Origin of the sequence: Exiguobacterium sp. KKBO11 (assembly GCF_001644945.1) — a bacterium.
Lineage (GTDB): Bacteria > Bacillota > Bacilli > Exiguobacteriales > Exiguobacteriaceae > Exiguobacterium_A > Exiguobacterium_A abrahamii.
This window is the reverse complement of the sequence record NZ_LUCU01000011.1, coordinates 1-461,373: the sequence shown is the minus strand read 5'-3', so window position 1 is coordinate 461,373 and position 461,373 is coordinate 1. Positions and strand designations below refer to the sequence as shown.

Annotated in this window: 452 protein-coding genes, 4 tRNA genes, 2 rRNA genes, 1 other RNA gene, 2 pseudogenes, 6 riboswitches and 1 other annotated feature (1 of these 468 only partly in view); of the genes and pseudogenes, 119 read left to right on the top strand and 342 right to left on the bottom strand. The window is 48.0% G+C overall.

Translation table 11 applies throughout. The features are described from left to right. The 17 genes from sufD to AYO36_RS02460 all read right to left on the bottom strand — a co-directional run. Positions 1–388, bottom strand: the 5' end (the start) of a protein-coding gene (gene sufD / locus AYO36_RS02540) for a Fe-S cluster assembly protein SufD (RefSeq protein WP_064299454.1). It extends 890 nt beyond the left edge of the window; the window shows 388 of its 1,278 coding nt (coding positions 1–388); it begins with the start codon at positions 386–388; its stop codon lies off the left edge, out of view. Positions 389–406: 18 nt separating this feature from the next. Beyond that, entirely contained in the window at positions 407–1,192 is a 786-nt protein-coding gene (sufC, locus tag AYO36_RS02535; protein ID WP_023469158.1) for a Fe-S cluster assembly ATPase SufC, read from the bottom strand. Between the two features lie 133 nt (positions 1,193–1,325). Then, entirely contained in the window at positions 1,326–2,576 is a 1,251-nt protein-coding gene (locus tag AYO36_RS02530) for an MDR family MFS transporter (RefSeq protein WP_064299453.1), read from the bottom strand. A gap of 79 nt (positions 2,577–2,655) precedes the next feature. Further along, complete coding sequence (locus AYO36_RS02525) at positions 2,656–3,489, bottom strand: MetQ/NlpA family ABC transporter substrate-binding protein (RefSeq protein WP_050678660.1); 834 nt, start codon at positions 3,487–3,489, stop codon at positions 2,656–2,658. A 32-nt stretch (positions 3,490–3,521) separates the two neighbouring features. Next, positions 3,522–4,187, bottom strand: a complete 666-nt coding sequence (locus AYO36_RS02520) for a methionine ABC transporter permease (protein ID WP_064299452.1) — start codon at positions 4,185–4,187, stop codon at positions 3,522–3,524. After that, positions 4,184–5,206: a methionine ABC transporter ATP-binding protein gene (locus AYO36_RS02515; protein WP_023469162.1), complete on the bottom strand. Its 1,023-nt coding sequence runs from the start codon at positions 5,204–5,206 to the stop codon at positions 4,184–4,186. Before AYO36_RS02515 ends, AYO36_RS02520 begins: the two co-directional genes overlap by 4 nt. A 78-nt stretch (positions 5,207–5,284) precedes the next feature. Then, positions 5,285–5,389, bottom strand: a riboswitch (SAM riboswitch). A gap of 57 nt (positions 5,390–5,446) precedes the next feature. Continuing rightward, entirely contained in the window at positions 5,447–6,613 is a 1,167-nt protein-coding gene (locus AYO36_RS02510) for a bifunctional cystathionine gamma-lyase/homocysteine desulfhydrase (RefSeq protein WP_023469163.1), read from the bottom strand. Then, positions 6,606–7,529: a PLP-dependent cysteine synthase family protein gene (locus AYO36_RS02505; protein WP_064299451.1), complete on the bottom strand. Its 924-nt coding sequence runs from the start codon at positions 7,527–7,529 to the stop codon at positions 6,606–6,608. The genes AYO36_RS02510 and AYO36_RS02505 overlap by 8 nt, the downstream gene beginning before the upstream one ends. Then, the gene (locus tag AYO36_RS02500) at positions 7,526–7,990 is read right to left on the bottom strand and encodes an S-ribosylhomocysteine lyase (protein ID WP_023469165.1); all 465 of its coding nucleotides are present in this window, start codon (positions 7,988–7,990) and stop codon (positions 7,526–7,528) included. Before AYO36_RS02500 ends, AYO36_RS02505 begins: the two co-directional genes overlap by 4 nt. A 3-nt stretch (positions 7,991–7,993) precedes the next feature. Further along, entirely contained in the window at positions 7,994–8,632 is a 639-nt protein-coding gene (locus tag AYO36_RS02495; protein ID WP_064299450.1) for a class I SAM-dependent methyltransferase, read from the bottom strand. A gap of 539 nt (positions 8,633–9,171) precedes the next feature. Next, on the bottom strand, positions 9,172–9,453 hold the full coding sequence (locus AYO36_RS02490) for a thioredoxin family protein (protein ID WP_023469167.1): 282 nt from the start codon (positions 9,451–9,453) through the stop codon (positions 9,172–9,174). Between the two features lie 98 nt (positions 9,454–9,551). Then, positions 9,552–9,935 (bottom strand): glycine cleavage system protein GcvH, encoded by a 384-nt coding sequence (gcvH, locus tag AYO36_RS02485; RefSeq protein WP_029342437.1) that lies wholly within the window; start codon positions 9,933–9,935, stop codon positions 9,552–9,554. Positions 9,936–9,999: 64 nt separating this feature from the next. Then, the gene (locus AYO36_RS02480) at positions 10,000–10,362 is read right to left on the bottom strand and encodes an arsenate reductase family protein (RefSeq protein ID WP_023469169.1); all 363 of its coding nucleotides are present in this window, start codon (positions 10,360–10,362) and stop codon (positions 10,000–10,002) included. Between the two features lie 34 nt (positions 10,363–10,396). Continuing rightward, a complete protein-coding gene (locus tag AYO36_RS02475) occupies positions 10,397–10,849 on the bottom strand; it encodes a DinB family protein (protein WP_064299449.1) in 453 nt (150 codons plus the stop codon). A 75-nt stretch (positions 10,850–10,924) separates the two neighbouring features. Next, positions 10,925–12,709 carry an acyl-CoA dehydrogenase family protein gene (locus tag AYO36_RS02470; RefSeq protein ID WP_023469171.1) on the bottom strand — a complete coding sequence of 595 codons (1,785 nt, stop codon included), beginning with the start codon at positions 12,707–12,709 and terminating at the stop codon, positions 10,925–10,927. Then, on the bottom strand, positions 12,706–13,896 hold the full coding sequence (locus AYO36_RS02465; protein ID WP_064299448.1) for an acetyl-CoA C-acetyltransferase: 1,191 nt from the start codon (positions 13,894–13,896) through the stop codon (positions 12,706–12,708). The genes AYO36_RS02470 and AYO36_RS02465 overlap by 4 nt, the downstream gene beginning before the upstream one ends. Before the next feature lie 17 nt (positions 13,897–13,913). Next, on the bottom strand, positions 13,914–16,331 hold the full coding sequence (locus tag AYO36_RS02460) for a 3-hydroxyacyl-CoA dehydrogenase/enoyl-CoA hydratase family protein (protein WP_064299447.1): 2,418 nt from the start codon (positions 16,329–16,331) through the stop codon (positions 13,914–13,916). A 183-nt stretch (positions 16,332–16,514) separates the two neighbouring features. Between AYO36_RS02460 and AYO36_RS02455 the strand changes: the two genes are divergently transcribed. Beyond that, positions 16,515–17,162, top strand: a complete 648-nt coding sequence (locus tag AYO36_RS02455; RefSeq protein WP_064299446.1) for a class I SAM-dependent methyltransferase — start codon at positions 16,515–16,517, stop codon at positions 17,160–17,162. A 287-nt stretch (positions 17,163–17,449) separates the two neighbouring features. On the opposite strand, the gene AYO36_RS02445 is transcribed toward AYO36_RS02455, so the two are convergent. From AYO36_RS02445 to AYO36_RS02375, 14 genes and pseudogenes are all read right to left on the bottom strand, one after another. Further along, complete coding sequence (locus AYO36_RS02445; protein ID WP_064299444.1) at positions 17,450–17,722, bottom strand: hypothetical protein; 273 nt, start codon at positions 17,720–17,722, stop codon at positions 17,450–17,452. Positions 17,723–17,841: 119 nt separating this feature from the next. After that, positions 17,842–18,660: a DUF2785 domain-containing protein gene (locus tag AYO36_RS02440; RefSeq protein ID WP_064299443.1), complete on the bottom strand. Its 819-nt coding sequence runs from the start codon at positions 18,658–18,660 to the stop codon at positions 17,842–17,844. 59 nt (positions 18,661–18,719) lie between these two features. Continuing rightward, on the bottom strand, positions 18,720–19,637 hold the full coding sequence (locus tag AYO36_RS02435; protein WP_064299442.1) for a proline dehydrogenase family protein: 918 nt from the start codon (positions 19,635–19,637) through the stop codon (positions 18,720–18,722). Positions 19,638–19,721: 84 nt separating this feature from the next. Continuing rightward, the gene (locus tag AYO36_RS02430) at positions 19,722–20,396 is read right to left on the bottom strand and encodes a TVP38/TMEM64 family protein (protein WP_064299441.1); all 675 of its coding nucleotides are present in this window, start codon (positions 20,394–20,396) and stop codon (positions 19,722–19,724) included. Next, entirely contained in the window at positions 20,393–21,052 is a 660-nt protein-coding gene (trhA, locus tag AYO36_RS02425; RefSeq protein WP_035396436.1) for a PAQR family membrane homeostasis protein TrhA, read from the bottom strand. The genes AYO36_RS02430 and trhA overlap by 4 nt, the downstream gene beginning before the upstream one ends. A 218-nt stretch (positions 21,053–21,270) precedes the next feature. Continuing rightward, a pseudogene (gene hisIE / locus AYO36_RS16985) lies at positions 21,271–21,886 on the bottom strand (bifunctional phosphoribosyl-AMP cyclohydrolase/phosphoribosyl-ATP diphosphatase HisIE). After that, complete coding sequence (gene hisF, locus AYO36_RS02410; RefSeq protein WP_053454147.1) at positions 21,883–22,632, bottom strand: imidazole glycerol phosphate synthase subunit HisF; 750 nt, start codon at positions 22,630–22,632, stop codon at positions 21,883–21,885. Before hisF ends, hisIE begins: the two are co-directional and overlap by 4 nt. Continuing rightward, complete coding sequence (gene hisA, locus AYO36_RS02405) at positions 22,626–23,330, bottom strand: 1-(5-phosphoribosyl)-5-[(5-phosphoribosylamino)methylideneamino]imidazole-4-carboxamide isomerase (protein WP_035396350.1); 705 nt, start codon at positions 23,328–23,330, stop codon at positions 22,626–22,628. The genes hisF and hisA overlap by 7 nt, the downstream gene beginning before the upstream one ends. Continuing rightward, positions 23,303–23,890: an imidazole glycerol phosphate synthase subunit HisH gene (gene hisH / locus AYO36_RS02400; RefSeq protein WP_023469185.1), complete on the bottom strand. Its 588-nt coding sequence runs from the start codon at positions 23,888–23,890 to the stop codon at positions 23,303–23,305. The genes hisA and hisH overlap by 28 nt, the downstream gene beginning before the upstream one ends. Beyond that, on the bottom strand, positions 23,887–24,468 hold the full coding sequence (gene hisB / locus AYO36_RS02395) for an imidazoleglycerol-phosphate dehydratase HisB (RefSeq protein ID WP_035396348.1): 582 nt from the start codon (positions 24,466–24,468) through the stop codon (positions 23,887–23,889). The genes hisH and hisB overlap by 4 nt, the downstream gene beginning before the upstream one ends. Further along, complete coding sequence (locus AYO36_RS02390; RefSeq protein WP_064299440.1) at positions 24,441–25,412, bottom strand: pyridoxal phosphate-dependent aminotransferase; 972 nt, start codon at positions 25,410–25,412, stop codon at positions 24,441–24,443. Before AYO36_RS02390 ends, hisB begins: the two co-directional genes overlap by 28 nt. Beyond that, complete coding sequence (gene hisD, locus AYO36_RS02385) at positions 25,412–26,629, bottom strand: histidinol dehydrogenase (protein WP_064299439.1); 1,218 nt, start codon at positions 26,627–26,629, stop codon at positions 25,412–25,414. Before hisD ends, AYO36_RS02390 begins: the two co-directional genes overlap by 1 nt. Next, on the bottom strand, positions 26,626–27,237 hold the full coding sequence (gene hisG, locus AYO36_RS02380; protein WP_023469189.1) for an ATP phosphoribosyltransferase: 612 nt from the start codon (positions 27,235–27,237) through the stop codon (positions 26,626–26,628). The genes hisD and hisG overlap by 4 nt, the downstream gene beginning before the upstream one ends. Further along, positions 27,238–28,059: an ATP phosphoribosyltransferase regulatory subunit gene (locus AYO36_RS02375; RefSeq protein ID WP_035396343.1), complete on the bottom strand. Its 822-nt coding sequence runs from the start codon at positions 28,057–28,059 to the stop codon at positions 27,238–27,240. 122 nt (positions 28,060–28,181) lie between these two features. Here AYO36_RS02375 and hisJ point away from each other — a divergent pair, with 122 nt between their 5' ends. After that, the gene (gene hisJ / locus AYO36_RS02370; RefSeq protein ID WP_064299438.1) at positions 28,182–28,976 is read left to right on the top strand and encodes a histidinol-phosphatase HisJ; all 795 of its coding nucleotides are present in this window, start codon (positions 28,182–28,184) and stop codon (positions 28,974–28,976) included. 38 nt (positions 28,977–29,014) lie between these two features. Here the strand turns inward: hisJ and AYO36_RS02365 are convergent, their stop codons facing one another. The 3 genes from AYO36_RS02365 to hxlA form a co-directional block, all read right to left on the bottom strand. After that, on the bottom strand, positions 29,015–29,788 hold the full coding sequence (locus tag AYO36_RS02365) for a hypothetical protein (protein ID WP_064299437.1): 774 nt from the start codon (positions 29,786–29,788) through the stop codon (positions 29,015–29,017). 172 nt (positions 29,789–29,960) lie between these two features. Beyond that, positions 29,961–30,509, bottom strand: a complete 549-nt coding sequence (gene hxlB / locus AYO36_RS02360) for a 6-phospho-3-hexuloisomerase (RefSeq protein ID WP_064299436.1) — start codon at positions 30,507–30,509, stop codon at positions 29,961–29,963. Continuing rightward, positions 30,510–31,145, bottom strand: a complete 636-nt coding sequence (gene hxlA / locus AYO36_RS02355; protein WP_023469194.1) for a 3-hexulose-6-phosphate synthase — start codon at positions 31,143–31,145, stop codon at positions 30,510–30,512. A gap of 203 nt (positions 31,146–31,348) precedes the next feature. On the opposite strand from hxlA, the gene hxlR reads away from it, so the two are divergent. Then, entirely contained in the window at positions 31,349–31,714 is a 366-nt protein-coding gene (gene hxlR / locus AYO36_RS02350) for a transcriptional activator HxlR (RefSeq protein WP_029342458.1), read from the top strand. 56 nt (positions 31,715–31,770) lie between these two features. Here hxlR and AYO36_RS02345 read toward each other — a convergent pair whose 3' ends face one another. The 15 genes from AYO36_RS02345 to AYO36_RS02275 all read right to left on the bottom strand — a co-directional run bounded on the left by AYO36_RS02345 (position 31,771) and on the right by AYO36_RS02275 (position 45,620). Continuing rightward, on the bottom strand, positions 31,771–32,280 hold the full coding sequence (locus AYO36_RS02345) for a GNAT family N-acetyltransferase (protein WP_023469196.1): 510 nt from the start codon (positions 32,278–32,280) through the stop codon (positions 31,771–31,773). Between the two features lie 64 nt (positions 32,281–32,344). Then, on the bottom strand, positions 32,345–33,805 hold the full coding sequence (locus AYO36_RS02340) for an RNA-dependent RNA polymerase family protein (RefSeq protein ID WP_231884637.1): 1,461 nt from the start codon (positions 33,803–33,805) through the stop codon (positions 32,345–32,347). A gap of 517 nt (positions 33,806–34,322) precedes the next feature. Then, positions 34,323–34,681: a transfer-messenger RNA gene (gene ssrA / locus AYO36_RS02335) on the bottom strand. A 58-nt stretch (positions 34,682–34,739) separates the two neighbouring features. Then, on the bottom strand, positions 34,740–35,210 hold the full coding sequence (smpB, locus tag AYO36_RS02330) for an SsrA-binding protein SmpB (RefSeq protein ID WP_023469198.1): 471 nt from the start codon (positions 35,208–35,210) through the stop codon (positions 34,740–34,742). Between the two features lie 32 nt (positions 35,211–35,242). Beyond that, positions 35,243–37,597, bottom strand: a complete 2,355-nt coding sequence (gene rnr, locus AYO36_RS02325) for a ribonuclease R (protein WP_064299435.1) — start codon at positions 37,595–37,597, stop codon at positions 35,243–35,245. Positions 37,598–37,611: 14 nt separating this feature from the next. Beyond that, positions 37,612–38,352: an alpha/beta hydrolase gene (locus AYO36_RS02320; protein ID WP_023469200.1), complete on the bottom strand. Its 741-nt coding sequence runs from the start codon at positions 38,350–38,352 to the stop codon at positions 37,612–37,614. 101 nt (positions 38,353–38,453) lie between these two features. Continuing rightward, on the bottom strand, positions 38,454–38,687 hold the full coding sequence (secG, locus tag AYO36_RS02315) for a preprotein translocase subunit SecG (RefSeq protein WP_023469201.1): 234 nt from the start codon (positions 38,685–38,687) through the stop codon (positions 38,454–38,456). Positions 38,688–38,833: 146 nt separating this feature from the next. Continuing rightward, on the bottom strand, positions 38,834–39,751 hold the full coding sequence (rbsB, locus tag AYO36_RS02310) for a ribose ABC transporter substrate-binding protein RbsB (RefSeq protein WP_035396322.1): 918 nt from the start codon (positions 39,749–39,751) through the stop codon (positions 38,834–38,836). Positions 39,752–39,778: 27 nt separating this feature from the next. Beyond that, positions 39,779–40,747, bottom strand: a complete 969-nt coding sequence (rbsC, locus tag AYO36_RS02305) for a ribose ABC transporter permease (protein WP_064299434.1) — start codon at positions 40,745–40,747, stop codon at positions 39,779–39,781. Position 40,748: 1 nt separating this feature from the next. Further along, positions 40,749–42,227 carry a sugar ABC transporter ATP-binding protein gene (locus AYO36_RS02300; protein WP_064299433.1) on the bottom strand — a complete coding sequence of 493 codons (1,479 nt, stop codon included), beginning with the start codon at positions 42,225–42,227 and terminating at the stop codon, positions 40,749–40,751. 12 nt (positions 42,228–42,239) lie between these two features. After that, positions 42,240–42,629, bottom strand: coding sequence for a D-ribose pyranase (gene rbsD / locus AYO36_RS02295; RefSeq protein ID WP_064299432.1), 390 nt, complete (start codon positions 42,627–42,629; stop codon positions 42,240–42,242). After that, positions 42,626–43,504, bottom strand: a complete 879-nt coding sequence (gene rbsK, locus AYO36_RS02290; RefSeq protein WP_064299431.1) for a ribokinase — start codon at positions 43,502–43,504, stop codon at positions 42,626–42,628. The genes rbsD and rbsK overlap by 4 nt, the downstream gene beginning before the upstream one ends. Beyond that, a complete protein-coding gene (locus AYO36_RS02285; protein WP_064299430.1) occupies positions 43,501–44,481 on the bottom strand; it encodes a LacI family DNA-binding transcriptional regulator in 981 nt (326 codons plus the stop codon). The genes rbsK and AYO36_RS02285 overlap by 4 nt, the downstream gene beginning before the upstream one ends. A 197-nt stretch (positions 44,482–44,678) precedes the next feature. Further along, entirely contained in the window at positions 44,679–44,918 is a 240-nt protein-coding gene (locus tag AYO36_RS02280) for a hypothetical protein (protein ID WP_064299429.1), read from the bottom strand. Between the two features lie 357 nt (positions 44,919–45,275). Then, entirely contained in the window at positions 45,276–45,620 is a 345-nt protein-coding gene (locus tag AYO36_RS02275; RefSeq protein ID WP_064299428.1) for a hypothetical protein, read from the bottom strand. Positions 45,621–45,755: 135 nt separating this feature from the next. On the opposite strand from AYO36_RS02275, the gene AYO36_RS02270 reads away from it, so the two are divergent. Then, positions 45,756–46,076, top strand: a complete 321-nt coding sequence (locus AYO36_RS02270; protein ID WP_023469210.1) for a hypothetical protein — start codon at positions 45,756–45,758, stop codon at positions 46,074–46,076. A gap of 138 nt (positions 46,077–46,214) precedes the next feature. Here AYO36_RS02270 and AYO36_RS02265 read toward each other — a convergent pair whose 3' ends face one another. From AYO36_RS02265 to AYO36_RS02220, 10 genes are all read right to left on the bottom strand, one after another. Further along, positions 46,215–46,463 carry a hypothetical protein gene (locus AYO36_RS02265; RefSeq protein ID WP_230088506.1) on the bottom strand — a complete coding sequence of 83 codons (249 nt, stop codon included), beginning with the start codon at positions 46,461–46,463 and terminating at the stop codon, positions 46,215–46,217. A gap of 13 nt (positions 46,464–46,476) precedes the next feature. Continuing rightward, positions 46,477–47,388, bottom strand: a complete 912-nt coding sequence (locus tag AYO36_RS02260; RefSeq protein WP_064299426.1) for an acyl-ACP desaturase — start codon at positions 47,386–47,388, stop codon at positions 46,477–46,479. A 269-nt stretch (positions 47,389–47,657) separates the two neighbouring features. Continuing rightward, positions 47,658–48,950 (bottom strand): phosphopyruvate hydratase, encoded by a 1,293-nt coding sequence (gene eno, locus AYO36_RS02255; protein WP_023469213.1) that lies wholly within the window; start codon positions 48,948–48,950, stop codon positions 47,658–47,660. Between the two features lie 59 nt (positions 48,951–49,009). Beyond that, positions 49,010–50,557 (bottom strand): 2,3-bisphosphoglycerate-independent phosphoglycerate mutase, encoded by a 1,548-nt coding sequence (gpmI, locus tag AYO36_RS02250; protein ID WP_064299425.1) that lies wholly within the window; start codon positions 50,555–50,557, stop codon positions 49,010–49,012. Next, the gene (tpiA, locus tag AYO36_RS02245) at positions 50,558–51,310 is read right to left on the bottom strand and encodes a triose-phosphate isomerase (protein WP_064299424.1); all 753 of its coding nucleotides are present in this window, start codon (positions 51,308–51,310) and stop codon (positions 50,558–50,560) included. Positions 51,311–51,337: 27 nt separating this feature from the next. Further along, positions 51,338–52,522 carry a phosphoglycerate kinase gene (locus AYO36_RS02240; RefSeq protein ID WP_050678694.1) on the bottom strand — a complete coding sequence of 395 codons (1,185 nt, stop codon included), beginning with the start codon at positions 52,520–52,522 and terminating at the stop codon, positions 51,338–51,340. A 121-nt stretch (positions 52,523–52,643) separates the two neighbouring features. Beyond that, positions 52,644–53,651 carry a type I glyceraldehyde-3-phosphate dehydrogenase gene (gap, locus tag AYO36_RS02235; protein ID WP_023469217.1) on the bottom strand — a complete coding sequence of 336 codons (1,008 nt, stop codon included), beginning with the start codon at positions 53,649–53,651 and terminating at the stop codon, positions 52,644–52,646. 53 nt (positions 53,652–53,704) lie between these two features. Further along, positions 53,705–54,733: a sugar-binding transcriptional regulator gene (locus AYO36_RS02230; RefSeq protein WP_082874150.1), complete on the bottom strand. Its 1,029-nt coding sequence runs from the start codon at positions 54,731–54,733 to the stop codon at positions 53,705–53,707. Between the two features lie 115 nt (positions 54,734–54,848). Beyond that, on the bottom strand, positions 54,849–55,109 hold the full coding sequence (locus AYO36_RS02225) for a glutaredoxin family protein (RefSeq protein WP_064299423.1): 261 nt from the start codon (positions 55,107–55,109) through the stop codon (positions 54,849–54,851). Further along, entirely contained in the window at positions 55,100–56,242 is a 1,143-nt protein-coding gene (locus AYO36_RS02220) for an RNA polymerase factor sigma-54 (RefSeq protein ID WP_064299422.1), read from the bottom strand. The genes AYO36_RS02225 and AYO36_RS02220 overlap by 10 nt, the downstream gene beginning before the upstream one ends. Positions 56,243–56,396: 154 nt before the next feature. On the opposite strand from AYO36_RS02220, the gene AYO36_RS02215 reads away from it, so the two are divergent. After that, a tRNA-Arg gene (locus tag AYO36_RS02215) sits at positions 56,397–56,472 on the top strand. Between the two features lie 182 nt (positions 56,473–56,654). Beyond that, positions 56,655–57,239, top strand: a pseudogene (gene clpP, locus AYO36_RS02210) (ATP-dependent Clp endopeptidase proteolytic subunit ClpP); the annotation flags it as partial. 112 nt (positions 57,240–57,351) lie between these two features. On the opposite strand, the gene AYO36_RS02205 reads toward clpP, so the two are convergent. From AYO36_RS02205 to hprK, 11 genes are all read right to left on the bottom strand, one after another. Beyond that, positions 57,352–57,588 carry a hypothetical protein gene (locus AYO36_RS02205; RefSeq protein ID WP_023469221.1) on the bottom strand — a complete coding sequence of 79 codons (237 nt, stop codon included), beginning with the start codon at positions 57,586–57,588 and terminating at the stop codon, positions 57,352–57,354. An 82-nt stretch (positions 57,589–57,670) separates the two neighbouring features. After that, positions 57,671–58,627: a DNA-binding protein WhiA gene (gene whiA / locus AYO36_RS02200; protein WP_023469222.1), complete on the bottom strand. Its 957-nt coding sequence runs from the start codon at positions 58,625–58,627 to the stop codon at positions 57,671–57,673. Beyond that, positions 58,624–59,622 (bottom strand): gluconeogenesis factor YvcK family protein, encoded by a 999-nt coding sequence (locus AYO36_RS02195; RefSeq protein WP_035409984.1) that lies wholly within the window; start codon positions 59,620–59,622, stop codon positions 58,624–58,626. Before AYO36_RS02195 ends, whiA begins: the two co-directional genes overlap by 4 nt. After that, positions 59,622–60,491: an RNase adapter RapZ gene (gene rapZ / locus AYO36_RS02190; protein ID WP_050678698.1), complete on the bottom strand. Its 870-nt coding sequence runs from the start codon at positions 60,489–60,491 to the stop codon at positions 59,622–59,624. Before rapZ ends, AYO36_RS02195 begins: the two co-directional genes overlap by 1 nt. A gap of 111 nt (positions 60,492–60,602) precedes the next feature. Then, on the bottom strand, positions 60,603–61,565 hold the full coding sequence (gene trxB, locus AYO36_RS02185) for a thioredoxin-disulfide reductase (protein WP_023469225.1): 963 nt from the start codon (positions 61,563–61,565) through the stop codon (positions 60,603–60,605). A gap of 61 nt (positions 61,566–61,626) precedes the next feature. Then, entirely contained in the window at positions 61,627–63,111 is a 1,485-nt protein-coding gene (locus AYO36_RS02180) for a tetratricopeptide repeat protein (RefSeq protein ID WP_035396300.1), read from the bottom strand. A 96-nt stretch (positions 63,112–63,207) separates the two neighbouring features. Beyond that, positions 63,208–63,588 carry a sporulation phosphorelay system protein KapB gene (gene kapB, locus AYO36_RS02175; RefSeq protein ID WP_023469227.1) on the bottom strand — a complete coding sequence of 127 codons (381 nt, stop codon included), beginning with the start codon at positions 63,586–63,588 and terminating at the stop codon, positions 63,208–63,210. Positions 63,589–63,618: 30 nt separating this feature from the next. Further along, positions 63,619–64,101: an acyltransferase gene (locus AYO36_RS02170; RefSeq protein WP_064299421.1), complete on the bottom strand. Its 483-nt coding sequence runs from the start codon at positions 64,099–64,101 to the stop codon at positions 63,619–63,621. Continuing rightward, positions 64,085–64,741 (bottom strand): pyrophosphatase PpaX, encoded by a 657-nt coding sequence (gene ppaX, locus AYO36_RS02165; RefSeq protein ID WP_064299420.1) that lies wholly within the window; start codon positions 64,739–64,741, stop codon positions 64,085–64,087. Before ppaX ends, AYO36_RS02170 begins: the two co-directional genes overlap by 17 nt. 3 nt (positions 64,742–64,744) lie before the next feature. Beyond that, complete coding sequence (gene lgt / locus AYO36_RS02160; protein WP_064299419.1) at positions 64,745–65,578, bottom strand: prolipoprotein diacylglyceryl transferase; 834 nt, start codon at positions 65,576–65,578, stop codon at positions 64,745–64,747. Continuing rightward, positions 65,578–66,513 carry an HPr(Ser) kinase/phosphatase gene (gene hprK, locus AYO36_RS02155; RefSeq protein ID WP_035396292.1) on the bottom strand — a complete coding sequence of 312 codons (936 nt, stop codon included), beginning with the start codon at positions 66,511–66,513 and terminating at the stop codon, positions 65,578–65,580. Before hprK ends, lgt begins: the two co-directional genes overlap by 1 nt. 126 nt (positions 66,514–66,639) lie before the next feature. Between hprK and AYO36_RS02150 the strand changes: the two genes are divergently transcribed. Further along, positions 66,640–67,023, top strand: a complete 384-nt coding sequence (locus AYO36_RS02150; RefSeq protein WP_064299418.1) for a hypothetical protein — start codon at positions 66,640–66,642, stop codon at positions 67,021–67,023. Positions 67,024–67,270: 247 nt separating this feature from the next. Here the strand turns inward: AYO36_RS02150 and AYO36_RS02145 are convergent, their stop codons facing one another. The 16 genes from AYO36_RS02145 to AYO36_RS02070 all read right to left on the bottom strand — a co-directional run bounded on the left by AYO36_RS02145 (position 67,271) and on the right by AYO36_RS02070 (position 87,168). After that, positions 67,271–68,380, bottom strand: a complete 1,110-nt coding sequence (locus AYO36_RS02145; RefSeq protein WP_064299417.1) for a DUF4097 family beta strand repeat-containing protein — start codon at positions 68,378–68,380, stop codon at positions 67,271–67,273. A 100-nt stretch (positions 68,381–68,480) separates the two neighbouring features. Next, entirely contained in the window at positions 68,481–71,336 is a 2,856-nt protein-coding gene (uvrA, locus tag AYO36_RS02140; protein ID WP_064299416.1) for an excinuclease ABC subunit UvrA, read from the bottom strand. A gap of 1 nt (position 71,337) precedes the next feature. Next, a complete protein-coding gene (uvrB, locus tag AYO36_RS02135; protein WP_023469235.1) occupies positions 71,338–73,305 on the bottom strand; it encodes an excinuclease ABC subunit UvrB in 1,968 nt (655 codons plus the stop codon). 205 nt (positions 73,306–73,510) lie between these two features. Continuing rightward, complete coding sequence (locus AYO36_RS02130; RefSeq protein WP_064299415.1) at positions 73,511–74,674, bottom strand: PDZ domain-containing protein; 1,164 nt, start codon at positions 74,672–74,674, stop codon at positions 73,511–73,513. 22 nt (positions 74,675–74,696) lie between these two features. Further along, a complete protein-coding gene (locus AYO36_RS02125; RefSeq protein ID WP_064299414.1) occupies positions 74,697–76,121 on the bottom strand; it encodes a S41 family peptidase in 1,425 nt (474 codons plus the stop codon). 94 nt (positions 76,122–76,215) lie between these two features. Next, complete coding sequence (locus AYO36_RS02120; RefSeq protein ID WP_064299413.1) at positions 76,216–77,625, bottom strand: M23 family metallopeptidase; 1,410 nt, start codon at positions 77,623–77,625, stop codon at positions 76,216–76,218. Positions 77,626–77,665: 40 nt separating this feature from the next. Then, positions 77,666–78,565, bottom strand: a complete 900-nt coding sequence (ftsX, locus tag AYO36_RS02115; RefSeq protein ID WP_064299412.1) for a permease-like cell division protein FtsX — start codon at positions 78,563–78,565, stop codon at positions 77,666–77,668. Further along, positions 78,555–79,241 carry a cell division ATP-binding protein FtsE gene (ftsE, locus tag AYO36_RS02110; RefSeq protein WP_029342495.1) on the bottom strand — a complete coding sequence of 229 codons (687 nt, stop codon included), beginning with the start codon at positions 79,239–79,241 and terminating at the stop codon, positions 78,555–78,557. Before ftsE ends, ftsX begins: the two co-directional genes overlap by 11 nt. Before the next feature lie 194 nt (positions 79,242–79,435). Continuing rightward, a complete protein-coding gene (cccB, locus tag AYO36_RS02105) occupies positions 79,436–79,807 on the bottom strand; it encodes a cytochrome c551 (protein WP_023469241.1) in 372 nt (123 codons plus the stop codon). Between the two features lie 114 nt (positions 79,808–79,921). After that, positions 79,922–80,791 (bottom strand): YitT family protein, encoded by an 870-nt coding sequence (locus AYO36_RS02100; RefSeq protein WP_023469242.1) that lies wholly within the window; start codon positions 80,789–80,791, stop codon positions 79,922–79,924. 97 nt (positions 80,792–80,888) lie between these two features. Next, on the bottom strand, positions 80,889–81,392 hold the full coding sequence (locus AYO36_RS02095; RefSeq protein WP_064299411.1) for a GNAT family N-acetyltransferase: 504 nt from the start codon (positions 81,390–81,392) through the stop codon (positions 80,889–80,891). Beyond that, positions 81,392–82,159 carry a class I SAM-dependent methyltransferase gene (locus tag AYO36_RS02090; protein ID WP_064299410.1) on the bottom strand — a complete coding sequence of 256 codons (768 nt, stop codon included), beginning with the start codon at positions 82,157–82,159 and terminating at the stop codon, positions 81,392–81,394. Before AYO36_RS02090 ends, AYO36_RS02095 begins: the two co-directional genes overlap by 1 nt. Positions 82,160–82,219: 60 nt before the next feature. Further along, entirely contained in the window at positions 82,220–83,320 is a 1,101-nt protein-coding gene (gene prfB / locus AYO36_RS02085) for a peptide chain release factor 2 (protein ID WP_023469245.1), read from the bottom strand. Positions 83,321–83,388: 68 nt separating this feature from the next. Continuing rightward, complete coding sequence (gene secA / locus AYO36_RS02080; RefSeq protein ID WP_064299409.1) at positions 83,389–85,908, bottom strand: preprotein translocase subunit SecA; 2,520 nt, start codon at positions 85,906–85,908, stop codon at positions 83,389–83,391. Positions 85,909–86,124: 216 nt separating this feature from the next. Then, positions 86,125–86,688: a ribosome hibernation-promoting factor, HPF/YfiA family gene (gene hpf, locus AYO36_RS02075; protein WP_023469247.1), complete on the bottom strand. Its 564-nt coding sequence runs from the start codon at positions 86,686–86,688 to the stop codon at positions 86,125–86,127. Positions 86,689–86,967: 279 nt separating this feature from the next. Then, on the bottom strand, positions 86,968–87,168 hold the full coding sequence (locus tag AYO36_RS02070) for a cold shock domain-containing protein (protein ID WP_023469248.1): 201 nt from the start codon (positions 87,166–87,168) through the stop codon (positions 86,968–86,970). A gap of 251 nt (positions 87,169–87,419) precedes the next feature. On the opposite strand from AYO36_RS02070, the gene AYO36_RS02065 reads away from it, so the two are divergent. From AYO36_RS02065 to AYO36_RS02030, 8 genes are all read left to right on the top strand, one after another. Continuing rightward, positions 87,420–87,926: a competence protein ComK gene (locus tag AYO36_RS02065; RefSeq protein ID WP_029342501.1), complete on the top strand. Its 507-nt coding sequence runs from the start codon at positions 87,420–87,422 to the stop codon at positions 87,924–87,926. A gap of 108 nt (positions 87,927–88,034) precedes the next feature. Then, positions 88,035–89,888: a hypothetical protein gene (locus tag AYO36_RS02060; protein WP_064299408.1), complete on the top strand. Its 1,854-nt coding sequence runs from the start codon at positions 88,035–88,037 to the stop codon at positions 89,886–89,888. 15 nt (positions 89,889–89,903) lie between these two features. Beyond that, positions 89,904–90,194: an EscU/YscU/HrcU family type III secretion system export apparatus switch protein gene (locus AYO36_RS02055; protein WP_029342503.1), complete on the top strand. Its 291-nt coding sequence runs from the start codon at positions 89,904–89,906 to the stop codon at positions 90,192–90,194. After that, a complete protein-coding gene (locus AYO36_RS02050; RefSeq protein WP_064299407.1) occupies positions 90,191–90,583 on the top strand; it encodes a flagellar export chaperone FliS in 393 nt (130 codons plus the stop codon). The genes AYO36_RS02055 and AYO36_RS02050 overlap by 4 nt, the downstream gene beginning before the upstream one ends. Next, positions 90,580–91,470 (top strand): flagellin N-terminal helical domain-containing protein, encoded by an 891-nt coding sequence (locus AYO36_RS02045; protein ID WP_064299406.1) that lies wholly within the window; start codon positions 90,580–90,582, stop codon positions 91,468–91,470. The genes AYO36_RS02050 and AYO36_RS02045 overlap by 4 nt, the downstream gene beginning before the upstream one ends. 13 nt (positions 91,471–91,483) lie before the next feature. After that, positions 91,484–91,924, top strand: coding sequence for a YaaR family protein (locus AYO36_RS02040; protein WP_029342506.1), 441 nt, complete (start codon positions 91,484–91,486; stop codon positions 91,922–91,924). Between the two features lie 24 nt (positions 91,925–91,948). Next, entirely contained in the window at positions 91,949–92,611 is a 663-nt protein-coding gene (locus AYO36_RS02035; RefSeq protein ID WP_064299405.1) for a DUF2225 domain-containing protein, read from the top strand. Between the two features lie 87 nt (positions 92,612–92,698). Next, a complete protein-coding gene (locus tag AYO36_RS02030) occupies positions 92,699–94,438 on the top strand; it encodes a sensor domain-containing diguanylate cyclase (RefSeq protein ID WP_064299404.1) in 1,740 nt (579 codons plus the stop codon). 50 nt (positions 94,439–94,488) lie between these two features. Here AYO36_RS02030 and AYO36_RS16875 read toward each other — a convergent pair whose 3' ends face one another. From AYO36_RS16875 to AYO36_RS01980, 11 genes are all read right to left on the bottom strand, one after another. Continuing rightward, positions 94,489–94,665, bottom strand: coding sequence for a hypothetical protein (locus AYO36_RS16875; protein WP_169738097.1), 177 nt, complete (start codon positions 94,663–94,665; stop codon positions 94,489–94,491). A 27-nt stretch (positions 94,666–94,692) separates the two neighbouring features. Further along, positions 94,693–95,079: a hypothetical protein gene (locus AYO36_RS02025; protein WP_231884636.1), complete on the bottom strand. Its 387-nt coding sequence runs from the start codon at positions 95,077–95,079 to the stop codon at positions 94,693–94,695. Further along, positions 95,043–95,411: a flagellar export chaperone FliS gene (gene fliS / locus AYO36_RS02020; RefSeq protein WP_050678720.1), complete on the bottom strand. Its 369-nt coding sequence runs from the start codon at positions 95,409–95,411 to the stop codon at positions 95,043–95,045. Before fliS ends, AYO36_RS02025 begins: the two co-directional genes overlap by 37 nt. 15 nt (positions 95,412–95,426) lie before the next feature. After that, entirely contained in the window at positions 95,427–96,998 is a 1,572-nt protein-coding gene (gene fliD, locus AYO36_RS02015) for a flagellar filament capping protein FliD (protein ID WP_064299402.1), read from the bottom strand. 17 nt (positions 96,999–97,015) lie between these two features. Continuing rightward, a complete protein-coding gene (locus tag AYO36_RS02010) occupies positions 97,016–97,372 on the bottom strand; it encodes a flagellar protein FlaG (protein WP_029342512.1) in 357 nt (118 codons plus the stop codon). Between the two features lie 135 nt (positions 97,373–97,507). After that, entirely contained in the window at positions 97,508–98,602 is a 1,095-nt protein-coding gene (locus tag AYO36_RS02005; protein WP_050678722.1) for a flagellin N-terminal helical domain-containing protein, read from the bottom strand. A gap of 214 nt (positions 98,603–98,816) precedes the next feature. After that, entirely contained in the window at positions 98,817–100,100 is a 1,284-nt protein-coding gene (locus tag AYO36_RS02000) for a methyl-accepting chemotaxis protein (RefSeq protein ID WP_064299401.1), read from the bottom strand. Between the two features lie 165 nt (positions 100,101–100,265). Next, positions 100,266–101,774: a peptide ABC transporter substrate-binding protein gene (locus tag AYO36_RS01995; RefSeq protein WP_064299400.1), complete on the bottom strand. Its 1,509-nt coding sequence runs from the start codon at positions 101,772–101,774 to the stop codon at positions 100,266–100,268. 98 nt (positions 101,775–101,872) lie between these two features. Beyond that, positions 101,873–102,110, bottom strand: a binding site (T-box leader). Between the two features lie 61 nt (positions 102,111–102,171). Further along, positions 102,172–102,564: a hypothetical protein gene (locus AYO36_RS01990; RefSeq protein ID WP_064299399.1), complete on the bottom strand. Its 393-nt coding sequence runs from the start codon at positions 102,562–102,564 to the stop codon at positions 102,172–102,174. Positions 102,565–102,852: 288 nt separating this feature from the next. Beyond that, a complete protein-coding gene (locus AYO36_RS01985) occupies positions 102,853–103,683 on the bottom strand; it encodes a GNAT family N-acetyltransferase (protein WP_064299398.1) in 831 nt (276 codons plus the stop codon). Between the two features lie 63 nt (positions 103,684–103,746). Next, positions 103,747–104,229 carry a hypothetical protein gene (locus tag AYO36_RS01980; protein ID WP_064299397.1) on the bottom strand — a complete coding sequence of 161 codons (483 nt, stop codon included), beginning with the start codon at positions 104,227–104,229 and terminating at the stop codon, positions 103,747–103,749. A 137-nt stretch (positions 104,230–104,366) separates the two neighbouring features. Here AYO36_RS01980 and AYO36_RS01975 point away from each other — a divergent pair, with 137 nt between their 5' ends. Beyond that, positions 104,367–104,870 carry a hypothetical protein gene (locus AYO36_RS01975; protein ID WP_050678728.1) on the top strand — a complete coding sequence of 168 codons (504 nt, stop codon included), beginning with the start codon at positions 104,367–104,369 and terminating at the stop codon, positions 104,868–104,870. A gap of 80 nt (positions 104,871–104,950) precedes the next feature. Here AYO36_RS01975 and AYO36_RS01970 read toward each other — a convergent pair whose 3' ends face one another. Further along, positions 104,951–106,216 carry a HAMP domain-containing sensor histidine kinase gene (locus AYO36_RS01970; protein ID WP_064299396.1) on the bottom strand — a complete coding sequence of 422 codons (1,266 nt, stop codon included), beginning with the start codon at positions 106,214–106,216 and terminating at the stop codon, positions 104,951–104,953. Further along, complete coding sequence (locus AYO36_RS01965; protein WP_064299395.1) at positions 106,213–106,869, bottom strand: response regulator transcription factor; 657 nt, start codon at positions 106,867–106,869, stop codon at positions 106,213–106,215. Before AYO36_RS01965 ends, AYO36_RS01970 begins: the two co-directional genes overlap by 4 nt. Before the next feature lie 130 nt (positions 106,870–106,999). Here AYO36_RS01965 and AYO36_RS01960 point away from each other — a divergent pair, with 130 nt between their 5' ends. The 5 genes from AYO36_RS01960 (at position 107,000) to AYO36_RS16720 (ending at position 113,249) form a co-directional block, all read left to right on the top strand. Next, a complete protein-coding gene (locus AYO36_RS01960) occupies positions 107,000–108,154 on the top strand; it encodes a hypothetical protein (RefSeq protein WP_064299394.1) in 1,155 nt (384 codons plus the stop codon). A 198-nt stretch (positions 108,155–108,352) separates the two neighbouring features. Beyond that, positions 108,353–111,178 (top strand): sensor domain-containing protein, encoded by a 2,826-nt coding sequence (locus AYO36_RS01955; protein WP_064299393.1) that lies wholly within the window; start codon positions 108,353–108,355, stop codon positions 111,176–111,178. Positions 111,179–111,264: 86 nt separating this feature from the next. Further along, positions 111,265–112,146: a YitT family protein gene (locus AYO36_RS01950; RefSeq protein ID WP_035410093.1), complete on the top strand. Its 882-nt coding sequence runs from the start codon at positions 111,265–111,267 to the stop codon at positions 112,144–112,146. 23 nt (positions 112,147–112,169) lie between these two features. Then, positions 112,170–113,066: an alpha/beta hydrolase gene (locus AYO36_RS01945; protein ID WP_064299392.1), complete on the top strand. Its 897-nt coding sequence runs from the start codon at positions 112,170–112,172 to the stop codon at positions 113,064–113,066. A 15-nt stretch (positions 113,067–113,081) separates the two neighbouring features. Next, entirely contained in the window at positions 113,082–113,249 is a 168-nt protein-coding gene (locus tag AYO36_RS16720) for a hypothetical protein (RefSeq protein ID WP_156501817.1), read from the top strand. 51 nt (positions 113,250–113,300) lie between these two features. On the opposite strand, the gene AYO36_RS01940 is transcribed toward AYO36_RS16720, so the two are convergent. The 13 genes from AYO36_RS01940 to AYO36_RS01880 all read right to left on the bottom strand — a co-directional run bounded on the left by AYO36_RS01940 (position 113,301) and on the right by AYO36_RS01880 (position 124,199). Continuing rightward, entirely contained in the window at positions 113,301–114,125 is an 825-nt protein-coding gene (locus AYO36_RS01940) for a squalene/phytoene synthase family protein (RefSeq protein WP_064299391.1), read from the bottom strand. Between the two features lie 194 nt (positions 114,126–114,319). Next, the gene (csrA, locus tag AYO36_RS01935; RefSeq protein WP_029342527.1) at positions 114,320–114,544 is read right to left on the bottom strand and encodes a carbon storage regulator CsrA; all 225 of its coding nucleotides are present in this window, start codon (positions 114,542–114,544) and stop codon (positions 114,320–114,322) included. Next, a complete protein-coding gene (gene fliW / locus AYO36_RS01930; RefSeq protein WP_029342528.1) occupies positions 114,544–114,984 on the bottom strand; it encodes a flagellar assembly protein FliW in 441 nt (146 codons plus the stop codon). Before fliW ends, csrA begins: the two co-directional genes overlap by 1 nt. Positions 114,985–114,988: 4 nt before the next feature. Next, entirely contained in the window at positions 114,989–115,567 is a 579-nt protein-coding gene (locus AYO36_RS01925; RefSeq protein WP_064299390.1) for a DUF6470 family protein, read from the bottom strand. Between the two features lie 13 nt (positions 115,568–115,580). After that, positions 115,581–116,519: a flagellar hook-associated protein FlgL gene (gene flgL, locus AYO36_RS01920; protein ID WP_064299389.1), complete on the bottom strand. Its 939-nt coding sequence runs from the start codon at positions 116,517–116,519 to the stop codon at positions 115,581–115,583. Positions 116,520–116,526: 7 nt separating this feature from the next. Further along, positions 116,527–118,053: a flagellar hook-associated protein FlgK gene (flgK, locus tag AYO36_RS01915; protein WP_029342531.1), complete on the bottom strand. Its 1,527-nt coding sequence runs from the start codon at positions 118,051–118,053 to the stop codon at positions 116,527–116,529. Between the two features lie 12 nt (positions 118,054–118,065). Then, the gene (locus tag AYO36_RS01910; RefSeq protein ID WP_064299388.1) at positions 118,066–118,473 is read right to left on the bottom strand and encodes a flagellar protein FlgN; all 408 of its coding nucleotides are present in this window, start codon (positions 118,471–118,473) and stop codon (positions 118,066–118,068) included. 97 nt (positions 118,474–118,570) lie between these two features. After that, a complete protein-coding gene (gene flgM / locus AYO36_RS01905) occupies positions 118,571–118,819 on the bottom strand; it encodes a flagellar biosynthesis anti-sigma factor FlgM (protein ID WP_047393186.1) in 249 nt (82 codons plus the stop codon). A gap of 459 nt (positions 118,820–119,278) precedes the next feature. After that, complete coding sequence (locus tag AYO36_RS16975) at positions 119,279–119,683, bottom strand: ComF family protein (RefSeq protein ID WP_231884635.1); 405 nt, start codon at positions 119,681–119,683, stop codon at positions 119,279–119,281. 233 nt (positions 119,684–119,916) lie between these two features. Further along, positions 119,917–121,125, bottom strand: coding sequence for a helicase-related protein (locus tag AYO36_RS01895; protein ID WP_064299386.1), 1,209 nt, complete (start codon positions 121,123–121,125; stop codon positions 119,917–119,919). Between the two features lie 229 nt (positions 121,126–121,354). Then, positions 121,355–122,203, bottom strand: coding sequence for a DegV family protein (locus tag AYO36_RS01890; protein ID WP_047393177.1), 849 nt, complete (start codon positions 122,201–122,203; stop codon positions 121,355–121,357). A gap of 134 nt (positions 122,204–122,337) precedes the next feature. After that, positions 122,338–123,030 carry a response regulator gene (locus AYO36_RS01885; RefSeq protein WP_029342537.1) on the bottom strand — a complete coding sequence of 231 codons (693 nt, stop codon included), beginning with the start codon at positions 123,028–123,030 and terminating at the stop codon, positions 122,338–122,340. Beyond that, a complete protein-coding gene (locus AYO36_RS01880; protein WP_029342538.1) occupies positions 123,027–124,199 on the bottom strand; it encodes a sensor histidine kinase in 1,173 nt (390 codons plus the stop codon). The genes AYO36_RS01885 and AYO36_RS01880 overlap by 4 nt, the downstream gene beginning before the upstream one ends. Positions 124,200–124,298: 99 nt before the next feature. Between AYO36_RS01880 and AYO36_RS01875 the strand changes: the two genes are divergently transcribed. The 3 genes from AYO36_RS01875 (at position 124,299) to AYO36_RS01865 (ending at position 126,432) form a co-directional block, all read left to right on the top strand. Then, the gene (locus AYO36_RS01875) at positions 124,299–124,940 is read left to right on the top strand and encodes a YigZ family protein (protein WP_064299385.1); all 642 of its coding nucleotides are present in this window, start codon (positions 124,299–124,301) and stop codon (positions 124,938–124,940) included. 69 nt (positions 124,941–125,009) lie between these two features. Then, positions 125,010–126,041, top strand: coding sequence for an LCP family protein (locus tag AYO36_RS01870; RefSeq protein ID WP_064299384.1), 1,032 nt, complete (start codon positions 125,010–125,012; stop codon positions 126,039–126,041). Then, positions 126,016–126,432 (top strand): GNAT family N-acetyltransferase, encoded by a 417-nt coding sequence (locus AYO36_RS01865; RefSeq protein ID WP_064299383.1) that lies wholly within the window; start codon positions 126,016–126,018, stop codon positions 126,430–126,432. The genes AYO36_RS01870 and AYO36_RS01865 overlap by 26 nt, the downstream gene beginning before the upstream one ends. Before the next feature lie 54 nt (positions 126,433–126,486). On the opposite strand, the gene chrA is transcribed toward AYO36_RS01865, so the two are convergent. From chrA to AYO36_RS01845, 4 genes are all read right to left on the bottom strand, one after another. Then, a complete protein-coding gene (gene chrA / locus AYO36_RS01860; protein WP_064299382.1) occupies positions 126,487–127,638 on the bottom strand; it encodes a chromate efflux transporter in 1,152 nt (383 codons plus the stop codon). A gap of 52 nt (positions 127,639–127,690) precedes the next feature. Next, positions 127,691–128,794, bottom strand: coding sequence for a DUF418 domain-containing protein (locus AYO36_RS01855; protein ID WP_064299381.1), 1,104 nt, complete (start codon positions 128,792–128,794; stop codon positions 127,691–127,693). Positions 128,795–128,856: 62 nt separating this feature from the next. Beyond that, complete coding sequence (locus AYO36_RS01850; protein ID WP_029342543.1) at positions 128,857–129,900, bottom strand: glycosyltransferase family 4 protein; 1,044 nt, start codon at positions 129,898–129,900, stop codon at positions 128,857–128,859. A gap of 59 nt (positions 129,901–129,959) precedes the next feature. Beyond that, the gene (locus AYO36_RS01845; protein WP_029342544.1) at positions 129,960–130,361 is read right to left on the bottom strand and encodes a Rok-like winged helix domain-containing protein; all 402 of its coding nucleotides are present in this window, start codon (positions 130,359–130,361) and stop codon (positions 129,960–129,962) included. Positions 130,362–130,654: 293 nt separating this feature from the next. On the opposite strand from AYO36_RS01845, the gene AYO36_RS01840 reads away from it, so the two are divergent. Then, positions 130,655–132,139, top strand: a complete 1,485-nt coding sequence (locus AYO36_RS01840; RefSeq protein ID WP_064299380.1) for an N-acetylmuramoyl-L-alanine amidase family protein — start codon at positions 130,655–130,657, stop codon at positions 132,137–132,139. 93 nt (positions 132,140–132,232) lie between these two features. Here the strand turns inward: AYO36_RS01840 and pgmB are convergent, their stop codons facing one another. After that, entirely contained in the window at positions 132,233–132,904 is a 672-nt protein-coding gene (gene pgmB, locus AYO36_RS01835; RefSeq protein ID WP_029342546.1) for a beta-phosphoglucomutase, read from the bottom strand. Positions 132,905–133,183: 279 nt separating this feature from the next. Between pgmB and secA2 the strand changes: the two genes are divergently transcribed. Beyond that, positions 133,184–135,547, top strand: a complete 2,364-nt coding sequence (gene secA2, locus AYO36_RS01830; RefSeq protein ID WP_064299379.1) for an accessory Sec system translocase SecA2 — start codon at positions 133,184–133,186, stop codon at positions 135,545–135,547. Continuing rightward, positions 135,531–136,292 (top strand): SLAP domain-containing protein, encoded by a 762-nt coding sequence (locus AYO36_RS01825; protein WP_064299378.1) that lies wholly within the window; start codon positions 135,531–135,533, stop codon positions 136,290–136,292. Before secA2 ends, AYO36_RS01825 begins: the two co-directional genes overlap by 17 nt. Positions 136,293–136,330: 38 nt before the next feature. Here AYO36_RS01825 and AYO36_RS01820 read toward each other — a convergent pair whose 3' ends face one another. Continuing rightward, positions 136,331–136,663 carry an Asp23/Gls24 family envelope stress response protein gene (locus AYO36_RS01820; RefSeq protein ID WP_029342549.1) on the bottom strand — a complete coding sequence of 111 codons (333 nt, stop codon included), beginning with the start codon at positions 136,661–136,663 and terminating at the stop codon, positions 136,331–136,333. 57 nt (positions 136,664–136,720) lie between these two features. Then, the gene (locus tag AYO36_RS01815) at positions 136,721–137,782 is read right to left on the bottom strand and encodes an acyltransferase family protein (RefSeq protein ID WP_064299377.1); all 1,062 of its coding nucleotides are present in this window, start codon (positions 137,780–137,782) and stop codon (positions 136,721–136,723) included. A gap of 42 nt (positions 137,783–137,824) precedes the next feature. On the opposite strand from AYO36_RS01815, the gene AYO36_RS01810 reads away from it, so the two are divergent. After that, a complete protein-coding gene (locus tag AYO36_RS01810) occupies positions 137,825–138,565 on the top strand; it encodes an SGNH/GDSL hydrolase family protein (RefSeq protein ID WP_050678748.1) in 741 nt (246 codons plus the stop codon). 332 nt (positions 138,566–138,897) lie between these two features. Beyond that, entirely contained in the window at positions 138,898–139,365 is a 468-nt protein-coding gene (locus AYO36_RS01805) for a hypothetical protein (RefSeq protein ID WP_023469313.1), read from the top strand. Between the two features lie 60 nt (positions 139,366–139,425). Here AYO36_RS01805 and AYO36_RS01800 read toward each other — a convergent pair whose 3' ends face one another. Both AYO36_RS01800 and AYO36_RS01795 read right to left on the bottom strand, forming a co-directional pair. Next, the gene (locus AYO36_RS01800; RefSeq protein ID WP_064299376.1) at positions 139,426–140,022 is read right to left on the bottom strand and encodes an alpha/beta hydrolase; all 597 of its coding nucleotides are present in this window, start codon (positions 140,020–140,022) and stop codon (positions 139,426–139,428) included. After that, the gene (locus tag AYO36_RS01795) at positions 140,019–140,957 is read right to left on the bottom strand and encodes a VOC family protein (protein ID WP_064299375.1); all 939 of its coding nucleotides are present in this window, start codon (positions 140,955–140,957) and stop codon (positions 140,019–140,021) included. Before AYO36_RS01795 ends, AYO36_RS01800 begins: the two co-directional genes overlap by 4 nt. A gap of 177 nt (positions 140,958–141,134) precedes the next feature. On the opposite strand from AYO36_RS01795, the gene AYO36_RS01790 reads away from it, so the two are divergent. The 3 genes from AYO36_RS01790 to AYO36_RS01780 all read left to right on the top strand — a co-directional run bounded on the left by AYO36_RS01790 (position 141,135) and on the right by AYO36_RS01780 (position 143,712). After that, positions 141,135–142,028, top strand: coding sequence for an ABC transporter ATP-binding protein (locus AYO36_RS01790; RefSeq protein ID WP_064299374.1), 894 nt, complete (start codon positions 141,135–141,137; stop codon positions 142,026–142,028). Further along, a complete protein-coding gene (locus AYO36_RS01785) occupies positions 142,018–143,217 on the top strand; it encodes an ABC transporter permease (protein ID WP_023469317.1) in 1,200 nt (399 codons plus the stop codon). Before AYO36_RS01790 ends, AYO36_RS01785 begins: the two co-directional genes overlap by 11 nt. Before the next feature lie 66 nt (positions 143,218–143,283). After that, on the top strand, positions 143,284–143,712 hold the full coding sequence (locus AYO36_RS01780) for a hypothetical protein (RefSeq protein WP_029342557.1): 429 nt from the start codon (positions 143,284–143,286) through the stop codon (positions 143,710–143,712). Positions 143,713–143,760: 48 nt separating this feature from the next. Here the strand turns inward: AYO36_RS01780 and AYO36_RS01775 are convergent, their stop codons facing one another. From AYO36_RS01775 to AYO36_RS01740, 8 genes are all read right to left on the bottom strand, one after another. After that, a complete protein-coding gene (locus AYO36_RS01775; protein ID WP_035410187.1) occupies positions 143,761–144,390 on the bottom strand; it encodes a helix-turn-helix domain-containing protein in 630 nt (209 codons plus the stop codon). 30 nt (positions 144,391–144,420) lie between these two features. After that, a complete protein-coding gene (locus AYO36_RS01770; RefSeq protein WP_082874147.1) occupies positions 144,421–146,352 on the bottom strand; it encodes an ABC transporter permease in 1,932 nt (643 codons plus the stop codon). Then, entirely contained in the window at positions 146,318–147,082 is a 765-nt protein-coding gene (locus AYO36_RS01765; protein ID WP_064299373.1) for an ABC transporter ATP-binding protein, read from the bottom strand. The genes AYO36_RS01770 and AYO36_RS01765 overlap by 35 nt, the downstream gene beginning before the upstream one ends. Further along, positions 147,075–148,067: a sensor histidine kinase gene (locus AYO36_RS01760; RefSeq protein WP_064299372.1), complete on the bottom strand. Its 993-nt coding sequence runs from the start codon at positions 148,065–148,067 to the stop codon at positions 147,075–147,077. Before AYO36_RS01760 ends, AYO36_RS01765 begins: the two co-directional genes overlap by 8 nt. Then, positions 148,064–148,750 carry a response regulator transcription factor gene (locus AYO36_RS01755; RefSeq protein ID WP_047393119.1) on the bottom strand — a complete coding sequence of 229 codons (687 nt, stop codon included), beginning with the start codon at positions 148,748–148,750 and terminating at the stop codon, positions 148,064–148,066. The genes AYO36_RS01760 and AYO36_RS01755 overlap by 4 nt, the downstream gene beginning before the upstream one ends. A 97-nt stretch (positions 148,751–148,847) precedes the next feature. Further along, positions 148,848–150,764, bottom strand: coding sequence for an ABC transporter permease (locus AYO36_RS01750; protein ID WP_064299371.1), 1,917 nt, complete (start codon positions 150,762–150,764; stop codon positions 148,848–148,850). After that, the gene (locus AYO36_RS01745) at positions 150,751–151,512 is read right to left on the bottom strand and encodes an ABC transporter ATP-binding protein (protein WP_058703784.1); all 762 of its coding nucleotides are present in this window, start codon (positions 151,510–151,512) and stop codon (positions 150,751–150,753) included. The genes AYO36_RS01750 and AYO36_RS01745 overlap by 14 nt, the downstream gene beginning before the upstream one ends. A gap of 157 nt (positions 151,513–151,669) precedes the next feature. Then, positions 151,670–152,173: a PTS sugar transporter subunit IIA gene (locus AYO36_RS01740; RefSeq protein WP_035396161.1), complete on the bottom strand. Its 504-nt coding sequence runs from the start codon at positions 152,171–152,173 to the stop codon at positions 151,670–151,672. Between the two features lie 175 nt (positions 152,174–152,348). Between AYO36_RS01740 and AYO36_RS01735 the strand changes: the two genes are divergently transcribed. Then, positions 152,349–154,055, top strand: coding sequence for a M3 family oligoendopeptidase (locus AYO36_RS01735; RefSeq protein WP_064299370.1), 1,707 nt, complete (start codon positions 152,349–152,351; stop codon positions 154,053–154,055). Between the two features lie 302 nt (positions 154,056–154,357). Here the strand turns inward: AYO36_RS01735 and AYO36_RS01730 are convergent, their stop codons facing one another. Together AYO36_RS01730 and AYO36_RS01725 are read right to left on the bottom strand one after the other, a co-directional pair. Further along, on the bottom strand, positions 154,358–157,144 hold the full coding sequence (locus tag AYO36_RS01730) for a putative bifunctional diguanylate cyclase/phosphodiesterase (protein ID WP_064299369.1): 2,787 nt from the start codon (positions 157,142–157,144) through the stop codon (positions 154,358–154,360). A 138-nt stretch (positions 157,145–157,282) separates the two neighbouring features. Next, positions 157,283–157,705, bottom strand: coding sequence for a CBS domain-containing protein (locus AYO36_RS01725; protein ID WP_064299368.1), 423 nt, complete (start codon positions 157,703–157,705; stop codon positions 157,283–157,285). Between the two features lie 465 nt (positions 157,706–158,170). Here AYO36_RS01725 and AYO36_RS01720 point away from each other — a divergent pair, with 465 nt between their 5' ends. Together AYO36_RS01720 and AYO36_RS16615 are read left to right on the top strand one after the other, a co-directional pair. Further along, positions 158,171–159,328, top strand: a complete 1,158-nt coding sequence (locus AYO36_RS01720; RefSeq protein ID WP_064299367.1) for a helix-turn-helix domain-containing protein — start codon at positions 158,171–158,173, stop codon at positions 159,326–159,328. A gap of 101 nt (positions 159,329–159,429) precedes the next feature. Continuing rightward, on the top strand, positions 159,430–161,559 hold the full coding sequence (locus AYO36_RS16615) for a bifunctional glycosyltransferase/CDP-glycerol:glycerophosphate glycerophosphotransferase (RefSeq protein ID WP_082874146.1): 2,130 nt from the start codon (positions 159,430–159,432) through the stop codon (positions 161,557–161,559). Positions 161,560–161,616: 57 nt separating this feature from the next. Here the strand turns inward: AYO36_RS16615 and AYO36_RS01710 are convergent, their stop codons facing one another. From AYO36_RS01710 to AYO36_RS01665, 10 genes are all read right to left on the bottom strand, one after another. Beyond that, a complete protein-coding gene (locus AYO36_RS01710) occupies positions 161,617–162,540 on the bottom strand; it encodes a hypothetical protein (protein ID WP_064299366.1) in 924 nt (307 codons plus the stop codon). 132 nt (positions 162,541–162,672) lie between these two features. After that, on the bottom strand, positions 162,673–164,031 hold the full coding sequence (gene rlmD, locus AYO36_RS01705) for a 23S rRNA (uracil(1939)-C(5))-methyltransferase RlmD (RefSeq protein WP_035396153.1): 1,359 nt from the start codon (positions 164,029–164,031) through the stop codon (positions 162,673–162,675). A 25-nt stretch (positions 164,032–164,056) separates the two neighbouring features. Beyond that, positions 164,057–165,019, bottom strand: a complete 963-nt coding sequence (locus AYO36_RS01700) for a diacylglycerol kinase (protein ID WP_029342573.1) — start codon at positions 165,017–165,019, stop codon at positions 164,057–164,059. A 147-nt stretch (positions 165,020–165,166) separates the two neighbouring features. After that, entirely contained in the window at positions 165,167–166,600 is a 1,434-nt protein-coding gene (gene gatB / locus AYO36_RS01695) for an Asp-tRNA(Asn)/Glu-tRNA(Gln) amidotransferase subunit GatB (protein ID WP_035396151.1), read from the bottom strand. Positions 166,601–166,614: 14 nt separating this feature from the next. Next, positions 166,615–168,057 (bottom strand): Asp-tRNA(Asn)/Glu-tRNA(Gln) amidotransferase subunit GatA, encoded by a 1,443-nt coding sequence (gatA, locus tag AYO36_RS01690; protein WP_058264632.1) that lies wholly within the window; start codon positions 168,055–168,057, stop codon positions 166,615–166,617. A 15-nt stretch (positions 168,058–168,072) separates the two neighbouring features. After that, entirely contained in the window at positions 168,073–168,363 is a 291-nt protein-coding gene (gene gatC, locus AYO36_RS01685) for an Asp-tRNA(Asn)/Glu-tRNA(Gln) amidotransferase subunit GatC (protein WP_023469336.1), read from the bottom strand. Between the two features lie 199 nt (positions 168,364–168,562). Then, a complete protein-coding gene (locus tag AYO36_RS01680; protein WP_082874145.1) occupies positions 168,563–169,807 on the bottom strand; it encodes an Nramp family divalent metal transporter in 1,245 nt (414 codons plus the stop codon). A gap of 111 nt (positions 169,808–169,918) precedes the next feature. Continuing rightward, positions 169,919–171,430, bottom strand: a complete 1,512-nt coding sequence (gene putP, locus AYO36_RS01675) for a sodium/proline symporter PutP (protein WP_064299364.1) — start codon at positions 171,428–171,430, stop codon at positions 169,919–169,921. Between the two features lie 79 nt (positions 171,431–171,509). Continuing rightward, the gene (gene pruA / locus AYO36_RS01670; RefSeq protein ID WP_029342578.1) at positions 171,510–173,054 is read right to left on the bottom strand and encodes an L-glutamate gamma-semialdehyde dehydrogenase; all 1,545 of its coding nucleotides are present in this window, start codon (positions 173,052–173,054) and stop codon (positions 171,510–171,512) included. Between the two features lie 130 nt (positions 173,055–173,184). Next, positions 173,185–173,472 carry a HesB/YadR/YfhF family protein gene (locus AYO36_RS01665; RefSeq protein WP_023469340.1) on the bottom strand — a complete coding sequence of 96 codons (288 nt, stop codon included), beginning with the start codon at positions 173,470–173,472 and terminating at the stop codon, positions 173,185–173,187. A 122-nt stretch (positions 173,473–173,594) separates the two neighbouring features. Between AYO36_RS01665 and AYO36_RS01660 the strand changes: the two genes are divergently transcribed. The 4 genes from AYO36_RS01660 (at position 173,595) to AYO36_RS01645 (ending at position 177,797) form a co-directional block, all read left to right on the top strand. Then, positions 173,595–174,434, top strand: a complete 840-nt coding sequence (locus AYO36_RS01660; RefSeq protein WP_064299363.1) for a hypothetical protein — start codon at positions 173,595–173,597, stop codon at positions 174,432–174,434. Between the two features lie 13 nt (positions 174,435–174,447). Then, complete coding sequence (bcp, locus tag AYO36_RS01655) at positions 174,448–174,897, top strand: thioredoxin-dependent thiol peroxidase (protein ID WP_064299362.1); 450 nt, start codon at positions 174,448–174,450, stop codon at positions 174,895–174,897. A 330-nt stretch (positions 174,898–175,227) separates the two neighbouring features. After that, a complete protein-coding gene (locus tag AYO36_RS01650) occupies positions 175,228–176,877 on the top strand; it encodes a peptide ABC transporter substrate-binding protein (protein WP_064299361.1) in 1,650 nt (549 codons plus the stop codon). A 269-nt stretch (positions 176,878–177,146) separates the two neighbouring features. After that, positions 177,147–177,797, top strand: a complete 651-nt coding sequence (locus tag AYO36_RS01645) for a homing endonuclease associated repeat-containing protein (RefSeq protein WP_047393045.1) — start codon at positions 177,147–177,149, stop codon at positions 177,795–177,797. A 96-nt stretch (positions 177,798–177,893) separates the two neighbouring features. Here AYO36_RS01645 and AYO36_RS01640 read toward each other — a convergent pair whose 3' ends face one another. Beyond that, complete coding sequence (locus AYO36_RS01640) at positions 177,894–179,591, bottom strand: GGDEF domain-containing protein (RefSeq protein ID WP_064299360.1); 1,698 nt, start codon at positions 179,589–179,591, stop codon at positions 177,894–177,896. Positions 179,592–179,724: 133 nt separating this feature from the next. Between AYO36_RS01640 and AYO36_RS01635 the strand changes: the two genes are divergently transcribed. After that, complete coding sequence (locus AYO36_RS01635) at positions 179,725–180,333, top strand: YktB family protein (protein ID WP_064299359.1); 609 nt, start codon at positions 179,725–179,727, stop codon at positions 180,331–180,333. A 31-nt stretch (positions 180,334–180,364) separates the two neighbouring features. On the opposite strand, the gene AYO36_RS01630 is transcribed toward AYO36_RS01635, so the two are convergent. The 6 genes from AYO36_RS01630 to AYO36_RS01605 form a co-directional block, all read right to left on the bottom strand. Further along, complete coding sequence (locus tag AYO36_RS01630) at positions 180,365–180,874, bottom strand: hypothetical protein (RefSeq protein ID WP_064299358.1); 510 nt, start codon at positions 180,872–180,874, stop codon at positions 180,365–180,367. A gap of 162 nt (positions 180,875–181,036) precedes the next feature. Then, complete coding sequence (locus tag AYO36_RS01625) at positions 181,037–182,110, bottom strand: ABC transporter substrate-binding protein (RefSeq protein WP_064299357.1); 1,074 nt, start codon at positions 182,108–182,110, stop codon at positions 181,037–181,039. Between the two features lie 3 nt (positions 182,111–182,113). Continuing rightward, positions 182,114–182,914 carry an ABC transporter permease gene (locus AYO36_RS01620; protein WP_029342587.1) on the bottom strand — a complete coding sequence of 267 codons (801 nt, stop codon included), beginning with the start codon at positions 182,912–182,914 and terminating at the stop codon, positions 182,114–182,116. After that, a complete protein-coding gene (locus tag AYO36_RS01615; RefSeq protein WP_029342588.1) occupies positions 182,914–183,723 on the bottom strand; it encodes an ABC transporter permease in 810 nt (269 codons plus the stop codon). The genes AYO36_RS01620 and AYO36_RS01615 overlap by 1 nt, the downstream gene beginning before the upstream one ends. Beyond that, a complete protein-coding gene (locus tag AYO36_RS01610; protein WP_023469351.1) occupies positions 183,720–184,814 on the bottom strand; it encodes an ABC transporter ATP-binding protein in 1,095 nt (364 codons plus the stop codon). Before AYO36_RS01610 ends, AYO36_RS01615 begins: the two co-directional genes overlap by 4 nt. A gap of 13 nt (positions 184,815–184,827) precedes the next feature. Further along, entirely contained in the window at positions 184,828–185,373 is a 546-nt protein-coding gene (locus tag AYO36_RS01605; RefSeq protein ID WP_064299356.1) for a helix-turn-helix domain-containing protein, read from the bottom strand. 187 nt (positions 185,374–185,560) lie between these two features. Between AYO36_RS01605 and AYO36_RS01600 the strand changes: the two genes are divergently transcribed. From AYO36_RS01600 to AYO36_RS01590, 3 genes are read left to right on the top strand one after another with little or no spacing between them, the layout of a single operon-like run. Next, positions 185,561–186,406 (top strand): DegV family protein, encoded by an 846-nt coding sequence (locus AYO36_RS01600; RefSeq protein WP_064299355.1) that lies wholly within the window; start codon positions 185,561–185,563, stop codon positions 186,404–186,406. Between the two features lie 59 nt (positions 186,407–186,465). Next, positions 186,466–187,197: a hypothetical protein gene (locus AYO36_RS01595; RefSeq protein ID WP_050678116.1), complete on the top strand. Its 732-nt coding sequence runs from the start codon at positions 186,466–186,468 to the stop codon at positions 187,195–187,197. A gap of 51 nt (positions 187,198–187,248) precedes the next feature. After that, positions 187,249–187,596 (top strand): iron-sulfur cluster biosynthesis family protein, encoded by a 348-nt coding sequence (locus tag AYO36_RS01590; protein WP_050678117.1) that lies wholly within the window; start codon positions 187,249–187,251, stop codon positions 187,594–187,596. Positions 187,597–187,828: 232 nt separating this feature from the next. Here AYO36_RS01590 and AYO36_RS01585 read toward each other — a convergent pair whose 3' ends face one another. The 3 genes from AYO36_RS01585 to AYO36_RS01575 form a co-directional block, all read right to left on the bottom strand. Next, positions 187,829–189,871 (bottom strand): bifunctional diguanylate cyclase/phosphodiesterase, encoded by a 2,043-nt coding sequence (locus AYO36_RS01585; RefSeq protein WP_064299354.1) that lies wholly within the window; start codon positions 189,869–189,871, stop codon positions 187,829–187,831. 184 nt (positions 189,872–190,055) lie between these two features. Next, complete coding sequence (locus AYO36_RS01580) at positions 190,056–190,793, bottom strand: anti-sigma factor (protein WP_064299353.1); 738 nt, start codon at positions 190,791–190,793, stop codon at positions 190,056–190,058. Next, positions 190,774–191,337: an RNA polymerase sigma factor gene (locus tag AYO36_RS01575; protein WP_058703803.1), complete on the bottom strand. Its 564-nt coding sequence runs from the start codon at positions 191,335–191,337 to the stop codon at positions 190,774–190,776. The genes AYO36_RS01580 and AYO36_RS01575 overlap by 20 nt, the downstream gene beginning before the upstream one ends. A gap of 226 nt (positions 191,338–191,563) precedes the next feature. On the opposite strand from AYO36_RS01575, the gene AYO36_RS01570 reads away from it, so the two are divergent. From AYO36_RS01570 to AYO36_RS01560, 3 genes are all read left to right on the top strand, one after another. After that, positions 191,564–191,827, top strand: a complete 264-nt coding sequence (locus AYO36_RS01570; RefSeq protein WP_023469359.1) for a metal-sensitive transcriptional regulator — start codon at positions 191,564–191,566, stop codon at positions 191,825–191,827. Between the two features lie 169 nt (positions 191,828–191,996). After that, positions 191,997–192,803 carry an SMP-30/gluconolactonase/LRE family protein gene (locus AYO36_RS01565; RefSeq protein WP_064299352.1) on the top strand — a complete coding sequence of 269 codons (807 nt, stop codon included), beginning with the start codon at positions 191,997–191,999 and terminating at the stop codon, positions 192,801–192,803. A gap of 127 nt (positions 192,804–192,930) precedes the next feature. Continuing rightward, positions 192,931–193,668 (top strand): MBL fold metallo-hydrolase, encoded by a 738-nt coding sequence (locus AYO36_RS01560; RefSeq protein ID WP_064299351.1) that lies wholly within the window; start codon positions 192,931–192,933, stop codon positions 193,666–193,668. Between the two features lie 263 nt (positions 193,669–193,931). Here the strand turns inward: AYO36_RS01560 and AYO36_RS01555 are convergent, their stop codons facing one another. Continuing rightward, the gene (locus tag AYO36_RS01555) at positions 193,932–195,542 is read right to left on the bottom strand and encodes a glycoside hydrolase family 13 protein (RefSeq protein WP_064299350.1); all 1,611 of its coding nucleotides are present in this window, start codon (positions 195,540–195,542) and stop codon (positions 193,932–193,934) included. A 148-nt stretch (positions 195,543–195,690) separates the two neighbouring features. Here AYO36_RS01555 and AYO36_RS01550 point away from each other — a divergent pair, with 148 nt between their 5' ends. From AYO36_RS01550 to AYO36_RS01535, 4 genes are all read left to right on the top strand, one after another. Further along, positions 195,691–196,878 (top strand): aminotransferase class I/II-fold pyridoxal phosphate-dependent enzyme, encoded by a 1,188-nt coding sequence (locus AYO36_RS01550; protein WP_064299349.1) that lies wholly within the window; start codon positions 195,691–195,693, stop codon positions 196,876–196,878. A 62-nt stretch (positions 196,879–196,940) separates the two neighbouring features. After that, positions 196,941–197,046, top strand: a riboswitch (SAM riboswitch). Between the two features lie 84 nt (positions 197,047–197,130). Then, the gene (locus AYO36_RS01545; RefSeq protein ID WP_064299348.1) at positions 197,131–198,144 is read left to right on the top strand and encodes a methionine ABC transporter ATP-binding protein; all 1,014 of its coding nucleotides are present in this window, start codon (positions 197,131–197,133) and stop codon (positions 198,142–198,144) included. Further along, a complete protein-coding gene (locus AYO36_RS01540) occupies positions 198,134–198,799 on the top strand; it encodes a methionine ABC transporter permease (RefSeq protein WP_023469366.1) in 666 nt (221 codons plus the stop codon). The genes AYO36_RS01545 and AYO36_RS01540 overlap by 11 nt, the downstream gene beginning before the upstream one ends. Before the next feature lie 27 nt (positions 198,800–198,826). Continuing rightward, positions 198,827–199,642 carry a MetQ/NlpA family ABC transporter substrate-binding protein gene (locus AYO36_RS01535; RefSeq protein ID WP_064299347.1) on the top strand — a complete coding sequence of 272 codons (816 nt, stop codon included), beginning with the start codon at positions 198,827–198,829 and terminating at the stop codon, positions 199,640–199,642. Positions 199,643–199,701: 59 nt separating this feature from the next. On the opposite strand, the gene AYO36_RS01530 is transcribed toward AYO36_RS01535, so the two are convergent. Together AYO36_RS01530 and AYO36_RS01525 are read right to left on the bottom strand one after the other, a co-directional pair. Beyond that, entirely contained in the window at positions 199,702–200,199 is a 498-nt protein-coding gene (locus tag AYO36_RS01530) for a GNAT family N-acetyltransferase (protein ID WP_064299346.1), read from the bottom strand. A gap of 87 nt (positions 200,200–200,286) precedes the next feature. Beyond that, positions 200,287–201,165, bottom strand: coding sequence for a CAP domain-containing protein (locus AYO36_RS01525; protein WP_064299345.1), 879 nt, complete (start codon positions 201,163–201,165; stop codon positions 200,287–200,289). A gap of 348 nt (positions 201,166–201,513) precedes the next feature. Between AYO36_RS01525 and AYO36_RS01520 the strand changes: the two genes are divergently transcribed. Beyond that, complete coding sequence (locus AYO36_RS01520; RefSeq protein WP_064299344.1) at positions 201,514–201,870, top strand: hypothetical protein; 357 nt, start codon at positions 201,514–201,516, stop codon at positions 201,868–201,870. A 14-nt stretch (positions 201,871–201,884) separates the two neighbouring features. Here the strand turns inward: AYO36_RS01520 and AYO36_RS01515 are convergent, their stop codons facing one another. Both AYO36_RS01515 and AYO36_RS01510 read right to left on the bottom strand, forming a co-directional pair. Further along, positions 201,885–204,632 carry a chitobiase/beta-hexosaminidase C-terminal domain-containing protein gene (locus AYO36_RS01515; protein WP_064299343.1) on the bottom strand — a complete coding sequence of 916 codons (2,748 nt, stop codon included), beginning with the start codon at positions 204,630–204,632 and terminating at the stop codon, positions 201,885–201,887. Positions 204,633–204,761: 129 nt separating this feature from the next. After that, on the bottom strand, positions 204,762–204,941 hold the full coding sequence (locus AYO36_RS01510) for a DUF2188 domain-containing protein (protein ID WP_035396111.1): 180 nt from the start codon (positions 204,939–204,941) through the stop codon (positions 204,762–204,764). Positions 204,942–205,540: 599 nt separating this feature from the next. Here AYO36_RS01510 and AYO36_RS01505 point away from each other — a divergent pair. Further along, positions 205,541–207,571: a thioredoxin domain-containing protein gene (locus AYO36_RS01505; protein WP_064299342.1), complete on the top strand. Its 2,031-nt coding sequence runs from the start codon at positions 205,541–205,543 to the stop codon at positions 207,569–207,571. A gap of 201 nt (positions 207,572–207,772) precedes the next feature. Then, complete coding sequence (locus tag AYO36_RS01500; RefSeq protein ID WP_064299341.1) at positions 207,773–211,357, top strand: SH3 domain-containing protein; 3,585 nt, start codon at positions 207,773–207,775, stop codon at positions 211,355–211,357. Positions 211,358–212,004: 647 nt separating this feature from the next. Here AYO36_RS01500 and AYO36_RS01490 read toward each other — a convergent pair. The 6 genes from AYO36_RS01490 to AYO36_RS01470 form a co-directional block, all read right to left on the bottom strand. Beyond that, the gene (locus AYO36_RS01490) at positions 212,005–213,093 is read right to left on the bottom strand and encodes a universal stress protein (RefSeq protein ID WP_064299339.1); all 1,089 of its coding nucleotides are present in this window, start codon (positions 213,091–213,093) and stop codon (positions 212,005–212,007) included. Then, a complete protein-coding gene (kdpC, locus tag AYO36_RS01485; RefSeq protein ID WP_064299338.1) occupies positions 213,090–213,611 on the bottom strand; it encodes a K(+)-transporting ATPase subunit C in 522 nt (173 codons plus the stop codon). Before kdpC ends, AYO36_RS01490 begins: the two co-directional genes overlap by 4 nt. A gap of 14 nt (positions 213,612–213,625) precedes the next feature. Then, complete coding sequence (kdpB, locus tag AYO36_RS01480; RefSeq protein WP_369815316.1) at positions 213,626–215,692, bottom strand: potassium-transporting ATPase subunit KdpB; 2,067 nt, start codon at positions 215,690–215,692, stop codon at positions 213,626–213,628. A gap of 20 nt (positions 215,693–215,712) precedes the next feature. Then, entirely contained in the window at positions 215,713–217,353 is a 1,641-nt protein-coding gene (gene kdpA / locus AYO36_RS01475) for a potassium-transporting ATPase subunit KdpA (protein ID WP_064299336.1), read from the bottom strand. Between the two features lie 23 nt (positions 217,354–217,376). Beyond that, positions 217,377–217,457 (bottom strand): potassium-transporting ATPase subunit F, encoded by an 81-nt coding sequence (locus AYO36_RS17165; protein ID WP_071908832.1) that lies wholly within the window; start codon positions 217,455–217,457, stop codon positions 217,377–217,379. Positions 217,458–217,678: 221 nt separating this feature from the next. After that, positions 217,679–217,832: riboswitch (cyclic di-AMP (ydaO/yuaA leader) on the bottom strand. 241 nt (positions 217,833–218,073) lie between these two features. After that, positions 218,074–218,268, bottom strand: coding sequence for a hypothetical protein (locus tag AYO36_RS01470; protein ID WP_029342614.1), 195 nt, complete (start codon positions 218,266–218,268; stop codon positions 218,074–218,076). 170 nt (positions 218,269–218,438) lie between these two features. Between AYO36_RS01470 and AYO36_RS01465 the strand changes: the two genes are divergently transcribed. Beyond that, positions 218,439–218,918 (top strand): glutathione peroxidase, encoded by a 480-nt coding sequence (locus AYO36_RS01465; RefSeq protein ID WP_058704508.1) that lies wholly within the window; start codon positions 218,439–218,441, stop codon positions 218,916–218,918. Between the two features lie 47 nt (positions 218,919–218,965). Here the strand turns inward: AYO36_RS01465 and AYO36_RS01460 are convergent, their stop codons facing one another. Next, entirely contained in the window at positions 218,966–219,535 is a 570-nt protein-coding gene (locus AYO36_RS01460) for a hypothetical protein (protein WP_047392959.1), read from the bottom strand. 63 nt (positions 219,536–219,598) lie between these two features. After that, complete coding sequence (locus tag AYO36_RS01455) at positions 219,599–220,672, bottom strand: glycerate kinase (protein WP_064299335.1); 1,074 nt, start codon at positions 220,670–220,672, stop codon at positions 219,599–219,601. A gap of 131 nt (positions 220,673–220,803) precedes the next feature. Here AYO36_RS01455 and AYO36_RS01450 point away from each other — a divergent pair, with 131 nt between their 5' ends. Together AYO36_RS01450 and AYO36_RS01445 are read left to right on the top strand one after the other, a co-directional pair. Next, entirely contained in the window at positions 220,804–221,493 is a 690-nt protein-coding gene (locus AYO36_RS01450) for a hypothetical protein (protein WP_064299334.1), read from the top strand. Beyond that, a complete protein-coding gene (locus AYO36_RS01445) occupies positions 221,490–222,110 on the top strand; it encodes a hypothetical protein (RefSeq protein WP_064299333.1) in 621 nt (206 codons plus the stop codon). Before AYO36_RS01450 ends, AYO36_RS01445 begins: the two co-directional genes overlap by 4 nt. A 66-nt stretch (positions 222,111–222,176) precedes the next feature. Here the strand turns inward: AYO36_RS01445 and AYO36_RS01440 are convergent, their stop codons facing one another. After that, complete coding sequence (locus AYO36_RS01440) at positions 222,177–223,088, bottom strand: Gfo/Idh/MocA family protein (protein WP_064299332.1); 912 nt, start codon at positions 223,086–223,088, stop codon at positions 222,177–222,179. Positions 223,089–223,260: 172 nt separating this feature from the next. Here AYO36_RS01440 and AYO36_RS01435 point away from each other — a divergent pair, with 172 nt between their 5' ends. Together AYO36_RS01435 and AYO36_RS01430 are read left to right on the top strand one after the other, a co-directional pair. Beyond that, positions 223,261–224,514 carry an SH3 domain-containing protein gene (locus AYO36_RS01435; RefSeq protein WP_064299331.1) on the top strand — a complete coding sequence of 418 codons (1,254 nt, stop codon included), beginning with the start codon at positions 223,261–223,263 and terminating at the stop codon, positions 224,512–224,514. Between the two features lie 146 nt (positions 224,515–224,660). Beyond that, complete coding sequence (locus AYO36_RS01430) at positions 224,661–225,266, top strand: AmiS/UreI family transporter (RefSeq protein ID WP_050678141.1); 606 nt, start codon at positions 224,661–224,663, stop codon at positions 225,264–225,266. Between the two features lie 286 nt (positions 225,267–225,552). Here the strand turns inward: AYO36_RS01430 and AYO36_RS01425 are convergent, their stop codons facing one another. From AYO36_RS01425 to AYO36_RS01365, 13 genes are read right to left on the bottom strand one after another with little or no spacing between them, the layout of a single operon-like run. Beyond that, positions 225,553–226,449 (bottom strand): LCP family glycopolymer transferase, encoded by an 897-nt coding sequence (locus tag AYO36_RS01425; protein ID WP_064299330.1) that lies wholly within the window; start codon positions 226,447–226,449, stop codon positions 225,553–225,555. A gap of 29 nt (positions 226,450–226,478) precedes the next feature. Beyond that, a complete protein-coding gene (locus AYO36_RS01420; protein WP_064299329.1) occupies positions 226,479–227,222 on the bottom strand; it encodes a hypothetical protein in 744 nt (247 codons plus the stop codon). Between the two features lie 23 nt (positions 227,223–227,245). Beyond that, complete coding sequence (locus AYO36_RS01415) at positions 227,246–228,397, bottom strand: aminotransferase class I/II-fold pyridoxal phosphate-dependent enzyme (RefSeq protein WP_064299328.1); 1,152 nt, start codon at positions 228,395–228,397, stop codon at positions 227,246–227,248. Further along, positions 228,394–229,467 (bottom strand): lipid II:glycine glycyltransferase FemX, encoded by a 1,074-nt coding sequence (locus AYO36_RS01410; RefSeq protein ID WP_064299327.1) that lies wholly within the window; start codon positions 229,465–229,467, stop codon positions 228,394–228,396. The genes AYO36_RS01415 and AYO36_RS01410 overlap by 4 nt, the downstream gene beginning before the upstream one ends. Next, on the bottom strand, positions 229,448–230,068 hold the full coding sequence (locus AYO36_RS01405; protein ID WP_064299326.1) for a sugar transferase: 621 nt from the start codon (positions 230,066–230,068) through the stop codon (positions 229,448–229,450). The genes AYO36_RS01410 and AYO36_RS01405 overlap by 20 nt, the downstream gene beginning before the upstream one ends. 15 nt (positions 230,069–230,083) lie before the next feature. Beyond that, on the bottom strand, positions 230,084–231,193 hold the full coding sequence (locus AYO36_RS01400) for a glycosyltransferase family 4 protein (protein ID WP_064299325.1): 1,110 nt from the start codon (positions 231,191–231,193) through the stop codon (positions 230,084–230,086). Beyond that, entirely contained in the window at positions 231,181–232,524 is a 1,344-nt protein-coding gene (locus AYO36_RS01395) for a nucleotide sugar dehydrogenase (protein ID WP_064299324.1), read from the bottom strand. Before AYO36_RS01395 ends, AYO36_RS01400 begins: the two co-directional genes overlap by 13 nt. Before the next feature lie 12 nt (positions 232,525–232,536). Further along, entirely contained in the window at positions 232,537–233,886 is a 1,350-nt protein-coding gene (locus AYO36_RS01390) for a phenylacetate--CoA ligase family protein (RefSeq protein WP_064299323.1), read from the bottom strand. Beyond that, positions 233,876–234,910, bottom strand: coding sequence for an NAD-dependent epimerase (locus AYO36_RS01385; protein WP_064299322.1), 1,035 nt, complete (start codon positions 234,908–234,910; stop codon positions 233,876–233,878). Before AYO36_RS01385 ends, AYO36_RS01390 begins: the two co-directional genes overlap by 11 nt. Then, on the bottom strand, positions 234,900–236,186 hold the full coding sequence (locus tag AYO36_RS01380) for a glycosyltransferase family 39 protein (RefSeq protein WP_064299321.1): 1,287 nt from the start codon (positions 236,184–236,186) through the stop codon (positions 234,900–234,902). The genes AYO36_RS01385 and AYO36_RS01380 overlap by 11 nt, the downstream gene beginning before the upstream one ends. A 12-nt stretch (positions 236,187–236,198) precedes the next feature. Then, positions 236,199–237,458 carry an oligosaccharide flippase family protein gene (locus AYO36_RS01375; RefSeq protein ID WP_023469399.1) on the bottom strand — a complete coding sequence of 420 codons (1,260 nt, stop codon included), beginning with the start codon at positions 237,456–237,458 and terminating at the stop codon, positions 236,199–236,201. Between the two features lie 15 nt (positions 237,459–237,473). After that, complete coding sequence (locus AYO36_RS01370) at positions 237,474–239,339, bottom strand: polysaccharide biosynthesis protein (RefSeq protein ID WP_023469400.1); 1,866 nt, start codon at positions 239,337–239,339, stop codon at positions 237,474–237,476. Positions 239,340–239,360: 21 nt separating this feature from the next. Then, positions 239,361–239,996 (bottom strand): YveK family protein, encoded by a 636-nt coding sequence (locus tag AYO36_RS01365; protein ID WP_231884634.1) that lies wholly within the window; start codon positions 239,994–239,996, stop codon positions 239,361–239,363. Between the two features lie 338 nt (positions 239,997–240,334). Here AYO36_RS01365 and AYO36_RS01360 point away from each other — a divergent pair, with 338 nt between their 5' ends. Beyond that, positions 240,335–241,603, top strand: coding sequence for an O-antigen ligase family protein (locus AYO36_RS01360; RefSeq protein WP_064299319.1), 1,269 nt, complete (start codon positions 240,335–240,337; stop codon positions 241,601–241,603). A gap of 28 nt (positions 241,604–241,631) precedes the next feature. Then, positions 241,632–242,390, top strand: coding sequence for a homing endonuclease associated repeat-containing protein (locus AYO36_RS01355; RefSeq protein WP_029342637.1), 759 nt, complete (start codon positions 241,632–241,634; stop codon positions 242,388–242,390). A 64-nt stretch (positions 242,391–242,454) separates the two neighbouring features. On the opposite strand, the gene AYO36_RS01350 is transcribed toward AYO36_RS01355, so the two are convergent. Further along, positions 242,455–243,450: an ATP-grasp domain-containing protein gene (locus tag AYO36_RS01350; protein WP_064299318.1), complete on the bottom strand. Its 996-nt coding sequence runs from the start codon at positions 243,448–243,450 to the stop codon at positions 242,455–242,457. A 16-nt stretch (positions 243,451–243,466) separates the two neighbouring features. Further along, a complete protein-coding gene (locus tag AYO36_RS01345; protein WP_050678156.1) occupies positions 243,467–243,991 on the bottom strand; it encodes a VanZ family protein in 525 nt (174 codons plus the stop codon). 208 nt (positions 243,992–244,199) lie between these two features. Between AYO36_RS01345 and AYO36_RS01340 the strand changes: the two genes are divergently transcribed. Further along, positions 244,200–244,619: a helix-turn-helix domain-containing protein gene (locus AYO36_RS01340; protein WP_064299317.1), complete on the top strand. Its 420-nt coding sequence runs from the start codon at positions 244,200–244,202 to the stop codon at positions 244,617–244,619. Between the two features lie 39 nt (positions 244,620–244,658). Here AYO36_RS01340 and AYO36_RS01335 read toward each other — a convergent pair whose 3' ends face one another. The 4 genes from AYO36_RS01335 to AYO36_RS16715 all read right to left on the bottom strand — a co-directional run bounded on the left by AYO36_RS01335 (position 244,659) and on the right by AYO36_RS16715 (position 247,270). After that, positions 244,659–244,970 carry a hypothetical protein gene (locus AYO36_RS01335; RefSeq protein WP_064299316.1) on the bottom strand — a complete coding sequence of 104 codons (312 nt, stop codon included), beginning with the start codon at positions 244,968–244,970 and terminating at the stop codon, positions 244,659–244,661. A gap of 141 nt (positions 244,971–245,111) precedes the next feature. Further along, on the bottom strand, positions 245,112–245,849 hold the full coding sequence (locus AYO36_RS01330) for a class I SAM-dependent methyltransferase (RefSeq protein WP_064299315.1): 738 nt from the start codon (positions 245,847–245,849) through the stop codon (positions 245,112–245,114). After that, positions 245,842–247,047, bottom strand: a complete 1,206-nt coding sequence (locus AYO36_RS01325; protein ID WP_064299314.1) for a hypothetical protein — start codon at positions 247,045–247,047, stop codon at positions 245,842–245,844. Before AYO36_RS01325 ends, AYO36_RS01330 begins: the two co-directional genes overlap by 8 nt. Positions 247,048–247,123: 76 nt before the next feature. Further along, complete coding sequence (locus tag AYO36_RS16715; RefSeq protein ID WP_156323178.1) at positions 247,124–247,270, bottom strand: hypothetical protein; 147 nt, start codon at positions 247,268–247,270, stop codon at positions 247,124–247,126. Positions 247,271–247,417: 147 nt separating this feature from the next. Between AYO36_RS16715 and AYO36_RS01320 the strand changes: the two genes are divergently transcribed. Continuing rightward, positions 247,418–248,296, top strand: coding sequence for a helix-turn-helix domain-containing protein (locus AYO36_RS01320; RefSeq protein ID WP_064299313.1), 879 nt, complete (start codon positions 247,418–247,420; stop codon positions 248,294–248,296). Positions 248,297–248,300: 4 nt separating this feature from the next. Here AYO36_RS01320 and AYO36_RS01315 read toward each other — a convergent pair whose 3' ends face one another. Together AYO36_RS01315 and AYO36_RS16870 are read right to left on the bottom strand one after the other, a co-directional pair. Beyond that, positions 248,301–248,651 (bottom strand): hypothetical protein, encoded by a 351-nt coding sequence (locus AYO36_RS01315; RefSeq protein ID WP_064299312.1) that lies wholly within the window; start codon positions 248,649–248,651, stop codon positions 248,301–248,303. Between the two features lie 292 nt (positions 248,652–248,943). Continuing rightward, positions 248,944–249,117 carry a hypothetical protein gene (locus AYO36_RS16870; RefSeq protein WP_023469413.1) on the bottom strand — a complete coding sequence of 58 codons (174 nt, stop codon included), beginning with the start codon at positions 249,115–249,117 and terminating at the stop codon, positions 248,944–248,946. 79 nt (positions 249,118–249,196) lie between these two features. On the opposite strand from AYO36_RS16870, the gene AYO36_RS01310 reads away from it, so the two are divergent. Further along, the gene (locus AYO36_RS01310) at positions 249,197–249,778 is read left to right on the top strand and encodes an LOG family protein (protein ID WP_064299311.1); all 582 of its coding nucleotides are present in this window, start codon (positions 249,197–249,199) and stop codon (positions 249,776–249,778) included. Between the two features lie 149 nt (positions 249,779–249,927). On the opposite strand, the gene AYO36_RS01305 is transcribed toward AYO36_RS01310, so the two are convergent. From AYO36_RS01305 to AYO36_RS17105, 3 genes are all read right to left on the bottom strand, one after another. Next, a complete protein-coding gene (locus AYO36_RS01305) occupies positions 249,928–250,881 on the bottom strand; it encodes an ABC transporter ATP-binding protein (RefSeq protein WP_058705433.1) in 954 nt (317 codons plus the stop codon). A 15-nt stretch (positions 250,882–250,896) separates the two neighbouring features. Further along, positions 250,897–251,706, bottom strand: a complete 810-nt coding sequence (locus AYO36_RS01300) for an ABC transporter permease (RefSeq protein ID WP_050678164.1) — start codon at positions 251,704–251,706, stop codon at positions 250,897–250,899. A gap of 324 nt (positions 251,707–252,030) precedes the next feature. Continuing rightward, on the bottom strand, positions 252,031–252,153 hold the full coding sequence (locus tag AYO36_RS17105; protein ID WP_255359374.1) for a hypothetical protein: 123 nt from the start codon (positions 252,151–252,153) through the stop codon (positions 252,031–252,033). A gap of 371 nt (positions 252,154–252,524) precedes the next feature. Here AYO36_RS17105 and AYO36_RS01295 point away from each other — a divergent pair, with 371 nt between their 5' ends. Continuing rightward, positions 252,525–254,621: a 5'-nucleotidase C-terminal domain-containing protein gene (locus AYO36_RS01295; protein WP_064299310.1), complete on the top strand. Its 2,097-nt coding sequence runs from the start codon at positions 252,525–252,527 to the stop codon at positions 254,619–254,621. 62 nt (positions 254,622–254,683) lie between these two features. Here AYO36_RS01295 and AYO36_RS01290 read toward each other — a convergent pair whose 3' ends face one another. Then, the gene (locus tag AYO36_RS01290; RefSeq protein ID WP_064299309.1) at positions 254,684–256,123 is read right to left on the bottom strand and encodes an ankyrin repeat domain-containing protein; all 1,440 of its coding nucleotides are present in this window, start codon (positions 256,121–256,123) and stop codon (positions 254,684–254,686) included. A gap of 384 nt (positions 256,124–256,507) precedes the next feature. Here AYO36_RS01290 and AYO36_RS01285 point away from each other — a divergent pair, with 384 nt between their 5' ends. After that, positions 256,508–256,702: a hypothetical protein gene (locus AYO36_RS01285; RefSeq protein WP_133207773.1), complete on the top strand. Its 195-nt coding sequence runs from the start codon at positions 256,508–256,510 to the stop codon at positions 256,700–256,702. 53 nt (positions 256,703–256,755) lie between these two features. On the opposite strand, the gene AYO36_RS01280 is transcribed toward AYO36_RS01285, so the two are convergent. The 3 genes from AYO36_RS01280 to AYO36_RS01270 all read right to left on the bottom strand — a co-directional run bounded on the left by AYO36_RS01280 (position 256,756) and on the right by AYO36_RS01270 (position 260,205). After that, a complete protein-coding gene (locus AYO36_RS01280) occupies positions 256,756–257,268 on the bottom strand; it encodes a VanZ family protein (RefSeq protein ID WP_064299308.1) in 513 nt (170 codons plus the stop codon). Positions 257,269–257,425: 157 nt separating this feature from the next. Continuing rightward, on the bottom strand, positions 257,426–258,445 hold the full coding sequence (gene desA / locus AYO36_RS01275) for a Delta(5) desaturase DesA (protein WP_064299307.1): 1,020 nt from the start codon (positions 258,443–258,445) through the stop codon (positions 257,426–257,428). A 233-nt stretch (positions 258,446–258,678) separates the two neighbouring features. Beyond that, positions 258,679–260,205 (bottom strand): FAD-dependent oxidoreductase, encoded by a 1,527-nt coding sequence (locus AYO36_RS01270; protein ID WP_064299306.1) that lies wholly within the window; start codon positions 260,203–260,205, stop codon positions 258,679–258,681. Between the two features lie 204 nt (positions 260,206–260,409). Between AYO36_RS01270 and AYO36_RS01265 the strand changes: the two genes are divergently transcribed. Then, the gene (locus AYO36_RS01265; protein WP_064299305.1) at positions 260,410–260,856 is read left to right on the top strand and encodes a hypothetical protein; all 447 of its coding nucleotides are present in this window, start codon (positions 260,410–260,412) and stop codon (positions 260,854–260,856) included. Positions 260,857–260,900: 44 nt separating this feature from the next. Here the strand turns inward: AYO36_RS01265 and AYO36_RS01260 are convergent, their stop codons facing one another. The 12 genes from AYO36_RS01260 to AYO36_RS01205 all read right to left on the bottom strand — a co-directional run bounded on the left by AYO36_RS01260 (position 260,901) and on the right by AYO36_RS01205 (position 274,206). Further along, the gene (locus tag AYO36_RS01260) at positions 260,901–261,800 is read right to left on the bottom strand and encodes a hypothetical protein (RefSeq protein WP_064299304.1); all 900 of its coding nucleotides are present in this window, start codon (positions 261,798–261,800) and stop codon (positions 260,901–260,903) included. A 62-nt stretch (positions 261,801–261,862) separates the two neighbouring features. After that, positions 261,863–263,683, bottom strand: a complete 1,821-nt coding sequence (locus AYO36_RS01255; RefSeq protein ID WP_064299303.1) for an immunoglobulin-like domain-containing protein — start codon at positions 263,681–263,683, stop codon at positions 261,863–261,865. A gap of 267 nt (positions 263,684–263,950) precedes the next feature. Beyond that, the gene (uhpT, locus tag AYO36_RS01250) at positions 263,951–265,360 is read right to left on the bottom strand and encodes a hexose-6-phosphate:phosphate antiporter (protein ID WP_023469436.1); all 1,410 of its coding nucleotides are present in this window, start codon (positions 265,358–265,360) and stop codon (positions 263,951–263,953) included. A 35-nt stretch (positions 265,361–265,395) separates the two neighbouring features. Next, the gene (locus tag AYO36_RS01245) at positions 265,396–266,385 is read right to left on the bottom strand and encodes an ABC transporter substrate-binding protein (RefSeq protein WP_064299302.1); all 990 of its coding nucleotides are present in this window, start codon (positions 266,383–266,385) and stop codon (positions 265,396–265,398) included. Next, complete coding sequence (locus tag AYO36_RS01240; RefSeq protein ID WP_064299301.1) at positions 266,382–267,158, bottom strand: DUF3919 family protein; 777 nt, start codon at positions 267,156–267,158, stop codon at positions 266,382–266,384. Before AYO36_RS01240 ends, AYO36_RS01245 begins: the two co-directional genes overlap by 4 nt. A gap of 95 nt (positions 267,159–267,253) precedes the next feature. Continuing rightward, a complete protein-coding gene (locus AYO36_RS01235; protein ID WP_064299300.1) occupies positions 267,254–268,639 on the bottom strand; it encodes a sensor histidine kinase in 1,386 nt (461 codons plus the stop codon). Continuing rightward, positions 268,636–269,307 (bottom strand): response regulator transcription factor, encoded by a 672-nt coding sequence (locus AYO36_RS01230; RefSeq protein ID WP_064299299.1) that lies wholly within the window; start codon positions 269,305–269,307, stop codon positions 268,636–268,638. Before AYO36_RS01230 ends, AYO36_RS01235 begins: the two co-directional genes overlap by 4 nt. 333 nt (positions 269,308–269,640) lie before the next feature. Continuing rightward, on the bottom strand, positions 269,641–270,756 hold the full coding sequence (locus tag AYO36_RS01225) for a hypothetical protein (protein WP_064299298.1): 1,116 nt from the start codon (positions 270,754–270,756) through the stop codon (positions 269,641–269,643). Beyond that, entirely contained in the window at positions 270,753–271,403 is a 651-nt protein-coding gene (locus AYO36_RS01220; RefSeq protein WP_064299297.1) for an ATP-binding cassette domain-containing protein, read from the bottom strand. The genes AYO36_RS01225 and AYO36_RS01220 overlap by 4 nt, the downstream gene beginning before the upstream one ends. A 4-nt stretch (positions 271,404–271,407) precedes the next feature. Then, the gene (locus tag AYO36_RS01215; protein ID WP_064299296.1) at positions 271,408–272,862 is read right to left on the bottom strand and encodes a hypothetical protein; all 1,455 of its coding nucleotides are present in this window, start codon (positions 272,860–272,862) and stop codon (positions 271,408–271,410) included. 70 nt (positions 272,863–272,932) lie between these two features. After that, positions 272,933–273,358, bottom strand: a complete 426-nt coding sequence (locus AYO36_RS01210; RefSeq protein ID WP_064299295.1) for a hypothetical protein — start codon at positions 273,356–273,358, stop codon at positions 272,933–272,935. A 287-nt stretch (positions 273,359–273,645) separates the two neighbouring features. Next, entirely contained in the window at positions 273,646–274,206 is a 561-nt protein-coding gene (locus AYO36_RS01205; protein WP_064299294.1) for a hypothetical protein, read from the bottom strand. Between the two features lie 366 nt (positions 274,207–274,572). Here AYO36_RS01205 and AYO36_RS01200 point away from each other — a divergent pair, with 366 nt between their 5' ends. Beyond that, positions 274,573–275,007 (top strand): sigma factor, encoded by a 435-nt coding sequence (locus AYO36_RS01200; RefSeq protein ID WP_064299293.1) that lies wholly within the window; start codon positions 274,573–274,575, stop codon positions 275,005–275,007. Next, positions 275,007–275,837 carry a tyrosine-type recombinase/integrase gene (locus AYO36_RS01195; RefSeq protein WP_231884632.1) on the top strand — a complete coding sequence of 277 codons (831 nt, stop codon included), beginning with the start codon at positions 275,007–275,009 and terminating at the stop codon, positions 275,835–275,837. The genes AYO36_RS01200 and AYO36_RS01195 overlap by 1 nt, the downstream gene beginning before the upstream one ends. On the opposite strand, the gene AYO36_RS01190 is transcribed toward AYO36_RS01195, so the two are convergent. Continuing rightward, complete coding sequence (locus AYO36_RS01190) at positions 275,818–276,636, bottom strand: tyrosine-type recombinase/integrase (RefSeq protein ID WP_064299291.1); 819 nt, start codon at positions 276,634–276,636, stop codon at positions 275,818–275,820. The genes AYO36_RS01195 and AYO36_RS01190 overlap by 20 nt on opposite strands. 239 nt (positions 276,637–276,875) lie before the next feature. Here AYO36_RS01190 and AYO36_RS01185 point away from each other — a divergent pair, with 239 nt between their 5' ends. Both AYO36_RS01185 and AYO36_RS01180 read left to right on the top strand, forming a co-directional pair. After that, positions 276,876–277,319 carry a hypothetical protein gene (locus tag AYO36_RS01185; protein WP_064299290.1) on the top strand — a complete coding sequence of 148 codons (444 nt, stop codon included), beginning with the start codon at positions 276,876–276,878 and terminating at the stop codon, positions 277,317–277,319. Between the two features lie 136 nt (positions 277,320–277,455). Then, positions 277,456–279,786: a bifunctional diguanylate cyclase/phosphodiesterase gene (locus tag AYO36_RS01180; protein WP_064299289.1), complete on the top strand. Its 2,331-nt coding sequence runs from the start codon at positions 277,456–277,458 to the stop codon at positions 279,784–279,786. 112 nt (positions 279,787–279,898) lie between these two features. On the opposite strand, the gene AYO36_RS01175 is transcribed toward AYO36_RS01180, so the two are convergent. From AYO36_RS01175 to AYO36_RS01075, 21 genes are all read right to left on the bottom strand, one after another. Then, a complete protein-coding gene (locus AYO36_RS01175) occupies positions 279,899–280,438 on the bottom strand; it encodes a hypothetical protein (protein WP_156501816.1) in 540 nt (179 codons plus the stop codon). Between the two features lie 556 nt (positions 280,439–280,994). Further along, entirely contained in the window at positions 280,995–282,032 is a 1,038-nt protein-coding gene (locus tag AYO36_RS01170) for an acyltransferase family protein (RefSeq protein ID WP_064299287.1), read from the bottom strand. Between the two features lie 3 nt (positions 282,033–282,035). Continuing rightward, complete coding sequence (locus AYO36_RS01165) at positions 282,036–283,202, bottom strand: nucleotide sugar dehydrogenase (protein ID WP_064299286.1); 1,167 nt, start codon at positions 283,200–283,202, stop codon at positions 282,036–282,038. Between the two features lie 14 nt (positions 283,203–283,216). Further along, a complete protein-coding gene (locus AYO36_RS01160; RefSeq protein ID WP_064299285.1) occupies positions 283,217–284,239 on the bottom strand; it encodes an NAD-dependent epimerase in 1,023 nt (340 codons plus the stop codon). A 6-nt stretch (positions 284,240–284,245) separates the two neighbouring features. Beyond that, positions 284,246–285,094 carry a dTDP-4-dehydrorhamnose reductase gene (gene rfbD / locus AYO36_RS01155; protein ID WP_064299284.1) on the bottom strand — a complete coding sequence of 283 codons (849 nt, stop codon included), beginning with the start codon at positions 285,092–285,094 and terminating at the stop codon, positions 284,246–284,248. Further along, the gene (gene rfbB / locus AYO36_RS01150) at positions 285,091–286,077 is read right to left on the bottom strand and encodes a dTDP-glucose 4,6-dehydratase (protein WP_064299283.1); all 987 of its coding nucleotides are present in this window, start codon (positions 286,075–286,077) and stop codon (positions 285,091–285,093) included. Before rfbB ends, rfbD begins: the two co-directional genes overlap by 4 nt. 4 nt (positions 286,078–286,081) lie before the next feature. Beyond that, on the bottom strand, positions 286,082–286,642 hold the full coding sequence (rfbC, locus tag AYO36_RS01145) for a dTDP-4-dehydrorhamnose 3,5-epimerase (RefSeq protein WP_064299282.1): 561 nt from the start codon (positions 286,640–286,642) through the stop codon (positions 286,082–286,084). Further along, a complete protein-coding gene (gene rfbA / locus AYO36_RS01140) occupies positions 286,639–287,544 on the bottom strand; it encodes a glucose-1-phosphate thymidylyltransferase RfbA (RefSeq protein ID WP_064299281.1) in 906 nt (301 codons plus the stop codon). The genes rfbC and rfbA overlap by 4 nt, the downstream gene beginning before the upstream one ends. A gap of 15 nt (positions 287,545–287,559) precedes the next feature. Next, positions 287,560–287,982 carry a serine O-acetyltransferase gene (locus AYO36_RS01135; RefSeq protein ID WP_064299280.1) on the bottom strand — a complete coding sequence of 141 codons (423 nt, stop codon included), beginning with the start codon at positions 287,980–287,982 and terminating at the stop codon, positions 287,560–287,562. A 9-nt stretch (positions 287,983–287,991) separates the two neighbouring features. Beyond that, the gene (wzx, locus tag AYO36_RS01130; protein ID WP_064299279.1) at positions 287,992–289,389 is read right to left on the bottom strand and encodes an O-unit flippase-like protein; all 1,398 of its coding nucleotides are present in this window, start codon (positions 289,387–289,389) and stop codon (positions 287,992–287,994) included. Between the two features lie 11 nt (positions 289,390–289,400). Then, positions 289,401–290,876 carry an O-antigen polymerase gene (locus AYO36_RS01125; protein ID WP_064299278.1) on the bottom strand — a complete coding sequence of 492 codons (1,476 nt, stop codon included), beginning with the start codon at positions 290,874–290,876 and terminating at the stop codon, positions 289,401–289,403. 9 nt (positions 290,877–290,885) lie between these two features. Beyond that, on the bottom strand, positions 290,886–291,992 hold the full coding sequence (locus tag AYO36_RS01120; RefSeq protein WP_064299277.1) for a glycosyltransferase: 1,107 nt from the start codon (positions 291,990–291,992) through the stop codon (positions 290,886–290,888). After that, positions 291,982–292,875, bottom strand: coding sequence for a glycosyltransferase family 2 protein (locus AYO36_RS01115; RefSeq protein WP_064299276.1), 894 nt, complete (start codon positions 292,873–292,875; stop codon positions 291,982–291,984). Before AYO36_RS01115 ends, AYO36_RS01120 begins: the two co-directional genes overlap by 11 nt. Before the next feature lies 1 nt (position 292,876). After that, positions 292,877–294,040, bottom strand: coding sequence for a glycosyltransferase family protein (locus AYO36_RS01110; protein ID WP_064299275.1), 1,164 nt, complete (start codon positions 294,038–294,040; stop codon positions 292,877–292,879). Continuing rightward, positions 294,037–294,951 (bottom strand): NAD-dependent epimerase/dehydratase family protein, encoded by a 915-nt coding sequence (locus AYO36_RS01105; protein WP_156501815.1) that lies wholly within the window; start codon positions 294,949–294,951, stop codon positions 294,037–294,039. Before AYO36_RS01105 ends, AYO36_RS01110 begins: the two co-directional genes overlap by 4 nt. Beyond that, a complete protein-coding gene (locus tag AYO36_RS01100; protein ID WP_064299273.1) occupies positions 294,902–295,528 on the bottom strand; it encodes a sugar transferase in 627 nt (208 codons plus the stop codon). Before AYO36_RS01100 ends, AYO36_RS01105 begins: the two co-directional genes overlap by 50 nt. 19 nt (positions 295,529–295,547) lie before the next feature. Then, complete coding sequence (locus AYO36_RS01095) at positions 295,548–297,404, bottom strand: polysaccharide biosynthesis protein (protein ID WP_064299272.1); 1,857 nt, start codon at positions 297,402–297,404, stop codon at positions 295,548–295,550. A gap of 35 nt (positions 297,405–297,439) precedes the next feature. Then, positions 297,440–298,327 carry a UTP--glucose-1-phosphate uridylyltransferase GalU gene (galU, locus tag AYO36_RS01090; protein WP_064299902.1) on the bottom strand — a complete coding sequence of 296 codons (888 nt, stop codon included), beginning with the start codon at positions 298,325–298,327 and terminating at the stop codon, positions 297,440–297,442. A 191-nt stretch (positions 298,328–298,518) separates the two neighbouring features. After that, positions 298,519–299,283 (bottom strand): tyrosine-protein phosphatase, encoded by a 765-nt coding sequence (locus AYO36_RS01085; protein WP_064299271.1) that lies wholly within the window; start codon positions 299,281–299,283, stop codon positions 298,519–298,521. Between the two features lie 11 nt (positions 299,284–299,294). Then, a complete protein-coding gene (locus AYO36_RS01080) occupies positions 299,295–299,990 on the bottom strand; it encodes a CpsD/CapB family tyrosine-protein kinase (protein WP_064299270.1) in 696 nt (231 codons plus the stop codon). After that, a complete protein-coding gene (locus AYO36_RS01075; protein WP_050678205.1) occupies positions 299,983–300,714 on the bottom strand; it encodes a YveK family protein in 732 nt (243 codons plus the stop codon). Before AYO36_RS01075 ends, AYO36_RS01080 begins: the two co-directional genes overlap by 8 nt. 199 nt (positions 300,715–300,913) lie before the next feature. On the opposite strand from AYO36_RS01075, the gene AYO36_RS01070 reads away from it, so the two are divergent. Beyond that, positions 300,914–302,065 (top strand): hypothetical protein, encoded by a 1,152-nt coding sequence (locus AYO36_RS01070; RefSeq protein WP_064299269.1) that lies wholly within the window; start codon positions 300,914–300,916, stop codon positions 302,063–302,065. Positions 302,066–302,103: 38 nt separating this feature from the next. Here the strand turns inward: AYO36_RS01070 and AYO36_RS01065 are convergent, their stop codons facing one another. The 12 genes from AYO36_RS01065 to AYO36_RS01010 form a co-directional block, all read right to left on the bottom strand. After that, positions 302,104–303,030, bottom strand: a complete 927-nt coding sequence (locus AYO36_RS01065) for an LCP family glycopolymer transferase (protein WP_029342698.1) — start codon at positions 303,028–303,030, stop codon at positions 302,104–302,106. 154 nt (positions 303,031–303,184) lie between these two features. Beyond that, a complete protein-coding gene (locus AYO36_RS01060) occupies positions 303,185–303,871 on the bottom strand; it encodes a hypothetical protein (RefSeq protein WP_058704102.1) in 687 nt (228 codons plus the stop codon). A gap of 15 nt (positions 303,872–303,886) precedes the next feature. Continuing rightward, a complete protein-coding gene (locus tag AYO36_RS01055) occupies positions 303,887–304,576 on the bottom strand; it encodes a hypothetical protein (protein WP_064299268.1) in 690 nt (229 codons plus the stop codon). A 15-nt stretch (positions 304,577–304,591) separates the two neighbouring features. Then, positions 304,592–305,284, bottom strand: coding sequence for a hypothetical protein (locus AYO36_RS01050; protein ID WP_082874142.1), 693 nt, complete (start codon positions 305,282–305,284; stop codon positions 304,592–304,594). After that, positions 305,284–305,994: a hypothetical protein gene (locus AYO36_RS01045; protein ID WP_064299267.1), complete on the bottom strand. Its 711-nt coding sequence runs from the start codon at positions 305,992–305,994 to the stop codon at positions 305,284–305,286. Before AYO36_RS01045 ends, AYO36_RS01050 begins: the two co-directional genes overlap by 1 nt. Positions 305,995–306,024: 30 nt before the next feature. Continuing rightward, on the bottom strand, positions 306,025–306,723 hold the full coding sequence (locus tag AYO36_RS01040) for a hypothetical protein (protein ID WP_082874141.1): 699 nt from the start codon (positions 306,721–306,723) through the stop codon (positions 306,025–306,027). Between the two features lie 44 nt (positions 306,724–306,767). Then, positions 306,768–307,406, bottom strand: coding sequence for a hypothetical protein (locus tag AYO36_RS01035; protein ID WP_064299266.1), 639 nt, complete (start codon positions 307,404–307,406; stop codon positions 306,768–306,770). A 63-nt stretch (positions 307,407–307,469) separates the two neighbouring features. Beyond that, complete coding sequence (locus tag AYO36_RS01030) at positions 307,470–309,029, bottom strand: S8 family peptidase (protein ID WP_064299265.1); 1,560 nt, start codon at positions 309,027–309,029, stop codon at positions 307,470–307,472. Positions 309,030–309,166: 137 nt separating this feature from the next. Further along, entirely contained in the window at positions 309,167–310,741 is a 1,575-nt protein-coding gene (locus tag AYO36_RS01025) for a S8 family peptidase (RefSeq protein ID WP_064299264.1), read from the bottom strand. Between the two features lie 123 nt (positions 310,742–310,864). Then, positions 310,865–313,543 (bottom strand): glycoside hydrolase family 70 protein, encoded by a 2,679-nt coding sequence (locus tag AYO36_RS01020; protein ID WP_064299263.1) that lies wholly within the window; start codon positions 313,541–313,543, stop codon positions 310,865–310,867. 206 nt (positions 313,544–313,749) lie between these two features. Then, a complete protein-coding gene (locus AYO36_RS01015; RefSeq protein WP_064299262.1) occupies positions 313,750–317,088 on the bottom strand; it encodes a hypothetical protein in 3,339 nt (1,112 codons plus the stop codon). 500 nt (positions 317,089–317,588) lie between these two features. Then, positions 317,589–317,999 (bottom strand): hypothetical protein, encoded by a 411-nt coding sequence (locus AYO36_RS01010; RefSeq protein WP_064299261.1) that lies wholly within the window; start codon positions 317,997–317,999, stop codon positions 317,589–317,591. Positions 318,000–318,162: 163 nt separating this feature from the next. Between AYO36_RS01010 and AYO36_RS01005 the strand changes: the two genes are divergently transcribed. After that, a complete protein-coding gene (locus AYO36_RS01005; protein WP_230088487.1) occupies positions 318,163–318,414 on the top strand; it encodes a hypothetical protein in 252 nt (83 codons plus the stop codon). A 69-nt stretch (positions 318,415–318,483) separates the two neighbouring features. Here AYO36_RS01005 and AYO36_RS01000 read toward each other — a convergent pair whose 3' ends face one another. From AYO36_RS01000 to AYO36_RS00975, 6 genes are all read right to left on the bottom strand, one after another. Next, the gene (locus AYO36_RS01000; protein WP_029342712.1) at positions 318,484–318,909 is read right to left on the bottom strand and encodes a helix-turn-helix domain-containing protein; all 426 of its coding nucleotides are present in this window, start codon (positions 318,907–318,909) and stop codon (positions 318,484–318,486) included. A gap of 111 nt (positions 318,910–319,020) precedes the next feature. Continuing rightward, a complete protein-coding gene (locus AYO36_RS00995; RefSeq protein ID WP_064299260.1) occupies positions 319,021–320,589 on the bottom strand; it encodes an SdrD B-like domain-containing protein in 1,569 nt (522 codons plus the stop codon). A 135-nt stretch (positions 320,590–320,724) separates the two neighbouring features. Beyond that, positions 320,725–321,039, bottom strand: a complete 315-nt coding sequence (locus tag AYO36_RS00990) for a four-helix bundle copper-binding protein (protein ID WP_064299259.1) — start codon at positions 321,037–321,039, stop codon at positions 320,725–320,727. 97 nt (positions 321,040–321,136) lie between these two features. Beyond that, a complete protein-coding gene (locus tag AYO36_RS00985) occupies positions 321,137–321,559 on the bottom strand; it encodes a hypothetical protein (protein WP_029342715.1) in 423 nt (140 codons plus the stop codon). A gap of 7 nt (positions 321,560–321,566) precedes the next feature. Further along, positions 321,567–321,989 carry a 3-hydroxyacyl-ACP dehydratase FabZ gene (fabZ, locus tag AYO36_RS00980; protein ID WP_029342716.1) on the bottom strand — a complete coding sequence of 141 codons (423 nt, stop codon included), beginning with the start codon at positions 321,987–321,989 and terminating at the stop codon, positions 321,567–321,569. Between the two features lie 27 nt (positions 321,990–322,016). Then, positions 322,017–322,313, bottom strand: coding sequence for a DNA-directed RNA polymerase subunit beta (locus AYO36_RS00975; RefSeq protein WP_029342717.1), 297 nt, complete (start codon positions 322,311–322,313; stop codon positions 322,017–322,019). Between the two features lie 404 nt (positions 322,314–322,717). On the opposite strand from AYO36_RS00975, the gene AYO36_RS00970 reads away from it, so the two are divergent. Together AYO36_RS00970 and AYO36_RS00965 are read left to right on the top strand one after the other, a co-directional pair. Continuing rightward, on the top strand, positions 322,718–324,085 hold the full coding sequence (locus tag AYO36_RS00970; protein WP_064299258.1) for a hypothetical protein: 1,368 nt from the start codon (positions 322,718–322,720) through the stop codon (positions 324,083–324,085). 96 nt (positions 324,086–324,181) lie between these two features. Further along, positions 324,182–325,117: a class F sortase gene (locus AYO36_RS00965; protein ID WP_064299257.1), complete on the top strand. Its 936-nt coding sequence runs from the start codon at positions 324,182–324,184 to the stop codon at positions 325,115–325,117. A 38-nt stretch (positions 325,118–325,155) separates the two neighbouring features. Here AYO36_RS00965 and AYO36_RS00960 read toward each other — a convergent pair whose 3' ends face one another. The 7 genes from AYO36_RS00960 to AYO36_RS00930 form a co-directional block, all read right to left on the bottom strand. Then, positions 325,156–325,746 carry a hypothetical protein gene (locus AYO36_RS00960; protein ID WP_064299256.1) on the bottom strand — a complete coding sequence of 197 codons (591 nt, stop codon included), beginning with the start codon at positions 325,744–325,746 and terminating at the stop codon, positions 325,156–325,158. A gap of 14 nt (positions 325,747–325,760) precedes the next feature. After that, complete coding sequence (locus AYO36_RS00955) at positions 325,761–326,822, bottom strand: YheC/YheD family protein (RefSeq protein WP_064299255.1); 1,062 nt, start codon at positions 326,820–326,822, stop codon at positions 325,761–325,763. After that, positions 326,819–327,436: a class D sortase gene (locus tag AYO36_RS00950; protein WP_064299254.1), complete on the bottom strand. Its 618-nt coding sequence runs from the start codon at positions 327,434–327,436 to the stop codon at positions 326,819–326,821. Before AYO36_RS00950 ends, AYO36_RS00955 begins: the two co-directional genes overlap by 4 nt. Next, positions 327,433–329,061 (bottom strand): hypothetical protein, encoded by a 1,629-nt coding sequence (locus tag AYO36_RS00945; RefSeq protein ID WP_064299253.1) that lies wholly within the window; start codon positions 329,059–329,061, stop codon positions 327,433–327,435. The genes AYO36_RS00950 and AYO36_RS00945 overlap by 4 nt, the downstream gene beginning before the upstream one ends. A 79-nt stretch (positions 329,062–329,140) precedes the next feature. Next, positions 329,141–332,059 (bottom strand): adhesive domain-containing protein, encoded by a 2,919-nt coding sequence (locus tag AYO36_RS16605; protein WP_197484502.1) that lies wholly within the window; start codon positions 332,057–332,059, stop codon positions 329,141–329,143. Positions 332,060–332,376: 317 nt separating this feature from the next. Continuing rightward, positions 332,377–332,700 (bottom strand): winged helix-turn-helix transcriptional regulator, encoded by a 324-nt coding sequence (locus tag AYO36_RS00935; protein ID WP_023469481.1) that lies wholly within the window; start codon positions 332,698–332,700, stop codon positions 332,377–332,379. A 67-nt stretch (positions 332,701–332,767) separates the two neighbouring features. Continuing rightward, positions 332,768–333,925: an AI-2E family transporter gene (locus tag AYO36_RS00930; protein ID WP_064299252.1), complete on the bottom strand. Its 1,158-nt coding sequence runs from the start codon at positions 333,923–333,925 to the stop codon at positions 332,768–332,770. Between the two features lie 240 nt (positions 333,926–334,165). Between AYO36_RS00930 and AYO36_RS00925 the strand changes: the two genes are divergently transcribed. Together AYO36_RS00925 and AYO36_RS00920 are read left to right on the top strand one after the other, a co-directional pair. Beyond that, on the top strand, positions 334,166–336,706 hold the full coding sequence (locus tag AYO36_RS00925) for an ATP-binding protein (RefSeq protein ID WP_064299251.1): 2,541 nt from the start codon (positions 334,166–334,168) through the stop codon (positions 336,704–336,706). A 100-nt stretch (positions 336,707–336,806) separates the two neighbouring features. Next, positions 336,807–337,655 carry an NAD(P)-dependent oxidoreductase gene (locus AYO36_RS00920; RefSeq protein ID WP_064299250.1) on the top strand — a complete coding sequence of 283 codons (849 nt, stop codon included), beginning with the start codon at positions 336,807–336,809 and terminating at the stop codon, positions 337,653–337,655. A gap of 52 nt (positions 337,656–337,707) precedes the next feature. On the opposite strand, the gene AYO36_RS00915 is transcribed toward AYO36_RS00920, so the two are convergent. Together AYO36_RS00915 and AYO36_RS00910 are read right to left on the bottom strand one after the other, a co-directional pair. Beyond that, positions 337,708–338,490: a flagellar hook-basal body protein gene (locus AYO36_RS00915; protein ID WP_058704123.1), complete on the bottom strand. Its 783-nt coding sequence runs from the start codon at positions 338,488–338,490 to the stop codon at positions 337,708–337,710. A 12-nt stretch (positions 338,491–338,502) separates the two neighbouring features. Then, positions 338,503–339,291, bottom strand: coding sequence for a flagellar hook-basal body protein (locus AYO36_RS00910; protein ID WP_064299249.1), 789 nt, complete (start codon positions 339,289–339,291; stop codon positions 338,503–338,505). A 226-nt stretch (positions 339,292–339,517) separates the two neighbouring features. On the opposite strand from AYO36_RS00910, the gene AYO36_RS00905 reads away from it, so the two are divergent. Beyond that, positions 339,518–342,376 carry a sensor domain-containing protein gene (locus tag AYO36_RS00905; protein ID WP_064299248.1) on the top strand — a complete coding sequence of 953 codons (2,859 nt, stop codon included), beginning with the start codon at positions 339,518–339,520 and terminating at the stop codon, positions 342,374–342,376. A gap of 45 nt (positions 342,377–342,421) precedes the next feature. Here AYO36_RS00905 and AYO36_RS00900 read toward each other — a convergent pair whose 3' ends face one another. Further along, the gene (locus AYO36_RS00900) at positions 342,422–343,621 is read right to left on the bottom strand and encodes a multidrug efflux MFS transporter (RefSeq protein WP_064299247.1); all 1,200 of its coding nucleotides are present in this window, start codon (positions 343,619–343,621) and stop codon (positions 342,422–342,424) included. A gap of 180 nt (positions 343,622–343,801) precedes the next feature. Here AYO36_RS00900 and AYO36_RS00895 point away from each other — a divergent pair, with 180 nt between their 5' ends. Then, complete coding sequence (locus AYO36_RS00895) at positions 343,802–344,671, top strand: glycoside hydrolase family 18 protein (RefSeq protein WP_064299246.1); 870 nt, start codon at positions 343,802–343,804, stop codon at positions 344,669–344,671. Positions 344,672–345,142: 471 nt separating this feature from the next. Here AYO36_RS00895 and mreB read toward each other — a convergent pair whose 3' ends face one another. From mreB to prfA, 27 genes are all read right to left on the bottom strand, one after another. Continuing rightward, the gene (gene mreB / locus AYO36_RS00890) at positions 345,143–346,123 is read right to left on the bottom strand and encodes a rod shape-determining protein MreB (RefSeq protein ID WP_064299245.1); all 981 of its coding nucleotides are present in this window, start codon (positions 346,121–346,123) and stop codon (positions 345,143–345,145) included. A gap of 219 nt (positions 346,124–346,342) precedes the next feature. Beyond that, on the bottom strand, positions 346,343–347,647 hold the full coding sequence (gene murA, locus AYO36_RS00885; protein ID WP_064299244.1) for a UDP-N-acetylglucosamine 1-carboxyvinyltransferase: 1,305 nt from the start codon (positions 347,645–347,647) through the stop codon (positions 346,343–346,345). 251 nt (positions 347,648–347,898) lie between these two features. Beyond that, positions 347,899–348,132: a DUF1146 domain-containing protein gene (locus AYO36_RS00880; protein WP_029342736.1), complete on the bottom strand. Its 234-nt coding sequence runs from the start codon at positions 348,130–348,132 to the stop codon at positions 347,899–347,901. Positions 348,133–348,447: 315 nt separating this feature from the next. Continuing rightward, positions 348,448–348,861, bottom strand: coding sequence for a F0F1 ATP synthase subunit epsilon (locus tag AYO36_RS00875; protein ID WP_023469493.1), 414 nt, complete (start codon positions 348,859–348,861; stop codon positions 348,448–348,450). A 26-nt stretch (positions 348,862–348,887) separates the two neighbouring features. Continuing rightward, complete coding sequence (gene atpD / locus AYO36_RS00870) at positions 348,888–350,306, bottom strand: F0F1 ATP synthase subunit beta (protein ID WP_064299243.1); 1,419 nt, start codon at positions 350,304–350,306, stop codon at positions 348,888–348,890. Between the two features lie 36 nt (positions 350,307–350,342). Then, entirely contained in the window at positions 350,343–351,194 is an 852-nt protein-coding gene (atpG, locus tag AYO36_RS00865; protein ID WP_029342739.1) for an ATP synthase F1 subunit gamma, read from the bottom strand. A gap of 42 nt (positions 351,195–351,236) precedes the next feature. Beyond that, complete coding sequence (gene atpA, locus AYO36_RS00860) at positions 351,237–352,745, bottom strand: F0F1 ATP synthase subunit alpha (protein ID WP_035395863.1); 1,509 nt, start codon at positions 352,743–352,745, stop codon at positions 351,237–351,239. Between the two features lie 19 nt (positions 352,746–352,764). Next, positions 352,765–353,298 carry a F0F1 ATP synthase subunit delta gene (locus AYO36_RS00855; RefSeq protein WP_050676947.1) on the bottom strand — a complete coding sequence of 178 codons (534 nt, stop codon included), beginning with the start codon at positions 353,296–353,298 and terminating at the stop codon, positions 352,765–352,767. Next, positions 353,298–353,831: a F0F1 ATP synthase subunit B gene (atpF, locus tag AYO36_RS00850; RefSeq protein WP_023469498.1), complete on the bottom strand. Its 534-nt coding sequence runs from the start codon at positions 353,829–353,831 to the stop codon at positions 353,298–353,300. Before atpF ends, AYO36_RS00855 begins: the two co-directional genes overlap by 1 nt. A gap of 127 nt (positions 353,832–353,958) precedes the next feature. Then, positions 353,959–354,171: a F0F1 ATP synthase subunit C gene (gene atpE / locus AYO36_RS00845; RefSeq protein WP_023469499.1), complete on the bottom strand. Its 213-nt coding sequence runs from the start codon at positions 354,169–354,171 to the stop codon at positions 353,959–353,961. A gap of 75 nt (positions 354,172–354,246) precedes the next feature. Next, complete coding sequence (gene atpB, locus AYO36_RS00840; protein ID WP_023469500.1) at positions 354,247–354,990, bottom strand: F0F1 ATP synthase subunit A; 744 nt, start codon at positions 354,988–354,990, stop codon at positions 354,247–354,249. Positions 354,991–354,998: 8 nt separating this feature from the next. Further along, the gene (locus AYO36_RS00835) at positions 354,999–355,385 is read right to left on the bottom strand and encodes an ATP synthase subunit I (RefSeq protein ID WP_023469501.1); all 387 of its coding nucleotides are present in this window, start codon (positions 355,383–355,385) and stop codon (positions 354,999–355,001) included. Next, the gene (locus AYO36_RS00830; protein ID WP_023469502.1) at positions 355,382–355,600 is read right to left on the bottom strand and encodes an AtpZ/AtpI family protein; all 219 of its coding nucleotides are present in this window, start codon (positions 355,598–355,600) and stop codon (positions 355,382–355,384) included. The genes AYO36_RS00835 and AYO36_RS00830 overlap by 4 nt, the downstream gene beginning before the upstream one ends. Before the next feature lie 765 nt (positions 355,601–356,365). Continuing rightward, entirely contained in the window at positions 356,366–357,499 is a 1,134-nt protein-coding gene (gene wecB / locus AYO36_RS00820) for a non-hydrolyzing UDP-N-acetylglucosamine 2-epimerase (RefSeq protein WP_064299241.1), read from the bottom strand. Positions 357,500–357,624: 125 nt separating this feature from the next. Next, positions 357,625–358,254 (bottom strand): uracil phosphoribosyltransferase, encoded by a 630-nt coding sequence (upp, locus tag AYO36_RS00815; protein ID WP_029342745.1) that lies wholly within the window; start codon positions 358,252–358,254, stop codon positions 357,625–357,627. 72 nt (positions 358,255–358,326) lie between these two features. Continuing rightward, positions 358,327–359,286 carry a plant Invertase/pectin methylesterase inhibitor family protein gene (locus AYO36_RS00810; RefSeq protein ID WP_064299240.1) on the bottom strand — a complete coding sequence of 320 codons (960 nt, stop codon included), beginning with the start codon at positions 359,284–359,286 and terminating at the stop codon, positions 358,327–358,329. A gap of 154 nt (positions 359,287–359,440) precedes the next feature. Then, positions 359,441–360,109 carry an ABC transporter ATP-binding protein gene (locus AYO36_RS00805; RefSeq protein WP_064299239.1) on the bottom strand — a complete coding sequence of 223 codons (669 nt, stop codon included), beginning with the start codon at positions 360,107–360,109 and terminating at the stop codon, positions 359,441–359,443. Then, positions 360,106–361,134 carry an ABC transporter permease gene (locus tag AYO36_RS00800; protein WP_064299238.1) on the bottom strand — a complete coding sequence of 343 codons (1,029 nt, stop codon included), beginning with the start codon at positions 361,132–361,134 and terminating at the stop codon, positions 360,106–360,108. The genes AYO36_RS00805 and AYO36_RS00800 overlap by 4 nt, the downstream gene beginning before the upstream one ends. A gap of 75 nt (positions 361,135–361,209) precedes the next feature. Beyond that, the gene (locus AYO36_RS00795; RefSeq protein WP_064299237.1) at positions 361,210–362,565 is read right to left on the bottom strand and encodes a sensor histidine kinase; all 1,356 of its coding nucleotides are present in this window, start codon (positions 362,563–362,565) and stop codon (positions 361,210–361,212) included. Then, positions 362,562–363,230: a response regulator transcription factor gene (locus AYO36_RS00790; RefSeq protein ID WP_064299236.1), complete on the bottom strand. Its 669-nt coding sequence runs from the start codon at positions 363,228–363,230 to the stop codon at positions 362,562–362,564. The genes AYO36_RS00795 and AYO36_RS00790 overlap by 4 nt, the downstream gene beginning before the upstream one ends. A 74-nt stretch (positions 363,231–363,304) precedes the next feature. Further along, positions 363,305–364,564 (bottom strand): serine hydroxymethyltransferase, encoded by a 1,260-nt coding sequence (glyA, locus tag AYO36_RS00785; protein WP_029342751.1) that lies wholly within the window; start codon positions 364,562–364,564, stop codon positions 363,305–363,307. Positions 364,565–364,675: 111 nt separating this feature from the next. Beyond that, positions 364,676–365,215 carry a TIGR01440 family protein gene (locus AYO36_RS00780; protein WP_023469511.1) on the bottom strand — a complete coding sequence of 180 codons (540 nt, stop codon included), beginning with the start codon at positions 365,213–365,215 and terminating at the stop codon, positions 364,676–364,678. Beyond that, complete coding sequence (rpiB, locus tag AYO36_RS00775) at positions 365,215–365,655, bottom strand: ribose 5-phosphate isomerase B (RefSeq protein ID WP_023469512.1); 441 nt, start codon at positions 365,653–365,655, stop codon at positions 365,215–365,217. Before rpiB ends, AYO36_RS00780 begins: the two co-directional genes overlap by 1 nt. Positions 365,656–365,660: 5 nt before the next feature. Further along, complete coding sequence (locus tag AYO36_RS00770; protein WP_023469513.1) at positions 365,661–366,176, bottom strand: low molecular weight protein arginine phosphatase; 516 nt, start codon at positions 366,174–366,176, stop codon at positions 365,661–365,663. A gap of 17 nt (positions 366,177–366,193) precedes the next feature. Further along, positions 366,194–367,192 carry an L-threonylcarbamoyladenylate synthase gene (locus AYO36_RS00765; protein ID WP_064299235.1) on the bottom strand — a complete coding sequence of 333 codons (999 nt, stop codon included), beginning with the start codon at positions 367,190–367,192 and terminating at the stop codon, positions 366,194–366,196. Then, on the bottom strand, positions 367,189–368,037 hold the full coding sequence (gene prmC, locus AYO36_RS00760) for a peptide chain release factor N(5)-glutamine methyltransferase (RefSeq protein ID WP_064299234.1): 849 nt from the start codon (positions 368,035–368,037) through the stop codon (positions 367,189–367,191). Before prmC ends, AYO36_RS00765 begins: the two co-directional genes overlap by 4 nt. Next, positions 368,037–369,095 carry a peptide chain release factor 1 gene (prfA, locus tag AYO36_RS00755; protein WP_023469516.1) on the bottom strand — a complete coding sequence of 353 codons (1,059 nt, stop codon included), beginning with the start codon at positions 369,093–369,095 and terminating at the stop codon, positions 368,037–368,039. The genes prmC and prfA overlap by 1 nt, the downstream gene beginning before the upstream one ends. A gap of 156 nt (positions 369,096–369,251) precedes the next feature. Here prfA and AYO36_RS00750 point away from each other — a divergent pair, with 156 nt between their 5' ends. From AYO36_RS00750 to treC, 8 genes are all read left to right on the top strand, one after another. Then, positions 369,252–369,620 (top strand): GntR family transcriptional regulator, encoded by a 369-nt coding sequence (locus AYO36_RS00750; RefSeq protein ID WP_029342757.1) that lies wholly within the window; start codon positions 369,252–369,254, stop codon positions 369,618–369,620. Next, positions 369,614–370,480: an ATP-binding cassette domain-containing protein gene (locus AYO36_RS00745; protein ID WP_029342758.1), complete on the top strand. Its 867-nt coding sequence runs from the start codon at positions 369,614–369,616 to the stop codon at positions 370,478–370,480. Before AYO36_RS00750 ends, AYO36_RS00745 begins: the two co-directional genes overlap by 7 nt. Then, positions 370,473–371,447, top strand: coding sequence for a hypothetical protein (locus AYO36_RS00740; RefSeq protein WP_064299233.1), 975 nt, complete (start codon positions 370,473–370,475; stop codon positions 371,445–371,447). The genes AYO36_RS00745 and AYO36_RS00740 overlap by 8 nt, the downstream gene beginning before the upstream one ends. Before the next feature lie 170 nt (positions 371,448–371,617). Further along, positions 371,618–372,976 carry an alkaline phosphatase gene (locus AYO36_RS00735; RefSeq protein ID WP_058704141.1) on the top strand — a complete coding sequence of 453 codons (1,359 nt, stop codon included), beginning with the start codon at positions 371,618–371,620 and terminating at the stop codon, positions 372,974–372,976. An 11-nt stretch (positions 372,977–372,987) separates the two neighbouring features. Further along, the gene (locus AYO36_RS00730; RefSeq protein WP_055969310.1) at positions 372,988–373,635 is read left to right on the top strand and encodes a DUF4352 domain-containing protein; all 648 of its coding nucleotides are present in this window, start codon (positions 372,988–372,990) and stop codon (positions 373,633–373,635) included. Between the two features lie 128 nt (positions 373,636–373,763). Then, positions 373,764–374,471 (top strand): trehalose operon repressor, encoded by a 708-nt coding sequence (treR, locus tag AYO36_RS00725; protein WP_064299232.1) that lies wholly within the window; start codon positions 373,764–373,766, stop codon positions 374,469–374,471. 182 nt (positions 374,472–374,653) lie between these two features. Next, positions 374,654–376,093 (top strand): PTS system trehalose-specific EIIBC component, encoded by a 1,440-nt coding sequence (treP, locus tag AYO36_RS00720; RefSeq protein ID WP_047394480.1) that lies wholly within the window; start codon positions 374,654–374,656, stop codon positions 376,091–376,093. Positions 376,094–376,114: 21 nt separating this feature from the next. Then, complete coding sequence (gene treC, locus AYO36_RS00715; protein ID WP_064299231.1) at positions 376,115–377,755, top strand: alpha,alpha-phosphotrehalase; 1,641 nt, start codon at positions 376,115–376,117, stop codon at positions 377,753–377,755. A 297-nt stretch (positions 377,756–378,052) separates the two neighbouring features. Here treC and AYO36_RS00710 read toward each other — a convergent pair whose 3' ends face one another. Then, positions 378,053–379,411: an alanine/glycine:cation symporter family protein gene (locus tag AYO36_RS00710; RefSeq protein ID WP_064299230.1), complete on the bottom strand. Its 1,359-nt coding sequence runs from the start codon at positions 379,409–379,411 to the stop codon at positions 378,053–378,055. A gap of 188 nt (positions 379,412–379,599) precedes the next feature. Between AYO36_RS00710 and AYO36_RS00705 the strand changes: the two genes are divergently transcribed. Continuing rightward, a complete protein-coding gene (locus AYO36_RS00705) occupies positions 379,600–381,303 on the top strand; it encodes a methyl-accepting chemotaxis protein (RefSeq protein WP_064299229.1) in 1,704 nt (567 codons plus the stop codon). Positions 381,304–381,355: 52 nt separating this feature from the next. On the opposite strand, the gene AYO36_RS00700 is transcribed toward AYO36_RS00705, so the two are convergent. From AYO36_RS00700 to AYO36_RS00660, 9 genes are all read right to left on the bottom strand, one after another. Then, complete coding sequence (locus AYO36_RS00700; RefSeq protein WP_064299228.1) at positions 381,356–382,177, bottom strand: DUF6612 family protein; 822 nt, start codon at positions 382,175–382,177, stop codon at positions 381,356–381,358. Between the two features lie 212 nt (positions 382,178–382,389). Continuing rightward, positions 382,390–382,848, bottom strand: coding sequence for a 6,7-dimethyl-8-ribityllumazine synthase (ribH, locus tag AYO36_RS00695; RefSeq protein ID WP_035395821.1), 459 nt, complete (start codon positions 382,846–382,848; stop codon positions 382,390–382,392). Beyond that, on the bottom strand, positions 382,845–384,035 hold the full coding sequence (locus AYO36_RS00690; protein ID WP_064299227.1) for a bifunctional 3,4-dihydroxy-2-butanone-4-phosphate synthase/GTP cyclohydrolase II: 1,191 nt from the start codon (positions 384,033–384,035) through the stop codon (positions 382,845–382,847). The genes ribH and AYO36_RS00690 overlap by 4 nt, the downstream gene beginning before the upstream one ends. Beyond that, positions 384,035–384,661 carry a riboflavin synthase gene (gene ribE, locus AYO36_RS00685; protein ID WP_064299226.1) on the bottom strand — a complete coding sequence of 209 codons (627 nt, stop codon included), beginning with the start codon at positions 384,659–384,661 and terminating at the stop codon, positions 384,035–384,037. Before ribE ends, AYO36_RS00690 begins: the two co-directional genes overlap by 1 nt. Next, positions 384,646–385,686 carry a bifunctional diaminohydroxyphosphoribosylaminopyrimidine deaminase/5-amino-6-(5-phosphoribosylamino)uracil reductase RibD gene (gene ribD, locus AYO36_RS00680; RefSeq protein WP_064299225.1) on the bottom strand — a complete coding sequence of 347 codons (1,041 nt, stop codon included), beginning with the start codon at positions 385,684–385,686 and terminating at the stop codon, positions 384,646–384,648. Before ribD ends, ribE begins: the two co-directional genes overlap by 16 nt. A gap of 159 nt (positions 385,687–385,845) precedes the next feature. Beyond that, positions 385,846–385,990, bottom strand: a riboswitch (FMN riboswitch). Between the two features lie 183 nt (positions 385,991–386,173). Continuing rightward, positions 386,174–387,379 (bottom strand): M20 family metallopeptidase, encoded by a 1,206-nt coding sequence (locus AYO36_RS00675; RefSeq protein WP_064299224.1) that lies wholly within the window; start codon positions 387,377–387,379, stop codon positions 386,174–386,176. Between the two features lie 22 nt (positions 387,380–387,401). Then, positions 387,402–388,220: a MetQ/NlpA family ABC transporter substrate-binding protein gene (locus AYO36_RS00670; RefSeq protein WP_023469540.1), complete on the bottom strand. Its 819-nt coding sequence runs from the start codon at positions 388,218–388,220 to the stop codon at positions 387,402–387,404. A 19-nt stretch (positions 388,221–388,239) separates the two neighbouring features. Further along, complete coding sequence (locus AYO36_RS00665; protein ID WP_023469541.1) at positions 388,240–388,890, bottom strand: methionine ABC transporter permease; 651 nt, start codon at positions 388,888–388,890, stop codon at positions 388,240–388,242. Beyond that, positions 388,880–389,908 (bottom strand): methionine ABC transporter ATP-binding protein, encoded by a 1,029-nt coding sequence (locus tag AYO36_RS00660; protein ID WP_064299223.1) that lies wholly within the window; start codon positions 389,906–389,908, stop codon positions 388,880–388,882. Before AYO36_RS00660 ends, AYO36_RS00665 begins: the two co-directional genes overlap by 11 nt. Positions 389,909–389,994: 86 nt before the next feature. Beyond that, a riboswitch (SAM riboswitch) is annotated at positions 389,995–390,098 on the bottom strand. Positions 390,099–390,347: 249 nt separating this feature from the next. Next, positions 390,348–390,449: riboswitch (SAM riboswitch) on the top strand. Positions 390,450–390,516: 67 nt separating this feature from the next. On the opposite strand from AYO36_RS00660, the gene AYO36_RS00655 reads away from it, so the two are divergent. Then, entirely contained in the window at positions 390,517–391,275 is a 759-nt protein-coding gene (locus AYO36_RS00655; protein WP_064299222.1) for an alpha/beta hydrolase, read from the top strand. A 73-nt stretch (positions 391,276–391,348) separates the two neighbouring features. Here the strand turns inward: AYO36_RS00655 and AYO36_RS00650 are convergent, their stop codons facing one another. Further along, complete coding sequence (locus AYO36_RS00650; RefSeq protein WP_029342777.1) at positions 391,349–391,963, bottom strand: thymidine kinase; 615 nt, start codon at positions 391,961–391,963, stop codon at positions 391,349–391,351. 183 nt (positions 391,964–392,146) lie between these two features. On the opposite strand from AYO36_RS00650, the gene AYO36_RS00645 reads away from it, so the two are divergent. After that, complete coding sequence (locus AYO36_RS00645) at positions 392,147–392,797, top strand: DedA family protein (protein ID WP_082874137.1); 651 nt, start codon at positions 392,147–392,149, stop codon at positions 392,795–392,797. Between the two features lie 36 nt (positions 392,798–392,833). On the opposite strand, the gene AYO36_RS00640 is transcribed toward AYO36_RS00645, so the two are convergent. After that, on the bottom strand, positions 392,834–393,079 hold the full coding sequence (locus AYO36_RS00640) for a type B 50S ribosomal protein L31 (RefSeq protein ID WP_023469546.1): 246 nt from the start codon (positions 393,077–393,079) through the stop codon (positions 392,834–392,836). A gap of 91 nt (positions 393,080–393,170) precedes the next feature. After that, the gene (gene rho, locus AYO36_RS00635; RefSeq protein ID WP_050676977.1) at positions 393,171–394,544 is read right to left on the bottom strand and encodes a transcription termination factor Rho; all 1,374 of its coding nucleotides are present in this window, start codon (positions 394,542–394,544) and stop codon (positions 393,171–393,173) included. Positions 394,545–394,899: 355 nt separating this feature from the next. Here rho and AYO36_RS00630 point away from each other — a divergent pair, with 355 nt between their 5' ends. Both AYO36_RS00630 and AYO36_RS00625 read left to right on the top strand, forming a co-directional pair. After that, a complete protein-coding gene (locus AYO36_RS00630; RefSeq protein ID WP_058704154.1) occupies positions 394,900–395,577 on the top strand; it encodes a C40 family peptidase in 678 nt (225 codons plus the stop codon). A gap of 71 nt (positions 395,578–395,648) precedes the next feature. Further along, the gene (locus AYO36_RS00625; protein WP_064299221.1) at positions 395,649–396,416 is read left to right on the top strand and encodes an SDR family NAD(P)-dependent oxidoreductase; all 768 of its coding nucleotides are present in this window, start codon (positions 395,649–395,651) and stop codon (positions 396,414–396,416) included. Between the two features lie 273 nt (positions 396,417–396,689). On the opposite strand, the gene glpX is transcribed toward AYO36_RS00625, so the two are convergent. The 5 genes from glpX to AYO36_RS00600 all read right to left on the bottom strand — a co-directional run bounded on the left by glpX (position 396,690) and on the right by AYO36_RS00600 (position 401,127). Continuing rightward, on the bottom strand, positions 396,690–397,655 hold the full coding sequence (gene glpX / locus AYO36_RS00620) for a class II fructose-bisphosphatase (RefSeq protein ID WP_064299220.1): 966 nt from the start codon (positions 397,653–397,655) through the stop codon (positions 396,690–396,692). A 32-nt stretch (positions 397,656–397,687) separates the two neighbouring features. Then, positions 397,688–398,935 (bottom strand): UDP-N-acetylglucosamine 1-carboxyvinyltransferase, encoded by a 1,248-nt coding sequence (gene murA, locus AYO36_RS00615; protein WP_047394432.1) that lies wholly within the window; start codon positions 398,933–398,935, stop codon positions 397,688–397,690. 28 nt (positions 398,936–398,963) lie between these two features. Next, positions 398,964–399,611, bottom strand: coding sequence for a fructose-6-phosphate aldolase (gene fsa, locus AYO36_RS00610; protein ID WP_023469552.1), 648 nt, complete (start codon positions 399,609–399,611; stop codon positions 398,964–398,966). Positions 399,612–399,765: 154 nt separating this feature from the next. Then, positions 399,766–400,620, bottom strand: coding sequence for a class II fructose-1,6-bisphosphate aldolase (fba, locus tag AYO36_RS00605; RefSeq protein WP_058704156.1), 855 nt, complete (start codon positions 400,618–400,620; stop codon positions 399,766–399,768). A gap of 132 nt (positions 400,621–400,752) precedes the next feature. Continuing rightward, positions 400,753–401,127 (bottom strand): response regulator, encoded by a 375-nt coding sequence (locus tag AYO36_RS00600; RefSeq protein ID WP_035395791.1) that lies wholly within the window; start codon positions 401,125–401,127, stop codon positions 400,753–400,755. A 94-nt stretch (positions 401,128–401,221) separates the two neighbouring features. Here AYO36_RS00600 and AYO36_RS00595 point away from each other — a divergent pair, with 94 nt between their 5' ends. Then, a complete protein-coding gene (locus AYO36_RS00595; RefSeq protein ID WP_035395788.1) occupies positions 401,222–401,731 on the top strand; it encodes a DUF2529 family protein in 510 nt (169 codons plus the stop codon). 523 nt (positions 401,732–402,254) lie between these two features. Here the strand turns inward: AYO36_RS00595 and AYO36_RS00590 are convergent. The 7 genes from AYO36_RS00590 to rpoE all read right to left on the bottom strand — a co-directional run bounded on the left by AYO36_RS00590 (position 402,255) and on the right by rpoE (position 409,043). Further along, a complete protein-coding gene (locus AYO36_RS00590) occupies positions 402,255–403,577 on the bottom strand; it encodes a PTS sugar transporter subunit IIC (protein ID WP_064299219.1) in 1,323 nt (440 codons plus the stop codon). A 12-nt stretch (positions 403,578–403,589) separates the two neighbouring features. Then, positions 403,590–404,996, bottom strand: coding sequence for a GH1 family beta-glucosidase (locus AYO36_RS00585; RefSeq protein ID WP_064299218.1), 1,407 nt, complete (start codon positions 404,994–404,996; stop codon positions 403,590–403,592). A gap of 12 nt (positions 404,997–405,008) precedes the next feature. After that, positions 405,009–405,317 (bottom strand): PTS sugar transporter subunit IIB, encoded by a 309-nt coding sequence (locus tag AYO36_RS00580; protein WP_023469558.1) that lies wholly within the window; start codon positions 405,315–405,317, stop codon positions 405,009–405,011. Further along, positions 405,314–405,661: a PTS lactose/cellobiose transporter subunit IIA gene (locus tag AYO36_RS00575; protein ID WP_064299217.1), complete on the bottom strand. Its 348-nt coding sequence runs from the start codon at positions 405,659–405,661 to the stop codon at positions 405,314–405,316. The genes AYO36_RS00580 and AYO36_RS00575 overlap by 4 nt, the downstream gene beginning before the upstream one ends. 151 nt (positions 405,662–405,812) lie before the next feature. After that, positions 405,813–406,520, bottom strand: a complete 708-nt coding sequence (locus AYO36_RS00570; RefSeq protein WP_023469560.1) for a GntR family transcriptional regulator — start codon at positions 406,518–406,520, stop codon at positions 405,813–405,815. Between the two features lie 132 nt (positions 406,521–406,652). Continuing rightward, positions 406,653–408,248 carry a CTP synthase gene (locus tag AYO36_RS00565; RefSeq protein WP_047394418.1) on the bottom strand — a complete coding sequence of 532 codons (1,596 nt, stop codon included), beginning with the start codon at positions 408,246–408,248 and terminating at the stop codon, positions 406,653–406,655. A gap of 270 nt (positions 408,249–408,518) precedes the next feature. Beyond that, positions 408,519–409,043, bottom strand: a complete 525-nt coding sequence (rpoE, locus tag AYO36_RS00560; protein ID WP_023469562.1) for a DNA-directed RNA polymerase subunit delta — start codon at positions 409,041–409,043, stop codon at positions 408,519–408,521. 170 nt (positions 409,044–409,213) lie between these two features. Here rpoE and AYO36_RS00555 point away from each other — a divergent pair, with 170 nt between their 5' ends. From AYO36_RS00555 to AYO36_RS00540, 4 genes are all read left to right on the top strand, one after another. Next, positions 409,214–409,657 (top strand): GNAT family N-acetyltransferase, encoded by a 444-nt coding sequence (locus AYO36_RS00555; RefSeq protein WP_058264510.1) that lies wholly within the window; start codon positions 409,214–409,216, stop codon positions 409,655–409,657. Between the two features lie 45 nt (positions 409,658–409,702). Further along, the gene (locus tag AYO36_RS00550) at positions 409,703–410,020 is read left to right on the top strand and encodes an ArsR/SmtB family transcription factor (RefSeq protein ID WP_023469564.1); all 318 of its coding nucleotides are present in this window, start codon (positions 409,703–409,705) and stop codon (positions 410,018–410,020) included. A gap of 65 nt (positions 410,021–410,085) precedes the next feature. After that, positions 410,086–410,514, top strand: a complete 429-nt coding sequence (locus AYO36_RS00545) for a DMT family transporter (RefSeq protein WP_023469565.1) — start codon at positions 410,086–410,088, stop codon at positions 410,512–410,514. A gap of 12 nt (positions 410,515–410,526) precedes the next feature. Further along, the gene (locus tag AYO36_RS00540; protein WP_064299216.1) at positions 410,527–411,006 is read left to right on the top strand and encodes a DMT family transporter; all 480 of its coding nucleotides are present in this window, start codon (positions 410,527–410,529) and stop codon (positions 411,004–411,006) included. Positions 411,007–411,400: 394 nt separating this feature from the next. Here the strand turns inward: AYO36_RS00540 and AYO36_RS00535 are convergent, their stop codons facing one another. From AYO36_RS00535 to AYO36_RS00525, 3 genes are read right to left on the bottom strand one after another with little or no spacing between them, the layout of a single operon-like run. Next, positions 411,401–411,871: a heme-degrading domain-containing protein gene (locus tag AYO36_RS00535; RefSeq protein WP_023469567.1), complete on the bottom strand. Its 471-nt coding sequence runs from the start codon at positions 411,869–411,871 to the stop codon at positions 411,401–411,403. After that, positions 411,859–412,908, bottom strand: a complete 1,050-nt coding sequence (locus AYO36_RS00530; RefSeq protein WP_064299215.1) for a Gfo/Idh/MocA family oxidoreductase — start codon at positions 412,906–412,908, stop codon at positions 411,859–411,861. Before AYO36_RS00530 ends, AYO36_RS00535 begins: the two co-directional genes overlap by 13 nt. Continuing rightward, positions 412,905–413,660 carry a DeoR/GlpR family DNA-binding transcription regulator gene (locus AYO36_RS00525; RefSeq protein WP_064299214.1) on the bottom strand — a complete coding sequence of 252 codons (756 nt, stop codon included), beginning with the start codon at positions 413,658–413,660 and terminating at the stop codon, positions 412,905–412,907. The genes AYO36_RS00530 and AYO36_RS00525 overlap by 4 nt, the downstream gene beginning before the upstream one ends. A gap of 126 nt (positions 413,661–413,786) precedes the next feature. Here AYO36_RS00525 and AYO36_RS00520 point away from each other — a divergent pair, with 126 nt between their 5' ends. From AYO36_RS00520 to AYO36_RS00505, 4 genes are all read left to right on the top strand, one after another. Then, the gene (locus AYO36_RS00520) at positions 413,787–414,620 is read left to right on the top strand and encodes an SDR family oxidoreductase (protein ID WP_064299213.1); all 834 of its coding nucleotides are present in this window, start codon (positions 413,787–413,789) and stop codon (positions 414,618–414,620) included. A 94-nt stretch (positions 414,621–414,714) separates the two neighbouring features. Then, positions 414,715–416,280 (top strand): sensor domain-containing diguanylate cyclase, encoded by a 1,566-nt coding sequence (locus tag AYO36_RS00515; protein ID WP_064299212.1) that lies wholly within the window; start codon positions 414,715–414,717, stop codon positions 416,278–416,280. Positions 416,281–416,292: 12 nt separating this feature from the next. Next, entirely contained in the window at positions 416,293–416,622 is a 330-nt protein-coding gene (locus AYO36_RS00510; RefSeq protein ID WP_064299211.1) for a potassium channel family protein, read from the top strand. A gap of 13 nt (positions 416,623–416,635) precedes the next feature. Continuing rightward, positions 416,636–417,286 carry a hypothetical protein gene (locus AYO36_RS00505; protein ID WP_064299210.1) on the top strand — a complete coding sequence of 217 codons (651 nt, stop codon included), beginning with the start codon at positions 416,636–416,638 and terminating at the stop codon, positions 417,284–417,286. Between the two features lie 53 nt (positions 417,287–417,339). Here AYO36_RS00505 and mgtE read toward each other — a convergent pair whose 3' ends face one another. Continuing rightward, positions 417,340–418,692 (bottom strand): magnesium transporter, encoded by a 1,353-nt coding sequence (mgtE, locus tag AYO36_RS00500; RefSeq protein WP_058264504.1) that lies wholly within the window; start codon positions 418,690–418,692, stop codon positions 417,340–417,342. Positions 418,693–418,919: 227 nt separating this feature from the next. Between mgtE and AYO36_RS00495 the strand changes: the two genes are divergently transcribed. From AYO36_RS00495 to AYO36_RS00480, 4 genes are all read left to right on the top strand, one after another. Next, on the top strand, positions 418,920–419,657 hold the full coding sequence (locus AYO36_RS00495; RefSeq protein ID WP_064299209.1) for a metal ABC transporter ATP-binding protein: 738 nt from the start codon (positions 418,920–418,922) through the stop codon (positions 419,655–419,657). Continuing rightward, entirely contained in the window at positions 419,654–420,499 is an 846-nt protein-coding gene (locus AYO36_RS00490) for a metal ABC transporter permease (RefSeq protein ID WP_050678855.1), read from the top strand. The genes AYO36_RS00495 and AYO36_RS00490 overlap by 4 nt, the downstream gene beginning before the upstream one ends. Next, on the top strand, positions 420,496–421,413 hold the full coding sequence (locus AYO36_RS00485; protein WP_064299208.1) for a metal ABC transporter substrate-binding protein: 918 nt from the start codon (positions 420,496–420,498) through the stop codon (positions 421,411–421,413). Before AYO36_RS00490 ends, AYO36_RS00485 begins: the two co-directional genes overlap by 4 nt. A gap of 76 nt (positions 421,414–421,489) precedes the next feature. Then, positions 421,490–422,002 (top strand): PCYCGC motif-containing (lipo)protein, encoded by a 513-nt coding sequence (locus AYO36_RS00480; RefSeq protein ID WP_082874136.1) that lies wholly within the window; start codon positions 421,490–421,492, stop codon positions 422,000–422,002. A gap of 71 nt (positions 422,003–422,073) precedes the next feature. Here AYO36_RS00480 and AYO36_RS00475 read toward each other — a convergent pair whose 3' ends face one another. Next, the gene (locus tag AYO36_RS00475; RefSeq protein ID WP_064299206.1) at positions 422,074–422,514 is read right to left on the bottom strand and encodes a hypothetical protein; all 441 of its coding nucleotides are present in this window, start codon (positions 422,512–422,514) and stop codon (positions 422,074–422,076) included. Between the two features lie 189 nt (positions 422,515–422,703). Here AYO36_RS00475 and AYO36_RS00470 point away from each other — a divergent pair, with 189 nt between their 5' ends. Further along, positions 422,704–423,717, top strand: coding sequence for a zinc-binding alcohol dehydrogenase family protein (locus AYO36_RS00470; protein WP_197484509.1), 1,014 nt, complete (start codon positions 422,704–422,706; stop codon positions 423,715–423,717). A 215-nt stretch (positions 423,718–423,932) separates the two neighbouring features. Continuing rightward, a complete protein-coding gene (locus AYO36_RS00465) occupies positions 423,933–426,365 on the top strand; it encodes a HAMP domain-containing sensor histidine kinase (protein WP_064299204.1) in 2,433 nt (810 codons plus the stop codon). Between the two features lie 62 nt (positions 426,366–426,427). On the opposite strand, the gene wrbA is transcribed toward AYO36_RS00465, so the two are convergent. Next, on the bottom strand, positions 426,428–427,030 hold the full coding sequence (wrbA, locus tag AYO36_RS00460) for an NAD(P)H:quinone oxidoreductase (RefSeq protein WP_023469582.1): 603 nt from the start codon (positions 427,028–427,030) through the stop codon (positions 426,428–426,430). Between the two features lie 209 nt (positions 427,031–427,239). Continuing rightward, positions 427,240–429,387, bottom strand: a complete 2,148-nt coding sequence (locus AYO36_RS00455) for a hypothetical protein (protein ID WP_064299203.1) — start codon at positions 429,385–429,387, stop codon at positions 427,240–427,242. A 155-nt stretch (positions 429,388–429,542) separates the two neighbouring features. Here AYO36_RS00455 and AYO36_RS00450 point away from each other — a divergent pair, with 155 nt between their 5' ends. Further along, positions 429,543–431,333 (top strand): LTA synthase family protein, encoded by a 1,791-nt coding sequence (locus tag AYO36_RS00450; RefSeq protein WP_064299202.1) that lies wholly within the window; start codon positions 429,543–429,545, stop codon positions 431,331–431,333. 108 nt (positions 431,334–431,441) lie between these two features. Here the strand turns inward: AYO36_RS00450 and AYO36_RS00445 are convergent, their stop codons facing one another. The 4 genes from AYO36_RS00445 to groES form a co-directional block, all read right to left on the bottom strand. After that, complete coding sequence (locus AYO36_RS00445; RefSeq protein WP_064299201.1) at positions 431,442–432,380, bottom strand: HEAT repeat domain-containing protein; 939 nt, start codon at positions 432,378–432,380, stop codon at positions 431,442–431,444. Between the two features lie 36 nt (positions 432,381–432,416). Continuing rightward, a complete protein-coding gene (locus tag AYO36_RS00440; protein WP_064299200.1) occupies positions 432,417–433,037 on the bottom strand; it encodes a LysE/ArgO family amino acid transporter in 621 nt (206 codons plus the stop codon). A 221-nt stretch (positions 433,038–433,258) separates the two neighbouring features. Continuing rightward, positions 433,259–434,899, bottom strand: a complete 1,641-nt coding sequence (groL, locus tag AYO36_RS00435) for a chaperonin GroEL (RefSeq protein ID WP_023469586.1) — start codon at positions 434,897–434,899, stop codon at positions 433,259–433,261. Positions 434,900–434,931: 32 nt separating this feature from the next. Then, positions 434,932–435,216 carry a co-chaperone GroES gene (groES, locus tag AYO36_RS00430; protein WP_023469587.1) on the bottom strand — a complete coding sequence of 95 codons (285 nt, stop codon included), beginning with the start codon at positions 435,214–435,216 and terminating at the stop codon, positions 434,932–434,934. A 220-nt stretch (positions 435,217–435,436) separates the two neighbouring features. Between groES and AYO36_RS00425 the strand changes: the two genes are divergently transcribed. After that, positions 435,437–436,129, top strand: a complete 693-nt coding sequence (locus AYO36_RS00425; protein ID WP_064299199.1) for a CPBP family intramembrane glutamic endopeptidase — start codon at positions 435,437–435,439, stop codon at positions 436,127–436,129. Between the two features lie 21 nt (positions 436,130–436,150). Continuing rightward, positions 436,151–436,384, top strand: coding sequence for a DUF4305 domain-containing protein (locus AYO36_RS00420; protein ID WP_023469589.1), 234 nt, complete (start codon positions 436,151–436,153; stop codon positions 436,382–436,384). Positions 436,385–436,426: 42 nt separating this feature from the next. Here AYO36_RS00420 and AYO36_RS00415 read toward each other — a convergent pair whose 3' ends face one another. The 4 genes from AYO36_RS00415 to AYO36_RS00400 form a co-directional block, all read right to left on the bottom strand. Continuing rightward, complete coding sequence (locus AYO36_RS00415; protein WP_023469590.1) at positions 436,427–436,723, bottom strand: DUF2089 family protein; 297 nt, start codon at positions 436,721–436,723, stop codon at positions 436,427–436,429. Between the two features lie 18 nt (positions 436,724–436,741). Beyond that, positions 436,742–437,029 carry a hypothetical protein gene (locus AYO36_RS00410; RefSeq protein WP_064299198.1) on the bottom strand — a complete coding sequence of 96 codons (288 nt, stop codon included), beginning with the start codon at positions 437,027–437,029 and terminating at the stop codon, positions 436,742–436,744. A gap of 181 nt (positions 437,030–437,210) precedes the next feature. Beyond that, complete coding sequence (locus AYO36_RS00405) at positions 437,211–438,506, bottom strand: cation:dicarboxylate symporter family transporter (RefSeq protein ID WP_047394356.1); 1,296 nt, start codon at positions 438,504–438,506, stop codon at positions 437,211–437,213. A 179-nt stretch (positions 438,507–438,685) separates the two neighbouring features. After that, positions 438,686–439,744 (bottom strand): NAD(P)/FAD-dependent oxidoreductase, encoded by a 1,059-nt coding sequence (locus AYO36_RS00400; RefSeq protein ID WP_023469593.1) that lies wholly within the window; start codon positions 439,742–439,744, stop codon positions 438,686–438,688. A gap of 184 nt (positions 439,745–439,928) precedes the next feature. Here AYO36_RS00400 and AYO36_RS00395 point away from each other — a divergent pair, with 184 nt between their 5' ends. From AYO36_RS00395 to AYO36_RS00380, 4 genes are all read left to right on the top strand, one after another. Then, the gene (locus AYO36_RS00395; protein WP_023469594.1) at positions 439,929–440,720 is read left to right on the top strand and encodes an ABC transporter ATP-binding protein; all 792 of its coding nucleotides are present in this window, start codon (positions 439,929–439,931) and stop codon (positions 440,718–440,720) included. 3 nt (positions 440,721–440,723) lie between these two features. After that, the gene (locus AYO36_RS00390) at positions 440,724–441,635 is read left to right on the top strand and encodes an iron-hydroxamate ABC transporter substrate-binding protein (RefSeq protein WP_055969400.1); all 912 of its coding nucleotides are present in this window, start codon (positions 440,724–440,726) and stop codon (positions 441,633–441,635) included. Positions 441,636–441,713: 78 nt separating this feature from the next. After that, positions 441,714–442,715 (top strand): FecCD family ABC transporter permease, encoded by a 1,002-nt coding sequence (locus AYO36_RS00385; protein ID WP_029342817.1) that lies wholly within the window; start codon positions 441,714–441,716, stop codon positions 442,713–442,715. Beyond that, positions 442,712–443,719 carry a FecCD family ABC transporter permease gene (locus AYO36_RS00380; protein ID WP_023469597.1) on the top strand — a complete coding sequence of 336 codons (1,008 nt, stop codon included), beginning with the start codon at positions 442,712–442,714 and terminating at the stop codon, positions 443,717–443,719. Before AYO36_RS00385 ends, AYO36_RS00380 begins: the two co-directional genes overlap by 4 nt. A gap of 53 nt (positions 443,720–443,772) precedes the next feature. Here the strand turns inward: AYO36_RS00380 and AYO36_RS00375 are convergent, their stop codons facing one another. The 9 genes from AYO36_RS00375 to AYO36_RS00340 form a co-directional block, all read right to left on the bottom strand. After that, a complete protein-coding gene (locus AYO36_RS00375) occupies positions 443,773–444,240 on the bottom strand; it encodes a hypothetical protein (protein WP_064299197.1) in 468 nt (155 codons plus the stop codon). Beyond that, complete coding sequence (locus AYO36_RS00370) at positions 444,207–444,716, bottom strand: hypothetical protein (RefSeq protein ID WP_064299196.1); 510 nt, start codon at positions 444,714–444,716, stop codon at positions 444,207–444,209. The genes AYO36_RS00375 and AYO36_RS00370 overlap by 34 nt, the downstream gene beginning before the upstream one ends. 13 nt (positions 444,717–444,729) lie before the next feature. Then, positions 444,730–445,182, bottom strand: a complete 453-nt coding sequence (locus AYO36_RS00365; protein ID WP_064299195.1) for a hypothetical protein — start codon at positions 445,180–445,182, stop codon at positions 444,730–444,732. Between the two features lie 119 nt (positions 445,183–445,301). Continuing rightward, complete coding sequence (locus tag AYO36_RS16865; protein ID WP_014971497.1) at positions 445,302–445,460, bottom strand: hypothetical protein; 159 nt, start codon at positions 445,458–445,460, stop codon at positions 445,302–445,304. A gap of 127 nt (positions 445,461–445,587) precedes the next feature. Further along, entirely contained in the window at positions 445,588–449,334 is a 3,747-nt protein-coding gene (locus AYO36_RS00360) for a S8 family serine peptidase (RefSeq protein ID WP_064299194.1), read from the bottom strand. Between the two features lie 224 nt (positions 449,335–449,558). Then, positions 449,559–449,634, bottom strand: a tRNA-Ala gene (locus AYO36_RS00355). Between the two features lie 105 nt (positions 449,635–449,739). Beyond that, positions 449,740–450,519: a twin-arginine translocase subunit TatC gene (gene tatC / locus AYO36_RS00350; protein WP_029342824.1), complete on the bottom strand. Its 780-nt coding sequence runs from the start codon at positions 450,517–450,519 to the stop codon at positions 449,740–449,742. A 7-nt stretch (positions 450,520–450,526) separates the two neighbouring features. After that, positions 450,527–450,724, bottom strand: a complete 198-nt coding sequence (locus AYO36_RS00345) for a twin-arginine translocase TatA/TatE family subunit (RefSeq protein ID WP_029342825.1) — start codon at positions 450,722–450,724, stop codon at positions 450,527–450,529. Next, complete coding sequence (locus AYO36_RS00340) at positions 450,724–451,383, bottom strand: redox-sensing transcriptional repressor Rex (RefSeq protein ID WP_023469604.1); 660 nt, start codon at positions 451,381–451,383, stop codon at positions 450,724–450,726. The genes AYO36_RS00345 and AYO36_RS00340 overlap by 1 nt, the downstream gene beginning before the upstream one ends. A 167-nt stretch (positions 451,384–451,550) precedes the next feature. On the opposite strand from AYO36_RS00340, the gene AYO36_RS00335 reads away from it, so the two are divergent. Both AYO36_RS00335 and AYO36_RS00330 read left to right on the top strand, forming a co-directional pair. Then, positions 451,551–453,452 (top strand): ATP-binding cassette domain-containing protein, encoded by a 1,902-nt coding sequence (locus tag AYO36_RS00335; RefSeq protein ID WP_029342826.1) that lies wholly within the window; start codon positions 451,551–451,553, stop codon positions 453,450–453,452. Continuing rightward, positions 453,452–453,874 carry a hypothetical protein gene (locus AYO36_RS00330; protein WP_064299193.1) on the top strand — a complete coding sequence of 141 codons (423 nt, stop codon included), beginning with the start codon at positions 453,452–453,454 and terminating at the stop codon, positions 453,872–453,874. Before AYO36_RS00335 ends, AYO36_RS00330 begins: the two co-directional genes overlap by 1 nt. A 131-nt stretch (positions 453,875–454,005) precedes the next feature. Here AYO36_RS00330 and AYO36_RS00325 read toward each other — a convergent pair whose 3' ends face one another. Together AYO36_RS00325 and AYO36_RS00320 are read right to left on the bottom strand one after the other, a co-directional pair. Then, the gene (locus AYO36_RS00325; protein ID WP_064299192.1) at positions 454,006–454,599 is read right to left on the bottom strand and encodes a flavin reductase family protein; all 594 of its coding nucleotides are present in this window, start codon (positions 454,597–454,599) and stop codon (positions 454,006–454,008) included. Between the two features lie 19 nt (positions 454,600–454,618). Further along, positions 454,619–455,017: a DoxX family protein gene (locus AYO36_RS00320; protein ID WP_023469608.1), complete on the bottom strand. Its 399-nt coding sequence runs from the start codon at positions 455,015–455,017 to the stop codon at positions 454,619–454,621. Between the two features lie 183 nt (positions 455,018–455,200). Between AYO36_RS00320 and AYO36_RS00315 the strand changes: the two genes are divergently transcribed. The 3 genes from AYO36_RS00315 to AYO36_RS00305 all read left to right on the top strand — a co-directional run bounded on the left by AYO36_RS00315 (position 455,201) and on the right by AYO36_RS00305 (position 456,810). Then, positions 455,201–455,521, top strand: coding sequence for a winged helix-turn-helix transcriptional regulator (locus AYO36_RS00315; RefSeq protein WP_023469609.1), 321 nt, complete (start codon positions 455,201–455,203; stop codon positions 455,519–455,521). A gap of 105 nt (positions 455,522–455,626) precedes the next feature. Beyond that, positions 455,627–456,082, top strand: a complete 456-nt coding sequence (locus AYO36_RS00310; RefSeq protein WP_064299191.1) for a flavodoxin — start codon at positions 455,627–455,629, stop codon at positions 456,080–456,082. Between the two features lie 68 nt (positions 456,083–456,150). Then, positions 456,151–456,810: a haloacid dehalogenase type II gene (locus AYO36_RS00305; protein WP_023469611.1), complete on the top strand. Its 660-nt coding sequence runs from the start codon at positions 456,151–456,153 to the stop codon at positions 456,808–456,810. A gap of 47 nt (positions 456,811–456,857) precedes the next feature. On the opposite strand, the gene AYO36_RS00300 is transcribed toward AYO36_RS00305, so the two are convergent. The 7 genes from AYO36_RS00300 to AYO36_RS00270 form a co-directional block, all read right to left on the bottom strand. Next, positions 456,858–457,427, bottom strand: coding sequence for a hypothetical protein (locus tag AYO36_RS00300; protein ID WP_058704191.1), 570 nt, complete (start codon positions 457,425–457,427; stop codon positions 456,858–456,860). A 28-nt stretch (positions 457,428–457,455) separates the two neighbouring features. Further along, positions 457,456–458,463, bottom strand: coding sequence for a tRNA (adenosine(37)-N6)-threonylcarbamoyltransferase complex transferase subunit TsaD (tsaD, locus tag AYO36_RS00295; protein ID WP_064299190.1), 1,008 nt, complete (start codon positions 458,461–458,463; stop codon positions 457,456–457,458). Beyond that, positions 458,460–458,915 (bottom strand): ribosomal protein S18-alanine N-acetyltransferase, encoded by a 456-nt coding sequence (gene rimI / locus AYO36_RS00290; RefSeq protein WP_023469614.1) that lies wholly within the window; start codon positions 458,913–458,915, stop codon positions 458,460–458,462. Before rimI ends, tsaD begins: the two co-directional genes overlap by 4 nt. Then, a complete protein-coding gene (tsaB, locus tag AYO36_RS00285) occupies positions 458,908–459,561 on the bottom strand; it encodes a tRNA (adenosine(37)-N6)-threonylcarbamoyltransferase complex dimerization subunit type 1 TsaB (protein ID WP_064299189.1) in 654 nt (217 codons plus the stop codon). The genes rimI and tsaB overlap by 8 nt, the downstream gene beginning before the upstream one ends. After that, on the bottom strand, positions 459,558–460,007 hold the full coding sequence (tsaE, locus tag AYO36_RS00280) for a tRNA (adenosine(37)-N6)-threonylcarbamoyltransferase complex ATPase subunit type 1 TsaE (RefSeq protein ID WP_064299188.1): 450 nt from the start codon (positions 460,005–460,007) through the stop codon (positions 459,558–459,560). The genes tsaB and tsaE overlap by 4 nt, the downstream gene beginning before the upstream one ends. A 118-nt stretch (positions 460,008–460,125) precedes the next feature. Further along, a tRNA-Met gene (locus AYO36_RS00275) sits at positions 460,126–460,202 on the bottom strand. A gap of 34 nt (positions 460,203–460,236) precedes the next feature. Continuing rightward, positions 460,237–460,313: transfer RNA gene (locus tag AYO36_RS00270), tRNA-Met, on the bottom strand. Between the two features lie 129 nt (positions 460,314–460,442). On the opposite strand from AYO36_RS00270, the gene AYO36_RS00265 reads away from it, so the two are divergent. Further along, on the top strand, positions 460,443–460,913 hold the full coding sequence (locus AYO36_RS00265; protein ID WP_064299187.1) for an NUDIX hydrolase: 471 nt from the start codon (positions 460,443–460,445) through the stop codon (positions 460,911–460,913). Positions 460,914–461,037: 124 nt separating this feature from the next. On the opposite strand, the gene rrf is transcribed toward AYO36_RS00265, so the two are convergent. Together rrf and AYO36_RS00255 are read right to left on the bottom strand one after the other, a co-directional pair. Next, positions 461,038–461,153, bottom strand: a 5S ribosomal RNA gene (rrf, locus tag AYO36_RS00260). Between the two features lie 47 nt (positions 461,154–461,200). Then, positions 461,201–461,373, bottom strand: a 23S ribosomal RNA gene (locus AYO36_RS00255); the annotation flags it as partial.

The window sequence follows — 461,373 nt, the reverse complement described above, 5'->3', positions numbered from 1 at the left end:
GAACACCTTCCGTCATGAAGTACTTCTCGACGAGTTCTGGGTGTTGTTTTAATGCGTCTTCGAGCGTCGTGAAGATGACGCCGTTCGCCGCTTCACTGTTTTGCGCGTGGACGAGTTGTCCGTTACGCGTGACGAGCATGTGATCACGGTTCTCGCCGATCAATGCTTCGATATCTGAAGAAAGACCAGTGACGGTTTCGAGTTCCGTCGTACCTTCTGTGAAGTTCCAGCCTTCGATCTTGATTTTTTCTACTTTTGGCAATGCGAGCGTTGGGGCAAGATCAAGCGCGTCTTGACGCTTTGCGACCATCCAAGATGGTTCCCCTAAGCGAGTCGCACGTTCTGCCACTGCCTCGCGATTTACTGCAAGATTCAGTTCTACAGTCATCATGCTTCCTCCCTCGTCTTACGCTTTTGTTTCGATTTCGACGTCTTCGATGCCGAGTTCTTTTTTAACCCAGTCATAACCTTCTGCTTCGAGACGGTGTGCGAGTTCTTTACCACCAGACATGACGATTTTTCCGCCCATCATGATGTGGATGAAGTCTGGCTCGATATAGTTCAAGAGACGTTGGTAGTGCGTGATGATCAAGCAGCCGAATTCAGGTGAACGCATTTCGTTGACACCTTTTGCGACGACTTTCAATGCATCGATATCAAGACCTGAATCGATTTCATCAAGAATCGCGATCGCTGGTTTAAGCATCATCATCTGAAGAATTTCGTTACGTTTCTTTTCTCCACCAGAGAAACCTTCGTTGAGGTAGCGGTGTGCCATTTCTGAAGGCATCTCGAGAAGACCCATTTGTGAATCAAGCTCACGGATGAACTTCATGAGTGAGATTTCATCGCCTTCTTCACGACGCGAGTTGATCGCTGAACGAAGGAAGTCTGAGTTCGTGACACCACTGATTTCGCTTGGGTACTGCATTGCGAGGAACATACCCGCTTGTGCGCGCTCATCGACTTCCATGTCGAGGACGTCTTCGCCGTCGAGTGTGACTGAACCAGATGTCACTTCGTACGATGGGTGACCCATCAATGCTGATGCGAGTGTTGATTTACCTGTCCCGTTTGGTCCCATGACCGCGTGGATTTCCCCGCCTTTGATTTCCAAGTTGACGCCTTTCAAGATTTCCTTGCCGTCGATCGCGACGTGTAGATCTTCAATCTTCAAGTGTGAAGCCTTCATGTTAGAATCCCTCCATCTATTCATTTCGTGACTGACGATTCAGAACACGAGCGTTACTAATTTAGTATCATTCTAATCTTAAAGAAACATCGCGTATTATTCAAGCGTCATCGCTCGCTGATTTTTCTCAAAATCATGCGTTTTGTTGAGAATCATTCGAAAGTTTCACCGGTTCCTCCAGTTCATCGATCGTCGAAGCCCGATGAATCCGTTGTGACAGTAAGAGCAGTGGTATTCCGAATAATGTCAAGCCCGCTAATATCCCGAAAATCGGTAACGGACGGTCCGCTCCATATAAACTTAACAAATGTCCTCCGGCGATCGGACCGATTGATTGTCCGATCGACGTCAAGCCCATCGCCCCGAAGTAACTGCCCCGTAATTCTGGCTTCGCGAACCGATCGGTTAAGATATCAGTCATCGTGAACATCATGACTTCCCCGCACGTGAAGATGAACATCGCGACGATCATCAACCAGATCGCGTTCGCATTTCCCATGATGAACAATCCGATCGCAACAGTCGCAATCCCGGTCGTGATCGAGACGAGTGGTGACGTCTTGACACCAAACTTCATGATTGGATACTGGACGATCAAGACGGTGATTGCATTGATCGTGATTAAGATCGCATAGAGTGTCTTCCCGCCTTCAAGGAGTGACGTTTCCGTCAAGAACTGTGGCAAGGTCGAGTTGAACTGGCTGTAGCCAAAGACCCCGAAGATGATGCCGGCAAGTGCCAGCGTAAAGGCGATATCCGTCCGCAACAGACGAACCGTTGCTCCGAATGACACCTTTTTCCCACCATGCGTCTCGGTGATTGGATAGCGTTTGAATAAGATACCGATCATCACCCCGTACACGATATAGACGAACGCCGTGATGTAAAACGTCGCGGACGTGTTCCCTGCACTCAGCAGCAAGGCGATTCCCGGTCCGATCGCTGCTGCGATGTTGATCATCGCGTAACGGATATTGAAGACGAACAATCGGTTCGCTTCGTCCGTCGTATCACTGATCAGGGCACGGGCGGACGGTTCAAAAATCGAGCGACAGACCCCGTTCAAGGCACTGAGCGTAAAGAATGCCCAGAATGTCTCGACTTGTGCCAGCGCGATGAAGACGACCGCGAACCCAATCGTTCCGGCAAGCATCATCGTCCGCCGTCCATAACGGTCTGACAAAGTACCACCGATGAAGCTCATGACGAGACTGGCGATCGCCGAAATACTGAGCACCCAGCCGACATCGACCGGATCAAACTTCAGGACGGTCGTCATGTAGATGGCGAAGAACGGCATCGTGATGAACGTTCCGAGACGCGAGAAAAACGTCCCGAACAAGACCCCGAGTGTCAACGGATGCAGTTGACGTATGCGTTGCATATGATTCCCCCTAACCCCTGTTTCAGACAAATGAAAAGCATCCTTCCATTATATAGGAAGGATGCCGGTTTCGGTGAACTTATTTGCTGACTGGAACGACCGCACCTTTGTACTTGTCGAGGATCCAATCTTGGTTTTTCTTCTCGTGCAGAACGTCAAGAAGTGCTGTGACACGCTTGTCTTTCTCATCGCCGTCACGTGTGACGATGATGTTGACGTATGGTGAAGACTCATCTTCTGAAGCGATCGCGTCTTTCAGTGGGTTCAGACCGTTATCGATCGCATAGTTCGTGTTGATGAGGACAGCGTCGCCTTCATTGTTTTTATAAGCTTGCGGAAGAAGTGATGCTTCGATGTTCGTCTTGAACTTGAGTTTCTTCGGGTTCTCTGCGATATCACCGAGTTGTGCATCTGTTGTTTTACCGTCTTTAAGCTTGATCAATCCTTCATTTTGAAGGAACGTCAAGACACGACCGCGTTCCGCGACGTTTGAGCTCGTCAGGATCGTTGCACCGTTTGGTAACTTATCGAGTGATTTGTATTTCTTCGAATAAATACCGAGTGGTTCAACGTGGACGCCACCTGCGTTCGCGAACTTATATGATTTGTTTTCTTTCTCTTGTTGCTCAAGATACGGTACGTGCTGGAAGTAGTTCGCATCGATTTCTTTTGAAGCGAGTGCTTTGTTCGGAAGTACGTAATCTTGGAACTTCTTGATTTCAAGCTTGTAACCTTTTGCTTCGTATTCTTTTTTAACGTGCTCAAGAATCTCAGCGTGCGGTACGTTTGATGCACCAACGACGAGTGTTTTGTCGTCGCTACCTGATCCTGATGATTTTTCGCCACATGCAGCAAGGCTGATTGCTAAGACGGATACAGCAGCAGTACCTACGAATTTTTTCCAAACTTTCATGAATGATTCCTCCAATATGAATAAAATTTGAATTAACGTTTATCGATCGCACGGATCAGCAAATCACCAATGATTTGGATGACGAAGACGATCGCTAAGATTAAGAGTGTCGCAATGACGATGACATCGTTTTGAGAACGCTGGAATCCTTCGATGAAGGCCATGTCCCCAAGTCCACCTCCGCCGACTACTCCGGCCATTGCCGTATAACCGACAAGTGAGACGAGTGTGACCGTGATACCAGAAACGATGGCAGGCAACGCTTCCGGGATTAAGACTTTATAGATGATTTGGAACTTCGTCGCCCCCATCGATTCAGCTGCCTCGATGACACCTTTATCGACTTCACGTAACGCGAGTTCAACCATCCGACCGTAAAATGGTGCAGCACCGAAAATCAGTGCCGGTAATGCTGCCGTTGGTCCGAGGAACGAACCGACGATCGCTGTCGTAAATGGAATCAATAAGATCAGTAAGATGATGAACGGAATCGAACGGAAGACGTTGACGATCAAGCTCAACACTGAATAGAACGCCCGATTCTTGAACAATAACTCTTCGTTTGTCGCATACAATAGTAAACCAATGATCAAACCGAGAACGAATGTCGAAACCCCAGCGATTGCCGTCATATAGACGGTACTGCCTGTCGCTTCCCACACCATGTCCCAATCTAGGTTGTCAAAGAATGAAATCATCGGTGATCCACCTCCACTTCAACATCACTGGCTTGAAGCTTCGTGATGACCGCTTGTGTTGCTTCTGTTTCCCCGATCAACTGAATGAACAGTGTACCGAGTGCCCCTTCCTGCGATTGACCGACGTTTCCGCCGATGATATTGAACAGGACCGGTGAATCCTTCATGACTTCCGCGAGGATCGGGCTTTCCGCTGTCGATCCGACGAACGTCAACTGAACGATTTTTCCGGTTGGGTACCGTTCGCGTAGTTTCGCGAACGTTAACTCGTTCTCTGACGGTGACGTCAATTGTTTGACGAATTCCTTCGTCATCGCTTGCTTCGGATGACGGAAGACTTCTGCGACCGGTCCTTGCTCGACGATTTTACCGGCTTCCATGACGGCGACCCGGTGACAGATTTTTTGAATGACGTGCATCTCGTGTGTGATCAAGACGATCGTTAGTTTCAGTTTTTCATTGATGTCGACGAGTAACTCAAGGATTGAGTCCGTCGTCTTCGGATCGAGTGCACTTGTTGCCTCGTCACATAAGAGAACGTCCGGGTTCGATGCCAGTGCCCGAGCGATACCGACACGTTGTTTTTGACCACCGGATAATTGTGACGGATAAGCTTTTTCGCGTCCGTCCAAACCAACGAGTTGGATCAGTTCCGCTACCCGTTCCTTGCGATGTGCTTTCGGGAAGCCACCTAGCTCGAGTGGGAACATGATGTTCTCTTCAACCGTCCGTGACCATAGTAAGTTGAAGTGTTGGAAGACCATCGAGACATTCTTGCGGACGCCTCGTAATTCTTTTGGTTTCAGTGATGTCATTTCAACACCATCGATTTGGATCGAACCACTCGTTGGTGCTTCGAGCATATTCAGTAATCGGATCAGAGTCGATTTCCCTGCTCCGGAATAACCGATTATTCCAAAAATTTCACCGCGCTCGATTGTCAGATCGACATTCGCGACGGCTTCGACCGCTCCGCGCTTTGAGCGATAAATCTTTCCTACGTCTTGTAAACGAATCACAACTGTCCCTCCTAAAATAAAAAAAGTGCGCGCGTTTTAGAGCAAACGCGCGCACTTTTCAGTACACAAAACCATTTGCTCTCATCTCCCAGACTTTTGTCTGCTGGAATTAGCACCACTTCGGATTAGATCCGCGGTTGCCGGGTTTCATCGGGCCAGTCCCTCCACCACTCTCGATAAGAGTTTCGGTATTAAGTTTGTAGAATATATTCTGAATATTAGCAGGGGTTATTTTTGTTGTCAAACAGTTTTTTCAGAAACTTTTTCGAGGAACGTGAAAGCACGTGTTAAGTCTTCTTTCAAATCTTCCGCGTCTTCAAGTCCAACTGAAATCCGGACGAGACCGTCTGTGATGCCGAGTTCTGCCCGACGCTCTGCTGGGATCGACGCGTGCGTCATCCGTGCCGGCACCGAAATCAGACTCTCGACGGCACCAAGACTTTCAGCAAGTGTGAAGAAGTGTGTCGCCTCGACGAGTTTTTCTGCGTTCGCTGCTGAACCGACATCAAAGCTGATCATCCCACCAAATCCAGTCGCTTGTTTCGCTTGGATGTCGTGACCAGGATGCGATGCAAGTCCTGGGTAGAAAATGTTCGAGACGATGTCTTGCGCTTGTAGGAACGCAACGAGATCATGTGCTGTCTCTTCGATCGCATCCATTCGGATACCGAGTGTACGAAGACCACGGACGAGCAAGAAGCTGTCTTGCGGTCCAAGCACGCCGCCTGTCGAGTTTTGGATGAAGTGCAGCTCTTCGCCGAGCGCATCATCTTTGACGACGACAAGTCCAGCGACGACGTCCGAATGTCCGCCGATGTATTTCGTCGCACTGTGCAAGACGATGTCTGCACCAAGTGCGAGTGGTTGTTGATGATAAGGTGTCGCGAACGTGTTGTCGACGACAAGTTTAAGATCGTGACGTTTGGCGATCGTTGCGATTGCTTCAATGTCCGTTACTTTCAACAACGGGTTCGTCGGTGTTTCGACGTAGACGATCTTCGTGTTGTCTTGGATCGCTGCTTCCGTTGCCGCAAGGTCCGTCGTATCGACGAATGTCACTTGGATATTGAACTTCGGTAAGACGCGTTGCATCAAGCGGAACGTACCACCGTAGACGTCATCTGTCATGACGATGTGGTCGCCAGACTCAAGCAAGTGGAAGACGGCATGGATTGCTGCCATCCCAGAACCGAAGGCAAAACCACGTGCGCCACCTTCGAGATCCGCAATCAATCGTTCGATGCTCGTCCGTGTCGGGTTCGCTGTCCGTGAGTATTCGTATCCGTCCTTGAGTTGACCGATTTTATCCTGCTTGTATGTGCTTGTTTGATAGATCGGAGGTGTGACGGCTCCTGTTGCCCGGTCGACACCTGTTCCTCCATGAATCAATGCTGTCTTCTTACGCATGAGTTTCGTCCACCTTTTCAAAGATTTGTTGGCTTAAGTAGCGTTCGGCACTGTCTGCGAAGACGGTGACGATCGTACTGCCGGGGTGACGCTTTGCGATATCGAGCGCAGCAACGAGCGCTGCACCTGCTGAACTACCGACGAGTAATCCTTCGCGAGCAGCGAGTGTATGAACCGCGTCAAATGCATCGCGGTCAGAAATCGTATGAATCTCGTCGACGAGTTCACGCGGAACGAGACTTGGCCATTTTGCTGTTCCAATGCCTTCTGTCTTATGCGGACCGGCTGGACCACCATTTAAGACGGAGCCTTCCGGTTCGACGATCGCTGCTTTTGTACCGAGACGTTGTTTTAAGAAGTCCGCTGTTCCGGCGAACGTACCACCTGAACCACAACCGGCAACGAACCAGTCGATGTGCGACAAGTCCGCAATCAGCTCAGGACCGAGTGTCCGCTGATACGTGACTGGATTCTCTTCGTTTTCGAATTGTAACGGAACGTAACTGTTCGGAATTTCCTGACCGAGTTCTTTAGCCCGGTCGATAGCCCCTTGCATATCGAGTTCAGTCGGCGTGTTGACGACGGTTGCGCCGAGTGCCCGCATCAACGTCTGTTTTTCTTGACTGAATTTTTCCGGAACGACACAGATGACTTGAAGATCATATTTTTTAGCGGCGAGCGCCAAGCCGATGCCGGTATTCCCGGCTGTCGGCTCGATGATCGTACCGCCTGGTGTCACATGTCCGTTTTCGATTGCTGCATCAACGAGTTGAATGCCAAGGCGGTCTTTGACGCTGCCCCCAGGGTTCATCCATTCGAGCTTCGCCAAAATGCGCGTACCAGCAGGCAAATCGAATGAAGTGATCTCGTAGAGTGGTGTGTTTCCGACGAGGTCGCGGACGTTGTTCGCGATCATCCGAAGACGATGTCCCATTCATCACGACCGGCAAGCATTTTCTCGGCATAGTGCTTCGCTCCTTTGAGGTCATGTGCGCTCGCAAATCCACATTGGACTTCGTTTTGCGCTGGAATCTCTTCTGCTGCGAGGACGTCTTTCAACGTCTTCTCAACGAGTTCGCTCATTTTTTCGACCGAGTCGAAGTTCATCATCGCCATGTAGAAACCTGTTTGGCATCCCATCGGTGAGACATCGATGACATCATCCGAGTAGTTACGGATGTTTTCAGCAAGTAAGTGCTCGAGTGTGTGCATCGCACGCATCGGCATTTGCTCAACGTTTGGTTGTGTGAAACGGATATCGTATTTGACGACTTGGTCGACTTTACCTTCTTTATAACCCGCGACGCGGATATAAGGTGCTTTGACTTTCGTGTGATCCAGGTTAAAGCTTTCGACGTTCATTTTTTGAAGTGCCATGATTTATTCCCCCATTTTCTCGGCTTCTACGAGCCAGACGAAGTGATTGTATTGTATAAATTTAACAGTGAATCCCCGTGATGTAAACAATTCTTCCATGACTGGAATCAACGGGTAGAACTCGCGTTCGAGATCTTCCGCTAACGCGTCGAACCCTTGAGCACGTGCTTCACGAATCGTTTGCAGGCGTGCCTCTTCTGAGACGAACATCGTATCCGCGTAGACGATTTTTCCGTCTGCCGGTAAATGTGATGCCATCAGATCGATTGCTTCTCCCTTTTCCTCATCTGTTAGATGATGAAACGCATACGTAGAAACAAAACTGCGTGCTTCCTTCGCCTCGAACGAGAGGAAGTGACCATCCTGTACATCAAGCGACGGAATCTTTTCCGTCAGGATTGCCCGCATCTCCGGACTTGGTTCAACGGCGAGTACGGCGTCGTGACGTGCCAGAAGACGTTGTGTCAGGTTCCCTGTGCCTGCTCCGAATTCAATGACCGGCGACTGCGCTTTATCCGCTACTGTATCCAAAATCTCATCGTATCGACGAAAAACCTCTTTATACTCCGGATCGTGTCCGGTTACTGTCTCGTCATACGTTGATGCCCATTCTGTGAAAACATCCATAAAACGTACTGTCATGCCTTGTCGTCCTCCATCTCACCAGTTAATTCCGAGTAATCGGATATGAATTAAAGTAATTTTCCTTATTCGCATTGTAGCAAGGAGATTCTATCCTGGCAAGCGACCGGCTCGAAAAACTTCCAGAAAACAAAAAAAAGGCGTTGCCGGCGAACCGACAACACGAATAATGTGGTTAGAAATGCTACGAAGGAAAACCCAGCTCCATTCGGAATTGTTCGCTCTTCCGCGTGGAGGACGGCGCCTGTTCGACATGATCGCCAGCTTACGTTCACTTCCTGATCGGTCCTTTCGATCCACCACCCGTTCATTGCACCGCTTCGTCTTTGGGGGACGACTTAAGGGGAAACAATACACCGGCTTAGGATGGGAGAAAGGGTTCAGGACTTGAATCGTATTGAACGATCATCTCTGCTAGACTTCCTATAATGCATTTCTAGAAGTTGTTATGAATATACCATTCATATTTCTGCGTTGTCAACGGATTATTGTAAATATTCCGACAATTTAACAAAAAGAAAAATCCAATCGGACTTTTCTTACCGTTCTTGACAGAAAGCAAAGACGTTTTGAACGGACTGGAAGGCATAAAGTCGCTCTACGACTTGATTTTCTTCAATTCGCAACAACGCAGGAACACTCATGACACGGGCTTCTTCTAAGAAATCCGGAATGAAATTCCCGTTCGCCTTCTGAATCGATTGACCTGATTCCGTCGCTTCAACGATATCGAGCATACGTTCCGCAATGGCGCATGTCCCGCACATCGGTGCATAGACATACAATAGCCCGTTTTCCGGGACGGTCGTGACCTCTTGCATGACGGTCGCTCCTTTCTTCGTGGTATCTGTCGTCAGTATACAAAAAAAAGAGAGCGGACGAAACGCAAGCGCCTCGTTCACTCTCTTTTCGTTAAGTATTACTCGTTGATCATCGATTTGTACGCCGCAGCGTCCATCAATGCCTCGACTTGTGAAGCATCTTCGATTTCGATGTCAACCATCCAAGCGCCTTCGAATGGTGACTCGTTGACGAGTTCTGGGGAATCCGAAAGGTTTTCGTTGATGGCAACGACTTTACCAGAGATCGGTGCGTATAACTCCGAGACTGTCTTGACCGACTCGACTGAACCGAATGGCTCGTTTGCTGAGATCGTATCTCCGACTTCAGGCAATTCGACGAAGACGATATCCCCGAGTTCGTGTTGCGCGAAATCCGTGATTCCGATGCGCGCCTTGTTTCCTGATACTTCGACCCATTCATGTTCTTCCGAATAGCGTAAGTTGTCTTTTACTTGACTCATTTCCGATTCCCCCTGTGGACTAATTTGGACTAACGTGTTCAGTATACCAAAATCGACTCTGAACTTAATACCATTTTCCTTGATACATTTCTTCCTTGAAGCCGATCGTGACGTCTTTTCCGTCTGTAACGATCGGACGCTTCAATAACATGCCGTCACTTGCGAGCAACTTGTATTGCTCGTCTTCCGATAGCTCTGGAAGTTTGTCCTTGATCCCTTGCGAACGGTATGATTGACCGCTCGTGTTGAAGAATTTCTTCAACGGCTCTCCACTCTTTTGATGAAGTTCCTGGATCGTCGTTGCAGATGGTGTCTCCTCGACGATGTGTTTGTAATCCACTTCGACACCGTGCTGTTCGAGTGCTTTTTTTGCTTTGACGCACGTACTACATTTCGGATAGCCGTACATCGTGACTGTTTTTGTCATGTTCCTCACCTCACCTTCAAGAGTAGCAGATGGATCACTTCTGCTTCAAGCGTGCGAGCGCCCCGTCAATCTGATCTTGATGATGGGCGTCATGGGCAACGAACGATTCGACGAAGCCTTGCGGTCGAAAATCCTCATAGGTTGCTTCAAATTGCTCGTCAGACAGACGATCGAGGTGATTGACGATATCACGCCGGACACTGATCGCTTTCTTCAACAAAGCAAGCGGATCGATATGATGCGCATATTCGACCGCCAGTCGATTGAACTGATCAAAATCCGTCTCGACGAGCGTCAACGGTTCATCCGGTAACTTCGAGATGGCATGATCGTAATAAAACCGGTCCCATAAATACAGATGACTGACGCACTCAAGGACGGTCCACTTATTAAGCGCAAGCGGCAGATCCCATTCTTCCGGCGACAAACGTTCAAGGGATTGATAGTAGGCAATCGCAAATTGCAGTTCAACCAATTCTTGGCGCATCTCGTTTTCCTCCTCCAACCAAAAACTTCGCCTTTACAGAGATTTTCCCTGCAAAGGCGAAGCGGTAAACCTGACTTAGACCGTATATTTGTTTGACTCGATGAGACGTTTTGCGATGTCGCGTTTCGTACCGATGACGTTGATTGGCTGGTAACGGCTGAATTTTTTCAGCGCCGAGAGCAACATCCGGAGTTCGTCGCCGCTTGCTGCCGCGTAGAGTGTCTCTTTCGCGTCACGCTCGACAGCTTCGAACGCTTGTTGTGCGAAAACTTCCGTGTAACGGACTTTCAGTTCGCTCTTCTCGATTCCTTTGTCGGCAATCGCTTTGTCCGTCCGGACGATTGCTGACTCCAGCGCATAGATCGCACTCATGATGTCGGCTGTATTCGCTAAAATCTCTTGCTCGCCTTGAAGTTTGTCCTGGTATTTCTGGACCGCTGTTCCGGCAGTCAACAAGAAAATCTTCTTCATCATCGCGAGTAAGTGGCGTTCGCGATCAAGTGGTGCTGTTCCGATTTCTGTCGGCATGAAGCTCATCACTTCTTGTTGCAGACGCTGTGCTTCCGCAAGCAACGGCAACTCGCCTTTCATCGCTTTCTTCAGCAACGTTCCTGGAACGAGAAGACGGTTGATCTCGTTCGTTCCTTCGAAGATCCGGTTGATCCGTGAATCACGGTACATGTTCTCGACTTCATATTCTGCCATGAAGCCGTAACCACCGTGAATTTGAACCGCTTCATCGATGACGTAATCAAATGTTTCCGAAGCGAAGACTTTGTTCATCGAGCACTCGATTGCGTACTCCGCGATTGCATCGGCGATTTTCTTACCGTCCTTGCTCTCTTCTTCTGACAACTGATCAAGACTATCCTGGAACAGACCACCCGTCCGGTAGACCGAACTTTCCATCGCATACGTCTGTGCTGCCATCGTTGCGAGTTTTTCTTGAATCAATGGGAACGAGCTGATTGGTGTCTTGAACTGTTTCCGTTCGTTCGAGTACTGGACTGCGAGATCGATCGCCCGTTTTGACGAACCGACAGCACCGACAGCTAATTTATAACGACCGACGTTCAAGATGTTGAAGGCGATGACGTGACCGCGTCCGATCTCACCAAGGACGTTATCGACTGGTACTTCTGCATCTTGTAAGATCAACGTCCGTGTCGATGATCCTTTGATTCCCATCTTCTGTTCCTCGACGCCTGTCGAGACGCCTGGATACGATCCTTCGACGAGGAAGGCTGTGAACTTGTCACCGTCGATTTTTGCGTAGACGACGAACAAGCTTGCGAAACCAGCGTTCGTGATCCATTGTTTTTCACCATTCAAGATGTAGTGCGTACCAGCTTCGTTCAAGACAGCCGTCGTTTTGGCACCAAGAGCATCCGAACCAGAGCCTGGTTCCGTTAACGCGTACGAAGCGATCCACTCCCCTGAAGCGAGCTTCGGCAAGTATTTATGCTTTTGCTCTTCGTTACCAAAGAAGACGATTGGCAACGAACCAATTCCGACGTGTGCGCCGTAGCTGAGGGCGAATGAACGACCCCGTGCGAATTTTTCCGTAATGATTGAAGACGAGATCTTATCCATCTGATAGCCGCCGTATGCTTCCGGAACGTCTGCGCCGAGTAGACCAAGCTCGCCTGCTTCGCGGAGGAGACCGACCGACAGTTCGAACTCGTGTTTTTCGATTCGATCAAGGACTGGAACGACACGATCTTCGACGAACTTCGCTGTCATGTCACCGACCATTTTGTGTTCTTCCGAGAAATCCTCTGGTGTGAAGAGACGTTCTGGTGCTAACTCATCTAATACAAAACTGCCACCTTTGATTAATTCGTTTGTCGTTTGGCTCATTGTCCTGTTCCTCCTTCAACTAGTTCGAATACACCTGCTGCGCCCATTCCGCCACCGATACACATCGAGACGACACCATACTGGACATTCCGGCGTTTCATTTCATGCAAGAGCGTCAATGTGAGTTTCGTTCCTGTACAACCGAGTGGGTGACCGAGGGCGATCGCTCCACCGTTGACGTTGACGATGTCTTCGTTTAATCCAAGCTCGCGGATGACACCGAGCGACTGCGAAGCGAACGCTTCGTTCAACTCGATCAAACCAACGTCCTCAAGCGTGATGCCTGCGAGGTCCAGTGCCTTTGGAATCGCGACGACTGGTCCGATTCCCATCACTTCCGGACGAACACCACCGACCGCAAACGACTTGAACTTGCCGAGAATCGGTAAGCCTTGGCGTTCTGCTTCTTCTCGTTCCATGACGAGGACGGCAGCCGCACCGTCTGACGTCTGCGAAGAATTCCCTGCTGTGACGCTACCGCCGAGGCGGAACGCTGGGCGAAGTTTTGCGAGACCTTCCGGTGACGAATCCGGTCGAACACCTTCATCGTGCTCGACGACGAACGTCTTCTCCTCGATTTTCAGTTCATCGTTGACGAGTTGTTCCGTCACCGTTACCGGAACGATCTCGTCAGCAAACTTACCAGCTGCGATGGCTGCAGCTGCTTTTTGGTGACTCTTCAACGCAAACGCATCTTGATCTTCCCGTGAGACATTGTAGGTCGCAGCGACTTGCTCCGCTGTATGCCCCATGCTCATGTAGTATTCCGGTGCCGTGTCGACGATCGACGGATTAGGTCGGACGACGTGACCCGGCATCGGGACTTGGCTCATCGATTCAAGTCCACCAGCGACGACCGCAGTTGCTTGCCCCGTCATGATCTTCATTGCCGCGTCAGCGATCGATTGTAATCCACTTGAGCAATACCGGTTGATCGTGATCGCCGGTACTTCATGGGATAATCCACCGAGGACTGAAGCATAGCGAGCGATGTTCATCCCCTGCTCTGCTTCCGGTAAGGCACATCCGAGAATGACGTCATCGACCGCTCCCGTGTAGCCGGACCGTTTCAACGTTTCCTGGATGGCGATGCCTGCTAATTCATCCGAGCGCATCGATTTGAATGCGCCCTTTTTTGCTTTTCCGACCGGTGTCCGTGCACCGGCGACGATTACTGCTTCCTTCATCCGAATCCCCCCAGTCCTCAGTTACGAAGCGGCTTGCCTTTGACGAGCATGTGCTGCATCCGTTGTTGTGTCTTCATCTCACCGATCAGGCTCAAGAATGCTTCCCGTTCGATGTCGAGCATATATTGTTCATCGACGTGGCTACCGAAGGCGACGTTTCCACCGGCGATGACGTGTGCGAGTTTACTAGCGATTTTCAAATCGTGTTCCGAGATATAGCCGCCGTAGAACATTTCGCGTGTCGCGAGTTCAAGCGTCGCTTTCCCAGCACGACCGACGACTGGAATCTTCGCTTTCGCTGGTGCCGTGTAGCCGGTCCGGTCGAGTTCAAGGACGAGTTGTTTCGCATCATACGTCAAGTGATCTCGGTTCATCGAGATCTGATCAACGGAGCGGACATATCCGAGTTCGCGTGCTTCAAAGGCTGATTTTGAGACTTTTGCCATCGCGACGTTTTCGAACGTTTTTTGTGCTGCTTTCTCGATATTAACGAGTCCGTCTGGTGTGTTTTCTAACAGTCGACGGTACGTATTGACGTTTCCGCCGCCTCCTGGAATTAGACCGACACCGACTTCGACGAGACCCATGTACGTTTCAAGACCAGCTTGCAGGCGAGCTGCCGGAAGCGAGATTTCTGTACCGCCACCAAGCGTCATCCCTTGTGGAGCAGCGACGATCGGACGCGATGCGTAACGAATCTTTTGAATCGATTGTTGGAACTTGTTGATGATCCAGTCGAGTTCGAACCAGTTCTCATCTTCCGCTTCCATCAGCATCATCGCTAGGTTCGCACCGACACAGAAGTTCTTGCCATCGTTCGCGATGACGAGACCACGGTGGTTTTTCTCAACGAGATCGACCGACTGTTCGATCATCTGCATGATGTCGACACCGATCGCATTGCTCTTCGAAGTGAACTCGAGGACTGCGACATCGTCACCGATATCAAGCAAGCGTGCCCCATTGTTCTCAAGGAGAACACCGTTTGACTTCCGGACGTCGCGGAGGCGGATTTCCTTCGGATTGACCGTTGCTCCGACGTAGTCTTTCGTTGCAACGTCATAATGACGACCGGACGCATCATAGAAGCTCGTTTTTCCTGCTTCGAGCATCTCATCGACCCATGCCGGTACTGCGTAACCATCTTGTTTCATCTTCGCGACCGTTTTCTCGACGCCAAGTGCGTCCCATGTCTCGAACGGTCCCATCTTCCAGCCGAAGCCCCATTTCATTGCTTCGTCGATTGCTTTGATGTCGTCTGCGATTTCTCCCGTCAGCTGAGCCGAGTAGAGCAATGTTTTCGCGTGGATCGGCCAGAGTAAGGCACCGACACGATCTTGTGCGAAGACGACGGCTTTCAGTTTGTTTTTTGCGCCCGGAAGTGCTTTAGCTTGTCCGATCGACGGTTCAGTAAGCGCTTTCTTTTCAACGTACTCGAATGTCTCGAGATCAAGTTCAAGGATCTGTTTTCCGACTTTCTTATAGAACCCTTGACCCGTCTTCGCACCAAGCGCTCCTTGTTCGACAAGGCGACGCATCTCAGCCGGGACCGCGAACGTCTCCTTCTCTTCGCCTTCTGGCAACAAGTCATAGACGTTGTTCGCAACATGGACGAACGTGTCGATGCCGACGACGTCGAGTGTCCGGAACGTCGCTGACCCTGGGCGACCAAGGAGTGGACCTGTGACCGAATCGACCTCCCCGATCGAATATCCACCTTTTTTCATCTCATCCATCGTCACGAGGAGACCGTATGTCCCGATCCGGTTGCCGATGAAGTTCGGTGTATCCTTCGCGATGACGACACCTTTCCCGAGTCGTTCTTCTGCGAATTGTTTCATGAAGTCAACGACACGTGGATCCGTGTCTGATGTCGGAATCAACTCGAGTAACTTCAGATAACGTGGTGGATTAAAGAAGTGTGTCCCGAGGAAACGACGGTTGAACGATTCCGAGCGTCCTTCGCGAATCGCTTCAATTGAAATGCCTGATGTGTTCGAGCTGACGATCGCGTCTTCCCGAATGAACGGTTCGATCGTTTTAAACAATTGTTGTTTGACATCGAGTCGTTCGACAACGACTTCGACGATCCAGTCCGCTTCTTTCAGACGCTCTAAGTCGTCTTCTAAGTTTCCGACCTCGATGAAGTCGATCAATTTCTTCGATGCGAGTGGTGCTGGATTTTGTTTCAAGAGTTTTTCGCGGTTATCGCGCGCGATGCGGGAACGGACGCGCGGATCACTCAGCGTCAAGCCCTGCTTCTCTTCTTGTGCCGTAAGTTCTTTTGGTACGATATCAAGCATCAATGTCCGTATGCCAGCATTCGCAAGATGTGCCGCGATGCCTGCACCCATCACCCCTGAACCGATGATGACGGCGAATTGGATGTGTTTCGTCAACTGGATTGTGGTCGGCTGACCGATTTGACTCGCCATGATATACCCCCTGAGTTTAAATTGAATGAACAACCATTCATTATACTGACAAAAAAAGAAGCCGAACGACTTTGGTGTGCTTCTTCTACATCTTCATCATAAATGAATAATGATTCAGTAGCAATAAAAAATCAGTCAATGGACAAATTTTCCTGTTAGACTGATAAAAAGGAGTGGATAGAAATGAGTCAAACCGAACATGTATGGAATCAAAAAGCCGCCGACTGGGCGGATCGCGCTGACGATATGTGGACGAACGGCAGTCGGAAAACCGTTTTGCCGTTCTTACGAAAAACAATCACCGGTGGTCGTTTGCTTGATCTCGGTTGCGGTGATGGGGCAGCCTGTCGCTTACTGACACCGGACTTTCAGACAGTCGGACTCGATGTCTCAGACGAGATGATCCGAATCGCGCGTGAGAAGTCACCCGAGCAGACGTTCATCGTTGGAACGGGTGAAGCATTGCCGTTCGCCGATCATGCGTTTGATGTCGTCCTCGCCGTCAACTCACTTGAATGGTCGACACGTCCCGTAAAGGTTTTAGAAGAAATCGAACGTGTCGCCCCGCTTGTCGTCATCAGTCTACTTGGTCCGACAGCCGCTCCGCGTCAACTTGCTTATCGTCGTCTCTACGGTGAGGAAGTCGCGATGGGGAATACGATGATGCCGTGGGAACTGCTGCAGCTAGCTAAAGAACGGGGTTGGACGTTACTCGATGAAGCAATCATCCAAAAGGAAGGCGCCGTCATGACGGGGCATCGGTTACTGGATCAAGCCCATGCTTTCTCGTGTTTATTTGCTTTTCAGACGACGGCTGTAAGGGAGAGATAAATATGTCACACAGTACCTTTTATACGTCTATATTAATAGCTTTATGTATTGTTTTTTTATTTTACATTGATGCTCTCGATGTTCTAGAAAGATGGCAATTCTTCCTACTCTTTATTGGTCTCTTATTCTGTATACAGGCATTGGGGGACCGTTTATTTCGACGTTATCGGGAGAAACGTTTCCAACCACAAACTACTGTCTTCTTAATGATTGGTTTATTTGCTGGGATGGTGTTTCTAGGTAATATCATTTGGCCATGATGCGAAATGATCGATGTAACGCACTATTCACCTCACTGTCTTCTCACCCGCTTTCCTCAGGCGAGACACAAGCCAGTCTTCCTCATCCTTCGGATAACGAATCCGGGTCTTGTTTGTCTCTGACAGCGCGAGATGAAACGTCGCGCTTTTTCCTGTAGGAGTCGGGTGAAGACATGTGAGGAGGGTGAACGTATTTAATACTAAAAGCGATCGATTCCATTGACGGAAATCGATCGCTTTTGATGTTTGTTCATTTAGGACGAACCGGGCATCTTCGACTCCTGCAGGAAAAGGAAGCATGCACCATGCTTCCGTCAGGGAAGAGGAAGACCCGGCAAATCACATGGAATGTGAGCTGCCGCGGCTTACTTCCCGCCTGAGGAAAGCGAAGATGCTAGGGACGTCCGGTATACTATGCTTTATCCTCCGTGCGTTCGCTGATGTACCTGTCGCAACCACTCTTCAATTAAGACGAGATCCGATTGTTCTTCCCATTTCAGTCGGAAATAGAGTGTCTGTAGCATCTGTTTGACATTACGATACGTCGTCCACTCCGCATCTCCCCATGTCACGTCACTCACTAACCACTCCTGAATGATCTTTTCGATTCGTTGTAATAGGACATCTTCCGACAGTCCATGGTGACAAGCTTGCAACCATGCCGTCACCATCCGGTCCGCTTCTTCATCAACATAGAGATAATCGGACCGTGTCAACTGACGAATCATCGCATCAATCGCTCCGAGTTCCTCTTGTGGACGACTGGCTGGGTGCGTAAACCAAACCGCATAGACATCTGCGATATGTGCCATGCTGTGTGCCCACCCCATTCCGTCAATGAATCCACGGACATCCTTTTCTTGCTGCAAATAGGTTTGTAAGTAAGTGGACAGCCGATCCAACTGACTTTGCGTCAATAAGTGTCGGGTTTTGTACATCACTAACAATTCACCGAGTGCTAATGCTGAAAATGATCGCGTCAGAACAGCTGTTGTGTCCGCTGTTCCCATTCTATACATCAATCCATGCCCGCTTAAAATAAAATCGAAAATTCGATTGGCCTCTTCTATCGTAAAGGACTCTGATGCGATATAGGTCGCTAACTGCGGATAGATCAATCCATCTCGTAACTCAGAATCCGTCGAACCGATATGTAAAAGTAACTCATCGAGTAATCCAGGCGTTACATTCGCGTCTTGTTGTAGCAGTTCCTTTAACTCTTGTTCTGTGCGCACCATTCTGTCCTCTCCTCTCTGAATCAAAAAAAGACGATGCAACGTTGCATCGCCTTCTCTTCTTATCCTTTGACCATTCCTTTGAGAACGAAGGCAACGTTTGCCGGTCGTTCTGCTAAGCGGCGCATGAAGTAACCGTACCAGTCACGGCCATAAGGAACGTAGACACGGACTTTATAGCCTTGTTTGACGAGTTCGAGTTGACGCTCGACCCGGATACCAAATAACATCTGGAATTCGAACTGGTCTTTTTCGATCCCATTTTCTTTAGCGTGACGGATGACTTGCTCGATCATCGCATCGTCATGCGTTGCGACGGCAGCATAGTTTCCGAGTGATAATTGTAACTTCACGAGCTTGATGTAGTTGTGGTCGACATCTTCTTTCTCTGGGAACGCAACCGTTGCCGGCTCTTTGTATGCCCCTTTGACGATCCGAAGATTCGTCTCGAAGCGTCCGACACGTTTGATGTCATCTTCCGACCGGTAGAGGTATGACTGGATGACTGTTCCGATGTTATCGAAAGATTGGCGCAATTCTTCAAACAATTGAATCGTCTTTTCACAACGTGGCTCATCTTCCATATCAATCGTGACGAAGACACCGAGTTCTTTCGCCCGCGTTAAGATCCGTTCCATGTTCGAGCGGATCAATTCGTCCGAGATATCGAGTCCGAGTGATGTCAGTTTCAACGAGAGTTGCGAGTCTAATTTTTCTTCCGCAATCATCTCAACCGCACGAATACATTCTTGTGTCATCATCTCTGCTTCCGCTACCGTCGAGATGAACTCCCCTAAATGGTCCATCGTGACGCATAACCCTTTTGCGTTCAATTCCTGGATCGCCCGTTTCGATGCTTCCAATGAATCCCCTGCCACGAAGCGACTTGCTCCGAATTTAAGCCCGTATCGCTTGGCGAGACCGTTCAATGTCTTGTTTTGCGATAAGAAGATAAAACCATCCCGTAGTACTTTTTCCATCACTCATGATTCCCCCTAAATAAATGCTAGGCTGTTTTACCGTATCGGTTCACATCTCTGCACTCATATTATGCCATAAAGCGCTTACATACGCTCTTTATTTCGTTTATTTTTGAGAATCCGTTGAGCAACAAGTCCTACGGCAAAGAATAGGACATATAGTCCGATCGCAACGAAAAATTGCCAGGAGAACGGATCGCGCAGGCTTGAGCCGATATTGTTGTAAACGAACGCACCGGGAATGATCCCGAGATAGTTGGCGATAGCGAACTGTTTAAAGCGGATTTTCGATAGACCCGACGCGTAGCTGATCGCGTCAAACGGAAACAGTGGAATCAATCGAACGACGAGCACAACGAGAAAGCCGTTCGTCGCAATCCGTTCGTCAAGCACGTTCAGCTTCCCTTTCCCGATCAACTTCTCGACGCCACGGCGACCGAGCAACCGGGCGATCCAAAAGCTGAGAAAACCGCCGGTACCGGCACCAATGACGTCGAGCAATGTCCCGAGCCACGGTCCGTACGTATACCCACCAAATAACGTCAACAAGCTCGCTGGGAAAAAGACGAGTGGTCGAATCGTGTAAGCGAGTACGTAAAGCAACATCCCTGTCAGACCTTGATCCCGTACCCAATCCGATAATGCTTGAATGTCGAATTGCTCCAACATTCCCGACATCCGGAAATACAGGAGCAATCCAAGTCCAAACATAAAATACAGCGTGAGCGGGAGCCAGTCCCGGAGCCGTAATTTTTTCATGACATTGTCGCCGGAGCAACGTAATAGAAAATCGACAGGAAGATCAACACACTACCAGCAAGGACGAACAGATGCCAAATCGCGTGGTTATACGGCAAGCGTGCCCAGACGTAGAAGATGACGCCGAGGGAGTACGCAAGTCCACCACCGAGGAGCAATAAGAATCCTTGTAATCCGAGTGCTTCATAGATCGGCTTGATCGCAAACAGACAACACCAGCCGAGGATCAGATAAGACGCATTCGAGATCCAGACATATTTACCGGTCGAATAAAGCTTCCAGATGATGCCGAGCGTCCCGACACCCCAGACGATCCCGAGTAACGTCCAGCCGAGCGGACCACGGAGCGTGATCAAGGCGAACGGTGTATAACTACCAGCAATCAAGAGATAGATGCCAGCATGATCTAAAATTTGTAGAACCTTGTTTGCTTTCGTATGCATCAGCGAATGCATCAAGGTCGAGAACAGATAAAGGAGAATCATCGTTGCCCCGAAGATACTGACAGCAGTGACGTTCCAAGCGCTGCCGGATTTCGTCGCCTGCAGGATCAACATCACGAGCGCGACGATACTGAAAATGACACCCAATCCGTGTGTAATGGCACTGGCGATCTCCTCTTTCAAGGAGTCACCTTTCGCGAGTAGCTCTTCGATCGTTTCTTTCGATTGTTGCTTGATCGTTTGCTTAAGTTCTTTTTTGGTAACCAACCGAACACCTACTTTCTAATGACACAAGACTAACACTTTGATTATACGCTCTGAAGCGACAGCGTGCCTATCGAAAGATTCTGTCGATTTGATGACAACCGTCATCTGTTTGTCTTTTCCCGCTTATACAAAAATCCACACCGTCTATGCGATGTGGATGTCGTTTACCATTGTTCAATATCCGGGCGATCCTTGAACGTCGATTTTGTACCGTGACGTTCGTTAAGGACGGCTTCGACTTCTTTGAATGAGACACCGCGCTCAGCGAGCAAGACCGTTAAGTGATACAACAAGTCTGCTGTCTCTTCTGCTAACGTATCGTTACCAGCAAGAACGACTTCAAATGCCTCTTCACCGAACTTCTTCGCGATCTTCTCATACCCAGAAGCAATCAAATAGTTCGTATAGGATTCTGCTTCTTTCGCGTCAATCTTCGCTTTGACCGTCTGTTCCAGTTCGTATAACATCGGGCACCTCCACTTCCGTATAGAAACAACTGCGATTTCCGGTATGGCATGTCGGACCATTCGCTTTGACCGTGATCAAGAGACTATCCTGATCACAATCGATCCACATCCGTTTGAGTTCAAGCGTGTTCCCGCTCGTCTCCCCCTTTGTCCAGAGGCGATTCTTCGTCCGCGAGAAGAAGGTGACGAGACCGGTCGCAAGCGTCTTATCATAAGCGGCTTGGTCCATGAAGCCGACCATCAAGACATCGTTCGTCTGTTCGTCGACGACGACGGCAGCGACGAGTCCTTTTGAAAAATTCAATGTCGTCATCGGACTTCGACTCCCCGTTCTTTGAGGTAGGCTTTCGTTTCCGGCATCGTGTACGTCGCTTCATGGAAGATCGAAGCAGCTAAGGCTGCGTCAGCGCCTGCTTCCAATCCTTCCGCCAAGTGATCGAGTGTCCCGACACCGCCGGAAGCGATAATCGGCACGTTGACGACTTCACGCAGACGACGGATCAAGGCGAGATCATACCCGTCTTTTGTTCCGTCAGCGTCCATCGACGTGACGAGTAACTCGCCGGCACCGAGGGCGACAGCTTCCTGTGCCCACTCGATCACGTCACGTCCGACGGGTTGTGTTCCACCGTGAGAGAAGACACCCCATGAGTCACCGGTCTGCTTCGCATCGATTGCGACGACCGTCGCTTGGACACCGAACAGGCGGCTGACTTCTTGAATCAGTTGTGGATTTTGAAGCGCTGATGAGTTGAGTGAGACTTTGTCAGCACCGGCACGAATCAAGCGTTTCGCGTCTTCGATCGTCTTGATTCCGCCACCGACCGTAAACGGCATATAGATGACTTCTGCGACGCGTTCGACGATATCAAGCATCGTCTCGCGCCCTTCTTGCGTTGCTGAGATATCGAGCAGGACGAGTTCATCTGCCCCTTGTTCGTAATAATACTTTGCGACGGCAACTGGGTCACCGAGATCACGTAGATTCTGGAATTTGACCCCTTTGACGACACGTCCTTCCTTGACGTCAAGACAGGGAATGATTCGTTTCATCAGCATACGCGCAACACCTCTTTTAAGGCAAGTGATCCGTCGAGTAACGCCCGACCGACGACCGCTCCGTCCATCCCGATTTCTTTGAGGCGCGCGACGTCATCGACTGTCGTCACACCACCGGAAGCAATCAATTCGACCCCTTCCCGCTTTAGACGATCGAGTCCATCAACGTCCGGTCCCATCATCATTCCGTCACGCGAAATGTCTGTATAAAGGAACGTCTTGATGCCTTTGCCGATCAGGTGTGTCATTGCCTCTTCAAGCGTCCAACCGCTCGCTTCGAGCCAGCCGCGTGTTTGAACGATACCTTCTTTGGCATCTAACGCAACAGCCAGTTTATCACCAGCGAGAGCAATCATCTGCTCGAGCAACGCTTCATCTTCTAGGGCGACCGTGCCGACGAGAATCCGGTCGATTCCGGCACCGACGTATGCTTCGACGGTTTCGATGTTACGGACACCACCACCAGCTTCGACGAACAAACCGGTCTCCTTTTTGATGTCGGCGATCAAGCTCAAGTGCAACGGTTCGCCGGCCTTCGCACCATCAAGATCGATCAAGTGGATCGCTGTCGCCCCATCTTCCTTAAAGCGCTTCGCAATCGTCAACGCATCACCGAAGAATGTCTGTTGGTCAAAATCTCCTTGCTTCAGGCGTACGGCCTGTCCGCTCATTAAATCGATTGCTGGGTAGAGTTGCATGTCGTCTCTCTCCATTCCTTCAGTAGTTTCAGTCCGACTTCGCCACTCTTCTCCGGGTGGAACTGCATCCCTGTGACTTGTCCTTTTTGAACGATTGCCGGAACAAGACGTCCGTATTCAACCGCGTCGACGATCCATTCTGGGTCACAAACAGCGCCGTACGAGTGGACGAAATAGACCGCTTCGCCGTGGTTCGTCAGCTGGTGCCAACCCATGTGCGGCAAGCGGACGTCATTCGGTAATTTTTCGATCGTTCCCGGTAAAATCCCGAGACCTTCCGTCAGTCCATCTTCGTCACTTGATTCAAAGAGCAGTTGCATCCCGAGGCAAATCCCAAGAAACGGTTTCTTTTCCGCTTGTTCTTTTAAGAAGTCGACGAGTCCCGTTTCCTTCAGGCGCTCCATTGCCGGTGCATAAGCACCGACACCCGGTAAGACGAGTGCTTCCGCTTGGTCGAGCAACTCCGTGTCACTCGTGACGATGACTGCTTCGCCGAGCTCCTTTAACGCCCGCTCGACATTCGCGATATTCCCGACGCCATAATCGACGATTGCTATCATTGATCAATCAACCCTTTCGTAGACGGTACGCCTTCGCTCGTCACGGCGACTGCCTGACGGACGGCCCGACCGAGTGCTTTGAACAACCCTTCGATCATGTGATGCGTGTTCGAGCCATATAAGACTTCAGCATGAATCGTCATCCGGGCACTGCGCGATAAGCCTTGGAAGAACTCTTCTGCGAGTTCCGTATCAAAGTCACCGAGCTTCGGATTCTTGAAGCTAGCACGGAAGACCGTGAACGGACGACCGCTGAAGTCAAGGACGACCGACGCGAGTGTCTCGTCCATCGGCACACGGGATTCACCGTAGCGTTCAATCCCGGCTTTATCGCCGAGCGCTTCCGTCAACGCTGCCCCGAGAACGATCGCGGTATCTTCGACCGTGTGGTGGGCATCGATCCACGTATCACCTTTTGCGGTTACCTTCAGACCGATTCGAGCCTGGAAGGCGAATAACGTCAACATATGATCAAAGAAACCGACACCGGTCTTAATCTCAACCGGACCTCCTGCGAGATCGACCTCGACCTTGATGTCTGATTCTGCACTTACTCGTTCGCTTGCGCCACGCCGCATCGTAATTCCTCCTCTACACACGTTTCTAATACTTGCATTGCTTCTGGTGACCCGCAACTGACACGGAATGCTTGGTTAAACAAGCGGATCCGTAATCCGGCGTCAGCACAACGCTGCGTAAAGCGTTCGGCTTCTGGATACTCGACGTAGACGAAGTTCGCTGCACTGGGATACGTCTTGCCGATTGGGGCAAGAATCCGTTCGATTGCTTCACGGCTCGCATACGTTTCCTCTAAGACCCGATCGAGTTCCGGTTCTGCCATGATGGCGATACCGACAGCTGCTGATAGACCAGAGACGTTATATGGTGATTTAATCTGTTCGATTTCTTCAATGATTTGTTCGCTCGCGATGACAAAACCGAGTCGGAGCGATGCGAGTCCGAACGCTTTCGAGAGCGTCCGTAAGATGATCGCTTTCGGATATTCCTCGAGTAAGTGAAGCATCGACTGTTCGAGCGCGAAGTCGATGTACGCCTCATCGATGACGACGTATTTGCCACTGTCGAGCAACCGACGGATGTCCGCTTCCTTGCGGAGGACACCGGACGGATTGTGCGGGTGACTCAAGAAGATGATCTCCCCCGGTGCTGCGATCAATCCGTCGACGTCAAGCGCCATCTCGTCGAGTAACGGCACGCGTTCAAACGGTGCCCGTGCTCGGTCAGCGTAGAACTGGTACATGACGAAGTCCGGTTCCGAGGCGATGACTGGCATCCCGGGTCCGCCGTAGCGGGCACATAAGTAGCCGATCAACTCATCCGAGCCGTTCCCGGCGACGAGTTGCGTCGGACGGACACCAGCGTATGTTGCGTACGATGTCTTAACTTGATCGATGATCTCGACAGGATATTCATTTAAAGGGAACGTTGCGATCAATTCCTGGATCGCTTCGATCCCGACTGGACTGTGGGTCGTGAATCGTTCGTTTTGGTGTAATCGCATTAGTCTTCCCTCACTTCGATGGCTTGTGCGTGTGCTTCGAGTCCTTCAACCCGGGCAACGGTCTTCGCTGCGTTCGCGAGACGTTGTACGCCTGCGCGTGTGGCTTCGAGCATCGTCTGGTGACGCAGGAATGTCCGCGCTGATAATCCAGACGCAAAACGAGCTGTACCGGACGTTGGTAAGACGTGGTTCGTTCCGGCGACGTAATCACCGAGCGTTTCTGGTGTCTCGTGACCGAGGAAAATCATCCCGGCGTGACGGATCGATTTGACGACCTCTTGCGGATTGGCAACGGCAAGTTCCAAGTGCTCCGCTGCCAAACGATTCGCTTCTTCAATCGCTGTTTCGAGTGGAGCGACGAAGACACCACCGTTTTCCATCGCACGACGGGCAATCTCTTGACGCGGCAATTGTTGTAAGCGCCTCTCGATTTCCGTGTCCACCGCTTGTTTCATCTCTTCCGTTGGCACGAAGGCGATTGCGACAGCGTCACGGTCGTGTTCGGCTTGGGCAAGTAAGTCGGCTGCGATCCGGTCCGGATGCGCTGTTTCGTCCGCGATGACGACAACTTCCGATGGACCGGCAACCGAGTCGATGCCAACAATCCCGTAGACTTGGCGTTTTGCTTCAGCGACGAAGCGGTTCCCGGGTCCGACGATCAAGTCGACGGCTTGGATGCTTTCTGTTCCGAATGTTAGCGCGGCAACAGCTTGCGCTCCACCGATCGTATAGATTTCTGTCACACCAGCGATCCGTGCCGCAACGAGCACCTCGTCACTTAAGTTCGTCATCGGCGTCACCATGACGACCCGTTCGACACCAGCGACTTTTGCTGGAATGGCGTTCATCAAGACCGTCGACGGATAACTGGCTGCTCCACCTGGAACGTAGATCCCGACCGAATCAACAGGAACGAACCGTTGACGTCGTGTCACGTCTGCCTCGACGAGTTCGATGTCCGACGGCAGTTCTTGTTCGTGCCATTCGACGAGTCGTGTCGCCATCAACTTCAACGAGTCGATCAAGTTGGCGTCTGCCTGTTCAAAGGCTTGCGTGATCCGTGTTTCACTGAGGCGGAAATCTTCAAGATCGACCTGATCGAATTGGTTCGTATAATCGCGGACAGCAGCGTCACCGTCTGTTGCGACGCGTTCGAGAATCGCGCGGACCGCGAGCTCCGTGTCGCGATCGATGCTGAAAGGTTTTGTCGGTGTCATGATCGTGTCACTCCTTCTGTCAATTGCTCCAGCAAGCGGATGACTTCAACCCGCTTCCGTTTTAACGTCCATTCGCTCGTAAAGAATCGAGCGCTGATATCGATGATTTTTTCGTATTCGTTTAGTCCGTTCGCCCGTAACGTCTCACCTGTCTCGACGATATCGACGATCGCGTCAGCGAGTCCGAGTAACGGTGCTAACTCGACCGAACCGTTCAACGGTACGATGTCGACGTCGACACCGAGTTCGCTGAAGTAGCGTTTGGCGATGACCGGATATTTCGTCGCAATCCGGACGCGGCGTCCGCCTTCGAATTGTAAAGGCTCCTTCGCACAGACGGACATCCGGCAGACACCGAACGGCAATTCTGCTAGTTCCGATAGTTCTTGATCCGATTCAAGTAAGATGTCACTGCCTGTGATCGCAACATCGAGAACTCCTTGAGCGACGTACGGAATCAAATCCGATCCTTTCATGAAGACGAATTCGTGCTCGCCCCGTTTGACGATCAGTTCGCGTTCAATGGCTCCCCATGTCTCGACGCCAGCTTCTTTTAGATAACGTTCTGTCGCTTTCGACAGCCGTCCTTTCGTAATTCCGATTCGCATTTAGAGCACCTCCGCCAACCGTTCGACCGAGAATCCGATGCCGAACGCCTGTTGTTCTTGTCCGAATTGTTCATAAAGTCGGTCGTAGCGTCCACCGACGAGGACGGGTTCCGTCACACCTTCGATGAAACCGTGAATCGTGATCCCGTCGTAGTACGTCTGTAAGCCCATTTGTCCGAAGTCGAGATCGGCATTAACGGCTTCCGCGAGATCAAGCACGGCATTGAGTCGTGTTTCGTCGACGTACGGTAAGATCGTTTCTGCCCCTTCACGTCCGAATAATAAAGGTAGTTTTGCAAGTAAAGCATCATCGAGTTGACCCGCGATCCGCTTCAGTTCGATGACGTTACGTAAACGGAGCATCTGCGTCACTTGGTCGCGTAAGTGGTGATCACCGACACGCGTCTCGATCAAATGCTCGATCAATCCGGCATCACCAATTGAGAGTGTGACTTCTTTTCCTGTCAGTTCCTCGACGAGTCGGACCGCGAGTTGAATTGCTTCGACTTCTGCGATTTGTCCTCGTTCCTCGAATCCGACCTGGAACTTCTCTTCCGGTTGAAAGACGGAGCCACTGTAGAAGACACGTTTATATTGTTCGCGACCACGTTCGCTAAGGGCACGCGCGACACTAGTCGTAAAATCCATCCGAATCTGTTCCCGTCCACCGATTTCCTCAATTAAGGGGGTGATTAATCGGGTATAGTTAGATTGTTCGAGTCCATCTTCGAGCTGACGGATGACCTGTTGGAGCCGCGTTGCCGAGGCACCGACGTAGTCCGTCGCTCCATCCTTGAGTCGAATCGTAGAAAATGATTGCATACTCCCACTCCTTTATCTTATTATCACTGTACCACGCTAAATTATTTAACGATAAGATACCGCGTTTCGGGCACATTGTCAATCGCTTTGCTTGCCAATTCTAAAAAATCGGAGGGTTACTCATGCAATTATTGAAATGGGACGGTCACGTCCACAGTCCATATTGTCCACACGGTACGAAGGATCCACTCGAAGCCTACATCGAGCGCGCGTTAGAACAAGGCTTAGAACGAATCAGCTTCACGGAACATGCCCCTTTACCTGAAGGTGTGACGGATCCTGCACCAGATAACGATTCCGGAATGTCGTTCGCGACAGCCGATGCCTACCTGAAGGAATTGACACACCTCCGCGCGACATACAAGAATCAGATCGACATCCGGATCGGGATGGAGTTCGACTACTGGGAAGGGCATGTCGACGGTACGCGTGACATCATCGCTCGCTACGCTGACGTCTTGACCGACGGCATTCTCTCACTGCATTACTTATACATCGATGAGCAGTATTATGGCGTCGACTTCAGCAAGGAAAGCTTCGGTGAGATCGTCACGAAACTCGGAAGCGTCACGGCCGTTCACGAACGCTATTATGAAGGCATCCAAGCCCTCGTCATGACGGACCTCGGTGCACACCAGCCGAAGCGACTCGGTCACTTGACGTTACCGACGAAGTTCATCCAAGCCTATCCGCTTGAGTCGAACCCAACGAACCTCGACGACACGTTACGGAAGATCCGTCAGGCAAACTTCGCACTCGACGTCAACACGGCAGGACTCCGGAAGCCGTTATGTGGTCTTTCCTATCCTTACCCGGAACTCCTGCAAGTCACGCAGTCGTTATCGATTCCGCTCGTCTATGGATCAGATGCCCATCTCGCAAAAGATGTCGGTGCTGATTTTGATTTCAAATGGTAAACAAAAATCCGGATGCCGTAGCGTCCGGATTTTTTTGTTTAAGAATACGGGAAATCAGCAGCGTCGATAGGAGCAATCGATCGTGCTAATTTTTTTAATTGTGCTAGCGACACGTTACCGGACAGGAGGACGATTTGATTGTCCTCGACGTAATAGAGGTTCGTTCTCTTTTGTTTCTGCTGGAAATAAGCCGTCTGTCCGTTCGCAAGCGTCGTTTCCTTCCAGTCCTCGCCTTGAACGTCTTGCTTCGGAACAACGGTTAGCAGAATCGTTTGGGACTTCGTGTGGAAGAACCAGACGCTATCGTCCCCATTAAGAGTTGAACTACTCATAATCGCTTGGAATGTCGAGAACGGTAAATTCAAGCCGCGAGTCGAACCATCATCTTTTTTAATATTTTGAACGTCGTCATGTAAACCGCCTTTTAAAATCCAGTTCCTCTCTTGCTTGGTATACTCTAGTACAGCAAGACGATCTGCTCCTTTTGGGTAATGCAGCGTTACGTAAGCATGATTTCCGACAACGATACTGCTCCAGATATCGCGTTCAGTCGGATACGCTTTTGTTCCATCTTTAAAGTAAAACGTCACGTGACGACGGAAATCCGCTTCAAACGAATCCTGTTCTGAAAAGTCTTCCGCTTTGATTCGTTGCACGATGGCATCGGGATTATTTACATCTTCAGCAGTATTATCCTCGATCCAGTGTGACCTAAGCTGATTCAAAGGCGGAACTTGGTCCGGTTCTGCACAACCAGTTAAGATACTTGCAGCGAGTAATGCACTGATTACACCAATCCGTTGAAATCGCATGTCAATCTCCTTTTCCTCTTTTTTCCTTTCTTTCATTATCGCATGCTTCAAGATCATACTTTTAAGAAAACTGTAAAAACAGGGGAAGGAGAATCTTCGAATGTATAAATTTCTACAGACAAAAACAGACTAGCCCTCTTCTATTGAAGAGAACTAATCTATTTCGTGTGCATCACTCTAAATTGGCGTGTTTCCCATACATCGTTTGCGAATCGAGCTGCTTATCTTCCATGATCTGTAGAATCAAGGCATCATAGAACAACAACATCGTCTGTTCGAACAACGATCCCATCGGTTGAACCGTCTCGTCCGCTGATGCCGTTTGTTCTTTCGGAACTCCAGGCAATTGGACGACCAAGTCGGCTAATCGCGCTAACGTTGACGTCCGATTGATCGTGACGACGGCAACCGTTCCACCAAGTTGCTGTGCTTTCTCGACGATTGGTACCAACGTTTTCGTCTCACCCGATCCGGAACCGACGATCAACAAGTCACCCTCGCGTAAATTCGCCGTGACCGTCTCGCCGATGACATAAGCGTCGAGTCCCATGTGCATCAACCGCATGACGAACGCTTTCCCCATCAAGCCGGAGCGACCGGCTCCTGCGAGAAAGATTCGGTTCGCTTGCAGCACAGCGTCTGCCAGTTCTTTTGTCTCCGTCGCATCGATTGCTTCGACCGTCGAAGTCAGCTCTTCGATAATCGTTTGAATGTGTGTCATTTACGCCTCTTGTAGCATCCGGTGCATCGTTGACGCTGTTTCTTGTTTATCATCTTGTCCTGTGATCCCACCACCGACGATGATCAGATCAGGACGTGCAGCGATGACTTCCGGTAACGTCTCCATCTTGATGCCACCCGCAACAGCTGTTTTTGCATTTGTCACAACCGACTTGATCGTCGCAAGATCTTCGAATGAGTTTTGACCGACTGCTTGGAGATCGTACCCTGTGTGGACACAAATGTAGTCGACGCCTAATGCATCCAGTTCTTTCGCACGTGTTGCGATATCTTTCACAGCAATCATGTCGACGAGAATCTGTTTGCCTGATTTTTTCGCTTCTTCGACTGCTCCTTTAATTGACATGTCTTCGGCTGCACCAAGGATCGTCACGATGTCAGCACCGTGTGCGACAGCTTGGCTGACTTCGTAGCCAGCAGCATCCATGATCTTCAAGTCAGCGAGGACTGTTAAGTTCGGGAATGCGGCTTTCATTTCTTTAACGGCGCGGAGGCCTTCGTTGATGACGACCGGTGTGCCGATTTCAACGATATCTAAATTGTCTTCCCCGATTTCTTTGACTAAAGCAATCGCACCTGCTGTATCGACTAAATCAATTGCGAGTTGTAATTTCATTTGTATCTCTCCCGTTCTTCTCTGTATTGTCGTACCTGACACTTCCTTCAGACGTTCAAGAAGGAACAGGACTAAATATAATCCGCAGGAGCATTCTTGAGAAGTACGCACTTTTAATTTACATAGTGCGGTTTTTCATACATAGTGCGGAAAAGTATACTGTCGACCGGAAGAAAGACTATACTGAAGCAGGAGGTGGATCGATGCCACATTTTGAAGATCGTCAGTTTAACTGTGAGAAGGAATTGACCCTCTCAATCATCGGGGGAAAATGGAAGATGCTCATTCTTTGGCACTTAGGCAAGGAAGGGACGAAACGCTTCGGAGAACTGAAAAGTCTGATGCCCGGGATCACGCAACGGATGCTCGTCAATCAACTGCGCGAACTTGAAGACCACCACATTATTCACCGGGAAGTCTATCCGGTCGTACCACCAAAGGTCGAATACTCGTTGACGCCACACGGTCATAGTTTAATGCCGATTTTAGATGCGATGTATGACTGGGGTAAGGATTATGCAAAAAACGTTCTGGAGATCGACTTCGAACAACAAAAGATATCCCCATAAAAAAGATGCTCATGGGTCTCGTCTCTTTTTAGAGATAAGTCCACTGAGCATCTTTTTTAGGATTCTTCGGTCGTATAAATCTTCGACATTGCCAGTTCATCAACGTATTCGCCATCGATGAAGAGTGACGCAATCCGTGTCCCTTCGATGTTAAAGCCAAACTTATGATAGAGCTCGATTGCCCGCAAGTTATCCTTTCGAACCGTCAACTCGAGTCGAATAAGACCTGCTTCAATGGCAAAGGCATCAACCGCTTCAAGTAGACCTGCACCTAGACCACGACCCGTATAGGCATCTAGCAAGCCGATGACAAGATTCGCGCGGTGACGGATTCGACTCGGTTCACCACCGACGACGAGCACATACCCGACGAGTTGTTCGTCGACGTCCACGACGAAGATATCCGAGTTCGCAGCCTGACCGAACTTCTCGATAAACGCCTCGGCCTGTTCCGTTGAAAGGACGCGTTCTTCCGGCTCATACAACATATATTTCGTTTCCCGATCAATGCGTCGCATCAAGTCCGATAAGGCTTTTCCGTCCATCAACGTGGCACGTCGTATCATGTTTTACACCTCATTAATCTAAAATTATAATTAATATTAAAATATACGACTAAAAAATATACGACTAGTTTTTTAAATTTTGTCCATACATTTCTTTGTTATCTTTAAGCCTTTTATTTACTTTATACCAATGTCTTTTTACTTGTTGCCTAATTTGAACATCTACAGGAAGTGCCTTCATTATTTTTTCTGCTTTATAAGAATATGAAATAAAATTTCCATAGCCTTTATAATTCATCCCTAAATGAGTATATAGACCATAAAGACTTTTCATATAAGCATTTCTGTTGTAAACATGGTGTTTCTTAGCTAAAACCCTAGTTTTTCTGTAGGCACGATTATAATATTTAAACAAACTTTTCTCCCTAATCTTTATTGAATTACCATCGAATACAAATCCTAAGTAATCTAACTTAGATGATTGCCCCTCGAGAGTAGTCATTTTTCTATCAGAGTAACTAAGCAATATAGTTTTTTCTTTTTGTAATTTTAAGTCTTTATATCTAGAAATTTTTTCATAAATTTCATTTTTTATTTGATCCATCTGGTGTTCGTCGACATCAGGAATTATCCAAATTAAGTCGTCGCAATATCTTCTATACAAACCATTTAATTTTTTAGTCCATTCATTCATTTCTATATCAAATTTTATCAGTCTAATATTAGAACAAACGGAACTTACTCCAGAACCCTGAGGAATACCAAATGTTTTTATGGTTTCAGGATAAACTTTTAGTTGATTAGATTTAATTAAATTTCTAAAAGTATGCATACTCATATAGTTTTTTATTTGTTTCTCTTGTATTAAATTATCTATATCTATGTCTTTTTCATTTTTTATAGATAGCAAATATCTATCAAGGTCTTCTTTTTCTAAATACCTAAATTTTGTAATTGATTTAAATACATTATAGATATCTGCAGGCAACTCTCCGACATTCAATAATTGTTTTAAAGATTTTTTTAATTCGTCATGAGATATATTGTCGAAAAAAGAAGAAAAATCTAAAGCAATAATCAATGCATTTTTTTGTTTTAAAATAAACTCAAAAACTTCTTTAGAGAAATGTATATTGTTTTTTCCTTTTTTATTATCTCTATAAGCAATCGAGCATTCATCAATATTATATTTTATAGCAAAATCGTTATAATACATATTCAAAAGTTCACCATAGTATTTATATATATAACTATCAAAATGTGATGCATAATAAATCTCTCTTTTTTTGGGCTTTATATATTTATATTGTCCTTGATTAAATTCATTACTACTTGTTTTAAGTACTTTTAAAGTTTTATTATTATGACCTTCTATAAATGTATATTTTTTCAAATCTATACTGTAATGTATAAATGGTAAAAAAGCATGCTTTTGAACATATTCTTTATCTTGAATCAGTTCAAAAGCACGCCTTCTTATTGTTTTATTATGAGTCGGAGTGTACATGTTTCCAATAAAAATTTTTCTATCAATATGTAAATAATTTTTTGGATGATAATTTTTAAATCTTTCTAAAGTTTCCATGACTACAGGCTCCTTTAATTTAGAGCTAAGAAGGCATTAACCGGGTCTATTAAAAATCGCCTTCTCAGCATAAATAAAAATCAATCACTATTCTAATCATTAGGATGAAAACAGCAATCGGACCCAAATAAACAATTATTGTATAATCATCATGTGATACTTGTGATGAATATAGGAGATGATTCAGAAATGACGAACAGAATCTTCTACTGGGTCGCCGCCGTGTTGCTTGACGTCTCAGGAGACTATCTGGTTGACAAGTTGAAACAATTCCTTTGCGTTTCTAATCAATACGCAACACTATTATTTTACTTTATATCCATAAAAATCACAAACTGTGAATAAAGATTTTTATATTTTTAATTTAGGTACTTAATTTAATAAATGTATTTGTATTTAGTCATATGTATTAATACCTTGTATTTTTATGATAAATCTAAAGATACTTTAATTTTCAAGTAAAAAGTGCCACACCTAAATTGGTGTGACACTTTTCTTGAAATCCACTGATTTCGTCGTATGGAGACGGTGGGAGTCGAACCCACGTCCGAAGGCATCGTATACTTAAGCTTCTACGTGTGTAGTCAATTTATTGGGATCTCGTCGTCAGGCTGCCAATTGACAGGCGTCCGTCCGACCAGTCTGATTCCATCTCTTCTCTTTCCCTCCAGACGGAAGGGTCCAAGCGTAGCCTGTTTAAAGTGAGACCCTAGAAATCAGCCGACCAGGCGACAGCTGCTAGGATCCGCAGTTGCTATTACGCTGCTGCGAGTTGTGTGTTAGTTTTGCCAGTTATGGCTGGTGCGTTTTAACGAGGCCGACCCCTCGACACGCCACAGAAGACCGAACTACCCCCGTCGAATCCGTAACGTCCCCAAGATAATAAATTGGGGCTTTCCGAATACTAATATTCTAGCAGAAAAGTGTTACGGGTTCAATACTTTTGCTTATCGCGTAGTGCTCGTTCGATATCCCGCTTCGCATCCTTCTTCTTCAGATCATCGCGTTTATCGAATTTCTTCTTCCCGCGTCCGAGTCCGATCAAGCATTTCGCGTACCCGTTCTTGATGTAGACTTTGAGCGGTACGATCGTATAACCGTCCCGTGAGACCGCCCCGATCAAGTTCGCGATCTGTTTCTTGTGTAGCAACAGTTTCCGCGGGCGGAGCTGTTCATGGTTGTAGCGGTTCCCCTGTTCGAAGTGGGCGATGTTCGAGTTCCAAAGAATCGCCTCTCCCCCGTCGAACCGGACGAATGCGTCCCCGATGCTGATCTTTCCTTTACGGACCGATTTGATTTCCGTTCCCGTCAAGACGAGACCGGCTTCAATCGTATCCTCGATCGCATAATCGAACGAGGCCCGTTTATTGTTCGCTAAGACTTTCGAATCTGTTCCCTTTGGCATGTTCGTTCACCACATTTCCGATGCGGAAGCGCTTATTTGCGCTTCCGTTTCTTATTCGAGACCGCCTTATGGAACGGCGGTTTATCTTTCTTATTCTTTAACGAAAATCCTTTTCCTTTGCTTTGGTCGCTCTTACCTGACCGTTTCTTGCCGCGACGATCATCCTTCTTCTTGTCGTCGCGTTTTTGTCCCGGTCGTCCACCGCTTGAGCGGATCGTCTTCGACTCGAAGCGTTTCTTCGGTTGCCGTTCTGGCATCCCGACGACACTGAAGTCGATCGTCCGTTCATCGATGTTGACGTTCGTGACCTTGATCTCAACGACATCACCGATCCGGAACTGTTGCTTCGTCCGCTCACCGATTAGCTGATAGTTCGCTTCATCGTAACGGTAGAAGTCATCCGTCATCGCTTGAATGTGGACGAGTCCTTCAATCGTGTTCGGCAATTCGACGAACATTCCGAAGTTCGTGACACCACTGACGACGCCTTCAAACGTCTCACCGATGTGTTGCTCCATATATTCGGCTTTCTTCAACGCGTTCGTTTCCCGCTCCGCATCTACGGCACGACGCTCGCGTTTTGACGAGTGATCGGCGATTTCCGGTAAGATTTCCGAGTAACGGTCTTGCGTCTTCTGTGACTTATCGTTGTAGATGACATATTCACGGAGCAGACGGTGAACCATTAAGTCTGGGTAACGACGAATCGGTGACGTGAAGTGCGTGTAGTAGTCCGTCGACAGACCGAAGTGACCAATCGGTTCGATGTCATATTTCGCTTGTTGGAGCGAACGGAGCATGACCGTACTGACGACGGCTTCTTCTGGCTCACCTTCAACCGCATTGAGGATCGATTGCAACGTTTTTGGTGCGACTGACTCACCTTTGCGTTCGACGTTGATGCCGAAGTTACCGATGAACTTGAAGAATGTATCGAGACGTTCTGCTTTTGGCTCATCGTGGATCCGGTACATGAACGGCAGTTTTTGGCGCTGAATGTGCTCGGCGACCGTTTCGTTCGCTGCGAGCATGAACTCTTCAATCAGCTTCTCAGCGACTGACCGTTCCCGGAGGATAATTTCACTCGTCTTACCTTCTTCGTTGACGAGGACCTTCGCTTCTGGGAAGTCAAAGTTGATCGCCCCACGACGCGAGCGACGTTCGCGGAGGATCGCTGCGAGTTCTGCCATCTTGTCGAAGTACTCGACGAGATCTTGGTACTTCGCGATCACCTCTTCGTCTTCGCGTTCGACGATTTTCCGGACGTCCGTGTACGTCATCCGTTCCGTCGTCTTGATGACACTCTGGAAGATCTCATGGTTGACGACAGCCCCGTTCGCATCGATTTCCATGATACAGCTGAGCGTCAGGCGATCGACGTGCGGGTTGAGCGAGCAGATCCCGTTCGATAGGCGGTGAGGAATCATCGGGATGACACGGTCAACGAGATAAACACTCGTTCCGCGCTCACGTGCCTCTTCGTCGAGTGCTGAATCTTCTTTGACGTAATGCGAGACGTCGGCGATGTGGACACCAAGCTCGAAGTTGCCGTTCGCTAACTTCTTGACGTGCACCGCATCATCAAGGTCTTTTGCGTCTGCCCCGTCGATCGTCACCGTCAATTCGTTCCGTAGATCAACGCGTCCGACTAAGTCTTTCTCATCGATTTGATCCGGTACAGCATTCGCTTCAGCGATCGCTTCCGGTGAGAAGTCGACGTTGATCCCATGCTTATGGACGATCGATAAGATGTCGACGCCTGGGTCATTTTTGTGACCGATGATTTTCAAGACTTTCGCTGTTCCAGCGTAGCGACCGTCTGGATACTTCGTGATCCGGGCGAGGACTTTATGGCCATCGACGGCACCGAGTGTATCGTCGTTCGCGACGACCGGTAAGAACGTCAGCTTCGTATCATCCGGTTCGATGTAAGCGATTGATTCGATTCGTCCTTTTGGACTGACGAACGTGCCGACGAAATCAGCTGGTCCGCGTGAGAGAATCTTAAGCAGTTTCCCTTCACGACGATCGCCGCCGTTTGACTCGGCAAACACTTTGACGAGGACTCGGTCGCCGTTATAGACGTTCTTCAGTTCCGGTGCCGGTAAGAAAATATCACCTTCTGAACCATCTTCCGGTGAGACGAAACCGAACCCGCGTTGGTGGACGGAAATCTTCCCTGCGACTTGACCGATCTGCGCGAGTGTTCCGTACTTGTTCGAGCGTGTCCGAGCGATCAACGCTTCGTCTTCCATCGCGTTCAGCGTCCGGATCAATTCCTTGAATGCTTCCGTATCCGCTAGTTCTAGTTTTTTCGTTAATTGATCAATCGACAACGGACGTTCTTCCGTCGTGATGACCGTTAGTATTCGTTCACGTAATTCCAACGTGACACCTCCAGTTACTTGCTCCAGTTCAATGACTCCAGGAAGTCCAAGATGTCAGAGTGGAGCTGGTCTTTTTCTTTGTCGAGCGTAATGACGTGACCTGAGTTCTCATACCAGATCAGCTCTTTTTGGAAGGCACTGACTCCATCATGGATGATGTTCGCAGAGTCGGTGTTGATCATGTGATCGTTGCGCGCTTGGACGACGAGCGTCGGTGCGTAGACGTCCTCGAGCGAATCGCGTGTCTCGCGCAACAGTTCCTGCAAGTCCTTCAAGGTCGGCATCGGTTCGAAGGACGCCATCTCGTGGTCGATCTCTTCTTGTGATTTGCCTTCTCGCTTCTTGAATTCTCGTGCGTACTCGGTGACTCCTGCATACATGACTTCTTCACTTTTGATGTAGGCGGGTGCACACATCGGGATGACCGCTTTGACCGGACGGTTCATCGATAACTTCAGCGACATGACGCCACCGAGCGACAGTCCGCAAACAGCGATTTCGTCATAGCCTTTGTCGACGAGTTCCTGATATCCGGCAAGGACATCCTGCCACCAGTCGGCTGGCCCGGTCTTCGTCAGCTCTTCGGGTGGGGCAGCGTGCCCTTTATATTGTGGTGCAAGGGATGTATAGCCCTGCTTTTGCAAATAGCGACCGAGGATGCGGACATCCGCGCTCGATCCCGTGAATCCGTGTAATAGTAAAACGGCACGTGGGCCGGCTTCGAAAAAGAATGGTTTTGGTAAAGTGATTTTCATAAAATGATTCCCCCTCTAACTCTATACCCCATATCCGGAAAAAATGAATATCGAGAAATACAAAAAACGACAGCGCGATCATACGGCTGTCGTTTCAATGCTCACTTATAAAAAGCGACGAGTAACGCCAAAATGAAGAGTAATGCTCCTAAGATAGACGCCACACGATTTAGGACCGCATCCAAGCCACGAGCTTTTTGGCGACCAAATAATTGTTCTGCTCCACCCGTCAATGCTCCGAGTCCGGTCGTACGACCCGACATCAATAGAACGACGATGATGAGAAGAACGGAAACGACGATGAGGCCGACAAGAGCCACGTTATGAATGATCATCGATGATCCTCCTTCAGTAATATACGCTTCTTTCATTATAGAGAAAAACAAGTACGGGAACAAGGAATAGATTTAGGAACTTTTTCCTGCCTGCTCCACCTGACGAAAAGAGACACCTGAATCTTCGACTCAGGTGTCCTGTCTTCTTATTGTTTGATCAATTCGAGATCGACTGGGATGTTCTTCTCGACTGTTTCACCTTTTAAGTGCTTGATCGCTGTTTCGACACCCATCTTCCCGATCTCAGTCGGTTTTTGAGCGATCGTTCCTGCCATTTTTCCGTCTTTGACGGCTTTGACGGCATCATCCGTCGCATCGAAACCGATGACTTTAACATCATTCAGACCTGCTGCTTTTAATGCTTCAACCGCACCGAGTGCCATTTCATCGTTGTGCGCGAAGACAGCTTTGATGTCTTTGTTGTTTTGGAGGATGTTCTCCATGACCGATAAGCCTTTTGCCCGGTCGAAGTTTGCTGCTTGTTTTGCGACGACGTCAAGTTTACCGTCGACTGCTTCATGGAACCCTTTACCACGGTCACGAGTTGCGGATGCTCCTGGAATCCCTTCGAGCTCCACGACTTTTGCTTTATCGCCGACGAGTTCGATCATGTATTCACCTGCTTGTTTCCCACCTGCGACGTTATCTGACGCGATGTGTGCGACGACGTCGCCTGCTTCTGCATTGCGGTCAACTGTAATGACGGGGATGTTCGCATCGTTTGCTGTTTGGACGGCTGCACCAACTGCTGCTGAATCCGTTGGGTTGATCAAGATGAGATCAACTTTCTTTTGAACCATGTCTTCGATGTCGCTTGCTTGTTTTGCCGCATCATCTTGTGCATCCGCGACTTGAAGCGTTGCGCCTTGTGCTTTTGCTTCTTGTTCTGCCCCTTCTTTTAACGAGACGAAGAATGGGTTGTTGAGGGTTGAAATCGAAAGACCAATCTTAAAGTCCTTCGTCTTTTTCTTCGTATCACCGTTGCTGCTGCCCGGCTGTTCCGTCGAACAGGCGGCTGCGAAGACCATTAATGCCATCATGACGACTGCAAGTAGTTTTTTCATCTGTAGATCCTCCTTTTGGAATGTGGGTTACGCTGTTTGTTTCCGGTCCGCGAGTACCGCGAACAGAATGACTAAACCTTTGACGACGAGTTGGAAGAACGAGGAGACACCAAGCAAGTTGAGACCGTTGTTCAGTGTTCCGATGATCAAGGCACCGATCAAGGTACCGACAATCCAGCCACGACCACCTGACAGGCTCGTCCCACCAAGGACGACCGCCGCGATGGCGTCGAGTTCGTACGATGTCCCCGCTGTCGGCTGCGCCGAGTTCAGACGGGACGTCAGGATGATGCCGGCGAGTGCTGCCATCAAACCTGAGAGTGAGTAGATCATGATTTTGACTTTATTGACTTGAATCCCCATCAACTTCGCTGCTTCTTCGTTCCCACCGATCGCATACGTATAGCGACCGAACGTCGTCTTCTTCAAGATGAAGTAGAGAACCGCGAAGGCGATCAACATCGTCAGAACCGGTACTGGGAAGATCCAGAAGTAACCGCGTCCGAACAATTCGAACCAGCCACCTTGGCTCAGACCAGTGATTGGTTTCCCGTCCGTATAGACGAGCGTCAATCCGCGGAAGATCGTCATCGTCGCAAGTGTTGCGATGAACGGTGCGACCTTCCCGAGCGAGATGACCATCCCGTTCAAGGCACCCATGACAGCTCCGACGATCAATCCAGCCAGAACAGCGATTAACGCTGACGTTCCGTCCGTCATCAGACCCGCGACGAAGGCGGACGAGAGCGCGAGAATCGAGCCGACTGATAAATCAATCCCACCCGTCAGAATGACGAACGTCATCCCGAAGGCAATCAAGGCATTGATCGAGACTTGCCGTAAGATGTTAAATAAATTATTCAGTGTTAAAAAGTCCGGTTCTATGATCGAGACGACGAGGACGATCGCGAACAATCCTGCGAGTGGTCCAAGCTTTTGTCCGATCCCAAGACGTCTTGGTTTTGCTTCCGTTACCTTGCCTTGCATCAATTCCATATCATTGTCCTCCTGTCGCAAGTGTCATGATGCTTTCTTGCGTCGCTTCCTGTCGTGTCAACATGCCGCTCATCTTGCCTTCGCGCATGACGTAGACCCGGTCGCTCATCCCGAGAATCTCCGGGAGGTCCGAGCTGACCATGATGATCGCGACACCCGCCGCAGCGAGCTCGTTCATGATGAGATAAATCTCTTTCTTCGCTCCGACGTCGACACCACGTGTCGGTTCGTCGAGGATCAAGACTTTCGGTTGTGTCCCGAGCCACTTCGCGAGGACGACCTTTTGTTGGTTCCCACCGGACAATGACTTCGCCGGCTGGTCCATCGAGCTGTGGCGGACCGAAAGTGACTTCAAGTACCCTTCTGCGAAATCGCGTTCTGCCTGATCCTTGATGACACCGGAGCGGGATAGCGAACGAATCGTCGGTAGCGAGATGTTCTCACGCAGTGAAAAGTCGAGGAACAAGCCTTCGCCTTTGCGGTCCTCGGTCAAAAAGCCGATGCCCTGGCGAATCGCATCGTACGGTGTCTTGATTTTCAGCGACTGTCCGTCCAGTTCGATTGTCCCGTCTTTTAGGCGATCGACCCCGAACAGCCCGCGCATGACTTCTGTCCGCCCCGCGCCCATCAAACCAGAGAAGCCGATGATTTCGCCTGCCTTGACGGAGAATGAGACATCGTCGAACCGTTTCCCGCTCGCCTGTTTGACCTCAAGAACGGTCGCTCCGATTGACACATCACGATCCGGATACCGTTCACCCATCTCACGACCGACCATCTCCCGGACGATCTGTTCGAACGATGTTTCGGGAATCGCATGCGTCGAGACGGAGATCCCATCCCGTAAGACGGTGATCCGGTCGCAGAGCTCGAAGATTTCCTCCATCCGGTGTGAGATATAGACGATCGAGACACCTTGGTTGCGTAGCGCTGTCGCGACGCTGAACAAGGCACGAATTTCCCGCTCTGTCAGGGCGGCTGTCGGTTCATCCATGATGATGACCTTCGCGTCCGTCATCAAAGCTTTTGCGATCTCAATCATCTGTTGCTGACCGACTGATAACGTCCGAGCGAGTTGATCAACGTCCATGAAGACGTTTAGTTCGGCGAGTTCACGTTCTGCCTGCCGCTTCATCTCGCCTTGCTTGAGAATCCCGAAGCGTGACTTCAGCTCCCGTCCGAGGAACAAGTTCTCCGTCACCGTCAAATCCGGGAGGATGTTCAGTTCCTGGTGAATGAAGGCGATCCCCGCTTCTTCGGCAAGCTTCGGATTCTTATACTCGACGTCCTGTCCATCGACGCGGATCGTACCTGCGTCCGCTTTATGAACACCGGTCAAAATCTTCATCAGCGTCGATTTCCCGGCACCGTTCTCTCCCATCAAGGCATGGATCTCACCCGCAGCGAGTTCGAAGTCGACACCTTTGAGGACGGGAACAGGCCCGAATGCTTTTTTGATACCTGTCATCTCGATACGCATCGCATGACCCCCTTAAAAGATTACACCGGAATGGAAGATGACATTTGCGTACGGTGTCGCTTCCCCAGTCCGGATGATGACCTTCGCCTGCTGTGTCTGTTTCTTGAACTCCTCATGTGAGACGAACGTCGTCTCGATCTGCATGGCTTCCAGTGCCTCGAGCACGTTCGGGTTCGCTTCCTTGATCTCTGTTGCCAGTGTCAGTTGTTCAATCGCCATGTCACCGGCGACGACACGGACGACGTCGAGGAATGATGGTGTGCCGAGTTCCAGTGCTAAATCAATCCGTGCGACCCCATCTGGAATCGGTAAGCCGCAATCGGCGATGACGATCGTATCGGTATGACCGAGGTCGGTCAGGACTTTGCTGATATGACTGTTTAAGATACCGTGCTTCTTCATGCGTCTCCCTCCATCTGTTCCCGTGTCGGCATGCCGCCTTGAGCGCCGAGAGCGCGGATGGATAAGCCGGCTGCCCGGTTCGCGAAACGAATCGCCTCGACGAGCGGTTGTCCTTCCGTTAACGCGACGGCTAAGGCTCCGTTGAACGTATCCCCTGCTCCTGTCGTATCAACGACAGTCGTCTCGATCGCGGGAATCGTCACGATCGACGCTCCGTCGTAGAAGCGTGCGCCGCGACTCCCTTCCGTTACGATCAATTTATTCGGGTATTCCATCAACCAATGTTCGATCGGCTGCTCTTGTCCGAAGATCAAACCACATTCATGTTCGTTTGGCGTTAAGTACGTGACGTGTTCAATCAATTCTGGACTGAGTGACATCGCCGGCGCTGGATTCAAGACGACTGGAATGCCGGCTGCATGTGCTTCGCGAGCCACGGTCTCGACCGTTTCGATTGGAATCTCGAGCTGGAGTAAGATGATTTCACTGTCTGCGAGAATCGGTGCGAGTGCATCATCCGCAAACTGAACATGTTGATTGGCAGACTGAACGACGACGATCGAGTTATCGCCTTCAGCGAGCGTGATGTGTGCCGTTCCTGTCCGTTCACCTTCAATCGTTTGCAAGTGCGTCGTCTGCACTCCTTGCATTTTGAAGTTTTCGCGGATCGCTTCACCGTTCGCGTCACTACCAACGCAACCGATCATTTCGACGGTACTGCCAAGACGCGCGACTGCGACCGCTTGGTTCGCACCCTTTCCGCCCGGTACGGTATGAAAGGCATCCCCGATGACTGTTTCGCCTGCGCCTGGACGGCGTTTACTTTCGACGACGAGATCCATCGAGATACTGCCGATGACACTGATTTGTTTCATGCTTCCTCATCCTTCCGTTTCGTCGTTTCCCGTTCGATGATCTCAACCGTCAACTCATGATGGACGGCGGCAATCGGTGTGCCTTCAATCCGCTGAATCAAAAGTTTCGCCGCCAGTTCTCCCATTTGATAGATCGGCTGCGCAATCGTCGTCAACGGTGGTGAAATCATTTGTCCGAGTTCGATCCCGTCATAGCCGATCACTTGTAGCTCGTCTGGAATCGTGATCCCGCGCTCCGCAGCGACCTGCACCGTTGCTGCGGCAATGACATCACTCGCGGCAAAGATCCCGTTGCAATGATAGTGATCAAAGAGATAGTTCGCTGCATCAAGCGCTCCTTGAAAGTGGAACGGTGACTCGATGCTTGCAACGAGATGGGTTCCGGCGATCTCTTCGAAACCGTCCCGTCGTTTTTTGATCGTCGGGAGTTTCGAAGGACCACTGATGACGGCTAATTCAGTTGCACCAGCTTCCAGTAGAAGCGAAGCCGCCTTCTTCCCGCCCTCGTATCCGTTTGACGTCACCGTCGGAATCGCACCTTGTAACACACGGTCTAACGCTACGACCGGCACTTCGAGTTCTTCATAGTTTGGATTATTCGAGTAGTTCGTCGTGATGATCAATCCGTCGACATGCATCGCCTCGAGTGACTTGATATATTCGCGTTCTTTCTGAAACTGTTCGTCTGTGTTACACAAAATGACCTGAAAACCATGTTGATGTGCCATATCTTCCACAGCCCGTGCGAGTTGTGGGAAGAACGGGTTCGTGATGTCTGGAACGATCAACCCGATCAGTCCGGACCGTTTTTGGAACAACGATCGCGCGACCCGGTTCGGTCGATAGTCCAATTGTTTGATTGCCTGAAGCACCGCCTTACGCGATTTCTCACTGACATAACCCTTTTCGTTCATGACGCGTGAGACCGTCGCGACGGAGACATGTGCCGCTTTCGCTACTTCCCGGATGGTCGACATGTTTCGCCACCTCTTTCTTTTGATAACGCTTACAAGAATCATCATATTGTGTAACCGGTTACACATCAATCTTTTTTATCTAAAATATATTTTATTTTTTTCGAGTCCTCGGATTGGACTATAAAAAAGAAGCCTGACGCGGCGTCAGACTTACGATAATTCCGTATAATCATGCATTTGAACGTTCTGAATCATTCTTAAATAAAGACAATCAGCGAGAGACCAATCAGAATATTAATGAATCCTAACCCATCCGTCGCTTTTGTGTATAACGATGTTTTATCTTTTTTAGCGCTATCGTTTAGATACATCAATGTCACGGCAATAACAGTCGTGATGCCCAGAGGTGCATTCAAAAAACTATCGGAATACGTAAATAAGTTGTTCGTAATGTAGAGACTATTTAAGACAGATAAACCAAACAACACTTTATGCATGAAACTCACTCCTATAATCAACGGGATCTTACGAAACCAACTAAGATCTAATTTCGCTCTCCCTCTATTATAGAATATTCTTCCAGTTACTCTTCCTTACACTATTGAAAGAAAGTATTTGGATGCATACGCAAATACACCGCAAGACAGCGTCACGCCATCTTACGGTGTATTTCTTGTCCTCTCAGTAGCACGTTTGATTGTTGATTTCCGGAAAAGACGGAGACTCCTGCGGGAAGAGCGGAATAGGCAAGACCCCGCAGGAGCACACGCGACGAGGAGGCTTGCCTTCCGCCCGCGGAAAGCGACGTCTTGGACGGAAATCAATGAACAATCGGTGTCTAGCTGACAAGACTTTCATCTTTTTGCTTTCCCGGCTCTTTTTCGCTCCACGAACAAACGTCGAATCAATGCAACAACGAACGCAATGATTGCCAGCGGCTCAAACAAATAAATCAATAGGAACGTGACATCGATGACGGCATCCTCCGGATTATAACGGATGATATAGAGCGCACCGGGTAAGATGGCAATCAGTCCGCCAATTCCGAGTGCCGTTCCCAAAATCAGACTCTGACGCGAAAACCGGCTCGTGATTTGATACAAACCGATGAATAGTATGAGTTCCGTAAAATAGATGAGGCGCAACGGGATGTCACCAATCGACGTATCAAGCCCTAAAAACAAAAACCGAAATAGCATGTCGATTCCCCCTTCCCTCTAGTTCTACCCCGAACAGCGTCCTCGTAATGCTTGATTTCCAGTTTCCCTGCATATCCTCGCTTCAATTAGGGAATAGCTAGAGAGTTACAGTCACATACAGAGAGTTGGGATCGGATGAAAGAAGAACACTCGATGAGGGTCGTCAGTTGTCTGAATGATTATTTCGAACGTCATCAGCAGCCCCTTCAGGTCGATCTCTTACGAGGTCTACCACCTATCGTGCTATTGTTGCGCGATGACGCGAAACGTGCCTTTCCGAAGGAAGCGAACTTGCACGATGAACTGTTACAAGACATCAAACGTTTGATTCAGGAATGTTTGGATCCCGATACACTGCGCGAATTGGGAATCGATGTCGATCTCCCGGACTTTTTCGTGACCCGTGCACCGCTTCATTCTGCTCATCATTATCTCGTTACATTCATCGAAGACTGACTTCATGTTAAAAGCAGTTATTTCTTCTTTCACAAAACATGTGAAGCAAGAGATAACTGCTTTTTTTAGGGATAATAAAAAACCGATAGCGCCAAAGCACTACCGGTCATACTTCCCTTCACGTATGGTAAAGACGACTTAATTCTCAACCTCAAGAATCGCTTCGATTTCAGCTTCTACTTCTTTGTTGACCATTTGCGAACGTTTTTTACGTAATTCGAGATCCATCTCCTGATCGATGAACTGATTCGTATGCTTATCGAAGCAATCAAAGCAGATCGGATAAAAGTCTTTGGCTTCTTTATTCAGAGAATTGAATTCCCACGTATCGAGTTCCAAGTAACTGACTTGGTTGTTCGTTTCAGTTCCACAGATTTCACACTTCATGTTCATTGCCTCCTTAGACGTCGAGATTCGCTTTTTCGAGTTGGCGTTCCTGACGTTCCTTGATGCGCTTCAAACGTCCGTGATACTTCATGATGTTCGCTTGAGATTGTTTCGCTTCTTCGCTTGTCGGTTCTAAATCAGCGATGCCCCAGAATTTGACGACGACGTCTAATACTTGGTCGAAGTATTGGAGTGGTCCATAGTTCGTATCAACAGCAATCGTCTTCATGCGTTCCGTGAAGTCCGGCATGACAGCACCTGGCATCGAGAAGTTGATGATGACGTCTTCGAAGAAGACGATGAAGTTCGGATCAAGCTCTAGGTGTGCTTTGACCGTGTCACGATAGAACGCATAATGGAGCGCTTCGTCCTTCGCTAGACGACGGAGTAGCGTTGCTAAGTCCTTGTCGTGTGCCCCTGCGATTTTCGCGACGTTGTTGTAAAAGACGAGTGTCGCTAACTCTTGCAGTGACGTATATGCCATTGTCGCTAACGGATTCGTGAAGTCTGGGAACCAGCCGTTCTCAACGACACGTCTTCTTAACTGATGGAGTCGCGTTGGATTGACGTTTCGCGTGACGAGTAAATATGTCTCGAGTAAGTTCGAGTGCTGGTCTTCTTCTGCTGTCCATGTCCGGACGAAGTCATTGATGACTTCCATCGAGTTCTTGAATGTATAGTCTAAGTGCGACGTGTACCACGGTAGGTTGACTTCTGTCAGTAATGCTGTCTCTATTGCGACGATGACACCTTCCGGAAGCGTGACTTGGCTTTCGTCCCAAGGAACGCGTTTGAACGACATCGCCTTATCCCACGGAATGAACTCGTGGTAGCTCCAGTCAATATTAGCTGAACGCTCCTTGTGTAGTCGATATAACTCTTGAATGCGTGGTTCTAAACGGATATCTAAATCTGAATTTAGCATGATCGTATCTCCTTTAGACGTATTTGTCATCTTCATCGAGCAAGATGTAATTAATGCCTATAACTATTTAATTTGCACTTATTTATGAGTATAACATTTTAGTCATCTACTAAGATGAATCAATTTTTTGACAGTTCAGTATAGTTTTGATGACAAAAGCGACTTTTTGGTTTGACATTGCTTGATATGCAAAAAACCTCCTATCCGTGTGTACGTATCACACGAATAGGAGGTTTTCCTTATAGCTTATTCAAACGATCAATCTGAAATTACTTCTTGAGGTTGTAGAATGATTTGATTCCGTCGTAGACAGCAACGTCTGAAAGCATGTCTTCGATGCGGAGAAGTTGGTTGTATTTCGCGATGCGGTCTGTACGTGAAAGTGAACCAGTTTTGATTTGACCAGCGTTTGTCGCAACAGCGATGTCAGCGATCGTTGAATCTTCAGTTTCACCAGAACGGTGAGAAACGACAGCTGTGTAACCAGCTTTTTTAGCCATTTCGATTGCGTCGAATGTTTCAGTCAACGTACCGATTTGGTTAACTTTGATGAGGATCGAGTTAGCGATGCCCTTTTCGATACCTTCAGCAAGTTTCTCAGTGTTCGTTACGAACAAGTCATCCCCAACGAGTTGAACTTTGTGTCCGATACGATCTGTAAGGAGTTTGTGACCATCCCAGTCGTTTTCGTCACAGCCATCTTCGATTGAGATGATTGGGTATTTGTCAACGAGTTGTGCGTAGAATTCAACAAGCTCTTCTGTTGAAAGGACTTTGCCTTCGCCAGCGAGGTTGTATGTTCCAGCTGCTTTATCGTAGAACTCAGAAGAAGCGACGTCCATTGCAAGGTAAACATCTTCGCCTGCTTTGTAGCCAGCTTTTTCGATTGCTTCAAGGATAACTGTGATTGCTTCTTCGTTTGATTTCAAGTTTGGAGCGAATCCACCCTCGTCACCAACTGCTGTGTTAAGACCCATTCCGCTAAGAACTGATTTCAACGCGTGGAAGATTTCAGCACCCATACGAAGTGCTTCTTTGAATGTTGGAGCACCGACAGGCATGATCATGAACTCTTGGAAGTCCACGTTGTTGTCTGCGTGTGATCCACCGTTGATGATGTTCATCATTGGTGTTGGTAATGTTTTCGCGTTGAATCCACCGAGGTATGTGTAAAGTGGAAGACCAAGCTCATCAGCAGCAGCACGTGCAGCAGCCATAGAAACACCAAGGATTGCGTTAGCGCCGAAGTTACCTTTGTTTTTCGTACCGTCGAGATCGATCATCTTTTTGTCGATTCCAGCCTGGTCGAAGACATCGTAACCGATGATTTCTGGTGCGATTTTTTCGTTGACGTTGTCAACAGCTTTCAAAACACCTTTTCCGAGGTAACGTGCTTTGTCGCCATCACGGAGTTCGACTGCTTCGTGCTCACCAGTTGATGCACCTGATGGTACGAGTGCGCGACCGAAACCGCCATCTTCTGTATAAACTTCTACTTCTACTGTTGGGTTACCGCGTGAATCAAGAATCTCGCGTGCGTAAATCTCTGTAATCATTGACATTTAAATTCGCTCCTTTTGTGTGTAAGAAATATGTGGTGTAGCTACTTCGATCGACGGGATTATTTTTTCAATACGATCGATTTACCAGTCATCTCTGCTGGTTGGTCCGCTCCGAGGAGATCAAGGACCGTTGGTGCGAGGTCAGCGAGTGCACCTGTGAGTGGTTCAAGGAGTTCAACGTCCTCGACCGTCACGATACATGGAACAGGTTCTGTCGTATGCGCCGTCATCTTACTGCCGTCCGCATTGAGGACTTTATCCGCGTTCCCGTGGTCAGCCGTGATGACTGCCGCGCCGCCTTTGCTGAGAATCAAGTCAACGACTTTCCCAAGACACTCATCGACAGCTTCGATCGCCTTTTTCGTCGGCTCGAGCATACCCGAGTGACCGACCATATCCGGGTTTGCGAAGTTGAGGATGATCGCGTCGTGTTTGTCCGAGTTGATTGCGTCGACGAGGGCATCTGTGACTTCATAGACGCTCATCTCCGGTTTCAAGTCGTATGTCGCGACTTTTGGTGAAGGGATCAAGATCCGATCTTCCCCTTCGTATGGTTCTTCACGTTGTCCGTTGAAGAAGAACGTGACGTGCGGATACTTCTCCGTTTCCGCGATGCGTAGCTGTTTGAGACCTTGTTTTGACAATGTCTCACCAAGCGTGTTCTTGATGTCTTCAGGCGGGAAGACGATGTCCGTATCAATCGCATCCGAGTACTTCGTCATTGAGACGAGTAGCAGGTTCTTCGGTGCGTTGTCCGGAATTTCGAATCCGTCGAAGCCACCTTTTTCTTTGTAGACTTTCGAAAGCTGAATCGCACGGTCAGGACGATAGTTGAAGAACACGATCGCATCGTTATCGTGGATCGGTGCGACTGGCGTACCGTCTTCCTGCACGACAACAGTTGGTTCGATGAACTCATCCGTTACGTCTTGTTTGTACGAAGCTTCAACCATGCCGATTGGATCCTTCGTCGTTGGACCTTCACCGAACGTGATGACGTCATAGACTTTCTTGACGCGTTCCCAACGGTTGTCGCGATCCATCGCATAGTAGCGACCAGAGATACTCGCGAATTGTCCAACATTCAATTCATCCATCTTCGCTTGCGCGTCACGGAGGAAACCAGCGCCCGATTGTGGGTCGCAGTCACGACCGTCCGTGAAAGCATGGAGGTAGACTTTTTCGATTTCGTGAAGTTTCGCGAATTCGAGCACCGCATATAAGTGGTTGATGTGACTGTGGATTCCACCGTCAGAGACCAAACCGAAGATATGAAGCGCTGAACCGTATTTCTTCACGTGACCTGCCGCATCGTTCATCGCTTGACGCGAGAAGAACGAGCGATCCTTGACCGCGTTGTTGATTCGGGATAGCGATTGATAGACGACGCGACCTGCACCGATGTTCAGGTGACCCACTTCTGAGTTCCCCATTTGACCTTCAGGCAAACCGACGTATTCACCTTTCGCATTCAACAACGTATGCGGGTATTGACCCCAGTAACGGTCGAAGTTCGGTTTGTTTGCCGCCGTAACGGCATTTCCGAACTCCTCGTCACGCATACCAAAACCATCAAGGATGATCAGTGCGACTGGACGTTTTTTCATTTAAATCGCCTCCAACAGTTTGAGGAACGATCCTGTCTCAAGACTTGCACCGCCGACGAGCGCGCCGTCGATGTCTGGTTGAGCCATATATTCTTTGATGTTTTCCGGTTTGACGCTACCACCGTATTGGATACGGACAGCTTCTGCTGCTTCAGCACCAAATTCAGCTGCAACGACGTCACGGACGAATTTACAAGAATCTTGTGCATCTTGTTCTGTCGCTGATTTACCTGTTCCGATTGCCCAGACAGGCTCGTAAGCGACGACGAGATTTTTCACTTGGTCGACAGTAAGACCTTTGAGGCTGTTTGCTGTCTGTTCGCGGATGACGTCTTCGAACTTGCCGCCTTCACGCTCTTCCAGTGTTTCACCTACACAAACGATTGGAACGAGACCGTGCTCGAACGCTTTTTTCGCTTTGCTGTTGATGAACGCATCTGTTTCGCCGAAGTACTCACGACGCTCAGAGTGACCGAGGATGACGTACGTCACGTCGAGTTCTTTGAGCATGAGCGGGCTGATTTCACCAGTGAAGGCACCGCTCTCTTTGTCGTACATGTTTTGAGCACCGATCTTAAGATCCGTACCAGCTGCTGCTTCTGTCAAGTGTGCCAAGAATACTGATGGCGCACAGACGGCTGCGTCGACTGTCGTCGAAGCAGGTACAGCTCCTTTGACTTCCTCAACGAATGCGACTGCATCCTTGAGCGTCAGATTCATCTTCCAGTTACCTGCGATAATTGGTTTACGCATTGAGAAACACTCCCTTGTGAACTTAGATTACTTGTCGTTTAGCGCTTCGACACCAGGAAGAGCTTTCCCTTCCATGAATTCGAGACTTGCTCCACCACCTGTAGAGATGTGGCTCATTTTGTCAGCAAGACCGAATTTCTCTGCCGCAGCAGCTGAGTCGCCACCGCCGATGATTGAGTACGCATCGCTGTCCGCAAGAGCTTGCGCGACACCTTTTGTACCGTTTGCGTATTTATCGAGTTCGAATACGCCCATCGGTCCGTTCCAGACGACGAGTTTCGAGTTCTTGATTGCCTCTGCATAGAGTTCAACCGTTTTTGGACCGATATCAAGTGACATGTGATCTGCTGGGATCTCTGTGATGTCACGTGGTCCGACATATGTTTCTTCTCCGAATTCCTTCGTGATGACACAGTCGACAGGCATGAGGAACTTAACGCCTTTTTCTTCTGCTTTTTTCATGAATTCCTTCGCTTGGTCGATTTTATCGACCTCAAGAAGTGAAGTACCGACTTCGATACCACGAGCTGTGAGGAACGTGTACGATAAGCCGCCACCGATGATCAACGTATCGACGATGTCGAGTAAGTGATCGATGACACCGATTTTGTCAGCAACTTTCGAACCACCGATGATTGCCGTGAACGGGCGATCTGGGTTAGAAAGAGCTTTACCGAGAACTTGAAGTTCTTTTTCGATAAGAAGACCGGCAACTGCTGTGTCGACATGGTGTGCGATACCTTCTGTCGATGCGTGTGCACGGTGTGCTGCGCCGAACGCGTCGTTGACGAAGACGTCAGCGAGTTTCGCGAATCCTTTAGCGAGCTCTTCGTCATTTTTCGTTTCACCAGGGTAGAAGCGGACGTTCTCTAAGACGACGACATCGCCGTTTTCGAGTTTGCTGACTGCTTCTTCTGCAACTGGACCGTATGCTTCTTCAACAAGCTTGATGTCTTTACCAAGCAATTCGCTGAGGCGTGCTACGACTGGTGCAAGTGAGAACTCAGGGTTCTTTTCGCCTTTTGGACGACCCATGTGGCTAGCGAGAATGACTTTTGCTCCGCCGTCGATCAAGTGTTTGATCGTTGGGAGTGCAGCACGGATCCGTGTGTCATCCGTGATTTTACCGTCTTCCAACGGTACGTTGAAATCCACGCGTGTAAATACGCGTTTTCCTTGTACATCGATGTCGCGAATCGATTTCTTATTCATACATTCGTCCTCCGTCTCTTACGTATAGTGAGGGGCGAATGCCCCTCCCGCTTTTTTCCGCAATAAGAGCGGAGACTGATATCGTTTCCGCTCTTATTCAATTGCTATTTAATTGCTCGAATTACTTAGCGATTTCTGCGAAGTGTTTGAGTGTACGAACGAGTTGGCTAGTGTAAGACATTTCGTTGTCATACCAAGCAACTGTTTTAACGAGTTGTTTGTCGCCGACTGTCATGACTTTAGTTTGTGTTGCATCGAAGAGTGATCCGTAAGAGATACCAACGATGTCAGAAGAAACGATTTCGTCTTCAGTGTAACCGTAAGACTCGTTAGCAGCTGCTTTCATTGCTGCGTTAACTTCTTCTACAGAAACTTTTTTGTCGAGTACAGTTACGAGCTCAGTGAGTGAACCTGTAGCGACTGGTACACGTTGTGCAGATCCGTCAAGTTTACCTTGAAGTTCTGGAAGAACGAGACCGATTGCTTTTGCAGCACCAGTTGAGTTAGGAACGATGTTTGCTGCTGCCGCACGTGCACGACGGAAGTCACCTTTAGGGTGTGGAGCGTCGAGTGTGTTTTGGTCACCAGTGTAAGCGTGGATCGTAGTCATGAGACCTTCAACGATTCCGAACTGATCTTGGAGAACTTTAGCCATTGGCGCGAGACAGTTTGTAGTACAAGAAGCACCAGAGATAACTGTTTCAGTTCCGTCAAGGATTTCGTGGTTCGTGTTGAAGACGACTGTTTTCATGTCGCCAGTTGCAGGTGCAGAGATAACGACTTTTTTAGCGCCAGCTTTCAAGTGAAGCTCAGCTTTTTCTTTGTCTGTGAAGAAACCAGTACATTCGAGAACGATGTCAACACCGAGCTCGCCCCATGGGAGTTCTTCTGGGTTGCGATTAGCAAGTGTTTTGATTTCTTTACCGTTGACGAGGAAGTAACCGTCGTGTACTTCAACTTCGCCGTCGAAACGACCTTGAGTCGTATCATATTTGAGAAGGTGTGCAAGCATTTTAGTGTCTGTAAGGTCGTTGATCGCGACTACTTCGATTCCATCGAATTGAAGAATTTGACGAAGTGCCAAACGTCCGATACGTCCAAATCCGTTAATACCAACTTTTACTGCCATGATAATTTTCCTCCTTTTAATGTAAAGCGAGTTATCTATTATTCAAAAGGGGGTTACCCTTTCAAAATCGAAGCTGCTGCGCCTTCATCCGTAATCAGGATGATGTCTGGCGACTGTTTGACATAGGCGTTGATCGCTTCTGCCTTCGAATGACCACCTGCGACGACGATGACGTGTTCGACTTGCTTCAAGTCAGCCAGTTGAAGACCAACCGTCTTGACCCGGTGCACGATGTTCCCGTTTCGGTCGAAGTAATATCCGAATGCTTCCGCTACTGCCTGTTCATGTTCCAGTCGGGTCAGGAGATCTTCAGACGCGCGACGACGTTTTGCCATCGTTTTCGCCTCACCAATTCCATGTACCACGATTGAAGCACCTTTAATCATTTGAAGCACATTTTTTATGCTCGGCTCTTCAATCATCTTGACGAACGTCTCTGTGCTGACCATGTCCGGGATGTGAAGCAGATGATAATCACTTTGAGCGCGTGACGCCATCCGTGAGCATACTGTGTTCGCTTGTAGTTCGAGCGTTTCTCCCAGTCCTCCGCGTGCCGGAACGAACGTCATCGGACGGTGTTCCTTGTCTGGCGACATCATCGCCGCGACGGAAGCCATCGTCGTACCGCCTGTGACAGCGATCGTATTGTGATGGTCTGAAGAAAGCTCTCGTTTGAGTCGTGCGACGGTCGCCCGCCCCATGTCTCGTTGTACCCAGAAGGTCTCATCGGAATCACCCGGTACGATAACGACGTCCCGTACTCCGAGTCTCTCTTTCAAGGCTTTTGCCATGTCCGAGATCCCTGCGAGTTCTCCCATGATGCTGTGCATGCTGCGAAGAACGTTTCGTCCTTCATCCGTCAAGGACATCCCTTGCGTCGCGACCTCTAGGAGGTCTTGCTGCTTCAAGAAGTCGACTTCCCGCCGTAAGACGCGTTCCGTCAAGCCAAGGCTTGTCGCAAGCGTACGTCGTCCGATCGGTTGCATCAGTCGTACGTAATGAAGGATGTCGTAGCGTGTCTGCATTTCTTCGATCAGATCAGGCACGATTCGTTTTTGGATCTGGACTAACTGCCGAATCATGTATTTCCCTCTCCTCTCAAGTAGCTGGACGCTTTCTGTCCCGCATGTCATAACGTGTCCCACTTGGTACACCGTTATCATAACAGTCCGTTTCTCGCCTTGCAAGTCTCGTTTCTCAAGTTTTTTGAAGTAAGCGGTTTCTTATCGTTTCCGTCTCGAATTTGCCATAACTCCAGATTTCCTCGTCATACATGACGACCGGAATCTCATATAAGAACCGTAGACTGAGCGCTTCATCCTGATCAATGTTGACTTCCTCGAACGTCCATTCCGGAAACTCATCGAGTACGAAGTCGAGTAAGATGGCGGCCTCTTCACATAGCGTACATCCCGGACGTGAATAGAGTGTTAAGTGTCTGTGTCGTTTTAATCCCATTCTGATTGCGCCTTCCTTTGCTGCATCGTTTTTTTCGTTAAACCAAGCGCTGCCCGGTACTTCGCGACCGTCCGTCGCGCGACTGTCAGACCGTCTGCTTGCAGGCGATCCGTCAATTGCTGATCACTTAACGGACGGTCGCTGTGTTGAATGTATTCGGCGATCCGCCGTTTAATCAAAAAACTCGAATCTCCGCTTGTCGTCCGTGAGACGAACAAGTCTTCTAAAGCAACGAGACCATGGACCGTCTCGACATACTTCTCAGCAATCGCTCGACCAATCGTCGACGGATGATGTCCCGTTGCCTCAGCGACTTGTTTTTTCGTCAATGGCTCAAGATGCAGTTCTCCCTTGAACCAGCGTTCTTGTCGCTCAAGCAAAACCGAGAGGATGGCATGCATCGTGACGCGACGTCTTTCGTACGCGCGCAAAAAAGGCGTTGCCTCTTTTAATCCGAGCCACGTCTGATCCGTGTCGAGTGTCATCCAGTCGATCTGAAGTTTTGCATCTAACAGGTGAATCCGCGCTTCTGCCATGACCGATCGTTCTTCTTTAGGAAGATCCGGTGTCCGGCTCAGCCTTGTCAGTCGTTTTCGCAATCGCGCTCGATCCTGTTCACTGAACTGAGCGAATACCTGACTCGCCGGTTCATGTCGCAACCGATCCGTCAGTCCGATCAATTCCGCGTCGTCTAGCTCGATCGCCTGTAACCATTGGCACTCGCGCTCCGAGCGGGCAGCGATGCCGACTGGTTCACATTGTTGTAAGAGTGTCCGTGCTTCTGTAATCGTTGCGACATCGGTCGAGAAGGATGCAGCGAGCTGCTCGTCCGATGTCCGCAATAAACCGTCCGCTTCTAAATACACGATGAGTTGTTCCGCCATATATCCTATTTCCTGTCTGACTGATTCTAAACGTATTTGTGCAAGAAGCTCGTCTTCGTAGGAAGCCAAATGTCCTGCCATCTGCTCGACCTCTAGCGAAACCTGATTCGGGTAATGACGATGCAAACGTCGTTTTAACCGTCGCCATTCCTCCTCGAGCTCAGCTGCTGGTTGCTCAAGCACATGTAACTGATACTGTTGTGACGCCGATAACGTCATCTGTTGCGTCTGTTCCTGGCGTTGATCCATCGATTCCCCCTCCTCCACTTCTTATTATAGAAGAAACGTTTTAAAAAACATGCTCTGAACCTTTCTCGAACCGCTCAGGAAAAGAAAAGTCATCCTTCCCTATTGCTTTTCTGAAAAAATGTCGCTATACTATTAATTGTTCAGTACATCAGATGCACCCGTAGCTCAGGGGATAGAGCACTGGTTTCCGGTACCAGGTGTCGGGAGTTCGAATCTCTCCGGGTGTACCATTTATTCAACTACAAGGCAATGCCAGCAATGGCGTTGCCTTTTTTCTATATTGATATGTTTCATTTACCCTTGTAATGGAAAAATACCTAAAAGTCGCATCGTATCTTTTGACCAATATTGACCAAAGGATTATGATAAGGATAAGTCGAATAGGAAGCTACATACCAACTATAAGGAGGCAAAGACTATGTTAATTCCAACAGTCATCGAACAAACAAACCGCGGGGAACGTGCTTACGATATCTACTCACGTTTGCTAAAAGACCGCATCATTCTTCTCGGGAGCGCGATTGACGACAACGTCGCCAACTCAGTCGTTGCCCAACTTCTGTTCTTAGCAGCAGAAGATCCAGATAAGGAAATCTCGCTTTATATCAACAGCCCAGGTGGTTCGATCACTGCCGGTATGGCGATTTACGATACAATGAACTTCATCAAGCCACAAGTCTCAACGATTTGTATCGGTATGGCAGCATCGATGGGTGCGTTCTTGCTCCAAGCAGGCGCAAAAGGAAAACGTTTCGCGTTACCAAACGCTGAAATCATGATCCACCAACCACTCGGTGGTACACAAGGTCAAGCATCGGATATCAAAATCCATGCGGAGCGTATCATCAAAATGCGTGAGCACCTCAACAAAATCATGGCTGAAAACACAGGACAACCACTTGAAGTCATCGAACGCGATACAGAGCGTGACAACTTTATGTCAGCACAAGCTGCTGCTGATTACGGTCTCATCGACCGCGTCATGGAACGTGCATAAGTCATCCAGAGTGTCTCCTTCGGGAGGCACTTTTTTTGTATCCATAAAGTCTTGTCGTTTATCGTTGCATACAAAAAAACCTCCCGTTCCTTATAGAACGAGAGGTCGATGATCAGTCGATCAAGTCTGTGATGTCTGAAACGATATCGTGGTTTTCACGAATCAGCGAGTAGATCGCATTCGCATGTGGCGAAAGCTCTTCTTCTGCTTGTAATTGTTTCAGGAATAAAGATGTTGCGAACGCAACGAGTGTGCTTTTCGGTACACCGATTGATTTCGCTTTTTTTGTTAACACTTCATCAAACTTCGCATCGACTGTCAGCGAAATACGTTTCTTTTCGTTAGCCATTTCAAAAACTCCTTAATTCGAACATTTAGTTGCATCGACTATATATTATAGTAGACTATGGTTCATCCCGCAAGCGACCCTCTTATAAGGCCCCTGTCATCGACTCTCCATTCCGTACTTTTTCAGCGATTTGATCAATCTTCCGCAACCGGTGATTGATCCCTGATTTTGAGATGGAGCCGCTTTCGACCATCTCCCCGAGCTCTTGTAACGTGACGTCTTGATGTGTCACGCGCAAGATCGCGATCTCCTTCAACTTATCCGGTAAGACATCGAGTCCGACCGTCCGCTCAAGGAACTTGATGTTCTCGACTTGGCGTAATGCCGCACCGACCGTCTTGTTGAGGTTCGCTGTCTCACAGTTGACGAGACGGTTGACCGAGTTACGCATATCTTTTAAGATCCGGACGTCCTCGAACCGCAGCATCGATTGTGTCGCATCGACGAGCTTGAGGAAATCGGAAATCTTCTCGCTCTCCTTGATGTAGAGGATGTGTCCTTTTTTTCGTTCGATCGCTTTCGCGTTCAAATCAAAGACGTTCGATAGACCACGGAGCGCTGCATTATGTTCTTCATATAAGCTGAAGATCTCCAAGTGATACGATGACGTCGCGGGATTGTTGAGCGAACCCCCGGCGAGGAACGCCCCTCGTAAATACGCCCGTGCTTTTCGTTCATCGTTGAGGATCGTATCACTGATTGAACGAATCATCGTGAACCCCTCTCCGAGGATTCCGAGGTCTTGCAAAATCTTATCCGCCTGTTGTTTGACGCGGACGATGTAGACGTTATTCTTTTTCAGACGCATTTTCTTCCGCACGAGCAGATCGAGATGGACTCCGTATGCTTTTTTCAAAAGCGAGTAGATCCGACGAGCAATCGAAGCATTCTCGGTCGAGATATCGAGTGTCAGACCACGTCCGAGACCGAACGAGATCGCACCGTTCATCCGAGCGAGTGCCGCGAGTTCCGCCTTCATCTCGTGATCGGTGATCGGAATCTGCGTTAATTCTTTTTTGACTTCTGAGGCAAAGCTCATGTCAGCTCCTCCTTTCCTTCGAGTTGACGCATCCGTCGAATCGACAACACCTTTCGCATGACGAGGCTTGCGACGGCATCTGAGTCATGACGGATGAAGTGATGATTGTAATCGACAATATCGTCTGCTAGAACTTCAACGCCAGCGAGCTCGAATTGTTTTTCATTATAGGTGACGATGTCAGCGTGATCCTTCTGGTATTTCTTCAGGTAACTCGCATCGATCGATTCGTTGTTGACGATGATCGTATCAACGACGCCTTGTCCGAGGAAGCGTTCAAGTGCCGCTAAATGTTCATTCGCTGTGAACGCCGTCGTCTCGCCAGGTTGCGTCATGACGTTACAAATATAGACGACCGGAGCTAGCGATTGTTGGATCGCTTCCCGGATCTCATCGATCAGGACGTTCGGGATGATACTCGTATAGAGACTACCCGGACCAAGGACGATGACATCGGCATCAAGAATCGCCTGGATCGCTTCCGGTACCGGACGGACGTCTTGTTCCTCGAGGAAGATCCGTTCGATTTTCTTTCCGACCTTCGGGATCAACGACTCGCCTTTGACGATCGTCCCGTCCTCGAACTCGGCACATAACGTGATCGTCCGTTCCGTTGCTGGATAGACTTTTCCTTCTGCGTTCAACAATTGTCCCATGACGCCGATTGCTTCGACGAACGAACCGTTACAGAGCTGGGTTGCTGCCGTCAACATCAAATTTCCGAGCGAATGACCATGCAATCCTTCACCGGTCTCGAACCGGTACTGCATGATTCGGTCCATCAACGTCTCCGACTTCGATAAGGAGACGATGACGTTTCGGATATCGCCCGGCGGCAACATGTTGAATTCCGTCCGCAGACGACCAGAACTGCCCCCGTCATCGGCGACCGTGACGATGGCTGTGATGTCGAGCGGATAATGCTTCAGTCCACGAAGAAGCGTCGAGAGTCCTGTCCCGCCACCGACAGCGACGACTTTACGTTCCCATTTCATCACTTCTCCTCCTTCGCATGCACATAATCCCGGTGATTCGTCTCGATGTGATACTGCGTCGCAAATTCTTTACTAATCGCTTCCGCGAACGTAATCGAGCGATGTTTCCCGCCTGTACAACCGAGGGCGATGACGAGTTGCGACTTCCCTTCCCGCTCGTATTGTGGAATCAGGAACTCGAGCAAATCGACGAGTTTTTTATAGAACAGCTTCGCTTCCGGCCACTGCATGACGTATGACGCGACTTCCTCGTCGAGTCCCGTCTTTGGACGCAGCTCTGGAATGTAGAACGGATTCGGTAAGAAGCGCAGGTCAAAGACGAGATCGGCATCAAGCGGTAAGCCGTGTTTGAAACCGAACGACATGACGTTGACCGTGAACGGAATCCGCGTGCCTTCCGTGAACTCCTTCAAGAGACGCTCTTTCAGTGCAAGCGGCTTGATGTCACTCGTATCAATCAGCATCTGTGCCTTATCACGGAATCCTTCGAGCAACGTCCGCTCACGTTCGATCCCGATCAATGGGGAATCTGTCGGTGCGAGCGGGTGCGAACGACGCGATTCCTTGTAACGACGTACGAGGACATCGTTTCGTGCATCAAGATACAGCATTCGGATTTGTAAGTCCGTTTTCTTTAAATCCTCATAGACGACAAAAAAGCTGTCGATGAAATCACGCGCGCGGGTATCGATGGCAACGGCGATTTTAGGACGCACTTGTCCGATGACTTCGATGAGATGCGGCAATAACGTCGGGGGTAGATTGTCGACACAAAAATAGCCTAAGTCCTCAAAGCTGTTCATTGCGACAGTCTTCCCAGCCCCACTCATACCCGTGATGATGACAAGTTGCGGTTGATTCTGTTCCATCTTTTCGCCCTCCAGACAACAGTTCCGTGTGTATTTTTCACTTCTTTCTCAGTATATCATAAAAAAAGAGCCAGCTTCACTGAAGTCTCCTTCAATGAAACTGGTTCGATATTATGCGTGTGAGGATTCTTGTAATTCTTCAAGCAACGCTTCGATGAAATGCTGTGCATTTTGCGCTGCAATCGAACCATCGTTTGTTGCTGTAACGACTTGGCGCAATGTTTTTTCACGCACATCACCAGCAGCAAAGATCCCTTTGATGTTCGTTTCCATCGCTTCGTTCGTCACGACGTAACCTTGGTCGTTCAAGATGCCGAGATCTTGGACGTAACCAGTGATCGGGTTCATCCCGATGTAGATGAAGACACCATCGATTGGATGCGTCGTTACGTCAGCTGTTTTTGTATTGATCAGCTCAATGCCGCCGACTTTCCCGTCTTGTTCGTTGATCTGTTTGACCGTATGGTTCCAGATGAAGTCGATTTTCGGGTTATCGAACGCACGTTTTTGAAGAATCTTTTGAGCGCGGAGCTCGTCACGACGGTGTACGATCGTGACTTTTTTCGCGAAGCGTGTCAAGTAGACGCCTTCTTCCACCGCAGAGTCGCCTCCACCGATGACGAAGAGTTCTTTTTCTTTAAAGAACGCGCCATCACAGACAGCACAGTACGAGACACCGCGACCGCCGAGCTCTTCTTCACCCGGTACGCCGATTTTTTTATATTGTGCACCAGACGCGATGATGATCGCCCGTGCGTAGTAATCTTTGTTGTGTGCATGAATCGTTTTGTATGCTTTACCGTCTTCGATGCTTCGAACGTCTCCGTACGCATATTCTGCGCCGAATGCTTTCGAGTGGTCGAACATTTTTTGCGAGAGATCTGGTCCGAGGATGCTATCGTATCCTGGGTAGTTCTCGATATCTTCTGTGTTCGCCATCTGACCGCCCGGAATCCCTCGTTCGATCATCAATGTCGAAAGGTTCGCACGTGATGCATAAAGTGCGGCTGTCATCCCAGCAGGTCCTGCCCCGATGATGATGACGTCATAAATTTTTTGTTCTGTTTCCGCCATGATTCCACCCCATTTATCGTAATCGTTGTAGTTTGAGTATAGGTGAGAATCCCCTAAACGTCTAACACTTTGCTTGTAACGGTGCCAGCATCCGTTCATGTGTCCGGATCATCGATGCGACGTGATCAAACGAACAATCGACGAGTGATGCACATTCCTCGATCAACATCCCGTCCCGTAAATCATGGAACAGATAAAGCAGTGATGCAGCGGATGCTTCAATCGAATCGAACGATTCTCCGCTTAAGACAAGCTGTGCGAAGCGTTCATAAAAATCCCCTTCGAGACTCATCCGTTCTTCGTCTGAAACGAATCGTTCCGCAAGACGGATCGTCTGCAATGCCCGGTGAATGCGTTCATCCACGACATCAGTCCGTCCTTCCATCTCGATGACAATCTGTTCCGTCAATAAGAGGACGTCTTCCTGATCTGTCACTTCTGGCATCATCGACAATGCAAGCCGTGCTTCAGCATCGTTCAGTTTACCAAGGAGAAGTGCCGTAAAGATCCGCGAGACATCATCTTCTGTCTTTAGCGCTTGGATGAGTGCCGAGCGAAACTGAAGGTTGTGCCGGATGTCATACGTATCCGTCTCTTCCTTTAACGCTTGTGCTTCGTCCGACTTCAAGAAAGCGGCTGCTTCTTCGACGTGTCCCGTCTTATAGGCAGAGATTGATAACCAGTGACCAAAGAGTGGGTCTCCCCGGTAACCGCGACGCTCAAGCAACTTCAACTCTTCATAGGCGATATCGTATCGTCCGATGATCGCTAATGTCGACGCGACCTTATAACGTGTCTCAAGGTGCACGGAACGGACGTGTTCGAGCTGACGAGAGAGACGGTGCGCCTCTTCGTCCTGTCCCATCTCGTGTAGCAAGACGAGCGTGTTACAGAGGGCATGCAAATTCCCCGGATTCCCTTCAAGGACCCGTTCAAGGGAAGCGAATGCCTGATCGTTCTCTCCTAAATAGAACTCGACAATTGCAAGGTTGTTGTAGGCAGGCCAGAACGTCGGGTACTGGGCAATCAGTCCAGTCAGCGTCTCCTGTGCCGCGAACAGCATTCCTTTATCGATCTGGCGTTGTGCCTGACCGTGCAGACGAATCAATTCGTCCTCTTCGTCGTCTTCCATCTCTTGTTCGAGATCAATCAGTTCCACGAGTGCGGCCGATGCCTCCGCGTGTTTGCCGTTTGGTGCTTGCTCTAAATATTCCATCGCATGTTGTCGCGCTTCTTCGTAAAGTGAGACGTGTGCGTAGTTATTCGCTAAATAAAAGAGTGCTTCCGTATTTGATGCGTCGAGTGCGCGTACTTGTTTCAAGACATCATTCGCATGATTGATTTCTCCTGTCTCGAATAAGACACGGGCATAACGGAGCAAATAACGGATGTCCGCTGGCTGAAGTGTCGTCGCCTCATCTAAATGATAGACGGCTTCGTCCAGTCGCCCTTCCCGGTGCGCCTTCCGTCCGCGGAAATAAAAAAGTTCCGCTTGGCGCGCTGTTATCGCAAAGGGGTCTGCTTTGTATTTGGTTAATTCCATCATGATTCAAGCCCCCATAAATAGTAAACTGGTTTCGTAGTTGCAGACACAAGAATACCCTATCTCTAGGAGGCATGCAACAGAAAAAAACGCCGGAGTTCATCCCCAGCGTTTCGCATAAATCGATTCCAGTTCTTTGTAATTCTCTAAGCATTTTCGTACAAAAGCATCCGTCTCCGGATTCAGTCCTTCCAGACGTGCCACGTCCTTGTCATATGCCTGCCGTAAGCTCGTCGCATAATCGGGAATCTCTCCGTCATACGCATAAACGACTGCGGGCGAAACCGTGATCTTTTCGTGCTTATGCAAGGCGGTCCGGATATGGAAGAGCGGAACATCGACTTGGTTCGGCTGGTGAAGATCTCCTTGAACGGGATGCTTCTCAACAGCCAACACCTCAACGACGAGACCTTGTGGACGTTCGGCGAATAATCTTCCGAAATACTTTCCTGTCTTATACGTAAAGCGGATGTGCGTCATCTTTTTTCCTTCTTCCTTCTCACAGTTTTGTCACATTTCGTGCTGGCGAAGCGGCTGACTCGAGACCCGTTCGTTCGGTGCAATGTCTCGGTGAACGACTGATCCGGCACCAACGACGGCACCATCTCCGATCGTTACGCCCGGTAGGATCGTCACGTTCGCACCGATCAAAACATTGCTTCCGATGACGACGTCACCTAAACGATACTCCGTCGTCAAATATTCATGACAGAGAATCGTCGTATTGAAGCCGATGATCGTATTGTCACCAATCGTGATACGCTCCGGGAACATCGTGTCTGGCATCACCATCAAGGCAAGCGCCGTCTTCTCCCCGATCTTCATTCGAAGACATGTCCGGTAGAGCGCGTTCTTGAAACGAAGCGACGGAGCGAACCGCCCGATCGTGATGATCGTAAAGCACCACATCACTTTAAAGAACGACACCGTCCGGTACATGTGCCAGAGTGGATTCGTCGTTCCGACCTGAAACCGATCAGTTCGCCGTGCCATTTTGTTCCTCCAGCCAAGCAGCAAGATGATCCATCGAATCAATGATGACATCCGGCTCGAGTGCCTCTAAGTACGCACGTCCTTTGATCGCCCAACCGACCGCGACTGTCTTCAGTCCCGCGTTCTTACCACCGAGAATGTCCGTATCGTTGTCACCGACCATGATCGTTTGGTCTGCTGTTGATCCAAGCAACTGCATCGCTTTTTCGAACGGCTCGACGGCTGGTTTTTCTTCCGTTACGTCGTCGGCTGCGATGACCGCGTCAAAGAGTGACGTCAATCCGAACAACTCGATACCGCGGAGGGCGACACGACGACTCTTCGACGTCACGACCGCCATCTTGTAGCCTGCTTCATGCAGACGACGTAATCCGTCAAGCACACCTGGATACTCGAGCACAAGCGCGTCATGCATCGCGATGTTGTAGCTACGGTAAAAAGCGACCATCTCTTTCCACTGTTCCGCATTCATCGCTGAAAATGATTTTTCTAGCGTCGGACCGATGAACGGAAGCAGTTCCGCTTCCGTGAACGTCCGGTCCGGATAATAGTAACTGAGCGTATGCTCGAAGCTTTTTAAGATCAATGGATTCGTGTCGATCAACGTTCCATCTAAATCAAACAGTAGCGTGCGAATCATCGATTACTTCGCCTCCTTTTTCGAACCGTCCAAGTAACGAACGGCGTTGCGGCGAACGACCATCATGATCACACCGAAGATGATCAAACAGATTGAGACGATTTGCGCCGTCCGGAGTCCATCTCCCATCAACAGACTGTCCGTCCGGAGACCTTCGATATAGTAGCGTCCGATTGAATACCACACGAGATAACCGAGGAAGATATACCCACGACGTGGATTGAACTTCATCCGCCAGACGATTAACAGAATGACACCGATGATGTTCCAGATGCTTTCATAGAGGAACGTCGGTAAATAGTATGTTCCATCAATGTACATCTGATTGACGATCCAGTTCGGTAAGAGCAGCGTATCTTGTAAGTACGACCATGTCGTCTCGCCACCGTGTGCTTCTTGGTTGAAGAAGTTACCCCAGCGTCCGACAGCTTGTCCGAACAAGAGCGATGGTGCCAAGATATCAGCGATTTGCCAGAACGAGATCTTTTTCTTACGCGTATAGATGATGACCGTCAAAATCGCCCCGATGATTGCACCGTGGATCGCAATTCCACCTTGGCGGATGTTGATGATTTGGTCAAGATGTTGACTATAGTAGTTCCACTCGAACGCGACGTAGTAAATCCGGGCACAGATGATACTGATCGGAATCGACCAGATGACGACATCGACCGCGTACTCTTCGTTGAAGCCGATCCGCTTCGACTCGAAGATCGCAATCAGGAGACCGACGACCGCACCGAGTGCGATGACGATCCCGTACCAGTAAATCGGTACAGGACCGAGTTCAATCGCCACGCGGTCAAACGTTGGTTGTACAGAGGCTAAAGTTCCCATCAAAGACCACCATTCCCATCTTCAATTGCTTGCGCGAGACGTCCCGCGAATTCTTCTGCTGTGTTGATGCCCATGTTCTTCAGACGATAGTTCATCGCTGCGACTTCGATGATGACAGCAAGGTTTCGTCCGGGACGAACCGGAATCGTCAGGAACGGAATTTCCGTATCGATGATTTGGAGTGTCTCTTGGTCCAGACCGACGCGGTCATAGACTTTCGATTGATCCCAAATCTCGAGGTTACAGACGAGGCTGATCTTCTTATGCGAGCGAACCGCACCTGCACCAAACAACGTCATCACGTCAATGATCCCGATTCCACGAATCTCAAGCAGATGTTGAATCAACTTCGGTGCTGTCCCAACGAGAATCCCGTCACCAGTTTGACGAATCTCAACTGAGTCATCTGCCACTAAGCGGTGACCACGCTTAACGAGTTCGAGTGCCGTTTCCGATTTACCGACACCACTTGCCCCTTTGATGAAGACACCGACACCATAGATATCGACGAGGACACCATGCATCGCTGTCGTTGGTGCGAGTTCCGCTTCGAGGAAGTTCGTGATTTGTGACTCGACCGATGTCGTATGCCCTTTTGTCGTCAACAGTGGCACGTTCGTCTCGTCTGCGGCTTGGATGATCGCTTCCGGTACTTCAAATCCACGTGTGATCAAGATACCAGGTGTTTCATCCGTACAGAGGACATTCGCTCGTTCGCGTTGTTCCTCGTACGTTAAATTATTGAAGAACGTCAATTCTGTTTTTCCGAGAATTTGAAGACGTTCTGCCGGGTAATAGGCATAATAACCGGCAAGCACAAGGCCAGGTCGGCACAAATCAGCCGTCAGAATCGGGCGATGTAAGCCCTCTTCTCCCGTGACGATGTGGAGATTGAATTGTTTTACGATTTCAGCTGTTCGCACTTTTGGTTGCACGCTTCGTCAGCCCCTTTCACTTGAAGTATTGTACCATATTTTTATTCGATTCATGGAATTGGATTAGAAGCATGATTTCTTGGGAATGGAATAAAGAGTTAATATTTTGAAGGAGGTTTTGCCGTGATGTCAGGCGGTGGTATCGGATTGATTTTAGTCATTATCTTATTTGCGGTTCTAGCGATTGCTGGTTTCGTCTATCTCATCATCTCACTGATTGATATGTGGAAAGCGTATTCGCGTAATCAAGATCAAACTGCCCTCTTATTCTTCATCATCTCGATCATCGGAATCTTCATCAGTGGTTCATTCATTTCCTACGTCCTCGCGATCATTTTCTATTGGAATCGCGCACGTGGAAAGAGTTGGCTCGGAATCGGTCTGATTCTCGTTTCGATCGTTCTTGCAATCATCGGTGTCATTACCTTACTCTCGTTCGGTTACGACATGAATAATATCGAGAACATGAACTTCGACGAGCCGATGATGGATCAGGATTACGATTATTAATGTAAGTTACACCCATCCTTTTCAGTGAGGATGGGTGGTTTTTTTATGTAGCTGACGAAGCCCCGCTCGCGTGACTCCTACAGGAAAAAGCGCGGACATCCGCGCTGTCAGAGACAAACGAGACCCGGCTACTCGTTCCTAGAACGACGTAGCCGCGGCTTGTGTCTCGCCTGAGGAAAGCACGCAAAGCGGATGCGACGTCATAAGAAAAGCGCAACCTCTTTTTCAAGAAGTTGCGCTCGTATGCTTATAACGCTTGTGGGCTGAGGTGAACACCGTGCGTGACCGAAATCGTACCTGTCTTCGTATCCGCTTCAACCTCGATTTTTGGTGAGCGACCGCGACCTGATACGAAATGTAATTTCCGGTTAACGATCTCTTTTTGATCCCGGATTAATTCCATGTCATCAAGATTGCAGTTGAGACCACCGAAGTTTGTCTCAAGCTCCCCGTAGACTTCAGCGCCGTGCGGCAACATCAAAGCGATGCTTCCGGCAAGCGACGACGCTTTGACCTTCGCGTTTTGCACGGTCTTCAGCTCACAGCGGACGTTTCCGTTCGCTGTTTTCAGTTCTGAACGTTCGAAGACACCTGTCGTGATGATTTGTCCGTTGGCTGTCTTCGCCTTCAAGACTTTCAGCTCCGACTCTTCGATTTCAATAGAACCGTTCGCTGTCGATACTTTGACATCCTCACTGAACAGGTCACGGACGTTGACTCGACCGTTTGCTGTCATCAGTTGAGCGGATGTCGTATCGAGTGACGTCAACGAAATTTCTCCGTTCAGCGTCTGTAAGACGAATGATTCGTAATGACGGCGTGGTACTTTCAGATGGACTGTCGCACGGACACTCTTATCCTTCAAACGGATCGAGAGTGTGTTCGCCGATACCGCGTGTTGCACAGCGGCTTGAAGTTGCTCAAGCGCCTGTTCTTCCGTCACCTGTTGGCGACGGAGCGGACGTCCTGTCACCGTCAATTCGCATTCTTCAAGATCACTCGGTTCGACGACCAAGTTCGCATTGAACAGATCGACGTGAACCGTCTCACCGCTGAACGGGAATTGTTTGACGTAGGTGACGTTCGGACCGGACGCCTGATTAAGCGAAAGATCACTGTCCTTGATCCGGCTGACGAGATTATCGAACGCTGACATGACTTTCGTCGTCAGTGAATCGACGGAATACTGGTCGACCCGATCATATTGTTCTGGTTCATCGACGTACTTATGTTCACTGGCAGAAGTTGCACGTTCGTCGATTGATTCGAGTCGCTCGAGTTTATCGAGTGCCTCATCAATCGTTAACTTTCCTTCTTTGACTTGCTCCAATATCAATTGACGCATATCTTGCTTCATGAACCGTTCCCTCCTATTCTTGAACCTCAAACGTGTGTTACATGATACTTTCGTTTAAGTTCCCTTAGTTCCTTCCTACGAATCCTCATCCACAAAAGTTTCACGATTCAATTCGTGCCGCATCGCGTTCAAGGACAGGTGCGAGGTATCGTCCCGTGTAAGATGCTTCGACTTCAGCGATGTGTTCCGGTGTCCCGGCAGCAACGATCGTTCCGCCACCGTCGCCCCCTTCTGGTCCAAGATCAATCAAGTAGTCTGCCGTCTTGATGACGTCTAAATTGTGTTCGATGACGAGTACCGTATCACCATTGTCGACGAGACGTTGCAAGACTTTCAACAGACGAGCGATATCATGGACGTGCAGTCCTGTCGTCGGCTCATCGAGAATATAGATCGTCTTCCCAGTCGAGCGCTTATGCAACTCGGACGCCAATTTAACACGTTGCGCTTCCCCGCCGGACAGCTCCGTCGCTGGTTGACCGAGACGCATGTACGTGAGTCCAACGTCAGCGATCGTCTGCAGTTTCCGCGTGATCTTCGGAATGTTCTCGAAGAAGGCGAGTGCATCTTCAACCGTCATCTCAAGCACGTCAGCAATCGTTCTGCCTTTATATTTCACTTCGAGTGTTTCGCGGTTGTAGCGTTTCCCGTGACAGACTTCACACGGAACATAAACGTCCGGTAAGAAGTGCATCTCAATCTTGATGATCCCGTCGCCACGACACGCTTCACAGCGTCCACCCTTGATGTTGAAACTGAAACGTCCTTTTTTGTAACCACGGAGTTTCGCTTCGTTCGTCGAAGCAAAGACGTCACGAATGTCATCGAAGACACCCGTATACGTTGCTGGGTTCGAGCGCGGTGTCCGACCAATCGGTGACTGGTCGATGTCGATGACCTTATCGATTTGATCCAGACCCGTGATCCCTTTATGAGCACCCGGTTTTTCCTTCGCCCGGTTCATCTCGTGCGCAATCGTCTTATAGAGAATTTCATTGATCAACGTCGATTTCCCGGAGCCCGAGACACCGGTGACGGCGACGAACAGACCCAGCGGAATGTCGACATCGACGTTCTTCAAGTTGTTTTCCGATGCTTTGTAGATATGGAGCATCCGACCGTCTGGCTCTTTGCGTGTCGACGGAACAGGAATGAACTTCTTCCCGGACAAGTATTGACCAGTCAACGAGTTCGCATCCTGCATCAACTCTTCCGGTTTCCCGGCTGCCGTGACGAATCCACCGTGATCGCCGGCACCAGGTCCGATATCGATCAAGTAGTCGGCTGCCATCATCGTGTCTTCATCGTGTTCGACGACGATCAGCGTGTTGCCGAGATCACGCATCGCCTTCAGCGTATTGATCAGACGATCATTATCACGTTGGTGTAAACCGATCGATGGTTCATCGAGAACGTAGAGGACGCCCGTCAGACGCGAACCGATTTGTGTCGCAAGACGAATCCGTTGCGCTTCCCCACCGGACAATGTCCCCGCTGCGCGTGAGATTGTCAGGTAATCGAGACCGACGTTCTCAAGGAACGACGCCCGTTCATGAATCTCACGGACGATCATCCGCGAAATCGTCTGATCCTTCTCACTTAATTTCTCCGGTAGTTCGTCGAAGAACATGACCGCTTGTTTAACAGACATCTTCGTCACTTCACCGATATGGTGATCGGATACTTTGACGGCGAGCGATTCCCGTTTCAAGCGATGTCCTTTACACGTCGGACACGCCTTCTTCGCCATGTAGCCTTCCATCTGTTCCCGGATATAATCAGACGACGTCTCCTTGAAACGACGTTGTAAGTTATTGAGGACCCCTTCGAAGTAGAGGTTCGTATTTCGGACCATCCCAAAGTCATTCTCATAACGGAAGTGAATCTCTTCCTTCGTGTTTCCGTTCAAGATCGTTTCGCGATGTTCTTCTGACAATTGTTCGAACGGTGTATCCATATCGATCTTGAAGTGGTCACAGACCGCTTTGAGTAATTGTGGATAATACTGCGAGCTCGTCGGTTCCCACGCCACGATTGCCCCTTCGTTCAATGACTTATCGGGATGCGGCACGACGAGATCAACATCGACCTCAAGCTTCGTTCCGAGACCATCACATGACGTACAAGCACCAAACGGTGAGTTGAACGAGAACATCCGTGGTTCGAGTTCGCCGATTGAGAAGCCACAGATCGGACAAGCATGATGTTCACTGAACAACAATTCGTTGCCGTCCATCGTATCGACGATGACCCGACCATCCGCGAGGCGAAGTGCAGTCTCGAGTGAGTCCGCAAGACGGGCTTCGACATCTGGTCGCACGACGACACGGTCGACGACGACTTCGATCGAGTGTTTCTTGTTTTTCTCAAGCGTGATCTCTTCGGCGAGATCCATCGTCTCTCCGTTGACACGGACGCGGACGAAGCCTTCCTTCTTCAAATCGTCGAGCACCTTGACGTGCGTTCCTTTTCGTCCGGAAACGATTGGCGCGAGAATTTGCAGACGAGTCCGCTCCGGCAACTCCATCACTTGGTCGACCATCTGACTGATCGTCTGGCTCGAAATCTCGATTCCGTGATTCGGACAAATCGGTTTACCGATCCGTGCGTACAATAGACGCAAATAATCATAGATCTCTGTGACCGTTCCAACTGTTGAACGTGGGTTTTTACTCGTCGTCTTCTGGTCGATTGAAATTGCTGGACTCAGTCCTTCGATCGTGTCGACATCCGGTTTATCCATCTGTCCGAGGAACTGACGGGCATAGGCAGATAAACTTTCGACATAACGCCGTTGTCCTTCCGCGTAAATCGTATCGAAGGCAAGCGATGATTTCCCTGACCCGGACAAGCCCGTCAAGACGACGAGCTGATCGCGGGGGATTTCGACATCGATGTTTTGTAGATTATTGACGCGAGCGCCTTTGATGATAATCTGATTCTTCTTTTCTCCCAACTTAGGCACCTGCTTTCAATTCTAATATGAGGTCGCGGAGCTCAGCAGCTCGTTCGAACTGCATGTCTTTCGCCGCTTGACGCATCTCTTGGTCGAGCTGCTCAAGCAACGTTTCGCGCTCCGGTTTTTTGAGTTTGTTGAACTTCTCGAGTTTTTCGACGGTGTCGTCGCTCTCGATCGTCGTACTGATGACACCACGGACATCCTTTTTAATCGTCTGCGGGGTGATGCCATGTTCTTCGTTGAACGCCATCTGGATTGCGCGACGGCGTTCCGTCTCATCGATCGCGCGTTGCATCGAATCGGTGACTTTATCAGCAAACAAGATGACGTGTCCTTCCGAGTTCCGAGCCGCCCGACCAATCGTTTGAATCAGCGAACGGTCCGACCGGAGGAACCCTTCCTTATCGGCATCAAGAATCGTCACGAGTGAGACTTCCGGAATATCGAGTCCTTCTCGTAACAAGTTGATCCCGACAAGGACATCGTATTTCCCGAGCCGCAAGTCACGGATGATTTCAATCCGTTCCAGCGTCTTGATCTCCGAGTGCATGTAGTTGACCTTGACGCCATTCTCTTTCAAGTAATCGGTCAAGTCTTCTGCCATCTTCTTCGTCAGTGTCGTCACGAGAACACGTTCGTTCTTCGCGACCCGGTCACGGATGTTATCCATCAAGTAATCGATTTGTCCCGTGATCGGATGGATCTCGATCGTCGGATCAACGAGACCGGTCGGACGGATGATTTGCTCGACCATCTCTTTTGAATGTTCGAGTTCATACGGTCCTGGTGTCGCCGAGATATAGATCGCCTGACTGACTTTTTCCTCAAACTCCTCGAACCGTAACGGACGGTTGTCTTTTGCCGACGGGAGACGGAAACCGTGGTCGACGAGGACTTGTTTCCGCGCCTGGTCTCCGTTGTACATCCCGCGAATTTGCGGCAGCGTGACGTGCGACTCATCGGCAACGAGTAAGAAGTCCTTCGGGAAGTAGTCAAGCAACGTATACGGTGTTGCCCCTTCCGGCATCAAGTTCAAGTGACGCGAGTAATTCTCGATTCCGGAGCAATAGCCCATTTCACGCATCATCTCAAGATCATAGTTCGTCCGTTGTTCGAGCCGTTGCGCTTCAAGCAACTGATTGTCTTCACGTAACTTCGCAAGCTGGACCTCTAGTTCCTTCTCGATGTTCGCAATCGCTTTCTGCAGACGGGTATCCCCCGTCACGAAGTGGGACGCCGGGAAGATCGAGATGTGCTCGCGGTCCGCAACGATCTCACCTGTCAGCGGATCCATGTCACGGATCCGTTCGATCTCGTCACCGAAGAACTCGACACGGACACACTGTTCGTCGCGTGACGCCGGGAATATTTCGACGACGTCTCCGCGGACGCGGAACCGTCCGCGCTGGAAGTCGATGTCGTTACGCTCATACTGAATGTCGATCAGACGACGGAGCATCTCGTTTCGCCCCATCTCATTGCCGACACGCAGGGACAAGACGTGGTTGTTGTACTCTTCCGGGTTACCGAGACCATAGATACAGGAGACAGACGCAACGATCAAGACGTCCTCCCGTTCGAACAGGGCGGACGTCGCCGAGTGACGTAGTTTATCAATCTCATCGTTGATCGAAGAGTCCTTCTCAATGAACGTATCCGTCGATGGGACATACGCCTCCGGTTGATAATAATCATAAAAACTAACGAAGTATTCGACCGCATTGTTCGGAAAGAATTCCTTGAACTCCGAGTAGAGTTGTCCCGCTAGTGTTTTGTTGTGGGCAAGGACGAGCGTCGGTTTCTTGATTTCCTTGATGACGTTCGAGACCGTGAACGTCTTCCCGGTACCGGTCGCCCCAAGCAACGTCTGATGTCGTTCGCCTTGTTTTAGCCCAGTCACCAATTTTTCGATTGCCGTCGGCTGATCACCGCCTGGCTCAAATGGTGAAACGAGTTCAAAATCCATCGTTTGCTTCCCCCTCATCACGTAAAAAATCTATTTTTATTGTACCACTTTACGAACAAACATTCGATTATGAAGTGCTCCTTTTAGGAAGTTACCCTTTTTTTCGAAAATGCAAAAGTTTCTTTTTGCTTCGAGTGTTGATCCTCGATTTTTCTGCCGACAAAAAAATCCCCGTCACGGCTGTTCCGTGACAGGGATGTACTCGTTAATGCAAGGACCGCACTTTAGTGCGACCATGGACCGGCTCGTTGACGAACAGAATACCAAGTTCATGATGATCTTGTTCGTAGAAGGCACGTTGCGCAAACCGGATGTCGCCGTTATGGTTCATGACTTCAAGACGTAGATACGGTTTGTGTTTTTGGATGGCTTCGTAGAACGATGTTTCCGAATCGACCTTCTCACCATTGACTTTATAAATCGCTTCGCCCGGAATCAAGCCCATCTCGGCAGCTGGTTTATCAGGTAGCGTTCCGAGAATGACGGCACCACGCGTTCCATTGAGGAACAATGGTGTCTGTGCCCGGTTCAAGCGTTTGACCCGCTGATGCAATAGGATATGCAGAACGAGCAACAAGACGATCCCGTACAGCCATTCAGCTTGTCCGGTGACGTATGCAAGAACCGTCAAGAGAATCGCGACGAGACTCGTAATCAAACGTCCTTGAACGAGTGGACGCATCAATTCTTTCGGCAACTTACCCGTAAAGAGGAAGCTGAAGCCGATCGGTAACCAAAGCACGATCGGAACGAGCTCTGGGAAGCTGTAACGTGGCCACCAGGCTTCAAGCACGTCACCCGGAACAAAGACGAGCAAGGGCAATAGCCAAAGTTTATTCGCTGACAGCCCACCGATGAAGCGACCACGCTTCGAGACGACGAGTGACGGTGACAGGCGTCGCTGCCCGCGCCACCAGACGAGGAGACATTCCGCGACGAGCGTTAACGTCGCAAGCAATAAAATCATTTTCGGCTCAACCGCTCGAACCGGATCAAGACGTGAATCCATTAGGAACCAGCCGGCAAGTCCAAGCAAGACGATCGGCCAAAGCGGTACGTTCAAGCGAACGATCCCGACCAACAGCAAGACGCTCGAGAGCCCGAGTAACAACAGAGCGTATTGCGGCGTCAGCGTCAATCCGAGCCAGCCACTGGCGACGGATAAGACGAGACCAATTAGTAACCCGGGTAAAAGTGTTTCGAGGACATCGCTTCGTTTACCATGTGTCCGGGAGCGGAACAATCCGCGTTCCCGTTTGACACGCCGGATGCCGATGACCCAACTGACAAGGAGTGCTAACCACAAGGTCGGACTGGCGATGAGACTAATCGCGGTCCAACCAATTTCATCGAGTAATTCCACGCGCATTCAGACCTCTTTCCATTCCTTATTATTGAGCAGCGACCTCGAGTGCTTTTTTTCGCTGGACGTCATTTTTGTCGTCCTCGAGTTTCTTCAGGAGACGTGTCTCCATCTCACCCGCTGTCTGCTGATCGATTTTTCCAGTGACGTCGAGTTTCGCATCCTTTTGTAAGGCTTCGACAGCTTGCTTCATCGTGTCACCGAAATACCCATCCTGTCCTTTTGGCTCGTAACCGATCGCTTCGAGGACTAAGTGAGCGTTTTCGACCGATTTACCGTAGTCACCGACTGCAAGTGACTTCTGATCAGTCAGGATCTTCGTGACGTTGAAGTATGCTGGTTGCTTGACTTCGATTGTTGGCTTGACGCCCTTTTTGTGGATCCAGTTGCCGTCCGGCGTCAGCCATTTGTTCGTCGTCAACTTCAAATCACTACCGTCCTTCAGATCATACGCACTTTGGACGATTCCTTTACCGAACGATTTCGTACCGACGACCTCAGCCCCGGCACCTTCCTTCAGACCAGCCGCCAAAATCTCGGATGCTGACGCTGATCCGCCGTCTTCGAGCACGACGATGTTATAAGGTTTCTTCTCGTCTGCCTTCCCGAATTCCTGCTGCCGCTCTCCCTTATTGTTCTCGACTTGATAAATCGGAACGTCCTTCGGAATGAACGGTGCAATCATGCTTGAGACAGCCGTCAAAAGACCACCCGGATTCCCACGGACGTCGATGACGAGTCCATCGATGTTCTGACTCTCTAGTTTCGCGAGCCCCTTCTCGAACTCTTTAGCCGTCGGTTCTGAGAACTGCGTCACTTGCAAGACACCAATTTTCTTCCCGTTGACGTCTTCCGTCGACGTATAGACCGTTTCGATCGGAATCGTATCCCGTTTGATCGTGATGTCCATCGCATCTTGTCCACTACGTTGAATTGTTAGGACGACGTTCGTTCCTTTTTCACCACGGATTTTCTTGACCGCCTGATCCGTCTTTTGCCCTTTCGTCGACTTACCGTCGATTTCTAAGATGACGTCACCAGGTTTGATCCCGGCTTTTTCAGCGGGTGATCCCTTAATCGGTGAGACGATGACGATCGATTCACCTTTTTGTTCAAGCGTCGCACCAATCCCTTCGAAGGAAGACGATAGATTCGTATTGAACGATGCTGTCTCCGACTCGTCCATGTAGACCGAGTATGGGTCGTCGAGCACTTCCGCCATGCCAGATAGCGCACCGTCCAGCAGTTCTTTATCTGTCACGTCCTCTAGATAATTCTGTTCGATCATTTGACGAACCTGATCAACTTTTTTCCAATCACCCGTCGCATTCGCAGACGACGATGACGTCGAGACAGAATCCGTTCCGCCAGCCGCTAACATTCCGACGGCGCCTGCCCCTAAACCAAGCCCGAAGGTACTGACCGCGATGACTGCTGTTGTAGATTTTTTCACGCTTGATTCCCCACTTCCGTTAAAAAACGCAGTATTTTTTTCAGTATAGCAAAAAAAGATAGGTTACCCTATCTTTTCGGTATTCTATGGGATGTCAAAAGATGTACGGTGCCGGGTCCACTGCATTCGGTTGTCCGACCGCCCACTCTCCCTTATGCAATTCGAAATGCAGATGCGGTCCAGTCGACCAGCCGGTTGAGCCAAGCGTCCCGACCGTTTGACCTGGCATGACCGTTTGTCCCGCAGACACACTGATTGAGTCAAGATGCGCATAGACGGTCGTATAGACCTGTCTGTCAATCAAATGCGTCACCATAACGACATTTCCATAACCGGTCGCACTACCGGCACGGAGGACGATACCACCAGCTGCCGCATGAATCGGAGTTCCTTTCGCATTGACGAGATCGATGCCCGTATGCAACTCCGGTTTCCCTGTCAATGGATTATTCCGCGGACCAAATGGTGACGAAACATAGCCTTTGACTGGTAAGTGGAACGGGCGACTCACGTCGACATCAACACTCGTATCCGGTGCTGCACTTGGCGTCTCGGTCTCAGGAACCGACGTCTCTGTTTTTGGCGTCTCTGCTTTCGGCGGCGCATCTCCTTGTTTCTGTTCCTGTTGTGCCGCTGCCTCTCGTGCAGCTTCAGCAGCTTCTGCGGCTTCCGCTTGACGCTTGGCTTCTGCTGCCCGTGCCGCTTCTTCGGCTTTCCGTTTCGCCTCTTCTTTTGCTTTCCGTTCCGCTTCTTGCAGGGCAATCAATTCGTTTTGGATCAAACGACGCTGATCCGCGAGGATTTCCGCCTCTTCGGCTTTCGAAAACTGCTCTTGTTGCAGTTCCTTAACCTTTGTGTTCAACTGGACGACGAGCTTTCGCTTCAAATCAGACTCCGCGATGATCCGCGTCTGAAGCACGAGTAACTTCCGTTGTTCCTGTTTCATGCTCTCCAGTAATAACGCTTGTTCCGAGCGCTGTTCGTTCAGTTGCTTGACGTTCGCCTTATAAGCTTGCAAGACATTATCATCTTGCTTGATGATCTCACTGACCGTACTGAAACGCGAAATCAAATCACCAAAATCCTTTGCGTCGAGCAGGACCTCGATGTATTTGACGTCTCCTTTTTGCTGGACGGCACGCAATCGGCTTCCGAGCAAATCTTCTTGCTGATGCAGTTCCTTCAACGTCTCGGAAATCGCTTCTTCCGTCAGACGCAATTGTTCCTTAGATGCAGCAACAGCCGCTTGTTGATCGGCTATTTTAAGCGCTAAATCATCCAAACGGCTGTTGACTTCATCCAGTTGCGCACGGGCTTCCTTGCGCTCCTGTTTCGTCAAGATCAACTTCTCTGATGTCTGATTCTGTGATCGTTCCGTCTCTTTTAGACGACTTTCGACCTCCTGTTGTTCCTTCAGCAAATCTTCTTTCGACGCGGCATCAACGGACACACTAGTTCCAATCAAAGCTAAGCTCAGGACGGCAGAATAGAATCGGACTTTCATGAGAAGCATCTCTCCTCTATTTTATTTTTGAGTGAATCACTTAAATCTTCAAGAAACGACCGAGTGATGTCGTAGATCCCCATACACCGATGAATGCACCGAGTCCGAGCAGGATCAAGACGACTTGTGCCGACAGTTCACCTGGTGGAATCAGCGAGAAGATTCCCGCATTCACAGTTGTCAGTTGGGGTTGGATCGCGTTGTATGAGACTTCGTAACCGAAGTAGACGACAACGATCGGGATGATGGCACCTAGTATGCCCATCAATAAGCCTTCGACGAAGAACGGTGCACGGATGAATCCGTTTTTCGCTCCGACGAGGCGCATGATCTCGATTTCCCGGCGACGGGAGAAGATCGTGACTTTAATCGTGTTCGAAATGAGGAACATTGCCATGAACGTCAAGCCGACGATCAGGATGATTCCACCGATCCGAACTCCTTCAAGGAAGTTAAACATCTTTTTAACATAGTCCTTACCATATTCGACACTATCTACATTTTCCATTTTTTTGATGGAATTTGCAAGTGTTTCTGTCTCTTTTGGTGAGGTAGCTTTGACGATATATCGGTCGTGAAGTGGGTTATCCTTTTCAACCGACTGATAGGCTTGTGATCCTTCGCCAAGTTGCTCCTTGAAGCGGTCCAGTTCTTCTTCTTTCGAACTATAACGAACAGAGTTGACACCCGGCATCTGCTTGAGGGAGTCACCCACTGCATCAATCTTCGACTGGTCTGCTTCTCGTTCGACGAACACTTGGATTTCAACGTCTTTTTCGACGTTATCGGAAATCTTGTTGACGTTGAACATGAGCATTGCGAATATTCCTACGAGAAGTAACGTGACGGTAACAGCACTGACAGAAGCGAATGTCATCCAGCCGTTCCGGACGAGACCTTTTGCCCCTTCCCGTAAATGACGGAATCCATTAAACTTCATAGCCGTACATTCCTTTCTCTTCGTCTCGGACGATTTTTCCTCCGTCGATCGCTAAGACACGATGACGCATCTTGTTAACGATGTCTCGGTTGTGTGTCGCCATTACGACCGTTGTCCCACGGCGATAAATTTCTTCGAATACTTCCATGATCTCCCATGCTGTATCCGGGTCCAGGTTCCCAGTCGGCTCATCGGCGATGACGAGTGACGGACGATTGACGATGGCTCTCGCGATCGAGATCCGTTGTTGTTCGCCCCCAGATAATTCATCCGGATAGTTGCGCTCTTTATGCTTGAGCTTCACGAGATCGAGGACCTCGAGAACTTTCTTCCGGATTTGTGATTTGTCTTCTCCTACGACTTCTAGCGCGAAGGCGACATTTTCATAAACCGTCAATGACGGGAGTAGTTTGAAATCTTGGAAGATGACGCCGATTTGGCGACGAAGTTCGGGGATTTGACGGTTCTTCAGCTTACCGACTTCGATTCCTTTAAATAAAAATGAACCGCTCGTTGGTTTCTCTTCGCGGTACATCATTTTCATGAATGTTGATTTACCCGCACCCGACGGACCGACGATATAGACGAATTCGCCTTGATTGATCGTCAAATCGACCTCACGGAGTGCCGTGACGCCGTTCGGATAAATCTTACTGATTCGTTGCATCTTGATCACGTACTTCACATCCTTACTTATTTACTGATGCTGAATGGATAGGTCCAAAAACCTACCGACCACCATTATAACAGGGACGAAATTGAACGCACATTACAATCAAATGTCATTTCAGGCGATTATACCACAAAAAAGAGGCACGAATGACGAACACATGTCGTGTGTGTCATCTCGTACCCCATCATATCCCATAATTACTTTTTATCCGCGAGCCAGTCAGCAACGGCAACGATTTCTTCATCCTCTTTGAGGATTCCAGCAGGCATTTGCCCTTTCCCGTTTTTGATGATTTCCTGGATCTCTTCTGAAGAATACTTCGAGCCGACCTTCGTCAGGTTCGGTCCGACATTTCCTTCAAGGTTGTTCCCGTGACACGATGCACAGTTGTTCGCGAAGATTTTTTCCGCATCAACAGCTGTTTCCGTCTTTGACGAATCATCGTTCATCGTCGACTCTTCCTTCGTGCTTGACGAATCGCTAGAGCTTGAGTCGTCACTACCGCCACATGCTGCGAGCGCAAGTGTCGTTCCTAACCCTAACGCGAGTAACAAGTTTTTCAGCTTCATCCGGATATCCCCCTCTATAAGTATCTAAGTAAACGCTTCTGACCTAGTTAGAGTATAACCGTTATCCGGAAGAGTTAATCGTGATTTCACAAAAACTTCACGAGTTCGGAACAATTACGGCACATTCCGGTAGCGTTTGTCGTCCGTAAAGCCAAGTCCCAGTACTTCATGCGCTTCACTGACGACGAGGAATGCCGATGGATCAATGTGTTTGACGATTTCTTTAAGCGTTGTGATTTCCCCTTGACGGACTACGACCATCAGCATCGGTTTCCGTGTCCGTGTGAACGCACCTGCCGCCTCGATTTCCGTCGCCCCACGATCAAGCGTCTCGAAGATTTCCTTCACTAACGCTTCCCGCTGATCAGAGATGATATAGGCGAGCTTGTCGTTCGTGATCCCGAGCTGGACGACGTCGATCATCTTGATCGTGATGAACAAGGCGACGAGCGCATACAATCCGATCTCGAGCGAGAAGATCGTCGCCGCACTGATGACTATCGTTCCGTCGAGCAAGGCGATACAGAGATGAAGCGGCAATTTCGTGAAGCGATGCAGGATTTGCGCGATCAAATCCATTCCCCCAGTCGACGCCCGTCCCCGGAAGATCAGACCGAGCCCGATCCCGACACCGGCACCGCCGAAGATCGCGGCAAGCATCGGATTCATCGTCGCAGCCGGAACATCGAACCGTTCGTAGACGAGGATGACGACCGGTAAAAAGATTGAACCGACGAGTGATTTGACACCAAAGCCCATCCCGAGGATCATCCACCCGATCGCGAGCAAGACGACGTTCGCGACGAGCTGGAACAAGCCTGGCGAGATCCCGAACAAATCGTTCAAGACGATTGATAAGCCACTAACGCCTCCTGAGGCGAGTTGATTCGGTGCTAAAAACAAACTAAAGGCACTTGCGACGAACAAGGACCCGATTAACAAATACGCATAATCGCGCACGACTTCCTGACGCGTCGATGTCATGACATTCCATTTCCCCTTATCGATTGATTCTCGTGTTTCATTTTAGCGGAAAAGTCAGACAACGACTAGAGAGGCGGAACAACTCACAGTGTTCCCTTTATACCGCACTAAAGGGCGGACTGTAGCGGACGATGCCGCTAACGCCACGCAATCCATTTCGTTCAAGCGCAAGAACGAGAAAGACCTCTGGCGGAACGGGGAACGGCGGCTGAATATCATAGTCGATCGCCCGTTCGAAACCGAACTGTGGATAATAGCTGTCGTGACCAAGCACGACGATGTGTGATTCGCCAGCATCCCGCGCATCCTCGATCACTTGACGGATCAGTTCGGAACCAATCCCTTTTCGTTGCCAGACCGGCAGGACGCCGACTGGTGCTAAGGCAAGTGACGGGATGTCATCGATATGGATCCGGCTTAAGAGAACATGACCGACGATTTCCCCTTTGTCGGTCACGGCGACGCGACCAAAGACCGGTTGCGCCGCTTCGTCCTCGCGTAACGCATCAACGAGGTTCGCTTCGTTCGGTTGTTCGAACGCTGCTTCATGGACAAGCCGGATTCCTGCTGCATCCTTAAAGCCTTCTTTCCGAATAATCATCAGCTATTGCTCCCTTCGAGTGGTTTCGATGCGAGTAGCGTGAACTCGGACGGGATATTCTCATCGTTCCAGCCACGATGCTCGTCGAATCGTTCTAATGTGAAACGTGTCGCGATGACGCCGTTTAAGATCTCGCTCAGCGTAAAATAACGGACGGAGACGTCCGGAAAATCGGTTTGTTCCGCGTCCGTAAAGTGCGTCTTATACGCCAAATCGCCTGATTGCAACGCTTGATCGAAATAACGCGGTCGATACGTCAAATCCGCATCGATCCAGCGCCCGACTGGATGAAAATCGCTAAGGATCAACTGTCCACCAGGCCGCAAGATTGTAAAGAGAATCTGCAGAAACCGCTCGAGATCCGCAAAATAATGCAAAATCCCGCCTTCTAAGTAGAGGAGATCAAACGTATCACGATATCGTTCAAGATCGATCGCATAGAGATCACCGACGACATAGTGAATTGATGTCTCAGCATGGTGCGCCAGTTCAAGAGCATACTTGGCATTCTCCTCTGAGATATCAAACACCGTGACGTCCGCCCCGAGTAACGCTAACGGCACCGCCTTGCGTCCGTTCGAACCACAGATGTTCGCGATCGTCTTCCCGGCGACGTCTTCGAAATGACGACGATGTTTCTTCAAACATGCGGCGGGATCTTGTTTGATGATCGCAGCATATTCCGCCGGTGTTCCGTCGCGTTTCTCCCAAAATTCATACGCCCGGTACTCCCACGCTTGTTTGTTGATCCGACTTTGCTCCTGCATGACTGTTCCCCCTTTGACGGTCAAAAAACCAGTCGAACATCGTCCGACTGGTTGGTTGTCTTACATATTCATCAGACGGAGGTACGCATCGATGAAGCCCATGATGTCACCATCCATTGCTCCTTGCGTATTCCCGACTTCATAGTTCGTCCGGTGATCCTTGACCATGCTGTATGGGTGGAAGACGTACGAACGGATTTGGCTACCCCATGCGATATCCGATTTTTCACCACGGATTTCGTCGAGTTTCTTTTGTTGCTCTTCGATTTCGCGTTGGTAGAGTTTCGCTTTCAACATTTTCATTGCTGCTTCGCGGTTTTTGATCTGCGACCGTTCTTGTTGACAAGAGACGACGACGCCTGTCGGAACGTGTGTGATTCGGACAGCCGAGTCCGTCGTATTGATGTGCTGACCACCGGCACCAGAGGCACGGTACGTATCGATCCGTAAATCTTCCGTACGGACTTCGATGTCGATGTCATCGTTGAATTCCGGCATGACGTCACACGAGACGAACGATGTATGACGGCGACCTGACGAGTCAAACGGTGAGATCCGGACTAAACGATGGATCCCTTTTTCGGCTTTTAAGTATCCATAGGCATTGTGCCCTTGAATACGGAGCGTGACCGATTTAACACCTGCTTCATCACCCGGTTGGTAGTCCATCGTTTCGACTTTCCAGCCTTGCTTGTCGCAGAAACGTTGGTACATCCGCAACAGCATCGATGCCCAGTCTTGCGACTCGGTACCACCCGCACCTGGGTGTAACTCGAGGATTGCGTTGTTTGCGTCATACTCGCCGTTCAAGAGGATTTGTAGTTCGAAGTCTTCGAATTTCTTCTTGAGGTCGCCAAGTTCTGACTCGAGCTCTTCTTGAAGATCCGCATCCGGCTCTTCCTTGATCAATTCGTACGTCAAAGCGACGTTCTCGTGACCTGCTTCGAGTTCTTTGTATTTGTCGACCATCGCTTTTAAGCCGTTCGACTCATCGATGACTTTTTGTGCCGATTCCTGGTTGTTCCAGAAGTCTGGGTACGTCATCTCGTTTTCAAGTTCTTCGATCCGGGCAATCTTCGACTCGAGGTCGAGTGATGCCTTATATTCGTCGAGTTTCTTTTCCATCCACTCGGCGGTGTTGCGAATTTCTGCTAATTCCATGTGTTCCACCTTCTCTTTCCGTGAAAAGAGGCAGGAATCTCCTGCCTCTCTTTCAGTCGATTCATCACTTACGCCTGACGGCCGTGACAGTTCTTATATTTCTTACCGGATCCACACCAGCACGGATCGTTGCGTCCGATTTGATCGTTTGGATTTTTCCGGACCGGCTTTTTCTTGACCGCTTTATCTTCCTTACCCGAAACGGCGACTTCGTCTTGGACGACTTTTTCGCGTTTGAGGTTCGGATCGAGATCCGCCCGAAGGACGAATTGTGTCACTTCTTCAGCGATCGCAGCGTTCATCGCATCAAACATCATCGAACCTTCCGATTGGTATTCACGGAGCGGGTCGTTTTGACCGTATGCCCGGAGGTGAATCCCTTCACGGAGTTGATCCATTTGATCGATATGGTTCATCCAGTGTTGGTCGACCGCACGAAGAACGATGACTTTTTCGAACTCATCGAATGCTTCGGCTGGTATTTCTGACCGTTTGTGCTCGTAGTGTGCGAATGTCCGCTCTTTGAGCAACTCGATGATTTCTTCGCGTTCTTTTCCGAAGAGGTCGCTTTCCGTGACCTTCTCTTCGATTGCGAGCGTCTGGTTCGCCCATTCTGCGAGCGCACCGATGCTCCACTCTTCCGGTACGAACTCGACCGGCGTGTACTGATGGACGCCTGCTTCGATCGTCTGCTCGATCATCGGACGGACGATATCTGACACGGAACCCGCATCGAGAATCGCTGCCCGGTCCGCGTACATGACTTTCCGTTGGTCCGCCATGACGTTATCGTAGCCGAGGACTTGTTTCCGCGCATCGAAGTTGTTGCCTTCGACGCGTTTTTGAGCCGATTCAACGGCACGAGACACCATCCGGCTCTCGATTGGTTGCGAATCATCCATTCCGAGACGATCCATCATCGATTGCAGCGAATCAGAACCGAAACGACGCATCAACTCATCTTCAAGTGACAGATAGAATTGCGATGCCCCTGGATCTCCTTGACGACCGGCACGACCACGGAGCTGGTTATCGATCCGGCGTGATTCATGACGCTCTGTTCCGAGGATGTAGAGACCACCTTTTTCCAATACACCTTGACCAAGCTTGATGTCGGTACCACGACCAGCCATGTTCGTTGCGATCGTGACCGAGTTCGCTTGACCGGCGTTCTCGATGATTTCCGCTTCACGTGCGTGGTTCTTCGCGTTCAAGACTTCGTGACGGATGCCACGTTTCTTGAGGATGTTGCTGAGTAACTCCGACGTCTCAACGGCAACCGTACCGACGAGGACAGGCTGTCCTTCGCGGTGGGCACGTTCGATTTCGTCTGCGACGGCAGCGAACTTCCCGTTCATCGTCTTGAAGATCAAGTCCGGCATATCGTTTCGGACGACTGGTTTGTTCGTCGGAACCGGTACGACGTGCATGTTGTAGATGTTACGGAATTCTTCTTCCTCCGTCTTCGCTGTACCCGTCATCCCGGCAAGCTTCGTATACATCCGGAAGAAGTTTTGGTACGTGATCGTCGCAAGCGTCATCGATTCGCGTTGAATCTCGACGCCTTCCTTCGCTTCGATTGCTTGGTGCAGACCTTCCGAGTAACGACGCCCTTCCATGACACGACCTGTGAACTGGTCGATGATCATGACTTCGTCTTCACGAACCATATAGTCGACGTCGCGATGCATGACGGCGTTTGCCCGCAGTGCGAGGCTCAAATGATGGTTGAGTGAGACGTGCTCAAGACCGAACAGGTTATCGATGCCGAAGTATTTCTCAGCCCGGTCGATCCCTTGCTCCGTCAACAGAACACTCTTGGTTTTGATGTCGACTGTGTAGTCTTCATCTGCTTTCATGATTTTCGCGAATGTATCCGCTTGCGAATAGAGCGCTGTCGATTTCTCGGCAGACCCTGAGATGATGAGTGGTGTCCGTGCTTCATCGACGAGGATCGAGTCGACTTCATCGACGACAGCGTAATGGAGCGGTCGTTGGACACGGTCTTCTTTATAAAGGACCATGTTGTCACGCAAGTAGTCGAAACCGAACTCGTTGTTCGTTCCGTACGTGATGTCACAGCTGTAGGCTGCTTGTTTTTCCTGACGCGACATGCTTGAGAGGTTCAAGCCGACCGATAGACCAAGGGCCGCATAAAGAGGTTCCATGATGTCACGGTCACGTTTTGCGAGATATTCGTTGACGGTAACGACGTGAACGCCGTTGCCAGCGAGGGCATTCAAATAAACAGGGAGTGTCGCGACGAGTGTCTTACCTTCCCCGGTCTTCATTTCGGCGATATCCCCGTTGTGCAGGACATATCCACCGATCAACTGAACGCGGTAGTGGCGCATGCCGAGAACGCGTGTCGAAACTTCGCGACAGACGGCGAAAGCTTCCGGTAAAATATCATCTAAGTCTTCTCCGTTAGCGAGACGCTCACGGAATTCGACGACTTTCCCTTCGAGTTCTTGATCCGATAACGCACCGATTTGTGTCTCGAATGATTCCACAGCGTCTGCTGCTTTTTCGGCTTTCTTCAGGACACGTTTCGTTGGTGCAAATAATTCTTTTAGAAAATTAGCCATGCCTTACAGTCCCCTTACTTCGAACGATTCTTTGAACGAACAGAATTCCGAGATTTTTCCTTTATTCAGTGTACCGAATACGACGTCAAATTTCAACAAGCGGACCAAGCAGTGGTCTCGGTCTTTTGTCATAGAGCAAACGTACCTTGTGTAAAAATAGTTTTCCATCATATCAAAAAGGGACTCGCCCGTAAGAGCGAGTCCCTGTTGCATTCATTATTCTGGTTCAATCAAACCGTAACGACCATCCTTACGACGGTAGACGACGTTCGTGTTACCCGTTTCTGCGTCTGAGAAGACGAAGAATGCGTGTCCGAGCATGTCCATCTGAAGAATCGCTTCTTCCGTGTCCATTGGTTTGAGTGTGAAACGCTTCGTCCGAACGAGTTCGAGTTCTGCCTCGTCCTCTTCATAGACTGGCGCTTCCGCTTCCGGTCCTTCGAGCGTTTTGAAGTACTCTCCGATGCCGCCTTCTTTAGCGCGTCCTCTCCGGTTCAACTTTGTTTTGTGTTTCCGGATTTGACGTTCGAGCTTATCGACGACGAGGTCGATTGCTGCATACATATCGCCATTGATATCCTCTGCACGGAGCAAGAGGTTTGGCATTGGAATCGTCACTTCGACTTTTTGTTTCTCATTGTTGACTTTGAGATTGACATAAGCCGTTTGCGCTTCCGTAGGAGTTGTAAAATAACGAGTTAACTTTTCAAGCTTTTTCTCGACGTAATCCTTGAGAGCATCTGTGACGTCCAAGTTTTCACCGCGAATGTTGTAGATCATGTAAACTCCTCCTTAAGTAACCGGTTGAACCTATGAATTCGAGATGCTTCAGTCGTTTCCTTCTGAATATTCGAAATTCTTTGGTTCGTTTTTATTATAGCACGATAAGTGAAGGAAGACCATGAAAACGATGACATTCTCATGAATGTTCACTTCGGTTCTTAGCGTACGATAATATTGAAGCATGTTGATGTTAACGTATATACCCGTTTTATTCGAACTCAAAACAAAAACCGCTTTTAGGCGAATAGCCTAAAAACGGTGGCGGCTGCTATTGGATTAGATCTTTGAAACGTTCGCAGCTTGTGGACCACGATCGCCTTCAACGATTTCAAATTCCACTTCTTCGCCTTCTTCAAGTGATTTGTAACCATCGACTTGAATCGCTGAGAAGTGTACGAATACGTCTTTCGCGTCAGACGTCTCGATGAAACCATAACCCTTTTCAGCATTAAACCATTTTACTTTACCTTGTTCCATTCGAATTCACGTTCCCTTCGCAAACCAGAGTTCGAGAGCAAGCTCTCTACGGCTTAGTCTATCAAAAGAAGGAATTATTGACAATTAAAAATTCTGATTAATTTGAATTCATTCCGAAAAATGAATAATATTCCCTACTTATTGGTCTATATTTTAAAAAATTACGTTGTCATTACAGTTGTATTATTGTATTATATCGTTAGTAATTACCTATTTTATCCATTGTCCTATCTTAAGGAGGATGTAGTCGAATGCGACCATTCCATAATGACGAAAAGTATCGAATCACGAAACGGACGGTGGCGATTCTCCCGTGCTACGACATGATGAAGCAATCCATCATCGTACTCGAGGATGGCTCAACCATCATGACACCGCTTCGGCCGTATCAACTACTGCAGCTTTCCTGCAGGCAATACAACAGTTCCATTGAGGAACGCATCGTGACAGCAAAACGTGTCGCATCTGTAAAAGGAAAAGTCCCAGTCGTCATTGAACCGACACTTGGCCTCGTGTTTTTCCCAACGAAATCACCGAAACGTGATGATTGCGAGTGGTACGCTTGGAGCCACATGTCCGAAGTCATCGAGGAAGACGGACAGACGAAGCTCAAGACTCGTAATGGCATGATCCTTCCTGTAAACGCCTCTCCTTACATCGTCCGCAACCAAATGAAAGCAACTGGCGAGCTGATGGCTCGTTATCAACAATTGAACGCGATGACATTAGAGGAACGCTTTAATGCAATCAAATCTTAAGCAGTGACCGTAAAAAAATCAGGGTTGGGCGATGAATTCGCTCAATCCTTTTTGGTTTCTGCCGATATATAATGAGATGATAGTTTTAAAAAACAAGGAGGCTTCTCGATGAACATCCAATTGAACCCGGCACGTCCGGCGCAATCCCCTGGTCAGACGCCGCTTTCGGAGACGAAGACCTATAAGGGAACGGTCCTTGAGCAGACCGGACCACATACGGCTCTTGTCCAGGTCGGTCGGGATAAGATCGAGATGACCTTCACGGGCGACGTCCCGACAGGTGATTTCCAGTTCAAGGTCAAAGGACAGACCGCAGAAGGTTACTTGATTGAACAACTGACACCGGCGACACCGGATACGGAAACTCCACCTGTACTGTCCGTTCCCTCAAATGTTGATCCTGCTTTGCTAGAAGGCGTGCCGGCTGAACTAAAGCAAGCCGTTGCGAAGTTACTCGCAAGCGGTCAACTGCCGCAGACACCGGAAATCGTCGCCCAGCTCGTGACGGCATTGCAAGGCACGTACAAGGACTTAGCACTCGAACTCGTATCGCGACCAGACACGAAACTGCCCATTGACGCTGACGTCTTGATCGCGAGTCTTCTGGCGACGACGGAAGATTATCCGGACGTCCTCCCGGAGCGTGACGCCTTAAAGGAGCAGCCGACGTTCGAAAAAGCCGTCGCGCTTGACGTCGCTCGCGTCACACTACCGACGCAACGCGAGATCGAGACAGCGTCTCCCTTGCATATCCGGCAATACATTGAACACCTTCCAGCGGAGAAACGCCCGGCACTCGTCGCTACGCTCGAACGAGGCGATGTCGAAACAGTTCGTAAACAACTGACGCCCTACTTCCCGCAAGCGCCGCTTGAGCCGAAGACGAGCGTCCGCGAGCAACTGATCGGTCTGACGGCACGGGCAAGTCAACCGGAAGCTCAAGCAGCGCAAACGACACCGGTCCGCTCTGCCTTGACGCTCGTCCGCGAAGTGACGCCACGGCTTGCTGAGATTACGAACGATTTCAAGAGTCAACAGCGAACGATCGTCTCACAACTCCGGCAAATCGAACCGCTCGTTGAGACACGTCCTGTCCAGATGGTCGCCGTCATCGAGAGTACGGCGCAACGCTTAAAACAAATCTTCCAGCAAACGGATGCTTTACTGCATACCTCGATGAAGGATGAAAAACAGCTGATTCATTTCTTATCGAAACTCGAGCGGGGTGCGGAACTGGCGCTACTCGGACGTGGAACAGAGGCAAAAGCCGTCTTACAGGAAGTCCGAGTCGCCTTTGAAGCCTTCCGCTATGCGCCAGCGAACGTCCGTCCGACTTACTTACCGGAGATGCAGGGACTGCCACCGCAAGCACCAACGCTACCAGCGCAAGTAGCAACAAAAGCCGTTCCATATGAGCCGCAACAGAACAGCCCACGTCTTTTACAAGAGACCGTCCAAAAGACACTCCAGCTCCAGACGGCAGAACTGAAACTGAGTACACCGCCAGCGAATCCGGAAGCCGCCAAACTGCAGACATTCCTTGCAGCACAACAGCAAGTCAATAAACCGGACAGCCAGCAACAGTTGAACCAGATTCTGCTCGCCTTACCGGTCCAACTCGTCGAAGCGACGGCGGGACTCCACGTTCACTTGCAAAATAAACGCCCGGACGAAGTGATCGACTGGGAAAACAATACGTTGTATGTCCAGCTTAATACGCCGCGCCTCGGTGAAATCGGTGTCCGCGTTGAGACCGTCAACCGAAAGATGCAGATCACGATTGAAAATGATTTTCCGGTTCTTGAACAACTGGCGACCCCATTCCTCGACCGAACGACGGACGCCTTGCAAGCGACTGGTTACCAGGACGTCCGGATCCAGTTCCGTCCGTTCACGCGCGATCAAGTGACGGAGACCGTCAAGCAAGACGAGACGCCACGTGGCTACGACTACCGTATCTAAAAAGGAGAGACCGTTATGTATCAGAAAATCGATTTAACCGGACGCAAGACCGCTGCCGTCCTCCGCTACGATGAAGCATCCGGTCAAGCACCGGTCGTCGTCGCTCGGGCCAGCGGACAAGCTGCCGATCGAATCCTGCAAGAAGCACGAGCAAACGGTGTCGCGATCGAACACGATACGTCACTGCTCGGTCACTTACTTGATCTTGATCTCGGAACAGCGATTCCCCCGCAACTATACGACGTGATGGCAGAACTGCTCTTATTGATCGAAGAACTCGACAATGCGAAAGGACGACAAACATGACAGAACAAGAACTTTACGCGATGACCCCCCAACAGCTGACGGAAGTCATGTTGACGGGACTCGTCCTTCAATATGACCAGGCTCTTCTCGCGCGTGACGCGAACCGCTTTGACGAGGTCAACGCACGCTTACAAAAAGCTTATCAGTTACTCGGCAAATTGCAGGCAGGACTGCACGACGACGGTGGCATCATCACCGCACAACTCGATGCCCTCTACCACTACCTCGCCGAGCAGACCTTACAGGTCTATAAGACACCAAAGGTCCTCGACGAACTACTCGAACTGGCAGAAGACTTACGCGTCACTTGGCAAGCGGCACAAACCGTCGATCGACCACTCGTGCGCGCCGCACATCATCAACGATACGAAGGGATGGAATACGAATGAGAATCACGAATAACGTCCAAGCCTTAAAGGCTTATCGCAATCTCAGCATCAACCAGACGAACGTCAAGACAACGATGGATAAACTGTCAAGCGGTCAGAAGATCAACCGAGGTGCGGATGATGCCGCCGGTCTCGCGATCTCGGAGAAGATGCGTAATCGCTTGAAGGCACTTGATAAAGCAGAACAGAACGTCCTTGACGGTGTCTCGATGATTCAAACGGCTGAAGGTGGTTTGAGTGAGACACACAACCTGTTGCAACGGATGCGCGAACTCGCCGTCCAAGCGGGCAACGGCACGCTCGCAACGGAAGACCGGACAGCAATTCAAGAAGAGATCAACCAGCTGACGAACGAAGTCTCGCGGATTGCGAAGACGACCCAGTTCAACGGGAAAGAATTGTTGAGCGGCAAGTTCAACGATTCCGACAGTGCCCTGTTCATCCAAACGAATGCGGGAGCAAACGAAGGCATCTCGATCACGATTAACGACATGCAAGCCCTTGCGATTGGCGTCAGTTCAACGACACAAGCCGATTCCTCGATTCGTCCGCTTGATTTCCCTAGCGGTAGTGCACCTGAGTATGCCCTTAGCGTCATGACGGCAACGGACGCAAATGACGCGATCAGCCATTATACGAAAGCAATCGATACGATCTCCCAGCAACGGGCACAGCTCGGGGCGATCCAGAATCGATTTGAAGCGACGTCATCCGTCCTCAGTGTCAGCGTCGAAAACTTGACGGCATCGGAATCACGGATTCGCGATACTGATATGGCGCGTGAGATGATGGAATATGCGAAATACAACATCCTTAACCAATCGGGGATGGCGATGATCGCTCAAGCGAACGCCCTACCGCAAGGCGTCTTACAATTACTCAACTAAGGAGGCAGACCCGATGGATATCCGCCGCATCCAAGAAACGCAACGACTTCAGTCCTTAAAAGGTGGTCCCCGTGAAGTCGAAGCGTCGACGACCTTCTCTGCCTTGATGCAGGAGAAACGGGACCATAAAGGCTACGAGCGTTTGCAACAAAAGCTCGCCCTCGTCGAAGAACACGGCCAATTGCTCGCTGAGAGTCAGACGATCGAGCATCTCGAAAGCTATAAAGAAAAGATCAAGGACTTCTTAAAAGACGCCCTCGACCAATCGCAACAACTCGAAGAGAAGCGCGGCTTCAACCGCCGTGGTCGGACGAAAATCTATAAAGTCGTCGAACAAGTCGATGCGAAGCTCCTTCAGTTGACGGATACCGTCATCTCTGGCGAATCGCGCCGGCTCGATATCCTCGACCAAATCGGCGAGATCAAAGGGATGCTCGTCAACGTCTTCGTTTAATTCAAATTAGAGGAGTTCCTCCACATGCCAGACCTATATCTAAAAAAATGTACCTGTCCCTTCTGCCTGAAGACGACAGAAACGAAACGAGTCCTGTCGCGGCATATCCGTGTCGCTTCGACGGACTTTGATGGCTTCATCCGCCATCAAGGCGTCAACGTCTATCTTTACGAACCGGTTCAGTGTAGTCATTGTCGGTTCTTCTTCCACGAGTCGTTCGGAAAGTTATCACCAGACGTTCGGGCGACCTTACAAGATCACATCCTGCCGACGCTTCCTGTCTTACCATTTGCCGGGACGGAGCGGACGATCGAGCAGGCAATTCAGCTCTATAAGCTTTGTCTTTATACGGCTCAAGTGACAGAGCAAAAACCAGCAATCCAAGCAATGCTTGGAGTTCGTCTATCCTGGTTGCATCGTTTGACCGGTCAATCAGCGGAAGAACAACTCTGGGCCAACCGAGCAATCGAGAAGTATGTCTCGCTTTACGAAAATTACACATCCGTTAAAGAAAGTGGTATTCCAGAAGATGTTCTATGGCTTCGGATTGCTGATTTATATGCTGTGACAAAAGACAAAGAACATGCCCGTTTATGGTACAGCCGTTTGTTCCAAAGTCAAACGGCGACCGACAAAGTTAAAAAAGACGCACGAACCCACTGGGAATGGGTGCAAGAGCAGGATTGATCCTTGTTCGTCAATAGACGCAACAAGGATTTTTTTCACCACTCGTCGAAAGGAGCCAACACACCGCTTCAGGAAAGGAGGTCCGCGATGCGTCCGACGTTACCGCTTCTTTATTTACTCATCACCTATGGGCTGATGTTGCTCGTTAGCAGAACACCATTCGTTCCAATAATTGCCGTTCTTGCGACGCTACTTGCTGTGACGTTCGTCGCTGTTAAAGCCAGACGTTGGTTCTTTCCGAAACACCCGGAACGTTCGGTCGGCATCGCGATTCTCTTGTTCGCAAGTGGTCTCTGGATCAACTTTATCCTGACTTTCTTCCCGCACCCACCGGAAGTTGACTCTGCTGCCAACTTGACGTTGACTGCCTTTCTGATTCTGACCGCCATCGCCTTTGCCCGATTGATCGACTGGTCTTCGATTCGTCATGCACGGCTACTCTATATTGATGGTGTGCTCTTGTTCGGAATGGTTTTCGTTTTTGGTTATACGGTCATCCTGCGACACTTACCAACGTTCGCTCGCTCCGACATCGAGTTCGTTGCCATGCTAGGCTACGCGATTAGTTTCATTGCGCAGTTGTTCTTCTTTCTGATCTTATATGCGACAGGGCTTCGTGGACCAGCACACAGACGACTGATTCGGGCGGTGATGTTATTCATCTTGGCGAACTTCGGTTATTACACATTCTTCATTCGCGATCAATTAACGTTTGCCGCTTGCTTCTTTCCGCTCTATGCAGTCAGTTTGTTTGAGCTAGCTATCTACTTTAAAGATGTTCCACCGAAACAGCCGGCACGCGATCGGCTCGGTCGACCGTATTTGCCGTACATCAGTCTGCTCGTTCTATTGACGGGCATCACGTTCCTCCCGATGGCGCAGGATGTCTACTTCCCGACCCTGATCATCTTATTCTCGTTGTTTACGTTCCGGCAGTTTTTCTCAGAACGTCTCAATCGTCAGTTACTAACGGAACTCGAGACGTTCGAAGTCGATTTGACACACCGGATCGACCGCCATACAATGCAACTCGAACTCCGGAAGGAAGAGTATCGCCGTCTGTTCCTCGCCCACCCACAACCGATCATTCGTTTCGACGGCAATGGGCATGAGAAAGCGATGAATCCGGCAGCAGAACGTTACTTCCCGCACGGGTATGTTCCTGATGCGTTAGTCGATCAATTGATCGCGGCATTTCTGAAACTTGAAACCGGTGAAACACAGCTGTTGATGCGTCCCGTCGACGGACGGACATTCGAAGTGACGTTGATTCCGATTCCGGGTGAAGCAGATCTTTACGTCATTCTGTCCGATTTGACGGAAGCCTTATCGCAAGAAAAATGGCTCCAGGAGCTCGGCTATCACGACGCCTTGACGGCACTTCCGAATCGCCGTTACTTCGAGGATCACCTTGGACCGCAGCTCGCAACCTTAACCGAAGGATCACTTCTGTTCATCGACCTCGATGGCTTTAAGCAAATCAATGACCGTTACGGCCACGACGCCGGAGACTACGTCTTGCAGGAGACAGCACGTCGGTTGCAGCTTGATTTAACGCAGGATGATGTAGCGGCACGCCTCGGTGGCGATGAATTCATCGTTTTCCTTGCTCGCAGTCGCGCGGAGACGATCACCTACGCTGAGAATGTCCTCCTTCGCTTGAACGATCCCTTCTTCTTTGACGCGACAGCGATGCAGGTCACGCCGTCAATCGGCATCGCCCGTTATCCAGACGATGGTCGGACGACGAGTCTACTCTTGATTCGCGCCGACGAAGCGATGTACACCGTCAAACAGGAAGAGAAGAACGCTTACCGCTTTAAATGACCGGCAAAATGCCCCGTCCAAACAAATGGACAGGGCATTTTTTCGTGAGCTTACGACTCACGACGATATTTTTCTTCTTCATAGGCATCCGGTGCATCGGAGACAGGGCGTTCGAACTCTTCCCATGATTCCGATTCGACGTCCGGTTCAATGAACTGATCGTACGAGCCATCCGATTGGAAATACGGCTGCGGTACGGGACGCTTCTTGTCTTCCCGCTTGGTCACGAAAGATCCCTCCCTCACACAAGAAAGTTACTGACGAGAATCAAAATACGGTGAAAAACTATGATCGACTTCTTCGTACGGATCAACGTACGATTTACGACTCGTTTGCGTCTGACGCAACTGACTGATTTGTACCCCTAATTTAGCCGTTTCCGCTGATAATTTCAAGTCGATTTTCCGACTGTCAGCGACGAGTTCTTCGATGACGGCTTGATTGGCTCCAGCTAGCAGATTCGAGTGTGCCGCGATAAACGCTTCCCGTTCCTTCAGCAGACCTTGAATCTTCTCGATCCATTCGTCATACGTCTCTTCATTCGGCGTTTGATCAAGCAGTTCAATTAGTCGTTTTGTCTTCAGGCGAAGCGGATCGAGCGGACTCATCGTTGCCGTGCGAGTTTCATCGCTTCTTTCCACGTCTCGCGGAATTCTTCCGCAAAACCAATCACTTCTTCAATTGCAACCAAATCATTTTTTACGTTGGCATCAATCAGCCGTGTTTGCATGTAGTCATACAGACTGTTCAAATCCTTTGATAAGGCGATCGATTGATTCAACGTCAATTGCAATTCGGTAATGATTGCCTGTGCTTTTTGGATATTCGTATTTTTTTGTTCGATCATCTTCTGTTCGATCGCTCGTTTTGCGAGCATTGAGAATTTGATCAAGCCTTCGTATAACATCAACGTTAAATCTTGAGGTAACGCCGTCGTTACCGAGTTCGTCTGATACGTCGCATAAGGGTTCATCGCGTTTCCTCCTTTTTATTGTCCTTGTCCGAGATAACCGGCAAGCGTCGCAGATTGACTGTTCGCTTGATTCATTGCTTGTTCCATCGCCGCGAATCGGCGATAGTAACTGTCTTCTTTTCGTTTCAACTTGTCTTCCCACGACAGCATACTCTTATCGAGATCAGCGAGTGATTTTCCGAGCCGATATGTCGTTGAAACTGCACCGTCTCGTCCAGCGACACCTGAAATCTTATCACGGAGTGTAGTCGCAAACCCTTGAATCTGGCGGACAAAACCGTCAATTCCATTTTGACTTGGTATCGGATTACCTTGCGCATCTTTTGGTGGCTCAGGAGCATCTACTGTAAATAATTTAAAAACACCTTCCGGCTGTTCTTCAAGCATTTTCTTAAGTTTTGTTTCATCAATCATCAGTTTTCCACCGTCACGGAAATCACTCGTTGAAGTAATTCCGATTTGTGACATGTACTGGAGTTGGATCGTATCCGTACCTGACGTATACGAGTAACCCGTATCGATTTTCGATGAAATCGCACTCCGAAACTGACTCAAGCCATCCTGTAAGTAGCTATCATTCTTAAGCACACCACTGATTGCTTTTTCTTCCCACTTCTTGACTTCGTCCTCACTCAATTCTTTGCGCTGGGCATCCGTCAATGGCTGGAAATCACGATACTTCTCTTCACGAACCTTTTTGTTCATCTTATCGATGACGTCATTGTATTTATCAACGAAGTTCTTGATCGAATCAAAGTTTTTTTGCGTATCGAGCGTCGTATTGATTGTCGTCGCTGTCGTCGAGACGTTGTTTAATGTGATTGTCAGACCGTTTTGCGTAAACGTATTCGTTGTCTGCTCTAATTGTTGTCCACCAATCGTGTACTTGGCGTTTTGTCCTTCACGACCAAATGTTGCGTCCTGTGAATTAACCTTCAAAGTATTATTCGAAGCATCAACGATGGAGAGATCGGCACCCAAGGGATTCAAGTTACCAGTACTCGCTTTCGTTAAGACAAGTTTGCCTGTTAAATCATTGAAAACTGCGTTCATCCCGAGACTGGTTTTACCGTTAATCGCCGCCGTCAAATCCGATATCTTCTGTGTTGCGTCAAACTTCAATGTCTCTGTTACCGCTACACCAGCTGCATCAAAGGTATTGATTCGCACATTGATTTTCCCGTCCGCATCCTTTGTAAACATTCCACTCTCTTCAAGAGTTGCATCACTCTTCTTTCCGCTTGCAGCGACTAACGTCACCGAAGCAGCACTAGCGAGTTGACTAATACTATCAATCGTCACACTACCGGCTGGTGCGCTCGGACTTGCTGTCACAGTTAACGCAGTCGGATTCGAGCTCGTAACTGTCTTCGATTGATAGTTTTTTGACAAAAGCATATCGCTTGCGGCTGTCCGAAAATCAAGCAATGCCCGGTTCATCTCTCTGTAAGCATCACGTTGCCATGTCAATGTCTGTTTCTTTTGCGATAAACGATCAACCGGCGCTCGCTCCGCCTGCATCAATTGTTTAATCATTGTTTCCGTATCAATCCCACTCGCAAGACCACTTAGTCGAATTCCTGCCATCCAATCAGTCCTTTCTGTTAAATTCGTTTATCGATCAATTGATTAAATTCCATGAATGCCGCAAAAAAATCGAGTTCCTTTTTACTTGGAATTTCTTGCACGACGTTATTATTCGTATCGACGACTTGAATATAATATTCATTTAACTGTTCATGCTTGACGAACTTCAAACCTGTTCGTTGAAGTTCAAGTTTTATGTTCGCCTGTTCCATTGCGGTTTCAAGCTTCGTAATATGTTGTGGTGTCGGTAGGACAACGACTCCTTCTTCTGCTAGTGCTTCCTGATTCGCTTCCACAAACACATTCCGTGTCGCTTCGTACGGTAGGACGTTCGAAGGCAGATGAAGGCGAATTTCCGTATTGATGGAATTCATAGTCGGTCACTCCTTTTTGTTCTCTATGTAGTATATCGACCAATTCATCTGATTTGTTAGAGTTCTAAGAGAACAAAACAAAAAAGGTCACGGAACATGCCCGTGACCTGATCAATCGGTATGTGCCAATTACGATTAACGGAGTAATTGGAGAACGCCTTGCGGCTGTTGGTTCGCTTGAGCCAACATTGCTTGTGCAGCTTGCGCAAGAATCGAGTTCTTTGTTTGGTTCATCATTTCTTTCGCCATGTCAACGTCACGAACACGTGATTCAGCCGCTGTTAGGTTTTCAGAAGATGTTTTGAGGTTGTTGATTGTGTGGTCGAGACGGTTTTGATAAGCACCTAATTTCGAACGTTCTTTCGAAACTTCAGTGATTGCGCTCTCGATGTTTGTTACAGAAGCTTTAGCTGTAGCATGTGTAGAAACATCAACACGACCAGCCGTAGCAAGGTTTAAGACACCATCCGTTTTCATGTTACGAATGTTAAGACTTAAGTTTTGATCTTCGTTAGCTCCGATTTGGAAAGTAACTGATCCAGCATCAACTACAACGTTACCTACAGCATCATCAGCTGTGTAACCTGCATTTGTTTTAATCGAGATGCCGAATTCAGAGAAGTTCAAATCTTGAGCTCCATTGGCATTGCTGATTGTTTGAGTTTTAGTACCGAAAGTCATAGTTAACTCACCAGCAGTACCACTAGTGATTGTATAAGTACCTGCTACTGCTCCGTTAGTTGAAGCACCAGCTACACCTGTAACAGCAAGTACTGTAGTAGTAGCAGCATCTTGATCAACAGTTCCACCAAGACCACCGTTTAATAATGTTTGTTTGTTGAATTCTGTTGTATCGCCGATGCGATCGATTTCACTCTTCAAAGCAGTGAGTTCTTCTTGGATAGCATCGCGGTCTTGAGCAACGTTAGTGTCGTTGGCACCTTGAACTGCAAGTTCACGCATCCGTTGAAGAATATCGTGTGTTTCATTCAATGCACCTTCAGCTGTTTGAATCATTGAAATACCATCTTGTGCATTTCGTGAAGCTTGATCAAGTCCACGAACTTGAGCACGCATTTTTTCAGAGATTGCGAGACCAGCTGCATCGTCACCCGCTTTGTTGATACGAAGACCTGAAGCAAGTTTCTCCATTGACTTGCTTTGTGCTGCAGAAGCTGCAGACAACTTGTTGTGCGTGTTAAGAGCTGTAATGTTGTGATTGATAATCATTGTAATTTCCCTCCATAGGATAAGTTTTTTGTCTCTTTGAAGATCCGTCTTCTCCGAGATGTGTCCCCTGGCCGGCCCAAGGGTGACACGGTAGAATTAGTCGATGACTGCTTCCACCTTATATATCGTCGTCCACTCGAAATGTTTAACAACTTTCTTCAAAAAAATACAAAAAAATCGCACATCTGGTTTGGATGTACGATTTCCCTATAGTTTAGAGACGTGTCGCTCCAGTCTCTTCCTGTAATTGTTCTGCTACTGCTACAAGCTCTTCCATTGCTCCATTGACTTCACCAAGCGATGCCGCTTGATGACTAGACGCTTGTAAAACTTGCTCAGCGTGCTTCGATGCTTCCTCGACCATTGAAAGGATATTCGCTGTCGTTAAGCCAACTTGATCGATTTCTTGATCAGATTTGACTACGAGTTGATCAACCGATTTAACGCGTGAGTAAACATTTTCTGTCGAATGATGAATTTCTTCAAATGACGAGCCTGCTTGTTCTACGAGTCCAACACCAGTTGCGACTTCACTCTGAACATCCGTCATCGCGTTCGCCGTGTCATTAACAAGACGTTTGACGCCAGAAATCAAATCGGTGATTTCTTTCGCTGATGTCGCCGTCTGTTCAGCGAGTTTTTTAACTTCTGCTGCAACAACGGCAAATCCACGTCCTGCTTCGCCTGCGCGTGCCGCTTCAATCGATGCATTCAAACTGAGCAAGTTCGTTTGTGCTGAGATATCACTAATGACATCTGTAATCCGTGAAATCTCACCTGTCATATCCGTCAAACGACCATTGAGTGTCGCTGACTGTTCCATCTTCTTCGAAATCATATGCATCGCTTCGACGGAATCTGTTGCGAGTGTCTTCCCGTTTTGGGCTTCCGTCTGCATGACTGTCGCTGATTTCAATGCTTCGTTCATCTCTTTTGCAACTTCATCCATCGTCCGTTTGACGGCACCGAGCGCATCCATTGATAAGTAGGCTTGATCGACATTTTCGTTCATCTTCGCGGACAGTTCTGCCATTGCTGAACGAATGCTTTCACCCGACGCATTGCCTTCTTGGACTGCTGCTGCAATCTCTTGCGCTGACGCTGTCAGCTTATCGCTTGAGCTTCCCATCTGTGTCGCCTGTTTGCGGATATGTAGAACCATGACTTCGAGTTCATGCATCAATTGGTCGACTTCATCCCCGCGCTTCGCTTCCTCGAAATCGACGTTGAAGTTGCCGTTCGCGACTTCGCGTGCCGTCTCTGTCGCCTTTTCGATTGCTTTGATCGGTTGACGTAGAATCAATTGCGTCAACGACGTCCCAATCAACGATAATAGTAAGCCAATCCCTGCTCCAATCCAAATCGCGCTCGTATCCGCGACATCAAGTCCACGGTGGAGATAAAGCACAAGCTGGGCTGAGATACCACTCGTGATGACCGAGATGGCCAAGACCCAAAAGAATAACCGTACCTTCAAGTTGCTTCGTAATTTACGCATAACCGAAACTTCCTTTCCTGTATCTTCTTTCACCGTCCTCTCTATCGGTTTCTTTTGTAACCGTTTTAAGTCAGTTGACCCGATTTTCAAAAATGATTTCCAGTGTTATGACAAAAGTCCACAAAAAGAGAGTGATGGATCAAATCATCCATCACTCTCTTTTTCTTATTTCCGCTCAATCTCAACATACTTATATGAGATATCCGTTCCGACATTGTGTCGTGCGAGATTTTTGACTTCCGTGTTTTGCAAGAAGGCATTCTTCCGTTGGTAGACCGGTGAGATCGCTTGATCGTCGAGCAACAAGCTTTCCGCTTTACTGAGTAAGGCGAGACGCTTGTCTTGATCGAGTTCACTTTCAGCCTGTTTCAAGAGACGGTCATACTGTTTGTTCGAATAATCCATCATGTTGAACGGGTTACCCGTCGTGAACAAGTTCAGGTATGTCGTTGCATCCTGATAGTCTGGTGCCCAGCTCGCAAGTGACAGATCGTAATCCCCTCGTCCTTCACGGGCGAGACGCTCTTTCTTCGGTAGTGACAACAATTTAACGTCGACATTCTGCTTCTTCAACGCCCCTTGGATATACTCCCCGATTTTTTTCGAGACGTCGTCATCTTCGATCAACATCGTCAACTCAAGGTTTTGCTTTGCCAGCACTTTGTTTGCCGCTGCTACATCATATGACGATTCGATTTGACGCGCACTATCGTATTTCGGATCAAGTTCTTTTGGCACGATGTAGTCAGCAGGGAGTGATCCGTTTCCGAGCAACGTTTCCGTCATCGCTTTTTTATCATATGCTGCGTCGATTGCTTGACGTGTTTCCTTGTCCTTCAAGGCTTCTGTCTTTTCGTTCATCCGGATGAAGAACATCCGCGAATCGCTGAACGTGTTGTACTCTTTTTGATCCTTGTACGTAACGACGTTCTCCGAGTTGAGCGGCGCGACATCGAGCTCTCCTGACTCGAACAAGTTAATCGCAAGCATCGGATCCTTGATGATTTTAACGTCGACTTCGTCGATCTTGACGTTCTTCCGGTCTGCGTACTCGGCGTTCTTCGCGAGCGTATAGCCTTGTTCCGCTTGATATTTCTTGAACGTGAACGGTCCGTTGTAGACGTTCGTCTTTGGATCCGTTCCGAACTGGTCGCCTTCTGCTTTGACGATATCTTCCCGGACCGGCATATATGTGCCGAACGTCGTCATGCTGAGGAAGTATGGTGTCGGGCGTTTCAGTTCGATCCGGAGTGTTTGGTCGTCGACCGCTGTCGTTTTTTCGACTGGCTCGAGCAAGTAAGCGAACGGTGAGTTCGTTTTGATGACACGCTCGAACGCATAACGGAAGTTCTCTGCTGTGACGGGCTTTCCGTCCGACCATTTCGCATTCGGGTCGAGCTTGAACGTATAGACTTTTCCGTCCTCTGATACGCTATGTGACTTCGCTGCCGCTGGAACAAGTTCGTTGTTCGCGTCGAAGCGATAGAGTCCTTCGTAGATTTGGTTGAAGATGTTTGACGTGATAGCGTCTGCCGGGTCAACCGACAGGAGGTCGTAACTCTCCATCGTATGCAGGACCTTTTTGTTCGCCTGTTTGTCTTCTGCTGGTTCTGTCGTTGCACATCCTGCTAATAGGACTGCCGTACTCGCCGCTGCGATCAATGTCTTTTTCATGTGTAGTGCCTCCTGAGAAATATGATGAGCGTTGGATGATTCGGCATACCTTGACGTACAACAAAAGGCGCCCTCTACGCATAGCTAACAGCTAATGCATAGAGGACGCCTGTATCCGCGCGGTGCCACCTCTGATTGAGACGAAGAATCGTCTCCACTTGTCGCTGGTCCAACAACCAGCTAGCCCGGTAACGGGGGCAACCGTCCTGTCTACTCAAAGGTTCAACAGGCTCTCAGCGGTCCATTCTCGTTCAGCTTACCGTGTCAGGCTCTCACCATTCCTGACTCGCTTGGTCGGCAGTGTTGACGATACTTACTCCGCGTCGTCGATGTAATTGATATGGCTTAACTTGTGTTTACTTTACACGGCTTGTTTTTCACTGTCAACGAAAAAAACTCAGAACGGATGATCTTCTTGTTTTTCTTGCTCCCGACGGACCGGACGTGGTCGAATCGGTTCGACATGTTTGACATGTGTTCGTGTAACGATTCGGTTACTGAGTGCTGCATCGACGAGAATCGTGATTGCTGCTGCCATGTGTAAGAACATCCCGACGACCGGAATGACACCGACCGTTGATGCGACGATCCCGACGATGTTCCCTTTTGAGACGTTCCCGGCACGTGCCGTCAATACGACGACGACGATGTGAAACGCGAGCATCAACCACAGGGCATTGTAACCTGAGAAAATAACGATTGAACCACCTAGAAGCGGAATCCCGAGCACCGCTTCCATTCCACCTGATACCCACTTCAACGTCCGCAATGAATCCTGTCGACTCTCCATGACGTCGCCTCCTCTTTTTTTCCATATGTCTAGTATACGACGGATTGCAGAAAAGGTTCCAACGTTTTTGTTTAGTTTCTGTAATAGTAATCATAAAAAAAAGCAATCGACGAATGTACTCAAGTCTTGCTCCCTTTCCTCAGGCGAGACACAAGCCGCGACTCTTTCGCTTCAAGCAAAAAGCCGGGTCTTGTTTGTCTCTGACAGCGCAACTGCGCTTTTTCCTGTAGGAGTGGAGCACCTTGAGTGTCCAGCATGCACTGGAATATCCGTCAATCGCTCATTATTTTAAACTGCCAACACATGGAACTGATAGCCCCGATGCACGACGAATCCTGCCTCTTTGTAGAGATCAAGTGCCCGGTCATTGTCCGTCTCGACGTCGAGTTCGAGTTGTGTCCGACCTGTCCGGAACAATGCTTGAACCATCAGCTTCAGCATCTTCTTCCCGTAACCATTACCTTGCGCTTCCGGACGAACCGCGAACGCATGGATGCTCGCTTGTGTATCGGAAGCAAGATAAGCACGGATGACGCCGACCGGTTTGCCGTTTGCGACACCGATGAACGTAATCCGGTCGTCAGATTCAATCGCTTGATAGATCGACTCTGCTTCTTCGTCCGTGTTCCCGAACGATTTACCAAGCGTCTCGACGATGAACGGACGGTCGTCTGCTGTCGCTTCGCGTAATTCGAAATCAGGATCGGCTTTTAAGAACAACTGCGCCTTTTTCAAGATCATGTTGTACTCCGTCATCCGGTACTCAGCACCTAACCCTTCGAGGACAGCTTGACCTGACTCACTTGCATCGTCAATGACGAACGTGAATGCTTCGACGCCTGCTTCCGTTGCCTGCGCACGTGCCGCTTCAACGAGTGCTGTGAAGATGCCTTGTTTTCGGTAATCCGGATCAACGAAGACATTCAATTCCCACTCCGTCGGTAAGTACGCGAATGCTTGTAAATATCCAATCAATTGCTCGCCATCATAGATTGCGAAATCGTTCTCGCCGACCCAATCGGCTGCGACCTTTAATTCAATGCCATCATGATCGTTGACACATTTTTCGAGTTGTAATACATCTGTTGTTTGTTTGACGTCTGTGACGTTCCATTCCATATTCATTCACCTCATTTTCAACTATACCGAACGAACAAAAGAAGCACTAGCAAAAGCTAGTGCTCATTGCAGTTTAAATGTCTTCATCATCTGCGGGACGTCCTTGACGATCAAGTTCTCGATCGCTTTTTTACCGACAGCACCTTTGACGGCTTCCGTCGGTAAGACGTAGTAGTACGTTTTGCTACCTTTCGTCCCGAGATATGTACCATATCCGATTTCACGGTCGAACTGTTTTTTCGAGAGCTTCTTCGGCTCGTAGTTCAAATTGACGAGCAACTGATCCGCGCCTTTGACTTTATAATAAAAGGCGAACGTACCACTTCGCGTGACAACACCGTATTTCGATTTGACCGTCTTGTTTTTGACAAGTTCGACTTTATCTTGTTGGATCGCCTTTTTTAACGCGTCCGTCGTCTTGACTGTATAGCCGAACGATTCGTTCGCGACGACCCCTTTACTATATGTCACGTTGCTTGCAGCAAAACCCGTCACCGGAGTCAGACATGCTCCGAGTAAGACTCCTGTCATTGCGATTCGTTTCATGCTGACTCCCCCTTAAAATGATCGATAGTAATGGATTCCCTTTTGTGAAATAGGTAAACTCTATTCTCGAAAAAGATTTGACGGAATTGTCTAAATTTCTTACGATAGGGATAACGAAACGAAATGGGGTTAAAGCGATGACTGAACAAGAACAATTAACGCAAGAACAGCTCGATAACTTGCTCAAGAATGCGTTTGCAATGCAGGTTCCGATCCTCGAGAAGTTCATGAAGGATACACACGATCGTTACGCACTCGCAACGACGTCGTTCAAGCGTGACATGGAAGCGATGAAAGAGACGGAATGGCATCAGTTCTTCGCTAGTAAACTGTTACCGCACTTCTTCCTCGAGCACCTCGGATTCGGTGCATCGTTCCGCTTCAACGGACACGACAAGGAAGTCGATCTTCCGGAAAACGTCGTACCGGTCCGCAATGATGCCGATGAGCAAATCGATAAAGTCGTCCTTGGGGTCAAAAAGGCGATGCAAGACGAGCACATCAAGAACCACGATCTCGTCGCGAACTTCTATAAAGAAACACTCGAACTCGCTTGCCAGATGGGCAGCCGTGTCGGGATGAGCGATGAGTTCTATACACTCGTCAAACCAAGTCTCGTTCATGCGAACGATGGTCAATAATCGTTGAAATTCAAGAGAGGTCAGTTTCGGAAAGCTTTCCGAGAACTGACCTCTCTTTTTGTGTACCTGATAGAATCCGCTTAAAACCGAACGTAGAAGACTGCTCCTCCACCACTTCGGTCACGGACACCATACGCGAACTGATGACTATCAAGAATCATCCGACTGATCGCAAGACCGAGTCCATGCCCGGCACTGCCTTCTTGTTTGACGTAGACGTCCCAGATCGTTGCCCGATCTTCTGCCTGAACTCCCGCTCCTTCATCCTCGACCGTCAACTCGTCATGCGTTAAGCGAACGGTGACCGTTCCGCCGACGGGTGAAGCAAAACGAGCGTTCATCAAGAAGTTGATCAAGACACGTTCGAACATGCGTGGATCAAGTGACTGCCTAACCGGTTGTAGCTCCGTCGCCAGTGCCAGTCCTGCCTGCGTGAACGTTCCGCGTAAACGTTCGACTGTCGCAAGCACGAGTTCATCGAGTGCCACATCCGTTCTTTCAAGCGGCATTCGTCCACCGGCAAGCTTCGAATAAAGCAACGTCTCATCAATCAGATGACCGAGTCGATCCGTCTCCTCGATAATGCTCGTCGTCACGTCGGGCAGTTCAGCAACGGGAATGACACCTGCCGCGAGTGCCTCGGTCTCGTTTCGAATGATCGCGAGCGGCGTCCGCAAGTCATGGGTGATGCCGGCGATGAACGTTTTCTGTAGATGATCCTTCTGTTTGAGTTGCGTCTGCATCTCATCGACCGCGTCAATCAACTCCCCGACTTCATCCTTCGGTCGCGCCGGCAAGACGACGTCCGTCTCACCAGCACCAATCTTTTGGGCAACGGACCGAAGCGTCACGATTGGTCGCGTCAGGTGCCGTCCCATGTAGTAAGCGAGTAAGGATACGAGAAATAGGGTCACCAGTAACGCGAGTCCAATCGCGAGATAAACACCACTCAGGGCACTACTCGCCAGTGGTGCTTGTCGGACCGTCGTGATGCGCGTTCCATCAACGGTCAACTGATACGTCAGCAACCGTTCGTCTTGCACTTCGATGACGTCTTCTTTCTTAAGACCGTCGAGAAGTGGTAACCGTCCCGCCGGTCCACGCGCACCGATCCGTTGCGTCAACCCGTCGGTCGTCAAAAATCCTTGGATGTCACGCGGAATCGGCGTGTCGGCTTCAATCGCTTGTTTGATGATGTTCGCTTCGCGGGCGAGTTGATCGTACCGTTCACCTTCTGCGAATCGATTGACGAGGAACGCCGTCAAGACGAAACTGAGGACCCCCATCACGAGCAACGGACCAACGACAGCGTATAAGAACTTACGCATCAAAGGACGTCGTTTCATTCAATCGCCTCCAATCGATAGCCGACCCGGTGCACCGTCTTCAATTGTTGTTTTATGACGGGCAACTTATCCCGCAATTGTTTAACGTGCGTGTCGACGGTCCGGGTATCGCCACCAAACGCATATCCCCAGACGTCATCAAGAATCTGATCCCGGCTCAGTGCCTCATCGAGATGTTCGATGAAGTAAAGCAACAGTTCGAACTCCATCTTTGCGAGACTGATCGCCCGTTCACCTGTCTTGACTTGGCGTCCCTTCTCATCGATCGTCAAGTCACCGAACGCATGGCGTGCGACCGGACGGACTTTTAGTGCCCGTTCAAGTCGGATCGTCAACTCCTTCAGGACGACTGGTTTGACGAGATAGTCATCGGCACCGAGTTCGAGTCCGAAGACACGGTCATCGGCTTCCCCACGCGACGTCATCATGAAGACGACCGGTGGCTGAACTTGTGATTTGATACTTGGCACGAGTGACCAACCGTCACCATCTGGTAAGCGGACGTCGATCAAAACGGCATCAAACGCTGTCGTCAGGCACTGTTTCGCCTCTGCTAACGAACCAGCAATCGTCACGTCATACGCATGATGACGAAGGAAACGCGCCGTCACCTGCGCTAATTTTTGTTCATCTTCAATCAATAGTACGTTCATGGTCATCCCTCCACTCTTAGTGTAGCGCCTTTTTGCCTTCATTTGCCTTTCTTCGCAGTTTCTTTGCAACTTCCTCACAACTTCTCTTTCGTGACCCTCTACCATAAAAGGTGAAAGGAGTGATCATCCCATGACATTCAAAAAACAATGGATCACTGCATTGACAATTAGCGCATTAACAGTCGGAGGCGCATCAGCATACGCTGCGACGAACGACGACTCGAACACGACAAAACAAGCGAAACACGGGCACCACTTCGAAGGTATGAAAAAGCACGACATGACGCTACTCTTGAAAAAATTGAACCTGACACAAGCCGAGGCAGATGCTGCCCGGGAGAAAGGGCAATCAATCGCCGATCTCGCAAAAGCAAAAGGAATCTCGTTCGCTGATTACAAAAAAGCAGAACTCGCAGCAGCGAAGGAGCAGCTCGCAAGTCTCGTTAAATCAGGCGACTTAACGCAAACGCAAGCAGACGACATGTTGAAGCGCCAAACGGAACGGTTCAGTGGCGTCAAGAGTTACACTGAACTCAAAGACAAGATACCGATGGGTCGCCACGGTGGACCAGGTTTCTTCAATGAATCATTGATCGCTGACGTCCTGAAGGCACTCGGGCTGAGCCAGTCGAAGTTCGACGCAGCGAATCAATCGCTTGCTGCTTATGCGAAGGCACAGTCGATCAAGTTCGCCGACTATAAAAAAGCATTGCTTGCGGCGCAGACGAGCGAACTCAATCAACTCGTCAAAGACGGGAAGATGACGAAAAAACAAGCAACGGAAATCAAGTCTCGTCTGACAGAGGAATATAAGGATGCGAAGAGCTACGATGATCTTCCGGATCGCGGCGAACACGGTAAGCGTGGTGACCACGGACCGAGTGGCGTCTTCGGGGATTCAACATCCGCAATTTTAAAAGCACTTGGACTCGATGAAGCGAAATTTAAAGCTGCAGAGCAATCCTTACCTGAATTCGCGGAAGCGAACAAGATCGCTTACGCCGATTTCGAAAAAGCCGTCCTGACAGCGCAAACTGCTGCGATTGATCAACAAGTCAAAGATGGCAAACTGACAGACAAACAAGCAAAACAAATCAAGGAACACATCGAGTCCCGCGCGGATGAAGCTTCAAGCTACGCTGATTTGAAGAAAGGACCAGCACGCGATGGTGGTCATGGTCGAGGACACGGACCTGGTCCGGACGGTGACATGCCGGGAGCACCGGATCAAGGCACGGATGCCGATCCAAATGCCAGTGATACATCCGTCGATTTAGCGATTTAAGAATGAGACCGAAGCTCTTTCATGAGAGTTTCGGTTTTTTTGTGTTCGGTTTAGGACAGATGTCTTTTAATCATGATTTTCATATACTGGTTCACTTTTTTGAAAAATAAGTCTATTCCTTGAACGAAGGTTGCAATTTCCATTTCCTACACCCGATACTAGTAGAGAGAACGCTAGTATTGTAAGGAGGTGACGTGGATGGCTTTTCATGAAGCGATGAATCGGATTCGTCAATCCGACACAGCCCCACTCTATATCGGTGGACTGGAAGTGTCCCGTCCGGAAACGGCGGAAGCCTTCTTTCAGCAACAGACAGATGCAATCTTTTTATTCGATGCCTCTGGAACGATCATCTATTTCAATGAACAGTTACCAGACATGCTCGGCTATTCCGCTGAGACGCTCTATGAGCATTTCGCCGTGTTCAATCCGCCTGATCAGATTGAAGCAGTGACTGCCTTTTTCACGCGTGCCTTAAGCGGTGAGACCGTTCATTATACGGCACAAGGACTTCATGCTGACCAACACCGGGTCACATTGAAGATTACGAACATGCCGGTTGAACAAGACGGACAAGTCATCGGTGTCTACGGAGTTGCGCGCGATATCACACGCGAGAAACAACTCGAAGAAGATGTCTCGTCGATTCGCTCTCAACTCGAACTGACGGAACAGATCCCGGAACTCGTCGTCTTTCACTTCGACGTCAACACACAAACAATCGAGTTTTCTCCCGCTTTATTGCATTTTTTAGGTCTTTCAGAAGTCGACGCGACGACGCTTGACCAAGAACAGTTATTTAGTCGGATTCATCCACGTGACTTCGATCCGCTCCGGTTCGAGATGGAACGTTTGATTGCAGGTGAAAAGGAACGTTTTGAAATGGAAGTCTCCCTGTTGACCGCTGACGATACCTATCAGCTGTTGCGCTTGAAAGCCTTCCATCGTCCACATCATCCAGATCATCTATCGGTCGTCCTCTATGATTTATCGGAAGTCGACGAGGCGCGACGTCAACTCGTCACGGAACGGGCACAGGCACGTGAAATCTACGAAGCCGTTAATGCCGCGATCTCACAAATCGACTTGTTCTCGGGACGAATCCTCTTTCACTCACAAGGGTTCCTGCACATCTTTGAAGAATTACCGCAGGATTTAATGCTTAGTCGTGAGTGGTTGTTCGAGCGGTTAGACGTCCGCGATCACGCGGCGATGAAACAGTTCATTAGACGGTTGGTCGACGGTCAGGCGGGCACGATCCAGTACCGCCTTCACTTCCCGGATGGTCGCGTCAAATGGATCGAGGACCAACAGATCCCGATCTTCCAACTAGACGGCACGATTGCTTACACGAATAGCATCATGCATGACATCACGCTTCAAAAAGCGTACGAAGAACAATTACGCCAGCTCGCTTTGCGCGACGCCGTGACACATCTGCCGAACCGGCAAGCGCTCATCGAGACGATCGACGCGTGGCAAGAAAAGAATCAATCGTTCTTCGTCCTCACTGTCTCCTTCAACCGGATCGCTGAGATCAACAACGCCTTCGGACACGGTTCCGGTGATCAGTGGCTACAAGGAACGGCAGCTTTATTACAACAAACAAAACCGGACGAGACGTTTCTCGGGCACCTTGGTGGGGATGAGTACGCCTTGCTCGTACCAACGAGCTATAAACAAGACGTGACGACATGTGCTGAGGCGTTGCTCGACTTATCGGAAACACCAATCTCGATCGAACCGTATGCTTTGTTCGCGCGAATCTCGGTCGGAGTCAGCCGGTATCCGGAAGACAGTACGGACGCTGTCGAATTATTGAAGCATTCCTACACTGCCTTACGTCGCTCACGTCGTGAAAATCACAGCACGATGCACCACTACGCATCGAATCTTGATATCGATTACTACCGTCGTTATCGTCTTGAGCAGGACTTGCATTATGCGATCGAGCGCGATCAACTGTTCCTCGAATATCAGCCGAAAGTCGATAGCTGGACCGGAAAAATCGTCGGTCTCGAGGCATTGATTCGCTGGCAACACCCGGAATGGGGACGGATTCCCCCGAACGATTTCATTCCGCTTGCCGAAGAAAGTGCCTTACATGTCGCAATCGGGGACTGGGTCGTCGAGACGGCGTGTCGTTCGATGCAACACTGGAAAGCAACAGGCGCAGAGCTCGTTCCGATTTCCGTCAATGTCTCACCAAAACGATTCTTGATTCCTGGTTTTGAACATCATATCGAACGGATGCTGTCGACGTATCAGTTAGCACCTGAATTACTCGAACTTGAAATCACGGAAGCCGCCTTGATCATGGATGACCCGATGACAAGCCGGACGCTTGAATACGTCAGTCGGATCGGCGTTCGGATCGCACTCGACGACTTCGGGAAAGGCTATTCCTCGATGGTCTATCTGCAGAGGTATCCGATCAACGTCATCAAGATTGACCGACAATTCGCGACCCACATCACGGATGACTCCAAAGCTCAAGCGATCGTCAAAAGCATTCTCTATATGGCAGGCGAATTCAATCTAACGGTCGTCGCAGAAGGCATCGAGACGCTCCGTCAGCTCGATACGTTCCGGACGCTCAATTGTCCCAGTATCCAAGGTTACCTGTTTAGTCACCCAGTGCAAGCGGACGTCATGGAATCGTTCCTCCTGCGCGAGATCTTGTATCCGATCGAAGCCTGTTCCTTATCGAGCGATACGGTTCCTCGCTTCTCTGTCTCAGGAAAAGTTCGCATGTTGACACATCACACCCAGTCGTTTGAACTGCCCTTCTCCGATATCGAAGCCCATCGGACGAGCACGCGTGCACTCTACTTTTCGACGAAGACGTCGTTGCCGTTGTCAGATGCGACGTTTGAGATTCGATTGAGTGAAGGATTACAACTCGTCACTTGTACAGTGACGATCACCGGACAGCAAGATGAACAATATATCGGCGAATATACGAATCCGACAGAAGCGGAACAGATCATGCGTTTCTTCCAATCGTTACGCTATCGCCCTTGACCTCTCCACGAAGACGTTCACACACGTCTTCGTGCTTTTTTGTTATAGTAATCGTAAAGCGTTTTACTTCAGAAGGGAGGAATGGCATGCAGTCACCACTACCTACGAAACATCATCGCCGCTCTACGAAAGGTCAGCTTTTTCGACGATTGTTGATGCTGACGATCGGTGCCATCATCTTCGCGCTTGGACTAAAAGGATTCCTTGTTCCAAATAACATCATCGATGGCGGAATCGTCGGAATCTCGATTATCGGTTCAAAAGTGACCGATACGACGCTCGCCTTATGGCTGTTCTTCTTGAACATTCCATTCATCTTCTTTGGCTATAAACAAATCGGAAAAACGTTCGCCCTGTCGACGTTATACGCAATCTTCGTCATGGCGATCGCAACGAAACTCCTCGAACACATCGGTCCGCTGACGAGCGTGGATTTGCTCGCGACCGTCTTCGGTGGCTTGATTCTTGGAATCGGGGTTGGCATCGTCATCCGTTCGAGTGGATCACTCGACGGAACCGAGATTCTTGCCGTCTCCTTCAGTCGCTCGACGCCGTTCTCAGTCGGTGAGATCGTGATGTTCTTCAACGTCTTCATCCTTGGCGCCGCTGGATTCGTCTTCGGTTGGGACCGGGCGATGTACTCGTTGATCACCTATTTCGTTGCCTTCAAGACGATTGATGTCGTCATCGATGGACTCGATCAGTCGAAAAGTGTCTGGATTATTTCGGAGAATTATGAAGAGATCGGTCTTGCAATCATGGATCGACTTGGACGCAGCATGACGTATTTAAACGGAGAAGGTGCCTTCACCGGCGACGGTAAAAAAGTCATCTTTTGCGTCATCAGTCGCCTCGAGGAATCAAAACTCAAAGACATCGTCCGTGACTTCGACGAGCAAGCTTTCATTGCGATCGGCAACATCCATGATGTCCATGGCGGTCGCTTCAAGAAAAAAGATATCCATTAACCGAACGAAAGGAAGGAACACGGGTGTGGAAAAAACATCGTAAGAAAATCATCGGTGGCGTGATTGTCATCGTGACGCTTGCTGTCATCGTCGTCATCGGAATTTCCGCTTATGTCGGCTCATCGTTGACGCAACCGGAACGTGAAGCCTTGACGACGACACCAAAGAAAGCGGAAGGACTCGACTATGAAGACGTCACCTTCCGCTCCTATAAAGACCGGACACGTTTGTCTGGCTGGTGGATGCCTAGCGAGGACGCAAAACTGACGGTCGTCTTCGCTCACGGTTACGGCAAGAACCGGGAACAAGAAGATGTTCCGATCTTCCCGTTATTCAAGAAGTTCCACGACGCGGGCTATAACGTCCTGACGTTTGATTTCCGGGGATCCGGTGAATCGGACGGAAAACGTGTCACAGTCGGTGCAAAGGAACAAGATGATTTGCTGACGGCCGTTCGCTACGCGAAGTCGCGGTCTTCAAAACCAGTCGTCCTCTACGGTATCTCGATGGGCGCTGCAACATCACTCGTGACCGCTCCAAAGGCGGACGTCGTCGGTGTCATCGCCGACAGCCCGTTTAGCGATCTCGAGAACTATCTCGCAACGAACCTGCCTGTCTGGAGCGGGTTACCGAACTTCCCGTTCACCCCGATCATTCTGGAGATCACGCCACCTCTGACGGGTCTCAATCCAGAACGGGTGAAACCGATTGAAGCGGTTCGACGGATTGAGTATCCGATCCTGTTGATCCACGGGAAGGACGACGATGCGATTCCGGTCACGGAAAGCATGAAGATTCAAAAGGCGGCACCGCGCTCCGAGCTCTACGTGACGGAAAACGGTGGGCACGTCCAGTCGTATGCGCACGACCGGAAAGCGTATGAAGAGAAAGTCATGACGTACTTGTCAGATCTGCACTGATGAAAGGAGATTGACATGCAACAGTTATCGTTGTTCCTGACCTTTTTCGTCGCACTGACAGTCATGACGATCGGACTGCTCGTCTCCCGCCGTGCCGGCTATCGTTTGCCGTACGGACGAACGATAGCCTTGATTTGGACGGGCTCTGCCCTGATCGGACTAGCCCTTTACTTATTACGTTAAACGAACAGCCGCCCGCTTCCTTGACGGAAACGAGCGGCTGTTCGTTTGTGCTTATCGTTTTAGTACGGCAGCGCCGACAATCTTCAAGACTTCCGGACGACTGAGTTTTTCTTTCCCTTTTGCAAGGGCACCCAGCGTCCCATGTGCGAGTGCAAGTGGAATGTGACAGAATTCATAAATCGTCGTCTCCTTCGGAATGGACGCAAGGTAGGCATCGGCTTCTGCGAGATTCTCACGCGCATAAGCAAACATCGTATCCGTCGTCCAACCAGGTGGGAAGTAACCGACACCACGCTCCGCATCCTCCTGTTGGTTACGCAGGATGTTGACGGCTTGTAAACCACGACCAAATCCGATCGCTTGCTGTTTATCAGTGACGATACCAGCCTTCCAGTACCAAATGTCGGATAACATGACACCGACGAGTCCGGCGACATAATACGTATACTCGTCAAGATCCGCTTCCGTCTCGACCGTCCAGTCACGCTCTGCCCAGACCGCCATCCCTTCTGCCATCTCCGCCGTCGAATCGAGGACCTTCGGACGAATCGCCGCCGGACAATAGGCGATCCACTCCGGTAGACGGAGTGTTACTTCCGGTAGATGCGCCGTGTAGGGCGCAATCAACTCGAGATAGGTCGTAGCGGAGAACGTGCCCCGCATCAATAACGCCGTCTCGCGAAGTAACATCGTCTTGACGTCCGTCGCCAAGTCCTCATGGTCTTCAATCTCATCGATGGCACGCATGCATAGATAAGCAGCACCGACCGCTTCCTGTAAGTCTTGCGATAGTCGACTAATCGGGATATAGAAGGTGCGACTCGTCGCTTTTAATACACGGTTCGCGTCTTTTTTCAGCTGCTTCGTCTCATTCATTCCTGACAACTCCCTCTTTGGCTCAAAAGGTTTCTTTTCTCTTCATTACTATACACGATTCAACGCGTTTCAGCATTTGTTTCATGATAAGAAAGACTCCCTTTGCAACACATTCGGGCAAAGGGAGTCTTTTCGTCCTCGTTTAAAGCGCATCGTTCATTAAAAAGATACGTTCCGATGACATTCAAATGGAATCATTTTTCCTGTTGTTTCAAGAGTTGTCCAATCAATCCAGTACTACGGGACGCTTCCGTGTTCTCTTCTTGGATCGATAAGTAGACTTCCTTCCGGTGGATATCAACTTGTCGTGGCGCCTTGATACCAATCTTGATTTGATCACCCTCGATTGCAAGAATCGTCAGTTCGATGTCGTCCCCGATTTGAATCGCTTCTCCCGTCTTTCGTTTCAGTACGAGCATCAGCGACCACCTACTTCCGTTAGACTACCGATCAGATGACGATTCGTGTATGTATCGTCTAGGATGATTTGTTTTGCGAGTCGTTGTTTCGTCTCCATGACGAAAGGTGCTCGTAAGTTCGTCGTTGACGTCGTGAACGGATCCCGTAATGTGACCGTCGTATAGACAGCGACTTGCGCTGTATCCTCGATTCCGAGTTGCTCTTTTGCTGCCTCCGGTAACTCGAAGACATATTCCGGATCAATCCAGAACGGGTTCGTCACGACGAAGGCACACTCCGGCTGATCAATCGATTGAAACGACCAGAACGGGACCCCTTCTCCGAACGGGAGCAAGATGAAGCGTTTTGCTTCCGGAAAACCTGGTAATTCGGACGCGAAGGTGATGATTTCCGTCTCGTCAATCGTAATGGTTCCAAAAAAATCCGTTTCGATCTGCATGTCGTTATCCTTCCCCATCGAATATGCCGCCAACCGGCCACATATTCAGTTGATTTTGTTCTTGTAGATAAATGTCGACCTGACCTTCTTTCACAGTCAGTTCCGGTCGATGCGTTTCGACATCGATTTTCGGACGATTCGCGGTATAACTTAGTCGCACCTCAGCCGGTGTATAGGTCGTCTTGACTCGATCGAGGCTCCGCGGAATGAATCCGAGGGTCGTCACTTCAGCAGGTGGTGTATCATTGGCTTTCGCAATCCGCGCGACAGTTCCACCGCCCTGCTCGATCCGCATCAGTTGATCGCCTTCAGAGGATCGTTTCGCGACAGCTTCCTGTCCTTTTTGTCGTCCATAAGTAGCATACTGCCGAACGGATTCGAGCGCAGGAACGCGCCCCATCTCGATCCAGGCTTGCGTCGAATCGATCTCAAGGCGTGCCGCGACGGTTTCAATCGATAGTTCCCCACGTGGTTGTTCGATCGACAGGGAGGCAGGTGTCTGCTTCTGCTCGATTTGCGGACGCGTGATGTTCATCCCGATTCGTGCCGCCGTCTGACGTATTTCAAGATGCGGAAGATTCATCTGCCTTCACCTCTTATCGTAAGAAATCGAGTAATGTCGGCTGAATGATTCGTGCCCCGGCGCTGAGTGCTGCGCGGTGTAACGTCTCGTATGACTTCAGCTCCATGATGACTTTTTCCGCCTCAATGTCTTCGTTGTCCGACATGACCGTCTTCGCGATGATTTCCTGATCCTCGAGCCGTGATGTGTTCAAATCCATCCGGTTGACCCGTGCCCCGAGATCAGCACGTGTCTCGACCGTTCCGTTGACCATCTCATCGATATCTTTCAACATCCCGGATAAGGTAGCCCCGTTGTTATCAGCGTTCGTTCCGAGTGCATCATAGACTTTTTTCAACGTTTGGAACGTTTCCGGTCCGAAGACGCTGAGTGGTGAAATGTTAACTTGGACTTCGATACCGGAAGAAACTTCATATTTGATGGATTCCGTCTCCTTACCTGTCGGATCACCATCCGTGAAGACACCGTCAACAGGACCAGTTGTACTCGCTAAGTAATCACGCAATCCGTCCATCGAGACGAATGCCGTATCCGTCTTCGTTCCGTTGAAGATGCCTTTTTCATTGTATTTCGTATTCGCGAGCGTCCCAATGTGTTCAATCAATTGACCGACTTCGCTCTGGATCGCTTTACGTTGTGTTGCATCATACGTATCCGTCGCCGCTTGTGTCGTCAACTCACGAATCCGACTCATCGCTGATGTGACTTCGTTAAGGGCAGAATCCGTCAAGTCCATCCAGCCCGTTGCTTCGCTGGCATTTTTCTTGAACTGTTCGACTTCTCGTACTTCCGTCCGGTAACGCACGCCTTGCATCGCAACGACTGGATCCTCAGACGGACGTTGAATCTTCTTCCCACTGATCAATTGTTCCTGAAGCGTGCTCAAGCGCTGATAGCTTGAGGATAAGTGCCCGATATTCGTTTTCGTCAACATCGTTTGTGTTACTCTCATCTATTCATCACCGTCCTACGAGTCCCATACCGTTGATGATTTTATCAAGCATCTCATCGACGGTCGTAATATTTCGTGCTGCTGCATTATAAGCGTGTTGATACTGAATCATCATCGTCATCTCTTCATCGATCGAGACGGCAGACATCGACATGCGGCGCTGATCCGCACTTTCCATCAAGACAGCAGCACTCTTACCAAGGCGTCCGACCTGATCGGTCGAGACCGCCATATCGCCGATGACGTTTTGATAGAACGAGCCGATCGTCGTCGTCGTTTTCGACTCCGTGAATTCGATGCTCGCTGTCTTCATCTTCGCCAGTTTCAATGCCCCTTGACTATCCCCGATGTTGCCGTCCGTCGACGTCGCGATGTTATCAAGACTCGCCTTGATGTCCGAACCGACGGAGATCGTTGCTGCCGTGATGTCACCGCTTGTTGATGCGAAGAAGGCGTTTGATCCCGCTGTACCATCTTTCTTCAAGTTCGTCGCATGCGCAGCGTTAAAAGCATTCGCGAATGTCTTTGCCATCTCATTGAGTTGACTTTCCATCTTGACGTATTCCCCGACGGCTTTTCCGTCTCGCTCTTGTCCGTACATCTCGATTAGTCCTGATAAACGTCCTGTTGAGAAGCCACCGAGCTGATCAAACGTATAGGTTTGTGTCTCAGACTTAAAGCCGGTGTACAGTCCCTGTTCGTTCGTCGTGAACGTCAGTGTGCCCGCTTTCGGTAAATCGGAGTCGACAGCAAGCAGCTTGTCCCCGTTCGGAAACTTGATGTTGACGTCAATGCGCCCTTCCGCATTACGCAACGCATTCCCCATCTGTCCTGTTTCGATCGCCTGAGCATCTACTGTCACTTTTTCGAAATCAACATATTGAGCAAGCTCATCGAAGTAACGATCTCGCTCATCGTAGAGTGCGTTTGGTAAAGCACCAAGCGGCTCGACAACGTGGATTTCCGTATTGATGTTATGGATTTTTTGTAAGAGGTCGTTGACTTTTTTCGTCGAGACCTCAATTTCACTTTTTAAGTCTGTTTTGACTTGATTGATCGCTTTTGCCATGTAATTGAAGGTCTGCGTGAGAGTCTCCGCCTTTTGTCGGACGACACTGCGTGCACCTGAATCTTGCGGATTCGTCGACAAGGTCTGGAGTGATTCCCAGAATCCATCGAATGCTTTTGCAAGACCGGTGTCAGACGGTTCGTTGATGATATCTTCCATCCGCCCGAATGCCGCTTGTTTCGTACCGTAATAAGAGACCTTCGTCACTTCATCCCGGTACTGCTTATCGAGCATGACGTCCCGAATTCGCTCGAGCATTTCTCCGCGGACCCCAGTTCCGACTTGTCCATTTCGTCCAGATCCAAGTGAAATCGAAAGTTGTTCCGTCGTTCCCATGACGAGACGCTGACGAGAGAATCCTTCCGTTCCAGCGTTCGCAATGTTATTTCCAGTCGATTGCAGAGCCCACTGGTTCGTCGTTAATGCCCGACGTCCTGTCTCAAGCCCCATGAAAGTCGATCCCATCCGTATTCCTCCTTACGCGTTTCGATTGAAGTGTGTCTGGTTCAGTGCGGACTGTCCGTATGTGAAGTCGTCCGCTTCTGGAATCAAGAGTTGGAGATGCCAATCCAAATAATACAGGGATTGCTCCAGCAACTCCGCGTTTAGTTTGTTGAGCTGCCGCAGTTGACCGATCGTCTGCAACAACGTTCGGAGTGAGTCGACATCTTCCGGATGTGTCGCGATCCATTCCGTCATCGTCACGCTCCCCATCAGTGCGAGCCGTTCTTGTTCTAATCCTTCGATTCGTTTGATATGTACGGGTTCTTCTTTGACGATTTCAGACAAACGACGCATGTCATTTGCAATCAAGACTTGCTTCTTTTCTTCTGCGAGCGCAAGTAAATGAGCATGCGCCTCGTTGAGCTGATTGATGAGTTGCATTCGGTTTCTCCTTCCGAATTGAAAAGGTTCCATTTCATATAAAAAACGACCCGCGCATCCGTGCCCCGAGTCGCCTCCATTGTCTACGATGTCCCGCTTACAGGTTCAAGAAACGTTCCGCGATTTTTTTCGCATCTGGTTTATAGGTTCCATCCTGGATCGCCTGTTTGAGGGATTCAATCTTTTCAGTCCGTGACGACTGTGTCTCGTTGAAACGCGCACGCGCTTCTGTAGAGATACTGACTTCGTCCGGACGATTCGTACGTTGGTTTTTTGTTCCTTCTACTGATTGAGTTCTTTCGTACGTTTTGGGCATGTTCACCCATTTCGTAGAATCAATTCGCATGTGAACACCTGCTTTCTAGACTACAAGATTCTTAGTTCAAGTCCGATACGTCCTTGGTTTCGAAGAGTCAGAAGAGTCAAGCATCGCCTGGGCGAGGTCACGTCGTAAACGATCACGACATGTGGCACAAATCGTGCCTTCACGGGAGGGCTTCCCGCAACTCTCACACATGATTTCCATCTGGGAAATCTCGGAGATCAATAAGCGCCCTTCCTTGATGTAACGGAAGACGGTATCTCGACTAACACCCGTTCCGATCTCGACATCTTTAGGTGAAGTTCGGATTTTTCGTCGTTCTCGCAGAAATTCGCGTACCTTCTCAAAATCCGTATGATCCTTTCGTATGCAATCAATACACAGTTCTGAAGATTGACGCACGACTAACTTCCCGCAAGATTTACAATTGATGACATCCATTTCCTTCACCTCACATAGAGTATCGGCAGGAATGTTACTTTCTTAAACACTTCGAAATAAAGTTACAGCAGAAATTTCTTTCGCTCCCGCTTCCTTGAGTCGAAACATCGCTTGGCGAAGCGTCGCACCTGTCGTATAGACATCATCGACAAGTACGATGTTCTTCCCCTTGACGTCACTCGTTACGCAAAACGGATTGCTACGCGCAAGTCGCGCTTGTCGTCCTGCCTTACTTTGTTCTGGACCATCGAGACGACTTAAACACGGAGAGATCTTTCCGCGCATCCGACGCGCGATCAGCTCTGCTTGATTGAAACGACGGTCTGAGAGACGTTCCGTGCTTAACGGAATCGGCACAAGAACTGCTTGCTTGATTTTTACCTTCTTCAAGTCATCGGTAAACATCTCAAGCAACGCACTATCACCGAGAAACTTGAAGCGATGCATGAACTCCTTCGCTGCATCATTGTATAGATAAAGAGGTACTGTTTGGAGCGTCAGCCCTTGCCTTCGCCATTCTGTGCAGTCTGAACAGCACACTGGACCCGGCTTTCCACAATCGACGCATTCCCCTCTTTTTACAAACTTTATTTTACAGGTCGGACAGGTCGCTTGCCTAGTCCAGAGATTTCCGAGTTCCCAACTAGGTAAATAGACCTCTTGACAGAATAGACATCGATTCATGGTTGCACAGCGTTCGCTTTCTTGATGTGATGGATCGCTTCGTACACCGCATCACTCCGGTCATTGGCGCAAAATAGAATGTCACCATCCGGGTATGCCGCCGATCGTCCGACTCGTCCGCTGATTTGAATCAGGGCTGCCGTACTGAAACCTTGATCCGCATCCAGAATCGCGACTTGAACGTTTTCGATCGTCACACCCCGCTCAAGAATCGTTGTCGTCAGTAAGATTCCTGTCGACTGTCGAAAACGCTGGACCTTCTCGACTCGTTCCGAGTCTGCAGCATGGACGGTCTCGACGTCATAGCCCGCTGTCGCGAATCGGTTTTGCCATCGCTCGAGCTCCGCGATCCGTGAGACGAAGACGAGCCGGGGTACAGTGCTATGACGCGCCAACCAATCGAACACGATTTGTTCACTATACGGTACGACAAGCTTTGGGACCGGTAACGGATAGCCATGATAGCGTCGCATCAGCCGAACCGTCGGAAACCGTCGATGCCAAAACGAAGGCGTTGCACTTAATAAAATCAGCGCGGCATCTTTTGTCATCGCGCGCTTGACGTATCGATGTAACGTCCGGTCGAGCCGGTAAGGAAACGCATCGACCTCATCCAAAAAGACGACGTCGAAACAATCCCGGTAATGAATCAATTGATGTGTCGTACTGACCGTGATGTCCCCCAGTTCAAGACGATCCGACGAACCACCGTACAAGGAGACGATGGAAGCGTTGGCGAATGCCCGCTTCAAATGTCCCGTCAATTCCCGGACGACGTCTGCCCGTGGTGCTGCGACAAGCACACGGCGTCCGCTGGCGAGAGCGTCTGCGATCCCCGGGAAGAGCATGGGTGTCTTCCCGGCACCACACACGGCATGGACGAGAAGCCGTTTGTTAGTTAGAACCGTTCGTTGGATCGCTTGAGCAACACGTAGTTGTGCCGACGTCAACGTCAATGGTCCATGTTGTGCCGGTGTCACCGGATCAAGTGCCCGCTGATCCGTCACGAGTCGTCCACAGCTTCTCAGTTTGCCGTAAGCGAGACATTTCCGACAATAATAACAGGCTTTACCACATGTACAGTCCCCTCGCACTGGAAGCGCACTACACCGCTGGCAACGCCATGTCACGGCTGGTCTGAATCGGTATGTCACTTGTGGTGTGTCGATCCATTCAACAGGTACGAGTCGTCCTCGAAGATCCATCGTCATCTCTCCTTTTCTGTTTCGTCTCTTTCTCGCGGACGTCCGTAATCTCCTTGTGAGCGTTCCACTACTCAACTTGAGCTTTGGACTCGCAGAATTCGAGGTAACGTCATACGGTACGGTTTCAACAGGTGTTTCCATATAGTCATCCATGATTTTTGAGGATTTTGACAAAACAAAAGCAGCAGGTATCCTCATGAAGAGAATCCCTACTGCTTCCGCTCTTATCTTATTCTGCTGCGTGATACCATGTGACACCGATTGCCCCTGGTCCGAGGTGTGTACCGATGACGGGTCCAAAAACACTCATCTCGATGCGTGCCTGCGGGAAAAGTGCCTTCAGTTCAGCAATCTCTGCCTCTGCTTTCGCAGAATCCTCGGCATGGATGACACCGATGACATAACCGGTACCGTCACCGCGAATATCTTCCTTCATCATTTCCTCAATCCGATTGACTGCCCGCTTAAACGTTCGAATCTTTTCAAACGGAACGATTTTTCCATCAACGAAATGAAGGACCGGCTTGATTTTCAGGAACGAGCCGACGAATGCTTGCGCGACACTTAAACGTCCTCCACGCTGGAGGTGTTCGAGATCGTCGACGACGAAATAAGCACGAATCTGTTCCTTTAACGTCTCAAGACGCTGGACGATCGTCTCTGCCGTCGCTCCTGCATCTCGCAAACGAACGGCTTCTTGGACGAGAAACGCTTGCGGCATACAGGAAATACGTGAATCGACTGGATGGACGTTGACATGATCCACCATCATGTTGATCGTATGTAACGCTTGGTACGTTCCGCTGATCCCACTTGATAGTGTAATACCAATGATATCCGTTCCTTCTGGCAACTGCTCGAACGACGACACGAGATCACCGATGTTCGGTTGTGAGGTCGTCGGGAGACTGCCCGTCTGGATGCGTTCATAAAATTCCGCTACCGAGATATCGAACCCTTCCCGGTAGGCGTCACCGTCGAAGATGACACTAAGTGGTGCGACGTGCACTTGATGTTCTTCACAATAGGTAGTTGGCAGATAGGCTGTGCTATCCGTTAAGATCACAATCTGGCTCATCCGTGAATTTCCTCGCTTTTATAGTTCCGTCGTGACGCTGCCAAATGTGACACGCCACAATCGCTTTTAAGTGTAGCATTTTTTATTGGATAAAAAAAGAAAGACGGAAGCGGGAGCTCCTGTCTTTCGAGATATTAAACGACGACCCATCCACGACGGATTGATTCGACGACAGCACCGGTCCGGTCCGGCACATTCATCTTCCGTAGGATCGATGAAACGTGGTTCTTGACCGTCTTCTCACTGATGTATAACGTATCACTGATCGCACGGTTCGAGAAACCGTCCGCTAACAATTGCAAGACTTCACATTCGCGACGCGTCAAGACGTGGAGTGGTGCTTCCGCGACTCGTTTTTCAACAGGTTGTGACGCCATCGTTTGTTTCATCTTCATCAAACGACGATATTCCTGCAATAAGTTCGGTGTGACTTTCGGGTGGACGTATCCACCTTCGCGGTACACGGAACGAATCGCATTGACGAGTTCGTCCGTTGCCATTTCCTTTAAGAGGTAACCGACTGCACCGGCACCTAGGGCGTGCATGACATACGTCTCATCATCATGAATCGATAAGATGATGACACGTACGTCCGGATAGACTTCCATCAGACGTTTTGTTGCTTCAACACCGTTGACTTGCGGCATGTTGATATCCATTAAGACGATATCCGGTTGATGGGTTTCGACGAGCGAGATGACTTCTGCTCCGCTTTCCCCTTCCGCTACGACGACGAATTCTTCTTCGAAATCAAGAATTCGTTTAACGCCTTCGCGGAATAACTGATGATCGTCGACGATGACTACTTTCACTTGCTCGTTGTTCACAGTGTTTCCCCTCTCGCTTCGGATTCCTCGATTGGAATCTTGACCTTGATGACCGTACCTTTTCCGGGCTGCGTCTCGATATCGAATTCACCATCGATCAATTCGATCCGTTCACGCATACCAACGAGTCCGAATGACTCGTCGCATGATGCGACGATGGAATCGAAATCAAATCCAACGCCATTATCCTTCACGTGGATTCGTACGGAATGTTGATATTGTTCTATGATAATACGAATGTCACTCGCTTTGGAATGCTTTACTGCATTTTGGACGGCTTCTTGGACGATTCGGAAGACAGCAACTTCATACGTCGAATCGATCCGTTCACCGCCTCCTAGATAATTGAAGTGAACCGGAATATTCGAAATTTCTTGAATATGGCGAAGATAACGTTCGAGCGTTGGAACGAATCCGAGATCGTCAAGCGTCATCGGACGTAAATCGTATATGATACGGCGGATATCGGCAAGCCCATCCCGAATCAACGTCCGTAAACGGTGAATCTCTTCAAAAGCTGCCTCTGCCCCATTATGCTGGTGAATCTTTTCAATCAAATCGGCCCGGATCAAGACGTGGGCAAGCGTCTGCGCCGGACCATCGTGCATGTCGCGCGACAAGCGGCGGCGTTCATTTTCGGCGGACTGGAAGACTTTTAAACCCATCTCCTGTTTTTGCATCGCCTTTTCATATTTTTCATTCATCATCTGCATATCGTCCGTCAAGAAGTTGAGGACGACCGAGACACGTCCAATCAATTGATCTGCCCGTTCAATCGTCTCATCGAGCTGAATCAATCGGCGTTCGAGCTCATCGCGGCGCTTTCGGCAATTCATCTCATCTCGTTGATTGATGAACGATTCGAGTTGCAACGCGTTCGCTGTCTCATAGGCCGACCGGACATCCTGTTCCGAGTAGCTGTCGAAGTTCTTACTGACGACGACGAGTCGCGCCTTCGCATCCTTGATATGGCGTTCGAGTCGTTCTGCTTCTTTTATATAGTCGTGCACCCGAATCTTCAGGTCGCGCAGTTCTTGCTGGATTTCGGCATATTGTTCGCGAGAACTTTCCGTGATCCGGACGATTTCTTCCCGACTCTCTTCTACGACGCCGATGATGTTCTGTACGATATCATTCAAGGATAGCCGCTCCCTCATCTCATTCGTCATGGTACTCCCTCCATTCCTTGCCAGTCGTCTACGGTTGTCTCTCTCTTGGAACGTCGTTATGCTAGAAAGAACTAGTTAACGAGGAGGACATTTTTGATTATGACATTATCTAATTATTATACAGTAAAAGAAAACGGTTTCCACGAAATCATTATCCAAAAGTCACGATTTATCACTTATTTAGCTCGCGCAACGACGGAAGAACAAGCCCAGGCGTTCATTTCCAAGCTGAAAAAAAAACATCACGATGCGAACCATAACTGTTCCGCCTACGTCATTGGTGAGCGTAATGAGATTCAAAAAGCGAATGATGACGGTGAACCAAGCGGAACAGCTGGTGTTCCGATGCTCGAAGTCTTGAAGAAGCGTGACTTACGCGATACGGTCGTCGTCGTGACACGGTATTTCGGCGGCATCAAGCTCGGTGGTGGTGGATTGATTCGCGCATATGGTTCGAGTGTCTCTGAAGCATTGAACGCAGTCGGTGTCGTCGAACGAATCGAGCATACCGTCGTTTCTGTCAATGTCGACTACACATGGCTCGGAAAGCTTGAGAACGAATTACGAGCGAGTGTTCATCCGATTGATCAGATCCATTACCTCGATCAAGTCCAGATCGACGTCCTCGTCAAGACAGCCGATGTCCCCGATTTTCTCGACTGGATGACAAACATGACAAACGGTCAAGCCAATTTGTCAAGCGGCTCTACTCGTTACCTCGAACGTGACATTATTTCCTGACCTGCTATACTGATTGTAAAGAATTTTAAAGTTTTTTAAAAATTCAGTTAAAGTTAGGAGTTAATAAAGGTGGAAGAGCGAACCCGCAGTAATAAAAAAAAGATAAAGAAAAAACGTTCGTGGTTCAAGGTGTTCGTGATCAGTTTTCTGGTCGTGCTCGTCGGTGGAGGTGCGACCTTCGCTTACGTCGCGTATAAGACGTTCCAGACCGCAAACGATGCAAATGTCGATTTAGCGCGCGGTGACAAGTCCGAGAAACGAGAAGCAGCCATTGATTTGACGAAAGATCACTTTTCCGTTCTGCTCGTCGGGACGGATGAACGACCTGGCGACACCTCATCCCGTGCTGATACAATGATTGTCGCGACATTCAACAAGGACGATCAAACCGTTGATATGGTCAGCATTCCCCGTGATTCACTCGTCGAGATCCCTTCTGTCGGTTACGAGGATAAAATCAATCACTCTTATGCCTTCGGTGGCATCGATTCAACGATTGAAACGGTCGAGACGTTGCTCGATATTCCAATCGATTATTATGCATCGATCAACTTCAATGGTGTCGTCGCGATCGTCGACGCATTAGGCGGCATCGATATCGATGTCAAGTTACCGATCGATACACTCGACTCATCCGATAAGCGCAATGGCGTTAAATTGGAACCGGGTCAACAGACGTTGAACGGCGAGGAAGCACTCGCCTATGCCCGAATGCGTTATCAAGATCCTGAAGGAGATATTGGTCGGACAAAACGTCAACAACAGATCGTCGAAGCCATCGTTGATCAGTCGACATCGTTCGGTTCTATCACCAAACTAAATACCCTGATGGACGCGACGGGAGACAATTTCCGGACGAACATGTCGTTGACGGAAGCGTTCCAACTGCAACCGTTCATCAAAAAAATCGGTTCCATCAATCGGATCGATCTTAAAGGAACGGACACGAAAATTAACGGGGTCTATTACTACCAGCTTGATCAAACTTCATTGGCTGACGCGAAGACGACATTGAAGGAACAACTCAATTTGCCAATTGATGAGACGACAGACAGCATCACGTCGGAGGCTGCAGATGATTCGTTCACTCCAAGCAACTGATCATGGGTCACTACTGGAAGTACAACGTCGCGCTTATCAGATAGAAGCCGCATTACTCAATGCGACTGATTTCCCGCCCTTACGCGAAACGATCGATGAGATCGACGTTGAAGCGCCAATTGGTTTCGTTTACGTCATTGATGACGACATTATTGGTGCTGTTACGATTAATGACGGGACGATCACTCGACTCGTCGTGGATCCGCCATACTTCCGTCAAGGAATTGCACAGTCCTTGTTGCATCACGTGCTGGAGCGACATCAGACAAGACACGTCATGACCGGTGCACGTAATCTGCCAGCGCTTTCGCTCTACACTCGTTTCGGCTTCACGGAAGTCCGGCGCGAGTGGCGTAGCGGGATCGAACTTGTCTTTTTGATGCGCACCTGACTTTTAGGAATAACAAAGAAGCAGTAGACACCGGGTCTACTGCTTCTTTGTTGTTTAGAAGAAAAGAAATCCGAGAGCGGCTCCAATTAACACGATTCGTAACGGCGACTGTTTATAAAAACGAAGTAAACAGAACAAACCGAAGGCAATCAAGAAATCAAGACCACTCTTGATGCTTGACGTAAAGATTGGATCATAAAGAGCGGCAAGCAAGATACCGACGACGGCAGCATTGACGCCAATCAACATGCGTCCGACAGCTTGATTCTTCCGAATACGATCCCAATACGGTAAAACACCGATGACGAGTAGAAAACCTGGTAGGAAGATCGCGAGCGTCGCAAGAAGACCGCCGGATACACCAGAGACGATCGTACCGAGATACGTCGCGAACGTAAAGAGTGGACCCGGTACCGCCTGTGCAGCAGCGTAACCAGCAAGGAACGTATCCGTGTTCATCAGCCTAGGTACGAGTGTCTGCTCAAGGAATGGCAAGACGACATGTCCGCCACCAAAGACAAGGGCACCAGCACTGTACATGACACTCGTCAGTTGGACGGTTCCCGTCGCAGATTGTGCGAGAAACGGTGTGACGGCAAGTAAGACGAAGAATAAGACGAGTGCTGAGATGCTAAGTAGGCGTGGTACGCGAATCGACAAGGATCCACCCGTCTCCGTCTCTTCTTTGAACCAGAAGAACGCAAGAAGACCTGCGAGCAACAAGACACCGACTTGCGCCAATGGATGTGCGATCAAGAGTACGCCTGCTAGCGCTAGTAGCATCAACGTCAGCCGTTTGACGCCTGTCGCAAGTTTCATTCCCATGCCAAGGACGGCGTCAGCAACGATTGCGACAGCGACGAGTTTCAAGCCATGAATGAATCCGGCTTCCGCGACATCGAATTGTGTCGCAAGAATCGCGAATAGAATCAAAGCGATACTCGACGGCAACGTAAAGCCAACGAAGGAAATGATTGCCCCTGCTACGCCTCCACGGACCAGACCGATTCCCATTCCGACCTGACTCGAAGCGGGACCCGGAAGGAATTGACAGAGCGCAACTAAGTCAGCATAGGCTTTCTCATCAATCCATTTTTTCCGTTTGACATATTCTTCATAAAAATATCCGAGATGGGCGACCGGACCGCCGAATGATGTTAATCCGAGCTTAAATGATACAAGAAAGATTTCAATTAAACGATGCATGTTTCACCTCCATCCTTCATTCTACACAAAAGATGTTAAGTTCTTGTGAACTTCAACGGTTTTTCTTTCCATAAGTCCCTTTTCGCCACAATTTCTCCATGGGACCTTGTGGATGAGACTGGAGATATCTGTTTGAAGCAACACCTTGTGCGATCAAAAGCAGGAAAACGAGTAACAGTCCTTGCCATAACGGTGTTGTTCCATGTTGTCCACTGAAGAAGACGAACACGGTAAAGACGACTGTATGCATCAAATAATTCGTCAATGCCATCCGTCCCAGTCCAGTAAACCATTGCATACGCCCAGCACGAACGAGTAACGCAACGGCACAAGCATAGGTGATTGCAAGCGTGCGTCCTGAGAGCCAAACGTAAAATAGATTGATTGATCCGTCTGGTACATCAGCATGCGCCTGCATGATTCCAGCGAATGACGGAAGTGTCAGTAGTAAACTAATTCCAAGCGTCCACCACAGGAAACGATTCGTTGGAGGCGCTGCGCTGAAGCGTTCCATCAAATAGGCTCCGATCAAGAACAGGGATAGAATTTCTGGCCAAATGACACCGGAATTCATGAGGGCTTCCGGTAATTGAACTGTCGCGTGATGCGATAAAAATCCGAGAAGATCGCGCGATGCGACGAACGACTGAAGTGTCTTATCCAGCTCGACGACGGGAGCGTCGCCAAATTGACGAGCCCCAAAGAAAATAAGTAGATAGAGCAGAATGGCATAGATTTGAAATGCTATCGCAAACAAGAGTTTCGTGACCGGCTTTGTTTTGGCGAACAATAACAGAATGAAGCCCGTCAACGCATACGTATGTAAGATATCTCCCTGCCAGACGAGCAGGTGCAAAAGACCAATGATGAGCAGAATTCCGAGCCGCCTTGCGAAGATCGTCATCGGTAGACCACGTTGTCGCAACCGATTGATGAACAGATAAAAACCGGCTCCAAAAAGAACACTAAACAGGGTATAGAATTTCGTCTGGATGAAGAGATCGAAAATGAGACGAATCGATTGATCCATCTCCCCCATCATCGCATTCGGTCGATCACCGAGAAAACTCGGCATGTTGACGAATAAAATCCCGCATAATGCAAAACCACGCAACACATCCAAATAGACGATGCGTTGATTCAATGATTGATTCATTCCAACACTCCCTTTCTGAAAAAAGACCGCTCACACGGATGAGCGGTCTTTTTTGATATACGTTATTTCGATGTAAAACGTTCCAACAAATTCAACAATGGTCGATAACGTTCGCCAAGCAAACCGAGCGACTCGACGAGAATGTCAAGAACGAGCAATAACATGACGAGTGAGACGAGGGCACCAATCGAATTCGTCTGCGAGAATAGAATCGCCGTCATCCCGAAGATGGCGCAGAGTCCATAGATGACGAGCACGGCTTGGCGCATCGTAAAGCCGAGATCAAGCAATCGGTGATGCAGATGGGCCTTATCCGGCGCAAATGGTGGTTTTCCTTGCAATACCCGTCGAACGATCGCAAACAACGTGTCGGAAATCGGGATCCCAAGCAAAATGACCGGAACGGCAAGCGAGAACAACGTCACGTTCTTGAATCCAAGGAGTGATAACACACCAAGCATATAGCCGAGGAACAAGGCACCGGTATCACCCATAAAAATCTTCGCTGGGTAGAAGTTATGAAACAGAAAACCGAACGTACTCATCAATAAGAGAATCGCGACGATCGTCACGTAGACGTTTCCTTGAATGACGGCAAGACTGATCAATGTCAACAAGACGATACTCGAGACACCAGCTGCTAGTCCGTCTAATCCATCAATTAAGTTGACGGCATTTGTGATCCCGATGACCCAAAGGAACGTCAGCGGAACACTCCACCATCCGAGATATAACTGCTGGTCGAACGGTAGATTGATGAACTCGATCCGGATCCCACCGTTTAGGACGATGACGGCAGCAACGATTTGCCCCATCAGCTTCAAACGGGCATTGAGTTGGAATCGATCATCCAGTGCACCGGTCAAAATAATAACGAATCCACCGACTAAAATGTGCGTCGCATACGGACTCGAAGGTTGTAAGATGAAATAACCGATCATGAAGGCGATATAGATCGCTAATCCGCCAAGTCGCGGCATGATTCGGACGTGTACTTTTCGCGCGTCCGGACTGTCAACGGCACCGACTGCAATCGCAAAGCGTTTCACGACGGGTGTGATCAGTAAGGCGGCGATAAAACAGACGATGGACGCAGTCCATAACATAGTAACATCACGCTCCTGCGCGAATTATATCATAAAAAAAAAGAGCCGACGAGCGGCTCTTACATGAAGATCGGTACTTCAGCAGCTGGATCATATGTATAGATACCGCGCCCGACTTTTTTGATGGCAGGGTTTGCCTGTTCGACTTTCGCCATCAATTGGTAGATGTTACTAATTTGGTGACGGTAACGCAATTCAAGCTCCATTTGGATGTCACGTGCTGTCATCGATTCACGCTCGCGCATCAAATCGCTGATTTGGTGCACGTAGACTTCTAGCGGGTACCGTTGGTTGACACGACGTTGTTTTAACGGACGCTCATGCGTGACGGCGACTTCTTGCGAATGTTCTCCCGTTCCACGGCTTAATTCCGAGATCAAATACTCGGCACGCCGCTGTAAGCGACGGTATTCCTCTTCAATTTCCATTAGTTCGCGGTAGATATGTTCACTGTTGCCCATTCCTTGCCCCTCTTTCCTTTTTTATACATTAATGTTTCAATCATGTTTCAATTGTATGTATTTTGAAATATTTTAAACTATAATTTGTCTTGATAATATATAATTTCTTTAATTATTTAATTATCCTGTAATATTTTCATATCCTTACCGATAAATTGGCTACACCTCATATTAACAGAAAGGAATGAAAACGGAACATATAATTTCGACATTTAACTATTTTAATAATACTTAAGTTCTACTAATTCAATATATATCTTTCTTATTTTACCGAAAAGGAGACTGGAAATTTAATGGGCAAATTACCTAAAACACTTCGGACCGCGCTAGTACTTTCGTTGGTATCCGGTTGCTTCGCCTCTACTTCTACTGTATCGGCTGCTTCTGGTACAACCTTTACGAAAACTTCGTATCAGACGACGGATGCTTTGAATCTACGTAGTTCGAACTCGACGTCTTCTAAAAAATTGCTGACGATCCCGAAGACGACGAAAGTCACGTCGAGCTATCGAAAAGGCTCTTGGTATAAGTTGTCATATAAAGGAAAGACGGGATATGTGACCGGATCTTATCTGAAAAAAATCGAGAGTGGCACTTCTTTTTCGAAGACGTCTTATAAGACGACGGATGCGCTATCCTTACGTAGTGCGGCAACGACATCTTCTACTCGATTACTGACGATTCCTAAGGGAGCCGGTGTACAATCAAGTTTCAAAAGCGGGAATTGGTACAAAGTGACCTATGCAAATAAGACCGGTTATGTTTCTGGTTCGTATTTAAAGAAAGTGACTACACCAGCCAAAACGACGGTCTATACGACGACGGATCGCTTGAATTTCCGTTCGTCTCCTTCGACATCCGGAAAAGTCCTGACGACGATTCCAAGTGGAACTGCCGTCAATTCCCTCGCCGTTAAATCGAATTGGCACACGGTCCAGTACCAAGGGAAAACAGGGTATGTCATGGGAACGTACCTGAAAAAAGGGACTTCCGTTCCTGCCTCGACGACTGGAAACGTCGATTATAGTGGTTCAAAGATGTATGTGTTGATCCCGTCAGGCAATAGCGTCGCGCTTCGTGCGAGCGCGTCGACGCTCAGTGGTCAAATCGCTCGTCTTGGACGCGGTACTCCTGTCGTCGTCACGAATTCGCGTCATCAAACGAAAGGCTTCGTCGCCGTCCGTACGGCAAGTGGTCAAAGCGGTTATGTCGATGCGACGTATCTGACGTTGTTCCAACCAGCACCATCGAATCGTCCACTTCTCGTCCTTGATCCGGGTCACGGCGGACACGACGCAGGTGCAGTTCGTTACGGCGTTGCTGAACGCGACATCGTCCTTGCTGTCACGAAACAAGTTGCCGAGCGTCTTTCCGGAAAAGTCGATGTGACGATGTCACGCTATACGAACGACTACTACCCGTCACTTGGAGAGCGAAGTGCCCTTGCGAACAGTCATGCGACGACTGCTTTCGTCAGTGTCCATATCAATGCTTCAACGAGTACGCAAGCATACGGAGCAGAGACCTTCTACTATAAAGGCGCCTCTTCGATCAACCTCGCTCGTAACGTCCAGCAACGCCTCGTCTCCTACGCGGGCATGCGCGACAGAAGCGTTCACTATGCAAATTATGCCGTCATTCGTGGTACGAAAGCACCGTCGATTCTAGCGGAACTCGGTTTCCTCTCGAACAGCGCGGATCGTGCGAAACTGACAAACGCATCGTATCAGTCACGTTACGCGCAAGCAATCGCGGACGGCATTCTTGCCTCACTTTAAATCAACACCATATCAAAAAGGATCGCTCAGGGAAGCGATCCTTTTTGCATACACATAACTTTCAAGGAATGTCATTCACCATCAGGGAATGGTTCAGACAAGGGAGCGACTAGCGAGGATTTGCTCAAGGGATAGCAAATCTGTCGAATCGACACGATAGTCTGCCTCATGGAGCGCCGACTCCGGTCCAACTCCGACGGCATACATGCCGGCAGCGTGGATGGCAGTGATGCCAGCTGTCGCATCTTCTACACCGATGCAACGGCTCGGTTCGACGTCGAGTGCTTCTGCAGCACGGAGAAACACTTCAGGGTGTGGTTTCGATTGTGCAACGGTCGCAGCGTCTACGATGTCATCGAAATAGTGTCGGACCTTTAGTGCCTCGACGACCATCAGCGCATTTTTAGAGGCGGACGCCATTCCGATCTTCAGCCCAGCGTTTCGGATTTCATCGAGGAATGCAGTGATTCCAGGAAGAAGATCCTGTTCAGAAATATGTTGGATCAATGTGACGTAGTGTTCGTTTTTCTTCGCAGCAAGTGCTAGCTTCTCTTCCTCCGAAAAAGCGTTCTGTTTCCCACCAAGCGCAAGGATACGCTCGAGTGAATCCATCCGGCTGACACCTTTTAATGTCTCATTGAATTCCCGGTCGAACGGGATATCCAAATCCTCTCCAAGTTGTTTCCACGCTAAGTAATGATACTCTGCTGTATCGGTAATTACGCCGTCTAAATCAAAAATGACCGCTTCGATCGTTGGTGCCATCCGACATCCATCCTTTCTTCCATCGTCCATGAAAGGCAAGAAATCGAATGACTTTGCGCAAACGATTGCACTTGCCTTATGAATAATTTTACTGGTTCTTCCGAATCTTTGCAAGCGTTATCAAATATTTCTGATTTTCTATTTTTAAGCACGAAACACGTTAATTTTGATAACGCTTTCAATTTTAAGGGAATGTTTTACTTATTTCGTTCTTTACTATTCGTTTTACATTTTTTAACTGCTATAATGAATCTCATAGCATATGAGGGAGTGACGAAGATGTTTCAACGTGTTAAACAGTTGTTGAATGATCAAAGTCGAAGAATTCATCGTTATGAAAAAATCGTAACGACGATCAATAGCCTAGAACGAGAAATGGAACAAACATCCGATCAAGCGTTACGTGAATTGACCGCCTCATTACGTGAGCGGCTACAAGCCGGAGAACGAATCGATGCGATTACACCAATGGCATTCGCCCTTGTCCGAGAAGCGAGTAAACGAACGCTTGGCTTACGGCATTACGACGTACAGCTCATGGGCGGTCTGGCATTACTGGAAGGACAAATCGCCGAGATGGCGACCGGTGAAGGAAAGACGCTCGTTGCTTCACTCGCGAGCTTCACTCAGGCGCTTCACGGAAAAGGTGTTCACGTCATTACCGTCAATGAGTATCTGGCACAACGTGATGCGGAGCAAATCGGTCAGATTCACCGCTTTTTAGGGTTACAGGTCGGAATCAATTCTGCTGAAGCTACGTTTGAGGAAAAACGGATCGCCTACGCTGCAGACATTACATACGGTGTCGGGACTGAATTCGGGTTCGATTACCTGCGCGATCATCTAATCATGGAGCCGACGGAACGTCTGCAACGTCCTCTTCATTTCGCCTTGATCGACGAAGTCGATAGCATTTTAATCGATGAAGCGAAAACGCCACTCATCATGGCGGAACGAGACAGTGTCCACGAAGGGTTACAGCAACTCGTCCGTCATGTCGTCCAGACATTCGAAGACGAGCGGGATTATACGTTCGACGAAGAGATTAAAGCGGTCGCCTTGACTGACCATGGGATCGAGACGATCGAGGAGGCGTTTGCGATTGATCATCTGTTCGCTGCTGAGCACTCCGTCCTTTTCCATTACGTCATTCAAGCCTTACGTGCCCATGTCGTCCTCAAGCGAGATGTCGACTATATCGTCAAGGATCAAAAAATCGCGCTCGTCGACCTCTTCACAGGTCGTCTGATGGAAGGACGCAGTCTATCCGACGGGTTACATCAGGCACTTGAAGCAAAAGAAGGTGTTCCCGTCACGGAAGAGAACCGGACGACGGCACAAATCACGATTCAGCATTATTTCCGTCTTTATCATCAGGTGGCAGGAATGACGGGTACAGCGGCGACGTCACGGGAGGAGTTTCAAAAGACGTACGGCATGGATGTCGTGACGATTCCATCGAACCGTCCGAAAATCCGGATCGATGCGGAGGACGTCATCTTTGCGACGCGTGACGAAAAATTAGAAGCGATCGCGCTGGCGACGAAATCGGCACACGTCACGGGACGACCAGTTCTGATCGGTACTTCATCGATTGAACAATCCTTACGCGTCGCGAAGACACTTGATACACATGAACTCACCTACGAGATCCTGAACGCAAAAACCGTCGATCAGGAAGTCCGGATCATCGCTTCAGCCGGACAAGCCGGTCGAATCACGATCGCCACGAACATGGCAGGTCGCGGAACGGATATCTTACTTGATGAAACGGCACAACAACAAGGCGGTTTGTTCGTCATCGGAACCGAACGCCATGAATCGATCCGGATCGATAACCAACTCCGTGGTCGGGCAGGTCGCCAAGGCGATCCCGGATTGACGCAATTTTATCTCTCACTCGAAGATGAACTGCCTCGTCGTTTCGCGCGCGACCGTCTCGCACGCGTGCAACAAAAAGTACGGGATGCTTCCGGTCCATTGGCTTCACGTGACGTTCGGGATTTATTGCAGTTCGCTCAGTCGACGTGTGAATCCGTCAATCGGAGTGTTCGAGATGAACTCGTCCAGCTCGAAGAAGTCATCAGCGAACAACGGCAAGCAATCTATCATCTCCGCAACAGAATCGTTGATGCGACGTCACTCGAAGACATCGTCCAACCGTTTGCCGGACGTGTCTTGCCGTCGATCATCGACCAAACGCTTTCTGACGATCTCGTCCCGGAAGAATGGCCGCTGGCTCTCGTCACGACGGAACTCGAGCAACTGTTGCATCAACCGGTCACGTTAGAACGATTGGAAACGATCGACGAGATGAAACGCCAACTTGAACCGCTGATTGCTGACACTGAAGCCTTGCTCGTTGCCCATGTTGCGGCTGAAAAAGAGACCGTCAAACGCTTCATCCTCCTTGCACTCGATGAGCAATGGACGCGCCACTTAACAGCCATGAACAGCTTAAAAGAAGGAATCCACCTCCGGAGTTACGGACAAGAGCAACCAGTCCGCATCTTTGAGCGAGAAGGCATGGATTACTTCGAATATGCCATTGCGAGTTTCGAAAAGCAGGTCCTTTCTGGCATCTGCCGCGCCGAACAGACATACGATAGCAAAGGAGAACTGCACCATGCACACGTCGAATGAAGTGTTTCGTCCCCCACTCTATTTCACGGAGGACATGCCGATCGTCAAGGAAGACGAATACGTCTTTCGTCACGTCGCGAAACAACTACCTGAGTTACAGGTCAATCAGATGGCGATCCATCTGTTTCAAGTCTTATCGCGCCGTCCGCTTCAAGTCATCGCCTTGTTCCAAAATACGTTGTCTCGGTCGTTCCACCTGAATGATCTCGTCGTCCTTGCACTCTCCGGTGACGAACTCGTCGCTCGGAAAGTCCTCAGTATCGAAGAAGTTCCTGTCATACTCCCGATGGCGACGTTGCCGCTCTGGTTGACGTTCGAAGAAGACGAATGTTTCGTCGACCTCGAGCAGTTGACGGAGCCATTGCAGCTTGTCTTCTCAAGTGAGACGCTGACCGAGCTGTTCATCGAAGACGACTTCACGGAATCGGAACGACGCATCATCCGTCAAGTCGCTTATTCGCACCCGACACCTCCAGCAGATGGCTGGTCGTTATTACCGGTCTCAATCATGCGCGAGCCGGATACTGTGACCGCGACCGTCCTCGTCCGTAATGCCAGCGATCAGACACTGACGCTTGAGGCGCTAACGTTCGAATTGATGGATGACGAGACGCCACTCGCAGACGTCACCCATCCTGGATTGTCCTTACCCGCTCATAGCCAACATGCGATTCGTCTCCGTTTCGCCTGCACCGCAACAGATGTTCCTGCATTCGGTCTCCGTTATCTTCCTCCCTCTTCCTAAAAAAACGTCTCGGCACACAAGATGCCGAGACGTTTTACTTATCCTTTTAAAAGTCCGATGACGCGGACGTTGATCGCTTTTGGTTGGAACGCAAGCATGTTTTCCATGTCTTGCGCAATCCGTTCTTGGACTTTTCCAGCTGTCTTGATGATCGACATGCCGTATTTGATATGCACGGACAGACTGACCGTGATGTCGCCACCGACATCTTCGACTTTTACGAGTTTGACCATCTGTTTTTCCTGCAGTTTCGAATCATCTGCTGTAAAGGCGATGCCTTCCGTTTCTTGAACAGCTACCCCTGCGATGACCTCGATGACTTGTTGCGAGACGTTCACGACACCGTCCGCATTATTTAAATTATATGACATACCTTCCACGCCCTTCGTCTAGTAATCCATCTATCTTAAAGTGTAATGCATTCCGCCTTATTTTGAAAGGTCTTCCCGTTTCTCGACGATCGGGCGAATGTCAATCTCAATCAAAGGACGGAGGACACGGACGACGAGTGGGTGTATGATGATACCAACGATCAACAAGGCGACGCCAATCATGATCAGTAAAGCGAGCCACGGTTGCGGTACGAATGCATCCGTCACATATTGACGCCACGCCATGACGAAGAAGACATGGAGTAGATAGACGTAGAGGCTGAGTTCCCCAGCTCGTGTGATGAGCGGAAGACGACGCATCGGGATCAACATCATGAAACCGAGCGAGGCCGCGATCGACAAGACATAGATGACGCTATGCTTGAGTACACCAATCCACGTGTCACTGTCATACTGTTCAGCGTACGGGAAACGATGCTTGAAGGCATTCGCGAAATCGACGATCTCTTGCGGTGTGTCACGCCACGCCTCGAACAATAAGAAGCCCATGACGGCTGCGAACGTCACACCACCAATCAAGCGGACGTTCATTCGGCGCTTGAAGTTCTTCGGCATCTCGAAGATGCGGATGAATTCGTGTTCCGATAGATAGTTCCCGAGCAAGAAATACGGATAGAACATGATCAGCTTCCGAAGTGCCAAGAATCCAGTGTTCTCGAGTTCAAATCCATACAGCAAGGCGAAGGCAAGACCGAACCAGACATATCCACGCAAGTGAACGACATACGGCGTCACGATATACCAGACGACCATGACGAACAGATACCAAAGTGCCCAGTAGGGACGTAGGAGATGCGTACCGATGTTTTCACCAGAAAAGAGCGGCAATCCTTCTCCAAGCGTCGCCCAAGATCCAATTAAGATTTGCCAGACACAGTAGACGGCAAATAGTTGGATGACACGTAAATACTTGTTTTCGCGGAAGAAATAACCGCTTAAAATAATGAATAATGGCATATGAAACGAGTAAATCAACAGATAAACCGTCTCAAGCAACTTTCCGTCATAATCAAACCGTAAATCCGTCAGCATGTGACCTATGACGACGAAAATGACAAGAAAACCTTTGATATTATCAAACCACGGATTCCGATTCATGTTACACTACCCCTTATACTCCCTCGAAAGGAACGAATGTTTATGAAAAAGACACTCCTGATTCTATCTGTCGTCTTGAACGTCGTTCTCCTTGCATTGTTACTGGGACGTAAACCGCTCGAACTATTCGAAAGCGTCTTACCTGCAACGAGTACGACTCCAGTCACGACCTTCCAATACGATAAGAACCCGAACTATGTCCGTCTGAATAGTCTATTCCATACTTATCAATACCCAAAATCAGCGAACGCTGTCATGTTAGGCGACTCGATGACGAATTTTGCCGATTGGCGTATCTTGATGGAAGACCCGACGATCGTGAATTTCGGGATTCCTGGTGATACGACAGAAGGCTTTTTGACTCGCCTCGACTTGATCATTGAGATGAAACCAAAACGCGTTTTCTTGATGGGCGGTATCAATGATATTCGTCACTATACACCGATTCCGCAAATCACTGAGAACATGACGACGATTGTGACGACACTTCGAAAAAATAACATCGACGTCGTCATTCAGTCAACCGTTCCTGTCGCACCGAAATATTCGGATTCCGTCCGAATCAATCGGGACGTCGAAGCGTTGAACCGGAATTTACAAAACCTTGCTCAATCGGTGGATGTTCCATTCGTTGATCTACGACCCGTCTTGACGAATAAACAGGGGTACCTGCAAAATCGGATGACGTACGATGGACTCCATCTCGTCGGTGGTGGTTACCTGCGCTGGAGTGATGCGCTGAAACCCTATGCGCTCAAAACCGATTTGACAGCAAATAACTAAATGAAAAAGCGGCTCATCCCGATTTCCGGGATGAGCCGCTTTCGATTATTAGTCTTCTTGGTTTTTGACACCCATGTACGCTGCGACGCTCGATGCTGAGAAAACTGCAACGGCAACGATACCGACAGCAATCCAAATCACTTGATCCATCATTTCTTTATATCCCCCTTTATGTAACCGCTCACTTCTACATTTAGCGTACACGAATTTCGTCAAGAAAGAAACACATTTTCCATGTCTAATGACTAGACGATTCGGGAAAAAGTAACTATAGTAGAAGGACAACTACAAATTGTCAGAAAATTCGATTATTTAACAAGGAGGTGTTTCTGATGGCCACTTCATTGCTTACGCCGAAAGTGACGTTACGACATCGAAGTACTCTCAACTTTGGATATTGGCTTGTCATCGGATGCATAGGATGGGGGATGCTTGCCCTCGTCACGAATGTTGGTACTGTTATTAGTCGTCTTCCTTTATATGAAAGCATTCCCCTCGCCATCCTTGTACTTGGCCTCACAGGTGTCGTACTAAAAATGGCGCGTGACGAGTGGTGGATTCGTTATCTTGAACGTCAGACCCAGTATTACATCGGACACGAAACCGTGACCGGTTGGTGTACGACGATTGATAGCATGTGGCTGATCCGCAAGACGATGCGCCGTGAACTTCGCCTGCTCTACAGACAACTTGCCAAGACGAAAGCATCGGAAGAAGTGAAACAGACGCTCGCCCTCCAGCTCGTCGAGCGTGGTGTGCTCATCGTCTATTCTCGACCAAAAAGTGATCATCCTGCTTGAAACAAAAAGAGGACTGCCCCATCATCTTCTATGAAAGAAGTAGATGGGACAGCCCTTTTTTTACTGTTTCAGCCAATCCGTTGCTGCTTCAATCGTTGGCATGACGAGTTGGTGACCATAATTCGACCACGTGACGTCGACTGATGCACCAGCTTGTTTCAAGAGTGCTGATAACTCTTCCGTTTCCTGAGCCGGACAAATCGGATCATTGCTTCCGGCACCAATGAAGACGAGCACATCCGATAAATCAGGTAACGTCACACCACGACGCGGTACCATCGGGTGCAACAGAATCGCTTGTTTGAACAAAGCTTCTTCGAACAACATATTCGCCGCGATGTTCGCCCCGTTCGAGTATCCGACTGGAATCAGACGATCGAGTGCGAAGTCACGCTCCGCTGCCTGGTCACGTAAAAACTGAATTAAACGTGCTGTCCGTAAAGCGAGGTCTTCTTCATCGAAGACGCCTTCTGCGAGTCGTTTGAAGAATCGTGGCATCCCGTTTTCCGAGACTTCCCCGCGGACGGACAAGTAGCCTGCTTCCGAATCGAGCAACGAGACGAGCCCGACGAGATCTTGTTCCGTTCCGCCTGTGCCATGTAAGAATAAAAAGATCGGTGCGTCTGCTGTTTTTGGTGCTTGGTATAAATGAATCATACGAGTCTCCCCTTCGGTACAGTAATAGGTGTTACATGATTTGTGATTGCACTGCGATGTGCTTCGAATTGTTCCGGTAACTTCAAGTCTTCTCCGAGCACCTCGAACGCTTCATCGATTGCGAATCCTGGATTGTCGGTCGCAATTTCATGGAGGATCCGACCGCGGTCATGGAAGTAGATCGATGTAAAGTAATTGCGGTCCTTCACTTCAGTCGTCAGCAAACCGAACGCGTTGATGGCTTTCATCCAGTCGAGTTGTTCCTTTTGATCCGTTGCCCGCCACGCGATATGGTGAACCGTTCCCGTTCCCGGACGACCAACTGGCATTTGACCATGAACGACATCAACGACATTCCCGAACTCGCCTTCTGCGATGTACCGGTCAACGGTTTCCGTCCGTTTGCTGAGTGTCAGGCCGAATGTGTCTGTCAGTAATTTTGCTGTGTCTGATGGATCCCTTGATAGTAACGTCGCTCCCGCGAATCCTTTGATCGCGACCTCACGTGTGATGCCGTCGATTTCATAGCGACTGTCTGGTCCTGCCTCACGTTCGACGAGTTCAATCTGGAGACCATGTGGATCTTCGAAGGCGATCTGTTGCTCTCCGAACCGAACCGTCTCTTCAAACGAGGCGTTTTTTTCTGTCAGCCGCGCTTTCCAAAAATCTGCTGCCCCGACCGGAATCGCGTAAGCTGTTGTTCCGACTTGTCCGGCACCGACTTGTCCTTTTGCCATGCCTTTAAACGGAAAGAACGTGATGATCGTTCCCGGTGCCCCGGATTCATTTCCAAAATAGAAGTGGTATGTTCCTGGATCATCGAAGTTGACCGTTTTTTTGACGAATCTTAGTCCGAGAATGGTTCCGTAAAAATCGAGATTTTCTTGTGGATCGCCGACCATTGCTGAGATATGATGAATGCCTTGCGTTTTCATATGATGCGTTCCTCCTTCAGTCGTATCTATTAACACAATAATAGTAACTAAAGAACAAAAAGTAAACTAATAAGCCTTTTCCCGTTTTTTCTGGAACCTTTATCCAATTTAGACCGTAGGACACTAAGTAACAATGATACACTTGTCGTGCAACAGACGTCTTTAAAGGAGGTTCTTATGTTAGAAATCAAACACATCACGAAGCGTTTCGGCGATTTTACGGCCGTAGATGCTCTGACGATTGAGGTGCCGCGCGGGCAAATCTTTGGTTTGCTTGGTGCGAACGGTGCCGGGAAGACGACGACGTTCCGAATGCTGCTCGGTCTACTGCAACCGACTGAAGGATCGATCACTTGGAACGGAGAGCGCATCCCGACTTCAAAGATTGGATACCTTCCGGAAGAACGAGGGCTGTATCCAAAAGTCCGCGTCGATGAACAACTTTTGTTCCTCGCAGAACTCCGGGATATGAAACGGAAGGATGCGAAACGAGCCTTGACGGAATGGCTCGACTATTTCCAAATTCCGCAGTATGAAAAAATGCGCGTCGAACAACTCTCAAAAGGAAATCAACAAAAAATTCAGTTGATCTCTGCCGTCCTACATAAACCTGAACTGCTGATTTTAGATGAACCATTCAGTGGACTCGATCCGGTCAACGCCGAACAATTAAAACGTGCTGTCAAAAAGTTAACCGTCGACGGAACGACGATCGTCTTCTCAAGTCACCGGATGGATCATGTCGAAGAACTCTGCGAACACGTCGCGATCCTCGATCACGGAAAACCCGTCGTTGCTGGCTATCTCCCTGACATCAAGGCGGGATACGGAAAAACACGTGTCCTCTTGACGACAGATGCTCCACCACTCCTGTGGGATAGCTTGCCAGGTGTCCTACAAGTCGAGTCAGACAACAATGGGCATATCGTCCAAGTCTCTTCAAAAGAAGCGGCTGATCAACTTCTCCAACATATCGTCAGTCAAGGACACCATGTCGATCGTTTCGTCTGGGATCAGTTATCCCTGCAGGATATCTTCATCGAGGAGGTCGGCAAACGTTATGAACCGTAAATTTCTGACTTTATATCGCTTCAATCTACTACAGAAACTGCGTGCTAAAAGTTTTTTGATCTCGACGGTCCTGATGGTCCTGTTCCTCGTCGGCTTCGGCAACATCGAACGGATTCTCGACTGGTTTTCTGGTGACGATCCGAAAGTTGCTCTCGTCAGTGAATTGTCGACCGATCTTCGCCCGGCCTTGAAGAAGGCTGGTGTCACTTCAGACATCACCACGAAGGAATATACGGTCGCACAAGCACGAAAGGCAGTCGACCGCGGAACATTCGATGCTGTGGCAATCGTTCAGGATTCGTATGACGTGACACTCGTCAGTGCTAGTCCTGAGTCTGAATTACAGACACAGGTCGCAACGGTCGTCAAACAAGTCCGTGATCAAGCCGTCATCACGGATGCTGAAATCGATCCGAACGTCCTTGCTTCGCTCGCTGAACCTGTTCCTGTCAAACAGGAGTTGACGTCGACAGGTGGGAAAAGTGAGGATGAACTCTTTGCTGCCTCGGCGCTCGTCTATGTGTTGCTGTTCTTGATGTACTTCACGATTGCGATTTACGGTGGGATGATCGTCACGGAAATCGCGAACGAAAAGTCATCCCGCGTCATGGAATTGCTGATTTCAGCAGCGAGTCCGATTCAACATATGCTAGCGAAGATCCTCTCGATCGCTACGGTCAGTCTCGTACAATTATCGATCCTCGTCGGTGTCGGCTACTACAGTGCTCAAAACAGCAGTTTATTCGATCAGTTATCACTCGATTCCTTGAGTGCTCGGACGATCATTTATCTGTTCGTCTTCTTCCTACTCGGATACTTCCTGTACGCGACGCTCCTCGCGGCACTCGGTTCGCTCGTCAGTCGGGTCGAGGATGCGCAGCAAGTGACGTTACCGGTCATCTTGTTGATCGTTGCTGCCTTCATGATTTCGATGTTTAGTCTGAATGCACCGACGAACCAAGCTGTCGTCGTCCTGTCATTCGTGCCGTTCTTCACACCGATGGTCATGTTCCTGCGCGTCATGTTGACCGATGTACCGCTATGGCAAGTGTCAATTTCGCTCATCTTGATGCTGATCAGCATCTCGCTTGCCTTATTCGTCGGAACAAAATTCTACCGGGGTGGTGTTCTGTTCTATGGATCGAATCCACTCAAACAGTTGCGCCGGATCTTAAGCGGTCGCCGGTAACAGTTTACAAGACGAATCGTTTCCGCTATCGTTAGGTGAGAAAAAGCCTTTAGGAGGAACTACGTTATGCGGTCTCGTTTTTGGGCAGCGATCCTTTTCACAGCTGCTGCCATGGTCTCGTCACTTGTCATGTTCACGAAATTCCCGCAAGCGAGTGCGACATGGGAACTCGTCCTTGCCTATGGAGGCATGGCGTTCGTCTCTAGCCTCTTTTGCTGGTCCTTCGTTGCGGTGCGCCGCCATTCTTCTCGTTTATACGGAAGCTGGGTCGGTGTCTTCATCGCCGGACTGACTGTCTTACTCGTCTGTATCGCGCGATTCGTCTTGCGTGGTGATGTGATGATGATTTTCAAATGGCAAGCGATGCTCGGTAGCTTAACTCTCAATTTCGGCTATGTCGGTTGGGTACTCGTCATTGCAAATGCGATCATTGGTTTCATCATCGGTCGGATCCGTCAAAAGACGCGTCGTCCACGCCCGATGCCACAACGTTAATAAAAAGTCGCTGTCTTCTGAACGTCAATCAGAAGACAGCGACTTTTTTTATTTGCGATGGTAGCGGGAACGACTTTTCCGGTCGCTGTAATCCGCATAATAGGTCGAACTGGATAAAGAGATCCCGTCCGTCATGCGATCGAGGTATTCATCGAGTTGCATCATCGATGGTAATTTATCCTCGAACAACTCATACGTCTCTTCCGCTTGATCGCGCTGTAACTCCCCGGCTTCCATCACGGCTTCGACGAGCTCATGGAAGATCCGTTGCTCGGTCGCACTCATCGTCTGCTCGATCCGTTTGACGTCCTCATCATACATTAAATCAAACAGGCGCATTCGCTCTTCGAGCTGTTCCTCGACCCACGTTCCATCTTGTCCGAGCGTCTGTTCATAGGCAAGCTTCATCTCTTCGAGCGGTGTGTTCTGTTGCATGATGAACTTCAATGACTCCCCCGTCCAGATATGCCGTGCCAAATAACTAGCGTCGATGTTCAAGACGTCCGCCAATGCTTCGATGTAGGGTTTGGTTGGATAGACTTCGCTGAGCTCCGTCCGGCGGATGAAGTATGGTGCGACGCCGAGTCGTTCAGCCAACTGTTCGATCGTAATCCCGGCACGCTCCCGTAAAATACGAATCCGGTCACCGTAACCCCGATATGGTGAATGGTCTAGCATACGATTCCCTCCCTTATTCCTATGGTATCATCATACCCTTGAATCCGATGTCGGATACATCGAACTTTCGGATGAATTCCGGAACAGATGCCGTGGGTAACGCAACCAAATCGGTAGGACACTCAAGAAGTACCCGACCGTGACGATACTGATCCAAAAGACAGCTAAGTTAAGAAATGATCCCGGCTGTAGTCCGGCTTGTGTGACGACGACTTGGAACAATAAAAAGGCATGAAAGACAGAAATCAGATACGGAATGAGCAGAACAGCGCCATACTTCATTAATAAGTAGCAGCGGATGTTCCCGGAACCGAACCCTAGTGCAAACAACGTCTTCATCCGCTTTTGTTCCTGTTCCGCCGTCATCTGCATCCACACATGCAAAAAACTGGCATTGATGACGAACAACCAGATCGTCAGGAGAACGACGACGAACGTGACGAGTCGTACGATTCGGATCCCGTCGATCTCATCTTCCGTCTCATTGATCAATTGATAGGGCACCGGTTGCTTCTCATCGAGCTTTGCTGCCGACTGGATGTTGCGGACGATTTTCATCCACTGTTTCCAGTCCTTCGTTCCGTAATCATGGTAGGCTGGCGTATCGAAGACGACGATTTGCCGGACGGGTTGCTTGAGTGTCTGAAAGACGGCATCACTGACGACGAAGATCGTCTCGATTTGATAATTGTAACCAAATATTAAATCGTGAGAAGCAGCGGGAAGTAATTCAAAGTCTTCTTTCTCCATCGCCTGTTTCTCTTTTTTCATCGTCGGTGTATTCTCTTCGAGTTGTACCGGACGTGCTGGTACAAAGAAACTTTGACGTCCCGTTGCTGTCCGCTCCTTAAGATCCAGTTGCCGCATCATCTTGTTGTACGACGAGATCGGTAAGAGGACGCGTGTTCCTTCTGCCTTCACTTGGATATCCTGCTGATAGCGATCCGGGAATGCCTCCGTCATCGTCTGCTTGATATCCTTTAATCGTTTCGTCGGTTGAGCGGACTCTTCGTAATAGACGAGCCCGAATTGGTTCTGTGATGATAAGTCGAGTCCAATCAATTGAAACAAGAAAACGAGTCCGACTGCTGTTAGCGCACACGATGTTAGAATCGTTCCGAGGGCAATGAGCGTACTATTCGTTCGCAATTGATTGGCGATTTCCGAGACGATCAGTTTCCGCAGTGACAAGCGACGTGGTCGATATAACTTGGTTAACCACGGTAAGACATATCGACAAATGAAAAACGATCCGATGAAGATGACAAGTGGGAAAAATATATAAAATCCTTCCGTCCGAACAAAGGCTAAGGCATAACCATAGATCAACAGGAGTAACGCTCCGATTTGCGTCAGAATCCAGGCTCGTTTTCGAAATAGCGAACGGGAACGTGTCGGTCGATCGGGACGAAAGCGGTAGATCGCAAGGACCGTTGCCGTCAGCAACACAAGGAAGGCACCACCAATCAACGCAAGAATCGCATAAAAGGATAGTTCGAATTCGATTGCTGGTAAGAACATGACTTTGACAACGGACAGCAACAGCATCTTCGTCAAGACATTACCTAAAATCATTCCCGCAGTGATGGCTAAACCACCAACGATCAAGACTTCAATTAAAAAATACTTTAAGAAGTGTGACAGTCCACTGCCGAGCGTTCGCATCGTCCGTAAATCGTTCTTACGGTGCTCAAGCATCGTATAGGTCGTCGAATAAATGAACAAGACACTAAAGAAAAGGATGATCAGCTCCGCGATGAAGACGAAGAAGATCGTCATCTCGATGACTTGGTTCAATTGACTGAGGATTTTAGCGACGTTTTGGAATGATCCATTCGTCAACAAGTTCCAATAACTTGTCACGATCGTCATCGCGATGATGATTGTCAAGGCATAGCCGTAATACAAGCGCTGATAGCGCCGGATGTTACGTAGGGCGTATTGCAGATAATTGATGCTCATCCCCTCCTAACAACGATAGCGATTCGATGACCCGTTGGAAAAAGACACGGCGTGGTTCATCGCGGAACAACTCCGTTTGAATACTACCGTCTTTTAGGAACAAGACATGATTACAATACGACGCGACTTGTGGATCGTGTGTCACGATGACCATCGTCATCCCCGTCGCGTTCAACTCGGCTAGGACATCCATGACGTGTTTCGTCGCTTGGAAATCGAGTGCTCCCGTCGGTTCATCCGCAAGCATCAGACGTGGTGTATGGATCAGGGCGCGACCGATCGCCGTCCGTTGCCGTTGTCCACCACTGACCTCATCGACCTGTTTATCAAGCAGATCATCAATTTGTAGACGACGCGCCAACTCCTCCATCTCTTCCCGCGCGAGCTTTGCTTTTTTCCCTGACAGCATCAACGGGACGAGCATGTTCTCACCGAGCGTCAACGAATCGAGTAAATTGAATTCCTGAAAGATGATGCCGAGCGTCTCGCGTCGGAAACGTGTCATCTCTTTTCGTTTGAACGTCGCTGTGTCGACGCCGTCAATCAGAATTGATCCCCAACTCGGTTCGTCGAGAGTCGCAAGCAAGTTAATCAGCGTCGATTTCCCACTACCGGACGGTCCCATGACCGCGACCATCTCACCTTCTTCGACTCGGAAATTCACATCCGTCAGCGGTTGTTCCGTCACCTTTCCGGGATAGACTTTCCCTAATTGTTTGACCTCAATCATGTGCGCGACCTCCTACTAATCGAATCCGGCATGTCGTACCGACCCCTTCTTCACTCTCGAGTTCAATCTCATGCCCAAGCTTCAAGCAAACTTGCTGGACGAAATACAATCCCATTCCGGTCGATTCCCCGTAACGTCGTCCGTTTTCGCCAGTGAAGAACGCATTAAAGACACGTGGGACGTCTCGTTTTGGAATCCCGACGCCGTCGTCTTGAACCGAAAGGACGACTTGCCCCTTTGTCACCTCTGCCGTCAGAGCGACTTCACGACCATGCCCCGTCGTGTACTTGATGGCGTTCGTCACGAGCTGTAGGATGAGGAAGCGAAACCACTTCGCATCCGTGTAGACGTACACGTCTTCAGCGATATCGAGTTTCGGAAAAACCTGATTTTTGACGAATAATCGTTTTTCTTGATTGATGATGCTCGTGACGAGCGGCTTCAGTGCCAATCGTTCTGCCTTCAAATCTGTCTCAATTGCTTCTAAACGTGACGAATAGAGCATCTGGTCGAGTCCACTGCGCAATCGATCGACCTCTTGTCGTAAATCAGCCTGATACTGTTCTCCTGGATGTTCGAGGATCAGCTCGATGACGGACAACGGTGTCTTCATCTGGTGAATCCATTGATCGACATACCGATGGCGTTCCTTTTCCTTTCGTCGCTCAGCGAATAAACTGTTCCGAAATAAGGTCTGTTGCCGCTCTAAAAATTGTTCGACGGCAACGGAAATCGGTTCTTCACTATCACTGCGAATCGGTTCTGCGACCGATTGAACCGGCTGTTGCATCCGTCGTAGCAACGGAAGCATGCTGAAGAAACGATAACTGAGATAAATCAAGAGACCGATACTGTTCAAGAGCACGATATAAAAGAAGGCTGCTGGGCGATAAAGATCATAGAGCCATAAGACGGCATATAAAATCAGCATTTGTCCGGTAAAGAAGATGATACCTGGTATCGCGTGCCGTAAAAAGAGCTTCATGGTTCAAGGACCAGTTTATAACCGACGCCTCGCACCGTCTCAAGTCCAGCGACACCGATCTCGGCAAGCCGTTTACGGACACGCGTGATATTGACGTTCAACGTATTCTCATCGACGAATGCTTCGTCATCCCAAATCCGTTCGAGTAAATCGCCACGACTGACGATTCGTGGACTTGCCGTCAGCAGCATTTCAAGAATCAGTCCCTCTTTTTTTGACAGCTCGATCGACTGTTCCCCGTACTCGACGATATAACGGTCCAAGTACAGCGTGACACCTTCTTTTGTCACTGTCCGCTCATCCGTTTCGTTCGACAGCGTGCCATATGCTCGGCGAATCTGACTTTTAATCTTCGCGATGACGACCGCTCCTTGGAATGGTTTGACGATGTAATCATCCGCTCCGTATTCGAGCGCCATGACTTGATCCATCTCCCCGACCCGTGCCGAGATGAAGAGGATCGGCGCCCGTGTCTTCATCCGCAATTGCCGGCACCAATAAAAACCGTCAAACTTCGGCAAATTGACATCTAATAGAATGACGTCCGGATTCGTCTCTTCATAGACCGCGACGACATCTCCTCGTCCATCTTCAACGACGACTCTAAAATCATAGCGTTCGAGTAGTTCTTTCAATAATGTGGCAATCTTCATATCATCTTCGACTAATAAAATCGTATGCATCGTTCATGTCAACTCCTTCTCCCTTTATCATAACGAACTCAAAAAGGACTGGAAACGATTATTCCGTTTCCAGTTCTGTGTACCCCTATTTAGTTCATCACGTGACGATGCGGCGATACGCACGAACCGTGACGATATAGTAGATCAGATAGACGATCGTATAACAAACAATCGCAAGTAATGTCGGTCGAACGATGTTGTAGTTCAACAGTTTCTGCAAGACTTGCATCGCAACTAAACTATGAACGAGTCCGAGCACGTACGGTAAGGAGAAGACGAATCCGACAAGGCGCCGAATGATGCCTGTCTGTTCCTTCTCATCGACACCGATCTTCTGGATGATTGCAAACCGTTGTTTCGATTCTTCTGCTTCCGCGAGCATCTTGAAGTAGATGATCGAACCCGTCGCAAGCAAGAAGACGAGACCGAGGAAGCCGGCAGCAAACGCGAGTAAGCCGGTCGTTGCCGTCGTCATCGCGTAGACAGGATAATAAGCCGCCATCTCCGTGTCTGCTTGTTTTCCATATAGTTGTGTCAACTGTTTCATCAATCCATCATCATGACGTTCATCCGAGAACTGATAATTCGTCAGCGTGAAACCTTTTTCCGGCATCTTCGCGAACGCATCATCGTTTACGACGAAGGCGAGCCGCTGTTTCTCATAAAGTTGAGCGATTGGTAGATTCGTCGCAGCGGTGATGCGAAAGGACTCATGAACATCCTTGATTTCAACACCGACCGGTGATTTGACTTTCATCTTCAACAAATCGTTTCCTTTGAATGTCTCAAGGACGATCGCTTCACCTTGTTTCGGTTCTTTGATGACCGTTTTCCCGTTCGCTTTCGCGAGCTTGACGTAGTCCGAATAGTTGACGTAGCTGAATTGTCCCGGCTGGTCTTCATACGCATACGTCGCGTAGTAACGTGTAAACGTCAGAGGGTTCGGCAGATCGGTCATCTCATGGTCAACGTTCTTGACGTTGACCATCGTCCGGCTGTCGATTTTCTGGTCGGACTTGGCAATTAGCTGTTCCGCTTCTGCTTGTTTACTCGCAATCGATAGACTGTACGGAACTTGCTCCTCGACCGTCTGATCGATGAAATAATAGATCGATGTCGCTGTACCGACCGTCGTCAATGTCACGGCAGTGATAACCGTGATCGTCGACAGCATGACGGCATTCGATTTGATTCGTGACAACAATTGCCCGTGCAGAATCAAATTCGTTCCTTTGAAGTGTCGCGCTTGATTACTTAAGACGCGCAATAAGAAGATCGTGAAGTAACTCATCGTTCCGAATGTCCCGAGAATGACGCAGAGCATCAAGAGCGGGGCAACGATCGTAAAGTGATCCATCAACGGTTGTCCTGTCAAATAATAACCGACACCGATCAAGACAACGGAAAGGACGGCTAGAATCGGGTGGACTTTCGGAAGGGATTCCGCTTGTTGTTCTGCCTTGAACAATTCGATCAATGTAAAACGATAAATCGTCCGAGCAGAGCGTAAGGCGATGATCAGGAAAATCAACAGGAAGACACCGATCGTCTGCATGACGGAAGCTCCGCTGATCGTAAAGGTCGCATCGACTTGCATCGCCATAACAGAAGCCAGCAACTGCACGAAGTACTTCGAAGCGACGGTACCGATCGCAATTCCGAGAATCAGGCCAATCACCCCATACCCCATCGTCTCAAGGAAGATCAGTCGGGCGATTTGCCCACGCTCTAGACCAAGCAATGCATAAAGTCCGATTTCCTTCTTACGGCGGCGTAAGAAGAAGTCACTTGAATACCAGATGAAGATGGCAGAGAAAAGCGCTAGAATGACACTTGCTCCGGTAAAGACCGTTCCCAGTTTTCCGTACAATTCGTTCGCCTGAAGCATCGCTTCATTCGATCGAATCGCGAGGAACGTATAATAAATAAGAATCGCAAACGTGACGGCACCGAGGTACATCACGTTTTGACGGATGTTCTTCAAATTTTGAAACGCCAGTTTAGACAAGCTCACGGACGGCACCTCCGAGTTCGCGTTGAACTTCCATGATCTGTTCGAAGAATTCCTTCTGCGAACCGAAGCGATGGACTTCCTTGAATAGCTCTCCGTCCTTGACGAACAGAATCCGTTCCGCATAAGACGCTGTCATCGGATCATGCGTTACCATTAAAATCGTCGCGCCTTCATCGTTTAACGACTGCATCGCTTCGAGTAATCCTGTCGCTGACTTCGAGTCAAGCGCACCGGTCGGCTCGTCGGCTAAAATGAGTGACGGATCATGAATGATCGCACGCGCGGCAGCCGTCCGTTGTTTTTGTCCACCCGATAGTTCGACGGGACGTTTATCGAGTAAGTCGTGGATACCAAGTTGACGCGCCACACGATCGACACGTTCTAAAATCATCTTTTTATCGACGTTCGCGAGTGAGAGCGGTAAGGCGATATTTTCCCGAACCGTCATCGTATCGAGGAGATTGAAGTCCTGGAAGATGAAGCCGAGTTGTTCCCGGCGGAAACGTGCTAATTGTTTTTCCTTCATCGCCGTCACGTCTGCTCCATTGATTAGAATCGAGCCATCCGTCGGCTGATCAATCGTCGACAGCAGGTTAAGCAACGTCGATTTCCCGGCACCGGATGGCCCCATGATACTGACGAACTCTCCTTCGTGGACACGGAGCGTCGTCGGACGTAGTGCTTCGTGGCGCGCTGTTTTCGTTTGATACGTTTTTGAAATCTGTTCTGCTTGTAAGATTGCTTTCATCTGTAATGCCTCCTGTGTTTGATTCGTTACACTCAGTCTAGTCCTTCCCTGCTTTTCTCAAAATGGACTTTGCTTTCACTTCTCTTACAAAACGGTAAGACACGGGAGGAGACGACAAAAAAGCCCCCATCCGCAAGGAATGGAGGCGTGTCGTATCTTATTTATGTGTTGCTTTGAAGAGCTCTGTGTCGCCTGCGACAACAGAAGTTCCTTCAGCTGGTACAGCTGAAAGCGTGAATTGATCGTGGTTCGTCACGATGATCGGTGTGATCGTCGATGGTGCGTTCGCACGGATGTAGTCAAGGTCGAACTCGACGAGGACGTCTCCTGCTTTGACTTTGTCACCTGACTGGACGTGAGCCGTGAAGCCTTCACCTTTAAGGTTAACAGTATCAAGACCAACGTGAATCAACAGTTCAAGACCATCTTCACCTTTTAGACCGATTGCGTGTTTTGTTGGGAAGATCGTTTCAACAGTTGCGTTGATCGGCGAGACGACTTTACCTTCAGTCGGTTCGATTGCGACACCGTCGCCCATCATTTTTTGAGAGAAAACTTGATCGGGTACGTTCTCGATGTTGACGATTTTACCTGTAAGTGCAGAAGCGATTTTCGCGTTTCCTGCGTCGTTACCACCAAACAATTTTTTTAAGAATCCCATGATACTATCCCTCTACTTTCTCGATCGTTTTTCTTCCGAATGGAAGTTTCGATTTTTTATAGGAGTAAGCTGTCAGACAGCTCGCTCACGTTCTCACAAAAAGCATACGTTTGTCCCTCTGGTTTTGCAAGTATTTTTGTGTGATAATAGTTAGAAATCATAAGGAGGCGCTTACATGTTACCATTTTCAGAAATTACATATGTCCGTCCTGACCTTGCCTTGCTTGAAACATCAATGAATCAAGCGATCGCTCGACTGACGGAAGCCACACAGGTAGATGAAGCAAACGCAGCCATCACTGAGATTAATACCCTCAGAAATCAATTTGAAACGGCAAGCCAGCTCGTCGAGATCCGTCACACGATCGATACGCGCGATACGTTCTATGAGACGGAACAAGGATTCTTTGATGAAGCGAGTGCGATTTATCAAGGATATGTCTCAAGCTATTATCAAGCGTTGACGACGCATCCACTCCGCAGTGAACTCGAACAGACGCACGGCAAACAGTTATTTCTGATTGCGGAAGCGAGCCTGAAGACGTTCTCGGAAGAGATCATTCCGAAACTCCAAGAAGAGAACCGTCTCTCGAGTGAATATACGAAACTGATGTCTTCTGCTCAAATCGAGTTCGATGGCAAGACGCTCAACTTATCGCAGTTCGGTCCATATCTTCAATCACCTGATCGCGATGTCCGTAAAGCAGCTTCAGAGGCACGCTATGGCTACTTAAACGAGCATGGTGAAGCAATCGATACGATCTACGACAAACTCGTTCGCATCCGGACCGAGATCGCGAAGACACTCGGTTTCCCATCGTTCGTCGAGCTCGGATACGCACGGATGCTCCGCGTCGATTATAACCAATCGATGGTCGAACAGTACCGCGAACAAATCCGTGAGACGATCGTTCCGCTCGCGACACAACTTAAAGAACGCCAGCAACGACGGATCGGTGTCGATCAGTTGTATTACTACGATGAAGGATTTGCCTTCAAGTCTGGTAATGCGACACCGAAAGGCGAAGAGTCGTTCATCATCGAAGGCGGCAAAAAGATGTATGCAGAGATGTCACCGGAGACGAACGAGTTCTTCAACTACATGCTCGACCGGGAAGCACTCGATTTAACGGCGAAGCCTGGGAAAGCCGGCGGTGGGTATTGTACCTACATCGCAGACGAAAAACTCCCGTTCATCTTCTCGAACTTCAATGGAACGGCAGGCGACATCGATGTCCTGACGCACGAAGTCGGACACGCCTTCCAAGTCTATGAGAGCCGTCACCTGACAGCTCCAGAGAGTGCTTTCCCAACGTATGAAGCGTGTGAGATTCACTCGATGTCGATGGAATTCTTCGCTTATCCGTGGATGGAAGAGTTCTTCGGTGAAGAGACAGCGAAATACAAGTTCAATCACCTCGCAGGAAGCGTCACATTCCTTCCGTACGGCGTTGCGATTGACGAGTTCCAACACGTCATCTACAATCAACCGGAATTGACACCAGCTGAGCGTCGCGAAGCATGGCGGACGATTGAAAAAAAATACCTGCCGCATCGTGATTACGAAGCGAATGATTATCTCGACTCTGGCGCATGGTGGCATCAGCAGGGACACGTCTTCGGCAGTCCGTTCTACTATATCGATTACACGCTCGCTCAAGTCTGTGCCTTCCAGTTCTATGCTTGGATGGAACAAGACCGGGAAGCGGCTTGGAAGTCGTATCTCGATCTCTGTCGTGCCGGTGGATCGGAAAGCTTCCTTACGCTCGTCGAACGTGCTGGATTGAAGTCTCCGTTCGCTCCAGGTACGGTCGAGGCAGCAGTCGCACCGGTCAAAGCGTATCTTGAACAAGCAGACGATCTCGTGCTCGATCGCGTTTAATTCTTCGCGTGCAAGGTCGTACTGACTAAAAGTCAGAACATCTCGAGCAACATCAATAAAAGAAGAGGCATTTTCCAGAATATCATCTGGAAAACGCCTCTTCTTTTTTGCTACATGATTATAGAACGTATTTGTATTTGTTCATCCTTGACTCCTACAGGAAAAGAAAGTATGACTTCCGCTTTCGTCAGGGTTAGGTAAGACCCGGCACACCGTATGAAGTGCGTGGTGCCGCGGCTTACCTCCCGCCCGTGGAAAGCAAGGATGACAAAAACGTTCGTAAAACGACGTCAGGACTCATTTCACTCAGATAGAAGCTTTTCATGGTACTTCCCGTACCAGACCCGAAACTCGTCGGCTGGAATCGGTCTTGAATAATAGAATCCTTGCGCATACTCACAGTCAAGAACTCGTAAATGATCCGCTTGTTCAAGTTCCTCGATTCCTTCAGCGACGACGTCATACTTCAACGTATGAGCAAGCTTGATGATCGTCTCGATGAGCGGTGCGTTTGAACAGGCATCCGGACCACTGATGAACGAACGATCAATTTTCAGCCGTTGGATCGGTAATCGACTTAAGTACGACAAGGAAGAATAACCAGTACCAAAGTCGTCAATCGCAAGACGATATCCCATCTGGTGCAACGTCTGTAAGGCATCAAACACGCGTGTGTCTGAAAAGACACCAAACGATTCCGTAATTTCAAGTTCCATCCGTTGTTCAATCCCTGAATGAATCTCTCGGACATCGGTCAGATAATCGACGATCCGACCGGAGACGAGTTCTTTGACGGATAAGTTCGCGGAGACACGTAGTACTCCGAGTTCCGTATCCTTCCACTCTTCGACTTGTCGGACCGTCTCGGCAACGACCCACATCCCGATTTCTTCAATCAACATCGATCGTTCAGCAATCGGAATGAAGATTGCCGGACTAATCATTCCCCGTTCAGGATGGAACCAGCGCAAGAGTGCTTCACAGCCATCGACCTGACCTGTCGCGAGATTAATCTGTGGTTGATAGAACAATTGTAGCTCGTTCTTCTCGATCGCTTCTCGTAATTCCGCTTCGAGGGCGACCGATTCAAGATACTCCGCACTCATCCAGGACTCGAACCAGACCGGTCCACCCTCTGTTTGTTGTTTCGCATGCTGCATCGCGATGTCGACTGAGGATAATAAGGAGGTGACGGCCACCGCATCATCCGGGTAGCGGACCATGCTCATACTGATGCTGACATTGACGTATTCTCCGTTGATCTCATAGACATGTTCGATGACCTGCTTTAACTTCTGGTAATCGACGATATCCTGTTGTGCGACCAGCACGGCGAATTCATCTCCACCAATCCGCGCCGCTTGTCCGGTTCCGATGAAATGATGCTTGAGGCGATTTGCGAGATCTTTTAGAATCTGATCTCCCGCCCCATGTCCGTAGATGTCATTGATTCGTCGGAATTGCCGGACGCTGATCGTGACGAGTTCTCCCGGTTGAGGTGCTTTTAGGGCATCTGCCATCTTTTGCTCGAAACCATTCCGGTTCAACAAGCCCGTCAACATATCGAAGAGTGCTAGTTGTGTGATCCGTTCTTCCCGTCGGAACTGATCCGTCTCATCATGACAGGATAAGTAGAGGGCAACACCTGTATCGTCCTCTTTATTGGCGACATGGATGATATTGACGAACATGTTCAAAATCTTTTCATCAAAGAGCATCTTACAACGAATCGTCTGACTCTGCCCTTCCAGCGATCGTCTCAACGCTCGGCGCATCCGATTCAAATCAGCCGGATGAATCAGTTCTTCAATCGTCCACCCCGCTGTCGCGTTCGTTAATTGTCGAAAACGTTCATTTCCGTTCACGATCGTGTAATCCGATGACATTGCAAGGATCGGATCGGTATTTTGGGAAAAGAGCGATTCGATTTCCGCTTTTTTCTGTTTGATTTCTTTCGTCTTCGCGTCATTGTAATCGAGCAACCCGGCGATGATGGCTGTCATCGTCCGAAAAGCTTGGACGACGGGCTGGAAATCATTTCGCGCCGGTACGTGATAACCGGATTGTCGGCGGTCTTCCGCGAAGGTATTCGCTTCTCCCTTCAATAAAGAAAGATCTTGGCGAAACGCGCGTAATAACGATAAGGTCAACATCAACAACCCAAGAATCAAGACACCGGTTGCGCCAAACAGAAGCCAGGCATTACGAATGATTTGATTACCTCGATCTTGCATTTCTTGCGCGACTTGCTTAAGTTCTTGATCGTATAGACGATACATACTGGATTCATATTGTTCGGCTTGATTCGCTAACGCAACGTACGTCGAATCTTTCGGAGCACGTAATAGATCATCGAGCGTTTGTGTGTAGGCATCCATCTGTTCCCGCATGATTGCGATATCCTGACGTCCTGCGTCATTTTGAAGCGGAATCACGTCATACAAGGATTTGATGAGCGAGTCTTGTCGCAAAGGTAAATCAATCCGCATCTGTTGAATCCGTAACTGATCAATGGAACTAGGTTCTTCCTTTTGTCGAGCATTCTTCAAGATTTCAGCGGATTTACCCAGTTGTTCTTCCATTAAAATCAGATTGGAGAACACATTATAATAAGACCCTGTTTCTTTACTCAGCACGAGCTGATTGAATATGATTTCACTTTTGAAGTTCGTCATCGTCGTGAAAAAACGATGATTCGATTCGTATCCTTGGCGTTGTAGTTTTTTGATTTCTGTCAGGACTTCTTCGCGTGTCGACTCGGTCGCTTTCATATCCGGAAACCGGTCCGTCAATTGTTCAAGCGATCGATTCGCCCGCTCTGAAGCTTGCGTCAAATCGGCATCGTCATTCAAAGACGATAGATAGTAGCGCGTCACTTCCTGTTCGGCATGATTAAAAGGTGTCACTTCGGCAATCGTTTTCCCCGATGCCTTGAAGCGATACCCTTCATCTAACGTTTTCGTCAAATGCTGACACGCGACGATCAACGCTACCAGACCGATGATCGCAATCATCCATGAGAACGTTTTATAGTAGGAGCGTCTTCGAAAAGCTTCTACGATGAAGACTGGTGATAAACGTCGCAACACATCGTCCTCCCTAAATTGTCATTATGCTTCTATATCGTCGCCTCCTCCCATTTCGTGAAGTCGTTTTGGGTCAATAAAAAGCACTTCTTCCCACATTTCTGTGAAAATCAGTGCTTTTTTTACTAGTTTTATTCATTTTTAATAACTGACGTTCTCCCGCGCTACTTTTTTAGCAAAATAATCGATGATATCACGCCGTCGGATGATGCCGATAAAATGTTTGCCATCATCAATGACGGGCACGAAGTTTTGATCCGTAATGACTTCAATCATCTCTTCCATCTGCGCTGTAATTGAAACTGGTTTATAACGGACACGTTGTTTAATATCAGTTAATCGTGTCTGTAAAACGTGGTCGTAATCAGCATGCTCGAGATTTGCTTCGAGTGCCCACAAGATATCGCCTTCTGTCAGCGTTCCTGCGTATTTCCCTTTACTGTCAACGAGTGGGACCGACGTAAAACGATGATGTTTCATCTTTTCTAGTGCTTGTCTGACCGTTGACTCAGGATCTAAATATTTCACCTCATCTTTAGGTAATAAGAAAAAAGCAATATTCATTTCTGTTCCTCCCTAGCCACTCTGTGACACCCTTTTCATTTTATCATGAACCCCGCGTTGATTCATTTCTCAAATGATGAAAATCTCTACATAATTCTTTCATATTTAGTTATACTATATTCCAATATTCCAAGTAGACATGAAAACTGACCAGTGACGTTTAGGCACTGATCCAACGAATGAAAGAAACCTCTGACACCGTAAAAACGATTTTCGCTTTGACGAATGAACTCATTGCAGAAATCATCTGTCCAAAACAATCATTTTTGCCTAAAGAAGCAACTAACACATTACTGGATGTTGAACGACACGATTCAGATTCAAAAGACTCCTCAGTTCCATCCGATCGACTTGATAGTGAAGCCTTTTTCGGAAGGCTTCGTTTTTTCTTGGTTCGTTCTCGACTATCCGCGAAAGAGGACATACACTAGAAGCAATCCACTTTATTTCGAAAGGAGTCGTGTCATGAATCGCTTGTCGACATCCGACTTGACGCAAATCGCAGAGCACCTTTACGGAATGACCGGTTTTTTCGTCACGTACCGAGATCGTAATGGTACTCCGCTTGCTCTACGTCCAGAAGCTCCACCTCATCCGGGAACCTTGCCGATTGAGAATGAATGGCCCGTCCTTAAAAAGACTCCTTTACTCTATACCCTGAAAGACGGTACAGCCTACCTCTTTTTTGACGTTCCGGAACAAGGTATGTATCGAATCGGTCCTGTTCTATTACAATCTGCTCTCTTTCGGGCGCATATCCAAGATGAAGCCTATCACCAGTTTTATAAGGTCTTGCCACGTACGACGGAGAACCGATTGATTGACTGTGCTCACCTGATGTATCGCTTGTTGCACGGGGAACCATTGCCGAAGCGAGAAATCGAACAACTGTCTGATATTCAGGAAGCTGAAATCCCACTCGTTGCGGATGCACCGTCCCATACAGGGGTGACCGCGTACCGAAAAGCATGGCAACGGGAGCAACAAATCATCGACTGGATCGCGACGGGTCAAAGCGAGCGACTCGCAACGACTTATTCGTTACCTGCTTATGGTGAATTCGGCACACTCGCACGGCATCAACCGTTACGCGCAGAAAAGAACCTGTTGCTCGGAACCGTCCTATTGAGCGCACGCGCTGCGATTCGCGGTGGACTAGAACCGGACGAAGCGTTTTCCCTAAGCGACCGGATGATTGAGACAATCGAAGCCGCGACGAGCATTGCCGAACTCCGGAATCGTCATGTCCGGATTACAGTTTCGTTCGCAGAAGCCGTCAAGGAACTCCAAGCGCTGCGGCACTCGCCTCATGTACTCGCTGCGATTCGCTATATTCAGCAACACCTGTATGAACCGTTGTCCGTCTCATCAATCAGCCAAGCCATTCATGTCTCGTCCAATTACTTGTCCGTTCTGTTTAAGGATGAGACCGGTCTGCCACTCGCCCGGTATGTCATCCGGGAACGCATTCGGGAAGCGAAGCGTCTCCTGCGCTCGTCCGACGACTCGTTGCTGACGATCTCAAATAAGTTGCACTTCTCAAGCCAAAGTCATTTCAGTCAAGCCTTCAAACAGACGACTGGCGAGACACCGACACATTACCGGCAACGAAGTGAATTTTAAGAGAGTCGTGCCTTTTTTTCGTTTTGTGATATCCTATTCAACAGGAACTATTTTCGTGAATCCGTTTTTGACGGATTCTTTCATCAAAAAGGAGAATCAACATGAACTCAATTAGTGTCATCATTCCTGTCTATCAAACTGAATCACAAACGAAGGCAGCCATTCAATCCGTTCTCGACCAGAAGGTGTCGATCCCGGTGGAAATCGTCGTCGTCTTTGACGGACCAAGCACATACATCGATGAGCTCCGTTCTCTCTATCCGACATGTACGATCGTGGAACAGGCGCATCAAGGAACTTACGCAGCACGTCGACGTGGTCTTGAAGTCGCGACAGGTGACTACGTTACCTTCCTCGATAGTGATGATATCCTCGCACCACGTGCACTCTATACGTATATCAAAGCTTATGAGAAATCACGCGGTGAAGTCATCATCGGTAAGGTCTCACCTGTCTACAACAAGAAAAAATGGCTCATGCCGATCGATGATGATCGTTATTTCTTCTATACTCGTACGAAGTTCAATTCGCGTCATTTGACGACGATTCACGGCTGGATGATTAAAAAGGACTTGCTCAATGATCTACCTGTTCTTGAGACACGATGGTTCGCCGATACGATTATCGCCCATACCATCATTTCGAAACTGACGAACCTGACATCGGTCAGTTATGTCGTCTATGGTCGAAACTCACGTAGTACGCCACTTGAAGGACAATCGCTCTACCAAGCGCGTGATATCACGACATTATCCGATATCTCACGGATCTACGGTATGTTATCTGCCCATACGAAGGATAACGACGTTCAAAAATTCTTAAATACGTGGTACAAACGTTTCATCTCAAAACGTGGTCGAGCATTGCTTGAGCGCAGTACATCAAAAAGCCAGCAGACCGACGTCTTCCGTCATGTCGCTTACGACTTGAGACGGGCGAAGACACAAAGCAAGTATCTGCAGGCATGGTCGACGGGTTCGTATATCATGTTCCGTTCATATATCACTGCTGTTAAGACAAAGCAGACATTACGGACGGCACGACGTAAAAAAATCAAGAACGGTCTCATGCTCTATCGTCTGTTCCAAAAGATGCCGGTTAAAGAGAACCTTGTCTTATTCGAGAGTTTCCTTGGACGAAGCTATTCCGATAATCCGAAGGCCCTTTATCTGAAATTAAAAGAACAACGCCCTGAACTTGAGCTCGTCTGGATTTTCGCGAATGAGCCTTCAGATGACGTCAAGGAAGCTTGCCCAAACTGGGTGCTCAAAAACAGCTTCGCGTATTACCAAGCGATGGCACGTGCGAAGTACTGGATTTTCAATACACGTCAACCGCTCAGCTTAACGAAACGCGAAGAAACGATCTACCTTCAAACATGGCACGGCACACCATTAAAACGACTAGGTCTCGATATGGAAGAAGTCCACATGGCAGGAACGAACGCGACGCGCTACAAACGGAACTTCTACAATCAAGCACAGGAATGGAATTACTTGATTTCTCCGAATGCCTATTCGAGCGAAATCTTCAAGAGTGCGTTCGGGTTCCAAAATACGATGCTTGAGACAGGTTATCCGCGAAACGATCTCTTGTATGCGGACGATCAAGCTGGTCTCATCAGTGAAATCAAAGCACGTCTTGATATCCCAGCTGATAAGAAAGTCGTCTTGTACGCACCGACATGGCGAGATGACGAGTTCATCGCGCGCGGAAAATACCGCTTCGATCTCCAACTCGACTTGAATGAGATGCAGGCCCGACTCGGTGACGATTATGTCGTCTTGCTCCGGATGCATTACTTGATTGCGCAAAACATGGATATCAGTGGACACGAAGGCTTCGCCTACGACGTCTCTTCGTATGGCGATATCGCAGAGTTGTATTTGATCAGTGACGTCTTGATCACTGACTACTCGTCTGTCTTCTTCGATTACGCCCACTTACAACGTCCGATGATCTTCTTTACGTACGACCTGGAGAAATATGCGTCGACGTTACGTGGATTCTATTTCGATTTCGAAGAAGTCGTTCCAGGACCACTCTTGAAGGAAACGGATCAAGTCATCGATTATATCGAACAGATCGATACGAAATCCGTCGCTTACCAAGAAAAATACGATCGCTTCCTCGAGCGATTCTGTAGTTTGGATGACGGTACGGCAAGTGAACGTGTTCTTGCTGAGTTGTTCCCGAATGCAAGCTCAGCAGATGCTGAAGATGCTGAATAAGGAGACACAATGAAAAAGGAGAAAGATGCGCTTTTGCGCTCTTTCTCCTTTTTCGTATCATCGTCTACGATACGGTGCAATCCGCTCTTCAAATTCAGGGTGAACGAAATTAGGGCGTAACGATAAGACGACCTCACCGAGGAGATGTTCTACCACGTCGTCCCATCGTTCGACGATCTCAGAAGAGGTCTTCGCAGATACATCCCCCTCTTCGAGTAATGCTGTCTCATCCGTCGTTCTCATGAAGACCCACGTATCATCAGATCGTTTGCGCCTCATCAGGGTGATACGTCCACCTTCCATCCGGTATAGAAGGATTCGCTCCCATTGACGCTTCCGACTCGGTACCATGACTTCACGATGTCGCGCGATGATTTGCTCTTTGATCGTTTCCCGGCTAGCAACGAGATTCGGACACAGATGATAAAAATCATCTGTTCGTGGATGCTTGATACCAAAGTGAGGAATACCCGACGCTTCAAGACGCTTCAACCATTCTTCTTTCGCTTGTCGCAGATGTGTCCAGCGAACAAGATGACTTCGGACGCCCCATCCCGTGATCACGAAAGGATGTCGACGCAATTCTTCGACTGACGCAAACAACGTCTGCTTTTCAAAAGAGGTTTCCTGACAGAGTTCTTCGAAACGATTGATCGATGTGACATCATTGCCATGTTGCATCGGGAATAGATTGTATAGATGAAAGCGTCCCGATAAGGCTTGTCCTTCGTAGATACCTTCTACGATCCGGATGATTTGTCGCATCGTCTCATCCAATCGACCAATTTGACCCGTCGCTTGTCCTGCCGTATCAAGTTGCTGACGTAATGTAGGATCCACCGTCGCAGAACCTGGATTCAACATCAGGCACGCACCGAGAGACGTCTCACTCTCACCCCACTGGATATATGTATGATAGCGATACAATACGTCTTGCTCTAGCCGGAATGTCGCATACACTTGAACATCGTTAGTCGTCATCATGAACCCTCCTATACTTTTATATATAAATTGATTATTTTACCATATAGAGGTTCTTATTTACTTTTGTTTATACATCAGGTCAATCAAAAAATGCCTCCTTCCTTAACGGAAAGAGGCACTTCAAACGATTTAGTTACGGACGAATAAGGCAACGCTCTCGACGTGAGTCGTATGCGGGAACATATCGACCGGCGTCACTTCAACGAGTGTATACCCGAGTTCTGTTAACAACTTTGCGTCGCGCGCTTGTGTCGACGCGTTACATGAGACGTAAACGATCCGCTTCGGTGCGACATCTGCTGCTGCACGCAAGAACTCTTCGTCACAGCCTTTACGTGGTGGGTCGACGACGATAACGTCCGGTTGAATACCGGCTTTAACGAGATCTGGCATGACCTTCTCAGCTGCACCGTACTCGAACGTCACGTTCTCGATGCCGTTCGCTTGTGCGTTCCGGCGTGCGTCATCGATTGCTTGCGGTACGATTTCGATGCCGTAGACGTGCTTCGCTTGTTTAGCGAGTGACAAGGAAATCGAACCGATACCACAGTAAGCATCAACGACTGTCTCATCGCCTGTCAACTGAGCGTACTCGAGCGCTTTCGCGTAGAGTTTCTCTGTTTGCAACGGGTTGACTTGGAAGAACGAATGCGGTGAGATCTCATACGTCAATCCAGCGATTTGATCGCGGATGACGGACGGTCCGTACAAGACGACGTTCTTTTTCCCGAGAATGACGTTCGTATCATCCGGGTTGATGTTGTGCTGGATCGATGTAACGTTTGGTAACGCCTTTAAGATTCCTTCAACGATCTTATCGATACCACGAAGTTGTTTGACCTTCGTGACAAGCACGACCATCAACTCGTTCGTGTGATAACCATGACGTGCCATGATATGACGGATGACGCCTGCTTTTTTCTTCTCGTCGTACGCTGGGACTTTTAAGTCAGCAAGGACTTTACGAACCGCTTGGACGGCTTCGTCGTTTTCTTTGTTTTGGATTAAGCAGTAGTCCATATCGATGATCCGGTGACTCCGTTTTTGATAGAAACCAGCCATCAATTTGTTCGATTGGAAGGCAACCGGTACTTGCGCCTTATTGCGGTAACCCCACGGATCTTCCATCCCGATCGTCTCGTGAACGGGAATTTCAAGACCTGCTAGGCGCGCGAAAGCGTCACGGACACGGTTGTGCTTGAACTTGAGTTCTGCATCGTATGACAAGTGTTGCAATTGGCAACCGCCACACTGGTTGTAAACCGGACAAGGTGGCTCGACACGATCGACACTCTTCGTCTTTTGACGGATGATACGACCGAACCCGTAAGACTTCGTCGTTTTCGTGATTTTGATCTTGACCTGCTCCGTCGGCAATGCGCCCGGGATGAAGACCGTATATCCATCGATGCGCGCGACCCCTGATCCTTCATGCGTCAGGTCGACGATCTCGACGACGTGTTCATCGTTCTTTTGTACTGGAATCATGAATATCCTCCTTAAAAACCTCGCTTCACGCGAGGTTCGTTTCTGCTTCTTGTAGTTGTGTATTGATTTGTTCCATCTCTTCGATCCGGAACTTTGGTGTCATGACTTCGAAATGAGAGCGAAGATTCGTCATCTCGCCTTCGCAAATGCCGCCAAACTCACCATCGATGTTCAAGCTCATCTCTGATGTATTCTTCATGCGGACGAATGAGGTCGTGACATGCTCGATGCAAGGGTCCGAGAAATGATCCCCTTTTAAGGCAAGACGCATGACACGAATCAGTTCGACGAGGTTACATTTCTTGAGAATGAAGAGATCGAACCGACCGTCATTGAGTGACGCGTTCGGTGACAATTTCTCGAATCCGCCGACAGAGTTCGTATTGGATGTCAAGAACAGCATGACTTCTCCTTTGAATATACCCTTTTCATGCTCCAGTTCGACATATGTCGGTCGGATTTGCGGAAGTTTCTCCATCCCTTTGACGTAGTACGCGAGCTGTCCGAGTGCCGTCTTCAGCTTCGAAGGCACTTCGTACGACAGTTCTGTCATGATGCCACCACCAGCGATGTTGATGAAGTAATGGACGCCTGCCGATCCTTCAATCTTACCGATATCGACCGGCATCGTATGTCCTGTGCAAATGACATCCATCGCCCCTTCGATCGTCAATGGAATACGCATCGCCCGACCAAAGTCATTCGTCGTTCCAACAGGTAATACACCAAGCTTCGGACGTTTGTTGTAGGCAGCCATTCCGCTGATCACTTCGTTCAACGTACCATCGCCGCCTGCTGCGACGACGAGATCAAATTCTGCTTCGCATGCTCGTGCTGCTTCATACGTTGCATCGCCGACCGCTTTCGTCGAGTAGACAGATGTCTCATAACCCGCTGCTTCGAGTCGGTCGAGGATATACGGTAAATTTCGTTTAACCATCTCTTTCCCGGAAGTCGGGTTATAAATCACGCGCGCTCTAGGTCTCATAAGATTTTCTCCTTTTTGACTCAACCGTTCATTTGATACATAACTGTTTTATTTTACATGAACTCTCGAGACATTACAAAGCCAAAAAAGACAGCGTCCGTTTCCTCGCAGAAGTAAAGGAGGAACGGACGCTGTTCGATCAGCTACTTATTTTAATTTTTCAAGCTCTTCATAGAAGAGTTGATCCAGGAGGGCAGGGTTCGCCATTCCTTTTGTTTTCTTCATGATTTGACCGATGACGAAGCCTTTCTTCCGGTCACGTCCACCGAGTAATTCCTCGACGACGGCTGGGTTCGCTTCGAACATCTCGACGATCAGACCACGTAGCAATCCTTCGTCTGAAATTTGTGCAAGACCGTTTGCTTCGACGTATGCACGTGGCTCGACACCTTCTTCGATGACGGCCGTGAAGACTTGTTTGGCGATTTTCGAAGAAATCGTACCGCTTGCGATCAAGTCGATCATCTCTGCCAGACGAGCTGGTGTCATCTTGACTGTTTCGAACGTTTCCGTCGATTTATTCAAATGACCTTGGATCTCACCGATCGTCCAGTTGGCTGCTGCTTTCGGCTCTGCGCCTGCTGCGAGAGTCGCTTCAAAGTACTCTGCCATCTCACGTGTGACCGTCAGTTGTTTCGCATCATACGCTGAAAGACCAAGTTCTTCTTGGTAACGAACGCGACGGGCATCTGGAAGTTCCGGAATACCGGCACGGATCGCTTCTTTCCAATCGTGATCCAGCACGAGCTTGACGAGGTCAGGCTCTGGGAAGTAACGGTAATCCGACGCCCCTTCTTTGACACGCATGAGGACGGTTTGTTTTTTCGTCTCATCGAAGCGAAGTGTTTCTTGACGCATCACACCACCTGCAAGCAACAACTTACGGTGACGATCTTCTTCGAACTCAAGACCTTTTAAGACGTTTCCGAATGAGTTCAAGTTTTTAAGTTCTGTTTTTGTACCGAACTTCTCTTGTCCGTATGGGCGAACGGAGATGTTACAGTCGCAACGAAGTGATCCTTCTTCCATCTTGACGTCCGAGACGCCTGCATATTGCAAGACTTCCTTGAGACGTTCGAGGTAGGCGACTGCATCTTTCGGTGAACGCATGTCCGCTTCACTGACGATCTCGATGAGCGGCGCACCTGTCCGGTTGAAGTCGACGACTGAGTGATTAGCACCCGTGTGGTTCATCTTACCAGCATCTTCTTCCAGATGGACACGTTCGATTCGGAAGCGCTTCGTTTCGCCATCAACTTCCGCATCAATGTAGCCATCGAAGCCAATCGGTTGATCGAACTGTGAGATTTGATACGCTTTTGGCGTATCTGGGTAGAAATAGTTCTTTCGGTCGAATTTTGTTTGATCGGCAACTTGGCAGTTAAGTGCCATCGCTGCACGAACAGCGAGTTCAACGGCTTTTTCGTTGATTTTCGGCAAGACGCCCGGATGTCCAAGACAAATCGGACACGTTTTCGTGTTCGTCTCCGCGCCGTATTCCCGCGCACAACCACAGAACATCTTCGTGTTCGTGCTCAGTTCGGCGTGGACCTCGATCCCGATGATCGTTTCAAAGTTCATGATACATTCGCTCCTTATAACTTCGGAAGCGCGAATCCACCTGTCGCAAGCTCAAACGCATGCGCAGCGCGATAGATCGTCGCCTCATCGAAATGTTTTCCAATGATTTGTAAGCCGACCGGAAGACCGTCGACGAATCCAGCTGGAACCGAGATTGCTGGGACACCCGCTAAGTTGATTGGAATCGTCAAGATGTCATTCGCATACATCGTGACGGGATCATCCAGTTGTGCACCGAGTTCGAATGCTGGTGTCGGCGCTGTTGGTCCGATGATGACGTCATAGTTCGCAAGGACATCGTCGAAATCCTTTTTGATCAACGTTCGCGCTTGTTGTGCTTTTTTATAGTAGGCATCGTAGTAACCTGAGCTGAGCGCATACGTTCCGAGCATGATCCGGCGTTTGACTTCGTCTCCGAATCCTTGTGAGCGGGAATACTTGAAGACATCTTCAAGTGCGTCCGCTTCCGCACGGACTCCGTAACGAATACCGTCAAAGCGCGCGAGGTTCGATGATGCTTCTGATGAAGCGAGTAAGTAGTACGTCGCAAGAGCATATTTCGAGTTCGGGAGTGACACCTCATCGACTGTCGCACCGAGTGCTTCGAGTTTTTTGATTGCTTCACGGATGTTAGCTTTGACACCTTCACTGACACCTTCACCGAAGTATTCTTTCGGAACAGCAATCTTCAGACCTTTGATATCACCTGTCAACGCTTGTGTGTAATCCGTTGCTGCGACGTTCGCAGACGTCGAATCCATCTCACAGTGTCCTGCGATCGCGCTCAAGAGATACGCGTTGTCTTCGACTGTTCGTGTCAACGGACCGATTTGGTCAAGAGACGATGCGAACGCAACGAGACCGAAGCGTGAGACGAGACCGTATGTCGGTTTCAACCCGACGACACCACAATAGGCAGCCGGTTGACGAATCGAACCACCTGTATCCGAACCAAGGCTGAACAAGACTTCGCCTGCTGCGACAGCTGCTGCTGAACCACCCGAAGAACCACCTGGAACGTGTTTCGTATTCCATGGGTTGCGAACCGGTTTGTAGGCTGAGTTCTCGTTTGAAGAACCCATCGCGAACTCATCCATGTTCAATTTCCCGATCGTGATCGCTCCTGCTTCATGCAGACGCTCGACGACCGTCGCATCATGAGCTGGTACGAAGTTCTCGAGGAATTTCGAACCACATGTCGTCGTCATCCCTTTCGTGACGATGTTATCCTTGACGCCGATTGGAAGACCAAACAATGGATTCGCTTCGTGTTTCGCGACATCATCCATTCGTTTTGCTTGCTCGAATGCTTCTTCGTTCAATGAAAGAAACGCACCGATTTTTCCATCGACACGGTCGATTTGATCAAAGGATTCTTGGACGAGTTCAGAAACTTTGACTTCGCCATCCTGAATGAGTGTGTGTAGTGTTTTGACACCATGTTCAAAAAGTGACATCGGGTCATTTCCTCCTTATTCAAACACCGCTGGGACGCGGACTTGTCCGTCTTCCCAATCGGGTGCGAGTCGTTCTACTTCCGTACGCGGAAGTGATGGACGTACTTCGTCCTTACGTAGGACGTTCTTTAAATCGAGGACATGAGTCGTCGGTTCGACGCCTGTCGTATCGAGTTCATTTAATTGTTCAGCGAACCCAAGAATCTTCTCGAGTTGTCCTGTGAATTGTGCTACTTCTTCATCTGTCACGGCAAGGCGTGCCAAATGCGCCACGTGGCGGACTTGCTCCTCATTAATCTTTGCCATGTCATTCCACCTCCGGAACTTTTGCGATATATTTTACACTATTTCTAATCATAGCACTTTTCGTCCAGACAAAAAAGACGATGGTGCATCGGGGGGAGGTCCGCACCATCGTCCTATAGGGGTAGCAAAGCTTCCGGGCGGAAAGCTTCTAGTTATGAAATACCCGCTTTAAATCAGACGAAACAAAAATACTGAATATTCATACTAAGACATCGACGAGCAGATAGATATTGAAGACGATGACGATCGAGACGATCACCCATGCCAACGCGTTCATGAACCGACTATTCCGGTGTTCTCCCATGTACCGCTCACTTGCTGTCGCCCGAATCAACGGAATCAGAGCGAACGGAATCCCGAACGATAAGGCAACCTGGCTGAGAACGAGTGCCCGTGTCGGATCAAAACCGGAGAACAGCAACACAATCGCCGGTAACATCGTCACGGTCCGTCGAACGAACAACGGTAATTGGAGATGAAGGAATCCACGCATGATTGCGTCCCCTGACATCGTCCCGACACTTGAAGAAGCGAGACCCGAGACGAGTAAAGCAATCGCAAACAGATATGGCGCAATGCCACCGAGCGTGACATGAAGTCCCTCGTAGATCGCTTCAAGCGAACCCGCTTGATACGTCGTGCCGTAAAACACACTGGCAGCAATGACGAGCATCGCTCCATTGACCGCTCCGGCAATCAACATCGCTCCCCAAATATCGAAACGCTGAATCCGTAACATCGACAATTTATTCGCAACGTGCCCCATCCGTCGTTTCGTTAAATCGGAATGGAGATAGATCGCATGCGGCATGACGGTCGCTCCGAGCATCCCGGCAGCGAGGACGATGCTCGACGTACCTTCGAATCCCGGTAACAACCCTGCCGATAGATCACGAAAGACCGGATGGACTTCAAATACTTCAATCGCAAAAGCAGCGGCGATGATTAAGACGAGTACGGCGATGACAGCTTCGAAATGCCGGAGTCCTTTTTGCTCGAAGCCGAGGATGACGAATGATAGGATTGCCGTCAAAAGCGCCGCCATCCGTAAATCGATTGCGAACAGTAAATGAAATCCGAGTGCGGCCCCGACGAACTCTGCGAGATCGGTTGCCATCGCGACGAGCTCCGCTTGTACCCAGTAGAAGAAGCGAGAGACCGGCGATAACTCCTCCCGGATCACTTCCGCTAAACTGAGATTACTGACGATTCCAAGCTTGGCTGATAGGAACTGAATGACGACGGCCATCAAGTTCGATGCAACGATGACCCAAAGCAGCAAATAGCCATACTGAGCGCCTGCCGTCATATTCGTCGCGAAGTTTCCCGGATCGAGATACGCGACGGCAGCGACGAACGCTGGTCCAATATATGTCCGTTTTTTCGGTAAATCTTGTGTAAGTGGCTGTGTCGCCATCTCGTTCACCTCACTTTTTGTTTTCATTATACGCTCATTTTGCACAAGTACAACAAATATGCTTATGGTAAATAACAACGTATGAAGTGAATTAAAAAGGGATGTCTCCTGTAATCAGGAAACATCCCTTTTTGTTAATTAGACGATCTTCCGCTCAGGTTCTGCACCTTTTAGTTGCGCTTGTACCTGATCAAATTCGTCATAGATGGCTTGACTCGGTTCCTTCGTCACGAGACTACCGATGACGAGCGCGATCGTCGAAGCGATGAATGCTGGAATCATCTCATACATTTCTGAAATGTAGGATGGTAATCCGGCGACGTTCTGATTGATGAGGATCCATGCGATGACGACGACGGATCCCGTGATCATCGAAGCGAGTGCTCCGGTCTTGTTCATCCGGCGCCACAGTAAGCTGAACAGCACGACTGGTCCGAACGCTGAACCAAAACCAGCCCACGCATATCCGACGAGCGTCAGGATCGACTTCTGCGCGCCGAACGATAAGAGAATCGCGAGAACCGCTACGACGAGAACCATGACGCGACCCATGATCATCAGTTCGCGGTCTGAGGCACTGCGTTTAAAGAATCGATGATAGAAATCATTCGTCGCCGCACTCGAAGAGACGAGCAGTTGCGTCGAAATCGTCGACATGATCGCAGCGAGTAATGCTGCCAGCAATAGTCCCGTAATGAATCCTGGGAAGAGATCACGTGATAATTGAATGAAGACATTCTCTGGATTTTTTAGTCCAGCACTTTGTTGCGTGAAGTAAGCATAACCAATCAAACCTGTCACCATCGCACCAACGATCGAGAATGTCATCCAGATCATTCCGACGCGACGTGCTGACTTCATCTCGTGTAAGTTCCGAATCGCCATAAAACGAACGATGATATGCGGTTGACCGAAATACCCGAGTCCCCAGGCGAGGAGCGAGACGATACCAATCGTTGTCGTCCCTTTGAAGAGTTCCAGTTTCGAGCCATCCGTTGACCGGATCGTCTCGAGTGTATCGTTGATTCCACCACTTAAAGTCAGTGCAACAGCAGGTACGATCAACAACGCGATGACCATGATCATCCCTTGGACGACGTCCGTCCAACTGACAGCAAGGAAACCACCGAGGAAGACGTATGCGATGACGACGCCCGCTAGAATCCAAAGACCCGTCGTGTACTCGAGACCAAAGACTGCTTCGAACAAACGACCACCCGCGACAAAACCACTTGATGCGTACATTATAAAGAATATTAAGATAACTCCAGCTGAAACAGTACGCAAGACGCCACTTTTATCGTGGAATCGTTTTTCAAAGTAATCGGGAATCGTGATTGCATCCCCTGCATGTGCCGTATACGCACGCAGACGCGGCGCGACGAGTAACCAGTTGGCATAAGCGCCAAGCAATAAACCAACGACGATCCATCCACTGGACAGACCAGTTGCATACATCGCACCCGGTAATCCCATCAACAACCAGCCACTCATGTCACTTGCTCCAGCAGAGAGCGCCGTGACGACGGGACCAATCGTACGTCCCCCAAGCATGTAGTCATTCATGTTCTTCGTCCGATAATACGCAATGACGCCTAGTGCGACCATCAGTCCGAGATACAGCAAAATCGCAAACCACATTCCGTTCATCCTTGCTCCCCCTTTTTTTCGTGATATAAGAAAAACGGGCATGCAGGTCGCACACCCGTTTCATCTATTAAACACCATTTCAGAACATTTCTGAAGTTGTTTTTGCTTGAAGATGTAAAGTCAAGTAATCCGGTCCGCCTGCTTTCGAATCCGTTCCAGACATGTTGAATCCACCGAATGGTTGGTAGCCAACGATTGCGCCTGTGCACCCACGGTTGAAGTAGAGGTTACCGACGTGGAAGTTCGCACGCGCGTACTCTTGGTTCGTCCGGTCTTGCGTGATGACAGCACCTGTCAATCCGTATTCCGTGTTGTTCGCGATGTCGATTGCTTCTTTGAAATCTTTCGCTTTCGTGAACGCGACGACTGGTCCGAAGATCTCTTCTTGCATCAAACGATCCGTTGGTTGAACGTCAGCGACGACTGTCGGTGAGACGAAGAATCCTGTTGAATCATCTGCCGTACCACCTGCGACGATACGTCCTTCTTCTTTTGCGACGTCGAAGTACGACGTGATTTTCTTGAACGCTGCTGCGTCAATGACCGGTCCGACATTGTTTGAGACATCTGTCGGGTTACCGATGCTCAGTTTGTTCGTGTTCGCGACGACTTTTTCGAGCAACTCGTCATAGACAGAGTCGAGTGCGACGACACGTGAACAAGCTGAACATTTTTGACCCGAGAATCCGAATGCCGCTTTCGTGATCATGTCCGCTGCGTAATCGAGGTCAGCCGACTCATCGATGACCATCGTATCTTTTCCGCCCATTTCCGCGATGACGCGTTTGAGCCAGATTTGACCTTCGTTTAGTTTCGATGCCCGCTCGTTGATACGAAGACCAACATCACGTGATCCCGTGAAGCTGATGAAACGTGTTTTCGGGTGATCGACGAGATAATCACCGACTTCTGCTCCTGAACCTGGTACGAAGTTCAAGACACCAGCCGGAAGACCAGCCTGCTCCATCACTTCGACGAATTTCGCCGCGACGACCGGTGTCGTCGATGCGGGTTTCAAGAGGATCGGGTTCCCTGCCACGATTGCTGCGACAGCTGTTCCAGCCATGATCGCGAGTGGGAAGTTCCATGGTGAGATGATGACACCAACACCGAGTGGGATGTAATCGTAACGGTTGTATTCGCCTGGACGACTCTCGACTTTTTTACCGTCTTTTAAGACGAGCATCTGACGTGCATAGTACTCGAGGAAGTCGATTGCTTCTGCTGTATCGGCATCGGCTTCATTCCAAGGCTTCCCTGCTTCTTTGACGAGGTAGGCAGAGAACTCATGCTTCCGCTTACGGATGATGTTCGCTGCTTTGAATAGGACGTCCGCACGTACAGACGGATTGACGAATTTCCATGTTTCGAAAGCTGTGACTGCTGCTTGCATCGCTTCTTCTGCATGTTCCTGTGTCGCTTTTGAGACACGTCCGACGATCTCTTCTTTGTTAGCCGGATTGACGGAGACGATTTTATCTTCCGTCGTCACATGTTTTCCACCGATGACGAGCGGATAATCTTTGCCGAGTTCTTGCGTGACGAGTGCAAGTGCCTCTTCGAACGCTTTCTTGTTTGCTTCTTGTGAGAAGTCCGTGAATGGTTCGTGTTTGTACGGAATCATCTCTATTCCCCCTTTAATCTCTACTTTAAATCGCTTACATTCTCCATTGTACAGAAGCATGAGTCCGCTTACAATTATTCTAGTCAAAAAAATAGAGGAGCGACCGATTTGGTCGCTCCTCCGTTATCAATTATTCCTTCGCTTGTGAAAAGACGATCTCTTCGTGTTCAATTGAAACTTTGACGTCTTGCCCTTGGAATAACCAATCATCTTGATCTGAGACGACGAAGTGAATGCCATCGACGACTTCTTCGACTGCTGCCCGTTCGACTTCTTCCATATGAACACCAACCGAGAAACCTTGTGTTAAATCCGTTGAGCCACCATATTTTGCGAAGAAGCGAATCGTATCGCCTGATTTTGCTTCCATCTCATCTTTAAAGTATTGCAATGCCTCATCTGTAATATGAATTTTCATATCTATCACTCCCCTTTCGTTTAGTGTACCGATATCCTACTCAAAAAAGCGAATTTCCTGTATGGTAGAGACAAGATTAGCTATGGAAGCACCATGAAACATTCATCTTAGGAGGAATTCGAATGAAACGATCGCTCGTAGTGCTGCTTGCGACCAGTCTCGTACTCGTCGGTTGCGGAAACGATTCCCCGTCTTCTACAGATACCAAATCCCCGAAGACGACGGAAACGAAACAACAGAAGGCTGAACAAGCCGTTCTTGACGTCTATCAAACATACGAAAAAACGCTCGGTCAATCCGGACGAGCAGATGCAAAATACCTTGCATCGATTGAATATACGGGTGACGAAAAACAACTTGAACCGCTTGCCGTTGGTGCGAAAAACTTGAATGTCGTTCCCGGTAAGGTCGTCAAGTCGTTCCAAAAGGGCGACGTCGCCTATATCATCCACGAATTCAAGGATGCGAAAGGATCGATTCTCCCGAACCGAGGATCGAAGCTGTTATTGAAGAAAGACGACGAGTGGAAGATCGTCCTGACACCGACGACATTCGATCCGTCCGTCTTCTCGACACTTGGTGACATGTTCACTGGATTTAACGCTGATGAGTATGGTGTCAATGCGAAGGCGGCTGATGAGATCGGAAAAACCGATGAAAAAGAGCAAGATGCCGTCTTTTCTCGCGTCAATGCGCAAACCGATTATATGGCGCTCGAGATGAACAGTAACATTCTGATGATTTATGGTGAGGCGCTCAAGAACGAAGGAAACCCTGAGACGCTCGTTGATTACTATCAAGACTACGCAGACTGGTATGAAGAAGAACAGCCACTCCTCATGAAGACGGCGAAAGCCGGGACGGATTATGAGAAGTACTTGATCGCACTCGATCCATTAAAAGAGAGTCTTCAAAAGAAGCTTGAGAAATATGCGGATCAATTAAACATGGAATTAGGATAAGGAGGAATTTTTCATGCAAGCACCTACATTCACCCTTCCGAATGCAAAAGGAGAACCGATTTCCCTCGAGGATTATCGTGGAAAAAAAGTCGTACTCTATTTCTATCCGAAGGATTCAACGCCTGGCTGTACGACCGAGGCATGTGATTTCCGCGATGCGACGCAAGCGTTCGAAGAGAACAACACCGTCATTCTCGGTGTTTCTGCCGATAGTCAGAAACGGCATCAAAACTTTATCGCAAAATATGAATTACCATTCCAATTGTTATCAGATGTCGATCACGAAGTGTGTGAGCAATATGGTGTCTGGCAACTGAAAAAGAACTACGGAAAGGAATATTTTGGAATTGTTCGTTCAACGTTTTTAATTGATGAATCTGGTGAAATCGTCAAAGAATGGCGCAGTGTGAAAGTAAAAGATCACGTCGCAGAAGCACTTCAGTACGTCCAAAAGCAGAAATGAGATTATGAACCAGTTGTTTCATACAACTGGTTCTTTTTGTATTCAATAATTTTAAAAAATCCTAATTTTATCCTTACATAAAAATAATTTTTCGTAAAAAAACGTTGGTATTACACATAAATTTAATAATTTTGAAATAGTCTGAAAATATTCTATTGATTTTTCTGAATATTGTATTTATTATTGATAACAAGTTGATCCGGTGCTTTCCACAGCTTAAGAATAAAAGGCGATGACCCCTCTTATTTTTAGTCGGACACCGGATCGCTATCCTATCGGTTCTTATCGTTTCACCAGATATATCTATTTCTTTTGGGAGGGATTTACTTTATGGAAAAGAAAAAGGCACTTGCACTCGTCGGAGCACTGACAATCGCTGGCTCAAGTCTTGCAGCATGCTCGACGACAGATGAAGGTTCAAAAGAAGGCGGTTCGACATCTGGAGAAAAATCTTCAGACAAACAAGTCTTGAATATCATCAGCGGTTCGGATATTCCAGCACTTAGCCCAACCGTCGCAACAGACTCTGTATCCTTCACAGTCTTGAACAACGTTCAAGAAGGTCTGTTCCGTCTAGACGAGAATCAAGAAGCAACACCGGGTGTCGCAGAAAGTGTTGATGTTTCTGAAGATGGACTTACATACACGTTCAAACTTCGTGATTCGAAATGGTCGGATGGCAGCGATGTCACAGCAAAAGACTTCGAATACGCATGGAAACGCGTCCTTGATCCGAAGAGTGGTTCACAGTATGCGTATATCATGTATATCATCGATGGCGCTGAAGCATACAACACAAGTAAAGGAAAAGCAGACGATGTCGCAGTCAAAGCGGTCGATGACAAAACGCTTGAAGTCAAGTTGACTCAACCGGCTGAATACTTCAAATCGTTGACTGGTTTCGGTTCATTCATGCCACTGAAACAAGAATTCGTTGAGAAACAAGGTAAAAACTTTGCTTCGAAGCCGGACACATTCCTTTACAACGGACCATTCGTCCTCTCGGATTGGAAGACGGATGTTGGCTGGAGCTATAAGAAAAACGATCAGTACTGGGATAAAGATAATGTCAAACTTGAAGAAATCAACACGAAAATCGTTAAGGAAGTCTCGACAGGCGTCAACTTGTACGAAAAAGGTGACATCGATCTAGCTGGTTTAACAAGTGAGTTTGTTGATCAATACAAAGACAAAGAAGACTTTGATACACGTCTTGATGCAGCAATGTACTATATCCAAATGAACTTCAAGAATGATCTCTTGAAGAACAAGGATATCCGTAAAGCGATCGATTCAGGATACGACAAGAAGCAGATGGCTGATGTTCTCTTGAACAACGGTTCAATCCCTGCTTACTACTACGTACCAAAAGACTTCGCGAAAGGTCCAGACGGTAAAGATTTCCGTGATGGCAACGAAGGTTTCGGTTCATATGACGCATCATCTGCAAAAGCATCATTCGAAAAAGGACTGAAAGCCGTCGGCAAGAAGTCTCTCAAACTCGAACTTCTTTCATATGATGATGACAACTCGAAAAAAATCTCGGAGTACCTCAAAGGCGAGTGGGAGAAAAACCTTCCAGGTCTTGAAGTTACAATCAAACAACAACCATTCAAGAACAAGTTGGATCTCGAGTCTAAAGGTGAGTTCGAGCTATCGTTCGCAGGATGGGGACCTGACTACCAGGATCCGATGACATTCCTCGATATGTGGGTAACTGGTGGACCATACAACCGTGGTAAGTACTCAAGCGATAAATATGATTCACTCATCAAGTCAGCTCAAAAAGAAGTAGATGCTGAGAAACGTTGGCAGGCTCTCAAGGATGCTGAAAAAACACTCCTTGAAGAGGATCAAGCAATCTCAGTTATGTACCAAAAAGGTGTTTCGCTTCTTCGTAAACCGTACGTCAAAGGAATCGTTAACCACAAAGTCGGTGCCGATACTTCGTACAAATGGGCTTACATCGAAGGAAAATAAGTCATACCTCAAGACCAGATTCGCTGACGAGCGTGTCTGGTCTTTTTTTCCATATGAGCCGTTTGTCCTATTTTTCTGAATAGAATTAAAATTTCGTGTCATTCTGTTTTCATTTCCATGACTTCCATTTATACTAAGCAAAGAATCCGATTCACTTTATTTACAATATTTTGCGGGAATTATTCATAATTAATGGAAATGTACCGATATATCTAATACAGAGGACTTTTGCCTCAATACTACATCGAACTAGGAAGGAGGACTCACTCATGAAGCAACGTGTACTTACGAGTCAACAGAGTTATACAGAAGAGCAGCTTGAGATGATTGAAGCCATCCGTGCGGTCGGTGAACTCATCCAGGACCGTCCACGCCGTACTGTCTATCGCCGTTATGCTTTAGTTAATGACTGGCCTCAGCCAGAAAACATCATCCGTCAATTTGGTTCGTGGCCAGAAGCCTTGTCTGCCGCTGGATACGAGTGGAATGTCGATCAACAGCCAGAGGAGCTTGAGCGGGCACCGAAATATACGAAAGACGAAATCTTAAAGTCATTCGAACGGTACGCACAAGACGTCGGCTCTACGATCACACTTAAGAAATATCAAATGTGGCGTAAATCTGTCCATCATGCACCGAGTCACTATCACATCGTCAAGATGTTCGGTTCGTGGCACGATGCGTGTACCGCTGCAGGACTTGAAGCAAGCGTCACTTATTCGAAAGCTGAACTTGCTGCTTCTCTGCGTCAAGCAATCGAGGAAGTTGGCTTTGCCCTCTCTTTTGAAGCATACCGGGAATGGGCGAAACGGAACAACAAACCATCGACGAAAGCCTTACTTCATCGCTATGGTTCTTGGTCAGCCGCGATCCATGCAATCGAAAACGAGATTCGTCTCAGCAAACAACAAGCACAATGAACTTATTCTTTTTCGATCCTTCTCGTTCATCCGAACTGGGAGGATTTTTTACATCAAAAAAGAAGATAGCGTCTCTGCTACCTTCTTCTACTTGATTTAAATGACCTTCTCTTTCCACTCCTGATACGATGCGACACGGTCGCGCCCTTGGAACTTCGCTCCGACGTACATCGCACGGTCGGCATTTCGAATCAAACTCGCGAGATCACCAAGTTCCTTTAATGTATCGATGCCGATGCTAGCCGTGATCCGGAGCGTATGCCCTTCGACTAAGATCGGATTCGCATGCAACGTCTCGCGGATTCGTTCTGCGACGATTTGGGCTGAATCAAGATCCGTATTCGGTAGTAAGATGACGAACTCCTCTCCTCCGTAACGCGCGACAAGATCCGTGATGCGTGTTGCTTGCATCAATAACTTCGCCACTTCAAATAAGACGACGTCTCCAACTTCATGACCATACGTATCATTGATTTGTTTGAAGTGATCTAAGTCGATCATTAAGGCTGAGAACGGATAAAGGTCGCGTTGTTTAATACGACGATCGCCCCACTCTTGAAGGGCACGATAGTTCGGTAATTTCGTCATCGCATCCGTCCTGCTATCGGTCAACAAGCGTTCTCGCTCGTGTGCCCGTTCCACTGCCCACGACAGGACACGAAGGGCACGGTATAGCTCATATCCAAAATCCTGCGTGAATTCACCACTTGCGTTCGAGGCAAGGAGCAACGAGCAGTTGATCGTCTCCGTCGCTTCCGGTTGAATGAAGAGGACCGACTGTGTCTCTTCCGGCAAGCTATCGTAAAGACGAATATCCCACTCCTGTTGCATCCCGTAAAGAAGGACTTCTTCTTTTTCGATGATGTCTTCAATGATTCGTCCTTCGACATGATCGGCTTTTAACTTTCGTCCGTCCTTCAACGAATAGTACACGCTTTGCTTTCCTTCTTTGAAATCAAACTTAATCCAAGCGATATCCGGTTTGACGAATTGATTGAGCTGTCGTAAATACCGCTCGATGATGAACTGGGCATCACCGTCTTTCCAAGCCGCCTCTTTCAATCGCTCGATCTGCTCCCAATGTTCGATCCGGTCTGTTGCTTCAACGGAACTTCCCAGTGCACGCTTGATGATGAATAAGGCAAACGCCGCCATGACGAGTCCGCTATTCCCGTTCCCTTGAACGACGAGTGTGCTGAAGATTCCGTATAACAATTCTGCTGTGATGACGACTGCTTCGAAACGTAGCAGTTGGAACATGACGTCACTTGGAATGTTTTCTCCAAGAAGAAATCGGGATAACTGGTATTGCAATAAGAGGACGATCCAGAGAATCGCAACCATCGCCAGTAACGGTACGATGTTTTCTGTCAGCACGAATGCTTCGCCATGTGTTCCGCCGAGTGCATTATAGGCAAGACCTGCTGGAACGATTAAAAACAATTCGAGTGCGACGTTGAAGGGATAGTTATGTAACATCCGCCGACGTCCGATTGGTGTATGAATCGTTCGCAACTGATAGATGAGCATCGTCAATTGCCCGACACAAATCGCTGATAATAATCCATACGTCAAGAATGTAAAGAGGACGAATCCAAAATGGAAAGTAAAACTCATATGACGACGACGGACAGGATCGACGACGAAAATCGTCGATAAGGCGGCAATCAATAAGAACGTAAACAAATCGACGCTGAGACTATAATCTCTCGACTTCGCAAAAAGATCGATGCCTATGACGATTACGAAAAAAACGACCCAGCTTCGAAGGAGATATTGTTGAAAACGACGCACAAAACATTCCCCTTCCTTTAAGTTATGTAGTTGTATATTACTGGAAATCGATATGTCCATTATTCTACTTTTCGAGCAAAAAGTCGAACTTCGATGGTCTCCTTTGATACAATTGACGCGAGGTGATTTTTTTATGACAAATACATTCACGCAACACGCATTTGATACATTTCAGATCGATGGACTAGAACCACGGATGGAAGCGATTCGCGAACGCATCCAGCCGGTCTTTCGAGACATTGGTCAGGAAGTCGCACCTGACTTAACGGTCGCAACAGCAGAAGATGTCCATGTTCACATCGCGCAACATGCACGTCGGAAGGTCAACCCTCCGAAGGATACATGGATGGCATTCTCACCCGATAAACGTGGATACAAAAAACATCCGCATTTCCAAGTCGGTCTGTTTGATGATCATCTGTTCATTTGGCTTGCCTATATCTACGAGTTACCGAATAAACAACAATACGCATCGAAACTGTTACAGCATACAGAACTGCTGACATCCCTTCCGGATGATTTCGTCGTCTCATACGATCATATGAAAAAAGACGCCGTCTCCGTTCATGAGACGGATATCGAAAAAGGATTACAACGTTTCCACGACGTCAAAAAGGCAGAATTCCTTGTTGGTCGTCATATTCCGGCAGAACAAGTGCATCACCTGTCACGCGAAGAATTACTCGATATGATTCGAAATACCTATTCGCATCTCGTACCACTCTATAAAACGATTAAATAAAAAGGATGGCCGAATCGGTCATCCTTTTTCATTAGTTATATTTTACTAGAATTGACATGACTTGTGTACGGTCGGAATTCAAATTTAGATAAATGTTGACCTGTTTTGAGGAAACAGTCATGACGTTGAATGTTTTATCGAGTTTCGCTGTCGGATACGCTTTTTTGACTTCCTTGACCGTCACAGTCCGCTTGACCTGCTTCGGATCATAGACGATTGCACTAACTTTTGCTTTTGTGTCCTTCACCCCATACGTGGAGCAGTAATGAAGAGCGCGATCCGCTGAGGCAAGACCATTTCCGCTTTGACACCAATTCGAGTTCTTTTCCCCCTTATAGGCTTTATGTACTTGGGCAAGTGTTGTTTTTTCAAGAACAACTTTTCCATCGAGTGAACGTGCTTGTTTCGCTTGTGTTTGAATTTCTTGCAGCCATTTGACGTCTGTCTGTTTTGTTGCTTCGACCGGTTGGTTATATGAAGTGCCTGACACGATGCTGACAGTGAGTGCGGCAGTTAAGATGATTCCTAAGACTTGTTTCATGATGATATCCTCCTCTGCGCCTATAAATGGCGTTGATAATAAACTCATTCCCCTATTTCAAAAAATTATTCGGTTTTTATAGTTTTTTTCTGGGAACTTATATTTATTTTTTTGATGAGAAATAAAAAAAGAACCTAGTGTCGCCTGACACTAGGTTCTTCCTCATTTCTTATGCATCTTAAACTCTAAGAACAACTCATTGTAATGCGCGAGCATCTTTTTTCCGAGGTTCTCATAGACTTCAAGTGTATCGGTAACTTGTTTATCAGGATAGAATCGCTCATCGGTCCGAACCGATTTGTCGAGCAATTTCAAGCCTTCTTTGTTTGGTGTCGAATAGCCGACGTAGTCCGCATTTTTCGCTGAAATATCAGGACGCAGCATGAAGTTGATGAACTCGTGTGCCCCCTCGACGTTTTTAGCCGTCTTTGGAATGACGATATTATCGAACCAGACGTTTGATCCTTCTTTTGGAATGACGTAGTCGAGATTTTCGTTTTCACTCATGATCTCGTTTGCATCACCCGACCAGACGACACCGAGCCCTGCTTCTTCGTTCGCGAGCAATAACTTGATCTCGTCCCCGACGATTGCCTTGACGTTTGGTGTCAGGCGCATCAAGTTCGCTTTTGCTTTTTGTAGTTTCGACTCATCCGTTTCGTTCAGCGAATAACCGAGACTATTCAAGCTCATCCCCATGACTTCACGGGCACCGTCAGCGAGTAGAATCTGATTCTTTAGCTTCGGATCCCAGAGATCCTTCCAGCTCGTCGGTTTCTTCCCACCAATTAAGTCTTTATTGTAGACGATACCGACCGTTCCCCAGAAATACGGAATCGAGTACTTATTGTTCGGATCGAATGATAAATCTAAAAAGCGTGAATCGATGTTCTTGAGATTCGGAATTTTTTGATGATCAATCGGAACGACGAGCTTCTCATCGATCATCTTCGCAATCGCATAGTCGGACGGAACGGCGATATCGTATGTCGTTCCTCCCTGCTCGATTTTCGTCAGCATCGCTTCGTTCGAATCGAACGTTTGATAGACGACCTTGATACCGCTCTCTTTTTCAAACTGTTTGATCAGTGCTGGGTCGATGTAATCGCCCCAGTTGTAGATGTTCAAGACATTTTTACCCGAATATCCCTGTGTCTCATTTAACTGATTCAAGGTGAACAGGATGACACCTGAAATCAAGAAAATCGCGGCGAACAATTGAATCAATTTTTTCAACGGTCATTTCACCTCCGGTCGCGAAAGCTTCGTAGCAGCTCGTTGGTTCAAGAAGTAGTAGCCGATGACGAGTAAGAACGTAAACAAGAAAATGACAGTCGACAGGGCGTTGATCTTCATCGAAATCCCTTGACGGGCGAGTGAGTAGATCTCAACGGACAACGTTGTGAAGCCATTTCCTGTCACGAAGAACGTCACCGCAAAATCATCCAATGAGTACGTCAATGCCGTGAAGAATCCAGCAAAGATACCTGGTGTAATGTACGGCAAGATAACTTTCGTCAAAACATCCCAACGGCTTGCGCCTAAGTCACGCGCTGCATCGACAAGCGTTGGACTCATCTCCTGCAACTTCGGTAAGACGAGAATGACGACGATCGGTACCGAAAATGCGATGTGGGACAGTAAGACCGACGTAAAGCCGAGCTGGATGCCAAGTAGCGTGAAGAAAATCAAGAATGATGCCCCGATGATGACATCCGGACTGACGATCAAGATGCTATTTAGCGTTAACAACGACGTCTCGACACGTTTCTTACGGACGGCTTGAATCCCGATCGCTCCGAATACGCCAAGGATCGTCGAGATCGCAGCTGACAACAAGGCAATGACGAGTGTGTTCAAGACGATGATTAACAAGCGTGAATCTTGGAAGACTTCCTTGTACCAATCCCACGTGAACGAATCGAAGTTCGTCATATTGTCAGCGCTGTTGAACGAATAGAATGCCAAGTAGAATATCGGAGCATACAAAATGATGAAGACTCCGATTAGATAAAGATTTGCTAGTTTCAGACGTTTCATCAAGTCGTCGCTCCTTTCTTCCGTTTCGTACTCGTCAAGGCAAGGATGATCGCCATTGCGATGATGAGGAAGACGGCGATCGTCGCTCCCATGCCCCAGTTTTGTGTCACGAGAAACTGCTGTTCAATCGCTGTACCGAGCGTGATGACGCGGTTTCCGGCAATCAGACGCGTAATCATGAACAGCGATAATGCCGGAATGAAGACGAGCTGACAGCCTGACTTCACACCATCGAGCGTCAACGGGAAGACGACACGCCGGAACGTCGTGAAGTTCGACGCCCCAAGATCACGTGCAGCGAAGACGAGTGACGGGCTCAGTTTTTCAATCGCGTTGAAGATCGGCAGGATCATGAACGGAATGAAGATGTACACCGAGACGAAGACGAAACTGAAATCGGTAAAGAGAATCTGTTGTCGTCCAATCCCGATCGCTTCAAGCGTTTGGTTCGCAAGACCATACGTACTGAACAACCCGATGAAGGCATAAGCTTTCAACAACAAGTTGATCCACGTCGGTAAGATGATCAAAAGTAGCCACAGCTGTTTATGCTTCGTTTTCGTCAACAAGTAAGCGGTCGGATAACCGATCAAGAGCGAAAACACCGTAATCAAAAAGGCATACCAGAACGAGCTGAGTGTCATCGTCAAATAGGTCGACGTAAAGAAGTTCTGGTAGTTCTCAAATGAGAAGTTGCCGTCCAAATCAAGGAATGAATAGTAGACGACGAGTACGATCGGTGCGATGACGAACAAGGCAATCCAGAATAGATACGGGATGAGATACCAATTACGTGATTTTTGCATCATAACACCCCGTCGTAGGATTCCAGACGTTTATCGAATTCTTCTTCCGTCTCGTTCAGTCGCATGACGTGAATCGCTTCCGGATCAAATGTCAGTCCGATCTGCTCACCAACCGTCGCCTTTTTCGTACTGTGGACGAGCCATTCGTTACCGACTTCATCCATACAAGCGATCTCGTAGTGCACGCCACGGAAGAGTTGCGAATCGACGGTGACTTGCAGTTTCCCTTGTGTCACGTTCGTGATTTCAAGATCCTCCGGACGGATGACGATCTCGACCGGTTCGTTCAATTCAAGACCACGGTCGACACATTCGAATTCCTTCTCGGCGAACCAGACCCGATAGTCTTCCACCATGCGCCCTGGAATGATGTTCGACTCACCGATGAAGTCCGCGACGAAGCGGTTGATCGGTTCATCATAGATATCCGTCGGTGTGCCCGATTGTTGAATGACACCGTGATTGAGGACGAAGATTTCATCTGACATTGCCAGTGCCTCTTCTTGGTCGTGCGTGACGAAGATGAACGTGATGCCAAGACGACGTTGTAAGTCGCGGAGCTCATACTGCATCTCTGTTCGCAATTTCAAGTCGAGCGCTGATAATGGCTCATCGAGCAAGATGACTTCCGGCTCATTGACGATTGCCCGGGCAATCGCGACACGTTGCCGCTGCCCACCTGACATCTCGGTGATTTCTCGTTTTTCATAACCGGACAAGTTGACGAACTTCAACGCATCCGTCACACGTTTTGCGATTTCTGCTTCTTTCACCTTCTTGATCCGAAGACCGAAGGCGATATTTTCGAAGACGTTCAAGTGCGGGAAGAGTGCATAGTCTTGGAAAACAGTATTGACTTGACGTTTGTTCGCCGGTACATCGTTGATCCGTTTTCCGTTGAAGATGATGTCTCCTTCTGTCGCTTCCGAAAAGCCGGCAATCAGTCGTAAGATCGTCGTTTTCCCACAACCCGATGGTCCGAGTAACGTATAGAACTTTCCGCGTTCGATTTCAAAGCTGACTTGGTCGAGGACGGTCTGATCGTCGTATCGTTTCGTGACGTCCTTGAATTGAATAATCGTAGTATCTGCCAATCTAGTTCCTCCTTTATAAGTATGAGTCAGTCGCGGTCACGAGGACCTTCGTCTCTTGTGTTGACTCATTGCGTAGTTGATGGATTTCTGAAGCCTTATAGTAAAGTGTCTCTCCTTGTTTCGCTACAAAAGACTGACGACCAAGCGTCAGCGTGACGTTTCCGGCGAGCACATAGACGAACGTCTCGGCACCTGATGGTTCATACGTCTTGAATGCTCCCCCTGGCGCGAGTGTCAATAAGACTGGTTCCATCTCTTTCTCATTCGATTCTGGAATGAGCCATGTGACATGATATCCTTGTTCCTCATCGGCATACGTCGTGACATCCTCTTCACCGTAGATGACTTTTTGATTGAGTGTGTCCTCATCAAAGAAATCCTTCGGTGAGATGCCGAGGACTTCGAGGAGATGAAACAGCGTCTCGATCGACGGTGAACTGAGTTCCCGTTCGAGTTGCGAGATGTACCCTTTACTCAGGTCTGTTCTTTCCCCTAGTTCCTCTTGCGTCAATCCCTTTTGAAGACGGAGGTTCTTGATTTTTTGACCGATTGAGTACAATCGACGTCCTCCTCTCAGCGGCTTAGTTTAGTATAAGATGACTAAAAGTTTACTAATCACGTACCGATTATAGCGTATTTCATTATTTAATCAACTAAAACGTTCAATATTTTTTAATGTTCATTTGACAGCGAGAACGCTTACACCTACAATTAATATCAGGTACTAATTTAAGGAGGAACTTGTTATGCGGATCGCTTGGATCACTGATAGTACAACGATTTTACCGGATACGATCGCTCAGCGCGATGATCTTTCGGTCGTCCCTTTACTTGTCATGAAGGATGGAGAAAGTTTCGTCGATGGTGTCGACGTTGATGCAGAAACCGTCTATAACTGGATTGACTCAAAACACAAGGTAACGACGAGCCAACCTTCGATCGGGAGTTTCACTGAGCACTATGAACGGTTGAAAGAGGATTACGACGTCGGCTTCGCTGTTCACTTATCGAGTGAACTGAGCGGAACGTACAACGCTTCCGTTCAAGGGGCAGAGATTGCTGGCTTTCGTCTGATTGCGATTGATTCCCGTTGCGGTATCTACCCAGCTGGTCAACTTCTAGCAGAAGCGATCGAACTCGTCGAAGCCGGGCACTCGATCGAATCCGTCGAACAGATCATTCTCGAGCGTCGTTTCGACCATCACATTGAATTCACGGTCGCGAACCTCGATCAATTACAAGCGGGCGGACGCATCTCTTCGACGAAGGCATTCGTCGGTAACTTGTTGCAACTTCGCCCGTTGTTCCACTTCGAAGAAGGAAAAATCGTGCCTTACCAAACCGTCCGGACGTTTAAAAAAGCGCATTCAAAGATTTTTGATCATCTTGTCGCAATCATTGAACGGGGGCAGGTCACGGATATTTCACTATTCCACGCGACAGCGTATGAACTGGCACTCGAGTGGAAACAACGACTCGAATCGCAATACGATGTGCGTGTCCGCATCGATGACTTAACGCCGGTTCTCGGTTCGCATACAGGGAATCCAGCAATCGGTATGTCCTTTTTGAACCCGACACGCCGACCGTGATGACTAATGAAAATGATTTTTGGGTAAACCTTCTTTAGAGAATAAAGGAGGTTTTTTGTTTGAAAACTAATAAATGGATTTGGCTCAACTGGGTCGGCTTCATCTTCACGATTGCCGTGAACGCCCTCGATGGTGGAAAGACAGGACGAATTTCCGATTCGATCATCACATTGTTCAAACCGGCTGGGTATGCGTTTTCGATTTGGGGATTGATTTATACAATTTTACTCATCTGGTTGATTTTGCAATCGATTCCGAAATTCAAGGAACACGAACTGGCGAAGAAAATCGGACCGTGGTTCTTGATCAGCTGTCTGTTCAACGCTGGCTGGATCGTCTCCTTCACGTTTGAACTGTTCGTCGTTTCCGTCGTCGTCATCGTCGGTCTTTTGCTGTCATTGATCGTCATCTACTCAAAAATTGATCGTGAGACGAAAGGATTACGCTTCAAGCTACCGTTCTCGCTTTATCTCGGCTGGGTTTCGGTCGCGACGATCGCTGACATCTTCCTGACGATCAACGCAGAAGGTGTGACATCTTGGCTTGGAATTGGAGATGCAGGCTGGACGATGATCATGCTCGTCGTCGGAGTCGTCGTCGCTCTTCTCTTCATGTTTGCGAACCGTGATCCGATTTATCCGCTCGTCTTCGTCTGGGCGTATATCGCGATCAATTTCGAGTCCGATAACGGTCTCGTCGATACGACGGTTCTCGGTAGCGTCGTCTTATTGTTAGCCGGTTATATCTTCCTTCTCGTCCGGATGCGCCGCCAAGTCAGCGTGAGCAAGTGACGTTCCTTTCTTGTTCAAACGGCGTATACTAAAGGAAAGGAGTGAATGACCATGAATATCACATTTACACCGTCTGCTCAGGAGCGGATCCGCCAATTACGCGGTGAAGTATCCGGTCAACTGCACCTCTATTACGATACAGAGGGTTGTGGTTGCGGAAACTCTGGTATTTTCAGTATTCGCATCGTCGATGAAGCGACACCGGAAGACATGACGATTGATTCAAACGTCGGTCCCGTTCTCGTCAAGCGGTGGTCGAGTCATTTCCTCGATCAAGAAATGACACTCGATTACAACGCGGAGAAAAAAGCGCTCATCCTAAAAAGTGATGGACAATACTTTAATACGAATGTGCTCGTGACGGATCAAACAGGCTGCGTCCTAACGGTTCGTTCATAAGCGAAAATGAAAAAGGCAACTTCCATCGTGGAAGTTGCCTTTGTTTGTGTTCGAACAGACAGGTGCTGCGTCGAAAGCTGAGTTGATCGAGTATAGTCGAATGTACTGGATGTCTGTCTGCATCGTGCACGAGCTGGTGAAAACCTCCAGCGCTTTGCGTCCCCCCAGACGTCGCATGCATCATCCTCGCATGCTTATCTAGTATACGAACGGAAGTCACGTTTGGATTGCCTTATCCGACATTTAGAACCGTTTCTTCGATCGTCCGCTGGTTTAGATCCTTCACGTGCATCGGCTTACTGTAATAGTAACCTTGACCATAATCGCAACCGAGACGCTTTAAGAAAAGATGCTGTTCGAGTGTCTCAACACCTTCCGCGACGACTTCGATTCCAAGACTCTTCGCAAGCTGAATGATCATTTCTGTGATCGCTGTTCCCCGTTCGTCATGTGGGACTTCATCGATGAACGACTTGTCGATCTTCAGGATATCAATCGGGAGATGCTTTAAGTGTGTCAGTGAAGATAGACCCGTTCCGAAGTCATCGAGTGCAATCGTCAGACTGAGTTGCTTCAGTTCACCGAGCATCATCATCGCTCGGTCGAGATTCTCCATGACGGATGTTTCTGTGATTTCGAGCTGTAGTTGTAACTCGCTTCCACTCTTTAAGGAATGGTGAACGATCTCTTTAATCATCACGTTATGTGACTCGGACCGGAAGTGCATCGCGGATAAGTTGACAGAGACTTGACGAATGAAATAATCTTCCTTCTTCCAAATCTCCATCTGTGCGACGGTCTCCTTCAACACCCACTCGGTCAAACGGTGAATTAAACTGTATTTTTCAGCAAGCGGGATGAACTCCGCCGGTGAGATGAAACCAAACTTCGGATGATTCCAGCGAATCAAGACTTCCGCCTGATCGACCTTTCCTGTAGCGAGTGCGATCTTCGGTTGGTAGACGAGAGCGAACTCCTTGAAATCCGTCATCGCCCGGCGTAAGGAACCGACGATCAATTGCTCCCTGCGATCGGAGTGTAGCGCATCATCGTACACGATGAATCGATCACGTCCCTCGTTCTTACCAGCACGTAGCGCACTTTCCATCTGACCGATTCGCATTTCAAGCGATTCCTTTGTGTTCGGTAAAATGACGCCCATCGTTGCCGTCAAATGAACCGGCTGATCCTCGAGCGCAATCGGTTGACGCACGTCCTCTAAAATCTGTTCGAAGACCTCTGTCATGTCTTCTTGTGAAACACGTTTGATGAGGAAGAACTGGGTGCCGTTATAGCGAATGCACGCTTCATCTTCCTTCAACGTCCCTAGCATCCGTTCTGCGAACTGCCGGATGACCGCATCGCCCTTATCAAAACCGAATGTGTCATTGACCCACTTGTATCCATCAAGATCAAGTAAAGCCATCGCCATCTCTTGTTTCGCTCGACCGTAATGGGCATCGACCTTCGTCATGTGATGGTCAAGCCATCTCCGATTATGCAGTCCGGTCAAATGGTCCGTATACGCCATCATTTGTAGAGCACGTCGTTCCAAGTGAATATAGAGCCCAGCAATCAAGATGACAATCAAGAAGACGGGGATCGCGACTTCGTTTAAGATATTCGACGTGATTGGAGCGTCGCCGATGATCTCGGCATTAGAAGCTGGGATACAAAACGATGTACCAAGCATTCCGACATAATGCATCGAAGAGATGGCAAACCCCATCACGACCGCGATGGGAATCAAGATCCGTTTCTGATCGACATGTCTTAAGCGATGGAGCAGTAGCAAAGCGATATACGCGACGGTAACGGCAATCAGAACCGATAAGAGGAATAATCCTGTCTCATACCGAACGGTTCCACCGAACTGCATCGCCATCATTCCGAGATAATGCATCGTGGCGATTCCGCCCCCCATCAGTGCCCCCGCTAAAATCACCTTATTTCTCGTAATCGTCGACGAGTACAAGAGATGGAAGGCAATGAAAGCAGCTAAAATGGCAGGAATGACGGATAAGAACATTAAAAACCAATCATAGCGAACCGTAACCGACAGGGCGAATGCCCCCATCCCGACGAAATGCATTCCCCAGATTGATAATCCCATCGTCAATGATGAGAGGAACAAGGCACGCTTCTTCAAGGAAGTCGCCTTCGCTAGACGCCGATTTAACTCTAGTGAACCATATGATCCGATGATGGCAACGAGCACTGACACTACGACGAGTGTCACTTCATAATGTTTCGTTAAGATGATCCATTCATTCATTGTATGAGGCCTCTCCTTAATAGACTGTCATTCTCCTAACTATCGTCTGCTCGGTCTCATTTCTTCAGTAAAAATTAGAAATTCATTCGATTTCTTATCATTTCAACGCGCTTTTGCTTATTCCATTCAGCACCTTGCACAAAAAAAGCGAATCCGTAAGATACGGATTCGCTAGAGCTATCGATTATAATGCGACCGATGCGACGATTTCGCCCGTCGGTTTTTCTAAATCCGGTTCTGGTTCGACCGTGATGGCGACCGCGTCCACCTTGCCGTCTCCTTTAAGTGGGAAGACAGCTGCTGCCTCTCCATCTTTTTCGATGACACCGTTCGCAGTAGGTGTTTCGCCTTCGATCGTCCATAACTGATAAAGTTGCCCTTCTTGAAGGGGTGGTAAATCCTTCAACTGGACCAGCATGTACGATTTATCGTTTTGCGTGAAAATCATGCTTGATCCTTTGATGGACTCTGTGCTTTCGAAGTTCCCCATCCCTTTGATCTCATCCATGGCTAACGTCTCGGGTGTATCCGTGCTTTCTTCCTGTGAGAGGAAGTAGGCGTTCGCACCAAGTGAGAGAATCAAGGCAGCGGCGATACTCATCAACCAGCCGAGTGGGACACTTTTTTTCTTCGTTTGTTGCTGACGTGCTTGTTTGATGTCTACCGGAGTAGTCATCGGTGCTTCCTGAGGAGACGCCGTCTCTGCTGAACCAAGGACTTCTCCAAGAATCCGTGCTTTCATACCTGCAGGAACGGGTCGCTCCGGAAGCGATTCAGCGATGGGAAGCATGAGTTCTTCCATTTCTAAAAGCGCTTCGCGACATTCTTCACACGTCGCAAGATGCGCTTCGAACGCGTCGCGATCTGCTGCGGATAATGTTCCATTGAAATAATCGATTAAGTCATGACAACGTTCTTCCATCTCGTTCCCTCCCATCCATTCGTTTTCGTAATGCTTGAATCGCGCTCCTGATTCGCGTCTTGACCGTTCCAAGAGGTAAATCGAGTCGCTCTGAAATCTGTTGCTGCGTCATACCCTGGAAGTAAACGAGTTCAATCAGCTCTTGCTGCTCTGGCTTCAGTTCACTAACCGCCCCGCGCACTTCAGCAGCTGTTTCCCGCTGCATGACCGTTCGCTCGACCGGCTCGTCGTATCCACCATCGCGCTCCTCGACTTCGATTGTCGGTTGTCGTTTTTCACGACGGAGACAATCCAGTGCCGCGTTACGTGTAATCGTTAAAATCCACGATGAAAACTTTCCTTTTTGTGTATCAAAATCAACACGACCATTCCAAATCTTCATCCACACTTCTTGTATGACTTCTTCGGACAACCGGTCATTATTCGTAAAGCGATGGGCGAATGAAAACAATAACCGCTCGTATTTATCGTACAATGTCTCGAGGGCTTGCTCATCACCGCTACGCATCAGATGATAAAGCGATTCATCGGATTGAGTGTGCATCCTTCTCCTCCTTCTGACGTCAGCCTTATCATATAGTATACGCAAGCTGACACCAAATCGTTTTCGATTTTATTCATTTTCTAAGTAAAAATCTTCACCACATCCATATTCCCTAATTCTAATAAAAGTATAGCTTAAAATTCTGCTGAATTGACAGTTATACCGTAATGGGCATAGCATAAAGATACTACATGACGTCAGGTCAACGGGAATCGGAGGAATAAAAATGGATTATGATCGGAAGATGAAGAACCGTGTTAGTCGGATCGAAGGACAGCTACGAGGTATTTTACGGATGATGGAAGAAGGGCAAGATTGCCGCGATGTCATCACCCAGCTCTCCGCTGCCCGTTCTGCGATTGACCGGACGATCGGCGTCGTCGTCAGTTCGAATCTAATTGAGTGCGTCAAGGACGCCGAACAAAACGGCGATGGACAAACCGAAGAACTGGTCAAGGAAGCGGTCAACTTGCTCGTTAAGAGCCGCTGATATAACGCTCGTACGGATAGTCTGCTTTGATAGCAGGCTATTTTTTTAGACGTTTATTTTAGTATATCAGCCGTTTGATCCAGGTTTGATTGCGCGTCAAAACAGGTATACTAAATTGTTATTATCTGGACTGCTCGTAAAAGACGTCCACTTAGGAGGAAGAGTACTTATGACCGTTTCCCTATTCATTGATGTCGCATGTAAGACAGGCGAATCTCCTGTTTACGACGCAAAAACAAAGCGCTTTTATTTCGTTGATATTCCGAATCAACTTCTCTTCTCATATGATCTCGTCACAGAAGCACTCAAACCGTATACGTTACCAAGCGCCATCACATCGATTGCCTTGACGGATGCACCGGATTTATTACGTGTCACGGCAGAACACGGATTCGGAACGTTTGATCTCAAAGAAGGACATCTGTCTCTTGAGCATCAACTGTCGCTACCCGATTCCGACCGGATGAATGACGGAAAGCTTGATCCAACCGGACAATATGTCGCCGGTAGCATTAATGAAGAAGACGGTAAGACCGCTGGATTGTTCCGCCTGCGTCACGATGGCTCCATCGATGTCTTGCACGAAGACTTGACGAACTCGAATGGACTCGTCTGGTCAGAAGATGGCAAGACGCTCTATCACATCGATACACCGACGAAAAAAGTCTATGCCTTCGACTACGCTCCGGACGCTCCACTTTCGAATAAGCGTGTCGCCGTTGATCTCGAAGAAGAAGAAGGGTTCCCGGATGGTATGACGAAGGACGCGGAAGGTCACGCTTGGATCGCGCATTATGCTGGATCATGTATCACCCGTTGGAATCTTGCGACTGGTGAAAAACTCGCTCATGTCGACTTCCCAGTCGCAAATCCGACGTGTCCGATTTTCTACGAAGATCGATTGCTCGTCACGACCGCTGCAAACGGAGATGATGCACCACACGCCGGTGCCGTCTTCGCCGTAACATTTGAATGATTCGTAGAGGGGGGATCATCTTTTTTAGAGGTGATGCCTCTTTTTACACACAATTCGTCTAGACGCCTATTCAAAAACAGACGATACTAAAGAAGAAGACTATTCATTTTTTGAAGGAGTGAAGCCGATGCGTGTCACGACAATCGAACGTTTACATCAACTGCAGACGACCCCATCCTTTTTCCCGGTCAACTGCTACCTGTTTGAAGAAGCAGACAGTTTAACATTGATTGATGCTGGACTCGGAATTAACGCAAAGGCGCTCTATCACTATATTCGACAGCAAGAGAAACCACTCGGTGCAATCATCCTGACTCATGCGCACGCCGATCATGTCGGCTCACTGGATTTCCTTGCGAACGCCTTCCCTCTCGCTCAAGTCTGTATCAGTTACCGAGATGCTGCATTGCTCAGTGGGGATGAGACGCTACGCGAAGGCGAAACGACACCCTTAAAAGGGGGTATTCCGAAAAACATCAAAACACGACCGGATCGATTGCTCGAGAGTGGTCAACAAGTCGGAAGTCTCAGTGTCATCGCCTCACCCGGGCATACACCTGGTTCGATCTCGCTTTGGCATGAAGGGAGTCGGACGTTGATCGCTGGAGATGCTTTTCAGACGCAAGGGGGACTCGCCGTCTCCGGTGATGTCCGCTGGCAATTTCCGTTCCCCGCACTCGCGACATGGGATCCGGACGTCGCCCTTCGCTCGGCTGATCAACTGACGGAACTATCTCCAGATATTCTTGCCGTCGGACACGGTCCCCTCATTCTCGGACCGAGTTACGAGATGCGCCAAGCTGTCGATCGATTCGGACACGTCTTACAGACGAAAAAATCTTCTCCATTCAAATCACACACTTAAAACGGGACTGTATCATAAGTCAGTCTTTCCAAAGATAAGGATGGCAGAATGAAAATCTGCCATCCTTATCTCATAACAAAAAGAATGACGCGTCGCACGCAACTCCTACAGGAATAAGCGCATTTATGCGCTTCAGAGACAAACAAGACCCGTTTTCCTGCTTGAATGAAGCAGGAAAACGGGCTTGTGTCTCGCCTGAGGAAAGGGCGTGAAAAGACGCGTCATTCTTTTTTTGAGTTAGCCCCATTTTTTCGTCCAGTGGTTCAATTCTGTTCTGCAACAGCATAACGATAGACGCGTGCTTCGTAGGGACGCAAGATATCCGGGCTATCCGGATAGTTTGATACGAGCAATTTTTCATGCGGTAAAATGAGGGCGGTCTGCATCGGTTCATCATGTACGTTGAGGACGATCCGCCAGACTTCTCCCTCTAATTCCCGTTCATAGATATAGAGATACGGATCATGAAGCGCTAAGTCTCGGTACGTGCCGTAAACCATGATCGGATGTTGCTTTCGCATCTGAATCAGCGACTTGTAAAAAGCAAGCACGGACGATGGATCCGCTTCTGCCTGCGCGACATTGATGTCCGTATAATTCGGGTTGACGGCTAACCATGGTTTCCCACTCGTAAAGCCAGCTGCATGTGTACCGTCCCACTGCATCGGTGTGCGGGAGTTATCACGGGCAAGTAACTGCATCGACGAGAGTACGACCTCCGGATCCTCTCCACCAGCGACGCGCTCCGCGTATCGATTTCGAAAGGCGACGTCTTGATAGAGCGACGGATCCGAGAAGCGAATCCCCGTCATCCCGATCTCTTCTCCTTGATACACGTATGGAATTCCGGGTAACGTATGCAACATCAAACCGAGTAGTTTTGCGCTCTCGACGCGATACCGTTCACTGCCGAAGCGCGTCACTTGTCGTGTATGATCATGGTTGTTGAGAAACTGTGAATTGACGCCTAGTGGGTATAAGACATCGTACCAGCGTTTCTGAATTTCCTTGAACCGTAAAAGATCCATCGCCTCCATATCGTCCGCGATCTCGAAGTGAAACAGCGTCCGAAGTTCTTCTCGATCTTCACTGACGTATAACAGCCCGTCTTCCGGACCAACGAACGGAATCTCACCGACTGTGAATAACTCTTTACCCGCAAGGACGTTCGCATGCATCTCCTGCAAGAAGTCATGCACGCCTGGCTGATTTCCAAGGTACGATAGATCAAACGGATTGGCGACATCCTCGAACGACCGTTTTTTGATCAAGTTGATGACATCCATCCGGAAGCCGTCGATCCCTTGAGCGATCCACCAGTTCATCATATCGTAGATCGCTTGCCTCACAGCTGGGTGCTCCCAGTTTAAGTCGGGCTGTTCTTTGGCGAAGGAATGAAAATAATACTGCCCGCGCTCTTCACTCCACGTCCATGGGCTTGGCGCAAAGTACGAGCGCCAGTTGTTCGGAGGCGTCTCTTTCGTGCCATCCTGCCAGATATACCAGTCATCCTTATCGTTGATCCGCTCCCGCGACTGACGGAACCAGTCATGCTGGTCACTCGTATGGTTCACGACTAAATCGAGAATGACCTTCAATCCACGGGCATGAGCGGCAGTGATCAACTCCTGGAGATCTCCCATCGTTCCCGCTTTTTCCATGATCTCGTAATAATCGGCAATATCATAGCCGTTATCGACGTCCGGGGAATGATAACACGGATTCAACCACACGACATCGACACCAATTGAAGCGATGTAATCAAGCTTGTCGATGACACCTCTTAAATCACCGATCCCATCCCCGTTCGAATCTTTAAAGCTACGCCAGTAGACTTGATAGACGACTGCCTCTTTCCAGTTAGCTCGCTTCATCTTCCCACTCCTCTCCCTACTCTTTATTCCCGCTCCACTTATCTGTACCTGTTTATCCGACAATTTTTTTGAATTTCGAAAAAGTTCTTTTCTTTTGACTGAATATTCGTTATCCTTGACGACAATACCACGAAGGAGGCATTCATCCATGAAACATTTCGCTCCATCCATCGCCATTGATCGGCTTCCTGCTCCTGTCTTCGCTGAACTCGCGAACCGAATCGGTGCTGTAAAAGCTGCCGGACACGATGTCATCACACTTGGTCAAGGAACGCCTGACCAGACGACGCCTGTACATATTCTCGATGCCTTAAAACAAGCCATCGACGAGCCAACGAACCTTCAATATCCACCGTTTCGTGGACATGATTTTCTAAAGCAAGCCGTCGCTAGCTTTTACGCGACTGAGTTCGGTGTCACAATCGATCCAGCAACGGAAGTCGCGATTCTCCTCGGTAGTAAAGCCGGTATCGTCGCCTTACCGCAGACAATCGTCAACCCTGGAGAAGGAGTCATCGTTCCGGATCCAGGATACCCGGATTACCTGTCTGGCGCAGCACTTGCTGGTGCATTCCCGATCACGCTTCCGTTGCTTGAAAAAAATAACTTCTTACCGGATTACGACTTACTTGATACGACGGACGTCGAGCGTGCCCGGATGTTGTTCCTCAACTACCCGAGTAATCCGACGGGTGCGACCGCGACGGCAGAAGCCTTCGAACAGACAGTCGCTTTCGCCGATGCCCATGATATCTGTGTCGTCCATGACTTAGCATACGGCGGCATCAGTTTCGATGGTCCGACGCGAAGCTTCCTGCAGACGGAAGGGGCAAAAGACGTCGGGATCGAGCTATTCTCACTCTCAAAACGCTTCAACATGTCCGGCTTCCGGATCGCCTTTGCGATTGGTAATCCGTCCGTCATCTCAAGCATCGAGACGTACCAAGAACATCTCTACGTCAGTGCCTTCACACCGATTCAACATGCTGCGACCGTCGCCCTGACGAGTGACCAGACATGTGTCCGCGAGTTAAGCAGTCTGTACGAAACACGACGCGATGCGTTGTTCGCAAAACTCGATGCGATTGGTTGGAGTGGACCACGACCGGGCGGTTCCTTCTTCGTCTGGCTTCCTGTTCCGGAAGGTTACACGTCCCAAAGCTTCACCGATCACCTGCTTGACGAAGCACACGTCGCCGTGACCCCTGGATCCTTCTTCGGCGAATACGGTGAAGGCTACGTCCGGATCAGCTTGATTGCTGACGTCGAACGTCTAGAAGAAGCCGTCGATCGAATCGGAACGCTCAACCTGTTCCGGACACCTGTTGCGGAATAATTCTGAAAAAACATTTGACAGATGGGAATCATTTCCGTTAAAGTAAATCCCAACAGCATAACTACTTATCGAGAGCGACCGAGGGATTAGGCCCAACGACGTCCGGCAACCACCTGTAAGGAACGGTGCCACATCCTACAGAATGATTTTCATTCTGAGAGATAAGTTACGAAATCTTACACTTTCGTCGCTTTTTTCTGGTTGCTCCGCTACTAGGAAAAAGCGACTTTTTTTGTATGAGGAGATGAGCGGATGATTGAATTCAAACACATTACAAAACGGTTCGTTCGAGATCGGACCCCGATTTTTGCATTACGGGATGTCGATTTGACGATCCAAAAAGGAGAAATCTTCGGGATCATCGGTGAGTCCGGTGCCGGTAAGAGTACGTTACTTCGCCTAATCAACGGACTCGAGCATCCGACACAGGGAAGCGTCAAGGTCGACGGTGTCTCGCTTGGCGGAATGTCAAAAGCAGATTTGCGTCAACTTCGCTTACGGACAGGAATGATCTTTCAGCATTTCCAATTGATCCAGTCGCGCAACGTCGCGGATAACATCGCTTTTGCGCTCAAGGCTGCTGGAGTCAAACGAGCAGATTTCCCGGAGCGAATTCGCGAACTCGTCTCGCTCGTCGGACTTGAAGGATTTGAGACGAACTTCCCGAGCCAATTAAGCGGTGGGCAGAAACAGCGCGTCGGGATTGCCCGGGCACTCGCGAACGATCCGACCGTCTTGTTATGTGACGAAGCGACATCAGCTCTTGACCCCGTTACGACACTACAGATCCTTGAACTGCTGAAGGATTTGAATGAACGACTCGGATTGACGATCGTCCTCATCACGCATGAGATTGATGTCGTCAAACAGATTTGCCATCGCGTCGCGGTCATGTCGCAAGGTGAAGTCGTTGAAGTCTCCTCAACCTATGACCTGTTCAGTCAAGCCAAGCATCCAGTGACGCAACATTACGTCGATACGGCACTACAAATCGAATTGCCGGAACGCATCTTACAGGCAACTCCAGGCAAGATCATCCGCTTGCAGTTCACGGGCGAGAAGACCGGTGAGAGTACGTTATCAGAAGCAATCCGCCGTTACGATATCTCAGTCAGCATCTTGCACGGCAAGGTCGACTACATTCAAGACGTCGCCTTCGGTGTCCTGATTGTCAGCTTGACGGGATCATCCGACCAAATCGCTCCTGCCCTCGACTGGCTCGCGACGGAACTTCATGCACTCGAGGTGATTCAGGATGTGGCTTGATCGTATTCAAACGATGTTACCTGAGCTCTTGAAGGCACTCGGCGAGACGGCGTGGATGGTAGGAATTTCACTTGCCTTTGCATTGGTCGTCGGGATTCCGCTCGGGATTCTCTTGTTCGTCACCGACCGGGGATTATTTTTTCAAAACCTTGCCGTCCGCCGTGTCCTTGACTTCGTCGTCAACATCGTCCGGTCGCTACCGTTCATCATCTTGCTGGTTGCCCTCATTCCGTTAACGAAGTTCTTACTCGACAATACGATTGGTCCGACGGCAGCATCCGTCAGTCTCAGTGTCGCAGCGATTCCGTTTCTCGCGCGACTCGTTGAGACGTCACTGCGCGAAATTCCGCCTGGTCTAATCGAAGCAGCGGAAGCATGTGGGGCGAAACCATTACGGATCATCGTCAGTGTCCTCTTACCGGAAGCACTCCCTGGCATCATTCAGGGCATCACATTAACGACGATCAGCTTGATCGGCTTCTCAGCGATGGCTGGTATCGTCGGCGGTGGAGGTGTTGGTGACCTCGCGATCCGTTTCGGTTATTATCGCTACGATAATCTCATCATGATCGTGACGATCGTCGTGCTCATCGTCATCGTTCAAAGTATTCAAGCACTTGGCAATCAACTGGCGCGAAAAACAGATAAACGCTAATCATACATACAAAGGGAGAGTGGAATCATGAAAAAACGATATGCCTTTTTAGCAACAGCCTTACTCGGTGCAGGAGTCCTCGCGGGATGTGGAGACAGCAGTGCTGACGAAAAAGACAAGACGATCAAGATTGGTGCGACGAGCGGTCCGTATAGCGACATGGTCAAACAAGCGATCCAGCCGCAACTCGAAAAGAAAGGCTATAAAGTCGAAATCGTCGAGTTCAGCGATTACATCCAACCGAACATCGCCCTCGGTAGCGGGAACATCGACGCCAACTTGTTCCAACACTCGATCTATCTCAAGACGTTCTCTAAAGAAAAGAACCTCGATTTAAAAGGACTCATCACGGTTCCGACAGCACCGATGGGACTATACAGCAAGACAGCGAAGACACTCGACGACGTCAAGACAGGTGCTGAAGTCGCGACACCGAATGATCCGACGAACCAAGCACGGGCACTGAACTTGCTTGCGGAACAAGGCTGGATTGAACTGAAGCCGGACGCTGATCCACTAACCGTTTCAGAGAAAGATATCGTCAAGAATCCGAAGAAACTCGTCATTAAACCACTCGAGGCGGCTCAATTGCCACGCGCCGTCGAAAGTGTCGACATTTCAGCCGTTCCAGGAAACTTCGCACTTGCTGCGAAATTCGACTTACTTGATGCGTTAGCGCTTGAGACGATGGACGAACAATACCGTAACCTCGTCGCTGTCCAAACGAAAGATGCGGACAAGCAAGTCGCAAAAGACTTAAAAGCAGCCGTCGAATCGGACGCTTTCAATACAGTCATCGAAAAATCATTCAAAGGCTTCAGTAAACCTGAATGGGCAAACTGATGTAAAAAACGACCGGAATTCAACGAGATCACCTCTCTTTGAATTCCGGTCATTTTGTGTTAGAACCGATACCACATCAGTTCTTCATCATGATAGGTATCATCGATTTTCAGCGCCCGCGGTTCAATCGCGTATGATTCAAAACCAAGTGATCGATACAACGCTTTAGCAGCTTCATTCGTCCGGACGACCGAGAGATGGACTTGCTCGATCACAGGATGCTGCTTTAATCTACGTAATGCCTCTTCTACGAGTTGTCGTCCGACCTGTTGCTTTCGGGCGCGTGGCGTAACGTACATCGCAAATAGATTCGCTCGATGTCGCATCTTGACTGGCTCGGAGCAGACGATAGTGACGACACCGACGAGTTCATTTTCATGAAACGCACCGAACGTCATCGACTGTTCGCTTTCAAGACGAGTTGCGTACCGTTCGATGGGTCGATCTTTTTCTGCTTCATAATCAGAGCCGAATGCCTCCGGATGGTTTCGTAAGGCTTCTAACCGCAATGCTTTGTAACGAGTTGCATCTTCTGCCGTCAATTGACGTATTTTCAACTGCTCCACCCCCTACCTGTAGTATAGAACGAACTAACTCGTAAAAAAGAGGACGACATCGAGCGATATCGTCCTCCATTCTTCTATTTAAGGTGTTCGGAAATTAATCGTGAAGTACGGTGCGTTGTCTCGGAATGCTACACCGACATCCGCCTGCTTGAAGCTCTTTTGAAGGATGTTATCGCGGTGTCCTTTCGAGTTCATCAAGCCCCAATGCGCCGCAAAGACATTCGGATAGCCCATCGAGAGATTCTCACCGGCTCCCATGAACTTGATACCGCCTTGTTTCATTCGATCGAACGGGTCACGCCCTTGTGGATCCGTATGCGAGAAGAAATTATTCTTCGCCATGTTTTCGCTGTGACCACGTGTAACCGGCTTCAGTGCCGTGTACGGTGCTAATGGATTTAATTTATAGTCGGCTCGTTCCCAGTTCATCAACCGAAGCATCAGTTTCTCATCTGTCGTTCGTAACGCATTCGACGCCGTACCGTAGAAGCCTTTTTTCTTCGCTTCGACGTCTTTTGGAATCGCAAGCGTCGCTTTGACTTTATTGCCGTCATGTTGATCGAAGAAATATGTCACGTAATTGCCTTTCTTCTCATAGACGGCGGCATGATCCAGATTCAACATGTAGTTCGTATTGCCTTTACGATAGGACTTCACTGCGGTCCAACCTTTTTTCTTCAAGGAAGATTCCGTATCCTTATTCAAGACCGCGCCTTGCGTCGTCACCCCGTTCTTGAAACGATACTTCCCATAATCTTTTCCATCCTTCGTCAAGGCGACGAATTCCTCCGTTGATGTCCGTCTGACTTCCCAGTCGTATCCCGGATACTCACTGCTATATCGATCAATCAGCTTGCCGCCGCTTTTCGGGTAATCGGCTTCTGCTTGTTCCATTGGAATGTTTTCGTAGCCGAAAAAGGCTACTGCTGCTACTCCGATGATTAGCCATTTTTTCATGCCCTCGTTTCGCCTCCTTCTATTTCATTACCTTTATTTTAAAAGAAAATCATTCCTTCGAACAGTCATCGGCTCTCATTTGTCTAAATCACATCTTTCGTCCACAAATCCGACATATTTCATGAGAGCGCTACCATTTCAAAAAAGCTTTTGTTTAAACGATTCTTGAAAGTATTTAATACACATACTAAATGATTTTCCCCTTTTATTAAAATGTGTGAACATTCTTTTATTTCATTCTAAACGATTTTTGATTGCTCTCCGATTCTCGACTCGGTATCATTAGAATTCGTAAGCCAAACTTTCAATGCTTTTCCAAATAACATAATGATATGAAGGAGTTGACCTATGGTTTTACTGTATTTCATTTATGAATCCATTGCTTTTTTGCCGATTCAACAATACTTATTTTCCGGCTGGATGATTCTTGTCGCGTTGACCGTATCGTTTAGCTTGGCTAATGCACATGAAGATGTCCGACTCAATCAACGGCTCGGTTTCGAGTTACTTGTTCCTGGATCGGGTATGCTGCTCTCTAAGAAGTTCATTCCTGGTCTTGCTATCATCCTTTTTTTAATCTTGATCCACTTCACGTATATGTTCCGCGCCATCCCTCTACCGATTGCTTTAATTTCGACACTCTCGATCAGTACACTCTCACTTCTTTCGCTTTTTATACCAGCACGCAAAAAAGCGGACCGCTAAGTCCGCTTTTTAATTTATTGATATTTTGTTGTTTCAGTTAGTTTATATTTATTCGACAGTTCGAGCCAAATCGTTTTTCCTTTGATCGTTTTCACTTGAATGTATGGACGACCTTGCGAAACACGAAGTGCGAGCAATTCACCTTGTTGGTCGGCATGTGTTTCACTTGCTTTATCCCAGTTGCGTCCTAGTTTTCGTTCAATGAAGATATGTTTTCCTTTTTGGACAGCGCGCCAGATGCCGACTTCTGCTTTTCCTTTGACCGGTACGGCCGTCTCTGCACCTTGAATTGAGATGATCGCTGGGTCGTGATCACTCGCGCTACCGTCTGCTTCCATATACTCTGAGTTGATGTTGACGATATCCGACGACGTATACGACTTCAAGTTATTCGAGATTAAGATATGGTCGAGCACTTGAGCGTTTCCGTTATAGATATACGAGTACCGCTCTGATTCCGGCAAATCATCGACTGTGTTCCACAAGTTATCGCCTTTTAAGATATCAAGCGTCTTCGAGAACTGGAAGTCATTCAAGTCACCGAGTACGACGACGTTCGATCCTTTGACTTCCGTCTTCAATTCAGAGACGAAATCTTGGACGATGTTCGCGATCGCATGACGCTGGACTTCACTTTTACGTACGACCGGCTGGTTCTTACCGAAGTCAGCTCCGTCGCCACCTTTTGAGTTAAAGTGGTTGACGATGACATGATACGAATCACCGTTGAAGAGGAATTCTGCGACGAGCGGTTTCCGTGAACTCGCGAAGTTCGGATCCGTCGGTTGGATGCGACCCGGGTTTTTCGTTAACTTACCATTTTCCACCGTAACGGCTTCTGTCGCGCCACCTTTTTCACCTGGTGCGAGCGATACACGTGCTGGATTGTAGAGGAATCCGACACGGATGTTTCCGCCCGGCTGTCCACCATCCTTCTTGTCTTCTGGTGCGATGTCCGTATAGGCATAGCGGACACCCGTTTTCGCTTCGATCGCGGCGATCAATGTCTCAAATGATTTCGAAGCATCGACCGTGCCGCTATCCGTCGCACCATCGTTATCCTGCATCTCTGTCAAACCGACAATGTCCGGCGTTTTCAAGAATGTTGCGATACCTTCTGAGACACGGTCGACTTTTCCAGCGTCTGCCGTTGAAGCGAAGTTCTCGACGTTGTACGAAGCGACAGTCAAACGTGATTCACCCGTTTTGATGTTCGTCGGCTGACGATCCGCTTCGCGCGTGACGAGTTTCGGAAGGTCCGCTGCTTTTGAAAGTACTTTATATGCCGAATAGTTGTAGCTCATGACACCTTCGATCGTTCCGTTGAACGTATCACCAGCTTTCGCGCGGTAAGACGAGCTGCCCATCTCAACGAAGAGACGTTCTGGATTCACGTTGTCCTTCGTCAGGATCGGAGTTCCGCGTTTCGTGTAGACCTTATCCGCCGTCTGCGTCCGAACTGGAATCGTCCGGTTCGCTTGTGGACCTGTGACGATTGCGTTCGGTAAAGCGACACGCATACCTTCTAAGCTTTCGTATAAGTCAATCGCATCTTCTTCTGGATCAAACTGCGCGAACGAATCGTTGTCGACGACTTGCGTCGGAATCAAGACTCCTTTATCACCGAGGACGATACTTGCTGGTAATCCTTCGTTGAGTGCACCCTTCACGAGATTGACCGTACTGATTTCCGTGACCGCTAAATCTGTATCGAACTTATCGCTGTAGCCACCAAGCAACCACTCTTTGACATATCCTGTCGTCGCGACTTTTTGTCCAATGGCAGCACCATGGTTTTTCGCGTAGACGAGAATCCCTTCTGATGTCCGGCTGTCGTTATCCGGATTCGGATCTTGCATGTAGAAGTTGTTCGCATCGACGACGTACGTGACGACACCTGTCGTCCGGACGAGTTGATCTGCGTACGGCGACGTATGCGCAACGCCTTGGATGTTGCTGATTTTCGTGATCGGTGGTGCGATATAGTACTTGAATGTCGAAACCGCTGACGTTTTACCGTCCTTGACGGCAACTGCTTGAATCGTCACTTCATCGTTGATCGTGATCGGTGACGTATACACCGGACTGTCGACAGTTGGTGTCGTGCCATCAACCGTGTAATGAATCGTTCCTTCACCTGACAATGTCACTTGATCTCCACGTTCAACTTCACCGACTGGAGAAGCTGTAGGTGCTGCAAGAACGTCGCCCGCTTCTGTCTGATGACTACCGAGATTCGTCAGTGTATCGACCGGGAAGCTCGTCCACTGTGATGGTTCGTATGTTTTAGCACCAGACGTGACGCCCGCATTCCGCACGAGTGTCGTATCTTTTGCGAAATCCGTTGATGAACCGAGTGGTCCGATGATATCAAGAACGACGTCGCCTTTTTTAAGTGCAATTGGATCATTCCCGTTGAAGTTCAATGATCCCGTCGTCAATTGTGCTTTTGCTTTGATATCCGCATTCGCACTCGAATTCGCGATAACGAACGTTTTACCTGGATCCACTTTCCCCGATAGTGTGATTTTCGCTTCTGATGGTCCACCGTTCGTATATTGAACGAGTGTATAGTCTGCTAAATCAATGATTTGCCCCGATCCATTGTACAGCTCGATTGCCTTGTTATTGCTTGTTCCTTCTATGTATTCAGACAAGATGACGCCTTCGCCTTCTGCCCCGACAAGACCCGCTTGTGGAAGGATTCCTGCTGTTAACACTCCGGCCAATGCCCACTTTCCAAACGTACTGCCGTATTTCATGATGAGACCCCCTATTGAATTTTCTGACACTTCTTAATAATATCAGATTATATTCTCAATAGTGTATATTTTTCGTAAAAAAAGATACCATCCTTCGTAAATGAAAGAAATGGTATCGCTTACAACTTTTTATTGTTCGTCTTTGTGACTTTCGTACCATTTTTCAGCTTGCGATGTCGCGATCGGAATGGCGCGTCCCTCTTCATACCCGTCTTTTAATAACGCGTTCGCGATCTCGATTGCTTTCTTTCGAAGTGGCGGATCAAAGTTCTTGAATGACTCCGGATAGTCGTTCTCATTCCATGGCATGTCGTCACCCCCTTCTTTCAGCATTACCCGAAAAAAGGCACAAAAAAAACGCCTCATCAGCGTGTCGTTGTTTTGGTTGTCATGAGAATCGAGGATTACAGGTGATCAAAACACCTGAAACGACGAAAGCCCTACCTCTCTTTCGTTGTTACGGCTCCTTGGCCGCGCCAGCTGAATCAAGCATTTTAGCAAGAATCGTGATGCGTCTGCAACGGACGCATGATACTGGGATTTTTAGAAATAGCTCGGGAATGAGCGGAAAAGTATCGATTGGAAGGTTTATCTTGCTGGGTCAACTTCTCCTCGTAGTATGAAGAAGGACAAAATAAAAGCGATGACTTATGTCTGACTCATTTGTCAGTAGCGGTCTAAAAATCCTGACCTGTCGATTTAATTGTATGATATGGATTGAAGATTCTCACATGAGTGATCATCCCCGATTCATGACTTATATTAATCTATCACACTTTCTTTTATAAAGTCAATCTTTCTTTTGAAAAATCGTTTTCTCCTGTCTCAGAATTGGAGTTGCACCTGCCGTAAAAGCCGAGTATCGTGAAGAGGACTCATTACTATAGAAGAAACGAGGGAAATCCATCATGTCGAATCGACTTATCCATGAAACGAGTCCCTACCTATTGCAACACGCTCATCAGCCTGTCGATTGGTACCCGTGGGGCGAAGACGCCTTCACTGCCGCTCGGGAAAGCGGCAAGCCGATCTTTTTATCGATTGGTTACTCGACGTGCCATTGGTGCCATGTGCTGTCTCACGAAAGCTTCGAGGATGAAGAAACGGCACGCCTCTTGAACGAACGCTACATCGCAATCAAGGTCGACCGGGAAGAACGTCCTGACATTGACCATGTCTACATGACGGCGGCTCAAGTCATGAACGGACAAGGCGGCTGGCCACTGAGCGTCTTCATGACAGCGGACCAGCAACCGTTTTATATCGGTACGTATTTTCCGAAGACGCCTCAGTTCAACCGCCCGAGTTTTCGTCAGGTGACGCTTCAGCTAAGCGAGCAATTCCGCCGTTCACCAGAAAAAATCGCACAAGTCGGTCAGAACATGTCGCAAACGCTTCGCGACGTATTGCAGCCTACAGCGGCTACTAGTACTTGGAATGAATCCATCATTCACGAGACGTTTGATCAAGCGATGCGCCAATTTGACCGTCAACACGGTGGATTCGGCGGGGCACCGAAGTTTCCGTCGCCAGCCCTGCTTCGTTTCTTGCTTGATTATTATCAATACGCGGAAGACGAGACGGCGCTCCATATGGTCATGCGATCATTGATCGCGATGCGTGACGGTGGGATGACCGATCAAGTCAGCTACGGTTTGTTCCGCTATACGGTCGATGCCGAGTGGCAGATTCCTCATTTCGAGAAAATGCTGTACGACAATGCTTGGTTCGCGACCTTATGCATCGAGACGTATCAAGTGACCGGACAAATCCGCTTCCGACGTTACGCGGAAGAAGTCCTATCGTTTACAGAGCATGAGATGACTGCCGCGGACGGTACCTTCTACGCCGCACTAGATGCAGATAGTGAAGGAGGCGAAGGACACTATTATACGTTCACGGCAGCTGAACTGACGGACTTGCTCGGACCAGACGCACTGTTCCCGCGCTTTTATCATGCTTCACCATCAGGAAATTTTGAAGGACGAAACGTCTTATACCGGACGGGACGAACACTTGAGGCATTCGCACGTTCTGTTCACTTGTCGCCTGCTGAGACAGCGGCGCAACTCGAACGCGAGCGCCAGCTTCTTCTTCGTGCGCGAAATGAACGTCCGCGTCCGTTTCGTGACGATAAGCGCTTGACATCGTGGAACGCGATGATGATCTCGACGTTCGCTAAAGCCGGTCGCATCTTTGATGAACCGCATTATACACGTGTTGCAACGCGTGCGATGACATCACTCGAACGATTCGTTCGTACCAAACAGCAGCTTGCCGTTCATTACCGCGAAGGACAAGCGACCGGACACGGATTCCTCGATGACTATGCTTATTTGATTGACGCACATCTTGAACTGTTTCAATCGACACGACGAGCGCTTCATCTAAAGGAAGCCTTAGTACTTGCAGATGTGCTACAAGGTCAGTTCCAGACAGTAGATGGCTATTTTTATCTGACGTCTTCACGCTCCGACGAGCTACTCGTTCGTCCACTTGATCTGTATGATGGGGTCACACCTGCCGGAAACAGCGTTGCCTTGCATGCCTTCTTCACGCTCAGTCGCCTCACCGGGCGTCTCGTCTATCAGGAAAGTGCCGAACGGGCTCTTACGGCATTAGTAGAAGAAGTCGAGCAACAACCAACGGGCTTCGCCTCACTTGTCAGTACGTTCACCTATCGGCAGATGGAACCGAAGGAATTGATCATCTTGATTCCTGAAGAGTCGGAAATCCCAATCGAAATCAATCAACTGCAACAGAGGCGCTTACCAGAAGTCGCCTTGTTGATTGGGACGAAGCGTGACCTTCTACCGCTTGTACCGCTGCTCGCAGATTATCCTGAACCAAACGTACCTACCGCTTATCTCTGTCATGATTTTTCATGTGAACGACCAACGACGAACCTGACAGAACTCCTCGCTCGTCTCAACATCTGACCTTATCCCCTCTTGTTTAAACAAACAGGAGGGTTTTTCAAAAAACCAGACCCCTTTTTTCAAAATAATTCAATATCTTATTCATAAAAATCCGATATTGTCGATAGTAAGGATAGGCAATAGATTCCACAACTTAGACTTAGACATCCTAGAAGCCGATTCCGTCCATCCGGACGAATATCTACTAGGAGGAAAGATACTTTGAACACGACATCATTCTCGAAGACCTTGAAGGTGTTCGCGAGCTTTCTCATCGTTTTCAGCATCGTTTTAACATCTTTACCCGTAGCTGAAGCAGCGACAACGAAAGCAACGACCTACCGTCTGTCTACCGATAGTTATCTGTACGACAAGACGGCATCTTCTCGGAAGCGCTTGTTGACGATCAAGACCGGAACTGTCGTTTCATCCACGTATGCTTCTGGCGCATTCAGAAGAGTCACATACGCTGGAAAAACGGGATATGTCGCGTCGAAATACCTCACGCTGTACGAAAAGAAACAAACCGTTTCTGGACAGCGCTACCTCGTCCTCAAAAAAACACCGATCAAAAAGACGGCAGTGGATACTGCAGCGACGATCGGTACGTTGAACGAAGAGGATGTGTACTACACGTCACAACGTGTGACAAATCCATATGGCGAAACATGGTACCGCGTCAAATATGACGGGAAGACGGGCTATGTCGTTGCTGGTGCAAAAGCAGTTGCCTATAAAAAGGTGACGAACACGACGTCAAGAACGGTCGACGCTTATATCTTGCGCCAATACGCTGGAACCGGTTATCCAAAAGTTCAGACCATTCCATCTGGAAAAGACGTCAAAATCGTCGGTCGGATCGAGGACTGGGTCAGCGTCCAGTACGATGGGAAAAAAGGCTACATGCATCAAGATGCGTTCGCCTCTTCTGAAAAGCAAAGTGTGACCCTGATCCCACAAACACGGTATCAGACGAAAAGTGTGACACCCCTTTACAGTCAAGCGGAAGCGAAGAATAGCTTAGCCAGTCTTCCGAAGGGCACGATTGTCACATCAAGTGCTAAGACGGCAACGTATCATCAAGTCACATACTCTGGTAAGACGGGTTATGTCTTATCCGCTACATTGGCAGAGTACACAGAAAAGACGAAGCTTCCGTCTTCACGCTTCCTGTTGACAGCATCACTCGCCATCAAGACGACACCTGCAACAAACGGAAAAACACTTGCGACACTAAGTGCCGGAAACGTCTACTACACGAAGACACGTGTGACGAATCCACTCGGTGAAACATGGTATCAAGTATCGAAGGAAGGTAAAACCGGCTTCGTATTAGCGAATCAGGCAACACCTATCGCTTACGAGTCACAATCAAACCTTTCATTGAAAACGACAGCCGCAACAACGATCCGCTCGTATGCAGGTCCATCATATGCAACAGTACAAACGATCCCGAGCAATACGGTCATCAAGATTTCCGGACGGATCGGTAATTGGTACCGGGTCAGTTATAACGGTAAAACGGGATATGCTGCTTCTAGCACCTTTACGACGCTTGCAACGAAGCAGAAAATTGCAGGGGCACGCTTTGAGCTTGAAAAAGCAGTTTCCATTAAATCTTCACCAGATGCAAAAGCATCCACGCTTGAAACACTACAGAGCGGTGACATCTACTACACGACACAACTCGTGACGTCAAACGGTCAGCAATGGCATCGTGTGAGCAAGGATGGAAAGACAGGCTACATTCCTGTCGGTCAAGGCAAGAGCGTTCGTTATCAATCGGACCGGATCGTCATGCAGACGATGACTTCGACTCCTCTACGTTCATATGCTGGAAACACTTACGCGACCGTCAAAACGATTCCTTCTGGTACGAGCATCACGGTCACTGGAATGATCGATGATTGGTATCGTGTGACGTACAACGGGAAAACAGGTTATATCGCTTCACGTTACGCTAAGGAAAAAGTCATGACGCAATCAATTCCATCTTCTTCTTATCGCCTTGGGCGTACCGTCGAAGTAAAAACGTCGCACCAAGCGACAGCTGACACTCTCGTTCGTCTCTCTTCTGGAGACGTCTACACGACGAATCAAGTCGTCACGACTGGTCGTTCGGAGCAATGGCATCGCCTGACGGTCGACGGGAAAACCGGTTACATCCAAATCAATCAAGGTTCACCTGTCACATACGAAAGCGTCAATAACCACCGCTATCAAGCAACGACGGATACGACACTCCAGTCGGATGCCGGTTCAGCTTATGCGACGGTGACGAAGCTGCCAAAAGCAGCCGTCGTTCAAGTAACAGGTAGTCTCGATCAATGGTTAAAAATCAGCTACGCTGGTAAAAACGGCTATGTCTTAAAATCAACACTGACACCGTACACGGAAACGAAAAAGATTACGGGTGCACGCTTCTTGGCGAACCAATCACTTGTCGTCAAACAAGCACCGGACGATCAAGCAGAAACTGTAACGACACTCTCGTTCGGAAATGTCTATTACACATCTTCTTTGATCACGTCGTACACAAACACCTCGTGGCATAAAGTGACAATTGATGGCAAAACGGGTTATATCCGGACGGGACAAAACACGTCATCAATCAAATACGAAGCAAAACAAAAATTGTACGTACGGGCTACATCAAACGTTGCGTTACGCTCTTACGTCGGTAGCTCATACAATGTCATCAAGACGATTCCTCAAAATCTCGTCGTCACTGTCTCTGGTCAAATCGGTGATTGGTATAAGATTTCCTACGATGGGAAAAGTGGATATGCGTATAAGGGGGCGTTCGTGACGACTTCTTCTAAATTAAACGTCTATAACTCCGTCGCGACACCGTATACGTTCGATAGCTTCATCAGCGCACAGATGAAATTGAATCCACCACCGCAAACGGATATCTACAAAAACAAATTGATGTACGTCAGTACGGGTTACGTCCGTCTCGGTGGTGCACTCGATCCAGTCAATGGAACGATTGCGACTGTCACAGCGACGACACCACTCAACATTCGTTCAGGCGCTTCGACAGCAAGTCACGTCTACGGTCAATTCCAGCCTGGTCGGATGATTCGTGTCTATCAATCCGTCAGTGGCTTCTATACGACGTACCCACGTGTCTATTCGAACGCAACGAATTATTCGACGATCCAGTGGTTGAATGCACTCGAAACAGACGTCCGTAACGCTGCTGACCCACTCAAGGTCGACCGAAATTCTTCAGACTTCTATCAGTTCCTTGATTTATCGAAAACAACAGGTGCGACACCTGCGACACTCGATAAGATGTTAGCGAACGTGACGAAAGGCGAAGGAATCTTCAACAAATGTAGCAATGGTAGTTGTGGTCAAGCGTTCATCGATGCTGGTCAAAAGTACAGCGTCAACGAAGCTTACTTGATCTCCCACGCTTTACTTGAGACAGGAAACGGAAAATCAACACTTGCGATGGGTGTGACATGGAATGGACGCAAAGTCTACAACATGTACGGCATTGGTGCATATGATTACGATGCAATCAACACCGGTGCTGCTTATGCGTACAGTCAAGGTTGGTTCACTCCGGAAGCCGCGATTGTCGGTGGTGCTGAATTCATCAGCACGAAGTACATCCACAATGTCTATGGACAAAATACGCTTTACAAAATGCGTTGGAGTCCGATGCGCCCTGGTAGCCATCAGTACGCAACAGACATGGGATGGGCCGTCAAACAGACGTCACGGATCTATTCACTCTATCAACAGATGGATAGCTATACAGCAACCTTCGATATTCCGGTCTTCGCTCGTTAAGGGATAGTTAAAAACATACACGCAAAGGAGTAGTTCTTCTCTTGATAGAGAAAGACTACTCCTTTTTCGTAATGTTTATTCATTGAAAAGTAAATGACGTCACTCTCGTTTTTATGACAGACGTTCCCGACATCCTCGCTTTCCACAGGCGGGAGGTAAGCCGCGACATCTCGCACTCCATGCGATTTGTCGGGTCTCACCCATCCCTGACGGAAGCGCTAACCGCACTTCCTTTTCCTGTAGGAGCCAAGGACGTACGGTTGCGTCCTACTAAAACATAACGAAATGAAATCGATAAGCGCATCATTTTTACGGCTAAAGTGGTCCTACAAAACAAGGTGTGCTGATGTGATGATGATCTCTCTTATCTATCAAAAGAAGTCCTTCTCCTTCTTCGTTTCTACTTTCTATACCCTGACGCAAATTGTTCACTCGACATCGCTTCCTAGGGAAAAACAAGCAGGAGTGACCCTGCAACGAAGTGAAGCGGCGCGATGCTTGTCCCAGGAAAACGATGCGAGGTGAACAAAAAAGTGCAATCTTTCTCACTAAGAGAAAAACTGCACTTTATCTTTAGTCTGAACGGTACTACGTCATACTACGGAATGATACGAAGAGAACCCCTGCATTTACGCGGAAGGGCTCCCCTAGCGTTCCATGTCATCGGCAACGATTTGGATATCGATCCCACGGACATGACGCATGATTTCATTGATGATCGATCCACGTCGGATTTCCTGCCAACGGGTCCGTGCAGATTGACCGAGTACGATTTGGGTGATGCGATGATGCTTGGCAGCTGCCGTGATCGCTTGGGCAATCGAGCGCTCGCCTTGAATTCGGATCAGCACCTCTGCTCCGAACAAGGAGCCACTCTCGCGTACCATCGCTAAGACTTCTTTTTGTTTGGCATTCAATTGATTCTCTGCCGTCGGTAAAATCGTCAGCACATAAAGATCCGCTTTCAGACGACTCGCCATGCGAAAGCCGCGATAGATCAACTTCCGCGCGTTGTCGTTGAGCTGGATGCAGACGAGAATCCGTTCTTGTAGCGACGCTGGATCCTTTTCAATCAACAAGCGTGATTGATAGACTTGATCGTCGACTTCGTCCGCGACCTGACGTAGCGATAACTCACGTAAGCTCGCAAGATTCTGAAGCGAAAAAAACGAATTCAAGCTCTGTTCAATCTTTTCCTTCTTATAGATCTTTCCTTGCTCGAGTCGTTCCCGTAACGTTTGTGGCGTGACATCGACGAGTAGAATCTCATCGGCTTCCCCGAGAAACGGATCCGGGATGCGTTCCCGCACTTCGACACCCGTCACTTCTTTGACCTTAAAGAGCAAGCTTTCGAAATGCTGGATGTTGACGGCCGAATAGACATTAATTCCTGCTTCAAGCAGTGCTGCGACATCTTGATAGCGTTTCTTTCGTACCGATCCTGGCGCATTCGTATGCGCCAGTTCATCGATCAGTACGATATCCGGGCGACGGGCAATGATCGCGTCCACGTTCACCTCAGAGAATGTCTTGTCCTTATAGACGACTTCAAGTAGCGGAACTTGTTCGAGTTGCCCGACCATCTCCGCCGTCTCTTTTCGACCATGCGTCTCAATCAGACCGATGACGACATCCTTGCCTTCAAGCGTCAATGCTCGTGCATCGGCAAGCATCTTATACGTCTTTCCGACACCAGGAGCTGAGCCGATGTACAGCTTCAGCTTTCCTCGTGTCATGACTTACTCCGATCAAGTGCTAAGTTCAAGCGCAGGACATTAACGTAATCATGTGTTCCTGCTTCCTTCGTGATCAATTTCCGTACTTCTTCACGTGACAGGTCGCGCGCGGTTGCGATACGCTTCGCCTGAACCAAAGCATAATCGACTGAGATGTGCGGATCGAAGCCAGAACCGGATGTCACGAGGGCATCGTCCGGAAGCGAAGCGCCGTCCACTTGGTTCTGTTTCTGTAATTCCGCCATCTTCGTGCCAAGCTCCGGGTTCGATGCTGCTAGGTTATCCCCAGCAGACGCTCCCGCTAATTGATCGACCGCTGATGGACGTCCGTGAAAATACTGTTTCGACGTGAACGGCTGGGCAATCAATTCCGATCCGATGAATTTTCCGTTTTCTTGTACTAAAGAACCTTCAGCTTTATTCGGTACGAGTAGTTGACCGAACAGGGTCAATAAAGCGGGAAAGACGATCCCGCATAACGCTGCGACGAAGACCGTCACACGAATGGCTTGTTTCATGATTCGTTTTCTCCTTAGAGGATGCTTGCAAGCAAGACATCGATGATTTTAATCCCAATGAATGGAACGACGACACCGCCAAGACCATAGATCAGTAAGTTACGACCGAGTAATTGATCCGCCGTCATCGGTTTGTAGGTAACCCCTCGTATCGCAAGCGGAATCAACATCGGAATGATGATCGCATTGAAGATCAAGGCAGACAAGATTGCACTCATCGGGGAATCAAGACGCATGATATTGAGCACTTCCATCTGTGGAATCGCCACCATGAACATTGCCGGGATGATCGCGAAATATTTCGCGACATCGTTTGCGATCGAGAACGTCGTCAAGGCACCCCGTGTCATCAAGAGCTGTTTCCCGATTTCGACGACTTCGATGATTTTCGTCGGGTTCGAATCAAGGTCAATCATGTTCGCTGCTTCTTTTGCAGCTTGCGTCCCACTGTTCATCGCGAGGCCGACATCGGCTTGAGCGAGTGCTGGTGCATCATTCGTACCGTCTCCTGTCATGGCGACGAGGTGACCGGCTGCTTGTTCCTGCTGGATGACACGAATTTTATCTTCCGGCTTACATTCGGCAACGAAATCATCGACGCCTGCTTCGCGGGCAATCGTTGCTGCCGTCAACGGGTTGTCACCCGTACACATGACCGTCTTGATCCCCATCTCACGCAACCGATCAAATCGTTCACGCATGCCCGGTTTCACCGTATCTTTCAAATAGATGACGCCAAGGATCGTTGCGTCGATCGCAACGACGAGTGGTGTGCCGCCAAGACGAGAGACCGCGTCTACTTTCTCCTGCAAATCACTCGGAATGGCGCCGCCTTGTTCCTTGACCCATTCTTGAATCGCTTGCCCCGCCCCTTTCCGTACGCGGCGACCATCTCTTAAGTCGAGTCCGGACATCCGTGTCTCTGCGCGGAACGGTACGATCTCTGCTCCATCTAACCAGTGTTGTTCCACCGGCATCGCGCGAAGTTCAGCGAGTTCAAGAACGGAACGTCCTTCTGGTGTCTCATCAGCGAGTGAGGCGAGGATCGCCCCCTCAAACGCCTGCTCGGCAGTACGTCCGCCGACTGGCGTGATCTCCGACGCCATCCGGTTACCGAACGTGATCGTTCCTGTTTTATCCAGGATGATCGTTTGGATATCGCCTGCTGCTTCGACCGCCTTCCCGCTCATCGCGATGACGTTGAAGCGGGTAACGCGGTCCATTCCGGCGATTCCGATCGCGGACAGCAAGCCACCGATTGTTGTCGGAATCAAACAGACGAGTAAGGCGATCAAGATTGGACCTGACAGATCAAATCCAAGATAGTTCGTAAAGACCGGTAGTGTCATGACGACAAGTAAGAAAATCAACGTCAAGCTCGTCAAGAGCGTTGATAACGCGAGTTCGTTCGGTGTCTTCTGACGACTTGCGCCTTCGACGAGGGCAATCATCTGATCGAGGAATGATTCACCTGGATTACTCGTGATCCGGACTTCGATCTCGTCACTGACGACGAGTGTGCCGCCGATGACCGAGGAGAAATCACCGCCCGCTTCCTTGATGACGGGTGCGGATTCACCGGTGATCGCCGATTCATCAATCGAAGCAAGTCCTTTGATGATTTCACCATCACCCGGTACATACTCCCCTGCTCGGACGAAGACGATATCGCCCTTACGAAGAGTCGCAGACGAAACGCTTTGAATCAGTTGTCCGACACGTTTGCGTGCCATGACATCTGCTTTTGACGCTTTCAATGAGTCCGCCTGTGCTTTCCCGCGTCCTTCCGCGATCGATTCCGCGAAGTTCGCGAATAAGACCGTCAGGAAGAGGATAATACTGACCGTTAAGTTAAAGCCACGCATCTCGTCAATGAAGATCGTATAGCCGATCGCGAGCAAGCAGCCGATCCAGACGACGAACATGATCGGTTGTTTGACCATATTGACGGGATTTAATTTTTTAAAGGCATCGATCGTCGCTTGACGCGCGATCGAGCCACTGATTGCTGATTTGGATTGGTGTTCCGGCTCCCCGTTCGGTTGGTGTTCCTCGGGCGTCGGATGCATGATTCGTTCCATCATATGCTTTTATCTCCTGTTCACATCGTCAGCCAATCCGCGACTGGTCCAAGTACGAGCACTGGCAAGAATGTCAATGCACCGACGAGTACGACCGTACCGAGGAAGACTGTTCCGAAGAGTGGTGTGTCTGTCTTAAACGAAAATTCATCTTGTGGGACCGATTGCTTCGCTTTAAGCGAACCTACGATCGCAAGCATCAAGATTAATGGGATGTAGCGTCCGAAGAACAGCGCGAATGATGTCGAGACGTTCCAGTAGACGTTTGCGTCGCCGAGTCCTTCAAAACCGGATCCATTATTCGCCGTCGCGGACGTGAACTCATACAAGACTTGCGACAGTCCGTGATAACCTGGGTTCGAGATGCCGGCGACGCCTGGTGCAGCGTACATCGAGATTGCCGTTCCGACGAGAATCAGGAATGGCGGCACGAGTAGCGCGATCGCGATCATCTTCACTTCGAACGTCTCGATTTTCTTCCCGAGGAACGTCGGTGTCCGACCGATCAAGAGACCTGTCAGGAAGACTGCGACGAAGGCGTAAAGTAAGACGTTCAGGAATCCTGCACCTGCTCCACCATAAACGACGTTGAGCATCATATTGCCGAGTTGGATCAATCCAGCAAGTGGATGAAGTGAGTCATGCATCGCGTTGACCGCACCGGTTTCAGCTGCTGTCGTAATCGAACTGTAGAGCGCCGTTCCGATTTGACCAAACCGTAATTCCTGACCATGTGCCGTTGGATTCGCAAGTAAGCTCCCTGCCATCCCGACCGTCATCATGATGAAGAGAAGCGTCATGACTCCAAGGAATAGTCGACCTTGTTTCGCGGAACCGATGATTTTGCCGTAAGCGATTGGAAGTGACATCGGAATCAGTAGCATCAAGAACATCTGGATGAAGTTGACGAATTGGTTCGGGTTCTCGAAGGGATGAGCACCATTGACACCAAAGAAACCACCACCGTTGTTCCCGAGCTGTTTGATGACTTCAAACGCAGCAACCGGTCCACGGTAAATCAACTGCTTTGCTCCTTCGAGCGTCGTGACGCTGACCGCCCCTCCGAACGTCTGTGGTACACCGAAGACGATCATGACCATCCCGAACACGAGTGAAATCGGAATCAGGATCCGCAAGATGAAGCGAACGAAGTCGGCATAGAAGTTACCGAGTGGTTTGTTCGCAAGACCACGAATGACAGCGATACAGACCGTGAACGCCATCGTTGGAGCGACGAACAACATCGTTCCAAGGACGAACGTTTGCGAGAGATATGAGAGTGCCTCGCCTGAATAGTGTTGTTGATCGGTGTTCGTCATGAAACTGATCGTCGTATGCAACGCTGTCGACCAATCGAGATTCACAGCACCGTTCGGATTCAAGGGTAGACTGCCTTGGAAACGAAGTAGCAAATAACCACCGATGAAGAAGAAAATATTTACAAGCAACAAACTTTTCGAGTAACCGACCCACGATTGATCGTGTTTCTTTTCATCGACGCCGAGTAACAAAAGAAGTCGTCGTTCGACCTTACCGATTTTATCGACCCGACGCTCTGCGACAGGTGCGAAGTATATCCCGATGTAGCGACCAAGCAAGACCGCCGCGCAAAGTGCGATGACGAGTAGGATCCAAAATTGGATCATGAATTGAGTCCACATGTTTTTCTTTTCTCCCTATGCGATTAGAATTTTTCTGGATACATCAGACAATATCCGAGATACAAGAAGACGAGGCAGCCCGTCGCTAGTAAAAACCATGTCATTTACGGTCACCTGCTCTCCACTGGACACGTTCGATCAGATGAATCATCCCGAACGTCGTACCGAAGAAGAAGACAAGCAATACGATACTCCACAGCTCTCCCATTATGAAATTACCCCCATATTATTCAATATTTTTACAATTAGACACGACAAAAAGACGATGTGAGGCAATAAACGGCCCCAGCATCGCCTTTATACTTTGGCATACTGAAAAAGAGTCGTTCCCTCCTAAAAACGCCTGCGAGGTTAGCTGTCGGATTCGGGCATACCTAGGAATTCGCCCTACCTTTCCCGTTCGGAAAGGATTCACCCCGTGTCACGTGTCGTGACGGTTGGGTCCCCCGCTTCAATCATGAATTCGGCGTACTTTGAGATCGAAGCATTAACATGTTAGTGTTCGTTGATGAGATGGATATTACTCCGATTTTTTCGGGTTGTAAATAGAAAAGTTGAAAAAAAAATAGTCTGATTTTTTAATGACTTACTTTCGAAAAATAGCGTTTTTCACCTCTATGCTATAGAAGAAAAAAAACCGCAGAAATCGATTCCTTCATCTAAAATGGAGGAGCTCCATTTTAGCGAGAATCGTTCCGCGGTTTCATGAACGAACAATGATTATGATTGCTGATTCATTTTAGCATGGACCGTCAAAGGAGCTAGCATCGTCACCCATAGGGCAACCACTCCAGAAACAAGAATCACAATATCGCGTTCGAACCCAAGCGTCAGTAAGGTAATACAACTACTGACCAGGACGAGACAAAGCGTCGCGATCATAACGAACCGCGATTGTTTCAACATTTTTCTCATGTGGCATCTCTCCTTTCCTTCCATATTCCTTTTCATCGTAACAAAGATTCATCGAAAAAGCGTCGCTGACACCCGATTGTGATGTTTCTGTCATCTCGCAAGTAACGATAGAAGACGACGAGAAAACGGATTTGTTACACTGGAGAAGTACTTAAAAAGGGGGAATCGATATGTTACAAGATCATTCATTTCAACGCGTCGACGGAACGTCGGCATCCTTAAGTGACTACCCAGCTCAAGCATGGCTGATCGTCAATACAGCCAGCAAATGTGGCTTGACGCCACAGTTCGAAGGACTCGAGCAATTGCATCAAGACTATCGTTCGCAAGGGTTGACCGTACTTGGTTTCCCATGTAATCAGTTCGCGAATCAAGATCCGGGAACGGACGAGGAGATCCAGTCGTTCTGCCAAGTCAACTACGGCGTGACATTCCCCGTCTTCTCAAAAATTGATGTCAACGGTGAGCAAGCACATCCGTTATTCGAGGAACTGAAAGCACAAGCACCAACGACGGACGGTGCAACAGACGTCGAGTGGAATTTCACAAAATTCCTCGTGACCCGTGATGGAGAAGTGACGCGGTTCTCACCAAAAACGAATCCAACTGATTTGACGGCAGCAATTGAACGATTGCTCGTTCAAGTCTAAAAAAATAAGCTTCCCTCCTTCTCTCTTGAAGGAACGGAAGCTTATTTTCATGTTGTCCCCGGCTCAAGATGACGGCTGATCATCTCTTCTGCCAATCGTTTGACGTCATCGATGTCGCGCATTTCCGTGAACGGATGCCCCCAGACGATCAGCTCTTCGATTTCTTCAATCGGTTGCGTCGTATAGCGTGTACCGTCGGCAACGAACTCTTGCGCAATCGTAGATTCAAAAGCTGCGTATTTCAGGAGCCACGGCTTTTCACTTAAGATTTTTTGCGCATGTTTTGCTTGCTTGAACGCAACATCGCCGACGAGGACGACCGGATCGAATCGTTCATGGAGCGGATGCGTATATTGAACAGAGATCAGCAATCCATGTTGGTTCGTTTTTTCTTGTTGCCGGACATACGTCCGTGTTAAAAAGTGCGGCACGAGTGACTCCGCACTCTCCTTCGTCTGATGGATGCTCAGACCATGTTCCGTTTGGACGACTTCCGGGAGAACCGGTTCGTATCCACGGTTTGCTAATTGTTGATCGAGCTCTTTGAATAATAGCAGGGTATGTTCGACCAGTGCTCGGACTTGGCGAAACGATAATTGAATCGATTGATTGATCATACGATGACCTACCTTCTCTAAAAGTATGGCAATATACAGTTATTTACCCAAACTTTTCAGACTTCATCCCTGTTTCAGTGAAAGTTCCTCGAGCCACTTACGTGTTTGTTCGCTCATACGAGCCATTGTCTGTTCTCGCTCCAGCGTGATTGCTTGTCCGGCATGGATCGAGCGACAATCGAGTGCGTGCGGCATGTTTTCTTCGACGATTCCAGCAAGGATCAGACAAGGAACGTCAGCTGCTTTTGCCATCCGCGTGACCTCACCTGGTAACTTACCGATTTGACTTTGACGGTCAACGCGTCCTTCTCCTGTCCAGACATAATCCGCTTGCTCCATCCGCTCTGCTACGCGAAGATGTTGCAGGATCGTCTTGGCTCCCGGAACGATCGTGCCGCCCAGCGCATAGACCGCTCCCCCGAGTCCACCGGCTGCTCCAGCTCCTTTAACATTCTCTAGTCCAAGTAACCGCCCGATCCGTTCAAGTTGCTGATCGAACTTTACGATGTCTTCTCGAAGCAGTCCTTTTTGCGGACCGAACAGATACGCTGGACCATCTGGACCATGATAAAGAGCTGTCACATCGACGAGTGCTTCCAGTTGAACAGAATACGCCGGGCATTGAATAGCATGCGTCTCAAGTAACGGATTCGTTTGAAACGAAATCGGATTACCAGACGCATCTTCAAGCCGACAACCGACTTCCGCGAGCAAACCGAGTCCTCCGTCCGTCGTACCAGTCCCGCCTAAAGCCAGTCGGATCTGCGTGATTCCCTGATCGCGTAACTGCTCGATCAAACGACCAACGCCACGCGTATTCATTCGAACGGGATCATCCTCGCTTCGCCGCATCGGCAGTCCACAAATACGCGCGACTTCGATGACGGCGTCTGTCCCCTTGACAGCATACTCTACTTCACACGGACGACCTGCTAGATCGATCGTAATCGCCGTCTTCATGTCATATCCGAGTGCAAGATAGACATCGAGCGTTCCCTCCCCGCCGTCCGCAACAGGCAAGGAATCGATGATCGCTGTCGGATCATACGCCCGGATACCGGAGGCGACAGCTTCTGCCGCCTCGCTCGAAGAAATACTCCCTTTGAATGCATCCATCAAAATCAAGTGACGTCCCATCTGTACGTTCCCCCTAAAAAACTCATATCAAGTTTTGATTGCGTTTCCAATTAATGTTACGATGATACTAATTTTAAATTACCATTACCTTATCTGACATTTCATTTTACATACACAGGAGGTCTTATTTCATGGAACGCTGTTCGTTATGTGGTACACCACTTCGTCAACACGATACGACTTGTTCTCATTGCCAACATCCTGTCATTAAGAAAGAACGACCAGCTGAACCACCCGCTCCGTCCTCTTCACGCACTTGGCTCATCAGCACCTGTCTTTTGCTCTTTCTCGTCGGAGGAGCCGGTTTCCTGTGGTATTCGTTAAAAGATCCCGTTTCGCCGGAAGCCAATCAGACGCCTAGCGTCGAAGCACTCGCTCTTTCTGAATGGTCCGATGAACAAACGGCTTACAATCAAACGTATTCGAAAGATCGGCCTCCGACGTCCTATGATGTCCTTCGTTTCGTCCGCCAATACACACGAACGATTCCAGAACTAGCGACGTATTCGAAGAAATACGATTCCATCGAGACATTTTCCGCCATCCAGTTTACGACCTTGAAGGTGTTCGAATCCGAGTTCGACCATCTCGAGCGATTGACGAATGCCGCTGATGCCCCTGTCGCTCCAAGTGTTCTTGCCGTGACATTCCAAAAATTTACGTCAAAAGGTACCACGTATCACTTGCGTACACAGGAAACGTACCAAATCGCGACAGCAACGGGTTCAAAGCCTGTGACCTACCGCGTTCATTATCGTTTGAAAGTGCATACGGATCATCTGCAAATCATTGATGTCAATCGAACGGAGGTGACCTCATGAAACGAGTGCTCCTCTGTCTGCCCCTTTGTCTCCTGATGGCGTGTTCGCCCGAAACATCCAAAATTCAAGATCAGTTCGAACAGCAAACTTATACCCGCGCCGTCGAACAATCGAAACAAGACATCGATGAACCGGCTGCTCGGCTGATGGTTCAGCTTGAGCGACAGCTTGCCGGTTATCAACTGCGTGATGTCTTAAAAACGGCGGAGGCGATCGAACGTCTTCAACTCGCAACGGATCACCCTGTCCGAAAACGAGCAGAAGCCATCGCTCTCAGTGCAAAAGAAATGTTACAACAGGTCAAACAGTTCGAAGGTACGTATGAAGTCGAACGAAGTACGCTCGAAGACGAGCCGTTCGATGGAACCGGGCGCATCCATGTCTCTTTTGACGAGCAAGATACGTTCATCGCGACGCTTCGCTTTGATCAGTTCGGTCTCCCGGACGCACTCCGAAACGACGAAGAAATCATTCGTTTTGAACCCGATCTCTCCGCTCGTGTCAATTTATCTGGAGGACAAGTCAGCTATCGCTTCGTCCGTTCGACACTCCGCGTGACGTTCGAAGGACCAGGCGGTAAGCGAATCTATCAACTCAAACAACTGTCAGATAAATAACCAGTAAAATGCCGCTTCACTTGAGACGATCCTCGAGGGAAGCGGCGCTTTTTTTATGATTTTAATTTAATGTGTTGCTTGAACCTGCTCATACACCTGTTGGCATAATTCATGTGTCGCGAGGCTGTCAGAAGCTACGACCGACTCGGACTGTTCCCCTTTGACCGTCCGAAGGAACGCATCCAGCATATCGACAAATCCTCGGCGCTTTAGCGTCGCTTCCCAGTTATCGAGCGGATACCGAAGCGTGCCTTGTTTCGTCAATTGATCGAGTGTCGTCACGTCCGTTGCGATTCGTTTTTCTTCCGGTCCCATCACCTCGACGCGTTCTTCCGTGATGCCGTTATTGCGGTTCATGACACCGATTGCCGTGATTCCGTTTGAGACGAATTGAATCGTCACGTGATGCAGACCGCTTGCGTCTTGCTTACTCTTGACGTGTAGGTCTTCGATCTCACCGCACCCTGTCAAGAAACGAAGCGTATCCGCGACATGGATGAAGTCGTCGAACAGAAACGGCTTAGCATCTTCGATGAACGACGTTCGATTCTTTTGCATGAGGACGAGATTTGGATCGTTCACCTCAAGCAAGCGCTGATGCGCCGAAGCGAAGCGTCGATTGAATCCCGTGATGAACGGTAACTGTTTCTCCTCTGACAGACGTGTTAGTTCACGAATCTCTTCGATTTCCATCGAGACCGGCTTATCCACGTAGACGGCGATTCCTGCTTCTAGCGCTTGCCGTGCTTGCTCCGCATGGACGATCGTCGCTGAATGGATCATGACCGCATCGATTCCCTCCTGTACGGCCTCAGCAAATGTCGCGTATATTCCTGCAAAGCGATACGCCGCTTGCAATCGTTTTGCTTTCTCTTCATCTCGCGAGATCAGATACACCTCGATATCGGATCGTTCGGCATAGACGGGTAAGTAGGCTTTTTGTGCGATGTCCCCTAGACCAATGACTGCTAATTTCATGTGAACTCCTCCTTTTCCTCTGTTGCTTACATTCCCTATGATACGTCAATTGACACGAAAAGATGGAAATCGGGTCGTTACAGGATTCGAATTCCTTTTTTTGAAAAGAAGTGAATTTCCTTTTTTTGTTTTATGATAAAACCATATTTGAACAAGGAGGGAATGAGTTTTTATGAAGCGCTTGCTCCGTACTAGTCTTACGCTCTTATTATTGTTCGCTTTATGTCTTCCTGCCATACCGGCTCAGGCAGCCAGTTACCAAGTCGTCGTCACTTCGACGATTGGGGCGAACATCCGCTCAAAGCCGAGTACAGCCTCGTCTGCGACGATTGTCCGACGTGCCGCGTACAAGGCAAAATTCACAGCCGTCTCGTATACGAATGGCTGGTATAAGATCAAGGACGGAGGTACATATCGTTATCTATCGAACCAAGTCGCTAAAAAAGTGTCGAGTAGTTCCGTGAAGACGTACAAAATCGTCGTCTACTCGAAAGCTGGAGCGAACGTCCGGACATCACCAAGCACGGCCTCATCAAAGAACATCAAACGACTCGCATCTTACAACTCGAAGTTCAATGCAGTCTCGTACTCGAACGGTTGGTATAAGGTCAAAGGGAAAGTCAATTATTATTACGTCTCTAGCCAAGTTGCCCGAAAAGTGACGACGAGCAGCCCTAAACCGTCAAGCGGCAGTTATCCGGTTGCTTCGATGCGGTATTTCAAGCTTGGATCGTCAAGTTATCAATTGACGAAAGAAAGCTTCGTCCGCCGTTATCCAGCGAGTACGACGAAATTGTTGACGGGAATCGTCGCGTATGACGAAGCAGCACGTAAAGGTACGCTCGATCAAACGTTCACCCTGACGTCTTCAATGTTATCCGTTCCTGCAGGTAGCAGTGTCGCTGGCTTCCGTGCTGGCGATAAAGTCACGATGCGTCAACTCTTGAATGGGATGCTGATCCGCTCTGGTAATGATGCAGCAAAAGCGATCGCTGTCCGGACAGCAGGTTCTGAATCGAAGTTCGTCTCGTACATGAATAACCGTGCCCGTTCGATCGGGATGAGTGCGAGCCATTTCATGAACCCACACGGCTTCTATCATCCAAGTCATTACACGACGGCTGCTGATATGCAAAAACTCGCGAATACATATGCGAAGTACAGCGCGCTCATGACGATCAGTGGACGAAAATCATACCAGACGACTGTCAAAGGACCGTATGCACGGACATTGACGTGGTATCACACGAACACGTCACTTCCAGGTGATACACGTGTTTATGCGAGCAAGACCGGTTACACACCGGAATCTGGCTACACACGTGTCTTCTTCATCAAAAAAGGCTCGACGCGATATGGTCTTGTCACACTGAAAGGATCGTTGTCTCAAACCGAGACGACACTCCGCTCTGTCTTGAACCAATGATCTTTTAATCAACAACCTGATTCCCTTTCCGGGAGTCAGGTTGTTTTTCGTTTTGCCTCTAAAATTATGCTTGCGCTGAAAACGAATTCATCTTAGAGTTAAGTTTAGAATCAGACGTCTGACGTCTTAATGAAGGAGAGTTTTACGTGGGAAATGTCAGTTTGTTATTTGGGGGCGTCGCGCTCTTTTTAAATAGTTTGACCTTGTTCGGAAAAGTCGATCTCCGTAGCGCTGGTGTCTTCAGTCTCATCACCGGTTTATTGCAGACGTTCATCGCAACCTATCTCGTCATCGGTGCAGCTGGTGATCCGGCGTTGACGTTCGGATACGCGAGCATCTATCTGTTTGCCTTTACGTACGTTTACGTCGGAATCACGTTCTTGTTCAATCTCGACGGGAGCGGGGTCGGTTGGTTTTCTTTGTTCGTCGCGATCGCCGCATTATTTTATGCGTTCGTCAGTTTCACGACGAATGACATCATCGGCGGTGTGACCTGGTTGTTCTGGGCATTGCTCTGGAGCCTGTTCTTCCTCGGAATGGGGATGAATCGCCCGATTGATGCGATCACTGCCCGCGTTGCCCTCGTCTTGAGCTGGTTGACGTTGATCGTACCGGCACTGATCGGGCTTCGATTCGGCTACTTTAGTTCGGCATACCAGTGGTTATGGAGTGGTGCTGCTGTTCTGACTGCTGTCTATTTCCTCTATACGATGATGAAATTCTCGATGCTGCGGACGATTCGCTCATCATAATAGATACATGACACTAAGTTGCTAATATGAAAAAGAGGTTCGTTTCCCGATCATCTTCTGGGAACGGACCTTTTTTCATTCGATGAATACAGAACGCTAAAATCATCCGCGACTCCTACAGGAAAAGAAAGTGCATCAGCACTTTCGTCAGGGATGGATCAGACCCGGCAAATCGCATGTAGTGCGAGCTGCCGCGGCTGATTTCCCGCCTGAGGAAAGCGAGGATGATTTTAGCGTTCGTTTCGTCATCAATCAGAACTGATGTCGTTTTTTCGCGTTATTCTCATCATTTCAATGCTTCCTGCAGTTGAGCTTGAACTTCTTTCAACGATTTATCGGTCGGATGCCAGTAGTAGATTCCGTCCGATTCGATACCACCTTTCCCTTCGAGTGATAAGGTCTCGACATTTCGTAAAGCATCTCGGTAATCTGTCGCAACGGTCCGAGCAACGGAAAACGGTACGTTCGTCTTGACGTTTTTCCCGAGTGCTTCCAGGACGGCATTGAAGCGACGAATCGAAAAGTCCTCCGTCATCTTATCAGCGACCGCCTGAACGACTTGCCGTTGACGGATCTGTCGTCCGAAATCTCCGCGTGGATCATCATAGCGCATCCGCGCATAGGCGAGTGCTTCCTTCCCGTTCAACGACAGTTCCCCTTTTGGAAACTGCATCTCATAATACGAGAAATTGATATCGTTCTCGACGGTGACACCATCGACGGCATTAACGAGATCCGTGAAACCGTCTAGATTGATTTCTGCAAAATAGTCGAGTCGGATATCAAGTAGATGACTGACTGTATCAAGTGCCATCTGTGGACCACCAAAGGCATAGGCATGATTGATTTTATCGTTCGAACCATTACCGATGATTTCTGTCTTTAAATCACGTGGGATACTGATCATCTGGCTCTTATTCGTCTTCGGATCAATCGTCACGACGATGATCGTATCACTGCGTCCCGTCTCGTTTTTTCGTTGATCCACCCCGAGTAAGAGAAACGAGAGTCCTTTTTTCTGTTCGACGGCCTTCTCTGTCTCGATGCTTGCCTTTACTGGCACCTGTACTTGGACTTCTTGCATCGTCCGACTCGCTTTTTGGTAAACGTATCCGCCTGAACCGAAGAGAAGGAGCAGGCATATCCCCGTCAGTGTCAACACGATCCATTTCCACTTCTTCATCATCCATTCTCCTTTTCTTCGATCTGAATTCAGGACGGTCTCTGCGCTTCAAGTACGAGCAAAGCATTGCGCCAGCTACCGAACAAGGCGGTGATGACACCGATGCTTGGTGCATCACGACCGATGCTGAACCGTTGGTAACTTGCGATCGTCAGATTTTCCGTTTCTTGCGCGGCTGCAGCAAGTACGTCGAGTACTTCCTCTTCTCGCCAGCGTTTCCGCGGGAATTCGATGCCGATGATTTCAAGGGCGTTTGACCAAGAGCCGTACCGGCGGGCAATCGTTGCGACGGTCGGACGATTTTGACCAGCCGCCCACTTCGTGTAGGTCTGGCTCGTCAAGACCGGCAAGGCACCTTGCGCTTCAAGTAATGACTCGATGATCCGTTGTTCCATTTCCTGGACGCGTTCCTTCAAGATATCTGCTTCTGACAATGCCTGCTGCCACGAGTTGAATTGATGGACGATATCCGTCAGGCTAGGTGCTTGCTTTTGCTGAGCCCATTCGCGGTACGTCGCGCTCGTGAAAGGATCGAGTTCCTCTCGTGCCTGACGCAAAGCGTCAATGATTTCCGACTTCGTGAACGTCAAGCGGGCATGTCCGATGCCAGCTCGTTCCAAGGCGATTTGCCACGACCCAAACAGCATCAGGATTTCCGCGACGCTTGGATGAGTGGTGTTTAGTTGCCAGCGGAAATAGGTATTAGCCGTCAATTCATTTTTCCCGTTCGCAGCGAGACGGAGTGCGTGGATCGCTTCCTCCATATCGCGCATGACGATGTCCCCTTCCCATATATTCATGACTGGACGTTCCGGCGTACGGTCGTCTGCAAGGCGTGACGAACGTTTCGGATGACGACGGCTTGTTCGGTGAACGTCATTTGTGAAGCAGACGGAAGGCAGATTCCGTCTTCAAACAGGCGACGGCTGATATCATCTCCTTCTGCTGTGACAAATGGTACGTCGCGATAGACGGGCTGTAAGTGCATCGGCTTCCAGACCGGACGGGACTCGGCATTCGCCTGTTGTAGCGTCTGGATCATCGCGTCGCGTTGCACTTGACCACCTGGTAAGAGGAAAGCACTGAGCCAACGGTTGGCGAATGTTCCGGTCTGCTCGACTTGCGACATGACGCCGTCCGGTGCAAAGGCACGATCGTAACGATCAAAGATTTTCCGCCGCGCATCGACGCGTTGATCGATTACTTCGAGCTGTCCGCGTCCAATCCCAGCAGCGACGTTGCTCATCCGGTAGTTGTAGCCGACTTCCGTATGCTCGTAATGGAGGACCGGTTGTCGTGCCTGTGTTCCAAGATAGAAGGCGCGTTCGATCAAGGCTGGATCATGTGCGACGAGCATTCCGCCGCCTGACGTCGTGATGATCTTATTGCCGTTGAATGAGTAGATCCCGAACGTCCCGAACGTCCCCGTCATCCGTCCGTTGACGCGTGTCCCGAGTGACTCTGCCGCGTCTTCGATCAACGGAACATCGTACTCTTCACAGAGCGCAGCGATTTCCTCGATTTGCGCTGCAACGCCGTACAGATGAACGACGATGACGGCTTTCGGAAGTCGCCCCCGTGTTGCCGCTTGGATCAACGCGCGTCGGAGTGCGACGGGTGACATGTTCCACGTCTCCTCTTCCGAATCGATCAGGACGGGACGGGCACCGACGTAGCGAATCGGATTCGTCGAAGCGATGAACGTCAAGGACTGACAGAAGACGTCATCCCCCGTCGTGACACCAAGCGTCGCGAGTGCCAAGTGAATGGCTGCCGTACCACTGCTCGTCGCAAGCGCTGCGCGAGCTCCCGTGTATACTTGCATCTCTCGTTCGAAGGCGTCGACGTTCGGTCCAAGCGGTGCGACCCAGTTCGTCTCGAGTGCTTCCGTGACGTAACGTGCTTCTCGGCCACTTAAGTGCGGGATGGAGAGCGGGATGTGTTTCATGATGTTTCCTCCCTTCGAGGTGACAGCTGACGGAGCGGCGTCCGGTAGATCGGGAACCACTGTCCTGTCTCGACTTCCGGATGTTGTCGTTTGATTTGTCGTTCGAGCCGGTCATAAATCGTCGGATCAAGAATCGATGTCCCGAGTACGAAAAACGTTCGATTCGCTTCACCAAAGGATCGTTTGTAGGCGAGCAAGCTATCCTCATCGGATCGTGTCGTTCCGCCACCGAGATGCAGCGCTTGAAGACCAGCTTTTTTTGCCCAGCGAATCATCTCCGCGAATAATAGGTGATTCGGGCGAAGCGACAAGTAGGCAGGATCTGAAGCACCGAGATGATAATGTGCGAACTGTCGACCCGTCAAGACGATGCATCCAGCGATGATTCGTCCCTCTTGTTCGGCAAGCAACAGGACATTTTTGATCCGTCCTTCGGCGAAGTGATTGAAGTAGGTCTGATCAAAGTAATACCGCGCATCGGCTTGGTGTTTATCCATCGTCATCTGGTAAAGACGGGCGAAGTCGCGGTACTCTTCCGGACGTCCGAGGCGAATCGTGACCCCTTCGCGACGTGCCTTCCGGATGTTGCGGCGTGTCATTTGCGAGAATCCACCTTCGATCGTCTCAAACGGATCTGTCAGCTCAAGTGTCACGGTCGGCTGCAAGATATTCGTTTGATGGCACCAGTGTTGACCAAGTTCCTGGTTGTGTAGCAAGGGGTGGAAACGAACCGTCTCGGTGACGATTCCGGTTTCACTACAGTATTGTTCGAATCGCGCGCGGGCTTCGCGAATCTGATCGAGTGACCAGATACCTGTGAAGTAAGGACCACCGTAGCCGTACGGTGTCGTGATGTCTTCAAAGTGTGTGCCTGGAATCGGTCGCCGCAAGTACGGATAGATCAACGTTCCGAACTCCGTCGGATAATAAAATAATTCAGGAATCTCGTCGTGTTCCTTCGCAAGTTCGAAGTAAGCATGTTCGTAGTAACAATCGAGTTGATAGGTTGCGACGAGCGCGTCCCATTCCCGTGGATCCCGAATCAATCGTTCATCGCTTAGCGACATCATGGGGAACACCTCCGTCGAGACCCTTGAACTCACCCATACCGGTCTGGTGAGCTGTTGAGTTCCCTTCTGACGAGATGACCATCTTGAACGTCTTAAACAAGATGTAGAGATCAAGTCGGAACGTATGATGTGCTGCGTACCATTGATCTTGCTCAAGACGTTGTTGCCACGTCGTTGCATTGCGGCCATGAATCTGTGCCCAGCCTGTCAGACCAGGCAGGACATCGTGACGTGTCATCTGCTCCTTTGTATAGTGGTTGAGATAACTGACGAGCAAGGGACGCGGCCCGACGAAACTCATCTGTCCGCGAAGGATGTTAACGAACTGCGGAATCTCATCGAGACTTAAGCGACGAATCCACTCGAGCGATGCTGGAATCCGGTCCGCATCTGGGAGCAGGTGTCCTTCGGCATCCGTTTCGTTCGTCATCGTGCGGAATTTATAGATTTTGAACAGCTCGCCCTTATAGCCAGGGCGGACTTGATTGAAGAAGATCGGTCGCCCGAGTTTTGTGTAGATGACTAAGGCGACGAGGGCGTAGACGGGAATCAGAATCAGGATGGCGATGAGACTAACCGTGAAGTCGAATGTGCGTTTCATGATGACGTCCTCCTTTTACATAGCTGAAAAGAGATCAAGTTGTCGTTTGATGACGTCGGCTTCGTTGAAATGTTTCATGGCACGGTCAAATCCGTTCCGCCCCATCTCGTTGGCACGGTCCGGGTGTTCGACAAGTGTGTTCATTCGTTTAGCAAGTTTTGCGATGTCGCGGACTTCGACGAGATATCCCGTTTTCCCCTCGACGACCTCTTCACGGCAGCCGCGGATATTTGTTGCAATGACGGGCTTTGCGCTCGCCATCGCTTCAATGATTGATCGTGGAACGCCTTCGCGATGCGACGGTAAGACGAAGGCATCGACTTGTTGGAACAAGCTCGGTACATCTTCGACGAATCCGAGGTAATCGACGTTTGGAATCTCACGAATCCGTCGTAAGAAGAGATGCTTCGTCGTCTGATCGCGCTCGCTTGCCATCATCTCACCGGCAATGACGAGACGGGCTTCCGGATGACGATAGACGACATCCTCGAACGCATCGAGCAGTTCGAGAATCCCCTTCTCTTCGACGATCCGACCGATGAACAAGAACGTAAACGGTGCGCCTGCTTCACGCGGGCGTGGATAGAAGCGCGTTAAGTCGATGCCATTTCCAAGGTGCATCAGACGCGTATTTGCTTTGAAGCGTTTGCGCTGGGCGAGTTGATAATCTTCCTCGCTTTGAAGGAGCAGATAATCGGTTGCGAAACGCGCCAGCCACTTCTCGACGGAGTATGTCAGCTGATACGTCATCCGCCCCATCTTCTCGTGGAAGTAAAAGCCGTGTGCCGTATAGACGATATGCTTCGTCCCGGCCCGCTTCGCGGCAACGCGTCCGAGGGCGGCGGCGACCGGTGTGTGGACATGGACGGCGTCGTAGCCGTCCTCCTTCAAGATTCGTGTAATTTCTCGGATCGTCCGCCAGTTACTCGTCCAGTCGATCCGGCGCTCGATCGGAATATCGTGCATCCGAAAGCCTTTCGCTGCGAGTTTTGCTGAGGCACCGGTGTCGGCACAAGCGATACCGACGTCGTGCCCGGCGTTTTGTAAAGCGAGTAAGAGTGGCTGCAACATCGTCTCTGCCGTCGTATCGAGAGCACAGACTTGAAGAATCTTTAGAGGCGCCATACGTGGACCCCCTCTGGCTGTTCTGACCGTGGCAACATCCCTTTGATGTCGACGACGATGCCGCGTCCGACTTTGAGTAGATGTTGTGCTAGATTCCAACCACCTTCGACGTATTCTTCGTGCGAGACGGCGAAGATGACGACGTCCGCCGGTTTAAGTTCGCTCATTTCGAGCAAGTCGATGCCATACTCACGTTTCGCCTCACTCTTTTCGACGAGTCGGTCCGTTACTTGGACGTCGATGCCGAACTCTTCGATTTCCCGGACAAGGTTCGCGACTTTCGAGTTGCGGATGTCGCTGACGTTCTCCTTGAACGATAAGCCGAGGATCGTGACGCGAGCGCCGAGGACCGGCATGTTTTGTTTAATCAAGTTCTTGACGAGCGCTGTTGCGATGAAGCGTCCCATCGTATCGTTGATCCGGCGTCCTGCAAGGATGACTTCCGGATGATAGCCGAGTGACTCGGCTTTCATCGTCAGATAGAATGGATCGACGCCGATACAGTGACCACCGACGAGACCTGGACGGAACGGAAGGAAGTTCCATTTCGTTCCGGCTGCTTCGAGAACTTCGAGTGTATCGATGTCCATCCGATCGAAGATGATTGCCAGTTCGTTCATCAAGGCGATGTTGAGATCGCGTTGTGTGTTTTCGATGATTTTTGCCGCTTCCGCGACCTTGATCGACGACGCACGGTGGACTCCGGCTTCAACGACCGCTTCGTAGACTTCAGCGACGATGTCGAGTGTTTGTTCATCCTGGGCCGAGACGATTTTTTTGATCGTCTTGAACGTGTGCTCATGGTCGCCCGGGTTGATCCGTTCCGGTGAGTAGCCGACGAAAAAGTCGACGCCAGCGCGTAAGCCGGATGCTTCTTCAAGAACGGGAATGCAATCTTCTTCCGTCGCTCCCGGGTAGACCGTCGACTCGTAGACGACGATGTCGCCTTTATTGAGCTGGCGACCAACAAGATGTGAGGCCCGCAAGAGTGGCGTTAAGTCCGGCTGGTTCTGCGCATTGATCGGTGTTGGAACGGCGATGATGATGAAGTCGCTTGCTTGCAGTGCTGCTGGATCAGAGATGTAATCGACGGTTGCGTTCTTCAACGTAAACGGACTCAGTTCGAGTGTTGCGTCGATGCCTTCTTGCAGCTCTTGGATTCGTTGTTCTTTGATGTCAAAGCCGATCACGCCTGTTTTTTCACCGAACGCGACGGCGACGGGAAGTCCGACATACCCGAGTCCGACGACGGCAATCGAACGGTTGGCAATGGGAAGTGCACCGGTATGGGCTGCTGTCGTATCTACGATGTGTTTGACTGCCTTGTTCATGGTGGGTTCCTCCTATTTCATCGACTGTTTGACGATCAACGTTTTTCCGTTCGGTTCTTGTTTGACTTGTTCGACCGGCTCGAGAACGATCTTCATCCCGGAGCCGAGCAACTTACGCATCTCGTTCAAGAGGATCTGTTCGTGTTTCGGATGGAAGCGTTTGGCGTCTGGAATATACCGGAGTGTCACGTGATTCAACGCGTGCTGCTCGACTTGAAGTCGCAAGACCGAGTTCGGTAGTTCGCGGGCAATCGTCGTGATGTCCCCTTCGAACACTTTGCCCCGCTTTTCGCTGACGATGTAACTCGTTCCCCGACCATCGATCGAAGCGATGACCGGTCCGTTTAAGCCGCAGCTACATGTCTCGTCACTCAGTGTCATCCGGTCACCGATCCGGTAACGAATCAGTGGCGTGCCGCGTGTCGTAAAACACGTGACGACGACTTCGCCGTCCTCTCCATACGGTTCGATGATGCCCGTCTCATGATGCAGATGAAGTTTTCGATGACTGCATTCTGAAATGATCGGTGCGCCTTCCGATGAACCGTATTGATCAAAGACCGGTGCGTTGAAGGCTTCCTCGAGAACCGAGCGCATCTCCTCCGTCACCGTTTCCGATGTTGGGAAGATGGCAATCAGCGGACTCTCCAGTCGAATGTGATGCTTCAGCATATAGCGGGCGATTTCGACCATCGCCGTCGGTGTGCCATCGAGCGCTCGTGGCTGGAAGCGATTCAACTCCTCGATATAAGCGGGAAAGTTCTCTTCCTTCATGTGAAAGATTGAAAGCAATAACTGATTGAGTGGTCGGTTCATCCGCCAGAAGATTGGTTTCTTTTGATCGACGGCTGTCAGTGTCCGACCGGTGAAGCTCGCTCTGCGCATCCCGGCATGGAAGCCATGACGTTCCTTGAAGTAGTCGAGATGAGCCATTCGTTCCTGGACGTCCTCGCGCATGAACGCGACTTGGAGCGACTTTCCGCTCGTTCCGCCCGTTCGCCCTCGGACCGGCGCATCGACGCGGGACATGAATGCATCGTTATTTTGGCGGAGCGTCTCTTTTTCAAGGATCGGGATTGTCTTCAACTGCTCGAGTGACGTCAACGGTAACTGGATGTCATGTTCGTGAAAGAGTTGCGTGTAGTATGGTGTATGCGTCACGACGAAAGCGAGAAAGGCATTCAGGCGATCGAGTTGTTCCGCTTTATAATCCTGCGTCCGATCCTTCATCCGAAGTTCCTTCATCTTCTGTTCATAGAAGGGACCGTATCGTTCTTGCATTAACTTGCGACCATATAACGATGTCAGCCAATTTTGGATGAAGATCGGAGAGCGGTAGTAGAATTCCTCCTTAAGCGCCATCTTGGATTTCCCCCTTCAGCAAGTAGTGACTCTCATACCAGTCGATGAATGCGTTGACACCGGCTTCGACCGTCGTCTGTGGACGGTAGCCGATCGTCTCGAACAGTGAGGAGACGTCAGCAAAGCTTTCTGGAACGTCGCCTGGCTGTAACGGCATCCCGTTCTTGATCGCGGTCTTACCGAGGCGTCGTTCAATCAAGGCGACGAATTCATTTAAGCGAATCGGGCTATGGCTACCGATGTTGTAGACACGATACGGAACGTTACTGCGATCCGGTAAGGGATTCGAGGCATCGAACGCTTCGTCGACTTCCGGTTCAGTCTGGAACAGGCGATAGATACTTTCGATGATATCGTCGACGTAAGTGAAGTCCCGTCCCATCTCACCATAGTTGTAGAGATCAATCGGTTCGCCCTTCGCAATTGCCTCCGTGAACTTGAACAGTGCCATATCCGGGCGTCCCCACGGACCGTAGACGCTGAAGAAGCGAAGTCCTGTCGTCTTGATCCCGTAGAGACTGCTGTAGGTATGAGCCATCAGTTCGTTCGCTTTTTTCGAAGCGGCGTAAAGACTTAGCGGATGATCGACGGCATCCGTCGTCGCGAACGGCATCTTCGTATTCGATCCGTAGACGGAACTGGAGGAAGCGTAAATCAATTGTTCGACTGGGTAATGCCGACACGCCTCTAGAATCGAGAGAAAGCCGACGATGTTTGACGTCATGTAGACGTCCGGTCGATCGATGCTGTACCGTACCCCTGCTTGTGCTGCCAGGTGGAGAACGAGATCGATCGATTCCTGTTCGAAAATCTGCGCGACGGCTGCCGTCTCTTCGAGTGAGACCCGGTAAAACGTGTAGTTCGTTCCGAGTTCAGCGAGCCGTGCTTCTTTTAACGTCGGGTCGTAATAGTCGTTCACTTCATCGAGTCCGATGACCCGGTAACCCTCCCGGATGAAACGACGTGCGGCGTGAAATCCAATGAAGCCTGCGATACCTGTAATTAAGATCGTTTTATTCGGCACGGTGTTCGACCTCCTCGAAGTAGTGGCGCGCTTGCCAGCGCATGTAGTGAACGGATGTGTAGACGATGAGTAACATCGGGAACAACTTATACCGGTGTCGGATGGCCGTTCCGACATTGCCGGTTCCAAGACCGAAGATGACGGCGTTAAGCGCAAAGAGAAGGAAAAAGAAGAAGAGGACGCTGCCGAACGGATGCTGACGGATCAGTTTAAAGGACCGGACGATCGCAAAACAGGCGATGAAGTAGAAGACGGCGTCAAGGAAGAAAATCAGAATGTTCATGACGCTCGACCATTGCCACGGGAACGGTGAGAACAGAAAGTAGATCGTCCGAATCGGTGAGTAGAGAATCATGTCAGCTGGACCTGTCACCATCAATCCGTTCAGATAAGCGGAGCCGCCACGGTCGTAACTCATCCCGCTGAATAACTGTCCGTTTTCTGAGACGTGAGTGAACTTCGCGAACAAGACGTCCTGGAAGCTGTAGACGATGAAGCCGACGATCAGCACTTGAAAGATCAGTCGTTGCACCTTAGTCGGTTCAAAGTCCATTCGTCGTGTCTCATGGCTATAAAACGAGAAATAGACGAGTAAGACGATGATCCCGACAGCAAGACCGGAGTGGAACATCGTACTGACGAAGTAGCCGAGATACGCGAGCGTCATATACCATCCGGACTTCTCTTCCGTCCAGCGCACCATGTAGTAGAGTGTATAGACGATGCCTAGGGCGACGATCTGGTCACGCAGGAGAATCGGTGAGAGCAGCAACCCTTGTGGGAAGAACGCAAAAATCAGTGTTGCTGCGAACACGTATCGTTCCGGTAAGCGTAACCGTTGCAGCGTCTTCGCTAGGATGACGACAGCGACGACGCCGAGAATGACGTTCAAGAACTGAGCGAGAATCCGTTCTGGACCGAACATCAGGTAGAAGATTCCGAGAAACTTGGAATAGGTGCCGCGAACGACATCATTGAAGGTCGACGGATCAGTGAAGATTTGTACACCTTCGAGATGAAAGGCTTCCGTGTCGTCACCACTGTGTGGTGGTAAACGGAACAGCTCGAGATCGATGAACATCAGGACCAATCGGACGAAGAAAGCGGTGATGAAGACGAGAAAGAGTGGCGTCGTCTCTGCCTGACGGAGCAGATAATAAAGAAACAACACCGAGTTGATGAGCAGCAAGGCGGTCACGTAGGTGTCCGGGAAGAGCGACCGGGCGAATTGACAAACGAGCGCTTCGATGACGATGAGTAGTAGGATTGGTCGCATCTTCTTCCCTCCTTAACTGCTTTGTTCGACGACGAGCGTAACGTCCCGTGGATATAAAGACCGATACAGTGCTGGTAATAGCAGGACGATCTGAGTGACGGCGCAGAGGGTGTAAGCGATCGTCGCACCGTATAGACCATACAGCGGAATCAACAGGCTACAGGCGATGAGATTGACGACGACACTGCCGAAGATCGAGATCGTCTGGATCCGGAACTGCTGGAAGCCGGTCAAGAGTGCCTGAATGACGGTCGAGTTGTAGAAAAAGAGTGAGGCGACCATCATCAAGACGAAAATCAGATGATATTGAACGAACGACGCGTTATAGAAAATCGTCAAGCCCCACTTACCAAAGAAGATTGCTCCGATGATCAACAGGATCCCGACGACGTTCGTCATCAGTAACATCGAACGAGTCAGCTTGCGCAGTTCCGGTAAACTTTGGCGTTCACCCGTCTCAGACGAGAAGTTCGGTAGCAAGACGGCAATCAAGGAGTGAATGAACAGACTACCAAGTACGAGTAGATAGGCGATGCTGGCGTAATAACCGAGCTCTTCCGTTCCGATTGCGTGACCGACGAACAATCGTGGGATGTTTGCGTTCAAGGCGATCAGGAGAGCGACGAATCCGAGTGGCATCGCCTTAAGGAACAGCTCCTTACCTGATCGGTACCGTAAGTCGAGTGCTTGATTGTCAAAGCCGCGACCGACGCGGCGAATCGTCGGTAAGTCGTATGCGAGTAGCATGATCAAGTTTCCGGCGATCAAGGCGAGTACGAATCCATGAATCGAATGGGTCGTAAAGAGGACGAGTGCTGCGCCCGAGACGTTCAAGAGACTCCGGAAGATTTTCGAGACGGCGACTTCCTTGAAGGCAGTGTGTCCTTGCAGGAAACCATAAGCGAGATCAGCGAATGACTCCATGTATTTATTGAGGTAGACGAGCAGTGTCAGGAGTAAGATGTCCGCTTCACCGAAGAAATAATAGACACCAAGGAGGACGAACACACCTGCCGAGAGGAGTGAAAAACGAGTCTTGATGAAGAGCCAGAAGTTCGTCAGACCAGCCCGTTCTGCCGTCAGGATCGTACTGGCGTTCAGCCAACAGAACATGACGATCGGTGCGGTGATGGCAAGGGCGTAGTTGAAATAACCGATGTTGAGCGGTGTACTCCATTTGATCAGGAGCGTCAAAATCATCCATTGATGAAGCGAATACGCCGTATCGGCAATGAAGATGAGATTGAAGCGGGACAGCCGGGCCGTTTTCATCGTTCTCCCTCCTCTCTATTTGCGAGCGATCCGCATCGTCGGTGCGACCGGGTCGGCATCGGTTTCGTTCGTGACGTCTAACAAATACTGGCGAAGTACCTCGTCCTGTCCGAGCGCTTGGGCGATCTCACGCAAGTACGGGTCGACGGATCCGAAGGGACGTGTCTTACCGACAAGAATCTTGTCGAAGACGAGTTCGTCATGCACTTCATCGCGAGCGAGCAGTTCCTCGTAGAGTTTCTCGCCTTTTCGAATGCCGCTGTAGACGATTGGGATCTGCTCTTCCGTGAATCCACTCAAGTGAATCAAGTTCTTCGCTAGTGTCGTGATGTGGACCGGTTCACCCATATCGAGGACGAACACTTCGCCACCTTTCGCGAGGACACTCGCTTGAATGACGAGACGACTCGCTTCCGGGATCGTCATGAAGTAACGTGTCATCCGGGGATCGGTGATCGTAATCGGTCCGCCTTTCGCGATTTGTTCTTTGAAGAGTGGAATAACGGAACCGCGGCTCCCGAGGACGTTGCCGAATCGGACGACAGCGAACGTCGTCTCGCTGTTACGCGCCATCTGCTGGATGACCATCTCGGCGATTCGTTTCGTCGCCCCCATCACACTCGTCGGATTGACGGCCTTATCGGTCGAAATCATGACGAAGCGTTTGACACCGGCTGCTTCCGCCGCTCGAGCGACGTTGCGTGTTCCATAGATGTTGTTCTTGACGGCTTCGCTTGGGTTATCCTCCATCAGCGGTACGTGCTTGTGGGCTGCCGCGTGATAGACGAGATCTGGTTCGAACCGTCGCATGACTTCAAGCATCCGGTCACTGTCCTGAACATCGGCGATGACGGATTCGAACTGGATGTCTCGACTGAGACACTCGAGCTCCCGGCGGATCAGGTAGATGCTGTTTTCGCCGTGTCCGAGAAGGATGAGCCGTTCAGGACGGAAGCGAATCAGTTGCCTGCAAATCTCGGAACCAATCGAACCACCAGCACCGGTGACGAGGACGGTCGCGCTATGAACGCTTCGTTCGATTTCCGTAATATCGAGTTCGACCGGTTCCCGACCGAGTAAATCGGCGATTGAGACTTCACGGATTTGTTTGATCGAGACCTTTCCGGACGCCAGTTCGACGAGCATCGGTAACGTATGCGCTTCGACTTGGGTTTGTTTGATCCGGTTCAGCAATTCAACCCGCTGCGGATAAGGTAACGATGGGATTGCCAGGACGACCGCTTCAATTTTTTGTTCCTCGATGATGCATTCGAGTTGGTCGATTGCTCCGATGACGGGAACACCGTGAATCCGCATCCCGCGTAGTTCAAGCGAATCATCAAGTAAGCCGACGACGTTTAAGATGTGCGACTTCTTTTGCTTCAGTTCTTTTGTGATCATCTGACCGGAAGCACCGGCACCGATAATGAGTGTTCGTTTGCCGAGCGTCTTATTGTCAGGAACGAGTCTTAAGCTACGTCCACGAATCAACAGACGGACGAATAAGATACCGTTCAAGACGAGTCCGGTCTGCAAGAAGATCGCTCGTTCGACCGCGAAGTCGAACAACGCGTATTCAAGACCAAGTAAGACGAAACTGCTGGCGAGAACGACGACGAGGAGAACGGCGAGATCACGAAGACTCGCGTAACGCCAGATGATTTGATAGAAGCGCATCCAGTGTGCAACGAACGTAAGGGCGACCCACTGGATGAGAGCGATTTCGAGTGCGTCCTGCAACTCGAAGTTGACGGTGAGATGGAGCGGATTAAAGAAGTAGAACGTAACGACAGTCGCGAGTGCGATGATTCCGGCGTCGATCAGGCGAAGGAGTCCGATCTTCAACTGCCGACGGTACGGGGTGAGCGGGGAATGCTGCATGACGGTGTCTCCTCTCCTCTCTCATGAATGACTGCGGGGAATCGCTTTCGGATAACTATCAGTGGATTCGCGTGTCGCTTCCTTTTTGCTTAACGAGCGAGAATAAACGATCAAGAGTCCGAGCATCAGACCAAGGACGCCACCGATGCCTGTATTCATCAGAATGTTCGGTGACACGGGTTTCGTTGGAATCCGTGCGCTCGAGAACACTTCCGTCTTACTCGTGTTGATCAGTTGCGGGAGGTAATCCTGGAAGACTTCCGTCATCGTATTCGCCTGGATAGCTGCCTGCTCCGCTGAACGATCCTTGACGGATAAGGCGATGACTTGCGAATCGAGATTGCTCGAGACCGTCAGACGATCCGTCAAATCGAATAACCGCTTGTCGGTGACGTTCATCTTTTGGGCGACCTGATCGACGACCTCTGGGCTTCGTAGGATATCTTGATAGGTACTGACGAGTGTCGGCGTCGATGTCGCCTCTGCGTTCGCTTGAGGAACGACGAGGATGTAGGCTGTCGCCTCGTATGTCTTCGGGATGACATACGTGCTAAGCGCATATCCGGCTCCCGCAAAGAGAATCATGAAGAGTGCGAGTAACCACCAGCCGCGTCGGAGCGTCGTCAAATGATCTCCGAAGGTTTTTCTTTGATGCATCGAGCTCACTGTTGTTCACCTCTTTCTGACTTGACCGAATGGATGGACATTGGTTATGTCTACACCTTATTTCCAATCGGTTCCTAAAACAATTAGAGCTTGGTGGAAATGATTATATTTTTTTCGGTAGCTATCTCGCTTGCGTGACACTAGTTCACAGCATGAATTCATATCACAAAAAAAACGCGATTCACGAAAAAATGATCACGGTTTCCTTAATATTTTTTCATTTATCTGCATGATGTTTTGAAAGATAAGGGTAAATACCAATTTGATGATTAAAAAGTGCTTAAATCGGTAATAAGTCCTATATGAAGGGTGGATAGTCTTTAGAAATCATGTTAAAATCAGCCAATATACCCATATCGTTTGCCTTATCCATCCTAGTCGTTTGGATCATGCTCGATGCTTGGATTCGTCCCTTATCGTTTACGGACGAAGTGTTGCCGAAACAGTGGTCTCTTTGGTTGCTTCCCATCTATATCGTTCTGTTCAGCGTCTGTTGGTTCATCTTACGACCGTTCTATCGTGCCAATCGAGCGACTGGGCATCAAATTGTAATCATTTTTCTGATTTATCTGACATTTCATATCATTTTTTTCTTTTTTAACGCGAATACGGATCGTGTTCTCGCTTCGCTTTACCTCATCTCGACTTGGCTATTCGTTGGCATCGTCTCTTCGCTCTCGCGTACATCGATCGAACAATGGCAACGGCTTTTGTGTCACTTTCTTTATGGACAGACCGTCTTTCTCGCTTCCTATGCCCTCATCGTCTCATTTGGTTCAGAGTATATCCCGGTCGAAAACCTGCAATGGCTTCGGATCGGTCCCTTATCGTTTCCACAATTGTACGTCGGGGAACAAGGCTCATTCCTTCGCCTCGCTGGTCTGATGAACAATCCGAATACGTTTGCAGCGTGGCTTGTTCCAGGCGGACTGTTTGCTTGGTTCTATCTACTCAAACAGTTCCCACGTCGGCAAAGCTTTCTACATGCTGTTCTCCTCCTTCTCATCACCATCGCCCTACTTCGAAGTGGTTCGCAGACAGGAATCTATTCTTTTCTCCTCCTTGCTCTCTTGACGAGTATTCGAATGGTTGAAGGGACGAGACGCAGGATGCAGGTGACAGCATGTTACGTAACGGGAAGCTTGATTCTCCTAGCTGTCTTTGCGTTTCAAGGACTGCTTCCCCGTTTGCTCAGTCTCAACGGACGATTTACGCTTTGGCAAGCAGGATGGCGCGCTTCCACTGATTCGCTTTGGTTCGGACACGGGATTGGAAGTGCCCCACGCGGTCTGCAGGAACAACTGAACGAACAAGTTCTCTATACGTTCCACAGCACACCGATCACCCATCTTTATGAATTCGGACTCATCGGTTGTTTGCTGTACGGTGCAGTCTTTCTGTATCTGTTCTATCGACTGTTTCGGATTCAGACGACGGATCTCACTTTTCTCGCCCTGTTGCTTACTGGCTGGCTCGGACTACTTCAATTCACGGAAAGCATTCTCGTAAGACCGAGTGGATTTTATTTCATTTGGCTCAGTCTTCTCGCTTATACGTCGCTTCGTCGACTTCCACCTCACGACAGTACCCACACCTAGAGCACCTACACGAAAGGGGTATGACATCATGAAGAAATGGACAGAACAACAAGTCATCGATAGCCTAATCGAAGCTAGTATCGAATATCCCGCTCTCGACGCAAAGACGTATGCACGTTGGTCGATTGGAAAAGATATTCCGTCGATCACGACGATCATCAATGTATTCGGCTCTTGGCGTGAAGCACTCCAAGCGGCCGGTCTCTCATCGATTCGTCCGTACTTTTCAGATGAAGAGATCCTTGCTTTCATCAAGGAAGCATCGACACGCTTACACCCTTTCCATAGCAACAGCTACCGGGAATGGGCAAAGGCGAAACATGGACCATCCTTGACATTGATCAACTTACGTTTCGGTTCTTGGTCACGTGCGCTCGAAGAAGCACAGATCGAGATGACACGTTCCATCTCGATGACGGAAGAACGCATCATCACAGCCTTACTCGAAGCTTCCGATGTCCTCCCCCGTCTGACGACACAGACGTATGCAATTTGGGCACAGGAAAATGGACATCCGACAGTCGCGACGATTGCCCGTAAATACGGTTCATGGGCAGATGCCCTCGCTTGCCTCGACATCGCACCGCCTCGCCGGAAATGGGTCGAAGAAGATGTCCTTGAAGCACTGCGGCAGGCGCAAGAAGAATTACCTTCCCTCAGTATCATTCATTATCGGAAATGGGCAGAAGGTCGCTCGGTTCCGAGTACCTCGACGATCAACGCCCTCTTCGGTAGCTGGACCTCCGCCGTGCAATGCCTCAAGCGTGCACGCGTCTCTCTTTCTTGATTCTGCTCTTCTACCTAAAAGGAGTGACCCGGTATCACTACCGGGTCACTCCTTTTTCGCGCGCTTATGGTTTTTTAATTTGCTCAAGGAGAGACGCAGGCAACAGCGTCACCGTGTCGTGTTTCAATAAATAGATGTCTTCCGCATAAGCTCCGATGCGTCGGGAATTACGTTGTCCCTGCAGATTGTTTCGGATCGCTTTCGGAAAATTGACGCCGCATTCATAAGCATGTGGATATCCCCCACCGAATCGCGGATTGATCTCTGATAAGTAGAGCGTTCCGTCAACATCAAACAGGTCGAAATCAAGCGGACCGACAAGACCGGTTCCATGTAAAACGTGTTCGACCAGTTCAAAGACATCGTCGCGTTTGATGGAGCGACTCTTATCCGTTTCCCCTGCACGCATGACGAGTTTCTCCTTAATGAAGATATCCGTCACTTCATGCGTCAACCAGTCGACATAGACGTCAACACCGAGCTCCTGTCCTCTTAAGTATTCTTGAATCAATAAATCCGGATGAACAGCAAACAGTCCTTCAACGACTTCAAGGGAGGAGACCGCCTGGACATGGAGACTGGCACTCCCATTGCGTGGTTTGACGAAGACCGGGAACTGGACCTCCCCTTGCGCAAGCGCGCTCCGGAATGCTTCGAGCGTCACATATGTCCGCGCATGCGCAATCCCTTCCGCGACACAATACGTATACATCGCGTACTTGTCGAAACAGAGACGACAGGCATCCATCGGTGAGACGAGGACCGTGACACCGATGGCTTCAAACCGTTCCGTCGCCGCTGCGAGCAATTCCAGTTCAGGATCAATCAATGACAATAGCGCCGTCACCTGTTCGCGCTGACACAACTCTAGCAAATGATCGATATAATCCGGTGCATCAATGCAGGGAACGAGATGATGGCGTTCTGTCATATAGAGACCCGGTGCGAGTGAACTACAATCCGCAGTACTGACGTGACCGTCCGGCATCTCACGGACGAAATACTCGACTAGCTTCGTCCGGCGACCGACGCTCGTCATCAACAAATGGGAAGTCTTCATAGGGCAGTCTCCTTCGTTAAAAGTGATGCCTGTTCTTTTCGTGCTGGAAGGAAACACTTCCTGCTTGGCGTCGTACTTTTTTCCTATAGATGAGTAAATAACATCCGATTCCAATCAAGGCGCCAGTTCCATCGAGTAAGACGTCTTGGATGAGTCCCGTCCGGTCCCCTGTCAAGATTTGATGAAATTCATCAAAGACAGCGACCATGATCGCTAACGAATAGGCGAACAAGACGGCAAGTCCTGGTGTCAGACGACGACGTGTCAAATCAATCAATCCGATCCCTAATACGAGAAATGTCGAGACATGGGCAGCTTTTCGGATGAAAAACTCAATGAAGCCACTTCGTCCAAGGGCAGCGACACTAACTTCTCCATGATAGGAAAAGGAGATGAAACGCAGATGATCGACGAATCCTAACGGAATGAATCGCGATAACCCTGGTTTGATGGATTGCGCTTGATACGGCATCGAACTTGAGATGAAGAGGATCAATAGAACGGCAAGGACGACGTAGCCGGACCACGTGATTTTTTTCATGAAGACACTCCTTTTTTAATATCATTTTACAATAGCATAGACCCCAGAAAATTGGCGGATTCTTTCTAAAATTCAATTTCTAGTTTAACCCATTTCATTTTTTTAGTTTCCTTGAAAAACGATATTTTACATTTCACAGGTTTCTTTTATAATGAAAGTGGTTAATTAGTACTATACACGATGACCTGAAGAATAGGAGTGGAGTGCCATGAATCGTGCACTAGGTAAAAAAATCATGCAATTGCGCAAACAACACAAGTATACTCAAAAGTTTTTAGCTGAACGGTGTGGGGAAACAGCAACGGACATCTCCGCTTACGAACGTGGTCAGCGCATGCCCTCTCCTCAAGTCCTAGAACGATTAGCTCTTGCTTTAGACACGACGGTCATTGATCTCATCGATCCGAAGTATGTACAGCATCCTTCGTTGAATGAATTCATGCAACAAGCGCTTGAACCCTCGCAACCGCTTGATCTGAAGCTCATTCTCGAGGACTTACTCGTTCACCTGAGTTTATCGAAGGAAATCTATTTTGATGGTCGCCTCGTCTCAGCGGACGTCCGAGATGAGATGGCGACGTCCATTGATCAGGCATTAAAACGAGGGCTTTCCTCCATCGAGGCGTAAAAAAAGGAATCAAAATCAGCAGATTTTGATTCCTTTTTCTTATTCCGTTTGAACGATATGGTCAATGTACAATTGTCCGTCTTCATATGTCGCTTCTAGTAACTGACGAAAAAACGTATTCTCACTTGTTTTCTCGGATACGAATACGCGTGCGTAGCGCTGATGCGCCTGCGCGAGTACGCTGAATTTCAGGGTACGGACCGGTGAAGAGAAGAACAATTGTCGACCGGGATGCCCAAAGGCGTCCGTTGCTTTCGATTCTTCTAAGAAGTAAAAAGATTCATCTGGAAACAAGGTCTCAATGAACGATAAACAGCTTTGCTGAAAGGTACTTCCGCTCTGATTTTCCATGATGTGTCTGGCTCCTCTTTCTCATGATGTACTTCGAATCGTGAAAAGGAAACTACTGTATCTCATTACCCAGTCTTTAGACCTATTCAAACCAGTATATTACATATATTTTTCTTTTTATTATCACATTATATTTTATACTTATTGTTTTTCGAACTCCAGCACGAGTGTCGTCTTTCCTTCGTACAAAAATTGTCCACGATAGCGCGATAGCGTCGCAAATTCAAACAGCGTGTTCGGTTCATACAAATATTCGACCGCATAACTGATTTTTTCCTCATTCTCCGATTTGAGATAGGCGTTGAACAATAAACGTTCACCGTCGACTTGATAGCCATAGAACAGCAAAGTTTTTTGAAAACGTCGCGTCGCGATCGGATGAGCGATCGATTTTAGATGATCGACGCGATACAAGGACACGAGCAAGCGTCCACTTGGTCGCAGCAATTGACGGATGTTTCGAAAAAACAACAAAAGCTCTCCGCGCGTATAACGTAAAATCGTCGTTCCCGGTAAGATGATTCGATCAAAGTACTCCGGACCGACGACGTCCGTCACGTCATGACTCCAGCCGTAAATCTTATGTTGATACTTCTCCGCAATCTGTTTCGTCCGGGCAGCTTCCGGTTCGATCAGATAAAGATCATACCCTTCATCCGACAAGAGATTAAAGAGCGCCGGATCAAACGTTCCATGAAACAGGATCCGCTCCCCTTTTTGTAAATAACGCCGATACAGCATCAGCTCATCGACTTCATTTAACTGTTGCGCTTCCTGATACAGTTGACCGAATCGTTCATCTGCCTGAACATGATTCAGTACCTGGACGCGCGAGTAGCTCCCTTTACGCAAGAATGGACCAAATAAGACATCACCCATGATACATCAACTCCTTGTAGTGCTGAATCGCTTCTGCATAATCTGCGCCCAGTCGTTCCGGTAATACGTCGAACTGCTCCTTTTGATCCGCTTCGAGAATCCAAAGGAACGCTTCGTTCGTCTCAAATAAGCGTAACGTCGTCCGGTCGAACGCAAAACAGCCTTCCTCGTTTTGAATGCCGATTAACGTCAACGGTCCGATTCGCCCGGACGTCCGAGGCAATTCGAGATCAGAGTACGGTGTGATGAAACGGCTCGTTCCCTGAAACGTTCCTGCCAGTTGATACAGTAGAGGAAACAGCTCCAGTTCAGTTTGTGATGCAAGCGCGTCAGGTTGAGGTTGCTGTTCTCGGAATGACTCGATATCAACGGAGATATCTGCACTCAACTGAATCGTCTTCTGTCGATCGGCGTAAATCCCGTCCGCAAAGAAGAACAGTCGATGCGAGACGCGTAATCCACTTAACGTCGCATAATCGAGGATCCCCATCGATTGATTGTTTTGAATTCGTCCCGTTTGTTGCCAGTCCACTAATCGCTCTGCTAGCGCGTCACGCGATAAGACCGTTAGTTGCGAATCAAGCGAGGGAGAAAGACGATCGGAAAACGTCAACAGAATCGGTGTCCGACTCATCAGTTCGATGATCGGTAGATCGTGGCGCATCGGATGATCAAAATAGATGACACTGTTGATCGTCATCGCCTGGAAATTGCTTGCCGGAATCTTCTCCAGTAATGAGCTGTCTTCGATGTAGACATGACGCAACGGTTGCGGATGATGTGGCACCGACGCTGGATACACACCTGTCATCAATGAGAGAAGCGCATGATGGACAGCTGGAACGGATGCAGAATCAGGCATGTCTTCCTGCGGTAAGAAGAGACCATTCAGGAAATCCGGTTGTCCAAACAGGACTTCTCCATTTGGACGAATCAAGTGGAACTGAACATGCAACATCTCGTGTTGCAAATACGCAACGAGTCGTAACGTCCGTTCGCCTTCCCCTTGGAGGACGAAGACGTAATGCTCATACTCCTGAAAATCCATATAGTCGAGTAAATCATGGAACGTATGTGTGTCGTAATCAAACGCGTCGAGCGAAATACGGTGCGTCTCACAAAACGTTTGCAGATCAAGCGATGGTAGAGAACGTTGCAGCCAGCCGTCTTGTTCCGATAAAAGCGATAATCCGATCATGTCCTCTCTCCTTTCTCATCAAATGATTGAAAAAAGGGCTTCATTCTAATAGCCGAATGAAGTCCTTTTGTGTGGATTAAGCCGATTTAACGTTTGCCTTAGGTTTCGTAGCAGTCCGGTCCATTTCCCGATGAGCGAGGGGGGCGACGGAGACGGTAGCAGGATTGAGACACCAAGCGCATGAAGTCATGTTACGTCGCGTTTCTTTTAAGATGAGTGTCATGGTTGTACCCCTTTCTAAATCAAGTGAGATGGTCGTTGAAACATTGATACGAAATCAAGTAAATCAGTAGTATCTAGTTTGGTTCGCTTCTATAATAGAAGTTGATACCCTATACCAGTTCAATCTCCACGAAAGGACGAGGAGCCGATGGATCAATTCATGTCACCGCAAATCGGCTTAGCATTACGCCGACTGCGGAAGAAACATAATCTGACACAAAAGGATTTAGCGAACGGAATTTGCAGTCAAGCAGAGATTAGTAAGATCGAGAGTGGTACGCATTCACCGACAGTCGAATTGCTGTATGCGTTATCGCGTCGATTACAGGTTCCTATAACTGCATTTCTTAATAACAGTAACTCTCATGTTGACTCTCTCCGTCTAACAGATGATCGATTATTGACTGCTTTTCAAAATCAAGAGTATGAAATGATTTATCGAGAATCTCAAGAAAAAGTAAATACAATGAGTTTTGATGAAGAATTAAGGTCACTTTACTCATACTATCTTCATATAAGTGCATATCGTATGAATAAAATAGATTACCGAACTTGTATAGTAGAATTACAATTACTCGCAGAAAAATATTCAACTATCTATTTTTCACCTAAAATGTTAGTTCGATTAAAATCAGCAATCGCTACTCTCTATTATGAAAAAAAGAACTATTTGTATGGTCTTAAAGTGTATGAAGAATTAATTAACTTGAAGTTTGATAGTGACGAACTACTGGTAGAAAAAATACGAATTTTATATAATACTTCAAAAGTCTTGATTGATTTAAAAAGACCAACCGATGCTTTAAAATACATCAATGATGGCATCTTACAATGCTTACGATTTAAAGATATGTCATTACTAGGTCAACTTTATTATCAAAAAGCTTATGCCTTAGAACTCATGGAAGAAGAATTAAGTTTGATAAAAGACTCTTATCAAAAAGCTTATCTTCTATTTGACATACTGCAAATGAATGAGTATAAACAAATTCTTTTAAATGGAAAAAGCCAATTCATTGAACAGTAACAGATTAAGCAAGTGGTTTTACTGAAAACTCTGCTGGAAGATCATTTTTCGCAACTTGCTGCACTAAAAACTCTGCTGGAAGATCATTCTTCGCGACTTGCTTTACTGAAAACTCTGCTGGAAGATCATTCTTCGCGACTTGCTTTACTGAAAACTCTGCTGGAAGATCATTCTTCGCGACTTGCTTTACTGAAAACTCTGCTGGAAGGTCGTTCTTCGCAACTTGCTTCACTGAAAACTCTGCTGGAAGGTCGTTCTTCGCAACTTGTACAGTATTATTTGATACTGACACACCAAGTCCTAATACTAATAAAGCACTTGTGCTTGCTACGACTAATTTATTTTTCAAGTTCATTTAAATAACCTCCTATTATTTTTCGTATGGCTTCGTAACAACATCATATAACCTTAGACCCCCTCTGAATATTCGAATACGAATAATTATGGTATTTTACACATTATTTTCACTTTGCATGACTTTTGACTCGAGTCATATGTCCTGAATACTGTGTGTTTTTTACAAATCATCCGTCAATGTGTCGAACTTGTGTATGAAAATAGATTTTTTTGAATATTCCATCACGATGAAATTCCGTAACAGACAAAAAGAGAGCTCATCCAACTCCTACGAGTCGAACGAGCTCTCTTTATTTTGAGGATTGTCGTAACGCGATGACGTAAAAGATACCGAGGACGACAATCACACCTAGTAGTATTGAACTAATCGTCGTTCGCGTTGACGTATCCGGCATCCATATCCCAAGTCCTAAATTGATTGCTGCGATAATTAAGACGAGCCAAACAATCGTACGTGGTCGCATATCGATCTCCTTTCTGGTCTACTCTGCCGTCCGATCACCGAATATGCTATGGTGAAGATAACGAAGGAGGTTCTGTTTCATGAATAGACTTGCTGTATTTTGTGGTTCCAAAGATGGTGCTAGCCTAGTCTTTCGCGAGGCAGCGGGTACGCTTGGTCAAGCGCTCGCCGCGCGCGGCATCGGACTCGTATACGGCGGTTCCCGTGTTGGAACGATGGGGGCTGTCGCGGACGCTACGCTTGCTGCTCAAGGTCAGGCAATCGGTGTCTTGCCTCATTTTCTACAAGAAAAGGAACTTGCCCACCCCGGACTGACTGAATTGCATCTCGTTCCCTCGATGCACGAGCGGAAAGCGAAGATGTCAGAGCTTGCCGACGGATTCATCATTCTCCCTGGTGGTCCCGGTACGATGGAAGAGTTTTTTGAAGTCTTCACGTGGGCGCAACTCGGTCTACACGAAAAACCGTGCGGTGTACTCAATATCGAAGGATACTATGATCCCTTGATCGCTCTATTTGACACGATGGAACGTCAAGGATTCCTGATTCCGGAACACCGTGCGATGCTTATCGTCGAGTCAAATCCTGATCGTCTACTTGAACGCTTCGCGACGTATGAAGCTCCACACGTCAAAACCTATATGGATCGCTCACAAACCTGATGCAAACGGAGTCCTCGACTCCGTTTTTTTGTATGGATTCTCAGCTCTTCCGATTCTACTTCTCTCTCGTTACTCATTTTCTCTACACTGACGTAAGAATCCTACTTTACAGAACAAAAAAACCAGATGTAAATGCATCTGGTTTAACATTAAAAGAACTTCAAGATCGCGTCGCTGAGGTTCGTTAAAGACGGGGTCTCGTCAATGACCATCAAACTCCCTGCTGCGAGAACGATGAGACCAAGACCCGACAAAATCCAACCTGGGTGTTTGACCGTGTCCGCTGAATCTGCGTTTTCTTTACCAGACCGCGCATTCGCTGCTTGTTCTTTCAAGCGATCGCGACGGTATTGATGTTGTTCCTCTTTCGACCACTTCTTATATTCAGCGAGGAACTTCTTATACTCCGGCAAGACATCCTTCGTCGTTCCGTCGAGGCGGACTTGACCGTATTCGAGCCAGACGACCCGCTCACAGAAGCTCTTGATTTGCGAGAGCGAGTGACTGACGAAGATGATTGTCTTCCCTTCTTCCTTGAATTCGTTCATCTTATCGATACAACGGTTGTAGAAAGTTTGGTCCCCGACCGATAACGCTTCATCGACGATCAGGATGTCGGCGTCGACATTAACCGCGATCGCGAAGCCGAGGCGCGACTTCATCCCACTCGAGTACTTCTTGATCGGCTGATCGATAAAGTCACCGATATCCGCGAAATCGATGATGCCGGGCATCCGACGCTCGATTTCTGCGTCGTCCATCCCAAGCATGAGACACTTCAAGCGAATGTTCTCCCGCCCCGTCAGGACGTTCTTCAACCCTTGTGAGACGGCGATGATCGCAACTTCACCATTGATCGCGACGTCTCCTTCGTTTGCATAGATGATACCTGAAATCAAGTTCGATAACGTCGATTTACCGGATCCATTGATACCAACGAGTCCGACGACTTCTCCCGAGCCGATCTCGAGCGAGACATCCCGTAGTGCAGTAAATGTTTTAACGCTCTTGCTTTGATTCTTGAACAAGAGCTTGAATTTTTCTTTTGTAGTCGTGACCATGTCGAAGCGTTTCGTGACATGGTCGAGTTTAATCATAGACATGGCGATTTCCTTCCCTTAGACGAGCTCAGTGAATGATTTACGGAACTTGATGTGCAAGAATGTTCCCGCTGTGAACAACAGAAGCGTCACACTCCAGAAATACAGACCGGTCGGCCACTCCTGCCAGACCCAATGCCCTCCGAGCAAGCTCGCCCGGTATCCCTCGACGAGATAAAAGACAGGGTTCAAACGAAGGACGCCGTGTAAGAAGTCCGGGAACCGTTCAATGTTCCAGAGGATTGGTGTCATATAAAAGAGCATCCGCATCATCGACTGCAAGAAGAGCTGGATGTCTTTGACGAGTGTGATGAGTGTTGAAAAACAAAGTGAGAACGCATAGACGAAAATGTACGTCGCGATCATATAATACGGCAACTGGAGTAACTTCCATGTGATCGGGATACCGTTTGCGATGATGACGATGAAGACGATCAAGAGCATCGCAAAATGTTGATACATCCGCGATAGGATGACATACGATGGAATCGCGCTCATCGGGAAACGCATCTTCGTCACCATTGCGAGACGACTGTTGATCGAGTTCGATCCGCGTAGTAACGCGTCATTGATGAAGAACCAGACGACGATCCCGCAAAGGAGCCAGACGATGAATGGAATATCGCCATCCACGTTCTTATTCCCTTTAAGACCGACACCGAAGACGAACCAATAGATGAAGATTTGGAGACCCGGATTGAGGAGCTCCCATAAAAGGCCAAGGCGTTGCTCTGCATGCGCTGATTTGATTTCATATCGCGCCAACCGGCGAATCAAGGGGAAATTCTCCACCTGTTCCCGGATGATACTTCTCATTTCTTTCAGCATAAGTGTAAGTTCCTTCCGATTCATGATACATGTATTTTATTTTCATATTCGTTGATTCCACTCAAAAAAAGACAGATGCCGTCCGCGATTGCTCAAACGAACGCTCTCTCCGCGTGAACGGGACCTTGCCCGGTCGATTCCGACTCGCCTCCTTTGTCCACTCATTCGTGCATGCAGAAGCAATACTTCCTATATACACTTAATCAATTCTAGCTATCGTGAAAAAGCGTGTCAATGTATTGGACGAACCGACACCAAACTGTAGTTTTTCAGGCACGACAAAAACCGGCGGGTCCACCACCGGTCATCTCCTAGTTTGTTTCCTTACGCATGATTAAAATGTGGAAACTCAATCGTCGTCGGTGGTGATGCGAGCCCCCATACGAGGAGGACGGTGATCACACAAATAATGCCGACGAGGACACCGCCTCGAATCGTATCATTCATCTGTCGTTGCCTCTTTTCATCCGAACTGTCTGTATACTGATATCATACAATATTTAGCAATTCAGGACCACTAAAAAATCGACATTTAATGGGAATGTTTAACGATTGGTAATATTCTTTCGTTTCATTTTTATTTAAGACAAGATATAATGAAAGCGTTATCATTTATCTATGAAGGCGAACGTTCGGATTCTAAAGCTTACGAGCAAACGACTTCCGTGGGTTGTCTTGTCGTCGGACCTAAGAATTTACGTTATTTACAAAAGGTTCATCCCACGAAGCTTTCCGAACCCTTTATAGTAGAAGAAGAGGTCAACGATCGCATCCCGACCTTGCATTCATACCCCACTCTTGAAGGAGGATTTTTACGTATGTACAAATCAAAACCGCTTTACGCGGCAGCTGTTGCTGTCGCCCTGACGACATCGGCAATCGTGCCCGTTGCTCAAACGACAGTTTCGGCTGCAACACATGTCAAAGTCAAAACGGTCAAACTCAAGTCACTCGTCTTCACGAAAGGTGCTCCGGTCAAACTCCCTGCTACATATAAAGGTGAGAAGATCACGTGGAAATCTTACGATCGCCATGCGTTCAACCGTTATCAAACGGTCAAAGGCACATACGGCAAGAAAAAGAATCCAATCGAAATCAAAATCTACATTCAGAACTACGCAGTGAAGTTCGTCGAGAAGGTCGCAGATCAGACAATCTATGTCGATCAAAAACCAGAATTGCCGAAAACACTAGCTGTTCTTTATGCAACAGGTCGCATCTATGACAAGCCAGTCCGCTGGTCGAAGGTTGATACGAGCGAAGCGGGTGTGAAATATGCGGTCGCAAGTTATACGCGTCTTGGTAAGACGATTACATTAAAAGCAAAAATCACGGTGCTCGACGTCAACACGGATGACTTCTCGATCGGTTTGATGCATACGAACGACACGCATGCGAACCTCGATAAAGCACCGAAGCGGGCCACTGTCATTAAAGAACTTCGCTCTGCTTACCGCGCAGAAGGTAAACCATCACTTCTCTTAGATGCTGGTGATGTCTTCTCTGGATCACTCTACTTCAACAAGTTCCTTGGCCAAGCGGATCTTGAACTGATGAACTACATGAAGTACGACATGATGACATTCGGTAACCACGAGTTCGATCTCGGCGATACAGACAACAACATCGCTTTGAAAAACTTCGTCACGAAAGCGAAATTCCCGTTCATCACGGCGAACGTTGATTTCAGTAAAAACGAACTCTTCAACGGTCTACAAAAGAAAACGATCACAGCCGGACCAGAGCGTGGCAAAATCTATCAAGGGATCATCAAGGAATACAAAGGACAAAAAATCGGCTTCTTCGGTTTGACGACTGAAGAAACTGCTGATATCGCAAGCCCAGGTACGGTGGCGTTCGCGAACTACATCACGAGTGCGAAAGCGGCCGTGAAGAAACTCGAAGATCGTGGCGTCAATAAAATCGTCGCCTTGACACATATCGGATTCGATGATAACGAAGCAATCGATAACGATCAACTGCTCGCACGTAACGTCGATGGGATCGACGTCATCGTCGGTGGTCACTCGCATACGAAACTTGAAAAACCAGTCGTTGTCGACGAAACGGTCGTACCAGGCAAAACAGAACCAACGATCATCGCTCAAGCATACCAATACGGTGATTTCCTCGGAAATCTTGATTTGACGTTCGACTACAAAGGGAAGCTGACGGAGTACAACGGATCACTGATCGACGTTTCAAAAGCAGCTGAAGACGTTCGTGCAGCTGAAATCCTCAAACCATATGCCGATCAAATCGCTGAATTGAAAAACGAAGAAGTCGGTGCGAACATCGTTAATGCTCTTCCAAACCCACGTGGTGAAGTCAGTGTCCGTAACAGCGAAACAGCTCTCGGAAACTTGATCACGGACGGCATGCTCAAAAAAGCAAAAGAATACAATACAGATACAGTCATCGCGATGCAAAACGGTGGTGGTATCCGTGCTGCTATCGATGCCGGACCACTCACAGTCGGTGAAGTCTTAACGACGCTTCCATTCGGTAACACGCTTGCGACAGCTAAAATGACAGGAGAAGAAATTAAGGCTCTCCTCGAAATCAGTGTTGGTGTGGCACCGGTCGAAAACGGTGGCTTCCTCCACGTCTCTGGGATGAAGTTCGAATACGATAGCACAAAAGCTAAAGGCGAACGCGTCACGAAGATGGAAGTCAACAACAACGGCACATTCGAAGTCATCGATCCAGCGAAGACCTATGTCATCGCAACGAATGCCTTCACAGCTAAAGGTGGCGATGGTCTCACACCATTCGAGACAGCTTACAAAGCTGGTCGCGTCACAGACCTCGGTCTCTCGGACTGGGAAAACCTACGTGATTTCACGAAATCACTCGGTCAAGTCGACTACAAGATTGAAGGTCGCATCGTCGATACATCAAAACTTCCAAACTAATTAGACACAACAAACAACCGCAGGTCTTCTCGATTCGTTCGAGAACGCCTGCGGTTGTTATGTTATAGTGTCTGCGCTGAGTTTTGCTTCAACAGCTCAATGATTTCATCGAGTTCATACTCTTGTGCCAACATAAGTGGCGTAAAGCCATCCGCGTTTTTGATTGACGGATCCGCACCATGCTCGAGTAAGAGCTTGACGGTCTCTTTGCCTTCCCCTTCAACAGCATGATGAAGAGGCGTGAACTTGTCGGCATCTTGTTGATTGACCTTTTCGCCTCGCTTCAAGTACAGGTCGACGAGTTCATCGTTGTTACTGAAGACTGCCGTAATGAACGGTCGCTCGCCGAACTCATTGACAGCATCGACATCACTGCCTGCTGCAAGCAATTCCTTAAAGACCGATTCGAGTCCCGTGCTGGATTTACGATATCCGAGGTAATGCAACGCCGTATCGCCATCGGCATCGACTGCCTTCATATCACTTTCCGGAATCAGTCGATGTATGTCTTCGAGCTTCCCTTTTTGAATCGCTGCCATCAACTCTGTCTCGTTGAGATCCTGACCATTCGTCTTCGTCGTGGCGTTCTCGTCACTCGTTTCTTTTTTTGCCTCAATCGCCCCTTCGTCTAACAGCATACCTGCAGTCGTGCTGACAAGGAATATTGCCATTAGAATGCTACCTGCGACGACGAAGCCTTGACCATATCGAAAGAGTGGGCGCGGACGTTCGATTGGCTCACCCGTTAAGTGCAACCGTTCGAGTAAAGAAAGTTCGGTTCGTAACGCTTCATACAATAAGATGGAAAACGTCCGTCGCTGCCGTTTCTCCTCGATATAGACCTCTGTATCTGTCGTTGCTAGAAGTGTTGGTCCGAGCACATCCTCAAACATGGCTTGTCGCGCGTATATAGGCGAAATAAGTGGTAGGACCATCTGATGACGGGTCCGAGCACATGCCCGCATGTAAACCGGACGTAAAAACGGAATCCAGCTGCCAATCCATAGTAAGATTTGCTTTTCCTGATGGTTCCGTTTGATCCGTGCCAGTTCAAGCAACAACCGGAAACGACGCATCTCTGTCAACTCCAGATACGACGTCGGTAGGACGATCAAATACTTTTGGAATAGTCCAATGACGTGCGGTCGTTTCACGTCATCTTGGAAATAGATTTCTGGCATCCGCCATAGTTGCAACTGTTCTGTATGTATACGGACTTGCTCGAACAACTCTGGGAACTGCTCGGCACTCAAGCGAACCCCTTCACTTCGAATCCGTGACACCCGTTGCCACTGGCGTAACCAAAGTAGTAACAATAGGATCACTAGCGCAAACATGGCATAAATACCGCTCTCGCCGGTTTCAAACACTAACCCAATGATGCCACCCACTGTCAAAATGGCGATGCCTAACAACAAACTAAAGTAGACGGTTTCTTTGCGGGTCACCGCTTGCCTGATCCGGTGCGCGGGATCGATTCGTTCATGCATCTCCTGCTCCATGTGTCATCTCCCTCATCTGTCACGTAATTCATCGTTTTCTCTTCCTTCTTATCTTAACGGTTATTCCATTGAAGTTCCAAGGGAATCCTTTCCTGACATACCAAAAGACTATTCAGTTAACTTATATTTTCGTCAATCTGTTGATAACGCAATATTTTTTCCTTAATATTCATTATATATGTAATAAAATTTCATATATTCTATTTTAGAGCGGTTTTTGTTGATTTTTCAGCATTTATACGCAATTCACACAATAAAACAACCTGCCATTCGGACCACTAACATTTTATTAACAGGTAGGACAAAAGTCGCTTTTTTAGATTGCAGAAAAATTTGGAATACCATATAATAACTAACAGAAAGAAGAATATGGGAGTGGTTTTCTTGGGTTTATTTAATTTAATAAAAAAGGACTATACCGTCCAGTATCAAGTATTACGCGGAGATGAGATCGTTGATACGGATCGACTCAACATCCGGGCAGGCGATCACACGGCAGCACGAAAGAAAGCAGACAACATGTTAAGAAAAGAATTCGGACGTACTCAGTATAAGATTGAATGGGTACAACGGTTCTAATCGCTAAAATAACCCATCGCCTCAGTCATGATGATTGAGACGATGGGTTATTTTCATGCATGCTTTTGTTCTTGCTCCCGTACGATTCGATCAGCTTTCAAATAAAGACGGATTGCTGTGTACAAAACGATACCAATCAGTGCACCACTGCCATCGATCAACACATCACCGACAAGTGGCGTTCGTCCACCCGTCAATTGTTGATGGAACTCATCTATGACACCAATCGTCATCGCCGTCGTGAAGGCAAAGAAGGCAGCTGGTAATGCTGTGTAGCCTCGTCCACGTAAGAAATGAATGATACTGACCCCAAGGATGAAGAACAATCCAGCGTGCATTCCCTTTCGAATGAAAAACTCAAGGAACGCCGCAGGTCCAAGCGATGCGACACTGATCGGAACTTCGTAATGGAACGATACGAAGGAAAATGCATACACCCAGTCGAGTGGGATATGCTGCGTCAAAAACGGAATCAAGGATTGTTGCTGGTACGTCATCGAACTGAAGACGAATAAGGAAAGTAAGATGGCTCCTCCTATATAAACGGAAATGGGTATCCGGCGCATCCTGCACTCTCCTTTCTATTAGTACATCCTACCATGGATGCTCATCGTGAACATACGCCAAAAGGCGGACTTATCTTACTCTCATTACCTGTTGATTCCCTCTTTTGCTTCAAACACAACAAAAAACACCCCGTCCTAGTGGATGAGGTGCAGGTCCTTACAACGATGACGTCTTTGGTTCGCGTAAGAGGTGTTTGATGTCATGGAACGTCACAAACGTTCTGTTCTTCGCATCGTATAGTTTATAGCGAAGCGACTTCAGACTCGAGAATAAACCAATCTTCGTCGCCTTCTGAAGCGGTGGCGTCGAGACGTGTGCTTTTTCGAGATGATAGTTCGGAACACGTGGGCTGAGATGGTGGACGTGGTGGAAGCCGATGTTTCCTGTCACCCATTGCAAGACCTTCGGCAACTCGTAATACGAACTACCTTCGATTGCCGCCTTGACGTAATCCCATTCACTCTCATCCTCGAAGTACGAGTCTTCGAACGTATGTTGAACGTAGAATAACCAGATTCCGAGGACGCCTGCTGTGAACATCGTCGTTCCTTGGATGATCAAGAAAGCTTGCCAACCAATGAAGTAAATCAGGATACCGTACAGGACGATAAGCGACGCATTGATGACATGTGTGTTGATGCGTTCTTTTTTGCGAGCATCCTTCCGGTTGAAGCGGCTCGAGACGAGAATCAACAAGAGCGGTCCAAGACCAAACATGACGAGTGGATTCCGGTACAGACGATACTTGAGGCGTGTGAAGCGTGACGCTTCGATGTACTCCTCAATCGTCATGACCCAGATGTCACCGACACCACGCTTATCGAGATTTCCACTTGATGCGTGATGGATCGAATGCTCTCGCTTCCACTTCTCATACGGAAATAACGTCAAAATCCCGGTGATCGTACCGACAATCGCATTCGCCTTCTTATTCTTGAAGAATGAACCGTGCGTACAGTCATGGAAGATGATGAACATCCGGACGACGAATCCAGCGGCGAGGATCGCCAAAGGAATCGCGAGAAACACAGATAGCTTCATGGCCTGATATGCCAGAAACCATAGGACGAGAAATGGCAGGATCGTGTTGATCATCTGCCGGACGCTGGCTTTGATGTCTGCCTTTTCAAACGGCGACACATGTTTGCGCAGCTGGGCAATCTTTTCTTTACTCATAGTGGTGCTTCCTCCTCGGGTTGTTTCAGCGTTCACGACGCTAAGTAAAATGGTGAAACTAAATATGAAACCAGTGAGCGATGGTCGTGACGGTGCCTCTACAACACGATTCAAAAGCGGCACTCTAATTGTTTAGCGCTAAAATATTTTTGTTACCAGGTAATTATAGCACATATTATAAATTGGCTCCGGATTATTTTAAAAATAAAAAAAGCAGAGACAAATGCCTCTGCTTACTCGATCGATTTGAGTGGATTGACTGCTGGTCCTTCTAGTACCTCTCCTGTCGGACCAAATCGTGAACCATGACACGGACAATCCCATGACCGTTCTGCCTCATTCCATTTCGTATCGCACCCCATATGGGTACAGGTCGTCGAGACGAGATGAAGGTTCCCTTCCGGATCCCGGTACCCACCGACCGTCTTGCCGTGATGGGTGACGAGTCCCCCTTCGTCCGGCTGTAACTCGTCAGCACGACGACGTGCTTTCGTCAGCTTCCCTTTGACGAGCTCGATGGCGACGTCCGCGTTGTTCTTGACGAACTGCGTTGCGTCCTTCGTCTTTAGCTTCGAACGGTTTGGGTCAAACAAATGACGATAACGGTTAGCTGTTCCCGTCAATAAATCGCTCAGCAACAATCCGGCTGCGATACCGTTCGTCATCCCCCACTTCGCAAAGCCGGTCGCAACAAATACGTTCGGATCATCCGCCGTCATCTGTCCGATATAGGGAATCTTATCGAGTGTGATCAAGTCTTGCGCTGACCAAAACTGCTCGAACGCCTCGACATGAAACTCACTTCTCGCAAAGTCAGCAAGGTGCTCATAGCGTTGCATCGTCTCCGTCTCGTGACCGGACAAATGATTCTCACCACCGAACAGACCAAGCAGACGACCATCTTCTGTTCGCGTGTGACGCAGAGAACGACTCGGTTGATCGGCACTCATGAACATACCGTCCGGAAACGTCTCATCGACCTGACCCGACACGATATACGAGCGATGGACTTCGAGTTTTGAGAAGTATAATCCCTTGAAGTCATGAAACGGAAAATGGGTCGCGATGACGACCTTCTTCGCCTCGATCTGGTGACCGTTCTCAAGGATGACAGTTGGCGTTCGATTTGATTCGAGCGATACGGCACGTGTCTGTTCATACACTTTCCCACCTTGGTGGACGATTTGTTGCGCGAGGCATTGAAGATATTTCACAGGATGGAACTGCGCTTGGTTGCGCAGGACGACGGCTTGTTTTACATCGTACGGCAACTTACTTCGGACCTCTTCCGTCGCCTCGCCACCGTTCAACCCTAAGCGTTCATAGGCACGGCCTTCTCGTTCCATCGCCTGCTCTTTTGATGTTGTAGCGTAGAGATAAGCGTCTTGTGTTTCAAGTTCGCAGGCAATGTCGAGTCGTTCCACCTGATGACGTAAAAAAGTGATCGCTTCCTCGTTCGCTTCATAATACAGTCGCGCTGATTCCTCGCCGACGGTTCGAATCAGCGTGTCATAGATCAAACCGTGCTGTGAGGAAACTTTAGCCGTCGTATAACCCGTCGTGCCGGCAGCAACGTCACCTGCTTCGATCACGGCGACATCATATCCCCGTTCCGTCAATTGCATTGCCGTGACAAGTCCAGCAATCCCAGCCCCAATGACGACGACATCATGCTTAGCATCTTGATTTAAAGCAGGATAGGAAGTAGCAGGTGCGCTTTGTTTCCAATAAGACGAGGGAAATCCAGATAAGTAAGGCATCAAAAAACTCCTTTCAAAAAAATACGACAGATCGACATGCTTAATCGTTCCCTGAACGACGCAAAAACATGCTTAAATCATATTGTTTTAAAAAGAAGCTCTAATTCAAAGGAATTAATTTACTTTAATGAAAAATAATATGGAATAATTAGGTTTATTCTCATTTATACTAAGGTTAAGAAGCATAAGAGAGGAGTTTACTTGATGAAACTGGGGCGCCATATAATTGAGACCTTTCGTCGTTTTACGCTTGCAGCAAGTATTGATGAATACGACCTTGCAAGTGTGCTGACAAAGGAAATTCCAGAACTGACAGATATCTGCGTCACGATTCGACCGACGCACCTTCACCTTCAAGCCGCTGTACCGTTGACACGTTATGGTCTAGAGCGTGACTTACCGGTCGAATTGACGCTCCAATTGCGGGCAGTCGATAAACGCACCATCACGTTCGAAGTCTTTGATGTCTGTCCTCATGATACCGAATCCTTTAATGAAACCTATCTCATTCGTCCACCTTATCTGCGTTATGCAAATCGACTTCTGACCGTCGATCTTTCCTTCTATTTTCCTTTCCGTCATGCCCGTTACCGTTCGATTCGTCACGTTAAACTGGAAGAAGGTTTTCTGCTTGCTTATTTGTCTCACTAAACAAAAAGATCCTCTTCCGAATCAATTGGGAAGAGGATCTTTGATTAACGAATTTTAAAGTAAAGCTTCGTTTGTAAGCCGTAGTTATACTCTTGAAAATCCCATGTTTCGTTTCCGGCTTTTAATGCGATACGATGATAACCGTTCCAATCAATTTTACTCGGTCCACTTCTAAGCGTCCGATAAAGATACTGGGATTCGTCCTTTGGATCTTCCCGAACGATTGCAAAAGTATCTCCTTTTTTCAAACTAACGTGACGAGATGTGCTGAAATACCCCTGTTTCCCTGTGCGGTTCAGCTTCAGTAATTTCGTCACCTTACCTGCCAGATCACGATCATCCTGACCATTCCCTATCCGATGCTTCCATCGTTTATCTTCAAAACGGTACGTGTCATAGACGATTGAGGCTGTTCCAGCGTATAGGGTGTTATTTTTAATGACGACTTGTCCAAAAGCATAACTTTTATTGGGTGCCAGTAATCGTTTGACGTGTTTTCCATCGAGTGAACCAACAACTTCAGGAATGATGATCCCTCCACTACCAAAGGCGGGACCAACGACTAAATGTTCCAGTTCATTATCCAGTAGTTTTCCTTTATCAAAAACAAAAGATAGACCTTGCTGATCATACGAAAATCGTTTATAAATCGTCTTCCATTGTTTCGCCTTCTTTTGATAAGTTTGTGCTCTGTACACGACATCCTTCAACCCGACTCCACGCTCGTAAATCGTGAATGTCTCTGGCATCTCGTTTCCTAACAAACGAACTGTCACGACTTCGCTGGCTTTATATCCCCCCGCTAACTTGCTTTTCTTCAACAGTTTCACCTGACGGATTAATTCCGCTTGATTACTTGCGCTTGCCTGAACAGGTAGTGATTCAATCAGGAGAAAAGTGAAACACAGAAATATCGCTACGACTAGATTTAATGGATTTTTCATTATTTCATCTCCTCTTCACAAGTGGGACTGTTCCATATTTAGAACAGTCCCACTTTCGTCAATTACGGTTTCGTTCCAACGACATGCACCTTCCGGATGACAGTTGTCTGATTGCCTGAGGCATCTTTTATCGAATAGAGGATCGGATAAATACCTTTTTTAGAAGTATTGACGGTTCCTGAAATCTGAAGCTTTTTCGTCAAATCTCCGTCTACTTCATCAAATGCGGTCACGCCACGCTTCGGTCGGAACGTTTCATTCATCTTAATCGTCACATCATCTGCTCCTGAAATAGTAGGACGTGCTTGATCTTTGACGATGATCATTCGCTTGACTCGACTGTAGTTCCCCGCAAAATCACTAGCCCGATACGTCAACCAGTAACGACCTGGACGATTCACATCCACTTCTCCTTCAAGCTCTAAGCGGTCTGTAATATCACCGTTCGTCTCATCGATTACACGTACATCCCGGAACGGTTGGAATCGACGTCCTGCAGGAATCGTCTTTTCTAACGCACCTTGAATGCGTGGAGCGATGACATCATCAACCGGAATCATGATGTCATAGACTACTTCTCCTTTTTTATCTTTCACTTCAAAGAAGACAGTTGTTCCACCAACTAACACGACATCTTTCATCGTGAATTTACCCTGTGTATTTGCTTGAACCGTTCTTTGTTCTTGTCCGATTTGAGCAGTCACTGTGAATCCTGATTTCGTCTTGCCAGAAATGAGGCTTGATCGATTGTTCAGACCATCTACTTGAAAATGAACGGATGGCTTGGAGGGTTCAACAATGACTTCATATCCGCGGCTTCGATTACCTGCCACGTCTTTAACGTAGACCATTAAATGCGTACCGATGCTCTGACGTGGCAAATCGATGTAATACATATCAGCATAGCGACTCGGACCGGTATGACGCATAGCAATCCGTTCCTGACCGCGATACACTTCGATGATCGTATCTTCTCCTTCCGTCGCGACAGGTAACATCGTTTGTGTTTCTGGTAATTTTCCGACATGTAGGACTTCAGGTGCCGTCACATCGTTTAACCAGACGATTTTCGTTTCGCTGGCACGTTCTCTACCTACGTTTGCTTCGATTTTGACATGTTTTCCGCTATCCGGATACTCAAAATCAATCGTAAACTTTCCGAATTCGTCAGCCGTCGCTTCAAATCTCTTTTCTATGAATAGTTCACTTGTGACCGTGACATCTGCAAAAGGTTCAGTCGTTCCTGTGATTCGAAGCTGATCATCATTGATGGACGTTGGGACATCGAGATAAACGCTCTGTTGTTCCTGCACCTCAAGCGTACTACTCGTCTCTTGGTCATTATAAGTGGCGTTCACAGTCAAGACAGTTCCTGTAGTTTGCTGCGGAATGTCAGATTCGAATTGACCATTTCCATCCACTGTTGCCTCGGCAAGTAGCTGAAGACCACTGCGAAATTGGAGCTTCATCCCCGGTACTCCAGCTCCTTTGACTTTTGTTTCCGACTGCGCGAGCGGATTCACATGATAAAACGAATAGTCGCGATGTCTCACTTCTGAGCGATTTCCTTCTCGATCAATCGTCACATACTTGAGCTGCGTCGTCCGATTCAAGAAAATCGGATTTCCCGAGTAATATTTGTGGCTATCCTCGGTCGGTTCAGATCCATCTCGGGTATAGTAGACACTTTGGTTCGGTTCTACAGAAAATGTGACGAATTGAGGATTGCTATAGATACCGCTTTCTAGATTGATTCCTGCTTCTTGAAGATGCAACTGTTCGATTTGTGCGTGAGCGACTTCGGCTCCTGAAAATGGTGCAGATAACATCAATGATGTGACGAGTGTCGGTACGATGAATGCTTTCCACGAAAAATTCGACATGTGTTTGCTCCTCTTCGTTTTATATGGACAGAACTAAAATGAATATATATTCCATTTAATTCTATAATATCGATAACAGGAAAATGCCCTCCATTTCGTTACTTCTATCAATAGAATCTTAAGGATTTCAGTAGTACCTAGACGATTTTTTCAATGTATTACGAATGATTTTGAATAGTCCTCTTTTTCAAAGCAGTTCATTTCCATCACTACGAAAAAGCGGTCTTCACCTTCTCCGAAGGGACGACCGCTTTTTCTAACATTCCATTATGAACTCAACTTATCCGCTTGACGCTCCAGCAGTCCGAGGCGACGAATCTTTTTCTCCTCGACGACGGCGACGATCGCGAGGGCGATCAAACCGAACAGTAACGCCGCATTGAAGATGACAAATGTATCACTCCAGCCGTGTAACGTAACCGAACCAATTGTTAGACCGTTCGTTTCCGGATCAGCGATTTTCGCTAGACCGACTTTTGCGATTGAATCACCGAACAAGTAACCGAACGTACCGACCATCCCGTTCGTGACCGTTGTCGCTTGTTTTGGTGCGAAGCTGATGACCGAGACACCGATCAAGAGCTGTGGTCCGTAGATAAGCGCACCGAGTGCAAATAGTGACGCGTAAATCATAAGTTCACTCGTACCGTAACGATAACCGAGGACCGCGACGGCCGTCAGTAAAAGACAGATCGCTGCGACGAGCGCCCGGCGTCCTTTCAGTAAATCGGACACGTAACCCCAAATCATACTGCCGCATAAGGCGCCGATCTCAAAGAAGAAGATCGTATTGACGGCACTCTCCGTGCTGAAGTGCAAGTGTTCCGTGACATAGAGCGGCGCCCAGTTATCAATCCCGATTCGGACGATGTAAACGAAGACGTTCGCGATACAGAGCGTCCAGATCCAGGGGTTCGAGATGACGTACGTTTTGAAGATTTGCCATTTTGTCATACTTTCAGCAGCGATATTTTCCGGTTCAATCGGTTCTTCGAAGATTTCTTCACTTCGATTCCACCCGAGTTCCTCCGGATCATCCTTCCCGATGAACAGACCGACGATTCCGATGACGAGCGCGATCGCAGCTGGGAAGATGAACATCCCGACGACACTTCCGTTGAAGAAGACGTTCGCTCCCCACAGTGCGAGACCACCGGCAATCGCTCCACCGATGTTGTGCGAGACGTTCCAGAAGCCGAGGTAGCGCCCACGTTTTTCAAACGGTGTCCAGCGAGCGATCGTCGAATACGACGATGGTCCCCCGACCGATTGGAAGAACCCACTGAGTCCCCATAAAACCATCAAGAGACCGACCGGACTTCCGCCGGCACTCATCAAGAGTCCCATCGCGGTGACAATTAGAGAAGATAAGATCAATAAGAACGAGATGACACGTTTCGTATTTTTCCCGTCAACGAAATAACCGAGCAATGTTTTCCCGATTCCGTATGTAATCGAGAAGGCGAAGCCGATATAACCGAGTTCCGTCGTCGTAAAACCTAGTTCTTCCTTCAAGAGCGGTTGCGCTGCCTTGAAGTTGTTCCGGATGAGATACATCGCCATATATGAGAAGAAGACGACTAAGAATGCCTTTAAGAATTGTTGTAACCATTGTTTCCGTTGTACTTCGATTGGTATGCCGGCATTCGGCAATTTTTTGATGCTGAAGAAGCCCATCTTCCATTTCCCCTATCTGAATCAGAGTCTTCGCATCATTTGTCCTGGAGCTGATTGAATCGACGAAGATAGTCCCGGTAATCGGTGACGATATCCTGTCCGACGTTTTTCTGGATTGGTTGTGTCTTCGCGATCGCATAGGTCGGCGTACCGAACGAGACTTTCCGTAAGATTGCTTGACCGTCCGCTGAAAGCACGAAACGCATGAAGGCATTCGCCTGCTTTTGTTGCGTCCGTCCTTTCAGCTTTGAGATCCCGTTGATCGAGTACGTATCGAGTGGGATGCTTTTGACTGGATAATGCTTTTCGCGTAGCGATTGTTGATCCCCGATAAAATTGACCCCAAGCATCGCTTCTCCACTGGCGACGTACGACGTCGGTGCAAAGCCGTTCGCCGTGAAGAGTCGCGTTCGCTCGATTAGCTCGCGTAAGACATCTTCCGCCTTCGTTCCGTATCCGTCAAAGACCGCTTGCAGGATCGTCGCACCGGTACCGGAATGGTTCGGATCCGGCAAAATCAACTCGTCCTGATACTGCTTCGCCGTCAAGTCAGCGAGTGTCTTCGGATATGGTGCCGCCCCGAACCGGTCGTTCCAGACGTCCGTATTGATGACGATCGCGAGGCGTTCGACTTCGTAGCCGATCCAGTAGCGGTCCGGATCCTGTAGTTCCGCTTGATCCATGTCGCTCGGGAACGGTGTCGACAATCCGCGTTGCTTGAGCGTCTGGTGGGCATCCCACGTTCCGCCGATGATGACGTCGGCGCGCGGATGATCCGCTTCCTTCGTCACACGTCGTACGAGTTCTTCCGTAGACAGGCGGACGAACTCGTACGTACAACCTGCTTGTTCACAATATGATGACAGCAAGGCGCGACCGATGTCCTCTTTCGCAGAGACATACGCCGTCAAATGCGGAACGGTTTCCCGTGCAGCTGTTCCCTGCTTCGTCTGTTCATTGTTGCGGACGATCCAAATGCTCATGAGACAAATGATACTCAGCAAGAAGAGCATTCCTTTTCTCATCGATCTGCCTCCTTCCCGGTCGGCAGGAGTTGTCCTTTTAAATAGAAGGTGTTTCCATTGTCATCATCCATGTACTGGACGCTGAACAATGTCTCATACACAGTAATATTCATTAGGTTGGCACGCGTATTCTGCTCATTCTTGTACCGCTGGAGCTTGAGAATGCGCGGCTGTCCCTGACTGGCATCGAGTGCTTGACCGACTTCTTCATAGTCCGTCATCGGCTCCGCCTGCGCCAGGCGACGCTTAACGTCTTCTCGCTCACGTGCAGTCAAAGAACGAGACCGTCCTGCTGCATACACGGTTACGACTTCCCCCTCAGCGAACTGACGCGCGAGCTGTTCTGGTTCGTGATAGGCGTTCAAGAAGCGTGCTTTTAATGTCGTCGTCTGAGTGCTAGGACGTTGTGCGACACATTTTCCATTTAGCGTCATACTCTCTCCGAGAGAGAACGTCCATGTCGTTCCGTTCAAGAAACGGAGCGTTCCGGTAAACGTCGCCGTACCCGCCGGACAAGTCCCGTTTGTCACCGTCTTCATTTGCTTCAATAGCGTCGTGATGCGCTGAACTTCCGTTCCGTCTTCTACCGTCTGCTCCCCCCATGCCCGGTGACGTAACGTCAACTCGGTCGGGAGCGAGTCATCGGAAGCATTCAGTCGTTTCGGTCCATCGAGGACGTGTAAGCGTCCGAAGACCGTCTGCTGAAGCAAAAGAAGACCGAGGGCAAACAAGATGCCCATCAGGAAGAGATAAGCGATGGTCGATGCTTTCATGATTCCTCTCCTTGCTTGATTCTTAGATTACGGGGCAATTGTTTCGTAAATCCGGTCGAATTGTTTCGTAAATGTATCATTTGTAAGCGATTACATTAAGTCTGATTCGCTAATCGAAAAGTTAATGTGATACGTGTGCCGCTTACATCGCTTTCCAGTGCAAAATCGCCACCTTGTTCCTGCATCAGACGTCGGCATAGCGGTAGACCGAGTCCATTCCCACTCGCCGTCGTCAGACTATGCTGCTCCTTCTCCCATTCGGCAAGCACTGCTGGATCAACACCGATCCCATCATCCGTCATGATGAGTCGGAGGGTCGTATCCGTACTGACGCTCGAAAACGTCACCGTCATCGCGTCACTGTATTTGACGGCATTCTCGAGAAGATTCAACAAGACTTGTTTCGTCTGGTCCGGTTGCCCAAGCACGTAGATCGGTGGAACATATTGTTTAACTTGAATCCCTTGTCCTTCAAGACGCAATTGCATGATGAATAAGGCGTCGGCAAGCAAGGCGTCGAGCGCGAACATCGTCGACGTCATGTGACGTTCGTTGCGCTGTTGTTTCGCCTGTTCGAGATTATGCGAGACGAGTCGTAACAAGCGCTGACTCTCGACTTCGATGTAGTGATAACAGTGCGCCGCTTCCTCCGGTGGCAGCTTGGGGATTAATTCGACATAGCCCATGATCGCCGTCATCGGTGTCCGGAGCTCATGAGTGATGTGATCAATGAACGTCTGTTGGTCGCTTCGTTGTTGTTCGAGTTGTCCAATGTTGTGCTGAATTGCGTCAGCAAGCGTCGAGAAGTCCGCTGCCAGTCGGTTCAATTCCTCATATGGATACGCCGGTAGCGCATGCGCATAGTGTCCTTTCGTCAAGGCGTGCGAGACACTCCGTAAATCATCGATCGGTCCGATTAACGTCTTTGCCATCCGACGCGCTGTCCAAACAGCAATTACGATCAAGATCAGAAAGACGCCCGTGAAGACATAGGTGAATTGCCGTAGCAGTTCGGCTTCCGTCCGCAGATCAACAAGAAAACGGACCGAGCCGATGACGTCCGTTTTGCCATACAGCGGACTCGAGAAGAACAGCACGGGAACATCGGTTTCTTTCAAAAAGAGATAACTCGACTTCCCTTTTAACGCTTGATCGATGTCTCCCGCGAGGAGCGGCAATTGATCCCGTTCCGAATCAGCGAGTAGTTCTGCATTTGGTCCAAACAGCTGGACGCGCGCATCGAAGCGGTCCGCGAGATAGGAAGCGATCGGGACTGCCGTATCGGCGAGCGAGTCCGTCTCTTCACTTGCGAGGTAGTTCATCGTGTAGAGCTCCGCTTCCCGACTCAATTTTTGGACGGACTCGACGGCGTTCTCGTATAGGTTCGATTGGATGAAGGCATAGAGAATCAAGAAGAGGACGAGCAATGCCGGAACGAGGAGCAAGACGAAGTTTTCCGTGATGACCTGGCGTAGCTTCATGCGTCGACCCACTTGTAGCCAACACCGTAAATCGTCTTGATCCGTTCGCCTTGTGCTCCGAGTTTCTTCCGTAAGCGCTGGACCATGATATCGACGGCGCGGGTCTGACCGGAGAAGTCAAAGCCCCAGACTTGTTCGAGCAGTTCATCTCGCTCAAAGACCCGTTTCGGATGCGTTAGGAAAAGTGCGAGCAATGCATATTCCCGGTACGTCAGTGGCAATGGTTGACCGTTGAGTCGAATGACCCGTTCTTCGGGATCAACAGATAAGAATGGATCAGTCGCGACAGGTACGGGTGGCGCAACCGTCTTCGTGCGTTTCAATAGATTTTTGACACGCAAGACAAGCTCCGTTCCATTGAATGGCTTCGTCATATAGTCATCTGCTCCGAGCTGCAGACCAATAATTTTATCGTTCATCTGATCACGTGCTGTCAGCATCAAGATTGGTAAGTCAGGCGTCGTCTGTCTCAGTTTTGGAATCAAATCGAAACCGGTCGTATCCGGTAGCATCAAATCGAGGACGATCAAATCAAAGGTTTGTGTTGCCTGCAAGGCGATTGCTGCTGCTCCATCAGCTGCCGTCTCGACCGTCTGACCATCAAGCTCGAGTTGCAGTTTGACGAGATGCCGGATACTCGCCTCATCATCAATGACAAGAATATGCATGGGAATTCCTTCTTTCTGGACAAGTTTTCTGTCCCCTAGCGTATCATGAAATCGTTTGCAATCACACCGAGAGAACAAATGCAAAAACAACAAACAATATTACAGACGATGAATCTGTCATTTGAAGCGATTCGAGATTTATTCTTATCAGATTATGACAAAAGAACTTTAGCTACAGAATCGAATTTTGATGACATCCATCCTCAATGATCGTATCAGCATAAAAAAATACCCCTTGATCATTAAATGACCAAAGGGTATCAAAAAACCTTCTTATTCCATTACAAAATAAAATATTAAACTACTCTATCTCTTACGGTATGTGGAACAACTTCAGTTTCTCAACTGGGAGACGATGTTGTCGTTAGATAACTCTTTCTTCATTTTCCGAGTAATCAATAGCTTCACGAATCGTTTGTTCAACATGATCAAGAGTGACAATAGAACGACTAATCCGGCGACCATTATCAGCAGTGGCTGCATCCCCGTGTATTTCCACATCCCTACTGCAAATAATGCAATCAGAGCATAGGAGTACATATATATTTTTTTATTCATGGATTCGATGGTGGAGTAAAATTGTCGAGTAATTTCTTTACTTGATAATCCGTTGATATACAACGATAACAAGTCTCTGTTTAACGTCTTGATCAGTGCATTCAAGCTATTTCTATAGAATACAAAGACGATAGCAAGCAACACTACTTGGAAGAGGATCAACAGATACATCGACATTTTTGAACCCGTTACCAGCTCTTCTAATCCTTCCGCCTGATAATATACATATGCTTTTTCTTCATCAAACATGCTATTAAAATCTTGTACGAAATCATAGATATACTCTGTTTTCGTGATGTTGACTAATAGCGACTTCGTACTTGAGTAGTTATCTGATTTACTTATTTCCTCTGCCAATTTTGCGCTAGTTTGAGGCGCTAAATAGCATTTATCCTTTAAAAAGAAAATACCTGACCCTTTATAGTAGGATTGTTTTAAGGACAACGGCTTGTTCTTCATATCAGTGAACTTCAACTTACTTCCTTTAAAAGAGTCAGGTAGTATGATTTCGTTCCCTTTAACCGATTTATGATAATTGATGGCATCTCGCGTCGTAGGACTCAGCGTCAGACAGTTCATGAAATCCTGATCCCCATTACCATCTGAATACGATAATGGGATCTCATATTCGTACGATAAATCTTTAACATGATCCATCTTCTTTATCTTTTCTGTATCATATGTAAATTCACCGGTTTTAGTGTAACCGTTGATGAGTACCATTGAAAGTCGCTCATTATTTAAAATGTTATTTCGAATATTTTCTGTTGAGATAAAGATTGTAAAGACAGAAAACAACAGTAAAATGATGAGCAGAAAATTTAAAGTAGTTAATTTTTTCAACTGTTTCATATACTTCTTCTTCATATAATGAAAAACGGTCATTTTCATACTGCAATTCCTCTATTCAATTCAGTGAAATTAAATGTTTGATCTGATTGACTAACCACATAATTAGAATGCGTAACGATTAAGATGATTTTATCGGATTTAATTTCTTTTAGTAAATTCATGATCATTTCAATGTTTTCCTTGTCTAGATTATTCGTTGGTTCATCTAACAAAATCAATTTGTATTCAAAAATCATGACTTTTAAGAAAGCAGCCCGTTGCCGTTCTCCTCCTGAAAGATGATTGACAGGGACATCCAGCTTCTTCGACATCCCGATTTTTTCACTGTATCGCTTTAATCTTTCTTCATCGATGTTTTGATGATTAATTAACGATATGATTTCAAGGTTTTCACGTACGGTTAATGCTTCAATGAGATTTAAATCTTGAAAGAAATAAGCGATTTGTTTACGTGCCTCATCAATCTTTCCTTTATTTGAAAAATCTAGCGTTTGGTCGAACAATACTACTTCTCCATGCGTAGGAGCCTGTATCAACGACAAGATATTAATTAAAGTCGTCTTACCACAACCACTTTTACCAAAGAGTGAATAAATGCCTGGCTTTTGTATTTCTAAAGAGAAGTCATCTAGAATCTTTTGACTTCCATAGCTGAAACTTATGTCATTTACGTTTATTGATATCATCGATTTATCGAAACCTCCTAGCAATTTTGTCACCCTCTAAAATATTTAAAACATTATTTAAATAGACACTCGTTTCGAATGAATAGTTTCCCGCTTTCTCACAGTAACCAAGACCGCATTCCTTCTTCTTTAGATGGTTTTTGATTTCCTCTACATCCACCTTGAGTTCATACTCCATGGCCAAACTGCTATACAGATTCAAAACGACATAATCATCTTTACCGTCATATTTCAAAACATTTGGTAATAATGACGTCACTTCCTTTTTTTGCGAAGAGGTCAATGTTAAGCTATCATAAATCAACAACTTTGTTAATAATTCATTTTCTTGCAAAAGTGTTTCCTTCTTAAAAAGTGCTTTATCATCTTGGTTTTTTCCACAATAGTATCGTTCCGATAGATTATGTAATGTTTCACAATTAATATCTGGAAACGCACTTAAATCTCGGTTCTCATTTTTAAAGATTCGATCTATAAAGGATATGTAATAAAGATTTTGCTGTGTCTTTTTTTCACTTTCTAAGAGACTATCTAGACGCGAATTAATCACTTCGATATATTGTTCCGGATGCTTCAATTGGTTACTAGCGAATAAGTTAGACATCAGATATAGATTTCGAATACTGTCTAAGGAATGATAAAAGCTAGTATATGGCTTATTTTGATTTAATAAGTTTACGAATGCCTCTTTTTCTTCCCTTTTCATAACCATCTCAGCAATATTTAATTGAGTCCAGTATGTGATTTCATCACAAAAAAGTAGTGTAATCTGATTTTGCTCATTTTGATAGAGCGATTGAAGATCATCTACCTTTATTCCCCATTTATGAATATCGTTTAATTTTAATGCTGCATACAATAAGATTGGCTGATTCGGATCCATCAAGTCTTGATTAGAGTATTCGTCAATGATTGTTTTTATCGATTCTTTTGTCGGAGAAGTGCTTTTATTAGAATCAAGTTCAAGCGAAAGAAGTGAAAAATATAAATATTCGATTTGATCGCTTTGAACGGGTTTTCTCATTTGATGTAGATGCTCTTTTATATCTTGATTCATCCCTGCTTCTTTGATTGAATCAATAGTTTCATACAAAAAATAGAGATCAAAAAATGAATCGATTTTTGATATTTGTTTCCGATTCAATGTAGCTTCACCTTTAAGTTGCATAACGATCAAGTCACAATAAAATTTATTAATTTTTTTATTACATTTTTGAATCGAATAGTTCTGTGATTTCTTATCAACAAAACGATAGGTGCTGTTATTTTTTATGGCTGATGATTCACTGAACTGACTATCGACTTCAAAGACAGATCCTCCATCTGATGACTTTAGATAAGACGAGGCTGTTTTTATTAAGTTTGAATTATGTATATCTCGATTGAGGAACGCTTCACCTTGACTACAACCAGCTAATATGAATAAAAAACTGATACAAAGAAAGGTTAATTTTTTCATATGATATCGATCTCCTGTTCATAATGCGGAAGGTTGGTGTAAAAGGAATGATTAGATTATGTGTGAATGATTAAATTTTTGCAGTAGCTGTATACGTTCGGTTGCTATGCTCCACATGTGTAGTTGTTGACATTCCTAAATACATGATAAATCCACTACCGCATACATTTCCCGAACTATAATATGTTTTACTTTTTGTTGACTTTGAATATCCTGGACTTGTTCCACTACCGCTAACACCGACACCACCGAAAGAAACACTACCTCCCGTTGCATTAAACGTGACGTGATGTTGTAATTTTTTAAAGTCCTTCCGTGTCGTAGAGCTGTACGCTTTATAATTTCCGCAATTATTAAAATCAGAGAAATAAGGTAAGTCTGCTTTTGCCGTGACACTATTTAAAGTTTTGGTAGCTCTATACGCATCTGCTTGTGGTGCAAAAGCAAGCGTACAAGAGAGTGTTGATATTGCTGTTAACGTAAGTACTTTTTTCATTTACATTTCCTCCTAATTTTTCATTCTCTTTTACACTTAATCTTCCATAAAAAAAATCCTATCATAACTTTTCAAATAATAAAGTGTAAATTAGAAAAAAACTTCCATTTTTCATTTTTCTATCACTATTATTAACTTTTATAATTTATTTATTTTTATATAATATTTTGAAATGTTTTTTGCGACCCTACTCACAACCAATCCTGCTGATAAACGATGACTATATAAAAATGAAAAAGAGGATTCCGGCACAATACCGGAACCCTCTCGTATGTCTAACATAAATATCATCGATCCGTCGCAGAAACACCAATTGCGCGGACATATCCTTTTGTATCGTAGTCGAACCAAAGCAGTGCTTTTTTGCTGACGTTATAATAGTAGGTACCTTCTTGCTTGAAGTTGAGATACTTTTCTTTTTTGATCAGGAAAATCATCTTCGTCGGAACTTCGCCTTTTTTCAGCTTCTCATGCTCATCCGGTTTACCGAGTGCTTTCTTGACCTCACTTAACTTGATCTTCCGATCGTCGAGCTTCGGTAACGTCATCAAGACACCGACATGCTCCGGATACTTCGCGCTAAAACGAAAATCCGAGTACAGATTCTTTCCTTTCAACTTCCCGAACACACAGCAGTCCGTTTCGTCGACCCCATAACTGGCGTCTTTTCCTTTGATGGTGAAGCGATCATACAGTTTTGCTTTCGCATCCAGCAATGTTCCTTTTTCCGCTGCTGCGAATTGTTTCTTTAAGTACTTGGCGTTTGACATGGTTTTGGCATCAATCGAAGTTGGGACGAGCAAAACCAACATCATGACGAGCACGACGAGCCCTTTCATCCATTTCATTTGACGATTCCTCCTTTGTCACGGATTACGCTTACTGTAACATTTATCCATTTTCATTTCATCATTCTATTTCAAAAAACATCAATCTATTTTTGAAATTTATTTTCTGGAATTTGATGTCCGATTATCCCGAACATCCCAGCGGATAAGTAGAGTTATCCTGAAAGTGATCGCGTTAGAATGCGGGTTTATCTGAAGCGAATGGACGGAAGGATGGAAAATCACACGGCTTACGCTCATCGAAAGTTAAAGAAACCGTTGGCATGATTGAAGAAATGGAGCGTTGCGTCCGGCGGATAACTCTACTTATACTAAAACTACCGCGGAATACATAACAGATATGCATATCTGAAGAAACGGATACTCATGAACGATTTACTACGTAACTGGGTTCCCCTCGTCAACTCCCTCCTGTCACGCCTCTCGATCCACCCAAATGAACATGATGAATGCCGGCAAGCTGCCCTACTACGACTTTGGAAATCAATTGAAGAAGGAAAGGTCATGACCGTCACCTTCGCCCGGATTCGGGCGAAGGGCGCGATGCTCGACTACTTAGCGACCCGTAACCGGACGCTTGCGACCGAAGTCGCAGTCGAGACGATGCCGGAGCTTCCTCGGACCCCGAACGTCTCCTTTCATTATCTCCTCAGTGAACTCAAACGGGATCTGTCGAATAAAGAGTACACGTTTCTCGAAGCCTTGATGCACGGCACGGAAGAGACGCTCGGTTACTCACCGGCACGACTCCGTTCATTGAAGTCGGAACTCCGGCAGAAAGTCCAATTCCTTCTCGGATGATGATCTATTACCAAGAACGCTTACTCGCGATCATCGAACAGGCGGACTATCGTCCCTTGACGAAAAAAGCCTATCGCTCGGACGTACGGCATCTCTGTCGTCACGTCGAACGAATCGACGTCCCGTCGCTCCAACGCTATGGTAAGTTCCTACGCGACACTTATGCTCCAGCAACTGCCGCACGACGACTACATGCGCTCTCCATCCTGTTCGATCAACTGGTCGCGGAACGTTCACTACAGGCGAATCCGTTGGCTCGCGTCAAAAAACCGATTCCTGCACCCTACCGACGACTTTCCTTCACGTACGACGACGTCCACCGTGTCCTCGAGACGATTCGTGATGAGACCGTCTATGCCTTCAGCTTTCTTCTTTTGCACACGGGACTGCGGTTTTCCGAAGCCCGTGACTTACAGCTCGCAGATGTCGATTTTGCGCGCGATCAGTTACTCGTCCGAAGTGGTAAAGGCGATCAATCACGTCAAGTTCCGCTGCATCATGCGTTGCGTGATGTACTGACGCGTTATATCGAGACGATTCGTCCTGATGTCCTGCCGCTGTTTTGCGAAGATAGTGGACGACCGGTCAATCCGGCAAAGCTTCGCCGTGTCTTAAAGGAAGCAAGTGAACGATGTCTCGGACGGATCCTGCGACCGCATGACATCCGGGTCACGTTCGCAACGACACTTTATCACGTGCATCAGACGGACATTCTAACCATCATGCGCTTACTCGGTCACAGCGATGTCAGGACGACTCAGCACTACGTCCTACCGTCGCACGACATTGCCCATACGTCAGTCAATCGACTCAAGCGGACAGACGATTAAGAACGTCCCGGACGTGATTCGTCTGGCTACGGATGTATCCTTCCGTCGTCGAGATGCTGGCGTGACCAAGCAGACGCTTTATATCGAGCAACTTCAACCCTGCCTGCTGATAGAGGTAGGTCGCATAGGCAATCCGGAGCATATGCGGACGGACGTGACGCTTCAAGGACGTAAATCCAACCTCGCGAAGTGCCTTCCTTGCCGCATGTTCATTGATCATCCGTCCCGTGACGGATTGAAACAAATAGCCGGTCGTACGATTTGCTAGAAACAGAACGATCTTGTCGCAAAGGGTCACTCCGATCGGAACGGTCCGTGTTCGACCGCCTTTCCCGTGACGAACGTACAGTTCACTCTTCGCCACATCAAAATCCTGCACCGTCAACAAACGGGCCTCCATGAAGCGGAGGCCCGTTTGGCTGAGCACCTCGAAGAAAAGGCGATAGGTTGGATCTTGAATCTGTCGAATTACCGGGATCAACTCTTCACTATCATAATAGGTCTCATCTTGGAGGCGTTGATGGACAATCGGACGGATCTCGACCATCGGGTTCTTTTTGATCCGTCGTCGCTCGACGAGGATATTTCCGAGCCGGTGTAAGGCATGATAACGTCGCAAGATCGTCGACGACTTATAATGTGCTTTCATCCAGTGAAAGTAGCGTCGTAAGGACACGACTGACCAATCGATTTGATGCAAGCGCATTTGCCGAAGATCACTTCGATATGCCTTGATCGTATGGGCTGACCGCGAGAAGTCGGTCAATAAATACTGATCGAGATAGTCATAGTGGGTCATAGCTGGTTCCTCCTTCTTATAGGGACTGACGTGACAGCCGATGGAGTACATGATTGATTTTCGATGAAATATCAAGAATCGCTTTCCCTAAACAATCAATGAACGAAAAACAAAAATAAGGAAAAAAGTTACAATCAAATTGAATCTATGTTCTGTAGAGCAGGAGAAAAAGCATACCTTTCTTTACCCTGAACGACAGCGCATTGATTCCCTCCATTAATCGATAAAGGAGCTTACATATGAATACGGATAACGACTATCTTGGCAATCCATCAGATATTCTCGTCACGACGTATGTGACGGAAGAAGACTTGCGCGACATCATCGCAACCGAATTTAAAGATTTTTGGCACCCGAAACTACGCATCACCCCACACGAGCTCGTGATTACCGGATCGACCGTCTCAAAAGAACATCGATTTGCCCATCATAAATCGTTCACCCTCACGATTGCCCCGTTTCGCATCCGTCATAACATCATCTCGTTTCATATCTATGATATCAGCCCAGCCTCCCAAGAGCAGACGATTTTGAATCTGCTAAAGGCAAACCCCAACTTGTCTTACAGTTATCACATGATTCATGTCCATCTTCAACCATGCGACTTCGGAAATCCGTTTTTCCATACGCTCCAGTATACGAAATTAATGGATCATAAAATCCTTGTCGGTCTTCATCTATAATCGATACGCTGTGATTTTTCCTCACCCGCAGATGTTATTTGAAAAAAATGTATATGATTGAATGAAAAAGGGTATCTAGATTACACCTTTACCATTCGATTAAACATTCCACTCTGCCGAGGTGACTCCATCCATCATGCCAAACCATACGATGCATGCTCATACTGACTTTTTACTCGTCACGTTATCTTATCTGATTGCCGCAACATCCGCCTACATCGCAATTGAACTCGCGGGACGCGTCAAGACAGCAACCGATCGTTCGAAACATCTTTGGTTGATTGCTGGTGGCTCGATTTTAGGTCTCGGCATCTGGTCGATGCATTTCGTTGCGATGCTTGGTCACGGTACCTTGAAGGATGCGACCTACTCGTTCCCGCTCGTCTTTCTGTCGGTCATCATCGCGATGACGGGATGTATCCTTGGCTTTTATCTCGTTGCCCGCCGCATGTCCCGTGAATCATTCGTCTTCGGTGGTTTCTTGATGGGAAGTGCGATTGCCGGCATGCATTATGTCGGAATCGCCGCTTTACAGGGAATGACCCTTCAGTATCATACAGGATATGTGTTGCTCTCGATCTTGATTGCGATTGCTGCTTCTTGGACCGCACTTTACATCGGTTTCTTTTCGCGTTACGCGAAGCAACAGATGCTGGTGCAAACGAAAGTCTTCTTTGCTCTCATCATGGGCATTGCGATCTCCGGGATGCATCACGTCGGGATGCTCGGTTTAGAGTTTCAGATGATTCCATCGTTCACGAGTGATCAAGTCATCGAACCAGCGATGCTGTTGACACTTGTTTCGATCGTCACACTCTTTTTGTTCATCGTCTTCTTCGCTTCCGTCTTGTTTGACCTCCAGTTACGGAAACGTGACTTCATCCAGGCGACGATTCTTGAATCAACTGAAGATGGTGTCGTGACGACGAATCCTGATGGTCTGATCCAATATGCGAACTCGCTGTTCCATGATTTTTTCCCGGAACGTCATCCATACTTAACGGAGCATGACGTAGCTTTACGTCTTGATGTGCCAGACCATACGAAACAGATGCTATACGTTGACGAACGTATCCTTGAAGTCGTCAATCACCCGCTGAAAGGCGAGAACTTGAATCAGACATTGTGGTTCTTCCGCAACGTCACCGATCAAGTGTCGTCCCAGCATCAACTCGAACACCTTGCCTTTCATGACCGATTGACGGATTTACCGAATCGAGACAAGATTACACTCTTCATTGAGGAACAGATTAGACAAGGAATTCCGATTTCGTGTCTCGCGCTCAGTATGGACCGTTGGCGTTCGCTGAGTGATATGCTCGGACATAAAGGCGTCGAGAGTCTGTTGTTGCAAATTGCAGAACGTCTCCAAGCAACGATTCACGCCCGTGATGTCCTAGCACGCCTTGATTCATCAGAATTTCTTGTTCTCCTCGTTGACGAACGCAGTCAGCTAGCGACACAAAAAGCCGAGAAGTGTTACGCTGCCTTATCGCAACCATTTGATATCGATGGAACCGTCATTACGCTGACGATGCGCGCCGGGATCAGTCATTACCCGGAAGACGCCACAACAGCCGAAGAACTGATCGAGTATGCAAAACTGGCGCTACACGCTTCGTTCACTGAAGCGCAAAATACGATTAAGGAATTTAAGGTCGAGAATCGAAACGATATCTTGCGAACCGTCCAGATCGAAAAATTCATGACGGAGGCACTCGAAGCAGAAGCCTTCGAGCTCGTCTATCAACCAAAGATGGAAGTAGTCACGGAACGAATGACCGGTGTTGAAGTGTTAGCACGCTGGACGCATGATGAGCTTGGCTTCGTCTCACCAGCCGAGTTCATTCCCGTCGCTGAAAATACCGGGGCGATCCATGCTCTTGGTGACTGGGTGTTACGTACTGCTTGCCTGCGCTGGGTTGCGTGGCAAGATCAAACACTGGAACCATTCTCGATTGCTGTTAACGTCTCCCCACTTCAGTTCGCGAGTCAAAAATTCTTACGTCGCGTCGAAACGATTCTCGCAGAGACAGGAATGGATCCTGCTTACCTCGAGATCGAAATCACGGAGTCCGCCGCCTTATCGTATGAGACGGCTACCTATGAAAAATTAGCACGACTACAGGAACTCGGTATTCGGGTTTCCCTCGACGACTTCGGTACTGGTTACTCGTCCTTTAAACAACTTCGTTCATTACCAATTCAGTTATTGAAGATTGACCGTTCATTTATCAGTTCGTTATTTGATGGTAAGAACCAACAAGCGATTGTTCAATCGATGATCCAACTTGGTCATAACTTAGAAATGGAGGTCTTGATTGAAGGAGTAGAGACAGTTGAACAGGCAGACTGGCTTGCGCGTGAAGGTTGTGATTATTTCCAAGGCTATTATTTCAGTCGACCACTAAAAGAAGATGATTTTTTCGGATATGTAAACATGTCGCGGTCGAACGGAAGCGCCTAATTTATTAACCATGAATTCCGCAGTGAAGCTTTTTTGATAATCACCTTACCATTATAATAAGAAAAGCACCTGAATCTGTATATCCAGGTGCTTTTCTATAAGTACTGATAAATTAACCAAGCATCAACAACAATTCAATATCTTGATTCATACCTATATATAACTCATTAATTGATTTTTTGATATCTGCTTTACTAGAAAAAGAATCTTCGATAGTTTGATTTGTATTGTATGAATTCACTTGAAGATGGTTTTTTAATTCTATGAGGTAAGATCGCTGATTTTCATTGAAGTACTCCGGTTGATATCTTACATGATGTCCGATATTTTTGACTAAATCGTTCATCTCACTCAATAATTTTAGTAAGTCCGATTTTTTAATTTCTTCTTTTTTCAATGTTGAAGAAGCGAGAACGTTCTCAACCTGAGCACTTATTTTTTCGTTGTATGATTGATTTTCTGACAGAGTTGAAACATTTGCAGACAGTTTTTTTAGATTGTTCATATAACGAGTTGTTGTTTTATTTTGATCTACTCCGATTTTCTTATTCACACTTAAAGCGCTATACGAATACATATAATTAATTACTAATGCAGTAACAATAACTATGATCATAGCGATTCCTATGTATTTTTTTGTATTACTTTTCAATTTCCCCACCATCCTTGTCAGAACAACTACTATGTTATGAAAAATAAAACACGTGTTATTTTGATTAAAAATGATAACCTCGTTAACAAAAATATCCTTCATTATGAATAATTTATAGCTATGCAGACGTAAGAATAAATATGGATGCCGAATTTATTTTGATTTTAAGCCGTGTGTGTTATCTTATCTTTTAACAAATATCATAAAAGGCATTAAAACAAGCCAAAAATGACTCATTTTAATGCCTATATCACTTACCGATATGCTTCTTATCTTTTCTTCACGAAATCATTCCTTTAATAATAAAGAAATGAGCACTTTGCTCTATACATACTACGGTCAATACTTATACCGACGCCAAGATTAATATTATACTCTCTTACTCCGGAAGAAGAGTCCATCAGCTATGTTGCCCTGTAAAGTAATAAAAATGTAACTATATTCATCACTTTATTTACTGATCGTATAAGTATATAACAGTATAAACTGTATTTACTAATTACCTATTAATACATATTAATTAAGTTGAACATTCGTTTCTAAACTAAACTATTTCTTAAGACGCTTTAGATAATTGTTTCTCTTTTAAAAATTTTGTTTTTAAATACTTCATCATAGGTTTTTCACAATATATTGTAATTAAATACGATATCAAGATTGATGTTATTAATGGAATTACAATAATATAATGACTACTTATACCTAATTTGTTAAGTTCCAAAAGAATTATATAACCAATATTTTGATGGATAAGGTATAGACTATAAGAAATATTTCCCAAAAAAACAAAAAGACTATTCGAAAGAAATTTTAACTTTTGATTAATCGCTCCCCAAAGTATAAGGTACAGAATCATTACAACTATAAACGTAGTAAAATCTGAAGACATATACTGAAAAATTAAAGTACTTAATAATAAAGCTAAGTATCTCCATGAAAATTTTTGACTTAAAAAGTAAAAAGAAATTCCTGCAATAAACAAGTAAGAGTAATTAGAAATAGTTTTTTGATAAAGAATTTCTAATAATTTATAATCGGTTTTTTCAAGTAGTAAGAACAATGTAAATGATGCAGCTAACCATAAACATAAGGTCTCAAAAATATACTTCATAAAACCCATATATAACAACAATGCAATAAATATATAAAAAGTAATCTCTACAGTTAAACTCCAATAAGCACCATCTACGTACTTAATCCCTGGGATAAAACCCTCCATTAATGAAAAGTTTATAAGTGCATGACTAATTGATACTTCTCTTCCTACTAAACCAAATGTTGATATAAGAAGATATGTAATCATTACACATATTATATAGGAAGGATATAATCGAATCGCTCTTTTCTTTAAAAAATCTATTGGTGATAATTTGTTTTTGATAGTTAAAAAAATAACAAATCCACTCAATAAAAAAAATAGTTGAACTCCCAAATTCCCATAGGGAAATTTAAAACCCGAATAACTATAATTAGGATATATTTCACTAATCCTTGTTGTGTAATGATATAAAACAACAGCAATCGCAGCTAGACCACGCAAAGCATCTAGTTCAACTAACCTTATATTTTGTGATGTATTAGCTACTATTCTCATTTATCAGTCTCTACTGTAAAGATCTCTTGTGTAAACTTTCTCTTCCACATCACTTAACTCCAAATGCATCCGGTTCGAAATGATGATGTCCGATTCTTGCTTAAACGCTTCAAGATCACGAATGACACGTGAGTTATAGAACGTATCTTCCGTCAAGACTGGCTCAAAGACAGTCACTTCGATTCCTTTTGCCTTGATGCGTTTCATGATACCTTGGATCGATGACGCACGGAAGTTATCCGAATCCGTCTTCATCGTTAAGCGATAGACACCCACGACTTTGGGATTTTGTTTAATGATTGTATCCGCGATGTAGTCCTTCCGTGTCCGGTTCGCTTCAACGATCGCACCGATGATGTTGTTCGGAACATCCTCATAGTTCGCAAGCAACTGCTTCGTATCTTTCGGTAAACAGTATCCACCATAACCGAATGACGGATTGTTGTAATGATTCCCAATCCGGCTATCGAGACCAACACCTTCGATGATTTGTTTCGTATCTAAGTTCCGCACTTCCGCATATGTATCAAGTTCATTAAAGAACGCGACACGCATCGCAAGATAGGTGTTTGAAAAGAGCTTGATCGCTTCTGCTTCCGTCGAGTCAGTCAGTAAGACAGGAACGTCTTTTTTCACTGCCCCTTGTAGTAATAAATCAGCGAACTGTTGCGCACGCTCTGACCGTTCACCAACGACGATACGCGATGGATACAGGTTGTCATGCAACGCTTGCCCTTCACGCAAGAACTCTGGTGAAAAGACGATGTTCGGTGTATCGAATTTTTCTTTTAACTCTTCTGTATAACCGACGGGTACGGTCGACTTGATGACCATCGTCGCATCCGGGTTAATCGCAAGTACCGTTGCGACGACACTTTCAACTGTCCGTGTGTTGAAGTAGTTCCGTGTCGGATCGTAATCCGTCGGTGTTGCGATGACGACGAATTCTGCTTCTTTGTAGGCTTTGAAGTTGTCTGTCGTCGCGTGTAAGTTTAAATCTTTATGCTGAAGGAAGTTTTCGATTTCTGCGTCAACAATTGGTGATTTACGGTTATTGACGAGTTCGACTCGCTCTTTAATGATGTCAATCGATGTGACTTCATTGTGTTGTGCGAGTAATACGGCCATTGATAGACCGACGTATCCTGTTCCTGCTACTGTGATTTTCAAGTGTCTCATCCTTTTCAATTTGTAATATTATAGTATTCTTTATACCAATCGACGAACTTCCCAAGTCCTTCTTCGATACTCGTGCTCGGTTTGAAGTCGATATCTCGTTCTAATTCTGAAACATCAGCATACGTCCGAAGAACATCCCCTGGTTGCATTTCCATGTACTGTTTGTTCGCTTCTTTTCCAATCTTCTCTTCCAACACATTAATGAATTTCATGAGTTGAACGGGTTGATTATTCCCGATATTGTAGACACGATATGGAGCAAAGCTCGCACCTAATTCATCCGTACTTTCATCCCACTCCGGATTCGGTTCCGGTGCTCGCGGAATTAATTTTGTAATTCCTTCTACGATGTCATCGATATACGTGAAATCGCGTTCCATTTTCCCGTGATTAAAGACCTTAATTGATTTTCCTTCAATAATATTTTTTGTAAAGGAAAAATACGCCATATCTGGACGCCCCCACGGTCCATAGACAGTGAAGAACCGAAGACCCGTTGTTGGAATACCGTATAAATGACTATATGTATGAGCCATTAATTCATTCGATTTCTTTGTCGCTGCGTAAAGGCTAACAGGGTGATCGACGTTATGATTAGTCGAAAATGGTGCTACTTTATTTCCACCGTATACAGAACTAGAGGAAGCATATAATAGATGCTGGACTGGATAATGACGACATGCTTCTAAAATATTTAGGAACCCTGTTAAATTCGAATCGAGATACGCATATGGATTCTCAATAGAATAACGCACACCCGCTTGAGCAGCTAAGTTAATAACATATTGAGGGCGATATTGTTCGAAGATTTCATCCAACTTATTTTTATCTATTAAATCGCATTCGATGAAGGTAAAATTGTCTAGACGCTCTAATTGTTGAAGGCGATCTTTTTTCAATTGTAGCTCATAATAGTCATTTAAATTATCCAGCCCAAGTACTGCATGCCCGAGACTCGTCAACCGATTCGTTAGATGCATCCCAATGAATCCTGCTGCACCAGTTATAAGAATTGTACTTTGATTCATCGTATCTCACCCACTTATTTGATTTTTAAACCGTTCTAACGCATTACTCCAAGTTGGAATATCATAATCAATTTTTTGAGCTGAAGACAGGTCTAAAATTGAATGTTTCGGACGTAGCGCTTTTTGAGGGAATTCATCTGATGTACATTCGTGAATGACCGTCTGTTTTTCTTTTAATATCTCTTTCGCGAATGTATTCCATGAACATACATCGTTATTTGAGAAGTGATAAATCCCACCACTTACATTTTGATTTACGATAAACCACATGAAATGTGCTAGGTCTTCTGAAAATGTAGGTCTTCCGAGCTGATCAGAAACAACCTTCAACTCATCTCGGGTTTCTGAAAGTTTCAACATTGTGTATACAAAATTATGACCATGGATTCCGAATACCCACGATGTCCGAATAACAAATCCATCTTCTCCCAAAACCTCTTGAACAACTTTTTCTCCAGCCAATTTTGCTTTGCCGTACTCGTTCAATGGATTGACAGCGTCTGTAGTTTCATAAGGCGTTTCTTTTGTACCATCAAAAACATAGTCCGTACTCACGTAAATCATTTTTGCATTGACTGTTTTAGCAGCTTTTGCAATAACCTCAGTCCCTGTAGCGTTCACTAACCAGTTCTGTTCCTTCCCCTTACTCTCTGCTGCTTCAACATTCGTATATGCAGCAGCATGAAGAATCCAGTCTGGTTGAATTGAGTTCACGATGGTTTGAACTGCTCTCTCATTTGTGATATCAAGTTCTGATTTTGTAAAAGCACTAACCTCAAACACTGAAGCGTCGATTAATTCAACAAGATCTTTTCCTAATTGTCCATTAGCACCTGTTATAATGACTTTTTTCATTTAGCTAGTGTCGCTTTCTCTTTGAGTGGACGCCACCAAGCCTCGTTTGCTAGATACCAGTCGATAGTTTCGATAATTCCTGTATCAAACGTATACTTTGGTTTCCAACCGAGTTCTGTTTCTAATTTAGTTGGATCAATCGCATAACGACGATCATGTCCTAAACGATCTTCTACATATTTCACTAAGTCAGAAGAGATATCGAGACGTTCGACAATCAAGTCTACGATCTGGTTGTTTGTTCGTTCATTATGTCCACCCACATTGTAAACTTCACCTGACTTACCATTATGGAAAACTAAATCGATTGCCGCACAATGATCGGTTACATGCAACCAATCACGAATATTTTCACCATCACCGTAAATCGGTAATTCTTTTTGATCCATCGCATTGGTAATCATCAACGGAATGAGTTTTTCAGGGAAATGGAATGGACCATAATTATTCGAACAGCGTGTAATATTGACCTCCATGCCGTATGTTTCAAAATAAGACCGCACTAACATATCTGCCCCTGCTTTAGAGGCAGAGTAAGGACTGTTTGGTGCAAGTGGCGTATCTTCGGTAAAGTATCCTTCAGTGCCTAGAGAACCGTATACTTCATCGGTTGATACTTGTACATATTTTTTTAGATTATGTTTCCGCGCAGCGTCAAGTAACGCAAGCGTTCCCTGGATGTTTGTTTCAACAAACACTTCAGGATTTAGAATACTGCGATCAACATGCGACTCTGCTGCAAAGTTGATGATTCCATCTACGTCATGTTCTTGAATTATTCGATTTAACAATTGGCGATCAGTAATGTTTCCTTCTACAAATACATGATTTGGGTTGTTCGTAACATCAGCTAGGCTGTCTTTATTGCCTGCATAGGTAAGCAAATCTAGGTTAATGATTTTATAAGTAGGATATGTATGTAACATATGGCGAACAAAGTTACTTCCAATAAATCCAGCCCCACCTGTAACGATAATGTTCATTGTATTATTTCCCACTCCATTCAAAGTTGTTTTCTGACTGTTCAAACGTCGGATGTTTTGTATCCTTATCTGAAAGGATAGGATTAGTAACTGGCCAATTAATACTTAGCGCTGGGTCATTCCACTGAATTCCTCGGTCGTGTTCAGCTGAATATAATTCGTCAACTTTGTAGAAAACATTCACGTCCTCAGTCAGGGTACAAAAACCATGTGCAAACCCCTTCGGAACCAATAATTGTCGTTTATTATGTTCGCTTAAGATAAAGCCTTCCCATTCTCCGTAAGTAGGAGAATTTTTACGCATGTCTACAACGACATCATAGATGGCCCCTGTACCTACACGAACTAGCTTCGTTTGTGCTTTAGGATTTAATTGATAATGCATTCCTCGTAAAACACCGGCTTCTTTCGATAATGAATGATTATCTTGAATAAAGTTATGCTTAATATCAACTGTATGAAATACTTCTTCGTTATAACTTTCCATGAAAAAACCACGGTGATCACCAAATACTTTTGGTTCAAGTAATAATACACCTTCTAATTTACTTTTAATTACTTTCATAATTGCACACCTTCTTCCTGAGCGAATCGATTATTTACCGTATTGGCAACATTTAAAAGATATTGACCATACGCATTCTTTTTCAAAGGTTGTGCTAAATCAATCAATCGTTCTTTTGAAATGTAACCCATGCGATACGAGATTTCTTCTAAACAAGCAATCTTTAATTTTTGTCTACGCTCGATAGTTTCGATAAATGTAGAAGCTTCTAGAAGTGATTCATGAGTTCCTGTATCAAGCCATGCAAAACCACGTCCAAGAAGTTCCACGCGTAGTGAATTGTCCTCTAAGTAACGTTTGTTTAAATCTGTAATTTCTAATTCACCACGGGAAGACGGTGTTAGCGACTTTGCAAATTCAACGACACGATTATCGTAGAAGTACAGTCCAGTAATGGCGTAATTACTTTTAGCGACTTTTGGTTTTTCTTCAATAGAAATAACATTCTGCTGTTGATCAAATTCGACAACACCAAAACGTTCAGGGTCGTGTACATGATATCCAAATACTGTAGATCCTGTATCTAGTGATGCTGCTTTTTGAAGCAAATCGGTAAATCCATGACCGTAATAAATGTTATCACCTAATACAAGTGCAACTGAATCATGTCCAATAAATTCCTCACCTATGATAAAGGCTTGTGCTAAACCATCTGGTGATTCTTGTACTTTATAGGAGAGAGTTAATCCGAGCTCTTTACCATCTCCAAGCAGTTGCTCGAAGCGAGGTGTATCTTCTGGTGTTGAAATAATTAAGATTTCTTTTATCCCTGCTAACATCAACGTCGACATTGGATAGTAGATCATTGGTTTATCATATACCGGCAATAGCTGTTTAGATATTGACTTTGTAAGTGGATACAAACGAGTTCCACTACCACCCGCTAAAATAATTCCTTTCAAATTTTAATCCCCTTTTCATTTTATTTTTTGTGCAGGTATGCCACCGACTGTTGTATCATTAGGCACACTTTTCACTACAACAGCATTAGCCCCTATTTTTACATTATCTCCTATTTTTATGCCACCTAAAATACAAGCACCTGCTCCAATATATACATTTTCACCTATAATAGGATATCCTCTATTTTCTCTCCCACCTATTGTTACATTTTGATATATTACGGTCCCTTCCCCAATGATCGATTTTGGATGAATAACTACTCCTAAACCACCATGTTTCAACTCTACATTTTTTTGTAATGTGCAAGTATATGGTATTTCTGCGGAAAATATAATTCTTATCAACGAAAATACTACCTTAGGAACAATGGGAATGTTCATTTTGTATAATTTATGAGAAAATCTGTACATTTTGAGAATTTTAGTTTCTTTTTTCATTCTACGTACCTACCTTAATTTATTTCCAATTAACCACTTAAGCGTAATGTTATTTTCTTTAACAATCATAATTGGCCATTTCCAAAGATTATATAAAGAAATTGATATTATTTGAGATAAAATTATAGTCGTGACTCCCCATGATGTTAATTGTAAAGAAGTAACGTATTGAAGCATTACCGTAAATACACCACTTAAAAAATATGGGAGAATCATTGGGAATTTATTATCTATAATGATGTAATTTATAAAATACAATTGAGTGTTAAACAAAAAATAATAAATAGTTATTAAAAGTATTTGAAACGTATTTAACAGTGAAGTTTTCGAATTGATTTGTTCCAAAAAAACATCTCCAACAAAAATAACAAATAATGATCCGATTGATAGTATTATTAACTGAACTCTTATACTGTGAAGTAATATTTTTAGAGCAGTCAAAGGTTTTCCTAAGCCTTTTTCTCTAATTATTTTAGGTAATTCAGTATTAAATTTCACGTTACTTATCGTACTTAATAAACCCATAATTTGTAACGTCAACCCTAACTGAGAGGCTAAGCTTAATCCAAATACTGAAGTGCAAATTAAAATAGAAGTTTTATCCACCATATAATTGGAAACAGAAAGACTACCTTGTTTGTATACACTTGGAAGTAATGTGTAAAATAGTTTATTAGTTTCTGATTTTTCTATTGATAATTCGCTCATCTTAATTTCTTTGTGAACTGATTTTATATCAGTTATATTGTAAAATATTTTCTTCGAAATGAACCTTGTAAATATCACGCTTAATAAATATGATATAGATACTCCTAGTAAACCTAGACCTGTCCATAAAGTAATTACAGTTACAATTAGTTGAATTATTTTAGAATACACGTTCAATTGGTATTGTTTTTTTATTTGACCTATCCCTTTAAAAAAGGGAGTCCAATATGAATAATATATATTGATGAAAATACCAATTGAATATATAAACCAAGCAAGTAAATATGGATTATTAAATACTTGCTTATACATCGAAATTTTATATATGTATATATTTCCGAATGTTAAAAGTAAAATTAACGCTAAAATACTAATTAACAGATAAAATTTTTTTCCGACTAAAAATACAGTAGTAAATAATTTAATATTAGGTTTACCTGTCCAGTCATTTTTATCAATACCGTTTTTTAAAATGGAATTAGCTCCATTCCAACTGTAAGTTACATTTCTGGTCATAGTAGTTGAAAAGCCTAAATCTAATAAAGCTACCATTGCTCCTATTGCAACAAAGTTGTACCATAATCCTAGTTCAGTAGAAGTTAAATATACTAACATAAACGGTAACAATATCAGACTTATTCCACTATTAAAAAAATAAGAGATATATCCCCAGACGGTATCTTTTTTTAATATTCTCATTTAAATATTCTCTATTCTTTAATATTTTTTAAAACCTTAATAATTAGCACAGGTATTATGAAAATTAAAAATGTTGGTCTAACTATCTCAAAAAAACTTGATCTAATTAAGTTAATTAAGATATAAAATAAAGAAAAATATCTCCATAAATAATATGTTTTAGAAAAGTCATTTCTCGTTGTAAATATTTTTGATAATATAACGCCGAAGAAAATGACAACTATTATACTAAACCAGCCAAAGTTCGCATAAGAATCACTTGCTAAAGTAGCTCCTACAGGAAAATTTCCTGGTAAAACATTTACTTGCCTCGAAATAGATACTATTGAAAAAAAGTCTCTAAATAAAAAACCTACCGGTAATAATGAAACTAACGAACCAATAAATGATATTCCATATAGATAATCAATATCTTGTGGAATAGATTTATAGACAGCTACCACTGAAAAAAATGATAGTCCGAATTCTGAAAAAGTTTCATATATAACTTGTGTCGAAAAAATATCAAAATTTCCGTTAGAAAAAAAAGAGAAAATATCGCTTAAGCCATTTAATCTAATTTTTCTGATTTCACTCAAAATATTTAAAAACATTAATGATAAAATTGTTAGGGGGATTAACTTTAAATAATTGATTTTCACCCTATTAACAACCATAAATGAAAGGACAATTGAAATTATTGCTGTTACAGCATATCTCCTATCACCCGTTAAAATCATCGTAGTTGCAAAATAAACTATAGATACAATGAGTACACTAAGCATTTTTTTATTTTTATGTTTTTTTCCAGCTACAATTAATGCAATAATTCCTGGTACCAATAGAAGTGCAAAGTCTTTTGCGACCCCTGTTTTCTCAGTCAATGAGTAATACATTCCGCTAGATTGTGCTGCTATTATATCTTGTAAATCGACATATACTTTAAATGGTGCGCTTAAAAGAGTAATTAATATACCAGCTTTAAACAACAAATCATTCACTTCGTCTTCAGTATTCCAACCTATAAATTTGTTTGTGAACGTATTAGTCATTTTCTTTTGATCTTGTTCAATGTTAATTTTAGTATAAATAATCAAGCCCCAAAAAATAGCTTGTATATAACATAAAATATACAATGAGACATTACTCATTAAATACTGAGGATACCTTTTCATTAAATCCCAAAAAACTTCACCTTGTACATTAAACCCTTCTAAAAACACTCGTCCAAAGAAAAACAAGTACATTAATAGTGTGAACCAAATTCTAAAATCATAATATTTACATTTCAAAAACCTTAATTGTATAACTTGAAAAAATAATAATAAAGTAGCCAAAGCAGAGATGTTAAATGTCCAGTTCTCTACAAAGGTATAATTATTAACATTTATGTACGCAATTAAAATTAAAAATAATAGCATACATAAATTTAAAAAAAATAATACATACTTAAAAATGCTTCGATTTTGACTTTTATTTTCTATAGAACTATTAATTACTGTATTCATATTTTCTCCTTATTCCAAAGCTTTTTCGAATGCAATTTTCCATTTACTAAATATTATATTTTTATCTAAATCGATTATTACTTCTTTACTTTTATCACTAATTTTCTTCCTTAATTCTTTATTTTCAAATAGAAGAATTATATTTCTAGCAATAGCGTTATAGTCCTCAGTTCCAACTAAAACTGCTCTTTCTCCATTTTTCGTCAAATATCTTGGTCCACCAGGAGGACAATCACAAGAAATAGATGGAATGCCATTTGACATTACTTCCAATAAAGTGTTTGGAATGCCTTCACTTCTAGATGGTAATAAAAATACGAAGCCTTTAGCTGCTACTTTTGATACATTATCTGTAGTTCCTTTAAACTCTATATTCTCTTTTAAATTTAAGCTATCAATTAGTTCATTGTAATGATCTAATAAATGACCCTTACCATATATATCCATTTTAATATCTTTATACTTTTCTACGACCTTTACCATTGATTTGATTGCAAGATCAATTCCTTTTTCGTGTTCAAATCTTGCAGCAGCTACAGTTACAAGATTTGAACATTCGTTTACGTTATAATTTAAAATACTAGATTTATTCAAATTAGGATTTGGAATAACTTCTGATTTTCTTATTATTTCTTTGCCATAAAATTGTTGTGCTTCTTTTAATTGAAAAACCATATAATCGCATTTCCCAAAAAAAATCTTACTTAAAATTTTTTTATGTAGTGACAATAACATCGGTGCTCTTCTTTCAGATCCTATCATTTTGAGCTTAAGACCTATTTTAGATAAAACAGAAATATATGCAGCATCAAAATTAAAAACACACACTAAGTCCAACTTTAAATGTTTATAAACTTTTCTTAATTGCACAATAGAATTGATTTTTTTTACTAATTTATTAAATAAGTTGTTCTTTTTAAAATTTATTTCCGGAAGAAAAATAACTTTAATTCTTTCATCTATTTCGAATCTAATCGGGGTTGTTCTTTCTACTATTATATAAACCTCTTTAAACTCATTTACTGATTCATTTGCTAAAAAAGTTTGTATTTTCTGAGCGCCCCCATAGTCTAAATTATTTAAAAACATTGCAAATTTAGCATTTTTAATTTGCATAGTTAATAGTTCTCCTTTTATTTGTTTTAATTCTTTTAATAATTTTTACTGAACTAACGACAGTAATTTCTTTATTTAAATAACTTTTTGCAAAAAAAACAAAAGCTTTAGTTTTTTTATTATTAATCCAATAAGATTTAAATATTTTCAAAATAAAAGTCGAAGATAATATAGAATCTTTTTCTATTATTTTTCTGTATTTTTTATATAAATAAATATTACTTTCCAAACGATTTTTAACATTTGAAGTTATTGAATCATTCTCATATAATGTGTATTTTATTAAGCATTCTTTTACACATTCAATTTCATATTCCAAAGCTAATCTAATCCAAAAATCAAGATCTTGACCAGATTTTAAGTTAACATCAAAAAGTCCTACTTTTAATGCTGATGACTTTCTGACAATTCCACAGGATGTAGAGCCAATATAATTTTTATGAAGCAATTCTTTTACAGGATTTATTTTTTTTTCAGCATATATTTCTTTATTTAGATCGTCCTTTTGATAATAATAATTAATTCCACAATAAACCAATGCTATAGAATCATTAACGAATTTCTCCATTTGCTTAGTTATTTTTTCTGTATACCACTCATCATCATCGTCTAAAAACGCGCAAAATTTACCGTTTGAATGAATTATTCCTTCGTTTCTAGCAAAGCAAGCACCTTTATTACCTTCGTAAGAAATATATTTAATAGATGGATATTTTTTCAACATCTCTTTGATACTTTTTGTATATGAGTAATCGATATTATCGTCGACAACAATTATTTCAATCAAGTTATATGACTGTTCAAGTACACTCTTTATAGCATTTTCTAAAATTTCACCGTATCTTTTATATGTTGGAATAACCACACTAACTAAATTATCCATACTAGATCACCTCGTTTACTTCTATTAACAAATCATTTAGTGCGATATCAATATTTTTCATAAAACATTCTTTAGTAAACCGTTCTTCATACATCTTCATAGTATTTTTTCTTAGTAAAAGGTTCTTATCATTACTATATGAAATGATTTTATTGATTTCATAATCATGTATTTTATTTTTATCAAAACCTATATTTATACCAGAATTGTAATCTTCAAGCATTTTTTTAGTATCACTTTTTATAGAATTAATTATCGGTAAACCCGCTCTAAAGTAATCTATAGATTTCATGGTTAATCCTACACACACTTGATCTTTCATAATATTAATTCCAAAATGACATTGATCAAAAATCAACTGTTTTTTTTGTTCATCGTAAATTTTACCATGATATACTACTTCGATATTTTTAGACTGAAGTTCTTTAATCAGGCTTTCTTTTTTTTCACCGTCACCAATTATGTGCAATTTTACTTTTTTATTGAGATTAACTTTATAAAGTATAGTACTAATTTTCTCAATATCAATGATATTATTAATAGATCCTAAATAACAAAAGCTTATCAAATCGTCGTTTAAATTCACTTTAGTAACTATATTTGAATTTGATTTATCCTTAGCTAAATATACTGTTTCGCACTTTATACCTTCTAACTCATTCTCAATTATTTCTCTATATAAGTTACATTCACTTATAACTAGATCAGAACCAGCTAAACCATTTTTTCTCAATGATTTCCAGTAATTGAAAGGAAATAATTGTTTGATTTTTTGTACTGGAAATGTTTCAGGCCATAAATCTATTAAATCGAAAATCAGCTTCGTATTTTTATTTTCTTTTTTATACTTTATTAAAAAAGCACTTAAAAAATTTGGTGGAATAAGTGAATATACTAAATCGGGATTCATTTCTTTAACTTTTTGAGTAGCTTTTTTGGCAAAAATGTAATGAGAAAGCATTCTTGATATTGAAAAATTCTTTTTGTATTTTGGCGTATGAATAAAAGTATAATATTTTTTTTCTTCTGAACGATATCTCTTTTTCATATGTTCAAAATTCGATTGAATTACTTTCACTTCATGACCTTTACTTAAAAAATATTCGATCAAAAGATCAACTCGTTCTTCATATGTTTCAAAACAATTTATGATAGTTATCTTCAATTTTTTTCTCCTGGGTTTTCGATTAGATCGATAGTCTCTTTAGTAGAGTATTTATTATAACTAAATGGATAAATTGATAAATCTTTATCATAATATAAATCACCAAATATTTTGTTGAAAAAGGGAAAATAATTATTTATTATTTTGACAACATTTTTGTTTAATTTCACAAAGTAAATTTTTTTGTTTTTTCGAGTACTAATAATTTTAACCAATTCACTTGTAGAAATAATCTCTTTATTTTGTGGTAAAAATATTCCTCTAACTTGTTTAGAAACTATGACTTCTAAAAAATTACAAAGGTGATCTATGAAAATAATACTTTTTTTATTTGCTATATCAGGGAAAATAAATGTCAATTTACTCAGTTTTTTTAATTTATCGAAATTTCCTTTAGATTTTTTTCCATACACCATTGGTGGTCTAATAATAGCTACTTTAAAATCTTTTGTTTCTAATGAAGTAATCAATTTTTCTGCTTCCCATTTGCTATTCCCATAAAAATCAACTGGTTTAGGTTTACTTTCTAAAGTTATTCTTTTTTGGCGTCCATAAACAATAATGCTACTCATCAAAATAAACTGCTTCACACCTTGATTTTTAGCTTTAATTGCAATAGCCTCAGATAAATTTGTATTAACCTCATAATATTTTTGTTCATACTTTTTATTTTTAGATACATGTGCTATACCAGCTAAGTGAAGTAATGAATCATATTTACTGAAATCCACTTTTTTCCAATTTTCGTTTCTTACAGAAATAAATTCTAATTCGATATCAATTTTATTTTTCGATAAATATTCTTTAAAACTATTTCCAATATATCCGTTAGTTCCTGTTACTAGCACTCTTTTCATTTTTTCACTCCTTTGTACTGGCAACTTCTTTTTTAGAAACGGTACCCGTTCCACCTTCAACTACTCCATCACTTTTCAATACACTAAAGACTGTAGCAATGAAGCAACGTGAGTCCATTAAAATCCCCATACGTTGAACATATTCACCGTCAAGTTTTGCTTTTACTTCAATCGGTAATTCATCACGACCATTGATTTGCGCCCATCCTGTTAAACCCGGTAATGTATCGTTCGCTTTGTATTTATCGCGCTCATCAATCAAATCATATTGATTCCATAACGCAGGACGCGGTCCGACAAAGCTCATCTCACCCTTTAAGATGTTAAACAGTTGTGGTAGTTCATCTAAACTTGTTTTTCGTAAGAACTTCCCGACACGCGTAATATAAACATCCGGATCAGCAAGCAAATGAGTCGGTGTATCTTGTGGTGTTTCAATATACATGGTCCGGAACTTCAAAATGTTGAAATGACTTTTCTTCAACCCAACTCGTTTTTGTTTGAAGAAGACAGGTCCTCTTGATTCAATCTTTATCGCTCCCATGATGCATAAAAACACTGGTATCAATACGATACATGCCACAAGTGCTAGGATGAATCCTAACAACCGTTTCACTTTCATATAACTCATTTGCTTTAGCTCCTTATGTTCATACTAATTTTTGTTGTTTCATCGCAACGTCATTGGCGATATCCAGTAACGTATTGCGTAACTGCAATGGATTTAGTTGATGATTTTCTACCATCCGTAGTATTTCTTCGATTGGTTCAGCTTGTTTCGTTCGACCGACGAAAATTTTCGGATAAATCGCTTCTGGATCGACTTCTCCATCTTTTAGTAATTCTTCATACATCTTTTCTCCAGGTCTGATTCCTGAGAAGACAATTGGCATCTCGTCTTCCGTAAAACCACTTAACTCAATCATATTTTTCGCAAGATCAACGATTTTGACTGGTTCGCCCATATCAAGGACGAATACCTCTCCACCGTCAGCTAGAATACCGGCTTGAATGACCAATCGACTCGCTTCTGGAATCGTCATGAAGAATCGTGTCATTTCTGGATGAGTCACCGTAACAGGTCCACCGGCTTCAATTTGCGACTTAAAGAGTGGGATGACTGATCCCCGACTCCCAAGGACGTTACCGAAACGAACAACGGCAAACTTCGTCTGACTCCGTTTTCCTAAATCCTGAATGATCATCTCGGCAATTCGTTTCGTCGAACCCATCACGTTTGTCGGATTGACTGCTTTATCTGTTGAGATCATGACAAACCGTTCAACCTGATGACGATCAGCTACTTCTGCGACATTCTTCGTTCCATAGACATTATTTTTAACTGACTCATACGGATTTGCTTCCATTAAAGGCACATGTTTATGAGCCGCTGCATGGAAGACGACATCCGGTTGATGTTGTGCAAACACTTCATCTAAACGCATCTGGTCTTGCACATCGGCAATGATTGGCACTAGATTGATTGCTGTCTGTAAACTCCGCAGTTCCCGTTCAATCAAATAGATGCTGTTCTCACCATGACCGAGTAATACTAACGTCGTCGGATTGAATTGAATGATTTGGCGACAAATTTCTGATCCAATCGATCCACCGGCTCCTGTAACAAGGACCGTCCGTCCTTCAATCTCACTTCGAATCCCCGAGATGTTCAGTTCAACCGGTTCGCGTCCGAGTAAGTCTTCAATCGATACATCGCGAATCGCGTTGACCGAGACTTTCCCCGTCACAAGTTCTTCAATCATCGGTAAGGTTTGAACGTTCTTACACAGTGTCTTTGCCTCGGTGATCAGTTCGATCCGCCGTTGCTGTGACAACGATGGAATCGCTAAGACGATGGCTTCAATTTTATGTCGCTCGATGACTGCTTTTAAGTCCTCCGTCGTTCCTGCAACTTCGATTCCTTGAATCACGAAATGCATGTTTTTTGGATCATCATCGACAAAAGCAACCGGCTTTAATTCATGGAATGGTGATGCATAGAGTTGACGAACCAATGCCCGTCCTGCACGTCCTGCCCCGATGACCAACGTCCGCTTTCGCGACTTGATCATACGACGAGGTAAGGCATACTTCCGCCAATGTTGACCGATCCCAAGGAGACGTAAGCCTACTCGGATTGCTCCAAGTAGCAGTAAAGAAATACAAAAACTTAATAGCGTGATGCGTTCTAAGACTTGTCCAAAGAATAGAACTTGATACACTATTAAGCCGATTGAGCTGAGTCCCAGGGACAATGATAATGTCATTGCCTCCTGTACACTCGCATATTTCCAGTTAACACGGTACAGTTTCATGAGAAATGCAACAGTGATGAAGAGTAGGGCAAATACCGTCGCTGATTGAACTACATCACGACTGTCGATCAATAAAAATAATTCCTTTGGATACAAGAAAAAATATGTAAAGCTCATCGCTACCATCAATGCACAGGCATCCATACATGCCAGTAAAATCGTCCGGTAATAATAATACTTCTTCACGAACATTCACTCCTTTCAACTAATATTTTACATACTGATTTTCAGACAAGCGATTGTGATTTGTGTGCCTGTAACAACTCTTCCATCATCGCTGCTACGTCTTCCCCTAAATCTTCACGGTTCAAGGCAAATTCGAGTGTTGTTCGAATGAATCCTAATTTTTCACCAACATCATACCGTTTACCATCAAATTCGTAGGCAAAGACCCGCTGCATTTCATTGAGTCGTGTAATCGCGTCCGTCAATTGAATTTCGCCACCGGATCCGACTTGTTGTGTTTCAAGATATTTAAAGATTTCTGGCGTGAGTAGATAACGCCCTAAAATCGCTAAGTTCGATGGGGCTGTTCCTGGTGCTGGCTTTTCGACGAAAGATTTTACCTTATGTAATTGCTCTGAGATGCTCGTACTTGGATCAACGATTCCGTAACGATGTGTATCTTTTTCTGGAACAGGTTGCACACCAATGATCGAACTATTCGTGATTTCATATTGTTCGATTAACTGTCGCGTACAAGGCACTTCAGCCTGAACGATATCATCACCAAGCATGACGACGAATGGTTCATTACCAACGAATGCTTTCGCTTGAAGAATCGCATCCCCAAGACCTTTTGGTTTTGATTGACGAATGAAATGAATGTTAATCTTCGTTGTCTCTTCGACTAAGTAAAGTAATTCTGATTTATTTTTCGAAATCAGGTTCGCTTCTAGCTCCGGTACGGAATCAAAGTGATCTTCGATCGCGCGTTTCCCTTTACCAGTAATAATCAAGATGTCTTCGATTCCTGATTCGATCGCCTCTTCAATGATGTATTGAATCGTTGGTTTATCAACGATCGGTAACATTTCCTTTGGCATCGCTTTTGTCGCCGGTAAAAAACGTGTTCCGAGCCCTGCTGCTGGAATGACTGCTTTTTTAACTCGCATCATCTAGTTCACTCCTCATTCCAAATTCTAATTGGAAATTTATATTATCAATCCCATTCTTTATGTAAAATACAATAACACAGGAAACATGTCATTTTCCATAAAGTTTTCCATAATTTAATAATGTAAGCGTTAACATAGAAAAAAGAGAGTGCCAATTCACTCTCTTTCCCTTACCTTGACAAAAAATGTTACACCCACTGTCCTTTCCAATTCTTCTCGACAGGACTCGGGGGATTGATTGTCACGAGTTGGTTCAAGAGAACGGCTTCATTGTTTTCATAAATCTCATCGATCAACCAATCTTCGAATGTTTTCTCAAGCATCCGTTCGCATTGCTTCCAGTAGAATGGACGTTTCTCGAGGTGATGCGCATCACTTGCCACAAGATGGGCTAGCCCATTCTCAAGCAAGGCAATCGCAAATCGCTGAACATCCTTTCCGTACTTCCCGATCAAACTGGCACACGTCACCTGACTGATCGCACCGTTTGAAATCAATTCAAAAAGTAACGATGGATTTTGAATGATTGCTTTATTCTTTTCTGGATGGGCAACGACCGGGATATAACCATCGGAAATTAATTCTGCAAAGACTTGGCGCGCATACGATGGAATTCCGCTTGATGGAAACTCGATCAAAATATAGCGTGAATCGTTCAGCGTCAGCGCTTGTCCTGCTTCTAACGCTTCCATCAACTCACCGATCAACCGGATCTCATGACCTGGATAGACGGTTAACGGAATATCACGTTGTTTCAACAAGACATTGAACTCATCGACCGTCAACTGGACATCGACATCTTCTGTTTCGAATTGTGGATGATAGAGGTGTGGAGTCGCGATGATCCGCGACACCCCCTCTGTGACGGCTTGTTCAGCTAACTGCAAGGCATGTTCGACACTGGCCGGACCGTCATCGACGAGCGGCAAGATATGACAGTGGATATCAACCATATAGATGTCCCTCACTCATAGGAATAGTAGTATTGGTATGCTGAATCATCCGTCAGTTCACGACGGTTCAAGACGACACCGAGAATTTTCGCTTCGGCCAGTTCAAGCTGTTCTTTCGCTTTTAACACTCGTTGACGATCAGATGTCGTACAACCGACGACAAGGACAACACCATCCGTTAGTTTCGAAGTAATCCGACTATCGGCGACTTGTAGTAATGGCGGTGCGTCAAAGATGATGATGTCGAATTCTTCACGTAGTTGTTCCGTTAGATGCTCCATCGCACGTGACGACAAGAGCTCCGCTGGATTCGGCGGAATCGGACCGGCTGTCAAAATTGATAGGTTATCGACTTTCGTTGGTAAGATTGCCTTTTCTTTTTCCGCTTGGCGAGTTAAAAGACTCGAAAGTCCAAGACCATTCGCAACACGGAACGTATAATGAACCGTTGGGCGACGCATATCCGTATCGATAATCAATACTTTTTTCCCTTGTTGCGCGTAAGCGACGGCCAAGTTTGATGACGTCGTTGATTTTCCTTCACCTTGTGTTGCGGAGGTGACAAGAATTGCTTGAACCTCACGATCGACAGCCATGAATTCAATGTTCGTCCGGATCGTTCGATACTGCTCAGCAACAGGTGACTTCGGTTGCGTGACCGTAATCAGTTTCCGTGCATCTTTGTTCATTTTGCTCTTCTTAGCCATATTGTTTGACCGCCTCTCGTTTTGCTGCTTTTGACGATGACTTGAATACTTTACTGTCGATATCCGGGATACTACCGAGTACCGGGAGATCAAGAATTTGTTGGACCTGATCTTCTGTCCGGATGCGACGATCGAGTACTTCACGTAAGAAAGCAAGACCGACACCGAGTAAGAATCCAACGACTGCTGCGATCGCTGTGTTCAAAATGATGTTCGGACTGACAGGTGACGTTGGGATACCTGATGTCGACAAGACCGTAACGTTATCAACACTCATTAATTCTTGAACGTCTGAACTAAAGACTTCAGCAATCGAGTTCGCCAAGTTGGATGCTAATGCTGCATCGGTACTTTGGACCGAAACGTTAATGACCTGAGAGTTTTGCTCACTTTCGACCGTGACCATGTTGTTCAAAGCATTCATATTCGTTGGTGCGTTCGGAACTTCCTTTTGAACCTGTTCTAAAATCGCCGGGCTCTTGATGATGACCCGATATGTATTAACCAATGTGACAGACGACTGGACAGACTGTGCATCAATGACTTCATTGTCTTGTTTCTTCGGCGTGACGAGAATTTGCGTCCCTGCTTGATACGTCGGTTTAATCAAAAAGCTACTGACGGCAAATGAGATGAGGGCGGCGACGATCGTCAACGCCAAGATGCGCCAGAACGATTTACGTAAAATCGAAAATAATTCCTGCAAGCTAATCGTTTCATTCATGGTCTAATTATTCTCCTTTATTTGTCTAATTCAGTGACTTTCCTACATCAACTAGGACTCAGTATAACAAATATTTGGGAAATGGTTGATGTTTTTTTAGGAAATGACATACGTTTATTGAAAAACATTGCGTATAATAAAAGATGAATTGTTACTTTTTACATTCATTTCCGTATCTCGACATAGGAGGAATTTCTTTATGCATCGCTCGTTACAAGCGCTACAATTCTATACATCTCACTCGAAGGAGGATATCGCACGACTTCATGAACGGGTTCGTTCGAGTCTTGCTTCGACGGAATCCTTGACGGATACGATGATCCGAATTACCGGTCAACCGCCACTGATTCCTTATGACGAAGATACCGTCACGGTCGACGAATGGAATGCATTTCTCGCCGGAAAACATCATGCGACATTAGCTGACTTTTACGGTACATTAGTCGCTCGTCCAATCTTGGACGAAGATGGTCCACTCCCGGACGAGGCAGAAGAACCACTTCCAACTCTTTCACGGAGTCAACGTGAACCGGAACCAAAACGACGTAAAAAAGAGAAAGAAATCAAGCATGCTGGAGCAAAACGACCGTTACCTTGGGGCTGGATTGCGCTGTTGATTCTTTGTTTCTTACTTGGAGCCGGTGGAACTTACGTCTACTCGACATACTTCGTAGGATCTGCAGATACGACACCAAAGGCTACTGTCGAAAAACCGGTCACAGTTGAAAAAACGAAGGAAAAGAAACCAACAGCACCAGAAGAGACTGCCGCTGTTGATGATGTCCTATACATCAAAATACGTTCGAGCAACATCTACCGGGAAGAGTCGATGACGACATTACTTTATGAAGCCGATTTCGGTGACGGATATCGCATCGTCAAGAAAAATGACGGTGTGACTGAAATTGAATTGTCGGATGATTTAACGGGTTATATTAAAACGTCCGATACGACAAAACGGCTTGAAGGTGAACCACTTGCTGACGAGACACTCTTGACGTGGGCGAACGATAATCTCGATACAAGTTTTGTGACCGGCACCCTCATTGACCTTATCGGCAAAAGTAGTGAAGAACTGAATAGTCTTTATGGACCAGCCGATCGGACTTTCAATGATGAATTGCATGACTACCTGTTTTACGGAAATCACTTCTTTGTCTTGAAGGACAACAAGGTCATCGCCATTGACTGGACGGAGACGACTATTACGAATGAGCAATTAGCCTCACTCGCCCCACTTCAACTAGAAACGGAATCGACAGGACTCGTCACGAGTAACTCGTATCGTCTCCAACGTTTTGCAAAAGACGGAACGATCAGTCGGATTCGTCTAGCGGAACAATCGTTCTAAACGAAAAGCACCGAATCCGTGAGATTCGGTGCTTTTGTTCATTCCATATCGAGTGAATAGCGTAATGCCGTTTGTGTCTCTTTTAATGAATCTTCTGTCGGGTGCCAGTAATAAATTCCGTCGCCTTCTTTTCCACCCGTTCCTTCGAGTTTCAAGTTCTTCTGGTTACGGAAGGCATCCATGTAATCAAATGCTAAAGTACGCATCGGTTTAAATGAAACGTTCGTTTGTGCGTTCTTCCCGACGACATCCATGATTGCATTAAAATTACTGACTGATACATCGGATGATAATTTGTTTGCGACTTGGGCGATGACTTCCCGTTGACGCATTTGTCGACCAAAGTCTCCACGTGGATCTTCATAACGCATGCGTGTGAATTTCAATGCTGATTTTCCATCTAAGTTGACTTTACCGACCGGGAAATGTGTCCCACTGACCGTAAAGTCGATGTCGTTATTGACCGTCACCCCACCGACTGCATCAACTAGGGACGTGAACCCTTCCATGTTGATTTCTGCATAGTAATTGATTGGGATATTAAGAAACTTTTCGACTGTCTTGATTGCCATCTCCGGTCCACCGAATGAATAGGCATGGTTGATTTTATCATTTGTTCCTTTTCCGACGATATCAACCTTCGTGTCCCGGGGAATACTGATCAATCGACTTTCATTTCGTGTCGGGTTCAATGTCATGACCATGATTGAGTCACTACGCCCGCGCTCGCCTGGACGTTGGTCGACACCAAGTAACAGAACCGACACCGGCTTTTGCTCTTCGACGACTTTGTCTCCCGTATTCTTGACGGGTGATTGAATTTTTTTGACCGTTTGGTCGACTTGATAATATGTATAGCCGATGAATCCACCGACACCGACGACGAGGACAAGCGCAATCAATAGCATGATTTTCAGTGGCGTCCAGCGTTTTTTCACCTTACGTCTTTTTTTAACTCGTTCCAACTGCGTCCATTCCCTTCTGTGTTTTGCTTCTCATTAGTATCGGTCATCCATGAAAAAACTTACAGTCCGAGTATAACGAAATTTGAGAGCGATTTGTCAAAAACGGGAAAAGATGAAAAAAAGAGCCTATCGTTCAGATAAGCTCTTTCGTTCATTAGAGTGATGTTTGACTTTCTACCGTATATGTTTTTTTCTCATAGTCATAGTTCATAATGACAAGTTTACGTTGTGTTGTCGAAGTCGGGAATACGTATGTTTTAGAGAGTGCCTTGATTCCGAGTCCATAGTCTAGTTCTTGTTTCGTTTGAATCGATGTCCAGTCAATCGAGTCTACTCCTGTCCACTCGCCAAGACCTGAACCAGATAATACTGCATCCAATTGTTTCTCCGTCATACCCGTCTTGATTTTCTTTCCTTTGAGCAGTTTCATCTTACTTTCACGAGCACCTGAGTAACTATCAACACGAAACAGATCTAGTGATTTTCCTGTCAAACGATAGACTGAACTATTTTTTTTCGTCATGAACTGAAACACAGATATGTTCGTAAAGTTCTTTTCATCAGAGAACGTGTATGCCGTTGTTTTTTGACCTTGTGATACGGTCGTGAATTCCGCCTTTTTCTTTAGTACCGTCGAACCACTTTTTTTCGTCAGTTGTTTCTTATAATCTTTCCCATAGATGACTTTTGCTGCTTGCTCGATTGTCATCCCCGCTTTTAATGCGGTGTAACGATCGGTTACTTTCGTTTCGTCTTTCGTCGCAGCCGATGCCGCTCCTCCGAATAAAGTCGTTCCTGCGAGTACTGTTGCTACTGCAACTTTCGTAAATGTCATTTTCATGTTCCTATCTCCTTTTTAGAATGTCTCGTGATTTTCAATAACGTAGGCTTTCTTTTTCGTGTCATAACTCATCTCAACGTAAACACGTGATTTAGTCGATTTTTGGAAGACATACAATTTTCCTTTAAACGCTTCAATCTCATAGTCTTTGATTTCTTTCGCACTGAAGACGCTTCGTGCATCTTCCTCAAGCAATCCAGCCCATTCCCCAAGACCAGACCCCGAGAGCACACCATCGAGTTGTTTCTCCGTCATTCCCGTCTTGATTTTAGCGCCCGCGTTTAACTTCCGTGTACTCTCTCGGTATTCGGAATATGTATTCCGTCCCATTTCGACTTGTTTCGAAATAAGACGATACACGGAATCGTTCTTTTTCGTCATGAAACTGAGCGACATCAAAGTCGGAGGAATCTTTGCCTTCCGATCATAGATTTCGTAATAAATTTCTTTACGCTTATCTTCAACGTCCTTAAACTCTTCTTTCGTCTTCAATACTTGTGAACCGCTTTTCGTCGTTAATTGTTTTTTGTAGTCTTTGCCGTATAAGACTTTTGCGACTTGCTCCATCGTCATACCCGCTTTGAGTGCTGTGTATTGATTTGTCGCTGTCGTCTCGACTTTCGTCGCTGCCGATGCCGTTCCACTAAAGAGTGTTGATCCCGCGATGATTGTCGCCACTGTGATTTTCATGAATGTCGTGTTCATAATCTAATCTCCTTTTTAATACTGACTATGATCTTCGACACGATACGCTTTCTTTTTCGTGTCATAAATGAAAAAGATGTATTGCCATTTGTTTGTTGCAGTCGAAAAAACGTATGATTTCGTATGAATGACCGTTGCTTTTCCTGCTTTGACTTCTTTTTTTCGAAGGACGGATGTCGTATCGACGTGACCGAGTGTTCCGAATGTCCCGAGCCCTTTCCCTGTCAATACTCGATCGACTTGTTGTTCCGTCATTCCGTTTTTGATTTTCGCACCTTTGATCAGTTTGCGATCACTCGTCCGGAATCCGGCTGCCGTGTCACGTTTGAACTCCATTTGTTTCATCGTCAGCCGATACTTCGTTCCGCCCGTCTCCGTCATGAACATCAGGACACCGATCGCTGACGGGAATTCCACTTTTCGATTCACAAGATCATAGAGAAGGACGTTCCGATCCCATTCCTCCATCTCAATTTCTGTGTTCAATCGTAAGACTTGTGAACCGTTTTTCATCTTCAACTGCTTTTTGTACGCCTTGCCATAGAGGATTTTGGCGACTTGCTCCACTGTCATCCCCGGTTTTAAAGCACGATATTGTTTTGTCGCGATCGTCTCAGCTTTCGTTGCAGCACCCGCCGTTACTGGATTGAGGCAAACTATTGCGATCAGTACCATGAGAAGCCATCGTTTGACGTTCCACTTATGCATCAGAATCCACCATCTTCATCCGCACCGGAAACCGTCATGACATCCGTGACGACATAACCTTTACCCGTGTCATGCATCATGACGCGTTTCTGCTTCTTCTTGTTATTCGTCTGGAAGATATAAATTTTCACTTTTGCATTTCCGAATCCAATGTTTTTCAGCTCTCGTTTCGTAAAGACCGAGCTATAATCCATCACAGCCCACGTCATCCAGTCGCCGAGTCCTTTTCCTGTCAGGACAGCATCTACTTGTTTCGTAGTCATGTCGAATCGAATCCGTTTTCCTGTCATGAGCTGTTTCGTGCTTTGCCTCACAGTCATCGGGTGATCTCGTTTCATATCCACGCCTTTGAACACGAGACGGTAGAGCTTGTCCTTTGGCTTTTTCATGAACATGATTTGCATGACATGCATTGGCTCTTGTTTCGTTTGATCATAGAAGAAATACTGGAGGCTATCGACAGATTCTTCTGAAATGACTTTCTTTACATCGTGTTTGAGAACAGCCGATCCATTTTTCTTCGTTAAGTATTTTTGATACGACTTGCCGTACATCTGCTTAGCAAACTCCGTCACCGTCATCCCGAACGAATAATTTTTCAAAGAATCGGTAAATTGTTGTTCGTTTTTCGTTGCCGCCGAGACCGTTCCACTGCTAAGTAATACGATGACCATCAGACAGACGAAACTCGACTTGATCCACTTCTGCATCCATTTCACTCACTTTCTGTTGCACGTACTTTAGTTTTTTTTCTTAATCGTCCGAATATTACTGACCTGATAGGTTCTTTTTTGTTCGTTATACGTCAGTTCGACATGTTTCCACTTGTTTGTCGTCGATTTAAAGACATATTCTTTGATCCGAGACACTTCAGCAAACCCACGTTTTTGTTCGTCTAGCGTATAAGCAGACGCTGTATCCATATGACCGAGCATCGTCCAGTTGCCAAGACCCTTCCCCATCAATTTCGCATCCAGCTCTTTTTCCGTCATCCCGTTCTGAAGCGCGGCACCTTTGACGAGCGATCGTGTACTTTCGCGATACCCCGTCTTCGTCTTTCGTTCGATGAACAAGCCTTTCGTCACCAAGCGATACTTCGCACTCTTCTCTTTCGTCATGAATTGTAAGACCAGTTCAGTCGGGAGATGGGTTGTTGCCGAATCGGAGAGGACATGGATTAGTTGCTTATGTCCTTCTTCGTCTCCTTCGAAGTTGATTGGAAGTTTAAGAACAGTCGATCCGTTTCTTTTCTTCAGGTGTTTCTGATACGACTTGCCATACAGGACTTGCGCGACTTGTTGCATCGTCATTCCATTTTTCAAGCCTTTGTACTGTGACGTCGCAAGCGTTTCTGCTTTTGCTGCTGCGGATACTGTTCCTGGAACAAACAGACCAAGCAACAGTACTAAACAGAGTGACCCTATCATGATGCGTTTCATACCTGTTTCCTACTCTCCTCGATGACTCCATGAATCATCCTTATTCATTTTTCGTATTTCAATGAAATCCCGATTTCTGTATCCACCTCATATCGCTTTTTCTGCGTGTTATAGGACAAGGTGACGACCTGCATCTTTTTCGAATGCGACCGGTGGAATTGATAGATTTTGTAGCGTCCCGTTTTCATCGGACTTTCTTTGATGACGGAAGAAACGTTCCAACTAAAATACATCGACACCTGTCCGAGCTTTTTGCCGGACACCAGTTGGTCGAGTTGTTTCTCCGTCATTCCGTGGCGTAATGACGCCGGCTTCATGAGTGTCCGGCTATTTTCATACAATCCATTCTCCGTATCGGCTTGGTAGTACAGCGCTTTTTGTGTCAGATAATATGTCTTCTGGTGCTGTTTCGTACTAAATTCAAGAAGCGTTGTCGTTGGAAGGTTTTTGGAGGGGCGATCCAGTACGTATCCGAGGGACCGATACCCTTGTTCGTTATCGGTCGTTCCCGGTTTTTTCGTAAAGATGACTCTACCATTTTGTTTCTTGATGTATTTCCGGTACTCTTTTCCGTATATCGTCTTCGCGACTTCCGTCAGCGTCATACCGAACTTGAGTGGTTTGTACTCTTGTTTGATCTGCAGTGCTTCCTTTGACGCTGCCTGGTCCTTCGAGTGTCCCACTGAAACAGAGGACACCGATGAGGAAGACACATAGGATACGTTTCATCGTTTAACCTACTTTCCTTATTTCACGAGCTGAACGGCGCGATCGGCATTCAAGCGACCGTATCCGTACGTCGTGTCACGACCTTTTTTGCCGAGGTCCTTCGCTGACTTCCGAAGAATCGATTCGACGTCCGTCACTTTGATACTTGGCTTCAAGCTATAGAGGACACTCGCGACGCCAGCGACATGCGGTGTCGCCATCGACGTGCCACTCCAGAAGATCGATTCGCCGTCTTGCAAATAACTCGCGATATCTTGCCCCGGTGCGACGAGATCCAGTCCTTCACCATAGTTCGAGAACGACGCTCGTTTATCGAATCGGTTCGTCGCCCCGACCGAGAACGCATATTTCGAGCGTGCCGGATAGGACAGTTTCGATGCCCCTTCATTGCCGGTTGCTGCTGCGACGAAGATCCCTTTCTTGCGTGCTTCCGCTAAGGCATCTTCAATCGCTAAGGAAACGCCGCCACCACCAAGACTCAAGTTGATGACTTTTGCTTTTTGTTTCACAGCGAACAGAATACCTTTGGCGATATTCGAGTTCGACGCATAGTTATTGCGCGAGATGACTTTAATCGGAATGATGCTTGCTCGGTCGTTGATCCCCGTCATCCCATACCCATTGTTTGATGTTGCGGCGATGACCCCGGCGACATGTGTCCCGTGCCCGTGATCGTCATAAGCAAGTTGACGTTTATGGACAAAATCGTAGCCGAGATCCATCCGGACGCGTCCGGCGAAATCCGCATACGTCGGATTGATGCCCGTATCGACGACCGCCACACGAACGGTGGAACGTGACTTGTTGGCAATCCGCTTGACCATCGCTTGATAACCGATGTCCGCTCCTTTAACGCCTCCGCGTTGTCCCGTATTTTTCAGCGCCCACTGGACGGACTGGAACGGATCGATACTGAGTAACTTCATCGGTTGATCGAGTTCGACGTACCGGACGCCCTTCGTTTTTTCAAGTTGGCGTTTGGCTGCCATCGCTTGGATGAAGCTGTTGTAGGAGAACTTTTCAATACGTAACGTACTGTCAATCGTTTCATGATCAGTAGCCCGTGACGTCTGTGACAACGTACTCGCTTTCGTCGCTCCATTCAGTCGGACGACAAGACTCGTTGCCTGTCCGGTTGTCGTTGATTTTGTCGCGTATTCCCGAATTGGTTCAAGGCGTTCGAGTTTATAGGGAATCGTAAAAGCTTTATTCTTCGTTCCCGTCACTTCGATGTATTGTCGCCCATTCCACGTCAGTGGGAAGAAGAGCGTCTTTTTACTATTCGCATACCGCGAATATGAATCTTTTTGTTTGTATTCCGTCTGCGACGTATAAACGGTCGCTTTTTTGGAAGCGTCAAAGGCGAACTTCAAGTGTGTTCCACCTGATAGATACGTCTTCGTATCAAAATAGAACAAAGCTTTCCCGCTCGTATCGAACGTTCCTTTGATGTAGCCTTTTTTCGTTTTTGCTTCGATGGCCGGCACTTTTTTCGCCGTTGTCGCAGCTTCTGTCGTACCCCATGTATATGTACCAAATGCACTCACGAGGAGAGCACTGACGATGACCTGTTTCATTTGGGTTTCACTCCTTATCATTGTATCCTTTTTCATTATAATGGAAAAAATTGATTTTCCTAGTTCTTTTTACCTCTATCAATCAATGAATTGACTGAAAAAAAGAAGCCCTGTTCGCACAGGACTTCTTAACTGCATTAAGGGATCAGTTTGACGGCGTTATCAGCGTTCAAACGACCGGCACCATAGCTCGTATCATAGCCTTTTTTACCGAGATCCTTCGCTGATTTCTTAAGGATACTTTCGACACTGCTTGCCTTCAAGGACGGCTTCAGACTGATCATAAGACTCGCGACACCTGCGACGTGTGGCGTCGCCATCGAAGTACCACTTCCATATAACAACTCCCCATCTGCGAGATAACTTGGGATCGAGACGCCTGGAGCAACGAGGTCTAGACCCGTTCCATAATTCGAGAACGACGCTTTCGTATCTTTTCGTCCGGTTGCACCAACGGATAAAACATATTTCGAACGAGCCGGATACGCGACCGTCCCACGTCCTTCGTTTCCGGAAGCGGCGACGATTATGATGTTCTTCTTGACCGCTGCGGCTAATGCCGACTCGATCGATTTCGAAGAAGAACTACCGCCGAGACTCATGTTGATGATCCGGGCACCTTGTTTTGTCGCATGCTGGATGCCTTTGACGAGTCCCGAGACCGAACCAGCCCCTGACTCATCGAGGACCTTGATCGGAATCAACGTTGTCATCGGATTGATACCGGTCATCCCGTACGTGTTATTTCCTCCCGCCGCAATGACTCCAGCGACATGTGAACCGTGTCCGTTATCATCCCACGCCGTCTTATCGCCATTGATGAAATCATAGCCAAGATCCATCCGGACTTTACCGGCGAAGTCGGCATAACTCGGATTAATGCCGGAGTCGAGGACCGCGACTTTCGTTGCAGACAGCTTCTTGCCCTTGATACGTTTTTGCATGGCGACAAAGCCGATGTCTGCTCCCTTCAGTCCCTTTTTTTGTCCCGTGTTCTGTAGCGACCATTGATGTTTTTGATAGGCATCGACACCGAATGCTTGGATCGGCGCGTCGAATTCTGCGAACGCAACACTATTCGATCGCTCGAACTTTTTCTTCGCCGCCTCAGCGTCAGCATACGAATCATAGACGAGCCGTTCGATGCGGAGCTCAGACGCTAGTGATTCGACTTTTGAGGCTCCGAACGACTGCGCCCGCATTGCACCAGGGCGTGTCTGAACAAGTAACGCCGGTTTGACTGCTTTGACGGCAGCAGTCATCGATTCCTCGATTGGTTCATAACGCGAGACGTAGGCGGGAACTGAATAACGGTCGCCCGGGTAGCCTTCGAGGACTAAGTATTGTCGACCACTCCAACTGAGTGGGAAGTAGAGCGTATCATCCGTGATTTGGTAATACCGATTGTAGACGCGACCTGCTTCCGCGTCGGCTTTACTGGCGAACATCGTTCCGTAGGTATTGTAGTCGAGCTCGAACTCGAAGTGCGTTCCTTTCGCGACAAAATCCTTCGCATCAAAATACCAGACCGCCAATCCATCCGAATCAAAGCGACCTGTTAAAGCACTATCGGCTTGCTTTGAGAACGCCGGGACTTCCTTTGCCTTCATTAGTGTTGCCGGACGAATCGTTTCCTGCTTTTCAAACGCATTGACTTGTACCGTACTACAGATCAAACCAAGCGCTAAGCTCCCTGCTATCCATGTTCGCATCATTGTTCCTCCCTCTAGGTCTTTCTTACTAATACCCGGATTAGATGGAATTATGTGGAATATAGTAAAACATTGATGTGAATCAAAAAAACATCACTCTCGCAGGGAGAGTGATGTCTAATATTACTTGACTGTGACTGTGAATGTTTTGACGACTTTGTAGTTTCCTACTGTCGTGTATGTGACACGGATCGTCGTCTTACCTGCTTTGATTCCTTTTACGTTACCACGTGACGAGACTTGCGCAACTTTTTTGTTCGCTGATGTATACTGAACAGATTTGATCTTATCCGTTGCTGACGTATACGCGATACGTGTCGTCTGGTTCTTCTTGAGTGTTGCTTTTGTTGCTTTCAGCGTGACGCTGTTTGCTTTTGTTTCGATTGGTAAGACTGTTTTCAAGACAAAACCGTCTTTTAACGTAACCGTTGCTTCAACCGTCGTCTTACCTGTTGCTTTACCTGTCAGGCGACCTTTTGAATCAACTGTCGCTTTTTTCGTATCAAGGACACGGTAGCGTGTTGACGCAACTGCTGATGTCGTGTTCGCGACTGTCGTTTTCAAGTCGAGTGCTTTTCCTTGATAGACTGCACCGGCTTTGATCGTTGCGACTGGTGCCTTTGTTGCTTGTGGAACGAAGACGCCGACGTAACCGTTGACTTCAGCTGTCTTGATGCCTTTGACTGGAACCGTCAAGATACCGTTCTTATCTGTGACGAGTTTCGTGTTCGTGACGCCACTAGCATCGACGAAGACTTGGTTCGCGTGTGTTTTACCCATGTTGACTTGAACTGTCGTATCTAGGGCTGCGTTTTTCCCGATGACTGTCGCGACACCTGTGTTGCGGTCTTTTCCGAAACGAACGCTTGAGATCAAGTCTTTACCCGCTTCTTTAGACGTGTTCGACGTGTGATACGCAACGTGTTGTTTACCATACGCATACTGTTTACGGACTTTTAGGAGATTCGTGATTTCATCATAGTACGGTGTCGTTTTTGACATGTACGATGCATCCGTCTGGTAGAGATCACCGTAGTAGACCGTTGGCACCGTGTTTTTGTTCGAAAGAAGGAACGCGTATTGCGCGACGACGTTTTCCGTCGAGTATTTCTTCGTTGGACTTGCGAGTTCTTTGTTATAAATCGCAAGTGCCTTCGCTTCATCTTCTTTATTGTAGAGCTTCTCGAACGATTTCGGCTCGCCATCTTTTCCGTACTGCGTATTCGTTTTGATGCCGTACGTATCAAGCATGATTTGGTTGACGCGGTTTTTCTCTTGGTCATGGTTGTTGACGAATGACCAGTTCGCTTGAACGTTCGTCGCGCCGTCACCTTCACGGTTAACGACTGAGACTTTCGCTAAGTCACGGAGTGCACGTTTGTTCGATGGCGTAAGTGCTGAACGGAGCGTGAAGTAAAGCTCTCCGTCCATGACGAGTTGTTCATTATTGTTAGCCTTCATGTAAGCATTCTGTTCTGTTTTATAGCTCTCGATGTAGCTGAGGTAATCTTTTTTACCGAAGTGCGCTTTTGACACTTCTGCTTCTGCATTCAAGATTCTCGTATCATAGTGTGATGCCGCATCGATCCGGAAACCGTCGAACTTGTATGTCTCAAGCATCCACTTCATCCAGTTCTTTTGCTCCTTGATGACTTCTGGGTTCGAGTTCGCAAGGTCGACACCGATCAAGAACTCATCGTTGTTCGTCATCGTTTTGTTGTATGCCTGCGTTGGGAAGCCAGTCTCATCGACGAAGAGGAATTGATCTTCGATGTCGATCCCTGAGTTATCGTTTTGGTATGAACGTTCTTCTGATCCATAACCGTACGCAGCCTGCGTTTTCATGTATTCTTCCGTCAACGAAGCGATTTTTCCGTTTTCCGTTGAAGTGAGCAATGCTTCTTTTGTTTCGAAGCCGTTTTGTTTCATGTACTCGAGGTATCCTTCATCCTTCGCGTATTGCGAAAGCATCGGCTTCCAGTTCTCTGGTGAGACTTCATACCAGCCGTCTGCTGCGAGATACGTATCGATGACATTCAAGTTCTGTGTCTTCGCTGCGTCAAGCAACCATTCTGGTAAGTAGTTCTTCGCATCGTCTTTGCCGAAGTAACGGTATGGTTTACCGTCTTTGTCCGTCATGACGCGGCCCATCCCCTGCCCTTGTAGCGATGTTCCATTGATGAACGATTTGTTCCATTCTTTAAGATAACCGTATTTTGCTTGTCCCATACCGCCACCTTTTGTGTAAGCGAGGTAAGGCGTTGCGAGTGTCTTCGTTTTCTCTCCACCTGTGAATGGATTCGCGAACAGCTCACCTGAGCTTGTCGCACGACGAACGAAAACAGCTTCACGTTGATTGAGACCGAGCATTTGGTTCGGAACGAGGTCCATCTGGACTTTGATGTTGTCGTCATGCAACATGTCGACCATCATCTCGAGTTGTGTGGCTTTTCCGTATTTCGTCGCAACTGTTTTATTTGGTCCTTGTGGGAATTCACCGAGGTCATAACGGTCAGCGATTGCATATCCTTCCATGTAACGTGCCATATCGAATGAACGATATGCAGGCGGCAACCACACATCTGTTACGCCCCATGAATTGAGCAATTCACCTTTTTTAGCAAGCGTCCGGTACATGTTGCTTTCGTACGGTTGATACAGGCTGAAACTTTGGAAAATAACGCGATTGTCGAGCTTTTCACTTGGTGCGAAAGCCTTTGCGCTTTCTGGTGCATACGTCAGTCCGCTTGTCGCGACCAATGCCGCAAGCAAACCTGTCGAGACTTTTTTCGTCTTGTTCATGAGTCTAATCTCCCTTTTAAAGATGTATATTTTTGATTATTTCTACCTAAAATTCCAAATAACATCACATAATTTAACATCTTTTTAAAGTAAAGACAGATGTAAATTTATAAAATAGGTAAATAGATTTACCAAAATGCAATCGATTGCGCTGTTTTGTCACAAAAAACCTCTCCCTACCGAAGTAGGAAGAGATTTTACGTTTCTTATAGTCCGAGAAGAACTGCTTTCTCGTAACCACCAGTCAAGACAGAGTTGTCATACGACTGAAGTTCTTTGTTGACCGTGATGACGTTCGACAATGTTTTGAGTGTTCCTTCTGGAACTTTGATCTTAACGATGTCAAGACCGTTCGTGATATCACCATCCGAATCAGCAAGCGAGATGCTTGTGCCGACTGGGAGATTTTTTCCGTTCAACGTGTACTGTGCAGTGTTCGTTGCATCGTACATTCCAGTGTATTGAACACCTTCTGTGAACTTGATACGGATGACGTCTTTTTCATCTTTTGCGTTAGCTGTGACTTTAGCGATTTCGAATGGCGAAGCCACTGGAACGACTGGCGTTTTCGAAACTTTGAAGTCGTGTGTTGCTGTAGCAACCGTGTTACCGACATCGTCAGAGAGTGACTTGACGACGACTTTCCACTCTTCGCCGTATCCTTCTTTGTCGACGAGGTACTGAAGGTTATCATTCGCAGCGACGCGGAAGTTCATATCTGAGCTATCCGTGTAACCAACGACTGATCCATCGATCGTAACGGTTTTACCGTTTTTATCTTTACCGATGAACTCAACTGTTGTTTTTGGCGGAAGTACTGTACCTTCTGCGTTGATGAGTGGTGTATCCGACTGATCAAGACCACGAAGTTTAACCGGCTCGCTCATCATGACTGTGAAGTCATTCGTCAAGAGATAACGGTCAATCGTCGTGATTTCCGCACTCTTCAGATCTGGAGAGTTGAGCGGTGAACCAGCATAGTTGAGATCAAGCGACAACAAGTCGTTTTTCTCGCCGTTTGCTTCTGCTTTGACAGAATCTTTTGCGAGCGAAAGTTTGAACTTATCGTTGTAGTAGTTCTCTTTCGTGTTGACTGTATCGTAGATTTCCGTCCAGTCCTTATTGAGTTCGAGGAGAACTTCGCCTGACTCTTCGTCGTAGTACGTCACATCAGCATACTGACTGAAGTCTTCGTACAACTTCGTGTTCGAGTTGTAACGCTCGAGTTTCAACTTCTTCGAAGCAAGCAATGCTTTGACTGCGTCGAGGTCGAGACCTTTAAGCTGTTTGCTGAACATGATACGGAATTGTTCTGGCGACTCAACAACGACGCCTGCAGTTGGCTTGACTGTATCAGCAGCAACTGTGAAGTCGAGGTTTTGTGTCGTTCCGATGTTCGACTCATCCGAAAGGGCTGCGAAGTCCATCGTGTTCCAAATTTGGAGTGAGTGTTTACCAGGCGTGAAGTAGCCTTCTTTTGCTCCTGGATACGCTTCTTCTGGAGCAACACCCATCATTTTCGCATCGTTCAACGTGATGATGACTGTATCACGGCGATCGACACCTGTTTTGTTATCAAATCCGAGGTATTCGACTTTGAAGTACTTCTCGCCGTATTGACCATCGATTTTGAACTTCGCGCCTGCGATTGCTTCAGAGAATTTCACTTCAAGTTGGTTCAGACCGACTGGTTTGACCGAAGTGACTTCCGGCTGACGTGCATCTGTCAACTTGAAGCTTGCTTTTGACTTCACTTCTGTATCCGTGCTGCTCGTGATTTTCGCAAGCACTTTAACAGTTGCGTTGTCTTGGAGTGGTGTTTCTTTATCAAGGATCAATTCGAATGCTTTTGGATTCGAAGGAATCGATTTGATACCGATGACGCGTTTCGAACCATCGAACTGTTCGATTTGGATGTTGTCGTTTGCGAGGTATTCACTCTCGTCAACAGTCGGTAATTTCTTATCGAGACCGAACGATTTCAAGAGAAGGTCACGTGAAACGGCTTTATCGAGGAAAATCGTCACACGATCCGCTTGGTTCGATTCCGCTGCAAGGACGTTAATCAATTCAACTGGTGCTGGCGTAACCATGACCGTGCTGAACTTGACTTTCGCTTGTCCATCGATCTTACCGATCAAGTCTTTGTACTCACCGTTGACTGTTTCGATGATTTGCGCGTCGATTGTTGCTTCGATGTCTGTGTTGCTGAACTCAGACGTCAAGAGAACCGTCGCTTTACCATCTTGGATCGTGACGCGTTCTTTCGCGAGTGACCCGAATGATGTCGATAATTTCAAGACGATATCGTCTGCTTTCGTATCGACTTCACCTGTTGCTTTGTTTTTCAACTGGAATGTGACTTCCGTGTTGTCTGATCCGTTTGCAAGGATCGAAGACGCTTTTGGTGTCACTTCAAGCATCCAGATGTTTTCGACGCTTTGCGTCATGAAGCTGAGTGAACCGAGATCTTTTGCAACGCCACCAATCAAGATGCCTTTTGCGTCAACTGAGTAGTCCATGCCGTACTCGAGTCCTTCGACTTCAAGAACTGCTGACTTCTTGTCTGCGCTAAGTGTCGCTGACTTGACTGTCGCACCTGCGATTTTGAAGTTGTCTGCTGAGACAGCGTCAACGGCACGCGAGAATGAAACTTCGACTTTCTCTTTGCCGATTGCTTTCGCTGAAGCGAGGACCGTGTTTGCGATCGTGAAGTCCATCGGAGCTGATTTGACATCGCCGACTTTGACGATGTAGCTGTGCGTTCCTTCTGGAATGCCACCTTGCGACGCCATGAACTTCCCTTTCGAGAGCGTTCCTTTTGCAACGATTGGCGTCGTTGATAAGTCTTTACCTGGGTAGATTAAGAGTTCTGCCGCTGCGCCCACTGCTGGGTACATGACATCTGCTTTGACTGAAAGCATCTGATCATCGACGCTTCCCATGACGTTCGAGATACTTGCTGCCTTGACTTCGTAGTTGATGTAACCTGTCACGACAGAGTTAGCACCTTTGTACGAGTAAGCCAGTTTATATTTTCCTGCTTTTGAAGTCGATGGAGTTTTGAGATTGAACTTGCTGATTGGGCGTTTAACGATGATACCTGATTTGTACTGGATGCTGATCGTGCTTGGCAATTGAACTTTTCCGCCAACAGCGACCGGCTCGAGGACTGGTTCGAGGACATCAACTGGGTAGTTTTGAAGTTCGACTTTAAGAACAGCTTTCTTTGTCGTACCTGCTACCTTACCGTAAAGGACTTGGTATTTGTTGATGTATTTCTTTTCGAATTTGACAGAACCGCTCCATTTGACTGAGCGCATTTCGTACTTGCCGTTTGAAAGTTTGACTTTGACTTTCGTCGGAAGCGTCAATTTCTTTACTGCATATTTCGAACCACCAGCGTGCTTCATCAAGATTGGAGAGATGTATTTAACCGAGACCTTCGATGCTGCATCAGCAGCAACCGGTGCTACGACAGACGCCGTGACTGCAAGCGCAGCTGCAGCAGCGTACAATTTGTTCGTTTTCTTCGAATAACCCATGTTTACTATTCCTCCTCTTTTCTAAAAAATCAAAAGCGCAAATCCCAATTTTAAATCTACAATATAAGTAAAATATAGAAATATTTTACTTTAAAGCAGTTAAAAAATTCTTTAGTCGTCTTAGGAGGAGTACGTTCTGTTTCACGTGCGACTTTTCGTCTATCATCAAGACGATCCATGCGTGAGCCATTATGTATCCGATTGGGATGAACTAAAGAAACTGCCGAAATCGCTCCAAGAAGCCATTTCTGATTGTAGATTCGTGCGTTCCACCGTTTCGTTTTTGAGAATCGGTAGAAACGCTACAGGTCAAATATACAAAACTGGGAAGGACGCTACAATAGATTTTTTGTAAAAAATAGGTGAATAGTAGTAAGATAAAATATATTTACATGGGCTGTGCATGGAAATTAATTTTTGGATTCACCCCTTTAAAGAAAACGCTTACATTTTATTAAGTTTTTGTCTTATTTTCGTTTTATTAAAATAAAATTTTGATTTCACGAGATAAAATGATCTGCTTTTTCGATTGCTTGAAGGAACGATTCCCGATGCAAGCGATGGACATCATCAGCCCACATTTCAATCTTCTCTCCACGTCGTTTGAGTTCAATCGGTAATCCGCGACCAATCCAATCGAGCTGTCGTTGCAGGACATGACGTTTTCGTCCATCTTGTCGCTCCGCCTCCGTGAACTGGCGCAGATACTGTAAGACATAACCGAATCCGAACTCGATCGGAATCCGCAGTTCCGCTCCTTTGTCGCGTATCCGGATGATCCCGGCTCCATAATGGATGGCTCGAAACAATTCCTCATTGATGCGCTGATACCACGTTCCTTGTGTCAGACAGTGCGGCTCTAGTGCGCCTTTTTTCCCACTCGGTAAGACTGCGAAATAATCAATGACCATGTATCTGCTCCTTTTTATCAAAAATAGGTGAGTCCGCGAGGGGCTCACCTATCATGACAGGTCAAACGGTTCGATTGTTCGAAACGGATTTGAATCTTTTCCCATCATTCAACATCGAAAAAGCTTTCCGAATACGCTATACTGGATTACGGGAATGGGAGGAATGCTCGTGGCTATCATTATCTTTTGCCTCGTCTGTCTCATTGCGTATCGGATCCGCAAGCTTCCCGAAGCACTACGGACGATTTTACTCATCCTCGGTTTAATCAGTGGATGGTTCGCGCTCTTTGAGATGATCAGCTTCATCGAAGCTAACCCGTACTTGGCTGCAATCCCGATTGGACTGGGACTTGCTTACTGGTACTGGTACCGTAAAAAGAAACAAGCAAACGACAAAACCCCTTCCGACTCGTGAAGTGGGTTTTTCTTATGGTCGAACGAAAAAAAGCGATGTCTCCTCAATTGGGGACATCGCTTTTCGTGTTCAGGACTGAACTTTCCGTTCGATTGCTGCGATTTTCTCTTCAATCTCAAGCAACTTCAGTTCGTGCTCAAGTTCGAGACGACGTTTTTTGCGTTTTAGACGATCGAGTTCTTCTGCGAGTGACTCGTTCGATGCTTCCGGCTTCGGTGGGGCTTGCTCCATCGATTGACGGAGTGGGTCAAACAAGTTTGATTTCGCAAACTGAGCCGCTTCCGGTCCGAACATATCTTGGATGAGTGGGAGAATCTTGTTCATCGCGGTTCCTGGAATCTGCGACTTCTCATCGACGAGACGTTTCAGCGCCAACTCATCGACGAGATACCCTTTTCCGTCCTGTTCGGCATGCAATTCGCCCGTCCGAATCCAGCGACGGACCGTTTCTTCTGAGACACGTAACAATTCACTGATCTGTTTTGTCGTTAACATCGTCATCCCTCTTTCCCTCTAGTAGTACCTTTACTATACACACATGTGTGCGTGTGTGTCAAAGGATACACACATCAAAAAAGAGACCCTCGTATAGAAGGTCTCTAATCGTTATGCTCCCCGACGAACGAGTAACCAAAGGCCGACGATAGCAAGTCCTGCTCCCGTTGCTGCATATGGGAACGGCTTGTCTTCACCTGCTTGTGGTAATGTGCCCGTTGCTGTCGTTGTCGTAGGTTTCGATTGTTTTTCAGCAGATTCGACTGTCTGAACAGATGTTTCTGTTGACGTTGGTGTTGGCGTCGGTTTTGCGACCGGTTCTGCTTTCGCGATTTCCGCGAGCAAGATCGTACCGAGGCTGCCTTCTTCGATCGTCACACCCGCTTCCGGTGATTTTCGCTCGAAGTACTTCAACAATTCATCAATCATCTCTTGTTCTTCCGGCGAGATTGATTCTTCATCGCTCGCCATCAGTTTCATCGCTTTCGCTTGCTGAGCGAATGACTCATAGTCTTCATACATCTCTTCATCCATATCCATCATCAAGTCATCCATGTCAAGGTGATGCATCGCTTTGACCGTGTAGCCCGCTGCGACTTCCGTCTTGATCGTGTACGTTCCCGGATCAAGTTGGAGCATCATCAAGTCATCTTTTGCGATCTTTTCCTGATAGACATCCTTTCCTGTGATCGCATCCGTTACCGTATACGTCGCAGGAACTGTTCCTTCATCAAAATCTGGCTGTTGGTTTCCGTTTGCATCAAAGAAATTGACGACAGCTAACCAATGCTCGAACATACCGTCGAGCTCTTCGTCGCCGTAAATCCCAGCGTCGATCACTTCCGTCTGACCTGCGACGAGACGGACTTTCTTCATCCCAAAGTCTTCATCGACATCGGAGTCGATCGTCCGGTCGTCACCAACGTTTTGCTCGGAATAGAAATAGTACCCCATGTCATATCCGTCGACTTCGACTTCATATGTTCCTGGTTTTAAATCCTTGAAGCTGTATAGGCCATTCTTCGTGTATACTTCATCGATGACATCTTCATTCCGATCCATCAAATAGACGACGACATCATCGAGACGTGTTTCCTTCTCTTGGCGAATGCCGTCTTCGTTCTCATCGAACCAGATCGTTCCTTCGATCGTTGCCGTCGTCGGTGCCTCGACTGGTGTCGGTGTCGCGTCATCACCCGTCTCTGGCTCGTCTGTCGTCGGCTCTTCCTTGACCGGTTCTTCCGTCACAGGCTCTTCTGGTGTCGGTTCCTCCGTCACCGGTTCGTCCGTTGCTGGATCTTCTTTGACCGGTTCTTCTGTTACGGGTGTCTCTGGAGTTGGTTCTTCTGTCGTCGGCTCTTCTGGTGTGACGACTTTACCGAATTCGACGAGAATCGTCCGCTGTCCATCTGCTGAGACGACCTTAACGACAGGTGCCGTCTCCGACGTGAACGTCACGACCGGTGTCTCTTCGATGTTGACGTCTTCCCCTGTCACGCCGTCTTCAAAGACGAGTGCCGTCTCCGACGTGATATCGACGATGCCTGTGCCTTCAAACGTCAACGTATACGGACCCGTGCCCGTTCCTGTGACGTCCCACTCGACGGTTTCTGCGTAGACCGGTAACTTCAGACCGAACGCGACGACGAGTGCCATCAAAAGTAAACTAAGTTTTTTCATGAGTGTATGTATGCTCCTATCGTGATTTAATATTACCTCCCTAAATAGTAAACAAATCCGCCAAAAATAACCAGAAGAATTCTTGAATTCCTGCTATTTTTTTATAATAAAAAAGCCTTGTCGAAAGACAAGGTCTTAGACGAGCTGACTACACGCTTGCGCACATGCCGTACACGCCTTCGCGCACGCTTGGCAATGGTCATGGTCGTGTTTACTACACTCAGCGGCACAGGCTTCACATATCTCCTGGCATGCCTTTGCAAGAACCGCGACATTCGAGCTGTTTCGAGCGATTGCTTGTAGCAAGAGGCTACAGATATCCGCACAATCCCGGTCGAGTCGAATACAATCCGCCATATGCCCGATATGTTCTTCCTTCAGACAGGCATCAAAACAATGATTACAAGCAAGAATACAATCTGTCAGTCGTTGCTGTACCGTGTGATCCATATTAATTCCTCCTTTTGTATCTATTTTCTGTTCCCTCACGAGCCGAAATCAAACAAAAATAAGACAGCACATGGAGCGAAAAGCTCACTATGCTGTCTTATTTGACGATTTCAAGCGGAATCTCGATCCCACGGCCTGCTCCTGCATCAATGATGAGGACCGGAAGACGCTGGTCATCGAAGACTTCTTTTTCGATCGTCGTATTGGACGTATAGGTCCGGATTTCCCCCATCTTCTTCGCTTCGAAGGAGACGAACGGAAACGGAATCGATTGGTTGGCGACTTCGAGCCGGATATCGACCTGTTGGTCATCGAGTCGAATGTCATTCGCTGTCCGGATGACGAGACGCATCCGGTCATTTTCCGTCAGGGTGACCTGTGCGGAAATGTTCTCGGTCTGTCCTGCACGCTTAACTGGATCCACGATGACCGTCGGGGAAGCGGTCTTCGCTTGTTCTGCGCGCTGACAACCAGGAACGACGAGTAAGGAAATCGCGAGGGGGAGAAGCCAGCGTTTCATGTTCGCTTCACTTCATAGCAAACGTCAGTTCAGCGACACAGGCGACTTCCCCATCGACTGTGGCTGTGGCACGACCTTTACCGATTGGTCCGCGGACCTTCGTCAATTCGACTTCGAGGCGGAGCTGATCCCCGGGTACGACTTGACGTTTGAAGCGGCATCCTTCAATTCCTGCGAAGAAGGCGAGCTTCCCTTGGTTCTCTTCCATCTTCAATACGGCGAAGGCACCGACTTGCGCGAGTGCTTCGACGATCAAGACGCCGGGCATGACATTGTATTCTGGGAAATGGCCATTGAAGAATTCTTCGTTCGCCGTGACGTTCTTGATTCCAACGGCGCGTTTTCCCTCTTCGACTTCCAAAATGCGGTCAACGAGTAAAAACGGATACCGGTGCGGAATGACTTCCTTGATTTGTTCGATCGTATACATATTCGACAGCTCCCATCACTGATTAAATTAAGATTTCATCCAAAAATCGGTGATGCGGGTCCATGTGTCGAGCTTTAACACATCCATTGCCTCGCCACCACCAAACGTCGCATAACCCACCATTGCGCCGACGATCAGTGCTACGACGATGAGAACGAGAACGATCAGTACACGTACGATGATCGGAACTCGGCGTGTCGAGTACGCACGAAGACGTCGCTCTGATTTGTGCTCCGGATTGCCGGTTTCCTGGTTTGAAGCCTGTTGCTTCTTCTTCAGGCGTTCACGCGTTGGCTGATCCGTGCCTGTTTGGTTTTGTACCATCTTGATCACCTTTCATTGATTCAGTCTGAGAACAGTATAGCATATTAGTACCTGGTATTAAATAGTTCCAAATTCGCTACAAAACGTGTTCCGCAACTAGTGTAACACGACCAGACAGGCAATTCCTCTAAAAAATTTTAGTTTGTGTATATAAGGAAGGAGAAAAACAGTTTCCCACGTTCTGCGGTTTTTTTACACTTTTTTAAATCCAAACTGAACTGTCCGGCGTAAGCTTTCCAGAACGACGCAACAACGGTTCTTGGGTGGCACGAAACATCACTTCAACAACTCATTAAAAAAATTAAAACTTTATGCAATCCAAATCACCCGATGTTGCGTAAGCTATTCAGAACAGGCAAGAAACACCTACCAAATAAACCAAAAACTGAGAGGAATGATTTAAGATGAAACACACGAAAAAATTCGCAGCATCAGCAATGGCAGCAGCACTCGTACTACCAGGAACGGCAGCATTCGCTTCTGGTGGCGGAGAAGACATGAAACAAGATGCACCGAAAAACGTCACGGTCAAAACAAAAGCCGCTGACCTTCGTGCTACACTCGATCAATTACTCTCTGAGCACTTCGTCCTCGCAGTCATGGACATGAAGAAACAATATGACGGTTCAAAAGACGCACAGTACTACGAAGCAGCACTCAAACAAAACGCACTCGACATGACTCCAGCAATCGCTTCAGTCTACGGTGACGAAGGTGCGAAACAGTTCGAGAAAATCTTCGTTGATCACAACAAATATACGACAGACCTCGTCAAAGCTGTAAAAGCAGACGACCAAGACGGCATCAACGCTTCGAAGAAAGAAACAGAAGAGTTCGTCCAAGATCTCTCAAGCTTCCTCGATACAGCTACGGAAGGTAAACTCCCGAAAGCAGCTGCTGAAGAAGTTCTCCGTGCTCACGAAGCAGACGTCTACAAAACATTCCAGCAATATGCAGCTGGTGACTACGAAGGATCGTACAACACGTTCCGTGAAGGATACAGCCGCATGTATGATATCTCAAAAGCACTCTCTGTTGCGATCACAACACAGATGCCTGAGAAATTCGACAACACGAAAGCTGACTCAAAAGCAGCAGACCTTCGTTCAACACTCAACAGCCTTGCAGCTGAACACGTTGCTCTTGCAAACCTCAGCATGACAGCTGGCGTTGACCAAGCGAAAGACTACGATGCAGCAAACTGGGCTGAAGACATGCACACAGCTGACTTCAAAGCAGCTATCAAATCGATCTACGGTCAAGCCGGTGCAGATCAGTTTGAGCAAGTTTGGACGAAAAACCACATCGAAGCACAAGCTAATCTCGTCACAGCAGCAGTCAATGACGATAAGAAATTGATGGGTGACGCACAAGACATGCTCAAAATGTTCTCGAACGACTTCGGTGCATTCCTTGGTGCAGCGACAGAAGAAAACCTTCCAACAAAAGCAGCACAAGAAGCAGTATCAGGTCACGAGACTTACGTCCAAGATACGTTCATGCAGTATGTTGAAGGCGACTACAAAGGTTCTGTCGACACATTCCGTGAGTCTTACGCTTACATGTACGGCGTAGGAGCTAACCTCGGTGATGCAATCGTTAAACAATCACCAGAGAAATTCATGGATGGTACTCCAGGATCAATGCCTAACACAGGTAACGGTGGAATGAGCGACAACAACTCAGCTGCAACAACTGGTGCGATCGCAGTATTCGGTCTTGCACTCGGAGCAGTCGGTCTTGTCCTCGCACGTAAACGTCAAAACGCCTAAGAAATTGGGTATAATCAATAACAGGATAGCGACATGCTATCCTGTTATTTTTGTACATAGAGGGAATCCCTTCTCTCGGAAAGGAGATACGCGTTTATGAAACGTTGGTTATTACCGGCGAGCATCCTCTTGATGGTCGCATCGGTCGGAACACTGCTGTTCCTCTTGTTCGGTCAAACAAAATTGGATACATCAAATATCACGCAAGGTGATCCAAAAACAGAATCCGCGGCCTCTTCCGAGACGAAGGAAGAAGATCCGCTCAAGCCGTCTGAAATCTTCAAGAAGGAGTTCAAGGACCTCTCGGCAACGGAGGTCGAGCTTCCGAAACAACTCTTCATCCCGAAGCACGACATTAAAACGAAAGTTGAACAGGTCGGGCTCGATAAAGATGGCGCGATGGCGACACCTAAAAACGAACAACAAGCCGGCTGGTATAAGTTCGGTCCGCGTCCAGGTGACGTCGGAAATGCCGTCATCGACGGTCACACTGATACGAAGACCGGTCCAGCGATTTTCTATAAACTGCATGAACTGAAGAAAGGTGACCCGGTCGAAATCACCGATGCGTCCGGACGGAAGCTCGTCTTCCGCGTCAAAGAGCTCGTCCAGTACGATCATTTGAAGGCACCACTGAAGAAAATCTTTGGTCCAGCCGATACCCGGAACCTCAACTTGATCACGTGTATCGGGACGTATGATCAGAACCAAGGCACGTATGATGACCGACTCGTCGTCTTCACGGAACTCGACGAGAAAGCATCGGATCCAGTCAAGACACCACCAAAACCGGCGACGAACATTCGCGTCAGTGGTGGATTCATCAACTGGTATGCGTCAACCGATGAAGACGTCGTCAAATACAACGTCTATCAAGAAAAGAATGGAAAACGCAAAAAACTCGGTACGACAGAATCGATCGAGCGTAAAGCGTTCCCACTCCCAGAAGATGCAACAGGTCGTTTCGTCGTCACAGCGGTCAATAAAGCCGGAATCGAATCAGAAGACGCGTTCAGCGCCGTCCAGAAATGACAAAACGGGATGTCTCCAACTTGGAGGCATCCCGTTCTTTATTTTGCTGCTGGTAATGCAATCCGGAGTTGTTTCTTACCGGACATCGTCTCATAGAACAGACTGAGTCGTCCTTCCGTCACGCGGAGTTGCTCCGACGGAATAAAGACGATCCCGATCCGACTCTCATCCGGTTTGTATTTACCGTTCAAGGCATTAAATTGATCCGCAATCGTTACAATCTCGTCCTCTGTCTCATACTCCCCGATCTTTGGTAAGATTTCAATCTCGTCCGCTGACTGATTCGTCACTTTGACCGTGATCGCAAGCAACCGCCCCGGCTCCCCCATCACTTGGAGGAGCTTTTGTTTTTCGACCTTCATTTGAACAAGTGGTGTTTGCCGCGTTTTTTCAGTCGTATCGACGTCCAGCGTCTTCAGCTTCAATCCTGCCATCTCATAGACGACACCGAGTCGATCTTCGCGATCGAACTGCTTCAGCTGTGCTTCATCCAGTCGAATTGACGTCCGTGGTTTCGTTTCTTTTACCGGCTCCTCTGCCTGAAACCAACCGAAGAGTGGGACCATGAATTTCGTTACGATGATGAGGACGAGCAAGCCCGACATCACATAAAACAATACTGTCTTCACACGTCGCCTCTTTTCTAAGCCTCGATCCGTTCCTTCATCCATCCCCGGTCGAGTCCATGTACACCGGGACGCCCATGTGTCGCAAGGTACTGGCAATACTGGACCGCGAGATACTCTGCCTGAAACTCGACATAGCGCGTACCAGGCAAGCTGTTGACCTCATAGAGATAGATTTTCCCATCCGCCCCGATCCCGACATCGATCCCGAGCGCATCGAGCGGGTAGGCATAAAACGAATCGAAATAGGCTGGGAATCGTCGCGCAAAGTCGACGATCCGTCGCGAAATCGCTTCATGTTGATCCGGATAGTTCTGTTTCATGAAGATGTCCATCCGTGTCGTCGAGAATGCACCGTGACTAAGATGGCTGACCGATTCTTGGTGATTGTTGCTGACGAACGGAAAGTATTTGACGAGTTTCCATTGACCGTTCGCTCCCTTCGCGACATGGATCCGCATGCAATACGAATGCCCATGAATCGTTTGCGAAGCAATGAACGGCTGGACGATCATCGGATTCCGTTTCGTCTCTTCTTCGATGCGGCTGATCAATTCCCCTGTCGAACAGACGGTCGACTCGAGTAGATGACTGAACCGGTACTGATCTCCCTCCTGCTCAATCGTATAAATCCGTTGTCCTTGTTTTCCGTTCGCTGGTTTGAAGACGATTTTTCCGTATTGCTCAATCAACGGGAAGATCGTCTTTCCTTTCTTTACCCGGTGCATCGGAATCAAGACGTCCTGAAACGATCCTTCTTGCGCCAGTTGACGTAAGACGACATTTTTATTCCCAATCCGGTGCGTCGTAAAGGGAATCTCGGCTGCGAGACGATTGAACAATTCCTTGTCTGCATCACTGAGTGGCAAATGATTGTAGATGACGTCCGGAAACTCATACATACTTGGATGCCACGCATCTTCGTCGAAGAAGAGTCCGCGGATCGTCCGATTTTCGAAGTCGACATCGCGCGGTCGGAAAAAGAAGATGTCAACGCCCATCGAAGCACCGATGACGCAAGCAATCTTATCGCGAAACTGCGGATTCTCGTTCAGGCGCAAAATTCCGATTCGTGTCATGACGCATCCTCCTCGATCGGTTCAAAATAGATCAAATAACGTTCCGTACTGTCCGTGACGTTATAAAACGGATAACAGGTCGAAACGACGAGTGACTCCTGCTTCGTTGACTCAAGGACCCGCGTGTCTTTGTAATCAACAATCTCGCTCGATTGCATGACGTAGCGATAGGACCCGTTCGCGAGATAGAGGACGACCTCGTCGCCCTTCTTCAACTTACTGATTTTCGAGAACGTCGTATCGTTATGCCCGGCGAGGAAAATCCGGTCGCCTTGCCCTGGAAAGGCCGTCTCCGGATGATGGCCGACACCTTTTGCGAGTGTCGCATCATCGACGCCTTCAAGCACCGGTAACTCCATCTCAAGTGATGGCACCCTTAAATATCCGACCGTCTCACCGGTTTGGAAGAGGACATCCTTCGTCTTCTCCTTCGATGGTTTGCTCGTTGTTGCTGATTTTGATGTGGTCGATGACGTTCCTTCCGCCTGCACGACATCTTTTGCTTTTGCGAGTTCTGTCGTCAAGGTTTGCTGGATCGTCAGTTTCTGATACCCGACGTATCCAAGTAAGGCAAGTCCGATGACGAGTAACAGCGTTGATACGCGTCGCATCATGACGGCACCTCCTTCAGCATTCGTGTCCATGCCCGGCAATAACCAGATAAATTATGCTCGACGTCATCAATCCGGACCCGCATCGAATGGTGCCGAATGTAGAAACTTCCGAGAATCCGATCGGGTTTCTTCATATACATTGCGACTTCCGGATAAAAGAAGCCGTTTCGCTGATAGATCATCCGTCGTTCAATCGTCTGGTCGAGCCACTCGAGCGGAAAGTCGGCTAACAAGTCGGCTCGTCCAAGCGCTTCGATTCGGTCAATCATCTCGCGTGAAGCAAGCATCAGCTCGAGGAACGTCGGGTACGTCGTCTCCCGGTGGTGAATGAAGTCGAGTTTCGGGGAGACGTTCTTGAGACCGAACTGGAAATAACGCACTTCCGGCAACCATTTCGTTAACTCGTTCGCACCGTAGCTCAACCAGTGATCGTGGAACTTCCAGTACGATTTAGCGATGAAATGATCAAATGATTGGACGACACTATCGAGCCAACGTGGATTGGGATCGAGTGCGTACAACCGCATCAAGGCGTATGTCGCTTCTCCTTCGTAGTAGATGATTCGGAACGCATCCTTCAACGCAAACGACGGGTACTCGAGCACATGCAGGTATTGACCCGATGGTTGTTGCAGTGAAAGAATGCCTGCTGCGAGTCGTTGACTGAGTCGTAACTCATCCGTCGTCTGAAACGTCTGCATGTATTCCGTCAATGCTAATATCGCTGCAGCATTCGCACCGAGTTTGATTTCGTTCGATTCGCGATCAAGCACGAAGGAACGCTCTCCTTCATGTACAATCAGCTCCTCGACCAAATAACGTTTTGCTCGATCGATTGCTTGGCGTAATCGTTCGCTTGGTGTCAGTCGATAGGCTTCAATCATTGAATAGAGTGTACTTGCATGACGTAAGCTGTTGTAGAACTTGATCGGTTTATCAAAGCATGGGAAGTAACCATATTGGAAGCGACCATTCGTCCGGACTTGGCGAGCAAGATACTCACTCGACTGGGCGACGATCGTCTTGATTTCAGAAGGAAGTGGGCTTGTCGTCTCACGGATTTTTTCGACATCACGTATGACTTCAAGTACATATGGTGTTTCGTCTGCGAAGACACCGAGTGTATCAAAGAGGAGGCATGGACTTGTCGGATGAAAGTCCATCCGCTCCGTCCGCCCTTGTTGGTGCGCATAATTGCTCAAGTTCGTTAGATTGATGTGTAGTTCTTGATGCGTCGGATCTTGTGTCAAAACGGCATTACCATTCAATTCTTCTTCTAGATAGGCACATTGCATCTTTCGATCGAATGCGATTCCGTGTCGGAAGTAATTTTTCCGTGTGTCTTTCACCCGCTCGTTTAAAGTCTCAAACGAAAGTGCCTCAAAGTTTCGGGCGATGTCGAGTTTTAACCACTCCATCTCCGGTTGTTTACGGAGCCAATTGCGTGCTTGATCTTTTACGGATTGTAGTCCTTTGCCTTGGAATCGAACGACACGGGCCCGCTCCGATGCTTGTCCGAGTGAGACGAATAACATCATCTGACGATTCCAGTAATAGATATCATCGGTCTTCATGTGTTGTTCCAGTACATCGATGGCAGTGGTGAATCGGTTGAGCAGATCCATGTTCAGCTTCACTCCTATTCTAAAAGGATGAATCGCAGTGAGGCACAGATGGCCCCACTACGATTAACTACAGCATGACTTACTCTTGTGGACGGCGGCGGAATAGTTTCGTGAACAATCCGGCAGCTGTCGCAAGCATTCCCATGAGGGTGATCAAGAACAGATTTTCCGAAGTATTCGGTAACGTACCACCAACGATTCGTTTAACTGGTTGAGTGATCGGTTTTGAAACGAGTGGTGATTTCGCGGTTGATGCTTTAACCGAAGTGTTTGGTAACGTCGGTTTAACGCTCGAACTACTTAGAGAGCCTGATGAAGGTGTAGGCTTGATGTTTGATCCTGAACTCACTATTGGAGATGGGGTGATGACTGGTCCATTACTCGGCGGTGTCATAGGTGGTGTCACGGCTGGAATCGTTATGACGATATTATCATTGTCAGTATTAGTGTTTTGATTCGAAACATTGTTGGAATCGTCTCCACTATTTTCGTTGTTACCATTATCTCCACCATTAGTATTGTCAGTATTGTCGTCATTTACACCATTAGCATTATCCTTGTCTCCATTGTTATCGTTATCCGCATCGGCGTCGTTATCCGCATCGGCGTCGGCATCCGCATCGGCATCCGCGTCAGCATCGGCGTCGGCATCGGCGTCAGCGTCAGCGTCCGCATCCGCATCAGCATCAGCATCGGCGTCCGCATCCGCGTCAGCATCTGCATCCGCATCAGCATCCGCATCAGCGTCCGCATCCGCATCCGCATCGGCATCAGCATCCGCGTCGGCATCCGCATCGGCATCTGCGTCAGCATCGGCGTCAGCATCAGCATCAGCATCAGCGTCAGCATCAGCATCAGCATCAGCGTCGGCATCCGCATCCGCATCCGCATCCGCATCGGCGTCAGCATCAGCATCAGCGTCAGCATCCGCATCAGCGTCAGCATCAGCGTCGGCATCCGCATCCGCATCCGCATCCGCATCCGCATCCGCATCCGCATCCGCATCGGCATCCGCATCCGCATCCGCGTCAGCATCAGCATCGGCGTCAGCATCAGCATCGGCGTCAGCGTCGGCATCCGCATCCGCATCGGCATCTGCGTCAGCGTCCGCGTCCGCATCAGCGTCCGCATCAGCGTCGGCATCAGCATCGGCGTCAGCGTCCGCATCAGCATCAGCGTCGGCGTCAGCATCCGCATCTGCATCGGCGTCCGCATCGGCGTCAGCATCGGCGTCAGCATCCGCATCGGCGTCGGCATCCGCATCGGCATCCGCATCCGCATCCGCATCAGCATCCGCATCAGCATCCGCATCGGCATCGGCGTCAGCATCCGCATCGGCATCGGCATCAGCATCGGCATCCGCATCTGCATCGGCGTCAGCGTCCGCATCAGCGTCGGCATCGGCATCGGCGTCCGCATCAGCGTCAGCATCCGCATCCGCATCCGCATCGGCGTCAGCGTCAGCATCCGCATCCGCATCGGCGTCCGCATCAGCATCAGCATCAGCATCCGCGTCAGCATCCGCGTCGGCATCGGCATCGGCGTCAGCATCCGCGTCAGCATCCGCGTCAGCATCGGCATCGGCGTCAGCATCCGCATCGGCATCGGCATCGGCATCAGCGTCCGCATCAGCATCAGCGTCAGCATCCGCATCGGCATCGGCGTCAGCGTCGGCATCGGCGTCAGCATCCGCATCGGCATCTGCGTCGGCATCGGCGTCGGCGTCGGCGTCCGCATCGGCATCTGCATCTGCATCGGCATCAGCGTCCGCATCAGCATCAGCATCGGCGTCAGCATCAGCATCAGCATCAGCATCAGCGTCAGCATCCGCATCCGCGTCAGCATCCGCATCGGCATCCGCATCCGCATCAGCGTCAGCGTCTCCATCCGCCTCTTCATCAAAAACGATCGTATCTTGACCATCTAGATCAGCCAGAAGTTGTACATCAATTGCTGACGTATTAACGACAGATCCTGTAACAACAACTTCGTCTTGAGCAACTCCAGCCGGTTTATCTACGGTGACATTGGCACTAACAGAAGTTGGTCCAAGTACTTGTACACCTGCGAGTTCATTCGACAAGTTCACTGTATCGTTCGTTACTGCCGTTAAAAGACTGTTCACACCTGGCAGTAAATTTTTGACTGGGTTTAAAACAGGATCAATTAAATTTCCTGCTATTCCGGATAATTTTAAATTCGTAATGGCATTGACCAAATCGGTCAAGGCTTCTTGAACAACTTGTTTCGTTACCGTGTCAAGATGCTGTCCTAAACCATCACTAAAATCGATGATGATTGAACCATCCGGATTAATCGTGACTGGAGCAGAGCCTTCATAATCTAGAAGGTCTGAAAGTGCGGTATCTAAATTTTGTAGATTATCCAGGGCATCCGTTAATTCTTCGAGCCCATCCACTCTCAACAAACTACCTACGACTGGAGTACGTTGTAATCGATCGATACCCGCTAATAGGTCAGTCACAGTATCTGCTACTGTTCCCGTCAACGGATCGAGCTGTCCCTTAAGCGTCGGTAAATCTTCAAGTGTGATGGGTAATAATTCAACACTGACCGACGCATTACCATTCGCCTGCATTTTTCCCGCTAAATCTGGAATGTTGAAGACAGCCACCCGGTCCGGGTTCAATACTTCCGCATCGGCTAATCCGATTCCGGTTAAATTAAGGGCTAAATCATAGTTATCCGGTTGTTCCGTCAGATTTGCATTGACCGCGACATCCGTCAATAGTTGAACTTCAGCTAAGCTGACTCGATTCGGTCCTTGGACAAGCGAGTTTCGAACCGAGTTCGCGAATTGACTTTGTTGCGTCTGAAACTTCTTTTCAGAATTCTCAGCTGCTTCGGTTTTCGTATAAGTGAATGAGATCGGAGAGAGGGCGAGAGAGGACGCTGCCAGCAGTTTCACTAGTCTTCGTGTGTGGTTTCTATGGTGTCGATTCATCTTCTTTCGAAAATCAGGTGCTTTTTTTCTCATTTCAACACTCCTTTTCTACGGAAAAAATAATCGTACATCTATTATTATGCATGCAATTACCATAAAAATATACAATTTTTTACAAAAGTAATGGTTGAATAGTTATTATTAACCAGTATTTTAGATATTAATTTACCATAAAAATATAAATAATATATATTATCAATAATCAATCACTAAAATATATTGTAATTTTATTTCATACTAGTTCTATCCATTTTGTGTAAAAATGGCTTATTTCAATTTTATATGACCATAGTTTTAAAAAACGCAAAAAGACCTACGAGCGTCTGCTCGTAGGTCTAGAAACCTGCTTTTTAGTATCGAATGTGTTGCTTACTCCAACGGATCGATTCCTTGAACTGTCGGACGAGATCTTCAGCGGGTGCCGTTAAATAATAGGCAAGTCCGTGCACTTTCTCGGACATCTGCTGGACAACGAGTCCATCTTCGATCAATTCCTGTAATTGCTCGAGGATCTGACCGTGCGACTGATCGATTCGTTGCTCGAGTTCCCCGATCGTCAACGCACCATCACGCAAGAGATAAATGATGCTCGACTTCAAACTGTTCTCGAAGTTGTGTTGAAATTTCTGCAACGCCAGTAAATCGGCTTGTTCTTCGGTATGACGTGAATCCATCTGATTCCTGCCCCCTTTTTCTTAGCTACCTCTTCAGTATGACGTACTTTTACGTGAATTTCAAAACTCAATCGCGCTCCGTGATGATCGTATCAAACGTCTTCTCTTCCTCTGTGATGACCATCTTCTTCTGCGACCGGAGATGATAGAGACGACGAATGTTCAGGATGACGACCTTCATGACAGCGTAGAACGGAACACCAAGCAAGACGCCGAAGAAACCAGCGATGTTCCCGGCGACGAGCAAGACGATGATGATCGTTAGCGGATGGACGTCAAGCGTCTTCCCTTGCACGAGTGGTGACATGATGTGCGAATCGATTTGCTGCGCGACCGTCATGACGATGATCGCATAAATCGCAAGAATCGGATCCTGAATGAACCCGACGATCAAGGCCGGAATGACACCGAGGACAGGACCGAGGAACGGAATGATGTTCGTTAGTGTCGCAAACAAAGCGAGCAATAACGCATAATCGATCCCGATAATCAGATACCCGATATAGGCGATGATCCCGACACCAATGCTGACGATGACTTGCCCGCGGATATAGCTCATGATCGTCAAATGGACGTCACCAAGGATTTTTTTCGTTTCCTTATGATACTCATACGGCATCAGCTTGACGAGATTGCCTTTCAGCTTATCGCCGTCAAGCAACATGTAGATCAACATGATCGGAATGATGACGATCGTCACGACCGTCGTCGTCAGGACACTGACGAATCCACCGACACCTGTGCCGATGTTCTTGAGGAAAGTCGACGCATATTCTGAGATGTTGCCCGAGAACTTATTGAACAAGTTGTCTGGTCCTGACAGGAAGCGTGAAAAGGCTGCGCTGTTCTCGAGTTGATCCCGGACATCAATCAATTGCCGCTGGAACTGTGTCGCAAGTGTCGGAATCGAATTAACGAACTGCGTGATTTGCTCCGACAGCATCGGACCAAAGATGAAGCCGAGTGTCGTCAATATCCCGATCAAACCCACGAGGACGATCAAGACAGCAGGTCGCCGTTTCATCTTCTTCTCAAGTAACTCGACGATCGGTAGCAGGACATAATAGAGAATCCCGGCGATCGCGAGGGGTGGTACGACCATCTGAAGCAGAATCGCGACCGGTCGGAACAGGAACGTGACATGATCACCAATCCAGACAATGATCAGTAACGTCATGACCCACCAGGCGAATCGGTACCATTTGTTTTCAAACATTTTTTGCATCTAACCACTTCCCTACTTAAAAAATGAAGTTCAATATCCTCTTTAGTTTTCCTTAAAACGATACTTCTTAATCCTTATTCTTATAGTTCGTTATCGTTTAACACATATATGATATATTTGTTTTAGTCAATTTTGCAGATTCAGATTTGCCGAGACCTTCAAATCTACGTAAGATAAGTGTATTCGGCATTTAAGCAATCTTTTTGATACATGTAAAAATAGAATACGGAGGATACCCCAGTGAAATGGATCAATCATACCATCGGTCGCCAATTGATGTTCGCCTTCTATATGGTGTTCGTCGCTCTCAGCATCACGTCCGGAATCGTTTACTTCTATACGGAACAGAAAATCGATCAGGCGAATGCGACATTCGATGATTTACGTGAACGGCGGACGAATGCGAATGCGCTCGCAAGCGAGTGGACCGTCGCGCAAAGTAACGTGAAATCTTACTTATTGACCGGCTCACAGGAAACACTTGATGCCGTCAAGACAAACCAACAGGAGATCAACCGTTTGACGACATGGTTTGAGAAATATGCGGTATATGAGCAAGGTCAAGAATACGCAATCGCGACACGTCAAATGTATGACGATTATTTCGGAACGTCGCTTCCACTCCTCAACGAATACGTCGAAGGAAAAAAAGACGGAAAGATCAACGAAGATTTTGTTGATCCGAATACACTAGCAGCCCTGTCGAACGGGAAAGATTTGTTCACTGAAAACGGTACGTTACGTGGATCGGTCAGTTTATCAGACGCTGATGTCGACATGACACGGATTGATACGTTACTTGCTGATTATCTGACGCTGATCCAAGGGAAAGAAGTCGATGCGAAGAACGATCTCCTTGGCGAAATGCGTGTCGCCCAGTTCATCTGGCTCTCGAATCTCGTCGTCTTGATTCTTGTTCTCCTATCGCTAGTGCGTCCATTCATCAGTCGCATTACAAAACAAGTCAATGCCTTGTCTCGTGATAGCGCCTTACTTGCGACGGGAGAAGACATTCAAGCGATCCCCTTGCCTAAACGGAAGGACGAGTTGCATACACTGACGACATCGTTCAATCAGATGGCGGCATCGATTGCCGATAACAAGGTCCATATGTTGGCGAAGAACGAAGAACTCCAAGCACAACAAGAAGAACTCGTCGCCCAGCAAGAAGAATTGCAAGCGCAGCAGGAGGAACTCGAAGAAGCACTTGATATCACGCTTCGCAGTGAACAACACCTGAAGTATCGCAACGAATTGACGGAGACGCTCGCTTCTCGTGAGACGTTGACAGCTTATCCGGAAATCATCGAAAAGCTCGTCTCGATCACGCATTCCGAGATTGGCGCCCTGTTGTTCCTCGATCAACAAGAAGTCCGCTCGACGATCGATTACGGGATGACGGAAGAGATGGTCGGTCGTCTTGTCTCTGACGATCAGTCACTCTTGCACCGGGCGCGTCTCTTAAAGCGTCCTGTTCATTCATCGAAACAGGTCGCACACGAGAGCCCGCTGCCGTATCCGTACTATATGTATGAGGTCGCGGTACCGGTCATGGATCCGTCAAAAGAGCATATGATCGCCTGTATCTATCTCGTTCGTTATCGTGATGCCTTCACGACGGAGCAAATGAGCGACATCCTGTCGTTCTCGCATCAGTTGTCTCTCTCGCTTCTACGGATGGGCATCTATGAAGAAATGATTCGTGAGAAAAACAAGACGACGCAACTATTGAACTCGATTCGGGAAGCTGTCGTCTACATCGAACATGAGACAGATGCGTTACTCGTCAACGAACCGCTGATGACGTTGTTCCCGGAAGTCCCGACTCAGTTTGAGGATGAAGATCGCTCTGCCTTCGAGCAAGCGATGCAGGCATTAGCTGACATCATTGATGAACCGGCAGCATTCGAACGCTACATCGAACAAATCGTCGAACTCGATTTACCGAAAGATAGCTTGATTGTCTCGATTCGAAAGTATAGTACCTATATCCAGATTTACGCTGAGAAGATTGAAGTCGACGGCACATGGGTCGGTACGATGCTTGTCCTTCGTGACGTGACGAAAGAAACGGAAGCCGAGCGGATGAAGGAAGAGTTCGTCTCGACCGTCTCGCATGAGTTACGGACACCGCTCTCTTCGATCTATGGCTTCACCGAGCTGATGCTTAATAAACGGTTCGAGGAAGAACGGCAACGGAAATATCTCCAGACGATCCACTCCGAGACCGGTCGCCTGACGACGCTCGTCAATGATTTCCTCGATGTTCAACGGATGGAGTCGAGTGAACATCGGTATGAGATGACGACGTTCGATGTTGTCGAACTCGCCCAGGACTTGATTGAGTTCTATGATGTCTCACACGAGACACACACGATTGATTTCGAGGCGCGTGGACCGATCATGATCGACGGCGACGCAGAAAAGATGAAGCAATTACTGAACAACCTGCTCAGCAATGCCGTCAAGTACTCACCGAGCGGTGGGACAGTCTTGATACGGATTACAAATGAACTTGGTTTCGCCCAAATCCGGATTCAGGATGAAGGCATCGGGATTCCACAAGACGCGCTTCCGAAGTTGTTCGATAAGTTCTACCGTGTCGATAACTCCGAGACACGGAAAATCGGTGGGACCGGTCTTGGTCTATCGATCTGTAAGGAGATCGTTAAACACCACAGCGGAACGATTGATGTCGAATCCGTCGTCGGTGTTGGATCAACCTTTACGATCCGTTTCCCGATTGCTGTCATCTCGACCATCCTCACGTATGAAGATTAATCACCTGACCGTTCACATCATGTGGACGGTCTTTTTTGTCGTTAGATTCGACGACGTGCGGGGTATAGTCAAAAGCGTATTAGGATAAGGAGGAATCGACATGCAACTTGGATGGATTGGTTTAGGACATATGGGGGTACCGATGGCAACACGTCTACTTGACGGTGGGCATGGCTTGACAGTCTACAACCGGACGTATGAAAAGACAGCTCCACTGACTGAACGAGGAGCAACAGCTGTCAAAGAAGCACAGGACGTCGTGCGTCAAAGCGATATCGTCTTCGTCATGCTCGCGGACGGACCAGCTGTCGCGTCCGTTCTCGAGAGTGTAACAGACGACCTCACAGGTAAGACGATCGTCAACTTGAGTACAATCTCACCGGAAGAGACAAAGAAGATGGCACGGCTCGTCGAAGAGCGTGATGGCATCTATCTCGAATCGCCTGTCTCGGGCTCCGTTCCCGTTGCAGAAAGCGGACAGCTCGTCTTGCTTGCTGGCGGTGACGCAGACGTCGTCACGGCTTGTCAGCCCTATCTTGACCTACTCGGCAAAGAAACGATTCATTTCGGATCACATGGCTCAGGCAGTGCAGCGAAGCTCGCCATTAATTTATTGCTTGCTGTCGTCGGGCAAGGGGTCGCGGAGACATTGTTGCTTGGAGAAGGTGCGGGGCTCGAGAAAGAGAAGCTAATTCAGATGATTAGTGCTTCCGGGATGAACACCCCGCTATTCACCGGCAAACGCGACATGTACCGGAAGAATGACTTCCCGTCTGCATTCCCGCTCCGTCTGATGGCAAAGGATTTAGGGCTGATCACGGCTGAAGCAAAACGCCAACAAATCAAGCTGCCACTCGCACAGGCGACGGACGCTAGCTACGCTGAAGCAAAACCGACTTATGGTGATGCGGACATGGCAGCGATCTATCTCGCGTTACAAGAAAAATAATGAAAAGGGTGATACCTCTCGATATGAGAAACATCACCCTTTTGCTGTGAGATTATTTAAGAGACGTGACGATCCCCATCATCTGATCACTTGTCATCAATGCTTTCGAGTTGAACTGATACGCCCGCTGCAGCTGCGTCAAGTTCGTCATCTCAAGCGCCATATCGACGTTTGATGTCTCAAGCCGACCGACCGTCAACGGATTGCCCGCTGCATTCTGATATTGTCCGGTCGCCGTGAACAAACCACCGCCGACTTCCGTCAATTCACCGTAGTTCGGGATGTCCGCAACACCCACTCGAGCGAGGACACGCCGATCCCCGTTTATGATCCCCGTGATGTTGCCGTCCTTGTTCAGTTCAATCTCTGTCGCGTTCGCCGGCAAAACGATCGGATCATTCGCCTGGTTGATGACAGAACGTCCGGCATCATCTGTCAGCAGGACTTGTCCGTTTGCTTGCGGTGACAACTGGAAGTTTCCGTCACGCGTGAACTTCGTTACGCCATCCGTATCGATGACACCGAAGAAATGGTGTGGATTCCCAAGTGCTGCGTCGAGTTTTCGGTCTGTCGTCCGGAACGTTCCGACGCCAAAGCGCGTCGCTTCGTTTGCGACGTAACCTCCGACACCGAGTCGAAGTCCTTCTGGTGTCGTCAACGGACCTGGCGTAAAACCTGTCGCTTGGTTGTTGATGTTACGGACGAGCAGTTCATTGAACTGGGCATCCCGACGTTTATAGCCGTTCGTATCGACGTTAGCCAGGTTTTGACCAGTCGTGTCGAGCTGTTTTTGCAACTGTCCCATCGTACTTGCGGATGTATAGATTGATTGCATCGTATCCTCCTATTAGCGAACGCGTCCGATTTCGGAAACAGCCTTCTCCGCTGTCCGGTCGTACGCTTGAATGACTTTTTGATTGGCTTCGAACTGGCGTAGACCGGCATTCATCTCCGCCATCGTCTGTTCGACCTCGACGTTCCCAAGTTCGAGTACACCTTGATCGACCCGGACGTTTCCAGCGTTTAACGGATTAGCTGATCGGAACAAGCCGTTGCCTGTCCGCTCAAGCGTCTCTGGTTGATCGGTTACGACGAGACCGAGGTTACCGATTGCCTGACCGTTTCCGTCCGTGACGGCACCGTTCGCGTCAACGAGGAAATCTTCATTGACGACGTCGAGTGGTTGACCGTTCGTATCGAGGACAAGATCATTCTCCGTCGTCCGGAGTAACCCGTCTTGTCCGACGGCAAACTGTCCGTTCGTCGTGTAAAGTGTCTCTTCCTCTCCCGTCAACGGATCCTGATGGCGAATCGTAAAGAGCGGTGCCCCTTCAAGCGAACTGATTTGCAAGTCCGTCGCATTGCCCGTCTCCGTGATTGAACCTTGCGTGAAGTTTGGTGTCGCTGCCTGCATAAAGACACCGGTCGCAAGCTTTCCGACCGTCGCGACTCCCCGCACACCTGTCCGTTCATTGTTTGCTGTCTGCTGAATCAGCATCTCCGGAAACGTCCGGAGTGACGCTTGATCAGCGCGGAAGCCCGGCGTCCGCGCATTCGCCAAGTTATTACTGAGCATTTCCTGTTGGCGTTGTAATGCCTGCATCGCATTCGACGCCGTATACATTCCTCGTAGCATGCGTTCATCTCCTCATTGACTTCATGTTCAATTCTTTCCTCTCAGTATATCGGTCGCTTCTTCATCAATTATGAGCTTTTTTGAACAAAAAGGTAATGTTCGGAAGAGATGAATCAAAAGACCTATTATAATCACGTTTGCCTTTTTTTAAATAGATTACATATTCAAAATTGACAAATATTGTTATGCTATAAACAACAAAAACATGATCCTCGAGGTGAAACCTATGAGCTTCTTTAAAAAACGTGCCACTGAACGAACTGTGCCTGGGTCTTTGGATTTATACACACTGTCCGACGTCACTTATTTTTTGGAAAATCATCCGGATGCCGTCTATACGATGGATACAAAAGGTCACTTCATTTCCTTCAACAATAAATTTCCGCTTATGCTCGGTTATGACCGGGATAGTCTTAAGCAACTCCATTTCGAAACGTTTTTAAAGCCCAATGATGTAGAGGAAGTCAAACAGTTCAAGAAACGCGTCTATTCGGGCGAAACCGTCCACTTCACGACGACAGTTCGTCATAAAGACGGACACTGGTTGACGTTGAACGTCACGAATATCCCGATTTACGACCAACGTGTCATCATCGGTCTTTATGGGATTGCCCGTGATGTATCACAGCAACAGGAACTCCGAACCGATTACCAGCGCTTATTGATGAAAGATCGATTGACGAACGCGATCGAAGGGGTCAGTTTCGTTGAATACTTCCCAACGTCGAAAGAAATCGTCGCATCTCCCTCTCTCGCTACACTATTACAACTTTCTAAGAATCACTTAGCGAAGATGGATACCTATGACTTTCTTGAAGAGCTCCATCCAGAAGATCGAACGATTTTCCGCGAACAAAGTCTCGCACTGCATATGGGGCAAATTCCAATCTTCTCGATGCAGTTACGGATGGGGCGCAGAGGTCAATTCCAAAAGATCGTCCACTGTGAAGGTGTCGTTCAGACGGATACGATTCCGAGTTCACTCCTCTTCATTCTTAAGGATGCGACACCGCTCATCCAGCTCGAGCAAGAACGGGATCTTGCGATTGCCTCCCTTAAAAAGTTCTTCACGTCGCTGCATACGACCGCTTACGAGCATCGTTATAAAGACAATACCGTGATGTTTCATGCTGCCGGATTCCTTGAACCGTATACCGATTATCTCCGGCGAATCGAACAGGATCATCAACTGTGGACGAAACTCGTCTCATCAGAAGATCTCATTCTCATGAAAGAGGCATATCCGAAAATTCGTCAAGGGGAAGTCGTTCGACTCGTCTATCGTTTAAACTATCCCGACCGCCAATTCTGGGTCGAAGAGACGTGTATCCCGATCATCGATGCACATGGTGAAGTTCTCGGTCACTATGGTGTCTCGACCGATATCACGCGTCTAAAGGAACAACAGCATGAGATTTGGCACTTGTCGATGCATGACCCGATCACCGATTTACCCAATCATGCCTTTACGTTAGAACAGGTTCGGGAATTATTGAAGCACCGTTCCCCTTTCACTTTATTAACGGTCACGTTTAATCAACACAGCCGTCTCGCTGAGCGATTCGGTCACGAAATCGGGGAAGAATGGATCCGTCAGACGAGTGCAGCCGTGAAAAAGCTTATCAAAAAAGAAGTATTTATTGGTCATCTATTCGGGGATAAATTCCTTATCATCTTAAAAGGTAAGATTGACGAAACACGGGCAATCGGACTTGCTAATCAATTGCTCGAGCTGACCCATCATCGGTTCGACGTCTTGTCTTATGAACTGTTTTCGAAGGTCTTCATCGGCATTACCTATTCCGTCCATCACGACCATACGGCAGAAGAGTTGATTAAACAGACATACACGGCACTCCGCCGTGCCAAGTCGATCTCTAAGAGTAACTTCCAGTTCTATTCATCGAAACTCGACATCACGATGTACCGTCGCTATCAACTCGAACGCGATTTACGCCATGTCATCAAAAAAAATCAACTCTTCCTTGAGTACCAACCGAAAGTCGATAGTTGGAGTGGACGTATCGTTGGTGCAGAAGCGTTAATCCGTTGGGAACATCCGGAGTGGGGACGACTGGCGCCAAAGGATTTCTTATCTCTGTCAGAAGAAAGTGATCTTTACATCCACATCGGTGACTGGGTACTCGATCAAGCGTGCCAATTAATCCGCGATTTACTCGATGAACAACCGGAACATGTCGTTCCGCTATCGATCAACTTATCACCGAAACGATTGTTCTACGGTGATTTTGCGAGTATCGTCGAACGACACTTAAAAAAACACGGTGTTCCTGGACATCTGTTAGAGATTGAACTACTTGAGTCCGATGTACTGCTCGAAGGCGGACAAGTCCTCGAGACACTCGACCGTCTCGTTGATCTCGGTGTCAAACTATCACTCGATGATTTCGGAACGGCTTATTCATCGATTTCTTATGTCCAGCGTTATCCGGTGCATTGCCTGAAGATTGATCGATCGTTCGCGATCCATGCCGAACACGATCCAAAGAGTCTCTCTGTCATTAAAAGTGTCATCTACATGGCGAAGGAATTCGGTTTGACCGTCGTTGCGGAGGGTATCGAAAACATGCAACAACTGAACCTCTATCGGGACTTAGAATGTGACATGATCCAAGGCTATCTTTTCAGTAAACCCGTCGATATCAAGACATTTAAGCAACTACTTGAGAACGGCACGCTTTATCCAAAAGATACGGGAACCGCTCCACCGAAGGAGCCAATTCTTAGTCTGCATGCGAAGGTGACGATTTCGAAGCTGAATGGGCAGCCGATCCAAGTCGGATCGTCTCCAATCTTGATCAATCGCTGTACGAATCGAACGATTTCTTTCTATTCCTCGATTCGATTGCCGGTGAAGCATAAACTGGAACTCTCCCTGCAACTGCACCACCTGACACATCCCGACATCTTTATTGAACCGACGTCGATTTCGGAACTCGATAACGGTCTCTTCTACTATGTCGCTGACTTCCAAGTCCGCGCCTTGTCTCTTATCGTCCAAGAACAGTTGAATCACTCCCATCATTCTCGCGTCGACGACTTCTTCGAACAATCGACTGTATGAAAAAAAGCTTCCATCCCTTTAATCAAACGGGGATGGAAGCTTTCATTAGTTATTCGGATTCTTTTTCAAGACGGCGGTCTGCGTCCGTTCGAGTACGGCATTCGTGATGACGATCAAGCCGGTGAAGAGGAACAAGGCTTCAAAGCCGAAATGACCGGCGATCTGTCCACCAGCGAGTGGTCCGAGGAAGTTCCCCATGAATTGTGCCGACTGGTTGTAACCGAAAATACGACCCGACGAATTCGCTGGTGTGTTCTTACGAAGCAAGGTTTGCACTGACGGTAGCAAAGCAGCCGTTGCAAATCCGATTCCCATCCGCAAGACGATCAACTGGCTAGTATCCGTAACGAACGCCTGCGGAATCAAGAACGCCGCAAAGACGAGTAAGGCAAAGAACAGGACACGCTCTGCCCCAATCTTATCAGACAGCCGACCGAGCCGTTGCGCCGCGATCAAAGCAGCAATCCCGGGTGCAGAGGCCACAATCCCGGATAGCAAAGCGAGTCGTTCCGTACCCGGACTGAGTTCCCGGACGTAGAGCGACAGGATCGGACTGATGGATTGCGCTGCGAACTGAATCAGGAACGTCGTTAAAAAGAGACTTAAAATCAATTCCGGATGACGGAGTGATTGAATGACTTCTTTAGCAGACGCCATCTTTTTGACTTTCAGTGGTACAAATTCTTCTTTGACAAAGAAATAAGTAACGAGGAACGTGATGAAGAGCGGCACGCTCGTAAAGAGAAAAACGGGTCGAAGCCCAACTACATCGGCAAGGAATCCTCCAATGAGAGGTCCTAGCAATCCACCGGCAATCCCACCGGTCGAAAGGGTGCCGAGCGCCCAGCCACTTTTCTCTTTTGGGGTTTGAGAAGCAACGAGTGTGATACCGGCTGAGATGAATCCGGATACGGCTCCCATGACAAGACGTAAAAAGACGAGTTGGTAGACGTCTTGAACAAAACTAATCAAGAACATGACGATCGACATACCAAGACTTGCACGAAGCAACATCAGCTTCCGTCCTTTTCGATCGGCGAGACGACCCCAGATTGGTGAGACGATCGCAGCAATGAGGAAGGTTGCGCCAAAGGCGATACCGGACCAGGTCGTAATATCTTGTCGGCTGTCGACACCGAGTTCTTCAATGAATAAAGGCAAAAACGGTAACACGAGACTGAGGGCTGCAGCGGTCAAAAAACTACCGAACCAGACGACTACTAAATTTCTTTTCCACAATGGCATTGTGGCATCACTTCCTTTTATTTGACAATTCATTTCAATGCAACAACTTTTAATATACACTTCACATTATGAAATGTCTAGGATTTGAACTGTCAAAGTGTAGAACAGGACCTTTGATGCATATAAGCGACTGCTCAACGACCGATAGTAAGGTAATCCACACGAAGGAGTGAAATTGAAATGAAACGCTTTTTGATTGGCGTAGTCTGTCTGTCGTTGCTTCAATTCGGACTACCACTCAAGAGTTCAGCTGCCGTTTCCGTCACTCGTCACACGGTCATCTGGTCCATCCCAGAGGCCAAATCCATTTCAACGAAGATCAATCAGCTGGCAAACAGACAGATGAAACGTGTCTATCTGCATGTCGCTGTCGAGGGTGACCGTACTCTCTACCGAACATTCGTTGAAAAAGCGCACGCTGTCGGCATTGAAGTGTACTTCCTATTCGGACAGCCACGCTGGATCACAAACGAAGGAACGACAGCTCGACCAAACGTTGAAGATCCACTCGCCTGGATCTCGACCTATCAACAGGAAACGATCAGTCACCCGGATGGCATCAGCGTTGATCTCGAACCGTATGCCTTACCGGAATGGGAAACGGACCAACCACGTGTCATCGCCTCCTATGAGCGGATCTTACTCGCCTTCCGCGAGAAAGCGTCCGCTGAAGGACTACCGCTGCAACTGTTCCTCCCGTTCTGGTTCCATACCGTACAGGATGCGAACGGTCGCCCTCTCAGCGAGTGGGCAATGGAGCTCGCCGACGAAGTCACGTTGATGAGTTACCGGACCGTCTATGGTGGTGGGAATGGACTTGGTGCGATCACGATGACGGACGCGCTCTATGCCGCAAGCAACAATCACACGTTATCGTATGCGATCGAGTTCACTGAACTTCCCGAGACACCGGACATCACGTTCTATGGCAAGACGCGGACGCAGCTGAATCAGCTCGTCAATCAAACGATGGCCAGTTCACTACCGCCAAGTGCGATCGTCTATCATGATTTTGAAGCGTACCAAGCGTTCATGCGTAGTACGCAGTGAACTATCTTCATCTGTCTGCCCCCTTTGCTTTTCATCCGCTTTCCTCAGGCGAGACACAAGCCAGTCTTCACTGTTCTCGTATAACAGTGAAGACTGGCTTGTTTGTCTCTGACAGCGCAAAATCGCGCTTTTCCCTGTAGGAGTCGGATGAAGCACAAGGAGGCACATGATCATTTAGTACCATGGCATTGCATTATGTTTAAAACAAAGGGAGTCCAGTTTCCGATACGTACTTCGGAAACCGGACTCCCTATTGGTTTGATTCATATCGAACGAACTTGTCCATTCTCGACTCCTGCAGGAAAAGAAAGTGCAAGCAGCACTTTCGTCAGGGATAGGTAAGACCCGACAACTCGCATGAAATGCGCGCTGTCGCGGCTTACCTCCCGCCTGTGGAAAGCGAGAAGGACAAGACGGTCGTTCTAAGAATGAACTTTTACGAGAGATCATATCCTTTACGCTGACACGCTCTTACTTCCCAAGGTTATCGAGCATGATTCCTGTACCGCGTGCGACACATAACATCGGATCTTCTGCGATCAGAACCGGTAGACCAAGTTCTTTTGCAAGCAGTTGATCAATTCCGTCCAGCAACGCGCCCCCACCTGTTAAGATGATGCCACGGTCGATGATGTCTGCTGCAAGCTCCGGTGGTGTCTTCTCGAGCACACGCTTCGTTGCTTCGACGATCTCCATCGCTGCTTCCGCCAGCGCATCGTGCATCTCTTCCGATGTCACCGTGATGTTGTGTGGTAAACCCGTCACGAGATTCCGTCCGCGAATATCCATCTGCTCGCTCCGTCCATCTTCTGATACAGTGGCAACCGTCGTCTTGACTGCTTGTGCCGTCCGTTCTCCGATGATGAGCTTATGTGTCTCCTTGATCGAACGAATGATGTCGTGGTCGAAACGATCTCCTGCGACCTTGATCGTCTCCCCGCATACGATATCACCCATCGAAAGTACGGCAACATCCGTCGTTCCGCCACCGATATCAATGACCATGTGCCCTGCTGGCATCCAAATGTCCATACCGGCACCAACTGCTGCGACCTTCGGCTCGACTTCGAGGAAGACCGTCTTTGCACCTGACTTTTCACCGGCTTGACGAATTGCCTTCGCCTCAACCGTCGTGATGCTTGCTGGTGTACAGATTAACATCCGGACTCCACCGAACATCTTACGGACTTCAATCTTATCGATGAAATGGCGAAGCATTGCTTCCGTCATTTCAAAATCGGCAATGACACCGTCTTGAAGTGGTCGAATGGCCACAATGTTCCCCGGTGTCCGCCCTACCATCAAGTGTGCTTCCGTACCTACCGCATGAATCTTACCTGTTGCCTTATCGATCGCGACGACCGATGGCTCATCGAGGACGATGCCTCTCCCTTTGACATGAATGACGACGTTCGCCGTCCCTAAGTCGATTCCGATATCTCTTGAAAACATCTCGTGTGCTCTCCTTTACCCACTGGCTATTCTTCCAAAATATAGAACGTCGTTTGGACGTCTAACCCATTTATGTATACATACCTTTCAATTCTAGCATATGCCCCCTCGTGAAACGACTTTCTTTTTCTGCTTTTCGGATTTCATTGTCGTCATTTTTAAAAGACGACAAAAAAGAGCACCATCCCGCAAAATGGGATGATGCTCTTATATAATTGCTTAAAGTTTTGTAGCAGCTGTTTCTTCAACGACTACCGCTTCTTCTGTCACACGCTCTACGTCTGCACCAAGTGCTTGTAACTTCAAGTGGAAGTCGACGTATCCACGGTCGATGTGGTGAAGTGCACCAACGCGTGTTTCGCCTTCAGCGATCAATCCTGCTGTGACGAGTGCTGCACCTGAACGAAGATCCGTTGAAAGAACTTCTGCACCTTGCAACTGTACGCCACCGTTGATGATCGATGAACGACCTTCGATCTTGATGTCAGCGTTCATGCGGCGGAATTCTTCAACGTGCATGAAGCGGTTTTCGAAGACCGTTTCCGTGATAACTGATGTGCCGCCTGCTTTGAGGACGAGTGCCATCATTTGTGCTTGAACATCTGTCGGGAAGCCTGGGTGTGGCATCGTCTTGACGTCAACTGCTTCGAGTTTCGCTGGACCGACGACGCGGAGCCCTTCTTCTGTATCCGTGATCTTAACGCCCATCTCTTCCATCTTCGAGATGAGTGGACGAAGGTGTTCGCGCTCAGCACCGATGACTTCGACGTCACCTTCTGTGATTGCTGCTGCGATCATGAACGTACCTGCTTCGATTCGGTCAGGAATGACGTAGTGTGTTGCACCGTGTAATTTCTCGACGCCTTCGATGCGGATCGTTTCTGTACCTGCACCGCGGACTTTTGCGCCCATTGCGTTCAAGAAGTTCGCAAGGTCAACGATTTCTGGTTCTTTTGCGACGTTCTCGATGACTGTCGTTCCTTCTGCGAGTGTCGCAGCCATCATGATGTTTTCTGTCGCACCGACAGATGGGAAGTCGAGGTAGATTTTTGCACCTTGGAGGCGACCGTCGACATGTGCTTCAACGAATCCGTTTCCGATGATTGTTTTTGCGCCCATCGCTTCGAATCCTTTCAAGTGAAGATCGATCGGACGTGATCCAATTGCACATCCACCTGGCATTGCGACACGTGCGCGCCCGAGGCGTGCAAGTAATGGACCCATGACGAGAATCGAAGCTCGCATTTTACGCACGTACTCGAGTGGTGCCTCGTCTTTGAGATTCGGCTCTGCATTGACCGTCACCGTGTTCGCTTCTGCGTCGAATCCGACTTCCGCGTTCAAGTTGCGTAAGACGTTATTGATTGTATAGACGTCTGCTAGACGTGGTACGTTTTGAAGAACTGATTGTCCCTCTGATGCAAGCAATGTCGCGACAAGTGTTTTTAAGACCGCGTTCTTTGCACCTTCTACTTTGACTGTTCCAGCTAATTTACGTCCGCCACGGACAACGATTTTTTCCATTCTCCCTACTCCTCTGCTTCGTTTCTGTTCTAGTATGTTCAATTCGTGATTGGTGAGGATCATAGTTGGAATTCAACGAATGTTAGAAAAGAAACTTCCCTATAGTTGATCTCTTACTACAAAGCCAATACGACGTTTCGATTGTAATGTTAGATGATTGCTAAATGACTGTGTTCCTTCATTGAAAGAGCAGTGTCCTGTTCCATGGTAAAACAAATTACCATTTCAGGGTTTACAATGCAGTTACAAGTTCACCCGATTAAAAACTGAAGACGTTGTGCAAAACCGGCATAATCCAGTAAAAAGCGCGCTACGATGGATCCGAGTGCAATCGCAAGAATCGTTCGTAAGGCTACCGCATGCGGTCCTTTAGGATGTTGCAGGATTTTCTCCCATTTGACTGGTAACAAGGACCACCAAGCGAGTAAAATCGCTACGATATAGACCAGCATACTAACTAACGCACTCACACCAATAGATGTCACTTTCGTTGCACCTCTTCTTCATAGTTTCTTCAACTCTACTATGATTTCATAAAATGAATGATTGCGCAAACAAAAAAGAACACGCTGAATTAATTTTAGCGTATAAAATATATTTATTGAAGATAAATTTGGTCTTCTACTGAAAAAAGGTTGAAGAATTCGTGAAGACGAGGCATATAGTGTACTTTTACATTTTTGCAGTATTTTAAACCTGTATCCTTCATCGTGTTGCGAAAACGGTTGCCATACGGAAAATCATTGATGATTTGTACAAAAAAACCCCAGTTCCGCGAACGGAACCGGGGTTTCATCAAATCAATCGCGACCGTAGTCTTTCAAGCTGAGACGGTTAACTGCTCGTTTCAGTGAAAGTTCAGCACGCTTGAATTCGAGTTCTGATAATTTCGTGTCCTGGAGACGACGTTCTGCACGAACCTTCGCAGCTGCAGCACGGTCATAGTCGACCTTGTCTGCTTGCTCCGCAGTTTCCGCAAGAACCGTTACAGTATCCTGGCGCACTTCCATAAAGCCACCGCTGATAGCGATCAACGTGCGTCCGCCATCTTCGTGGCGCAACTTCAAGATGCTGATATCGAGTGGTGTTACGAGTGGGACGTGGTGCGGGAGAACCCCGATCTCACCAGAAATCGTCTTCGCAACGACCATACGGATATCGCCATCATACACTTCGCCATCCGGGGTGACGATATTGACATGAAGTGTGTTCATCTCAAGTCCCCCTTATGCTTTGTCACTTAGACAAGCGCCTTCGCTTTTTCAATCGCATCTTCGATCGGACCAACGAGACGGAATGCTTCTTCCGTTAAGTCATCGTGTTTACCTTCGAGGATTTCTTTGAAGCCGCGGATCGTGTCCTTAACTGGGACGTACGATCCTTTTTGTCCTGTGAACTGCTCAGCTACGTGGAAGTTCTGCGACAAGAAGAACTGGATACGACGCGCACGGTGTACAGTCAATTTGTCGTCTTCTGACAACTCGTCCATACCGAGGATTGCGATGATATCTTGAAGTTCTTTATAACGCTGAAGTGTTTCCTGAACTTGACGTGCAACACCGTAGTGCTCTTCGCCGACGATTTCCGGTGAAAGGGCGCGTGATGTCGAAGCAAGTGGATCCACGGCAGGATAGATCCCCATCTCAGAGAGACGGCGCTCAAGGTTCGTCGTTGCATCTAAGTGAGCAAACGTCGTCGCAGGAGCCGGGTCAGTATAGTCATCGGCTGGTACATAAACTGCTTGAATCGATGTAACCGAACCTTTGTTTGTTGATGTGATTCGCTCTTGGAGCATACCCATCTCTGTTGCGAGTGTCGGCTGGTAACCAACGGCAGATGGCATACGACCGAGAAGGGCCGATACCTCAGAACCTGCTTGTGTGTAACGGAAGATGTTATCAACGAAGAGAAGAACGTCTTGTCCTTGCTCATCACGGAAGTATTCTGCCATTGTCAAACCAGTCAAGGCAACACGAAGACGTGCACCCGGTGGTTCGTTCATCTGACCGAAGACCATCGCTGTTTGTTTGATAACGCCTGAATCCGTCATCTCGTGGAACAAGTCATTTCCTTCACGAGTTCGCTCACCAACACCTGCGAATACCGAGATACCGCTGTGCTCTTGGGCGATGTTGTTGATCAATTCCTGGATGAGGACGGTCTTACCTACACCCGCACCACCGAAGAGACCGATCTTACCACCCTTGATGTAAGGAGCGAGCAAGTCGACGACTTTAATTCCAGTCTCGAGAATTTCAACTTTCGTTGAAAGGTTATCGAAAGTCGGTGCTTTTTTGTGGATCGGAAGACGTTCCACGTCAGCAGCGATTTCTTTTTCATCAATTGGGTTACCGAGTACGTTGAAGACGCGACCAAGTGTCGCTTCTCCGACGGGTACCGAGATTGGAGCATTCGTATCGATTACTTCCATTCCACGGCGTACTCCATCCGTTGAGTCCATCGCAATGGTACGGACGACGTCGTCACCAAGGTGCAGGGCGACCTCAAGCGTCAAGTCGATAGCCACTTCTTCTACAGTTTGCGGCGTATATTGAATACGAAGCGCGTTGTAGATGTTCGGTAAGTGTCCTTCGAACTTAACGTCGATGACAGGTCCCATGACCGCGACGACGCGGCCTTTTAAACCGAGTTCGTTCATCGTGTTTCCTCCTACCTATCGTTACGTCAGTCGGGATTACTGCTGTGCAGCAGCCCCACTGACGATCTCTGTGATTTCTTGCGTGATTGCAGCTTGTCGAGCTCGGTTGTAGACGAGAGTCAATCGACCGATCAAGTCATCTGCGTTATCTGTCGCACTTTGCATTGCTGTCATACGTGACGCATGTTCTGCTACTTTCGCGTCAAGAAGCGCACCGAAGATCAAGCTCTCCGCATAACGCGGGAGGAGTTCAGCAAGGATTTGTTCCTCGCTTGGCTCGTACTCATAAGTCGTCGAAGACGAAGCTTCGATTTCTCCGAGTGGGAGAAGAGTTTCGACTTTCACTTCTTGGCTGATGACAGATAAGAAGTGGTTGTAGCACAGCTTGAGCTCGTCGATTTCGCCAAGCGTGAACGCACTCACTGTGCGCTTCACGATTTCAGCGACGTCGACATACGAAGGAGAATCGTTCAAACCTGTGATCGCATCCGTGACCGTGATTCCGCGTGAACGGAAGAACTGGACACCAACTTTACCGACCACGAAGAGAACGTAACTGTCCGCAGTATGCTTTTCTTTGATTTCCCGGTAGACTTCACGCAGCACGTTGGCGTTATATGCACCAGCTAAGCCGCGATCCGATGTGATGACGATGTAGCCCGTCTTTTGGACGGGACGTTTCTCGAGCATCGGATGGCTCGCACCTGTCGTGCCATTCGCAATGGTTCCGAGTACCTCTTGCATTTTCAGCATGTAAGGTTGGAACTTCGCGCTATGTGCTTGAGCGCGGTTCAGTTTCGACGCCGAAACCATGTTCATCGCTTTCGTGATCTGTTTCGTACTTTTCGTCGAGTTGATCCGCGTTTGTATCTCGCGCAACGATGCCATTTCGATTCACCACCTTGTTAGTATCAAGAGCGTTCCGCCGGATTAAACCGTCGCTTGGAACGTTTTCTTAAATTCTGAGATTGCTGCTACGAGCTCTTCGTCTGCTGGAAGGTTACCTGTCTTACGGATCTCATCGCAAAGTTGTTTGCGGTTTTGATCGAGCCAGAGGTTGAGTTCCTTTTCAAAACGACGAATATCCGTTACAGCAACATCATCAAGGTGACCACGAGTCAAGGCATAGATGATGATGACTTGCTTATCGACAGTAAGTGGTTGGTTCAAGTCTTGTTTCAAGACTTCAACTGTCCGCTCACCACGGTTAAGCTTCGATTGAGTCGCTTTATCAAGGTCAGATCCGAACTGAGCGAATGCTTCAAGCTCACGGTAAGATGCGAGGTCAAGACGGAGCGTACCCGCTACCTTCTTCATCGCTTTTACTTGAGCCGAACCACCTACACGCGATACCGAGAGACCCGGGTTGATCGCGGGACGGACACCTGAGAAGAAGAGATCCGATTGAAGGAAGATTTGACCATCCGTGATCGAGATAACGTTCGTCGGGATATAAGCTGAGATATCCGACGCTTGTGTCTCGATGAACGGAAGAGCAGTCAAGCTACCTGCACCAAGCTCGTCGTTCAACTTCGCCGCACGCTCAAGAAGGCGTGAGTGGAGGTAGAAGACATCCCCTGGGTAAGCTTCGCGGCCTGGTGGGCGTTTCAAAAGAAGTGAAAGCTCACGGTAAGCAGCTGCTTGTTTTGAAAGATCATCATAGATGACAAGAACGTGTTTGCCTTGGTCCATGAAGTGTTCACCCATCGCGACACCTGCGAATGGTGCGAGGTAAAGAAGTGGAGCTGGCTGTGAAGCCGCTGCCGAAACGACGATCGTGTAATCGAGGGCACCGTTTTTACGGAGCGTCTCGACGACGCCACGGACTGTTGATTCTTTTTGTCCGATTGCGACGTAGATACAGATCATGTTTTCTTCTTTTTGGTTGATGATCGTATCGATTGCGATCGACGTTTTACCCGTCTGACGGTCACCGATGATCAACTCACGCTGTCCACGACCGATTGGAACGAGGGCATCGATCGCCTTGATTCCTGTCTGAAGTGGTTCGTGTACCGATTTACGCGCCATGACGCCAGACGCCTTACGCTCGATCGGGTTGTAGTGTTCTGTTTCGATTGGACCAAGACCATCGATTGGCATACCGAGTGGGTTGACGACACGTCCGAGGAGTGCGTCTCCTGTTGGTACTTCCATGATGCGGCCCGTACGGCGAACAGAGTCGCCTTCTTTGATTTCAAGGTAGTCACCGAGGATGATGATACCGACGTTGCCTTCTTCTAAGTTTTGCGCCAAGCCCATTGTGCCGTTAGCGAATTCTACGAGCTCTCCCGACATGACGTTGTCGAGTCCGTGTGCACGAGCGATACCATCACCGATTTGGATGACCGTACCTGTCTCGTTCACTTCCATCGTAGAACCGTACTGCGCGATACGCGCTTTAAGCAGGGCGCTGATTTCTTCAGCTCTAATGCTCATGCGTTTCACCCCTATTTTCTTACGCTTTTAACAGCTCACGCTCAAGGCGCGTTAGTTTAGTTTCGATCGTACCGTCATATGTCGTATAACCGATTTGGACGCGAAGTCCTCCGATGACACGCGTGTCGACGACGTTCTCGACTTCAAGCGTTTTACCTGATTTTTGGCCAAACGTCTCTTTCACTTTCGTGAGTTCCTCGTCCGACAATTTGTATGCACTCGTGACGATTGCCGTCGCGACATTGCGGTGTTCATTCAATAATGCAATGAAGTGTTCCGGTAATGTAACGATCTCTGCTGCCCGGTCGTTTTCGACCATGACGAGCAATGTGTTCAAGACGATCGAGTTGAAGCCAGTGAAGCTTGTTTGAAGAACTTGCTTGAGCTCTTCAGCAGAAATCGATGGGTTATCTAAAACCGAAGCGAGCTCTGGTGTTGCGTGGAGCACTTCGCCGAGCGTCCGCACATCAGCTTCTGCTTGCTCGAGCACATGGTGCTCAAGCGCAAGATCGAAGAGCGCTTTTGCGTAGCGTCCCGCTACGTGATCACGCATTAGTTCGTGCCCTTAGTATCAGCAAGGAATTGATCGACGAGTGCTTTTTGAGCGGCTTCGTCTGTCGCAAGCTGTGTTTTCATGACGTGGCGTGCTGCAGCGATTGCTTGAAGAGCGACATCGTTCTTCAAAGCAGCTTGTGCTTCAGCGCGTTCACGTTCGATCGCACGGCGAGCTTCTTCCTTACTCATTTCGGATTCAAGACGTGCCTGCTCCATCGCACGTGCTTGCTCTGCTTCTGCCTGACGGCGTGATGCTTCTAAAAGGTCGCGTGCTTCCGTACGCGCCTTGTTTAATTCTTCGCGTTGTTGTTCTACGTAGACTTCAGCGTCTTTACGGCTCTTTTCAGCCGAGTTGATCTCGCTAGCCACATGCTCTTCCCGCGCTTTCATCATGTTGACGAGCGGGCCCCATGCGAATTTCTTCAAGAGGATGAGGAGCAAGAGGAAAACGACGATCGTGACGATCATGTTGGCTAATAAGAGTTGGTTGCCTTCGCCACCAGCCTCTGCCGCAAGATACGTTAGATTCATTCGATTACACTCCCCTCGTGGTTGGTTCAACTTCAATATCTACATAAGGGAGCCTAAGCTCCCGTGACGGTTCACTCAAACGTTGAACGAATAGCGCCCTATGTAGTCCGTTCTCGTTAATCGTGGATTAAGAGTTGAGAAGAAGGAAACCGACCGCTACACCGATGATTGGAAGTGCCTCAACGAGACCGATACCGATGAACATTGTTTGACGAAGTTCGTTTTTGAGTTCTGGCTGACGTGCTTGACCTAATACTGTACCGTTTACGATAAGACCGTTACCGATACCTGCGCCGAGTGCGCCGAGTCCGATGATGATCGCTGTTGCAATAAGATTCATGATAAATTGCCTCCCTAGAGTATGTTCATTGATTTGTCGTGCTGTTATCGGAAAAGCGGATGCTTTACCTTCGAATTAATGGTCGTGCGCTGCCTTATGTCCGATGTAAACCATCGTCAGGATAAGGAAGATGTACGCTTGGATACCACCGATGAAGAGTGAGAATCCTTGCCAGATCAACATCGGGATACCCGAGATGATTGCGCCGACTGGTCCGAGGAATTGGAAATCGTTCGTACCAGAGACGATACCGATCGAAAGAATGATTCCGATCATGATTTCACCAGCGAAGATGTTTCCGTAAAGACGAAGACCGAGCGTCAACGTGTTTGCAAACTCCTCGATGATGGTAATGATAAACATCGGTGTCATGAATGTTTTCGCATAAGCACCGAAGCCTCGCATTTTCACACCGTAGTAATGACTTAAGACTACTACGAGAGATGAAAGTGCCAGTGTCACGTAAGGATCTGCAGTTGGTGAGTTGAACCAAATGTAGTGTCCCGTCACGACGTTGAATGGGAGACCCATGATGTTGGACACAAGGATGAACAGGAATAATGTCATTCCGAACGTAAGGAAGCGACCCCCTGTTTTCCAGTCCATCGTGCTGCTGATGATGCCGCGAACGAATTCGAGGAACATCTCCATCACGTTTTGAGCACCGGTTGGCTTCATCACAAGACGTCGCGTACCGGCCACGGCAATCAAGAAGACGAGAGCAGCAGCAATCAATACTGTGATCAAGTTCGTCCAGCTACCGTACAGAACGAAGTCACCCCAGAGTGGGATTTCGTAAAGTGGCATTTCGTGGTTCATTTGACTATTCACCTCTTTTCCCGCTTGAGTTCGTGAGTCAAGAACTCACAAAATTGTATGACGTGGCCGGCGAGAAGGCCTATTACCACCGCAGTTAATGACAATTCAGTTTGATATTTCAAACCGATCATCACACAAAGTACCGCGACCGCCATGCGTGAAACGGTCCCTCGAGACACTGGCTTACGCCCCGTCTCGATTACACGATACATCCGATCGACGCTAAGTCGTTGAAGCGTCAAGATCAGAAAGCTGCCAGTTCCACCAAGTGCTAGTCCATAAATGACTGGGTCACTCGGGCGTCCGATGAGCAGCAGGACAGCAAGGATTCCATAAAAGAGTCCAAACCATCGTAAGTACGCACGATACAACGCATCTTGAAGGATGATGTTCATGTCTTCTCCCCTAACAAGTGCCTGATCATGGCGATCATGCAAAGAATGCCGATGAAAATCCCGATGAACACGGCGAATGTCGCACCCATTTTTTCCCACCATTGTTGTTGTTCCCCATAGTTCCCAACCAAAAAGCCAATGACGATCGGTGCAGCCAGTGCCGTCGAAATTTGCGAGGCCATGACCATACTCTTCGCGAGCCCACTTTGGCGCACTAGAGACGACCCCCTTTTTTCCCAATTGTGAGTTCTTTTTCTTTCCCACAATTTGCGGATTTTCATACTAGTCAAGAATACAATGAAGCAGCTTTCATAGTCAAATGAATTCACAATAAAAACAGAGCCGAAAAACCTATACATATCAACGATTGATAAGGTTTTCACAGATGTCATCCATGCAAGTCATTTCACGAAGATGTGAAGAAAATATGTAGTACTATCAACGGTTAAAGAGATTGTTCATATGGTGAACAAAACCGTTGAATAGTAACGTTATATCGTGCCCGTTAAAGCGAAACAAGACCTCTAAAATTGATTTGTGTCGATTTTGTGAAAAAACATTTTTTGTTCACAATTGAAAACGCTTCCGAATCGGGACATAAAAACAGCTCTGACATCTGTTTGTAATAATACATTTCAGCGATTTCCATTTTTTCAATCGTGCGGTACGTCACAGCTTGAATCGTCATCGTTTCCTTTCCAGTTTCAAGGTCATCTGGTTTTACATTTTCTAAACAAATGAGCTGATTTTAGCGGAAATGACAAAAATAATATAGCTCCTTCGTGTAAGAAGCTACATATACTAGTATTTTATCTTGCTTTGAATTTTCCACGCTTCCTTCACCCGCTTTCCTCAGGCGAGACACAAGCCAGGATTCACGTTCCTTCCGGTCCGTGAATTCGGGTCTTGTTCGTCTCTGACAGCGCGACTTGTCGCGCTTTCTCCTGTAGGAGTCGGGTGATGACGCGTGTTGTCCTACTTCATTGCGTGAGTAACGGTGCCGGAGCTTCCCCTTGACCGAAGTGATGCAAGATCGCTTGGACGATGCGTTCTGAGGCATGACCATCTCCGTACGGGTTCGAAGCATGCGCCATCTCTTGATAAAGTGTTTCGTTCGTCAACAATTCCGTTGCCATCTGATAAATCGTCTCTTCTTCCGTACCGGCAAGTTTCAACGTTCCTGCAGCAATCCCTTCCGGGCGCTCTGTCGTGTCGCGTAAGACAAGCACAGGTACACCAAGTGACGGCGCTTCTTCCTGTACGCCACCCGAGTCAGTCAGGATCAAATGCGCACGACTTGCGAAGTTGTGGAAGTCGAACACGTCGAGCGGAGCAATCAACGAAATCCGGTCATGCCCCTCAAAGACCGTTTTCGCTGCTTCTTGAACGACCGGATTGAGGTGGACCGGATAAACGACATGTGTATCCGGGAACGCATCGACGAGACGACGGATCGCTCGGAACATCTGATGCATCTTTTCGCCTTGGTTCTCACGACGGTGCGCTGTCATCAAGATCAGCTTCCGATCCCCGACCGTCTCAAGCATCGGATGGACGTAATCGGTTTGGACGGTCGTCTGCAGGGCATCGATCGCCGTATTCCCCGTGATGTAGACACCAGCATGACGATTTTCGGATGCGAGATTCGCTGCAGCTTGCGCTGTCGGAGCGAAATGTAAGTCCGCAAGCGTCGACGTCAACTGACGATTGACCTCTTCCGGGAACGGCGAGTACTTATTATACGTGCGCAGTCCCGCCTCGACGTGACCGACTGCGATCTGATTGTAATAGGCAGCCAGGCTTCCGACGAACGTCGTCGTCGTATCCCCATGAACGAGGACAAGATCTGGCTTGATCTCCTTCATGATCGCATCGAGTCCCTCGAGACCACGCGTCGTAATATCAACAAGTGTCTGACGTTGCTTCATGATATTTAAATCATGATCCGGTTCAATCTCGAACAGTTCGAGCACTTGATCGAGCATCTCGCGGTGCTGGGCAGTGATCGTAACATGAACATCAAAAGCAGGGTGTTGCTTCAGGGCATTGACGAGCGGTGCCATCTTGATGGCTTCCGGTCGTGTCCCGAAAATCGGCATGACTGTAATCGGCATGGTGACTTCCTCCTTTTTTCCTTTTTTCATTAAAGCATATTTCAGCAGTCTTGCGCAGTTTACGAAATAGCAACGAAAAGACCGCAGATCATCGTCTGCGGTCTTTTTGTGTATCTTGCTGTTTTTTACTTCGTTCCGAAGAGACGGTCTCCTGCATCACCGAGTCCTGGGACGATATATCCGTGGTCGTCCAACTTCTCGTCGAGTGCCGCGAGATAGATGTCGACATCCGGGTGTTCTTCTTGAACGCGTTTGACGCCTTCAGGTGCTGCACAGAGACATGCGAGCTTGATGCTCTTTGCCCCTTGTTTCTTTAAGGAGGAGATGGCGTCTGCCGCCGAACCACCTGTCGCAAGCATCGGGTCAACGACGACGAAATCACGTTCTGCGACGTCTGTTGGGAGCTTGAGGTAGTATTCCGTTGGCTCGAGTGTCTCTGGGTCACGGTACAAACCGATGTGACCGACTTTGACGTTCGGCATCATGCGGAGCATGCCGTCGACCATACCGAGACCGGCGCGGAGAATCGGGACGATCCCGAGTTTCTTGCCTTCGATCATCTTTTGCGTCGTCTTCGTGACCGGTGTCTCGATCGCGACATCTGTGAGTGGAAGGTCACGTGTGATTTCATATGCCATCAATGAAGCCACCTCGTCGACAAGTTCCCGGAATTGTTTCGTTCCTGTTTCGACTTTACGCATGATCGTCATCTTGTGCTGAATCAATGGGTGATCAAATACATGTACTTTACTCATTGTTTGCATCTCCTCTCCATTCTCTTTTCGCATTGTACTCTAAAAACGTACTGCTTGGGAACTGTTTTTTCGTCAGTTCCCGAGCGTACTCTTCCCTGATAGAATTGCTTTTGCGGCGTAAGACCATTCATTGTCCGGTTGTTTCGCGAGTTCTTGCAAGGTCGCACGATAATCACCTTTTTTATATTTTTGTTCATAGACCGCTTGCATCCAGAGGACGTCACTCATGTATCCGGACTTCGGGAAATCTTTCCGATAGGCAATATAATCCGCCTGTGTCGTCTGCTTGAGCTTTCCGGCAGCAATCAACTTATAGAAGCGTGCCATACCTGCTGTCTCTTTGTTCGTCAAGACGGATCCGGTCAAGACACTGTCTACTCGTTTGTAGTCTTTCGCCTGAACAGCAGCAACCCCTTGCTCGAGCGCGTCTTTCGCAGACACTTTTGGCTCCTGCGTTTCCGTTTTTGTTTCCTTCTTCTCTGGCTTGATCGCTTTCGCCTTCTCTTGCTCACTTGCCAACTGTTCGTTTTTTTCTTTTAACTGTTCGACTTCCGTTTGCAACGCTGCGAGTTGTTGCTCGACCTCTGTTTGTTTCGTTGCGACCGGTGTTGTGGCAGGTTCGCTATCCAACTGTGTCCAGACGAGAATGAGAGAGACGACAGCAACAGCTCCACCAATCCACCACTGGTTCATTTTTCCGAGTCGCTTCCAGTCTTTCAATTGCGGATGATTCTGAACCGTCATCGGAAAGGATGCCAATCGCTTCTGGGCAAGACGCTTCCCACCTGCTTTTCCTGCGATCGCCAGGCGATAACGATAGACTTCTGCTGGCATCGGTAAGGTCTTCCACTGTTCAAAACGAGCATCTGCCTGTTCATAAAATCCTGCCTGTTGCATGATGACGATTGCTTTGAAATCTTCGAGCATCCGGTGATACTCCCGGCGCTCGTGGCTTTTATGGGTGAACCATTCTGTCAGGCGTTCCGTTTGAATGGCTTGAAGTTCTAATTGGATCAAGGTTGATAAGTTCACATTTATTTCCACCTTTATCTTTTTTTACTACGGTTAAGTATAGCAAAGATAACGCTTCCGCAAATGGTCCGTTTCCCCTATCTTGTGGACAAATCATCAAAAAAACCTTTTGCTTTTACATGCACTGACGCACGAAAGCAAAAGGAAAAGTCGTTCAGCTATGAGAATAGGATCGGGATGCTGTCGCTTCCGTGATCCGCCCATCTTCAATCCGCCAAATCCGGTCACAGACGTCAAGCATCCGTTCGTCATGCGTGATGACGATGACGGTCTTGTTCGACTCATGCGCTTGTTGTTGCAACAGTTCCATCACCCGGCGACCGTTCGGGTAATCGAGACTTGCCGTCGGTTCATCCGCAAGTACAAGGCGTGGTTCATTAACGAATGCCCGGGCAATCGCCACACGTTGTCGTTCACCACCTGATAAGGCGTGCGGCAAATGGTCTTTCCGGTGCTCGAGTCCGAACACAGCGAGTGCCGATGTCGCATCAACCGTTCGTCCGGCTTCCTGCGCGACCAGTTCGAGTTGCTCTCCCGCTGTCAAAAATGGTACGAGATGCGACTCCTGGAAAATGAACCCGACTTCCTCGAGACGTAAGCGACGACGTTCTTCGTCCGTTGCTTCACTGACGCACGTATCATCAAAGTAGACGGCACCGTTCGTTGGTGTCTGTAACAATCCAAGCAACTGAAGCAATGTACTTTTCCCGCTACCACTTGGTCCGACGAGGGCAATCAACTCACCCGCTTCTGCTTGTAAGTTGATGTCATGTAGAACCGTCATCTCACCATAACTTTGTTCAATCTGATCTAATCGAATCATCCGTTCATTCCTCCCATCGCATCTGCTGCCTCGAGTTTTTTGACCATCCGTAACGGAACGAGCGCACCGAGGATTGCCGTTACGAGTAAAATGCCCCCGTACGTCAGACTGGTCGACCATTCAAAACGGAATGGAAGATCCGACGGTAGGAAACGACTCGTCAGATAGGTGATGGCGACGCTGACAGTAAAGGCGAGGCTCGTCAGGAGGATGACTTGTACGAGTAGACTCGCACCCATCGTCCGTGTCCGAATGCCGATTGCCTTTAAGACACCGAGCTGTTTCATCTTCTGCATCGTCAAGATATAGAAGAAGGCTGTCAGAATCAATGCCCCGATGACGACGAGTGCAACCCGCATCATCTGGAAAGAGTTTTGCTCCGCTGCATAGCCTGGTACGTTCTCAACGACTGCTTGTTTTGAGAAGACCGCTAGATCCGTTTGCAACGACTGACCGATATACGCTGAGACGTATGATGCCCCCATCTTCGATTGCCATGCTTGCCAAGATTCATCCGTCATCCAGAGGACAGGTGCGTGACTATAACGTCCGTCCGTTACTGTACCGGCAATCCGGAACGTCTCTTTCGTCCGAAAATCCGTAATCGTATCGCCGACACGGGTTCCGCGTTGTTCCGCGTATGCAGCATCGACGAGCACCTCACCTTTTTGCAACGATCGCAGTTGTTCCGGACCATAGTTCGTAGTCTGTGGTAACGCAAAAACTGTCACATCGTCCTTCGTTCCGTTCTTCTTCTCAAGTACCATGTTCTGGACACCGAGTGCTTCTGCGCCCTCCGGTGTCTCGTCCGCCTGTAAGAACGAACGAGTCAGCTGCCCTTCCGCGTCTTTACTCAACGCAAACTGCTCGACCGGCAGATTACGGACAGCAGCCCCATTGTCATAGGCAAGCCCGTCCGCAAGACCGGTAATCATCAAAATCAATAAGACGATCAACATCGTCACGATCGTCATCCAACCGAATCGTCCTTTCATTCGGACGAGTTCTTTCCATCCTAGTTTCATCGCGTGATCCCTCCTGTATGTTCGCTACAGGACTGATGATACGACTGCAATATGAACGGAACATGAACGCACGCGTCAAATGCGTAAAAAAGTCAATGTCACAGTCAAACCGGATGAGTCAGACGACAAGCTCGCGTCCCCACCAAGTTGGCGCATCGTCTCTTTGACGATCGCAAGACCGAGGCCCGTCCCGCGCGACGTGCGGGACGCATCGCCTTGATAAAAGCGTTCAAAGGCATGTTCCATCTGTTGTTCGGTCATACCTGGTCCTTCATCTTTGATTCGGACGATGACCTGATTCGCTTGTTCTTGCGCCTGAATATGAATCGTCGCTCCTTCTTTCGAGACCGAGACGGCATTTCGAATGACATTTTGGAAGACATGTTCAAGCGCACTGGCATCTGCTTGAATCTGTAGCGCTGGCGATACATCGAGTGCGACGGCGATGCCTTGCTCATCGAGCTGAAAGGCAAGTGTTGCGAGTGTCGTCTCTAGACTCGTGCGCAGATCGAGTGCTTGCTGCTTGAAGCGTCGTCCTTCATCGAGCTTCGCTAAGATCAATAATTGACGCGTCAGTTCGGACATCCGCGCTGCCTCTTGTTGAATGATCGCCCGTCTCCTGACGTCTTCTCCCGTCACATCGAGTTGTCCCGCGTACCCCGAGATCGTCGTCAGCGGTGACTGGAATTCATGCGAGACGTTTGCGACGAACCGACGTCGTTCCGTATCGGACGCTTCAATCGCCATCGCCATCTCGTCAAAGCGTCGGGACAGTTCACCAATCTCATCGCGCGCCTTCGTTCCGACGCGAATTCCATAGTCGCCGTCTGCCATCTGTTCCGTTGCTTTTGTCAGGCGCCGGATCGGACGCACGAGATACCGGATCGAGAAGACGAGCAAGAGAAAGCTGATCACGACAAGCAGTCCGAGGAACAGACCAACGAACAGGTGTAACTCGCGAATCTGCCGACTCAAGTCCGGACGGACGAAGATTGCATCCGTTCCTTGTGCCGTCTTGACCGACGTCCCGTACGTGTTGATGACTTCGTTATCGAATAGTCCAAGCAGGAAGAGATGAAACGGATACTCACGCATCCCGTAGTACGGTTGACCATTTTTCACTTGCTCGATGACTTGACTCGAGAGCGTTTCATTGCGAAATGTGTTTCCGTAACGCTCCGTTCCGTCATCTGTTCGAACATACAGTTGAAAGCCAGTTGCTTGTAACATCCGGTAAAACGATTCTGTCTTTCCGTCACCATGCGTCTCGTAGTAATCAATCGCTGTCTCGACCGCTTCCTCGACTTTTTGGCTATAGCTGTCCTGCCAAAACGAATAGTAGGCAATGTTACTGATTAAAAGAGCGAGTAGTGCGGACACGAGTAGGACGACACAGACGAGTCCGACGATTTTCGTATAGAGGCTTCTCATGCTTCGACCTCCAACCGGTAGCCGAGTCCGCGGACGGTCTCGATCTTCACGTGATTCGTCTCCTTCAGGCGTCCACGAAGTCGTTTGATGTGGACGTCAATCGTCCGGTCATCCCCCATGAAATCAAGTCCCCAGACGTGTTCGATCAATTCCTCGCGGCTGAAGACTCGTCCCGGGAAACTTGCCAGCTGATGTAATAATTCGAACTCGCGCCGCGGGAGTGTCCACTCGGTCGACTGGATCGTTACGAGCTGACTGCGTTTATCAATCGTGACATCCCCGAGATGTAAGACGGGTTGCGCCGCTTTTTGATAGCGCCGAGCCACGGCGTGAAGCCGAAACACTAATTCTTCCGGATCGAACGGCTTTGTGATGTAATCATCAGCACCTGCTGCAAAGCCGTCTCGCTTATCCGTCAGTTCACCGAGCGCCGTCAGCATCAAGATTGGGATGTCCCCGTTTTGCCGTAATCGCTCACATAGGACGAGACCGGTCTGCCCGGGGAGCAGGACATCGAGCACGGCTGCTTCGAACGTCATCGTCTCAATCCAAGCGAGCGCTTCGTTTCCGTCTGCTGTCGCTCGGACGGAGTGCCCGTCGGCCTGTAACGTCGATACGACAAGTGCTTGAATATGTGGATCATCTTCAACGACTAGAATATACATCGTACGCCTCCTTTTTTAGACAAACAAAAATCCCCTTCCCCTTCTCATAACGAAAAGGACGAAGGGGATGACGGTCATCCGCGCTCTGGGTAGAGTGGGAAACGACCTGTCAAAGCAACGACACGCTCGCGTGCTTGTGCGAGAACGTCTGCTTCTTCTGGGTGGTTCAAGACGAGTTCGATCAACTCGGCGATTTCTTTCATCTCAGCTTCCTTGAAGCCACGTGATGTCATGGCTGCCGTTCCGATCCGGATACCACTCGTGACGAACGGGCTCGCTGGGTCGAACGGAATCGTGTTCTTGTTGACCGTGATGCCGGCTTCGTCAAGTGCATGCTCAGCGAGTTTCCCTGTGATCCCGAGCGGTTGCAAGTCGACGAGGAGCAAGTGATTATCCGTTCCGCCTGAGACGATCCGGAGTCCACGCTTCGTCAATTCCTCACCGAGGACTTTGGCGTTCGTGACGACTTGACCGATATAGTCCTTGAACTCTGGTGCAAGCGCTTCACCGAACGCGACAGCTTTCGCGGCGATGACGTGCATGAGTGGACCACCTTGGATCCCTGGGAAAATCGCTTTATCGATTGCTTTCGCATGCTCTTCTTTACAGAGGATCATCCCACCACGTGGACCACGCAACGTCTTATGCGTCGTCGTCGTGACGAAGTGTGCATGCTCAACCGGGTTCGGGTGCTGACCTGCTGCGACGAGTCCTGCAATGTGTGCCATGTCGACCATCAAGTAAGCGCCGACGCTGTCTGCGATTTCACGGAAACGTTTGAAGTCGATGACGCGCGGATACGCCGATGCGCCCGCGACGATTAATTTTGGTTTGTGCTCTTCTGCTAATTTCGCGACGACGTCATAATCAATCATCTCTGTCTCTTGATCGACACCGTATTCCACGAAGTTGTACTGGACACCGGAGAAATTGACGGGGCTACCGTGCGTCAGATGGCCACCGTGCGAGAGGTTCATCCCGAGGACCGTATCGCCTTGCTCGAGAATCGTGAAGTAGACCGCCATGTTCGCTTGTGCACCCGAGTGTGGTTGCACGTTCGCGTGCTCCGCTCCGAAGATTTCCTTCGCGCGGTCGCGTGCTAAATTCTCAGCGAGATCGACATACTCACAGCCACCATAATAACGACGACCTGGGTAACCTTCTGCGTACTTGTTCGTCAAGACGCTGCCTTGTGCTTCCATGACAGCTTGCGAGACGAAGTTTTCGGATGCGATCAATTCGATGTTATCCCGTTGACGACCTAGTTCCTGGCGCATTGCCGAAAAGAGTGCCTCATCTTGTTGTTTCAGATACGTAAGCGGTGTTTGTTCCATCTGAATTCCCCCATTTCATTTCGATAGACCTATCTTAACACGAATGTTTCGTTCCCGGCATCCCTAAAAACAACATCAAAAAAGCAAGGGGTGCGCAACCCCTTGCATCAATCATTCGTATTTAGCACGTGCTCCACCGATTAATTTCGGTCGTGTCACGGCTGCCGTCACGTGTGCCTCACCGATTTCCTTGTGCGGCAAGCGCACAGGAATCGCAACAGCTTTCAAGTGCATCCCGATGAACGTATCACCGATATCAATCCCGGCGTCTGCCTGAATCGCTTCGACGACGACCGGTGCCGAGAAGCGTTGATAGGCAGCACTCGCCATCGATCCACCGGCTTCCGGAACAGGAACGACTGTTACCGGATCGAGCCCGAGTCGTTCTGCCGTTTGCCGCTCAAGCGTCAGCGCCCGGTTGATATGCTCACAGCCTTGGAAGGCAAGATCGACTTGGTGCGACCGACGAAAGGCATCGAAAACGTCAAACAACGCGTCTGCGACTTCCGGTGAACCGGCCTTGCCGATTTGTTTGCCGATGACTTCACTCGTCGAACAGCCGATCACGAGCAATTTTCCTTTTAAGGAAAATCGTTCATCCAGAGCGTTCAGTGCTTCTTCTAAATCGTGCTGGATGCGTGTCAAGTCCATTACTTCACCTCATAATCTGAGATTTTGCAAACGCGGTTCTCATGACGTCCGCCTTCGAATTCCGTTTCAAGCCAAAGCTGTGCGATCTCACGAGCCAGTCCTGGACCGATGACGCGTTCGCCCATCGTTAAGATGTTCGAATCGTTGTGCTGACGCGTCGCTTTCGCGCTGAACGTATCATGGACGAGTGCTGCTCGGATGCCCTTGACTTTGTTCGCTGCGATTCCGATCCCGATACCTGTTCCACAAATCAAGATGCCACGATCAAACTCTCCGCTTGCGACTGCCTCAGCGACTGGAATCGCGACATCCGGATAATCGATCGAGTCGGCTGAATGCGTACCGAAGTCCGTATAGTCGATGCCGAGCTCTTGTAAGAGGTCGTTGATTTCTGCCTTTAACTTAAAACCGCCATGATCCGCGCCGATTGCTACTTTCATCTTTACTATTCCCCCGTTTGTTTAGGTTGTTTTTTCGGAAGTTTCCGTGTATCCGGAGCTTTTCTTCCGTTTCCATTCTGCGTCAATTTTAACACAAGACGGTTGACGAGGGGTTCGAGTTCATTACGTACTTGCCGGTAGACGTTCATTGATCCGCCGTACGGATCGTTGATGTCCCGTTCAAGCCCTGTCACATATTCATATAAGGTAAACGTCCGTTCCTTCAGTTCCGGATAGCGTTCACCGACTTCCTGCTTGTGCTGACGCGTCATCGTCAAGATGATGTCAGACCAACGCCCGAGTACATCATCAAAGACTTGCGTATAGTGTTCGAGTTCGATCCCGCGCTCACGTAACACTTGTAAGGCGTTCTCGGACGCATCAAATCCTTGCATCGAACGTAGTCCTGCTGAACGGACGTCGAATTCCTGATCAGCGACTTTCGAGCGTAGTAACGCCATCGCCATCGGGCTACGGCATGTATTTCCTGTACAGATGAATAAAACGCGACGTGTGCTCATCTCCGTATCCTCCTTCTTCAAGGGCGAATGACCCGACCACCTGCTGCTTTATGGAGGCGGTTGCGGACCGCAAGCCCCACCCCTTCTTCTGATAGGTCTCGTACAAAAATCTGATCCACCGTCGTCTGATCAAATCGCCGTAAACAATCGTAAAGACGTTGTGCCGCCGTCTCCATCGAATTACCAAGGGAGCAGCGAACATCTGCGTCGACTTCCTCCCCGTCAAACAGGAGGACGCCCGTCTTGTGTCCGGTTTGTCGTGCATCATCGATGAGTTGCTGTAAGAATGAAAGATCTCCCTCCACTACGGAAAGTGTTGCTTCCGGTGCGTAGTGGGTATATTTCATCCCGGGTGCCTTCGGTGTAACATCTTTCATCGATAAGGCAGGATCGAGTGTGACAGGACCGATGACCGACTCGATTTGTTCGCGTGTCACGCCGCCCGGTCGTAAAATCGCCGGTGGCGTCATCGTACAATCGATGACAGTCGATTCGACCCCGATGCCCGTTTCCCCTCCATCGACGATCGCAGCGATGCGTCCCGAGAGGTCATGTGCGACGTGCGCAGATGACGTCGGTGAAGGTTTTCCGGAACGGTTGGCACTCGGTGCTGCGAGACCCAACCCTGTCGCCTCGATCAATCGAAGCGCGAGCGGATGGTCTGGCATCCGTAATCCGATCGTATCTAGTCCTGCTGTGACGAGTGTGGATGCGGTGCCGTTCGATTCGAGGATGATCGTCAAGGCTCCTGGCCAGAACGCCTCCATCAAACGTGCCGCAACATCTGGAATGTGCGTGACGAACTGATGTGCCTGTTCTACGGATGCGACGTGGACAATCAGTGGATTGTCAGAAGGTCGACCCTTCGCGGCGAAGATTCGCCGAACAGCCGCTTCGTTCGTCGCGTCCCCTGCGAGACCATAGACAGTCTCGGTCGGCATCGCCACGACCTCTCCTTCCTGCAATAACCGAACTGCTTCATCCATCGTCTGTAAGTCAATCATTTCCGTCTTCACGCTTTACAATCCTTTCGTTCCGCATACACGATACGGTCTTTACCGTTTATATCTTTTAAAATACCCGTTTCCGCATTTGGATAACGTTCTTTTAACATCATTTGCACTTCTGGTCCTTGATTGTGTCCAATTTCAAACGCAATCAGTCGGAAATCGTCGCGTAGGACCCGTCCACTCTCCTCGACGAGACGTCGGTAAAAGACGAGACCGTCTTTTCCGCCAAACAGGGCGAGATGCGGTTCATGATCAAACACGACTTCACTGAGTAATTCTTCTTCCTCGATATAAGGAGGATTCGAAACGAGCACCCGAACGGAATCATCCGTAAGTGGTGCTAGTAGATCTCCTTCAAGGAACGTCACGTCTCCACCAAGAGTTGCTTGATTTTGCTTCGCGACCGCAATCGCGGCCGGTGAAATATCGACGGTCGTGACCGGTTGCTCGAGTTCGAGGGCGAGCGTGATTCCGATTGCTCCACTACCGGTACCGATGTCGACGATCTGTCCCGCGGTGAACGACTCACGTTTGAGACGTTCCGTCACGAAGACGATCAACTCCTCCGTTTCTGGTCGTGGAATCAAGACATCCGGTGTGACACGGAAATCCCGTCCATAAAACGGCTGATAGCCGATTAAATGCTGAACGGGTACGCCGTGAACATGAGCAAGCAAGTATTCACTGAATCGTAAATCTTGCTCCGGCGTCAATTCATCGGACAAGCGCACAAGGAGTCCGGTCCGGTCGACATCCAAGACGTGCATGAGTAACCATTCGGCACTTGAACCCTCGCGTCCTGCTTGTTCCATCATCGTTTTTGCATCATTTAGACGTTTTGCGATCCGCATCAGTTCGCCGCCTCCGATGCCCGCGCCTGATGTTCCATGACAAGCGTATCGATGACTTCATCCATCTCACCTTGCAAGATTCGATCAAGCTTCTGGATCGTCAATCCGATCCGGTGATCCGTCACCCGGTTTTGAGCGAAATTATACGTCCGAATCCGCTCTGAACGGTCACCCGTACCGACAGCCGACTTCCGTTTTTCATCATACTCCGCTTGCTGTTCGCGTTGAATCTTATCGTAGACACGCGCACGCAAGACCTTCATCGCTTTTTCCTTATTCTTGATTTGCGACTTCTCATCCTGACAGCTGGCGACGATTCCTGTCGGCACGTGCGTGACACGGACAGCGGACTGTGTCGTATTGACGGACTGGCCACCCGGTCCACTCGACGTGAACGTATCGACTCGGACATCCTTGTCATGGATCTCGACTTCGACGTCTTCTGCTTCCGGTAGCACGGCAACGGTTGCGGTCGATGTATGAATCCGCCCGCCGGATTCCGTTGACGGAACGCGTTGGACGCGGTGTGCCCCGTTCTCGTATTTCAACTTCGAATAAGCACCTGTTCCTTTGACAATGAAGATGATTTCTTTGTAGCCACCGAGTTCCGTGTAGCTCGCATCGATGATCTCAATCTTCCAGTTCTGTTTCTCAGCAAACTTCGAGTACATCTTGAACAGGTCACCCGCAAATAAGGCTGCCTCGTCTCCCCCTGCTGCACCACGAATCTCGACGATGACGTTCTTATCGTCATTCGGATCCTTCGGTAATAATAAAGCCTTCAGCTTCGCTTCGAGCTCTTTGATCTCCGGTTCAAGCATCGCGACTTCTTCCTTCGCAAGGTCGCGCATCTCCGGATCCGTCAACATTTGACGTGCCTCTTGATAAGCTTCCATCTTCTCGCGGTAGACACGGTACGTCTCGACAGTCGGCGCAAGTTGTGACTGCTCTTTTGAGACCTCTCGCAATTGATTCGTATCATTAATGATGGCTGGATCAGCCAACATATCATTCAGTTTTTCATAACGGTCCTCTAACGCACTCAATCGATCCAACATCTCGGTCATCCTTCCTGGCGATTCTTCTGTCGTCAGTATAGCAAATATTGCGATCGATGGCGTCATCGTCTTCTTGAAAAGAAACGTTGACAGACGGGCTTTAAATTCCTATAATTGGTGTATTAATTGAATTAGTACACTTAAGGAGGTGAAGAAATGTTCACCGTTGATCCGAAAAGTCCGTTACCGATCTATGAACAGTTGGTCGCTCAAATCATCCGCTCGATTGCCCGTGGTCTACTCCGCTCCGGCGAACAGATGCCATCCGTCCGTGAACTTGCCGGTACACTCCTTGTCAATCCGAACACTGTCTCCCGCGCCTATCAGGAACTCGAGAGCCGCAACTTCATCGTCACGATGCGCGGTAAAGGCTCCTTCATCTCAGACATCCCACTTCATGAAGTCAAACAAGCAGCCATCCAAGATCCACTCATCCGCCTTTGTGCCATCGCCGACGAATTATCCATCTCAAACGAAGAACTTTATCAACATATCTTACACATAAGGGAGGATTCCTCATGTTGACCGTTTCTCATCTGACGAAACAAATTGACCGTACCATGATTTATGAAAATGCATCCTTCACCCTGCCGGCAGGAACGATTACTGCCTTGATTGGTCGTAATGGTGCCGGAAAAACGACATTACTGAAAACACTCGTTGGAGCGCTCGAGCCGACCCGCGGGAAAGTCGAATGGAATGGTGAGTCGATCCACCACGTTCCGAAGACGCGGGAGCACCTTTTCCTTGTTCCGGATTCTGTCTCCGTCTACCGCCAGATGACGCTCGGTGAACTGATCAACTTCTACCACGTCTTTTATCCGAACTTCGAGAAGACATATATCGAAAACTACTGCCGCTCGTCGAATCTCGATCGCGGACGTCGCGTCACTTCTTTATCGAAGGGACAAGCCCAATTGTTCCTTCTCCAACTCGCGTTCGCAACGAATGCCCCGGTTCTGTTGCTCGATGAACCAACCGATGGACTTGACCGGATCAATAAACGTGATTATCTGAAACAACTCGTCTCGTTACTTGCGGAGCGTCAGACAGCCGTTCTGATTGCTTCCCATCAACTCGAAGAACTCGATTCCCTTGCCGACCGCGTCATGACGATCGAAAAACACCTCGTCCGCGAACCGAAGGCACTCGATGATGCCAAAGCTAGCATGCAGAAATGGCAGGTCGTCTATGAAGATGTTCCAGAGCTCAGTCATGCCGATCTCCACGTCTTATCCCAAACGGGTCGAGTCGTGACGTTACTCGTCTTATCCGATGCAGGCGCGCAGTATCTCGAAACGACGCGTCCTCTCTTAAAGGATGCTTTGCCGGTGCAGATGGAAGATTACTTCTTAGGGACATTTGGAGGGAAACGACATGGTTAAGCAATTGATCCGCTATCACATCAAGCAAGGCATTTGGCCACTCGCTTGTTTTATTCTACTGGCGATCTTCAGTTATGGTTTTGGTAGTTATACCATCATCAATGACTTTGAAACATATGAAGTATCTTATCAAACCGAAACGATTCAAGCTGTCCTCGTCAGTCCGTTCTTCGCTGGATTCGCTGCAATTCTCATCGCCGTCTTTGCGATCCTGATGCTCGGTTCGGAGCGTGGGAGTGGTCGCAGCCTGATTTTACATGCGTTGCCGTTCCCGAAGGTCTGGCTGTTCTGGATCAAATGGGCGATCGGCACTGTGACGTTGATCGTCTTCCCGATCATCGGTTTTTTCGCCAGTTGGTCATTACTGCAAGCATTCGGTATCAATCCGTTTGATTACGTCACGTGGTCGTCACTCCTTCAAGATTTCGGTCTATTCCTTCTATTTGATGTGACGATTTTGACGATCTTCTTATTCGCCGGAACGATTGCTGGTGATATCATCGGACAACTGTTACTCGGAACGTTCTTCTTGTTCTTGAATTACTTCACGTATTTCAGTATCTATGCTATCGGTCAACTGGGTTTTGGCGTAGGCTACGAAGAGTTAGACAAACCAACAAGCTTTTTGATGACAATCACGACGCCGTTTGCACTCTTCTTCGAGTACAATACCGATTTCAACATCGCTTATGCTGTATTGTTCAGTTTAGCCTTGACGGTCGTCTTACTGATTTTCGGTAGTCGTCTCTATGTCAAAGGTGCGAACGAACGTCTCGGGCGTTTCACGATTTTCCCGAAATTACATCCAGCACTCATCATCACCTTCTCGATCTATACGACAATCCTACTCGCGGGAATCATCGGTCTGATTTCGTCCGAGAATCAATTCCTGTACTGGCTCGCAATCGCGATTCTCGCGTGGCCGACGTTCAGCTCTTATCGCAGAATGATTGGGTGGAGTCGCTAATGCAACGAATGGATCTTCTGAAATGACTTTTCAGAAGGTCCATTTTTTTGTCATCGATTCTTCACAAAGCTTTACAAACGATAAACATGGATTTCACATTCTATCCGTAAGGTGGAGTTTGTAGGTCGTATCGATCATCAAACCCCAGCACCTTTCGAGGAGGAACTCTTATGAAATTAAAACGTATCATTCCAATTTTTGCCTTATCAACCCTTTCCCTTAGTACGATGCTCTCGATGCCTGAAGCAGAAGCAAAGACGAAACCGGTCAAATCACCGGAAATCCGGAACGTCATCTTCTTGATCGGCGACGGGATGGGTGTCTCCTATACATCAGCACATCGTTACTTAAAGAACGATCCATCGACACCGGTTGCTGAAAAAACAGCGTTTGACCAATACCTCGTTGGTCAACAGATGACTTATCCGGAAGATCCGAAGGAAAACGTCACCGATTCCGCTTCCGCAGCAACAGCGATGTCATCCGGCGTCAAGACGTATAATGCAGCGATTGCTGTCGATAACGATAAATCGGAAGTCAAGACCGTTCTTGAAGCAGCGAAAGAACGTGGTAAGTCAACAGGACTCGTTGCAACATCGGAAATCACGCATGCGACACCTGCTTCGTTCGGTGCTCATGATGAGAGCCGAAAGAACATGAACGCGATCGCAGACGATTACTTCAAGGAACGCGTCAATGGGAAACATAAAATTGACGTCATGCTCGGTGGCGGTAAGTCGAACTTCGTCCGTCCGGATGTTGATTTGACGAAAGCATTCAAAAAAGACGGTTACAGTTACGTCACGGATCTGGATCAATTGCAAGGTGATAAAAACAAACAAGTCCTCGGTCTGTTCGCAGATGGTGGATTACCAAAACGGATTGACCGCGAAAACTCGGTCCCATCGCTTGAACAAATGACGAACTCTGCCATTAAGCGACTCGACTCGAATAAAAAAGGATTCTTCCTGATGGTCGAAGGTAGCCAAGTCGACTGGGCCGGTCATGACAATGATATCGTCGGTGCCATGAGTGAGATGGAAGACTTCGAGCGAGCATTCAAAGCCGCGATCGCATTTGCAAAGAAGGATAAACATACACTCGTCGTCGCGACAGCTGACCACTCAACGGGTGGATATTCAATCGGTGCAGATGGCATCTATAACTGGTTCGCTGAACCGATCAAAGCGGCAAAGAAAACACCTGACTTCATGGCGCAAAAAATCGTCGATGGTGCGGACGTCCGCAAGACATTGACGACGTATATCGATCAGGACAAACTCGCCTTGACGGACAAAGAAATCGATAGCGTCTCCCGCGCTGCTGAATCGAAGAAATTACTCGAGATCGATAATGCGATTGAAGAAATCTTCAACGAACGCTCGCATACAGGCTGGACGACAGGTGGACATACAGGTGAAGACGTACCGGTCTATGCGTTCGGTCCTGCTAAAGAACGTTTCGCGGGACAAGTCGACAATACGGATCACGCGAAAATCATCTTCGATCTCTTGAAATCGAAGAAATAAGGAGAATGTTCATGAGACAGATACTTGCTACTTTGATGCTCGGGACGGTGCTCGCTGGTTGTGGCACTTCAGCATCACAAGACACACCAAAAGAACCAGCGTCTGCGAAACAGGAGCAGCCGGTATCGCTTGAAAAAACAAGCGCCTACGTTCCAAACCCACAAATTCCAGACGATCGCGATTTGACAAAAATCGATCAGACCGTCACGGATGATAAGGGCGACCTGACGCTTAAACAATTCAAACGAGTGAACGAAACACGGAAGATTGGTCCGATCGAGATGACGATCGAAGAGATCAAAGTATTCCATGCTCGTCCAAGCTATGGCATGATTGATTTCTTCCATGGCTTTACGCACGATGAATCCTTTGATTTGATCAAGACACGGGTCACGATCAAGAACACAAGTAATGAACCGGTCACGTTCAATCCTGTCGCCCACTTCAAACTCGATGCTGCGACAGAAAAGACGCTCGAGGACGACGTCTATTTGGAGTCGCTTGCGAAGACTTACGCCCCGTCCGAGTCACGGAGTGGTAACTTCGGCTTCATCTTGGAACATCCGGTTGACTCGATTGAACTCTTGACGAGTGATGTTCTCGATGAAAAACAAGATGTCCTCAAAAAAGGAACGACGTTTTCGACGTCTCTTCGTTGACTGACATTCACACTTCTATGCTCTATCTATTTTCCGGTCATGTCCCGATCATAGGTGGAGCTATTTTGATGCCTGTAATCGTTCCGTGCTACACTAAAGGCATTATTTGAGTGTAAAGGACGGATCATATGCCGAAGTATTTAAATATCTATCACGAGCTCGCACAGCGGATTCAGGAAGGAACGCTCCCGGCTGAAACGAAATTACCTTCTGAGACGGAATTGATGCACGAATTCGAGGCGAGCCGCGGAACGGTCCGAAAAGCGATCGATGCCCTGCAAGAAAAAGGCTTCGTCCGTAAACACCAAGGGAAAGGTGTCTTCGTCCTGTCGCAAGAAGCGATCGAATTCCAATTCAATGGGATCGTCAGCTTCTCGGAAGCACATCGCCGGATGGGGCGACATGCCGTCGAAACGATTGTAGTGTCTTGCGAAGTCCTCTCCGCCTCTGCTGAGCTCGCTTCGTTATTGCATGTGGCACAAGGAACGAACGTGACACGCGTCGAGCGCATTCGTCAAATTGATGGTGAACGTGTCATCCGTGACATCAATCATTTCGTGACAGCACTCGTGCCTGGACTGACTACTGACATCGCTAAAGGTTCGATCTATCAGTACATCGAAGAGACACTCGGACGTCAGATCAGCTACGCGAAACGTAAAATCGAAGCTCGCCCTGCGACAACTGAAGACCAAGAACGACTCGACCTTCACGATATGACGCATGTCATCGTCGTCACGAACGATACGTATTTCTATGAAGGACAACATTTCGAACGGACGGAATCGCGTCACCGGCTCGATAAGTTTCAGTTCACTGATATTGCCCGTCGTTGAATATAGGCTGCAAGATGAGGGAATCCGTAGATGACGGATTCTCTCTTTTTTATTCTCCCCAACTTATCTATATAAGTTCTTGACCAACTTATATAGATAAGTTAAGATAAGTGTGCGCAGATAAGAAAACGTTTTCATTTCAAAAGTGGTCGAGTATGTCACTTCCAAAAAGGAGCATCGAGATGAAACCAAACTATCGTCAGATTGCAGAGCAAATCATTGAGAACATCGGAGGTAAGGAGAACGTTGAGCAGGCAGCTCACTGTGTCACCCGTCTTCGTTTAACGCTTAAGAATCAAGAGCTTGTCGATCAAGAAGCCTTACTTGAAGTTCCGCTCGTCAAAGGCGCGTTCTTGAACGCGGGTGTCTATCAAATCGTCATTGGTGCCGGAGACGTCGACCGGGTCTATGCAGAATTCATTCAATTAACCGGTTTACAGGCAACGACGATCGCAGATGTTAAATCGTCTGGCGCTGCCAAGATGAATCCGTTCCAAAAGTTGATCAAAGTCTTTTCTGATGTCTTCATGCCTATCATCCCGGCGATCATCGTTGCTGGTCTCTTAATGGGAATCAATAATCTATTCGGTATCGAGTTCGGTGGCAAGACGATGATCGATCGTTATCCGAACTTACAAGGACTTTGGGATCTTATCAATATGATGGCAAACACGGCCTTCGTCTTCCTCCCGGCACTCGTCGGTTGGTCAGCGACGAAACGCTTCGGTGGAAGTGAGATTCTCGGGATCGTCATGGGTCTGATGCTTGTTCACCCAGATCTCTTAAACGCTTGGAACTACGGACAAAGTGCTCTAAAAGGTGAAATTCCGACGTTCAACATTCTCGGTCTCTTTGAAATTGAAAAAGTCGGTTATCAGGGACAAATCCTCCCTGTACTCGCCGCTGCTTATGTTCTCAGTACGATTGAACGTTGGCTCAAAAAACGGGTACCGAATGCGATTCAATTACTCGTCGTACCGATTACGACGATCACATTGACGGGCTTCCTCGCCCTTGCCGTCATCGGACCGGTCACGCGTCAAGTCGGTGACTGGATTACGATCGGTGTCGTCAATACGTTCGAAGCTGTTCCGTTACTTGGTGCCTTACTCTTCGGCGCACTCTATGCGCCGCTCGTTATTACCGGCATGCACCACATGTTCATCGCCGTTGATCTACAGTTGATCGGACAAAGCGGAACGACGTTCATCTGGCCGATGATCGCGATTTCGAACATCGCCCAAGGTTCAGCAACACTCGCGATGCTTTTCCTCGCGAAAAACGTTAACGATAAAAACATGGCATCAACGTCCGCTTTATCCGCCTACTTCGGGATCACGGAACCAGCGATGTTCGGGGTCAATCTCCGATTCAAATATCCGTTTTACGCGGCACTCGTCGGTTCAGCGATCGCGTCAGCTTTCATCGCCGTCAGTGGCGTTCTTGCTCCTGCGATCGGTGTTGGCGGATTACCTGCTTTCATTTCGATCGTACCAGGCTCGATTCTGTCATTCATCGTCGGCATGGTGATCGCGATCATCGTTCCTGTCGCCTGTACGTTCCTGTTCCACTATGTCTCAACGAAACGCGCAAAAAAAGCTGCCCTGAAAAAAGCAGCGTAATTCTAGAAAGGTGTGTATCTCATGATCACGACAACCGATTGGCGCAAATCCGCCGTTTATCAAATCTATCCGAAGAGTTTTTATAGTCCGGAGGGCAAAGCGACCGGTACATTGCGTGGCGTGACTGCCAAACTCGATTATCTGGCGGATCTAGGTGTCGATTATCTCTGGTTGACGCCGGTCTATGCCTCACCGCAAAACGACAATGGTTATGATGTCAGTGATTATTACGCGATCGATCCATCCTACGGAACAATGGACGATTTCGAGACGTTACTTGCAGAAGCAAAACAACGCGGTCTGTCTGTCATGATGGACATCGTCGTCAATCACTGTTCAACGTCGCATGTCTGGTTTGAAGAAGGACGTCATCCGGATAGTCCCTATCACGACTATTTTATTTGGCGCGAGACACCGAACGACTGGGTATCAAAATTCGGTGGTCCCGCTTGGTCATTTGATGAGGTAGCTGGCAAGTATTACTTGCACCTGTTCGACAAGACGCAAGCGGATCTGAACTGGGAAAATCCACGCTTACGGGAAGATGTTTACAACATGATGCGCTTCTGGCGGGATAAAGGGGTCAGCGGCTTCCGACTCGATGTCATCAATTTGATCTCAAAGACGCCAGGTCTTCCGAACGATCCAGCAGGAGACGGACGTGCGTATTATACGGACGGACCGAACGTTCATGACTACTTGCAAGAGATGAACGCAGAAGTCTTTGCCGGACACGATCTCTTGACCGTCGGTGAGATGTCGTCGACGTCACTTGAACACTGCCTTCGTTATTCATCACTTGATGAACAAGAACTGAAGATGACGTTCAACTTTCATCATTTGAAAGTCGATTATCCGAAAGGTGAAAAATGGACGGCAGCACCATTTGATTTCACGCAACTGAAACAGATTTTCTCCGACTGGCAATCCGGCATGAACGGACAAGCCTGGAACGCAATCTTTTGGTGCAACCATGACCAGCCACGCGTCGTCAGCCGGTTCGGTGACGACGTCACGTATCGTGTCGAAAGTGCGAAGATGCTCGCGACGACGCTTCATGGTCTACAAGGTACACCGTACATCTATCAAGGAGAAGAGATCGGCATGCCGAATCCGGACTTCACGGATTTGTCCGACTACCGCGATGTCGAGACGTTGAACGCCTATCAGGAAGCTCGGGACAACGGTATATCGGAAGAAGCGATTCTCGCTGCGATTCGTCAAAAGTCGCGTGACAATGCGCGGACGCCGATGCCGTGGTCGGATGCAAGTAACGGCGGCTTCAGTACAAGCGAGCCGTGGATACCAGTCTCACCGACGTATGAGCAAATCAATGTCGAGTCGGCTGTCGCAGACCCAAACTCGGTCTATCATCATTACAAACAGTTGATTCAACTCCGCAAACAGTATGACGTGCTGACGGACGGTTCATACCGTCTGTTGACACCAGACGATTCGTCACTCTGGGCGTACGAACGTGCCACAAGCGAGGAAGAGTTGCTTGTCGTTTCGAACTTCTACGGAACAGAGACGACGTTCACGTTACCTCGTGACGGATCGGATTATACAGTGTTGCTTCACAACTATCAGCAGATGCAGACAGAGGAACGCACTTTGACGTTGCGTCCTTATGAATCACTGATGCTCTATCGTAAGAAGTGATTGAATAAGACGAAGCACACGCGAAAAAGAGAAGATTGGTTTCTAGCATATCCTAGAAGCCAATCTTCTCTTTTGTTGAATAGATATAGAATGTGAATGCCTATCCCTCGACTCCTACAGGAAAAGAAAACATGGTATACGCTTTCGTCAGGGAAAGGAAAGACCCGGCGAACCGCATGGAATGCGGATCGTCGCGGCTTACCTCCCGCCTGTGGAAAGCGAGGATAGCAGAATCATTCGTTTTCAAAAATGATTCTTAAACACTAGTTCCTTCCGAGTCTTTCATTTTCGCATTCTCTATGAAACCTTCCGATTTGCTTCTTCTCGTTTCAACTGTTCGCGGAACAGTCGTGTCTCGGCAATGACAACGCCGGACAATCCAATCAAACCGATTAAGTTCGGAATCGCCATCAATCCGTTGAAGACATCGGAAATCGCCCAGACCATGTTCAAGTTCGTCGTCATCGCGCCGGCTCCAGCGACTAAGACGAACAGGATGCGGTACGGTAGGATTGATTTTTGACCAAATAGATAATAAATCGATTTTTCACCGTAGTACGACCAGCCAAGAACGGTCGAGTACGCGAACATGACGAGTCCAATCGTAACGATGTATTTTCCTGTTGGTCCAAGGAAGGCCTCAAAGCTCGCTGTCGTCAGTTCAACGCCTTGCAAGTCCGTATCGAGCTGTCCTCCCATGACGAGCGTCAGTCCCGTAATCGAACAGACAACCAATGTATCGAGGAAGACTTGCGTCATCGAGACGAGTGCTTGACGCCCCGGGAAGTCTGTCTTCGCAGCAGCAGCTGCGATCGGTGCTGAACCGAGTCCTGCTTCGTTCGAGAAGACACCACGCGCAACACCATAACGAATTGCCGCTCCGATTGCCCCTCCTGTGATGGCTTCGCTTGAGAACGTACTACTGAAGATCGTCGAGATCGCACCTGGAATCAGATCATAGTTCATGATGAGAATCAGCAAGCCACTTCCGACATAGAAGAAAATCATGAACGGAACGAACAGACTGACGACTTTCCCGATTGACTTGACCCCACCAAGAATGACGACACCCGTCAATACCATTAACGCGATCCCCGTTACGTAAAGTGGCACATCGAACGTCGATTTCATCGCGAGGGCGACCGAGTTCGTCTGGACCCCGTTTCCAATCCCAAACGCAGCGATCGAAGCGAATGCGGCAAATAGTACACCGAGCCATTTTTGCTTCAGTCCACGTTCAAGGTAATACATCGGTCCTCCTGCCATCTGTCCTTTTTCATCGACGACACGATATTTGACGGCAAGAATCGCTTCCGCGTACTTCGTCGCCATCCCGAACAGACCGGACAACCACATCCAGACGATCGCGCCTGGTCCCCCGAGAACGACGGCGGTTGCGACACCGACGATATTCCCTGTACCGACGGTCGCAGCTAGTGCCGTCATCAATGCTTGAAAGTGACTGATGTCGCCTTCTGACTTATCGTCCTGATGCTTTGAAAACGCGAGCTTCAGCGCATACGGCAGTTTGGTAATTTGAATGAATCCTAAGCGAATCGTCAAGTAAATCCCCGTACCGACCAACAGAATGAGTAACGGTGGTCCCCATACGATATCGGACACCGCACTAACCCAGTCACTAAATGAATTTCCCATTCGTCTTACCTCCCTTTATGAAATATGTAGTTCCTTACCATTTTTTCAGAATTTACTGATAATTGTCAAACTATTTTTTCATGAAACTATTCTGCGTTTTAATTTTTTCGATAATAAGTAAATTTTTTACTTGTGAAGGTATAATCAAGAAAATAAATAGTTCATCTTGCAAAAAAGGAGTGAATCATATGAAGATTAAAACGAAGCTTATCTTATTGTCCTCCATCCTTTTGCTTAGCTTGATCGGCGTCGGACTGTACGGCGGATTCTCACTCGACCACGTCGACAAACAGAGTCAGACCATCACGTCCTCCTGGATTCCTGGTCTGAACTTATCCCATGAAACGAATACCGCTCTATCAGATTTACGACGTGTCGAATTATTACACATCCAAGAAAATGATCCAGAAATTAAAGCTGGTTATGATAAGCGTGTCAAAGACGGTTTAGCGACCGTTGATGCGAATCTCGCGAAATACGAGAAAACGATTTATTTAGAAAGCGATCGCGCACTGTTCAATGATCTCACTAAAAAATGGCAAACTTTCAATGAGACGACTGATCGCCTTCTCGCCCTCAGTACACCAGAAACTCAAAAAGAAGCGGTCACATATTATGAAGGTGAGAGTCGTGATTCATACTTCGCCGTTTCTGATCAATTAACGAAAATCGTGAAATACAATAATCAACAAGCGAAAATAAATGGTGATGCCATCACAAGTTCTGCCAATACAGCTCACATCCTTCTCTTCACGATCATCGGTGTCGTCGGATTACTCGGTGTCATCTTCACCGTCTTGATTTTACGCTCAATCTTCGGTCCACTCCGTCAACTGCAGGCAAAAACGTATGAACTGGCAACACAAGGTGGCGACTTGACAGCACAACTCGACGTCGCGCGTGATGACGAGATTGGACAAATCGCCCAGTCGATGAATCAATTCATCGCTCACTTACGAACGATCATCGTCCAGGTCGATGATACAGCAACCCACGTCGTATCGACTTCGCGTCACGTCTCCGGTCGAATCAGCGAACTCGATCAGGATATGGCGTCGACTTCCCATACGATTGAAAACTTATCAGCCGGGATGCAGGAGACAGCTGCTTCTGCCGAAGAGATGAACTCGTCTGCCGTCGATATGGAAGCGACGATTCATGATATCGTCTCTAGTGCGGAAGCGAACGGAAAACGGGCACAAGAAGTCGGCGGACGGGCCGAATCGCTTCAAGTCGTCGCAACCGAAGCGAAACAGACCGCGAATCACATTCTCGCTGAAACGAAAAGTAAACTCGAGGACGCGATGGCTCGCGCGAAGGCGGTCAAGGAGATTTCCGTCTTATCGGACGCAATCCTCTCGATCGCGGCGCAAACGAATCTATTGTCCCTTAACGCTTCGATTGAAGCAGCACGCGCTGGTGAAGTCGGTCGCGGCTTCGCTGTCGTCGCCGATGAGATTCGTAAACTTGCTGAAAGTAGCCGGGATACCGTCGAACAAATCCAAGATGTCTCGATTTCTGTCATCGAGTCCGTTGAACATTTGAATTCCGCTTCCGGTGAGATGCTCTCCTTCATCGATACGAAGGTCGTCAAGGACTATGATTTATTCGAAGACGCCTCCGTTCAGTATCGAAATGATGCACAATTATTCGGCGATGCAGCGGAACACTTCGCCGCTCAAGCCGGTCAACTCCAGGAACTGACAGCAAACATGCTCGGTGTCATCCACGATGTTGCCGTCACCGTCAATGATGGGGCACAAGGCACACAATCGATGTCAGAACAAATCAATCATTCCGTCCAAGCGTTCCGGGATGTCCATGACCAGACTTCCGTCAGTCAACAGCAGGCAGAGGCACTAAAAGAGGTCTTACGCCAGTTCCAAGTCTAAACGACAAGCCCCTCGTCTTCAGATTAGAAGAGAGGGGCTTGTTTTTTATTACTTATTGTCCTGCACCTGTGAGCGGTTGTGCGTCTTTTGCTTCCGCCGGTAATGTGATCTCGTCGATCTCATTGAATTTCGAGAACGTCGACTCATTCTTCATATTGAATTCGGTCTCTTTTTCAATCGCAAACACCATGTCCATGTCGAGAGACTTCGGATAGAACGTCTTCGCGTCATATGTCATTTTGTAGTTCATCTTTTTATAATCGATGCTATCCATCGCGTCTTTCATCTGCGCCATCTGTCCTGTCTGTTCGAGTGAATCCTTCATGAAGGCTTTCAGATCGTCACCACTCAACTTAACATCGATCTGATAGACGTCGCCCTCTTTTTTCGCTGTCCAATTATCTTTGTATTTCTTTAGGAGCTGTAGGTTTTGTTCCGTTGATGCCGATGATTCCATCGCTTCAACCATTTCGCCTAATTCCGAAACATCTTGAACGATCCATTGTCCGTTTTGTGAGAGATACATTTTATCGTCAACGATATAACTCTCAATCGTCACGTCTTTCCCGTCTTCAGGATTTTTCATCGTCATCGTCTGCTTCATCGCGAGCGGCTTTTGAATGATGTCAGCTGAAACTTTCTGATCCATCGCCATCTCACCTGCTTTAGAGCTGACCGTTCCTTCCATATGGAACGATTTGATGTCCTCTTGAGCGGCTGTCGCTTTCTTTAATAGCTCTGTGTTCGAGAGTTCCCCCGACTTCGTCGAACCCGATCCGCTACCACTACCTGAATCCGTCTGTCCATCTTGGCATCCGGCAAGTCCAATGGATGCTGCGACAATCCCGGCTGCTACCCACCTTGTTTTCTTCATATTCATTTCCTCCTTTATACGCGTTACCCTGATTTACGAAAAACATTGGAAAATGTTTCAAACTTTCTTTAGTAGACCATTACCGTTCTACTTCAAAACGAACCCTCAAATTTCAAATCTACTATTCTTTTTTTGAAATTTGGTTCAGTGTTCGTGAGATTCCCGCAAAAAAACAGGCTGATGGAAGCTTCCATCAGCCTGTTTCTGGTTCGTTAGATCGTCCGTAAAAGATTCGCCATCTCAATCGCAGAAACCGCAGCTTCATAGCCTTTGTTCCCAGCTTTCGTACCGGCACGTTCGACTGCTTGCTCGATTGAATCCGTCGTCAGGACACCGAAGATGATCGGTACGCCTGTGTCGCGCGACGCACTCGCGACACCTTTCGCGACTTCGTTACAGACGTAATCATAGTGTGACGTCGCTCCGCGGATGACGGCACCCAGCGTGATGACGGCGTCATATTTGCCGCTTTTCGCTAACTTTTCCGCGACGAGTGGAATTTCGAATGCTCCCGGAACCCACGCTGTATCGACAGCATCCGCTGCAACACCGTGGCGGCGGAAAGCGTCGTTTGCTCCTCCGACGAGTTTTGAAGTGATCAATTCGTTAAAACGTGCAGCGACGATTGCGACGCGTAGTCCTTCTCCTGTTAAGAAACCTTCGTAGATCATGATGTATGTCCTCCTTGGATATCGAGCCAGTGCCCGAGTTTCGTTTGTTTTGTTTTCAGATAACGTTGATTTTCAGGTTCAGCCGGTACTTGATGGGGCACGCGTTCGATGACTTCGATGCCTTCTTGTTCGAGCACCCGTTGTTTGTCCGGATTGTTCGTCATCAAGCGGATCTTCGTCACGCCGAGATCACACAACATGTTCGCTGCGACCGTATAATCACGCATGTCCGTCGGATAACCGAGTGCATGGTTCGCTTCGACCGTATCGAGTCCTTGTTCCTGTAACTCGTACGCTTTTAACTTCGCCATCAGACCGATGCCGCGTCCTTCCTGACGTAAATAGAGGACGGCTCCACCTTCTCGTTCGATCCGCTCGAGTGCCGCATCGAGTTGCGGTCCACAATCGCACCGCTTCGAACCGAAGACGTCCCCTGTCAGGCATTCCGAGTGTAGACGGACGAGCATCCCGTCGTGCGCTTCACCGGATAAGACAGCGACATGTTCTTTATCGTCTGGCGTCGTATAGCCAATCATCCGAAAGGCTCCGAACGTCGTCGGAAGCAACACTTCCGCCTCCCGCTTCAACGGTCGCTCGAGATACGCGACGAGTGCTTCGATCGTAATCAGTTTTAAATCATGTTCTTCCTTATAGAGAAGTAGATCATCGACCCGTGCCATCGTGCCGTCTTCCTTAATGATTTCACAGATGACGGCGATCTCATCGCTACCGGCAAGACGGGCAAGATCGACACCCGCTTCCGTATGTCCACGTCGCTCCCGCACACCACCCTCTTTTGCGATCAACGGAAAGATGTGACCCGGTCGTTTGAAACGTTCCGGTCCATCCGTCAGCATCCGCTGAATCGTTAGCGACCGTTCCTCAGCACTGATGCCGGTCTTTGCCTCTTCATGATCGATGCTGAGCGTGAATGCCGTTCCATGCGGATCTGTATTATTCGCTGTCATCGGAGCAAGTTCGAGTCGCTTTGCGATCCGCGGGCTGACTGGTACACAGACGAGTCCTTTTCCGTATGTGATCATGAAATTGATGTTTTCCGGTGTCGCGTGTTCCGCGAGCATGACGAGATCGCCCTCATTCTCACGATCCTCGTCATCGCAGACGATGATTGGTCGTCCGCTCTTCAAATCTTCTATCGCGTCTTCAATCAAGTCGAATCCGTTCATTACATGTCGCCTCCTAAGAATGCTGCCCAGTCCGTCTGCTTCTCATGCTGCGTGAAATGATAGAGATGTTTCGCCATCATGTCACACTCGATATTGACGACTGCGCCGCTTGCCAATCGATCAAACGTCGTCACTTGACGTGAGTGCGGAATCAATGAAATCGAGATCGTTTCCGGCGTGACGCGTTGCAACGTCAGGCTCGTGCCGTTGATCGCGATCGAGCCTTTCGGAATACAATACTTTTGCCACGATCCGACATCAAACGTATAAACCATCGCTTCTCCATCCGGTCGCCGACTGATCAGCCGCGCTGTTCCGTCGATATGTCCACTGACGAAATGACCGCCGAAACGACCGTCTGCCGGCATCGCCCGTTCGAGTTGCAATGGGCTTCCGACGCGGTACGTGCCGAGTGCCGTCGAACGGATCGTGTCATGGACGGCATCTGCTGTGAAACCGGTCGGACTCATCGACGTGACCGTCAAACAAATCCCGTCGACGGCGATGCTATCCCCGATCTTCGTTCCTTCGAGTACCTGGTGCGCCTCAATTTCAAGCGCTAACCCGTTCGGTCGCGGGATCTTTCGTTTTAAGGTTCCGACTTCTTCAATCAATCCGGTGAACATGTCGTCTCCTCCTTTCGGATGTACGTCAGATGGAGATCCGGTCCAACCGTCTCAACCTGGTCGATTTGAAAACGATCTTCGATATCGTGTTGACTATTCCACGCATCGCCTTCAAAAATCGATGGGGCTTGGTAGACTTCGATTCGGTCAACGAGATCTGCCTCAAGGAAAGCGGCTTGAATCGTCGGTCCACCTTCGATCAAAACACTGCGGATGTCTTGTTCGTATAAGCGTTTCAAAATCGCTTCCGGCGTCTCATACTCACCAACGAGAACCGTCACCTGATCGTGACTAATCCGAGGAACACTCGTCAGCCAGTAGGTTGGATTTTTACCATCACGGAAAACTTGGGCCGTCTCCGGGACCCGACCACGACGATCGACGATTACCCGAATCGGCTCGATGCCTGACGACGCGCGTAACGTTAGTGCCGGATCATCGACGAGGACCGTCTCACTGCCGACGAGAATTGCGTCGTGGCGTCCACGCAGGGCGCGACCGTTCGCGCGTGCTTCTTCTGACGTGATCCAGCGCTGTTCACCTGTCGCCGCGATCCCGTTCATCGTCTGAGCGATTTTGACGGTCACGGTCGGACGTTTTCGTTCGATCGTCTTCCAGAATGCCGTGTAGAGGGCTTCTGCCTCATGGCGTAACAAGCCAACCTCGACTTCGATTCCCGCGTCCTGTAGTCGTTTGATTCCGGAACCAGCGACGATCGCATGTTTGTCTTCCGTTGCGACGAAGACTCGTTTGATTCCTGCTTGTAGAATCGCTTCCGTGCATGGTGGCGTCTTGCCATGATGATTGCATGGCTCGAGCGTCACGTAAAGATCGGCACCGCGGGCGGCTTCTCCTGCCATCCGTAAGGCTTCGACTTCTGCGTGCGGACTACCGGCAAACCGGTGCGCACCGAAGCCAATGATGCGTCCTTGTTTGACGATGACACAGCCGACACTTGGATTCGGACTTGTTTGTCCGTGTAACATTTGTGCTAATTGCATGGCATAACTCATCATCTGTGACATCGCGTTCACTCCTTTCAAATGAAAAAAGACGCCCCTTGAAAAAGGGGCGTCTGTATAGAAGGGTTCACGAAATACACGGTTCGCCCCCTGCATTTTTTCATGCAGAAAGAGACCATCTCCTGAAAACATTTTTTCAGAAAACGGCTTGAATCGTGTCGTTTCGTTCTTCTCCCATCCGGACTTTACCGTCGGCCCTGGAATCTCACCAAGTCAGCCATGATGCGTACATCACAGGTCGCGGGCTCGTCGATCAATCGATCGCATCACCGCCGGTTGGGATTTTCACCCTACCCCGAAGAACTGGATTATTCAGTTATACAATTTTAGCCTAGCATATCTTTTTCAAGAAAACAAAGCGCAAATGCTTCTGTCTTGTCTCTTTTTTGATTTCGCTCCAATTCTGTCACCCATCACCAATTCGTGATCAACTGCATCTCAAAAACGACCGGAGCACCTGATAGCAGTGCATCCAGTCGTTGTTTTCCGCTTATAAATATCCGTTCTTCCGATCGTGGAATTCTTGAGCGATCGCCCCGCGCGTCCGTTCATCAGCGAGGACGCGAAGCGCTGTCCGAGCGAGGATTTTCGCCCCCGTGATCAATGCTTCATCTCCAGCTTCTGAACGAGCCGCTTCTTTGAATGCTTCCGTATGCGCGACGAGATCGTCCGGACCTATCTTGATATACGGATGGATCGTCGGAATGACTTGACTGATGTTACCGGCATCCGTCGAGCCAAGACCCGGTCGTTCGTCTAAGTGGACCTTTTCACCAAGCGATTCTGCTTCTTCTTGGAACAGACGGTCGAACGTCCGGTTGAAGACGAGGTTATCGACTTCATTTTGGAAGGCGATGACGTCAAGTGTCGCCCCAGTCGCGAGTGCCGCGCCTTGGGCGACAGCTTTGACTTTTTCCGTGACGGCATTCAATCGTTCCCGTGTCGTCGCCCGGATGAAGAAACGTGCTTTTGCGTATTCCGGGATGATGTTCGGCGCATCACCTCCATGCGTGATGATTCCGTGAATCCGGACATCGTCCGGTAATTGCTGACGTAACGCATTGATTCCATTGAAGAGTTGAATGACAGCGTCAAGGGCGTTGATGCCTTCCTCCGGTGACGCCGCTGCGTGTGCCGGACGACCCGTAAAGGCAAAGTCGAGCGGATCGACCGCAAGGGAAGAACCCGTGATCCGTGTTTGTCCCGACGGATGGACCATCAAGGCTGCATCGATCCCTTCCAGCAACTGATGTTTGACGAAACTGCCTTTCGCACTACCGTTCGGTCCACCTTCCTCGGCTGGTGTTCCAAGGACAACGACACTCCCGCCGACTTCATCGAGCACTTTACTGAGCGCGATCGCCGCTGCGACGCTCGTCGTGCCGATGATATTATGACCGCACGCGTGATCAATACCCGGCAACGCATCGTATTCAGCAAGAAAGGCAATCGTTGCGCCTGGTCGATCGCTCGATTTCTTCGCGAAGAACGCGGTATCGTGCCCCGCGACGCCGAGTTCTACTGTAAAACCTTCCGCTGTTAGACGCTCCGCATGGAGCCGCGAAGCAAAGAATTCCTCGTTCCCGATTTCCGGCGTTGCATGAATCCGATGACTTGTCTCAAGATACGATTCCCGTTTTTGTTCGATGTCCTGTTCAATCGTCTCTACCCATGTCGTGCGTACTGGTGTCGTCATACTGTCCACTCTCCTTTTGAAATTATTCGCCGATATCGCTCAGTGGAACGAACGTCGGGATCGTACTGCCTTTATATTCTTTTTTGATGAAGGCCGCGACATCTTTTTGTTGATACAGCGATGCGATTTTTTTCAGTTCTTTTTTGTTCTTGTCTTCCGTCCGTGTCGCGATGATGTTGATGTATGGTTTTGCTGTCTCGTTCTCATGGACGATCGAGTCCTTGATCGGGTTGAAGCCAGCGTCAACGGCAATGCCATTGTTGATGATTGATGCCGCGACGTCCGGTAAGACGCGTGGCGTTTGCCCGGCGACGATCGGAACGATTTTCAGCTTTTTCGGATTCTCGACGATCTTATCGACCGAACCGTTGCCATCGAAGTCGTCCGGTAGCTTGATCAGACCTGCTTCTTGCAGTAACAAGAGGGCACGTCCCATGTTCGTCGCTTCGTTCGGAACAGCGATTTTTCCGCCATTTGGAATGTCTTTGACATCCTTGTATTTATCTGAGTAGATCCCCATCGGTGCGATGACAGTCGTCGCAATCGGCGATAGCTTCAAGTTATGTTCTTTCTTGAAAGCGTTGAAGTAGGAAATCGTCTGGAAAGCATTGGCGTCGATCTCACCCTCAGCCAGTGCCATGTTCGGCTGGACATAATCGGAGAACTTGACGAGCTCGATTTTGATGCCTTCCTTCTCTGCTTTTTTCGCGACATAATCCCAAACTTGTGTGTCGGAACCGCTGACACCGAGCTTGATCGTCTTTTCGTCTTCTCCTGATGCTGCGCACCCGGCAAATAAAATCGTCGTGAGTGTTGCTCCAATTGCTACTGCTTTTTTCATGGCTGAATCGCTCCCTTGATTAATGTCTTCTAATTTTTCGTGCGACGATGTTGCCTGTCGTCTGTAAGCCTTGGACTAAGATGACGAGAATCCCGACCGTGATGATCATGACTTTCGTGTCGAATCGTTGATAACCATAGGTGATCGCTAAGTCACCGAGACCACCGCCTCCAATCGCACCTGCCATCGCTGACGCCCCGATCAAGCCGACCGTCGCGATCGTTAAGTTCAGGATGAGTGAACCGAGTGCTTCCGGCAGAAGGAAGCGGAAAATCGTTTGAAACGGTGTCGCGCCCATCGCTTCTGCTGCTTCAAGAACGCCTTTATCGACTTCGAGTAAAGAACTCTCAATCAGACGCGCCATGTACGGTGCAGCGTAAAAGACGAGCGGAACGATTGCGGCTTCGGTTCCGATTGATGTCTGAACGATCAAGCGTGTCAATGGGATGATCGCGACGAGTAAGATGATGAACGGAATCGAGCGAAAAATATTGACGATACTGTTGAAGAACGTGAACAGCGGGACATTTTCAAGCAATGCTCCTTTTCGCGTGACGACAAGCAGGATCCCGAGTGGTAAGCCGATCAATGTCGAGAATAAGAGCGAAACGGATACCATCGTCATCGTCTGTAAAAATGCTGTCCAGATATCACTGTAATTAACTAGCATGGGCAAGTACCTCCTCGACCGTCACCTGTGCCTGATCGATGTAGTGTAACGCTCGTTTTACTTCAGCCGGCTCACCGATCAGTTCAACGAGCAGAGTGCCAAACGGTGTCTCCTGCAACTCCGTGATGCTACCGTGCAAGATGTTGACATCGACGTCAAAGCGTTTCGCAACTTGCGATAAGAGCGGCTGCCCGGTGTGATGTCCGAGGAAATGAATCTTATAGATCGGATTCGCATTCCGGGACTCGATCAACTGGCGAATCGATGCTGGAATCTCGTCGTGCATGACGGAGCGGACGAAGTTCTGTGCTGTCTCGGTCTGCGGGTTTGAAAAGACATCAAAGACCGTTCCTGACTCGATCAGTTTCCCAGCTTCGATGACGGCGACGCGGTCGCAAATCTCCCGAATGACGCCCATCTCGTGGGTGATCAAGAGAATCGTGATCCCGTACTCCGCATTGATCCGTTTTAATAACTGGAGAATATGATGTGTCGTTTGGGGATCGAGTGCTGACGTCGCTTCGTCACATAAGAGGACGGAAGGTTGCGTCGCGAGTGCCCGGGCGATACCAACGCGCTGTTTCTGCCCACCCGACAATTGATCCGGATAATGATCCGCCTTGTCCGCGAGATCGACGAATTCGAGTAACTCCGTCACCCGGCGGCGAATTTCGTCTTTCTTGACGCCTGCGAGAACGAGTGGTTTCGCGACATTCGTAAAGACCGTGTTCGCATTCAATAGATTGAAGTGCTGAAAGATCATCCCGATCCGTTGTTTTGCTTGGCGCAATTTTTTCGGAGACAGTTGCGTTAAATCTTCCCCATCAACCGTCACCGTTCCTGACGTCGGTCGTTCTAACAGATTGACGCAGCGGAGCAGTGAACTTTTTCCGGCACCGCTAAAGCCGATGACACCAAAGATTTCGCCTTTTTCGATTGTCAGGTCGACACCGTCAAGCGCTGCGATCGTCTGATCTTTCGTGACGTACGTTTTTTTGACTTGATGAAATGCAATCATTCCGTTTTCCCCCTTCATTCAACAAAAAAGGTCCCTTCTTGAGAAACAAGAAGAGACCTGGATCCGCACAGTGGCAGAATCCACTCCACTCATCTCTCAGACATCTGTCTGATGGAATTGGCACAGTGCTCATAATGAGTCTGTTGCCGAGGTTTCGTAGGGCCAGTCCCTCCACCTCTCTGGATAAGTATTGCGGTATGAAATTCGTATGTGTGTTGTTGCGTTGTTGCTTATGTCGTAAAACTAATTTTTACATTACGGGTCGAAACTTTAAAAGTCAACCAACTTTGCAAAAATAATCCATTTGGCGCATATCGATGGATGAACAAGTTATGAGTTAGCTTACTCAACGGATCATGATTCGTCAAGAAAGATTTGACAAGTCATTTTTGGTCGTGCTACCATCGTTTCAATGATTATTCCGACAATTCCAATATGATATTTATCAAGAGTGAACGAGAGACCTGGCTCTATGACTTCACGGCAACCTGCAATCTGTAAGGTGCTCCGACCAGCAAAGCGCGGCTTTGGATGATACGGTGAAAAACTCGTGGGCGTCCAAGCAGTGACGTCGACGAGTTTTTTTCATGAATGGAGGAAAAATAGTAATGATGAACTATCCTGTATTGACTGGTGCTGAAGCGTTTTATTTTCAAGGTGGACCGATCGGTATTCTAATCTGTCATGGTTTTAATGCCACTCCGCAAAGTGTCCGCGACGTCGGTGAGGCATTCGCTGCTGAAGGTTTTACCGTCTATGCCCCGCGCTTACGCGGACATGGAACGAACGTCCGCGAGTTTGAACAATCGACTGCTCGATGTTGGAAGCAAAGCCTGCAAGACGGCTATGAACGTTTACAAGAAACATGCGATCAAGTCTTCGTCATCGGTCAATCGATGGGTGCGACGCTTGCACTGTCACTCGCCGCTGACGGCATTCCGTTCGCCGGCATCATTACGATCAATGCCGCACTTTCCGTTCCATCCTATGAAGCACTTTCGTTCGAGGACGGTCCAGAGTACTTACCGGAAGGGGCACCGGACATCAAACGGTCTGCTTTCGAAATCATCTATGACCTCGTTCCAAGTCGTTGTGCGTTCGAACTCGTCCGTCTGATGGATGAAACGAAAGGACGCTTAGGATCAATCCTTCTGCCGACATTAATTCTCTACTCGGCGACCGATCACGTCGTCCCGCCGTCGAGCTCGGATTATCTGCATCAGCACATCGGAACGAATGATAAACGAAGCTACTGTTTGCTGAACTCGTACCACGTCGCGACCCTCGATCATGATCAGGATTTGATCGTTCGTGAGACGATCCGCTTTATCGAACGCTCAAGCCGGTTCTCACAGGAAACGGGATAATAAAAAAACAGCTATTCACTTAGAAGCGAATAGCTGCTACATCAAAGGACGACCGCGATCGGTTCGTCTTTTTTTAATTTTCTTGGTGCTGCACCGACTGGAGCGGCTTCGGTTTTCCAGGCACCTCATGGCAATGGCGGCATCGTGGCTCATACGATTCTGAAGCGCCTACTAGGATGATCGGATCATCGTAATTCGCTGGTTTTCCATCAATCAACCGTTGTGTCCGGGAAGCCGGATCCCCACACGAAAGACAGATGGCTTGTAGCTTCGTCACGAATTCTGCGCGCGCCAGTAATTCCGGCATCTTGCCGAATGGCTCTGCCCGGAAATCTTGATCAAGACCTGCACAAATGACGCGTTTTCCGTCTTGTGCGAGTGCTTCGATGACTTGTACGATCTCATCATCAAAGAATTGAACTTCATCGATTCCGACGATTTGTGTTTCTTCTGCTACTGCTGCGTAGAGATCACGACTCGTCGCCATTGGAATCGCCACGACGGAGTTGCCGATATGAGAGACGACATGCTCTTCATGGTACCGGTCGTCGATTGCCGGCTTGAATACTTGAACGGGCAGTTTGCCGTACTGCGCCCGTCTGACACGACGAATCAACTCTTCCGATTTCCCGGAAAACATACTGCCACAAATTACTTCGATCCAGCCGTACTGATTTATTACATGCATCATCGTCCGACACCGTCCTCTAAAAATAGTCACTTTAACGAGTATAGCCCGAAACGGTATCGAGAAAAAGGGTTGACTTCCGGAAATCAAAATTCATTTTTTCTTTACCTAGAATTTTTGTCCTTTCATTCCAACCGTCCCCTATTTCCTGTACACTGAAGAAGAAGACTCTCACGAAAGAAGGTGTCCCCGATTCATCATCTCTTACATGACATCCTGCACCAATATGGTGCCCTTGGTCTCTCCGTCCTTCTCGCAGGTGGTATCGTGGGATTGCCGGTTCCTGATGAGACCCTGCTCGTCCTGTCCGGTTTTTGGATGCATCAAGGCAATCTACCACTCGTCGGTACGATTCTCGCCGCTTACGCCGGCAGTTGTATCGGGATGACGATCAGCTATTTACTCGGATTAAAACTCGGTATGCCACTACTACACCGCGTCGGACCGAAAATGCGTATCGCAGAAAAACATATTCTTTCCGCTGAAGCCGGATTTCGTCGTTACGGAAAATCGGTCCTAATCATCGGTTACTACATACCTGGTCTCCGCCAACTCTCTGCCTTTTTTGCAGGTGTCTCGAAAATGCCGTTTCGCGTGTTTGCGAGTTATGCGTATACAGGTGCGTTGATTTGGATCAGCGTGTTCTTAGGCGCCGGCTACTTTGTCGGTCGTCATCTCTCGTTCCACAAAGTCGTGGACTATATCTTGGCACATCCGGAAGTCATGCCGTATTTAATCGGGATTGCCGGTGGAATCGCCTTCTCCTTCGTCTTGAAGACGTATCTCGCGTATCGTTCACAATTCAGTCTATACAAAAACAGCCTGCTTCCATAATGGAGGCAGGCTGTTTTTTTAAGAACCGGCAAGTGATTACTTGCGGCCGTATTTTTTGTTGAAGCGATCGACACGACCATCTGCCGCGTTGAACTTTTGACGACCTGTGTAGAATGGGTGCGAGTCTGAAGACACATCCACACGGATGAGTGGGTACTCGTTACCATCTTCCCAAGTGATCGTTTCGTTCGAAGAACGAGTAGAACCGCTTAAGAATTTGTACTCAGTCGTTGAATCCATAAATACTACTTTGTTGTAGTTAGGGTGAATTCCTTGTTTCATGGTTGATTTCTCTCCTTCCGCCCTGGTTCATTTGCTGAGCCAGAGTAAGTTACCTTCCTATACTAAACGATTTTTTTGCGCGTCGCAATAGTTATTTTTCCGTCGTCGTTTCCTTCTTGACGGTACGTGGTTTAGCCGGTGCGCGTCGGACCGCCTTCTTCTTTTCCTTCTCGAGTTCGACGAAAAATTCCTCATTATTTTTCGTATCGCGAATCTTCCGTAGGAACGTATCGACGAATTCGTTCGACTCGTTCATCGTCCGGCGAATCGTCCAAAGTGCATCGAGTTGCTCTTTCGGAAGCAAGAGTTCTTCCTTCCGTGTACCGGACTTCCGAATGTCGATCGCTGGGAAGATCCGACGCTCTGACAGCTTACGATCAAGATGCAACTCCATGTTGCCCGTCCCTTTGAATTCCTCATAGATGACGTCATCCATGCGCGATCCTGTCTCAACGAGAGCTGTCGCAAGAATCGTCAAACTACCACCGTGTTCGATGTTTCGCGCTGCCCCAAAGAAGCGTTTTGGTTTATGGAACGCAGCCGGGTCAATCCCCCCTGAGAGCGTCCGACCGCTTTGCGGTACCGTTAAGTTATAGGCCCGTGTTAGACGTGTGATCGAATCCATCAGGATGACGACATCCTTCTTGTGTTCGACGAGTCGCATCGCCCGCTCGAGGACAAGCTCAGAAATCCGGACGTGGTTGTCTGGTGTTTCGTCAAACGTCGAGCTGACAACGTCTGCTCCCGGAACCGAGCGCTCAATATCTGTTACTTCCTCAGGACGCTCATCAATCAAGAGAATGATCAGTTCGACATCCGGATGATTCTCCTGAATCGAGTTTGCGATTTCTTTGAGGAGTGATGTCTTCCCTGCTTTTGGCGGTGCGACGATCAAACCACGTTGACCAAACCCAACCGGTGCGATCATATCCATGACACGCACAGATAGATGGCGTGGTTCTGTCTCAAGTCGCATTAGACGATCCGGATAGATCGGTGTCAGTGCCGGGAAAAATAAACGGTTACGGGCAGTATCTGGTGCTTCACCGTTGACGGCTTCCACGCTAAGTAATCCTTGGAACCGTTCGTTTTCCTTCGGTGGACGGACTTTACCTGTGACGACATCACCATTACGTAGATTAAAGCGTCGGATTTGAGATGCTGCGATATAAATATCTTCAGAGGATTGGGAATAATTGATAGGACGAAGGAAGCCAAAGCCACCATCGTTTTGCATTTGTGGGTTGCCAGGGATGACTTCGAGTACCCCTTCGAGGAAATAAAGACCAGTCGATTCAGCCTGTGCTTTTAAAATCTTGAACATCAACTCGCGTTTACGGGCTTCCCGGTATTGTGGGACATTCTTCGTCTTTGCGATTTCATAGAGTTCTTTTAATGTCAGTTGGCTCAATTGAGCCAGTGTATAGGAACGTTCTGGTTTATCTTTTTTATCAGTTGTTGGCATGTTCTTCACCTATTCTTTATAAATTCAACTGCATTCAGCATACTTCCATACATACATCAGGAGGTATGTAATTTTATTCGTGAACTAAAGGTATCATATTTTTTTGAATTCGTCGTTAACAATCCTCTGCGTTTCTTACTTTGTAATATTCAAGGATATTATTTCAGTTATGTTACAAAAGCATCTGTTTTGTCTTCTAACTGAAAAAACGTTTTCAAGTGTGCTCGTGCTAAGATATTCCTGCAGACAAAATTCTTACACAGTTGTAAGGTAGACTGCTTAATCACACACTTAATGATTTCATCATATAACTTACGGACGCAACACACTACATTTAAACGGAGGAATTCTTAACATGAAACGTTTTCTAGCATCGATCGCGACGGCAGCCTTAGTGGTTTCAGGTTTTACATCAGTGGGTACAGGTAAAGTTGAAGCAGCGACAGTCACGAAAGTCAAGATCACGGACAACGGTCTTCGTGTTCGGACAGCACCTTCTACGAAAGCAAGCATCGTCGGGAAAGTCAACGCTGGTCAAGTCTTTACATACAAAGGCAAATCAGGCAGCTGGACAAAAATCTCATACGGCGGTAAAACACGCTATGTCTACTCACAGTACACAAAGACATACAAATCATCTTCTAGCGCTAAAAAATCAACAAGCTCTTCTTCTAAACGGACGAAAATCCTGAACGAAGCAGCAAAACATAAAGGTACACCTTATGTATGGGGTGGAACAACGACTCGTGGATTCGACTGCTCTGGTTTCACAAGCTACGTGTACAAGAAAGCGGCTGGTAAAACATTGCCACGTACGTCTTCTTCACAATATTCTTCTTCTAAGAAAGTCAGCGTTTCAAAAGTACAACCAGGAGATCTTGTCTTCTTCTCACACGGTAGCGGCATTCAGCACGTTGGGATCGCAACAAGCAAGTCAAGCATGGTCAACTCAGAAACAGGTGGCGTTAAATACTCAAGCTTCAAATCAGGGTACTGGGGTTCACGCCTTGTCGGCGCAGGATCTTACCTATAATTCATCATCTCAAAGCGGTTGAGCATTGGCTCGATCGCTTTTTTTCATCTCATTCATAAGGAGGAAATAGGATGCATGTCTTAATTACAGGTGCTTCAAGAGGTCTCGGTCGTGAATTCGCTTATCTCCATGCTCGTCAAGGGGATCACGTTCTGCTCGTCGGACGTGATGCTACGGCACTCTTCGAAACGAAATTCCATGTCGAGCGACTCGGTGGAACAGCAACCGTCTTCCCTTACGATTTAACGCAGTATACGCATCGATTGGCACTGTTTCGGGCAACGGAACAGATTCCGGTCGATTGCGTCATCAATAACGCTGGAATTGGTGTCTTCGGTTCTTTCCTTGAGACCTCGTTTGAAGACGAGTCTCGAATGATTGCTTTAAACATCGAAGCGTTGACACACGTGACGAAGATCTATGCCTCACGGATGAAAGAACAGGGAATCAAAGGACGTATCGTCCATCTCGCGTCAACGGCTGCATTCGAAGGTGGACCATGGCTGAGTGTCTATTACGCGACAAAAGCCTATGTCCTTCATTTCTCGGAAGGCTTGACGGAAGAGCTCGCAGTAGACGGGATTCAAGTGAGCGTTGTCTGTCCGGGTGCGACACATACCGGATTTGAATCGGCAGCAAATCTTGAACAGTCACGCTTGTTCTTGCGACCTGGTGTCATGGATGCTCCGACGGTTGCGCGTATCGCCTACCGTGGCTATATGAAGGGAAAAACGTTCATCGTGCCTGGCTTCGGGAATGCCTGGTATATCTTTTCGACGCGTTTTCTACCGCGTCGGTACGTCACCCGACAAGCAGGAGAAGTCCAGCGTCCGCGGTAATCGTCAAATAATGATTTATTTATCACTCAACGTTCATATCCTCCCTTTCCTCAGGCGGGAGGTAAGCCGCGACATCTCGCAACTTGTGCGAAATGCCAGGTCTTCCCTTACCCTGACGGAAACGTTAGCACGTTTCCTTTTCCTGTAGGAGTTGAGGATGAACGTCTTGATTCCTAGAAACATATCAAAAAAGAGTTGGCGCTCCGGAGATCATCCGCAACGCCAACTCTTTTTGTGTGGATTCAGACGTCCTGTTTGAGGAGTCGTCCTGTTTTACTTAATGACAAGCTTCGGTTTCTTCTTGAACGAGTGAATACCCTCGACAAAACGAACCGTTCCTGATTTCGCACGCATGACGACAGAGTGTGTCTGACCGCCTTGCGCCGTGAACTGGACACCTTTCATCAACTCGCTGTCCGTGACGCCTGTCGCAGCAAAGATACAGTCATCTCCTGCAACGAGATCATCCATCATGAGGATCTTCGACGGATCTTCGATGCCCATCTTCTTACAACGCTCGATCTCAGCTTCGTCTGCTGGTAACAAGCGTCCTTGGAGTTCACCACCGAGACATTTCAAAGCAACGGCAGCAAGAACGCCTTCCGGTGCACCGCCTGAACCGAGCAAGATATCAATACCTGTATGCGGGAACGCCGTGTTGATCGCACCAGCAACGTCACCGTCACCAATCAAGCGAATCCGTGCCCCTGTTGCCCGAATCCGTTGAATGATTTCTTCATGACGTTCACGATCCAGGATCGAGACGACGACGTCTTCGATTTCTTTGTTCTTCGCCTTCGCGACGGCTGCGATGTTTTCTTCGATCGTCGCATCCAGACTGATATGACCCGCCGCTTCCGGACCAACTGCGATCTTATCCATGTACATGTCCGGTGCATGGAGTAAATCTCCTGCATCCGCGACCGCGAGGACAGCAAGTGCGCCCCATGTTCCTTTTGCGACGATGTTCGTTCCTTCAAGCGGATCGACAGCGACGTCGAGTCGTGGTCCATACCCATTTCCTAGCTTTTCCCCAATGTAAAGCATCGGTGCTTCATCCATCTCGCCTTCCCCGATGACGACGGTTCCTTTCATCGGAATCGTATCGAAGACGTCACGCATTGCGCTTGTTGCCGCATCATCCGCTTCGTTCTTCAATCCTTTTCCCATCCAACGCGCAGAGGCAAGCGCTGCTGCCTCCGTGACGCGTACAAGTTCCATTGATAGACTTCTCTCCATGTGTATGTCCCCTCTCCCTTGTTACAAATCGGTCAAATCGTTTCACGCCATACGAGGGCGCCTAGCTCCTTCAACTTCTGATCAAATCGTTCGTAACTCTGGTCAAGCACTTCTGCGTGGTGCAACGTCGTCTCCCCTGAAGCGAGAAGTCCCGCCAAGACAAGTGCTGCGCCACCGCGTGGGTCCGGTGCCTCGATTTCCGTACCAAGTAAGGTTTCTCCACCACGAATGATGATTGAGGCGTCTTCATGCGTGATTCGAGCGTTCAAGCGTCGTAACTCCTGCACGTGCCGGAAACGTTGCGGGTACAACTTATCGACGACGATACTCGCTCCCTTCGCTTGCAACAACGCTGCCGAGATGACAGGCTGTAAGTCGCTCGGGAATCCACCGTAGTGGAAGACACGAATATCGACCGGCTTCGCCTCCTGAAACGTCGCCGTGACGGAATCATCCGTTGCTTCGATCAACGCACCGTACCGTTCGAGTTTTTGGATGACGCTCTCGAGATGAAGCGGAATGACGTTATCGACGGTGACGCGTCCAAGTGCCGCTCCCATCGTCAAGAACGTTCCTGCCTCCATGCGGTCTGGAATCAAGGTATGCCGGCAACCACTTAGTTGCGATACGCCCTTGATTCGAATCTCGTCCGTTCCTGCCCCTTTGACGCTTGCCCCCATGTTCGTCAACATCGTACTGACGTCGATGACTTCCGGGTCATAGGCAGCGTTTTCGATGACAGTCGTTCCTTCAGCGAAGACAGCGACGAGTAACGCACTGATCGTTGCACCGAATGACGGGAGATCGAGGTAAATCCGGTTGCCGACGAGACGATCGACGCGCATGTAGTGGACGCCTTGCTCGTTACGTACAGAAACACCGAGACGCTCTAGTGCTTTGATGTGTAAATCAATCGGTCGTGGTCCGATGGCATAACCTCCAGGCAGACCGACGACTCCTTGTTTGAATCTGGCTGCCAGAACGCTCATGAGGTAGATCGATCCGCGTAACTTGCGCGTCTCCGCACCAGTCAACGGCATCGATTCGACCCGACTTGGATCAATCGTCACCATATCGCCTTGACGTGTCACGACCGCGCCGAGCGTCTCCAAAATCTCGATCATCGTCGCGACGTCGCCAATCTCCGGCACGCCTTCAAGAACGACCGTCTGATCCGTCAGGAGGGCTGCAGCAAGACACGGGATGGCGCTTTGCTTCGAACCACTGATTGATACGGTTCCTTCTAGGCGTTGTTGCCCTACGATATGCAAAATGTCCACGTTCCATCAACCTTTCTCTTCGCTACGATTATTGCTGCGTTTTTTCCCAGTCCGCGAGGAACTTTTCAATTCCTTGCGTCGTGAGTGGGTGGTGTGTGAGTGACTCGATGACCGAGAATGGGATCGTCGCGATGTCTGCGCCCGCAAGAGCAGCGTTCGTGACGTGAACCGGATTCCGGACCGACGCTGCGATGATTTGTGTCGGAATATCATGTACGACGAAAATTTGAGCAATCGTCTCGACGAGCCCCATTCCATCTTGTCCGATATCATCTAGACGACCGAGGAATGGTGATACGTATGTCGCACCAGCACGGGCTGCGAGTAATGCTTGGTTCGGGTTGAAGATCAATGTGACGTTCGTCGTGATCTTCTCTTTTGAAAGTGCTGCGACCGCCTCGAGTCCGGCCGGAGTCATTGGAACCTTAACCGTAATGTTCGGTGCGATCTGGGCAAGTTCCTTCCCTTCGCGAATCATTCCTTCTGCATCAAGCGCGATGACTTCAGCGCTGACAGAGACGTCCCCGACGATTTCACAGATTTCACGAAGTCGTGTATGGAAATCGACGCCTTCCTTAGCGACGAGCGACGGATTCGTCGTGACACCATCTAAAATCCCCATTTTATGTGCTTTCTTGATGTCCTCTACGTTTGCTGTGTCAATGAAAAATCTCATCTTTCTCGTTCCCCTTTCATCCCTTGAAATCGCTTACGACTCTATTATAGGTTTTTTTCACGAGAAGTCCTACTGTTTTCCATTGAAGAGACTTTGACATGATATGAAAAAAGCACGGTAGACCGAAGTCTACCGCACTTTAAAGAGGAGTCGATTAAGCTTTGTTGCTTGAACCGAACTCACGCATCTTACCGATGACAGTTTGTTTGATTGCTTCACGACCTGGTGCGATGAATACGCGTGGGTCATATGCTTCTGGTTTCTCAGCTAACACTTCACGAACGACTTTCGCGAATGAGATTTGGTTCTCTGTGTTAACGTTGATTTTTGAAGTTCCGAGTGAGATCGCTTTTTCGATGTCGTGTGTCGGAATTCCAGTTCCACCGTGAAGAACGAGTGGGAGGTTTGTAGCGTCACGGATTTCTTCCATCTCTTTGAATCCGAGGTTTGGTTCACCTTTGTATGGTCCGTGAACAGAACCGAGTGCAGGAGCAAGCGTGTCGATTCCAGTTTCTTTGACGATGCGTACACACTCGTCAAGTTTCGCGTACATGACATCACCGATGACGTCGTCTTCTTGTCCGCCAACTGTACCAACTTCCGCTTCTACTGAAACGCCTTTAGCGTGAGCGTATTCAACAACTGCTTTAGTTGTTTCGATGTTTGTGTCGATCGGGCTGTGCGAATCATCGATCATGACAGATGTAAATCCAGCGTCGATCGCTTCTTTACATTTCTCAACGCTCGAACCGTGGTCGAGGTGGATTGCAACTGGAACTGTGATTTTCATGTCGTGTACGAGACCTTCAACCATTTTCACGACAGTGTAGAATCCGCCCATGTGGCGTGCTGCACCTTCAGATACTCCAAGGATGACTGGTGACTGCTCTTCTTGAGCCGCACCGAGAATCGCTTGTGTCCACTCGAGGTTGTTGATGTTGAATTGACCTACTGCATACTTACCTTCGAGAGCTTTGTTTAACATGTCTGTCATAGATACTAATGGCATAATGACATCCTCCTCTGTTTTGATCGCTGCTTACACGAACTCGTGCAATTTCAGACTGATTATAACATACTGATTCATCGGAACGTACAGCATTTCGCTCGGTTTTTTGGTTTGTGACGGCGACGTGAAGGATTAACCGCTTACATCGTGAGAAATTTGCACAGTCACTTCTTTTTTTAATTCAAAGATGTCAAATGGCTTCCCGAAGAAGGCGACGACCCCTAATCGTTTCGCTTCTTCCATCGCTTCTTTTTCACCGAGTGCCGTCATTAAAATCGTCCGGACACGTCGTCCGATCCGGTCCTGATGACGCAATACCTCGATCCCGGTCCGCCCCGGCATGTTGACATCCATCAGCAATAGATCGTATGCCGTTTCCTGTAAGTAGACGATCGCTTCCTCTCCATCGACGGCGACGTCCGTTTCATACCCTTCTGCCCGGAACAATTGTGCAAGCAAGTTCCGGATTCCCGGCTCATCCTCGACGATCAACAATCTGCCTTTCATCTCTGCCACTCCCCCTCTAGTTATTTCCATTCTACACTAAAGCAAAACTTGCTTTATACTGTCCTTGAGAGAAACATAGAAAGGATGAAGAAAAATGATGAAAATCTTAGCTACACAATTCAACGGAAAATTGCAAACGCTCGCAAAACAGGAAGACGAACTATTCGATGTCGTCCGTCTGCTCGCACAGGCGCTCGTCGGAGAAGGTACGGTCTATGTCGACGCTTATGGTGAATGTGAAGGACTCTATCCGATGCTCTCAGAAGGACCGGACCAGATGAAACGCGTTACGAAGATCAAGGATCGAAAGACCTTGCATGCTGTCGATCGTGTCTTGATCTTCACGCCGGATACGGAGCGCTCGGATCTCCTCGCTTCTCTTGCTCGTTACGACGCATGGCATACGCCTTATGCGATCGTCACACTCAGTGACGTGACGGAAACGCTCGAGCGTTCGATTGCTCCGCTCGCATTGAAGTTCAATAAAGGACTGCTTCCGGCAGAGGACGGTTCACGTCACGGACTGCCAAGTCTTGCCCTTTGCGCGTTCCTCTTGACGCATATCTTGACGCAACTACAAGAGATGACGGAAGAGTGGGATTGACGTTTTTCTTCTATAATATAAAGCTCACTGGATACGTGTCTGCGTCTGACTAAGTTTACGATCTTCATTGAATCAAAGCGAAACCGTTCATGACCGTTATACAAAAAGGAAGCGCTGTTTTCGCTTCCTTTCAGATTGTAGACAAATGAGCTGAATCAAAAAAGAATGACTTGTCTTTTCACGCCCTTTCCTCAGGCGAGACACAAGCCCGTTTCCCCGCTCCATTCGAGCAGGAAAACGGGTCTTGTTTGTCTCTGACAGCGCAAAATTGCGCTTTTTCCTGTAGGAGTTGCGTGTAACGCGTCATCCTTTTTATACCGAAGGATCACAGAAGCGTTTTGTTCACTCGACATCGCTTCCTAGGGAAAAACAAGCAAGAGCGACCCTGCAGCGAAGCGGCGCGATACTTGTCCCAGGAAAACGATTCGAAACGAACAAAAAAAGTGCAATCTTTCTCGTTAGAGAAAAATTGCACTTTGTCTTCAGTCTCAAAGGAAGCGCCATTCGCGCTTCCTTTTTTTGATCATGCCGAAGCATGTTCTTCTTGTGCTTTTAGTTCTTCACCGTAAGACAGCTGATCCTGCATGCGGACAAACGGTAGATAGATTGCGACCGACATCGCAATCGTCGCCAGCTGGAGCAAGGCACCCTGCCAGCCGCTGATCAAGAAACCAGAGATGACGGGTGGTGTCGTCCATGGTACTTGAAGCGCATTAAATGGTTCGACCCAACCCCAGAGGATCGAGAAGTAGACCATGAAGGATGCAATCGCTGGTACGATGACGAACGGAACGAACATGATCGGGTTGAAGACGATCGGCATCCCGAAGATGACCGGTTCGTTGATGTTGAACAAACTTGGCGCAAGTGATAGCTTCCCGAGCTGCTTCAAGTGAGCCGAGCGGGCAACGATCAACGTCGCAATGATGAAGCCGAGCGTAATCCCTGTTCCGCCGAGCTTCGTAAAGACATCGAGGAACTGAATCGTAACGATCTTCGCGTTGTCACCGACGACAAGTTCTTTCCCGGAGTCGATGATCGCTTGGTTTTGTAAAGCGTTCGCCGTCAGCAACGGTCCCATGATTCCCATGATGATTGCTGCGCCGTGAATCCCACACCACCACATGACAGACATCAAGATCATGATCAAGACTGCTCCTGCGAGCGTATCCGTCAAGTTCTGAATCGGTGCTTGCAAGACGTCGTAGACGACTTCCGTGAACGTCCGGTCAGCGAATGCTTGGAAGACAGCAAACGTGACGACAGACAATGTGATGATTGCGAGTCCCGGAATGAGTGCCGAGAACGAGTTTGAAACGCCCGGTGGTACACCGTCTGGCATCTTGATCCGGATGCCCCGCTTGATGAATTGCGAGTAGATGAAACCGACGACGAGTCCGACGACGATCGAGGCAAGGACCCCTTGTCCGCCCGTCCATACTTTCGGTACGACACCCGTGACGACTTCCCCTGACTTCGACAGAACAGATGATTGTGTGATGATCAAGAAGGCGATGATTCCGAGAATCCCGGCTGGAACCCCTTCGATCTTCTCGTTTTTCACATAGGAGTAGGCAATACCGAAGACACCAATCAATGCGAGGATATCAAACGTCGCACCGACGACCTGAGTCAGCGGTAATGTCCAGTCGGCACCGAATAGGCCCGTCATGAACTTCTCCCAGCCTGGGATTGGTAACGCAAGAATCAGTAGGAATAACGAGCCGATGATCGTCATCGGCATCGTTAAGATGAAGCCGTCCTTGATCGCAAGGACAGGCTTGGCGTTCGCGAATCGTGCGAAGGCAGGAGTGACTTTTTCAAATACGGTTTCTAATCGGTTCATTCCGACTCCTCCTTATAGTTCAGCAGCACGTGTCGCGATGATTTCCTGATACCAATGGAACGACTGTTTCTTCTTCCGTGCCAAACCATTCGTATGATCGACATAGATGAATCCGTACTGCTTTTTATATCCGTTCAACCAGCTGAGTAGGTCGATGACGGACCATGCATAATAACCAGAGACATTGATGCCCTCTTCGACAGCACGCTTGACGGCGCGAAGATGACTTTCGATGTACTCGATTCGTGGTGTATCCATGATTTCTTCGCCGACGATTGGATCCTCGTCACCGAGACCGTTCTCCGTGATGTAGATTTTGATATCGCCGTATCGTGCTTGGAGCATCCGCATTCCTTCAAGGAAGGCATCCGGTGCGATTTCCCAGCCCCACTTCGTGTAGACTTTATCGTCCATCAAGACTGTCTTGTAGACGCCATCGAACGACGGGTTCCCAGGACGTCCGGTTGAGTTTTCGCGACCACCTGCCATGACGAGCGCCGAATCATTCTTCATGACACGTTGTGGACAATAGTAGTTCAGTCCGATGAAGTCGTTCAGCGGTGCTGTCCGTTTCAAGAGATCGAGCTCTTCTTCTGTCCATTCCGGCAACAAGCCCTGCTTTTCTAAATCTTTCACGACATATGCTGGGTACTCACCCTTTAAAATCGGATCATAGAACCAGTGTGTCGCGTATTCATTCGCATGTACTTCGGCCTGTTTGTTCTCTGGCGCTTCATCGATGCTGAATGCCGGGTTGAAGACGTGGGTGATCCCGATTTCTCCTTCATATCCCGCTTCCTTGAACGCTTCGACTGCGCGAGCGTGAGCGACGAAGACGTTGTGCGTCGTTTGGAAGTACGCTTTTGCATCGCCTGTGATGCCGGGTGGGTGTGCGCCCGTCAAGTAGCCGAGCGAACAGAAAATGACCGTCTCGTTGAAGGTAATCCAGTTGCGGACACGATCGCCGAACGCTTCGAAACAAGTCTTCGCAAAACGCACGAAGGCGTTTGCTGTTTCAGGACTACGCCAGCCGCCTTGTTCTTCAAGGACTTGTGGTAAATCCCAGTGATAAAGTGTCACGAACGGGATGATCCCGTGCTTAAGGCACTCATCGATCACGTTGTTATAGAACTCAAGTCCTTTTTCATTCACTTCACCTGTGCCGTTCGGGAAGATGCGTGGCCATGAGATCGAGAAGCGATACGATTCAAGACCCATCTCGGCCATCAGACCGATATCTTCTTTGTAACGGTGGTAATGATCGATTGCGACATCCCCGTTCGTCGCTTCAAACGTCTTTCCAGGAATCTTCGAGAAGACATCCCAGTTCGAGACGCCTTTTCCGTCTACGTTCCAAGCACCCTCTACTTGATAAGAAGCAGAAGCAGCGCCGAATAGAAAATCTTTTGGCATTTTCATCATCTTCACCTCTTATTTGTTTGCGAGTTTGATTGCTTGGTCGAGTACTTTCGTTCCGTTCATCATGCCGTAATCGATCGTGTTGATGACATCGATTGGCACACCTTTTGGTTCACAAATCTGTTTTCCTTTTGCGAGAAGGTATTTCACCTGTGGTCCGAGGAGAGCAACGTCGAGTTCGTTGACGTATGTTTCCATCTCTGATTCCGGATATGCTGCGATGTCCGCTTCTAAGCCGCGCTCTGAGGCAACCGCTTTCATTTTTTCTACTAACATACTCGTCGACATACCTGCCGCACAAAAGAGTCCGATTTTCATCATTTTTGATCCATTCCCTTCAATTGGTTGATTTCGTTTTGCATGTTCATCATATATCCGAGCATTTCCTTGACGAGGATCGTGTTCATAAGGTGATCCTGCGCGTGTACCATCAGGACGCCAACCGTCGCTGTCTTGCCTTGTGCTTCGAGTGTGACGAATTTCGTCTGAATGCTATGGGCATCCTTGAGTGTCGCGTCACCTGCTGCAACAGCCGCTTGTGCCTCTTCAACTTTGCCTTCTTGCATCAGTAACATTGCTTGGTGATAGCTTGCTTTGGCGTCGCCCGACAAGGCGATCAATCCAAAAATATCTTCCGGGGTAATTTCAATTGTTTCAGAAGTCATGCTGTCTCTCCTTTGTTGTATGGATAACTTAAATTCATAGGTACAAATTCCACAGTTCGATAATAGCATGCGCTTTCATAACGTGTAAACCCTTTCTTTTTAAAAAATTTAAATAAAAAAACACACGAAATTCGCTTCGTGTGTTTCCTTCTTATTTAATATTCGAGACCTTCAGCATCTTCACGTGGCGGAAATGATGCGTCGCTCGCGAGACGTCGAAGATTTTCCCATTCGTCAAATAGACTGTATTGTCGACGAGTAAGGATGGATCGTTCTCTTTTAATCCAAGCAACTCGGCGTCACTGCTATTCAAGTAATCGGCATAGATGACGCGATCCGCAAATCCGATCGACAGATTTTGATCATTGCGTAAATACGTGTAGATCGATTTTTGAACGATATTCTCATCGAGATACATGACGAGATTTTTCCGGAAATAGGACGCTTCGATCGAAAACGGGTGATCATCGACGAGACGCAGTCGTTTGACGTAATAGACCGGTGTACCGACTGGACATTTCATGCGTTCCGCGACTTCTTCGTCTGCCTTCGTCTGTTCGAAAGCGAGAACGCGCGTCTCGACCTTCCGTCCGCTGAAGTCGCTCGTCAATCCTTGTAGCTTTTCGAGATTGACGTAATCACTCTTATAATGATCGCGGACGAAGACACCGCTCCCTTGTACTTGGTAAACGTATCCTTTATTGACGAGAATCTCGATCGCCTTCCGGATCGTGTTCCGGCTGACATCGAATTTTTGGGCGTATTCGTCTTCCGTCAACAGTTTGTTCGTATGTTGATAGACGTGCTCATTGATCTCGATCTCGATTTGTTCAGCGACATGTTTATACTTCGGAATCAATGATATTCCCCCCTCTATCTAAAATTTGTAGGAATGAATCCGCTACCATTATAGCAGATATGTATCTTGACGATAGGAATAAATGAAAATAAACCCGTCTTCTTGAAGAAGACAGGTTTATTTGGATACAACTTACTCACCGAGTGATGCTTGGATGAAGTCATGGAAGAGCGCTTGTGGACGTTCTGGACGTGAGATCAATTCTGGGTGGAACTGACACGCGACGAACCATTTGTGTTCTGGAATCTCAATGATCTCAACGAGACGACCGTCTGGGCTCGTACCTGAGAAGACCATGCCGTTTGCTTCGAACTGCTCGCGGAATTCGTTACCGAACTCATAACGGTGACGGTGACGTTCGTAGACGAGCTCGCTTGAATACGCGGCACGTGCTTTCGTTCCGTCTTCGAGTTTACATGGGTAAAGTCCGAGACGGAGCGTACCACCGAGATCCTCGATGTCTTTTTGTTCTGGCAACAAGTCGATGATCGGGTATGGTGTCGCTGGGTCGATTTCCGCTGAGTGTGCGCCTTCAAGGTTGAGGACATTACGTGCGAATTCGACTGTCGCGAGTTGCATCCCGAGACAGATACCGAAGAACGGTACGTTGTTTTCACGTGCGAAACGTGTCGCTTCGATTTTTCCTTCGATGCCGCGTTCTCCGAATCCACCAGGAACGAGGATGCCGTCTGCTGAACCAAGCAATTCGTTGACGTTTTCACGCGTCACGTCTTCTGCGTTGATCCAGTCGATTTCGATGTCACTGTTGAAGGCAAATCCAGCGTGTTTCAATGCTTCTGCGACCGAGATGTACGCATCACGCAATTCGACGTATTTCCCGACGAGTGCGATCTTCGTCGTCTTCTCGAGGTGCGTCACTGTGTGAACGAGTTGTTTCCAAGCTGTCATGTCAGCAACTGGTGTATCGAACTTGAAGTAGTCACAGACGAGTTGGTCCATGCCTTGACGTTGCAAGTTGAGTGGTACTTCGTAGAGTGTCGATGCATCTTGTGCTTCGATGACTGCTTCCGGACGTGTATCACAGAAGAGTGCGATTTTATCTTTCATCTCTTGTGGGACTGGGTGCTCCGCACGTAAGACGATGATGTCTGGCTGGATACCGTAGCTACGGAGTTCTTTGACACTGTGTTGTGTCGGTTTCGTCTTGAGCTCACCTGCTGCTGCAAGATACGGAACGAGCGTACAGTGGACGTACATGACGTTTTCTTTCCCGATATCGTTTTTCACCTGACGAATGGCTTCGATGAACGGAAGCGATTCGATATCCCCTACTGTTCCACCAATCTCTGTGATGACGACGTCAGCGCCCGTTTCTTTTCCAGCACGGAAGACGCGATCCTTGATTTCGTTCGTGATGTGCGGAATGACTTGGACTGTTCCACCGTTGTAGTCGCCACGGCGTTCCTTCTTGAGGATCGTCGAGTAGATACGTCCAGACGTGACGTTCGCGTTCTGGCTCAAGTTGATGTCGATGAAACGCTCGTAGTGACCAAGGTCAAGGTCTGTCTCTGCGCCATCATCCGTGACGAATACTTCCCCGTGTTGATACGGGCTCATCGTACCTGGGTCGATGTTGATGTACGGGTCGAATTTTTGGATCGTGACGTTGAGGCCACGGTTTTTCAAGAGACGAGCGAGCGATGCAGCGGTGATCCCTTTACCGAGTGACGATACGACGCCACCTGTTACGAAAATATACTTTGTCATGTTAAATATTGCTCCCTTCCCTAATTCACATCTCAACAATACAGAGGTGGTAAAAACAAAAAAGCAAAAGTGCCCCCATTGGAATAGGAGACACTTTTGCTGAAATAAGCACGTTGCTTAAAGAAGCCCATGACTAACTTACGTCATTCGGAAAACTTCGTCAAGCCTAATTTTTCAAAGAAAAATTTCCGTGCTCGTTCGTCAGCCGTCAACGAAAAAACTGCCATTTCTATAGGGAAATAGCAGCTGTACAGTTGTGGTTGATCGTGCTTAGACTTCCTCTTCTTCTTCGAAGTCTTCTAAGTCTTCTTCGTCGAGATCGTCATCGAGATCATCGATGGCTGCGACTTTTTTGAACGTATCGTCGTCTTCGCTGTCGTCAGCTGAATCATAGTCCGCTGTCTTCGCGAATGTATCGAGATCGTCTTCGATCGTCTCGAACTCGTCTTCTTCTGCATCATAGTTGAACTCTTCTTCAAACTCATCGAGTTCTCCACGTTGACGCGCTTCGATGACGAGATCCTCATCCGACTTATCGAACGGATACCAAGCGCGGAGTGACCAACGGTTTGCTCCGACGTTGACGAAGTTTCCGTCGATATTCATGTCTGTATAGAGTTGAGCAAGTTTCTCGAACTTGTCTTCTTCATCTGTAAACGTATGGTACTTTTCGATTTCTGACGTGATGTCATCGAACGTGATTGGCTGTTCGCCAGCTTCTTGCAACATTTCGTTGACGAATTCGATCAGCGAAAGATCAGTAATCTCTTCTTTACTTAAACGGCTGAGGCTCATTGTGACGGCCACTTCCTTTCATTTGCGTTCAATCCATTACTTCTCATTATACGCAAAACAGCTTTTAAAAATCCAGTCTCTATTTAAAAAAAGCTCGAATTGATTCTCGATTCGTGTTTTTCCTACTCCCGAAAAAGGAATATCCAAGGGAGAAGAAGGAGGAATGACAGATGGAGATGACAATCGAACGGGTCAACGATTTTGATGACTTCAATTGGTTACCAATCTTATCAAAGAGTACACAGGAAGGCTATCCCTTCATCGAACGGATGCTACGTGAACGCCGAAATGAAACGTATCGAGAAGACGGAGAAGCAATGTTCGTCGTTTTGTCGCTCTCCGGTCACGTCATTGCGTGCGGGGGTTATATGAAACAAACCGACACGAACGACGTCGGTCGGATTCGTCATGTCTATGTCTTACCGGAAATGCGACATCACGGTGTCGGTACGCAACTGCTTGAGAAAATCATCCCAGAAGCGCTGTTGACGTATTCCGAGCTCTGGCTCTATACGGACGATGCCAGTACATTTTATGAACGATTTGGTTTTGAGCCGTATACGGCAACTAAGGTGACACATCGACTTTTAAAGCATGCATTCGTCCAACCTTAAGTGTCTTGGATTGACATATCGAGAATCATCGATTAGTTTAAGCGTATGACAAATCAAGTGGATCTATTCAAGGCATTATCAAACGAGGTACGTCTTGATATCTTACGCTGGCTCAAGGATCCCGAGACTCATTTCAATAAGCCGACGGCCCATCTCGCGACGAATCTGTCGGACAAGGGAGGCATTTGCGTCGGAGATATCCAAGAGAAGGCGAACTTATCTCAATCGACCGTCTCCCAATATCTTGCGATGTTGCAAAAAGTCGGATTGCTCGAATCCGAACGTCACGGCAAATGGACGTATTACCGGCGAAATGAAGAAAAAATCCAGGAGCTCGCAGCGTACCTTAAAGGAGAACTTTGATCCGTTCTCCTTGCCTTACATATCGACATTTCTCGATATTTAGATTCGTGAAAGGATGAATTCTGTTGAAAATCGTGTATTACGTACTCGCGTTACTTGCGGGTATCGCTTTAAGTGTCGAAGGGGCCATCTATGGTGAACTCGGGAACTTCGTCGGAAAACTCGAAAGTAGCTTTTATAATTTCTTCGCCGGTACGATCATCATCGGGCTGATCGTCCTCTTCTTCGGAAAAGGTTCACTCGGCTATACATTCCGCGCACCGAAATGGACCTTGCTCGGTGGTCTACTCGGTAGTATCTACTTGACGATCTTGATCATCAGCATCCCGCTCGTCGGTGTCGGTCTCGCCATGATCAGTGTCATCATCGGACAAATGATCGCCAGCATGGTCATCGAACATTACGGCTGGCTCGGTAGCCCGAAACGTCCGATCAATCGTGACAAGCTGACGGCTTCTGCTTTGATGCTCGTCGCTCTATTTCTTATCTTTTAAGGAGGTTCGCTCGTGAATATTCTATTACTCGGTTTTACATTACTCGGCGGCGTGATGCTGAGCGCCCAGTCCTCGATCAACGGTGCCTTCAGTCAAAAGGCAGGGGCTCTGGAAAGTACGTTCCTGACGTTCTTCACCGGAATGCTGATTCTCGCACTCGCCATCTTGTTCTTTGGTCAAGGGAACGTCTTGCTCTTGCTTGAAGCACCACGTTGGCAACTGAGCGCCGTCTTGTTCGGCGTCAGTTATCTCTTCCTGACGATTCTTGCTGTCCCGCAAATCGGTGTCACGGCAGCTAGTATCGCGACCGTCATCGGTCAACTCGCAGCAGGTATGGTCATTGATCACATCGGTGCGTTCGGTGGCGTCGTCGTTCCGCTCGATGGAAAACGTCTGCTTGGTCTGCTTGCGATGCTGACTGCGCTTTACTTCGTCTATCGCGGGAACACACGTAAAGACGTGTCCGCTTCATCTGATTCGATCGCATCGTGACGATTGTCCTCACGATTCGTTCACGCGCTTTCCTCAGGCGAGACACAAACCAGTCTCGACTGTCAGTGACAGCCGACACGGGTCTTGTTTGTCTCTGACAGCGCAATATCTTGCGCTTTTTCCTGTAGGAGTCGCGTGAACAACGTGAGTCCGACTGTTTCTCATGATCTATCAAATAGAACATAAAAAAACCGAAATGCTGAAGTGGATCTACTTCAGCATTTCGGTTTTTTCGTGTCGAACGATCCGTTGATGAACGTGCAAGACGAAGACTCCTGCGGGAAAAGCGGAATGGGTGAGACCCCGTAGGCGCGAATGCGGCGAGGAGGCTCGCCTTCCGCCCGCGGAAAGCGAAGTCTTGCACGAGAATCAACACTTGTGTTTTATAAATACCTTATTGCCCCAGCTGTTGTCTCTTAAGTAAGCGCAACGCTTCCGTCGCGAGGCGATGATCCGCTTCCTGCGATAGACCGGAAACGGTGATCGTACCGACGACACCGACTCCTTCGATCCGAATCGGGAACGATCCACCGGCATCGGCATAATCAGCTGGCGAAACGGCATACATCGAGTGGTACGAGCGATGTTTACTTTCATTATACCGACGCATGTAGAGCGAGCTATAGCCATGCCGCAAGACGACGTTCGATTTCCGGCGGATCCACTCTTCCTGATCCGGTGCCGTACCGTCGAGCGCCGCGTAATATAAACGCTGCCCGTTCCGTTTGATTTCAACGGCAATCGATAAGTTCTCCTTCATCGCCCGTCCGATCAATTCATGTCCCATCCCGATCGCTTCCGTATTCGTCAGGGACGTCAAGACGAGTTCGTCCTCTTCCGCTAGCAACACCTTCAATTCTTCCATGCATCCCATTCCTTTCGTAAGAGGCGTCGTCCTTCATCACTGCTGATGCGTACCGCTTCAATCAAGCGCATCGTTTTTTCCGCGTCACGTAAATCGACAGGTACTCGTCCTCCGCGAAGTCCCTCCGCCAACTGTTCATAAAACGTCGCATAACTGCCTGGAAGTGTCGCGAGACGCTCGACTGGCTGATCGGCGATCTGGAGGTAACCGTAGGAATCTACTTCATCTTCACCGAGCTGTTCGTTCACCGGATGACCTTTCGCAAGCCGTCCTTCTTGCGGGTCCATTCCGTATTTAATGTAACTGCCGCGCGTCGCATGAAACTCAAAACGTGGCGTTGGTCCTTGGATGAAGGACGTCGAACGAAGGATGACACGACGTGTACCATAATGTAGCGTGATATGGAAACCGTCATCAACGACAGCACCGTCACGTTGCAGGTAGACGTCGCCCGTCAGTGCATCCGGTTCTCCGAACAAGGCGAGTGCTTGATCGAGTAAGTGTGAGCCGAGATCAAACAGAATACCGGCGCCACTTCCCGCTTGTTCACGCCAGCGTTCCCGAACGACCGGGCGATAGCGATCAAAGCGTGATTCGATGACTTGCCAGTCGCCGATCTCGTTCATTTCCATCAATTGTTCAAGTGTCAGGAAGTCACCGTCAAAACGACGGTTTTGATAAACGGCGACTTGAACGCCGTGTTGTTTCGCTAACGTTTGCAGCGCCAGTGCTTCTTCGATCGTCACGACGGCCGGCTTTTCGAGTAGGACGTGCTTCTTTGCTTCAATCGCTTGTTTTGCCATTTCGAAATGGAGTGCCGTTGGTGTCGTGATAATGACGAGTTCCGTGTTCTCATCCTGCAAGGCTTCAGCAAGTGTCGCGACGACCGTCGCCTTACTGAAATGTTGTGCTACCTGTTCCGGTCGACTGGAGACGACTTGCGTCACTTCAAATGCCGGTAATGTCTGTAAGAACGGAACGTGGAACGTCACCGCTGAAAAGCCGAATCCGACGAGCGTCGTTTGAATCGGGTTCATGTTGTTTCCTCCTCTGTCACGTCGAGATCGACATGATAATGATTTAGTCGTTCTTGCCACGTTGCGTCTGGTACTTGATCCGTAACGAGTACATCGATTTGCTCCCAGTCACAGACCTTATGCAAAAACCGCTTATTGAATTTCGTATGGTCTGCGAGGACGATGACACGGGTCGCACTTCGAATCATCGCTTTCTTTACGACCGCTTCTTCGAGTTGTTCCGCAAAAAGTCCTTCTTCCGTCAATCCACATGCTCCAAGAAAAACACAATCAACTTGATAATTCAGGATGTCGTCTGCCGTCTTGATCCCACTTAAGCTACGCGCATGCCGGTCGAAACGTCCTCCCGTGACATACAGCTCAATATCCGTGCGAGCTCCGACATAGTCTGCGATATCGAGGGAGTTCGTGATGACTTGTAGTGGATATGGCGGAAGTGCTCGTGCCATCTCAGATACCGTCGTTGCAGCATCGAGCAATAAGCGATCGTTCGCTTGGACGTGACGCGCTGCACGCTGCCCGATCCGCCGTTTTTCCGGTTTCTCCGTCCGCTGTTCATACGCAAGCGTTCCGCCAGCACGAACTAATCCATTCTTAACGCGAATGATCTCCCCTTCTTGTTCGAGGACGATGACGTCACGACGTGCAGTATCTCGTGAAATCTGATACTCCTGCATCAATTGATCGAGCGAAATTTCAGGACTCGTCTTGATCCATTCCCGCATCTGTTGCAGCCGTTCAATTTGCCCCATCGATTCCCGCCTCCTTTTTCTTTATATTAAGTTTTTTCATTAAAATATGCAATTTTAATGCAAATAGTTCAACGGTAATTCGGGTAAATAATAGAAGACAACTACTTTCAGAACGGAGGAATTGATATGCAAACGATCTTGATCACGGGTGCTTCTTCCGGTATCGGTCTTGCGACGGCGCGACGATTCGCAGACGCCGGATGGTTCGTCTACGCTGGTGTCCGGAGTCCAGACGAAATGACCGTGTCGTTGCCGACGCTCACCTTCTTGCCGCTCGATGTCACGGATGAAGCAAGCGTGAAAGCAGCCGTTCGTCAAATTGAACAGGAGGTCGATCATCTCGACGTCGTGTTCTGTAATGCCGGTCATGGTTTGCTGCGCGCACTCGGTCAAGCGACGAGTTATGAAATCAAGCAACTCTTCGAAACGAACGTCTTCGGTGTCATCCGAACGATCGAAGCTTGTCTCCCCTTACTCAAACAAGCACCGGACGGTAGTCACTTACTTGCGACTTCAAGCGTCAGTGGTCTCGTCGGTCAACCGATGAATGAACTGTATTGTGCCAGTAAGTTTGCGATCGAAGGGCTGTTCGAAAGTCTTGCGACCTACTATAAACCGTACTTCAACATCGACGTCACCCTGATTGAACCAGCCGCCGTCGAGACGAACTTTACCGCAACTGTTCTCGATCAACTTGAACGGACGGGTGGCTTACACGAAGACGACTTCAAACCGATCATCACAGCTTATTTGCAGACGTATCGGACGCGACATGCCGATCGCCAATCGGCAGAAGCTCTGGCTGAGGTGATCTTCGAGGTCGTCCATCGTGACGAACGTCCGTTACGAATCCGGACGACGGAAGCCGATGAACATTTCGTCGCCCATAAGACGCATCATGATCCGTCAGGTCTCGAAGGGATCGCCAAAATACGACGACTAACATTAAATCTCGACTGATTCCCCTTTTTTTGAAATTTCAATCCGCCTCAGCAATCTTCGCCCACTATACTGAGACTATCTACCTAAAAATTATCTAGAAGGGCGGAACGCCATGCCATCCTTGTTTCTTTTTACAATCGTCTATCTGATTCCGACCTTCATCATGTTCTACATGTCGATTGATATATTTTTACGCAATCCATCACGTCCACAACACCGACTGCTTAGCTTATTCACGTTCGCTTACGGGATGTTATTCCTCGGTGAATTTTTCCGGAATGCCTCCCCGATCGAATTTAGTCCGGCATTCGTGACCTACTGGTTCGGAAACGCTGGTCTGATCGTCTTCAGTACATCGCTCCACTTCATCTTTCGCGTCTCGAATTTGTGGAAACGAATGCCACGTTTATTGTACCCATGGATCTTCTATCTTCCGATGGGCGTCGTGCTGACGACATACGTATTCCAGACGAACGTCATCAACAGTCAGCAATTCACACAGGTCGGACAGTTCATCTACCCTGAATTCAACACACAATATCTAGTGAAGATGACGGTCGGGAACATCTTCCATCTCCTTGTCATCGGTCTGCTCGTGTACGCACGGACACACTTGAAAGATGCACGTCGTGGCATCATCAACGTCTTACTCAGTGTCGCGATTCTCGTTCTCGTATGGGATATCGTCTTCGGCTACTGGTCGTTCTACGGCATCATGCCACCGTATGCCTATATGTATGGCGGTTTGTTCTGGGCAGGAGCACTGGCAATCGCAATGCGCCGATTCGATTATCTCGCGTCCTATCAGAAGCGTTTCGCGACGCTCTACAATTTGAATCCTTCGGCAATCCTGCTGCTCGACCGGGACGGACGAATTGAGAGTGCCAACCCAGCTGCTCATCGTCTGTTCGAGACCGATGACTTAACGGCATGTACGTTTTCGACCTACTTACCGGATAAAAAACAAGCCGATTGGTCGCTGCATTATATGACACACTTTTTATCGCAACGTAAGTTCAACGAATTCGAAACGAAGATTTTGACAGCGCGACAGCAAGAACGCTACGTCGTCATGGATGCCGATTTCGTCTTCATCGAACAGGAACTGCACGGGATGTTATTGATTCGTGATATCCAGTCCTTCAAGGAAGCGGAGCAGACGATTCGTTTCTTCGCCTACCACGATCCGTTGACGAAGATTGCGAATCGCCGAAGCTTTTACGAACGTGCGGCACAAGAGTTACTCGAGCTTGATCATATTGCGATCATCGTCGTCGATCTCGACGGTTTCAAAGCCATCAACGATACGTATGGACATCAAATCGGTGACGCCTTCTTGATTCATATCGCTCGCCTTCTAGAACACCATGCGGAACAGAATGGGTTCGCTGCCCGTGTCGGTGGCGACGAATTCTTCTTACTCTATCGTCATCCGTCTGTCGCTACGCTCCATGCCTATGCTGCGAATCTGTTGACGTACTTTCAAGACAACCCTTACCGGTTCGCTGAAGAAACCATTGAAATCCGAACGAGCATCGGACTTAGTTACTCACCCAATCATGGCATCGATCTCGACACGCTGATTCAGCATGCTGACCAAGCGATGTACCGCGTCAAACATGCCGGAAAGAACGATTATTTCATTCATGATACGATGGACTCGACGCAACGATCCTAAAGGAGAGATTCCATGATTTCTGTACTGACGATTTTTTCACGTTTATTCAAGGGATTGCGCCGCGCCTTTCACTTATCTTACTTTCGTGGTCTATTGATTCTCTGCCTGTTGACGCTCGTCTCCGGGACGATTTTCTATAGCACGGAAGAAAATCTATCGCTGGTGGATGCACTTTACTTTTGTATCATGACACTAAGTACGGTTGGGCATCCAACATTCGTTCCGACGACGACGCTCGGTAAGGTCTTTACGATGGCATACATCACGATTGGTTGCGGGTTGTTCTTAACACTGATTGCCACGTTATCGTATGTCCTGATTAAACAACCGGAGGATGAATAAGGGGGAATGATCCATGCGCCAAGCTGCCATCCAAAATAATTTCGATTGGTGTCGCCTCGTCTGTGAGTCAGCCGGTTGCCGGGTGACGGAAACTGATTCGACCTGGCACGCTCAAGGAAGCGTACCGAGCTATTATCCGGAACTGATGGTCCGGCTTCCCCATCAGCGAATTGGTGTCACGGATGTCTATAGCATCAAGGACTGCACGGCAAGCTATGATTTCTCGAGAGCCGGTCTCAGTCATTTATTTACAGCAGAATGGATGACCCGCCCTGCCATACTCGATCGCCGTGCCCTTCCCGTCGATTGGTCCGTCGTGACGGATCTCGATCAGTTCGCTCGCTTCCAGGCTATCCAGGCAACACCGGAGCTGCCCACAACGTTATGGCAACATCCCGCTGTCCGCTTCTTCTATTCAGAGGCGCAACAAGCAAGTTGCATCGCCTACTCGAATCAAGTGACGACCGGACTGACGTACGTCAACTCCGATTACCTCGACGAACGCTTATGGGATGATATCGCACGTTTGAGTTCAGCACATTTTCCTGGTCAATCGCTCGTCGGTTACGAGTATGGTGATCACCTGATCACGGCGCTTGAAGCCGGCTTTGACGATGTTGGTCCACTCGCGATCTGGATTCGCACCACGAATGATCACACATGAAAAAACCGAACCGATTCCCTTCCTCTTGACGAAGATGAATCGGTTCGGTTTTTTTACATCAAGCGGCTAATGAATGCCGTTGCGATCCCGAAGTAGACGAGGAGCGATAAGATATCGTTCAACGTCGTGATCAATGGTCCGGATGCGATTGCCGGGTCAATCTTTAGACGATGTAAGATGAGCGGAATGATTGTTCCAGCAAGTGTCCCAAAGATCAACGTGATGACGAGCGAGCTGCCGACGACAAGTCCTAAGACGGCACTCCCTTGCCAGACGTAGGCGATGACGGCGATCAAAATGCCACAAATGATACCAATGATTAAACCAACCCAGAGTTCTCGCAGGATTAATCGAGTCGCGACCCGCTTATCGACTTCACGCGTGATCAATCCGCGGACGACGACCGCGAGCGATTGGGTACCGGTATTTCCGGTCATACCAGCAATCATTGGCATGAAGAAGGCGAGCGCGACGACTTTTGAGAGCGTCTCTTCGAACTGACTGATGATTGATCCGGAGACGAGCCCGATGAACAGTAGCAAGACGAGCCACGGTAAGCGACGGGTCGCAGCAATCCACGGCTTCGTCTCGAAATCAATCGATTTACCGGATGCCGAGAGTTTCTCGATGTCTTCGTTTGCTTCTTCCCGTAAGACGTCAAGCGCATCATCGACCGTGATCAATCCGACGAGAATGTCGCCCTCGACGACGGGTAACGAGACGAGATCATAGCGTTCGAACAGTTGCGCGACTTCTTCCTGATCGGTCTCTGCCGCGACCCGGATCACCTTCGTCTCCATGACGTCACTGATCCGTTCCGTGTTTTCAGCTAAGATGACATCCCGGTATGAGATGACCCCAACGAGTTCACTGAGTTGATTGACGACGTAGACGTAGTTGATTGTCTCCGAGTATTCGATGTAGTCGCGCATCTTCTCGACCGTCTCACCGACCGTGAAATCCTCGCCGACCCAGATGAACCGGTTCGTCATCAAGCGCCCGGCCGTTTCCGGTGGATACGTCAAGAGATTGCGGACGATCAGTGCCTCGTCCGTCCGCATGCTACCAAGCAAACGGTCGGTCTCTTCCGGTCCCAGTTCCTCAAGTACATCCGCGACATCATCGTTTTCCATTAAATCGAGGACGTGCCCGGCACGCTCGACGTCTAAACGGCGTAAGACGGCGAGACGTTGCTCCCCTTCGAGCTCCTCGAGGACATCCGCCAATCGCTCGTGATCGAGATAGTCGAGGAGTCGTGCCTGATCGTCTTCGCCCAACTCTTCATACACTTGCGCGATATCATACGGATAGACCTCTTCTATGACTTGCTGTGCCTGCTCCCGCTTTTCCTTCGCGAGCGCATCGAGCAAGAGCCACTTCCATTGTTGTTCTGCTGTCTGACGCAATCTCCTCACCCCCTGTATTCTGCCTTTTCATCTTAGCACGAGTTGATTCGCGATCGATATCGAAAAACAGTTGACATCTGTTTCCTATGGCTTTAAAGTTTGCCTTAAGGAAACATTATTTGTAGACCGAATCTTTTTCCAGTGATTGGAGTTAAAATTTTTACTTTATTTTTTGCCCTAAGGAAACTTTCCTTCTATATACCACAAAACCAAAGGAGTGATCATTCATGTACGCCCTTGACGTTGATCGTCTCACCGTCTCTTATTTTGATACCCATGCACTCGACGGAGTATCCGTTCGTCTTCCGGTCGCTTCGTTGATTGGCATCATCGGACCGAACGGTGCTGGTAAATCCACATTCTTAAAAGCCATCCTCGGTCTGATCCCGGCTCGGATCGAGCAGTTACGCGTGCTCGACCAATCACTCGAAGACGTCCGGTCACGCGTCGCATACGTCCCGCAACGAAGTGCAATTGATTGGGACTTTCCGGTTCGTGTGCAGGACGTCGTGTTGATGGGCTGTTATCCGAAGCTCGGCTTATTCAAACGACCATCGAAGACCCAAAAAGCGTTCGCGATGGAATGCCTCGAACGCGTCGGTATGTCCAATCATGCCGAACGCCAAATCGGTGAACTGTCAGGTGGACAGCAACAACGGGTCTTTCTAGCGCGCGCCCTTGCCCAAGAAGCAGAGCTACTATTGCTGGACGAACCGTTCGTCGGCATCGATGTTGCGAGTGAGCAGATGATCATCGAACTCTTACGGACCCTTCGAGCCGAAGGGCGGACGATCGTCGTCGTCCACCATGATTTGCATAAAGCAGAGGACTACTTCGACACATTGATGCTGTTGAACAAACAACTGATCGCTGTCGGTCCACCGGCTGATATCTTGACACCGGAATGGCTCGAACCAGCGTATGGCTTACCTTTATTCGAACGACGCAAGGAGGGACAAGGATGACGTTCATCGAGGCATTACTTCAGTATGAGTTCTTACAAAAAGCGATGATCACCGCCATCATGGTCGGCATCATCTGTGGTGTGATCGGCTGTTTCATCATCCTTCGCGGGATGTCGTTGATGGGGGATGCAATCTCGCACGCCGTTTTACCCGGTGTTGCGATTTCCTACCTACTCGGGATCAACTTCCTGATCGGTGCTGTCGTGACGGGTCTCGTGACAGCGCTCGGAATCGGTTTCGTTAGCCAGAACAGTCGCATCAAGAACGATACGGCAATCGGAATCATGTTCACATCCGCCTTCGCCCTCGGGATCATCCTGATCTCGTTCTTACGTAGCAGTAGCGATCTCTATCACATTCTGTTCGGCAACGTCCTCGCGGTCCGTCCGAGCGACATGTGGATGACCGTCATCATCGGATTGATTGTCCTCGGCGGGATCTTCTTGTTCTACAAAGAGTTGCTGATCAGCTCGTTTGACCCAACGATGGCGCAAGCCTATGGACTATCGACGCGCTGGATTCATTACGGACTGATGACGTTACTGACACTCGTCACGGTCGCTTCACTCCAGACCGTCGGCATCATTCTCGTCGTCGCGATGTTGATCACACCGGCAGCGACCGCGTATTTACTGACGAACCGCCTCTCACGGATGCTGTTCCTAGCGGGAGGCTTCGGTACGTTGTCCGCCATCGTCGGACTGTATTTCAGCTTCACCTATAATCTATCTTCCGGTGCATCGATCGTCCTCGTCGCGACGACGCTGTTCGCCCTCGTCTTCGTCTTCTCACCACGTCACGGTCTGATGCGTCACCGGAAACGAAAGGAGTCTACTGTATGAAATTAAAACTCATTCTGTTCGTCCTCCTCAGCATGGTCTTGCTTGCTGCTTGTTCGACACCAGCAGAAGATAACGGGAAGCTGAAGGTCGTCGCGACATATTCGATTCTCGCTGACCTCGCACGTGAGGTCGGTGGTGAACATGTCGATGTCCACAGCATGGTCAAGATCGGGGCAAACCCGCACGAGTATGATCCACTTCCGGCAGACGTACAGGCGATGGCAGATGCTGACGTCGTCTTCTACAACGGGTTGAACCTGGAAGCCGGCGGTGCGTGGTTCGATAAACTCCGGGCAACGACTGGCAAAGACGCGTCTGACGCACCAGTCTATCGTTTAAGCAAAGGCGTCGAACCGAAATACCTGACGACGAAGGGCAAAGAATCGGAGACTGATCCACATGCGTGGCTCGATATAAGCAATGGCATCCGCTACGTCGAAAACGTCAAGCAGGCATTAATCAAGGAAGATCCGAAGCACAAAGCCGACTACGAAAAAAATGCCGATGCCTATATCAAAAAATTGCAGACGCTTGATCAGGAAGCGAAAAAGCAGTTTGCCGCTATTCCGAAAGCAGAACGTCATCTCGTCACGAGCGAAGGAGCCTTCAAATACTTCGGAACTGCCTATGACGTCAAAGCGGATTATATTTGGGAGATCAACTCAGATAATCAAGGAACTCCGGCTCAAGTCCGCCGGATCGTCGATACGATCAAGGAGCAAGATATCCCTGTCCTGTTCGTCGAAACGAGCGTCGATCGGCGGAGCATGGAAACCGTCTCAAGGGAGACTAGTGTTCCGATCGGTGGTACTCTCTTCACCGACTCACTCGGTGCACCGGGTAAAGATGGCGACACTTACTACAGCATGATGCAAGCAAACATCGAGACGATCACGGAAGCACTCGCCAAGTAAGCGTCAACAAATCGTCACGCCTTCTCGATACGTCTTTCCTTATAATGAAGGCAAGACGATGAAAGAGAGGCACATTATGCAAACACGACTATATCGTTACGCCTTTCCCCTCAGTATCAGCCTGTTGCTCGCTGCATGCGGAACAGCTGATCCAACGGGTGCTCCAAAAACAGAACAGACGAATCACGGAGATCATGCTGATCATGCCAGCCACGGTGCTGGTGATCAACTCGAGAAGACCGCGGGACCAGACACGTTACCCGCTTTTCTGAACGAACAGGATGAGTCGATCCAGACGATTTACCGCTCCGTCGCTAAACATCCTGATCTCTTGAAGAAGATGCCTTGTTATTGCGGTTGCGGTGAGTCTGCTGGTCATACAAGCAACTATGACTGCTTCATCGAAGAGCAGACTGCTAGTTCCACGACCTGGACGACGCACGGCATCACGTGCGGCACGTGTCTCGATATCGCAGCACAGTCGATCGTTGCTTATCAAAAAGGTAGCTCCGTCAAGGAAATCCGGACTGCCATCGATCAAGCTTATAAAAAGACCGGTGTCACACCGACGCCAACGCCAGCACTTTAATAAACAGTCCGCCCTCCTCGCGATGAACGTAAGGAAAGGCGGACTGCTTTTTCATATTCCGTTTTTCTGTCTCATGTGGAGCGCTCTTGACTTCTAGCTCGCAAGACAAGCGGTCGACCCAACAACAGCTCATCCAGTTGATAGTACGTATGCGCCCGAATCGGTCGATCCGTTCGTGGCAGATGACGGAGCTCGTATGCCACTTCGAGTAAGTAAAATTTGTATTCCTCCCCTTCATCAAAACCGAAGCTCGCGCGACGTTCTTCGATATACGCAAGGACACGCTCCTGTTGCGAGAACGAGAGCCGCTGGACTTGTGGGGCGAGTGCCTCGTGCGGAGAGAGCACGATTTCCCGCTCCGTGCGATACAGTCGATGCATGACGCCACCACTTTGACGTAAGGCAATCAAACGCGCGGGTCGATACGGACGGGGGTGCGGGTGGGCATGGACGAGGTAACGTTCAATCGTGACTTGAGTCGGTCCTGCCGGTAGAGAGATGACGTCATACATACAAAATCGCTCCTTCTCAAAAAATAATAGCTACTCTCATATGCTACCATATCTATCCAGCATTCTTCCGTTGACGACAGAAGGGGAATCCGATTTCAAAGTTTCTCAACTGGTTTTAAGACCGAGCGGGCGTGGAACAGATGGAGAGAAACGATTCCTATCTGGAAAGGATGATTGTTGATGTCGAATATGTCCGCTGTCGGTTTCCACCGACACTTACCACTAACGGAACACGAAAGTCTGATTGACCTGGAACTACCACGCCCGGAAGCAACGGGACACGATCTCTTAGTTGAGATTAAAGCTGTCTCCGTCAACCCGGTCGATACGAAAGTCCGTGCTCACGGGAAAGACGAAGACGCACCGAAGGTCATCGGTTACGATGCAGCCGGAGTCGTCGTTGAAGTCGGCGATGATGCCTCCCTCTTCCAAGTCGGTGATGAAGTCTATTACGCCGGTGCGATTCAGCGCCCCGGGTCAAACAGTGACTTCCAACTCGTTGATGAACGGATCGTCGCCAAAAAGCCGGAACGGTTGACGTTCAGCGAAGCCGCTGCTCTCCCGTTGACGACGCTGACAGCTTACGAAGCATTGACCGATCGTCTCGGATTGACGTTTGACGCTAAGTCGAATCTCGAGAAGACGATCCTCATCATCGGAGCTGCTGGTGGTGTCGGTTCAATTGCAACACAACTCGCGAATCACGCTGGACTGACCGTCATCGGAACGGCGTCACGCGACGAGACGATCGATTGGGCGAAGGAACACGGTGCACATCATACGATCAATCACCACGAGGCATTCCGTCCTCAGCTGGAAGCCCTCGGCTACAAATACGTCGACTATATCTTCTGTCTCAATGCGACGGACCAACATTTTGAGACGATGGTCGATGTAATTGCACCACAAGGGAAAATCTGTAGCATCGTCGAGACGGATCAAAAACTCGATTTAAGTGCGCTCCAACAAAAGAGTGCGACGTTCGTCTGGGAGTTCATGTTCACGCGTCCGCTGTTCGAGACAGAGGACATGATCCGCCAACATGAGATTCTGACGCAAGTCGCAGCATGGATCGAAGAGCATACACTTGAGACGACGGTGACACAGACGTTAATCGGCATGAACGCTGACAATCTGAAAGAAGCACACCGTCTCGTCGAGAGCGGAAAAACGATTGGGAAGATTGTCGTCGAACATCATTAATGGGCATCGGAGCAGGTTGGGAGTAAAATCCCGTCCTGCTTTTTTGTCGTTCTAAGTTTTCTTTGTGAACCTGTATCTCTTACTTTGAAGATATTTTAAGCATTATGACTATATTTATTCGTCTAAAAAATGTACGATTACGGTAACAAATATTCCAACGTAATACATCTAATCGACGCTTGACTCACATAGACAAAGGAGCATCCATAATCCATATGCGAAAATGGTTCAATCAAAAGATCAGCCGACAGATCATGTCGTCGTTTTATCTCATTCTTATTACACTATCGATCTCTTCCCTGGCTGCTTATTTTTATACGAACCACCAAGTCACGGATGCGAAACAAGAGCTCGATGCGATCAGCTTGCGCGAAGATCGAGCGACAAAACTCTGGGACGATTGGCAGTCCCTTCAATACGAGATGCGCGGCTATATCGTCTTCGGTGACGATGCTGTGCTCGACGTGATTGATGAAAAAAAAGCCTCACTCGAACAACAGACGGCTTGGTTTGAGAAAAATCGTCTCTACAAGGCGGATCAAATCTATGCGTCTGATATTCGTTCGCTCTATAATTCTTATACCAATTTCGTCATGCCGAGCCTGATTAAATATGTCCAAGCAAAACAAGAAGGAAAGATTGACGAACGTTTCTTGCAGATGCCAAGTCTGAAGGCGATGATGCCACAAGTACCACGGGATCCGAATCGGAAGTTCAAGATGAATGCCTCGAATAGTGAGACGATGCGTAAAAGTGTCAACACGATGGAGAGCACATTCACGAACTATCGGAGTAGTCTCCGTGCGAAAGAACTTGGTGCAAAAGAACAGCTTGTCACCCAGACAAAGTACGCTGAGTGGATTTGGCTCGTCAATTTGCTTGTATTGTTCCTTGTCATCTTGCTGATCGTCCGCCCGTTCATCGAACGGACGACACGACAAATCCATCTCTTGAGTAAAGAGAGTAAGCTTCTTGCGAGCGGTGAGCATACGTTACCACTCATTCCACTCAATCGTGCTGACGAGATCGGTGAATTGAGTAAATCGTTCCATCAGATGGCGACAGCCTTGATTGAAAACAAACACCAATTGATGTCAACGAACGTCAATCTCGCAGATGCATTAAAACTGACGCAACGGAACGAGTCCCACTTGCGCCTGCGAAACCAATTGACGGAGACACTGGCATCGCGCGATAGCATCAGTGCTTATCCTTCTGTCATCCAAAAGATGGTTGAGATCACGCAGTCTGATCAAGGCGCACTGATCTTTAAAGAAGGAACAAAAGTCATCGATATCGTCTTTTATCCACAGACACCGCTCACAGTCGAGGATTGGATGCCAACGATTGAGCCGTTATTGCGTGAGTCGCGACAAGATCGACGACCGCATACGCAGTTCAAAGATGAAGTCGCACGCGCTGTCACACCGGTTCTTGATCCAAGTCAAAATGAGATCATCGCCTATATCTTCTTGTCCCGCGATCAGGATCGGTTTGATCGTTACGAGCAGGAAGAACTAGCCGCCTTCGCGCGCCAGCTGGCATTGTCACTCTTGCGGATGCGGACGTTCGACGAGATTGAACGCGAGCGGGAAAAAACGGCGCGACTTTTGAACTCGATTCGTGAATCGATCGTCTATATCGAACCCGAAGGCGATATTCAATTGATCAACCGACCGTTGCTTGACCTGTTCGATCACCCAGTTGATGAAAGTCTCGATGAGAACGGACTGATGAACATCACTCCGTCTGTCGTTCAACTCAAGCATCGCGTCGACCAACTACCGGAATTCGAACGTTACTTGAAAAAGACGTTCATTCAGCGTGAAATCGGTGAAGGAATCACCTTCTCGATCGATCACGAGCGACGCTTCATCAAGACGTATTCCGAGAGCATTCATTATGGTGGACAGTTCCGCGGGATTCTACTCGTCTTACGTGACGTGACGAACGAAGTCGAGATCGATCGAATCAAAAATGAACTCGTCTCGACGATCTCGCACGAACTGCGGACACCACTCTCGTCGATCTATGGCTTTACTGAGCTGATGATCCAGCGTGACCTGCCACCGAAGCGACAGAAGAAGTATCTCGAAGCTGTCCATTCGGAAACAGAACGTCTTTCGCTGTTGATCAACGACTTCCTAGACCTGCAACGGATGGAAGCAAACCGTCAGGAATATGAGATGGCACCGTTTGATATCGTCGCGATGATTCGGGATTTGAAACAGTTGCATAGCCTGTCGTCGTCTTCCCACGCGATTGAAATATTCCGAAACGTCGAACCGCTGATCGTCGAAGGGGATGCGAAGAAGATTCGCCAATTGTTCAGTAACCTGATCAACAATGCGATTAAATACTCACCAGCGGGTGGAACGATCGATATCCAACTGACGCGACACACATCACGTGTCACGGTCGCGATTCAAGATGAGGGCATCGGGATTCCAGCTTCTGCGATGAGTAATTTGTTCCAAAAATTCTATCGTGTCGACAACTCGGATACCCGTCAAATCGGCGGTACTGGCCTCGGGCTCTCGATTTGTCGCGAAATCGCTCGTGGACATGAGGGAGAAATCCATGTCGAATCGGTCGAAGGACAAGGCTCAACGTTTACGGTCGAACTCCCACTGACACAACATACATGATGCATATGAAAAAAGCGCCAGAATGCGAATCCGCATTCCGGCGCTTTTTAAATTAGGTAATGTTATGAGTTAAGACGGCTTGCCACTTCAACCGTCCGTTTCGCTTGATGGCGCACGGCTGGTTCGACGGATTCGACCATGTTACCGTCTTGGTCGACAGTGACTGACGTACCATATGGATTTCCGCCCGCTGCGAACAAGACAGGATCCGAGTAACCCGGCGCCGCAACGATTGCACCCCAGTGGAACATCGTCGTATAAACTGCGAGAACAGTCGCTTCCTGACCCCCATGCGGATTCTGTGCCGACGACATCGCACTGACGACTTTATTGACGAGTTTGCCTTGTGCCCACAGTCCGCCTGTCGTGTCGAGGAACTGTTGGAATTGTCCTGGGACATGACCGTAACGTGTCGGGACGCTAAAGATGATCGCATCTGCCCAGTCGAGTAGATCCGGTGTCGCTTCTTCGATATCACGTGTGGCATCCGCATGCTTTTGCCACAATGGGTTCGAAGCAATCGCTTCTGCTGGGGCTGTCTCCTTGATTTTCGCAAGGCGGACTTCTGCTCCTGCCGCTTCTCCCGCTTCTTTTGCCCATGAGGCAAGTTGATGGTTCGTTCCGGTTGCGCTGTAATAGATGACCGCTAGTTTCACGTTTGACATGACTTCGCTCCTTTTTTAAAAGACAGTGACGGACAATGGACGTACACGCTTTCTATTCCCGCTTTCTGCGCAAATTAACGTCAATTGTTTGAATTCAAGAGGAAATTTAGACCAATTTTTCAACCAAACGCTTGAGCCAAAGACCATTTTAAAACAAAACAGGAATCCTGTAAGACATCGTCTGCCTTGAAGGATTCCTGTCCGCTCACTTATTTAACCGTTAAACTAAAGGTCTTGCTCTTACGCAACTTGATCGAATCGGCATGTACCGTGATCCGAGTGCCTCGTTTTTGTTTCGGGAACGTCATCGTTTGTGTCTTACCGGTTGCGATTTTTGTGTACCGCTTCTTATTGATTGTGACGACGATCGTCTTTCCTTTCGTCGCTTTGACTTTCCATGATGTACTCGCCGGACTGAGTGACGTCGTATACGACTTGAGTGTTGGATTGGCCGCTGCCACGACTTTCTGCCCGGAGACTTGAAGTCGTGTTCCTTTACGGGCAACGAACGTCACGACTTGTCCAACCTTCAATGGTTTTGTCTTAATCGCAAAACTCTGCGTTTTCTTTCGATCGATATATGCCGTATATTTCCCATCAATATACAGCTTTCCGTAATCGGCATCTCCATCAAGAATCCCTTCGATCGTCGTGTGTTCATCCGTTAGGGGTGCGGATAGATTACTGTAAATCATCACGCTATCTTTCAAAGAGAGTGATTTCGTAGGATACTCACCACTTCGTGTAATACGATATGACGCAAAGTCATTCGTATACGGAATCGTAATCTCTGTCTTTTTCGTTGCTGGAACAGATTGAATTTGTCGTTTCCCTGCATAGATTTTATAGATACCGCCTTCTTTGGCACTTTCTAAGCGGTATGTAATGAATTTAAAATTATCGTTTTTCGACTGGGTAATGCGTGGCACTTCATAACCTGCGACGGTCCGGTTCACGGATGCTTCTTGATTGAAGTCTCGTGTATTTCCGAACGTCCAATGCGTCACCTGACCGACAAGATTTTTCGTCGACACGTTGATTTGGACACGTCCTGTCTCATCGGAGGCAGCTCTTCCGATGAGGACGCCATCTTTTCCATAGACCATCACCGGAACATCGCTTTGATTGATGTTGAAGCTATAGGATGTTGTACCTTCCTTAATGGTTGGAATCGCTGAACCCTGAGCTGTTAAATAACGCTGGTATTGATAACGTGTCAGGTCCTCCAAGACCTTACCGGTTTCAGTCGTGTATATCGTCCGGTACTCACTATACGGTAAACGTTTCGGAATCGTCGTGATCGTGAACAGCTCGTTTTTCAGTTCGACATTCCCAGTGAACGATAATTTACTGGGCTCAACGATACCTGTCGTTCCATCTATACGCGTCAGCTCAACGCTCGGAGCTAGAACCGTTCCTTCAAGCAACGTCGTATCATCCTTCGTCAAGTCATCGATTGCGATCGGTTGGCGCAAATAGGACGCAAACGATAACATCGTCGCTTGATCCTTGTTCCGGTAGATGGCTTTTCCATCCGCTAACAGTTCATTCGCTAATTGCTCTGAATGGTCAACGAGTGTCGTCAGTTGCCCACTCGCCGTATCTAAGTAGAATAACGATGACTCGTTTGACGAACTAGCATCGACCAGTTGAACGTACAATCCGTCTTTCGTTTCGTATGCTCCCTCAACGTAATATCCTCGTGAGACTTTCGGTAAGGTGATTTGTTGATTGGTGACGACTTGACGCAACGTGTCCTGTTCATCATCTAAGATCCAGTCATTCGTTAAAGGTGAGAACCGCTTCACGTCAACGGAACGGACTTTCGAGAATGTACCGTCCGGATTTACATCATACCAATCAGCACTGTCCTCTCGTTGGATCGAAAAACGATTCGCACCAATCCATTGCACCCGATTTTGAGAAGTCACTTTCATCGTATCTTGCTCAACGAATTGATCCCCTTCGCGAATAAAGACTGATAACTTATCAAACGAGGTATACCCTATCACCATATCGCGATTCAAGACACGCAGGTACTCCTTGCCTTCTGGAAGTTCCAGCAGTTCCGAAGCTCCCGTCTTCGCATCAATCAAATAATAAGGATGCTCGGTTTCGTCTCCATAATAATCTTCATACAAGAATAACGTTTTATCAGCTGACGTCGCCCGCATCACCATATACGGTGAGACGTCTTTTGGATAAGGCGTCGTCTCTTTTGTCTCTAAATCATAAAATCCAACGATTGCTTGATCTTTCGTTTTGACGTCGTACGGTGCAGCATCCGCGGTGACAGTGAGCGTCATCCATGTACCGTAGATCAGCGCGGCACTTCCCATCCAATGTTTCCAGTTCATCTATGTAGAACATCCTTTCAAAAATAAGTGATTAATTCTATTTTATTCCATATCCAGTCATTCTTCTAATGTTTTTTGAAGAAAACACTCAAGCGTTCGACACGTTTCGATTCAGGGTAAAGACCGTGTGACGACACACGTAAGGAGTACTGACCATGGCGATTCGCTACACCCTTTATCTGTTACTCGGCATGCTGAAGTTCATGCTGTTTAGTTACTTTACAAAGACCGATCTTTCGCTCCATTTAACACTCATGAACCTGGCCGGGATGCTGATCCTGTCGAGCTGGACGTTACTGATTCCGTGGAATAAACGCCGCTGGGTCTGGCTCGGTCTACTGCTCGCGCACAGTTTTCTACTGGCTTCCGACATGTGGTACTACCGTTACTTCGAGGACTTTCTCTCCGTCTCGCTCCTCTCACAGATGACGCAGATGAGTGACGTCAGTAGCGGCTTCACTGCCTTGATCGTGCCGCAAGACTTCCTCTTGTTCGCTGATAGTTTGATTTTCGTACTACTGCTTTTCGTCTTCCGCAAGCGACCGGAAGTGACGACGAAGCAAACACGACGCCGGACGGCTGGAATCCTTGCAGTCAGTGGTATCGTCTTGTCTGCTTCGTTGCTGGCCTACCGGACGCTTACGGAAGATCGTCAACCGACGGCAACGATCTCCGATATGCGTGACTACTACCTGTTTGGCTTTTGGGGTTATCACGGATGGGATGTGTTTAAAGGCGTGACGGGACGACCCGGCGACGGACTGACGGCACAGGAGCAACAGCGCATCAATCAAAAGGAGCAAACGAATCCAACGGGTCCGAAACAGACGCCGAATATCATTCTGGTGCAGCTCGAGTCATTCCAGGCTTCAGTCATCGACCAAACCATCAATGGTGAAGAAGTGACGCCGAACCTAAATCAATTGAAGAAGGAATCGCTCTACTTCTCGTCGCTCTATCACCAGACGCATGAAGGACGAACTTCGGACGCCGAGTTCATCACGAATACCTCACTTTATCCATTGAAATCAGGCTCTGTCTATACGCAATATCCGACGAATGAATTCGAGCCGTTGCCTGCATTACTTGAGAAAAACGGATACGATACAGCAGCGATGCATGCCTACGAAAAAGGCTTCTGGAATCGTGACGATGTCTACCAGAACATCGGTTTTAAGCACTTCTTCAGCCAAAAGGATTATTCAAAAGAGAAGAAAATCGGCATGGCACTGAACGATCAACAGTTCTTCCTCGAATCGATTGATCACATGGAGACGTTGCAAGAACCGTTCTTCTCGTTTTTAGTCGCGCTGACGAGTCATACACCGTATGAAATTGACAAGGAAGACCAGACGCTTGATCTATCTGGTTATGAGGATCCAATGCTGAAACGATATTACCAGACTGTCCATTACGTCGATACCGGTGTTGGAAAGATGATCGATGAGTTGAAACAACGGGATCTTTGGGACCAGTCCCTCGTCATCTTTTATGGCGATCACGATAGTGGACTCGTCAATGAAGGCAGCGAGATGCGCAAAAAAGCGGATGTCTCGTCTCCGGTTGCTGCCTTTGAGCTCGAGCGCCGCATTCCGCTCTTCATCAAAAAACCCGACCAGCAAACTGGTCGGGTCATGAAAGAGAATGGCGGACAGATCGATGTCGCACCAACAATCATTGATCTATTGAACCTCAAAACTTCCTATATGATGGGGCAATCCCTCGTCGATGACAAACCAAACCTGACGGGCTTCCGCGATGGTTCGTTCCGCTATCAGGACTATTACTATGAAGCAGATTTGACGAAAGCATCCGGTGAAGGCACTTGTTATGATGTATCGATTGAGAAAAAGGTCGAGCTGAAGTTTTGTCGAAATCAAGTGAAGGATGTGAGTAAGCAGTTAAAGCTGTCGGATAAGATTATTGAGGAGAATGAACTGGAGTAATTAAAGAGCATCTAATTTTCTTAAAATAAAACAAGCCTGACCTTCTTCACGCCTAGTGAGAAGTCAGGCTTGTTTATTGATCGTTATCTCCACCTACCCTCGAGCCCATCAGTAGAAAGTAAAATGGTCTTCGATCCATTGCCATTCTTCGTCAAACAAGACTTCTCTTTTTGTTTGAATGATCCAATGAAATAATTTAGGAATCGCCTGATGGGAATGCTGGTATCGATATAAAAATCGAAGAGCGATTAGGACTTCATCTGTTTGTATTTGTCGCGTTCGCTTCAATAATATTTGTACACGTTTGATCACCGGTTCAATCGCTACTTCATCACCATGTCGCTCGATTGCGACTAACGCATACTCTCTCACATTGCTAGATCGATCTTTTAGTCCATGCAAAAATATTGAAAGATCTAATCCATTTCCAATTTCACTCAGTGCAGCTAAAGCCGAATGCCTCACATCTCCGCGAGAATGATCCAACAACGGAGTCAAATAAGGAACGGCTCGCTCTGTTCCAATCGTGGCTAAAACAAAATTAGCATTCATGATATCAAAAGAGTTATTTGATGTCGTAATTAAACGAATTAGCGCATCTTCTGCTATCTCATCTCGACAGGCTCGCAATGCTTGAATCGCAGCTTCTCGAACAGACGACCGAGAATCGTCTATGTATTTTACGATTCGTTCTGTATCAGGAATGCATCGTTGTTTTGCTAGTTCTTCCAAAATGCTTTCAAGAAGACTTGGCTTTATCTCTTGCTCCAGTTTTTCAAGCAATAACATTCCTGCACGAACATCTCCCGAATTCACACCAATCGTTCCAATCATAAAATAAAGATGTTGTTTTTGTTCTGCTTGTTTCACTTTGTCGAGTAAAGTGTTCAATATCGGAAGCATATTCGCGTCCCTAAAATGATGGACTCTTTCATAAGCCAAGTCGGATGGTGAGCCTTCGTTCGTATAGCACTTCAATTCTTCATGATAGAGGTATTCTTCATCAGACATCTGTTCAACTAAATATAAAATCTCATCGTCCTTCATATTTGGTAGTTGCTCCTTAACCATTTAAATATCTATTTAACTTTGTTCTAAAGCAAACTGAATTAATTGATACGATAGCCAGAACATTAAGCATCCTATTCCAAAATCTAGTACTTTCCACGCTTTTGGTTGTTTAAAAACAGGAATGAGCCACCTCGAACCATATCCTAATCCAAAAAACCAAACAAATGAGGCAATCAAAGCTCCGATCAAGAAATTGACTTTTTGATCAAATGTCAAAGTCCCAGCTATACTACCGATGATGACGATCGTATCTAAGTAGACATGTGGATTTAAAAGTGTAATCGCTAATGTGAGTAAGATCGTTTTGTGAATAGGCATGATTTTAGAATCTGTTGAAACATCCATTGTATGTGATGACGAAAATGCACTCCGAAAAGATTTAAATCCATACAAGAGAAGAAACAGTCCTCCAACAATCGCCAGACCAACATTTGCAAACGTATTATTCTTAATGACGGTACCGACTCCTAGTACGCCCATACACATCAGTAACACATCACATAAGAAACACACTAAGGCCACCCAGAAAATGTTGTTTTTTAATAAGCCTTGTTTAAGGACGAACGCATTTTGAGCGCCGATTGCGACGATGAGTGTACCCGAGGTTACTATGCCTTTTAAAATTTCATTCATTTAATTAATGACCCCTATCTCTCTTTGATCTCTGAACGTAAGTCGACGATTAAATATTAAATCTCCTTTCATTCCAAGTTAATTCTATATATGTATACCGTTTAAACATTAAGTATAATATTACAAATAAAAAAATAATTATACAACTCATTCCGAAATTTGAAGTATAAAAAAGTACCGAACCCTATTTACTAGGATTCAGTACTTTTAGATGAAATGTCTTACATCATTCCGCCCATTCCACCCATGCCGCCCATATCAGGCATTGCAGGAGCAGATCCGGCTGGTTCTGGTTTATCAGCGATGACGGCTTCCGTCGTCAAGAACATCGCAGAAACCGACGCCGCGTTTTGAAGTGCTGAACGCGTTACTTTCGCTGGATCGACGATTCCTGTCTCGATCATGTCGACATACTCGTCTGTTGCCGCATTGTAGCCCATTCCTGGCGCTTCATGCTTGAGACGCTCGACGATGACCGAACCTTCTTGACCTGCGTTTTCCGCGATTTGACGAAGCGGTGCTTCAAGTGCACGAAGAACGATGTTGACACCTGTTGCTTCGTCACCTGTTGAGACCGACAGAATCGATTCGACGGCTTTCGTGACGTGAATGAGAGCTGTCCCCCCACCTGCTACGATACCTTCTTCAACCGCTGCACGTGTTGCGTTAAGTGCATCTTCGATCCGGAGCTTGCGTTCTTTGAGTTCTGTCTCAGTTGCTGCCCCGACTTTGACGACCGCTACGCCGCCTGCGAGTTTCGCAAGACGCTCTTGTAATTTCTCACGATCGAAGTCACTTGTCGTTTCTTCGATTTGCGCACGGATCGTCCCGACACGTGCTTCGATCGAATCCCCGTGTCCGTGACCTTCGACGATTGTCGTGTTGTCTTTTGAGACGACGACTTTCGACGCGCGACCGAGTTGCGTGATTTGTGTTTCTTTCAGATCAAGACCGAGGTCTTCTGTGATCAATTCTGCACCTGTAACGATCGAGATATCCTCAAGCATCGCTTTACGGCGGTCACCGAAGCCTGGTGCTTTGACTGCTACCGCGTTGAACGTACCACGGAGTTTGTTGACGACGAGTGTCGCGAGTGCTTCGCCTTCGACGTCTTCTGCGATGATGAGAAGTGGTTTGTTTTGTTGGACGACTTGCTCGAGGACTGGAAGAATCTCTTGGATGTTTGAGATCTTTTTGTCCGTGACGAGGATGTACGGGTTCTCAAGGACCGCTTCCATCTTATCTGAATCCGTGATCATGTATGGTGACGCGTAACCACGATCGAACTGCATCCCTTCAACGACATCGAGTTCTGTCGTGAAGCCGCGTGATTCTTCGATCGTGATGACACCATCTTGACCGACACGTTCCATTGCTTCTGCGATCAACTGACCGACTTCTTCGTCCGCTGCTGAGATCGCTGCGACTTGGGCGATTGCTTCTTTACCTTCGATTGGTTTTGCGATCGTGTGCAACTCTTCGACAGCGCGACGGACCGCTTTTTCGATTCCTTTACGGATGACCATCGGGTTTGCGCCCGCTGTGACGTTTTTAAGACCTTCCCGAATCATCGCTTGTGCGAGGACTGTCGCTGTTGTCGTACCATCCCCTGCGATCTCATTCGTTTTTGAGGCAACTTCTGCGACGAGTTTTGCACCCATGTTCTCGAAGTGATCTTCGAGTTCGATTTCTTTCGCGATCGTCACACCATCATTCGTGATGAGTGGTGAACCGAACTTCCGCTCGAGGACGACGTTGCGTCCTTTTGGTCCGATCGTGACTTTGACTGCATCCGCTAATGCGTCGACCCCGCGGAGCATTGCCCGACGTGCTTCTTCACTGAATAAAATGTCTTTTGCCATGACTGAAATCCCCCTTTAGATGATTAACTGAATTACTCGGCTACTGCCAAAATATCGCTTTCGCGTAAAATTAAGTATTCATTGCCGTCGACTTTGACTTCTGAACCGGCATATTGTGCATAGATGACGTGATCTCCGACACTCACTTCAAGTGGTACACGTACGCCTTGCTCTGTCACACGGCCTGTACCGACAGCGACGACTTTACCCTCTTGTGGTTTTTCTTTCGCTGACCCAGGAAGAACGATTCCTCCGAGTGTTGTTTCTTCTTTTTTAACGACTTCGATCACGATGCGATCACCAAGTGGTTTTAACATGCGAAACATCCTCCTTGAAAATGACTGTTTTTTAGCACTCACTTTCGTTGAGTGCTAACATATTTTTATCTTATACGCTTTCTCTTCTGAATTCAAGCCTGAACCTTTATCCGTTTTCCCGAAATCGACACCTTTGAATCATCGTCAATCGTGCGCCAAGACCGTTTGTTTGTTACAATCGGGACAGTACCTTCATTACAAAGGAGTTGTGTCCTGTACGATGAAAAATCCAATCAGTCTGCCTTTCGTGATGGCGGAGAAGTGGCAAAAGCGTCACGTCATCCCGATCATCATCTATCTGATCGTCCAATTGGTTCCGGGTTCGTTCCAGTATTTCCTTCCGAAAAACGTCATTGCTGACGTCGCCGGTTGGTGGCTTGCGATTGGCTTCACGGTCGCCGTCATCGTCTCCTACTACTGCCTGCGTCCCGATTGGCAGAAGTGGAAGGCAGAGGGACGTCAAACCGATCCGATGGATACGTTGAAATGGATCGGAATCGGGATCGTGCTCCTGTATGCGCTCTTGATCGGTGTCAACTTGATCGATGCCTGGATGGCAGGTGGGATCGAGAATGTCGCGAAATCGCAAAATACGGATCAGATCATCCAAGCGATCCAAGTCATCCCACTCCTGCAAGTCATGGTCGTCTTGCTCGGACCGATCATGGAAGAGTTCTTGTTCCGGCATATCATGTTCGGCAACCTCTCCTCGAAGCTCGGTTTCTTCTTCAGCTTCATCTTGACGGGTGCCTTGTTCGGACTGATTCACCAAGACAACAAATTTTTAATCTATGTCGCGATGAGTTTTGTCTTCTCGCTCGTCTTCGTCAAGACGCGCCGGATCATTGCTCCGATCGCCATCCATGTCTTTAACAACGGAATCGTCGTACTCGCCATCTACGCGATGTCTTAATTTACGAAAGGTCGTGTTTTCATGCGTCAAAGCTCGAACTTCATGGCAGTGTTCTATGCCATATTCGGTATTCTCTTCATGTTCCTCGCCTACAACAACTCGGTCGAAGCAGGAACGGTCTTTAACTTCTGGACGATCCTGCTGACGTTGTTCGCTGCGATCGACTTCTACCGTCTCTACTTGATCTTCCGCTTCCGCGCAGCAGCAAAGAAGATGATCAAGAAGGAACAGGACAAAAAGAACGACAAGCAATAAAAAAAACGAGATTTCCGTCAGGCGGAAATCTCGTTTTTTGGTTTATTCTTTCGCTTGACCCTTGCGGTAGGAATCGATGATCGTCTTCGCCACATCGAGACTCAACCGTTCATCTAAGACCAAGTTCTTGATCATATTGACGAATTCGACATCTTCCTGCTGCACCGAATCAATCCGCTCGATCAACTGGTTCAACTTCGCCCGGACGGTCGGGTAGGATACTTGATAGGCAGTTGCCATATCCTTTAATGAACCAGAGCTCAAGACGAACTTGCGGATGAACTCGAGATGCTCCTGTTCGAGTGCCAGTACCCAAGCGGGCACGTCTTGTCGTTCCATCGTGTTCCCTCACTTCTCTTACAAATCTTGAATCTCCATTCGTTCTTTCTCACGCTTTAGTTGCTTGCGGCGCGAGTCGACACCCATCTCAGCCATTGAGATCATCATGGACAACCCCACACACGTACCGATTCGGATCAATGACTCCCGATCCGCTGAGTGTGGTCCTGTTCCGAAATACCAGTAAATTCCGAGACCGATGATGATGGCTGGAATGATGAAACTCCAGACTCTTCCTTGCCTTGCTAAGTAAAATTGTACGATACAGACTGCGACAATACCAATGACGATTCCTACCGTTTGCATCCTATCGCCTCTCCCTTATGATTATATCAATAATATTAACTTTAAAATTAATAATGTTCAACATTATTTTAACTATAATCAAAAATAAGAGGTTTTCTTTAAAAGCAATCGACTTCAATCTATTTTCAGGGACGAAAAAAGGAAGGACTGACGATTCAGTCCTTCCTTATATTTACGATAGTCACGCACTGCGGACGTCGTCTTTTTTACCTTCTGTCGACATGAAGGTCTCGAGTTGGTCTTCGTCAAGGACACCTTCCCACTTCGCGATGACGAGTGAAGCGAGCGTGTTTCCTGTGACGTTGACGACCGAGCGCATCATATCCATGATTCGGTCAATCCCCGCGATGAAGGCAAGTCCTTCTGCCGGGATACCAACCGTACCGAGTGTCGCGAGCAAAACAACGAAGGAGACGCCAGGAACGGCAGCCATCCCTTTTGATGTCAGCATTAAGACGAAGACAAGCGTCAGCTGTGTTCCGATCGAGAGATCAATCCCGTACATCTGTGCGATGAACAAGGCTGCGAGCGCTTGATAAAGCGCAGATCCATCAAGGTTAAACGAATAACCCGTCGGTACGACGAAGCTAACGATTGATTTCGGAACACCCATCTTCTCGAGTTTTTCCATGATCCGTGGTAGTACCGTCTCAGACGACGCCGTCGAATACGTCAGCAATAACTCGTCCTTGAAGATGCGCGTGAAATCAGAAACGCGAATCCCAACCCATTTCATGATGGCACCGAAGACGATCACCATGAAGAGAAGCGCTGTGACGTATAACGTCGCAATCAGTTTAAACAATGAACCGAGCGATTCAATCCCGAACGTCGAGACCGTGACACCGATCAAGGCGAAGACACCGATCGGCGCGAATTTCATGACGATATTGACGAGATTGAACATCGCTGCTGCGACGCCTTCAAAGAAACGAACGACCGGTTGGCCCTTCTCTCCTGCAAAACCGACACCGAGTCCGAATAAGACCGAGAAGAAAATGATTGCAAGCATGTCACCGCGGACCATCGCGTCCAAGATATTCGTCGGGACGATGTTGACGATCTTGTCGACGAGTCCTGCGTCTTGTGTCGTCTCTTCCGTTTCGACATACGTCGAGATATCCGTTTTATCGAGTGTCGACATGTTGATACCAGCACCCGGTTCAACGAGATTGGCTGCGAACAGCCCCGTGAAGATCGCGATCATCGTCACGATCGTGAAGTAACCGAGCGTCTTGACGCCGAGACGTCCGAGACTTTTCGGACTACCGACTGATGAGACACCGAGGACGATCGTCGTGAAGACGATTGGAACGACGATCATTTTCATCATCCGGATAAAGATGTCACCGATTGGCTTAAGCCACTCCGCGACATGGGGATTCCCATAAAATACACCACCGACTGTGATCCCGAGAATCAAGCCGATTAAAATTTGCCAGGCAAGGCCAATTGGCTTACGTTTCGTAGTTGTCATACCCTTCCTCCTTATACATCCGTCTTACTTGTATCCTACATGTAGTGGAACATAAGTAGAATTTTGTCCTAAATACAGTACGTTGTCAAATCGTTCTGTTATAGTACAAAAATGAAATTCATACAAAAAAACGTCCAAAATCCGCTTGTTTCTAAGCATTTTGGACGTTTAAACATTATTCAAGATTGTTGATTAACGCGTTCCTCAATCAACGCCCGATTGCGTTTTTTGAAGACTTCGTTGTGTGACGAGACCATCGCCACTTTTGGCGCTTCCGGCTCGATGAAGCGTTTCGCCCGGTTGACAGCGTTCGCCGCATCTTGGAAGGCACCTGAGATCAAGTGGACCTTCCCGTCGTGTGAAAGAATATCTCCGGCAGCATATAGACCCGGTACACTCGACTCGCTCGCTGCGTTCCCTGCGATATAGAAGTCATCGACCCGTGCGATATCGAGATCACACGCGTCAAGCAGTGCCGCGTCCTGCTCGTAGCCGTGATTGATGATGACTTCATCAATTGGAATCTCGACGATTTCCTCTGTTTGACAGTCGATCAATTCGACTGATGCGATCCGTTGATGATCAGGACTTGCGATCAGCTTGTGAATCGTCGTATTAAGGAGACAGACAGCAGAACTTTTGACGAGCTGATCGACTTGCGCCTCGTGCCCCGAGAAACAATCCCGGCGATACGTGACGTAGACTTTTTTTGCGACCGGTTCGAGCTCGTTCGCCCAGTCGATCGCAGAGTTCCCACCACCTGAGACGATGACGGTCTTTCCTTTAAAGCGTTCAATCGATTTGACCGTATAGTTCAAGTTCGACACTTCAAAACGCTCCGCGCCCTCGACTTTTAATTTTTGTGGATTGAGGATGCCGCCGCCGACCGCGACGATGACCGTCTTCGAATAATGGATCCGACCCGATTCTGCTTCTAAGACGAAGTTGCCGAAGACGTCTTTTGCGATCGAGATGATCTTTTCATTCAATTGAACAGTCGGTTGGAACGTCAGTCCTTGTTCGACGAGTTGAGCCATGAGTTTTTCACCAGTGATCGGTGGTTGTCCGCCGACGTCCCAGATCATCTTTTCCGGATAAACGTGCAATTTTCCTCCGAGTTCTGCTTGATACTCGATCAATTTCGTCTTCATGCCCCGAAGACCACTATAGAACGTCGAATATAACCCTGCAGGTCCTCCGCCGATGATCGTTACGTCGAACAACTCCTGTTCCCTCATCTCACTCACTCCTCGTCTTTGATTACGATTGATTATCATTCTCACTACCTCATGATAACGTGAACATCTCTTGAACACAAGAAAAAATGTTGACAGCGTTTTTACAGGACTGGTATGGTTAATGAGACGATAGTGATAATCATTATCATTGAAAACGGAGAGAACAACGAAGGAGTCGTCGCGTATGGTACGTCTAGCAACAGAAGAAATCAATATCGGCTACGGTGATCGTCCCATCGTCAAAGACTTGTCCGTCCAAATTCCCGATCGACAAATCACGACGATCATTGGGGCGAATGGATGTGGCAAATCGACTTTATTGAAAGCGATGACACGGATCATTCCTCATCAATCAGGACGTGCATTGCTCGATGGTCTCGATATCGCCAAGGAAAGTACGAAGCTACTTGCCCGGAAGATGGCTATTCTGCCACAAACTCCAGAGAGCGCAAGTGGTCTGACGGTCGCAGAGCTCGTCTCATACGGTCGTTTCCCGTACCAAAAAGGATTCGGACGCTTGACGAAACACGATTACGAGATCATCGATTGGGCACTCGAAGCAACGGATACGATGGCATTCAAACACCGTCCGGTCGATGCGCTGTCGGGTGGTCAACGTCAACGGGTCTGGATTGCGATGGCACTCGCCCAAGAGACGGACATCATCTTCCTCGATGAACCGACGACTTATCTTGATCTCGCCCACCAACTCGAGGTGCTTGAACTGCTCGAGCATCTCAACCGGACCGAAGGACGGACGATCGTCATGGTCCTGCATGATTTGAATCAAGCGGCACGGTTCGCCGACTATATCATCGCCATGAAAAACGGTGAAGTCGTCAAAGCCGGGACGTGTGAGGAAGTCATCGCAAAAGACGTCTTACAAGAAGTATTCCATATCGATGCTGAAATCGGACGCGATCCGCGGACGAACAAGCCGATGTGTATCACCTACAACTTAATCAAGGGAGATTGAATCATGAAGAAACTACTTTTACCGGTTCTACTCATTCTCACGCTCGTCATCGCAGCGTGTGGCAATACGGAGAAAAAAGACGACGCAGCATCTGGATCGAAAAACGAGACGATCACGTACAAATCGGAGAATGGTGACATCAAAGTTCCGGCTAATCCAAAACGTGTCGTTGTTCTCGCTGGTTTTGCCGGTAACGTCATGGCACTCGACGTACCTGTCGTTGGTGTCGATTCGTGGTCAAAAGCGAATCCGAAGTTCGACAAACTCAAAGATGTCACGGAAGTATCGGAAGAGAACGTTGAAAAAATCATCGAACTCGAACCCGATTTGATCATCGGCTACTCAACAACGAAAAACCTCGATAAAATCAAAAAGATTGCTCCGACAGTCACGTACACATACGGAAAAGTCGACTACTTGACGCAACACATCGAAATCGGTAAATTGCTCAACAAAGAGCAAGAAGCACGCGACTGGGTCAAAGACTTCAAAACACGCGCTGCTGCTGCCGGTAAAGACATCAAAGCAAAAATCGGTGAAGATGCTACTGTTTCTGTCATCGAAAGCTTCGATAAACAACTCTACGTCTTCGGCGATAACTGGGGTCGTGGAACAGAGATTCTCTATCAGGAAATGAAATTGAAAATGCCGGATAAAGTCACGAAGATGGCATTAAAAGACGGATACTACGCGTTGTCACCAGAAGTCCTTCCTGAATACGCAGGCGACTACCTCGTCTTCAGTAAGAGTGCGGAAGCGGACAACTCATTCACGAAAACGGATACGTTCAAAAACATTCCAGCCGTTAAAAACGATCGTGTCTTCGAAGTCGATTCGAAGGAGTTCTACTTCAACGATCCGCTCACACTCGAACGTCAACTCGAGTTCTTCAAGAAAAGTTTCCTTGGCGCATAATGAATAAGGGAGGGAACCTGCGGGATCCCTTCCTTTTTTTGTGGCTCACTCACTGAATCAGAAATGGAGGCGACATTCATGTCAGCTGGTCGAATTCCGTTCGGCATTAAAATCACACTCGGTCTCGTCCTCTTTTTCGGGATGTTCTGGATCGCGATGACGTTCGGTGCCGCCGATACGACGACGCGCGAAGTCTGGAACGCTTTGACGTTCGGACCGTTGAATGAAAAAGCAAAAATCGTCCAGGAAATCCGCTTGCCACGGGAACTGGCAGCGATCCTCGTCGGAGCGGCACTCGGTGTCTCGGGTGCCATCATGCAGGCGATGACACGCAATCCCCTCGCCGATCCCGGTCTGCTTGGTCTGACGGCAGGGGCGAATGCGGCACTTGCGCTCGTCATCGTCCTGTTCCCGAAAGTTGACTACTTCGGAATCATGATCGCGTGTTTCGTCGGTGCAGCACTCGGGGCAGCACTTGTCTTTGGAATCGGGGCTTCGAAAAAAGGCGGCTTCTCACCGCTCCGGATCGTCCTTGCCGGTTCCGCGATCTCAGCTTTTCTATACGCGATTGCGGAAGGGATCGGTATCTACTTCAAGATTGCCCAAGATGTCTCACAGTGGACGTCCGGGGGACTCGTCGGGTCGACATGGGGACAACTGCAAGTCATCGCGCCAGTCATCGCAATTGGAATCGTGATTGCGTTCATTTTCTCGCGGCAATTGACGATTCTCAGTCTATCGGAAGAAGTCGCACTCGGTCTCGGACAGAACATCCAGCGGATCAAAGCGGTCCTCTACGTCGTCGTCATCCTGCTTGCTGGCGCTGCCGTAGCACTCGTCGGTAACATGGCATTCATCGGGCTGATGATTCCGCATATCGTCCGTGCAATCGTCGGGACGGACTATCGGTTCATCCTGCCGATGACCGCAATCTTCGGTGCGACGTTCATGTTGCTTGCCGATACGATCGGACGGACGCTGTACGCACCATATGAGACGCCGGTCATCGCAATCGTCTCGATGCTCGGGCTACCATTCTTCCTCTTAATCGTTCGGAAAGGAGGGCGTGCTTTCTCATGATGGAATCTCGTTTACGCCGTCGCCAGCAACTGACGTTTTGGACGTTACTGGCACTATTGATTGCAACACTCGTCGTCAGCATCGGTCTTGGACCTGCTTCCCTTTCGTACGATCGTTTACTGCCGACGTTACTTGGAAACGGTTCGTTCAAAGAGGAGTTCGTTCTCTATTCACTCCGCTTACCCCGACTGCTCATCACCGTCATGGCGGGAATGGCACTTGCCTTATCCGGTGCAATCCTTCAAGGGATCACACGCAACGAACTCGCTGATCCTGGTATCATCGGCATCAATACGGGAGCTGGCGTCGCCGTCGCCTTGTTCTTCCTGTACTTCCCAACCGATGTCGGGTCATTCATCTATCTGTTACCGATCGCTGCCTTCTTCGGTGCACTCGTCACCGCGACAGCAATCTACCTGTTCTCGTACGACCGCGTACAAGGACTCCAACCGATTCGGTTGATCTTGACGGGTGTCGGCTTCTCGATGGCGCTGTCTGGAATCATGGTCATCCTGATTTCATCGACGCGTCGCGAAAAGGTCGACTTCATCGCCAAATGGCTCGCCGGTAACATCTGGGGGACAGACTGGATCTTCGTCTACTCGCTCTTGCCGTGGTTACTCGTCTTGATTCCGCTCACGTTCTACAAGGCGAATAAGCTCAATCTGCTTGCCTTGAATGAACCGGTCGCAATCGGTGTCGGTGTCGCGATTGAAAAAGAACGGATCCAACTCTTGTTGACAGCTGTTGCGCTCGCCGCTGCTGCCGTTTCTGTCACCGGTGGGATTTCTTTCATCGGTTTAATGGCTCCGCATATCGCCCGCGCCCTCGTCGGACCACGGCATCAGTTCTTTCTGCCGATTGCCCTCTTACTCGGCGGCTGGTTGCTTGCGTTCGCTGATACGATTGGACGCAACATCGCGGGACCAGACGGCGTACCGGCTGGGATCGTCGTCGCCTTGATCGGAGCACCATACTTCATTTATCTACTGTTGAAGAAATAATCAAAAATCCGCATCGATCAGTGTCTTTCGCTGATCGATGCGGATTTTTTGCTTTACCGTTTCCACCACGCACGTTCGATTTCCCCCATCGTCACGTATGCTGGATCGATTTGTTTAGCTAACCGGTTCATTCGAGTGACGCCAAGACCGACTCCGCCGCTCCAGACAAGTAAGAGAACGAATAAATAACCGGGAGCATTTGGAATCGACAGCATGACGAAGGCGATGAGCCACGCCACGACATAACCGATGATCGTCAGACGAGCGACCTTCCGAACAGTCTGTTGATAGATACCTTGCGTTAAATAGGACTTCATGAGTCGTAGCCGAACGATTTCCCGAACGACTCCAATCCCGCAAAGACAGAAAAACAAGGTTTGTCCAAAAACGGATTCAACCGCTGGTAAAAACCAAGCAAGTACGGCGACAATCAATCCAGGGATTAAAAAGACATAGGTGACGATACGCACCGGTCGTTTCATTACATTCAGACGTGCTTGTCGCTCGAATAGGTGTTCCATTTCGATGTTCCTTTCTGTCTGACGAAGCGGGCTACCTCAACGTCACTGATATAATCCGGGTCACGCGCCCCGTCGCGTCGGATGATCCATTCACTGATGAAATAGAGTGGTGTTAAAATCGCAAAAATTGCCATAAGCATCTGCCAGAACGGTCCCTCGATCGTCTGGGTGATGACGATCGTCAAGATCGCGTACAGCAGGACGTGACTACCGATGCGTAGTAAAAATTGTCGACGGATCTGAGCTTTTGAGATATAGCCGTCTAAAATTTTTCGTTTTTTTAGTTGATAGCGAAAATCGGAGCCGAGAAAAAGGGCTGGAATCGTCAAAATCAACAAGGGGATATCGGTCCACTCGATCAGGATACCAACTGTTATGAATAGAAGCACGTTCCAGTACCAGCGTGTGCCGAGCCACTCGACATCCCGGTACGCGAGCGCAAGTTTTTGTAGACGTTCTTCACGAGCCGTTTGCATAGTACCTTCTCCTTTAGCGGGCTTTGTGAATTTCTTTTTCCGTGATATACGTTGGATCAATCTTTCGTGAGATGAACTCTAACGTTTTTCGACAGATCCAGTAGAACGGAATGACGATGATGATCAGACCGAGCAAAAAAGACGTGTTCGGTCGATCGGCTGCCCAGACAATTAGACCGGCAAGCGCTCCGTATTGTAAAATGCCGATCAGCACATGTACCTGATAGAGCCGTCTTGCTGAATCCTTTGATGTGTATTCTGCAACAAGCGCGAACCGCTTTCGTTGTAGCAACATGTCATAGCCAAAATACAATAACGGGACGATCATCGCGTAGACTGGTTTCTCGAGTGTGTTACTGAGCGCTAAGAATGCCGCAAGCATGACCCACATGCCGGTCTTCGTCTTCTGATGCATCTCTTCGTACAGCGCCGCCAAGGCATCCGTTTGTGTATGTACGTGTTCCATGATCATCCACCTCTCTATACTGTCATATACTTACATTTTACTAGATCGGTTTCATCTGTAGTACGATTTTCAAAAAAAAAGACGTCCTACCGCTTAGGGTAAGACATCTTCCATGAAGACTACGCACTGACCTGAATGATCAGATAGATGACGCTATAGGCAACGATCGCGAGCGGTATCATCGCGACACCGATCAGCCAGCCGTTTTTGTCGCGGATACCGAGATATAAGACGAGACACCCTACAATGAAGGCGATTAAGGTCGTGAACGGATTCATGGTTGTTCCCCCTCTGACTTGTTTCTGTTCTTAAAATTCCCCCTCTTCTCGTCTCATAAACCCTTCAAGGCGCTTCGGCACGCAAGAAAAGCCAGACGGATTTCCGCCTGGCTTCATCTTTTGTTCCTTATTTTTTCGTGATGACGACTGTTTTCGTAACAACGTGTCCACCGAGGTCCTTCAGTTTCAAGTTGTACGTGTTTTTCCCCTTCTTGAGCGTCACTTTTTTCGTGATTGTCTTTTTGAAGGCTTTCATCTCGTACGGCTCTTTGAACGTCCGGCGGTATTCCGCGCTACCGTTGAAGTCAAAGCGTAATTCGCTGTAGTTATCGCGAAGAACGATCTTCATCTCAGCTGTTTTTGTTTTGCTTGAGACGGTTTTTGGCGCAGTGACGCGAATCGTCGGTAATTCTGTGTCGATGATGACTTGACGACTGAACGCAACACGGTTCCCTTTACCATCGTATGCTTCAACTTTGAATGACTTGACGCCATCCGTCGTGTACGTCACGTCATGGCTGAACGCATAGTTCTGTTGGGCTGTATCGAAACGTAATTTAACGGATTTTCCGTTGATCTTGAATGATTTGATGCCTGATTCATCAGAGACATGACCCGCGATGTTGATGACTTTTGATGTCGCAAGACCAAGTGCGACTGGTGTATCGATTTGAACGTTCGGTACCGCTTTATCAACACCTGTCGTGTTGACGTCTTTTTTCACACTGTTTCCTGCATAATCCTTCACGACGAAGGCAATCTTCGCGCGCTCTGGAAGATCCGTCAACGTGTACGCTTTTTCTGTTGCAGCAAGTGGTTGCTTCAAGACACTCTTACCATTGACGAGGATATCGTATGACGCGACACCTGTTCCTTGGTCACCTGCTGTCCACGAGAGCGTTGATTTCGACGCATCCCACTTCACAGTTGCAGCTGGTTTTTTCGTATCGATATAGACTGGGAAGAGATTCGACTGCCATTTTGCATTCGGATAATCGATCACGGATTTGACTTTGTAGTAGTAAAGACCATCCTTGACCGGTTTCCCGTTGATCGTTCCGTCCCAAGCAGCGCTTGTGACTGGTGTGTATCCGTCCTCTGAACCGCTATCGTAGTAGTTCTTGACGACGTCCGTTTGCGTATCGAGCTTCTGAAGCGTTGCTTTGTTACGGTCAAGAATCGAGTACTCGACTTTTTTCGCATTACGGAGGAACGAGATGATCGGGAATGCTTCATCTGCGCTACCATCGTTGTTTGGTGAGAACGAGACTTTGTTCGCGACGACATCTCCAGCAGCGTTTGCGCCGAGGAATTCGAAGTTATCCTTCACTTCTGTCGCTAGACCTGTCAAACCATAGAACGTGTTGTCTTCATCGTACAATGGTGCGTCTAGAATCGGAGCTTGATCCCATTTCCCTTTAAAGCCAACGTAAGGAACCGTCAATTCTGGATTCTTACTCTTCGTATCGATCAAACGGACGAATCCTTCGACGAAGTAGCCGTTCTCAAAGACTTGTTCGAGCGGAAGTTCGTTTGCCCAGTCCGTTGTATCCTTTAGATCGACCGATACACTGACTTTCGTTGAACTCTTCGGATTAATCGAGACCGAGCTTGCTTTCTTCGAGCCAACTGCGAATGAGATCGGATATGTGCCCTTGTTCGCGTCCACCGTACCGATCGTTCCCTTTTTAAAGATGCCGTTTGCTTCGAGGAAGTTCGATCCTTCTGCGCCGAGATCCGATTGAACCGTTCCGGCTAACTTATACGTCACTTTTTCACTGCTGTAGTTTTTCAAATCAAGTGTGAACGTGAACTTCTCGCCAACTTCCTTCAAGGATGCCTTACCTTCACCCGACTTCGTCTCTGTGACGACGACTGGCGTCTTCATGGCAGCACGAAGATCCATCAATCCAGCTCCCTCACGACGTGGGGAGTAGAAGTTGCCTGTTTTTAGCTGCGCATTGTATTTTCCTTGATCGAGTTGTGGACGCGACGTGTTCATCAAGATGTTCTTCGCGAGTTTGACGCGTGTCGCACCGTCGACTTTAAAGTCCTTCGCAATCCGTTGCATGACGAGTGCCGTTCCACCAGCGACGTGTGGTGCCGCCATCGATGTCCCACTCATGACGCCATACTCGTTATCGTTGAGCGTCGAGTAGATTTTCCCACCTGGTGCCGTGATTTCTGGTTTGAAGTCAAGGCTTGGTGTGACACCCCATGACGTGAAGTCAGACATTTGTCCTGCGACCGGGTTATCGGCTGAGACTGCTTTTCCATCGAACGTGACAGCGATTGCCTTGCCCTCTTTTGCTTTTGCTTCAAGATCGTTTCCGTCTGCGATGCTGAGTGTGACGAGTGGAATCGTCGGATTGTTGAGCGCCATGCTGACGTAATCCCCATGATCGACTCGACCGCGGACGATGACACCTGCTGCCCCTTGCTTCTCAGCTTCTGCTTGGATCATACCGTAGTTGAAACCACCGTTACGCACGACGAAGACGACTTTCCCTTTGACGTCTTTACCTTCGTAGTTCGAAGCTTGACCGTCACCGACATAGACGACATCCTTCTTCTCTTTATCGAAGACAGCAATCGGATTCGGTGAATCTTGTTTTTGGTATGCCAAATAACCAGCATCCTGACCGTCAATCGTCAGCGCCATGCCTTCGAGTGTCAATTTCGTATTTTCGAGTGATGCGACTTGGAGTGCTTGGCTCGTTAAACCTGGTGCACCGACGACACCGATATCCGGGTTCGCTGTGTACGGATTACCTGCACCATGACCTGCGAATGCCGAGTTACCAGCAGAAATCGCACACAAGATACCGTTGTTCATCGCGTTGACGATTGCGCGTTGTTCTGGATCATCTGCATTGACGAACGATGCCGTCGATCCGAGACTCATGTTGATGACATCGGCTCCGAGTGCAATCGCATCATCGATCGCTTTAATGTAGATATCGCTGAATGTCGATGGCATTCCTGGATCGTTTCCGAAGACTTTCATCGCGAGGAGTTGTGTTTCCGGAGCGACCCCTTTGATACCACCGTTTGCTTCATCGCCGTTTGCTCCGACCGTACCCGCGACGTGCATCCCGTGCATTGATGCGCCCGCACCTAAATCACGGATTTCGCTATCGTGATCGGCATAGTTATAGCCGTACGGTACTTTTTCCGTGAAGTACTTTCCTTTTAAGCCTTTTGTTTCTTTCGCACTATCGACTTTCGAAGAAGTCAAATCAATCTTCGTTTCTGGGCTCAAGACCATGTCCTTATGCGATGGATCGATTCCCGTATCGATGACGGCAACGATTGTTCCTTCCCCTTTAAAACCATAGTCCTGCCATGTTTCCTTCGCATTGACCATGTCCTTGCTGTAAAGCATGTCTGGCTTGGCACCTTTAGCAACTTCCGGACGCGCGTATTCATGGGCGATATGTACGCTCTTGACTCCGCTCAGTTGTTTGATGTCTTCGATGTCGCCGAACTTGACTTCACCACTGAATCCGTTGATGACGGTCGTGAAGCTTTCCTTATATGTAACGGGAATCGCCTTTTTAGCGATGGCTGACTTGACTGATTTTTGAACGTTGACGAGGCGATCTTTGATCGACTCTTTTTCGGCATTGCTCAATGTGCTATACCGCTTGTTTTGAGCCTGGGCGATTTGAATCGCCGGTTTCTCTTCCATCTCGATGACGACACGGACTTTATCCGATTGTTTGTAGTTCTTCTCTTGCCCCGATTTCTTCAAAGAGAGCGCTTGCGGTTTTTGACCCGTTGCTTTGTCTTGCGACGACAGTGCACCTTGCGCACTGACTAGATTGGAAGACGTCATTAAGACGGCTGCCATAAGTGCAATCTTCTTCTTCATGCGTTCGTTTTCCCCTTTTCTGTAAAACCATAGTAGTACTACTAATAAAACAGTTAAACGAAAATTCTGTATATTTAGTTTAATGAATTTAATGGAAATAAACAATTTATATTTGCCTATTTTTTTAATTTATTTGTTTTACATGACATTTTATATTTTTAAGGAATTAAACTGGGAGTAAAATAAAAACTCCTCGAAGCCTCGAGGAGTTAGATGTTTGGTATTGGTGGAGACTATCGGGATCGAACCGACGACCTTTTGGCTGCCAGCCAAACGCTCTCCCAGCTGAGCTAAGCCCCCATGAATTATCTTTAGTATACGTATCACTAACTGCTTTATCAATATAAAAATAACGCTTTCATAAAAAAGAATTCCTTCCAAAAATCGTCGGAAGGAATTCACGATTCATTTATTCAATTCACGCATCAAATCCGCCTGTCGTTCAAGCTCTGCCTGTTGCTCGAGGATCAGGACCTTTTTGTACGTCCGCGCAGAAATCAAGATGCTGATCTCATAGAGAACGAACAATGGCACCGAGATCATCAAGTGTGACGTCACGTCCGGCGGTGCGATCAATGCCGCAACGACGAACAGCGCAAAGTACGCATATTTCCGATTCTTTCGCATGAAATATGGCGTCACGAGACCCAGACGTGTCAGGAACATCGTCACGACCGGCAATTGGAAAAGAAGACCGAACGGCATCGTCAACCGGATTAAGAAACTGAAGTAGTTCTCCACTCCGATGACTTGTTCGATTCCGAGCTCTTTCCCGAGATCCGTTGAGACTTCAAGCAAGAAGGGAAGCAACCAGAAATACGAGAAGGCTACGCCAGCCAAAAACAGAAAGAAGATGACCGGAATATACGTCAATGTCGCTTTTTGCTCCTTGTCATAAAGTCCTGGTCGGACGAATGCCCAGAGTTGATACATCCAGAACGGTGACGCTAAAATCAGCGCAATAATGAACGCAAGATTCAAATACAACATTAAAGGATCGGCGACGTTGAAGGCATTCAAACCGATACCGAGCTCTTTTAAGTCTGCTTGCAAGAAGCGGACGAGCGGTCGGACGAGCGGAAATGCGACAGCGAACAGGACGACGACGATGATAAGCGACCAGACGATCCGCTTTCGCAGTTCGTCAAGGTGCGACGTCATGCTTTGCTCTTGATCAACCGTCATGATTCAATCACTTCTCTTTCGGTTCGTCCTTTTTATCGTCGTCCATGATGCCGTTCGTGGCATTCTTGAACTCTTTCAATGTCTGACCAGCAGCACGTCCGAATTCTGGTAACTTCTTCGGTCCAAAGATGATCAACGCGACGACCGCGATCAATCCGATGCTCGCAGGTCCGATACCTAGTGTGAGCGGAATAAGGTTTTCCATTATGATTTCACTCCTTCAGCTGATTGCGAATAATGCTTCATGAAATAAACTAACGACTGCAACTCGATCGATAAATCAATGTGATGGACCCGGACGCTCGCTGGCACGTTCAACCGCGCTGGCGTAAAGTTCAGGATGCCTGTCACACCATACTCGACTAACTCATCCGCTACTGACTGCGCGAACTGGGATGGAACCGTCAAGATGGCAACATCGACCTGATTCGCTTCGATTTGTTCTTTCATGTCCGAAACATGATAGATTGGAACGTCATGCGTCGTTGTTCCGACCTTCTCTTCGTCCGCATCAAACGCAACGACTATCCGAGTACTATTATTCTTTAAAAAGTTATAATTTGCAAACGCTGTTCCGAGATGACCGACCCCGATTAAGGCAACATTCGTCACCTCATCTTGATTCAAGGTTTTGCGGAAAAACGTTAAGAGATGTTGAACGTTGTATCCATACCCCTTCTTCCCTAATGCCCCAAAGTAGGAAAAATCGCGACGAATCGTTGCTGAATCAACCTTCACCGCCTCGCTTAACTCAGCAGAAGAGACGCGGAGCTTGCCTGAATTGTATAAACTTTGGATGAAGCGATAATATAGCGGCAACCGTTTTGCTGTCGCTTGTGGAATTTTTGTGTCTGGTCCATTCATCCTGCAGTTCCCCCTTCGGCCACATCCATCGTGGCACCCAAATCTTTGCAAAAAGCTTTCTACTCTCCTTGATTGTAAACCACTTCACATAGAGTCACAAATAATATATTCCGCAGGACCTCGCGCTTTTGTTCGTGATAGACTAAAGGGTGGAAGGATGGATGGAAATGATACTCTTACAAGTCAACCAACTCTCGAAATCATTCGGCGTCGAGCCGATTTTAGAAAATATCAAATTGGAAGTACAAGAGCGCGACCGCATTGCGCTCGTCGGACGAAACGGTGCCGGTAAATCGACCTTGCTCAAAATCATTGCTGGCGAACTCAGTCATGACTCAGGCGACATCATGAAAGGCAAGGATGTCAAAATCGGTTATCTCGCGCAAGACAGTGGTCTCGAATCGAATGAGACGATCTGGAACGAGATGCTGACCGTCTTTGAACATCTCCAAGAACAAGAACGGACACTGCGCCGGATGGAAATCGAAATGGGCATGGAGCATATCTTGAATGACCCGGTCGCTTACGATCGTCTCTTGAAGACATACGATCAAGCGCAACACGACTTCTCAGAAGCCGGTGGTTATCAGTTCGAAGCAAATATCCGCTCCGTCCTGCACGGCATGCGCTTTTATCCGGATGATTACTCGCGCCGGATTCAGACATTATCCGGTGGTCAACGGACACGGCTTGCCTTAGCAAAGATGCTCCTGCAAGCACCAGAGCTCCTCATTCTCGATGAGCCGACCAACCACCTCGATATCGATACGCTCGCGTGGCTCGAAAGTTACCTCGGTGGTTATCGTGGTGCCGTCCTGATCGTCTCGCACGACCGGTACTTCCTCGACCAAGTCGTCAATGTCGTCTATGAGCTGTCACGCAATGTCTGTCGTAAGTTCACCGGGAACTATACGAAGTACTTGGAGCAAAAAGCGGCCTTATACGATCAGGAAATGAAGCAGTTTGAACAGCAGCAAGAAGAAATCGCGAAGATGCAGGACTTCATTCAACGGAACATCGCCCGGGCGACGACGACAAAACGTGCCCAAAGTGTCCGGAAACGGCTCGAAAAGGTCGACCGACTCGATCGTCCAGATGGAGATGAGCGTAGCACGGTCCTGTCCTTCCCGATTGAAAAACAGAGCGGGAATGACGTTCTGCAAGTCAATCAACTGGCGATCGGTTACGAAGAAGCTGTCTCAAAAGACATCACCTTCCGCTTGCAACGCGGTGAATCACTGGCACTCGTCGGACCGAACGGAATCGGAAAGTCGACGCTTCTAAAAGTCCTCGTCGGTCGCTTACGCCCCCTCTTCGGTGATTTCCGTTTCGGAACTGGCGTCTCGATCGGCTATTACGATCAAGAGCAGGCGGAACTCAATGATCGGAACCGTGTCATCGATGAGATTTGGAACGAATGGCCACTGATGCGTGAACAAGAAGTCCGGTCTGTCCTCGGGCAATTCCTGTTTAGCGGTGACGATGTCTTCAAGATCGTCCATGAGTTATCCGGTGGCGAACGCGGACGTCTCGCGCTCGCGAAACTGAAACTCCGAAAGACGAACGTCCTCGTCCTCGATGAGCCGACGAACCACTTGGATCTGGATTCGAAGATGGTCCTTGAAAACGCGCTCGTCGACTACGAAGGTACGCTGCTATTCGTCTCCCACGACCGTTACTTCATCGACCGGATCGCGACCCGCGTCATCGAGATGAGTGAAGCCGGCGTGACGGAATACCTCGGTGATTATTCATACTACACGGAGAAGAAGGCGGAGCAAGAAGAGATTGCGCGTCTTGAAGCCGAGGAAGCAAAAGCCGCAAAGGTCACGGCGTCGAAGACGATCGACAAGGAAGCACAGAAAGAAGAACGCAAGCGCCGTCAGCAAATCGAACAGCTCGAACAAGACATCGAGCGGCTCGAACAGCGTTCGGCAGAAATTGAACAATTGCTCTGTGAACCGGAAGTCTTCAACGATATTCCGAAAGCGACAGCTCTTTCAGCAGAACGTGACCAAATTGATGTCGATCTACTCGAATTGATGGAACGATGGGAGAACCAACACTGATGCGGACGAAAAGCTTTTTCATTAACTTGATTCAAGGACTGCTATCCGGCATCCTTTATTTCGTACCGATGTATGCGGACTACGTGTCGACCTTCATCCGGCCGGATGCTTTTAATGCCGCGCTTCCTTTGTTCCTCCTGATTTCTTGTATGATCGGTCTCGTCATCCAGACATGGAGCGGTCTTTTCGTCAGTTTACTCTCGGGATTATGCTGTACGCTCCTGACGACACAGCTATTCGTCGAACTCAATGACCCGTTGATCCTATCGTATTACGGTAGTGTCTCACCGCTCACCGCTTTCTTGATCAGCTGTGTCGGCATTTGGGCACTCGCGATCGTCTTTTATTTGCTCGATGGCTATCAGTACAGTAAACGTCATGGTCTTGAAGCCTCTTCAAACGAAATCGATCCGCAACCTTGAAGTCCGATCGATGAATCAGATGAACGACATGAGAAAAAGGAGTGGAGATTCCGGTAGCTAGACCGGTCTCTCCACTCCTTTTCGTTTGAATCAAAACGAATCGTACGATGAATCAAGCATTCACGCTTCTATCATTTTGTCGGTCGGGCAATCGTAAACGTCTTCCCGATCGTCGCATAATCATTCCCTGCTAAACGAGCGACAGCCTTCAAGCCTGCTGCGTCAATCCGGAACGAATCGACGAGTTCATCCGCGACGTGATAACGCAGTACTTCCCCAATCAGAAGATCGGCACCTTCTAGCTCGACGTGTTGCGTCAAGCGCATCTCGAAGCGGATTTTCGCTTCCGCGATTCCGGGTACTTCGATCGCGTCACTATCGACGAGCGTCAAATCCGTCCGCTCAAGCTCACTTTCACCGTAAGCAAGTGGCGCTGCTGTCTCATTAACTGCGTCGACGATCTCTTCGCTGACGATATGGATGACATAACTTTGTTTCGCCAAGATGTTACGTGCCGTATCCTTCTGCCCCTGATCCGTCCGTTGTACGGCGATCACCAGTTGCGGCGGACTGCTTGAAGCGACCGTAAAGAAGGAAAACGGTGCGGCGTTGACCGTCCCGTCTTCTCCTTGCGTTGTCACGAAAGCAATCGGACGCGGAATGATGCTTCCGATCAGTAATTTATAATTGTCTTTTGCGCTAAGCGTTGATGCCTCGAACTTCATGAATGACCCACCTTTTTCTTCACCCGATGAGTGCAGCGAGTGAATAGTCTCCAGCACCGATCATCGCTACACCAAGCGCGATGACGATCAATGCCATGTTGTATTCGTACCCGTTCTGCGTCACCCAGTAACCATTCGCACCGTGTACTTTAACGATCGCGACAAGCATCGATCCGATGATGAGGAGTGCTGCGATCCAGAGGAATACGCCTCCTGCAAACAACAAGCCGCCGATCAATTCAGCAAGACCTGCTGTAATCGCGAGTGCCTTCCCTGGCTTCATGCCGATTGATTCGAACCAACCGCCTGTTCCAGCGATTCCGTGTCCGCCGAACCAACCAAATAATTTTTGTGTCCCGTGTGCAGCGAACGTTAAGCCGATGATTAAACGAATAATTAAAAGTCCTGTATCCATCATTTCTCTCTTCTCCTTTTACCTAATGTATTTTAGTTACTTTAAGTAACTCAATAAACAGACTATATCTTATCACTTACTAAAAGTAAATAGATTTGTTTTAGTTCTTTTTGTTACATTAAGTAAAATGATTCGATTTTTTTAGCAGAAGCGGGTATACTACAACTATAGAAAGGATGAGTGCTGATGGAAGAAGTCGCAATCCAACCGGCTCTTTGTCCCAAAGTCGAACATGCCTTTGAAATCTTAGGTAAGAAATGGACGGGTCTGATCTTACGTCACTTGTTGACGAAGACATGTCGTTTCAATGAGATTCAAGATGCCATTCCCGAATTATCAGGTCGTATGCTCACGGAACGTATGAAGGAGCTCGAAGCGGAAGGCATCGTCATCCGGACTGTCATTCCCGATCGTCCGATTAAGATTCAATACAGTTTGACCGACAAAGGGCGCCAACTCGAACCGGTCATTCGTTCCATTGAGGAATGGGCCGAACTACAAGACTAATGTATAGAAAAGCATCTTCTTTGGAAGGTGCTTTTTTATATGTCCTTTGACATTGATAATCATTATCAATTAAAGTAGAGAAGTACAGTGAAAGGAGGAAGATGCATGCATATCGCGATTGGATTCGTCAGCATGTCCGGTAATACGGAAGATATCGTCTCGCTCATTCAACATGAACTCGAGCAACACGATGTCAACGTGACGATCACGGAACTAGATCAATTCGTCGGGGAGGACTTATCACGTTTTGATGGTCTATTACTCGGCTCATATACATGGGGAGACGGTGATTTACCGTATGAAGCAGAAGATTTTGTCGAGGAGCTCCGGGAACAATCCTTACAAGGGATACCGGCGGCGGCTTTTGGTTCGGGGGATCTTGATTATCCGAAGTACTGCGCAGCCGTTGATTTGATTGAAGACGCATTAAAAGAAGCTGGGGCGACCATCGTCACGGATGGCTTGAAGATTGAGTTTGATCCGAATACCCCGGAGAAACAAGCCGCTTGTCGTGCGTTCGTGCAAACGTTTCATCGCTTTTTACAACAGGTTCATTCTTGAGTGTCGTTTGAATCCGTACTGTAAGGGAATCGTTAAAGCAGACTCTATGAAAGTGAGATGAATGTTTTATGACGATTCAAGCACTCGTCTTTGACGTCTACGGTACATTATTCGATGTCCATTCCGTCAAAGAACAAGCCGAAGCGCTTTATCCGGATCACGGAGAAGCGATCAGCAAACGCTGGCGGGAGAAACAATTGGAGTACTCTTTCCTCCGGCAATTGAACGGACAGTATGTGCCGTTCAGCCAAGTGACACAAGATGCCCTCCGCTATACGTTACTTGAACTAAAGCTCCATGTGACCGAGGAACAAATCACGACGTTAATGGAGACGTACCTGACGCTTGATGTATATCCTGAAGTCAGCTCCGTTCTCGAGACGATGGCGGACAAGCGTCTGGTCGTCTTCTCGAATGGTTCCCATGATATGCTCGATCCGCTGATTGAGCAGTCAGGCTTAGCCGATCGGTTCGAACATCTCGTCAGTGTCGATGATATCAAACAGTATAAGCCAGCACCTGCATCCTATATGCATGCCTTAAACACGCTCGGTCTAAAACGCGAGGAGATCCTCTTCATGTCCTCGAACGGTTGGGATATCACCGGGGCGAAGAGTTTCGGCTTCAAAACGGCATGGATCAATCGAAATGGACTTCCGGTCGAGGAATTGAATCTCGATCCCGATCGCATCTATGATGACTTGACGGGTATCACTGAATGGCAATGAACGAACAACAGCGGACTCCTATTTAGGAATCCGCTGTTTTCATGGATTTAGTAATTAGACAAACGTGAGTAACCCTTCTTGAATAGATCGAGTTTCAGACCGCCTTCTTTTTCGATGAAGAAGAGGTATTCGTTTTGATCCGTATCCTTATAGAAGACCTTAAATAACGTCAACGTCCGTTTTTTATTGTTCTCGACAGCCGTCACCTCATGCTTTGAGATGACCTCGGCTTGGACTTGTTCTGCATCCATCTTTTGAATCATTGGTTCGAATGACTTCTTTTCTTGATCCGTCACTGGTGTTCCGGAAGCAATCATGAAATAATCATCACTCGCCTTGTTCGTTAAACCATACTTCCGATCGACGATGACGACGTTACTGAGCTTACCATTGACTGTCTGATCAAAAGCATATAACTTTTGAATCCGGGTCTTTTCCCCTTCTGCTCGTCCGATTTCGTAAAGTGGACGTTGTTTCGTATTCGTCTCGACCGCTTTTTTATCGGGTACGAGTTCTTCCTTATAGGCGACTTGGTATGCGTTGACGATTTCTCGGATCTGAAGTCCGATCGCGACGATGACCAGTACCGCTAACAATGCGATGATGACTTTTTTCATTCCATTTCCCCCAAGTTGTTCGGATTCCTTACTTTAAATCTAGCCCAGGTTCTGCGTTCATGGCAAGTGTCGAATAGCGTAACGCGCGATACGGATGAATCGCAGCCGCTCCGATCATCGCTGCATTGTCTCCACACAGGTGCATCGGCGGAATGACGAGATCGATTCCTTCCTTCGCACACGCTGCTTCGAGACCTTGGCGTAATCCTTTGTTGGCAGCGACGCCACCAGCAAGCAGTAATTGACGTCCCCCTTTATCCTTCACGGCACGGACCGCCTTCGTCACGAGTACCTCGACGACGCTCGCTTGGAAACTCGCAGCTAAATCTTCCGGGATGATCGTTTCTCCCCGTTGTTCGGCGTTATGAACGGCATTGATGACTGCTGACTTCAAACCGCTGAAGCTAAAGTCATACGAATCCTTTTCGAGCCAGACACGTGGAAAATGGAACGTATCCTGACCCGTCTGTGCCAACTGGTCGATTCGTGGACCACCCGGGTACGGCAATTTCAACGTCCGAGCAACTTTATCATAGGCTTCTCCCGCTGCATCATCCCGCGTTTCACCGATGACTTCATATACACCGTCTTCCGGCATGTAGATCAGTTCCGTATGCCCCCCTGATGCGATCAAACAGACGAGCGGGAACTCAAGCTCTTGCACGAGTCGATTCGCATAGATATGACCTGCGATGTGATGGACACCAATCAATGGTTTATCGTGCGCAAAGGCGAGTGCCTTCGCTGCGCTGACACCAACGAGTAATGCTCCGACCAGTCCAGGTCCTTCCGTGACGGCGATCGCATCGATATCGTCGATCGTGACGTTCGCTTCCGTCAAGGCGTCATCAATGACGTATGTGATCCGTTCAACGTGATGCCGTGAAGCCACTTCAGGCACGACGCCACCGAATCGTTTATGACTTTCGATTTGAGACGAGACGACGTTCGATAAGACGTCGGTTCCTCCACGGACGACGGCAGCCGCCGTTTCGTCGCAACTCGATTCGATTGCTAGAATCAATGGTTGTGTCATAGGTCTTCTCCCTCCAGCTCCAGCCAGTAGATGGCAGCATCTTCATTGTTATCTTGATAATATCGTTTTCGGACACCGACATACTGAAATCCGAGTTTTTCATATAAAGTCCGCGCTGGTGTGTTCGAGACACGTACTTCGAGCGTCATCGCCCGCAAATCAAGCGCACGACCGACGGCGATCAATGCCGTTAGCAGATCTTCCCCAAGTCCTTGTCCGCGATGCGACTGCTTGACGGCAATATTCGTAATATGTCCTTCATCCGCGATATGCCACAGACCAGCAAACCCGACGATACCATCTTGATCGGCAACGACATAATAGGCATTCGGATTTTGTGTCATTTCCGCTTCGAAGGCATCTAGCGTCCACGGTGTCGCAAACGATTCGAGTTCAACCGCATGAACACCTGCAGCGTCCTGTACGGTCATCCGACGAATGCCCTTACTCATGACGCTGTGCCTCGATCCATTTCGCCTCTGCTTCAGCTAGACGCAGGTATCGTGGTTCGAACGCATGCGCTTCGACCGTCTGGCGTGTTGCACCGAGTAAAGCGAGTACACCGGCACGCGGAGTCCGGAAAGCAGGAGCCGCCTTTTCAAATGGCTGAAGAATCTCTTCGAACGCATCGACGTCTCCTGTGACGAGCGTATCTGGCGGTAACGTCTTCACAAAAGAAGCGATCTCGACATGCTGCTCTTCACCGATTCGTTTCCCGGCGTCGTATACTCCGACAAAACCTGCACCACGTCGCGCATCTTGAATCGCTGCGACGCGTCCCGTATGACCTGTCGAAGCTGCCATCAGTTCAAGTGTCGAGATGGCAACGAGCTCGATGCCCAGTGTATACGCGAGCGTCTTCGCTGTCGTCGCTCCAATCCGTAATCCGGTATAAGAACCAGGACCGTCAGCAACGACGACACGTGTCAGTTGAGCCGGTGTCCATTTTGCTTCCACCATCAAGCGCTCAAGCAACGGCATGAGTTTCGTCGCATGATTCAAAGACGTGACATAAGAAGCTTCTGCTACGATTTGTTTCCCGTCTGAAAGAGCGACCGATAATTGTTTCGTCGATGTATCAATAGCTACGATTTTCATGATTTCAATCCCTCACATAATGTAATGTATCGTTCTCCGATCGGCGTCAGCTCAAAACGACGGCTATCATCACCCGTTCGTGTGATCGTGATTGCCAATCGTTCAGGTGGAAGACTCTCCGCAATCAATTCAGACCACTCGACGACGGCGACGCCTTCACCGTTCAAATATTCTTCAAGTCCGATATCATCACCGGAACCTTCCAAGCGATAGACATCCATGTGATAAAGAGGAAGACGTCCCGTATAGACTTTCATGATCGTAAAGGTAGGGCTGTTGACGTGACGCGTCACACCTAACCCTTTCGCAAAGCTTTGCGTAAAGGTCGTTTTCCCAGCACCTAAATCCCCATCGAGCGTAATGACCATTCCCGCTTCAGCACGTCGTCCGAGTTCAAGGGCCAAGGCAGTCGTTTCTTCCAAGCTGTTCATTTCCAGTTCTATCATACGATGTCTCCTCCTTAATGCGTACTGTTCGTCCTTCTCTATTGTACCGAACGAAAAAGGCAAAAAAAAATACGAAACGCTGAACGTTTCGTAGTAAAGTTGAAGTTAAGTTTAAAATTGGTTGCGGGGGCCGGATTTGAACCGACGACCTTTGGGTTATGAGCCCAACGAGCTACCAGACTGCTCCACCCCGCGACGATAAACGTTTCGGATTTGATTATTTAAAAATTGGTTGCGGGGGCCGGATTTGAACCGACGACCTTTGGGTTATGAGCCCAACGAGCTACCAGACTGCTCCACCCCGCGATGATATAACGTTTCGACAGATATTAATATAACATGCGTCTTTTAAATTGGCAAGTCTTTTTGCCTTATTTCTTTTTACTAACTGTCATAATGAATATTCTTCTATATTGATACGAAAGGAGTGAGCAGATGGGATACTTATTAAATTTACGAAAGATCGTAGGCAACCGACCGTTGATCAGCGTGGGGGCGACCGTACTCGTCATGAATTCACAACATGAACTGCTATTTCAATATCGTTCGGATACACACAGTTGGGGACTCCCCGGTGGTTCGATGGAACCAGGTGAGACACTTGAAGAAGTTGCGATGCGCGAGTTGCAGGAAGAAACCGGACTTCAAGCACGCAGCGTTCAGCTGCTAGACGTCTTCTCGGGTCCTGATTACTTCTTCCGTTATCCAAATGGCGATCAAACCTACAGTGTGATCCATCTCTTTCAAGCAAAAGACGTATCGGGTACCTTACAAATGACGGACGGAGAGAGTCTCGACTTACAGTATTTCTCCCTGAATCAATTACCAACACCTCTTGAAGCACGTGCTGCAGCGCTCTTACACCAAGTCACGCCTCGTCTTCTTAGCACAATCCCTTCTTTTTAATCTAGATGCTTCGCTTAAACTGACGTGATGGCGGATTGACGCCCATTCGTCAGTTTTTTTATTTCTTTCTTATCTAAAAGGATTACACAAAAAGACCGACCTGCAATCTGCAGATCGGTCAAGTGCCTGGCAACGTCCTATCCTCACAGGGGGAAGCCCCCAACTACTTTCGGCGTTCAAGTGCTTAACTTCCGTGTTCGGCATGGGAACGGGTGTGACCACTTGGCTATCGTCACCAGACGACGGGCTCGCGCCCTCAAAACTGAAGTCATCAACAATGCATCTGCTAGAACAAGGCCTCGACCGATTAGTATCACTCAGCTCCACATGTCGCCATGCTTCCACCCGTGACCTATCTACCTCATCGTCTCTGAGGGGTCTTTCTTGATTACTCAAAGGGAAATCTCATCTTGGAGGGGGCTTCATGCTTAGATGCTTTCAGCATTTATCCCGTCCGCAC

Bases quoted from the DNA above. Each gene is read 5' to 3' on its own strand.
- AYO36_RS00555 (WP_058264510.1), top strand. From the start codon at position 409,214: ATGGAGATGACAATCGAACGGGTCAACGATTTTGATGACTTCAATTGG.
- rfbD (WP_064299284.1), bottom strand. From the start codon at position 285,094: ATGAAAAAAGTCATTATAACAGGTGCTAATGGACAATTAGGAAAAGAT.
- AYO36_RS01575 (WP_058703803.1), bottom strand. From the start codon at position 191,337: ATGCACACTCAATCCGATGAATCGCTTTATCATCTGATGCGTAGCGGT.
- AYO36_RS01400 (WP_064299325.1), bottom strand. From the start codon at position 231,193: ATGGCGCCTCTAAAGATTCTTCAAGTCTGTGCTCTCGATACGACGGCA.
- AYO36_RS00305 (WP_023469611.1), top strand. From the start codon at position 456,151: ATGACGATTCAAGCACTCGTCTTTGACGTCTACGGTACATTATTCGAT.
- fsa (WP_023469552.1), bottom strand. From the start codon at position 399,611: ATGAGATTTTTCATTGACACAGCAAACGTAGAGGACATCAAGAAAGCA.
- AYO36_RS00895 (WP_064299246.1), top strand. From the start codon at position 343,802: ATGAAACGCTTTTTGATTGGCGTAGTCTGTCTGTCGTTGCTTCAATTC.
- AYO36_RS00465 (WP_064299204.1), top strand. From the start codon at position 423,933: ATGCGAAAATGGTTCAATCAAAAGATCAGCCGACAGATCATGTCGTCG.
- AYO36_RS01255 (WP_064299303.1), bottom strand. From the start codon at position 263,683: ATGTCGAATTTTTCGTGGAAAGCATTCATCGTACCGACACTCGTCACA.
- AYO36_RS01330 (WP_064299315.1), bottom strand. From the start codon at position 245,849: ATGGGTGATGTCTTATTTGGTCCATTCTTGCGTAAAGGGAGCTACTCG.
- AYO36_RS00655 (WP_064299222.1), top strand. From the start codon at position 390,517: ATGATGAACTATCCTGTATTGACTGGTGCTGAAGCGTTTTATTTTCAA.
- AYO36_RS00990 (WP_064299259.1), bottom strand. From the start codon at position 321,039: ATGGATCACACGGTACAGCAACGACTGACAGATTGTATTCTTGCTTGT.
- AYO36_RS01125 (WP_064299278.1), bottom strand. From the start codon at position 290,876: ATGAATACAGTAATTAATAGTTCTATAGAAAATAAAAGTCAAAATCGA.
- AYO36_RS00690 (WP_064299227.1), bottom strand. From the start codon at position 384,035: ATGAACGGATTCGACTTGATTGAAGACGCGATAGAAGATTTGAAGAGC.
- AYO36_RS01440 (WP_064299332.1), bottom strand. From the start codon at position 223,088: ATGAAATTAGCAGTCATTGGTCTAGGGGACATCGCACAAAAAGCCTAC.
- AYO36_RS01505 (WP_064299342.1), top strand. From the start codon at position 205,541: ATGTCGAATCGACTTATCCATGAAACGAGTCCCTACCTATTGCAACAC.
- AYO36_RS00650 (WP_029342777.1), bottom strand. From the start codon at position 391,963: ATGCATGTAATAAATCAGTACGGCTGGATCGAAGTAATTTGTGGCAGT.
- AYO36_RS17165 (WP_071908832.1), bottom strand. From the start codon at position 217,457: ATGACATGGTTTTTACTAGCGACGGGCTGCCTCGTCTTCTTGTATCTC.
- AYO36_RS01660 (WP_064299363.1), top strand. From the start codon at position 173,595: ATGAAACGATCGCTCGTAGTGCTGCTTGCGACCAGTCTCGTACTCGTC.
- AYO36_RS00470 (WP_197484509.1), top strand. From the start codon at position 422,704: ATGTCCGCTGTCGGTTTCCACCGACACTTACCACTAACGGAACACGAA.
- AYO36_RS00520 (WP_064299213.1), top strand. From the start codon at position 413,787: ATGCAAACGATCTTGATCACGGGTGCTTCTTCCGGTATCGGTCTTGCG.
- AYO36_RS01975 (WP_050678728.1), top strand. From the start codon at position 104,367: ATGACTGAACAAGAACAATTAACGCAAGAACAGCTCGATAACTTGCTC.
- AYO36_RS01525 (WP_064299345.1), bottom strand. From the start codon at position 201,165: ATGAAAAAATGGCTAATCATCGGAGTAGCAGCAGTAGCCTTTTTCGGC.
- AYO36_RS00340 (WP_023469604.1), bottom strand. From the start codon at position 451,383: ATGAATGGACCAGACACAAAAATTCCACAAGCGACAGCAAAACGGTTG.
- AYO36_RS02435 (WP_064299442.1), bottom strand. From the start codon at position 19,637: ATGGAAAAAGTACTACGGGATGGTTTTATCTTCTTATCGCAAAACAAG.
- AYO36_RS01965 (WP_064299395.1), bottom strand. From the start codon at position 106,869: ATGAACGTACTATTGATTGAAGATGAACAAAAATTAGCGCAGGTGACG.
- AYO36_RS00365 (WP_064299195.1), bottom strand. From the start codon at position 445,182: ATGGAACACGTACATACACAAACGGATGCCTTGGCGGCGCTGTACGAA.
- AYO36_RS01845 (WP_029342544.1), bottom strand. From the start codon at position 130,361: ATGGGCAACAGTGAACATATCTACCGCGAACTAATGGAAATTGAAGAG.
- AYO36_RS01955 (WP_064299393.1), top strand. From the start codon at position 108,353: ATGGCTTTTCATGAAGCGATGAATCGGATTCGTCAATCCGACACAGCC.
- AYO36_RS02090 (WP_064299410.1), bottom strand. From the start codon at position 82,159: ATGCAGGAGCAAAGTCGGATCAACAAACAAGCGTGGGAGTACCGGGCG.
- AYO36_RS16715 (WP_156323178.1), bottom strand. From the start codon at position 247,270: ATGACACTCATCTTAAAAGAAACGCGACGTAACATGACTTCATGCGCT.
- AYO36_RS00600 (WP_035395791.1), bottom strand. From the start codon at position 401,127: ATGAAAGGCAGATTGTTGATCGTCGAGGATGAGCCGGGAATCCGGAAC.
- bcp (WP_064299362.1), top strand. From the start codon at position 174,448: ATGCAAGCACCTACATTCACCCTTCCGAATGCAAAAGGAGAACCGATT.
- AYO36_RS00490 (WP_050678855.1), top strand. From the start codon at position 419,654: ATGACGTTCATCGAGGCATTACTTCAGTATGAGTTCTTACAAAAAGCG.
- AYO36_RS01805 (WP_023469313.1), top strand. From the start codon at position 138,898: ATGGCCACTTCATTGCTTACGCCGAAAGTGACGTTACGACATCGAAGT.
- AYO36_RS01785 (WP_023469317.1), top strand. From the start codon at position 142,018: ATGAACCGTAAATTTCTGACTTTATATCGCTTCAATCTACTACAGAAA.
- AYO36_RS00325 (WP_064299192.1), bottom strand. From the start codon at position 454,599: ATGAAGTTCGAGGCATCAACGCTTAGCGCAAAAGACAATTATAAATTA.
- AYO36_RS01050 (WP_082874142.1), bottom strand. From the start codon at position 305,284: ATGCATAAGTGGAACGTCAAACGATGGCTTCTCATGGTACTGATCGCA.
- AYO36_RS01825 (WP_064299378.1), top strand. From the start codon at position 135,531: ATGCACACGTCGAATGAAGTGTTTCGTCCCCCACTCTATTTCACGGAG.
- AYO36_RS01240 (WP_064299301.1), bottom strand. From the start codon at position 267,158: ATGAAAGCATCGACCATCGCTTATCTCTTCCTGATGGGCATCTTGTTT.
- AYO36_RS01590 (WP_050678117.1), top strand. From the start codon at position 187,249: ATGAATATCACATTTACACCGTCTGCTCAGGAGCGGATCCGCCAATTA.
- rlmD (WP_035396153.1), bottom strand. From the start codon at position 164,031: ATGATTCCAGTACAAAAGAACGATGAACACGTCGTCGAGATCGTCGAC.
- AYO36_RS00505 (WP_064299210.1), top strand. From the start codon at position 416,636: ATGCGCCAAGCTGCCATCCAAAATAATTTCGATTGGTGTCGCCTCGTC.
- AYO36_RS00445 (WP_064299201.1), bottom strand. From the start codon at position 432,380: ATGAAGGACGATGAGATTTTATATTTAGTTGAACAGATGTCTGATGAA.
- AYO36_RS00675 (WP_064299224.1), bottom strand. From the start codon at position 387,379: ATGACGACACCAGTACGCACGACATGGGTAGAGACGATTGAACAGGAC.
- AYO36_RS00670 (WP_023469540.1), bottom strand. From the start codon at position 388,220: ATGAAAAAAGCAGTAGCAATTGGAGCAACACTCACGACGATTTTATTT.
- AYO36_RS01235 (WP_064299300.1), bottom strand. From the start codon at position 268,639: ATGAAGCTACGCCAGGTCATCACGGAAAACTTCGTCTTGCTCCTCGTT.
- AYO36_RS01520 (WP_064299344.1), top strand. From the start codon at position 201,514: ATGGTTTTACTGTATTTCATTTATGAATCCATTGCTTTTTTGCCGATT.
- AYO36_RS01545 (WP_064299348.1), top strand. From the start codon at position 197,131: ATGATTGAATTCAAACACATTACAAAACGGTTCGTTCGAGATCGGACC.
- AYO36_RS02430 (WP_064299441.1), bottom strand. From the start codon at position 20,396: ATGAAAAAATTACGGCTCCGGGACTGGCTCCCGCTCACGCTGTATTTT.
- AYO36_RS02100 (WP_023469242.1), bottom strand. From the start codon at position 80,791: ATGACATCGACGCGTCAGGAAGTCGTGCGCGATTATGCGTATTTGTTA.
- AYO36_RS01395 (WP_064299324.1), bottom strand. From the start codon at position 232,524: ATGAACAAGGCAGTCAAACACATCGTAGATACGACAGCAGCCCATACC.
- AYO36_RS01120 (WP_064299277.1), bottom strand. From the start codon at position 291,992: ATGCAAATTAAAAATGCTAAATTTGCAATGTTTTTAAATAATTTAGAC.
- AYO36_RS02390 (WP_064299440.1), bottom strand. From the start codon at position 25,412: ATGCGATTACACCAAAACGAACGATTCACGACCCACAGTCCAGTCGGG.
- AYO36_RS00595 (WP_035395788.1), top strand. From the start codon at position 401,222: ATGATGAAAATCTTAGCTACACAATTCAACGGAAAATTGCAAACGCTC.
- AYO36_RS00985 (WP_029342715.1), bottom strand. From the start codon at position 321,559: ATGAAACGCTGGCTTCTCCCCCTCGCGATTTCCTTACTCGTCGTTCCT.
- AYO36_RS00730 (WP_055969310.1), top strand. From the start codon at position 372,988: ATGAGACAGATACTTGCTACTTTGATGCTCGGGACGGTGCTCGCTGGT.
- AYO36_RS00900 (WP_064299247.1), bottom strand. From the start codon at position 343,621: ATGCCATTGTGGAAAAGAAATTTAGTAGTCGTCTGGTTCGGTAGTTTT.
- AYO36_RS02220 (WP_064299422.1), bottom strand. From the start codon at position 56,242: ATGGATCAACGCCAGGAACAGACGCAACAGATGACGTTATCGGCGTCA.
- AYO36_RS00420 (WP_023469589.1), top strand. From the start codon at position 436,151: ATGCGTCAAAGCTCGAACTTCATGGCAGTGTTCTATGCCATATTCGGT.
- AYO36_RS00770 (WP_023469513.1), bottom strand. From the start codon at position 366,176: ATGAGCACACGTCGCGTTTTATTCATCTGTACAGGAAATACATGCCGT.
- AYO36_RS01865 (WP_064299383.1), top strand. From the start codon at position 126,016: ATGATTCGTTCACTCCAAGCAACTGATCATGGGTCACTACTGGAAGTA.
- AYO36_RS02040 (WP_029342506.1), top strand. From the start codon at position 91,484: ATGGATATCCGCCGCATCCAAGAAACGCAACGACTTCAGTCCTTAAAA.
- fliW (WP_029342528.1), bottom strand. From the start codon at position 114,984: ATGCAGATCGAAACGGATTTTTTTGGAACCATTACGATTGACGAGACG.
- AYO36_RS02120 (WP_064299413.1), bottom strand. From the start codon at position 77,625: ATGAAAGTCCGATTCTATTCTGCCGTCCTGAGCTTAGCTTTGATTGGA.
- AYO36_RS02010 (WP_029342512.1), bottom strand. From the start codon at position 97,372: ATGAATTCCATCAATACGGAAATTCGCCTTCATCTGCCTTCGAACGTC.
- kdpC (WP_064299338.1), bottom strand. From the start codon at position 213,611: ATGAAACAAGCCATTCGTGTGACGGTCTTCGTCGCAGCGTTATGCGGG.
- ppaX (WP_064299420.1), bottom strand. From the start codon at position 64,741: ATGATTCGCACGCTACTGTTTGATTTAGATGGAACGTTGATCGACACG.
- hisF (WP_053454147.1), bottom strand. From the start codon at position 22,632: ATGCTGATGAAACGAATCATTCCCTGTCTTGACGTCAAGGAAGGACGT.
- flgL (WP_064299389.1), bottom strand. From the start codon at position 116,519: ATGAGAGTAACACAAACGATGTTGACGAAAACGAATATCGGGCACTTA.
- AYO36_RS02145 (WP_064299417.1), bottom strand. From the start codon at position 68,380: ATGAAGCAAGATATGCGTCAATTGATATTGGAGCAAGTCAAAGAAGGA.
- AYO36_RS00415 (WP_023469590.1), bottom strand. From the start codon at position 436,723: ATGGAACGACAAGACGTGCCCGCTTGGGTACTGGCACTCGAACAGGAG.
- AYO36_RS00700 (WP_064299228.1), bottom strand. From the start codon at position 382,177: ATGAAGAAAACAAGGTGGGTAGCAGCCGGGATTGTCGCAGCATCCATT.
- AYO36_RS02000 (WP_064299401.1), bottom strand. From the start codon at position 100,100: ATGCGTAAATTACGAAGCAACTTGAAGGTACGGTTATTCTTTTGGGTC.
- AYO36_RS01735 (WP_064299370.1), top strand. From the start codon at position 152,349: ATGTTACCATTTTCAGAAATTACATATGTCCGTCCTGACCTTGCCTTG.
- AYO36_RS01555 (WP_064299350.1), bottom strand. From the start codon at position 195,542: ATGAAGCGAGCTAACTGGAAAGAGGCAGTCGTCTATCAAGTCTACTGG.
- AYO36_RS01095 (WP_064299272.1), bottom strand. From the start codon at position 297,404: ATGTTCGTGAAGAAGTATTATTATTACCGGACGATTTTACTGGCATGT.
- AYO36_RS01645 (WP_047393045.1), top strand. From the start codon at position 177,147: ATGAAGCAACGTGTACTTACGAGTCAACAGAGTTATACAGAAGAGCAG.
- AYO36_RS01815 (WP_064299377.1), bottom strand. From the start codon at position 137,782: ATGAATCGGAATCCGTGGTTTGATAATATCAAAGGTTTTCTTGTCATT.
- AYO36_RS01325 (WP_064299314.1), bottom strand. From the start codon at position 247,047: ATGATCGGATTATCGCTTTTATCGGAACAAGACGGCTGGCTGCAACGT.
- glpX (WP_064299220.1), bottom strand. From the start codon at position 397,655: ATGGAGAGAAGTCTATCAATGGAACTTGTACGCGTCACGGAGGCAGCA.
- AYO36_RS00750 (WP_029342757.1), top strand. From the start codon at position 369,252: ATGTTCACCGTTGATCCGAAAAGTCCGTTACCGATCTATGAACAGTTG.
- AYO36_RS02225 (WP_064299423.1), bottom strand. From the start codon at position 55,109: ATGGGATTAAAACGACACAGACACTTAACACTCTATTCACGTCCGGGA.
- AYO36_RS00995 (WP_064299260.1), bottom strand. From the start codon at position 320,589: ATGAAAAAACTTAGTTTACTTTTGATGGCACTCGTCGTCGCGTTCGGT.
- ribE (WP_064299226.1), bottom strand. From the start codon at position 384,661: ATGTTCACCGGATTGATTGAAGAAGTCGGAACCTTAAAACGAAAGATC.
- AYO36_RS01295 (WP_064299310.1), top strand. From the start codon at position 252,525: ATGTACAAATCAAAACCGCTTTACGCGGCAGCTGTTGCTGTCGCCCTG.
- AYO36_RS02505 (WP_064299451.1), bottom strand. From the start codon at position 7,529: ATGATCGCGAACAACGTCCGCGACCTCGTCGGAAACACACCACTCTAC.
- AYO36_RS01990 (WP_064299399.1), bottom strand. From the start codon at position 102,564: ATGGAGAGTCGACAGGATTCATTGCGGACGTTGAAGTGGGTATCAGGT.
- fliS (WP_050678720.1), bottom strand. From the start codon at position 95,411: ATGAACCCTTATGCGACGTATCAGACGAACTCGGTAACGACGGCGTTA.
- AYO36_RS02055 (WP_029342503.1), top strand. From the start codon at position 89,904: ATGTATCAGAAAATCGATTTAACCGGACGCAAGACCGCTGCCGTCCTC.
- murA (WP_064299244.1), bottom strand. From the start codon at position 347,647: ATGGAAAAAATCGTTGTCCGTGGCGGACGTAAATTAGCTGGAACAGTC.
- AYO36_RS01950 (WP_035410093.1), top strand. From the start codon at position 111,265: ATGCAGTCACCACTACCTACGAAACATCATCGCCGCTCTACGAAAGGT.
- AYO36_RS02045 (WP_064299406.1), top strand. From the start codon at position 90,580: ATGAGAATCACGAATAACGTCCAAGCCTTAAAGGCTTATCGCAATCTC.
- AYO36_RS00660 (WP_064299223.1), bottom strand. From the start codon at position 389,908: ATGATTGCATTTCATCAAGTCAAAAAAACGTACGTCACGAAAGATCAG.
- sufC (WP_023469158.1), bottom strand. From the start codon at position 1,192: ATGAAGGCTTCACACTTGAAGATTGAAGATCTACACGTCGCGATCGAC.
- treP (WP_047394480.1), top strand. From the start codon at position 374,654: ATGAAACCAAACTATCGTCAGATTGCAGAGCAAATCATTGAGAACATC.
- AYO36_RS00530 (WP_064299215.1), bottom strand. From the start codon at position 412,908: ATGAACCCGATTCAAACGACGCTCGTCGGATTCGGCTTTTCAGCGGTG.
- AYO36_RS00375 (WP_064299197.1), bottom strand. From the start codon at position 444,240: ATGGAACACCTATTCGAGCGACAAGCACGTCTGAATGTAATGAAACGA.
- AYO36_RS01960 (WP_064299394.1), top strand. From the start codon at position 107,000: ATGACATTCAAAAAACAATGGATCACTGCATTGACAATTAGCGCATTA.
- AYO36_RS02345 (WP_023469196.1), bottom strand. From the start codon at position 32,280: ATGATACGACGTGCCACGTTGATGGACGGAAAAGCCTTATCGGACTTG.
- AYO36_RS01465 (WP_058704508.1), top strand. From the start codon at position 218,439: ATGTTACAAGATCATTCATTTCAACGCGTCGACGGAACGTCGGCATCC.
- smpB (WP_023469198.1), bottom strand. From the start codon at position 35,210: ATGCCAAAGGGAACAGATTCGAAAGTCTTAGCGAACAATAAACGGGCC.
- secA2 (WP_064299379.1), top strand. From the start codon at position 133,184: ATGTTTCAACGTGTTAAACAGTTGTTGAATGATCAAAGTCGAAGAATT.
- AYO36_RS00360 (WP_064299194.1), bottom strand. From the start codon at position 449,334: ATGAAGAAGAAGATTGCACTTATGGCAGCCGTCTTAATGACGTCTTCC.
- gpmI (WP_064299425.1), bottom strand. From the start codon at position 50,557: ATGAAAAAACGTCCAGTCGCACTGATCATCCTTGATGGTTTTGGTATG.
- AYO36_RS01850 (WP_029342543.1), bottom strand. From the start codon at position 129,900: ATGTTATGGACTGCGTCCATCGTCTGTTTTATCGCCGCCTTACTGATC.
- AYO36_RS00380 (WP_023469597.1), top strand. From the start codon at position 442,712: ATGATGGAATCTCGTTTACGCCGTCGCCAGCAACTGACGTTTTGGACG.
- hisB (WP_035396348.1), bottom strand. From the start codon at position 24,468: ATGCGGCGTGGCGCAAGCGAACGAGTAAGTGCAGAATCAGACATCAAG.
- AYO36_RS01775 (WP_035410187.1), bottom strand. From the start codon at position 144,390: ATGCTAGACCATTCACCATATCGGGGTTACGGTGACCGGATTCGTATT.
- rfbC (WP_064299282.1), bottom strand. From the start codon at position 286,642: ATGAAAGTAATTAAAAGTAAATTAGAAGGTGTATTATTACTTGAACCA.
- AYO36_RS02205 (WP_023469221.1), bottom strand. From the start codon at position 57,588: ATGGCTAACGAAAAGAAACGTATTTCGCTGACAGTCGATGCGAAGTTT.
- AYO36_RS00385 (WP_029342817.1), top strand. From the start codon at position 441,714: ATGTCAGCTGGTCGAATTCCGTTCGGCATTAAAATCACACTCGGTCTC.
- treR (WP_064299232.1), top strand. From the start codon at position 373,764: ATGCCGAAGTATTTAAATATCTATCACGAGCTCGCACAGCGGATTCAG.
- AYO36_RS00735 (WP_058704141.1), top strand. From the start codon at position 371,618: ATGAAATTAAAACGTATCATTCCAATTTTTGCCTTATCAACCCTTTCC.
- AYO36_RS01665 (WP_023469340.1), bottom strand. From the start codon at position 173,472: ATGAAAATTCATATTACAGATGAGGCATTGCAATACTTTAAAGATGAG.
- AYO36_RS00590 (WP_064299219.1), bottom strand. From the start codon at position 403,577: ATGAACCGATTAGAAACCGTATTTGAAAAAGTCACTCCTGCCTTCGCA.
- AYO36_RS02460 (WP_064299447.1), bottom strand. From the start codon at position 16,331: ATGGCGAGTCAAATCGGTCAGCCGACCACAATCCAGTTGACGAAACAC.
- AYO36_RS02150 (WP_064299418.1), top strand. From the start codon at position 66,640: ATGTCAGGCGGTGGTATCGGATTGATTTTAGTCATTATCTTATTTGCG.
- AYO36_RS01405 (WP_064299326.1), bottom strand. From the start codon at position 230,068: ATGAAACGCACATTCGACTTCACGGTTAGTCTCATCGCCATCCTGATT.
- AYO36_RS02180 (WP_035396300.1), bottom strand. From the start codon at position 63,111: ATGATGGAATTAACCAAATACAAAGCAGACCCCTTTGCGATAACAGCG.
- AYO36_RS01010 (WP_064299261.1), bottom strand. From the start codon at position 317,999: ATGGTCATTGATTATTTCGCAGTCTTACCGAGTGGGAAAAAAGGCGCA.
- AYO36_RS01060 (WP_058704102.1), bottom strand. From the start codon at position 303,871: ATGAAAATGACATTTACGAAAGTTGCAGTAGCAACAGTACTCGCAGGA.
- AYO36_RS00910 (WP_064299249.1), bottom strand. From the start codon at position 339,291: ATGCTACGAGGAATGTATACGGCGTCGAATGCGATGCAGGCATTACAA.
- AYO36_RS02300 (WP_064299433.1), bottom strand. From the start codon at position 42,227: ATGCGTATCGAGATGACAGGTATCAAAAAAGCATTCGGGCCTGTTCCC.
- prmC (WP_064299234.1), bottom strand. From the start codon at position 368,037: ATGCGGATCGCAAAACGTCTAAATGATGCAAAAACGATGATGGAACAA.
- AYO36_RS00370 (WP_064299196.1), bottom strand. From the start codon at position 444,716: ATGCAAACGGCTCGTGAAGAACGTCTACAAAAACTTGCGCTCGCGTAC.
- AYO36_RS01335 (WP_064299316.1), bottom strand. From the start codon at position 244,970: ATGGAAAATCAGAGCGGAAGTACCTTTCAGCAAAGCTGTTTATCGTTC.
- AYO36_RS01800 (WP_064299376.1), bottom strand. From the start codon at position 140,022: ATGATTCATTTATACCAAGCACCAAAAACAGCAGACGCACCGATCTTT.
- AYO36_RS00565 (WP_047394418.1), bottom strand. From the start codon at position 408,248: ATGACAAAGTATATTTTCGTAACAGGTGGCGTCGTATCGTCACTCGGT.
- AYO36_RS01585 (WP_064299354.1), bottom strand. From the start codon at position 189,871: ATGAATGAATGGATCATCTTAACGAAACATTATGAAGTGACACTCGTC.
- AYO36_RS02065 (WP_029342501.1), top strand. From the start codon at position 87,420: ATGCGACCATTCCATAATGACGAAAAGTATCGAATCACGAAACGGACG.
- AYO36_RS00630 (WP_058704154.1), top strand. From the start codon at position 394,900: ATGAAACGTTTTCTAGCATCGATCGCGACGGCAGCCTTAGTGGTTTCA.
- AYO36_RS00585 (WP_064299218.1), bottom strand. From the start codon at position 404,996: ATGAAAATGCCAAAAGATTTTCTATTCGGCGCTGCTTCTGCTTCTTAT.
- AYO36_RS02035 (WP_064299405.1), top strand. From the start codon at position 91,949: ATGCCAGACCTATATCTAAAAAAATGTACCTGTCCCTTCTGCCTGAAG.
- ftsX (WP_064299412.1), bottom strand. From the start codon at position 78,565: ATGAAGTTTAATGGATTCCGTCATTTACGGGAAGGGGCAAAAGGTCTC.
- AYO36_RS00425 (WP_064299199.1), top strand. From the start codon at position 435,437: ATGAAAAATCCAATCAGTCTGCCTTTCGTGATGGCGGAGAAGTGGCAA.
- AYO36_RS02275 (WP_064299428.1), bottom strand. From the start codon at position 45,620: ATGCTATTTCGGTTTTTGTTTTTAGGGCTTGATACGTCGATTGGTGAC.
- AYO36_RS01460 (WP_047392959.1), bottom strand. From the start codon at position 219,535: ATGATCAATCAATCGATTCAATTATCGTTTCGCCAAGTCCGAGCACTG.
- AYO36_RS01425 (WP_064299330.1), bottom strand. From the start codon at position 226,449: ATGAAGAAGTGGAAATGGATCGTGTTGACACTGACGGGGATATGCCTG.
- AYO36_RS00790 (WP_064299236.1), bottom strand. From the start codon at position 363,230: ATGTATATTCTAGTCGTTGAAGATGATCCACATATTCAAGCACTTGTC.
- whiA (WP_023469222.1), bottom strand. From the start codon at position 58,627: ATGAGCTTTGCCTCAGAAGTCAAAAAAGAATTAACGCAGATTCCGATC.
- AYO36_RS00480 (WP_082874136.1), top strand. From the start codon at position 421,490: ATGCAAACACGACTATATCGTTACGCCTTTCCCCTCAGTATCAGCCTG.
- AYO36_RS01365 (WP_231884634.1), bottom strand. From the start codon at position 239,996: ATGCATCAAAGAAAAACCTTCGGAGATCATTTGACGACGCTCCGACGC.
- AYO36_RS02495 (WP_064299450.1), bottom strand. From the start codon at position 8,632: ATGACAGTACGTTTTATGGATGTTTTCACAGAATGGGCATCAACGTAT.
- AYO36_RS02525 (WP_050678660.1), bottom strand. From the start codon at position 3,489: ATGAAAGTTTGGAAAAAATTCGTAGGTACTGCTGCTGTATCCGTCTTA.
- AYO36_RS01135 (WP_064299280.1), bottom strand. From the start codon at position 287,982: ATGAAAAAAGAAACTAAAATTCTCAAAATGTACAGATTTTCTCATAAA.
- AYO36_RS00945 (WP_064299253.1), bottom strand. From the start codon at position 329,061: ATGGATCTGCTCAACCGATTCACCACTGCCATCGATGTACTGGAACAA.
- mreB (WP_064299245.1), bottom strand. From the start codon at position 346,123: ATGTTTTCAAGAGATATCGGAATCGACTTAGGGACGGCGAACGTCGTC.
- AYO36_RS01370 (WP_023469400.1), bottom strand. From the start codon at position 239,339: ATGCAGCATTCCCCGCTCACCCCGTACCGTCGGCAGTTGAAGATCGGA.
- AYO36_RS00320 (WP_023469608.1), bottom strand. From the start codon at position 455,017: ATGATGGATACAGGACTTTTAATTATTCGTTTAATCATCGGCTTAACG.
- AYO36_RS01895 (WP_064299386.1), bottom strand. From the start codon at position 121,125: ATGGATCTTCGAGGACGACTCGTACCTGTTGAATGGATCGACACACCA.
- AYO36_RS01415 (WP_064299328.1), bottom strand. From the start codon at position 228,397: ATGAAACACATCCCGCTCTCCATCCCGCACTTAAGTGGCCGAGAAGCA.
- prfB (WP_023469245.1), bottom strand. From the start codon at position 83,320: ATGGAATTAGCAGAAATTCGCAACACCGCCGAGTGGATGGAAAAGAAA.
- AYO36_RS02270 (WP_023469210.1), top strand. From the start codon at position 45,756: ATGAAAGAAGAACACTCGATGAGGGTCGTCAGTTGTCTGAATGATTAT.
- AYO36_RS01290 (WP_064299309.1), bottom strand. From the start codon at position 256,123: ATGGAGCAGGAGATGCATGAACGAATCGATCCCGCGCACCGGATCAGG.
- AYO36_RS01515 (WP_064299343.1), bottom strand. From the start codon at position 204,632: ATGAAATACGGCAGTACGTTTGGAAAGTGGGCATTGGCCGGAGTGTTA.
- AYO36_RS02465 (WP_064299448.1), bottom strand. From the start codon at position 13,896: ATGAAGGAAGCAGTAATCGTCGCCGGTGCACGGACACCGGTCGGAAAA.
- AYO36_RS16615 (WP_082874146.1), top strand. From the start codon at position 159,430: ATGAACTCAATTAGTGTCATCATTCCTGTCTATCAAACTGAATCACAA.
- upp (WP_029342745.1), bottom strand. From the start codon at position 358,254: ATGAGTAAAGTACATGTATTTGATCACCCATTGATTCAGCACAAGATG.
- AYO36_RS00915 (WP_058704123.1), bottom strand. From the start codon at position 338,490: ATGCAATCAATCTATACATCCGCAAGTACGATGGGACAGTTGCAAAAA.
- AYO36_RS02060 (WP_064299408.1), top strand. From the start codon at position 88,035: ATGAACATCCAATTGAACCCGGCACGTCCGGCGCAATCCCCTGGTCAG.
- AYO36_RS00800 (WP_064299238.1), bottom strand. From the start codon at position 361,134: ATGAAACTAGGATGGAAAGAACTCGTCCGAATGAAAGGACGATTCGGT.
- AYO36_RS01310 (WP_064299311.1), top strand. From the start codon at position 249,197: ATGAATAGACTTGCTGTATTTTGTGGTTCCAAAGATGGTGCTAGCCTA.
- AYO36_RS00745 (WP_029342758.1), top strand. From the start codon at position 369,614: ATGTTGACCGTTTCTCATCTGACGAAACAAATTGACCGTACCATGATT.
- AYO36_RS01220 (WP_064299297.1), bottom strand. From the start codon at position 271,403: ATGATATCAATAAACGTAAATGACATAAGTTTCAGCTATGGAAGTCAA.
- AYO36_RS01300 (WP_050678164.1), bottom strand. From the start codon at position 251,706: ATGCTGAAAGAAATGAGAAGTATCATCCGGGAACAGGTGGAGAATTTC.
- AYO36_RS01970 (WP_064299396.1), bottom strand. From the start codon at position 106,216: ATGAAACGACGTCCTTTGATGCGTAAGTTCTTATACGCTGTCGTTGGT.
- AYO36_RS01810 (WP_050678748.1), top strand. From the start codon at position 137,825: ATGAAAAAGACACTCCTGATTCTATCTGTCGTCTTGAACGTCGTTCTC.
- AYO36_RS00855 (WP_050676947.1), bottom strand. From the start codon at position 353,298: ATGCGTGATCACGTAGCGGGACGCTACGCAAAAGCGCTCTTCGATCTT.
- ribH (WP_035395821.1), bottom strand. From the start codon at position 382,848: ATGATCTACGAAGGTTTCTTAACAGGAGAAGGACTACGCGTCGCAATC.
- tsaB (WP_064299189.1), bottom strand. From the start codon at position 459,561: ATGAAAATCGTAGCTATTGATACATCGACGAAACAATTATCGGTCGCT.
- AYO36_RS01925 (WP_064299390.1), bottom strand. From the start codon at position 115,567: ATGAATCTTCCGCATCTTGAAATACGTCAGACGGCGGCACGAATCGGG.
- AYO36_RS02445 (WP_064299444.1), bottom strand. From the start codon at position 17,722: ATGCTTCCTTTTCCTGCAGGAGTCGAAGATGCCCGGTTCGTCCTAAAT.
- AYO36_RS01345 (WP_050678156.1), bottom strand. From the start codon at position 243,991: ATGAAAAAAATCACGTGGTCCGGCTACGTCGTCCTTGCCGTTCTATTG.
- AYO36_RS02455 (WP_064299446.1), top strand. From the start codon at position 16,515: ATGAGTCAAACCGAACATGTATGGAATCAAAAAGCCGCCGACTGGGCG.
- AYO36_RS01455 (WP_064299335.1), bottom strand. From the start codon at position 220,672: ATGGGACGTCACTTGATTTTGATGGATGCATTCAAAGGGAGTATTTCT.
- AYO36_RS01840 (WP_064299380.1), top strand. From the start codon at position 130,655: ATGGGCAAATTACCTAAAACACTTCGGACCGCGCTAGTACTTTCGTTG.
- AYO36_RS01075 (WP_050678205.1), bottom strand. From the start codon at position 300,714: ATGAATGAAACGATTAGCTTGCAGGAATTATTTTCGATTTTACGTAAA.
- gap (WP_023469217.1), bottom strand. From the start codon at position 53,651: ATGGCAGTAAAAGTTGGTATTAACGGATTTGGACGTATCGGACGTTTG.
- atpA (WP_035395863.1), bottom strand. From the start codon at position 352,745: ATGAGCATTAGAGCTGAAGAAATCAGCGCCCTGCTTAAAGCGCGTATC.
- AYO36_RS01030 (WP_064299265.1), bottom strand. From the start codon at position 309,029: ATGAAACAGGTCATCGTCAGTGCTCTCCTCGTGAGTGCATTTGGTACA.
- rho (WP_050676977.1), bottom strand. From the start codon at position 394,544: ATGCCAACAACTGATAAAAAAGATAAACCAGAACGTTCCTATACACTG.
- AYO36_RS16720 (WP_156501817.1), top strand. From the start codon at position 113,082: ATGCAACAGTTATCGTTGTTCCTGACCTTTTTCGTCGCACTGACAGTC.
- AYO36_RS01700 (WP_029342573.1), bottom strand. From the start codon at position 165,019: ATGAGACCTAGAGCGCGCGTGATTTATAACCCGACTTCCGGGAAAGAG.
- AYO36_RS02365 (WP_064299437.1), bottom strand. From the start codon at position 29,788: ATGCGATTTCAACGGATTGGTGTAATCAGTGCATTACTCGCTGCAAGT.
- AYO36_RS00920 (WP_064299250.1), top strand. From the start codon at position 336,807: ATGCAACTTGGATGGATTGGTTTAGGACATATGGGGGTACCGATGGCA.
- AYO36_RS00515 (WP_064299212.1), top strand. From the start codon at position 414,715: ATGCCATCCTTGTTTCTTTTTACAATCGTCTATCTGATTCCGACCTTC.
- AYO36_RS00400 (WP_023469593.1), bottom strand. From the start codon at position 439,744: ATGAGGGAACAGGAGTTGTTCGACGTAACGATCATCGGCGGAGGACCT.
- trxB (WP_023469225.1), bottom strand. From the start codon at position 61,565: ATGGCGGAAACAGAACAAAAAATTTATGACGTCATCATCATCGGGGCA.
- AYO36_RS01410 (WP_064299327.1), bottom strand. From the start codon at position 229,467: ATGATGTCGCTAAGCGATGAACGATTGATTCGGGATCCACGGGAATGG.
- AYO36_RS02490 (WP_023469167.1), bottom strand. From the start codon at position 9,453: ATGCAAGAGGTCACGACCGTCCCGGAAAACGGGCTATTGTATGTCTAT.
- rbsK (WP_064299431.1), bottom strand. From the start codon at position 43,504: ATGAAACAAATCAGTGTCATCGGCAGTATCTCGATGGATCTCGTCGTC.
- AYO36_RS02375 (WP_035396343.1), bottom strand. From the start codon at position 28,059: ATGCAATCATTTTCTACGATTCGACTCAAGGATGGAGCGACGGACTAC.
- AYO36_RS00710 (WP_064299230.1), bottom strand. From the start codon at position 379,411: ATGGGAAATTCATTTAGTGACTGGGTTAGTGCGGTGTCCGATATCGTA.
- AYO36_RS00410 (WP_064299198.1), bottom strand. From the start codon at position 437,029: ATGCAAACGGTAGGAATCGTCATTGGTATTGTCGCAGTCTGTATCGTA.
- AYO36_RS01230 (WP_064299299.1), bottom strand. From the start codon at position 269,307: ATGCATATTCTTGTCATTGATGATGAGGCGAGTATCCGGCATCTCGTC.
- AYO36_RS02050 (WP_064299407.1), top strand. From the start codon at position 90,191: ATGACAGAACAAGAACTTTACGCGATGACCCCCCAACAGCTGACGGAA.
- AYO36_RS16605 (WP_197484502.1), bottom strand. From the start codon at position 332,059: ATGAGAAAAAAAGCACCTGATTTTCGAAAGAAGATGAATCGACACCAT.
- AYO36_RS01045 (WP_064299267.1), bottom strand. From the start codon at position 305,994: ATGCAGAAGTGGATCAAGTCGAGTTTCGTCTGTCTGATGGTCATCGTA.
- AYO36_RS01215 (WP_064299296.1), bottom strand. From the start codon at position 272,862: ATGAAAAAATTAACCTTTCTTTGTATCAGTTTTTTATTCATATTAGCT.
- lgt (WP_064299419.1), bottom strand. From the start codon at position 65,578: ATGGGAACTTTAGCCTCTGTACAACCAACGTTTGACCGCGTGGCGATT.
- AYO36_RS01620 (WP_029342587.1), bottom strand. From the start codon at position 182,914: ATGAAACGTCTGAAACTAGCAAATCTTTATCTAATCGGAGTCTTCATC.
- AYO36_RS01200 (WP_064299293.1), top strand. From the start codon at position 274,573: ATGAACGATTTACTACGTAACTGGGTTCCCCTCGTCAACTCCCTCCTG.
- groES (WP_023469587.1), bottom strand. From the start codon at position 435,216: ATGTTAAAACCACTTGGTGATCGCATCGTGATCGAAGTCGTTAAAAAA.
- AYO36_RS01315 (WP_064299312.1), bottom strand. From the start codon at position 248,651: ATGAACTTGAAAAATAAATTAGTCGTAGCAAGCACAAGTGCTTTATTA.
- AYO36_RS01245 (WP_064299302.1), bottom strand. From the start codon at position 266,385: ATGAGAAAAGGAATGCTCTTCTTGCTGAGTATCATTTGTCTCATGAGC.
- fabZ (WP_029342716.1), bottom strand. From the start codon at position 321,989: ATGTATACGATCGAACAAATCAAGGAAGTCATTCCGCACCGGTATCCG.
- AYO36_RS02260 (WP_064299426.1), bottom strand. From the start codon at position 47,388: ATGCTAAATTCAGATTTAGATATCCGTTTAGAACCACGCATTCAAGAG.
- AYO36_RS00950 (WP_064299254.1), bottom strand. From the start codon at position 327,436: ATGATGCGACGCGTATCAACGCTGTTACTCGTCATCGGACTTGCCTTA.
- AYO36_RS01340 (WP_064299317.1), top strand. From the start codon at position 244,200: ATGAATCGTGCACTAGGTAAAAAAATCATGCAATTGCGCAAACAACAC.
- hisJ (WP_064299438.1), top strand. From the start codon at position 28,182: ATGCAATTATTGAAATGGGACGGTCACGTCCACAGTCCATATTGTCCA.
- AYO36_RS00475 (WP_064299206.1), bottom strand. From the start codon at position 422,514: ATGTATGACGTCATCTCTCTACCGGCAGGACCGACTCAAGTCACGATT.
- tsaD (WP_064299190.1), bottom strand. From the start codon at position 458,463: ATGACACAACCATTGATTCTAGCAATCGAATCGAGTTGCGACGAAACG.
- AYO36_RS00965 (WP_064299257.1), top strand. From the start codon at position 324,182: ATGAAACGTTGGTTATTACCGGCGAGCATCCTCTTGATGGTCGCATCG.
- AYO36_RS01160 (WP_064299285.1), bottom strand. From the start codon at position 284,239: ATGAATCAAAGTACAATTCTTATAACTGGTGCAGCAGGATTCATTGGG.
- AYO36_RS00315 (WP_023469609.1), top strand. From the start codon at position 455,201: ATGGAAGAAGTCGCAATCCAACCGGCTCTTTGTCCCAAAGTCGAACAT.
- AYO36_RS01445 (WP_064299333.1), top strand. From the start codon at position 221,490: ATGAAACGAGTGCTCCTCTGTCTGCCCCTTTGTCTCCTGATGGCGTGT.
- uhpT (WP_023469436.1), bottom strand. From the start codon at position 265,360: ATGGGCTTCTTCAGCATCAAAAAATTGCCGAATGCCGGCATACCAATC.
- flgK (WP_029342531.1), bottom strand. From the start codon at position 118,053: ATGGGATCGACTTTCATGGGGCTTGAGACAGGACGTCGGGCATTAACG.
- AYO36_RS01225 (WP_064299298.1), bottom strand. From the start codon at position 270,756: ATGAAAATGACCGTTTTTCATTATATGAAGAAGAAGTATATGAAACAG.
- AYO36_RS02510 (WP_023469163.1), bottom strand. From the start codon at position 6,613: ATGCGTAAGAAGACAGCATTGATTCATGGAGGAACAGGTGTCGACCGG.
- AYO36_RS16870 (WP_023469413.1), bottom strand. From the start codon at position 249,117: ATGCGACCACGTACGATTGTTTGGCTCGTCTTAATTATCGCAGCAATC.
- AYO36_RS01070 (WP_064299269.1), top strand. From the start codon at position 300,914: ATGCATCGCTCGTTACAAGCGCTACAATTCTATACATCTCACTCGAAG.
- wecB (WP_064299241.1), bottom strand. From the start codon at position 357,499: ATGCCGATTACAGTCATGCCGATTTTCGGGACACGACCGGAAGCCATC.
- AYO36_RS00975 (WP_029342717.1), bottom strand. From the start codon at position 322,313: ATGGTACAAAACCAAACAGGCACGGATCAGCCAACGCGTGAACGCCTG.
- AYO36_RS00495 (WP_064299209.1), top strand. From the start codon at position 418,920: ATGTACGCCCTTGACGTTGATCGTCTCACCGTCTCTTATTTTGATACC.
- AYO36_RS02480 (WP_023469169.1), bottom strand. From the start codon at position 10,362: ATGACAAAAACAGTCACGATGTACGGCTATCCGAAATGTAGTACGTGC.
- hxlR (WP_029342458.1), top strand. From the start codon at position 31,349: ATGCCACATTTTGAAGATCGTCAGTTTAACTGTGAGAAGGAATTGACC.
- AYO36_RS01360 (WP_064299319.1), top strand. From the start codon at position 240,335: ATGTTAAAATCAGCCAATATACCCATATCGTTTGCCTTATCCATCCTA.
- AYO36_RS00300 (WP_058704191.1), bottom strand. From the start codon at position 457,427: ATGAAAAAAGTCATCATCGCATTGTTAGCGGTACTGGTCATCGTCGCG.
- gatB (WP_035396151.1), bottom strand. From the start codon at position 166,600: ATGAACTTTGAAACGATCATCGGGATCGAGGTCCACGCCGAACTGAGC.
- AYO36_RS01170 (WP_064299287.1), bottom strand. From the start codon at position 282,032: ATGAGAATAGTAGCTAATACATCACAAAATATAAGGTTAGTTGAACTA.
- AYO36_RS00310 (WP_064299191.1), top strand. From the start codon at position 455,627: ATGCATATCGCGATTGGATTCGTCAGCATGTCCGGTAATACGGAAGAT.
- AYO36_RS00625 (WP_064299221.1), top strand. From the start codon at position 395,649: ATGCATGTCTTAATTACAGGTGCTTCAAGAGGTCTCGGTCGTGAATTC.
- desA (WP_064299307.1), bottom strand. From the start codon at position 258,445: ATGAGTAAAGAAAAGATTGCCCAGCTGCGCAAACATGTGTCGCCGTTT.
- AYO36_RS01320 (WP_064299313.1), top strand. From the start codon at position 247,418: ATGGATCAATTCATGTCACCGCAAATCGGCTTAGCATTACGCCGACTG.
- AYO36_RS01995 (WP_064299400.1), bottom strand. From the start codon at position 101,774: ATGAAAAAGACATTGATCGCAGCGGCGAGTACGGCAGTCCTATTAGCA.
- AYO36_RS02170 (WP_064299421.1), bottom strand. From the start codon at position 64,101: ATGGCACGGCGAACTGATCGGTTTCAGGTCGGAACGACGAATCCACTC.
- AYO36_RS00510 (WP_064299211.1), top strand. From the start codon at position 416,293: ATGATTTCTGTACTGACGATTTTTTCACGTTTATTCAAGGGATTGCGC.
- csrA (WP_029342527.1), bottom strand. From the start codon at position 114,544: ATGCTCGTACTGAAACGAAAGACGGGAGAAGCGATTCAAATCGGGGAC.
- AYO36_RS01710 (WP_064299366.1), bottom strand. From the start codon at position 162,540: ATGACGACTAACGATGTTCAAGTGTATGCGACATTCCGGCTAGAGCAA.
- AYO36_RS01985 (WP_064299398.1), bottom strand. From the start codon at position 103,683: ATGGAATGGAACGTCACAGACGTCAAACAAACAACAGATGTATTACAA.
- AYO36_RS01265 (WP_064299305.1), top strand. From the start codon at position 260,410: ATGAAACTGGGGCGCCATATAATTGAGACCTTTCGTCGTTTTACGCTT.
- AYO36_RS00440 (WP_064299200.1), bottom strand. From the start codon at position 433,037: ATGAATGAAATTTTAAAAGGCATAGTAACCTCGGGTACACTCATCGTC.
- AYO36_RS00345 (WP_029342825.1), bottom strand. From the start codon at position 450,724: ATGGAAAACCTTATTCCGCTCACACTAGGTATCGGACCTGCGAGCATC.
- AYO36_RS01745 (WP_058703784.1), bottom strand. From the start codon at position 151,512: ATGAAAGCAATCTTACAAGCAGAACAGATTTCAAAAACGTATCAAACG.
- AYO36_RS01855 (WP_064299381.1), bottom strand. From the start codon at position 128,794: ATGAATCAATCATTGAATCAACGCATCGTCTATTTGGATGTGTTGCGT.
- putP (WP_064299364.1), bottom strand. From the start codon at position 171,430: ATGAACGGAATGTGGTTTGCGATTTTGCTGTATCTCGGACTGATGGTC.
- uvrB (WP_023469235.1), bottom strand. From the start codon at position 73,305: ATGGATTTTGAACTCGTTTCACCATTTGAGCCAGGCGGTGATCAGCCG.
- AYO36_RS00875 (WP_023469493.1), bottom strand. From the start codon at position 348,861: ATGAACACACTTCATGTCAATATCGTCACCCCGGATGGCGAAGTGTAT.
- AYO36_RS00835 (WP_023469501.1), bottom strand. From the start codon at position 355,385: ATGAACATCATCCTTCAAGATGCGTTGTATCGTGCGTACTTACGATGG.
- atpB (WP_023469500.1), bottom strand. From the start codon at position 354,990: ATGAACCACGAAATGCCACTTTACGAAATCCCACTCTGGGGTGACTTC.
- AYO36_RS00455 (WP_064299203.1), bottom strand. From the start codon at position 429,387: ATGAACTGGAAACATTGGATGGGAAGTGCCGCGCTGATCTACGGTACA.
- AYO36_RS02470 (WP_023469171.1), bottom strand. From the start codon at position 12,709: ATGAGCCAAACGACAAACGAATTAATCAAAGGTGGCAGTTTTGTATTA.
- tpiA (WP_064299424.1), bottom strand. From the start codon at position 51,310: ATGCGTAAACCAATTATCGCAGGTAACTGGAAGATGAATCTGACGCTC.
- AYO36_RS01910 (WP_064299388.1), bottom strand. From the start codon at position 118,473: ATGCAACTCATCAATCAGCTCAACGAGGCGCATGCTCATTTACTTGCG.
- AYO36_RS01770 (WP_082874147.1), bottom strand. From the start codon at position 146,352: ATGAGCATCAATTATCTGCAATACGCCCTACGTAACATCCGGCGCTAT.
- AYO36_RS00640 (WP_023469546.1), bottom strand. From the start codon at position 393,079: ATGAAACAAGGAATTCACCCTAACTACAACAAAGTAGTATTTATGGAT.
- eno (WP_023469213.1), bottom strand. From the start codon at position 48,950: ATGTCAATGATTACAGAGATTTACGCACGCGAGATTCTTGATTCACGC.
- AYO36_RS00535 (WP_023469567.1), bottom strand. From the start codon at position 411,871: ATGGAAGAATTGAAGGTGTTGCTAGCGGAAGAGGACGAACTCGTCTTG.
- groL (WP_023469586.1), bottom strand. From the start codon at position 434,899: ATGGCAAAAGACATTTTATTCAGTGAAGAAGCACGTCGGGCAATGCTC.
- AYO36_RS02500 (WP_023469165.1), bottom strand. From the start codon at position 7,990: ATGGCACTTCAAAAAATGAACGTCGAAAGCTTTAACCTGGATCACACG.
- hisG (WP_023469189.1), bottom strand. From the start codon at position 27,237: ATGCGAATCGGAATTACGAAAGGACGGCTGTCGAAAGCGACAGAACGT.
- AYO36_RS00780 (WP_023469511.1), bottom strand. From the start codon at position 365,215: ATGGACTTGACACGCATCCAGCACGATTTAGAAGAAGCACTGAACGCT.
- AYO36_RS02340 (WP_231884637.1), bottom strand. From the start codon at position 33,805: ATGGAAACTTTAGAAAGATTTAAAAATTATCATCCAAAAAATTATTTA.
- galU (WP_064299902.1), bottom strand. From the start codon at position 298,327: ATGCGAGTTAAAAAAGCAGTCATTCCAGCAGCAGGGCTCGGAACACGT.
- AYO36_RS01350 (WP_064299318.1), bottom strand. From the start codon at position 243,450: ATGAAGACTTCCCATTTGTTGATGACGAGCGTCGGTCGCCGGACGAAG.
- AYO36_RS01040 (WP_082874141.1), bottom strand. From the start codon at position 306,723: ATGAAACGCATCATGATAGGGTCACTCTGTTTAGTACTGTTGCTTGGT.
- ribD (WP_064299225.1), bottom strand. From the start codon at position 385,686: ATGTCACAGATGATGAGTTATGCCATGCAATTAGCACAAATGTTACAC.
- AYO36_RS01875 (WP_064299385.1), top strand. From the start codon at position 124,299: ATGACATTATCTAATTATTATACAGTAAAAGAAAACGGTTTCCACGAA.
- AYO36_RS01650 (WP_064299361.1), top strand. From the start codon at position 175,228: ATGGAAAAGAAAAAGGCACTTGCACTCGTCGGAGCACTGACAATCGCT.
- AYO36_RS01055 (WP_064299268.1), bottom strand. From the start codon at position 304,576: ATGAACACGACATTCATGAAAATCACAGTGGCGACAATCATCGCGGGA.
- AYO36_RS16975 (WP_231884635.1), bottom strand. From the start codon at position 119,683: ATGCATCGCTTCAAGTTTCTCGGTGATAGTGCGTTGCTTGAGATGTTT.
- AYO36_RS02130 (WP_064299415.1), bottom strand. From the start codon at position 74,674: ATGCGCGTGGAATTACTCGATGAAATTGGTTGGACCGCGATTAGTCTC.
- AYO36_RS02265 (WP_230088506.1), bottom strand. From the start codon at position 46,463: ATGAAGTGTGAAATCTGTGGAACTGAAACGAACAACCAAGTCAGTTAC.
- AYO36_RS00955 (WP_064299255.1), bottom strand. From the start codon at position 326,822: ATGACACGAATCGGAATTTTGCGCCTGAACGAGAATCCGCAGTTTCGC.
- wrbA (WP_023469582.1), bottom strand. From the start codon at position 427,030: ATGTCAAACGTGAAACTAGCGGTCATCTATTACAGCGCAACCGGAACG.
- hxlA (WP_023469194.1), bottom strand. From the start codon at position 31,145: ATGAAATTACAACTCGCAATTGATTTAGTCGATACAGCAGGTGCGATT.
- rapZ (WP_050678698.1), bottom strand. From the start codon at position 60,491: ATGGAACAGAATCAACCGCAACTTGTCATCATCACGGGTATGAGTGGG.
- AYO36_RS02030 (WP_064299404.1), top strand. From the start codon at position 92,699: ATGCGTCCGACGTTACCGCTTCTTTATTTACTCATCACCTATGGGCTG.
- AYO36_RS01510 (WP_035396111.1), bottom strand. From the start codon at position 204,941: ATGCCATGGAATGAGAACGACTATCCGGAGTCATTCAAGAACTTTGAT.
- AYO36_RS00450 (WP_064299202.1), top strand. From the start codon at position 429,543: ATGGCGATTCGCTACACCCTTTATCTGTTACTCGGCATGCTGAAGTTC.
- AYO36_RS01210 (WP_064299295.1), bottom strand. From the start codon at position 273,358: ATGAAAAAAGTACTTACGTTAACAGCAATATCAACACTCTCTTGTACG.
- fliD (WP_064299402.1), bottom strand. From the start codon at position 96,998: ATGGCAGGAATTCGACTAAGTGGTCTTGCGAGTGGGATTGATACGGAA.
- gcvH (WP_029342437.1), bottom strand. From the start codon at position 9,935: ATGAGTCAAGTAAAAGACAACTTACGCTATTCGGAAGAACATGAATGG.
- AYO36_RS01630 (WP_064299358.1), bottom strand. From the start codon at position 180,874: ATGAAACAAGTCTTAGGAATCATCTTAACTGCCGCACTCACTGTCAGC.
- hisA (WP_035396350.1), bottom strand. From the start codon at position 23,330: ATGCAACTCTACCCAGCAATCGATTTAATGAGCGGACAGGCCGTACGC.
- secA (WP_064299409.1), bottom strand. From the start codon at position 85,908: ATGGCTAATTTTCTAAAAGAATTATTTGCACCAACGAAACGTGTCCTG.
- hisH (WP_023469185.1), bottom strand. From the start codon at position 23,890: ATGATAGCAATCGTCGATTATGGCGTCGGGAATATCGCGAATGTCGAG.
- hpf (WP_023469247.1), bottom strand. From the start codon at position 86,688: ATGATCTACAACATTCGCGGTGAAAACTTGGACGTCACAGATGCTCTC.
- AYO36_RS01305 (WP_058705433.1), bottom strand. From the start codon at position 250,881: ATGTCTATGATTAAACTCGACCATGTCACGAAACGCTTCGACATGGTC.
- chrA (WP_064299382.1), bottom strand. From the start codon at position 127,638: ATGCATCGTTTAATTGAAATCTTTCTTGTATCATTTAAGCTCGGATTA.
- AYO36_RS16865 (WP_014971497.1), bottom strand. From the start codon at position 445,460: ATGAATCCGTTCACGACCTTAATCGCCTTCATTGTAGGGTGTCTCGTC.
- AYO36_RS01615 (WP_029342588.1), bottom strand. From the start codon at position 183,723: ATGATGCAAAAATCACGTAATTGGTATCTCATCCCGTATCTATTCTGG.
- AYO36_RS01380 (WP_064299321.1), bottom strand. From the start codon at position 236,186: ATGCGACCAATCCTACTACTCATCGTCATCGAAGCGCTCGTTTGTCAA.
- pgmB (WP_029342546.1), bottom strand. From the start codon at position 132,904: ATGGCACCAACGATCGAAGCGGTCATTTTTGATTTAGACGGCGTAATT.
- AYO36_RS01180 (WP_064299289.1), top strand. From the start codon at position 277,456: ATGCCAAACCATACGATGCATGCTCATACTGACTTTTTACTCGTCACG.
- cccB (WP_023469241.1), bottom strand. From the start codon at position 79,807: ATGAAGCTGAAAAACTTGTTACTCGCGTTAGGGTTAGGAACGACACTT.
- kdpB (WP_369815316.1), bottom strand. From the start codon at position 215,692: ATGGAACGAATCATGCATCCGACGCCCGAGGAACACCAACCGAACGGG.
- AYO36_RS01890 (WP_047393177.1), bottom strand. From the start codon at position 122,203: ATGAGCCAGATTGTGATCTTAACGGATAGCACAGCCTATCTGCCAACT.
- AYO36_RS01570 (WP_023469359.1), top strand. From the start codon at position 191,564: ATGGATTATGATCGGAAGATGAAGAACCGTGTTAGTCGGATCGAAGGA.
- AYO36_RS01635 (WP_064299359.1), top strand. From the start codon at position 179,725: ATGACAAATACATTCACGCAACACGCATTTGATACATTTCAGATCGAT.
- AYO36_RS01535 (WP_064299347.1), top strand. From the start codon at position 198,827: ATGAAAAAACGATATGCCTTTTTAGCAACAGCCTTACTCGGTGCAGGA.
- AYO36_RS02520 (WP_064299452.1), bottom strand. From the start codon at position 4,187: ATGATTTCATTCTTTGACAACCTAGATTGGGACATGGTGTGGGAAGCG.
- AYO36_RS01375 (WP_023469399.1), bottom strand. From the start codon at position 237,458: ATGAAAACGGCCCGGCTGTCCCGCTTCAATCTCATCTTCATTGCCGAT.
- prfA (WP_023469516.1), bottom strand. From the start codon at position 369,095: ATGTTGGATCGATTGAGTGCGTTAGAGGACCGTTATGAAAAACTGAAT.
- AYO36_RS01100 (WP_064299273.1), bottom strand. From the start codon at position 295,528: ATGAGTTATATGAAAGTGAAACGGTTGTTAGGATTCATCCTAGCACTT.
- AYO36_RS00970 (WP_064299258.1), top strand. From the start codon at position 322,718: ATGAAACACACGAAAAAATTCGCAGCATCAGCAATGGCAGCAGCACTC.
- AYO36_RS01820 (WP_029342549.1), bottom strand. From the start codon at position 136,663: ATGTCATATAATTTAAATAATGCGGACGGTGTCGTGAACGTCTCGCAA.
- rbsB (WP_035396322.1), bottom strand. From the start codon at position 39,751: ATGAAAAAACTACTTGCAGTCGTCATGATGGCATTAATGGTCTTCGCA.
- tsaE (WP_064299188.1), bottom strand. From the start codon at position 460,007: ATGATAGAACTGGAAATGAACAGCTTGGAAGAAACGACTGCCTTGGCC.
- AYO36_RS01940 (WP_064299391.1), bottom strand. From the start codon at position 114,125: ATGAATGAGACGAAGCAGCTGAAAAAAGACGCGAACCGTGTATTAAAA.
- AYO36_RS00740 (WP_064299233.1), top strand. From the start codon at position 370,473: ATGGTTAAGCAATTGATCCGCTATCACATCAAGCAAGGCATTTGGCCA.
- AYO36_RS00805 (WP_064299239.1), bottom strand. From the start codon at position 360,109: ATGATTCGATTAGATCAGATTGAACAAAGTTATGGTGAGATGACGGTT.
- AYO36_RS00580 (WP_023469558.1), bottom strand. From the start codon at position 405,317: ATGATGAAAATCGGACTCTTTTGTGCGGCAGGTATGTCGACGAGTATG.
- AYO36_RS01185 (WP_064299290.1), top strand. From the start codon at position 276,876: ATGAATACGGATAACGACTATCTTGGCAATCCATCAGATATTCTCGTC.
- AYO36_RS00485 (WP_064299208.1), top strand. From the start codon at position 420,496: ATGAAATTAAAACTCATTCTGTTCGTCCTCCTCAGCATGGTCTTGCTT.
- gatC (WP_023469336.1), bottom strand. From the start codon at position 168,363: ATGGCAAAGATTAATGAGGAGCAAGTCCGCCACGTGGCGCATTTGGCA.
- rbsC (WP_064299434.1), bottom strand. From the start codon at position 40,747: ATGGAATTGATGCAAGGCAAGGTAACGGAAGCAAAACCAAGACGTCTT.
- AYO36_RS01435 (WP_064299331.1), top strand. From the start codon at position 223,261: ATGAAGCGCTTGCTCCGTACTAGTCTTACGCTCTTATTATTGTTCGCT.
- hxlB (WP_064299436.1), bottom strand. From the start codon at position 30,509: ATGACACACATTCAAACGATTATCGAAGAGCTGACTTCGACGGTCGAA.
- AYO36_RS02195 (WP_035409984.1), bottom strand. From the start codon at position 59,622: ATGAAATGGGAACGTAAAGTCGTCGCTGTCGGTGGCGGGACAGGACTC.
- AYO36_RS02070 (WP_023469248.1), bottom strand. From the start codon at position 87,168: ATGGAACAAGGTAAAGTAAAATGGTTTAATGCTGAAAAGGGTTATGGT.
- AYO36_RS01115 (WP_064299276.1), bottom strand. From the start codon at position 292,875: ATGGATAATTTAGTTAGTGTGGTTATTCCAACATATAAAAGATACGGT.
- AYO36_RS01540 (WP_023469366.1), top strand. From the start codon at position 198,134: ATGTGGCTTGATCGTATTCAAACGATGTTACCTGAGCTCTTGAAGGCA.
- AYO36_RS01755 (WP_047393119.1), bottom strand. From the start codon at position 148,750: ATGCATACGATTTTATTAGTCGAAGATGATATGAAGATTGCCACATTA.
- AYO36_RS01000 (WP_029342712.1), bottom strand. From the start codon at position 318,909: ATGTTAACGACAAAACAGATCAGTGAATTGTTACGTGTCTCAGAAGAA.
- AYO36_RS00705 (WP_064299229.1), top strand. From the start codon at position 379,600: ATGAAGATTAAAACGAAGCTTATCTTATTGTCCTCCATCCTTTTGCTT.
- treC (WP_064299231.1), top strand. From the start codon at position 376,115: ATGATCACGACAACCGATTGGCGCAAATCCGCCGTTTATCAAATCTAT.
- AYO36_RS01550 (WP_064299349.1), top strand. From the start codon at position 195,691: ATGAAACATTTCGCTCCATCCATCGCCATTGATCGGCTTCCTGCTCCT.
- AYO36_RS02285 (WP_064299430.1), bottom strand. From the start codon at position 44,481: ATGTCGACCATCCGGGAAGTAGCGAAAGCGGCACATGTCTCCGTCGCG.
- rimI (WP_023469614.1), bottom strand. From the start codon at position 458,915: ATGAGTAAGGGCATTCGTCGGATGACCGTACAGGACGCTGCAGGTGTT.
- AYO36_RS01490 (WP_064299339.1), bottom strand. From the start codon at position 213,093: ATGACACGAGGAAAGCTGAAGCTGTACATCGGCTCAGCTCCTGGTGTC.
- gatA (WP_058264632.1), bottom strand. From the start codon at position 168,057: ATGTCACTTTTTGAACATGGTGTCAAAACACTACACACACTCATTCAG.
- AYO36_RS02440 (WP_064299443.1), bottom strand. From the start codon at position 18,660: ATGGTGCGCACAGAACAAGAGTTAAAGGAACTGCTACAACAAGACGCG.
- AYO36_RS00525 (WP_064299214.1), bottom strand. From the start codon at position 413,660: ATGGGGCAAATTGAACGGCTGCAACAGATGCGGGAATGGATCAAGACG.
- AYO36_RS01980 (WP_064299397.1), bottom strand. From the start codon at position 104,229: ATGAAACGAATCGCAATGACAGGAGTCTTACTCGGAGCATGTCTGACT.
- AYO36_RS00395 (WP_023469594.1), top strand. From the start codon at position 439,929: ATGGTACGTCTAGCAACAGAAGAAATCAATATCGGCTACGGTGATCGT.
- hisD (WP_064299439.1), bottom strand. From the start codon at position 26,629: ATGACACCGACAAAACCTTTCAGCATCGATCGCGACACGGAGCTCGCG.
- AYO36_RS02475 (WP_064299449.1), bottom strand. From the start codon at position 10,849: ATGCGCCAAGAATTGGTTGAACTGCAATTTGCGATTGCCTACTATCAA.
- atpF (WP_023469498.1), bottom strand. From the start codon at position 353,831: ATGAATCTAACGTATCTTGCGGCAGAGGCTGGTGGCGAAGGCAACCAA.
- AYO36_RS02320 (WP_023469200.1), bottom strand. From the start codon at position 38,352: ATGAAAATCACTTTACCAAAACCATTCTTTTTCGAAGCCGGCCCACGT.
- wzx (WP_064299279.1), bottom strand. From the start codon at position 289,389: ATGAGAATATTAAAAAAAGATACCGTCTGGGGATATATCTCTTATTTT.
- AYO36_RS00665 (WP_023469541.1), bottom strand. From the start codon at position 388,890: ATGCTAGTTAATTACAGTGATATCTGGACAGCATTTTTACAGACGATG.
- atpE (WP_023469499.1), bottom strand. From the start codon at position 354,171: ATGAATCTTATTGCAACAGCGATCATCATCGGACTCGGCGCACTCGGC.
- flgM (WP_047393186.1), bottom strand. From the start codon at position 118,819: ATGCGAATTGATTCTACGAAATGGGTGAACATGCCCAAAACGTACGAA.
- AYO36_RS00550 (WP_023469564.1), top strand. From the start codon at position 409,703: ATGACAAATCAAGTGGATCTATTCAAGGCATTATCAAACGAGGTACGT.
- AYO36_RS02230 (WP_082874150.1), bottom strand. From the start codon at position 54,733: ATGATTCGGCAGTTAGTCCAGATCCAAAAACGAATCGTGCCTGATCTG.
- AYO36_RS02280 (WP_064299429.1), bottom strand. From the start codon at position 44,918: ATGCATAAAGTGTTGTTTGGTTTATCTGTCTTAAATAGTCTCTACATT.
- AYO36_RS01260 (WP_064299304.1), bottom strand. From the start codon at position 261,800: ATGAAAAATCCATTAAATCTAGTCGTAGCGATATTTCTGTGTTTCACT.
- AYO36_RS00330 (WP_064299193.1), top strand. From the start codon at position 453,452: ATGCGGACGAAAAGCTTTTTCATTAACTTGATTCAAGGACTGCTATCC.
- AYO36_RS00795 (WP_064299237.1), bottom strand. From the start codon at position 362,565: ATGAGAAGCCTCTATACGAAAATCGTCGGACTCGTCTGTGTCGTCCTA.
- glyA (WP_029342751.1), bottom strand. From the start codon at position 364,564: ATGGAACAAACACCGCTTACGTATCTGAAACAACAAGATGAGGCACTC.
- AYO36_RS01580 (WP_064299353.1), bottom strand. From the start codon at position 190,793: ATGGAAGAACGTTGTCATGACTTAATCGATTATTTCAATGGAACATTA.
- AYO36_RS01560 (WP_064299351.1), top strand. From the start codon at position 192,931: ATGCGTGTCACGACAATCGAACGTTTACATCAACTGCAGACGACCCCA.
- AYO36_RS00265 (WP_064299187.1), top strand. From the start codon at position 460,443: ATGGGATACTTATTAAATTTACGAAAGATCGTAGGCAACCGACCGTTG.
- tatC (WP_029342824.1), bottom strand. From the start codon at position 450,519: ATGACGGTTGATCAAGAGCAAAGCATGACGTCGCACCTTGACGAACTG.
- AYO36_RS01025 (WP_064299264.1), bottom strand. From the start codon at position 310,741: ATGCGAACATGGATAGCAGGGAGCTTAGCGCTTGGTTTGATCTGTAGT.
- AYO36_RS01725 (WP_064299368.1), bottom strand. From the start codon at position 157,705: ATGAATATTGCTTTTTTCTTATTACCTAAAGATGAGGTGAAATATTTA.
- rfbB (WP_064299283.1), bottom strand. From the start codon at position 286,077: ATGAACATTATCGTTACAGGTGGGGCTGGATTTATTGGAAGTAACTTT.
- AYO36_RS01270 (WP_064299306.1), bottom strand. From the start codon at position 260,205: ATGCCTTACTTATCTGGATTTCCCTCGTCTTATTGGAAACAAAGCGCA.
- AYO36_RS00935 (WP_023469481.1), bottom strand. From the start codon at position 332,700: ATGGATTCACGTCATACCGAAGAACAAGCCGATTTACTGGCGTTGCAG.
- AYO36_RS01355 (WP_029342637.1), top strand. From the start codon at position 241,632: ATGAAGAAATGGACAGAACAACAAGTCATCGATAGCCTAATCGAAGCT.
- atpD (WP_064299243.1), bottom strand. From the start codon at position 350,306: ATGAACGAACTCGGTTTAAAAGGCCGCGTCGTCGCGGTCATGGGACCT.
- AYO36_RS00335 (WP_029342826.1), top strand. From the start codon at position 451,551: ATGATACTCTTACAAGTCAACCAACTCTCGAAATCATTCGGCGTCGAG.
- kapB (WP_023469227.1), bottom strand. From the start codon at position 63,588: ATGACGCACATCCGCTTTACGTATAAGACAGGAAAGTATTTCGGAAGA.
- AYO36_RS01470 (WP_029342614.1), bottom strand. From the start codon at position 218,268: ATGAGAAAAATGTTGAAACAATCGCGGTTCGTTATGATCGCGACGCTT.
- AYO36_RS01085 (WP_064299271.1), bottom strand. From the start codon at position 299,283: ATGGTTGATATCCACTGTCATATCTTGCCGCTCGTCGATGACGGTCCG.
- AYO36_RS01280 (WP_064299308.1), bottom strand. From the start codon at position 257,268: ATGCGCCGGATACCCATTTCCGTTTATATAGGAGGAGCCATCTTACTT.
- rpiB (WP_023469512.1), bottom strand. From the start codon at position 365,655: ATGAAAGTAGCAATCGGCGCGGATCATGGCGGTTTTAAGTTAAAGGCA.
- AYO36_RS01740 (WP_035396161.1), bottom strand. From the start codon at position 152,173: ATGGGATTCTTAAAAAAATTGTTTGGTGGTAACGACGCAGGAAACGCG.
- AYO36_RS01760 (WP_064299372.1), bottom strand. From the start codon at position 148,067: ATGAAGCTCTTTTTACGGCACGCGATACCAGGTATCATCTTCTTTACC.
- AYO36_RS01020 (WP_064299263.1), bottom strand. From the start codon at position 313,543: ATGAACAAGACGAAAAAAGTCTCGACAGGTTTGCTTGCGGCATTGGTC.
- AYO36_RS01005 (WP_230088487.1), top strand. From the start codon at position 318,163: ATGCTCGTGGCTATCATTATCTTTTGCCTCGTCTGTCTCATTGCGTAT.
- rpoE (WP_023469562.1), bottom strand. From the start codon at position 409,043: ATGAGCCTCAGCCGTTTAAGTAAAGAAGAGATTACTGATCTTTCGCTG.
- AYO36_RS17105 (WP_255359374.1), bottom strand. From the start codon at position 252,153: ATGAATGATACGATTCGAGGCGGTGTCCTCGTCGGCATTATTTGTGTG.
- atpG (WP_029342739.1), bottom strand. From the start codon at position 351,194: ATGGCATCGTTGCGCGAGATACAAACGCGGATCAACTCGACGAAAAGT.
- AYO36_RS00405 (WP_047394356.1), bottom strand. From the start codon at position 438,506: ATGACAACTACGAAACGTAAGCCAATTGGCCTTGCCTGGCAAATTTTA.
- AYO36_RS00905 (WP_064299248.1), top strand. From the start codon at position 339,518: ATGAGCTTCTTTAAAAAACGTGCCACTGAACGAACTGTGCCTGGGTCT.
- AYO36_RS01780 (WP_029342557.1), top strand. From the start codon at position 143,284: ATGCGGTCTCGTTTTTGGGCAGCGATCCTTTTCACAGCTGCTGCCATG.
- AYO36_RS01015 (WP_064299262.1), bottom strand. From the start codon at position 317,088: ATGGGTTATTCGAAGAAAACGAACAAATTGTACGCTGCTGCAGCTGCG.
- AYO36_RS02240 (WP_050678694.1), bottom strand. From the start codon at position 52,522: ATGAATAAGAAATCGATTCGCGACATCGATGTACAAGGAAAACGCGTA.
- kdpA (WP_064299336.1), bottom strand. From the start codon at position 217,353: ATGTGGACTCAATTCATGATCCAATTTTGGATCCTACTCGTCATCGCA.
- AYO36_RS01680 (WP_082874145.1), bottom strand. From the start codon at position 169,807: ATGAAAACAAAAAGTGAGGTGAACGAGATGGCGACACAGCCACTTACA.
- AYO36_RS01450 (WP_064299334.1), top strand. From the start codon at position 220,804: ATGGAACGCTGTTCGTTATGTGGTACACCACTTCGTCAACACGATACG.
- pruA (WP_029342578.1), bottom strand. From the start codon at position 173,054: ATGATTCCGTACAAACACGAACCATTCACGGACTTCTCACAAGAAGCA.
- AYO36_RS01390 (WP_064299323.1), bottom strand. From the start codon at position 233,886: ATGGCGCTTAAGGAGGAATTCTACTACCGCTCTCCGATCTTCATCCAA.
- rbsD (WP_064299432.1), bottom strand. From the start codon at position 42,629: ATGAAGAAGCACGGTATCTTAAACAGTCATATCAGCAAAGTCCTGACC.
- AYO36_RS02095 (WP_064299411.1), bottom strand. From the start codon at position 81,392: ATGATTATTCGGAAAGAAGGCTTTAAGGATGCAGCAGGAATCCGGCTT.
- AYO36_RS01195 (WP_231884632.1), top strand. From the start codon at position 275,007: ATGATCTATTACCAAGAACGCTTACTCGCGATCATCGAACAGGCGGAC.
- AYO36_RS02530 (WP_064299453.1), bottom strand. From the start codon at position 2,576: ATGCAACGCATACGTCAACTGCATCCGTTGACACTCGGGGTCTTGTTC.
- AYO36_RS00390 (WP_055969400.1), top strand. From the start codon at position 440,724: ATGAAGAAACTACTTTTACCGGTTCTACTCATTCTCACGCTCGTCATC.
- AYO36_RS02005 (WP_050678722.1), bottom strand. From the start codon at position 98,602: ATGATTATCAATCACAACATTACAGCTCTTAACACGCACAACAAGTTG.
- AYO36_RS01205 (WP_064299294.1), bottom strand. From the start codon at position 274,206: ATGAAATGGATGAAAGGGCTCGTCGTGCTCGTCATGATGTTGGTTTTG.
- AYO36_RS01880 (WP_029342538.1), bottom strand. From the start codon at position 124,199: ATGACGAATGAGATGAGGGAGCGGCTATCCTTGAATGATATCGTACAG.
- AYO36_RS01790 (WP_064299374.1), top strand. From the start codon at position 141,135: ATGTTAGAAATCAAACACATCACGAAGCGTTTCGGCGATTTTACGGCC.
- AYO36_RS01190 (WP_064299291.1), bottom strand. From the start codon at position 276,636: ATGACCCACTATGACTATCTCGATCAGTATTTATTGACCGACTTCTCG.
- fba (WP_058704156.1), bottom strand. From the start codon at position 400,620: ATGCCATTAGTATCTATGACAGACATGTTAAACAAAGCTCTCGAAGGT.
- AYO36_RS01565 (WP_064299352.1), top strand. From the start codon at position 191,997: ATGACCGTTTCCCTATTCATTGATGTCGCATGTAAGACAGGCGAATCT.
- AYO36_RS01765 (WP_064299373.1), bottom strand. From the start codon at position 147,082: ATGATTGAGGTCAAACAATTAGGGAAAGTCTATCCCGGAAAGGTGACG.
- AYO36_RS01080 (WP_064299270.1), bottom strand. From the start codon at position 299,990: ATGGCTAAGAAGAGCAAAATGAACAAAGATGCACGGAAACTGATTACG.
- secG (WP_023469201.1), bottom strand. From the start codon at position 38,687: ATGATCATTCATAACGTGGCTCTTGTCGGCCTCATCGTCGTTTCCGTT.
- AYO36_RS00575 (WP_064299217.1), bottom strand. From the start codon at position 405,661: ATGACTTCTGAAACAATTGAAATTACCCCGGAAGATATTTTTGGATTG.
- AYO36_RS01795 (WP_064299375.1), bottom strand. From the start codon at position 140,957: ATGAAAACGCAAGGCATTCATCATATCTCAGCAATGGTCGGCGATCCA.
- AYO36_RS00930 (WP_064299252.1), bottom strand. From the start codon at position 333,925: ATGCAAAAAATGTTTGAAAACAAATGGTACCGATTCGCCTGGTGGGTC.
- AYO36_RS01600 (WP_064299355.1), top strand. From the start codon at position 185,561: ATGCGGATCGCTTGGATCACTGATAGTACAACGATTTTACCGGATACG.
- AYO36_RS01720 (WP_064299367.1), top strand. From the start codon at position 158,171: ATGAATCGCTTGTCGACATCCGACTTGACGCAAATCGCAGAGCACCTT.
- AYO36_RS01420 (WP_064299329.1), bottom strand. From the start codon at position 227,222: ATGCGCGATATGGAGGAAGCGATCCACGCACTCCGTCTCGCTGCGAAC.